This is a genomic window from Streptomyces capillispiralis (genome assembly GCF_007829875.1).
GTDB lineage: Bacteria > Actinomycetota > Actinomycetes > Streptomycetales > Streptomycetaceae > Streptomyces > Streptomyces capillispiralis.
Genome location: NZ_VIWV01000001.1, coordinates 2,488,782 through 2,948,917 on the forward strand (window position 1 = coordinate 2,488,782; position 460,136 = coordinate 2,948,917).

Genomic DNA, 460,136 nt, shown 5'->3' on the forward strand with positions numbered 1-460,136 from the left:
ACTCTCAGCGAGGCGGAACCGGCCCCGGGTGCTGTCGTACGAGGGCATTGCGTGTCGCTTTCGATGGCGGAAGGGATCGGACGGCGATGGCTCAGGCAGTTCACGGGGTCACTGGAAAACCTCCAGCCAGTCCAGCGACCTGTTGAAGAAGGCACGCACGGCGCCGCCCCGGGTGAGGTTGCGGGTGTTGACCCCGACCATCACAGCGGCCAGCGCGAGGTCGGTCCCGTCAGCCGGACCGAGGACGGTGAAGATGGCCTTTTTCCGCGCACCGCTGCCGTGCCGCGTGGTCCGGACCTCCACACCGTCGCGGATCAGGGCGCGGTCACGGTGCCGTCGGCTGGTAGCGAGATAGCGGTACTCCCGTCCGGCGACCCGCATCCGCAGGGCCCGTCCGGATCTGGTCTGCGCCCAGCGGTTGCGCTTCAGGCGTATTCCGGCCCCCCCGACGCTGAGCTGCCCCAGGTGAAGGGAGGGCTTGCGTCCGTGGGCCCAGCCACCGAAGGAGGTGGCGGGCACGGTGTCCCCACTGACCTCGGTGACATGACGGTCACCGTGCCGCTTCGACGGGTAGACCACCTCGATCCGCCCGAACTCCCCTGCCGTTCCCCGGTACCCGAACTTCCAGGTCAGCCGATGGCCTGAACGGTCTTCCCAGTGGTCCAGGGTGTACCTCTGCTGCATGATCCCTTCCCCTCGCGCCGTTCGGCGCGGATGTACCGTGGTCCGGCGTCAGTCGAACGGGTTGAGGGCGCTGCCGAGTTTCTTCGCGCCGTCGGAAATGGCCTCGCCAGCCTTGTCGGCCTTGTCGCCGACCCAGTCCGCGACGTCCTCCCCGGCTGACACGATCTTGTCCGAGTGGTCCCAGATCAGGGTTCCGGCATAGGCGACACCGGTACCGACGGCCAGGCCCAGGGTGACCGGGTTGGGGGCGATCATCGCGGCGGTGAGCGAGGCGTTGAAGGCCGTACCGGTCCAATTGGAGAGGTACTTGGCCTTGTCCTCCTCCCACGCCTTGCCGTGATCCATGGTCGCCAGGTTGGCGACGCCCCACACGGTGGCGCCGGCGGACCCGACGATTCCGACGCCGCGCATCCACCCCGCGGCCCTGGCCGCGTTGGCGAGACCACCCCGTCGGGCGACGGTGAGCAGGTTGGCCTCGGTGGCGGTGGGGAGATAGAAAGCGCCCTTGCGCATGTATCCGGCCAGCATCGCCGCCTCGTCGGAGCCGGCGAGCGCGGCGGTCGGCACCCGGGTCAGCCAGCTGCCGGCCTTGGGAATCCTGGACAGTTCGTGCCAGCGGTCGTTGATCAGCCGGGCGGTGAAGGTACCGGGCGCGTTGAGCACCTTGGAGCTCTTGAAGTACGAGATGAGCGACTTGGTGCCCAGGGCCGCCGTGGTCGACGCCACGAAGAACGCCGACAGATTGGCGGCCCCCTCGATGTACGTCGCGACGGCCTTGCCCAGCTCCTCATTGCCGGTCAGCTGGGTGACGGCGTCGCCCTGGATCCTGACGAGCCAGTCGTCGAGGCTCTCGCCGTCCTTCTTCTTGAGCCAGCCGTCGTCGACCTTGCCGTCGGACGCGGCCGCGTTGGCAACCAACAGGATGTCCGGCGGCAGATCCTTGTTCTTGAGCTGCTCGGGGGTGAACCCGGCCAGCAGCAGTCCGGCCAGCGGATCGCCGTCCTCCAGGCGGGCGTACGCCGCCTTCCTGCGCAGTTCCGGCGCGGTGTCCGAAACCCAGGACCGCATGGGCCGTATCGCGCCCAGTTTGTCCGAAACCCCGAGTCTCGACGCCCGCGTCAGCGCCTCGTCGAGTCTGTCCCCCACTCCTCCCCGCCCGTCGAGCAGTTCGGCCAACTGCTCGACGTCTTGCGGATTTACGACTCTGTTGGGCTTGCCTGTCACGAAGCTCCTTCGGCTGATCAGCGTCGGCTCCTTCCCGAGGGGAAGAGCACAGGCACGACGGACACCGTATCGAGACCGTGATCGAGCTCGGGAGCCGACGGGCTCTAAACCTGGCGGGCTCGTGTCAACGCGTCCAGCAGAGCCTCGCGGTCGTGGGTGGCGATCAGCAGCGCCTCGCCCCGCACCGTCTCGACCACGATCTGCTCCATGCCCAGCGGCACGGACCATCCGCCGCCCACGAGCCGGGGCGGCGGCGTCGCCCGGCTCGCCTGTCGCAGCCGCGTGAGCTCCTCGGGCGACCGCGAGGCCAGGGCCGCGGCGAACTCCGCGTCCGTGGGCTGCTCACTGGCCTCCCGGATCGACTCGGCCGTCAACGAGTCCACCGCGATCGTCTCCCGCCCGACGGTCAACTGCCCGTCACGGAGGCGGATTCGGTGGTAGACGCGCTTGGAGATCGGCACGGCGTTGAGCACCAGCGCGAAGAACGCCGAGAGCCCGAGCATGACGTACCAGAGCGTGCTGTCGTCGGGAAGCAGGACGCTGCCCTGATAGGCGACCCAGCCGGTGAGGACCGCCACGGTGGCGACGGTCCAGCGCCGGGGAAGCTTCTCCCGGTACGCCACCGCCCGCCCGTACGGCGCCGTCGCCGCGTCCGCTCCGGAACCTCGCGCACCCTCCATGACCGCTCCTCTCGGCTCGCACCGGAAATCCGCTCCGGCCAGGCTACCCAGGGCCTACGTCAGCCCCGCCGCCCTGGCCCGTTCCACCGCCGGGCCGATGGCCTTGGCGAGGGCTTCGACGTCGGCCTCCGTGGAGGTGTGGCCGAGGGAGAAGCGGAGGGTACCGCGGGCGAGGTCGGGGTCGGTGCCGGTGGCCAGGAGGACGTGGCTGGGCTGGGCGACGCCGGCGGTGCAGGCGGAGCCGGTGGAGCACTCGATGCCCTGGGCGTCGAGGAGGAGCAGCAGGGAGTCGCCCTCGCAGCCGGGGAAGGTGAAGTGCGCGTTGGCCGGGAGCCGGCCCCCGGGGGCGGGGTCGCCGCCGAGGATCGCGTCCGGGACGGCCTCCCGGACGGCGGTGACCAGGTCGTCGCGCAGTCCGCCGATCTCGCGGGCGAACCACTCCTGCTGCCCGGCGGCGAGCCGTCCGGCGGCCGCGAAGGAGGCGATGGCGGGCACGTCGAGGGTGCCGGAGCGGACGTGGCGCTCCTGGCCGCCGCCGTGCAGCACGGGTACGGGGGTGTGCTCACGGCCCAGGACCAGGGCGCCGATGCCGTACGGGCCGCCGATCTTGTGGCCGGACACGGTCATCGCGGCGAGCCCGGAGGAGGCGAAGTCCACCGGGATCTGGCCGAAGGCCTGGACCGCGTCGGAGTGCAGGGGGACACCGAACTCGGCGGCGACAGCGGCGAGTTCGCGGACCGGCAGGATGGTGCCGATCTCGTTGTTGGCCCACATGACCGTGGCGAGGGCGACGTCGTCGGGGTCGCGGGCGATGGCCTCGCGCAGGGCGTCGGGGTGGACCCGGCCGTGGGAGTCGACCGGCAGGTACTCGACGGTGGCGCCCTCGTGCTCGCCGAGCCAGTGGACGGCGTCGAGGACGGCGTGGTGTTCGACGGGGCTGGCGAGGACCCGGGTGCGGGCCGGGTCCGCGTCCCGGCGGGCCCAGTACAGGCCCTTCACCGCGAGGTTGTCGGCCTCGGTGCCGCCGGAGGTGAGGACCACCTCGCTGGGGCGCGCGCCCAGGGCTTCGGCGAGGGTTTCGCGGGCCTCCTCGACGGTGCGCCGGGCGCGGCGGCCGGCCGCGTGGAGGGAGGAGGCGTTGCCGGTGACGCCCAGGTGCGCGGTGAGTGCCTCGACTGCCTCGGGAAGCATCGGGGTGGTCGCGGCGTGGTCGAGGTAAGCCATGGTGGGGCCGATTCTACGGGGCCCTGTTCACCGGCCACGGATCACGGTCACCCAGGAGGGGGGACCGGCTCACAGGCTCCACGAGATCGTGCGGTCCGCCCCGATGAACGCCGCGAGGACGAGGAGGTCGGCGATGCCGAGCGCGAGCCCGAGGAGGGCCCGGCCGCGCCGGGCGGTGCCCCGTACGAGGGCCACGACCGCCAGCACGACGGCCGCCGGTCCGAGGAAGACGTTGAGGACGAGCAGGCCCAGCAGGCCCAGGACGAAGGAGGCGACGGCCATGCCGTCGGCGTCGTGGATCGCGGTGCGGCGGCCGGCCGGTGCGGTGAGGTGCATGGTGATCGGCTCCCACGGTCGGGACGGTCGGACGGACGGGGGACGGTCTCGCGCAGGTCAGCGCGCCGGGGTGCCGCGCCGGCGGCCGCGGCGCTCGCGCAGGGCGAAGACGCCCAGCCAGACGACGATGACGGCGCCCGCGGCGACGGAGAAGGAGAGCGGCGCGTGGGCAACGGTGCCCAGGGCGACACCCAGCAGCATCAGTGCGGCGACGAGGAACAGCACGGTCGATCCCCCAGGTCTCGGTGAACGGTTGCGATACATCTGTTCACTGACTACCCAGTCCAACGACGTCTACGACTTCCCCCTTTCGGAGAACAGTTGTTGACTGGATGGCATGAGTCACACGGCGGGCGTCCGGCAGGCCCGGAAACAGAGGACCCGGCAGGCGCTGCTCGACGCGGCGCTGGAGCTGCTGGAGGGGCAGAGCCTGAGCAGCCTGGGCCTGCGTGAGGTCACCCGCGCGGTGGGGCTGGCCCCCACCGCCTTCTACCGGCACTTCCGGTCCGTCGAGGAGCTGGGTGTGGCGCTGGTGGAGGAGGCGCTGGGCAGCCTGCACCCGATGATCCGGACGACGGTGTCACCGGCCGTCGGCAGCGAGGAACGCATCGCCCGCGCCGTCGAGCTGATCGCGGGCCATGTGGACGCCCATCCCGCGCACGTCCGGTTCGTCGCCCGGGAGCGGCACGGCGGGGTCCGGCCGGTGCGGGAGGCGATCCGCGGCCAGTTGGCCCGGTTCACGGCGGAGGTCGGGCAGGCGCTGGCGGAGGATCCGGAGTCCGCCGGCTGGAGCGAGGACGACCTGCTGATGCTGGCCCAGCTCCATGTGGACCAGATGCTCGTCACGGCCTCCCTGTTCCTGGAGGCGCCGGCGGACGAGCCGGCGGCGCGGGAGCGGGTGTCCCGGCTGGCGGCCCGGCAGCTGCGGCTGATCGCCATCGGCCGCCGGCACTGGCCGGACCGGGACGGGACGGCCGGGGTCCCGCCCGCGACATGACGACGGCCGCCCCGGGGCGGGGCGGCCGCGGCGGTCACGGAGCAGCCCCGGGCGCGGCGGTCACGGAGCCGGGCCGGGCGCGGCGGTCACGGAGCCGGGCCGGGCGCGGCGCGCCGGGTCAGGTCAGACGGGCGCGCGCCAGCTGGCGGGACTGGGCCACGAGGCGGTCGGCGCTGTCCCAGACCTCGGCGTCCTCCTCCAGGAAGCCGCCGGCGAGGTTGCGGGTGGTGATCGAGACGCGCAGGGGGCCGGGGGCCGGGCGGCAGCGGACGTGGACGGTCAGCTCCACCGTGGGCACCCAGCCGGACAGCCCCAGTTCGAACGCGGTGGGCGGCAGGGCGTCCACCGCGAGGAGCAGCGACAACGGGTCGGGCTCCCGGCCGTCGGCGAGGCCGAACCAGGCCCGCATCTCCCCCTTGCCGGAGGGCTGCCCGAGCGCCCACCCCAGGGTCGACGGGTCGAGCTTGAGCATCAGGCGGTCGGCGATGGCGGAGCTGCCCTCGACGGGGGCCGGTCCGTCCTCGGTTCCGAAGCACTGCTCCATGGGCGGTATCGCGGGCGGTTTCGCCGTCGTACGGACGTCGTCGGGGAGGGCGTCCAGATCGCCGTAGGAGGCGAGGACGCGGATGCGCTCGACCTCCCGGCCCTGCTCGTCGCGCTGGAACAGGGACGCCTGGCCGGTCGACAGGGTCCGCCCGGTGCGCACGGTCTCGGTGCGCACGACCGCCGGGCCCGGCTGCGAGGCGGTCAGGTAGTGCGCGGAGACGGTGAACGGGTCGGGGTGCGGCAGGGCGTCGGCGAGCGCACGGCCCAGGACGGCCAGCAGGTATCCGCCGTTGACGGCGTTGATGATCGTCCAGCCGGCGGAGAGGTCGATGTCGTAGACGCCGGGCTCGCGCCGGGTGACCGCGGTGTCGCGGTCGAACTCACTGGTGCCGAGGGTGGCCCGGGCGGGCAGGGCGGAGGCTGCTTCTGGCATGGCTGAACAGTACAAGAAGATAATACTAAGCGGTAGCTTTGCGCTCTCGCCGTCCGAGGGGCCCGTACGCGCCCGGCCGCACCGTGCGCTACTCCTCCACGACCGTCGAGCGGCGGTGCCACGCGCGGGGCGCCCGCCAGTGGTAGCGCATCGCCAGCAGCCGCAGGACGAAGGCCGTGATCACGGCGGCGCCGCTGGTCAGGGAGTTCAGTGCGTCGTGGCGGATGCACAGCGCGACCATGGCGGCGCCGACGACGGCCGGGACCGCGTACAGGTCGCGGTCCCAGCGCAGCAGCGAGGGCACCTCGTTGGCCAGCACGTCGCGCAGCACCCCGCCGCCGACCGCGGTGGCCAGGCCGAGACAGGCGGAGGCGGTCAGACCGAGGCCGTAGTCGTGCGCCTTGATGGTGCCGACCACGCAGAAGAGGCCGAGGCCCGCCGCGTCGAAGACGTTGACGCCGGTCTGGATGCGCTCCACGTGCGGGTGGAGGAAGAACACCAGGGCCGTGGCGAACAGCGGGGTGACGAAGTAGCCCAGGTCCGTGAAGGCGGCGGGCGGGACCGCGCCGATCACCAGGTCGCGGAAGAGACCACCGCCGAGGGCGGTGACCTCGGCGAGCACGGCGATGCCAAAGACGTCGAAGTTCTTGCGGACGGCCAGCAGGGCGCCGGAGATCGCGAAGACGAAGATGCCGATCAGGTCGAGCGTGTGCAGGACGGACGGACTGAACAGTTGCTGGAGCACCCTTACATTCTCACCCACGCATCAGCCCCCGCCTTGCAAAGCAAGGCGGGGGCTGGAGTGGGCTTACTTGTCCGAGGACTTCCCGGGCGTCTTACCGGTCCCACCGGAGCCCTCCGGCTCCGCGGCGTCGGCGTCGGCGGACCCACCCGCTTCGGCATCGGCGTCGGCGTCAGCGGACTCACCCGAGCCGGCGTCGGAGTCGGAGTCGGCGTCCGCGGAACCCGCCTCGGCCTCCGCAGCCGCCTCGGCCTCCTCCGCATCCGCGGTCGCCGGGGTCTTCGCCGTCCCGGTGGCCTCGGGCGCCCCGCCCGAGACCTCCGCCGCCACCGCCGCCGACGTCTCCGCCGACTCCTCCAGGGCCGTCTCGCCCAGCAGCTCCGAGGCTTCCTTGGCGGCCGTCAGCAGGACGGTGTCCTGCGGGGCCTGGTCCTCGAAGTTCTCCGGGTGGTGGCAGGCCACGCGCTGGCCGGGCCGCAGCTCCAGCAGCGGCGGCTCGGTGGTCCTGCAGATCTCCGTCGCCTTCCAGCACCGCGTGTGGAAGCGGCAGCCGCTCGGCGGGGAGATCGGCGAGGGCACGTCGCCCTGGAGCAGGATGCGCTCGCTCTTGGCGCCCCGGCGCTTGGGGTCCGGGATCGGCACGGCCGACATCAGCGCCTTGGTGTACGGGTGCATCGGCGCCTTGTAGAGCGCGTCGCGGTCCGCCAGCTCGACGATCTTGCCGAGGTACATCACCGCGATCCGGTCCGAGACGTGCCGGACCACCGACAGGTCGTGGGCGATGATGACGTACGTCAGGCCCAGTTCCTGCTGGAGGTCGTCGAGCAGGTTGACGACCTGCGCCTGGATGGAGACGTCCAGCGCGGAGACCGGCTCGTCCGCCACGACCAGCTTGGGGCTGAGCGCGAGCGCGCGGGCGATGCCGATGCGCTGGCGCTGGCCGCCGGAGAACTCGTGCGGATAGCGGTTGTAGTGCTCGGGGTTGAGGCCCACGACCGACAGCAGCCGCTGCACTTCCTTCTTGATGCCGCCCTCGGGCTCGACGCCCTGGAGCTTGAAGGGAGCGCCGACGATGGTGCCGATGGTGTGGCGCGGGTTCAGCGACGAGTACGGGTCCTGGAAGATCATCTGCACGTCGCGGCGCATCGGGCGCATGCCCGCCACCCCGAGGTGCGTGATGTCCTTGCCCTCGAACTCGATGGTGCCGCCGGTCGGCTCCAGCAGCCGGGTGATCAGCCGGCCCATGGTCGACTTGCCGCAGCCCGACTCGCCCACGACGCCCAGGGTCTCGCCGGCCCGGACCTCGAAGTCGAGCCCGTCGACCGCGTGCACCGCGCCGACCTGCCGCTGCAGCAGGCCCTTCTTGATGGGGAAGTGCTTCTGCAGCCCCGTCACCTTGAGCAGGACCTCACCGCCGGAACCCTTGGCGGGGGCGGTGGCGTCACTCGGCGTGGAAACCGTCACGGCTGTGTCCTTGGATTTCTCGCTCACAGCTTCGGCGCAATCTCTTCGGTCCAGATTCGCTCCCGCTGCTCCTCGGACATGTGGCAGGCGGCCCAGTGCCGGCTGCCGACCTCGGTCAGCTCGGGGCGGACGGTGCGGGTGACGTTGTCCTTGGGGACGTCGGCGTACGGGCAGCGCGGGTTGAAGGCGCAGCCGGACGGGATGTTGATCAGCGAGGGCGGGGAGCCCTTGACCGGGATCAGCCGGTCCTGCTGCTCGCGGTCCAGTCGCGGCATCGAGCCGAGCAGGCCCCAGGTGTAGGGGTGGCGGGGCTCGTAGAACACCTTCTCGGCCGGGCCGCGCTCCACGCAGCGGCCGCCGTACATCACCAGGATGTCGTCGGCGAGTTCGGCGACGACGCCCAGGTCGTGGGTGATGACGATGACCGCGGAGCCGAACTCCTTCTGCAGGTCGCGGATCAGGTCCAGGATCTGGGCCTGCACCGTCACGTCGAGCGCGGTGGTCGGCTCGTCGGCGATCAGCAGCTCGGGGTTGTTGACCAGCGACATCGCGATCATCGCGCGCTGGCGCATACCGCCGGAGAACTCGTGCGGGTAGTTGTCGACCCGCTTGTCCGGCTGCGGGATGCCGACCCGGTCGAGCATCTCGACGGCCCGCCGGCGCGCGGTCTTCTTGTCGACGTCGTGGTGGATCCGGTAGGCCTCCACGATCTGCTGGCCGATCGTGTAGTACGGGTGCAGCGCGGACAGCGGATCCTGGAAGATCATCGCCATCTCGCGCCCGCGCAGCCGGCGCACGTGGTCGGGGTCGGCGGAGAGCAGCTCGGTGCCGTCCAGCCAGATCTCGCCGGAGATCCGCGCCTTGCGCTTGCCGTACTGGCCGGCGGTGTGCAGGCCCATGATGCCCAGCGAGGTGACGGACTTGCCGGAGCCGGACTCGCCGACGATGCCGAGGGTCTTGCCCTTCTCCAGCTTGAAGCTCAGCCCGTCGACGGACTTCACCAGGCCGTCGTCGGTCGGGAAGTGCACCTTGAGGTCACGGACCTCCAGGAAGGAGGTGGGGGCCGGCGAGCCGTCGGTGGGCTCGCCGACGGCCGTGCCGGTCTTGGTCGGTTCGGTCATGCGAGCCTCACTCGGGGGTCGATCACGGCGTACAGGATGTCCACCACGAGGTTGGCGATGAGCACCGCGAGAGAAGTGATCAGGACGACGCCCAGGATGAAGGGCAGGTCCTGGTTCCTGATCGCGTCCAGCACCTTCTGGCCGAGGCCGGGAAGGCTGAACGTGGTCTCGGTCAGGATCGCGCCGCCCATCAGGGCGCCGATGTCCATGCCGAGCATGGTCAGGATCGGCGTCATCGTCGACCGCATGGCGTGCTTGCGGATGACGACCTGTTCCTTGAGGCCCTTGGCGCGCGCGGTGCGGATGTAGTCCTCGCCGAGGATCTCCAGCATGGTCGCGCGGGTGATCCGGGCGTACATCGCGGCGTACAGGAAGGCCAGGGTGATCCAGGGCAGGATCATGCCGCCGATCCAGCCGCTGAAGCTGTCCTCCAGGGGTACGAACTCGGCGTCGAGCCAGCCCAGTCCGTGGGAGAACAGCGCCAGGCTGATCAGGCCGGTGAAGTAGATGGGGAGGGAGACACCCGCGAGGGCGACGACCATCGCACCGCGGTCCCACAGGCTGCCCCGCTTGAGCGCGGAGAGGACGCCCGCGGCCAGACCGAAGATCAGCCACAGGATGGCCGCACCGAGCGCGAGAGCCAGGGTCACCGGGAAACGCTCGGTCAGCACCGGCCACACGGCCTGTTCGCTGCGGAAGGAGTAGCCGAAGCACGGCGCGGCACACTGGGTGACGTCACCGCCGCCCGCGTAGGTGCGGCCCACGAAGATTCCCTTGAAGAACTCCCAGGCCTGGACGAAGATCGGGTCGTCGAGCCCGAGCTTCTGCCGCACCCCCTCGACGGCCGCGGGGTCGGCCTGCTTGCCCACGAAGCTCGTGGCGATGTCGACGCCCGCCCACTTGGGGACGAGGAAGAAGATGCCGAAGACCACCAGGATGATGACCACGAGCATCACTGCGGCGGCGAACAGCCGCCTGATGAGGTAAGCGAGCACAGCTAACGGCCCGCCGCGGAGCGCGGGCCACCGGAGGTCGTCCGGTGGCCCGCGCTCACGCCGCGCCGGCCTTCACCTGCCTTTCGTGCCGTACGGCGGGTGTGCCGGTTACTTCGTGGACTTCAGGCCGAGGTTGACGAAGTCGTACATCCCGCTGTAGCCGTCGGAGGTGTACACGTTCGCCAGTCGGCTGCCGCGCCAGTTGAGGAACTTCTCGAAGACGAAGGGCAGGTAGTAGCCGCCCTCCATCACCTTGTGGTTGATCTCCGTGGCGATCTTGGCCTTGCCGGCGTCGTCCAGCGTGTTGACGTAGTCCTCGAACAGGCCGTCGATGGCCTTGTCCTTGATGAGCGCGTAGTTGTTGTTACCGCTCTCGAGGATGTAGTCGCTGTGCCACAGCGGCAGACCGTAGCCCTGGACGGACGGGAAGTCCGGGCCCCAGCCCATGATGATGATGCCGTAGTTCTTCTTGATCACGTTCGCGGGGCTGCCGATGATGCCGGCGGTCTGCGAGCCGTCGTACTGGTCGATGTCGACGATGATGCCGACCTTCTTCAGCGACGCCTGGAGCGACTCGGCGGTGGCCACCTCGACCGGCTTGTTGTTGCGGACCGCGATCGTGGTCTTGAAGCCGTTGGGCTTGCCGCAGGCCTTGAGCTCTTCCTTGGCCTTGGCGATGTTGCCCTTCTTGTTGGCACCCGCCATCTCGTACGGGTCGTACTTCTGGCCCTCGGCGCCCGGGACGGACGGCGGCAGCATGTTGGTGCCGATCTCGCCACCGGCCACCGGGCCGCCGCGCGCGGTCTGCAGGGAGACGTGGTCGGCCCCGTAGAGCACGGCCTTGCGGCAGTGGATGTTGTCGAACGGCTTCACGCTCTGCGGGAAGACCGCGTAGCGGATGTAGCCGGAGACCGGGTTGTCCAGGTTGCCCTTGTGCTCCTGAAGGGCGGTGGTGCGGCCCTGCGGCGACAGACCGGTCTGGGCGAGGTCCAGGTCGTAGTCACCGGCGATCAGACGGGCGTCGAGCTCGTTGGCGTTCGTGAAGAACTTGATCGTGATCTTGTCCGGGTACGCCTTGCGGACCGGGTCCGACTCCTGCTTCCACTCGGTGTTGCGGACCAGGGTGAGGTCCTTGCCGGGGCTGTAGGACTCGAACTTGTACGGGCCCGAGGAGAACGGGTGCAGACCGTACTTGGACTTGGTGTCCTTGTCCTGGCGGACCGGGGAGGCGGAGGTGAGCGCCAGCATCTCCTCGAAGTCCGAGTTGGCCTTCGGGAGCTTGAAGACGATGGTCTTGTCGTCCGGCGTCTCGATGGCCTTCAGGCCGAGCTTGTCCTTGGACTTGTCCTTGTACGGGCCCTGGTACTCGCCCTTGGGGTCGAGCACCTCCTTGAGGTACGTCGGACCGCCGGACAGCACGTCCTGCGCCCAGACGCGCTCGATGCCGTACTTGATGTCCTTGGAGGTGATCGGCTTGCCGTCCTCCCAGGTGATCCCGTCACGCAGGGTGTACGTGTAGGTCTTGCCGTCGTCCGTGACCTTCGCGGTGGAGGTCGCGAGGTCCGGCACCACGCCGGCGCCGGCCTCGCCCGGCTCCGTGGCGTTGGTGACGAGCTGACGGGAGTAGTAGCGGGAGAAGTTCCACATGAAGCCGTAGTAGCCGCGCGTGGTGTCCCACGAGTCGGCGTCCTGCGCGCTCGCGAACTTCAGCGTGCCGCCCTTCTTGGCCTGGTCGGCCTGGGCGACCTTGTTGTTCGCCGCGTCGAAGCCGGCGGCGCTGCCCTTCGAGCCGCCGTCGCTGTCGCTGCCGCCGCCGCCGCACGCCGCGGTGGTCAACAGCGCGGCGACCACTGCGGCAGCGGCCATGGCCTGCTTGCGCCGCCCTGAGGTGCGTTGGGTAGTCACGATCTCGGATCCTCCGGATTAGATGAGAGACCCCGTGCAGGTGCCACGGGTCGCGTTGCGGTACGGCGGTTCAGCGGGAGGCCTTCGGGTCCAGCGCGTCACGCACGCCGTCACCGAAGAGGTTGAAGGCAAGAACGGTGATGAAGATCGCCACACCCGGGATCACCATGTACATGGGATCCGACTTGTAGTAGTCGATCGCGCTCGAGAGCATCTGCCCCCAGGAGGCCGTGGGCGGCTTGACGCCCACACCCAGGAAGCTCAGCGCCGCTTCGGTGAGGATGTTGGTGGGGATCATCATCGTCGTGTAGACGATGATCGGCGCGACCAGGTTGGGCAGCAGCTCCTTGAACAGGATGTAGAGCCGCCCGGCGCCCAGCGAGCGGGCCGCCTCGACGTACTCCCGTTCGCGCATGGAGAGCGTCTGACCGCGCACCACGCGCCCGATGTAGGGCCAGCCGAAGAAGCCGATGACGAGGATCATCACGAACAGGCGCACGCCGGTGCCGGACAGGCCCAGCATGTTGTTCGGCATGACGGAGACCAGCGCGATGATGAACAGCAGCTGCGGGAAGGCCAGCAGGCCGTCCATGACCCGGCTGATGAGCGAGTCCACCCAGCCGCCGAAGAAGCCGGCGAGGATGCCCAGGACGGTGCCGACGATCACGGCGACGACGGCCGACAGGAAGCCGACGAGCAGCGAGATGCGGGCGCCGTAGACGATGCGGGCGAAGATGTCGCGGCCGTTGACCGGCTCCACGCCGAGCAGGTGCTCTCCGCTGATGCCGCCGAGGGAGCCGACGGGGGTTCCGAAGAGCGGGTCGATCAGGTCCTCGTGGTGCGTCTCGGGGTCCTGGCCGACGAGGGCGGTGATCACGGGGGCCAGCAGCGCGACGGCGATGAGCAGCAGCACCACGGCGCCGCCCGCGAGGGCCAGTTTGTCCCGTTTCAAGCGCTCCCAGGCGATCCGGCCCAGGGAACGTCCCTGCACCGCCTTGGCCTCGGTGCCGGCAACCGCCGCTTCCTCGGCCGCGCTCGGGGCCGTTTCGGCGGTCGGCTCGTGCAATGGTGCCGTCATCTGGCAGGGACCCCTCTCAACCGGCGGTGACCGGCCCGGACTTGCCGCTGTAGCGGCGTCATCACTCTGTCGTACAAAAGGGCGAACGCCCCTGGTGCGGGAGTCTTCAACGCTTCGGCGCCGCCTTGCCAGACTTGGCGATGAATGGATGCGTAAACGTGATGCTGTCTGGGGGGTTCCGTTATGCGGACGGCGGGTAACGAGGGTCGGACGCGGGCAAGTTGGGACATTGTTCGCAAGATGGGATCTTACGCCTGCTTCTACGCGCGAAGAACCCCGGCCCCCTCCGTGGAGGCGGAAGCCGGATGCGCCTCAGTAGCGGCCCGGCGCGGGCGGGTAGCCGTACCCCGCCGCGGGGGCGGTCGCGGGGGCCGGCGCGTGGGCCTCGCGGTCGTAGAACGGGCGGGCGTTGGCGCGCAGCCACATCGCGACCGGGTCGTGCTCGTCGGACATGGCGACGGTCGACACCGGCAGCCCGTCCGGGACCGCGCCGAGGGACTGCCGCATCATCGCGCGCACCGCGTCCACGGCGGGCGGGGAGGTGTCGTACACGTCCAGCCCGATGGCGAGGTACGGGGCGCCCAGCGCGGGCTGCACCCAGGCGCGGCGCAGCGCGCGGACGGCCGGGGTGCGGTGGGCGTTCTGCGCGAGGAGGGCGTAGAACTGCGGGATCTCGATGGCCGGTTCGGACAGCCGCAGCGGTCCGGCGGGCTGGCGGTCCAGGCCGCTCGCGATCCGGCGCAGGTCCAGCCAGGGGATGCCGAGGCCGCCGCCGGGGGCGTGCGGGTTGAGCCAGAGCCCGTAGCGGTCGGGGTAGAGCGCGCGGGCCACTTCGAGCCCGTCGACCAGTTCGTACGACCGGTTCCAGCCGCTGGCCGACAGCTCCTGGGCGGAGGTGACGCAGGGCGCGTAGCCGAAGCCGTCGACCTCCATGTTCCCGTACTGGGCGTCCGGGGAGCCCGCCTGGCCGTGCCACAGCAGCATCCAGACCTGGCCGGACGAGGGGGTCGCGAGAGCGCGCAGCAACGCCTCGTAGGCGTCGTAACGCCCGGGCGTCACCTGGCGCAGCATGTGCTCGACCTGCCCGGCCGCCGCGGTGCCAGCGCTCACTTGTATCGCCCCTCCGTACAACCCCAGCCGGCCAATGAACCTAGCTTAAGCCGACCGCGCCCGGGCAGCCGCTGCGCGTGCGCGGCGCGGCCGCCCGGGCGCGGGTCACGGCTGGTGTTGGTAGAAGGGCCGGACGCGGGTGCGCATCCAGTCGCCGACCGGGTCCTGGGCCACGTCCAGGAGGACCAGGTTGACCGGCCACCGCACCGGCGCGCGGCCCAGCGCGCGGCCGAGCGCGTCCATCGGCAGGGCGCGCGCGTCGCCCTGCCACTCGGCGAGCTCCACCCCGACGAAGAGCACGGGCTCGGCCGTCTCGATCGCCGCCAGGCAGCGGCGGGCGCTGGTCACCACGGCGAGGGACGCGAACTCCTCCGAGGCCGCGGTGAGGAAGTCCACCGGGTCGTCCTGCCAGTCGGGCTCGAACAGCCGGACCCGGCCACCGGCGGCCGAACCGTCCAGTGGGGTGCGCCCGGCCCGGCACAGCTCCGCCACGGCCGCCGGCGGCAGCGGGATGCCGACCACGCCACCGGGGTTCACCGCGATCCCGGCCTGCGGCGGCAGACCGCGGGCGAACTCCACGGCGGGCGCGATGGTGTACGACATGTGGGAGCCGACGACCTGGCGGAACTGCTCCTCGGAGCTGAACACCGGGACGTAGGCCTGGCCGTCGAGCTCCATGGTGGGCAGGTCGAGCGGGCCGCTGTCCGGGCCGCCGCCGTTCGGCAGCGGTATCCAGACGAAGCTGCGGCCCAGCACCTCGACGATCCTGCCCCCTGCCGAGGGGACGCCGAGGGAGGCGGAGAGCACCTCCTCCAGCTCGTTGCCGGGCCATCCACCGTGCGGATGGGGATGCGCCTGCGCCGGGAAGTCCGCCGGGAAGTCCATCTGCCTACCACCTGCCTGGAACCACTGCTGTGGCTGGAAAGGCTAACCGCTGCCGGGGGCTCCGCGCCGGGGCCGGTCAGGCCGCGAAGCCGATGCGGCGGAGCGTGTCGGCCGCGTCCCGGTCGATCAGGACCGCCGAACCGCAGCCGGCCGGGACCTCCCCGCGCTCCACGGCGCGCAGCAGCCGGTCGCCGGCCGCGCGGTGGCGCAGGAACGCGTACCGGGAGACCCCGCGCCCGCGCTCGCGCTGGCCGGCCAGCGCCTCCTGCGGTGTGACGTCGAGCAGCAGCAGGTGCAGGGCGGCGCCCCTGCGTCGGGCCTCGCGGGCCAGCCAGCGGCGCACCCAGGCCTGCGTCCCGCAGTCGTGGACGACGATGCCCCCGCCGGCCCGCAGCGCCCGGCGCAGCCCGGCGTAGTGCGCGAGGCGGACCAGCGGGCGGTACACCCCGTACGGCAGGAAGTGCGGCATGCGGCGCTCCCAGCGGTCCCGGGTGTTCTGCGAGTCGATGCCGACGCCGCGCACCGCGCGCCGCATCAGCGTGGACTTGCCGCTGCCGGGCAGTCCGGTGACCACGACGAGGTCCCGGGGCCCGAAGAGCAGGGCGCGCGGGCTGCGGCCGGCCCGGGCGCGCAGATCGCGGACGACGGGCGCCGGCAGCGCGCCGCGGGCCCCCCGGACCTGAGCGGCCGGCTGCTGGGGCAGCGCGACCCCCGTGGTGGTGGCGCACGCCGTGGTCCTGTTCACCGTGATCGTCCTCCCCTGGGGCCAGGTACGAGTCCCAATCCCCACCGAGTGTAAAGAAAAGGTAATGCCGGGCGCCTCTCGATTCCGTCCGTTTCGTGAAACAGGCCTGTCACAGCCTGCTGTGACCGTGCCCGTACGCCGTGTGCACCCCAGAGAAAGGGTCCCCCTGCCGCACCCCCGCGATGCGTGCAATGATGTGCGCGCCAACTGCATACCGGCCGTTTGAATCCGCGCGGGAGAGTCCCCGGCACCGTTTGCCGCCGGGGCGCCGAAGGAGCAAGTCCCTCCCTTGAATCTCTCAGGCCCCGTTACCGCGCGGGCGAGGCACATCTGAAAAGCGGGCCGCCGCAGCCGTGCTGCGTCGGCTCCACCCAAGGTGCAAGCCATGAGCCCTCCCCTGCGCGGGTGGTCATGGCGAACCTCTCAGGTTCCGATGACAGATGGGGAGGAACCGCCCTCGCCTTCCCCCACGCTCGGACGCACTCGCGCGGGAGGGACCCCATCGCCTTGGGAGACGACCGATGAGCAGTACCGAACCCCGCCGGACCGCGCTCGATGCCCTGCATCGCTCGCTCGGCGCGACGATGACCGACTTCGCCGGCTGGGACATGCCCCTGCGCTACGGCTCCGAGCGCGACGAGCACAACGCCGTGCGCACGCGGGCCGGCCTGTTCGACCTCTCGCACATGGGCGAGATCACGGTCACCGGCCCGCGGGCCGCCGCCCTCCTCGACTTCGCCCTGGTGGGCAACATCGGCGGGGTGAAGCCCGGTCGTGCCCGCTACACCATGATCTGCCGCGAGGACGGCGGCATCCTGGACGACCTGATCGTCTACCGGCTCGGCGAGACCGAGTACATGGTCGTGGCCAACGCCTCCAACGCCCAGGTGGTGCTGGACGCGCTGGTGGAGCGCTCGGCCGGCTTCGACGCCGAGGTGCGCGACGACCGGGACGCGTACGCGCTGCTCGCCGTCCAGGGCCCCGAGTCCCCCGGCATCCTGAAGTCCCTCACCGACGCCGACCTCGACGGCCTGAAGTACTACGCCGGCCTGCCCGGCACCGTCGCCGGCGTCCCCGCGCTCATCGCCCGCACCGGCTACACCGGCGAGGACGGCTTCGAGCTGTTCGTGAAGCCGGAGCACGCGGTGGAACTGTGGCAGGCGCTGACCAAGGCGGGCGAGGGCGCGGGCCTGGTCCCGTGCGGTCTCTCCTGCCGGGACACGCTGCGCCTGGAGGCGGGCATGCCGCTGTACGGGCACGAGCTGACCACCTCGCTGACGCCCTTCGACGCCGGTCTGGGCCGGGTGGTGAAGTTCGAGAAGGAGGGCGACTTCGTGGGCCGCGCGGCGCTGGCCGAGGCCGCCGAGCGCGCCGCGGCCGAACCGCCCCGGGTCCTGGTCGGCCTGGTCGCCGAGGGCCGCCGGGTCCCGCGCGCCGGGTACCCGGTCGTCGCGGGCGGCGAGGTGATCGGCGAGGTCACCTCCGGCGCCCCCTCCCCGACGCTGGGCAAGCCGATCGCGATGGCCTACGTGGACGCCGCGCACGCGGCGCCGGGCACCGAGGGCGTCGGCGTGGACATCCGCGGCAGCCACGAGCCGTACGAGGTCGTGGCGCTGCCGTTCTACAAGCGGCAGAAGTGACACCGTCGTAGCGTTTCCGGACCGCCGCAGGGTCTGCGGCCGGGTACGTCGTACCTGGTCACAGGTGTGTTCCGCGGCCCCCTCCGTCATCAGCAGTCCCCCGCGTACAGGAGAATTCCAGCCATGAGCAACCCCCAGCAGCTGCGTTACAGCAAGGAGCACGAGTGGCTGTCGGCCGCCGAGGACGGCGTGTCGACGGTCGGCATCACGGAGCACGCGGCCAACGCGCTCGGCGACGTGGTCTTCGTCCAGCTCCCCGAGGTCGGTGACGACGTGACCGCGGGCGAGACCTGCGGCGAGCTGGAGTCGACCAAGTCGGTCAGCGACCTGTACTCCCCGGTCTCCGGTGAGATCACCGAGGTCAACGAGGACGTCGTGAACGACCCGTCCCTGGTGAACTCGGCCCCCTTCGAGGGCGGCTGGCTGTTCAAGGTGCGCGTCACCGACGAGCCGGCCGACCTGCTGACCGCCGCCGAGTACGACGCCCACATCACGGGCTGAGGAGCCGTAGCCGCATGTCGCTTCTGAACACGCCCCTGCACGAGCTCGACCCGGCGGTCGCCGCCGCGGTCGACGCCGAGCTGCACCGCCAGCAGTCCACCCTCGAGATGATCGCCTCGGAGAACTTCGCCCCGGTCGCGGTCATGGAGGCCCAGGGCTCGGTCCTCACCAACAAGTACGCCGAGGGCTACCCCGGCCGCCGCTACTACGGCGGCTGCGAGCACGTCGACGTGATCGAGCAGATCGCCATCGACCGGGTCAAGGAGCTCTTCGGCGCCGAGCACGCCAACGTGCAGCCGCACTCCGGCGCGCAGGCCAACGCCGCCGCGATGTTCGCGCTGCTCAAGCCCGGCGACACCATCATGGGCCTGAACCTGGCGCACGGCGGGCACCTGACCCACGGCATGAAGATCAACTTCTCCGGCAAGCTCTACGACGTGGTCGCGTACCACGTGGGTGACGACGGCCAGGTCGACATGGCCGAGGTCGAGCGCCTCGCCAAGGAGAGCAAGCCGAAGCTGATCGTCGCCGGCTGGTCGGCGTACCCGCGGCAGCTGGACTTCGCCGCGTTCCGCCGGATTGCGGACGAGGTCGGCGCCTACCTCATGGTCGACATGGCGCACTTCGCCGGTCTGGTGGCCGCGGGCCTGCACCCGAACCCGGTGCCGCACGCCCACGTCGTGACGACCACCACGCACAAGACCCTCGGCGGTCCGCGCGGCGGTGTGATCCTCTCCACGGCCGAGCTGGCCAAGAAGATCAACTCGGCGGTCTTCCCCGGCCAGCAGGGCGGCCCGCTGGAGCACGTGATCGCCGCCAAGGCGGTCGCCTTCAAGGTGTGCGCCACCGAGGACTTCAAGGAGCGCCAGCGCCGCACCCTGGAGGGCGCCCGCATCCTGGCCGAGCGCCTGGTCCAGGACGACGTCAAGGCGGTCGGCGTGGACGTGCTGTCCGGCGGCACCGACGTGCACCTGGTCCTGGTCGACCTGCGCGACTCGGAGCTGGACGGGCAGCAGGCCGAGGACCGGCTCCACGAGGTCGGCATCACCGTCAACCGCAACGCGATCCCGAACGACCCGCGCCCGCCGATGGTCACCTCGGGTCTGCGCATCGGCACGCCCGCCCTGGCCACCCGCGGCTTCACCGCCGAGGACTTCGCCGAGGTCGCGGACGTGATCGCCGAGACGCTCAAGCCGTCGTACGACGTCGAGGCCCTCCGGGCACGGGTGACCGCTCTCGCCGGGAAGCACCCGCTGTACCCCGGTCTGAAGTAATTCCGTACCCTTTCGTTCGTACGGACATCCGGGGCATCGCGCACACTGGGTCAGTGGGCGCGGTGCCCCGTTCCGTGCCGCGCGCCTCGCGCGCCCTTCCCGTACCACCCCCTTTCCGGCGGACAGCGCCGTCCGTCACACGCTTAGGAGTCCTCCCGTGGCCATCTCGGTCTTCGACCTGTTCTCGATCGGCATCGGCCCGTCCAGCTCGCACACGGTCGGCCCGATGCGGGCGGCCCGGATGTTCGCCCGGCGGCTGCGCAACGAGGAGCTGCTGGACTCGGTCGCCTCGGTCCGGGCCGAGCTGTACGGCTCGCTGGGCGCCACCGGCCACGGCCACGGCACGCCCAAGGCGGTGCTGCTGGGCCTGGAGGGCGACTCGCCGCGCACGGTGGACGTGGAGTCGGCCGACGAGCGGGTGGAGAAGATCAAGGACGGCGGCCGGATCCGTCTGCTCGGCGAGCGCGAGATCCCGTTCTCCTTCGACGACGACATGGTGCTGCACCGCCGCAAGGCGCTCCCGTACCACGCCAACGGCATGACCCTGTGGGCCCACGACGCGGCGGGCACGGAGCTGCTGTCGAAGACGTACTACTCGGTCGGCGGCGGGTTCGTCGTGGACGAGGACGCGGTGGGCGCGGACCGCATCAAGCTCGACGACACGGTCCTGAAGTACCCCTTCCGCACGGGTGACGAGCTGCTGCGGCTCACCGAGGAGACCGGCCTGTCGATCTCCGCGCTGATGCTGGAGAACGAGCGCGCCTGGCGGAGCGAGGAGGAGATCCGCGCGGGCCTGCTGGAGATCTGGCGGGTGATGCAGGCGTGCGTGGCGCGCGGCATGTCCCGCGAGGGCATCCTGCCGGGCGGTCTGAAGGTGCGCCGCCGCGCCGCGAACACCGCGCGCAAGCTGCGCTCCGAGGGCGACCCGCAGGCCCTGGCCATGGAGTGGATCACTCTCTACGCGATGGCCGTGAACGAGGAGAACGCGGCCGGCGGCCGGGTCGTCACGGCGCCGACGAACGGCGCGGCCGGCATCATCCCGGCGGTCCTGCACTACTACGTCAACTTCGTCCCCGGCGCCGACGAGGAGGGCGTGGTCCGCTTCCTGCTGGCCGCCGGCGCGATCGGCATGCTGTTCAAGGAGAACGCCTCCATCTCCGGCGCCGAGGTCGGCTGCCAGGGCGAGGTCGGTTCCGCCTGCTCGATGGCGGCGGGCGCGCTCGCCGAGGTGCTGGGCGGCTCCCCGGAGCAGGTGGAGAACGCCGCGGAGATCGGCATGGAGCACAACCTGGGCCTGACCTGCGATCCCGTGGGCGGCCTGGTGCAGATTCCGTGCATCGAGCGCAACGGCATGGCCGCGGTGAAGGCGGTCACGGCGGCGCGGATGGCGATGCGCGGCGACGGCTCGCACAAGGTGTCCCTGGACAAGGTCATCAAGACGATGAAGGACACCGGCGCGGACATGTCGGTCAAGTACAAGGAGACGGCGCGGGGCGGGCTGGCGGTCAACATCATCGAGTGCTGACGGGCGGGGCCGGCCGGGAGCGGGGCGCGCGCCGACGCGTGGAGGGCGGCCCGGTGGGGAATGAACCAGTCAACTCCCCACTCCCTCAGGCGCGTCAGGGAGCCTGCATGCTGCGTGGCATCGATGTGAGCGCGTACCAGTCCTCCTCGTACGACACCGACGGGCTGTCCTTCGTCTTCGTCAAGGCGACGGAGGGCCGTTCCTACACCAACCCCAAGCTCTCCGCCCAGACGGAGACGGCCCGTGACGCCGGCCTGGTGGTCGGCTTCTACCACTTCCTCTGGCCGGGCAACCTCACGGCTCAGGCGGAGTACTTCGTGCGCAAGGCCCCCGAGCGGCGGGGCGACATCCTCGCCGTCGACTGGGAGACCACCGGCGAGGGCACCCGTGCGAGCAACTCCGAGAAGGACCGCTTCATCCGCAAGGTGAAGGAACTGCGGCCGCACCACCGCGTGGTCCTCTACTGCAACCGGCACTTCTGGCTGAACGTCGACACCACGTCCTACGCGGGCGACGGCCTCTGGATCGCCGACTACGTCACCGCGGGCAAGCCCCGCATCAAGGCCGCGTGGCGTTTCCACCAGTACACCGACGACCCGCTGGACAAGAACGTGGCCGACTTCTCCAGCAGGTCGGCGTTGCGGGAGTGGGCGGGGGCCTAGCTAGCCGCGGAAGTCCGGGGTGCGTTCCGGGGAGGCTTCGGCCAGGGCCTTGGTGACGGCTTCGGTGCCCGCTCGCAGGGCGTAGACCGGGGTGCCGGGCTGCTGGCGCCAGGAGTCGTCGATGCCGCCCGCGTCGACCGTGTCGAAGCCGAGTTCGTCGATCAGGGCGCGGACCGTGCGCTTGGCCGCCTCGTCGTCGCCGGCGACGGGGAGGGCCAGCCGGTCGGGGTCGCCGGCCGGGCGGTGGCGGTCCAGGATGTCCTGGGCGTAGGTGCCGTTGAAGGCCTTGATCACCGGGTGGCCGAGCCGGTGTTCGGTCCAGCGGCTCTCGGTGAGGCCCTCGTCCTCGATGGCGGCGATCCTGCCGTCGCGCTGCCGCGGGTAGTAGTTGCCGGTGTCGATGACGGCCACGCCCCGCGCGGCCTGGTCGAACAGGCCGGACGGCAGGTCCGCCACGGCCTTCAGCGGGATGGTCACCACCACGACCTCGGCGTCGCGGGCCGCGTCCTCGGCCTTGACCGGGGTCGCGCCGGTCTCCTCGGCCAGAGCGGTGAGGGTGTGCGGGCCGCGGGAGTTGGCGACGGAGACGTCGTGCCCGAGGGCGGTGAGCCGCCGGGTCAGGTTCCCGCCGATGTTTCCGGCGCCGATGATGCCGATCCTCATGTCCGACTCGCCTCGCCCTTCCGGGGGTCGATGTCCGTTCGGTTCCTTGGCGGAACCACTGTGTACGGCACCAACCTCCCGGGCGGGCGGGCTATTCCGGACCTACTTGTCCAGCTGGGCCCAGAACTCGTCGAACGACAGCAGCTTGTCGCCGTTCAGGTCGCGGGACTTGATCACGGCCTCGGCGACCGCCTCGGTGACGTTCCAGTCGCCGCCCTGGGCCAGAGCGGTCTTGAACTCGGCAGCGGTGATGAATCCGTCCCCGTCCGTATCGATCCGCTCGAACTGCTTGCGCGCTTCCTCGATGTCCGCCACCGGTCCGCCCCTCATCTCGTACTTTGCCGTCATGCTGACGCCGGTCAGATTATCGGGCCACGGAGGACTCCCGTGCGGCGGCCACCCGCCCGGACTCCTTCTCGTGCCCGGAGGGGGTTTCGGCCGGATACACCGTGCGGCGCGTCAGCGGTCCGCGACGCGCATCTCGAACCAGGTGGTCTTGCCCCGGGGCAGCAGGTCGACGCCCCAGCGGTCGGCGAGTTCGTCGACGAGGAAGAGACCGCGGCCGCTGACGTCCATCTCCTGGACCGGCATCAGACAGGGCAGTCCGCGGGAGGGGTCGCGCACCTCGACCCGGATCCAGCCGCGCCGTTGGCGCATACGGAGGCCGAAGACACGGGCGCCGGTGTGGCGGACCGCGTTGCCGACGAGTTCGGAGACGAGGAGGACGGCGTCCTCGGTGGTCCCCGCGGTGAGGCCCCAGTGACGCAGGATGACGACCTGGACCAGCCGGCGGGCGGTGGCGGCGGACTCGGGCCGGGACGGGAGCGGAACTTCCGCATCCGCCGGGTTGCCGTACAACTCCAGCGCCTTGAGACCGTGTTCGTCCTCGACCGTCGGCGACCAGCGCGACGCGGTCGCACGTCCGTCTCCCCGCGGCTGTTCCATGCCCTCCAGCCCCGCCATACCCCCATCATGGCCGCCCACGGGGCCCTCCGTGGCCGTTCCGGGGGAATACGCCCCCCGTGCGCCCCCACCCACCACCCGTCCGGAGGCATATGCCGATGGCACTGCGGAGTCGCTGAAACCCCGTCCCACCTGCGGAAAGGGCACACTCTCAGGCAAGCGACGGGCTCCCTCGACACGAGCGGCTTAAGGGTGCGTCAAGGCTCCCACAAACCCCCCATCGAGGGACCCCGGGTAAGACATCGCGTCAATTGCAAGCCCTGGTAGGAACTTTCGGCGGGGTCAGACGAACTTCGCCTTGCCGGGTCCCTCCTCCACGAAGCTGCGCATGCCCCGCTCGCGGTCCTCGGTGGCGAACAGGCCCGCGAACCAGTTGCGTTCGACGGCCAGACCGGTGTCGATGTCCGTCTCGAGACCGGTGTCGACCGACTCCTTGGCCGCGCGCAGCGCGATCGCGGGCCCCTGGGCCAGCTTCGCCGCCCACGCGTGCGCCTGCTCGTAGACCTCCCCGGCGGGGACCACGCGGTCCACCAGGCCGAGCGCCAGCGCCTCGTCGGCCCGGACCTGACGCCCCGTGAAGATGAGGTCCTTGGCCCGGGAGGGGCCGATCAGCCGGGACAGGCGCTGGGTGCCGCCCGCGCCCGGGATGAGGCCGAGCAGGATCTCGGGCTGGCCCAGCTTGGCGTTCTCCCCCGCGATGCGGTAGTCGGCGCAGAGCGCCAGCTCGCAGCCCCCGCCGAGGGCGTAGCCGGTGACGGCGGCGACCACCGGCTTGGGGATGCGGGCCACGGCCGTGAAGGAGTCCTGGAGGGCACGGGCCCGCGCGACCATCGCCGCGTGGTCCATGGCCTGCATCTCCTTGATGTCCGCGCCCGCCGCGAACACCTTCTCCCCGCCGTACAGGACCACGGCGCGCACGTCGTCGCGGCGGGCGGCCTCCTCGGCGAGCTCCTTCAGACGGTCCTGGGTGGCGATGTCCAGCGCGTTCATGGGCGGGCGGTCCAGGCGCAGCGTGCCGACGCCCTCGGCGACTTCGAGATGTACGGTCATGCCAGCAGGTTAACGGGCACTAACGGCGTCGGCCCCGGTGCCGTACCTCACACGCACCGGGGCCGAACGCGTCGCGGGCGCTACGCCTTCCACTTCTCCCAGGACATGTTCCAGCCGTTGAGGCCGTTGTCCGGGGCGATGACGGCGTCGTCGGAGTTCTTGACCTCCACGACGTCGCCGAGCAGCGAGTTGTCGAAGAACCAGGCGGCCGGTGCCCCCTTGTCCCAGCCGCCGCGCACGTCGCGCAGCCCGACGCAGCCGTGGCTGGCGTTGCGGTTGCCGAAGGCGTCGCCGCCCCAGTAGTTGCCGTGGATGAAGGTGCCGGAGGTGGACAGGCGCATGGCGTGCGGGACGTCCTTGATGTCGTACTCGCCGCCGTAGCCGACCGTCTCGCCGTTCATCCGGGTGACCGTCAGCTTCTCGCTGATGACCATCTTGCCGTTCCAGGTCTCGTAGCCGGGCGCGCCGGTGGTGACCGGGATGGTCTTGACGACCTTGCCGTCCCGCGTGACCTTCATCGTGAGCTTCTTGGCGTCGACGACGGAGACCTGGCTGCGGCCGATGGTGAAGGAGACGGTCTTGGACTGCTTGCCGTAGACGCCGTCGCGGCCCTCCACGCCGTCGAGGTTGAGGTCGACGGTGACCTTGGTGCCGGCCTTCCAGTACTTCTCCGGACGGAAGTCGAGGCGGTCGTTGCCGAACCAGTGGCCCTCGACCTCGACGGCCGGCTCGGTGGTGATGCGGATGGCCTTCTCGACGTCCTCGGGGTGTGTGATGCCCCGGGTGAAGCGCAGCGAGAACGGCATTCCGACGCCGACCTTCGAGCCGTCCTCCGGAGTGAAGCTGCCCACGAAGGTGTTCTTCGGCGTCAGGGTGGTGAAACCGGAGTCCTCGGCCGCGGTGCGGCCCTCGGAGTCCTTGGCGACCGCGTGCACCGTGTACGCGGTGGAGGCGGCCAGGTGGGTCGACGGCGTCCAGGAGGCGCCGTCGCCGGATATCTTCCCCTCGATCCTCCCGCCGTCCGGGTCCTTGACGACGACCTCGGTCAGCTTGCCCTTGGCGGCGGTCACCTTCAGCGCGCCGCTGGTCCGCACGGACTTGGCGCCGTCCTCGGGCGTGATGCCGACCACGGCCTCGGACTGCTTGCTCTGCGCCGCGGTGGAGTCCTTGTCCTTGCCGTCACCCCGGCCGGACCCCGAGCCGGACTCTCCGCCGCCACAGGCGGTGACCGCCAGCATCACGCCCAGTGCCAGCGCCGCCAGCCTCCTGCCGCCTCGCCCCCGCGCGCCGACCGGCGTCGCCCCCGATATGGGCCCCACGTTCACTGTGTTCTCCCCTCGGCGGGTCCGGGCCCCTCACCGAGAACGGCCTGGCCCGACCCCCGCGCCCCCGCGCGCCCCTCGCGCGCACGGCGCATAGTAACCACAGGCCAGGGGCGTCGGACGCGATGGGTTTGTCACCGTTCCGTTCCAACTTCCCCGGCCCGGCCGGGGGTCAGTTCACCGCGGTGCCCGCCTTCCACCGCTTCCAGTTCATGTTCCAGCCGCCGAGGCCGTTGTCGGGGGCGACCGTCTCGTCCTTGCTGTTGACGACCTCGACGACGTCGCCGATGAGGCTGCGGTCGAAGAACCATCCCGCCGGGGTGTCCGCGCCGCCGCCCTTCACATCGCGCAGGCCGACGCAGCCGTGGCTGACGTTGCTGCTGCCGAACACCTCCTCGTCGGCCCAGTAGTTGCCGTGCAGGAAGGTGCCGGAGGAGGTCAGGCGGATGGCGTGCGGGACGTCGGGGATGTCGTACTCGCCGCCGAAGCCGACCGTGCGGCTGTCCATGCGGGTGACCTCGAGCATCTCGGTGATCACCATCTTGCCGTTGTACGTGGGCGTCTTGCGGGCGCCCGCCGTGACGGGCACGGTGGCCAGCAGGTCCCCGTCCCGCCGCACCCGCATGGTGTGGTCGGCGGCGTCGACCACCGAGACCTGGCTGCGGCCGACGGTGAAGGTGAAGGTGCGGTGCTGGAGGCCGTAGACGCCGGGGGCCGCCTCGACGTCGCGCAGCCGCAGGTCGACGGTGACCCGGGTGCCGGGCTTCCAGTAGTGCTCGGGGCGGAAGTCCAGGCGGGACGCGCCGAACCAGTGCGGGCGGATCTCCACCGCCGGGCGGGCGGTGACGCGGACCGCGCGTTCGACGGCGGCGCGGTGGACGATCTCCCGGTTGAACTCCAGGGAGACGATCATGCCGGTGCCGACGGTGGAGCGGTCCTCCGGGGCGACGTAGCCGATGAAGCGTTCCTCCGGGACATGTGTCGTGAAAGTGGTGTGCCGGGCGGACCGCCGGCCCTCGCCGTCCACGGCCACCGCGTCGACGGTGTACTTCGCGGCCAGCGCGAGCCGCTCGTCGTCCGGCCGCCAGGTCAGACCGTCGCCCGAGATCCGACCCGGAACCGGGGACTCCCGCGCGTCCCGGTCCACGACGACCTCCACCGACTCCAGCCGCCCGTCCGGCACCCGCACCCGCAGCCGCGCGTCGGGGCGCACGTCCCTGCTGCCGTCGTCGGGCGCCACGCGGATGGTGTCCCCGGCGGCCGGGGGCCCGAACGCCCCGCCGACGGTGCCGTCCGCGCACCCGGCGGCTCCGGTCAGCAGTCCTGCCCATGTCACTACGGCGGCCAGCACGGCCCTCGCGCGCCGTGCGCGCCCTTGTACGTACCTCACGCGGTGCCCAACGACCGGCCTCGCCTCCGGGAAACGACCATGCCGCCCCCTGGCGGAACGTGAGTGCGAGGCACGCCCTGGGCAGAACAGTGGGGAGGACGACGCGCCGGGGAGCCGGAACCGGACACCGGGCCCTGCCCCTGTCCGCCGTCGTCCGCCACGAGCCGCGGGAGGCTGACAGGTGTCCAGCGCAGCCGAGCAGGAGGCGGTGGCCGCGGAGCGGGCCACCGGGGACGGGGGCCCGGCCGCCGTCGTGAACGGCGCCCGGCCGGTGAGGCCCGTGCCCACGGTGCCCGTGCGGCCGGGCCGGCCGGCCCCCCTGGGTGCCCGGTTCCGGGTGGGCCCGGACGGGGTGGCGGGGACGAACTTCGCGTTGTGGGCGGGCGGGGCGAAGGGCGTCGAGCTGTGCCTGTTCGATGAGCGGGGCAGGGAGAGCAGGGCCCCGCTCACCGAGCTGACGCACGAGATCTGGCACGGCTTCGTGCCGGGCGTGCTGCCCGGCCAGCGGTACGGCTACCGGGTGCACGGCCGCTGGGACCCGTGGACCGGCGCCCGCTGGAATCCGGCGAAGCTGCTGCTGGACCCGTACGCGCGCGCGGTGGACGGCGACTACGCCTCCGCCGGGCTGCCGGCCGAGGTGTACGGGCACGTCCGCGACTGGCCGGAGCAGCACGTCGCGGACACCGTGCGGGACGACCGGGACTCGGCGCCGTACGTGCCCAAGGGGGTGGTCGTGCACGACGGCGGCCCCGACGACGAATGGACGTACGACCAGCGGCCGAAGACGCCGTGGGCGGACTCGGTGATCTACGAGCTGCACGTCAAGGGCTTCACCCGGCGCCATCCGGGCATCCCCGAGGAGCTGCGCGGCACGTACGCGGGGCTGGCGCACCCGGCGGCCGTCGAGCACCTGGTCCGGCTCGGCGTCACGGCCGTGGAGCTGCTGCCGGTGCACCAGTTCGCGCACGAGGACCACCTGCTGCGGCGGGGGCTGCGCAACTACTGGGGTTACAACTCCATCGGCTACTTCGCCCCGCACGCCGGGTACGCGGCCTCCGGGACGACCGGGCAGCAGGTCGGCGAGTTCCGGCGGATGGTGCGGGCGCTGCACGCGGCCGGGATCGAGGTGATCCTCGACGTGGTCTACAACCACACCGCGGAGGCGGGCGAGCTGGGCCCCACCCTGTCGCTGAAGGGCATCGACAACCGCGGCTACTACCGTCTCCAGCCGGACGCGCGCCGGTACGCCGACTACACGGGCTGCGGCAACACGCTCCACGTCGTCCAGCCGCACGTGCTGCGGCTGATCACGGACTCGCTGCGCTACTGGGTGACGGAGATGGGCGTGGACGGCTTCCGCTTCGACCTGGCGGCGGCCCTGGCCCGCTCCATGCATGACGTGGACATGCTCTCCCCGTTCCTGGCGGTGATCGCCCAGGACCCGGTGCTGCGCCGGGTGAAGCTGATCGCCGAACCCTGGGACGTCGGCTCGGGCGGCTACCAGGTGGGCGCCTTCCCGCCGCTGTGGACCGAGTGGAACGACCGGTACCGCAACGCGGTGCGGGACTTCTGGCGGCACGCCCTGCCGGACGTGCGGGAGATGGGCTACCGCCTCTCCGGGTCGAGCGACCTGTACGCCTGGGGCGGGCGGCGCCCCTACGCCTCGGTCAACTACGTCACCGCGCACGACGGCTTCACCCTGCGCGACCTGGTGTCGTACGACCGCAAGCACAACGAGGCCAACGGCGAGGGCAACCGGGACGGCACGGACGACAACCGGTCCTGGAACTCCGGCGCGGAGGGGGAGACGCGGGACCGGGACGTACGGACGCTGCGGCGCCGCCAGCTGCGGAACCTGCTGACCACGCTGCTGCTGTCGACGGGGGTGCCGATGCTCGTCGCCGGCGACGAGATGGGCCGCACCCAGCGCGGCAACAACAACGCCTACTGCCAGGACAACGAGACCGGCTGGGTGGACTGGACCCTGCTGGACGACCCCGAGTGGCGGCCCCTGTTCGAGCTGACGTCCCGGCTGATCGCCCTGCGTCACCGGCACCCGGTGCTGCGCCGCCGGGCCTTCTTCTCCGGCCGGGCGCACTCCGCGGACGGACTGCGCGACCTGGCCTGGTTCACCCCGCGGGGCGCGGAGATGACGGAAGGGGACTGGTACGCGCCGGCCGCCACGCTCGGCATGTACCTCTCCGGACGGGACATCCCGGGCCGCGACGAGAACGGGGCGCCCGTCCTCGACGACAGCTTCCTCGCGGTCCTGCACGCCGGTGAGTGGCCGGTGGACTTCGTCCTGCCGGGGCCACCCTGGGCCGAGCGGTACGAGGTGGTCGTGGACACCGGCCGGGAGGACCAGACGTCCGCACCGGACACCGAGCACCGCGCGGGCACCACGGTCACGGTGCCGGGCCGCACGGTCCTGCTGCTGCGGGTGCGGCCCTGAGCCGGGCGCGCGGCGCCGTACGGCCCAGCTCCGGGCACGGCGTGTGTGCGCCACCGACGGCGCGGGCGCGGCGCGCGCGCCGGGCGTACGCACAGGTCGTAGGACCGACGGCGGACACGGGTCCGGTCGAAACTCGGTGGGAAGTGTCAGTGGCGATCCGTACTCTCGCTGCTGATGCCCACCACACCTGACGCCCCGGAACCCCGCTCCGCCGTGCGCACGCTGCTGCGCCTGTGGCCCTACGTGCGGCCCGTCCGCGCGCGGCTGTTCACCGCCGCGTTCATCGCGATCGTCGCCTCCTGCATCGGGCTGGTCATACCGCTCGTACTGAAGTGGATGGTGGACGGTCCGGTCGCCGACCGGGACCCGGCCGGGGTGTGGCTCGGCGCGCTGTACCTGCTGCTGCTCGGGCTCGCGGAGGCCCTGCTGTTCGGATACCGGCGCTGGCTGGTGGCCCGTCCGCTGTCACGGGTCGAGGCGGAGATGCGGGCGGACCTGTACCGGCACCTGCAGCGGCTGCCGGTCGCCTTCCACGACCGCTGGCCCTCGGGGCAGTTGCTGTCCCGGGCCACCACCGACCTGATGCTGCTGCGCATGTTCCTCGCCTTCCCGCTGACCTTCCTGCTGGTCAACGGGGTGACGATCGTCGTCGGCGTGGTCATCATGCTGATCCAGGACTGGACGCTGGGGCTGGTCGTCCTGGTGCCCGCGGTGCCGGTGCTCCTCACCTGCGTCGTCTTCGAGAAGAAGTACTCGGGCGCGGCGCGGCTGGCGCAGGACCAGGTGGGCGACCTGACGACGGTGGTCGAGGAGAGCGTGCTCGGCATCCGGATCATCAAGGGCTTCGGCCGGCACCGCAGTCAGGCGCTGGCGTTCCGGGAGCTGTCGGGGAAGCTGCGCGGGACGGAGCTGCACAAGGCCCGCCTGCTGGCCACGATCCTGGGCGTCATCGTGACGCTGCCGGAGCTGGCGATCGGGGCGGCGCTGGTGCTCGGGGCGGTGCGGGTGGCGGACGGGTCGCTGTCCGCGGGGACGCTGGTGGCGTTCCTGTCCACGGCGCTGGCACTGCGGTGGCCGGTGGACTCGATCGGGTTCCTGCTGGCGATGAGCCAGGAGGCGGCGACGGCCACGGAGCGCTACTTCGAGGTGATGGACGCGGAGCCGGAGTCCGGTGCCGAGAAGGCCGGGCCGCGCGGCCCGGCGCCCCGGAGCGGGGCCGCGGACGGGCTGCGGTTCGAGCACGTCTGCTTCCGCTACCCCGACGCGCCGCCCGGCTCCCCGCCGGTGCTGGACGGCATCGACCTGCACATCCGTCCCGGTGAGTCGCTCGCGCTCGTCGGGGCCACCGGCAGCGGGAAGACCACGCTCACCGCTCTCGTGCCGCGGCTGCACGAGGTGACCTCGGGGCGGATCACGCTCGACGGGACGGACATCACGGCCATGTCCCGGGAGGAACTGCGCTCCAGGGTCGCCGTCGCCTTCGAGGAGCCCACGCTGTTCTCGGCGAGCGTCGGGGAGAACGTGCTGATGGGCGGCGGAAACGGCGAGGAGGACCTGGAGCGCGCGCTCGGCGTGGCGCAGGCCGGCTTCGCGCACGCGCTGCCCCAGGGCGTGGACACCCAGGTCGGCGAGCAGGGGCTGAGCCTCTCCGGCGGGCAGCGGCAGCGTCTCGCGCTGGCCCGGGCCGTCGTCGGCCGGCCCGGCTTCCTGGTCCTGGACGACCCGCTGTCCGCGCTCGACGTGCACACCGAGGCCGCGGTCGAGGCCGCCCTGCGCCGGGTGCTCGCCGACACCACGGCCCTCATCGTGGCCCACCGCCCGTCCACCGTGCTGCTGGCGGACCGGGTCGCGCTGCTCTCCGGCGGCCGGATCACCGCGGTCGGCACCCACCACGAACTGCTGCGTACCCACCCCGAGTACGCCCACCTGATGTCCGGTGACCCGGCGGGGGAACAGGAGGACCAGCGATGACGGCGGCCACCACCGCACCCGCCGAGGACGCGGACGACGACCGGACCGCGACGTCCGGTGACCCCTTCGACCGGGACCAGTTGCCCGCTCCCCCGGGTGCCACCGGCGCGCTGCTGCGCTCCCTGCTCGCGCCGATGCGCGGCCGGGTCGCGGTCACCGCGCTGTTGCTGCTGCTCCAGCAGGCCGCCGTGCAGGCGGGCCCGCTGCTGGTGGCGTACGCCATCGACCGGGCGGTGCCCGCGTTCCGCGGCGACGACCACGGGCCGCTGATCGCGGTGGCGGTGGGCTACCTGCTGTGCGCGGCCTCGGCCGGGGCGCTGCAGTACGCCTTCGTCACCGCCTCCGCCCGGGTCAGCCAGGACGTGCTGCTCGATCTGCGCGGCCGGATCTTCCGCCACGCGCAGGCGCTGAGCGTCGACTTCCACGAGCGGTACACCTCCGGCCGGCTCATCTCCCGCTCCACCACCGACGTCGAGTCGCTGCGGGAGCTGCTGGAGGAGGGTCTGCAGGAACTGGTGACGGTCATCCTGTCGGCCGTCTACATCTCGGCGCTGCTGCTCTGGCTGGACCTGGGGCTGGGCGGCGTGGCGGTCGCGTCGTTCGTGCCGCTGTACCTGCTCGTGCGGTCCTACCGGCGGCGGGCGGCGCGGGTGTACCGCAGGCGGTCCACGACGATCGCCGCGGTGATCGTGAAGTTCGTCGAGACGATGAACGGCATCCGGCCGGTGCGCGCCTTCCGCCGGGAGGCCGCCAACGACGCCGAGTTCCGGGTGCTGAACCGGCGGCACGAGCGGACCAACGGGGACGCGCTGCTGGAGATGGCCCGCTACGTGGTGGGCTCGCGGGTCACCGCCAACACCACCGTCGCGCTGATCGTGCTGTGGGGCGCCTACCGGGTCGCGGACGGGACGCTGGCGCTCGGTGTGCTGGCGGCGGCGGTGCTGTACCTGCGGCGGCTGTACGACCCGATCGACCGGCTGGGCATGTTCCTCAACTCCGCCCAGTCGGCGGCGGCGTCGCTGGAGAAGATCGCCGGGCTGCTGGCGCAGACCCCCTCGGTGCCCGAGCCGTCGGCGCCCCGCGAGCTGCCGGAGCGGCGCTCCGGGCTCCCCGGCCGCGAGGTGGTCTTCGACGGCGTCCGTTTCACCTACCGCACCGGCGGCGAGGTGCTGCCCCGCTTCGACCTGACCCTCGACGCCGGACGGACCGTCGCGGTCGTCGGCTCGACCGGTGCCGGCAAGTCGACGCTGGCCAAGCTGCTGGCCCGGTTCTACGACCCCCGTGACGGCCGGGTGCTGCTCGACGGCGTGGACCTGCGCGACCTGACGGGACGCGATCTGCGGCGCGAGGTGGTGATGGTGACGCAGGAGGCGTTCCTGTTCTCCGGCACGGTCGCCGAGAACATCTCGATCGGGCGGCCGGACGCCACCCGTCAGGAGATCGAGCAGGCGGCGAAGGAGATCGGCGCGCACGACTTCATCGCCGCCCTGCCCGACGGCTACGACACCGACGTACGCAAGCGGGGCGGCCGCATCTCGGCCGGTCAGCGCCAACTGGTCTCGTTCGCCCGGGCGTTGCTCGCGGACCCGGCGGTCCTCATCCTCGACGAGGCGACCAGCTCGCTGGACGTCCCCGGCGAGCGGGCGGTGCAGCGGGCGATGGCGACGGTGCTGAAGGGGCGTACGGCGGTGGTGATCGCACACCGGCTGTCGACCGTGGAGATCGCGGACCGGGTGCTGGTGATGGAGCACGGCCGGATCGTGGAGGACGGCGCTCCGGCCGAACTGATCGCCGGCACGGGCAGGTTCGCCGATCTGCACCGGGCCTGGCGGGACAGTCTGGCCTAGCGTCGGGACCGGACGAGGGGGGACGGATGATCGACGCGTACGAGGATCCCGGCACGCCCGACCACCGGAGCGGGGCCCGCTACCTGTGGTGGCTGGTCATGCGGCAGCCGGGGCGGTGTGCGGCGGGGGCGGTGTTCGGCAGCGTGTGGATGGTGCTGCTGGCGGCGACGCCGTACGCGATGTCGCGGGCCGTGGACGACGGGCTGGGGCCGGGGGACATGGGGGCGCTGGCGCTGTGGACCGGCGCCCTGTTCGTCGTGAACGGGTTCAACTCCTGGCTGAGCATCATGCGGCACCGCACGATGACGCGGGTGCGGATGGACGCCAACTTCCGCACGGTGAAGGTGGTCGTGGGGCAGACGGTGCGGCTGGGGGCCTCGCTGGAGCGGCGAGCCGGGGCCGGGGAGGTCGTCACCATCGGGGTGGGCGACGTGCAGACGATCGCCGGGGCGCTGACGGCCGTCGGACCCGGGGTGGGGGCGGTCGTGGCGTACGCGGTGGTGGCCGGGCTGCTGCTGTCGGTGTCACCGCTGCTGGCGGTGGTGGTGCTGCTGGGCGTGCCGGTGATCTGCCTCGTCGTGGGGCCGCTGGCGGGGTGGTTGCGGACCACGGAGACGGAGTACCGGGAGCGGCAGGGCGTGCTGACGGCGCGGATCGGGGACCTGGCGGGTGGCCTGCGGGTGCTGAGCGGGCTGGGCGGGAAGAACCTGGTCGCCGACGCGTTCCGCCGGGACTCGGGACGGCTGCGGGAACAGGGGTACCGGGTCGGGGCCGTGACGAGCTGGATGCAGGCACTGTCCACGGGGCTGCCGACTCTGTTCCTCGCGGGGGTGACCTGGATCGCGGCGCGGCAGGCCGCGCAGGGGCACATCAGCGTGGGCGAGCTGGTGTCGGTGTACGGCTATGTCGCCGTCCTGGTGTGGCCGGTGATGTTCCTCGTCGAGTGCGGTTACCAGCTGAGCCGGGGTGTGGTGGCCGCCCGGCGGGTGACGGCGCTGCTGCGGCTCGAGCCGCCGGCCGACGCCGCCACCGCCGAGCCGCCGGCCGAGCCGTCCGTGCTGGAGGACCCGGAGTCGGGGGTGCGGGTGGCTCCGGGCCGGCTGACCGCGCTCGTCGCCGCGCGTCCCGCCGACGCGCTCGCCGTGGTCGACCGGCTCGGGCGGTACACGCCCTCGGCGGTCACCTGGGGCGGGGTCCGGCTGGACGGGATCGCGCTCACGCGGGTGCGGGAGCGGATCCTGGTCGCCGACCCGGAGGCCGATCTGTTCGCCGGTCCGCTCAGGGAGGTGGTGGCCGGGCGCGGGGACCCCTCCGACGAGGACGTGCGGCGGGCGCTGCGCGCGGCCGCCGCCGACGACATCGTGCAGGGGCTGCCCGAGGGGCTGGACTCGGTCGTGTCCGCGCAGGGCCGCAGCCTCTCCGGCGGTCAGCGGCAACGGGTGCGGCTGGCGAGGGCGCTGCTGGCCGACCCGGAGGTGCTGCTGGCGGTGGAGCCCACCTCTGCGCTCGACGCGCACACCGAGGCCACGGTCGCCGACCGGCTGCGCGCGGCCCGGAAGGGACGTACGACGCTGCTGGCCACCACCTCGCCGCTGGTGCTGGACCGGGTCGACCGGGTGCTCTTCCTGGCCGACGGGAAGGTGGTGGCGAGCGGCGGCCATCGTGAACTGCTCGACAGCGAGCCCGGGTACCGGGAGCTGGTGGCCAGGGACGCGGACGAGAGCGCCGCCGAGGAGGTCGTGCGATGAGCGGGGAACGGCTCCCCCTGGCCGGGCCCGCCGATGTGCGCCGGGCGTCGGTGGGGCTGGTGCGGGCGGACGGGCGGGCGTTCGCCGGCGTGCTGGTCCTGAACGCGCTGGCGGCCGTGGCGGGTCTTGCCGGGCCCTGGCTGCTGGGGCGGATCGTCGACGAGGTGCGCGACGGGGGCGGGGTGGCGGTGGTGGACCGTCTCGCGCCGGTCATCGTGGCGTGCGCGGTCACGCAGTTGCTGCTGTCCCGCTGGGCCCGTTACGTGGGGCACCGCTTCGGGGAACGGACCCTGGCGCGGGTGCGGGAACGGTTCGTGGACCGGGCCCTGGCGCTGCCCTCGTCGGTGGTGGAGCGGGCAGGCACCGGTGATCTGACGGCGCGGGGGACGGCCGATGTGACCGCCGTCGGTACGACCCTGCGCGACGCCGGGCCCGCGCTGCTGGTCAACGGGGTGCAGTCGCTGTTCGTGATGGCGGCGGTCGTCGTGGTGGATCCGCTGCTCGGCGCCCTCGGGCTGCTGTGTCTCACGCCGATCTGGCTCGCGGTGCGCTGGTACCTGCGCCGTGCCCGGGACGCCTATCTCGCCGAGGGTGCGGCCAACTCGGACGTGGCGGAGATCGTCGCGTCGACGGCGGCGGGGGCCCGCACGGTGGAGGCGTTCCGGCTGCGGGAGCGGCGGGTCCGGGCGAGCCGGGAGGCGCTGGAGACCTCTCGCCGCACCCGGTTCCACACCCTCTTCCTGCGCACGGTGTTCTTCCCGGTGGTCGAGGTGTCGTACGCCGTGCCGGTGGCCGGGGTGCTGCTGGCCGGCGGGTGGCTGCACGGGCGGGGCGAGGTGAGCCTGGGCGCGGTGGTCACCGCCTCCCTGTACCTGTTGCAGCTGAGCGGGCCGCTGGACGAGGTGCTGATGCGGGTGGAGCAGTTGCAGAGCAGCGGCGCCTCCTTCGCGCGGGTGGAGGGGCTGGCCCGGGCGCCGCGCGCGCCGGAGCGGGGCGACGGTCCGGATCCGGCCGACGACCGCATCGACGTGACGGGGGTGCGGTACGCCTACGACGGGGGCGTCGAGGTGCTGCGCGGGGTCGACCTGACGGTGACGCCGGGCGAGCGGCTGGCGGTGGTGGGGCCGTCCGGGGCGGGCAAGACCACGCTGAGCCGGCTGCTCGCGGGCGTGGACGCGCCGACCTCGGGGAGCGTGACCGTGGGCGGGGTGCCGGTGGCGGGGCTGGACCCGGAGCGGCTGCGGCGGCAGGTCGTGCTGGTCACCCAGGAGCACCACGTGTTCCTGGGGTCGGTCCGCGACAATCTGCGGATTGCCGAACCGGGCGCCGGGGACGAGGAGTTGTGGGCGGCGCTGGCCGTGGTCGGCGCCGAGGCGTGGGTGCGGGAGCTGCCGGAGGGGCTGGACACCGAGCTGGGCGAGGGGGGCCATCCCACCGACGGTCCGCGGGCGCAGCAGCTCGCGCTGGCGCGGGTGGTGCTGGCCGATCCGCACACGCTGATCCTCGACGAGGCCACCGCCCTGCTCGATCCGACGACCGCCCGGCACACCGAGCGGGCGCTGGCCGCCGTCCTCCGGGGGCGTACGGTCATCGCGATCGCGCACCGGCTGCACACCGCGCACGACGCGGACCGGGTGGCCGTCATGGAGGACGGCCGGCTGACGGAACTCGGCCCGCACGACGCCCTGGTGGCGGCCGGCGGGGTGTACGCGGCGCTGTGGCGGTCCTGGCACGGGGACCGGCCGGAAGCCTCGTAGCGCACCCCGGGCGTTCGTATACCGAACGTGAACTCCCGGACAACGAACGGTTTCCGGCCAAAGTTATGACGCGCTCCTGACAGCAACCGCGATCCCCTGCCACTCTTCCCACGGCCGCTCCACAGCAACCCCACAGCTCGGTTCGTCCGCTGCGTGGCGGCCACGGCTCTCCCGCACGTCCGCACGTTTCTGCGTACCGCCCCGTTCTGCCCGGCCGGCCCACCCGCCGTCCGGTCTCCCCAGGCCGCGCGACCCGCGGCCACGCAGAAGGAGTCAGCGTTGACACGCAAGCCCCTCAGACGCACCCCCCGCACCACGCACCGCCGCGCCGCCGCCGTCGCCCTCGCCGGGGTGGCCGCCCTGGTCGCCACGGCCGTGCAGTCCGGCAGCGCCACCGCCGCCCCGGAGAAGGCACCGTCGGCGGCGGGCGAGGCCCGGCCCGGCTCGGAGCTCGTCCGGCTCTCCCCCGCCCAGCGCGCCGCGCTGATCCGTGAGGCGGACGCCGCCAAGGCGGACACCGCCAAGGACCTCGGCCTGGGCGCGAAGGAGAAGCTGGTCGTCCGCGACGTCCTCAAGGACCGCGACGGCACCGTGCACGTCCGCTACGAGCGCACCTACGACGGCCTGCCCGTGCTCGGCGGCGACCTGGTCGTCCAGGGCGACACGGCCGGCGAGGCCGACTCCGTCGTCAAGGCCACCCGCGCCGCGGTGAAGCCCGCGACGACCACCGCCGAGGTCCCGGCCGCGCGGGCCGAGCGGCAGGCCCTGTCCGCCGCGAAGGCCGAGAAGGCGGAGGGCGCCGAGGTCGACGGCGCCCCGCGCAAGGTGATCTGGGCGGCCGGGGGCAAGCCGGTCGTGGCGTACGAGACGGTCGTCGGCGGCCTCCAGCACGACGGCACCCCGCAGGAGCTGCACGTCGTCACCGACGCCACCACGGGCGAGAAGCTGTACGAGTGGCAGGCCGTCCAGAACGGCACCGGTCACACCGTCTACAGCGGCACCGTCACCCTGGGCACCACCCAGTCCGGGTCGTCGTACAACCTCACCGACGGGGCGCGCGGCGGGCACAAGACGTACAACCTCAACCGCGGCACCTCCGGCACCGGCACGCTGTTCTCCGGCTCCGACGACGTCTGGGGCGACGGCACCCCGTCCAACCTGGAGTCGGCCGCCGCCGACGCCCACTACGGGGCCGCGCTGACCTGGGACTACTACAAGAACGTGCACGGCCGCAGCGGCATCCGCGGCGACGGCGCGGCCGCCTACTCCCGGGTCCACTACGGCAACAACTACGTCAACGCCTTCTGGTCCGACGGCTGCTTCTGCATGACCTACGGCGACGGCTCGGGCAACGCCAACCCGCTGACCTCGATCGACGTCGCCGCGCACGAGATGACCCACGGCCTCACCTCGAACACCGCGGGCCTCAACTACAGCGGCGAGTCCGGCGGTCTGAACGAGGCCACCAGCGACATCTTCGGCGCGACCGTCGAGTTCTACGCCAACAACTCCTCCGACGTCGGTGACTACCTCATCGGCGAGGAGATCGACATCAACGGCGACGGCACCCCGCTGCGCTACATGGACAAGCCCAGCAAGGACGGCGCGTCCAAGGACAGCTGGTACTCCGGCATCGGCTCGATCGACGTGCACTACTCGTCCGGCCCCGCGAACCACTTCTTCTACCTGCTGAGCGAGGGCAGCGGCACCAAGACCATCAACGGTGTCACCTACGACTCGCCCACCTCGGACGGCCTCCCGGTCACCGGCATCGGCCGCGCCAAGGCGGAGAAGATCTGGTTCCGCGCGCTGACCACGAAGTTCACCTCCACCACCAACTACGCGGGCGCCCGCACCGGCACCCTGGCGGCGACCGGTGAGCTGTACGGCACGGACAGCGCCGAGTACAAGGCGGTGCAGGACGCCTGGGCGGGCATCAACGTCGGCTCGCGCTCCGGTGACGGCGGCGGTGGCGGCACGTCCTTCGAGAGCACCACCGACGTGGCGGTCCCGGACGCCGGTGCCGCGGTGACCTCCTCGATCAGCGTCTCCGGGCGGACGGGCAACGCGCCCTCCAACCTCCAGGTCTCGGTGGACATCGTGCACACCTACAGCGGTGACCTGGTCGTCGACCTGCTGGCCCCGGACGGCACGGCGTACCGCCTGAGGAACCGTACCGGCGGCTCGGCGGACAACATCAACGAGACCTACACGGTCAACGCCTCCTCGGAGACCGCCAACGGCACCTGGCAGCTGCGGGTGCAGGACGTGGCACGGTACGACACGGGCTACATCAACGGCTGGAAGCTCACCTTCCCGTAAAGCCGGACGTACCTCGCGAGCGGCGCCCCGCCTTTCCTCCTGGCGTGGGCGCCGCCCTACTCTTGGGTCCCATGTCTTCGGCGGACTTCACCTACGACCACGTCGGCGCGACCCGTGAGCCGGGTTTCTGCCCTCCCGGATTCCACCCGATGCGGGTCCGCACCCGCATCGGCGAGGGCGAGGAGGTCTTCCGGCGGGCCGCGCAGGCGCTCCTCACCTGGGAGCTCCACCGCGAGCTGGGCGTCGGGGTGGACACCACCGCCGAGCGCGCGGCCCCGGACGTCGACGTCACCATCACCCTCGCCGGTGTCGTCCGGGCGCCCTGCCGGGTGGTGTGGACGGTGGAGGAGCACCGCAGGGCCGGCTGGGCGTACGGCACGCTGGCGGGCCACCCGGAGAGCGGCGAGGAGTCCTTCGTGGTGGACCGCACGGGCGACGGGACGGTGTGGCTGACCGTCTCCGCGTTCAGCAGGCCGGCCCGCTGGTACTCCCGCGCGGGCGGCCCCGCCACCCGCGGCCTCCAGCACGCCTACGCCCGCCGCTGCGGAAAGGTCCTGCGCCGCCTGGCCACCCGGGGCGTGGAGGAGGACTGACACCCGGGGCCCCGCGAGCCCGCCCACGACGACCGACGAACCGGCACACCCGGGGCCCGGGCGCGGGAGGCCCCCCGCAGCCCCCGGGCGCGCGCACTTCAGCGGGCCGGCCCCTGCGCCCCCGGGCGGGCCCCACAGGCGGCCGACCCCACAGCCCCCGGGCGGCCCGCGCCGCGTCCCGCAGACTTCCGCAGCCCACACGCACCCGCGCCACACCCCGCGCCGGCGCTCACCTCGCCACCGGCCGCCCTGCGGGGCGCTCACCGCATCAGCAGCCCCGCCGCCTCCGCCAGCTCCTCCGACGGGACGGCCAGCAGGCCCAGTTCCGCGCCCGAGGCGAGCAGGCGGTGGGCGGGCAGGATGCGGACCGTGTAGCCGAAGGGGCCGGTGCGGTCCAGGGAGAGCGGGCCCTCGTACACCCAGCGGCCCTCCTGGTCCGGGGCGCCGACCGGTTTCAGCGGCACGGCCGACGCGTCGGTGATGCGGTCCTCCTCGTCGACCCGCCCGGCGACCGCCTGCACCTCGACGTCGTCCGGGCCGAGGTCGCCGAGGCCCACCCGCACGCGCAGCGCGAGCGTGGTGCCCAGCTCGGCGGTGGCCGCGGTCACGGACGTCTCGACGTGGTCGACGGTCACGCCGTGCCAGGCGGCACGCACCCTGGCCTTCCACGCGGCCAGCGCCCGCGCGGCGTCCGGCTCCATCGCGCGGTGCGCGCGGGCGGCGGGCGCGTACAGCCGCTCGACGTACTCGCGGACCATGCGCCCGGCCAGCACCTTCGGGCCGAGCAGGCTCAGCGTCCGGCGCACCATCTCGATCCAGCGGTCCGGCAGCCCGCTCTCGCCGCGCTCGTAGAAGCGCGGCGCGATCCGCTGTTCCAGCAGGTCGTAGAGGGCGTCGGCCTCTATGGCGTCGCGCCGGTCGGGGTCGGTGCCGGCCCCGTCCGCGGTGGGGATCGCCCAGCCGAAGTCGGGCTGGAACCACTCGCTCCACCAGCCGTCCAGGACCGACAGGTTCAGGCAGCCGTTGAGCGCGGCCTTCATGCCGCTGGTGCCGCACGCCTCCAGCGGCCGGAGCGGGTTGTTCAGCCAGATGTCGCAGCCGGGGTAGAGCTTCTGCGCCATGGCCATGCCGTAGTCGGGCAGGAACACGATCCGGTGCCGCACCCGCGGGTCGTCGGCGAACCGCACCAGCTCCTGGATGAGCTTCTTGCCGCCCTCGTCCGCCGGGTGCGCCTTGCCCGCCACCACGATCTGCACCGGCCGCTCGGGGTGCAGCAGCAGCTCCGTCAGCCGCGCCCGGTCGCGCAGCATCAGCGTCAGCCGCTTGTACGACGGGACCCGCCGGGCGAAGCCGATGGTCAGCACGTCCGGGTCGAGCACCCCGTCGATCCAGCCCAGCTCGGCCGTCCCCGCGCCGCGCTGCCGCCAGGAGGCCCGCAGCCGCTCGCGCACCTCCAGCACCAGCAGTTCGCGCAGGGACCGGCGCAGCTCCCAGATGTCCCGGTCGGGGATGTCCGCGACGGAGTCCCAGCGGTCGGAGTCGCCGACGCTCAGCGCCTCCTCTGCGCGCTGCGCGCCGATCTGCCGGGCGCCGAGCCGGAACACCTCGGGGGCGACCCAGGTCGGCGCGTGCACCCCGTTGGTCACGGAGGTGATGGGCACCTCCTCGGGGTCGAAGCCGGGCCAGAGGCCCGCGAACATCTCGCGGCTGACGTCGCCGTGCAGCAGGGAGACGCCGTTGGCGCGCTGGGCCAGGCGCAGGCCCATCACGGCCATGTTGAAGAGGCCGGGCTCGCCCCCGGGGTAGGTCTCCATGCCGAGCCGGAGGATGCGGTCGACCTCCATGTGCGGCAGTTCGGCGTGCGGGCCGAAGTGGCGGGCGACCAGGTCCCGGTCGAAGCGGTCGATGCCGGCCGGGACGGGGGTGTGGGTGGTGAACACGGTCCCCGCGCGGACCGCCTCGAGCGCCGCGTCGAAGTCCAGCCCCTCGCCGCGCAGTTCGGCGATGCGCTCCAGGCCGAGGAACCCGGCGTGGCCCTCGTTGGTGTGGAACACCTCGGGTCCGGCGTGCCCGGTCAGCCGGCAGTAGGCGCGCACCGCGCGGACCCCTCCTATGCCGAGCAGCATCTCCTGGAGCAGCCGGTGCTCGCTGCCGCCGCCGTAGAGCCGGTCGGTGACGCCGCGTTCACCGAGGTCGTTCTCCTCGATGTCGGAGTCCAGCAGGAGCAGCGGGACCCTGCCCACCTGGGCCAGCCAGATCCGGGCGCGCAGGGAGCGGCCGCCGGGCAGGGCGAGGGTGACCTGGGCGGGGGTGCCGTCGGCCTCCTTGAGCTGGTCCAGGGGCAGCTCGTTGGGGTCCAGGACGGGGTAGTGCTCCTGCTGCCAGCCGTCCCGGGACAGGGACTGGCGGAAGTAGCCGTGGCGGTAGAGCAGTCCGACGCCGATGAGGGGGACGCCGAGGTCGCTGGCGGCCTTGAGGTGGTCGCCGGCGAGGATGCCGAGTCCGCCGGAGTACTGCGGGAGGGCGGCGGTGATGCCGAACTCCGGGGAGAAGTAGGCCACGGCGGCGGGCAGCCGGTCGGTCTGCGCCTGGTACCAGCGGTCGCCGGTCATGTAGGCGCGCAGATCGCCCGCCACCGCGTCGAGGCGGTCCAGGAAGCCGCGGTCGGCGGCCAGTTCGGTGAGCCGCTCGGCGGGCACGCTGCCGAGCAGCCGTACCGGGTCGCCGCCGACGGCGGCCCAGCGTCCGGGGTCGACGGAGCGGAACAGGTCGCGCGTCCCGGTGTGCCAGGACCAGCGCAGGTTGCGGGCCAGATCGCTCAGGGGCCGGAGGGGGTCGGGGAGCACGGGTCGGACGGTGAATCGACGGATCGCCTTCACAAGCCACCTCGGCGCGTTCGTGAGAGACGCGGTGTGCGTCCGGGCATCGCTGCCGACAGTACCCGCGCGGACACGCTCCGCGCGGGAAGCCCGGGAACACGGCAGCCGCCGCACCCCGGCCCAAACGTTTCATCTCATGGCGGATATGGCCGATTCCGCCCCCGTAGGCGTTCTTGTCGCGCTTCGTCACTCACGAGACGCTGCCACCCTGGCGGGCCGGCCCGCGCCGGGCGCACCCGGCGGCCCACGGCGCCGCACCGCCGGGTCCCGCCGCGCGGTCCGGGCCCGGACCGCGCGGCGGGGCTCGAGTCGAGGAGGGGAACTCGGACATGGCACGGACGCGGACGCGGCGTCTGCGCCGGGCGGGGGTCTTCACGGCGGTGCTGTGCACCGCGGCGGTCTCGGCCGCCACCCTGCCCGCGCGGGCCGCACCCCAGGGACGGATACTCGGCGCCGGCGCACCCGGCTCCGTGACCGGCAGTTATCTGGTGACACTGAAGGAGGGCACGGCGGCCCGCTCCACGGCGGGCCGGGACCTCGCCGAGCGGTACGGAGCGGAAATAAGCCACATCTACGGCACGGTGCTGAACGGCTACGCGGTACGCGCCGACGCGGGACAGGCCGGGCGTCTGGCGGCCGACCCCGAGGTGGCCTCGGTCGTCCAGGACACGCGCGTCGCCCTGGAGCACACGCGGGCGGACCCGCCGCCCTGGGGGCTGGACCGGATCGACCGGCCGGGCCTGCCGCTGGACCGGCGGTACACCTGGCCGGAGCCGGCGGGCGCCGGGGTGACGGTCTACGTGATCGACACCGGTGTCCGCACCACGCACCGGGACTTCGCCGGGCGGGCGCGCCACGGCTGGGACTTCGTCCAGGACGACCGGACCGCCCAGGACGGCAACGGACACGGCACCCATGTCGCCGGAATCGTCGCGGGCAGGTCGTACGGGGTGGCCAAGCAGGCGCGGATCGTCTCCGTGCGCGTCCTGGACGACACCGGGTCGGGCACCACCGCGCAGGTGATCGCGGGCGTCGACTGGGTGACCCGCAACGCGCGCAGGCCCGCGGTCGCCAACCTCAGCCTGGGCGGTTTCCACAACGCGCAGTTGAACGCCGCCGTCCGCACCTCCATCGCCTCCGGTGTCACCTACACGGTCGCCGCGGGCAACGAGGGGAGGCCGGCCGCGCTGTACTCACCGGCGGGGGTGCGCCAGGCCGTCACGGTGGGCGCGACCGACCGGCAGGACAAGAAACCGGCCTTTTCCAACCACGGCTCGGCCGTCGACCTGTTCGCCCCGGGGGTGTCGGTCATCTCGGCGTCCGCCGCGAGCGACACCGCGCGGGTCGCGTACTCGGGTACGTCGATGGCGTCCCCGCACGCGGCGGGCGCGGCGGCGCTGTATCTCGCCGAGCACCGGCGGGCGACCCCGGCGCAGGTGGCGAACGCGCTGGTCACGGGCGCGGCGAGCGGACAGGTGACCGGGCGGGGGCTCGGGTCGCCGGACCGGCTGCTTCAGGTGCCGCGCCCGTAGGGGCGCCCCCGTCGGGCGGCGTGCGCCGGGGGCGCGGGGCGGCACCGGCGGACGTGGGAGCGTGCCCATCGGGGACCGGCTCAGGACCGGCTCCGTCCCGTACGGACGGGGCCGGTCTTGTGTGTCGACATACGCGCGAGTAGTTAACAAAGCGCCGGATTGCCCACCCGAACAGTGTGGGAAGGCTCCTGCGGGTACTTCCACAGGAACACCACGCAGGACCCACCTCCCCACAGTCATCCGCCCACCCACGTTGACGCGGACAGGAGCGGTCATGCCCGCCAAGCACCATTCGTCCTCACCCCCGACGCCCGGCAGCCGGGGGCCCGACGGCCCCCCGACCGCCGTGGGGCGCATCCCCGTCCTGGACGTCCGGCCGACGGTCCGGCAGGGGCGCCGCCCCGCGAAGGCCGTGACCGGCGAGACGTTCGAGATCTCGGCCACCGTGTTCCGCGAGGGGCACGACGCCGTGGCGGCCAACGTGGTCCTCAGGGACCCCGGGGGACGTCCGGGGCCGTTCACGCCGATGCGGGAGCTGGCGCCGGGCACGGACCGGTGGGGGGCGACCGTCACCGCGGGCGCGCCCGGTCTGTGGACGTACACCGTGGAGGCGTGGGGCGACCCGGTCTCCACCTGGCGGCACCACGCGCGGATCAAGGTGCCGGCCGGGCTGGACACGGAGCTGGTCCTGGAGGAGGGCGCCCGGCTGCACGAGCGGGCGGCGGCCGACGTGCCGGACCCGGACTCCCGGGGCGTCCTGCTCGCCGCCGTGGACGCCCTGCGCGACGCGAGCCGTCCGGCGGCGTCCCGGCTGGCGGCGGCGCTGACGCCGGACGTGGACGCGGTGCTGGCCCGCCACCCGCTGCGGGAGCTGGTCACCAGCAGCGACCCGCTGCCCCTGCTGGTGGAACGCGAACGGGCCCTGTACGGCTCCTGGTACGAGTTCTTCCCCCGCTCCGAGGGCACCCCCGAGCAGCCCCACGGCACCTTCGACACCGCCGCCCGCCGCCTGCCCGCGATCGCCGCGATGGGCTTCGACGTCGTCTACCTCCCGCCCATCCACCCCATCGGCACCACCTACCGCAAAGGCCCCAACAACACCCTCGACGCCGGCCCCGACGACGTCGGCGTGCCCTGGGCCATCGGCTCCCCCGAGGGCGGCCACGACGCCGTCCACCCCGCCCTGGGCACCATCGAGGACTTCACCCGCTTCGTGACCCGCGCCGCCGCCCTCGGCCTGGAGGTCGCCCTCGACTTCGCCCTCCAGTGCTCCCCCGACCACCCCTGGGTCCACAAACACCCCGAGTGGTTCCACCACCGCCCCGACGGCTCCATCGCCCACGCCGAGAACCCCCCGAAGAAGTACCAGGACATCTACCCCATCGCCTTCGACGCCGACATGGACGGCCTCATCACCGAGACCGTCCGCGTCCTGAGGTTCTGGATGGGCCACGGCGTACGGATCTTCCGCGTCGACAACCCCCACACCAAACCGGTCGTCTTCTGGGAACGGGTGATCAGCGAGATCAACCGCGCCGACCCCGACGTGATCTTCCTCGCGGAGGCCTTCACCCGCCCCGCGATGATGCACACCCTCGCCCAGATCGGCTTCCAGCAGTCCTACACCTACTTCACCTGGCGCACCACCAAGCAGGAACTGACCGAGTACCTCACCGAACTCTCGGGGGAGGCCGCCTCCTACATGCGGCCCAACTTCTTCGCCAACACCCCCGACATCCTGCACGCCTACCTCCAGCACGGCGGCCGGCCCGCCTTCGAGGTCCGCGCCGTCCTCGCCGCCACCCTCTCCCCCTCCTGGGGCATCTACAGCGGCTACGAACTCTGCGAGAACACCCCCCTGCGCGAAGGCAGCGAGGAGTACCTCGACAGCGAGAAGTACCAGCTCACCCCCCGCGACTGGGAGACCGCCGAACGCGAGGGCCGCACCATCGCCCCCCTCATCACCCGGCTCAACACCATCCGCCGGGAGAACCCGGCCCTGCGGCAGCTGCGCGACCTCCACTTCCACGACGTCGACCAGGAGGCGGTCATCGCCTACTCGAAGCGGAAGGGTTCGAACACGGTTCTGGTGGTCGCCAACCTCGACCCCCACCACACCCAGGAGGCCACGGTCTCGTTGGACATGCCGCAACTCGGCCTGGAATGGCACGAGTCGGTACCGGTGCGCGACGAGCTCACCGGCGAGACCTATCAATGGGGCAGGGCCAACTACGTGCGGCTCGAACCGGGCCGGAGCCCGGCGCACGTCTTCCGGGTCCTGCGACCGTCCACCCCGCAGACCGGAGGGTCACCCACCACATGATCGTCAACGAACCCGTCCCGGACACCTTCGAGGACACCCCCGCCAAGGACCGGGACCCGGAGTGGTTCAAACGCGCCGTCTTCTACGAGGTGCTCGTCCGCTCCTTCCAGGACAGCAACGGCGACGGCGTCGGCGACCTCAAGGGCCTGACCGCCAAACTGGACTACCTGCAGTGGCTCGGCGTGGACTGCCTCTGGCTGCCACCCTTCTTCAAGTCCCCCCTGCGCGACGGCGGTTACGACGTCTCCGACTACACGGCCGTCCTCCCCGAGTTCGGTGACCTCGCCGACTTCGTCGAGTTCGTCGACGCGGCGCACCAGCGCGGCATGCGCGTGATCATCGACTTCGTCATGAACCACACCAGTGACCAGCACCCCTGGTTCCAGGAGTCGAGGCGGGACCCCGACGGACCGTACGGCGACTACTACGTCTGGGCCGACGACGACAAGCAGTTCGAGGACGCCCGGATCATCTTCGTCGACACCGAGGCGTCGAACTGGACGTACGACCCGGTGCGCCGGCAGTACTACTGGCACCGCTTCTTCTCGCACCAGCCGGACCTCAACTACGAGAACCCGGCGGTGCAGGAGGAGATGATCTCCGCGCTGAAGTTCTGGCTGGACCTCGGGATCGACGGTTTCCGGCTGGACGCGGTGCCGTACCTGTACCAGGAGGAAGGCACCAACTGCGAGAACCTGCCCGCCACGCACGCCTTCCTCAAGCGGGTCCGCAAGGAGATCGACACCCAGTACCCCGACACGGTCCTGCTCGCCGAGGCCAACCAGTGGCCCGAGGACGTCGTCGACTACTTCGGCGACTACCGCGCCGGCGGCGACGAATGCCACATGGCCTTCCACTTCCCCGTCATGCCCCGCATCTTCATGGCCGTCCGCCGCGAATCCCGCTACCCCGTCTCCGAGATCCTCGCCAAGACCCCCGCCATCCCCTCGGGCTGCCAATGGGGCATCTTCCTGCGCAACCACGACGAGCTCACCCTCGAAATGGTCACCGACGAAGAACGCGACTACATGTGGGCCGAATACGCCAAGGACCCCCGCATGCGCGCCAACATCGGCATCCGCCGCCGCCTCGCCCCCCTCCTCGACAACGACCGCAACCAGATCGAACTCTTCACCGCCCTGCTGCTCTCCCTGCCCGGCTCACCGATCATCTACTACGGCGACGAGATCGGCATGGGCGACAACATCTGGCTCGGCGACCGCGACGCCGTCCGCACCCCCATGCAGTGGACCCCCGACCGCAACGCCGGATTCTCCTCCAGCGACCCCGGACGCCTCTTCCTGCCCACGATCATGGACCCCGTCTACGGCTACCAGGTCACCAACGTCGAAGCCTCCATGGCCTCCCCCTCCTCCCTGCTCCACTGGACCCGCCGCATGATCGAGATCCGCAAGCAGAACCCCGCCTTCGGACTCGGCACCTACACCGAACTGCCCTCCTCCAACCCCGCCGTCCTCGCCTTCCTCCGCGAATACGAGGACGACCTCGTGCTCTGCGTCAACAACTTCTCACGCTTCGCACAGCCCACCGAGCTGGATCTCAGCGCCTTCGCGGGGCGGCACCCGGTGGAACTGTTCGGCGGGGTGCGCTTCCCGGCCGTCGGCGACCTGCCGTATCTGCTGACCCTGGCCGGGCACGGCTTCTACTGGTTCCGGCTCCGCAAGGACGCCGCGTAGAACCCGGGGCGGGGCGGTTTCTCCCGCTCCGCCCGGGGCACGCATCAGTAACACCCCGCCCGCCGGCGGCGCCCCCGCGGCGCGCCGAACAGGGGAAAGGACGCGACGCCATGTCGGAAGCCGTCACACGCACCGTCACGACACCGCCCGGCCTCCTTGCGTCACTGGATCCACTGCTGAGGGAGTGGCTGCCGCGGCAGCGCTGGTTCGCGGGCAAGGGCCGCCCGGTCACCGGGTTCGCCCTGGTCACGGCCACCGAACTGCTGCCGCCCAGCGCCAAGCTGGGCCTGTACCACCTGCTGGTGCGCGCCCACCAGCCGCTGCTGCCCGGCCACGGCGGCCAGGAGCAGCCCGGCGACTGCTACCAGCTGCTGATAGGCGTGCGCGAGGCGCTGCCGCCCCGGCTCGCGCCCGCGCTGATCGGACATGTGACGCAGGGCCCGCTGGCCGGACGGACGGTCTACGAGGCCCTGCACGACGCCCGGCCCGCCGACCTCCTCCTGGAGGCCCTGCGCACCCGGGCGCGCATCGGAGGACTCCGCTTCGAGCGGGACCCGGACCAGGAGATCCGGTCCGGCCTGGTGCCGCGCCTGATGACCGCCGAACAGTCGAACTCGTCGGTCGTCTACGGAGATACGTTCATCCTGAAGCTGTTGCGCCGGATCGTGCCCGGGATCAACCCCGACCTGGAGCTGCCGCTGGCGCTGGCCCGCGAGGGCTGCCCCCGGGTGCCCCCGCCCACCGCCTGGATGGTCGCGGACGCCGAGGGCGCCGCCGCGTCGGCCCCGGCCCAGCCGTACGTCCTGGGCGTCCTCCAGCCGTTCGTGCAGGGCGCGACGGACGGCTGGGAGCTGGCGCTGCGGGAGCTGGCCAAGGGCGAGGACTTCGTCGCCGAGGCGCGGGCGCTGGGCCGGGCCACGGCCGAGGTGCACACCGCGCTGGCCCGGGCGCTGCCGACGGTCACCCTGGGCCACTCCCAGCTGCGGTCCCTGGTGGCCGGCATGACCGAGCGGCTGGAGGCGGCGGTGCACGCGGTGCCCGCGCTGCGGCCGTACGCGGCCGGGCTGCGCTCGGCGTACTCGGCCGTGGACGAGCTGGCCGCCGAGGGCAGCACCTGGACCGCGCAGCGAGTGCACGGGGACCTGCACCTCGGGCAGTGCCTGCGCTCCCCGGCCGGCGACTGGTCGCTGATCGACTTCGAGGGCGAACCGGCCCGGCCGCTGGCCGAACGGCGGATGCCGCAGCCCGCGGTCCGGGACGTGGCCGGCATGCTGCGCTCCTTCGACTACGCGGCGCGTTCGGTGGACCCGCCGCAGCCGGAGTGGGCCGGGCACTGCCGGGCGGCCTACTGCTCCGGGTACGCGGAGGCCGCCGGCCGTGATCCGCGCACCGACCCGGTGCTGCTGCGCGCGTACGAGACGGACAAGGCCGTCTACGAGGTGGTCTACGAGGCCCGGCACCGCCCCGAGTGGCTGCCCGTACCGATGGCGGCCGTGCGGCGGCTCGCCGCGCCCGACCCGACCTGACCGACCGGACCCACCGACCTTCGCCCAGGAGGCTTCGCCCGTGACCCCCCGCCCCGAGTCCAGCGGTCCGTTCCCGGAGCAGCCGGCCGAGCAGCGGCGCGCCGAGCCGCCCCCGCCCGCCCGCGAGAGGACGGCCGCGAAGAAGGCCGTCGCGAAGAAGGCCGTCGCGAAGAAGAGCGCCGCGAAGAAGAGCGCCGCGGCGGCGAAGACCGTGGCCGAGAAGCGGACCGTCGCCGAGAAGCGGACGGCGGCCGAGGAGAAGACCGTGGCCGGGAGGGGAACGGCGGCGAAGGCGGCCGCGGCTCCCGGGAAGGCCGCGGCGAGGAGGACCACGGCCCGGAAGGCCCCGGCCGAGAAAGCGGTGGTGAAGAAGGCGGTGGTGAAGAAGGCGGCCGACAGGAGCCCGGCGAGGAAGACGGCGGCGAGGAAGACGGCGGCGAAGGAGACGGCGGCCCGGGGCACCGCCGCCGTGCCGCCCGGCCCGCCCGAGATGGAGATCGCCGTCTCCCCCGCCGTGGACGTCACCGACCGGGAGCGCCTGCTGGACGGCACGCACCACGCCCCGCACTCCGTGCTGGGCGCGCACCCGGTGCCCGGCGGGGTCGTCTTCCGGGTGTTCAAGCCGTACGCCCTGGCGGTGACCGTGGTCTCCGGGGGCCTGACCGTCGCGCTGCACGACGACGGGGACGGCTTCTTCTCCGGTCTGCTGCCGCTGCGCGAGGTCCCGGCGTACCGGCTGCTGGTCACCTACGAGGGGACGGTGCAGGAGACCGAGGACGCCTACCGGTTCCTGCCCACGCTCGGCGAGCTGGACCTGCACCTGATCGGCGAGGGCCGGCACGAGGAGCTGTGGACGGTACTGGGCGCGCACCCGATGACCCACCAGGGCGTGGCCGGCACCCGCTTCTCGGTGTGGGCGCCGAACGCCCGCGGGGTACGGGTGGCGGGCTCCTTCAACTTCTGGGACGCCACCGGCTTCCCCATGCGGTCGCTGGGGTCGACGGGCGTCTGGGAACTGTTCGTGCCGGGCATCGGCGAGGGCGAGCTGTACAAGTTCGAGATCACCCGCCCCGACGGCTCGAAGACGCTGCGCGCGGACCCGCTGGCCCGCCGTACGGAGGTCCCGCCGGCCACGTCGTCCATCGTCACGTCCTCGCGGTACGAGTGGGGCGATGCGGAGTGGCTGGAGCGCCGGGCCCGGGTGCCCGCGCACCGGGCGCCGTTCTCCGTCTACGAGGTGCACCTGCCGTCGTGGCGCCCGGGTCTGACGTACCGTCAGCTGGCCGAGCAGCTGCCCGCGTACGTCAAGGACCTCGGCTTCACCCACGTCGAGCTGATGCCGGTCGCCGAGCATCCGTTCGGCGGCTCCTGGGGCTACCAGGTCACCGGGTTCTACGCGCCCACGGCCCGCCTCGGCACCCCCGACGACTTCCGGTACCTGGTCGACGCCCTGCACCGGGCCGGGATCGGGGTGCTGATGGACTGGGTGCCGGCGCACTTCCCGCGCGACGAGTGGGCGCTCGCCGAGTTCGACGGGCGTCCGCTGTACGAGCACGAGGACCCGCTGCGGGCGGCCCATCCGGACTGGGGCACCCTGGAGTTCGACTTCGGGCGGCGCGAGGTGCGCAACTTCCTGGTGGCCAACGCGCTGTACTGGTGCGAGGAGTTCCACATCGACGGGCTGCGGGTGGACGCGGTCGCCTCGATGCTCTACCTCGACTACTCGCGCGAGCCCGGCCAGTGGACGCCGAACGAGCACGGCGGCCGGGAGAACCTGGACGCGGTGGCCTTCCTCCAGGAGATGAACGCGACCGTGTACCGCAGGGTGCCGGGCGTCGTGACCGTCGCCGAGGAGTCCACGGCCTGGGACGGCGTCACCCGGGCCACCCACCACAAGGGCCCGAGCGGGTTCGGCGGGCTCGGGTTCGGGCTGAAGTGGAACATGGGCTGGATGCACGACTCGCTCCAGTACATGAGCCACGAACCGGTCCACCGCCGCTACCACCACGGCGAGATGACGTTCTCGATGGTGTACGCGTACAGCGAGAACTACGTGCTGCCGATCTCGCACGACGAGGTGGTGCACGGCAAGCGGTCCCTGGTGTCGAAGATGCCCGGCGACTGGTGGCGGCAGCGGGCCGACCTGCGCGCCTACCTCGGCTTCATGTGGGCCCACCCGGGCAAGCAACTCCTCTTCATGGGGCAGGAGTTCGCGCAGGGCGCCGAGTGGTCCGAGGCGCACGGCCCCGACTGGTGGCTGCTGGACCCGCACTACGGTGCCGAGGCCGACCACCGCGGGGTGCGCGACCTGGTGCGCGACCTCAACACCGTCTACGCGCACACCCCGGCGCTGTGGCAGCGGGACACCGAGCCGGACGGGTTCCGGTGGGTGACCGGCGACGCGGCCGAGGACAACGTGCTCGCGTTCCTGCGCTACGACGGCGACGGCTCGCCGCTGCTCGCGGTGTGCCACTTCTCCCCGGTGGTGCGGCCCGACTACCGGATCGGGGTCCCCGACGACGTGCCCGCCTGGCACGAGGTCCTGAACACCGACGCCGGCCGCTACGGCGGCGGTGGCCACACCCACCCGGACCCGGTCAAGCCGGAGCCCCAGGGACGGCACGGGTTCCCGGCGAGCATCCGGCTGACCCTGCCGCCCCTGGCGGCGGTGTGGCTGCGCCCGGCGTGATCCCGGGCCCGTGACTCAGGCCAGGGCGTCGGCCAGTGGCCCCGGCAGCGGCTCGGTGTGCAGCACACCGAGCCGCTGGGTGGCGCGGGTGAGCGCCACGTAGAGGTCGCTGGTGCCGTAGCGGCCGGGCTCGACCACCAGCACCGAGTCGAACTCCAGCCCCTTGGCCTGGCGCGGGTCGAGCAGCACCACGTCGTGCGTCAGATCGGGTTCGGCGCCCGCCGTCACGCCGTCGAGGCGGGCGGCCAGGGCGCGGTGCGTCTCGCGCGGGGCGATGACGGCGAGGCGGCCCTCGGCCGGGGTGAGTTCGGCGACGGCCTTGGCGACGGCGCCGGGCAGGTCGTCGGTGGCGCGGGCCCAGGGGCGCACGCCCGTGGCGCGGACCGAGCTGGGCGGTGCGAAGCCGGGGTGCTCCGCGCGGACCACGGCGGCGGCGACGTCCATGATCTCGGCCGGGGTGCGGTAGTTGACGCCGAGCCGGGTGTGCTCCCAGCGGTCCTCGACGTACGGGGCGAGGATGTCCGCCCAGGCGCCGACGCCGCCCGCCTCCGAGGTCTGGGCCGGGTCGCCGACCAGGGTCATCGAGCGGGTCGGGCTGCGCCGCATCAGCAGCCGCCAGGCCATCGGGGAGAGTTCCTGCGCCTCGTCGACGATGATGTGCCCGAACGCCCAGGTGCGGTCGGCGGCCGCGCGCTCGGCGGCGCTGCGGTGGTCCTCCTCCTCGTGCCGCTCGGCGAAGCGTTCGGCGTCGATGATGTCGTGCGCGGACAGCACCTCGGAGGACTCCGGGTCGTCGTCCTCCTTGTCCTCGAACTCGAAGGTGCGGGAGGCGTAGGAGACGTCCAGCACGCCCTGGGCGAAGGCGATCTGGGTCTGCCGCTCGCGTGCGGCCCGCTCGCGGGCGAGCCGGTCGTCCTCGCCGAGGAGTTCGGCGGCCTCGTCGAGCAGGGGCACGTCGGAGACGGTCCAGTGCCGGGTGACCGGGCGGCGGACCGCGGCGGCGTCCGCGGCGGACAAGTACGGCTCGGGCGCGGCGAGGAAGTCGGCGACGAGACGGCGCGGGGTGATCCGGGGCCACAGCCGGTCGATGGCGGACCAGACCTCGGGGTTCTCGGCGAGTTCGTCGCGGATCTGGGTGATGTCGCTGGGGTCGAGCAGGTTGCTGCCGTCGTAGGGGTCGGTGCCGATGCGTTCGGCGACCATGTCGGTGAGCGCGTTGAGGATGTGTCCCTCGAAGTGCTCCCGGGCCGCGTTGTGCGGCAGCTTCGCGGCCCGGGTGCGTTCGCGGGCCACGTTCACCAGGCCGTCGTCGAGCATCAGGATCTCGCGGTCGTGCTCGATCGTGATCACCGGGTCGGGCAGGGCCTGCCGGTCGCGTACGACGTCGGCGAGGACGTCGGCCATCGCGGCGCGGCCCTTGACGGCGGCGGCCTCGGGGGTGTCGGTCCGGGTGGTCCGCACGCCGGGGAAGAGTTCGCCGACGGTCGCCAGCAGCACTCCGGTCTCGCCGAGGCTGGGCAGCACCTCGCCGATGTAGCCGAGGAACGCCGGGTTGGGGCCGACGATCAGGACCGCGCGGCGGGCGAGCAGTTCGCGGTGCTCGTAGAGCAGGTAGGCGGCGCGGTGCAGGGCGACGGCGGTCTTGCCGGTGCCGGGGCCGCCCTCGACCACCAGGACGCCGCGGTGCGGGGCGCGGATGATGCGGTCCTGGTCGGCCTGGATGGTGCGCACGATGTCGCCCATACGGCCGGTGCGCGCGGAGTTGAGCGCGGCGAGCAGCACGGCGTCGCCGGTGGGGTCCTCGTGGCCGGTGCGGGTCTCGTCGCCGAGGTCGAGGATCTCGTCGTGCAGGGCGGTGACCCTGCGGCCCTCGGAGGAGATGTGCCGGCGGCGCCTGAGGCCCATCGGGGTGTGGCCGGTGGCCAGGTAGAACGGGCGGGCGACGTCGGCGCGCCAGTCGATGAGGACCGGGGTGCGCTCGGCGTCGTCGGCGCGCAGGCCGATGCGGCCGATGTGGTGGGTGCGGCCGGAGGTCAGGTCGATCCGGCCGAAGCAGAGGGAGCCGTCCACCGCGTTCAGCGCGGCGAGCAGCCCGGAGCGCTCGGCGACGAGGATGTCCCGCTCCAGCCGCGCCTGCATGGGTGTGTTGCCCTGGGCGAGCGCCTGGGTGACGGAGACCTCGGCGTCGCCGCGCAGGACGTCCACGCGTGCGTACAGTCCGTCGATGAATTCCTGCTCCTGACGCAATTCATCGTCCGGATAATCGGTGTTTGACAATTCCACTCCCGCCCGGATACACTCTGCTCATTGAACTTCACGCGACTTCTTTCACCGCGAAGTCGTGAATCAATGAATATACGCAAAGAAAACCCCCGGGCGCAATTGCCCGGGGGTTTTCTCGTGCCGCGTACCAGGTCGGAGCACGTCCGACCGCTCCTTGGGGAGCGGCAGTACGGAAAAGGCCGAGCGGCCCGGCTCACGGGGGAGAAAGCCTGGCCGCTCGGCGGTGGGGACCCCGGGGGGTCCCCGTCGACCGGGCGGCTGTGCGACGGGGGAACACCCAGCCGCCCGGAGTGGTGGGGCGTCGCGCCGGCCGTCAGGCCTTGGCGAGTTCCTTCTCGCCGTCCTGTGCGGACGGCTCGGCGCGGGAGTCGTCGGCTGCCGCGTCGCCGTGGTCGTCCAGCAGCGTCTTCTCGTCGAAGGGGGCGCGGCCGGCGAGGACCTCGGCCACCCGCTCCTTGTCGATCTCCTTGGTCCAGGTGCCGACCAGCACGGTGGCGACGGCGTTGCCCGCGAAGTTGGTCAGGGCGCGGGCCTCGCTCATGAAGCGGTCGATGCCGACGATGAGGCCGATGCCGTCCACCAGGGCGGGCTTGTGCGACTGCAGACCGCCGGCCAGGGTCGCCAGGCCCGCGCCGGTGACACCGGCGGCGCCCTTCGAGGCGACCAGCAGGAACAGCAGCAGCGGGATCTGCTCGCCGATGGACATCGGCGTCCCCATGGCGTCGGCGATGAACAGCGAGGCCATGGTCATGTAGATCATGGTGCCGTCGAGGTTGAAGGAGTAGCCGGTCGGGACGGTGATGCCGACGACCGGCTTGCTGACGCCCAGGTGCTCCATCTTGGCGATGAGGCGCGGCAGCGCCGACTCGGAGGAGGAGGTGGACAGGATCAGCAGGAACTCACGGCCGAGGTACCGGAACAGGGTCCAGATGTTCAGGCCGGCGACGATCCGCAGCATCGCGCCGAGCACCACGAAGATGAACAGCACACAGGTGACGTAGAAGCCGAGCATCAGCACCGCGAGGCTCTTCAGCGCGTCCAGGCCGGCGGAGCCGGTGACCGCGGCCATGGCGCCGAAGGCACCGACCGGGGCCGCCCACATAATCATGGCCAGGACCCGGAAGACCAGGCGCTGGATGTGCTCGATGCCGCGGATGACCGGCTGCCCGGCGCTGCCCATGGCCTGCAGCGCGAAGCCGCAGAGCAGGGCGATCAGCAGGGTCTGCAGGACCTCGCCCTGGGTGAAGGCGGACACGATGGTGGTCGGGATGATGCCGAGCAGGAACTCGGTGGTGTCCTTCGCCTCCGCGTCGACCTGGGCGTGTCCGGTCTCCTTGACCGTGTCGGTGATCGCGAGGCCGGTGCCCGGGTCCAGGATGTTGCCGACGACCAGGCCGATGCCCAGCGCGACGACCGACATCACCATGAAGTAGCCGAGGGCGATGCCGCCGACGGCGCCGACCTTGGCGGCCTTCCGCACGGAACCGATGCCCAGCACGATGGTGCAGAAGATGATCGGCGAGATCATCATCTTGATCAGGTTGACGAACCCGGTGCCGATCGGCTTCAGCTCGACCGCGAAGTCGGGGGCGATCAGACCGACGGCGATACCGAGGGCGACCGCGATGATCACCGCGATGTAGAGATAGTGCGTGCGGTCCCGCTTGGCCTTGGGTTCGGCAGGTGCCGTAGCGGATGTGCTGGTCACGGCGGCCCTCCTTGACGACGTCGTCGGCATCACCGGCGTGCGGCTCACGTCCGGGGGATGGGTGTTCGGGGAATGCCGTGACTATGTCGTGCCTTGTGAGCGCGGTCACCCTTCCGTTCATTTAGTTCACCGTGGGGCCGGGAGGCAGACTGGCGGCATGCGCATCCCCGTCCCCCGGCCCCGCAGTCTCGCGGGCCAGCTCTTCGCCATCCAGGCCGTGCTCCTCGCGGTCGTGGTGGCCGGGTACGCGCTGTTCACCTACGTCAGCGACCGCAGCCAGGCCGAGCAGGCGGCGGTCCGCCAGGCCACCTCCGTGGCCCGCACGGTCGCCGACTCCCCCTCCGTACGGGAGGCGATCCGCACCTCCGACCCCTCCGCCCGGCTCCAGCCGTACGCGCTGGCGGTGGTGCGCGACACCGACATCGACTTCGTCACGATCATGGATCCGCGGGGCATCCGCTGGACCCACCCCGATCCCGAGCAGATCGGCCTGGTCTTCCAGGGCCACACGGCCCCGGCGCTGCGCGGCGGCACCTTCACCGAGACCTACACCGGTACCCTCGGCCCGTCGGTCCGCGCCGTCACCCCGATCCGGGACGGCGAGCGGATCGTCGGCCTGGTCAGCGCGGGCATAAAGGTCGAGGAGATCAGCCAGCGCGCCCAGGGGCAGCTGACCGCCCTGGTCGCGGTCGCGGCCGGCGCCCTCGGTCTCGGCGCGATCGGCACGTACGTGATCAACGCCCGGCTGCGCCGCCACACGCACGGCATGAACGCGGCCGAGCTCAGCCACATGCACGACTACCATCAGGCCGCGCTCCACGCCGTGCGCGAAGGGCTGCTGATGCTGGACGGGCAGTACAGGGTGGCGCTGATCAACGACGGCGGCCGGGAACTGCTGGGTGTGGACCAGGAGGAGGACGTGGTGGGCAGATCGGTGGCGGGGCTGGGTCTTCCGGCACCGCTGACGGGCGCGCTGCTCGCCTCGGAGCCCCGGGTGGACGAGGTGCACCTGACAGCGGACCGGGTCCTGGTGGTGAACACCTCGCCGGTCACCGGCGGGCAGCAGCGGGGCTCGGTGGTGACCCTGCGGGACGTGACCGAGCTCCAGTCGCTGATGGGCGAGCTGGACTCGGAGCGGGGCTTCACCCAGGCGCTGCGCTCGCAGGCGCACGAGGCGGCGAACCGGCTGCACACCGTGGTCTCGCTGATCGAGCTGGGCCGGGCCGAGGAGGCGGTGGACTTCGCCACCGCCGAGCTGGAGCTGGCGCAGGCGCTCACCGACCAGGTGGTGGCGGCGGTGAGCGAGCCGGTGCTCGCGGCGCTGCTGCTGGGCAAGACCGCGCAGGCCAACGAGCGGGGCGTGGAGCTGGTGGTGTCGGCCGACAGCCGCCTGGACGACGGCCTGCTGCCGGACACCCTGCCCGCCCGCGACCTGGTCACCATCCTCGGCAACCTGATCGACAACGCCGTGGACGCGGCGCAGGGCGGCACGCATCCGCGGGTGACGGTGACGGCCCTGACCGAGGACGGCGCGGAGCTGATCCTCCGGGTGTCCGACACCGGCCCCGGCGTGGATCCCGACCACGCGGAGGCGGTCTTCCAGCGGGGCTTCTCGACCAAGCCGTCCGGTCCCGGCGGCCGTGGCCTGGGCCTCGCCCTGGTCCGCCAGGCGGTGGGCCGGCACGGCGGGGCCCTGTCGGTGGGCTCCGCCGACGGGGGCGGCGCGGTGTTCGAGGCGCGGCTGCCGCTGCGGGCCGCCGGGGCGGCCGCGGTGGCGCAGAGCCCGGGAGGCACCGTATGACCGGGCAGCCCATCCGGGTGCTGGTGGTCGAGGACGACCCGGTCGCCGCCGACGCGCATGTGCTGTACGTCGGCCGGGTGCCGGGGTTCGTCGCCGTCGGCAAGGCGCACACCGGCGCGGAGGCGCGGCGGGCGCTGGAGCGCACCCCCGTCGACCTGCTCCTGCTCGATCTGCACCTGCCCGATGTGCACGGGCTCCAGCTGGCGCGCTCGCTGCGGGCGGCAGGGCACCACGCCGACGTGATCGCGGTGACCTCCGCCCGGGACCTCGCGGTGGTGCGCGAGGGCGTGTCGCTGGGGGTCGTGCAGTACGTGCTGAAACCGTTCACCTTCGCCACGCTGCGGGACCGTCTGGTGCGCTACGCCGAGTTCCACGCGGCGGTGGGCGAGGCCAGCGGCCAGGACGAGGTGGACCGGGCGCTGGCCGCCCTGCGCGCCCCCGGGCCGGCCGCCCTGCCGAAGGGGCTGAGCGCGCCGACGCTGGAGCGGGTGACGGTGGCCCTGCGGGACGCCGGCGAGGGCCTGACCGCCGCGGGGGTCGCGGAGGCGGTCGGCATCTCCCGCATCACCGCCCGCCGCTATCTGGAGCACCTGGTCGACGCCGGCCGCGCGGCCCGGCGTCCGCAGTACGGGACCGTGGGGCGGCCGGAGTTGCAGTACCGCTGGGTGACCGGGGGGTGAGGCTCACCAGGCCCTCACCCGCGCCGCCGCGCGATCCGTGCCGATCCCTGCCGATCCCTGCCGATCCCTGCCGATCAAGGCGATCACGGTGCCGTCCGGGGAAGGTCAAGGGGTGAGCGGACCGGCCGGTTTGCGCCGCGCGGGCACCCGGCCGGCCGGGCCCCGGAAGGGACACTTCTTCGTACGGATGCCCGCACTTCGTACACCCGCACCGCCGCGGCGACGAGGGCGGACGCCGCCCCGGCTGGGCGCATATGCCCACTGAGCTTGCCCTTCACCGTCCGGGGCCTCCGGAGGCGCCGGACCGCCCGGCACCCCGGCACCCCGGCCTCCCGGACACGGGCCGCCGACTCACCGGTAGCCGTACCTTCCTACAATCAGTGATCCTGGCCGAACAGACCGTAGTCAGCCCGTCCGGGCGGCCCTAGCTTGTGGGCCGTGCACCGACCCTCCGCTCATCCGGACCATCCCCCGCTCCCGCCCTTCGACGCCCCCGCCGCCCGCCGGCTGCGCACCGCCCTCGGCATGGACCCCGACCACGTCGCCCACACCCTGCGCGCCTCCTACGCCCTGCCGTACGCCAGCCCGGCCCTAGTCACCGCCTGGGAACGCGGGACGGCCGCCCCCTCCCACCCCGAACTGACCGCGCTGGCGGGCGTGTTGTGGTGCTCGCCGGGTGACCTCATAGGGCGGCCGCGCACCCTGCGCGAGCACCGCGTCGCCCGCGGTCTGGCACCCGAGGACGTCGCCCGTACCGTGGGCCACGAACTCCAGGCGTATCTGCGGATGGAGGAGACCGGCCGGTGGCGCGGCACCGAGCGGCAGTCCGCCGCCCTGGCCCGGCTGCTCGCCCTGTCGCCGGCCGACGTCGTCACCGTCACCGGCCGGGAGGACGCCCTCGCGGAAGTGCTGCGCCGTGCGGCGACGACGCGCTGGCAGGCGTACGTCCGGCCGGTCCTGAAGGTCGTCCCGCTGGAGCGGCGGCTGGTGGAGGGGGTGCTCCACCGGCTGCACCGGGACTACCAGGGCCACATGGCCGCCACCCTCAGCCGGGGCGGCGGCCACGGCGACGCGGGCGACAGGGGCCGGGAGTTCCTCGACCGGATCGTCGATCACTTCTGGACGGCGGTCACGAGGAGTCCGCGCGGGTCAAGGCCGTGAGAAGGACGCTGAAGCGGGCGAAGGAGCTGCGGCGGGCCGGACTCAGGACGCGTCGGCGTCGGCGTCGTCGGCTCCGGCCGCTTCGTCCCGCGCCATGGCGAGGAAGCGCCGGATGGCCTCGACCGGCATGTCGAGCCCCTCGGACGCGGACTGCTCGTCGCCGAACACCTGCACGGCCTCGGTGACCGCCCCGGCCAGTTCGACCTCTGCCTTGCGGACCTTCGCCTCCGCCTTGTCCACGGTGTCGACCACCGCCAACTGGCGGCGCTGCTTCTCCTGAAGCCGCTGCTTGCGTGAAAGGTTCTTGTCATGGTTCCGCACGGACATGGCCAAGATCATAATCAGTTCGCGTGCGCGCTCAAGCCGTCGGCCGCAGCCGGCTGCCGCGGCCCGTCGGGCGGGGTCACCGGCGCGTTCCCGCCCGCCGGTACCGGGCGGGTCCCGAGGCGGGCGGACCCCGGTCAGTCCGTGCCCGTGTCGAAGGCGACGAAGCGCAGTTCCGAGGTGTACCGGCGTCCTTCGTCGTCGCGGAGCCAGGTCTGCTCCGGAGTGGGCAGCATCTCCGTGAACGTGACCGTGCCCTCCGGGTCCCGGCGGCCCAGTCGGCGCAGCGCCTTGGCGAGGATGGTCACGTAGACGGGGCTGTCGAAGTCGACGTAGAACGGCCGGGACTCGGTCGGCGAGACGACGAAGACGTAACGGGGCAGGCCGAGTCGGGCGCGCCAGCGGCGGGCGCGGACGAAGCGGCGGGCCTCGTCCTTGTCGTCGGCGAAGTCCGCCCCGGCCGCGGGCAGTCGCCAGGTCTCCCGGGCCACCACCAGTCGGTCGAGGGTGACGCGCGGAGTGTGGTCGGCCTGCGGCAGGAGCTGGAAGAGGTCCATCGACAGGGTGGTCAGGACGTGCGAGAAGACGTCCGTCACCGGGAACCTCGCACCGTCCGGGAGCCGGACGACGAGGTCGCCCCCGTGCTCCTCGACGACGGCGTCGGCGCTGCGCACGGCCCGGGGGCGGGTGGGGTCCGCGGTGAAGTCGGTCAGGGCGACCTGGTAGTCCTCGGGCCGGATCAGCGTGTGCCGGACCCGGGTGGACAGGCGCGCACGGTGCTCCTTGGGGAGCAGCGGCAGCAGACGGGGGCCCGGGTGGTCCCGGTCGGTGAGACGGAGCAGTTCGCCGACGTCCGGGTGCTGGTGGGTGAAGAGCGAGGCGCCCAGCGTGTTGGCGGCCAGGTGGAGTTCACCGAGGACGAGGGTGAAGTCGCCACGGGCCACCGCCTCGGTGCCGTCGGCGACGACCATGATGTCCGGACTGAGGTAGCGGGCCGCCGTCCAGCCGCCGGAACCGGGGAACTCCTGCCGCACCGCCGCCTCGATGTCCGCGGAGCGGACGTCCACGCGGCGGGCGCCCGCGGGGACCGCGAGGATCCGCCGCCAGGTGGCGGCGAACTCCTCCTGGAGTTCATCGGCGGTGGCGCGCACCGTGCCGTGCAGCAGCGGCAGGCACGCGAACCAGAAGGCGGCCAGGTCCACCGGTCCCTCGGCGGCGAGGCGTTCGTACACCGGACGCATACCGGTCCGCAGCGCGGCGGCGAGCCGTGAGGTGAGCCATCCGGCGCTGTCCATGAGCAGCCGCAGCGGGCGCAGCGCCCGCAGCACCTCGGGGCCGAGGCGAGCCGTCGCGGACCGGCGGGAGTCGTGGTACACGAGCGCACGGCACGGCGCGGTCGAGGCGGACTTCTCCCGCACGGCGGCGGTGTCGGTCAGTTCGGTGAAGTCCCGCTCCAGATCGGTCAGCGCGCCGACCAGCGCGTCCACGTCGCGGGCGGCCGCCACCGCCGCGCGTCCCTCCTCCAGCCGGTCCAGCGCGGCGAGCCCCCGCCGGCGCGGTCCGGACGCGCCGACCGTCTCCAGCCAGGTGCGCAGGTCACGGTCCGGGTGGGTGCCCGCGGGGACCTCCAGGCGCCACGCCACCCAGCGGCGGGCGACCAGATCGGCGAGGACGGCGGGCACGTCGAGGTCCGGGAGCGCGGCGGCGATCGCCCGCGCCGGGCGGACGCCGTCACAGAGGGCGAGGACGGCCGCGGTGCCGGCGGGGACCGTCACCGGCCGCCTGCCGGGCACGCGGACCCGGTCGCCGTCCACCGTGACGAAGGGCACCCGGCGGGGAGCGATCCACTCCCGCAGACCGGGGTCGGCGTCCAGCGTCCTGGCGAGCGCGTCGATGCCCCAGCTCGCCCAGTAGACGGTGGACTCGGCGACCAGTCCGGAGCCCGTGGAGAGGGCGGCACCGGACGTCGCGGCGTCCCAGCGGCCCCAGCCGACGGGTCCGAAGAAGCCGATGGTGTCGTTCTTCACGCAGAACCGCTGCCAGTAGTGGGCGACCAGCTCCTCGCGCTGGCGGGGCATGCTGCTGCGCGGGTCCACGCCCGGCGTCCAGCGCAGGAACGGCGCGACGCCGGAGGTGAGCACCGGGCGGTTCTGCCAGGCCACGGCCTCGCGGAAGGACGGCATGCGGGCGATGTCCTGGAGGGTGTGCGCGGTCTCCACGGCGGCGTCGGCGAAGAGTCGGGCGAAGTCCTCCCAGCCGGCGCCGTCGAGGGGGGCGTCCGCGTCGAACTTGTCGGCCGCCTCGGCCAGTCCGGCCGGGGCCAGCCGCAGGACCCCGTCGGCGGGGAAGCCGGGGCCGCGCAGCGCGAACTGCTCCCACAGGCGCCAGCGGCCGAGGGACGGTACGAGGTCTTCGGTCATGGCAGGGCTCTCCTTGCGAGCGGGGACGGACAGGTGGAGGGAGACGGGGGCGACGGGCGGGGGGGAGACGGGGGCGACGGGCGGAGGGACACGGGGGCGACGGGCGGGGGGGGAGACCTCGGGCGGGCGGAGGCGGACGGTCGGGCTGTGCGGCGGCAGGCGGGGAGAGGGGCAGCCGGACCCGCCCCCGGTCCTCGTGCGGGTGGGCCGCGCCGAGGACCGGTGGGGCACGCGGTGGTGGCCGCGGGTCAGGCGCGGCCGTAGTCGGTGTCGACGACCTCGGCCAGGTCCCGCGGTGTGGGGTAGGCGAAGACCAGGGAGACCGGCACCTCCGCGCCGATGACCTGCTCGAGGTGGCCGGTGATCTGGAAGGCGGTGAGCGAGTCGCCGCCGGCCTCGTAGAAGTCGGTGTCCTCGGTCAGGTCGGACAGGCCGAGCACCTCGCGGAAGATGCCGACGAGCAGGTCGACGGTGCGGGTGGCGGTCGCGGCGTTCTCGGTCATGATGTGTGCTCCTCGGTGGTTGCCACGGTTGTTTCCGTGGGGTCGGTGGTGTCCGTGTGGTGCAGGGCGTGCAGGCGGGCGGGTGTGTTGCCGCCGGAGACGACGGCCACGGCCCGTTCGCGGCGGCCGACCCGCAGGGCTCCGGCCAGTGCGACGGCTCCGCTGGGTTCGGCGTCGACGCCGAGGCGGTGCAGCAGTGCGGCGGCGGCGAGGATCTCGTCGTCGCCGACGGCGATCAGGTCGTCGACGCGGTCGCGGATGATCGGGTAGGGGACGCGCCCCGGCCGCTGGCCGCGCAGTCCGTCGGCGACGGTGGTGCAGGGCGGCAGCTGAACGGGGTGCCCGGCGGCCAGGGAACGGCCGTAACGGGGCGCGCGGGCCGGTTCGACGCCGACGATCCGGACCGGGTGGACCGCGGCGGCGAGGCAGACACCGGCGAGGAGTCCGCCACCGCCGGTCGGGACGTACACCGTCTCGGTGTCGGGGGCGTCGGCGAGGAGTTCGGCGCCGACCGTGCCCTGCCCGGCAACCACCAGGCGGTGGTCCGAGGAGGGCACGAGGGTGGCGCCGGTCTCCTGCGCGAGCGCGCCCGCCCGCTCCTCCCGCTCGGCCACTCCCCCGCCCACGCGGACGGTCTCGGCGCCCAGCGCGCGGATGGCGGCGGTCTTGGCGGGGTCCGCGCCCGCCGCGAGGACGACGGTCAGACGGATGCCGAGGGAGCGGGCGAGCAGGGCGAGGGCGATGCCGTGGTTGCCGGACGAACCGGTGACGACCCGCTCGGCCCCGAGCGCCAGGAGGGCGTTGGCGGCTCCGCGTGTCTTGAACGAGCCGCCGTGCTGGAGGTGTTCCGCCTTCAGCAGCAGTCGCGTGCCGGGCGCCGCGGACACCGGGCCGTTCAGCAGGGGCGTGCGGCGGACGTGCGGGGCGATGCGGGCGGCGGCCGCGACGACGTCGGCGGGGCCGGGCAGGGTGCCGGCCGTGGCCGGCCGCAGCCCGGTGGCGGTCACGGGGCGCTCCCCGCGACCAGCCGGCGGCGGTCCGTCTTGCCGCCGCGGGTGGTGGGCAGCGCGTCGTGGCGCCGGAAGTGCCGGGGCAGCAGGTGCGGCGGCAGCGAGCGGGCCATGTGGGCGCGCAGTTCCGCGTCGGTGACGGCCGGGTCGCCGGTGACGTGGGCCACCAGGTACGTGCGTCCCCGGTCGTCGGTGTGCGCGGTGACCACGGCGCCGCTGACGCGGGGGTGGGCGAGCAGGGCTCCTTCCAGCTCGGCGGGGTCCACGCGGTAGCCGCGGATCTTGATCTGCCGGTCGGTGCGCCCGGCGTAGGTGAGGCCGTGCGGGCCCCACCGTCCGAGGTCGCCGGTGCGGTAGAGGCGGGCGCCCGGCGGGCCGTAGGGGTCGGGCAGGAAGCACTCGGCGGTGCGGGCCGGGCGCCCGCCGTAGCCCCGGGCGAGGCCCGCGCCACCGATGTACACCTCGCCGACGGTGCCGTCGGGAACGGGCGTGAGGTCGGTGTCGAGCACCCGGACGACCGTGCCGGGGCGGGGTACTCCGACCGTGTCCGCGGCCGTGTCGGGCTCGGCGGGGACGCGGTGCCGGGTGGTGGTCATGGTGCACTCGGTCGGTCCGTACTGGTTGACGAGCGTGCCCGGGACCGTCCGCCGGCCGCCGGCGGCGAGGAAGGGGCGCAGGGACTCGCCGCTGGAGGCGACGAGGGTGACGCCGCGCAGCGGGTCGGGCAGGTCCGGCTGCCCGGCCAGGTGCGCCAGGAAGGAGGGGGTGGTGCTGAGCAGCGCGGTCACCCGGTGTTCGCCCACGGTGCGGGCGAAGTCGGCGGGCCGCAGCAGCCGGGAGCGTTCCACGATCACCAGGCGGGCTCCGGCCAGCAGCGGGGCGAAGGTGTCCCGGATGGAGGCGTCGTAGCCGAGCGGGGCCGTCTGCAGGGCCACGGTGTCCGGGCCGAGGCCGAAGGCGCCGGCGGTGTCGCGCAGGTAGGCGTCGAGGGCGTGGTGCTCGACGAGGACGGGGCTGGGTTCGCCGGTGCTGCCGGAGGTGTGGCTGACGTAGGCCAGGGCGCGCGGGTCGACCCGGGCGGGCGGTGCCGCGGGGGTTTCCGGCGGGGTGGCGGGGCCGTCCAGCAGGATCGTGGGGAGGTCCGGGTCCAGGGCGCGGGAGTGTGCGGAGGTGGTCAGCAGCAGCCGGGTGCCGGCGCTGCGGACGAAGGCCGCGAGCCGGTCGCGGGGCTGGGCCACGTCCAGGGTGAGGAAGGCGGCTCCGCAGCGGATGACCGCGGCCATCGCCGCGACCGCGTCGGCGCCGTGCTCGACGGCGACGGCGCACACCGTCTCCGGGCCGGCGCCGTGGGCGCGCAGCAGCCGGGTCAGTTCGCCGGTGCGGGCGGCGAGGCGGCCGTAGGTGACCTGCCCCGTGGGGGTGTCCAGCGCGATGCGGGCCGGGTGGCGGGCCGCGTGCGCGGCGAGGTCGTCGGCGACGGTGCGCATCAGTCCTCCTGGGTGCCGGTGACGGTCAGGTCGACGGCCACGAAGCGGAGTTCGGAGGTGTAGCGGTGCCCGTCGGCGTCGGTGAGCCAGGCCTGTTCGGGGGTGGGCAGCATCTCGCTGACCTTCAGGCGGGCCCCGGGGTCCTTGCGGGCGAGCCGGCGGGCCGCCTTGGCGAGGATGGTGATGTACACGGGGCTGTCGAAGTCGACGTAGAACGGGCGGGGTTCGGCCGGGGAGACGACGAACACGAAGCGGGGCAGGTCGTGGCGGCGCTGCCAGTGCCGGGCGCGGACGAACCGGGCGGCCTCGCTCTTGTCGTCGGCGAAGTGGACGTCGGCGACGGGCAGTTGCCAGGTCTCCCGGGCCACGGTCATACGGTCGATGGTGATGCGCGGGGTGTGCTCGCCCTCGGGGCGGAGGGTGAAGCGGTCCATGACGCGCTGGGTGAGGGTGTTGGCGTAGGCGTCGAGGACGTCGTGGACGGTGCCGTCGGGCAGGACGGCGGTCAGGTGACCGTCCCGGTCCTCGACGCGGACGTCCGCGGCCGGCACCGAGTTCGGGCGGTGCGGGTCGCCGGTCTGGTCGACCAGGGTCACGTAGTGGTCCTCGGGCCGGTCCAGGGAGGGGCGGCTGCGGGTGGACCACTTCAGCGGGAGCTCCTTGGGGAGCGTCGGCAGCAGACGGGGGCCGGGGAAGTCGCGGGTGGTCTCGGCGACGAGCCGGTCGCGGTCGGGGTGCTGGTGGACGAAGAGGGAGGCGCCCATGGTGTTCAGGGCGCAGTGCATCTCGCCGAGGACGAGGTCGACGTCGCCGCGGGCGAGGGCGTCCGCGTCCTCGGCGACGACCAGGACGTCGGGGCTGATGTAGCGGGCGAGGGACCAGCCGTCGCCGGGCTCGTCGAACTCGCGGCGCACGCGGTCGGCCAGTTCGGCCGTGGTCAGGCGGACGCGGCGGGCGTCCGGCGGGAGGTCGAGGATCCGGGCCCACTTGGCGCGCAGTTCGGCCTGGGCCGCGTCGATCAGGTCGCCGGCGTCGGGGTGCGGGGAGGGCAGGGTGTTCATCCACAGGGTGGCGAGGTCCACCGGGGTGCCGTCGGCGCTCAGCCGGGCGTGGACGGTGCGCAGGCGGGCGCGGATGGCGTCGGCGAAGCGGTTCGTCATCCAGCGGGCGGCCGTCAGGCACAGCTGGAGGGGTTCCAGGTGCGCCAGCAGGGCGGGGCCGGCCGTGGCGGTGGCGGCGCGCCGGGAGTCGGAGTACACCAGTCCGCGGCAGGGGGCGGTGCGTGCTCCCTTGGCGCGCTGGGCCTCGCTGTCGGTGAGTGCGGCGAAGTCGGCCTCCAGGGCGCCGATCGCGGCGGTCAGCGCGGCGGCGTCGGTGCCGGCGGCGCGTACGGCTTCCCGGCCGCGTTCCAGCACGGCGAGGCCGGCCAGCGCACGGTCGCGTGCGACCTCGTCGGGGACGCGCTCGAGGATCCGGCGCAGGGCCAGGTCGGGGTGGGTGGCGGCGGGCACCTCCAGGCGCCGGGTCACCCAGCGCCGGCGGACCAGTTCGGCCACGATGTCGGCCACCTCGCCCGGGTCCAGGTCCAGTTCGGCGGCGATGGCGGCCAGGTGCCGGGTGCCGTCGCAGCGCCGCAGGACGGCCTGCTGGAGCTCCCCGACGGGCTGGGGAGGCCGCCCCGGGACTCGCACCGTGCCGTCCTCGCAGCGCACGAAGGACATCCGGCGCGGCGGGATCCACCGCATCAGCTCGTCGTCCTCGGCGAGCACCTTGGCCAGGGCGTCGACGGCCCAGCCGGAGAAGTAGACCTCCTGCGCGGCGAGGAAGCCGCGGCCGGCGTCGACGGTGACGGCGTGCGGCGCGGACGGGTCCCAGCGGCCCCAGCCGACGGGTCCGAAGAAGCCGATGGTGTCGTTCTTCACGCAGAACCGCTGCCAGTAGTGGGCGACCAGCTCCTCGCGCTGGCGGGGCATGCTGCTGCGCGGGTCCACGCCCGGCGTCCAGCGCAGGAACGGCGCGATGCCGGTGCGCAGCACGGCCGGGTTCTGCCAGGCGAGGGCCGCCTGGAAGCGGGGCAGGCCGGCGATGTGCTGGAGGTGGCGGGCGGTGTCCACGGCGGCCGCCGACAGTTCCTCGGCGAAGGCCCCCCACTCGGGTCCGGACAGATCGGCGCCGGGGCCGAACTTGTCGGCCGCCTCGGCCAGTCCGGGCGGGGCCAGGCGCAGCACGCCCTCGGCGGGGAAGCCGGGGCCGCGCAGCGCGAACTCCTCCCAGAGCCGCCAGCCTCCGCCCGGCAGCAGGACCGGTGCGTGCTCGTCCGACATCAGGTGCTCCTTCCGGAAAGGGGGTGCGCGGGGAAGCCGCGCGGCGCCCGGCCGGGCCATGGCCGCCGCCGGGACGCCGGGCTCCCGGCAGGACAGCACCGTCCCGCGCCGGGGCGGCACGGCACCAGAGAAGATCCGGCAGCAACGCGCGCCGCGGGCTCGGCGCGTTCGTCCCTGCCCCGGGCGGGTGGACGCCCGGCACGCTGTCGGCGTCGGCCCCGACCTGCGGCCGGCCCCACCACCTGAGGAAGGTTCACCATGACGCAACCCGACTCCACGACCGGCGCGGGCGCCGACGAGGCCCGCACGGACACCGCCGAGGTGTACCTCGTGGTGCGCAACGACGAGGAGCAGTACTCGATCTGGCGGGCGGACCGCGAGGTGCCCGCGGGCTGGCACCCGGAGGGCACGCGGGGCAGCCGGCAGGAGTGCCTCGACCGCATCGACGTGGTCTGGACGGACATGCGCCCGCTCAGCCTGCGCCGCCGGCTGGCCGGGGCAGATGTCTGATCCACGGGCGGGCCGGCTCCTGGACCCGCCGGCGCACGCCCCGCCGCCGACGCCGTCCGGTCTGCTGTGTCCGGACGTGCTGGACCTGTCCGGGCTGCGGCACCGGGCGCGGGCACCGGGACCCCGCGTCCTGCGGGGGCCGCTGGAGCTGTACCTGGCCCATGTCGGAGCCCAGGACGAGCGGGCGCTGCGGGACGCGTGGGAGCTGCTGGACGCGGAGGAACGGGCCCGGGCCCGCGCGTTCCGGCACGACCGCGACCGTGCCTCGTACGTGGTCGCGCACGCGGCGCTGCGCGACGTGCTGAGCGTGCTGCTCGGCGTGCGCGCCGAGGCGCTGCCCCTGGCGCGGGAGCCGTGCGCGGGCTGCGGCGGGCCGCACGGGCGGCCGGTGCTGCGCACGCCGGGTGTGCGCTTCTCCCTGTCGCACAGCGGGGACCTGGTGCTGGTGGCGCTCGCCCCGGAACCGGTCGGCGTCGACGTGGAGGGGCTGGCGACGCACCGGGCGGTGCTCGGCGCCCAGTCGGCGCTGCACCCGGCGGAGGCGGACGAGCTGGCGCTGCTGCCCGCGCACGGGCGTCCGGCGGCGTTCACCCGTGCCTGGGTGCGCAAGGAGGCCTACCTGAAGGGACTGGGCACGGGCCTGGTGCGCGACCCGGCACTGGACTACCTGGGCACCGGGCCGCTACCGACCGCCCCGGCACCGGGGTGGAGCGTGCGGGACGTCCGGGTTCCGGCGGGGTACGCGGCGGCGGTGGCCCTGCGGACGCCCTGACGGCGTACGGGCGCACACGGCGGGGACCGGTCCGGTGGACCGGTCCCCGCCGTGGTGTCGCGGTGTGCCCGCGCTGTCCGGCCTCCCCGCACGGTCCGGCACTGCGAGAGGGCCGGAAGCACGCGATGCCTTCACCGATAACTCACCGGTGAACGGGAGTTGGCACGCTACGATCATCGGCGTGACCGCTGCGGAACCGACCATCGTCGCCACCTCCGGAGGTCATCGCGTCGGCGCGCGCACCCGGGTCCTCTTCGACGCCCTGGTCCACCACGCGGTCGATCTCTCCGGTGTGCACGGCAGACGCCCCCGCGTCCTCTACCTGGGCACGGCGGTGGGCGACGCCGAGCACGTCACGGCACGGGTGGCGGAGGCCGCCCGGGTGGCGGGCTTCGACCTCACCCCGCTCCACCTCTTCCCGATGCCGAACGTGGACGACGTCGAGGGCACGGTGCTCGGCCACGACGTGGTCTGGGTGATGGGCGGCTCGGTGGCCAACCTGCTCGCCGTGTGGCGGGCGCACCGGCTGGACGAGATCCTGCGGCGCGCCTGGCGCGCCGGTGTGGTGCTCGCCGGGGTGAGCGCGGGTTCCCTCTGCTGGTACGAGGGCGGCACCACGGACTCCTTCGGCCCCGAACTCCGCCCGGTCACCAACGGGCTGGGGCTGCTGCCGTACGGCAACGGGGTGCACTACGACAGTGACGGGGGCCGGCGCCCGCTGACCCACCGGCTGGTCGCCGAGGGCGTCTTCGCGACGGCGCACTGCACCGACGACGGCGTGGGGCTGGTCTACCGCGGCACCGAGCTGGTCGAGGCGGTGGCGGAGCAGCGGGGCAAGGGCGCCTACGTGGTGGTCCGGGACGGCGACCGGGCCGTGGAGGAGCGGATCGAGCCCCGGCTGCTGCCCGCGCCCCCCGGCTGACGGCCGGCCGCGGGAGCGGAGGGCGCCCCCGGCCGGCGCGACCTCCCCGCCCACGGCTCCCGCCCCCGCGTCCGCTTCCTCGACATCAACGGCGTCCACCGGGTCACACCAGGCCGTGGCGCACGGCGTGAGCGACGGCGTGGGCCCTGTTGCGGGCCTGCAGTCGGGCCATGATCTCGTAGATGACGTTCTTGACGGTGTGTTCGGAGCAGCGCAGCAGCAGGGCGATGTCCGCGTTGCCGTGGCCCTCGCCCATGAGGCGCAGCACCGAGGCCTGACGCGCGGTCAGGGCCGGCCGGCCGCGGCCGTCGGCCGGGTCCGCGGGGCGTGGACCGCTGGACAGCAGGTGGGACAGCTCCGGGTAGGGGATGCTCGGGTGCGGGTGGGCCGCGCGGCGCACCGCGGCCACCAGGTTCTCCTCGGTGAGGTCGCCGGCCCGCAGGACGACCGCCCCGGCCCGCAGCGCGAGCCGCAGGTCCGTCCGGCCGACGGTGTCGCACACGAGGACCAGGGGACCGGTGTCCCGCCGGCCGCGCAGGGCACGGGCGGCGTCGGCGGTGGCGACCACGGTGACGGCCCCGGGCCCGCCGTGCTCCGGCGCGCAGGCCAGCCCGGCGCGGCGGGCCACGCAGCGGACGCGGTCCGCGCCGGGCGAGGGCGGGATGCGCAGGACGACGGGTGCGGGCGTCGTGCCGGCACCGGGCGCGGGGCGCGCGGCGGTCAGGGTCGCGGTCACAGCAGACCCGCCCGGAGCGCGTAGGCGACCGCGTGGGCGCGGTTGCGCAGCCGGAACCGCTGGGTGATGTCGTGGACCACGGTGGTCACGGTGCGCGGTGAGTAGGCGAGCCGCTGGGCGATCTCGGCCGTCTCGTGGCCGTCGGCGAGCAGCCGCAGCACCGAGCGTTCCCGGTCGGACAGCATGCCGTCGCTCCAGCCTCCGGCGCCGTGCCGGGCGTCGGCCGGGCGGTCCAGGAGCTGTTCGAGCAGACGGGGTGGCAGGGTGCAGTCGTCGCGGGAGGCGGCCAGCACCGCGTGGGCCAGGCGGGGCGCGTCGGCGTCGCGGCGCGGCAGCAGGCCCCGGGCGCCGGCGGCGAGGGCGTGCAGGGCGTCGCCGGAGGCGAGGGCACCCGCCACCAGGACGACGGCGGGGCTGTGCCGCAGGGCGCGGGTGGCGCGCACCATGTCGAGTTCGGCCGGTCCGGGGCGGTCCACGGTGAGGACGGCGACCCGCGCGTCCGCGGGCTCGCACACGGTCAGGTCCGGGCAGGCCAGCAGGGTGGTGCGCGTGCCGGCCTCCAGTACCGGGTCGAGGGCGACCACGCCGACGGTTACAGGTGCTCCCATCTGCTACTCCTAGGAAGGTCGTCCGCCCGGCCGTGGGCGCTCCGGGTCGGTTCTGCGGTGGGACTGCGGTGGGACTGCGCACCACCGTGCCGGGGGCGGGGGCGCGTCGGCATCGGTAACGGGTCCCCACCTTTCCGGCCGGCGGGGCCGCCCCCCGTCGGCGCCGGTCTCCCCGCGACCGCCTCGCCGCCCGTCGCACGGCGGCCGTCGGCGGGCGGGCGCGGCAGCGGTGAGCCGCTGGTGGGGGCCGGGGGCCGGTGCGGGGGCGGGTGGGGGGCAGGCCCTGGGGATCCGTACCCCGGGGAGCGGGGGTGCGGGGGGCCGACGCAGAAGCCGGGGACGGGCACAAGGGCCGAACGCGCAGAACCGCGTTGTCCCGGGACGTCCCGCTACCCATGCGCGCCGAGCGGGTCACCGGGCCGCTGACCTGCGGCATCCACCGATCGGGGGCGGGCCGGCCCGCCGGGCGGGGCGGGGACCGCGCAGAATATGGGGGACGCCTACCCATGTGGGGGGTCGCAGGCGTCTGCGACCTTCTTTCTCGTGACTGAGACCGCCAGCCTCCCGGCTCCCCGGAGCGCCGACCTCCCGCCCTCGTGGTGGGCACCGGCGCTGTCCCTCGCGGAACGGCTCGCCGCCCCCGGCCTCCCCGGGGCGCCCGCCGAAGCCGCCGTCGGCCCCGCCCCGTGGGCCGTCGGGGACGCCGAGGGCTTCGCCCTGCGGCTGGCCCACCTCGGCGTGGACCGGGCCACGGCCGCGGCGCTGGCCGCCGAACCCGCCGGCCGGCTGGCCGCCCGCGCCGCCAAGCCCGAGTGGGCGCGGTACGCCGAAGCCGCCTTGGCCGGCGCCTCCCGGGAGCCGGCGGAGCCGGTCACCGCGGGGGGCGAGGGACCCGACGCTTTCGCCCCGGTCGTACGGCCGCTCGTCGCCGCCGCCACCGCGCGGCTGGCCGAGTCGCTGCCCGCGGACGCCGAACCGGCGGTGTGGCGGGAGGCGTTCGCGCGGCGGCTGACGCACCAGATGGTCCGTCAGGCGGCGCGGACCCTGGTCCACGAACTCGACACGGCGCGGCGCGGCGGGCGGCTGGCCGGTGCCGGCTCCCGTGAGCGGTTCGACGCCTTCGTCGCCGCCGCCGGCACCCGGCAGGGCCTCGGCGCGCTGTTCGCCGCCCGCCCGGTGCTGGCCCGGATGCTCGCGCAGACCGCGCTGGACGCGACCGCGGCCACCGTCGAGCTGGCGGCCCGTTTCGCGGCCGACCGGGAGGACCTGGCCGCCGGGCTCCTCGACGGACGCGACCCGGGGCCGCTCACCGGGGTGGATCTCGGCCTCGGGGACGCCCACGAGGGCAACCGGTCCGTCGCGGTCCTGCGCTTCGCCGGCGAGCGGCTGGTCTACAAGCCGCGGCCGCTCGGCCAGCACGCCCTCCTCGACGGCCTGGTGGGCTGGCTCAACGCCAAGGTGCCCGGGCTGGACCTGCGCACCCCGCGCAGTCTGCGCCGCGAGGCGTACGGCTGGCTGGAGTTCGTCGAGCACCGCTGGTGCCGGTCGGTGACCGAGACCGACGCCTTCTACCGGCGCCAGGGCGCGCTGCTGGCCCTGCTGTACGCGGTGGACGGCGCCGACATGCACTACGAGAACGTCATCGCCTGCGGTGACCAGCCGGTCCTGGTGGACGCCGAGACGCTGCTGCACACCGGGCTCGCGCAGCCCATGACGGCCGGCGCCGACCCGGCGGCGGACGCGCTGCGGGCGTCCGTGCACCGCACCTGTCTGCTGCCGCACCTGCTGATCGGCGAGCACGGCGCCCTGGACATCTCCGCGCTCGGCCGGTCCACCGACGGCACCTACCCGAGCGAGGGCCTGCACTGGCGGGACAGCGGCCTGGACACCATGCGGGCCGTGCGGGGGCCGTTGGTCAGCCCCGCGGCGCACAACCAGCCGCTGCCCGCCGGCCGTCCGCTGGAGGGCGCCGACCACCGGGCCGCGCTGCTGGAGGGCTTCCGTGCCGCGTACACGGCACTCGCCGCCGACGGGCACGAACTCCTCCGCGCGGACGGCCCGTTGATGTCCGGCGCGGACCGTCCCGCCCGGCTCGTCGCCCGCGCCACCCGCCTGTACGCGACCCTCCTCGAGGAGTCCGCCCACCCGTCGCTGCTCGGCGACGCGCTCGCCCGGGAGGGCGTCTTCGCGGTGCTGTGGACGGAGTCCGTCGACGACGAGGCGCGCCGGCGGCTGATCGAGCACGAGACGGCGGCGCTGTGGCGCGGTGACGTCCCGCTGTTCACGCACCGTCCGTCGGGAACCGCGGTGCGGGCCGACGACGGCACGTGGCTGCCCGGTCTGCTGCCGGTGGCGGGCGTGGCCTCGGTGCGGGAGAAGATCGCCCGGATGGACGAGGTCGACTGCCACGACCAGGAGTGGATCATCGCGGCCACGATCGCGGCGCGGGGTGCGGGGTCCCCACTGGACCGGCCCCGGTCCGAACTGGCGGTGGAGCCGGTGCCGGCCGTCGCGCCCGACGCGTCCCGGCTGCTCGCCGCCGCGTGCGGGATCGCCGACGAGATCGCCGCCCGCGCGGTGCGGGACGGGGGCCGGACCAACTGGCTCGGTCTGGAGCGGGTGTCCGGCCCGCACTGGGCGGTGCTGCCGATGGGCGCCGGACTCGCGCAGGGCTACTGCGGGGTGGCGCTGTTCCTGGCGCACGCGGACGCGCTGGCCGGAGCGGGCCGGTACGCCGCGCTCGCCCGGGAGGCGGTCCGTCCGCTGCCCGCCCTGCTGAAGGCCCTGGCGGACGATCCCGAACTGAGCGCGGCGGCCGGGCCGGGCGCGTACGACGGTCTCGGCGGCATCGTGTACGCGGTGCTGCGGCTGTCGGCGCTGCTGGGCCCGGAGCCGGCCGGCTGCCTGCCCGACGCGCTCACCGCCCTCGGGCACGCCGCGTCCGCCTCATCCGATCCGGGGTTCGCCGGCGGCACGGCCGGAGCCCTGACCGCCGCCGTCGCCGTGCACGAGGCGACCGGCGACGCGGCGGCGCTGCGGCTGGCGGACACCCTGGCGGAGCGGCTGCTCGGCGCGGTGTCCGGCCCCGGAGGGGCCCCGGCGCCGGGGGCCGCCGCCGCGCACGGCCTCCCCGCCGGGTTCGCCGACGGTGCCGCGGGCATCGCGTGGGCGCTGCTGCGGTACGCCGCCCGCCGCCCCCGTCGGGCCGCCGCGCACACGGCCGCCGCCCGGGCGCTGCTGGACACCGCGTCACGGGGCGCCGGGGCGGCCCCCGCGGACGCGTCCTGGTCCCGCGGGCCTTCCGGGGCGGCGGCCGTCGCCGCCCACCTGCCCCCCGTACCCGGCCCGCCCGCCGCGGCCCGGCCGGCGGACCCCGACGTGCGTCCCGACCTCAGCCTGGGGCAGGGCACGCTCGGCACCATGGAAGCCCTGGCCGTACGCGCCGGACGGGGTGACCCGGCCGCCGCCGGCACGCTCGCCCGGCACGCCGGCCGGGTGCTCGCCCTCGTCGAGGCGCAGAATCACCGTTGCGCCACCCCCGACCACGTCCCCTCCCCCGGACTGCTCGACGGGCTGTCCGGCATCGGGTACGGGCTGCTGCGCCTCGCCCATCCCGGCACCGTCCCGTCCGTCCTGCTCCTGTCCCACCCCGGCCACTGACCGGCAGGGCACCTCGCCACCACGGCTCTTCCCCCTCCACCCCCGTACCTCCCGTACCTCCCGTACGGACCGTCAGAAGGAGTCACCGATGGACCAGCACCCGACCACCGCCGCCACCGCCGCCGCCGACTCCGCCGCGACCGCCGCCGGGGAGCAGGACGCGGCGGGCGGGATCACGCTCACCGGCCGCAACCGCGCCTGCGCCCGCGCCCGCGTCCTGGCCGGGATGGTGCTGACCAGCGGCATCGTCATCACGCTGACCTCGGTGGACACCTCGGTCTCCGTGCCGAACTGATGCCGCCCGGCCGTCACTTCGTGTGAGAGCGCGGGCCCGCCCGGCGGGCCCGCGCCGCGGCGCGTCCGGCGGGACCGCCCGTTCCCGCTCCGGTGTACGGCCGTTGCGCGCCGGGGCCGGGCGGGTTCACGGTGCGTGGCCGCGCCAATGCGGTCTGCCCTGGAACCCGACATTCTGATTATCATCTGCGTTCATGCGTTCCCATGCGCCTTCCCTCGTCGGGCGGGACCTCCAACTCAGCCTGCTCGAAAGCGCCTTGGCCGAGGCGCGAGAGGGACGGGGCGGTGTCGTCTTCCTGGTCGGTGAGGCCGGGGTGGGCAAGTCGCGGCTCGCGGCGGAGGCCGTGGGCGGCGCGCTCGGCTCCGGGATGTGGGTCCTGCGCGGCCGCAGCAGCACCACCGGGCCCGCGGTGCCGTTCCGTCCGCTGACCGAGGCACTGATGCCGCTGTTCCGCGGCGGCGAGCCGCTGGACGACGCGGCCCTCGGCCCGTACCGGTCGGTTCTGGGGCGGCTGATACCCGAGTGGGACACCGGCGAGCGCGAGAGCAGCTCCATGGTGATCCTGGGCGAGGCGGTGCTGCGGCTGCTGCTGGCCGCCGGGCGCGGGCAGGGGCAGTTGCTGCTGCTGGAGGACCTGCACGACGCCGACCCCGAGACCCTCGAAGTCCTCGAGTACCTGGTGGACCACCTGGAGTACACGCCGGTCCTGCTGCTGGCCACCGTGCGCACCGACTTCAGCGACGCGCTGGACCTGGCGCAGTCCGCCCGCCGCCGGGGCGTCGCCACCCTCGCCGAACTCCCGCCGCTGACCCGGGCCCAGGTGGAGGAGATGACGGCGGCGCACCTGGGCGTGGACGGCCCGGAGCAGGTGCCGCCGGCGGTCCCGGACCGCCTGTGGGAGGACAGCGCGGGCAGTCCCTACCTGGTCGAGGAGCTGCTGCAGTCCATGATCGGGGCGGGCACCCTGGTGCAGGGCGGCGACGGCTGGCGCACGGTCGGCGACCTGCGCCGTGACGTCTCCTCCACGCTGGCCCGGGGCATCCTGCGCCGCATCGACCGGCTGGGCGCGCAGGGCCTGACGCTGCTGTCGGCCGCCGCGGTGCTGGGCCGCCGCTTCTCGCTCACCGTGCTCCAGCACATGACCGGCGTCGAGGACCGGACCCTGCTGAGCCATCTGCACGCGGGTGTCGCCGCCCGGCTGGTCATCCCCGACGAGCCCGCCCCCGACTGGTACTCCTTCCGCCACTCCCCCACCGTGGAGGCGCTGTTCACGCAGATGACGCCGGGGCAGCGCGCGGAGCTGGCACGGCGCGGCGCACGGGCCGTCGAGGAGCTGCACCCGGGCCTCGAAGGCGACTGGTGCGCGCTGGCGGCCGGGCTGCGCTGCGAGGCCGGGGACCGGGTGGAGGCGGGGCGGCTCTACGCGGACGCCGGCGGGCGGGCCCTGGCGGCGGGCGCCCTGGGCTCGGCGGTCACCCTGCTCAGCCGGGCCGAGGAGCTGCTGGCCGAGGCCGGTGATCCGCAGGCCCGGGCCGCGGTGCTGGAGGACCTGCTGCCCGCGCTCGCGGAGGCCGGTGACTTCGCCCGCGCCTTCGAACTGGCCGAGGACCTGCACGCGCTGGGCGGGGCCGGGCTGAACGCCGTACGGCTGGCCACGCTGCACAGCCGGCTGGCCAAGGTGGCCCACACCGCGGGCCGGTGGAGCGACGGCAACCGGCAGGTGGCCCGGGCCCGCGAGGTCCTGGCGACGGCCCCGGACGAGGCGACGGCCGCGGCCGTCGACGTCACGGCCGCCTACCTCGCCCTGGACACCCCGGGTCCGGACCGCACCCAGCACGCGGAGAAGCTGGCCCGCTCGGCGGCCGACGCCGCCGAGCGGCACGGCCTGCCGGTCGTCGCCTGCCAGGCGTGGGAGCTGCTGGCCACCGTCGCCCGTGAGCGGGACCCCGAGGAGTCCGCGGACATGCTCCGGCAGGCCCTCCTGACGGCGGAACGGCACCGGCTGCCCCTTCAGCGCATGTACGCGGCCACCCGCATGAGCGGCAACGCCTGGCTCGCCGAGGGCGACGCCTCCGGCCTGCTGGCGGCCCGTGAGGAGGCGCTGCGGCTCGGCTCGGTGAACATCGTGCACACGGTGGACGGCATCCTCGTCCTGGACGCGGTACTGCGCGGTGACCACGCGACCGCGCGGTCGGCCGCGGCGGACTGCCTGGCGGTGGCGCGGCGGCTGCGCCTGGCGCCCGTCGTGCGGTACGTCCTGATGGCGCGGGCCACCCTGGAGGCGCACCACGCGGACCGGGCGGCGATGGAGGCGACGCTGGCGGCGTTCGCCGAGTGGGACGGCACGGGTTCGCAGGAGGAGCCGCTGAGCCTCGGCCTGGCCCGCGCCTTCTGCGCGCTGCTGGAGGAGGACCGCGACCTGGCGCGCGCCGAACTGCGAGCGGTGCGGGCGCTGGAGGCGGACAACCCCTCCACGTACCACCTCGGCGGGATCCACGGCCTGGTCCTGCTGCTGGACGTGCTCGCCGGTGACGCGGACCGGACCCGGCACGAGGAGATCACCGCCACCGCGATGGCCCGGATGCGGTGGAACCGCCAGTTCGTCCTGCTCGCCGACGCCGTGCTGCTGGGCCGGGAGGGCGCGGGGCCGCGCGCGGTCGCGGCGGTGGAGGCGGCGCTGGCGGCGGCGGAACCGTATCCGCTCGCCCGGCACCTGGGGCTGCGGCTGATCGCGGACGCGGCGCACCAGGACGGCTGGGGCGACGCGGTGGGCTGGCTGCGGCAGGCCGAGCACTACTTCCACGAGCGGGACGTCGCGGCCGTCACCGGCGCCTGCCGGGCGGCGCTGCGCCGCTTCGGCGCCCCGGTGCACCAGCACCGCTCCGGCACCCGCTCGATCCCGCGGGAGCTGCGCGCCCAGGGCGTGACCGTGCGGGAGTTCGACGTGTTCCGGCTGCTCGCGGAGCGGCTCAGCAACAAGGACATCGCCGACCGGCTGTTCATCTCGCCCCGCACGGCGGAGAAGCACATCGCGAGCCTGATCACCAAGACGGGGGCGGCCAACCGCGCGGACCTGTGCGCGCGGTCGGCCGCCTTCCGGGAATAGGGCAGGGCCGGCGAGGGGCCCGCCTACCGCATCTCGCGCACCGTCCTGGACGCCAGCACCGCCAGTCCGGTCGCGGCGAGCACCGCGACCGCCACCCCGAACATCGCGGAGACGTCCGTGCCGGCCAGCGCCCCGCACACGATCAGCGACAGCGGGGCGACGGCGTAACCCAGGACCATGTCGACGGAGACGACACGGCCGAGCACGTCCTGCGGGATGTTGCGTTGGATCCAGCTCAGCCCGAACACGCCCTGGAACCCGATGGCGAAGCCCATGGCGAGGACGGTCACCACGACGACCGGGGTGCTGTGCACCAGACCGAGGACGGCCATGCCCGCGCTCAGCCAGCCGGCCAGGGCGGCCACCAGCAGGCCGACCCTGGGCCGTCCGCCGAGGGCACCGCCGGCGAGCGTGCCGAGCACGGCTCCCGCGGCGAGGGAGCCGTTGAGCACGCCGAGCGTGGCCGAGCCGCCGCGCAGCACCTGGTCGGCGAGGGTGGCGAAGCCGACCGTGAAGGGCCCGGCGTAACAGAAGTTGACGGCGGTGTCGAGGGCGACGACGGTCCGCAGCCGGGGGTCGCGGGCGGTGTACGTGATGCCCTCGCGGATGCGGGCGGCGAGGGACGCCTGCTTCCCGGGTGTGCCGTCCGTGCCGGTGCGGGGCGCCCTGGGGCGGGTGCGGACGCGGGCCACGCACAGGCCGCACAGGGCGAAGCAGACGGCGTCGACGAGGAAGGCAACCGGCGCCCGGGTCAGCGCGATGACCAGGCCGCCGATGGCCGGGCCGATGACGGCGGCGGTCCGCGCGCCGGCCCCCATGAGCGCGTTGGCCGGGGTGAGCAGGTCGTCGTCGACCACCGAGGGCAGGATGGAGACGCGCGCGGGCTGGAAGAAGGCGTCGACGGTGCCGAAGGCGGCGGCCGCGGCGCACAGCATCCACACCGTCAGGTTGCCGGTCAGTCCGGTCAGTCCGACGGCCGCCATCAGGACGGCCCGGGTCCAGCTGGAGGCGACCATGAGGGCGCGCGGGGACATCGAGTCGCCGAGGCTGCCGCCGACCAGGGTGAACAGGGCGCGGGGGACGGCCTGGAAGGCCAGGACGTAGCCGAGGGTGAGGGTGGAGCCGGTCAGGCCGAGGGTGATCCAGGAGAACGCGACGACGCTGAAGCCGTCGCCCAGCAGGGACAGCGCCTGCCCCGTCCACAGGAGCCGGAAGGACCGGTGCCGGGCGGGGGCCCACAGGCGTGGGCCGGCGCCGGCGAGGGTGGTGGCCATGGGGTGCCTTTCGTCGGACCGGGGTCCGGTCAGTAGTGGACGGGCAGGGCGGTGAGGCCGCGGTTGAGCAGGGAGGGCTGCCAGGCCGGGCGTCCGGGGTCGGCGAGGGTCAGGCCGGGGTGGTCGCACACCAGCGTGCGGACGGCGGCCACGGCCACCAGGCGGGCCAGGGCGGCGCCGATGCAGAAGTGGGCGCCGAAGCCGAATCCGAGGTGGGTGGCGCCGGAGCGGCGGACGTCGAACCGGCCGGGGTCGGGGAAGCGGGCCGGGTCGCGGTTGGCGGCGGCGGTGACGAGGAAGACGCGGTCCCCGGCCCGCAGGGTGCGGCCGTCGAGGTCGAGGTCGCGGGCGGCGGTGCGGATGGACATCTTGGACGGGCCGTCCAGGCGCAGGGTCTCCTCCACCGCCCCCTGGGCCAGTTCGGGTTCGGCCCGCACGGCGGCCAGCTGGTCGGGGCGGGTGTGCAGGGCCAGGACGGTGTTGGCGATGAGGTTGCTGGTGGTCTCCCCGCCGGCGAACGCCATCTGGGTGAGCATCCCGACGAACTCCTCCTCGGTGACCGAGTCGCCGACCCGGCCCTCCCGGAGCACCTGGCTGATCAGGTCGTCGCCCGGTTCGGCGCGGCGCCGGGCGACGAGGGCGCCCAGGTAGTCGTCGAGGCTCACCAGTGCCTGGAGGGACGCCCGGTACTCGCTCTCCTCCTGGGCGGTGCCGAGGACGAGGTCGGCGACGCGGGTGTTCCAGTACCAGAAGGAGGGCCCGTCGGTGGGCGGGATGCCGAGCCAGCGGGCGAACACCAGGGCGGGCAGCGGTTTGGCGACGTCGGCCAGGAGGTCGCCGGTGCGGCCGGGCGTCGCCTTGCGGGCGAGGACGGCCCGGGTCGCCTTCTCGGTGAAGGCGCGGTAGCGGGCCACGGCCCGGGCGGAGAACGCCTCCTGGAAGACCTGGCGGAGCCTGCGGTGCTGGGGCGGGTCGTTGAAGACCATCCAGCGCGAGAGGATCCCGAAGGCCCGTTCGGCGTCCTCGCGGGCGCCCTGCGGGACGGCGTCCATCAGGGGCCGCACCCGGTCGGCGGAGACCGCGGGGTCGCGCAGGCAGCGCATCACCTGGTCGTAGCCCGTGACGAGCCAGGCGTGGTGCAGGGGGCTCCAGTGGACGGGCGCGTGGTCGCGCAGGGCGTCGAGATGGCCGTAGGGGTCGGCGATCATGTCCGGGGAGAGCAGGTAGCGCTCGGTGGGGGCGGGGGCGTGGGTGGTCATCGGGTCTCTCCCGTCCGGGTGCGCCCGGTGGCGGCGCCGGTTCCGGCGGCCCCGGCGGCCTCCGTGGTGCCGGGGTTCTCGATGCCGGTGAGCAGGCCGGCGATGCCGCGCACCCGGGGCTCGGCCATCATCGACATGTGGTCGCCGTCGCTGATGTGCAGCGTGAGCCCGCCGCCGGCCACCTCCCGCCAGCGGGCGACGTAGGTGTCGTAGTCGACGTCCAGGCCGGGCATGGTGCGGCCGCGCGGCAGCCCCGCGGCCTCGCTGCCCACCACCAGGTGCACATGACCGGGGTACGGGCGGACCTCGTACGCGGCGAGGGCGGCGAGCAGCGAGTGCCACACCTCGATCGGCGCGCCCTCGACGAGGGCGGCCTCGGACGGGCTCATGCCGGCTCCGAGCAGGGTGGCGGTGAGTTCGGCGGTCGCCCGGTCGCGGCCGGGCGAGGGCGGCAGGTCGCGCAGCCGGTCGCGCAGGCGCAGGGCCTCGCGCAGGTCCCGGGTGACGCCCAGGAGCCGGGCGCGGGCAGCGGGGTTGGGCAGGTAGGGCTCGATGAGGACCAGCGGGGCGACGGTGTGTCCGGCCCGGTGGAGCTGGGTGGCCATCTCCAGGGCGATGTTGGCGCCCATGGACCAGCCCAGCAGGGCGTGCGGGCCGGTGCCGCCGCGTTCGGTGATCTCGGCGACGTAGTTGGCGGCGATGCCGGTCACGGTGCTCGGGTCGGTGCCGCCGAGCAGGCCGCGCGCCTGGAAGGCGTGCACGGGGCGGCCGGGCGGCAGGGCACGGGCGAGCGGGACGAACCAGGCGGCGCTGCCGCCGGTGGGGTGCACGCACCACAGGGGCTCCCCGGTGCCCTCGCGCAGCCGCACCTCGGAGGTGACGGCGGCGGGCAGGCCCTCGCCCGCCGCCCGGACGGCGTGCCGGGCGAGCCGGGCGAGGGTGGGGTGCTCGATCAGGTCGCCGACGGAGACCGGCAGGCCGCGCGCGGCGGCCATGAGGGAGACGCGCACGGTGGACAGGGAGCTGCCGCCGATGCGGAAGAAGTCGTCGTGGACGCCGATCCGGGACAGGCCGAGGACCTCGCGCCAGATCTCGGCGAGGATCTTCTCGGCGGTACCGGACGGGGCGACGTACGCGGTGTCCGTGCGGTCGAGTTCGGCCGGCGGCAGGGGCAGCGCCCGCCGGTCGATCTTGCCGCTGCGGTTGACCGGCATCTCGTCGAGGACGACGAACCGTGCGGGCACCATGTACCCGGGCAGGGAGGCCCGCAGGGCGCCGCGCAGTTCCCCGGGGTCGGGCCGGTGCGCTCCGGTGACGACGAGGTAGGCGACGAGGGCCGGTTCGCCGGGCAGGTCGGTGCGGTGCAGGACCACCGCCTGCCGGACCTCCGGGAGTTGCCGCAGGGCGTGTTCGATCTCCCCGAGTTCGATGCGGAATCCGCGCAGTTTGACCTGGGAGTCACGGCGCCCCAGCCACTCCACGGAGCCGTCCGGCCGGTGTGTGCCGAGGTCGCCGGTGCGGCACAGGCGGTCGCCGGGGGCCCCGTACGGGTCGGGGACGTAGGTGGCGGCGGTCAGGGCGGGCCTGCCCAGGTAGCCGCGGCCGACGGCGTCGCCGCCGAGGTAAATCTCGCCGGGGACGCCGGCCGGGACCGGCTGGAGGTCGTCGTCGAGGACGTGGACCCGGGTGTTGCGCATCGGGGTGCCGATGGGCGGACGGCCCTGCCCGGGGCTCAGTTCGGCGGCCAGGGACCACACGGAGGTCTCGGTGAGGCCGTAGATGTTGTGGAAGCGCCGGCCGCGCGACCAGACGTCGGCGAGTTCGGCCGGGCATGCCTCGCCGGCGACCTGGAGCACCCTGAGGTCGGGGAAGGCGTCCTCGCCGAGGACGGCGAGGGCGCTGGGCGGCAGCATGGCGGCGGTGACGCGGTTCTCGCGCAGGGTGCGCGCGAGGTCGGGACCGGGGCGCAGGCCGTCCCTGGGGGCGGTGACCAGGCAGCCGCCGTTGGAGAGGGACCAGGTGAGTTCGAGGATCGAGGCGTCGAAGCCGAAGGAGGCGAACTGCAGGACCCGGTCCTCGGGGGTGGGGTCCACCAGGTCGCGCTGGCCCTCCAGCATGTTGGACAGACCGCGGTGCGGGATGGCGACGCCCTTGGGGACGCCGGTGGAGCCCGAGGTGTAGATGATGTAGGCGAGGGTGTCGGCGTCGGCCCGCGGGCCGCCCGGCACGGGCTCCTGGTGCTGCGCGGGGGCGTCGAGGTGGACGACCGGCCCGTCGAACGGGACCGTGCCGGCCAGGGGCCGCTGGGTCAGCAGCACGCGCATGCCGCTGTCCCGCGCCATGAACGCGAGCCGCTCGGTGGGGTGTTGCGGGTCCAGCGGCAGGAACGCGCCGCCGGAGCGCAGCACGCCGACGGCGGCGCGCACCAGGTCGGGGCCGCGTTCGGCGCAGATGCCGACCACCGTCTCGGGGCCCACCCCGAGCCGCCGCAGCCGGCGCGCCAGCTGCTCGGCCTGCTCGTCCAGTTCGGCGTACGTGATCCGCTGCCCGAGGTGTTCGACGGCGGTCGCGTCCGGGGTGCGGGCGGCGTGGCCGGCGATGTGCTCGTGCAGGAGCAGCGGGGAGGACGGGACGACGGGACCGCGGGCCCAGTCGTCGAGGGCGGTGGCGCGGGCGGCGCCGGTGAGGGCGGGCCGGGTGACACGGCCGTCGGGGCCGGCGGTCATGGCCTCCAGCTGGGCGCAGTACACGTCGGCGAGCTGCTCGGCGGTGGCGGGGGCGACGTACTGCGGGTCGGCGTCGAGGGTGAAGGCGTTGACACTGGCGTTGACCAGCAGCGGGAACATGGTGCGGGCGATCTCCAGGGAGTCGTCCCAGGAGTCGTGGGAGAGGCGGTGGAAGTTGACGTAGTTGAAGACGGCGTCGGTCAGCCGCGGTTCGGTGGGCCGGAGTTCGGCGATGCGGACCAGGGGAACCCTGCGGTGCGGCAGCATGGCCTGCTCGGCCCGGAAGACGTCCCGCAGGTAGGCGAGCCAGGTGCCGCGCGGGCGGGCCACTCCGAACGGCACGGTGTTGAGGAAGAGTCCGCGCATCCGGTCGGCGTCGGGCAGTTCGGGACGGCCGTTGGTGACCAGGCCGATGCTGTGGCCGAGGACGTCGTCGTCGCGGCCGGCGAACAGGCTCATGGTGTGGTGGAAGGCGGCGATGAGCACGGTGCGGCGCGGCACGCCCGCTTCCCTGGCGAGCCGGCCGATGCGTTCGGCGAGGTGGGCGTAGGAGCGGCGGACCTCGTGGACCGGCGGGTGGTCCTCGGCGGCGCCGTCGGTGCGGCGGCGGAAGGTCACCGGCCGCAGCTCGGCGAGCCGGTCGCGCCAGTACGCCAGTGACTCCTCGCTCTCCAGCGCGGCGCGTTCCAGGGCGACGTACTCGGCGAACGGCGGCGCGTTCGGCGGCTGCGGGGCGGTGCCGTGGGCGACGGCCTCCCGGTGCAGGGCGAGCAGGTCGGCGACGAGGGAGGTCAGGCTCCAGCCGTCCAGGACGACGTGGCAGTCGGTGAGGACGAGCCGCAGGTCGTGGTCGGTGATGTGGTGCAGGTGGATGCGGACCAGGGGGGCGGCGGCCAGGTCGAAGCGGCGGTCGAACTCCTCGTCGACGAAGCGGCGCAGCCGCGCCCGCTGCTCCTCACGCGGCAGTCCGCGCAGGTCGGTGTAGCCGACGGGAAGGTGGGCGGTGCGGTGGACGAGCTGGAGGGGCTCGCGGTAGGAGACGAGGTCGACGGAGGTGCGCAGGATGGGATGGCCGGCGACCACCGCGTCCACGGCGGCCTGGAAGGCGTCGAGGTCGAAGCCCTCGGGGACGGTGATCTTCAGGTCGGTGACGTTGTGGTAGGCGCCGCGCCGGGGGTCGGCGAGCATCTCGTGCAGCATGCCCGCCTGGAGCATGGTGAGCGGGTAGGCGTCGGCGAGGTGGTCCGGCAGCCGGGCGGCGTCGGCGGGGTCCAGCTGGGAGAACGGGGCGACGGGTTCCGGGGCGTCGACCGCGTCGGTGACGAGTGCGGCCAGGTCGGCCAGGGTGCGGGCGCGGAAGACGTCGGCGACGGTGAAGGCGAGTCCGGCGAGGCGGCCCAGGCCGACCAGGCGCAGGGCGAGGATGGAGTCGCCGCCGAGGTCGAAGAAGTTGTCGGTGCGGCCGGCGTGTTCGGTGCCGAGGACCTGGCTCCACACCTCGGCCAGGGTCCGCTCGACGGGTCCCTCGGGCGGCACGTGGGTGCGCTGTCCGGTGGCTCCGGCGCGCACGGCGGTGAGCGCGGCGCGGTCCACCTTGCCGTTGGCGGTCAGCGGCAGCCGCTCGTGGCGGACGAACAGGGCCGGGACCATGTAGTCGGGCAGGCTCAGCCGCAGTCCCTCGCGCAGGGCGGGCGGGTCGAGCGGGCGGGCCTCGGGCGTGATGACGTGCGCGACGAGCCGGGCCGTGCCGCCGTCGGCGCGGGCCACCACGGCGACGTCCCGGACACCGGGCAGGGCGCGCAGCGCGGTCTCGATCTCGCCCGGCTCGATCCGGTACCCGCGGATCTTCACCTGGTGGTCGGCGCGGCCCACGTAGGCCAGTCGGCCGTCGGGCAGCACGCGCACCAGGTCGCCGGTGCGGTACATGCGGGCGCCGGGGGCGCCGAAGGGGTTCTCCAGGAAGCGTTCGGCGGTCAGTCCGGGCCGGTTGCGGTAGCCGCGGGCGACGCCGCCGCCGGAGACGTACAGCTCGCCGACGGTGCCGGGCGGGACGAGCCGGCCCCAGGGGTCGAGGACGTATCCGTGCTGTCCGGCCAGCGGCCGTCCGATCGGCGAGCGGACCGTGCCGCGGACGTCGTCCTCGGTCACCGTGTGGATCGTGACGTGCACGCATGTCTCGGTGATGCCGTACATGTTCACCAGGGCGGGGCGCCGCCCGGGGGTGGTGAACCAGTCTTGGTAGTCGCGCACGTCGAAGGCGTCGCCGCCGAAGATCACCGTGCGCAGGGCCAGGTCGTCGAAGCCGGCTCCGGCGTCCGCGAGGTGGGCGCGCAGGCCCTTGAAGGCGGCGGGGGTCTGGTTGAGCACGGTGACGCGTTCCTCGCGCAGCACGCGGTGCACGGCCGCCGGGTCGCGCACCTCGTCCGCGCCGAGCACGACGACCCGCGCGCCCCGGGTGAGCGGCGCCCACAGTTCCCACACGGAGAAGTCGAAGGCGGGCGAGTGCGTCATCGTCCACACGTCGGCGGGTCCGAAGTCGAAGTGCCGGTCGGCGGCGTCGAGGAGCCAGGCCAGGTTGCCGTGGGTGATCTCCACGCCCTTGGGCCGGCCGGTGGAGCCGGAGGTGTAGATGACGTAGGCGAGGTCGCCGGGGGCGGGCCGGATGTCGTCACCCGTGTCGGACGGGTGCTCCTCGTCGGAGTCGATCGGTATGAGCCGGGCGGGCAGGGACGCGACGGCGGTGCGCGTGGCGGTGTCGGTGACGATCCACTCGATGCCGGCGTCGGTGACGGTGAACTCGCGCCGGGCCGGCGGGTGGGAGGGGTCGAGCGGGAGGTAGGCGGCCCCGGCCCGCCAGATGCCGAGCAGGGCGGCCGCCAGGTCGGGGGTGCGGTCGAGGCAGACGCCGACGAGCGAGCCGCGGGTCACCCCGGCGGCGCGCAGCCGCCGCGTCAGCGCGGAGGCGCGGGCGTCGAGCCGTGCGTAGGTCAGGCTGCGGCCGGATCCGCTGACGGCGACGGCGTGCGGGGTGCGGGCCGCGTGCTCGGCGAACCGGTCGGGCGCGGTCGGCGGGTCGGGGGTGACGGCGGCGCCGGTGCCCGCGGGGCCGTCCGCGCCGAGGAGGTGGCCGCGTTCGGCGGGGGTGAGCGGGTCGATGGCGCTGAGCGGGGTGTCGGGGGTGGCGCAGAAGGCTTCGAGCAGGGTGACGACGTGCCGGGCGAGGGCGGCGACCGTGGCCTCCTCGAAGAGGTCGGGCCGGTAGACGAAGGCGAGTTCGGTGCGGTCCTCCCCGTCGCGCAGGTCCAGGGTGAGGTCGAACTTGGCGGTGGTCAGGCCGATCGGGTACGGCGTCCCGGTCGCCCCGCCGAGGGCGATGCCGGGCGAGGCGGCGCCGGACTGCGTGTAGAGGACCTGCACGAGCGGGTTGCGGGCCAGGTCGCGGTCGGGGCTGAGCGCGTCGACGACCCGCTCGAACGGCAGGGACTGGTGCTGGAAGGCCTCCAGGACCCGGTCCCGGGTGCGGGCGAGCAGCGTGGCCGGGGTCGGGGCGTCGGAGAGGTCGCCGCGCAGCACGAGGGTGTTGACGAAGAAGCCGACGAGTTGCTCGGTCTCGACGCGTTCCCGGTTGGCCACGACGGTGCCGACGGCGACGTCGTGCTGCCCGGTGTGGAAGGAGAGCGCGGCCTGGAAGGCGGCCAGCACGGTCATGTAGGGGGTGGTGCCGGCGCGGCGGCCCAGGGCGGCGAGGGCGCCGTCGAGGGCGGGCGGAAGGATGACGCGGTGCACGGCCCCCCGTCCGGAGGGGGTCTCCGGGCGGGGGTGGTCGGTCGGCAGCTCCAGCGGGGTGAGCCCGGCCAGGCGGGTGCGCCAGTGCTCCAGCGCGGCGGACTGGTCGCTCTCGCGCTGCCAGATCGCGTAGTCGGTGTAGTCCAGCGGGAGTTCGGGCAGCTCGGCGGCGCGTCCCCGCGTTCTGGCCCGGTACAGCTCGGCCAGGTCGCGGACGAGGAGGTCGAGGGACCAGCCGTCGGAGACGATGTGGTGCATGCCCAGGACGAGGACGTGGTCCTCGTCGGCGGCGCGTACGAGGGTGGCGCGGAAGGCGGGTTCGCGGGCGAGGTCGAAGGGGCGCAGGGCGGCCGCGTGCACGGCGGCGGCGAGCCGGCGCTCGCGGTCCCCGGTGTCCTCGCCGGTCACCTCGGTCACGTCGAGGAGCGTGCCGCCCACGGGCAGGACCCGTTGGTGGGGGACGCCCTCGTGCTCGGGGAAGACCACGCGCAGCTGCTCGTGCCGGGCGGCCAGGTCGGCGACGGCGGCGGTGAGGGCCGGCACGTCCAGCGGGCCGGTCAGCCGCCAGGCGGCGGGGAGCAGGTAGGTCGGCGCGCCGGGGTCGAGCCGGTCCAGGAAGTACAGGCGCTGCTGGGCGGCGGACAGCGGGATCCGCTCCGGGCGCGGCAGGACCCGGGCCGGGCCGGTGTCCCGGGCGGCGGCCCGGCCGCGCAGCCGCTGTTCCATCAGGCGCCGGGCAGCCGGGGAGAGGGTGCCACCGGTGGTGACGGGGCCGGGACGCACGTCGGATGTGGTCATGTGGGCGCTCCGATCTCGGTTCTTCAGGGGCAGGAAGTCGGTGGGGGCCGGTCGTCGGCCGCCGGGCAGAGGCCGACGAGGGTTCGGGGGTCGGGGACCGCCCGGAAGCCGCGGGACGCCGGCCGTCCGGGGCAGGGCGTCAGAAGTCGGCCGTGAGGGACAGGTCGATCTCCTCGTCGCTCATCTGCGAGATGAGTTCCAGGAGGCGCCGCTCCACCTCGGCGGCGAGCAGCTCCACGGTGGGGTGCTCGAACAGGTCGCGTACCTGGAGCGGGCAGTCGAAGGCGGTCCGCAGACGGGCGGCGACCGCGACCGCGCGCAGGGAGTGGCCGCCCAGGGCGAAGAAGTCGTCGTGGACGCCGACCTTCGGGAGGTCGAGCACCTCGCACCAGATCTGCGCCACGACCGTCTCGGCCGGGGTGCGCGGTGCGACACCGCCGAGCGGCGCGGACGGCTCGGGCTCGGGCAGGGCGGCGGTGTCCAGCTTGCCCTGCACGGTCAGGGGCAGGGCGTCCAGGAGGACGAACGCGGACGGTACGAGGTAGTGGGGCAGACGGGCCCGGCAGTGGGAGCGCAGGGACTCCTCGGACAGTCCGTCGCCCGCGGCGTAGCCGACGAGGGCCGCCCCGCCGTTGAGGGTGCGCACCACGACGGCCGCGCCGCGCACCCCGGGGTGGGCGCGCAGCACCGCCTCCGCCTCGCCCGGTTCGACGCGGAAGCCGCGGATCTTGACCTGGTCGTCGTTGCGGCCGAGGAACTCCAGTTCCCCGTCGGGCAGCCGGCGTACGACGTCGCCGGTGCGGTAGAGGCGCCCGCCGGGCGTGCCGAACGGGTCGGGGACGAACCGCTCGGCGGTGAGGGCGGGCCGGCCGAGGTACCCGCGGGCCATCTCCGGCCCTCCGAGGACGAGTTCGCCGGGCACGCCGGCCGGTACGGGCTCGTCGAGCGGGTCGATCACGTAGGCGCGGCGGCTGCCCAGGGGCCGGCCGATGGGCACCCGGGCGGCCGGGGCCGAGGCGACGGTGTGCGCGGTGGCGGAGATCACCGTCTCGGTGGGGCCGTAGGTGTTGACCACGGGCACGTCGGGCAGGTGGGCGAACCAGTGCGCCAGAGGGTCGGCGGGCAGCGCCTCTCCCCCGGTCACGAGCAGCCGCAGGGAGGCCAGTCGGGGGGCCAGCGTGTCCAGGCGGGCCACCAGTTCCGTCCAGTACGAGGGGGTCAGCTCCATGACCGTCACCCGCTCGGCGGCGACGTACGCGGCCAGTTCCTCCGGCGTCCAGATCTCGTCGGGGCGCACCAGCACCGTCGCCCCGGCGCTCAGCGCGGGCAGGATCTGTTCGAGCGAGGCGTCGAAGGAGGTGGAGGCGAAGGTGAGCACCCGGTCCCGCGAGGTCAGCCCGAACGTCTCGCGGGCGGTGGCGACATGGGCGTCCAGGGCGTGGTGCTCGACGCCGACGGCCTTGGGGTGGCCGGTGGAGCCGGAGGTGAAGATGACGTAGGCGAGGTCGTCGCGGCGGGGGGTGCGGCGGGGCCCGGCGGGGTCGGGGAGGACGTCGCCGACGTCGACGGTTGCCCTGCCGAGGGTGGCGGCGCGGTCCCGGGTGCGCGCGTCGCACACCAGGTGCCGCACCGCGGCCTCCTCGCACATGTACCGCATCCGCTCCTCGGGCAGCGCGGGGTCGAGCGGGACGTAGACGCCGCCCGCCCGCCATACGGCGAGCATCGCCGCCACGGACCACACGCCGCGGCCGACGCACACGCCCACGGCGTCGCCCGGGACCGTGCCCGCGCGGACCAGGGCCGCGGCCAGCCCGCCGGTGAGGGCGTCCAGGCGGGCGCGGTCGAGGACCGTGTCCCCGCAGACGACGGCCGGCGCGTGCGGCGGTCCCGCCACCTCGAACGGCGGCGCGGCCGGCGCGTCCCGTCCGGCGTCCGCGACGAGGTGCCGCCGCTCCTGGGCCGAGAGCAGGGCGGCCTCGTCGGCGCGCGCGGCGGGGTCGGCCAGCAGGGCCTGGAGGACGCGGCCGACGTGCTGGGCGAACCGGGTCGCGGTGTCCGGGTCGAACAGGTCGGCGGCGTACTCGACGTTGAGCGCGAAACGGTCCGGTGTGATCACGAAGGTGGCGGTCAGGTCGAACTTGGCCGACCCCCAGGGCAGCGCGAAGTCGGCCGCGTCGAGGCCGGGCAGGCCGGTGCCGGCCGCGGAGGACTCCTGGACGTCGACCATGGCCTGGAACAGCGGGTTGCGGGACAGGTCGCGTTCCGGGCGCAGCCGCTCCACGACCTGCTCGAACGGCACCTCCTGGTGGTCGAAGGCGCCGAGGACGACGTCGCGCACCCGGTCCACGAGGGCGCCGAAGGAGGGCCGCCCGGACAGGTCGGTGCGCAGGACGACGGTGTTGACGAAGAAGCCGATCAGCGGCTCCAGTTCGAGCCGCCCGCGGCCGGCGACGGGCGTGCCCACGCAGATGTCGCTCCGGCCGGTCCAGCGGACCAGCACCGCCTGCGCGGCGGCGAGCAGCACCATGAAGCGGGTCGCGCCGCGCTCGCGGGCGAGGGCGTCGACCCGGTCGACGAGCGCGCGGGGCAGGACGGTCTCGACCGCGCCGCCCCGGCCGGTGAAGGCGGGGGGTCTGGGCCGGTCCGTGGGCAGGTCCAGCACGGGGGCGTCCGCAAGGACCCGTTCCCAGTAGGCGAGTTGCGGTTCCAGGGCGCCGTTGTCGGCTCGCTCGCGCTGCCACACGGCGTAGTCGCCGTACTGCACGGGCAGCGGTGCCGACGGGGCGGGTCCGCCCGCCAGCCGGGCGGCGTAGTGCCGGCCGAGTTCGTCCAGCAGCACGCCCTTGGACCAGCCGTCGGTGACGGCGTGGTGGAAGGCGAGCAGGACGACGTGGTCGTCGTCGGCCAGCTCCCACACGCCGGCCCGCAGCAGCGGCGGCCGGTCGAGGTCGAAGCGGCGGGTGGCGTGCGCCGCGGCCAGGCCCCGTACGGCCTCCAGGCGGCCCCGCTCGTCGGGGGCCTGCGGTGCCCGCTCCCAGAGCAGGGGCACCGCGACCGGGTCGCACACCTGCTGCACGGGGCGGCCGTCGATCTCTACGAGGGCCGTGCGCAGGACCTCGTGCCGCTCGGTCAGGTCGTCCAGGGCCGCCTGCCACGCGGCACGGTCCAGGCCGCCGCGCACCCGCCAGCAGTACCGGAGCAGGTACGACTCGCCGTGGTCGGAGGTGCGGTCCAGGAACCACAGGCGTTCCTGCGCGAAGGACAGGGGCAGCGGCCGGGTGCGGTCGACGGGGACGATCTCGGCGCCGCCGGCGCGGGCGGCCGCCACCCTCGGGGCGAAACCGCGGACGGTGGGGTGCTCGAAGACGGTGCGCAGTTCGATCTCGCGGCCGAGGCGCTGGGCGATCCGGGAGACCGCCATGGTGGCGAGCAGGGAGTGGCCCCCGAGGTCGAAGAAGCCGTCGTCGATGCCGATCCGGTCCAGGCCCAGGACGTCGGCCCACACCTCGGCGACGATCCGCTCGGTCTCGTCGCGGGGCGCGGTGTACGCGGGGTCGTCGGTGGCGCGGGTGTGCGCGGGGTCGGGCAGGGCGGAGCGGTCGAGCTTGCCGGACACCCCGACCGGGAGGGCGTCCAGGACGACGAACTCCGACGGTACGGCGTAGTGCGGCAGGTAGCGGGCGCACCAGGCGCGCAGGTCGGCCCGGCCGGGCTCGGCGGTCGCGTCCGGGGCGGGTACGACGTAGGCGGTGAGGCCGCGTCCGGTCGCCCGGTCGGGACGGGCGGCGGCTGCGGCGACCAGCGGGCAGGCCCGCAGCACCGTCTCCACTTCGCCCAGTTCGATCCGGAAGCCGCGGATCTTGACCTGGTCGTCGCGGCGGCCGAGGAACTCCAGCTCGCCCGCGGGTGTCCAGCGCACGAGGTCGCCGGTGCGGTAGAGGCGGCCGCCGGGCGGCCCGTACGGGTCGGGCACGAAGCGCTCGGCGGTCAGCGCCGGGCGTCCGAGGTAGCCGCGGGCCAGCTCCGTGCCGCCGATGAGCAGTTCGCCTGCGACGCCGACCGGGACCGGCTCGCCCTCGGCGTCGACGACGTACACGCGGCGGTCGCCCAGGGGCCGGCCGATGGGCACGGTGTCCCCCGGCGGGCCGTCGGCGTCGTGGGTGGTGGCGGTGACCGTGGTCTCGGTGGGCCCGTACGCGTTGCAGACCCGCACTCCGGGGACGGCGGCGCGCCAGGCGGCGAGGGTGTCGGCCGGGACCGCCTCCCCGCCGAGGACGAGCAACCGCAGGGAGCCCAGGGCGGCGGCCAGCCGCCGGTCGAGGGAGAGCGTCAGCTCCGACCAGTAGGTGGGCGGCACGTTGACGACGGTCAGGCCGTACCGCCGGACGATCTCCGGCACCTGCGTGGGCAGCCAGGGCTCGTCGGGCCGCATGACGACGGTGGCGCCCGAGGTGAGGGCGGGCAGCACCTGGTCGAGCGAGGCGTCGAAGGCGAAGGAGGCGAAGGCCAGCACCCGGTCCGCGGCGGTGATCCCGTAGCGCCGCCGGGCGGCGGCGACGTGCGAGGCGAGGGCGCCGTGCTCGACACCGACCGCCTTGGGTCTGCCGGTGGAGCCGGAGGTGAAGATGACGTGGGCCAGTTCGCGGGGGTGCGGACGGTGACGGGGGGCGTCCGGGGCCGGGGCGTCCGCGGCCGGGGGGAGCGCGGTGACGTCCACCGTGACCGGGGCGAGCGGTGCGGCGGCCTCGGCGGTGGCGGGTTCGGTGACCACGCAGGCCAGCCGGGCCTCCTCGGCCATGTACCGCAGCCGCTCGGCGGGCAGTTCCGGATCGAGGGGCACGTAGGCGCCTCCCGCCCGCCAGACGCCCTCGATGGCGGCGACCGACCACGGGCCGCGGCGCAGGAGCACGCCCACGGGGTCGCCCGCGGTGACCCCGCCGGCGCGCAGCGCGGCGGCCAGTGAGCCGGTCATGGCGTCGAGTCCGGCGTAGCTGACGCTGTCCTCGCCGCAGCGCACCGCGGTGGCGTCGGGGTCGCCACGGAAGGTGACCGGCGGCGCCGGCTCCGCCGGACGGTCGGGGGCCCGGTGCCAGTCGGGTCGGGGCCGGCCGCGGCCGGCGGGGCCGTCGGGCAGGGCGCGCAGCAGGTCCTGCACGGGAGTGTCGGGGTCGGTCAGGACGGCCTTGAGCAGGGCCGTGTAGGAGGCGGCGAAGGCCCGCATGGTGGCGGCGTCGAAGAGCGCGGTGGCGTACTGGAGGACGGCGGCGACGCTGCCGTCGGTCCGCAGGGTCAGGTCCAGGAAGACGTCCAGCGGGGTCTCGGCGAGCGGCGGCTCGACCAGCGCCACTTCGAGGCCGGGCATCCGCACCGGCCGGATCGGCGTGTTGAGCAGGGTGAACGAGGCCTGGGCGAGCGGGTGGCGGGACAGGTCCCGGGAGCCGCCGAGGGCACCGACGACGTGGTCGAAGGGGGCCTCGGCGTGGGCGAGGTCCACCGGCACGCGACCGTGCGCCCGGTCCAGCAGGGCGCCGAAGCCGGGCCTGCCGGTCAGGTCGGCGCGGAGCACGACGGTGTTGACGAGGGGGCCGATGAGCGTGTTGGCGCCGGGCCGGGCCCGGTCGGCGAGCGTGCTGCACACGGCGACGTCGGTACGGCCCGCCCAGTGTCCGAGGAGCGCCTGGTAGGCGGTGAGCAGCAGCGTGTACCGGGTGACGCGCCGGGAGCGGGCGAGGGCGTCGAGCGCGGTGACCAGGCCGGCCGGCAGGTCGAAGCGGATCACGTCGCCGGAGCCGTCCCAGACCCGCGGACGCGGCCGGTCGGTGGGCAGGTCGAGCGGGGTGAGGCCGCGCAGCCGTTCGCGCCAGTGCCCGAGGAGTCGCTCCAGCCGTTCGCCGCGCAGCCGTTCGGACTGGGCGCGGGCGAGGTCGGCGTGGCGCAGGGCGGGCGGGGCCACCGGCTCGCTCCGGTAGCCGGCGGCGAGTTCGTCCAGCAGGACGCCCCACGACCAGCCGTCCACGGCGATGTGGTGCACCTCGACGAGCAGCAGGTGCTCATCGGGCGCGACGCGGGCGAGCACGGCCCGCACCGGGTGCTGCGCCGACAGGTCGACGGGGCGTCCGAGACGGCGCGCGAACAGGTCGTCGGGCCCGTCCGCCTCGATCCGCTCCAGTGCGAGGCCCGCGGGCGGGTCGATTACGGGGACCGGCTCGCCGCCGACGGCGCGGAACCGGGTGCGCAGCACCTCGTGCCGCGCCACGATCCCGGACAGCGACCGTTCCAGCCGGTCCGCGTCCAGCGGGCCCCGCAGCCGCAGGACCAGCGGAAGCATGGATCCGGTGGAAGAACCGGCCAACTGGTCCAGGAACCACAGGCGGCGCTGCGCGAAGGATGCCGTGTCGAGGGCGACGTCGTTCGGAGCCTTGTCGTGGGCCGGTCCTGCTGTCACTGTGAGCCTCCAAGCGGTGTTTTGCAGCAGACTGCCGCTGGTGGCCCGGAGCCCCATAGGGAAGAAGACGCAGCACCGCGCGCAGAGCCGGCCGCCGTCGTGGACGCGGGCGCGGAGGCGGACGCGGGATCCGGTGTCCGGGGGCGGACCGGGGGCACCGGGACACGTCGTCGTTCCGCTCGCCGTCACCCCACCCGCGGCGGTCGGCGTCACCGGCCGGGCCGCGCGGCCCGGCCGTCCCGAGCCGGCGACGCGGCGGCGAGGACGGTCCACCGACGCGTCGGAGCGGCGAGGACGGTCCCACCGGCACGACGGCGGACCTGCCGGACGGTGCCGCCGGCGGGCGAGGAGGCGTCGCGCGCCGGCCGGGCCGGGCCCGGGAGCAGGACCGCGGGTGACCAGGGGACCCGGCGCGCGGGAGGCCGCCGCCGGGTCCCGCGCGGGTCAGCCGGCGACGGTGGCGGGGCCGACGGGAAGGTCCCCGCGCAGCGTGATGCGGTGCATGACGCGGTGCTGGTCGCCGTAGTCGCGGTTGGCGTAGTGGGCGGTGCCGCGGTTGTCCCACAGGGCGACGTCACCCGGCTGCCAGCGGTGTCGCACGACGTGCTCGGGCTTGGTGAGGTGGGCGTACAGGATGTCGAGGATGCCCCGGCTCTCGTACTCCGAGACGCCCACGATGTGCGAGGTGAAGCCGGGGTTCACGAACAGGCCCTTGCGGCCGCTCTCGGGGTGCACCCGCACCACCGGATGCTCCACCGGCGCCAGCCGGGTGAACACCTCGCCCTCCCACAGGTTGCCGCGGCCCTGCCGGCGCTGGGCCAGGTAGTAGCCGAACTCGCGGGCGCCGTCGTGGACGGCGGTCAGCGTGTCGACGTACGCCCGCAGGCCCGGCGACAGCGACTCGTAGGCGAGCTGGCTGTCGGCCCAGTTGGTGTCGCCGCCGCTGGGCGGCAGCACCACGGCCCGCAGCACGGAGATCGCCGGAGGCCGGTGCACGAACGTCACGTCCGTGTGCCACACGTCGGCGAACCCGTTGTCCTGGCTGTCCAGGGAATACACCTCGGGTGCCACGTCACCGGAGTCGTGGACGGGGTGCCCGACGGTGACCTCGCCCAGGCGCCTGCCGAAGTCGATCTGCGCGGTGTCGTCGAGGCCGTGCTGGCCGCGTACGAACAGCACCTTGTACCTGACGAGTGCCTCGCGCAGGGCGAGGACCTGGTCGTCGTCGAGGCGGCCGAGGTCGATGCCGTGGACCTCGGCGCCGAAGTGGGGGCCGAGTTCGACGACCGGAAGCGACGCCGGGACGGCCCGCTCGCTGAGGATGCTCACCTGTGTGTCCTTTCGTGTGATGGGGGGATCAGGCCGCCGCGGCGGCCTTGACGGTGTGGGAGACCTGTGTGCGCAGCTCCGCGAACTCGCGGGAGCGCCGCAGTTCCTCCGCGTCGATGTCGCCGCGGGGCAGGGTGATCGGCAGGTCCAGGGCCACGGTTCCCGGGCTCCTGGTCAGCACGACGATGCGGGAGCCGAGGAAGACCGCCTCCTCCGCCGAGTGGGTCACGAACACCGTGGTCCGTCCGGTCAGGTCGGTCACCCTGCGGACGTCTTCCTGGAGCCGCTCCCGGGTCAGCGCGTCCAGCGCCGCGAACGGCTCGTCGAGGAGGAGGAGCGGTTTCTCGGCGGCGAGCGCCCGGGCGATGGCGACGCGCTGCTGCTGGCCGCCGGAGATCTCCCAGACGCGCCGCTCCCCGGTGCCTTCGAGGCCGACCCGGGCCAGCACCTCCGCGCGGCGCTCGGGCCACTGCGAGCGGGGCACCCCCGCGTACCGCAGCGCCAGGTCGATGTTGCCGCGCACGGTCCGCCACGGGAACAGCCGCGGCGTCTGGAACACCACACCGGCCGCCTCACCGGGGCGCGGCTCGGCGCCGGAGACCCGCACCGAGCCGTCGGTGGGCCGTTCGAACCCGGCGATCAGCCTCAACAGGGTGCTCTTGGAACAGCAGCAACGAGCCCAAGGGCAGGGCGACTTGGCGCACGTGCGCCCCTGCCCTCCCCGCCGGGAAGCGGCGTTCGGGCGGTACGGCGGCTGCCGGCGGCGTACCGGGCGCGAGCGGACGGGACGTTGTGGACATGGGCGTCCTCCATGGGGCGCCGGGACATGAGCGGCCGCCGTCGACCGACAGGGGTGGCCTGTCCCGAGCGGGAAGTGGTGCTGGACTCAGCGGAGGGAGCGCCCTGCGGCCAGGGCGCGCGAACGGCCCCCGCCGGGTGGCATCACCGGACGACGGGGCGCGTCAGAAGAGCTGGATCAACAACAGCACGAGCCCGCGCGTCGGCACAGGTCGATGACCAGGCGTCGCACCAAGGGCTCGGAATGCATGGCCCAGTTGTACAGCAGCCCCGGCTCCGCACCAAGAGGAGTCCACTCATTGGAACGGAGTGTCCAGCGCGGGGTGTCCAGCGGCGCCACCGCGGGCAAGGCGGCCGCGACGACCACCAGTTCGCCGCCGCCCGCGGCTGACGCACGGCCAGCCGCGCCCGTGGGTGAAGGCGGCGCAGGGACGGGCCATGGCCGGAGGGAAGCAGGGAGCAGGTCCAGGACGGCAGCCTCGTCGCGGCCGCGGTCCGTTCCGAGGAGGCCGGCCGGACGGCGGAGCCCGGTCGCCTCCGGGGTCCGGGGTGGCGTCCGGTTCGGCGGACCCGCGGGGCCGGGAGAAGGTGTCGCGGACCGGGTGGGAGCCGTGGGCGCAGGCACCGGCGTGGACGGGGTCCCGCAGCGTGCGCCGCTTCTCGACGGGGCCGGTGGCGCGGCCGGACTCGGTCCGGCGGCCACCCGGCCCCTGACCTTCGCGTGCGCGAAGTGCCGGAACCAGGGTGGCCCTGTGTGGCCCTAGAAGACCGACTCCGCCTCGTCCATCCGGTCCTTCGGGACCGTCTTCAGCTCGGTGACCGCCTCCGCCAGCGGCACCATCACGATGTCCGTGCCGCGCAGCGAAGTCATCCTGCCGAACTCGCCCCGGTGCGCCGCCTCCACCGCGTGCCAGCCGAAGCGGGTGGCGAGGACGCGGTCGTACGCGGTCGGCACACCGCCGCGCTGGACGTGGCCGAGGATGACCGGCTTGGACTCCTTGCCGAGCCGTCGCTCCAGCTCGTACGCCAGGGCCGTACCGATGCCCTGGAAGCGCTCGTGGCCGAACTTGTCGATCTCGCCCTTGCCGTAGTCCATGGTGCCGTCGGCCGGGTGCGCGCCCTCGGCGACGCAGATGACCGCGAACTTCTTGCCGCGGGCGAAGCGCTCCTCGACCATCTTGACCAGCTGGGCCGGGTCGAAGGGACGCTCGGGCAGGCAGATGCCGTGGGCGCCGGCGGCCATGCCGGACTCCAGGGCGATCCAGCCCGCGTGCCGGCCCATGACCTCGACGACCATCACCCGCTGGTGGGACTCGGCGGTGGTCTTCAGCCGGTCCATCGCCTCCGTGGCGACACCGACGGCGGTGTCGAAGCCGAAGGTGCGGTCGGTGGAGGAGATGTCGTTGTCGATCGTCTTCGGGACGCCGACCACCGGCAGACCCGCGTCGGAGAGCATCCGCGCCGCGGTCAGCGTGCCCTCGCCGCCGATCGGGATCAGCGCGTCGATGCCGAAGTCGCGGATCATGTCGGAGGCGTTCTCGCAGGCCTCGCGGAGGCGGTCGCGCTCCAGCCGGGAGGAGCCGAGTATGGTGCCGCCGCGGGCCAGGATGCCGCTGACCGCGTTGAGGTCGAGCGGCCGGTAGCGGCCGTCCAGCAGGCCGGAGTAGCCGTCCTCGAAGCCGATGACCTCGTCGCCGTAGTTGTCGACCGCCCGGTGCACGACCGACCGGATCACTGCGTTCAGCCCGGGGCAGTCGCCGCCTGCGGTGAGCACTCCTATACGCATCGTGCCGTGTCTCCTGGTCGCTGTCGATACCGGTGAGCCAGTCCCGATTGTTTCACGTCCCCCCGGGCACCGCCGACGCCGGACGAGCGGGCGCCCTAGCCAGCTCCGGAGGTATTGTCAAGGGGGATCTGCTCACCTAGGTGGGCGATTTTTGTGGCCCCGACGAAGCCTCTTGCGGCCCCCGACGAAACGGAGAGCGCGCGTGACCCGCAGCGTGTACGTGACCGGCATCGACCGCGGCGACGGCCGCCAGGTCGTCGAGCTGGGCGTCATGGAACTCCTGACCCGGCAGGTCGACCGGGTGGGCGTGTTCCGCCCCCTGGTGCACGACGGACCCGACCGCCTGTTCGAACTGCTGCGCGCCCGCTACCGGCTCACCCAGGACCCGGCGACCGTCTACGGCCTCGACTACCCGGAGGCGTCCGCGCTCCAGGCCGAGCAGGGCACGGACGAGCTGGTGTCCACCCTCGTCGACCGGTTCCACCGCGTCGCCCGCGACTACGACGTCGTCCTCGTCCTCGGCACCGACTACGCCGACACCCAGTTCCCCGACGAACTGTCCCTCAACGCCCGGCTCGCCAACGAGTTCGGCGCCTCGGTGATCCCGGTCGTCGGCGGCCGCAAGCAGACCGCCGAGTCGGTGCTCGCCGAGACCCGCAACGCCTACCGCGCCTACGACACCCTGGGCTGCGATGTGCTCGCCACCGTGGTCAACCGGGTCGCCCGCGAGGACCGCGACGAGATCGCCGAGCGGCTGGCCACCCGGCTGCCCGTGCCCTGCTACGTCCTGCCGGACGAGCCGGCCCTGTCCGCCCCGACGGTCTCCCAGATCGCGCACACCCTCGGCGCGAAGGTGGTACTCGGCGACGACTCCGGGCTCGCCCGCGACGCCCTGGACTTCGTCTTCGGCGGGGCGATGCTGCCGAACTTCCTCGCCGCCCTGACGCCGGGCTGTCTGGTGGTCACCCCGGGCGACCGCGCCGACCTGGTCGTCGGCGCGCTGGCCTCGCACAGCGCCGGCACCCCGCCGATAGCCGGGGTGCTGCTCACCCTGGACGAGGTCCCCGCCGACCACATCCTCACCCTCGCCGCCCGCCTCGCCCCCGGCACCCCGGTGCTGTCGGTGCCCGGCACCAGCTTCCCCACCGCCGAGCAGCTCTTCTCCCTGGAGGGCAAGCTCAACGCGGCCACCCCGCGCAAGGCGGAGCGGGCGCTCGGCCTCTTCGAGCGGTACGCCGACACCGCGGAGCTGACCCAGCGGGTCTCCGCGCCCAGCAGCGACCGCGTCACCCCGATGATGTTCGAGCACAAGCTGCTGGAACAGGCCCGCTCCGACCTGCGCCGGGTCGTGCTCCCCGAGGGCGCCGAGGAGCGGGTGCTGCACGCGGCCGAGGTGCTGCTGCGCCGGGGCGTGTGCGACCTGACCCTCCTCGGCGACGTCGACCACATCCGCAAGAAGGCCGCCGACCTCGGCATCGACCTCGGCGACACCCAGCTGATCGACCCCGCGACCTCCGAGCTGCGCGACGCCTTCGCCGAGAAGTACGCCGCCCTGCGCGCCCACCGGGGCGTCACCGTGGAACTGGCCTACGACGTCGTCTCCGACGTGAACTACTTCGGCACGCTGATGGTCCAGGAGGGCCTGGCCGACGGCATGGTGTCCGGCTCGGTGCACTCCACGGCCGCGACCATCCGGCCGGCCTTCGAGATCATCAAGACCAAGCCGGACGCGGACATCGTCTCCTCCGTGTTCTTCATGTGCCTGGCCGACAAGGTGCTCGTCTACGGCGACTGCGCGGTCAACCCCGACCCGGACGCCGAGCAGCTGGCCGACATCGCCGTGCAGTCGGCGGTCACGGCCGCGCGGTTCGGGGTGGAGCCGCGGATCGCGATGCTGTCGTACTCGACGGGCACGTCCGGCTCCGGCGCCGACGTCGACAAGGTGCGCGCCGCCACCGAGCTGGTGCGCGAGCGCCGGCCCGACCTGCGGATCGAGGGGCCGATCCAGTACGACGCGGCCGTGGAGCCGTCGGTCGCGGCGACCAAGCTGCCGGACTCCGAGGTCGCCGGGCAGGCGACCGTGCTGATCTTCCCCGACCTGAACACCGGCAACAACACCTACAAGGCCGTGCAGCGCTCGGCCGGCGCCATCGCCGTCGGCCCGGTGCTCCAGGGTCTGCGCAAGCCGGTCAACGACCTGTCCCGGGGCGCCCTGGTCCAGGACATCGTCAACACCGTCGCCATCACGGCGATCCAGGCCCAGTCCCCGGCCGAGTCCCCGGCCCCCTCCCCGGCCCCGAGCGAGAAGGCAGCCGCCCAGTGAGCCCGTCCCGTGTCCTCGTCCTCAACTCCGGCTCCTCGTCGGTGAAGTACCAGCTGCTGGACATGGACGACGGCAGCCGGCTGGCCTCCGGGCTGGTCGAGCGGATCGGCGAGCGGACCTCCCTGGTGCGGCACACCCCGCTCGCCGCAGGCGGGGAGGGCCGGGAGCGGACCGGGCCGGTCGCCGACCACGACGCCGCGCTGAAGGCGATGGCCGGGGAACTGGCCGCCGACGGGCTGGGCCTGGACTCCCCCGAGCTGGCCGCGATCGGCCACCGGGTGGTGCACGGCGGCAAGCACTTCACCGAGCCGACGGTGATCGACGACCGGGTCCTCGCCGAGATCGAGCGGTTGATCCCGGTGGCGCCGCTGCACAACCCGGCCAACCTCACCGGCATCCGCACCGCCATGGCGCTGCGCCCCGACCTGCCGCAGGTGGCCGTCTTCGACACCGCCTTCCACACCACGATGCCGGAGTCCGCGGCCCGTTACGCGATCGACGTGAGGACCGCCGACGAGCACCGCATCCGCCGCTACGGCTTCCACGGCACCTCGCACGCGTACGTCTCGCGGGCCACCGCGGAGCTGCTGGGGAAGGCGCCCGAGGAGGTGAACGTGATCGTGCTGCACCTGGGCAACGGGGCGTCCGCCTCGGCCGTACGGGGTGGCCGTTGCGTGGACACCTCCATGGGGCTCACACCCTTGGAGGGGCTGGTGATGGGTACGCGGTCGGGAGACATGGACCCGGCCGTCATCTTCCATTTGATGCGTGTTGGCGGAATGTCCGCCGACGAGATCGACACTCTTCTCAACAAGAAGAGCGGTCTGGTCGGACTCTGCGGTGACAACGACATGCGGGAGATCCGGCGCCGGATCGACGAGGGCGACGAAGAGGCGAAGCTGGCGTTCGACATCTACATTCACCGTCTGAAGAAGTACATCGGTGCCTATTACGCTGTTCTCGGGCGGGTGGACGCGGTGGCCTTCACGGCCGGGGTGGGCGAGAACGCCGCCCCGGTGCGGGAGGCGGCCGTGGCGGGCCTGGAAGGGCTGGGCCTGGCGGTGGACGGCGGGCGCAACGCCGTGCGCGGCGGCGGGCCCCGGCTGATCTCGCCCGAGGGCGCGCGGGTCGCGGTCGCGGTGGTGCCGACGGACGAGGAAAGGGAGATCGCACAGCAGACATACGCACTGGTGGGAAAGCACAACTGAGAACAACTGAGCAGGGACTTTCTCATTTGTACATTCCGCCAGACGGAATATTCCGTAGCGAAACAAACCGATAGGATCGCCCCATGCGCCGTTCGAAAATCGTCTGTACTCTCGGCCCCGCGGTCGACTCCCACGAGCAGCTCGTCGCTCTGATCGAAGCCGGCATGAACGTGGCCCGCTTCAACTTCAGCCACGGCTCGCACGCCGAGCACCAGGGCCGGTACGACCGGGTCCGTGCCGCCGCCAAGGAGACGGGCCGGGCCATCGGTGTCCTCGCCGACCTCCAGGGCCCGAAGATCCGCCTGGAGACCTTCGCCGAAGGCCCCGTCGAGCTGGTGCGCGGTGACGAGTTCACCATCACCACCGAGGACGTCCCGGGCGACCGGACGATCTGCGGGACGACCTACAAGGGCCTGCCCGGCGACGTGTCCAAGGGCGACCAGATCCTGATCAACGACGGCAACGTCGAGCTGAAGGTCACCGAGGTCGACGGCTCCCGGGTGCGGACGATCGTCATCGAGGGCGGTGTCATCTCCGACCACAAGGGCATCAACCTGCCCGGCACGGCGGTGAACGTCCCCGCGCTGTCCGAGAAGGACGTCGAGGACCTGCGCTTCGCCCTCCGGATGGGCTGCGACCTGGTCGCCCTGTCCTTCGTCCGGGACGCCAAGGACGTCGCCGACGTGCACCGCGTGATGGACGAGGAGGGCCGCCGGGTCCCCGTCATCGCCAAGGTGGAGAAGCCGCAGGCGGTGGAGAACATGGAGGACGTCGTGGCGGCGTTCGACGCCGTCATGGTCGCCCGCGGCGACCTGGCCGTCGAGTACCCGCTCGAGAAGGTCCCCATGGTGCAGAAGCGCCTGATCGAGCTGTGCCGGCGCAACGCCAAGCCGGTGATCGTGGCGACCCAGATGATGGAGTCGATGATCACCAACTCCCGTCCGACCCGCGCCGAGGCCTCCGACGTGGCCAACGCGATCCTGGACGGCGCCGACGCGGTCATGCTGTCGGCCGAGTCCAGTGTGGGCGCGTACCCGATCGAGACGGTGCGGACGATGTCGAAGATCGTCCAGGCGGCCGAGCAGGAGCTGCTCTCCAAGGGCCTGCAGCCGCTGGTGCCCGGCAAGAAGCCGCGCACGCAGGGCGGTTCGGTGGCCCGCGCGGCCTGCGAGATCGCCGACTTCCTCGGTGGCAAGGGCCTGGTGGCCTTCACCCAGTCCGGCGACACCGCCCGCCGGCTGTGCCGCTACCGGGCGGCCCAGCCGATCCTGGCGTTCACCACGGACGAGTCCACCCGCAACCAGCTGGCGCTCAGCTGGGGCGTCGAGCCGCACGTCGTGCCGTTCGTGAACAGCACCGACGAGATGGTCGACCTGGTCGAGCAGGAGCTGGTCCGGCTGAGCCGGTTCAGCGAGGGCGACATCGTGGTGATCACCGCCGGTTCGCCGCCCGGTGTCCCCGGCACCACCAACATGGTCCGCGTCCACCACCTGGGCGGCCCGACCAGCTGACCCGGCCCGGTACGCCGCCGAGGGCGCTCCCTGCGGACAGGGGGCGCCCTCGGCGTCTGTGCGGCTCCCGGAAGGGTCCTGAGGGGGTCTCAGCCGGTGACGTACTGCTGGAGACCGGGGATGTGCAGGGTCCCGCCGAACTGCCCGGCCTGCTGCACCGTCACGTCGGTGAAGTAGATCAGCGGGATGTTCAGCGGCGGCGGATGCTCCGGGTCGAACGTGACCGGTATCAGCCCGAGCAGCTTGCCGGAGATCTTCTCGGTGTACATCACGGTGTCGCCGTCGCGGATCGTGGACATCGATCCCTCGGCGGCCTGCACGTGGTGCGTCTTGCCGGACTGCCTGTCCTTGACCGTCTGGTGCAGGTCGCCGATGTCGGTGCCGTCGGAGACGACGTACTTCAGCACCCTCTTGGTGGCTCCGCTCGCCGTGCGCACCTCGACGATGCCCTGGTAGTCGGCGCCCTTGAGCGTCAGCGAGCTGGCGTTCAGGAACCAGGGGTCGTCGGGCAGCAGGATCCTGTTGTCGACCCCGCCCTCGGCGTCGGTGGCGACCGGGCAGTCCTCGGGGTCGGCCGTGGACGTCCCGGAGGGGCTCGGCGAGGCGGTCGCGCCGGGGGCTTCGGTGGCCTCCTCCGTGACCTCCTCGACCGTCTCCCCGGTGTCCCCGGCCGCCTCGGACGCCTTGTCGCCGGTGTCCTTCACGGTGTCCTCGACCGTGTCGGTGACCTTCTCGGTGGTCTCCTCGACGGCGTCGGCCGCGTCCTCGCCCGTCTCCTCGCCGGCGGAGGCGGAGGCGGACGGGGTGGGGCTCGCCGCGGTCTCCTTCTCCCCCGGGGTGAGGACGTCCTGGAGGGCGTCCCCCACGTCCTCCAGGAGGTCGCGGTCCGTCTCCGACGGCTGCGGCTCGGGTTCGGGATCGGCCTGCTCGTCGGACTCCTGGCCGCCGCCGGTCGCGGACGGCGTGGGCGCCGGCTCGTCCTCGTCGTCGGAACCTGAATCCGACGAAGGGGGCGTGCCCTGGCCCGCACCGGGGGAGGCGGAGGTGCCGGGCTCGGGGCTCGCGTCCTCCTCCGGGGAGGCGCTGCCGCTCGCCGTGGCGGACGGCGTGGGCGACGCGGTGGCGTCGTCCTTGTCGGCGCCCTCGACGATCTCCAGGCAGGCCTGGTACTCGTCGGCGGTCAGGCTGTTGGCCGGCGGCGCCCCGTCGTTGCCGTCGGCGAGGGCCAGCGTCGGCGTGAAGCCCATGCCCATGAGGACGGCCGTGGGCATCGCCGCCAGGGCGATCGCCTTGCCGCTCGGTACGTGGAATCTGGTGAACAGCGGCTTCTTGGGGGCCGCGTGACGCGGCCCGCGCACCTCGTCAGCCGACACGGTGCCCCCCGTCGCGCGCTGCGGCCCGGACACCGTCCGTCTCACCGTCTTCCCCCTTCTCGTAGGGGGCGGCCGGGAAGTACGGCCCCGCGGCGGGGTCTTCGGGTATGCCGCCCGGGGCCGCCTGCCCGGCGGGCGCGTCGGAACCGTGGTGGTCACCCGTCGCCCCGGACGACGGCTTGCCCGGCACCCAGGAGAGGGCGAGCGCGCCGCCGACCAGCGCCAGCAGGAAACCGATCAGGAATCCGCCGATGTTGGAGACCACGAGGGACACCAGGGCCAGCAGGATCGCCGCGACACCGGCGAAGACCCGGGTGGCCGACTGGAACCACATCGTCAGGCCCAGCGTGACCAGCAGCACGCCGATGATCAGTGATCCCGCGCCGGCGGTCGTCGCCATGGCGAGCGACATGTGGCCCAGCTTGAGCGTGGCGTAGGGGAAGTACGCGATGGGTATTCCGCCCAGCACGGTGAACAGGCCGGCCCAGAACGGCCGGGTGCCCCGCCAGTCGCGGAATCGCAGACGCAACCGGGCGAAGGTCCCGGCGCTCTCGCCCGGAGTCTCGGCACTCATGGAAAAAGCTCCCTGGGTCCGGTGGAAGTACGTACCGGCTCGGCCGTTGGCGTGGAGAAGCCGGAAGTCTGAGTCTGTGGGGGTGGCCCGGCACGCGGACCGCCGGGACGGCGGGGCGGGAAAGCGATGGCTTCCCCGCCCCCCCGGGGCAGCTCAGCTGCCCCGGGACGCCCCGGTGACAAAGGCCGTCAGTAGCACTCCATCTCGGAGTCCGTACCGAGACGCATCGACAGGCCGTTCAGCGTGAACGTGCCGGCCGTGGTCGCCCACGCCGTCTGCTCGACGCCGTAGAGGTCGGCCGTCTGCGCCTGCTGGGCGAAGCCGCCCGGCAGCACGCTCTCGCCCTCCTTGACGGCGGGACCGCGGGTCTTGTCCTGAACCGCGACACCGATGTCGATGTTCGTGAACTTCGCGTCGGCCTTGAGCTGGGCGACGTCGATGTACAGGTTCTCGGCCGTGACCGGCTTCTTCGGGTCGTTGCCCGCTTCGAGGCGGAGGTAGACGGTCTTCCCTATGAGAGGGATCTTCGTCGCCACCGACTGGCACATCTTGTCGATCCGCGCCGTCTCGAAGGACGAGATGGCGACCGGGACCGGCGTCTTCTCCTTGCCCTCGGTCGACTTGTAAACGGTGTCGATACCGCCGTACTGGGCGAAACCCACACCGTGCAGATGACCTGCCGTCACCTTGAACTGCTGGCCGGAGACGCTGAACGAGGCCGCGAGCGCACCCTGCGCCAGACCGACACCCACCGCCGCCGTGGCGAGCACGCTGGGCACCATGACCACAGCGAACCGCTTCCATCTGGTCCCGCCACGCACCTGGGACTCCATATTTCCTCCTTCTCGGACGTACATCTCCTGTCCCGACTCGCCGCCGTACCGGCGGCCGCAGGCGGGCAGGGATGGGAGAAGTGCTACGTCCTCGGAAAGGAGAGCGCCCGCGCTCGGCGGCGCTTGCGACGCACCCGATCACCGGCGATCACCCCCGAGCGACAACCACTGGTCGCGCCTGACACGCATCACGCACAACCCTGCTGGACAGGCTTCGCCGGGTGGGCGAAGACCCCCCTGTCCAAGAACCGGCGCCGCTTGCCGCCGGTTCTGCTCGGTGGGGACCCAGGAGTTCCCGCGGCCCGACCGGCTGTCGGGGAACGGGAATGGACCGAGCGTCGCCGATCGTGGTGCATTCTCGCCGCACGCACAAGGGGGTTCGTTACTCGCTAGTAACGAAGGGATAACCGAACAACGACCCGCCGGTCCCACCCGGCGACGCTGGGTGCACCGCGAGGGGCGTACAAAACCATGGATCGCCGGACAGAATCCGACAGACCGGCGATGGCGACTTACTCGCAGTAACAGCGGCCGCGATTACCAAGTTTTGGCAAAGCGCGGCCGCACCGGCCTCTCGGGGCCGACCCGGCACCTCGGGCCCCAGGGGCCCGGCCGGCCGATGAACCGGCCGGAACCGGGCATCACTCCCGGACCACTCAGAACAGGGCCCGCGCCAGCGCCCGACGGGCGGCGATCACGCGCGGATCGTCGGCGCCGACCACCTCGAACAGCTCCAGCAGCCGCACCCGTGCGGCGTCGCGGTCGTCGCCCGCGGTGCGCGCCACCGTGTCGATGAGCCGCCCGAAGGCGTCCTCGACATGACCGCCCACCAGGTCCAGGTCGGCGGCGGCGATCTGCGCGCCGGCGTCACCCGGCTTCTCGGCGGCCTCCTCGCGCACCTGCTGCGGGTCCAGGCCCTGCACCCGCTGGAGCAGTTCGGCCTGGGCGAGCCCCAGCGCGGCCTCGGGGTTGCCCGGGTCGTCGGCGAGCACGTTCTTGTACGCCTGGACCGCACCGGCGAGGTCACCGGAGTCCAGCGCCCGTACGGCGGCCTCCAGCAGGGCGTCGTACGGGCCCGCGGCCTCGGCCGGAGCCGTCCGGGCGGCGCCGCCCGGCTCGGCGTCGGGGTCGACGGCGAGACCGGTCAGGCCGAAGCGCTGCTCGCCGACCTCCACCAGCTGGTCGAAGGTCTGGCGGATCTGCGCCTCGCCCGCGGCCCCCTGGAAGAGCGGCAGGGCCTGCCCGGCCACCACCGCGAAGACGGCCGGGATCCCCTGGATCCCGAACTGCTGCATCAGCATCTGGTTGGCGTCGACATCGATCTTGGCGAGGAGGATCCGCCCGTTGTACTCGACGGTGAGCCGCTCCAGCAGGGGGCTCAGCTGCTTGCAGGGCTCGCACCACTCGGCCCAGAAGTCGATGACGACCGGGACCTCGGTGGACCGCTGCAGGACATCGCGCTCGAAGCCGGCCTCGTCGACGTCGATGACGAGATCGGCCGGGGAGATCGCGCCCCCGCCGCCCTGCCGGGCCGCTTCCGCGCGCGCCTGCTCCGCCTTCGCCTTGGCCTCCTGGGCCGCCTTCACCGCGGCGAGGTCGACGACTCCGCTCATGGACATGTTCCGTGGCTGCATGCGTCTATCCTCCCCCGTACTGCGCGCGTGTGTGAAAACGCCCGGGAAAGCCAGGCGTACGTGTGCTGTTGGGCGCCGGGTCCCCACCCCACGCCGGTGGTCGTCGCTCGGGCACGCCGGTCACGCGTGCTTTCGCTACGCGTCGTAGCGTAATACCGTGCGGGCCGCGCCGGACAGGGCCTCCCGGTGATCTCCCTCACGACCGCACGGATCCCGCCGGTTATGGTCGTGGCATGCAGAGCCGCACCCCAGCCAGTCGCGCCGGGCGCCCGCGCAGTGCCGCCGCGGACGCCGCGATCCTGGCCGCGACGCGGGAGGCCCTGGTCGAACTGGGCTGGTCCAGGCTCACCCTGGGGGACGTGGCGATGCGCGCCGGGGTGGCGAAGACCACCCTCTACCGGCGCTGGGCGGGCAAGAACGAACTGGTCGTGGACGCGGTCGCGGAACTCTTCGACGAGCTGACCCTGCCCGACCGCGGCTCACTGGCCGCCGACATCGAGGGCGTGGTACTCCAGTTCGCGGCGATCCTGGCCCGCCCGGAGGCCAGGAGCGGGCTGATGGCGGTGGTCGCCGAGGCCACCCGTGACGACGCGCTGCGCGAGCGCATCCGCGCCTCGATCGTCGAACGGCAGAAACGGCTCGTTCTCGCGGGTCGGGCGCGGGCGCAGGCCCGGGGCGAGCTGCCGCCCGAGCCGGACACCCGGGAGGCCGCCCGCACGGTCGACCTGATCTTCGACATGGTGGCCGGCGCGGTGGTCCACCGCACCCTGGTCAGCGCGGAACCGGCGGACGAGGAGTGGGTGCACGGGTTCACCCGGGTCCTGCTGTCGGGCCTCGCCGCCGCGCCGTACCGGGGTGACCGAGAAGCGCCCTGAACCGCCCGCCGCCACCGGGCAGTTGCTTGCCGCCGCCGGGGCGCCCTGCCAGGATCGCGATCATCCCCACCGGGACGCACGCGACGTCGAGCAGCAGGAAGGCGCCCATGACCGGGACCGAGCCCGTCACCGCACCCATCGACACCTCCAGGCCGCACCCGGCCCGGGTCTACGACTGGTTCCTCGGCGGCAAGGACAACTACCCGGTGGACGAGGAGCTGGGCCGGCAGATCATGGGCGTCGACGGCACGGCCCGGCACGTCGCCCGCACCAACCGCTGGTTCATGCAGCGCGTCACCCGGTGGCTGGCCGCGCGGGCAGGTGTCCGCCAGTACCTGGACATCGGCACCGGCATCCCCACCGAACCCAATCTGCACCAGATCGCCCAGCGCATCGCGCCGGAGTCCCGCGTCGTCTACACGGACAACGACCCCATCGTGCTGAAGCACGCGGAGGCGCTGCTGCGCAGCACCCTCGAAGGAGTCACCGCCTACGTCCAGGCCGATGTGTGCGACCCCGGCCGCATCCTGGAACGGGCCCGCGAGAGCCTGGACTTCACCCGGCCGGTGGCGCTGTCCCTGGTGGCGCTGACGCACTTCCTCGGCGACGAGGACGACCCGTACGCCCTGGTGGCCGCGCTCGTCGACGCCCTGCCCTCCGGCAGTCACCTCGTCCTGTCGCAGCTCACCGCCGACTTCGACCCCGAGGCGGTGGCGCGCGGCGTCGCGATGTACGCGGCGGGCGGTGTCACCCTCGCGCCGCGCGGCCGCGCGGAGATCGCCCGCTTCTTCGAGGGGCTGGAGTTCGTGGAGCCCGGGCTGGTGCAGCTGACCGACTGGCACCCCGAGCTGGCCGTCGACGAGACCGTCGACGAGAACGCCGTGATCTCGCTGTACGGGGCGGTGGCCCGCAAGCCGTGAGCCGCACCGCCCCCTCGCGCGGGCGGCGGCGTCCCCCCAAAAGCTGCTTATGATGCCCCGGTGTTCGATTCCCGGCACATCAAGACGTTCCACGAGGTGGTCAGGACCGGCTCCTACTCGGCCGCCGCCCGTGCCCTCGGTTACACCCAGCCGGCGATCACCCAGCAGATGAAGGCCCTGGAGCGGGAGACCGGCTCCGCCCTGTTCGTCCGGGTGGGCCGCGGACTGCGTCTCACCGAGGCCGGCGAGGCGCTGGCCCGGCACACCTCGGCCATCCTCGACGCCATGTCCAGCGCGCGGGAACAGATGAACGCCCTCACCCGGCTGCGCGCCGGACGCGTCCGGCTGTGCGCCTTCCCCAGCGCCAACTCCACGCTCGTCCCCGAGACGCTGGCCGGGCTGACCGCCGACCACCCCGCGCTCCGCGTCGACCTGCTGGAGAACGAGCCGCCCGAGTCGCTGCGGCGGCTGATCCGGGGCGAGTGCGACATCGCGCTGGCGTTCACCTACCCCGGGCTGCACGAACAGGTGCCGGAGGGGCTGGTGGAGGTACCGCTGCTGGAGGACCAGCTGACCGTGCTGCTGCCGGCCGGGCACCCGCTGGCCCGCCGGCGGGCGGTCCGGCTGACCGATCTCGCGGGCGAGCGCTGGATCGCCGGCTGTCCGCGCTGCCGGGCGAACCTGCTGCACGAGTGCGCGGAGGAGGGGTTCGTGCCCGACATCGCGTTCATGACCGACGACAACCTCGCCGTGCAGAGCCTGGTCGCGGAGGGGCTGGGCGTCGCCATGCTCCCCTCGCTCGTCCTGAACTTCATGCGCCACCCGAAGGTGGCCGGTCGTCCGCTCCGTCCGATCTCCCGGCGCAAGATCTCGGCCTACGTGCTGCCCGAGCACCTGCGCATCCCGGCGACGGCGCGCGTCCTCGACCAGCTCAGGTCCGTCGCCGCCCGCAAGGACGGCTGCTGAGCGCGCCGGGCTCCGGGCCGATGGACCGCGCGGTGCCGCGCGGTCGCCCATCCATAAGCACCGCTTGGGGAAGGCGAAGAAACTGTCGTTGGACGTAATGCGTCCGCCCGTTCGACCCTCCCGGTATGCCTCCCGCTGCCAGTGCCCCGAGTCCCCCGGGCGCCTTCACGGCCCCGCGCCCCACCGCACGCCTCGCCGCCCTGATCGCGGACATCAGGGGAACCGTCGGACGCGGACTGCCACCGGATCCGACGGCCCACCTCGTCGGGGAGTGCCTGGCCCCGCACCTGGGCGCCCCCGACCTGCTCACCCCGGAGCAGCGCGCGAGCGACCCGGCGCGCTACCGGCAGCACCTGCTGCACGCCGAACACGACGGCAGTTTCTCCCTCGTCGCGCTCGTCTGGCTGCCGGGCCAGGGCACCTCGGTGCACGACCACATCGCCTGGTGCACCACCGGCGTCCACCAGGGCCGGGAGCGGGAGCGCCGGTACAGGCTCCTGCCGGCCGCCGTCCCGGACGGCACCGCCCGGCTCGTCGCCACCGCCGACGTGGTGAACGCGACGGGCGAGGTCTGCGGTTTCGCGCCGCCGGGCGACATCCACCGGGTGTGGAACGACGGGCCGGGCACCGCGATATCCCTGCACGTCTACGGCGCCGACCTCTCCCGCTTCGGCACCAGCGTCCGCCGGGTGTACCCGCTGCCGGCGGACCGCTGATGGCGCTGCTGCGGGAACGGGCCGCCGCCACGCCCCCGGCCGGCCGTCCGGCCGCGGCCCGCCGCCACGGGCTGGCCCTCGCCCTGCTCGGTGTCGCCCTCGCCTGGTGCGCGCACCGGGCCCTGCCGGGTGTGCCGATGCTCACCGCCGCCGTCGTGCTCGGCGTGGCGGCCGCCCATCTGCCCCGGCTGCGGACCGTCGTACGGACCACCGCGCGGCCGGGGCTGTCGTACGCGGGCAGGCGGCTGATGCGGGCCGGGATCGTGCTGCTCGGGCTGCGGCTCGCCTTCGACGACGTCCGCGCCCTGGGCTGGGCCACCGTCCTCATGGTGATCGGCGTCGTGACGGTCACCCTGCTCGGCACCTGGTGGCTGGGCCGGCGGCTGGGGCTGCCCGGGGACCAGCCGCTGCTGATCGCCGCCGGGTACGCGGTGTGCGGGGCGTCGGCGATCGGCGCGGTGGGCGAGGCGCGGGGCAGCGACGAGCGGGACACGGCCGCCTCGGTGGCGTTGGTCACCCTCTGCGGCACGCTCGCCATCGCCGTACTGCCGCTGCTCCAGGGCGTGCTCGGGCTGGGCGACGCCGCGTTCGGGCGGTGGGTCGGCGCGAGCGTGCACGACGTCGGACAGGTGGTCGCCACCGCGCAGACCGCGGGCGGGACGGCGCTCGGCGAGGCGGTGCTGGTGAAGCTGATGCGGGTGGCGCTGCTCGCGCCGATCGTGGCGGCGGTGGCGCTGGGTGTCCGGCGCGGGCGGGGGCGTGCGCCGGGCGCGGCCCGGGTGCCGCTCGTCCCGCTCTTCGTCGTCGGCTTCCTGGCCGCCGTGGCCCTGCGCAGCACGGGTCTGCTGCCCGCGGCGGCGCTGGACACGGCCGGTGTCGCGCAGGAACTGCTGCTGGCCGCCGCCCTGTTCGGGCTCGGCAGCGCGGTCGACCTGCCCGCCCTGACCCGCACGGGCGTCCGGGTCGCCGCGCTTGGCCTGTGCGCCTGGGTGGTCGTGGCCGGACTGTCGTACGCCGGGGTGCTGCTGGTGTCGTGAGGGTGTGCGCGGGCGGTGGCTCGCACCGCCCGCGCACCGGCCCCGGGGCTCAGAAGCCGGCGGGCTCCGTGTAGACGCCCCACTCGTCGCGCAGGACGCCGCAGATCTCGCCGAGGGTCGCCTCCGCGCGGACGGCGTCGAGCATCGGCTCGATCATGTTGGCGCCGGAGCGGGCCGCGGCGACCATGGCGTCGAGCGCGCCGCGCACCGTCGCGTCGTCGCGGGCGGCCTTGCGCTCGCCGAGGAGCCGTACCTGCTCGCGCTCCACCTCGTGGCTGACGCGCAGGATCTCCAGGTCGCCGGTGACGGACCCGGTGTGCACGTTGACGCCGACGACCCGCTTGTCGCCCTTCTCCAGCGCCTGCTGGTAGCGGAACGCCGACTCGGCGATCTCGCCGGTGAACCAGCCGTCCTCGATGCCGCGCAGGATGCCGGAGGTGATCGGCCCGATCGGGTGCTGCCCGTCCGGGTGGGCGCGCAGGCCCCGCTCCTTGATCTGCTCGAAGATCTTCTCCGCGTCGGCCTCGATGCGGTCGGTGAGCTGCTCGACGTACCAGGAACCGCCCAGCGGGTCGGCGACGTTGGCGACGCCGGTCTCCTCCATCAGCACCTGCTGGGTGCGCAGGGCGATCTCGGCGGCCTGCTCGCTGGGCAGGGCGAGGGTCTCGTCCAGGGCGTTGGTGTGGAGGGAGTTCGTGCCGCCGAGCACCGCCGCCAGCGCCTCGACGGCCGTACGGACGACGTTGTTGTACGGCTGCTGGGCGGTGAGCGAGACACCGGCGGTCTGGGTGTGGAAGCGCAGCCACTGCGCCTTCTCGCTCCTGGCGCCGTAGACGTCGCGCATCCAGCGGGCCCAGATGCGGCGGGCGGCGCGGAACTTGGCGATCTCCTCGAAGAAGTCGACGTGCGCGTCGAAGAAGAAGGACAGGCCGGGCGCGAAGACGTCCACGTCCAGGCCGCGCGACAGCCCCAGCTCCACGTACCCGAAGCCGTCCGCGAGCGTGTACGCCAGCTCCTGCGCGGCCGTCGCCCCGGCCTCGCGGATGTGGTAGCCGGAGACCGAGAGCGGCTTGTAGGCGGGGATGCCGGCCGCGCAGTGCTCCATCAGGTCGCCGATCAGGCGCAGATGGGGCTCGGGCTGGAAGAGCCACTCCTTCTGCGCGATGTACTCCTTGAAGATGTCCGTCTGGAGCGTGCCGTTGAGCACGGCCGGGTCGACGCCCTGGCGTTCGGCGGCGACGAGGTACATGCAGAAGACGGGCACGGCGGGCCCGCTGATCGTCATCGACGTGGTCACGTCGCCGAGCGGGATGTCCCGGAACAGGACCTCCATGTCGGCCGCCGAGTCGATCGCCACCCCGCAGTGGCCGACCTCGCCCAGGGAGCGCGGGTCGTCGGAGTCGCGGCCCATGAGCGTCGGCATGTCGAAGGCGACGGACAGGCCGCCCCCGCCGTTGCCGAGGATCATCTTGTAGCGCTCGTTGGTCTGCTCGGCGTTGCCGAACCCGGCGAACTGCCGGATGGTCCACGTACGCCCCCGGTAGCCGGTGGGATACAGCCCGCGGGTGAAGGGGTACTCCCCCGGCCAGCCGATCCGCTCGAACCCGTCGTAGGTGTCCCCGGGCCGTGGTCCGTACACCGGCTCCACGGGATCGCCGGAGAGCGTGGTGAAGTCTGCGTCGCGCGTGCGCGCGGCGTCGTACCGGGCCTGCCAGCGTCGGCGGCCCTCCTCGATGGCGTCAGCGTCCATACCCTCGAATTTACTTGGACGTCCTAGTAAATGTCGATGGCTGACCGCCGCACGCTGCTCCGTACGGCGGTGGGGCGGGTTAGGCGACCGCGGGGGCCTTGCCCTCGACGCTGCCCTCCAGCTCGCGGCTGATCCTGCGCTCCACGAAGAACGCGGCGGTGGGGACCGTCCCGGCGAGCAGCACCCACAGCTGCTTCTTGACCGGCCACTTCGCCTTGGAGCCGAGGTCGAAGGCGAAGATCAGGTAGACGACGTAGAGCCAGCCGTGGGCGATGCTGACCACCTGCGTGAAGTCGGCCGCGCCGCCCATGTCCAGCACGTACTTGCCGATCATGCCGAACGTCAGGGCGACGAGGAGGACACCGGTGACGTAGGCCATGATCCGGTAGCGGGTCAGCACGCTTCGCTTCATGGAGTCGAGCGTAACGGGCCGTTCCGGGAGATCTTGCGAGGGGTCGCCCCCTCGGCGGAGCCCCGGCTCCCGGGACACCCGAGGCGATGTGTGCGGGGAACGTGTGCACTGTGCACCGAAACCGCGAGTGCCGCGTGAACACCGCGGGACCTTCTCCGTCATTTGCCGGAGCATCATCGCAAAGGTATGACACCACACATCACCACATCACCCCCCATAAGACCTCCTCCTCCACGGCCCGCCCGACACGCCGGGCGCCCGCACCGGTGCCCGGAGCAGCCACTCTCCCCTTCCGATGGTTTTAAGATCAACAACAGGCCGCCCCTACGCACCGACGGCCAGTCCCCCGTCCTCTTGGCAGCCGCGAACGCCGTGCGCGGTACGGACCGGGCGGAAGCACGCGTGAAGAAAGGTGAACACCATGGTCCTCGGACTGCTGCGACGCCTGCGCCCGTACGGCGCCTCCGACGCCGCGCCGGGCCTCTCCGTCCCCCTGCCGCCCGGCGCGGGGGCGTTCGGCTGCGAGGCCGTCGACCTCCTGGGGCAGCCGCTGGGCTCGGTCGAGGTCACGGTGACCGCGCTGGACAGCCACCGCGTCGCGGCCCGCGGCACCACCGACCCGTACGGCTACTACATGGCCGTGCTGCCCCCGGGCAGGTACAGCGTGATGCTGACGGCGGACGGCCTGGCCCCCGCCCGCGAGACGGTCGAGATAGCCGCCGGGGTGGCTCCCGCCCCCGCACGCGTCACCCTGGAGCCCGGGCGCCGGCTGGAGCTGCCGCCCGCCGGCACCTGGGTGTTCGACCCCCCGCACACCGCGATCCGGTTCATCGCCAAGCACGTGGGCATGGCGCACGTCCACGGCCGGTTCACACGGTTCGACGGCGGCATCCGCGTCGCGGAGGACATGAGCGACTCCCAGGTCTCCGTGCGCATCGACGCCTCCAGCATCACCACGGGCAACCAGACCCGCGACAACCACCTGCGGTCGGCCGACTTCCTCGACGTCGAGAACTACCCGTACATCGACTTCACCAGCACCCGGTTCGCCTACCACGGCGGCTCCAAGTGGACCGTGCACGGCACCCTCACGATGCACGGCACCAGCCGCTCGGTGGGCCTCGACACCGAGTACCTCGGCACCGTGAACGGCGGCTACGAGCAGGAGCTGCGCTGCGCCGCCCTCGCCAGGACCGAACTGCACCGCGAGGACTTCACCCTCAACTGGCGTTCCATGCTCGCCCGCGGCATCGCCGTCGTCGGGCCGACGGTCCAGCTGGCCCTCGACGTCCAGGCCATGTACCGCACCCACGACACACCGACCCCGCCGCACTAGGACCAGGGCCTGGGCGCGGGGGCGGGGGCGGGGCGGCGGGCCTCAGTCCTCCGCGAAGTCCCCCGCCGCGATCCGCAGCGGGCGGAGCATCGCGAAGAGCTCGGCGCACTCCTCGGCGTCGTAGGCGCCCAGGCCGAAGTCCATCGCCATCAGGTCGCGGGTGGCGGCCTCGACCACCTCGCGGCCCCGGTCGGTGATGGTCGCGAGGGTGCCGCGGCCGTCGTTGGGGTTGGGGCGTTTGGCCACCAGACCCGATCTCACCAGCCGGTCCACGGTGTTCGTCACCGACGTGGGGTGCACCATGAGCCGTTCGCCGATCTTGGACATCGGCAGTTCACCGGACTTGGAGAAGGTCAGCAGCACCAGCGCCTCGTACCGCGCGAACGTGAGCCCGTAGGGCTTGACCACCGCGTCGACCTCGGCCAGCAGGATCTGGTGCGCGCGCATGATCGAGGTGATCGCGGCCATCGACGGCACGTTTCCCCAGCGCTGCTTCCAGAGCTCGTCGGCGCGGGCGATGGGATCGAACGAGAGACTGAGGGGCTTCGGCACGGACCAGACCCTACCGGCCGGTCATATGTCGGTCAGCCCCGTCTCGCCCCTCGGTCCGCGGTCATCCGTCGTGCTGCGCCAGGTGGCGTTCGACCGTCTCCACCTTGGACGTGAGGCCGTCCGCCACACCCGGGCGGATGTCCGCCTTGAGGACCAGGGAGACGCGCGGGGCGCGGGCCTCCACGGCGGCCACGGCGCGCCTGACCACGTCCATCACCTCGTCCCACTCTCCCTCGACGGAGGTGAACATGGCGTCGGTGCGGTTCGGCAGCCCGGACTCGCGGACCACCCGCACGGCGTCGGCGACGTACTCCCCCACGTCCTCGCCGACGCCCAGCGGCGTCACGGAGAAGGCGACGATCATGCCTTCACGGCCCCTTCGGCGCGTGCGCGGGAGGCGATCACCGCGTCCTCGGCCTCGCGCTTGAGCCGGCGGTCGGCGAAGAAGCCGCCGGTGGGCAGCACCGACATCAGGAAGTAGAAGGCGGCGGTCTTCAGCGGCCACTTGGCGCGGTTCCAGGCGTCGGCCCAGAAGAGCACGTAGACGACGAAGAGGAAGCCGTGGATCGCGCCCATCACCGGTACGGCGTTGAACTCCGTGGTCCGCTTCAGGACCGAGCAGACGAGCAGCAGGAGGAACGAGATCGCCTCGGGGCCCGAGACCAGGCGCAGGCGGCGGAGGGCGGTGGCGGTCTTGATGTCCACGGGTCACCTTCGATGGGAGAGACGTCGGCGTCGACGGGTCGGACGGCTTGCGCCGTACGGCTTGTGAACACACGCACAAGCGCGGGTCCATTGTGGCAAACCCGGTTCACGGCCACGGGAGGGGGTCCGCGGAGTCCGCACGTCCCCGGGCACCACGGAGCCCCTGAGGGTGCGGTCGGGGTGCGACTCCCCCCACAGGATCTGTCGGCGGGGGCAAAGAGGCCGCTACCGTCGCAAGCGTGGCGATGTTCCGACTTCAGAGCAGCAAGGTGCTCGCCGTCGACATGACCGGGGATGCCGTGAAGGCGAAGAACGGCTCCATGGTCGCGTACGACGGCGAGATGGCCTTCAAGAAGCTCAGCGGCGGCGGTGAGGGCATCCGGGGGATGGTGACCCGGCGGCTCACGGGTGAGCAGATGACACTGATGGAGGTGAAGGGGCACGGGACCTGCTGGTTCGCGGACCGGGCGTCCGAGATCAATCTGGTGGCTCTCCAGGGGGACAAGCTCTACGTGGAGTCCAGCAACCTGCTGGCGACCGACGGCGCGCTGCGCACCGGGACCGATTTCACGGGTCTGCGCGGGGCCTCGCAGGGCAACGGGCTGTTCACGACCACCGTCGAGGGACACGGCCAGGCGGCCCTCATGTCCGACGGGCCGGCGGTGCTGCTGCGGGTCAGCCCGCAGTACCCGCTGACGGTCGACCCCGGCGCCTACGTGGCCCACCAGGGGAACCTGCGGCAGTCCTTCCAGTCCGGTGTGACCTTCCGCACGCTGCTCGGCGAGGGCGGCGGCGAGGCCTTCCAGATCCGCTTCGAGGGCGACGGACTGGTCTATGTGCAGCCCAGTGAGCGGAACACGATCGCGGGGGACGTCTGACATGGCCTTCCGGGAGATCAACGCGAAGATGGTCGAGGCGACCGTGGCGCCGGGGCAGCGGCTGTTCAGCCAGCGGGGCGCGATGCTCGCGTACCGGGGCGAGGTGAGCTTCACACCGAACATGGCGGGCGGGCGCGGCGGGCTGATGTCGATGATCGGCCGGCGGGTGGCCGACGAGGACACGCCCCTGATGACCGTCGAGGGCAGCGGCACCGTGCTGTTCGGGCACGGCGGCCACCAGGTGCAGGTGATCGAGCTCGCCGGGGACACGCTGTACGTCGAGGCCGACCGGCTGCTGGCCTTCGAGGGCACGCTGGAGCAGGGCACGGTCTTCCTCGGCGCCCAGGGCGGGGTGATGGGCATGGTGCGGGGCCAGGTCTCGGGCCAGGGGCTGTTCACGACGTCGCTGAAGGGGCACGGCTCGGTCGCCGTGATGGCGCACGGCGGGGTGATCGAGATCCCGATCACCCCGCAGCGGCCGGTGCACGTCGACCCGCAGGCCTACGTCGCCCACCACGGCGACGTGCGCAACAAGCTGTCCACCGCCCTCGGCTGGCGGGACATGGTGGGCCGCGGCTCCGGCGAGGCGTTCCAGCTGGAGCTGAGCGGCAGCGGTGCCGTGTACGTGCAGGCCTCGGAGGAGAAGCTGTGAGCACCTACGGAACGGGCTCCGGGCCCACGGTCTTCGACCCGGCGACGCTGCCGTCCGACGACAGCGTCGACCACTACACCTTCTGCGTGGAGCTCAAGGGCACCCAGTGGTTCATGCAGAAGGGGAAGATGATCGCCTACTACGGCTCGATCGAGTTCAACGGCATCGGGCACGGCCGACTCGACCGACTTGTCCGTACCGCTTTTCATTCGCCTCTGCACGCGAGCGACTGGGTCGTGGCGGAGGGCTCGGGCAAGATGCTCCTCGCCGACCGGGCCTTCGACGTGAATTCCTACGACCTCGACGACGGCAACCTGACCATTCGCTCGGGCAACCTCCTCGCTTTTCAGCCAAGTCTGTCGCTCAAGCAGTCGATCGTGCCCGGTTTTCTGACGCTGATCGGAACCGGGAAGTTCGTCGCCGCGTCGAACGGTCCGGTGGTGTTCATGGAGCCCCCCGTCCGGGTGGACCCGCAGGCGCTGGTCGGATGGGCGGACTGCCCCTCTCCGTGCCATCACTACGACCACGGCTACATGACCGGCGTGATGGGCGGTCTACGTGCGCTGACGGGCCTGGGCGGGGCGTCCGGGGAGGAGCACCAGTTCGAGTTCGTCGGCGCCGGCACGGTGCTGCTCCAGTCCTCGGAGGCGCTGATGGCGGAGCAGGCCACGGGGGTCACTCCGGGGGAACCCGGGGTACCCGGAGGCGGTGCGTCGGGCGGGCACGGTCAGCCGTCCGGCGCACCGCGTCTTCCCGGACAGCTGGGAGACCTCCAGCGTCGCTTCGGGCTGTGAGCGGTAATGTGCGGGGTGTGACATCGAACGCCTGCCCGTGATGTCACACGGAAGCCTCATTAGTTCGCCTTTCAACTTCCTTAGGTAGACTTCATTCATGGAGACCGAGACGGCCACCCGCTGGCTGACCAATGCGGAGCAGTGCGCCTGGCGCACCCACCTGGAGGTCAACAGGCTGTTGACGTACCAGCTCGAGAAGGATCTGCAGCCGTTCGGCCTGACGATGAACGACTACGAGATCCTGGTGAACCTGTCCGAGTCGGAGGACCGCCGGATGCGGATGAGCGACCTCGCCTCCGCCACCCTGCAGTCCAAGAGCCGCCTCTCGCACCAGATCACCCGCATGGAGAACGCGGGCCTGGTCCGGCGGGAGAACTGCGAGTCCGACCGGCGCGGGCTGTACGCCGTCCTCACCGAGCACGGCATGGAGACCATGCACAAGGTCGCGCCCCATCATGTGGCGTCCGTCCGCCGGCACTTCATCGACCTGCTCTCCCCCGAGGCACTCACCGAGCTCGACAAGGCCCTCAAGCCCATCGCCGAGCACCTGCGCGGGCAGCGGGGACGCCACTGAGGCGTCCCGGCAGGGGCACCGGCCGGTCCGACGGGACACCGGTCAGTCCGGCCGGGCGAGCGGCAGGCGGAGTTCGAACAGGGCTCCGCCGGCCGGCGCCGCACCCGCCGTGAGCGTCCCGCCGTGCCGTACGGCGACGTCCCTCGCGATCGCCAGGCCCAGCCCGGCGCCGCCGTCGTCGCGGCTGCGGGCGGCGTCCAGCCGGACGAACCGCTCGAAGATCCGCTCCCGGTCGGCCTCGGCCACCCCGTCGCCGTCGTCGGCCACCCCGAGCACCGCCCAGGTGCCCTCCCGCCGCACGGTCACGGTGACCCGCTCGCGGGCGTGCCGCCGGGCGTTGTCCAGCAGGTTGGCGAGCACCCGTCCGAGCTGCCCCCGCGACCCGCTCACCTCGGCCGGCTCCGCGTCCACCGTCACACCGGTACGACCCGCCGCCTCCTCGCGCGCCAGCGCGGCCAGGTCGACCGGGGCGTCGGCGGGGCGCTCGCCCGCGTCCAGCCGGGCGAGCAGCAGCAGGTCGGCGGCGAGGTGCTGGAGGCGCACGGTGTCCTCGACGGCGCCGTCCAGGTCCAGCAGTTCGGGATGGGCGGCGGCCACCTCCAGCTGGGTGCGCAGGGACGCGATCGGGCTGCGCAGTTCGTGCGAGGCGTCGGCGACGAACCGCCGCTGCCGCTCCACGGACGTCTCCAGCGCGGCGAGCGTCTCGTTGGTGGTGCGGGCGAGGCGGGCGATCTCGTCGTGCGTGGCCGGTTCGGGGACGCGGCGGGCCAGGTCCTCGGAGGCGGTGATCGCCGCCATCTCGCGCCGGATGCCCTCCACCGGGCGCAGCGCACGCCCGGTGACCAGCCAGGTCACCCCGGCGACCACGCCCAGCAGCAGGGGCAGGCCGATGAGCATCGCGGTCAGCGAGGTGTCCACGGCACTGTGCTCGGCGGCGAGCGGCGCGCCCGCGTGGACGGTGAGGCGGCCCCGGTCGTGGGTCTCGACCTCCACGGCGGCGAAGCGGTAGTCCTCCGCGTCGCCGTCGATCGTCGCGGAGCCGTTGCTGAAGGTGGTCTCGCGGGCGATCTCGCCGGGGGCGAGGGACTCCCCGGAGCCGCCGAAGTCGTCCGAGTCGCCGCCCTCCTCGGAGTCGTCGCCGTCATCGCCGTCGTCGGAGTCGTCGGAGTCGTCGTCCCCGCGGGCCGGGGCGGACGACCGCGGCGTCACCTCGGTGGTCGCCGTGCCGGTGATCTTCCGCAGGTCCTCACTCGCCGCGACGAGCCGGCCGTCCTCGTCGACGATCTGCACCGGGCCGCCGTCGCCGTCCAGCCCCGACAGCTTGTCGTACGGCGTCCGGACGGCGAGTTCGGCGGCGACCGCCCGCGCGGAGCGCTCCGCCTGGGTGCCCGCCTCACCGATCAGGTTGGAGCGCAGCGACAGCAGGACGGCGGTGCCGGCCGCGACGAGCGCCACGGCGACCACGAGGGTGGCGCCGAGCGTCGCCCGCGAGCGGACGGAACCGAACAGCCGGCTCACGGCGCCGTCTCCAGCCGGTACCCGGCGCCGCGCACCGTACGGATCAGCCCGGCGCGCAGTTTGCGGCGCAGGGCGCTGACGTAGACCTCGACGATGTTCGGGTCGCCCTCGTAGGCGAAGTCCCAGACGTGCTCCAGGATCTCGGCCTTGGACACCACCTCGCCGGCCCGCAGCACCAGCTGCTCCAGCACCGAGAACTCCTTGGCGGTCAGCGCCACTTCGGCGTCGCCCAGGAACACCCGGCGGGCGGCGGTGTCCACCTTCAGGTCGCCGTGCACATGCACCGGGGAGGCCCCGGCGCCCTGGCGGCGGCGCAGCAGCGCCTTGATCCTTGCGACCAGGACGACGTACGAGAACGGCTTGGTGAGGTAGTCGTCGGCGCCCGTGTCCAGGCCCTCCGCCTCGTCGTACTCGCCGTCCTTGGCGGTGAGCATCAGGATCGGCACGTCGTGTCCCGCGGCGCGCAGGGCGGCGCAGACCCGGTAGCCGTTCATGCCGGGCAGCATGATGTCGAGGATCAGGAGGTCGTACGTCCCCTCCGTGGCCCGGTGCAGGCCCTCCCGGCCGTCGTGGACGACGTCCACGGCGTAGCCCTCGGCGGTGAGGCCCTTGGCGAGCGACAGGGCCAGCCGCTTCTCGTCCTCCACGATCAACAGGCGCATGCCGTCAAGGGTCGCAAAGCCAAGCTGAAGATCCCTTCAGGGGGCTTCAGGTTCTCCTCAGCGTCGGTCGGCGAGATTGAAGGCGTCGAAAACGAAGCGGCTCGGGAGGAACCAGCATGAAGCGCAACATCGTGATCGCCGTCGTGACGGCCGCGGCCCTCGTCGGCGGGGGTACGGCGACGGCCCTCGCGGTCTCGGGGGACAGCGGCGCATCGACGCCGGTGGCGCAGACGGAGAGCCGGGTGGGGGACGACGACGGGCGGGACGACGACGGTGACGACCGGGACGACCGGGACGACCGGAGCGACGTGCGGGGTGACGACCGTGACGACCGTGACGACGTGCGGGACGACCGGGACGACGCCGCCGCCGTCTCCGGGGGTGTGAGCGCCGCCGACGCCATCGCCGCCGCGCTGAAGCACACGCCGGGAACGGCCGTCTCCGCCGATCTGGACGACGACGGTGACGACGCGGACGACGGTGACGACGCGGACGACAGCGGTGGCCGGGCGGCCTGGGAGGTCGACATCCTCGGCGGCGGCGACACCTGGTACAGCGTGCGGGTCGACCCGGCGACCGGGAAGGTGCTGGGCGCGCACAAGGACGACGAGGACGACGCCGGCGAGGTGCGGGCCGCGCTGAAGGGGACGTCGGTGACGGCCGAGGAGGCCGCGGAGCTGGTGGCCGCCAAGGGCAGGGTGGTCTCGATAGACCTGGACGACGACGAGCGTGGCTGGGAGGCGGAGACGGTCGCCTCCGGCGGCGGGGAGAAGGACTGGCGCGTGGGGCTGGACGGCGCGGGTGTCAGTGCGGAGCGGGGTGACGACTCGGACGGCTCCGACGACTCCGACGACTCCGACGACTGATCGGACGGGTGTGGTCGGTGGGGCGGTGGGGGGTTTTCGCCCCCGCCGCCCCTTCCCGTCCCGTCCCCGGGGGCTGCCGCCCCCGGACCCCCGCTTCGGCCCGAAACGGGCCTCGTCCTCAAACGCCGGACGGGCTGCTTTGGCTCAGCCGCCTTTACGGGCGGGGGTCTCAGCCGCCCGACGGGCTGGACGACGTCAGGCCCGTCACCAGTTCGTCCGCCGCGCGGTACGGGTCCAGTTCGCCGGCGATGATGCGTTCCGCGAGGGCGTCGAGGCGGCGGTCGCCGTGGAGGTCGCCGATGCGTTCGCGCAGGGCCGTGACCGCGATGGTCTCGACCTCGCGGGAGGCGCGGGACAGCCGGCGCTCGGTGAGGACGCCGTGCTCCTCCATCCAGGCCCGGTGCTTCTCCAGAGCCTCGACGACCTCGTCGACGCCCTCCGCGCGCGCGGCGACCGTCTTCACGATCGGCGGGCGCCAGTCGCCGGGGGCGCGGGACTCGCCGAGGCCCAGCATGTGGTTCAGCTCGCGGGCGGTGGCGTCGGCGCCGTCACGGTCCGCCTTGTTGACGACGTAGACGTCGCCGATCTCCAGGATTCCGGCCTTGGCCGCCTGGATGCCGTCGCCCATGCCGGGGGCCAGCAGCACCACGGAGGTGTCGGCCTGGGAGGCGATCTCCACCTCCGACTGGCCCACGCCCACCGTCTCGACGAGGACCACGTCGCAGCCCGCCGCGTCCAGTACGCGGATCGCCTGCGGGGCGGCCCAGGCGAGGCCGCCCAGGTGGCCGCGGGTCGCCATGGAGCGGATGTAGACGCCCGGGTCGGAGGCGTGCTCCGACATCCGGACGCGGTCGCCGAGCAGGGCGCCGCCCGAGAAGGGCGAGGACGGGTCGACGGCCAGGACGCCGACCCGTTTGCCCTGCTTGCGGTAGGCACTCACCAGCGCCGAGGTGGACGTCGACTTGCCGACGCCCGGGGAGCCGGTGAGGCCGACCACGTACGCGTTGCCGGTCAGCGGCGCCAGGGCCGCCATGACCTCCCTGAGCTGCGGGGACGCCCCCTCCACCAGGGAGATCAGCCGGGCCACGGCCCGCGGCCTGCCCTCTCTGGCCTGGGCCACCAGAGTGGAGACGTCCTGCATCACAGCTCCGTTCGCGTAAGGGAAGACAGCAAGAAACCGGGTCAGGCCCCGGGTACCCGCACGATCAGCGCGTCACCCTGGCCGCCGCCGCCGCACAGCGCCGCCGCGCCGACGCCGCCGCCGCGCCGCTTCAGCTCCAGCGCCAGGTGCAGCACCAGCCGGGCGCCGGACATGCCGATCGGGTGGCCCAGGGCGATGGCCCCACCATGGACGTTCACCTTTTCGGTGGAAACGCCGAGGTCCTTCATTGACTGCACGGCAACCGCGGCGAAGGCCTCGTTGATCTCGATGAGGTCGAGGTCGGACACCTCCAGCCCCTCCTTCTTCAGGGCGTGCCGGATCGCGTTGGAGGGCTGCGACTGGAGGGAGTTGTCGGGACCTGCCACGTTGCCGTGGGCACCGATCTCCGCGATCCACTCCAGGCCCAGCTCCTGCGCCTTGGCCTTGCTCATCACGACCACGGCCGCCGCACCGTCCGAGATCTGCGAGGAGGAGCCGGCCGTGATGGTGCCGTCCTTGGAGAAGGCGGGGCGCAGCCTGCCGAGGGACTCGACGGTGGTGTCGCCGCGGATGCCCTCGTCCTGGCTGAAGAGCACCGGGTCGCCCTTGCGCTGCGGGATCTCGACCGGGGTGATCTCGGCCTCGTAGATGCCGTTCTTCTGCGCGGCGGCGGCCCGCTGGTGGGACAGGGCGGCGATCTCGTCCTGCTCCTGGCGGCCGATGCCGAGGCGGCTGTTGTGCTTCTCGGTGGACTCGCCCATGGCGATGTTCTCGAAGGAGTCGGTCAGACCGTCGTGCGCCATGGCGTCGAGCATCTGGACCGCGCCGTACTTGAAGCCCTCGCGGGACTTCGGCAGCAGGTGCGGGGCGTTGGTCATGGACTCCTGGCCGCCGGCGACGACCACGTCGAACTCGCCGGCCCGGATCAGCTGGTCGGCCAGCGCGATGGCGTCGAGGCCGGAGAGGCACACCTTGTTGATCGTCAGCGCCGGGACGTTCATCGGGATGCCGGCCTTCACGGCCGCCTGGCGCGCCGGGATCTGCCCCGCCCCGGCCTGGAGCACCTGCCCCATGATCACGTACTGGACCTGGTCGCCACCGATCCCCGCACGGTCGAGGGCGGCCTTGATCGCGAAGCCGCCGAGGTCGGCTCCGGAGAAGGACTTCAGAGAACCGAGCAACCGCCCCATGGGGGTGCGGGCGCCCGCGACGATGACGGACGTCGTGCCGTTCGTTGCGGAAGATGCAGAAGATGCAGATGACATGAGCTGCGGTCCCCTTCCGGCTGCACTGCCGAGGAGTGAACGAGGGTTTACTTCGAATGTACTGAGGCGCGGTCCGCGCCGTCATCGGCCTTTCGGTGTGATCGCGCGCACGTTGCGTAACCACCCCCCGCGCGCTGCACTGAGTCCATGCTGACGCGAATCGACCACATCGGGATCGCCTGTTTCGACCTGGACAGGACCGTGGAGTTCTACCGGGCCACCTACGGCTTCGAGGTGTTCCACTCCGAGGTCAACGAGGAGCAGGGCGTGCGCGAGGCCATGCTCAAGATCAACGAAACCTCCGACGGCGGCGCCTCCTACCTGCAACTGCTCGAACCGACCCGCGAGGACTCCGCCGTGGGCAAGTGGCTCGCGAAGAACGGCGAGGGCGTCCACCACATCGCCTTCGGCACGGCGGACGTGGACGCGGACGCGGCCGAGATCGGCGGCAAGGGCGTCCGCGTGCTGTACGAAGAGCCCCGGCGCGGCTCCATGGGGTCACGAATCACCTTCCTGCACCCCAAGGACTGCCATGGCGTTCTGACAGAACTGGTCACTTCGGCGCCTGTTGAGTCGTCCGAGCACTGACCCACGTACATAGGGGCCGGTAGGGTTGGGTCCGGTCGCCGCTCGATCCGTGGTGACCGCGTCCCGTCGCATGGTCGGCGGGATCACCGGGGTCCGGGTTTCGGGGGGCGAGCGCGGGGCGGCAGCCCATGCTCCGCCGTTGATCTGACACCATTCCCCGGGGGCCCCGTTCGGCGGATGAACGGGGCTCGGCCAGACTTGCGACCAGGGGACGGATGGGACCGCGCAGTGCGGGGCTACGAGAGCCAGGAGCGAGAGCCGGCGGCTGACGTCGACCACCTCTCTCGGTTCGAAGCCGAGATGAAGCGGCTGAAGACCGAGCGGGAAAAGGCGATCCAGCACGCCGAGGACCTCGGCTACCAGGTCGAGGTGCTGCGCGCCAAGCTGCACGAGGCGCGGCGCACCATCATGTCCCGGCCCGCCTTCGACGGCGGTGACCTCGGCTATCAGGCCGAGCAGTTGCTGCGCAACGCCCAGATGCAGGCCGACCAGCTGCGCGCGGACGCCGAGCGGGAGCTGAGCCAGGCCCGCGCGCAGACCCAGCGGATCCTCCAGGAGCACGCGGAGCAGGCGGCGCGGCTCCAGGCGGAGCTGCACCAGGAGGCCGTGACGCGGCGCCAGCAGCTCGACCAGGAGCTGGCGGAGCGCCGGCAGACCGTCGAGTCGCACGTCAACGAGAACGTGGCGTGGGCGGAGCAGCTGCGCGCCCGTACCGAGCAGCAGGCCCGCCGGCTCCTGGAGGAGTCCCGCGCGGAGACCGAGCAGGCCATGGCCGCCGCCCGCGCGGAGGCCGAGCGGCTGACCTCCGAGGCCCGCCAGCGGCTGCAGAGCGAGGCCGAGGCGGCCCGCGCGGAGGCCGAGCAGATCCTGCGCCGGGCCCGCGCGGACGCCGAGCGGCTGCTGAACGCCGCCTCCACACAGGCGCAGGAGGCCACCGACCACGCCGAGCAGCTGCGGACCTCCACCGCCAGCGAGTCGGAGTCGGCGCGCCGTCAGGCGCAGGAGCTGAGCCGGGCCGCCGAGCAGCGCATGACGGAGGCCGAGACGGCGCTGCGCGAGGCGCGTGCCGAGGCGGAGAAGGTGCTCGCCGAGGCGAAGGAGGCCGCGTCCAAGGCGCTGGCCTCCGCCGAGTCCGCCAACGAGACCCGTACGCGCACGGCCAAGGAGCAGGTCGCCCGGCTGGTCGAGGAGGCCACGAAGGAGGCCGAGCAGACCAAGTCCGAGGCGGAGCAGCTGGTCGCCGACGCCCGCGCGGAGGCCGAGAAGATCGTCGCCGAGGCCGCCGAGAAGGCCCGCACGATCACCGCCGAGGAGTCCGCGACGCAGCTGTCCAAGGCGGCCAAGACCGCCGAGGACGTGCTCAACAAGGCGTCGGAGGAGGCGAAGCGGACCACCAGGGCGGCGGCCGAGGAGGCCGAGCGGATCCGCGGCGAGGCCGAGGCCGAGGCGGACCGGCTGCGCGCCGAGGCGCACGACATCGCCGAGCAGCTCAAGGGCGCGGCGAAGGACGACACCAAGGAGTACCGCGCCAAGACGGTCGAGCTGCAGGAGGAGGCCCGCCGGCTGCGCGGCGAGGCCGAGCAGCTGCGCTCCGACGCGGTCGCCGAGGGCGAGAGGATCCGCGCGGAGGCCCGCAAGGAGGCCGTGGCGCAGATCGAGGAGGCGGCGAAGTCCGCCGAGGAGCTGCTCGCCAAGGCGAAGGCGGACGCGGACGAACTGCGCTCCACCGCGCAGGCCGACAGCGAGAAGGTCCGCACCGAGGCCATCGAGCGCGCCACGACGCTGCGCCGGCAGGCCGAGGAGACGCTGGAGCGCACCCGCAAGGAGGCCGAGCGGCACCGCGCGGAGGTCGTCGAGCAGTCCGACGCGCTCAAGGCGGACGCCGAGCGGGCCGCGCGCGAGCTGCGCGAGGAGACCGAGCGGGCGGTCGAGGCGCGCCGCACGGAGGCCGCCGCGGAGCTGTCGCGGCTGCACGCGGACGCCGAGGAGCGGCTCGCCGCCGCCGAGCAGGCGCTGAGCGACGCGCGCGAGGAGGCCGCCCGGATCCGCCGGGAGGCGTCGGAGGAGACCGAGCGGCTGCGCACCGAGGCCGCCGAGCGGATCCGCGCGCTCCAGCAGCAGGCGGAGGCGGAGGCGGAGCGGCTGCGTGACGAGGCCGCCGCCGACGCGTCCGCGTCCCGCGCGGAGGGCGAGTCCGTCGCCGTACGGCTGCGGTCGGAGGCCGCCGCCGAGGCGGAGCGGCTGAAGTCGGAGGCGCAGGACAGCGCCGACCGGATGCGGGCCGAGGCGCAGGCCGCCGCCGAGCGGATCTCCGCGGAGGCGTCGGAGACGCTGGCCGCCGCGCAGGAGGAGGCGGCCCGGCGCCGCCGGGAGGCCGAGGAACTGCTCGGTGCCGCCCGGGAGGAGGCCGACCAGGAGCGCCGGCGGGCCCGCGAGCAGAGCGAGGAGCTGCTGGCCTCGGCGCGCACCCGCGTGGAGGAGGCGCAGGCGGAGGCCGTGCGCCTGGTCGAGGAGGCGGACCGGCGCGCCACCGAGATGGTGTCGGCCGCCGAGCAGCACGCGACGCAGGTACGGGAGTCCGTCGCGGGGCTGCACGAGCAGGCCCAGGAGGAGATCGCCGGGCTGCGCAGCGCCGCCGAGCACGCGGCGGAGCGCACGCGCCACGAGGCCGAGCAGGAGGCGGACCGGGTCCGCGCCGACGCCTACGCGGAGCGGGAGCGGGCGAGTGAGGACGCCTCACGGCTGCGGCGGGAGGCGCGGGAGGAGACCGAGGCCGCCAAGGCGCTGGCCGAGCGCACCGTGTCCGAGGCGATCAGCGAGGCCGAGCGGATCCGCACGGACGTGTCCGAGCACGCCCAGCGGGTGCGCACGGAGGCCTCGGACGCCATCGCGGAGGCCGAGCAGGCGGCGGCGCGCACCCGGGCGGACGCCCGCGAGGACGCCAACCGGATCCGTTCGGACGCGGCGACGCAGGCGGACACCCTCATCACCGAGGCGCGCAACGAGGCCGAGCGGCTGACCTCCGAGACCATCACGGACACCGACCGGCTGCGCACGGAGACCGTGGCCGAGGCCGAGCGGGTGCGCGCGGAGTCGGTCGCCAAGGCGGAGAAGCTGATCGCGGACGCCACCGGCGACGCGGAGCGGCTGCGCGCCGAGGCCGCGGAGACGGTGGGGTCGGCGCAGCAGCACGCGGAGCGCATCCGCGGCGAGGCCCGGCGGGTCAAGACCGACGCGGAGTCGGAGGCCGAGCGGCTGGTGTCGGCCGCGCGCGAGGAGGCCGAGCGGACGCTGGACGCGGCCCGCAAGGAGGCCAACAAGCGGCGCTCCGAGGCGGCCGAGCAGGTCGACACGCTCATCACGGAGACCACCGCCGAGGCGGACAAGCTGCTCACCGAGGCGCAGCAGCAGGCGCTGAAGACGACGGCGGAGGCGGAGTCGCAGGCGGACACCATGGTCGGCGTCGCGCGCAGCGAGGCCGAGCGGATCGTCTCCGAGGCGACCGTCGAGGGCAACACCCGGGTGGAGAAGGCCCGTACGGACGCGGACGAGCTGCTGGTCGGCGCGCGCCGGGACGCGACGCAGATCCGCGAGCGCGCGGAGGAGCTGCGCGAGCGCATCACCAGTGAGATCGAGGAGTTGCACGAGCGGGCCCGCCGTGAGGCGGCGGAGACGATGAAGTCCACGGGCGACCGCTGCGACGCGCTCATCAAGGCCGCCGAGGACCAGCTCGCCAAGGCGGAGGCGAAGGCGAAGGAGATCGTCTCCGAGGCCAACTCCGAGGCGGGCAAGGTGCGTATCGCCGCCGTGAAGAAGGCCGAGGGTCTGCTCAAGGAGGCGGAGCAGAAGAAGGCCACGCTCGTCAAGGAGGCCGAGGAGCTGAAGGCCGAGGCGGTCCGCGAGGCGCGGCGCACGGTCGAGGAGGGCAAGCGCGAGCTGGAGGTGCTGGTGCGGCGCCGCGAGGACATCAACACCGAGATCTCCCGCGTGCAGGACGTGCTGGAGGCGCTGGAGTCCTTCGAGGCTCCCGCCGGCGGCAAGGACAACGGGGTCAAGGCGGGAGCCACGGCAGGAGCCACCCGTACGAGTGGCAAGTCATCGGATAGCTAGCAAAGCGGACGAAATTCCTTGATGCTGGAGGGCTTTGACCAAGGGTTTGGCAAGCCCTGGGACGGTTAGCCACTCAAAAGGGGTGTCATTCTCCGTATCAAACGTGCATCCGCTCGATGACACAGCGCTTCGACCCCTAGGATTCCACCTATCACCTCACCGGTCTCATTCGACAGGAACCCCATGAGCGACACTTCCCCCTACGGCTTCGAGCTTGTGCGGCGTGGGTACGACCGCGCTCAGGTGGACGAACGTATCTCCAAGCTCGTCTCCGACCGTGACAGCGCTCTCGCCCGCATCACCGCTCTGGAAAAGCGCATCGAGGAGCTCCACCTCGAGACGCAGAACGCCCAGGCCCAGGTCAGCGACGCCGAGCCGTCGTACGCCGGTCTCGGCGCGCGGGTGGAGAAGATCCTCCGCCTCGCCGAGGAGGAGGCCAAGGATCTGCGCGAGGAGGCGCGTCGCGCCGCGGAGCAGCACCGCGAACTCGCCGAGTCCGCCGCCCAGCAGGTGCGCAACGACGCCGAGTCCTACGCCGCCGAGCGCAAGGCGAAGGCCGAGGACGAGGGCGTCCGGATCGTCGAGAAGGCTCAGGGCGAAGCCACCCAGCTGCGTTCCGAGGCGCAGAAGGACGCGCAGTCCAAGCGGGAGGAGGCGGACGCCCTCTTCGAGGAGACCCGCGCCAAGGCCGCGCAGGCCGCCGCCGACTTCGAGACGAACCTCGCCAAGCGCCGCGAGCAGTCCGAGCGCGACCTGGCCTCCCGTCAGGCCAAGGCCGAGAAGCGCCTCGCCGAGATCGAGCACCGGGCGGAGCAGCTGCGCCTGGAGGCGGAGAAGCTGCGCACCGACGCCGAGCGCCGTGCCCGCCAGACGGTGGAGACCGCGCAGCGCCAGGCCGAGGACATCGTGGCCGACGCCAACGCCAAGGCGGACCGGATCCGTTCGGAATCCGAGCGCGAGCTCGCGGCGCTGACCAACCGCCGCGACTCCATCAACGCCCAGCTCACCAACGTCCGCGAGATGCTGGCGACGCTCACCGGTGCCGCGGTCGCCGCGACCGGCGCGCCCGCCACGGAGGACGAGCCGATCTCCCGCGGGGTGCCGGCCCAGCAGTCCCGGTAACGTCCCGCCGTACGGCGAGCGAACATCGGCGAAGCCCTCTGCCACTGAGGTGGCAGAGGGCTTTGTCCCGTTTTAGCGTGGCCGCATGATCGAGCTCGAGGGGCTGACCAAGCGGTACGGCGAGAAGCTGGCGGTCGACGGTCTGACCTTCACCGTCAGACCGGGCATCGTCACGGGCTTCCTCGGCCCGAACGGCGCGGGCAAGTCGACCACCATGCGGATGATCCTGGGCCTGGACCGGCCCACCGCCGGGGACGTGCGGATCGACGGCACCCACTACGACCGGCTCCCGGACCCGCTGACGCGCATCGGCGCCCTGCTGGAGGCCAAGGGCGTGCACCCCGGCCGCAGCGCCTACCACCACCTGCTGTGCCTCGCCCAGAGCAACGGCATCCCGCGCCGGCGGGTGCACGAGGTGTTGGACGCGGTCGGTCTGACGGCGGTGGCGCGCAAGAAGGCCAAGGGGTTCTCGCTCGGCATGAGCCAGCGGCTGGGGATCGCCGCCGCGCTGCTCGGCGACCCGCGGATCCTGATGTTCGACGAGCCGGTGAACGGGCTCGACCCGGAGGGCATCCACTGGATCCGCACGCTGATGAAGTCGCTCGCCGCCCAGGGCCGCACCGTCTTCGTCTCCTCGCACCTGATGAGCGAGATGGCGCTGACCGCCGACCACCTGGTCGTCATCGGCCAGGGCCGGCTGCTCGCCGACACCTCCATGGCCGAGTTCATCGAGCACAACTCGCGCTCCTACGTCCGGGTGCGCAGCCCACAGCGGGAGCGGCTCCTCGACGTGCTGCACCGGGCCGGGATCACCGCCGTGGAGAGCGGCAACGGGGCGCTGGAGGTGGACGGCTCCAAGGCGGAGTACATCGGGGAGCTGGCGGCCAGGAACCAGGTGGTGCTGCACGAGCTGAGCCCGCAGCAGGCCTCCCTGGAGGAGGCGTTCATGCGGTTGACCGCGGAGTCGGTGGAGTACCACGCGCACTCCGACACACCCGCGCCCCGGCAGCAGTGGGGCGACGACTGGAAGAAGGGCCGATCATGACGGCGGCGCAGGTCGTCCGGTCCGAATGGACCAAGATCCGGTCGGTGGCCTCCACCGTGTGGACGCTCTCCCTGGCGGTGGTGGTCACCCTCGCGCTCGGCATGCTGATCTCGGCGCTGTCGAAGAACGAGTTCGCCTCGATGAGCGCGCGGGACCGGCTCTCCTTCGACCCGACGTTCATCAGCTTCGCCGGGATGAGCCTCGGTCAGCTCGCGATGATCGTCTTCGGGGTGCTGGTGGTGTCGAACGAGTACAGCACCGGCATGATCCGCGCCTCGCTGGCGGCCGTGCCGCGGCGCGGCGCCTTCCTCTTCGGGAAGCTGGCGGTGGCCACCGCGCTCGCCCTGGTGGTGTCCCTGGCGACCAGCTTCGCCGCGTTCTTCCTGGGCCAGGCGATGCTCGGCGAGCACAGGGCGTCGATCGGGGACGAGGGGGTGCTGCGGGCGGTCATCGGCGGCGGCCTCTACATGACGCTGATCGCGCTGTTCTCGATGGGCGTGGCCGTAATGCTGCGCTCGCCGATGCTGTCGCTGGGCATCCTGATGCCGTTCTTCTTCCTGATCTCCAACATCCTCGGCAACGTCGACGCCACCGAGAAGATCGGCCGGTTCCTGCCCGACCAAGCGGGCAACAAGATCATGCAGGTGGTCCCGCCCCTGGACGACGACACCCCGTACGGGCCCTGGGGCGGCCTCGGCATCATGGCGCTCTGGGTGGCCGCCGCGCTCCTCGGCGGGTACCTGCTCCTGAAGCGGCGGGACGCGCAGTGAGCGGCCCCCGGGGACCGGTTTTTACCTCGCCTTGAGCGGAACCGTCAGCGCCTCGATATCCTCCTAACCCTTACGGGGGGCGTGTGCCCCGCTGTCCTGAACCTTTCGATGGGTGCGGAGCATGATCGAGGCAGTCGGCCTGACCAAGCGGTACGGCGACAAGACCGCTGTGTACAACCTTTCCTTCCAGGTGCGGCCCGGCGCCGTCACCGGGTTCCTGGGCCCCAACGGCTCCGGCAAGTCGACGACGATGCGGATGATCCTCGGCCTGGACAACCCCACCGCGGGACGGGTCACGATCGGCGGCTACCCGTACCGCAGGCTGCCCAACGCCCCCCGTCAGGTCGGCGCGCTGCTGGACGCCAAGGCGGTGCACGGCGGCCGCTCCGCCCGCAACCACCTGCTGTCGCTGGCCCAGCTGTCCGGCATCCCGGCCCGCCGGGTGGACGAGGTGCTGGGCGTGGTGGGCCTGCACGAGGTGGCGCGCCGCCGGTCGAAGGGCTTCTCGCTCGGCATGGGGCAGCGCCTGGGCATCGCCGCCGCGCTGCTCGGCGACCCCCAGGTGCTGCTGTTCGACGAGCCCGTCAACGGCCTCGACCCCGAGGGCATCCTCTGGGTGCGCAACCTGATGAAGTCGCTCGCCGCGGAGGGCCGTACGGTCTTCGTCTCCTCGCACCTGATGAGCGAGATGGCGCTGACCGCCGACCACCTCATCGTGATCGGGCGCGGACAGCTGCTCGCCGACATGAGCGTCACCGCCTTCATCTCCGCCAACTCCGCCGACTTCGCACGGGTGCGCACGCCCGACACCGAGCCGCAGCAGCGCGAGAAGCTGTCCGCGGCGATCACCGAGGCCGGCGGCCACGTCCTGCCCGAGCAGGACGGCGCGCTGCGGGTGACGGGACTGCCGCTGCCGCGCATCAGCGACATCGCCCACGACAGCGACGTACGGCTGTGGGAGCTGTCGCCGCACCAGGCCTCGCTGGAGGAGGCGTACATGCGGATGACGCAGGGCGCCGTCGACTACCGCTCGACCGTCGACCAGAAGGAGGGGCTGCAGCAGCCGCTGCCGCCCGGTGCGCAGCCGCCGGTGCCGGTGCCCGGCCAGGGCCAGCCCGGCTGGTACGCCCCGCCGCCGGCCCCGCCGGGCGGGCAGCCCTTCGCCCCGCCGCAGGGCGCGCCGGCGCGGGCCCCCGCGGGCCCCTACGGCGCCCCGGGCGCCCCCGGTGCGGCCCCGGGCGCCCCGGCGCCCAACCCGTACGCCCAGCCCGCCCCGCAGGCGCCCCAGGGGCCGCCGCCGGCCGTCCCGCCGGCCGCCGCGCCTGCGTCCGCTCCCCCCGCCGCCGCCGACCTGACCAAGCCCGAGGACGCCCGATGAGCACGCCCCCGCCCCCGATGCCGCAGACCGCCGCACCCGACTGGCAGGCGGCGCCCGGCTCTCCCTACCCCGGTTACACCTCGCCGATCCCGGTGGTGCGCACGCACCTCGGGCACGCGATCGCCTCCGAGTGGACGAAGATCAAGTCCGTGCGCTCCACGATGTGGACGCTGGGCGTGTTCGTGCTGCTCGTCGTCGGCATCGGTCTGCTGACCGGCCTGGTGGTCTCGAGCTCCGACCCCGACATGGGCGGCGAGAGCCCGCTGTCCCTCGGCTTCTTCGGACTGCTGCTGGGCGGCATGTGCGTCATCACGCTGGGCGTGCTGACCACGGCCTCGGAGTACGGCACCGGCATGATCCGCACCACGATGGTCGCCTGCCCGTCGCGCGGCCGGGTGCTCGCGGCGAAGGCCCTGGTGTTCTTCCTGCTGGCCTTCGTGGTGACGCTGGTGTGCGCCACGCTCATCGGCTTCGTGCACGTGGCGCTGCTGGAGGGCAACAACGCGAAGGAGCCCTCGGGTGAGGAGTGGCTGAAGGGCACGGTCGGCATCTCGCTGTACCTGGCGCTGCTCGGCACGCTGTCGCTGGCCGTCGGGTCGGTCATCCGGCACTCGGCGGGCGCCATCACCATCATGATCGGTGCCGTGCTCGCGCCGCTGGTGATCGCCCTGTTCATGTTCTCGTCCTCGCTCCAGGACGTGCAGCAGGCGCTGTTCGAGTACTCCATCCCGAACCAGATGAGCATCTTCTACGCCAACTCCCTGACGGAGTCCGGCCCGTCCGGCTGGGACCCGCTGTGGATCATGCTGGTCGCCGCGGCGGCCGCGCTCGGCGGCGCCTTCGCCCTGCTGGAGAAGCGGGACGTGTAACCCCGTTCAGTACCTCGGCGCGTCACGGGACCGCCGCACCCGCGTGGTGCGGCGGTCCTTCGCGTTCCAGCAGGCCTTGTGCCAGTGCCGGCGCTCGTCGACGCCGGAGTGCTCGGGCCAGGCCACCACGTGCGGCACCCCGTCCGGGATCAACTGGTCGCAGCCCGGGCAGCGGTAGGCCTTGCCCTGCGCGCTGGAGCCCGCGACGTGGCGTACGCTCCACTCCTCGCCCTGCCAGCTCTCCGTCGACTGCCAGCCGCCGTAGCGGCCGGACCGGTCGTCCTCGGCGCTCCGGCCGGACGAACCGGCTCCCTTGGGTCGGTTGCGACGCGGGGACACAGGACACCTCTCGGGGCGATGCGGGGATGCGGGACCGCATCCAGCCTACGCGGCACGGGCCGGGGTACGCGTACGGCACCAACCCTCACAAGTCTCCTCCGCGGTGCCGCGGCGCCCCTGCTGAGCGGCCCATTCTGCAGACAATCCGCAAAGTCCCCCGCGCGGCCGTGTCCTCGGCACGTGTCGGCCGGTTATGCCCTGCGGGGGAGCTCCGCGTCGGAGCCAAGGAAGCAGGAAATGCCATGCGTGTGGGAAGTTTCGTGTTGGCCGCCCGGTTCCCCGGGCAGGGCGAGGGTGAGGCGCTGCACCGCGCCGTCCGCTCGGCCGAGGTGGCCGAGGAGGCGGGGCTCGACACGGTCTGGCTGGCCGAGCACCACTTCGTGCCGTACGGCAGCTGCCCGTCCGCCGTCACCCTGGCCGCGTTGCTGCTCGGCCGCACCCGCCGCCTGAGGGTCGGCACGGCGGTCAGCGTGCTGTCCACCACCCACCCGGTGACCCTCGGCGAACAGGCCGCGCTGCTGCACGTCACGAGCGGCGGACGGTTCTCCCTCGGGCTCGGACGCGGTGGCCCGTGGGTCGACCTGGAGGTGTTCGGGGCCGGCCTCGATGCGTACGAGAAGGGGTTCCCGGAATCACTCGATCTGCTGGTGCGCTGGCTGCGGGAACCGTCCGTCGCGGCCTGCGGCGAGCGGTTCCGCTTCCGCGAGGTGCCCGTCGTCCCCCGCCCGTCGGAGTCGCTGACCGAGACCGAGGGCCCCGAGGTCGTGGTCGCCTGCACCTCCCCGGCGAGCGTGCGGCTGGCCGCCGAGCGCGGACTGCCGATGCTGCTCGGGATGCACATCGGGGACGAGGAGAAGGCCGAGATGGTCGCCCTGTGGCGGCGGCACGCGCGCGCGTGCGGGCGCCCGTCGCGGGAGGTCCACCGCGCGGCCCACGTCTCGGCCGGCGTCTGCCAGATCGCGGACCGGCGCGCGGACGCCGCGGAGACCCTGATGAAGGCGATGCCGGGCTGGCTGAAGCAGGGGCTGGAGGCCCATGTCACGGTGGACGGGCGGCGCCGGCGGATGCGCGACCCGCTGGCGTACACCGAACTGCTCTGCGGGCTGCATCCGGTGGGCACCCCGCGGCTGTGCGCCGACCGGCTCGCCGCGACCAGCGAACGGACGGGTATCTCCCGCTTCGCCCTGCTCGTCGAGGGCTCCGGCGATCTGGCGGCCACCGAGGAGAACGTGCGGCGGCTCGGTGCCGAGGTGCTCCCCCGACTCGCCTGAGCGCACGGGTCCCGCGAGGCTTGCCGCCCCGGTACAGAACTGCACCTCCCGCGTACGGAGCGGCAAGCGAACGATGGAGCGAATCAGCAGTCGCGCAGTTCCGCCGACTGGTTCAGCACCTGGCTGCGCACCGAGGTGAAGCGGGCCAGCTTCTCGTCGACCGAGGAGTCAAGCGGGAACACGGCCACGCGGTGGCAGTTCTGGAAGGCCAGCCGCACACCGAAGTGCCGTTGCAGCGCGCCGCGTATCGCGTCGCTCGCGAGCGCGCGCAGCAGTTGGCCGCGCGCCTGCTCGTCCGGCGGGGGCGTCTGGTTGTCGGCGAACGCTCCGCCGTCCACCTTCAGCTGGGCCACCAGGGAGCTGATCATCTCCCACGCGAAGGGCAGGGAGGTCCGGACGCAGTCGACGAATTCCGCTTCGTCGACCTCGCCTCGCTCGGCCTGTTCGAGTAGGGCCGGTGAGACGTCGAGCGACATGGGTTCTCCTCTCGCACCCCCAAGGAACAGGGGTTGCCTGACAGATAAGGGAGTGCGCGATATCGGACACGCTGCGTACACAGACCGCGACCTCCCGTTCAATACCGTAAGCAACGGACCGTAACGGCACCAGCAGAATCGTCGGATGCGGAACTTCCTGTGGGCCGGTAATCGGCCACCGCCGAACACGCGTTTTCCAGGAGATTCAGGACGCGCCCATCGGGGTCCCCGGGGCGGTTGGGAGGGCGAATCGCATCGACCCCGTCCGGTCGAGTAGCGTTGCCGACCATGCGTCTCGTCATTGCCCGCTGCTCCGTGGACTACGCCGGGCGGCTCACCGCGCACCTGCCCTCGGCACCCCGTCTGATCCTGATCAAGGCGGACGGCAGCGTCTCGATCCACGCCGACGACCGGGCCTACAAGCCCCTGAACTGGATGTCGCCGCCGTGCGCCCTGAAGGAGGGGACCGGCGAGGAGGAGGGCGTCTGGACCGTCGTCAACAAGGCGGGCGAGAAGCTCATCATCACGATGGAGGAGATCCTCCACGACTCCTCGCACGAACTGGGCGTCGACCCCGGCCTGATCAAGGACGGCGTGGAAGCGCACCTCCAGGAGCTGCTCGCCGACCGCATCGAGACTCTCGGCGAGGGCTACACCCTCATCCGCCGCGAGTACATGACGGCGATCGGCCCGGTCGACATCCTGTGCCGGGACGCCGAGGGGCGGACGGTCGCGGTGGAGATCAAGCGGCGCGGCGAGATCGACGGCGTCGAGCAGCTCACGCGCTATCTGGAGCTGCTGAACCGCGATCCCCATCTCGCCCCGGTGCGCGGCGTGTTCGCCGCCCAGGAGATCAAGCCGCAGGCCCGGGTGCTGGCGACGGACCGGGGCATCGGCTGTCAGGTGCTCGACTACGACGCGCTGCGCGGCATCGAGGACGACAAGCTGCGCCTGTTCTGAGCCGCGCGCGGCCAACGCGCCGAGGGCCGGGTTCCGTCGGGAACCCGGCCCTCACGCGTGTCCGGCGGTCAGATCACCGTCTCCGAGTCGCTGGGCGTGCCCGCGCCGCTGCTCTGCGGCGCACTCGCGGAACTGCTCGTCTCCGCCGGGGCGGAGGAGGTGGGGCCGCTCGCGGTGTCGCTGGTGGACGGCGGCGGGGGCTCGGAGGTGGCCGGCGGCTCCGAGGTCGGCGGTTCGGACGTCGGCGGCTCCGACGTCGGCGACTCGGTGACGGGCGGCTTCGACGTCGGCGGCTTGGAACTCGTCGACGGCTTGGGCGTCGAGGGCTTCGACGTCGGCGTCGGGTCGTCCGGCTCCGTCGTCCCGCTCGGTTCGTCCGACGGCTCGTCCGACGCGGAGGCGGTCGGCGTCGGGTCGTCGGAGGTGCCCAGGGTGCCGTCCGGGCCCGGGTCGGTGGGCCGGCTGGTGGCCTCGCCGGTGTCGCCGCCGCCCTCCTCGGCCGCCGGGTCGGCGCCGAGGCTGCCGTCGTCGATGCCCTGGCTGGCGGACGGGTTGACGCCGACGTTCTCCGACGGGGTGCCCGCGTCGTTCTCGGACGTGGCGCCGAGGGTGACCACGGTGCCCAGCACGGCGACGAGCAGCGCGCCCGCGCCGGCCGCCACCAGGTTGCGCCGGGCCATGCCCTTCAGACCGCCGCCCGCCCGGGCCGGCCTCGGCGACGGGGACGGCGACGGCACGGTGCGGTGGATGACCAGGGGGGTGTCGGCGGGCGGCTGGAGCTCCGGGAACGCGGTCGGCACCCCGCGGGGCGGCGGGACCGACTCCTCGTAGTGGGCCTCCGGCACCTCGTCCCCCGTGGTCGGGGTGAACGCCAGCGGAACACCGGAGCGGTCGGCGACCAGGGCCAGCGCCCTGCGGCCCGCGACGGTGCCGCGCTTGTCGGCGAGGGCGCCGCGCAGCGCGATGGACGCCTCCAGTTCGGCGCGCGAGCGGTCGAGCTGTCCGGCGCACAGCGCGTGGATGCCGAGCTCGTGGTGGAAGTAGGCCTGTTCCGCCACGTCCCCGGCGAGCCGGGCGGCCTCCGCGCCGGACCGCAGGGCCCGCTCCCAGGCGCTCCAGTGCAGGCCCGCGGCGAACGCCGGTGCGGCGGCGCGGGCCAGTCGCACGGCCTCGGCCGACTCGTCGTCGTCGGTGGTGGCCGCGGCGAGCGGCGCCAGCACGGCGAGCGCGGCGAGCACCGCGTCGGCCTCGGCGCACACCCGCTCCGGGGTGACCGAGGGGTGCCCGGCCCACCAGGCGTAGTGCCGGGCGGCGGCCCGGGCCTGTGCCTCGGCCTCGTCGGCGTAGCCGGCGGCCTCCAGCTGGGCCGGCACCCCGGCGGCGAGCCGGTAGCGGGAGCCGGCCGGGGAGACCAGCCCGCACGCGGCGAGCTCGCCGAGCGCGGCGTCGGCGTGGGTGTCGCCCACCAGGGCGGGCAGGTGCGCCTGGTGGGGCACCTCGCCGCCGAGGGCGACGGCGAACCGCAGGGTGGCGCGGGCGGAGGCGCTGAGCCGGGAGGCGAGCAGCGGTGCGGGCGCGGCGGCCTCGCCGAGCGAGGGCAGCGGGACCTCGTCGTCGTCGGCGGGGTCGTAGGGCGGGTCGTCGGTCCGTACGTCCTCGAAGACGCCGTACTCGTCGACGGCGTCCGCGCCGGCCCGCAGCCGGTCGCGCTGCCGCAGCAGGGCGCCGGCCTGGACGAAGCGCAGCGGCAGGCCCTCGGACTCGAACCAGAGGTCACCGGCCCAGTTGGACTCGTCCTCGGTGAGGCTGCGGCCGACGGCGTGTTCGAGCAGGTCGAGGCCGGCCGCGCGGTCGAGGTGGGAGAGGACGACCTCCTCGACGGCGGCGCCGGCGGACGGTTCGGGCACGTCCGGGGTGACGCCGAACAGGAAGGCGCACTCGGGGGTCGCGTCCAGCAGCTCGTCGAGGGCGGCACCGCCGGACTCCAGGTCGTCGATGACGACGACGGCACCGATCTCGCGGACGCTGTCGAGGAGTTCGTCGCGGTCCGGGCGGTGCAGCGGGGCGTTGTGGACGGCGTAGAAGAGGTCGTGGAGCAGGTCGTCGACGGAGCGGCCGTGGCCGTTCAGCCGGACGACGCCGTCGGGGGCGAGGTCCGCGCAGTCCTCGGCGACGACGTCGAGCAGCCGGGTGCGGCCGGAGCCGGCGGGGCCGGTGAGGCGTACGGAGCGGCCGCGGGCGAGCAGCCGGACCAGCTTCTCCCGCTCCTCCTGCCGGGCCAGCAGCGGCAGCGGGCGCTGCGCGGGTCCGGGCGGGACGGGCGGCCTGGCGGCCCGCTCCACCTCGGCGCGCTCGGCCTCGCCCATCTTGACCGGGCGCGGGGGCCGTTCGGCCGGCGGGCAGGGCTCGATCTCACTGCCGTCGACGGGGTTGACGGTCAGCAGGAAGTCGCCGGAGACGAGCTGCACCGTGCGGGCGAGCGCGGGCGCGTGCTGTCCGAATTCCGCGGAGAGGGATTCCCGGGGAGGGCGCTGGCGCGGCGCGGAGCCGGCCCCCGCCTCGAATGCGCTCGACCGGGAGGTGCCCCCACCGTCCTGGCCGTACTCCTCGGGTCCCGGGTTGATCGGGTCCATAGGTCCTAGCCCCCCAAAAGCGTCGTGTGGCTGAAGCCCCTCCCGGCCTTGCTGCACACCGCGCTGTCGCTTCTGGTCCGGGCCCGCTCGAGGGTTGCAAGGCAGCGGGCAGCCGAACCCTAAACCTTCGCTCAGTATCTACGACAGGCCGGGGTACCGCGCGGTCCGAGACGTCACAGTCTCGTGAGGATTGTGCGCGTCGCACGGTTCGCCGAGGTCGGTCCGGGTCGTGCCGGTCGTCCGTCGCGTACCCGTACGGCGTCACACGCGGGGCAGTGTGTCCACCCCGATGCCCCCCTCGATGGCCAGGATGCGGTGCAGCCTGGTGGCCACCAACAGGCGCTGCATCTGCGGCGGCACGTCGCGCAGCACCAGCCGCCGGCCGCACCGGCCGGCCCGTCGGTGGGCCCCCATGATCACGCCGAGTCCGGTGGCGTCCCAGGAGTCCAGTTCGGACAGGTCCAGCACCAGGTCGCCGACTCCGTCGTCGACGGCCGAGTGCAGGACCGTACGGGCGTCCGCCGCGCTGCGGACGTCGAGGCGGCCCCCGACGACCAGCTCGACGTGGTCGCCCCTGATGTGCATATGCGCTCCCCGTGCGTGCGTCTCGTGCTCCGCGTTCGTGAATGCCGGTGATGCAACCTCTGACTCCATGGCGGTGGCCGAGGTTGCTCCTTGTAAGCGAACCGATACCGAATTCACCCCGGCGTGTGATGCGCGCCGGGGTGGGAGCGGTCTCAGTGCTCGTAGAAGCCCTGCCCGCTCTTGCGGCCGATGTCACCGGCGTCAACCATCCGGCGCATCAGCTCGGGAGCCGCGAACTTCTCGTCCTGGGACTCGGTGTAGATGTTGCCCGTGGCGTGCAGCAGGATGTCCACGCCGGTCAGGTCGGCGGTGGCCAGCGGTCCCATCGCGTGGCCGAAGCCCAGCTTGCAGGCCAGGTCGATGTCCTCGGCGCTCGCCACGCCCGACTCGTACAGCTTGGCGGCCTCGACGACGAGGGCGCAGATGAGGCGGGTGGTGACGAAGCCGGCGACGTCGCGGTTGACGACGATGCAGGTCTTGCCGACCGACTCGGCGAACTCCCGCGCCCTGGCGAGGGTTTCATCGCTGGTCTTGTAGCCGCGGACCAGCTCGCACAGCTGCATCATGGGGACGGGCGAGAAGAAGTGGGTGCCGACGACCCGCTCCGGGCGCTCCGTCACGGCCGCGATCTTGGTGATCGGGATGGCGGAGGTGTTGGAGGCGAGGACGGCGTCCTCCCGCACGAGCTTGTCGAGCGCGCGGAAGATCTCGTGCTTGACCTCGAGCTTCTCGAACACCGCCTCGACCACGACGTCGGCGTCCGCGCAGGCGTCCAGGTCGGTGGTGGTGGTGATCCGGGCCAGGGCGGCGTCGGCGTCGTGCGCCTCCAGCTTCCCCTTGGCGACGAACTTGTCGTACGAGGCCTTGATGCCGTCGGTGCCGCGCGTGAGCGCCTCGTCGGTGACGTCACGCAGGACGACGTCCCAGCCCGCCTGAGCGGAGACCTGGGCGATACCGGATCCCATGAGACCGGCCCCGATGACGGCGAGCTTGCGTGCCACTGTACGACTCCCCTGATACGCGCTGTCTTGTTCTCCAGAAGCGGACATTAGCGTTCGCCGGGCGCCGTGTGACCGGTAAGTAACGCGCGTCACGTCTCACATGACGGACATCACACGGCGGAGGGTCATTCCGCGCCACGGACGGCGTACTTGAGCACCTTGGGGCTCAACAGACCCTCCATCTCGTCCAGCAGGACCAGGGTCTCGCGGGACACCTCGTTGCGGTCGCGGCCGGCGACCATGGCGCGTCCGATGGTGCCCATCACCGTCTGGTGGACCCAGTTGAGCTGACCGGCGATCAGGGTGGGCAGGGGGTCGTCGTCCGACGCGCCGGTCTCCTCGCGCAGGGTGCGCTCCAGGTTGTCCTGGACCTCCTGCTGGATGGCCCAGAGCCGGGAGCGCAGGGGCGGCGCGTCGTCGATGACCCGCATGAAGCGGTCGTACCCCTCCATCAGGCCGATCCGGGGGGACACCGCCTCGACCTCCTCGCGCAGTTCCCGCAGCACGGCCTCGGCCGCGGACTCCCCGGCGCCCCGTCCGCGCACCCAGCGCGAGAGCCGGTCGACGACGCCCTGGCTGCGGTCGAAGAAGAGGTCCTCCTTGGTCGGGAAGTAGTTGTAGACGGTGTTCACGGAGACGTCGGCGGCCTCCGCCACCTCGGCGACGGTCACCGTCACGAAGCCGTACTCCAGGAACAGTCCGGTGGCGATGTCCGAGATCCGCTGCCTGGTCTCGCGCTTCTTCCGCTCCCTGAGCCCCTCTGCCATGTCCCTCATCGTAGGTCGGCCGCATGATCGTTGGACTCCCGCAAACTTTGGGGTCATTGCAAAATTGGGGTTACTCTGTTTTTCTGGGGGCATGGCACTCATCAGTACGGCCGGACTGGCCCGTACCTTCCAGACGAGGAACGGCCCGGTCGAAGCGGTGCGCGGCATCGACCTGACCGTCCGCGAGGGCGAGATCCTCGGCTTCCTCGGGCCCAACGGGGCCGGCAAGACCACCACCCTGCGCATGCTCACCACCCTGCTCGCCCCCACCGGCGGCGCGGCCACGGTCGCCGGCCACGACCTGGCCACCGATCCGGCCGGGGTCCGCCGGGCCTGCGGCTACGTGGCGCAGTCCGGCGGGGTGGACCCGCACATCACGGTGCGGGAGGAGCTGGTCACCCAGGGCCGTCTGTACCGGCTCACCAAGGAGCGGGCGGCCGGGCGCGCCGAGGAACTCGCCCGCGACCTCGACCTCACCGAGCTGCTCGACCGCACGTGCGCGGCGCTGTCCGGCGGGCAGCGCCGCCGCCTGGACATCGCGATGGCGCTCACCCACCGCCCGAAGGTGCTGTTCCTGGACGAGCCGACGACCGGTCTCGATCCCCGCAGCCGCGCCGATCTGTGGGACCTGGTGCGCCGGCTGCGCGACGAGCACGGCACCACCGTGTTCCTGACCACCCACTACCTCGACGAGGCGGACGCCCTCGCGGACCGGCTGGTCGTCGTCGACCGCGGCGTGGTCGCCGCCGAGGGCACGCCCAGTGCCCTGAAGCTGGAGTACGGCGGCTCGCTCGACGCCACGCTCCAGGACACCTTCCTCGCCATCACCGGCCGCAGCGCCGCCCCGGCCGACGCCGCCCCCGTAGCCGTATAGGACACCGACACCCCATGCTGCTCCACGACACCGCGCTCATCTACGGGCGCTACCTCCGCCAGTCCCTGCGCTCCCGCTTCGCGCTGCTCTTCGGCGTGCTGATGCCACTGCTGTACCTGCTGTTCTTCGGCCCGCTGCTGACCGGTCTGCCGCTCGGCGGGCCGGGCAGCTCCTGGCAGCTGCTGGTCCCGGGACTGCTGCTGCAACTCGGGCTGTTCGGAGCCTCGTTCGCCGGCTTCTCGATCATCATCGAGAAGGGCCACGGCGTGGTCGAGCGGATGCGCGTCACCCCCGTCAGCCGTCTCGCCCTGCTGCTGGGCCGGGTGCTGCGCGACGCCACCGTCTTCCTCTTCCAGGCGGTGCTGCTGGTGCTGGCGGCGCTGGTGATGGGGTTGCGGGCACCCCTGGCCGGCGTGCTGATCGGCTTCGCCTTCGTCGCCCTGCTGACCGTCTCCCTGGCCGCTCTGTCGTACGCGCTCGCGATGCGGATCGACACCCCGCAGGGGTTCGGGCCCACGGTCAACGCCCTGACGATGCCGTCGATGCTGCTGTCGGGCCTGATGCTCCCGATGACCCTGGGCCCCGCCTGGCTGGACGTGCTGTCGCACCTGATGCCGTTCCGCTACCTGGTGGACGCGGTGCGGGACGCCTACGTCGGCGCGTACGCGACGGCCCACATGCTGTACGGCGCCCTGGTCGCCGTCGGTCTCACGGTGCTCGCCGTGACCGTGGGCACACGTGTCTTCCGCACGGCCGGGCCGTAACTAGGCTGGTGCCATGGTCAACCTGACGCGCATCTACACCCGCACCGGCGACAAGGGCACCACCCACCTCGGCGACATGAGCCGGGTGCCCAAGACCGACCTGCGGATCTCCGCCTACGCGGACGCCAACGAGGCGAACGCGGTGATCGGCACGGCGATCGCGCTGGGCGGCCTGGAGCACGAGGTCGTCCAGGTCCTCACCCGCGTGCAGAACGACCTGTTCGACGTGGGCGCGGACCTGTCGACACCGGTGGCGGAGAACCCCGAGTACCCGCCGCTGCGGGTCGAGCAGTTCTACGTCGACCGGCTGGAGGCGGACTGCGACCGCTTCAACGAGCGGCTGGACAAGCTCCGCTCCTTCATCCTGCCGGGCGGGACGCCGGGCGCGGCCCTGCTGCACCAGGCCTGCACGGTCGTGAGGCGGGCCGAGCGCTCCACCTGGGCGGCGCTGGAGGCCCATGGCGAGACCATGAACCCCCTCACCGCCACCTACCTCAACCGCCTCTCCGACCTCCTGTTCATCCTGGCCCGCATCGCGAACAAGGAGACCGGGGACGTGCTGTGGGTCCCGGGCGGCGAACGCTGACCCGCGCTCAGCGGCGGGCGTCCTCCTTCGCCTCGGCGGGGCGGTCCCCGGACCCTCCCGCCGGGGCCTTCTTGGGCCAGATCCAGTAGGCCAGGGCCACCAGGCCGTGGATGCCGGCCGCCCGCCAGGCCGTGTAGCGCCAGGCCTCCAGGGAGGTGCTGCGGCCCGGGTCGTCGACGTACCAGATGGCGAGCTGGAGCAGCACGGTCGCCACGGCGGCGCCCGTCAGCGTGCCCAGCCAGATCCGGGTCTCGTGGCGGGCGCGGGGCATGCCGTAGCGCGGCGGGCCCTGCGGCTTCGGCGCGCCGCCCAGCCGGTGCGCGGCGTGCCCGTCGAGCCACTTCACCGTGCGGTGGCCGTGGCCCACGGTGTAGCCGATGTAGAGCGCGGCCAGTCCGTGCGTCCAGTTCGGCTCGGCGCCGTTCTTCAGGTCCAGTGCGGTGGCGACCAGCAGGACGACCTCCAGCAGCGGCTCGCACAGCAGCAGCGCCAGGCCGGTGCGCGGCATTCTCAGCAGGTAGCGGCAGGCCAGTCCGGCGGCCAGCAGCACCCAGAAGCCGATCTCACAGGCGGCGATCAGGGCGACGATCACGGTTGGCTCCTCTCGGTCACCCTTTCAGGCTCCCGTCCGCAGCGGCCCGGCGCGTCGTCGCCGCCGACGAATCCGCGGTACATCGAAGGATGCAGTCCAGGACCCTCCGCCGGCATCAGGCGGCGCCCGGGCGCAGCGTGTTGGATGGGCCCATGGCCGTACGACTCCCGCGTCCGCACCGCTTCGACCTGTGGCTGGCCCTCACCGGGCTGGTCGGCGGACTGCTGCTGTGGGGCATCGGGCTGGGCACCCGGCCGGCCGACGAACCGATCGTGCTCTTCGAGGGCCGCTGGCCGCTCCTCGTCCCGCTCCTGGTGACGGCCGGCTGCGAGCTGCTGCGCCGGACCGCCCCGCGCACGGCCCTGCTGACCGGCACCCTCGCCCTGATCGCGGACACCGTCACCCAGGGCAGCCTCGCCACCATCCTGATGTACACCGACCTGACGTACGCCGCCGTCGTGTACGGCACACCCGCCACGGCCCGCCGCATCCCCCGGATCACCGGTCTGCTCAGCATCGCCGCGGCGCTGGTGCCGTACGCCGTGTGGCGGGTGCCGGAGGCGCTGCTGATCGGGGTGGCGGTCGGGGTCGTCTCGTTCGGCCCCGCGTCGACCGGCCTCATCGTGCGCAACCACCGCGAGGCCGCCGAGACGGCCCGGCTGCGCGCCGAACAGACCGCGCTCCTCGCCGAGATGGACCGCGTCCAGGCGGTGACGGCGGAACGCGCGCGGATGGCGCGGGAGTTGCACGACATGGTCGCCAACCACCTCTCCGCGATCGCCATCCACTCCACGGCCGCGCTCTCCCTGGACGACCCCGCGACGTCCAGGGAGGCGCTCACCGTGATCCGGGAGAACAGCGTCCAGGGACTGTCCGAGATGCGGCGGCTCATCGGCATCCTCCGCGACGGGGCCGACGACCTGGAGCCCGCCGCGACCCCCACGCTCGACAGCCTGGGCGCCCTGGTCGAGGGCGCCCGCGCCAATGGCCTCGACGTCACCCTCGACGCCGCCTACGACTCCGTCCCCGCGCCGGTCGAACTCGCCGCGTACAGGATGGTGCAGGAGTCGCTGACGAACGCGCTGAAGCACGCCGGGCGGGGGAAGGTCACCGTGTGGCTGCGCCGCCTGGACGACGCCCTCACCCTCCGGGTGAGCAGCCCCTACGACGGCCGGGACGCCCCGCGCGCACCGGGCTCCGGTGCCGGACTCGTCGGCATGCGGGAGCGTGCCGCGCTGCTGCACGGGACGTTCGAGGCCGGACCGGAGAGCGGCCCGGACGGCAAGCTGTGGGTGGTGCGCGCCCTGCTGCCCGTCACCGACATCACCCTGGGAGACGACGTATGATCCGCGTCCTGGTCGCCGAGGACCAGTCCGCCGTCCGTGCGGGACTGGTCCTCATCCTGCGCAGCGCCCCCGACATCGAGGTCGTCGGTGAGGCGGCGGACGGCGAACAGGCGGTGGCGCTCGCCCGTGAGCTGCGCCCCGACCTGGTGCTGATGGACGTGCAGATGCCCCGCCTGGACGGGGTGTCGGCGACCCGGCGGGTGGTGGCGGAGGGGCTCGCCGACGTGCTGGTGCTGACCACCTTCGACCTCGACGAGTACGTGTTCGGGGCGCTGCGGGCCGGTGCCGCCGGGTTTCTGCTGAAGAACACGGAGGCGCGGGATCTCGTCACGGCGGTGCGCACGGTGGCGCGCGGGGAGGGCATCGTCGCCCCGGCCGTCACCCGGCGGCTGATCGCGGAGTTCGCCGCGAAGCCCGCCCGCCGGACGACGGCCGATCCGGCGGTGCTGGACTCCCTCACCCGGCGCGAGCGCGAGGTGCTGTCCTGTCTCGGGGAGGGGCTGTCCAACGCCGACATCGCGGCCCGGCTCGACATGGCCGAGGCCACGGTGAAGACGCACGTCAGCCGGCTGCTGGGGAAGCTGGAGCTGCGCAGCCGGGTGCAGGCGGCGGTGCTGGCGCAGGAATGGGGGATCTGACAGAAGCACCCCACAGTGGTCCAGACCTATTGACCTGTGGTCCAGACCTTTCTATCCTCGCGGCACTGCGCGTGTGATGGCTCAGTCATGCTCGCAACAACACTCGGGTGCGCCCAGCGGCGCAATCACCAGAGGAGGCGCAGCATGCGCTTCAGACACAGAGCCGCGGCAGGGTTCGCGACCCTGCTGCTCCCCTTCGCCGGCCTCGTCGGCCTCGCGAGCCCCGCCCAGGCCGCGACCTCGGCGACCGCCACCTACGCCAAGACCCAGGAGTGGGGTTCCGGCTTCGAGGGCAAGTGGACGGTGAAGAACACCGGCACCACGACCATCAACACCTGGACCGTCGAGTGGGACTTCCCCTCGGGCACCAAGGTCACCTCCGCCTGGGACGCCACGGTCACCAGCTCCGGCGACCACTGGACCGCCAAGAACAACGGCTGGAACGGCACCCTCGCCCCCGGGGCGTCGGTCTCCTTCGGCTTCAACGGCAGCGGCACCGGCTCCCCCACCGGCTGCAAGCTCAACGGCGGCAGCTGTGACGGCACCTCGGTCCCCGGTGACGCGGCCCCGTCCGCGCCCGGCACCCCGACCGCCTCGAACGTCACCGACACGTCGGTCAGGCTCTCCTGGTCGGCGGCCACCGACGACAAGGGCATCAAGAACTACGACGTACTGCGCGACGGCGCCCGGGTCGCCACCGTGACCGGCACCTCGTACACGGACTCGGGCCTGGCCAAGGGCACCGACTACTCCTACACCGTGCAGGCCCGCGACACCGCCGACCAGACCGGCCCGGCCAGCGGCGCGGTCAAGGTCCGCACCACCGGCAGCACCGAGGAGCCCCCGCCCACCACCGGCGACAAGGTCAAGCTCGGCTACTTCACCGAGTGGGGCGTCTACGGCCGCAACTACCACGTCAAGAACCTGGTGACCTCCGGCTCCGCCGCCAAGATCACCCACATCAACTACTCGTTCGGCAACGTCAAGAACGGTCAGTGCACCGTCGACGACACCTTCGCCGCCTACGAGAAGGCCTACACCGCCGACCAGTCCGTCAGCGGCACCGCCGACACCTGGGACCAGCCGCTGCGCGGCAACTTCAACCAGCTGCGCCAGCTGAAGGCCAAGTACCCGCACATCAAGGTGCTGTACTCCTTCGGCGGCTGGACCTACTCCGGCGGCTTCGGCCAGGCCGCGCAGAACCCGGCCGCGTTCGCCAAGTCCTGCAAGCAGGTCGTGGAGGACCCGCGCTGGGCCGATGTCTTCGACGGCATCGACATCGACTGGGAGTACCCGAACGCCTGCGGTCTGACCTGTGACACCAGCGGCCCCGCGGCCTTCAAGAACCTCTCGCAGGCCCTGCGCGCCGAGTTCGGCTCCAACTACCTGGTCACCGCGGCCATCACCGCCGACGGCTCTTCCGGCGGCAAGATCGACGCGGCCGACTACGGCGGCGCCGCGCAGTACCTCGACTGGTACAACGTGATGACCTACGACTACTTCGGCGCCTTCGACGCGGACGGCCCGACGGCCCCGCACTCGCCGCTCACCTCGTACCCCGGCATCCCGCAGGCGGGCTTCAACTCGGCCGACGCGATCGCCAAGCTGAAGTCGAAGGGCGTCCCGTCCGCCAAGCTGCTGCTCGGCATCGGCTTCTACGGCCGCGGCTGGACCGGCGTCACCCAGTCCGCCCCCGGCGGCACGGCGACCGGACCCGCCCCGGGCACCTACGAGCCGGGCATCGAGGACTACAAGGTCCTGAAGAACTCCTGCCCGGCCAACGGCACCATCGCCGGCACGGCGTACGCGCACTGCGGCAACAACTGGTGGTCCTACGACACCCCGGCCACCATCAACAGCAAGATGGCGTGGGCCAAGAGCCAGGGGCTCGGCGGCGCCTTCTTCTGGGAGTTCAGCGGTGACACCAGCAACGGTGAACTGGTGAGCGCCATCGACGGCGGGCTCAGGTAAGCACCCGGGACCCACTGCACTCCTTCACCCTCCTCCGGATCCGTCCGGGGGAGGGTGAACGCGCTCACGCCACGTTGACCCTCTGTCCGGGCGGGGCCGCCTCCAGCCACGCGAGGAAACCGGTCAGCGCGTCCTCGCTCATCGCGAGCTCCAGACGCGTGCCCCGGTGCAGACAGGCGAGGACCACGTAGTCCGTGAGGAGCGCCAGCTCCTCCTCGCCCTCGGGGACCCGCCGGCCCGCCACCTCGATCGCGGACCGCTCCAGGACACGGCGCGGGCGGGGGGCGTAGGAGAACACCCGGAACCACTCCACCCGGTCACCGTTGTACCGGGCCACCCCGTACGCCCAGCCCTTGCCCTGGGAGTCGCCCGACTCGGGCGCGTCCCAGCGCAGGCTGCAGTCGAAGGTCCCGCCGGAACGCTGGATGAGGCGGCGGCGCAGACCGAAGACGAAAAGCCCCACCAGCACGAGCACCACGACGATTCCGCACACAGTCAGAGCGAGGACCATCGGCACCGACCTCCTCGTCTCCTAGGTAACGGAACGGAAAAATCATCCAGATCTGCCTCAGCCGCGGCCGGCTCCGGATCGCTCCGGTGCCGGCCGCGGCTGAGTGACGTCATCTCACCCCTGCGGGGCTCAGCGTCCCGCGGACGCCGCCCGCAGACGGACATCCGCACGGCGCTGCGCCTCGGTGTCGTCCTCCGCCTTCGCGCGGGCCAGTTCCTGCTCCGCGCTCTGGACGTCGATCTCGTCCGACAGCTCGGCGATCTCGGCCAGCAGCGACAGCTTGTTGTCGGCGAACGAGATGAAACCGCCGTGCACCGCGGCGACGACCGTCCCGCCCTCGCGCGTACGGATGGTCACCGGGCCCGACTCCAGCACACCGAGCAGCGGCTGGTGACCGGGCATGACGCCGATGTCGCCGGACGTGGTGCGCGCGACGACCAGGGTGGCCTCGCCGGACCAGACCTCTCGGTCGGCCGCGACCAGCGCGACGTGCAGCTCAGCAGCCAAGGTGGCTCCTCGGGTCACCACCCGGCGGGTCTGCCGGGTGTTGGTTACAAGTCTAGTGGGCGTGGGAGAGGGGGCGGGACGCGCCCGCCCCCTCGGGTGTGAGCCCCGAGGGGCTCACGGTGAGCCGGATGCTCAGGAGACGCCCAGCTCCTTCGCGTTCTTCTTCAGGTCCTCGATGCCACCGCACATGAAGAACGCCTGCTCCGGGAAGTGGTCGTACTCACCGTCGCAGATCGAGTTGAACGCGGCGATCGACTCGTCCAGCGGCACGTCCGAACCGTCCACGCCGGTGAACTGCTTGGCGACGTGGGTGTTCTGGGACAGGAAGCGCTCCACGCGACGGGCACGGTGGACGACGAGCTTGTCCTCCTCGCCGAGCTCGTCGATACCGAGGATCGCGATGATGTCCTGCAGGTCCTTGTACTTCTGCAGGATGTTCTTCACGCGCATGGCCGCGTTGTAGTGATCCTGCGCGATGTAGCGCGGGTCCAGGATCCGGGACGTCGAGTCCAGCGGGTCCACGGCCGGGTAGATGCCCTTCTCCGAGATCGGACGGGACAGCACCGTCGTCGCGTCGAGGTGGGCGAAGGTGGTGGCCGGGGCCGGGTCGGTCAGGTCGTCCGCGGGGACGTAGATCGCCTGCATCGAGGTGATCGAGTGACCACGGGTCGAGGTGATGCGCTCCTGGAGGAGACCCATCTCGTCGGCCAGGTTCGGCTGGTAGCCCACCGCGGAGGGCATGCGGCCGAGCAGGGTCGACACCTCGGAACCGGCCTGGGTGAAGCGGAAGATGTTGTCGATGAAGAACAGCACGTCCTGCTTCTGCACATCGCGGAAGTACTCCGCCATGGTCAGGCCGGCGAGGGCCACGCGCAGACGGGTGCCCGGGGGCTCGTCCATCTGACCGAAGACCAGGGCGGTCTTGTCGATGACGCCCGACTCGCTCATCTCGTCGATGAGGTCGTTGCCCTCACGGGTGCGCTCACCGACACCGGCGAACACCGACACACCGTCGTGGTTGTTGGCGACGCGGTAGATCATCTCCTGGATGAGCACCGTCTTGCCGACGCCGGCACCGCCGAACAGGCCGATCTTTCCACCCTTGACGTACGGGGTGAGAAGGTCGATGACCTTGACGCCGGTCTCGAACATCTCGGTCTTCGACTCGAGCTCGTCGAAGTTCGGCGCCTTGCGGTGGATCGGCCAGCGCTCGCCCGTGTACTCCTCGTCGACGTTCAGCACCTCACCGAGGGTGTTGAACACCTTGCCCGTGGTGAAGTCACCGACCGGCACGGAGATGGCGGAGCCCGTGTCGGTCACCGGGGCCTGGCGGACCAGACCGTCGGTGGGCTGCATGGAGATGGTGCGGACCAGGCCGTCACCGAGGTGCTGCGCGACCTCGAGGGTCAGCGTCTTGAGCGCACCCTCCTGGGCCGGGTCGGCGACCTCGACGTGGAGGGCGTTGTAGATCTCCGGCATCGCGTCGACGGGGAACTCCACGTCGACGACCGGGCCGATGACCCGGGCGACGCGGCCCGTAGCCGCCGCGGTCTCAACAGTGGTGGTCATTAGTTGTCACTCCCCGCGGTCGCGTCGGCCAGGGCACTGGCGCCACCGACGATCTCGCTGATTTCCTGGGTGATTTCGGCCTGGCGGGCCGCGTTGGCAAGACGGGAGAGCGTGTTGATCAGCTCGCCCGCGTTGTCGGTGGCCGACTTCATCGCGCGCCGCGTGGCGGCGTGCTTCGAAGCGGCCGACTGGAGCAGCGCGTTGTAGATCCGGCTCTCCACGTACCGCGGCAGCAGGGCGTCGAGGACGTCCTCCGCCGACGGCTCGAAGTCGTACAGCGGCAGGATCTCACCCTTGGTGGACGTCTCCTCCGCGACCTCTTCGAGGCGCAGCGGAAGCATCCGGGAGTCGACCGCCGTCTGCGTCATCATCGACACGAACTCGGTGTAGACGATGTGGAGTTCGTCCACGCCGCCGTCCGCCGTCTCCGTCTGGATCGCCTCGATCAGCGGAGCCGCGACCTTCTTGGCGTCCGCGTACGAGGGCTCGTCGGTGAAGCCCGTGAACGACTCCGCGACCTTGCGCTCGCGGAAGTTGTAGTGGGCCAGACCGCGCCGGCCGACGATGTACGTCTCGACCTGCTTGCCCTCGCGCTCCAGGCGCTCGGTCAGCTGCTCCGCCGCCTTGATGGCGTTGGAGTTGAAGGCGCCGGCCAGACCGCGGTCGCTCGTGAGGAGCAGGACCGCGGCACGGGTCGGGTTGTCCGCCTCCGTGGTCAGCGGGTGCTTGGTGTTCGAACCGGTACCGACCGCCGTGACCGCGCGGGTGAGCTCCCGCGCGTACGGCGTGGAGGCCGCCACCTTGCGCTGCGCCTTGACGACGCGCGAGGCGGCGATCATCTCCATCGCCTTGGTGATCTTCTTGGTCGCGGTGACGGATCGGATGCGACGCTTGTAGACCCGGAGCTGAGCTCCCATGAGTCAGGTCCCTTCCTTACGTCACTTGGCGGCGGACGGGGCGTCCTCGCCGAGCAGCTTGCCGTCGCTCGTCTCGAACTGCTTCTTGAAGTCCGCGATCGCCTCGGCCACGGCCTGAAGGGTGTCGTCGGACATCTTGCCGCCCTCGCGGATGGAGGTCATGAGGCCCTGCTCCTTGCGGTGCAGGTACTCCAGCAGCTCCTTCTCGAAGCGGCGGATGTCGGCGACCGGCACCTCGTCCATCTTGCCGGTGGTGCCGGCCCAGACGGAGACGACCTGGTCCTCGGTGGACATCGGCTGGTACTGGTCCTGCTTCAGCAGCTCGACCATGCGCTGACCGCGCTCCAGCTGCGCCTTCGACGCGGCGTCCAGGTCGGAACCGAAGGCGGCGAACGCCTCCAGCTCACGGAACTGGGCCAGGTCCACGCGCAGACGGCCGGAGACCTGCTTCATCGCCTTGTGCTGCGCGGAACCACCGACTCGGGAGACGGAGATACCGACGTTCAGCGCGGGGCGCTGACCGGCGTTGAAGAGGTCCGACTCCAGGAAGCACTGGCCGTCGGTGATGGAGATGACGTTGGTCGGGATGAACGCCGAGACGTCGTTGGCCTTGGTCTCGACGATCGGCAGACCGGTCATCGAACCGGCGCCCATGTCGTCGGAGAGCTTGGCGCAGCGCTCCAGCAGACGGGAGTGCAGGTAGAAGACGTCGCCCGGGTAGGCCTCACGGCCCGGCGGGCGGCGCAGCAGCAGGGACACGGCGCGGTAGGCGTCGGCCTGCTTCGACAGGTCGTCGAAGATGATGAGGACGTGCTTGCCCTCGTACATCCACTGCTGGCCGATGGCCGAACCGGTGTACGGCGCCAGGTACTTGAAGCCGGCCGGGTCGGACGCCGGGGCGGCGACGATGGTCGTGTACTCCAGCGCGCCGTTCTCCTCCAGCGCGCGGCGGACCGACGCGATGGTGGAGCCCTTCTGGCCGATGGCGACGTAGATGCAGCGGACCTGCTTCTTCGGGTCGCCGGTGCGCCAGTTGTCACGCTGGTTGATGATCGTGTCGACGGCCAGGGCGGTCTTGCCGGTCTGGCGGTCGCCGATGATCAGCTGGCGCTGACCACGGCCGATCGGGGTCATGGCGTCGACGGCCTTGTAGCCCGTCTCCATCGGCTCGTGCACCGACTTGCGCTGCATGACCGTGGGGGCCTGCAGTTCGAGGGCGCGGCGGCCCTCGGTCTCGATCTCGCCGAGGCCGTCGATCGGGTTGCCGAGCGGGTCGACCACGCGGCCGAGGTAGCCCTCGCCGACGGCGACGGACAGCACCTCGCCGGTGCGGGTGACCGGCTGGCCCTCCTCGATGCCGCTGAACTCACCGAGGACGATGGCACCGATCTCGCGCTCCTCGAGGTTGAGGGCGAGGCCGAGGGTGCCGTCCTCGAACTTCAGCAGCTCGTTGGCCATGGCCGAGGGCAGGCCCTCGACCTTCGCGATGCCGTCGCCGGCAAGGGTGACCGTACCGACCTCCTCGCGCGAGGCCGCGTCCGGCTTGTACGACTGGACAAAGTTCTCCAGCGCGTCCCGGATCTCCTCCGGCCGGATCGTGAGCTCCGCCATCTGAGTTCCCTGCTCTCCTTGTTGGGCCCGAAGTTTCACTTGGGGGGTCTGGGGGCGACCCCCAGGAATCCTCTGCAACGGCCCAACCAGGGCCGTAACTGCTACTGCCTATGAAATTGCTGCTAGCTCGCCAGCCGGCGGCTCGCGTCTTCCAGACGGTCCGCGATGGAGCCGTTGATGACCTCGTCACCGACCTGCACCCGGATCCCGCCGACGACCGCGGGGTCGACGTCGAGGTTGAGGTGCATCCGGCGGCCGTAGAGCTTCGCGAGGGCTGCGCCCAGGCGCTGCTTCTGCTGGTCGCTCAGCGGCACCGCGGAGGTGACGACGGCCACCGCGCGGTCCCGGCGCTCGGCGGCGAGCTTGGACAGGGACTCCAGTCCCGACTCCAGGCTACGTCCCCGCGGCGCGGTCACAAGACGCGTCACCAGACGCTCGGTGGTCGCGTTCGCCCTGCCGCCGAGCAGGCTGCGCAGCAGCTCGCCCTTGGCGGAGGCGGTGGCGCTCCGGTTGGTCAGCGCGGCACGCAGCTCGGTGTTCGAGGAGACGATCCGGCCGAACCGGAACAGCTCGTCCTCCACGTCGTCGAGCGCGCCGGCCTTCTGGGCGGCGGTGAGGTCGGCGAGGTTCGCCAGCTCCTCGAGTGCGTCCACCAGGTCGCGGGACTGCGACCAGCGGGAGCGCACCATGCCGGACACCAGGTCGGCGGCCGGGCCGCTGACCTGCGAGCCGAGCAGGCGCCCGGCCAGGTCGGCCTTGGCCTCACCGGCCTGCGCCGGGTCGGTGAGGACCCGACGCAGCGACACCTCGCGGTCGAGCAGCGCGGTGACGGCGGCCAGCTCGTCGGCGAGCGAGCCCGCGTCCACGGACGTGGAGTCCGTCAGCGCGTCGAGACGCTCACGTGCGGCTGCCAGGGCCTCGCGGCTCGCTCCGTTCATCGCGCGGCCTCGGCCTTCTGGTCGAGCTCGTCGAGGAAGCGGTCGATCACACGGCTCTGCCGGGCGTGGTCCTCGAGGGACTCGCCGACGAGCTTGCCGGCCAGGACGGTGGCGATCTGGCCGACGTCCTGGCGCAGCGCGGACGCGGCGGCCTTGCGGTCGGCCTCGATCTGCGCGTGACCGGCGGCGATGATCTCCTCGCGCTGACGCTGGCCCTCGGCCCGCATCTCGGCGATGAGCGTCGCGCCCTGCTCCTGCGCCTCCTGGCGCAGACGCGCGGCCTCGTGCCGGGCTTCGGCGAGCTGAGCCTTGTACTGCTCAAGGACGCTCTGGGCCTCGGTCTGAGCGGCCTCGGCCTTCTCGATACCGCCCTCGATGGCCTCGCGACGCTCTTCCAGGACCTTGTTGATGGTCGGGAGGAGCTTCTTGGCGAGGAAACCGAAGACGATGACGAAAGCGATGAGGCCGATGACAACTTCCGGCCACGGCGGAATGAGGGGATTCTCCTTCTCACCCTCAGCCGCCAGGAAAACCAGGGCGGAGTTCACATCAGTGCCTTTCGTCGAAAGGGTCGGTCGTCAGTGCTCGTCTTAGTAGACGAACGGCATGACGAGACCGATCAGGGCGAGCGCCTCACAGAAGGCGAAGCCCAGGATCTGGTTGGCGCGGATCAGGCCGGCGGCCTCGGGCTGACGGGCCAGGGCCTGGGTGCCGTTACCGAAGATGATGCCAACGCCGACGCCCGGGCCGATGGCCGCGAGACCGTAACCGACGGAACCGAGGTCACCGGTGACAGCAGCAAGGTTGGACATGCCAGTTCTTCCTTCTCTTTACGGACCGGTGGGGGTTGGCCACCGGACGACTGGGGGTGAAACCGGGGGCGCTCAGTGGTGCTCGGCGAGCGCGCCCTGGATGTACGTGCAGGTCAGCAGGACGAAGACGTATGCCTGCACGGCCTGGATGAAGAGCTCGAAGAGCGTCATGACGACGACCATGGCGAACGACACGGCGGAGTAGGCGATGCCGATGCCGTTGAGCATGTACCAGCTGGCGATCGTGAAGAGCAGCAGCAGGGTGTGGCCGGCGAACATGTTCGCGAAGAGCCGCACGGCGTGCGTGAAGGGGCGGACCAGCAGGTTCGAGAAGAACTCGATGGTCATCGACAGCGGCAGCACCGCACCGAGCGACTTGTCGTAGCCGGTGACGTTCTTGAAGAAGCCGACGAAGCCCTGACGCTTGAACGTGAGGGTGACCCAGGTGACGTAGACGATCAGGGCCAGCACCATCGGGTAGGCGATGATCGACGTCACCGGGAAGGCGGCGACGGGGATGATCGACCAGAGGTTCATCATCCAGACGAAGAAGAACAGGGAGACGGCGAGCGGGACGTACTTCTCGCCCTCGCGCTTGCCGAGCGTCTGGTACACGATGCCGGTGCGCACGAAGTCGTAGCCGGCCTCGGCGACCATCTGGAGCTTGCCGGGGACGAGCTTGGGCTTGGCGAACGCGGCCCAGAAGAAGCCCACGACGATGATGGAACCGAGCAGCGCGAGCAGCATCGGCTTGTTGAAGTACAGGCCGTTGCCGTCTGCGTTGCCCCAGAGCGGCTCGAAGAGGAACGAGTGCAGGCCCGGAGCCGGGAAGCCACAACCGTCGAAGAGGTGGCAGTCGGTCTCGAAGGCGAGCACCTGCGTCGGGTCAGCACTCACCGCGGGCTCCTTCATCGTGGCGCATAGGTACGGCAACCTCGTTGTGTCGGCGCGGCGCACGGCCGCGGTTCGGCACGGGACTGGTGTTACGGATGTGGGGGCGGCTGGGGGGCATCTCGCCTCGCGATTGAGCAGGCGTCAGCTCGAGTGCCCGCGCCCGCGATGCCGCAGTTGGCACCGGACGATAGCAGGAGTTCCCCAGCCTCTTTATCCCGGGCCTACCCTTCACGACGGGCGCCCCGAGTTTCCGGACTTGCCGCCCGTCGTCGACTCGGGTTCGACGTAGAGGATCTTGGACTTCATGTGGGCGCGCGTCTGTGCGGCGATCCACACGAGCGTGGTGCCGACGAGCGTGAGGGCGAAGGCCTTGGGATGGAACAACGTCGTGTCCCGGAACACGGCGACGAAGATGAACAGCAGCAGGATCTGTGCCGCGTACAGCATCAGACCCATGGCCTGGAACAGGTGCGGAAGCGATTTGGCAGTGCGCTGCAGTACGTAGAGGCCGATCCCCATGAAGAGGATCACCACCACGGTCGCGACGAGCGCCCCGATCGCACCCTTGCCACCGGCGACCAGCGCGCTGACGACGGCGGCAACAGCGCCGGCGGCAGCCGTGGGCACGGCGGCCTGGGCCAGGATCCGGACGTCATGGGACGGCATGGCGGCAACTCCGCTTTCACAGGGGGCAGGGTGTCGTCATGGACGAGCGTAGACCCCCGGGCCGAGTGTGAATTCCTCGCGCCAATGGACCGTCGCACTGCGGTCCGTCGGCTCTATCCGGGGTTCTCGTGAACGGTATCACAAACTATTTGATGCAGTCTTTACCTGCCAGGTGTGCTGGCCGTCACACATGAGAGTGATTCTGCGCGTCTGAGCGAGAACCCGGCCCAAATGTCTGGTATAGGGCGCTTCGCACCCCCAACACCGACCCATCGTCGCCCCACGACTTGGCAATGCTCTAGTCGGATTCTTACCTTGACCGTGACCGGTCGGCCAGACGTGCGCGGGAGCCGACGGCGGTCGCGCCGTTGACACCGGAGACCCCGGCGGCGACCGGGGTGCGGTGACCGCCGGCGTCCTCCTGGCCGTCGGCGGGCCCCTCGTCGTCGGCGGACCCGGGAGCGGCGGGGGTGGAGGCGTCCGGGGCGGTCGCGGAGGGGCGCCGGCGGCGGTAGCGCGGCGGGACGAAGGCCTCCGCCCAGCGCGGGGCGCGCGGGGTGAAGCGCGGCAGCAGGAGCAGCACCAGCCCGATCGTGGAGAGGATGACCACGCTCAGCACGATCCACATCGACGCCGAGTTCACCGAGTACGTCAGGGCGCCGAAGGCGATCAGGGCCGACCAGAAGTACATGATCAGCACGGCCCGGCTGTGCGAGTGGCCGATCTCCAGCAGCCGGTGGTGCAGGTGCCCGCGGTCCGCCGCGAACGGCGACTGGCCGCGCCAGGTGCGCCGCACGATCGCCAGGATCAGGTCGGCGGCCGGCACCGCGATGATGGTCAGCGGCAGCAGCAGCGGGATGTAGACCGGCACCGTCTGGTGCACGGCCTCCTTCTCCGAACCGGCGAACAGCTTCAGCGCGTCCGGGTCGACCTGCCCGGTGACGGAGATGGCGCCGGCCGCGAGCACCAGGCCGATGAGCATCGAGCCGGAGTCGCCCATGAAGATCCGCGCCGGGTGCATGTTGTGCGGCAGGAAGCCCAGGCACATGCCCATCAGGATCACCGCGAACAGCGTCGCCGGGGCGGCCGCCTCGATGCCGTACGAGTACCAGATGCGGTAGGCGTACAGGAAGAACGCCGTCGCCGCGATGCACACCATGCCGGCCGCGAGTCCGTCCAGGCCGTCCACGAAGTTGACCGCGTTGATGGTGATGACGACCAGCGCCACCGTGAGCAGTGTGCCCTGCCACTGGGTGAGCGCGACCGAGCCGACGCCGGGGATGGGCAGCCACAGGATCGTCAGACCCTGCATGACCATCACGCCGGCCGCGATCATCTGGCCGCCCAGCTTGATCAGCGCGTCGATCTCGAACTTGTCGTCCAGCACACCGATCAGCCAGATCAGCGCCGCCCCGGAGAGCAGCGCCCTGGGCTCGTTGGACTTCTCGAAGAGCTGGCTGAGGTTGGTGAGGTGGTCGGCGACGAGCAGGCCCGCGCACAGGCCGAAGAACATCGCGATACCGCCGAGCCGCGGAGTGGGTTCCCGGTGCACGTCACGTGCCCGGATCTCCGGCATCGCCCCGGCCACGATCGCGAACTTCCGCACCGGCCCTGTCAGCAGGTACGTCACCGCGGCCGTGATGCAGAGCGTCAGGAGGTATTCACGCACGGGCTTCCCCACAGGTCTCGCTGGCCATCACAGCCCCACACCCTAGCGAGGGGCGCATACGAGTGGGGACTTCCGGGTAGCGACGATGGTTGCACGTGCGGCTGTGCATCCGGTGCGCCTACCCCCGTCCGGCCGCCTTCACTGCGGATACGGCGGGAACGCGGCGGTCAGTTCCCGTACGTCCTCCCGGGCCCGCGCGGTGTCGGTGCCGCCCCGCAGGACGCTCGCCAGCAGCCCCGCGACGTACGTCATCTCCCGCGCCCCCATGCCCTGCGTCGTCACCGCCGCCGTGCCCAGGCGCAGCCCGCGGTCGTCGGCGTGCGGCAGGGCGCAGCAGTCCAGCACCAGACCGGCCGCCGCGAGCCGGCCGCGGGCGGTGCGCCCGTCCACGCCGAGCGGCGCCGGGTCGGCGGTGATCAGGTGGGTGTCGGTGCCGCCGGTGGTGACGACCAGGCCCTCGGCGGCCAGCGCGGCGGCCAGCGTGCGCGCGTTGGCGACCACCTGGTGCGCGTACGCGGCGAACGCCGGGGTCGCCGCCTCCCCGAACGCGACCGCCTTGGCGGCGATGGTGTGCATCTGGGCGCCGCCCTGGGTGAACGGGAACACCGCGCGGTCGACGCGCTCGGCCAGCTCGGCGCCGCACAGGATCATCCCGCCGCGCGGCCCCCGCAGCACCTTGTGCGTCGTCGCGCACACGATGTCCGCGTACGGCACCGGACTGGGCGCCACTCCCCCGGCGACCAGGCCGATGGGGTGGGCGGCGTCCGCGATGAGGTAGGCGCCGACCTCGTCGGCGACCTCGCGGAAGAGGGCGTAGTCGAGGTGGCGGGGATAGGCGATGGAGCCGCAGACGATCGCCTTGGGGCGGTGGGTGCGGGCGAGGGTGCGCAGCTGGTCGTGGTCGATCAGTCCGGTCTCGGCGTCCACGCCGTAGCCGACGAAGTCGAACCAGCGGCCGGAGAAGTTCGCCGGCGAGCCGTGGGTGAGGTGGCCGCCGTAGGGCAGCCCGAGGGCGAGGACGGTGTCGCCGGGGCGCAGCAGGGCGGCGTAGGCGGCCAGCACGGCGGAGGAGCCGGAGTGCGCCTGCACATTGGCGTGCTCGGCGCCGAACAGGGCCGTGGCCCGCTCCACGGCGAGGCGCTCGGCGACGTCGGCGATCTCGCAGCCGCCGTGGTGCCGGTTGCCCGGGTAACCCTCGGCGTACTTGTTGGCCAGGGGGGAGCCGAGGGCGGCCAGCACGGCCGGGGACGTGAAGTTCTCGGCGGCGATCAGCTGGAGCGTGGTCGACTGCCGCTCACGCTCCCCGAGCAGCACGTCGGCGAGCTGGGGGTCCTGCCGCCGCAGGACATCGGCCTCGAGGGCATGGCTGACCGTCATGATGCGCTCCCGGACGTCGACACTGACGTACGCCCAATGTAGGCCGCCCCCGCCCGCCCCGCCCGCGTTCCCGCACCTGACCGCGCGCCGCTGTGGACGGCCGCCCCGCCCTGCGCCCTACGCCCGAGCGGCCACCCCGGTCAACGCCGTCACCACAGGGTCCAGCGCCTCGTATATCTCGTCCCCGATCGACCGGAAGAACGTCAACGGCGCCCCGTACGGGTCGTACACCTCGTCCGCCTCGGCCGTGGGCGCCAGCAGCCACCCCCGCAGCGCCGCGGCCGCCCGCACCAGCGCCCGCGCCCGCATCACCAGCCCGTCCTCCAGCGGAGGCAGCGTCGCCGGATCGATCGCGTTCACCAGCCGCGTGAACTCCTTCAGCGTGAACGTGCGCAGCCCCGCCGAGTGCCCCATGGAGATGACCTGCGCCCGGTGGTCCCGGGTCGCGGTCAGCACCAGGTCCGCGCGGATCACGTGGTCGTCCAGCAGCTCCCGCCCCACGAAGCCGGAGGTGTCCGCGCCGAACTCCGCCAGCACCGTCTCCGCGTGCGCCTCCATGGCCGCGCCCTCGTGCCCCCAGGTGCCCGCGCTCTCCACGATCAGGCCGCCGCCCAGGATGCCCAGCCGCTGGCTCACGAAATGCCGGGTCAGCCGCTCGGTGATGGGCGAGCGGCACACGTTTCCGGTACTGACGTGGAGGATGCGGAAGGTGTCGCGCGGAAACCCGAAGGTGGTGGTCACTTCCGCGCTGGATTCCCCGTTGCCTATGCCACGCCCCGCCTCAGGGGCCGTCAATTCGCCACCTCGAGGTCGGGTACGACCTTGCGCAGCTCGTCCGGCGAGATCGCCCCCTCGCGCAGCAGCAGGGGCACGGGCCGCGTGACGTCGACGATGGAGGAGGGCACGTTGCCCGGGGTGGGCCCGCCGTCGAGGTACACGGAGACCGAGTCGCCGAGCATCTCCTGCGCGGCGTCGCAGTTCTCCGGCGCCGGGTGGCCGGTGAGGTTGGCGGAGGAGACCGCCATCGGGCCGACCTCGGTCAGCAGCTCGATGGCGACCGGGTGCAGCGGCATGCGCACCGCGACCGTGCCCCGGGTGTCGCCGAGGTCCCACTGGAGGGACGGCTGGTGCTTGGCGACGAGCGTCAGGGCGCCCGGCCAGAACGCGTCGACCAGTTCCCAGGCCATCTCGGAGAAGTCGGTGACCAGGCCGTGCAGCGTGTTCGGGGAGCCGATGAGGACGGGCGTGGGCATGTTGCGGCCCCGGCCCTTGGCGTCGAGCAGATCGGCGACGGCCTCCGAGGTGAACGCGTCCGCGCCGATGCCGTACACGGTGTCGGTGGGCAGCACCACGAGCTCACCGCGGCGGACGGCGGAGGCGGCCTCGCGCAGACCGGTCGCGCGGTCGGTCGCGTCGTTGGTGTCGTATCGCCGAGCCATCTGGCGGGCCTCCTCGTACACGTGCTGCTGGGGGGTCGAAGTATGCGGGGTGCTCACGGCAGCGCCTTGCGGGCGGTGGCGAAGCGGGGGCGGTTGTTCAGATCGGGGTGGTCGGCGGCGTCGGTCCAGCCGCGGTCCTCGGCGAAGATCCACGGCACCTGGCCGCCCTGGGTGTCGGCGTGCTCCACGACGACCACCCCGCCGGGGCGCAGCAGCCGGTGCGCGGTGCGCTCCAGGCCGCGGATCAGGTCGAGCCCGTCCTCGCCGGAGAACAGCGCCAGGTCGGGGTCGTAGTCGCGGGCCTCCGGCGCCACGTACTCCCACTCGGTGAGCGGGATGTACGGCGGGTTGGAGACGACCAGGTCGACCTGGCCGTCGAGGTCCGGGAAGGCCGTCAGGGCGTCTCCCTGGCGCAGCTCGACCCGTGACCCCTCCATGTTCTTGCGGGTCCACCGCAGGGCGTCCTCGGACAGCTCCACGGCGTACACGCGCGAACGCGGCACCTCCTGGGCGAGGGCGAGCGCGATGGCGCCCGAACCGGTGCACAGGTCGACGATGCAGGGCTCCACGACGTCCATCGCGCGGACGGCGTCTATGGCCCACTCGACCACCGACTCCGTCTCCGGGCGCGGCACGAACACCCCGGGCCCGACCTGGAGTTCCAGGTAGCGGAAGTAGGCGTGCCCGGTGATGTGCTGGAGCGGTTCGCGCGCCTCGCGGCGGGCGATGACCTCCCAGTACCGGGCGTCGAAGTCGGAGTCCTTGACGTGGTGCAGCTCGCCGCGCTTGACGCCGTGCACGAATGCGGCCAGTTCCTCCGCGTCGGTGCGCGGCGAGGGCACGCCGGCGTCGGCGAGCCGCTGGGTGGCCTGGGCCACCTCGGCGAGCAGCAGGTTCACGCTGATCCTCCGGGCTGTGTACGGAACTTACGCGGCGGCGAGCTTGGCGGCCGAGTCCGCGTCGACGCAGGCCTGGATCACCGCGGCGAGGTCGCCGTCCAGGACCTGGTCCAGGTTGTACGCCTTGAAGCCGACGCGGTGGTCCGAGATGCGGTTCTCCGGGAAGTTGTACGTGCGGATCTTCTCGGAGCGGTCGACGGTGCGGACCTGGCTGCGACGGGCGTCGGCGGCCTCCCTCTCCGCCTCCTCCTGCGCCGCGGCCAGCAGCCTGGAGCGCAGGATACGCAGTGCCTGCTCCTTGTTCTGCAGCTGGCTCTTCTCGTTCTGGCAGGAGGCGACGACTCCGGTCGGGATGTGCGTGATGCGCACGGCGGAGTCGGTGGTGTTGACGGACTGACCGCCGGGGCCGGAGGACCGGTAGACGTCGATGCGCAGGTCGTTCGGGTTGATCTCGACGTCGACCTCCTCCGCCTCGGGCGTCACCAGGACACCCGCCGCGGAGGTGTGGATGCGGCCCTGCGACTCGGTGGCCGGCACGCGCTGCACGCGGTGCACGCCGCCCTCGTACTTCAGCCGCGCCCACACGCCCTGTCCGGGCTCGGTCTGCCCGCGGGCCTTCACGGCCACCTGGACGTCCTTGTAGCCGCCCAGCTCGGACTCGGTGGCGTCGATGATCTCGGTCTTCCAGCCGACGCGCTCGGCGTAGCGCAGGTACATGCGCAGCAGGTCGCCGGCGAACAGGGCGGACTCGTCGCCGCCCGCGCCCGCCTTGATCTCGAGGATGACGTCCTTGTCGTCGCTGGGGTCGCGCGGGACCAGCAGCAGGCGCAGCTTCTCGGTGAGCTCCTCGCGCCGCTGCTCCAGTTCCTTGACCTCGGCGACGAAGTCGGGGTCGTCGGCGGCCAGCTCGCGCGCGGTGCCGACGTCGTCACCGGTCTGCTTCCAGGAGCGGTACGTGGCGACGATCGGGGTGAGCTCGGCGTAGCGCTTGTTCAGCTTGCGCGCGTTCGCCTGGTCGGCGTGGACCGACGGATCGGCGAGCTTCTTCTCCAGGTCGGCGTGCTCGGCGACGAGTTCCTCGACGGCCTCGAACATCTTGGGCTCCTGCTGGTACGTGGGTGAAGGGGCGGGCGACCAAAAACGCCGGTCCCGGCCTGCGCCCGGCAGGGCGCGACCGTGGACCGGCGGATTGGGGCTCGCTACTTCTTGGAGCCGGCGGCCTTGCCGAAGCGGGCCTCGAAGCGGGCCACACGGCCACCGGTGTCGAGGATCTTCTGCTTGCCCGTGTAGAACGGGTGGCACTCGGAGCAGACCTCGGCGCGGATGGCACCGGACGAGATCGTGCTGCGGGTGGTGAACGACGCGCCGCAGGTGCAGCTGACCTGCGTCTCGACGTACTCGGGGTGGATGTCGCGCTTCAAGGTGTCTCCTAGGTTTCGGGAGGGCGCCGGGTCGCCGCCGCGGGATGCGGAAGCGTGAACCGGAGCCGACGTACCAGTCTGCCAGGACTGGCGCCATCCCCCAAAACCGGGTGGCCCGCTCCACTATTCCCGCGCCCCGCGCCCCGCGCCCCCGTGCCCCGTGGCCTCAGGAGCTCACGACGTCCTTGGCCCCGCCACCGGCCGTGTCCTCGGTGGCGCTCTCCGGGATCGGCTCGTCGTCCCTCCAGGCGTCCCAGACCAGCTGGGCCTTGTCCGTCAGCGGCAGGACGCGGTTGCGGTCGGCCGGGTCGTACCGGACCGGCATGGTGACCATGTCCAGGCCGGCCGGGCTGAGGCCCTTCAGACCGCCCGCGAAGGACATCAGGGCGTTCACCGAGCCCAGGCCGGAGTCGGTGGTGACCGCCTTGGTGGCGCTGTCGGCGAGGTCGTAGAGCTTCTTGGGGCTGGTGAAGACGCCGACCTCCCCGACCTGGCGCAGCAGGGCCTTGACGAAGGCCTGCTGGAGCTGGATGCGGCCGAGGTCGGAGCCGTCGCCGACACCGTGCCGGGTGCGGACCAGGCCGAGGGCCTGCTCGCCGTCGAGCCGGTGGGTGCCGGCCGGGAGGTCGAGGTGGCTGTCGGGGTCCTTGATGTCCTCGGTGGTGGTGACCTCCACGCCGCCGAGATCGTCGACGAGCTTCTGGAAGCCGGTGAAGTCGATCTCCAGGAAGTGGTCCATGCGCAGGCCGGTCATCGACTCGACGGTCTTCACCGTGCAGGCCGCCCCGCCCGTGGAGTAGGCGGAGTTGAACATCACGCCGTTCGCTGCGGGGTGGGTGCCGCCCTCGGTGTCGGTGCACTCGGGGCGGTCGATGAGGGTGTCGCGCGGTATGGAGACCACGCCGGCCCTCTTGTGGCCCTCGTGGACGTGCACGATCATCGCGGTGTCGGAGCGGGCGCTGCCGTCGTCGGCGCCGCCGCCGAGCTCCTCGTTGCCGCCGGCGCGGGTGTCGGAGCCGAGCACGAGGATGTTCTCGGAGCCGTTGTCCACCTTCTCGGGCCGGTCGGTGCCGAGGGCCTGGTCGATGTCGACGCTCTCGATGTTGCCGTTGAGCTCGAAGTACAGGTATCCGGCGCCGGTGCCGCCCAGGACGACGATGCCCGCGGCGGTCCAGGCCAGCACCTTCAGCCCCTTGTGCCGCCCGTCGCGGGGTCTGCGGCGGTGCCCGCCGCCGCGGTGGCGCGGTCCTGTGCTGCTCTCGGCGGACATCTGCTCCTCAGCTCATCTCCGGTCGGTCACCCCTGTGCTCGGCGCCGGCCGGGCCCGTCACGGCCCGTACGCCACCCGCCGGACGCTGTCGGCTCGGACGGGGAAACCGGGGCACAGGGTCGCACGGGCTCCTGTGCCGGACCTGTGCCCGGCCGCCCCCGGGGCGCTCCGCGCGCACCCGGCGAACGCCTGCGTGACCTGCGGCTCCGGCCGCCGGGGGCCGGCGTGCGGCCACCGTGACGGCGTACGCCCCTGTGGCGAAGATCTCGCGCACGCGAAGGGGCCGCTCCCTCGCGGGAGCGGCCCCTTCGCGGAAAGGCGGGACGTCAGTCGCCGTTGCCCGGCGTCGGCGTCGTCTTCTGGATCTGCATCAGGAACTCGGCGTTCGACTTCGTCTGCTTCATCTTGTCGAGAAGCAGCTCGACCGCCTGCTGCTGGTCGAGGGCGTGCAGCACCCGGCGCAGCTTCCAGACGATGGCGAGCTCGTCGGGGGCGAGCAGGATCTCTTCCTTGCGGGTACCGGACGCGTCGACGTCCACCGCCGGGAAGATGCGCTTGTCGGCGAGCTTGCGGTCGAGCTTGAGCTCCGCGTTGCCGGTGCCCTTGAACTCCTCGAAGATGACCTCGTCCATGCGGGACCCGGTGTCCACCAGGGCGGTGGCGAGGATGGTCAGCGAGCCGCCGTCCTCGATGTTGCGGGCCGCACCGAAGAAGCGCTTCGGCGGGTACAGGGCGGTCGAGTCGACACCACCGGACAGGATGCGGCCGGAGGCCGGGGCGGCGAGGTTGTACGCACGGCCCAGACGCGTGATCGAGTCGAGCAGCACGACGACGTCGTGGCCCAGCTCCACCAGGCGCTTGGCGCGCTCGATGGCGAGCTCGGCGACCGTGGTGTGGTCCTCGGCCGGGCGGTCGAAGGTCGAGGAGATGACCTCGCCCTTGACCGACCGCTGCATGTCGGTGACCTCTTCCGGACGCTCGTCGACCAGGACGACCATCAGGTGGCACTCGGGGTTGTTGTGGGTGATCGCGTTGGCGATCGCCTGCATGATCATGGTCTTGCCGGTCTTCGGCGGGGCCACGATCAGACCGCGCTGGCCCTTGCCGATCGGCGCCACGAGGTCGATGATCCGCGTGGTCAGCACGCCCGGGTCGGTCTCCAGGCGGAGGCGGTCCTGCGGGTACAGCGGGGTGAGCTTGTTGAACTCCGGGCGGCCGCGGCCGTGTTCGGGCGCCATGCCGTTGACGGAGTCGAGGCGGACCAGCGCGTTGAACTTCTCGCGGCGCTCGCCCTCCTTCGGCTGACGCACGGCACCGGTGATGTGGTCGCCCTTGCGCAGGCCGTTCTTGCGGACCTGGGCGAGGGAGACGTACACGTCGTTCGGGCCGGGCAGGTAGCCGGAGGTGCGGATGAACGCGTAGTTGTCGAGGATGTCGAGGATGCCCGCGACCGGGATCAGGACGTCGTCCTCGTTGATCTGCGGCTCGGACGACGCGATCTCGTCGCGGCCACGACGGCCACGGCGGTCGCGGTAGCGGCCGCGACGGCCACGGCGGCCGCCCCCGTCGTCGTCGTAACCGTCGTCCTGACGGCCGCCGCCGCCCTGCTGGCCCTGCTGACGGCCCTGGCCCTGCTGGTCGTCGCCCTTGCCGCGACGGTCGCCGCGGTCCCGCTCACGCTCGCCGCGGTCACCGCGGTCGCGCTCGCCCCGGTCACGGTCGCCGCGCTCGCGCTCGCCCCGGTCACGGTCACCGCGCTCGCCGCGGTCACGGTCGCGGCCGCGCTCACGGCGGTCGCGACGGCGGCCCTCGCCGTCGTGGTCGGACTTGCCGTCGCCCTGCTGAGCGGGGGTCTCGACCTTGGGCTCGGCCTTCGCCTCGGCGGTGACCGTCTCGGTCGCGGCGGGAGCACCCGCGTCGGCGGTGGCGCGACGGCGCCGGCGCTCGCCGGGAGCGGCCTCGTCGGCCTGCTCGGCCGGGGCGGCCGCCTTCGGGGAGGGCTGGCCCGGGATCTCGATCTGCTGCTGGGCCGCGGCCTTCTCGGCGGGGGCCTGCTCGTCCTTGGCGCCGGCCTTCTTCTCGGCGCTCTCGCCGGTGCGGGTCCGGGAGGTGGCGCGGCGCTTGGGCTTGGTCTCGGTGGCGGACTCGGCCTTGGCCGGGGCGGCGCCTCCGGCGGCCTGCGCCTCCTTGATGACCTCGATCAGCTGGCTCTTGCGCATCCGCGCGGTGCCCCTGATGCCGAGGCCGGACGCGACCTGTTGCAGCTCGGCCAGCACCATGCCCTCGAGGCCGGTACCGCGGCGCCGCCGGGAGCCGGCACCGGTGGCAGGCGCGGAAGCGTCCGTGGCGGGCGCGGCAGCGGTCTCCTCGACACGTGCGCCCATCAGATCGGTGGTGTCGCTCACGAAGGGTCCTTCCCTGGAGCGGACGTCGGCCTGTCTGGCTCGGCGACCGGTTGTGCTGTCCGGCATCGGTCCTTGCTCTGTGAACCGTGCCAGGGCGGTGGTCCGCCTAAGCGGCGGAAGAGATATCTGGTGATGGCGCTTCCTCGAGCCGTGGCACCCAGTGTCACGTGGCGTGGTCGCACCGGTTCCGGAGCTCCCCCAGAGGGGGTACCCCCACCGTCAGGCCGTGCAGTGCCCGCGTACGACGTACTGCCCGCGTACGAAGCAGAGGACACAGTGCGGCTTGGGGGGCTCCCGGAAGAATGTCTGTCCCGGACGGGGACACGAGGCACCTCGCCATGGTGGGGTCGGGTGCAGACTTGAGATTAACACTACCGGATCCAACAAACATTCCCCCTCTCCAAATCCGGCAACCGTGTCAGGTGGCGAGCGGAAGCACGCTCGCTCCCCGCGCGTCGAGACCGAGCCGGTTGGCGGCCCAGTCGTTGCCGGCCAGTGCTTCGACCTTGTCGGCGGTGTCGGCGTCGGCCAGCGCCATGACCGTGGGTCCGGCGCCGGAGATCACCGCGGGGATCCCGTCCCCCCGCAGCCGCTCCACCAGGGCGGCGCTCTCCGGCATGGCCGGGGCGCGGTACTCCTGGTGCAGACGGTCCTCGGTGGCGGGCAGCAGCAGCTCGGGGCGCCGGGTGAGGGCCTCGACGAGCAGGGCGGCACGGCCCGCGTTGGCGGCGGCGTCGACGTGCGGGACGGTGCGCGGGAGCAGTCCGCGCGCGGTCTCGGTGAGGACCGGCTTCCCCGGCACGAAAACCACCGGAACGATGGAATCGGCGGGCTCCATCCTGATGGCGCGGGCCGAGCCGCCCTCCATCCAGGACAGGGTGAAACCGCCGAGCAGACAGGCCGCGACGTTGTCGGGGTGGCCCTCGATCTCGGTGGCGAGTTCGAGCAGGGCGGCGTCGCCGAGCTTGGCCTCGGCCCCTATCGTCACGGCGCGGGCGGCGACGATCCCGGCGCAGATGGCGGCCGAGGACGAGCCCAGGCCCCGGCCGTGCGGAATGCGGTTGGCGCAGACGATCTCGAGGCCGCGCGGCTGTCCGCCGAGCAGGTCGAAGGCGGTGCGCAGGGAGCGTACGAGCAGATGCCTCTCGTCGCGCGGGAGGGTCTCGCCGCCCTCGCCGGCGATGTCGATGTGCAGCCCGGAGTCGGCCACCCGGACGACCACGTCGTCGTACAGGCCCAGCGCGAGGCCGAGGGCGTCGAAGCCCGGGCCGAGGTTGGCGCTGGTGGCGGGGACGCGCACCCGGACGGCGGCGGCGCGGAAGGCGGGACCGGCCATCGCTCGAAGACTCTCCTTGAGCTGCGTGACTGTCGAATGACATTCGATGGACATTCGATGACGTACGAGACCCTGGGGCCGCCGCCGGCCGGGGTGGCCGGCCGCTTTCCGGGCCGCTCCGGGCCCCTTGCCGGACCACGGAGACGACGCACTTCCGCGGCATATGCGGCGGGCGGGTTCGGTACAGCCTATCGAAGGACGGTTCACCGGCGACATAGGGCGCACAGGAGGCGCACGATGCGTGTCGTAAGCCCCCTGTGCACCCCCTGGGGGTGACCTTCCCAGGTGAGCGCGCCCTTACGCCGGTTTTGCGGTTCCGCGGTCCCGGGGACCGCGGGGCGCGCCGGGGGGCGCCGAGGGCCCCCTCCGGCCGTTCCCGTCGTCGCCGCGCGAGGCGGACGGGAACGGCCGGGCGGACGCTAGACCAGACCCAGCCGCTCGGCGGCGGTCGCCGCGTCGACGGGGACGGTGACCGGCTGCGGCGCTCCGGCGACGGCCCAGTCCGGGTCCTTCAGACCGTTGCCGGTGACGGTGCACACGATCCGCTGCCCCGGGTCGACCTTGCCCTGCTCGGCGGCCTTCAGCAGACCGGCCACCGACGCGGCGGACGCGGGCTCGACGAAGACGCCCTCCTGCGAGGCCAACAGCCGGTAGGCGCGCAGGATCTCACGGTCCGTCACCTCGTCGATGGCGCCGCCGGACTCGTCCCGCGCGGCGAGCGCGAAGTCCCAGGAGGCGGGGTTGCCGATGCGAATGGCGGTGGCGATGGTCGACGGGTCCTTGACGACCTCACCGCGCACGATCGGGGCACTGCCGGAGGCCTGGAAGCCCCACATGCGCGGCGTCCGCGTGCTGACCCCGTCGGCGGCGTACTCCTTGTACCCCTTCCAGTACGCGGTGATGTTGCCCGCGTTGCCCACCGGCAGCACATGGATGTCAGGGGCGTCGCCCAGCATGTCCACGATCTCGAAGGCGGCGGTCTTCTGCCCCTCGATACGCACCGGATTGACCGAATTGACCAGCGCCACCGGGTAGTTGTCGCTCAGCGCGCGGGCCAACGTCAGACAGTCGTCGAAGTTGCCGTCGACCTGGAGGATCTTCGCGCCGTGGACCAGCGCCTGGCCCATCTTGCCGAGCGCGATCTTGCCCTGCGGCACCAGCACGGCGGACACCATCCCGGCGCGCACCCCGTACGCGGCGGCGGAGGCGGAGGTGTTGCCGGTGGAGGCGCAGATGACTGCCTTGGCCCCCTCCTCCTTCGCCTTGGAGATGGCCATCGTCATGCCGCGGTCCTTGAAGGACCCGGTCGGGTTCGCGCCCTCGACCTTGAGGTGCACCTCGCAGCCCGTGCGCTCGGAGAGCACCTGCGCGGGCACGAGCGGCGTGCCGCCCTCACGGAGCGTCACGACCGGCGTGGTGTCGGAGACCGGCAGCCGGTCCCGGTACTCCTCGATGATTCCGCGCCACTGGTGGGTCATTGCTGGTTACTCTCCTTCAACCCGCATGATGCTGGCGACACCACGCACGGTGTCGAGCTTGCGCAACGCCTCGACGGTCCCGCCGAGGGCCGCGTCGGACGCACGGTGGGTGACGACGACGAGGGAGGCCTCACCGTCCTTGCCCTGCTGGCGCACCGTGTCGATCGAGACACCGTGCTCCGCGAACACGGTCGCCACCTGGGCGAGGACACCCGGTTTGTCGGCCACGTCGAGGCTGATGTGGTAGCGCGTGACGACCTCGCCCATCGACGAGACGGTCAGCGCGGCGTACGCCGACTCACCGGGTCCGGTGGTCCCGGTGATCCGGTTGCGGCCCACCGCGACCAGGTCGCCGAGCACGGCGGAGGCGGTCGGCGCACCACCGGCGCCGGGCCCGTAGAACATCAGCTGCCCGGAGGCGTCCGATTCCACGAACACGGCGTTGTACGCGCCGCGCACGGAGGCCAGCGGGTGGCTGAGCGGGATCATCGCCGGGTGCACCCGCGCGGTGACCGACGCCCCGTCCTCGGCCCGCTCGCAGATGGCGAGCAGCTTGATGGTGCAGCCCATCTCCTTGGCGGAGGCGAAGTCGGCGGCGGTGACCTCGGACATGCCCTCGCGGTAGACGTCGTCGAGGCGCACGCGGGTGTGGAAGGCGATCCCGGCGAGGATGGCGGCCTTGGCGGCGGCGTCGAAGCCCTCGACGTCGGCGGTCGGGTCGGCCTCGGCGTACCCGAGGGCGGTGGCCTCGTCGAGCGCCTCCTGGTAGCCGGCGCCGGTGGTGTCCATCTTGTCGAGGATGAAGTTCGTCGTGCCGTTGACGATACCGAGGACCCGGTTGACCTTGTCGCCGGCGAGCGACTCGCGCAGCGGGCGGATCAGCGGGATCGCGCCGGCGACGGCGGCCTCGTAGTAGAGGTCCTTGCCGTGCTCACCGGCGGCGGCGTGCAGCGCGGCACCGTCCTGGGCGAGCAGCGCCTTGTTGGCGGAGACGACGGAGGCGCCGTGCTCGAAGGCGGTGGTGATCAGCGTACGGGCAGGCTCGATGCCGCCGATGACCTCCACGACGATGTCGAGGTCGCCGCGCTTGACGAGCGCGGTGGCGTCGGTGGTGACCAGGGCGGGATCGATCCCCTCCCGCACCTTGTCGGGCCGGCGCACGGCCACGCCCGCGAGCTCCACCGGTGCCCCGATGCGGGCGGCGAGGTCGTCGGCGTGCGTCGTCATGATGCGCGCCACCTCTGAGCCGACCACTCCACAGCCCAGCAGCGCCACCTTCAGCGGACGCGTACGCATCATCCGACCTCGTTTCCTGATTACCGTCTCGGTTGCACCAGTCTCACTCACCGAACGGGACTTTCTGCCCCTGGTCCGGATCGTGAGACGTCTATTTCATTTTTCTGCACCGGGAAGACCGAAGATCTTCCCGGCACGTCCGACGCCGGACGGGTCCGGCTGTCCGACACCGGACGGGTCCACTATCCGACGTCGAGACGGAGGAGGTCCTCCTCGGTCTCCCGCCGGACGATCACGCGCGCCTCGCCGTCCCTGACGGCGACGACCGGCGGCCGCAGGACGTGGTTGTAGTTGCTGGCCATCGACCGGCAGTACGCCCCGGTCGCCGGTACGGCGATGAGGTCACCGGGTGCCAGGTCCCCCGGCAGGAAGGCGTCACGCACCACGATGTCCCCGCTCTCGCAGTGCTTGCCCACGACACGGCACAGCATCGGCTCGGCGTCCGAGGTGCGCGAGACGAGGGCGACGCTGTACTCGGCGTCGTACAGCGCGGTGCGGATGTTGTCCGACATCCCGCCGTCCACGGAGACGTACGTCCGGAGCCCGTCGAGCGGCTTGATGGTGCCGACCTCGTAGAGCGTGAAGGCGGTCGGGCCGACGATGGCGCGCCCCGGCTCGACGGAGATCCGCGGGGTGGCGAGCCGCGCGGCGTCGCACTCCCGGGTGACGATCTCGGTCAGCGCCTTGGCGATCTCGTGCGGCTCACGGGGGTCGTCGTCGCTGGTGTACGCGATGCCGAGCCCGCCGCCGAGGTCGATCTCGGGCAGCTCGACGCCGTGCTCGTCCCGGATGTCCTTGAGCAGCCCGACCACCCGGTGCGCGGCGACCTCGAACCCCGACATGTCGAAGATCTGCGACCCGATGTGGGAGTGGATCCCGATGAGCTCCAGCCCGTCCAACTGCAACGCCCGCCGCACCGCCTCGGCGGCCTGCCCGCCGGCCAGCGGAATCCCGAACTTCTGGTCCTCGTGGGCGGTGGCGATGAACTCGTGCGTGTGCGCCTCGACGCCGACGGTGATACGGATCTGCACCCGCTGCCGCTTGCCGAGCTCCCGCGCGATGTGCGCGACCCGGACGATCTCCTGGAACGAGTCGAGCACGATCCGCCCGACCCCGGCCTCGACGGCCCGCCGGATCTCGCCCACGGACTTGTTGTTGCCGTGGAAGGCGATGCGCTCGGCGGGCATCCCGGCGGACAGCGCGGTCGCCAGCTCGCCGCCCGAGCACACGTCGAGGTTCAGCCCCTCCTCGTGCAGCCACCGCACGACGGCACGGGACAGGAACGCCTTGCCGGCGTAGAACACGTCGGCGTCGTCACCGAACGCGGTGCGCCAGGCCCGCGCCCGGGCCCGGAAGTCGGCCTCGTCGAGGAAGTAGGCGGGGGTGCCGAACTCCTCGGCGAGCCGCTTGACGTCGATCCCGCCGACGGTGAGCACACCGTCCTCGGCCCGGGTGACGGTCTCGGACCACACCTTGGGGTCGAGCGCGTTGAGATCAGCGGGCGGTGCGGAGTAGTGCCCCTCGGGAAGGACGTCGGCGTGACGGGGCCCGGCGGGGTGTGCGGAACGGCTCATGTCGGTGTCTCTCTGGACTCTCTCAGAGGTGATCGGGTGCGTCGATGCCGAGCAGGGACAGGCCACCGGCCAGCACCGTCCCGGCGGCTTCGGCGAGGGCGAGCCGGGCACGGTGGGCGGCCGAGGGTTTCTCCTCACCGAGGGGCAGCACGGCAGGAAGCAGGGGCAGCACGGCGTCGGCGACGGTGACCAGATGCCGGGCGATCCGGTCGGGCGCACGGTGGGCGGCGGCACCCGCGAGGATGCGGGGGTGGTCGGCGAGGGCCTGCAGCAGCGCTTGAGCGTCGCCGTCCACCGCTTCCGGCCCCGGCTCGGGGGCGAAGCCGACGTCGACGGCGTTGCGCAGCAGGGCCCGCGTACGGGCGTGCGCGTACCGGACACGGAACAGCGGATTGCTCTCACGCTGCACGAGGTGCTCGTCACCGATCCGCGGCCGGTCGTGCGGGGCGGGGTACAGCAACGCCCACCGCCCGGCATCCCGGCCCAGCGGCAGCGGGTCGGCCGGGGCGGGAACGGGACGGATGTCGATCCGACCCCGAACACTCAGATCACCCCGGATGTCACCGCACCCCCCGGGACCGTCGGGAAGACCGCTCGGCACCACACCCAGCCCACTGGCCCACGCCACCCCCGCCGCCCCCTCATCGGCACCCTCCCACGTGGCGCGGACGAGGGCTCCCTGGGAACGGAGCAGACGGCAGAGGACGTCGAGATGGACGACGGCCCGGACCTCACGGGCCGCGTGGAGCCGGAGGACCTGCCCGGCGAGGGCGTCGGAGTGTCCGTACTCCGCACCGCGCCGCAGGATCTCCTCCACGAGGGCGACGGGCGCGCCGCTGCGCAGGCTGATGTTGATGAACCCGGGTCCGGTGACGACGACGTCGGTGATGCCGCCGCTGCGCAGCAGGTGCGGCCGCAGGATCTCGGCCACGCGCGGCGCGGGCCGCCCGGCCGGCCGGGCGAGCTGCAGGGCGACGTTGGTGGCGTAATCACCGCACCCGCCGGGCCCCGGCGGCGCGACCACGACCCGCTCGGGCACGTCCACGGCCAGCTCCCCCTCGTCGACGGCACGGCGCACCGCGTGCAGCACGGTGCGGGAGAGCTCGACGGGGGTCACGGGACAAGCGTAGGGGAGGAGGGGGGTGGGTAGGCGAACCGGTTTGCCCGCGGTCCCGGGATGTGGACGACCCCGCCGGCCGGGCGGGCACCGCCCGCTCTCACCCTCCGGCGTGCCCGGCGGCCGGCTCGGCGTCCCCGGGCCCGCGCACCCGCCCGAGGCGGTCCGCGCCACCTCCGCGCCGCCCCACGATCAACTCCCGCACGAGCCGGACGAGCTCCGCCGGCTCGAAGGGCTTGGCGAGGAAGGCGTCCACTCCCACATCGAGCCCGTCCTCCACCTCGCACTGGGTGCAGGCGCTCACGATGACGAGCGGAAGGTCACGGGTACGGGGATCGGCACGCAGCCGGGCAGCCGTCCGGAGCCCGTCCAGCCGCGGCATGACGACGTCGAGGGTGACGAGGTCGGGCCGCACCTGATGGACGACTTCCAGACACTCGGCACCATCGGCCGCGGTCACGACCTCGATGCCCTCCAGCTCGAGGTTGACCCTGATCAACTGCCGGATGACCTTGTTGTCGTCCACAACAAGAACCCGGACCGACGCGCCTGGCACAACTCGAGAGTAGGTGCGGACCGGCCACCGCGTCCGGCGTTTGCCCACTTCCACTCCGCACGGGCGACACCCCGCACTCCGGACCGACGCCCGCCCACCGGAAAACGGGTTCATGACCACCCCACCGGAACTGGTAGTGTTCTACCCGTCGCCGCGATCACCGCGACCGACACGCCCCCGTAGCTCAGGGGATAGAGCAACGGCCTCCGGAGCCGTGTGCGCAGGTTCGAATCCTGCCGGGGGCACCCTGCATGAGGTGCCCAAAGACCCCGTCACCAGCGGAAACGCTGAGAACGGGGTCTTCGCGTATGTGCAGGCGTGTGCCGCCCGGAGCGGCCGTATGTCGAGGCTTGTGGACTATTCGTGGACAGGATCTTGGGGCATCGCCCCTGGTCAGCCTCAAGGTTTTCGAAGTGCCCCTCAGCCAGCGTCTGGCCACTCTTCCGGAGCCGGAGGCGGCTCCGGATCCTTCTGGCGCTCTGCCCGCCGCGCGTTCTCCCCTCTCAGGGTCGTCAACCACGGCCACAGATCCGGTAGAGGCTGTGCCGGGCAGGCGAGACGGTGCTCGATACGGCACCGCTGGAACTGATCCGGCGGACACACCCCGTAGACCGTCACCCGCCCGTCGGACAGCTCAATCCATCGGTGGTCCGCCGGCACCGTGTGAGCCAGCGGATGCATGTCCGGCTCCAGCAGCACCCATTCGTGTTCGAGTGTCGCCACCCGATCCCCTAACAGCCCGCATCGCGGGCAGCGGGACTGCCCACCACCCAGCCGCCGCGGCTTCTCCTCTAAGACCCCCATACCGTGAGGGTCGCGAGCCCGGCACTCCAGGCGTAGAGCGCGAACCGGACAGATCCCTTGGGACAACCGACCACCAGCGGGACAAAACACGACGCGACAGGTGCAGCCAGCAACCAACGGCCGACGGCACACGGCCGAGATATGACGAAGCCCTCCAGCCCGAGCGGGCTGGAGGGCTCACGGCCTACGCGCGCGTGATCACTCGTACTCGCGCAACAACTCCTCGATCTTGCGGTTGGCGATCTCCTGTCGTCCGTCGATGCACTTGGCGTAGCGGCTCAGCAGGACCTCCACACTGTTGCCCGCACGCTCGGCGACCTCTGTCGGGTCCACCCCAGAGTTGAGCCAGGTCGACAGCGCCGAGTGCCGGAGGTCATACGGGCGAACCGCGAGCGGTGAGGCGACCACGGCCGGCGGGAGCGCCAGCGCACGGGCCTCCTGCCAGACGCGGTAGTACGTCGAGGAGCCGACCACTCCCCCACGCTCGTTGGTGAATAGCCGCCCGTCCTCGGCGGTACCGAACATGTCGAGGTGCTGCCGGAGGATGGCGACGAGCTGGGGCGGGATCGGGACGAGCCGGACCTCTTCCGCCGGGCGGTTCTTGAGGCCCCGATCGTCATGGGTCTCACCGGAGTCCGTCCACTGCTTCCCGACGCTGGGACGCGTCCGATTCAGCAGCACCGTTCCCCAGCTGGCCTCGGGCAGCTTCAGGTCCGCATCGGTGAGGCCGACGGCCTCAGCCGGACGCAAGGCGCCGTAGTACATGCAGGCGAATAGGCCGACGAGGCGGCGGCCACGCGCCCGGCCGTACCCACCGACATACGAGACCGCAGTCAGCAGGGAACGGGCCTGTGTGGGATTGGCGACCACCCGGGGATCGACTTCCCCGGTCACCTTCGGTTTCTTCCAGCGAATGCCCGTGATCGGGTTCTCTTTGAACTCCCCGAGATCCACTGCATAGTGCAGCGCGTTGACGAGTGTTCGACGCTTGCGCCGGACGGTCTCCGCGGCTGCCGCCGTCCCGTCGAGCTTCAGCTTGAGCGAATCCAGGACGGCCCTGCCGATCGCAGCGTCACCGAGGTCCGAGAGCGGACGCGACGTCTTGGCCACCCAGTGCAAGGTGTTCGCGATCTCGGTCGGCAATTCACGCTCGTCCGGTCCGGGAAGGACGAAGGCCCAGTTACGGAGCGCCCTCCTGATCAGTTCCTCGGACGGCTGCCCCGGACGCTCGTCGAGGAGGGCCATCGTCACGGCGGTCAAGGCCTCATTGATCCCGTTGCGCGTGTTCGGCGCCGCGTGCGGCCACTTCATGGCGAGGTACTTCAGAGCGAAGGCGTACCAGGTCATCGAGGCCGCCTTTTCGACCATCGAATCGGGCAGCCCCGTCTCTGTGTCGAACTCTTCACCGGCATGAGCGGCGCGAAGCAGCTTGGAACGGTAATGGTCCGCAAGCCCCTTGGTGCGGAACTGTTCGGAGAACACGTTCCCGGCAACGGTCCACCGAACGTCATAGGACGGCTTCTTGGTGTTCCTCTTCCGAACACCCCACACCTTTACGTCGAGAGACTTCACGCCGCCGCCTCCAACTGCCGCAGCCAGGCGGTAAAGTCACTCCGCCACACCCGGAGCTCCCCATTGGGCAGCTTGAAAGCAGCGGGCCCCTGCCCCAGCTCACGCCACCGGTAGAACGTCCGGCGAGAAACACCGCCCAGCTCATCCAAGACTTGGCGAACAGTCATCAGCTCGTCGCGACGGTGGTCCATGTCGGTTCTCCTTCCGTTCCGGAGGCGGGTTCGAGGCTTTCGGCGAGCCAGGCTTCGGCGTCGGTGAGACCGGTTCCGGCGTAAACCCAGTGCGCGAGAACGAGGGTCGTGTCCGGGGCGGCCCCGTCCGCTGACAGGGCCTGTGCGCGGCGCCAGTCGGCGCGGGCATCGCGGAGGGCACCGAGGGTGGTGGAGTAGCGGCGGGACTTGGTGGAGAAGTGGCCGCGGAAGCCGAGCATGTGGGCCCAGGCCCGCAGGCGGAGGTGTTCGAGGTCCTTACGGGCGCCAAGGGTCCAGGCGGTGCGGATCAGCCGGCGGGCGTGGTCGCTGATGTCGAGCTGGGCGAGTTCGGCGAGGAACCTCAGCGGCCGGTCCAGAGCTCCCGTCGCCGTCTCGGCGCCCTTGGTGGCGTACTTGGCGATGTACGCGGCGACGGCCCGCTCGGTCAGCTCCTGGCCTCCGTCGAAGTCGGCCGAGCGGATGGTGCGAACGTCGAGCTGACGGCCGAAGGCGAAGGCATGGGCCCGGCCGTCGACGACCGGGCCGTCCACGCGGGCGGCGGCAGCGGCGGCCCGGATGGCGTCGGTGAGCAGTTCGGCGGTGGCCCAGGCGGGAGGTGGGGTGTCGCCGCCCTCGGGGCCGTCGATGCGGATGACGGCGTGGAAGTGAACGGCCCCGCGCTTCTGGTACTCGGCGACCTTGGCGAAGGACACCCGGGCGTACTCGCGGAAGGCCCGTTGCGTGAGGCCGGCGCGCTTGGCGACTTCCCGGCGCAGGTAGATCGAGAAGCGCCGCCACAGCGGACCGGCGTGCGCGTTCCAGAGGACGGCCGCTTCGTAGTCGTAGGTGTCCGGGTCGAGCGGGGTGCCGAGGGCGCGGTCGTCCTGGTCGTGGAGCGCGCCGCAGCGGCAGCGGCGGACCGACCCGGCCGGGCCGGTGGGGCGGTTGTGGACCGGGCCGAAGCCGGGCGCGGTGAAGGTGGCGAAGACGCGCGGGTGGGCGGCGACACGTTCGGGGACGCCCTTGCCGCCGCGCAGCCCGGAGGTGATCAGGTGAAAGGTGTCGCGGCGGTACACCTCGGCGCAGGCCGCGCACCGGGTGGTGCGGCGGTTGTTGCAGCGAACCAGGAGGTGACCGGCCGGGAGGTTGGAGGAGTCGAGGTGGTGGAGGACGTTGCCGATCTCGCCGGTGCGGGTGTTTACGGCGTACTCGGTGCGGTGGCCGTCGAGGCGGATCGGGTGCGTGCAGCCTCCGAGGCCGGCGAGCTGGCGCAGGAGTGCGGGCATGGTGCCGAGGGCGGCCAGTTCGCCGAGTTCGCGGAGCGGAGGCGGAGTGGCGCGGGTGATGATGGCTTTCTCCTTCGGTTCGGCTGGAGGGAGACGGCCCCCGGGGCGGCGGATGCTTGGCGGTATCGAGGCCGCCCCGGGGGTCCGGTGCGTCAGCGGCGGTGCTGGTCGCGCAGCAGCGAGCGCAGGACCACGGCGGCGACGGCCACGGAGACGGCCGTGACGGCGACGGCGGCCAGGAGCGCGGTCAGCACGACGCCGCCGACGAGGACGGCCGCGACCGCTCCGGTGCTGACGGAGATCTGAGGAGCCGGCCGCCGAGCGGGCATCTGGTCGGCCACGGTGTGGGGGTGCGCGGGCGGCGGCGTCGGGCTGTCGGGGTACTTGGGCAGGAACACGGCGAAGCTCTCCTTGCCTACTCGTCTAGTCATGTGAGCCGTTGACGATGTCCACGCTTGGAGCGCGTGCCGGACTCGATGGCCGGGGCCAGAAAGGTGTCCGAGAGCCAGAAGCCGAAGAGGGCGATCAGGACGACGATCCACGTGCGGACACCGAGGAACTTGACCGCTCCCCAGGCGAAGAGGCCGAGGAGGACGACGAGCGGCAGGCTGACGGTCACGGTGTGCGGCTCCTTTCAGCGGACGGGGCAGCGGTGGGTACGGGCGGCCAGCTCGGCGGCGGCGCGGCTGTCGTAGTCGGCGGAGAAGCCGCAGCGCGGGGCCGTGCAGGCGGCGGTGTGTTTCTCCCGGCCGCGGCCGTCGTAGGACGTGCCGACCTGGACGGGGCCGATGCGAGTGACGGAGCGGAAGCGGCGGTTGGCGCTCATGTGGGGCTCCTTTCAGAGGTGGGCGGCGATGGCGTCGGCCATGGGCGGCGGGACGCCGAGGCGGGCGCGCAGGGTCGGGGTGTCGATGGCCGTTCCGGTGCGGGCATGGTGCTCGGCGGCGACTTTGCGGGCGTGCTCGACCAGGGCGGCCGGGACGGCGACCGGCGGCGGTGCCGGCGCAGGGGTCGGTGCCGACTCGACTGCCGGAGGCGCCGGAGGTTCCGGCGCGGGATCGGGCGCGTTCTCCTGGTCCTCGATGTCCTCGGGCGCCTCCTGGCCCGCGGCGTCACTGGTCTCGTCGTGCGTGGTCGGCGACGAGTGAACGAGGAGGGTTCCGCCGAGGAAGGCGACCGCGGGCCAGCCCGCGACGAGGATGCGGAGCCAGGCCGGCACATGGTCCAGGTCGAGCAGCCCGGCGGTGGCGACGTTCGCGCCCAGCGACGCGGCGAGGGCGATCAGGAACCAGCACCACCCGGCCGCTTTCGCGTCGCCGGACCGCAGACGGCGCCAGGCGGCGACGAGCAGCAGGTCGACCGAGACGGGATAGGCCCACGCCTTCCACCCGTCCTGTCCGGCCGCCAAGGCGACGTCGTGCAGGTGGGCGAAGGACAGCGCGGCGGCGATGACCGCTTGGACGAGCACCGCGTCGACGCGGGCCAGGTGGGCTCGCATGCTGCGGCTCCTTCCGGGTTCGGGCATGGGAGGGGTAGGGACATGGCGTGAGGCGGTCACGCCGGCCGGGAATGAGCGGGGACGCGGGTCAGTCGGTCACCGGTCGGGGCCGCACGACCGGGCCCGGTGTCTCAGCAGGCTGTAGGGGCGCGTCGGGCCGGAAGGGCTTGAGCGCGGGCAGGTCGGGGACCAGGTCGGCCGACTCGCGGCAGGTCTCGGCCGCGTCGCCGAGGGAGAGGTACGGCGTGCGGATGCGAGACCAGCCGCCGGAGGTGTCACCGGCCACGGCAAGGCCGGGCCGTTCGGGGGCGATGGCGCAGGCGGCGGAGACCGCCTCGGGGGCGATGTCGCCGAGTGCCATCTTGGCGGAGGCTTCGTCGTTGACGCGGTGGCAGACGCGGCCGGTCAACTGGGCCCGCAGCATGGTCGCGCCCTTGCCGAGTTCGGCGCCGAAGCGCTGGCCGCAGACCTCCAGGTAGATGCTGGCGGCCCTGCCGAGCTGGGCGAGCCGGATGAGCTGGGTGACCATCTCGTCCCGGCGTTCCTCGTCCTTCCTCGTGGCGACGAGGAAGAGTTCGGCCACCTCGTCGACGAACAGCACGACGGGCACCGGGCGTTCGTGTTCGGGCAGGCCCCAGATGTCGGAGGTAATCTCCTCGTCCGGCGTGTTCGGCGCGATGCCCTGCCGGGCCTTGATCAGGTCGTACCGGTCCTCCATTTCCTTGATGAGCACGGGCAGCAGTTCGGCGGCCTGCTCCGGGTCGGTGGCGAGCGCCGACAGGCGCGGAGCGAAGGGCGCCAGTTCCACGCCCCGCTTGCAGTCGATGCCGACCAGGGCGACGGGCTGACGGGCGAGACCCGCTATGAGGTGACGCAGGTACATGGACTTGCCGGACAGCGTGGCACCGAGGGTGAGTTGGTGCGGAACGGTGCGGTAGTCGCGTACGAACGGAGTGGCGTCCTCGCGCAGCGCGACCGGCACCCGGAGCAGGTCCGGGCGGAGCTTGCGTGGCATGCGCACCCGCCGCAGCACGTCGAAGCCGACGAGCCGCAGTTCGACCACGCCCGGCTTGACCGTGGTCACGTAGACGGCGTGGACGCCCCAGGCGTGACGCAGTCGTTCGGCGGAGGCGGCCACGTCGGCGGGTTCCTGCCCCGGGGCGAGCCGCAGGCGGACCCGCAGCCCCGTCGTGGTCGGTCGGATGATCCCCCGGCGCGGTGGTACGGGCCGGACCTCGCGGCGAGTGGTGGCCTTGACCGCCAGGACCCGCAGCCGGGAGGGGGCCACCGTCAGCCCGCACGCCTCCATTACGGAGCCGTAGGAGCTGAGCAGCCGGACCGTGGACACCGGTAAGCCGACCGTGGACCAGTAGACGCCGGGGTGTCGCGCCCGGGCGTAGGCGGCCCCACCGCCGAGCGCGGCTACGGGACCACCCACCTCCAGAAGGGTTGTCAGATCGGTCATCAGGCCGTGGCCCCCATGGCGGCCGGGAAGGCGGCCGGAGTGACGGCGGCGGCCCGGAAGGCGATGCCGTGGCGCTGCTGGCCGTTGAACACGCTCTCCCACGGCCGGGCGACCAGGCCCGGCAGGGAGACCGGGGCGCCGAGGGCGAGCCCTTCCGCTACCCCGCTCTCCGGAACGGTCACCTTGATCAGGGACGACTCCCCCTCCTCGATGTACACGACGCCGATCGTCATCAGCGCCTCACCGCTGACGGCGTCCTTCGCGATCTCGCCCGACTGCCGGTCGCGGACCTTGGGCTCGGGCGCCTCGGTCAGCAGGATCGTCGCGGCCGAGGTCTCCACACGGATGGTGCGCAAGGCTTCTTCCCATCTACTCGTCTAGACAAGATGCATCCTTCGAACCCGACGACGCCGGGAACGGGGACCACCTTGCCACACAACTTGGCCACTCGTCTATACGAGTATGCGGGAGGAGGTGTACGAGTCCGGAGAAGTGGCCTCGCGCACCGCCGATCAGGTCGCCGGGAGCTGGTAGGAGAGGACGTACGCGTCGGCTGCCATCACCGTGTCGCAGACCTCCACAGCCCGCCCTGCGGTGTCGAAGGCCGTACGGATGAGGTGGATCACGGGCACACCGGAGGCCAGTTGCAGCGTCTTCACCTCGGACGGCGAAGGCATCCGGGCCCGGATCTCCTCCTCGAAGTGGTCGAGCTGGTGGCCCAGTTCCTCGAGGCGGGCGTAGATGCCGCCGGGGCCGGGGTTGGGTTCGGCGATCGGCGTGCCGCGGGCGATGTCGAGCGGCAGGTACGACGTGGCGAACTCGACCGGGCGGCCGTCGAGCAGGTACCGGCGGCGCCGGGCGAGCACGCGCCGCACGGAGCCGAGCCGGGTGGAGATGTCCTGGCTGGCCTTCTCCTCCTTCACCTCCAGGCTGTCGACCTTCGGGTGACTGCCGGCGGCGTCGGCCTCCACGATGAACGCGGACTTCCCCTGCTCACGGTGGCGCCTGGCGAATCGATCGGGGGCGAGTCGCCGGACCGGCGGCCGGGGCCGGACGAAGACGCCCTTGCCGTGCTCGGCGTGCACCAGGCCCTCACCCTGGAGGATCGAGAAGGAGTTCCGGACCGTCATCCGGGACACCCCGTAGTGCTCGACCAGCTCAGCTTCAGAGGGCAGCTTCTCTCCCTCCTTGAATCGCCCACGGTCGATGGCCTCGCGCAGCTGGTCGGCGATCTGCCGGAAGACGGCACGATCACTGGTCGGGTCGAGGCCACCGAGAATGCTCGGTAGAGACGTCACGCGTACTCCTTTAGGTATCTAGACGAGTGGGCGAGTGTTGTTGCTACGGTGGAGAGCCTAGCCAGCCGAGAGGGCCGAGGAACGTGAGCACAGAACGCCCGCACTCCGTGAGTGTTGCCGGGGTCATCGTCGATGACCAAGGCCGGGCCCTGCTGATCAAGCGCCGCGACAACGGCCACTGGGAACCGCCGGGCGGAGTCCTCGAACGCGAGGAAACCATCCTCGAAGCCCTTCAACGCGAAGTCCTCGAAGAGACCGGCATCAAGATCGAGCTTCCCGCGACCCTGACCGGCGTCTACAAGAACATGACGGGCCTGATCGTCTCCCTCGTCTTCCGCTGCCAGGCGGCCGACGGTACTCCCACCACGGGGGACGAGACCCGCGCACTGCGCTGGGCCACCCGCGAAGAAGTCATCGAACTCGCCGACGAGGCATACGCGATCCGCGTCCTCGACGCACTCGACGCGGCGTCCCCGCCGGCCGTCCGCGCCCACGACGGCGTGAAACTCGTCTAGTCCGAACCCGCTGCACATGGCGGCCTACCAGCATGAAGGAACTTGTATGCACGAGTATACGAGTAGCGCCCGGGTCTGGGGGCTCAGTTGCCCAGGTTTTCCGGAAGAGGTCAGCAGGGCCCGTCGCTGGACCCGCGACATCCTGCGGGGATCGCCGTTGGCGGAGGACGCCGAGCTGATCGTCAGCGAGCTGAGCGCGAACGCGATCCTCCATACGGCCAGCGGCCAGACCTCCGGCAGCTTCCACCTGGCCCTCGCGGTCTCCCCGCAGGTGATCGCCCTGTCCGTCACGGACGACGGAGGCACCGGCACCGCACCGAACGTCGAGCACCAGGACCAGGAGGCGGAGCACGGCCGGGGCCTGGGCATGGTCAGCGCACTCGCTCACCGGGTCGTCGTCCACGGCAGCCACGGCGGCCACACGGTCACTGCAGAACTCTTCACCGATGCCGGCCCGGCAGGAGGGCACCCGTGCTGACATCCGCTCCCCCCACAGCGCCGAGCACAGGCAGCCGGCCCTTCCCCTACCGGTGCCGAGCCGCCGCCTACCCGTTGAACGAGGTCCGTTCCATCCCCTTGGGATCACACGACGCCACGAGCCCACGCCTGGCACTGCGCTGGTTACGCGAGCGCACGCAGCACATCACCGACCAGCTCGACGCCGCATACGCACAGCCGGGCCTGCACTGGCTGACGGATGAGGCCGAACACGAACGAGCCCTCGCCTACCTGACCAGCGGCACGGGTTACCAACTCACTCTGTACGACGAAAGCACCCGCTACGTGCTGCTGGCCTACCCGGCGGGAGCGACCCCATGAACGGACCCACCCGCGGCTACTGGTGCGAATGCTGGACCGAGCAAGTCACCGGCACAGAAGAACCGGCGCGCCTGGCATCGTTCGACGCCTACTCGGCACCCCAGGCAGACCGCTGGGTCGCCATCGCTCTCCGCACCATCTCACCGGCACTCGACTCCGACGCGTCGGACGAAGCATGGACGTGGCTGTACGAAGAGCGCGCCGAAACTCGCAGAGCCCTGATGCGCTCCGAATCCTGCACCGTGACCATCACCCATGCCGACATCCGCATCATCTGGGCGATCCGCCCCGTGCTCTTCCTGCCCCTCACACACCGGCAGGACGCCGAACTCCCAGCATGCGCACGAAGCTTCAAGCCCCACCACGCAGACTGAGTTACAACTTTCTCTACTGGTTCAAGGCGGCTCGCTCCGCTCCCCGCGCGCGGCCCGGCCCCCGACCGGGCCTGCGCTCCAGTCTCCGCCCCGCTCCAGCCCGGCCGGCACCCGTGCCGCGCACACAGCAATCAGCCACTTGCCGTCAGAGAAGGGGTGCGTCGTGGCTCGGGCGGTCGTCTCCACGGCTTTAGGCAGCCACTTTGGCGCGAGCCTCGAAGATCATGGCCCCAACGTCGTGCTTTACCGGGCAGGTCCACAGACTGCCCGACGCGCCGGAAGCTTACGGGGCCATGATCACTCACGCCAAAGCAGCTCCAGCCCAAAGCCGTTCCACCGACCGGCGCTGCTGAAGCCTGCTGGAGCTCAGTTTGCGACACCCAACCAATAAAGCAGCAAATAAGTCTGCTCCACGCTTACTTCAGGTGCGACGTGATATAGTCCCAGGCTGCGGTGCAGGACGCCTCACTGTCACCTACGCAAGAAGGGGAAACTATGGACACCAGGCTAGCCGAGATCAAGAAGGCCCTGGGGAAGCCTTACTACGAAGCTTCGGACACCCTCCTTTACCAAGGCGACAGTGTGGAAATGCTGAAGTTGGTACCTCAGCAAATCTTCGACCTAACCGTGACCAGTCCACCGTACAACATCGGCAAAGAGTACGAGAATATCCTGTCGATCAGCGAGTACGTGGCTTGGTGCGAGACGTGGATGACTCGCATCTACGATGCCACGACCCCCGGAGGTGCCTTCTGGCTAAATGTTGGCTATGTTCCGGTTCCGGAGAAGGGGAAAGCCGTACCAATCCCGTACCTGCTCTGGGATAAGTCTCCTTTTTACATGATACAAGAAGTGGTGTGGAATTACGGAGCTGGGGTCGCCTCGCGCAAGTCATTTTCTCCACGGAATGAAAAGTTTCTATGGTACGTTCGCGACCCGAGCAAATATTACTTCGACTTGGACTCCGTGCGCGACCCGAATGTGAAGTACCCCAATCAGAAGAAAAATGGGAAGCTGAAGTGCAACCCGCTCGGCAAGAACCCCACAGACGTGTGGCAGTTTCCCAAGGTGACTTCGGGAGCCAAAAGGTCCAGCGTCGAGCGCACTGCACATCCAGCGCAATTCCCAACCGCAGTAATCGACCGAGTGATTAAGGCATGCAGCCCCTCCGACGGCGTTGTTTTGGATCCCTTCCTCGGATCGGGTACCACTGCGGTCGTGGCAAGACAACAAGGTCGCTGCAGTGTTGGTTTTGAGCTTCGACAGGACTACCTTGACATTGCGGTAGAGCGACTCGAGACAGACACTCAGTCGCTCTTCTAGAACACGCGGACTCCCGGAGGTTCGATCAGGGCCTCCGGGAGTTCTTATTTAGTTCGCCGAATACAAGGTCAGCAATTGCGTATTGGCTACGATTGCCGGCAGGGAAGACTGTTGGCCGGTTTGAGAGGCTTGGGCAATCCAGTCCGTGTGATCTAGCCACCCGTAACGGATTAGCCGAATACGCGGGAGCCCCGCGGGTACATCACCCCACTTCTCGAAGTTGACCGCCACGTAGTAACCGTCCTTCGCCTTTTTGCCATTCCCCGGATTATCAACACCGAAGCTCCGATTGCCGAAGATCTGATCCCTGTGAGATGAGGTCTTTATTTCGATCGAGTACCTGAAGTCCGGTTGGTAAACAAGGTCCTTCTCAGCGGCTTTTGCGTCGGCCCGCCAATTAGGGTCACCCACTGCAAGCTCCAGTGGAATTAGAGCGTGAAGAAGAAACCCCATGATTTGCGGACTAGGCCGAATGTCTACTCCTATCCGGAACCCACTTCCCAATGTGGATTCGAATATGGAGCGCCACGAGGAAAGGACGGCTTCAACCAGCGTTTCTCCGCTGAGGGGTTGCTGGGCAAGCAGGCTTCGCGTCACTTCGGGCCAATCATCACTATCCCATCCGAAGTAGGGGGAAGATGGTGTTTTTGGGCGCATCAACGTCCCACCCTTGCGATTGCCAACCCTTGCCTCGCTCACCCACTTGGGCCACTGTGCGTTGATCACGGCGCTAGGGAACCACAGATCGACCCACTGCGTGGACCATTCGTGGACTCAAGCCACTCGGTCCCGGGTATGGACCGCTGTGACCTGCCCAACCACCCGAACATCCCACGGCCTCCGGAGCCGTGTGCGCAGGTACGAATGCTGGCATGGGCACCCGGCATACGTGCTCAGGTGCTCCTGTCGCCAAGTGGGCGCGCTGAGGGCGTCTGCAGTGTGCCGCCGACGTCGATCTCTGCACTTCCCGGCATGAGCCGCCCGCGGCAGGGACACCTGGCGGGGGCTTCGTGGTCATGACACGGCCTTCGCATCACGGTCCGGCCGTGCGAAGGCTGTGAGGGCAAAAAAACAGTCCCCGGTAGTGCTGCACGTGTCCTGGAGCTTCAGTCGTCACTGTCACTCCGGTATCGCGCCGGCTTGCCGGGGGCCTAGACCACATCCTGTCCAAGCCACTCCGCCGACTAGACGTCCTCATCGACTTTGTGACTCTTTCGGTGTTGTGGCTTACTAATCAGACTAAGCAGGCTTTGCCCTGAGTCAATAGGCTCAGGGCATAGTTTCATGGATCACGCACGGGAGCGGTCCAGCGGTGGGCGGAGGATTCCTACGAGGTCCCGGTCGGCCTGGAGGTCGTGCGTCACGCCTCCTTCTCTCGGCCTCTGACCGGAGAAGGGCGCCACGCCTCCAAGGCGGGCATGTTCCGCTCAGCGGCCATCCGGCGGTTCATGTCCGAGGGCTGGCAGGGAGCTGCCCGTGGTCGGGCGCCGGAACGGGCAGTTCCACCTCGATGCCCTTGCGCCGCGCGAGCGTGACCGCCGTCGCCGCGCATCCCGCGGAGAGGGTGAGGCTCACGGGGCGCCCCGTCCGGCAGTTCAGGCGACCAGGTCGCGTGCGAACTCCGCGTACACAGCAGGTTCGAGCCGCCAGATTGGGCTCTGCCTCGAAGACCTCGACTCGCCGTAGGGAGAGGCGGCCGGCACCGTTCGACGGGTTTCACCGTGTCTCGTGTATGTGGTCGACGTACATGCTCGTCGCCGATCCCTCTTCCCTCATCCGCCCGGCAGACGGATGGTAGGCAGGGCGTGGACGACCGGGTGATTTCGGCAGGGGTCGTCTTCGTCGCCGTGTCGGCTGTACCAGGTGGTAGCTACCGCCGATCTCTTCGGTCTCCCTGGCCGACGGCTCATCGGCGGTTCATCAGTTGCTCCGCGACCCGGGTGCGCATCACGCTCGGGGCAAAGGGCGGGCTGGGCTGATTACGGGCGCAATCGACTCGGTCGGTGTCCGGGCGGGTGGTCGAAGGGGGTCTTTGCGTCGGATCTATGCTTTGTGATTGCTCATTGAACTTTTTTGGGGGGTTACATGAACCAGGAGCCCGAGTTCGTCTCGTTCGTCAAGGGCTGCTTCGGTTGCCTGCTTTTCGTGTTGATCGCTTTCGTGATCGGCTCACTCGTGGTCCAGGCGGTGGGGCTGGGGACAGTGGTGTTCTTCGTGGTCTCCTGCGCCATCGTCCTGGGGGTCGTTTGGTATCAGTGGTCCACTTCCAAGAAGGGGGAATGACGGAGGCCGCTTGATGTGGCGTTGCCGTCGGAGCCGGGCCGGCCGGTCGGAAGAGCCGGGGCCGGCGGAGTGAGCGGACGGCTCCGGGTGCCTCGGTTCGCCGGCAAGAGCGGGCGTCACCCGGCGCACCGCAAGTCCATCGGCAGGGCTCGCCAGGCCGCGGGATCAAGGCGGTAGGCGTTGACCGGGCGGTGAGGGGCCGCGGCGTCGGTGTGCGGGCGGTCGGGCGGTCGGGCGGTCGGGCGGTTGGTATAGGGAAGGCCTATAGGGGCTGCTGGGATTTCGTCTTTGCCTCTCGTTCTTTCGCGGTTCTACCGTGAAATGGCTCGGCGAGGTGCTTGCCGTGGTTTCTTCGGGAATCGGGTTGTGGGAATTCTTCTTCTTTCGTCGAGCGGTGAACACGTGGACGAGAGGAATGGTGGCATGGCCTCTATTGAGGGTGTGGCGGGGACGCGGGAACTCGCGGGGAAGCGGGCCCTGGTCACGGGTGGTACCCGTGGGATCGGGGCGGCCGTCGTGCGGCTGCTTCTGGACGCGGGGGCCGAGGTGCTCACGACCGCCAGGTCGGCGACGAGCACGGTGCCCGAGGGCGCGGCCTTCGTGCAGGCCGACGTGCGGACGCGGGCCGGGACGGAGGCGGTCGCCGCGGCCGCGCGGGACGTGCTCGGCGGGGTGGACGTCCTGGTCCACAACGCGGGCGGGGCACGGCCTCACCCCGCCGCCTCGGCCATTCCCGACGAGGAGTGGCAGGACGCCCTGGACCTGAACTACCTGGCGTCGGTGCGGCTGGACTCGCTGCTCGTTCCGGGGATGCGGGAGCGGCGTTCGGGGGTGGTCGTGCATGTCTCCTCGGCAGCGGTCCTCACGCCGGTGGGGCCGTTACTGCATTACGTGGCGGCGAAGGCGGCCCTGGAGACCTACAGCCGGGGGCAGGCCCTGGAGCTGGCTCCGTTCGGGATCCGCGTCAACACCGTCACTCCCGGCAGGGTGGCCACCCCCGGTGGCGAGGAGACGCGGGAGCGGTGGGCGCGCCTGAACGCCGCGCCGGGGCAGGTCAACGCCCACGACACCGTGCCGCTGGGCCGCGACGGCCGTCCCGACGACATCGCCCACGCGGTGCTGTTCCTCGTGTCCGACCGGGCCGGCTGGCTGACCGGGAGCAATCTCGTCGTGGACGGCGGCGAATTTCCCCGGGGATGACGCGGCGACGGTGCGGCATTTCTGGTTTCGGGTTTCGGGTTTCGGATTGTGGGTTGTGGGTTGTGGGTTGTCGGTTGCATTTCTGCGGGATTGCGGCCGGGGCTTTCGGGGATTTTGGCTAACGGGACGAGGGGATTTGGGGAATGGGTCAGTTCAGCGGCAAGAATGTGGTGATCACGGGTGGTGGCAGCGGTATGGGGTTCGCCCTGGCGGAGCTGTTGGTGGGCGGTGGGGCCCGTGTGGTGATCACCGGGCGTTCCCGGGCGACGCTCGACGCGGCGCGGGAGCGGCTGGGCGGGAACGTGGTGGCCGTGCGGGGTGATGTGGCCTCGCTGTCCGACCTGGATGCCCTGGCGGACCGCGTGAAGGACGACCTCGGCTCGGTCGAGGGCCTGTTCGTCAACGCCGGCATCGCGCCCCTCACGCCCTTCGAGTCGACGACCGAGGAGATGTACGACGAGCTGTTCGCGATCAACGTCAAGGGCGCCTTCTTCACCGTGCAGAAGCTCGCCCCGCTGCTGAGCACGGGCGCCGGCGTCGTCCTCACCACCTCGATCGCGAACGTCATCGGCATGCGCGAGACCAGTGTCTACGCGGCGGGCAAAGCGGCCCTGCGCTCGATGGCCCGCAGCCTCTCCCGTGAGCTGCTTCCGCGCGGCATCCGCGTCAACGCGGTGAGCCCCGGTCCCATCGACACGGGGATTCTGGAGAGCACGATGACGCGGGAGGCCGCCGAGGAGTTCAAGGCGCAGCGGGTCGCGGACAACCCCATGCGGCGCTTCGGTACCCCCGAGGAGGTCGCCCGGGCGGCGGCGTTCCTCGCCTTCGACGCCACGTACACCACCGGCGCCGAGTTCGCCGTGGACGGGGGTGCCACCCAGCTCTGACATCCGCTCCGGCATCTGCTCTGCGAGCCGGTGCACTTCTTCCGGGTCGGTGAGCGGTGGGCCGAGGAGCCGCCGCCGGCGGCCGGCCGTCGCGCGTTCGCGGTGGTCAGGAGGCCGGTGCGTAGGAGGCGGGCTCGGACCAGGTCTCCTGGCGCAGGAGGTCGAGCAGGGTCCGCTCCGCCGGGCCCGCGCTGGGTCGGAGCACGGCGATGACGGGCTGGGTCAGGGCCGGGAACACGGGGCGTACGAGGTGTTCGTGGCCGTGGGGCACCGCTGAGGCGGGGACGAGGGTCGCTCCCAGTCCGTGGGCGGCCCAGCGGACGGCCGTCGCCGTCTGGGACACGCGGGCGGCCGTGGTCGGGGCCACGTCGTTGTCCCGCAGGACGTTCAGCAGGACGCCGTCGAGCGCGCTGTCGCGGTCGAACCGCACCCAGGGCTCCCCGGCCATTTTCCGCAGGTCGACGCGGTCCTCGGCCAGCTGCGGGTGACCGGAGCCCAGCACCACGACGAGTTCCTCGTCGCCGAGGTGGTGGGCGTCGGCGGGGCTGCGTTCGCACGCCGCCATCAGGGCGAGGTTCAGCACGCCCCGGCGGCACAGCCGGTCCAGCTCGGCGGAGCTCGGCTCCTCGAAGACGGTGACCTCCAGCCGTGGGTAGCGGCGGCGCAGTGCGCCCAGTGCGCGGGGCAGCTGTCGTGTGCCGAAGCCCATCTGCACCGCGACGACCACCTCGCCCACCAGGTCGTCGGCACCGGCCCGCGCCGTCGCCCTGGCCCGTCGTGACGCGTTCACCGCGACCTCCGCCTCGCGCAGGAACGCGCGGCCGACCGTGGTGGGTACCAGTCCGGTCGGGGTGCGGGCGAAGAGTTCCACGCCGAGTTCCCGCTCCAGGCTGCGGATCTGCTGGGACACCGACGGCTGGGCGACGTGCAGCAGTTCCGCCGCCGCCGTCACCGAGCCCTCGGCGGCGACGGCCAGGGCGTACTCGAACTGGCGCAGGCTCATCGGCTCCCGTCCCTCTCCGGGGCGCACCCCGTGGTCGTCGTGGTCGTCGTGATCGTCGTGGGTAACCCGGTGCCGCCGGCGGGGATTCCCGGGGCTCGTCGATCAGGACGTTCCGGTCCGGGTGGGGGCGGGGAGTGTCCCCCTGTCCCTGAGCGCGGGCGGGCGGCACGATGGCGGTATGACGGAATCCACCGGCAGTGACGCGCGGGACGTGGTCAACCCGGAGCAGGCCGCGGCCTGGAACGGGTACGAGGGCCAGCACTGGGCCGAGCACCAGGACCGGTACGACGCCCTCAACGACGGGGCCAACGCCCCGCTTCTGGATGCGGCGGCCCTGACGCCGGGTGACCGTGTCGTGGACATCGGGTGCGGGAACGGCCGGGTCACGCGGCTCGCCGCCGGGCGTGCGGCGTACGCGCTGGGTGTCGACCTGTCGGCGCCCATGCTGGAGCGGGCCCGGGCCAGTGCCGTCGCCGAGGGTCTGGAGAACGTGGAGTTCGTGCGGGCCGACGCGCAGGTGTACGGCTTCGAGGAGGCCCCGTTCGACGTGGCCGTCAGCCGGTTCGGCGTCATGTTCTTCGCCGATCCGGTCGCGGGGTTCGCCACCATCGGGCGCGCGTTGCGGCCCGGTGGGCGGCTGGCCTTCGTCTGCCCGCGGAGCTTCGACCGCATGGACCAGTCGACGGTCTTCGCGGCGATCGGGAAGCACGTACGGCTGCCGGACCTGACGCGGGCGACCGGGCCGGGTCCGCAGGCCTTCGCGGAGCCCGGTCACGCCCGGCGGGTGCTGGCCGGTGCCGGGTTCGAGGACGTGGCCGTCGAGGGTGTCGAGGCGGACCAGTACTGGGGTGTGGACGCCGACGACGCGGCCGGGTTCCTGTTCGGCTTCGGGCCGCTGCGGCACTGGTTGCGGGAGGCGGAGGCCGACGCGGCTACGGAGGAGCGGGCCCGGCGGGCGGCGGTGGAGGCCTTCCGCGCCTTCCAGGAGGACGACGGGGTGCGGCTCACCGGGCGTTACTGGCTGGTCACCGCCGGGCGGCCGTGAGGCGCCGGCCCAGCGTTTCCGCGAACTCCTCCGCCCGGGACAGCTGGGTGCGCAGGTCGGCCATGCGCTGCCGGGTGACCTGTTCGAAGCCGCGGATCCGGGCCAGCAGTTCCTCGCGCTCCGCGGGCGGCAGTTCCTCGTCGGCGTCGAGGCGGTCGGTGGCCTCCAGCAGGGTGCGCATCTCGTCGAGGGTGAAGCCGAGCGGCTTCATGCGGCGGATGACCATCAGGCGGGCGACGTCGGCCTCGGTGTAGAGGCGGAAGCCGCCCTGGGAGCGGGCGGAGGGGAGGACCAGGCCGGTCTCCTCGTAGTGCCGGATCGTGCGCAGCGACAGCTCGGTCCGTGCGGCGACCTCGCCGATCTGCATGTGCTGCTCGCTGCTCACTCGGGGCCTTCCTCACCTTCGCTGGGGCCGCCGCGTGGAGGGCGACGGCGATCTCTACCCTAACGTTAGGGTAGAGTCGTGGTGCTGTCGGGGCCGACGACGCCCCCGCACGGCTTCCCGCGCCGTGAGCCTCCATCATCCCCCGGCAATCGCCCGGTTCCGCACGAGTCACCGCGCTGCCGCCCACCGGCTTCACGGCCGGCCGCCCCGGCCGGTGACGCCTTCCTCCGAGTACGACAGGTTCCCTCCGTCTTGTCCTCCTCCGCACTGTCCCCGACCGCGTGGCTGCGCGGTTCCCGACGTCCGTCCTGGCTGTCCGACCCGAAGGTGCTGCGCACCGAGGTGCTGGCCGGCCTCGTGGTCGCCCTCGCGCTGATCCCGGAGGCGATCTCCTTCTCGATCATCGCCGGGGTCGACCCGGCGGTCGGTCTGTTCGCCTCGTTCACCATGGCCGTGACCATCGCGGTCGTCGGCGGCCGGCCGGCCATGATCTCGGCGGCCACCGGTGCCGTCGCCCTGGTCATCGCCCCGCTCAACCGTGAGCACGGCTTCGGCTACCTGGTCGCGGCCGTCCTGCTGGCCGGTGTCTTCCAGATCGTCCTCGGGGTGCTCGGGGTGGCGAAGCTGATGCGGTTCGTGCCGCGCAGCGTGATGGTCGGCTTCGTCAACTCCCTCGCCGTCCTGATCTTCATGGCGCAGGTGCCCGAGATGACCGACGTGCCGTGGGCGGTCTATCCGCTGATCGCCGCCGGTCTGGCGCTGATGGTGTTCTTCCCGAAGGTGACCACGGTGGTGCCGGCGCCGCTGGTGTCGATCGTCGTCCTCACCGTCATCACGGTCGCGGCCGGGATCGCCGTGCCGACCGTGGGCGACAAGGGCGCCCTGCCGTCGTCGCTGCCGGTGCCGGGCCTGCCGGACGTGCCGTTCACCCTGGACACGCTGACGACGGTCGCCCCGTACGCGCTCGCCATGGCGCTGGTGGGTCTGATGGAGTCGCTGATGACGGCCAAACTGGTCGACGACATCACCGACACCCGTTCCTCCAAGACCCGCGAGTCCGTCGGGCAGGGCGTCGCCAACATCGTCACCGGGTTCTTCGGCGGCATGGGCGGCTGCGCGATGATCGGGCAGACGATGATCAACGTACGGGTCTCCGGTGCCCGCACCCGGCTGTCGACCTTCCTGGCGGGCGCGTTCCTGATGGTGCTGTGCATCGTCTTCGGGCCGGTCGTCTCCGACATCCCCATGGGTGCGCTGGTCGCCGTGATGATCATGGTGTCGGCGGCCACGTTCGACTGGCACTCCATCGCCCCGAAGACGCTGAAGCGGATGCCGGCCGGGGAGATCACCGTCATGGTGGTCACCGTCGTGTGTGTGGTCGCCACCCACAACCTCGCCATCGGTGTCGTGGTCGGCTCCCTGACCGCCATGGTCGTCTTCGCCAAGCGCGTCGCCCACCTCGCCGAGGTGACCGCCGTCACCGACCCCGACCGCACCACCGTCGTCTACCGGGTCACCGGCGAGCTGTTCTTCGCCTCCTCCAACGACCTGGTCGGCCAGTTCGACTACGCGGGCGATCCCGACAAGGTCGTCATCGACCTGTCCGCCGCGCACATCTGGGACGCGTCCTCCGTCGCCGCGCTGGACGCCATCGAGACGAAGTACGCCCAGCGCGGCAAGACCGTCGAGATCGTCGGCCTGAACGAGCCGAGCGCCCGCATCCACAAGACGCTCAGCGGCGAACTCACCGGCGGGCACTGACCGGCGGGCCCGCGGCCGGGCGAATGACCGACCGGCGGGCCCGCGGCCGGGCGGGGGCGGGAGGCGTCGTGCCGTCCCGCGCCCGCCCGGTCGTGCTAGTCCGCCGTGACTCCCCAGTAGCCGATCTCCACGGGCAGGCCGTCGCGGTAGAGCACCGTGCAGTTGCCCTGGGCGCGGCCCGGGAACGCCAACTGCCCCGTGTCCAGGGCGTGGTCCCACTCGGCGTGGGTGGGCCGGCCGTGCGGGGCCCAGGCGCGTACCTCGGCGTCGGTCAACGGCCGCAGGTACGGGGCACGGTCGGGCTCCGTGGCCTCGATCATCTCGGGGAAGTCGAGGACCGTACCGGTGCCTCCGGTGAAGACGTACTCGCACCACCGCGGGTCGTGCCACAGTTCCGCGATGCCGCGCCCCGCGAAGCCGTGGTCGTCCCGCGCCAGTTCCTCGTCCTGGGCCTGCCGGAACGCGGCCGCCGGATCCTGCCGGTAGGGGCCCGTGTGACTCCACTCGTCGCCGCCCATGCTGTTGCCCTTTCCTCGACTCTTCCCGGCCGGATGATGGCAGGGGGGACCGACAACAGGGCCGGCCCGGGGGCCGGGAGCCGTTCGTCCCCCGTGCGAGCTACGGGCAGGTGTCCCCTGTGAGGTGACGATCCCCGCGCCGCGGATCCGTAGCGTTCGAAGCGGCCGCGGCACGTCGGCCGCGGATCCGGCGAAGGAGTCCTCATGAGGGTGGTCTGGCAGCTTCTGGCCGTGGTGGCGGTCGCCGCCATCGGTGGCCAGGGCGTGGTCGCGGTGCGGGACGACCCGTGGCTGACGCTCGTCGTCGGCCTGACGGCGGCCGTGCTGTCGGTGCTCGTCTACGGGTGGGTGGTGCGGCGCACCGAGCACCGCACGGTGACCGAGGTGGCCCGGGAGGGCGCCCTGGCCGGGCTCGGCCGGGGAACGCTGATCGGCGTCGCCCTGTTCGCGGCCGTCGTCGTGAACATCGCGTTCCTCGGGCACTACGAGGTCGACGGACCGGGCTCGGTGACGGGGGCACTGGGGCTGATCGGCTTCATGGCGGCCGCCGCCGCGACGGAGGAAGTGATGTACCGGGGCGTGCTGTTCCGGATCGTCGAGGGACGTCTGGGCACCTGGATCGCGATGGTGCTGACCGGTCTGCTGTTCGGCCTGTCGCACCTGCTGAACGAGCACGCCACCCTGTGGGGTGCCCTCGCCATCGCGATCGAGGCGGGCGGCATGCTCACCGCCGCGTACGTCGCCACCCGCACCCTGTGGATGCCGATCGGCCTGCACTTCGGCTGGAACTTCGCCGCGTCCGGCATCTTCAGCACCGAGGTCTCGGGCAACGACACCGCGCAGGGCCTGCTGGACTCCTCGATGTCGGGCCCGCTGCTCATCAGCGGCGGTGCGTTCGGCCCGGAGGCCAGCCTGTACTCCGTGCTGTTCTGTGTCCTGGCGACGGCCGTGTTCCTGTGGCTGGCCCGCCGGCGGGACCGGTTGGTGCCCCGCCGTCGCCGCGCCGGCCGCGTCGGGACCACCGCTACACTCGCCCGGTGATCAGTCTTCGGCGGGCCGGGGACCTGTGGCACCGGTGCGACGTCACGGTCCGGGATCTCCCGCTCGGGCTGCTGTTCCTCGTCGCGTCGTTCCTGCCGGGGCTGCGCGGCAACGGGACGGTGATCGGTGACCTGCCGACCCGCGCCCTCGACGGGCCGGCCGTCGTGGCGGTCGCCCTCCAGTGCCTTCCGCTCGCCGTGCGCCGGCGGTGGCCGGCCGTTTGTCTCGCCGCGGTGACGGCCGGCTTCGCCGTCGACCAACTGCGCGGCTACCACACGTTCGCGGGCACCGCGCTGCCCGTCGCCCTGCTGAGCGCGGGCGCCCATCTGGAGCGGTACCGGCGCACCACCGCCGTCCTCTTCTCCGTGGCGTACGTGCCCCTGGCGGTCGCGCTGTACCGGCTCGGTTCGGGCGGCGAGACGCCCGAGGAGTTCGTGACGTTCTTCCTGGCGCTGGGCCTCACGTGGGGCATCGGGGTGTGGCTGCGCTCGACGCGGATCGAGGAGGCCGAACGCCGCCTCCGGGTCGCGGAGGAGACCCGTGCCGCCGAACGCACCCGCATCGCCCGCGAGTTGCACGACGTGGTGACCCACCATGTGACGGCGATGGTGGTGCAGGCCGAGGCGGCACGCTATCTGACCGCCGCGCCCGACCGGCTGGAGCAGTCCCTCGACGCGGTGACCGACACCGGCCGGCGGGCCCTCACCGACCTGCGCCACCTCCTGGACCTGCTGAACCCCGACCACGGTGGCGGGGCCAGGACGCCGCACGTCGGGAGGCTGATCACGCTGGTGGAGCAGACCCGCCGGGCGGGGCAGCCGGTGGAGTTCACGGAGCGGGGCACACCGGCGACGTCGACCGGCAGCGCCGATCTCGTGGCCTACCGGGTGGTGCAGGAGGCCCTGACGAACGCTCTGAAGTACGCCCACGGCAGCCGCACTTCGGTGCGCGTGGAACACGGGGACAGGGACATCACGGTGGAGGTCGGCACGGACGGCTCCGGATCACCCACGCCGGGTTCCACCGGAGGGAGCGGACGGGGCCTCGCCGGTCTCCGCCGGCGCGTCGAGGTCCTCGGCGGCGACTTCAGCGCCGGGCCGCACGCGGGCGGCGGCTTCGTCGTACAGGCCCGCATACCGGCCGGGGGCCGGTCGTGACGGCGCCGGTCCGGGTCCTGGTCTGCGACGACCAGATGCTGGTCCGCACCGGGCTGGTGACCATCATCGGCGCCCAGCCGGACCTGGAGGTGGCGGGCGAGTGCGGCGACGGGCGGACGGCCGTCGACCTCGCCGACCGCCTGCGCCCGGACGTCGTGGTGATGGACGTCCGCATGCCGGTGCTCGACGGCATCGAGGCCACGCGGCTGCTGGCCGGCGCCGGGGTGCCGCACCCCGTCAAGGTGCTCGTGGTCACGACGTTCAACCTCGACGAGTACGTCTACGAGGCGTTGCGCGCGGGGGCCAGCGGGTTCCTGCTGAAGGACGCGCCGCCGGACCGGCTGCTGCACGGGATCAGGACCGTGGCCACGGGCGCGGCGCTGCTGGACCCGGAGGTGACGCGCCGGCTGGTGGGGAGGTACGCCGCCCGGATCCGGCCCGCCGAGGGCGGCACGGCGGACATTCCGCTGACGCCCCGTGAGCTGGAGGTGCTGCGTCTCATCGCGGACGGCCTGTCCAACAGCGAGATCGCCGCGGCCCTGGTGATCAGCCAGGAGACGGTCAAGACGTTCGTGTCGCGCATCCTCGCCAAGCTCCAGCTCCGCGACCGGGTCCAGGCGGTCGTCTACGCCTACCGGCGGGGCCTGGTGACCTGACGCGTTCACCGGGTGCCCGGCCGGGTGTCGCGCAGGAACAGGGCGCTGGTGAGGGTGCCGAGGAGCACCAGGGCGGTGTTCACCGCGATCGCCGCCTTCAGTCCGCCGAGGACGGCCGCGGTGCCGGTGCCGGTCATGGCGGCGGTGGCGACGGCGCTCATGACCGGCGTGCCCATGGTGATGCCGATCTGCTGGGTCATGGTGGCGAGGCCGGTGGCCAGGCCCTGTTCGTGGTCGGCGAGTCCGGAGGTGGCGGTGACCATGAAGCCCACGATGACGAGCATGTTGCCGACACCGCCGGCGAAGGTGGCGACCAGCAGCAGCCCCATCCACGAGCGGTCGTCGCCGAGGCCGAGCAGGGCCGCGGTGAACAGGGCCTGGAGGAGGCCGCCGGCGATCAGGGCGCGCCTGCCGCCGATCCTCGCGATGACCTTCGGTGCCGTGGAGCCGCCGACGACCGTTCCGGCGCCGAGCACGCCGAAGGACAGGCCGGCGGCGAGCGGGGAGAAGCCGAGCACCTCCTGGAGGTAGAGGGTCAGCAGGAAGACCAGCGAGGTCTCGGTGAGGAACGCGATGAGGCCGGCGACGTTGCCCCAGGCCACCGACGGCTTGCGGAGCACGCCGACCGGCACCAGCGGCGCGGCCACCCGGCGTTCGACGGCGAGGAAGACGAGCAGCAGGACCACGCCCGCCGCCAGCGGCACCAGGGCGTCCGCCGAGCCCCAGCCCCGTTCGCCGGCCCGGGTCAGTCCGAGGACGACGGCGAGCAGGCCGAGGGTGACGCTGACGGCGCCGGGCACGTCCAGGCCGGCGCGCCCGTCGGGCCGGGACTCCTTGATGACCGTCGGGGCGACGATCAGTACGGCGAGGACGACGGGCACGTTGACGAAGAACGCCCAGCGCCACGACAGCAGGTCGGTCAGCAGGCCGCCGAGGACGGCACCGGTGGTGAAACCGGCGGACATCAGGGCCCCGTTGAGGCCGAGCGCCTTCTCGCGCAGCGGCCCCTCGGGGAAGGATGTCGTCAGCAGCGACAGTCCGGCGGGGGTCACGGCGGCGGTGGCCAGGCCCTGGAGGACACGGGCCGCGATCAGCACCTCCGGGTTCCGCGCGAGGCCGCCCAGGAGGGAGGCGGCGCCCAGGACGGCCAGGCCGCCGAGGAACAGCCGGCGGCGGCCGAACAGGTCCGCGATCCGGCCGAAGAGCAGGGTGAAGCCCGCCGCGCACAGCGCGAACGAGGTGGCGATCCACTGGAGGTGCCCCAGTGAGAAGCCGAGGCCCTCGCCGATCACCGGGAGCGCCACGTTCAGGATGGAGAAGTCCACGGCCAGCATGAACTGGGCGGCGAGCAGCAGTCCCAGGACGAGCCGCAGGCGCGGGGTGAGCGCGGCGGGTGCGGTGGCGGCCGCTTCCGTATCGGTGACGGACATGGCGTCGGGTCCCTTTCCCTCATGGCGGTGCGCGCGGTGCGCGCGTGACCGGGTCACGCGCGATCACCTGACGCGCGGTGACGGAAGGAAAGGCTCGTCGGCGGCCGGGTGGTCAGCCAGAACCCTGCCCCGCACCGTCAGCGCGAGGGTGGTCGTCACAGGACCACCCTCGTCTCCCCCGGCCGCCGGGACGGGCGTGCATCATGGGGAGGGCGGCGGCCGCCGGCCGACCGTCCCGCCGATCCTGGAGGCATGGATGGACGCCCCGTCCGAGCTGGGGGACTTCCTCAAGTCCCGCCGGGCCGCCCTGCGCCCGCAGGACGTCGGCATCGCGCCGCACCCGACCCGGCGCCGCGTGACCGGGCTGCGCCGTGAGGAACTGGCGACGCTCGCCGGCGTCAGCATCACCCACTACACCCGGCTGGAACAGGGCCGGGCCACCGGCGCCTCCGACAGCGTGCTGGAGGCGATCGCGCGCACCCTGCGCCTGACCGACGACGAGACGGCCCACCTGAAGGCCCTCGCCCGCCCGGCCGCCGCGTCGTCCCGCCCCGCTCCCGCGCCGGTGGAGCACGCCAGTGCCTCGACCCGGCGGCTGCTGGCCGCCATGACCGACGTACCGGCGCTTGTCCTGGACCGGCGCGGCGACGTCCTGGCGTGGAACCACCTGGGGCACGCGCTGCTCGCGGGGCACCTGCCGCCCGAGAGCCCCGACACACCCGCCGCCCGCCCCAATCTGACCCGGATGCTCTTCCTGGACGAGCGGTACCGGGACCTGTACCCGGACTGGGACGAGGAGGCCCACCTGGCGGTGGCCTCCCTGCGGCTGGTGGCCGGCCGCCGCCCCGACGACCGCTCGCTGGCGGAGCTCGTCGGGCAGCTGACCATGAACAGCACGGAGTTCGCCGCCCGTTGGGCCCGGCACCCGGTGCGCACCTGCACCTCCGGGGTGAAGCGCCTGCGGCATCCGCTGGTCGGCGCGCTGGACCTCGGCTTCGAGAACCTGATCCTGCCCGGCACCTCCGACCGGCGCCTGATCGCCTACACGGCCGAGCCGGGTTCGCCGTCGGAGACGGCCCTGCGGCTGCTCGGCAGCGCGACGGCCGCGACGGCACCGACGGTGCCTACGGTGCCTACGGCGATGGCGACGGCAGCGGCGGAGGGCACGGCGACGGTACGGCGCTGACCGCCGGTCCGCGGAGGACGGTGGGGGCCGGGGCAGCGGTGTCCTAGCCCGTGCCCGCCGCGGTCGCCGGGGTTCCGGCCCTGTCCGCGGCCCCGGTCCGGGTCCGGGGCGAGGTGGCTGGTGATCTCACGGCGGTCCCGTCATCCGTCGGGGTGGCGTCGAGCGGTCGGCGGTGCCGGCATCCGTCGGGGTGGCGGTCGAACGGTCGGCGGTGCCGGTATCCGTCGGGGTGGCGGTCGAGCGGTCGGTGGTCCCGGCGTACTCGGAGGCGGTCCCGGCGTGCCCGGGGGCGGTCCCGGCGTGCCCGGGGGTGGTCCCGGCGTGCCCGGGGGTGGGCGCGGTGTATCGCGGGGTGGCGGTGGTCTCCGCCGCGCCCGGGGCGGGGGTCGAGGTGATCTCGATGCGGTCGCCGACCCGGGCCCGGCGGTAGAACCACTCCGCGTCCCTGACGCTCATCCCCGCCCAGCCCGCCTTCGCGGGGAACGCGGCGAGCGCCTTGACGTCGAAGGCCAGGGCGCCCACGTAGACCGGTTCCCGGTCGGGGGTGCGCAGTTCGACCAGGTACGGGACCTTGACGTCGGCGCCGCTCGCTTCGGCTCCCTCCAGCGGCAGCGATTCGAGTGGGGCCTTGGCGACGACCGTCATCCGGCTGCCGTCCGGGAACCGGGCGAAGGAGTGCGAGTCGACGCGCATGACGCGGTCGCCGACCGTGAGGGTGTGGCGGCCGAGGTCCAGCACGCCGGCCGGGGCGGGGGCCGGTGATGTGGGGGTCGGCGTCGGGGTCGGGGTCGGGGTGGCCGACGCGGCGCCCGGGATCTGGTGGTGCCCGGCCGGGTCCCCGGTGTGCAGCGTGAAGGCGACCGCGGTCAGGGCGCAGGCCGCGGTGGCCGCCGTGCCGAGCACGGCGGTGACCCTGCGGCGGCGGGAGCGGCGGCGCGCCCGGTCGCGGATCCCCGCGGCGTCCACGCGCGGCGGGGTCTCGTGCCGTGCCGCCATCTCGCGCAGGGCAGCGGCGAGTTCATCCGACACGGCCGCCCTCCCTCCAGGCCGGCTGCTCGGCCTCGTCCACCGCCAGGTGCCTGGCCAGTGCCGCCCGTCCGCGGGACAGTCTGGCCTTGACCGTCCCCACGGGTGCGCCGGTCTCGGAGGCTACCTGTTCGACGCTGAGGTCGCACAGATGGTGCAGGACGATCGCCATGCGCTGTGCCTCGGGCAGTTGGCGCAGCGCGGTGACCAGTGCGGTGCGTTCCGGTCCGGGGCCGGGGGTCGACTCCGGTGGCGGGGTGTGCCGTACCAGTTCCAGCCAGCGTCTGGCGCGTCGCCAGCGGCTCACCGCGAGGCGCATGGCGACGGTGCGGATCCATGCCTCGGGTGCCTCGTCGGCCAGCAGTTTCCGACGCCGGTCCCAGGCCCGTACGAACGCCTCCTGGACCACGTCCTGGGCCTCGCCGAGGTCCCCGGTGAAGGCGTACAACTGCCCGGTCAGACGGGGGAAAGCGGCCGCGTAGAAAGCGTCGAACTCGTCCTCGGTCATGCCCTCCACCGGAGTCTCGGATTTTCCCCTGCAACCCGGCCGTCACCGCCATGCGTACAGGTTTCGCAGGTCGCGCACATCGAAGCACATCCCTGGAGGAAGACGATGAACACGGGTGCCGGGATCCATCGACCCGTCGTGCGGGTGGGCGCGCAGCGCAGAGGCCCGGGGGCCACGGAGGTGACGTACGCGCCGCTGCGTGCGGGGCGTCCGCCCCAAGTGGGGCCCGTGGAGGGGGACTTCGCCGCGTACGCGCGTGACCGGTGGCCGCGGCTGGTGGCCACCGCCCGGCTGCTCACCGATGACGCGGGCGCCGCCGAGGAGTTGGCGCGCCGCACGCTGGTGCGGGTCTGTGCGCGGTGGCGGCGCATCCCGCGCAACGACGTCGACTTCCATGTACGGCGCTGTCTGGTGCGCGGGTATCTGCGGGGGCACCGCGCGGGCGGCCGGCGGCGGGTGGTGCCGGTGCTGCGGTACTGGGAGGGGCTGGGAGAGGCGGAGATCGCGCAGGTGCTGGGGTGTTCGGTGGGGGCGGTGCGCGCGGTGGTGCGGCGCGGGAGGAAGGAGGCCGGGCCCGAGGACCGGAGGGCGTCGTACGCCGCGGTGCTCGCCGGTCTGGTGCCGCCGGCCGTTCCGCTCGACGACATCCAGCGGGACGGGGCGCTGCGGCGCAGGCGGCGGGCGGGAGTCGTCGCCGCCGGCTGTGCCCTGCTGCTCGGCCCGCCGGCCGTCCTCGCCGCCGGTCCCCTCACGGGCGGTGGGGCCACGGGCGCGTCGGAGGTGCCCGACCGCCCGGAGCCCGGGCCGATGCGCATCGTCGCCCCCGGTGAGCGGGTGTCCGCCGCCGCGGGGGTGGAGATCTGGCTGACGCCGGACGGCCGGCACTGGTCCACCCCGCAGGCGCCGAACCGGTTCCACGCCGTGGACGACGGGAACCTGGACCGCACGAGGGCGGGCGTCTCCGTCCAGGGCGAACGGCTGGACGACGGCACGTACTTCCAGACCGGGGTGTACCACGGTCTGGACGGCGACCCGGCGCGCGTCGAGGTCCGCGTCGGCGGCAGGACCGTCACGGCCAACGTGCTGACGCTGGCGGGCAGTCCGGGGTGGGGCGTGTGGTACACGACGACCCCCCTGGCGGACTGGCCCGCGGACCGTGCGCAGGCCGCCGCGGAAGCGGCCTTCCGCGCCGGGCGGGGTCCGGCCGTCACGGTGTACGACGCGACCGGTGCCGTCCTGGCGCGGGTGGACTCCGGGCCGTCGGTCGCGCGGCCGGTTCCCGTCGGGGCGTGGGGCCCGTGAGGCTGCCCCCGGCCATCGGCCGGTTCCTGCCGAGGCGCCCGGCCGTCGGTCGCGCGGCCGGTTCCCGTCGGGGCGTGGGGCCCGTGAGGCTGCCCCGGGCCGCCGGCCGGTTCCTGGCGAGGCGGCCGGACCGTCCCCGCGTGCCCCTGCGCATCCGCCTGCGCCGCAGCCGGGGGCGCTGGCTGCGGCGGCTGCTCGTCGCCTTCCTCACGCTGCTCGCCGTCGTCTGCGGCGCGGCCGTCGTCGCCTACAAGCTGACCGGCATCCCCGCACCGCACCCCGAGACGGTCGTGCAGAGCACGGTCTTCGTGGACGCCGGGGGCTCCTATCTGGGCCGGCGCGGTCCGGTCGACCGGCAGGAGGTGCCCCTGTCCCAGGTCCCCCGGCATGTCCAGGACGCGGTGATCGCCGCGGAGAACCGGTCCTTCCGCACGGACACCGGGGTGTCGCCGCGCGCCATCGGCCGCGCGGTGTGGGCCACGGTGTCCGGCGGCGCCCCGCAGGGCGGTTCCACCATCACGCAGCAGTACGTGAAGAACGCGCTGCTCAGTCCGGAACGGTCGCTGGCGCGCAAGGCGCGCGAGGCGCTGATCGCCGTCAAGCTCGACCGGACGCGGGCCAAGGACGAGATCCTGGAGGGCTATCTCAACACGGTGTACTTCGGCCGGGGCGCGGCCGGCGTCCAGGCGGCCGCGCGGAACTACTTCGACGTGGCGCCGGGGAACCTCACCGTCTCCCAGGGCGCGGCGCTGGCCTCGATCGTCAACATCCCCTCGTACTACGAGAAGGCGGGCTCCGACCCCAAGGTGACCGCGCGGCTGCGGGACCGGTGGGAGTGGGTGCTGGACGCGATGGAGGCCGGCGGCGACATCACGGGCGCGCAGCGCCGGGCGGCCCGTTTCCCGGCGTTCCGGTTCTATCCGCCGGGTGAGACGGAGGGGCAGCGGCAGTACCTGATCGACGTGGCGGCGCGGGAGGCGGCCGACCGGCTCGGGATCACCGAGGACCAGCTGGCGCGCGGGGGGTACACGGTGCACACCACCTTCGACCTGGCGTTGCAGGACGCGACCGCCGAGTCGGTGAAGAACCGTGCGAAGGGTTCCGGTGACGACGGGGTCCGGGTGCACACGGCGGTGGTGGGGATCGAGCCCGGCGACGGGGCGGTACGGGTGCTGTACGGCGGGGCGGACTACGCCCGGCAGCCGTTCAACGACGCGGTGAGCGGGGCGGTGGAGGCCGGGTCGGTGCTCGAACCGTTCGACGGGGTGCGGCTCGGCGGTACGCTGCGCGGGCTGCCCGGGTCGGTGGCGCCCACGCCCCTGCGGCTGGCCTCGGCGTACGCGGCGGTCGCGGCGGACGGCGTGTACGCGGCTCCCCACACGGTGGCCCGGATCACACGCGAGGGGCGCACGGTCCACACGGCGCGGCCGGAGACCGGGCGGGTGCTGGACGAGAAGGGCGCGTACGAGGTGACGGCCCATGCGCTGGAGCGCTTCGGGGGGCCGCCGGGGCCGGGCGCTCCCGTCGCAGCCCTGGCCGGCGCGAGCGGGGGGAACGGCGCGTTCCTGACGGCCGGGGCCGGTGGGGGCATCACCCGGCGCACCGTGTGGTCGGTCGGGTACGACTCCCGACTCGCCCTGGCGGTCGCCCTGTTCGCCGACCGGCCCGGCACGAAGAAGGGCACCACCGTGCCCGCGCAGCTGCCTGACGACCCGTCCCCGACGGAGTACGCGGAACAGCTGGCGGTGCGGACGTGGGAGTCGGCGAGGAAGCCGTGACGTTTTCCACAGGCCGCGTACGGCCGGGTAACCGGCGTGTGGGCGGGGGGCGTTGGAGGGTGTGTCTCCCGTCACCCACCTGGTAGAACGTGGCAAAACGGGCATGTTCCCGCTTCAACCATGGCCGGTTCGCACTTCGTACAGAACACTCGTAACGGCCCCAGTACGACAGTTCGGATCAAAGAGAGCATGCACGCGCCATGACCCACTCCCCCGGAACGCCTGAAGTACCCATACGCCCCTACACCGTTACCGCCGCCGAGGTGGTCCCCGGCGATCTGCTCGCCCTGTCGCGCGAGGACGCGGCGCAGCACCGCTGGCACGTGGTGACCCATACGCTCCCCGAGTCCCCGGAGGTGATCCGGGTCACGCTGCGGCCTCCGCTGGGCGGGGTCGACCACGAGGAGGCGCTCCGCCGCGACCAGCGGGTGACGGTCGCCGGGCGGCGGATGGACATCGCCGCCGTCCCCCGGGCGAGTTCACCGGCGCTGGACGGGGTGGAGTTCCGGGACGGGGACCGGCTGCACCGCCTGCGCGCCGTCGACCCGGCGGCGGAGGAAGTGACGTACGTACGCCGCTGGGGTTCCTGGCAGCTGGACTCCGGCGAGCCGGGCGAGGGCGTGAGCGACGCCGAGGTGCGCCGGTGGGCGGCCGGGGCCGACCGGGAGGGCGACCTCGTGGCGCACGAGCCGCGTCCCGTGCGGGCGGCGGAGGCGGCCGGGGCGCGCCGGGTCGTCGTCACCGGCCTCGGCGCCATCACCCCGCTGGGCGTCGGTACCGGCGAGTTGTGGCGGGGGCTGCTCGAAGGACGGCACGGGATACGGGAGTTGACGGACGAGGAGTTCGACGGGCTGCCCGTGCGGATCGCCGGGACGGTGCCGGTGGACCCGGCCGGGCTGCTGCCCCGCCAGGCGGCGCGGCGGATGAACCGGGCGGCGCAGTTCGCGGTGCTGGCGGCCCGGGAGGCGTGGGCCGACGCCGGGTACGCCGAGGGCGGCACCCGCGAGAGCGGGCTCGACCCGGAGCGGGTCGGGGTGAGCCTCGGCGCCATCCTGGGGGACGCGTCGGTGCTCGTCGGCGGGGACCGCAGGCTGCGGGAGAGGGGGCCGCGCGGTGTCTCGCCGCTCACCACGCCCATGACGGTGCCCTCGCAGGCCGCCTCCCAGGTCTCCCTCGACCTGCACATCACCGGTGAGGCGCGCACCGTGACCAGCGCGTGCGCCTCCGGCACCGAGGCGATCGGGCAGGCCGTCGACCGCATCCGGTACGGGCGGGTCGACGTCGCCCTCGCGGGCGGTGCCGAGGCGGTCGTCACCCCGGCGATCATGGCGTCGTTCGCCGCGATGCGGGCGCTGGCCGAGGGGGACCCGTCCGGGGGCTCGCCGTCGCACCCCTTCGCCAAGGACCGCGACGGGTTCGTCAACGGGGAGGGCGCGGGGGTGCTCGTCCTGGAGTCCGAGGAGCACGCACGGGCCCGTGGGGCGCGCGTCTACTGCGAGGCCGCCGGGTGGGGGCTGTCCGCCGACGCCCACCACGTCGCGGCGCCCGATCCGTCCGGCGACGGCATCGCGCTGGCGCTGCGGCGGGCCGTGCGGGACGCGGGCGGGCAGCTCGGGGACGTCGTCCACGTCAACGCGCACGCCACCGCCACGGTCGACGGCGACCTCGCCGAGGCACGGGCCCTGCGGGGCGTGCTCGGGCGGCGCGACGTACCGGTCACCGCCCTCAAGGGGCACCTGGGGCACCTCCAGGGTGCCGCGGGCGGGGTCGAGGCCGTTGCCGCGGTGCTCACGCTGCACCACGAGGTGGTGCCCGCGACGGTCGGCTGCGCGGAGGTCGACGACGCGATCGACCTGGACGTCGTCCGCGGCGCACCGCGCGCCCTGCCGTCCGCCGGGGACCTCGTGCTGAGCAACTCCTTCGGCTTCGGCGGCCACAACGCGGTGCTGGCGCTGCGCCGGGTGGGCTAGGCGCGATCCCCTGAGCCCCGATCCCCGCTGAGGGCCGCGGCCCCTCCCCCTGAGGGCCGCAGCCCCTCCCCCGTGAGGGGCCGCGGCCCCTCCCCCGTGAGGGGCCGCGGTCCCGGCGGTGTCAGGCGGAGCGCTTGCGGGCGCTCGTCTTCTTCGCCGGGGCCTTCTTCGCGGGCGTCTTCTTCGCGGTCGACTTCTTCGTGTCCTGCCCCGTCCTGGCGCCCTGGCTCGTCTTCGCGGTGGACTTCCGCGCGGAGGGCGCGGTCTTCTTGGCCGCCGTCTTCTTCGCCGTCGACGTCGTCTTCTTGCCGCCGGTCTCCTTGGGGGCCGAGCGGGAGGTGGCGCGCTGCGGCAGCCGCTTGACGTCGGCCGCCTCCCCGGGCTGCTCGCCGCGGGACTCCCGGGCCGCGCGGACGCTGTTCTCCAGGGCGGCCATCAGGTCCAGGACCTTGCCGCCGCGTTCCGGCGCGGGGGCCTCCGGCGGGGCCTCGCCGGCCGCCTTGGCGGCGATGACCTCCTCCACGGCCTCGCGGTACTCGTCGTGCAGGTCCTCCAGGTCGACCTCGCCGAGGGTGTCCATCAGGGCGTCCGCGAGATCGAGCTCCTTGTCCCGGACGGTGACGCCGGTGTCGGGCGCGACGCCCTCCGGGGCGCGGACCTCGTCCGGCCAGAGCAGGCCGTGCATGGCGATCGCGTCCCCGACCACCCGGAGCATGCCGAGCCGCTCCCGGCCGCGCAGCGCGAACTTCGCGATGGCCACCTTGTTGCTCCGCTTGAGCGCCTCGCGCAGCAGCGTGTACGGCTTGGCGGCCGGCGCCCCGCCCGCCGCCAGGTAGTACGCCGCGTCCATCTGGAGCGGGTCGATCCGGTCGCCGGGGACGAAGGCGACGATCTCGATCGTCCGGGCGGTGGGGATCGGCAGCCGGGACAGGTCCTCGTCGGTGATCGGGATGATCGTGCCGTCCGCGTCCTCGTACCCCTTGCCGATCTCCTGTCCGGTGACCTCGCGGTCCTCCAGCTCGCAGAACTTGCGGTAGCGGATCCGGCCGCCGTCCTCCGTGTGGATCTGGCGGAACGAGATCGAGTGGCTCTCGGTGGCGTTCACCAGCTTGATCGGGATGCTGACCAGGCCGAACGAGATCGCGCCGTTCCAAATGGATCTCACGTGCAGCACCTTTCCGGTCGTCTGCCGATCACTGTCGGGGTGTTCGTCCCGCTTTGCGTGGGATTCTCATCGTATGGCGCCTATCACTGAGGTGGAGGGGCGACGGCTCGCGCTCAGCAATCTGGAGAAGGTGCTGTATCCCGCCACCGGGTTCACCAAGGCGGAGGTCCTGCACTACTACGCGACCGTCGCCGATGTGCTGCTGCCCCATCTGCGGGAGCGGCCGGTGTCCTTCCTGCGGTACCCCGACGGGCCGGACGGCCAGGTGTTCTTCACCAAGAACGTGCCGCCGGGCACGCCCGACTGGGTCACCACGTCCGAGGTGCCGAGGACCGAGGGACCGGCCCGGATGGTGCTGGTGCAGGATCTGCCGAGCCTGATGTGGGCGGCGAACCTCGTCACCGAGTTCCACACCCACCAGTGGCTCGTCGGGACGCCGGGGCAGGCCGACCGGATCGTGTTCGACCTGGACCCCGGGGCGCCGGCGACGATCGTGGAGTGCTGCGAGGTGGCGCTGTGGCTGCGGGACCGGCTGGCGGCGGACGGGATCGAGGCGTACGCCAAGACGTCCGGGTCGAAGGGGCTGCACCTGCTCGCGGCGGTGCGGGGCGCTTCCTCCGATCGGGTGTCGGAGTACGCCAAGGGGCTCGCCGTCGAGGCGGAGAAGGCCATGCCGGCGCTGGTGCTGCACCGGATGACCCGGAGCCTGCGGCCGGGGAAGGTCTTCGTCGACTGGAGCCAGAACGCGGCCCGCAAGACCACGGCCACCCCGTACACGCTGCGGGCCCGCGCCGAGCCGCTGGTGTCGGCGCCGGTGACCTGGGACGAGGTCGAGGAGTGCCGGGCCCCGGACCGTCTGGCCCTGCTGGCGCCGGACATCGCCCCGCGGGTGCGGGACTACGGCGATCTGCTGGCCCCGCTGCTGGATCCGGGGCGCGCCGGGCCGCTGCCGTGAGCGCCCCGCTCAGCCGGTCACAGCCGTGACCAGGTGTTCCGGTCGCGGGCCAGCGCGTGCAGGGCCTCCACGTCGGCCGGTTTGAACACCCCGCCGGGACGGGTCAGGCTCCCGAGGTCCCGGTCGGTCAGGACGCGCACCTCCCGGGGCGGGGCGGGGAGCGTCACCTCCGAGGCGCCGGCCAGGACGAGCACCGGGCGGACCTCGGCCGTCAGGGCGTGGGTTGCGCGGTCGGCGTCGGCCCGCACGCGGCGCAGCAGCGGGCGCGGCGCGTGCCGGCCGAGTCCGACCTGCGGGTCGGCGACCGTCACCCGCTGCTTGTGGGCGTACAGGGTGTGGACGGCGTACAGGCCGCCGGGGCCGATCAGCAGGTGGTGGATGCGGTCGCCGCCGGGGAGCGGGACCGAGTGCAGGGCGTGCCAGCCCGCGCCGTCCATGCGGTCCAGGGCCTCGCCCACCGTCCGCTCCGCGGTGAGCGCCCTGCGGCGGGGGTCGGGGCGCAGCCGGCGGGCCGTGCCGGGGTCACGGTCGAGGGCGATCAGCAGTGCCTCGCCGGGGCGGTTCGGCGCGAGGTCGTCGTCGGGGTGCAGGGACAGCCGGGCCAGCTCGGCGGGGGTGGGGACCGGGGGCGGGCCGACCGAGACGGGGCCGGTGAGGAAGGGGCCGAGGGCCCGGAGCACCTCCGCCTCGTGGTCCCCGCCCAGCAGGTTCACCCGGGCCGTCTCACGGTCGTACCAGGCGAGGTTCCTGCCGTCCGGGAGGCAGACGTACAGCCGTTCCCGGCCGTGCCGCCAGGTCGGTATGACGCGCAGTCCGTCCATGCACCATCACCCCACGTCCATGGGAACAGGCGGGGTGCTCCAGGGGCAAGAAGCCGGTTACCTTGGAGAGGAGTTGGGCGGTGAGGGTGGGGAGGCGCCGTTGCGTACCCGCGGGAAACAACCCGACGTACCGGCTCCGGACAGTCCGTGGAACGAGATCGTGCCCGGTCTGTGGATGGGCGGGCACGAGTTCCGGGGCCTGTCCGGGCAGCTGGAGTCCGTGGTGGTGGACGGGCGGTTCGATCTTGTGCAGACGCTGCTGCGGCTGCCCGGGCACGGGCCGGACCCCGGGGTCGAGCACCATGTGTGGCCGATACCCGACGGGCCGCTCGACGGGACGCAGCTCGCGGGCGTGATCCGGCTGGCCGAGGCGGCGTGCGAGGCGCTGGAGGGCGGCCGTACGGTGCTCGTGCGCTGTTACCACGGGTACAACCGCTCGGGTCTGGTGGTCGCGCACGCGCTGATGCGCCGGGGCGACACCTCGGAGGCGGCGATCCGGCTGATCCGCGCCCGCCGCTCGTCCTGGGCCCTGCACAACACGCTCTTCGTCGACTACCTGCGCGCGGGGCTCACCACGGCACGGCTGCTGGAGGAGCTGGCGGAGTAGCCGGGGGCCCGCCCCATGCCCCGGAGGGCGCAGTGCCGTCCCCGATGGCGCAGCAGGGCGGGCGGGTGCCGGGGGGCGCTCCTAGTGTGGCGGACAAGTCACCTTCGACCTGTTTTCTCCCCTCCATGGAGGTACTGCCATGTCCCCGCGTCCCCCGCTCATCCGCCGTCTGCCCATAGCGCTCGCCGCCGGTGCCCTCGTGATCACGGCCGCCACCGCCCCCGCCCTCGCCGCCGACGACCCCAACCAGGGCGACCAGGGCGGCTGGAGTCAGCAGGGGGGCAACCAGCAGGGCGGGAACCAGCAACAGGGGGGCAACCAGCAAGGCGGCAAGCAGCAGCAAGGGGGGAATCAGCAGGGCGGGAATCAGCAGCAAGGGGGGAATCAGCAAGGCGGAAACCAGCAGGGTGGTCACGGCCACGACAACGGAGGCAACAACCAGCAGGGCAACAACCAGCAGGGCGGAAATCAGCAAGGCAACAACCAGCAAGGCAACAACCAGCAGGGCGGGAATCAGCAGGGGGGCAACCAGCAAGGCGGCGGCAACCAGCAGGGCGGCAACGGCGGCCACGACAACGGCGACCCGAACCAGGGCAACAACCAGGGCGGCGGTCAGGGCAACAACCAAGGCGGCGGCCAGCAAGGAAACAACCAAGGCAACAACGGCGACCACCAGGTCACCGGTGGCAACGGCGACGAGCACCACCAGCCCACCGGCGGCAACGGTGACGACCAGGGCGAGTACAAGGGTGTCGTCACGACGCACTCGCTGGCCCTGCGCAGCGCCCCCAACCGGGGTTCGCAGATCATCCGGCACGTCCACAAGGGCGACATCGTCTCGATCTTCTGCAAGGTCCCGGGCGAGAAGGTGGACGGCAACCCCCTCTGGTACCTCCTCACGGACGGCACCTGGGCCTGGGGGCCGGCCCGTCACATCGACAACATCGGTCCCGCGCCACGCTGGTGCTGAGCGACGAAGCCCGCAAGGCGCCCGGTATGGGTAAGTTCCGGACATGAGCAAGGCCGGCATCACCCTGGAAACGGTGGATCCGCCCGCGGCGCCCACCGTCCGCCTCCCCCGGCGCCGCGGCATCGAACTCGCCCTGATCGTCCTGGCCGTGCTGCTGTCGGTGTACGGATACTGCGCCGTCGGCCTCGCCAGGAACGGCACCGTCCCGCCCGGCGCCGCCGGTTACGGCGCCGGGCTCGGCGTGCTCGCGCTGGTCGCGCATCTGGCGGTGCGCTGGCGCGCCCCGCACGCCGACCCGCTCCCACTGCCCATCGGGGTCCTGCTCAACGGCCTCGGCCTGGTGCTGATCTACCGGCTCGACCTGGAGGCGCCGGGCGATCCGGCCGCCCCGACCCAACTGGTGTGGTCGACACTGGGCGTGGCGCTGTTCACCGTGGTGGTCCTGGTGCTGCGCGACCACCGGGTGCTCCAGCGCTACACCTACCTCTGCGTCACCGTCGCGCTCGTCCTGCTGACGGTCCCGATCCTCTTCCCGGCGGTGAACGGCGCCCGGATCTGGATCCGGGTCGCCGGATTCTCCATCCAGCCCGGCGAGTTCGCGAAGGTGCTGCTGGCGGTGTTCTTCGCCGCGTACCTCGCCGCGAACCGGGGCGCCCTCACCTACGCGGGCCGCAGGGTCTGGTGCCTGCAACTGCCCACCGGGCGGGTGCTCGGGCCGATCGTCGCGGTCTGGCTGGTCAGTGTGGGCGTGCTGGTGCTGGAGCGGGACCTCGGCACCTCGCTGCTGTTCTTCGGCCTGTTCGTGGTCCTGCTGTACGTCGCCACCGGCCGCACCGGATGGATCGCCGTCGGCCTGCTGCTGGCCTCGCTGGGGGCGGCGGCCGTGGGCCGGCTGGAACCGCACGTGCACGGCAGGATCGAGACCTGGCTGCACCCCTTCGCCTCCATCGAGGCGGGCGAGGGCCCGAACCAGCTCGCCCAGTCCCTGTTCGCCTTCGCGGAGGGCGGGATCCTCGGCACCGGGCTCGGGCTCGGGCACTCCGTGCTCATCGGCTTCGCGGTCAAGTCCGACTTCATCCTGGCGACGGCCGGGGAGGAGCTGGGCCTGGCCGGACTGTCCGCGATCTTCCTGCTCTACGGGCTGCTGGTGGAGCGCGGCTACCGGGCGGGGCTCGCCCTGCGCGACCCGTTCGGGCGGCTGCTCGCCGTGGGCCTCGCCTCCATCGTGGCGCTCCAGGTGTTCGTGATCGCGGGCGGGGTGACCGGGCTGATCCCGCTGACCGGGATGGCGATGCCGTTCCTGGCGCAGGGCGGCTCGTCGGTGGTGACCAACTGGACGATCGTGGCCCTGCTGGTGCGGCTGAGCGACCGCGCCCGGCGGCAGGGCGGCGGAGGTGACATCCGGTGACCCGCCACATCCGGCACGCCGCCCTGTTCTGCGTCCTGCTGCTGGCCGCGCTGCTGGTGAACGCGGCCCGCGTCCAGGTGCTGCGGGCCGACGCCTACGGCGCCGACCCGGCCAACCGCCGCGACACCATCACCCGCTACCAGCAGCCGCGCGGCGACATCCTGGTCGCGGGCCGGCCGGTGACCGGCTCACGGGACACCGGGGAGCACCTGCGCTACGAACGGACGTACCGGGACGGGCCGTTGTACGCGCCGGTGACCGGTTTCGCCTCGCAGGAGTACGGCACGACCCTGCTGGAGCACACGGAGGACGGGCTGCTGTCCGGCGCCGACCCGGTGCTCGCGCCGCTGCCGCTGTGGAACGAGTTCACCCGCTCCCGCAACGCGGGCGGCAAGGTGATGACGACGATCGACCCGGCGGCGCAGCGCGCGGCGTACGAGGGGCTGCGCTCGCGCAAGGGCGCGGTGGCGGCGGTGGAGCCGTCGACCGGCCGCGTCCTGGCGCTGGTGTCGGTCCCGTCGTACGACCCCGGACTGCTGTCGGGGAACGGGCGGACGGCGCGGGAGGCCTGGGCCCGGCTGAACGCCGATCCGGACCGGCCGATGCTGAACCGGGCGGTGCAGCGGACGTATCCGCCGGGGTCGACGTTCAAGGTGGTCACCGCGGCGGCGGCGCTGGACGCGGGGGTGGTGGACGACCTCGACGAGCCGACCGACTCTCCCGACCCGTACACCCTGCCGGGGACGACGACCCGGCTGACCAACGGAGCGCGGGGCTGCGCGGACGCCTCGCTGCGGGAGGCGTTCGTCCAGTCCTGCAACACGGTGTTCGCCAAGCTGGGCGTGACCACGGGCGTGGCGAGGATGCGGGCCATGGCGCACGGCTTCGGGTTCAACGACGGGGATCTGCGGATCCCGTTCCGGGTGGCGCGCAGCACGTTCGACACCACGGTGGACCGGTCGCAGCTGGCGCTGTCGTCGATCGGGCAGTACAACACCCGCGCCACGCCGCTGCAGATGGCGATGGTCGCCGCGGCGGTCGCGAGCGGCGGGCAGGTGCGGGAGCCGTATCTGGTGGAGCGGACCACGCGGGCGGGCGGCGGCACGGTGTCCGCGGCGGGTGCCCGGCCGGTGCGGCGGGCCATGCATCCGGCGACGGCGATGAGGATGCGGGAACTGATGCGGGGCGTGGTGGAGGACGGCACCGGCAAGAAGGCCGCGATCCCCGGCACCGTGGTCGGCGGCAAGACCGGCACCGCCCAGCACGGCCTGGGCAACTCGGGGACGCCCTACGCCTGGTTCATCTCCTGGGCGCAGCGCGAGGAGGACATGGAACCGAGGGTGGCGGTGGCGGTGGTGGTCGAGGACGCGGCGAACCGGCGGGAGATCAGCGGCGGCGGGACGGCGGCGCCGATCGCGCGGGCGGTGATGGAAGCGGTACTGAAGCCGTAGGCGTCGGGCACCACTCGCCGACGCCCTGGCGGCGTTCAGGCACCGGGCCGCCACCGCCGGATACCGGCGCGGCACGGCGAGTGGTGCTCGGCTGCCCGGTCCGGCGGCGGACGTGCGCGCCGTTCGACGCCCGCGCCCGGTGGACCGGTCGTCGACAACTCGTGCGCGGGGGATTGACGGCCTTGCTGACAGGCAGTCTCATAAGTGGGGTGAACCACCGGTGACCCGAGACGCCCCTGAGGTGGAACCGCCATGACGACCCTGTCGGAAGCCGACGCCCTCGCCGGCCTGCGTGACGCGCTCGGCCTGCTCAAGGACCGGGAGCAGGTGGCCCAGCGGCTGCTCGACTCGTCCGCGAAGCACTCCTTCGACCCGGACGAGGAGCTGGACTGGGACGCGCCCTTCGAGGAGGGCAAGTGGTTCTGGCCGCCGGAACTGGTGTCGCTGTACGGCACGCCGATGTGGAAGCGGATGAGCGAGGAGCAGCGCATCCTGCTCTCGCGGCACGAGGCCGCCGCGCTCGCCTCGCTCGGCATCTGGTTCGAGCTGATCCTGATGCAGCTCCTGGTGCGGCACATCTACGACAAGGCCGCCACGAGCGCGCACGTGCGCTACGCCCTCACCGAGATCGAGGACGAGTGCCGGCACTCCAAGATGTTCGCCCGGCTGATCACCCGCGGCGGCACCCCGTGGTACCCGGTGAGCCGGGTGCACCAGAACCTCGGCCGGCTGTTCAAGACGGTCTCCACCACCCCCGGCTCCTTCACCGCGACCCTGCTCGGCGAGGAGGTGCTGGACTGGATGCAGCGCCTGACCTTCCCGGACGAGCGGGTCCAGCCCCTGATCAGGGGCGTCACGCGGATCCACGTCGTCGAGGAGGCGCGGCACGTGCGGTACGCCCGTGAGGAGCTGCGGCGCCAGATGCTGACCGCGCCAAAGTGGTCGCGGGAGTTCACCCGGGTCACCTCCGGGGAGTTCGCCCGGGTGTTCTCCGTGGCCTTCGTCAACCCCGAGGTCTACACCAACGTCGGCCTGGACAAGCGGGCGGCCGTGGCCCAGGTCCGGGCGAGCGGCCACCGCCGGGACGTGATGCAGCAGGGCGCGAAGCGGCTCACGGACTTCCTGGACGACATCGGTGTGCTGCGCGGGGTCGGCCGGCGGCTGTGGAGGTCCTCCGGGCTGCTCGCCTAGGCGGCCGCCGAAGGCGGGCGGTTACGCTGCGGGCATGACCCCGCAGGCCCCCACCCCCGCCTACCGGCGCCTCAGCGTCGAGGAACGCCGCAGCCAGCTGCTCGAGGCCGCGCTGTCCCTCTTCGCCCACCGCGCCCCGGAGGACGTGTCCCTGGACGACGTGGCGGAGGCGGCCGGCGTGTCCCGCCCCCTGGTCTACCGGTACTTCCCGGGCGGCAAGCAGCAGCTGTACGAGGCGGCCCTCAGGTCCGCCGCCGACGAGCTGCGCACCTGCTTCGACGAGCCGCACGAGGGCCCCCTGCTGCCCCGTCTCTCCCGGGCCCTCGACCGCTACCTCGCCTTCGTCGACCAGCACGACGCCGGGTTCAGCGCGCTGCTCCAGGGCGGCAGCGTCGTGGAGACCTCCCGTACGACCGCGATCGTCGACGGGGTGCGCCGGGCCGCCGCCGAGCACATCCTCAGCCATCTGGAGGTCCCCGAGCCCGGGCCCCGGCTGCGAATGACCATCCGGATGTGGATCACGGCGGTGGAGGCGGCCTCCCTGATCTGGCTGGACGAGGAGAAGCAGCCGCCACTGGACGAACTGCGGGACTGGCTGGTGGAGCAGTTCGTGGCGGTGCTGGCGGTGACCGCGCGGCGCGACGCGCAGACCGACGCGCTGGTCCAGGCCCTGGCCATGGACCTCTGACGACCGCCCGCACCACCGGCTCCGGGCCCATGGCCGAAACTGGTGGCGTGAAGAGCCAAGACACCCCCTTCGAGGGCGGCCCCATGGACGGACGCGTCCTGCCCGTGCTGCTGGGCATCACCGGGCACCCGCCCAAGACGTACCGCATCCCCGTCCCGGCCCCCGACGGCGGTCCGGCCACCGTGCTGGTCTACCGGCGGGTGCCCCGGGGGCAGAGTTCGCGGACCGGACTGACCCGGGGGTGGAAGTACCTCTACGACCCCACGGGCGCGGAGCGCGGCCGGCTGAAGTGGCCCTGGTCGAAGCCCGCGCCCGGTCCGGACGCCACGCCGCCGGGCAAGCCGGAGGACACCGACGGGTGACCCCGTTGCGCCGAACCGCGCACACTCGGCGAGCGGGCCGCGGGAACCCGCCTGATGCTCGCGATGCGGAACGGAGGGGCCGTTCCGCGTCGGAGGTGATGGCGTGTCAGGAATGCTCCTGCGTCTGGTGTGCACGGCGGCGGTGGCGGCCGGGACCGTGCTCGCACCCGTGCCCGCGACGGCCGCCCCGGAACCGGCCGCCCCGGGGGAACGCTCCGTCGCCGCACTGCTGACGGAGCTTCAGACCCTGTACCGGGAGGCGGAGAAGGCCACCGAGACCTACAACGCCACCGAGGAGCGGCTGAAGGAACAGCGCGCCGAGACCGAGCGGCTGGACCGGGCCCTCGCCCGCACCCGGCTCTCCCTCCACGACAGCCGGAGCGCGGCCGGACGGCTGGCCCGCCAGCAGTACCAGAGCGTCAGCGGCATCTCCCCGTACGTCCGTCTGCTGCTCGCGCGCGACCCGCAGGGCGCGCTCGACCAGGGCCAGGTGATCGGGCAGCTGGCGCGGCAGCGGGCGGAGACGGTGGGCCGGCTGACCGGCGCCGAGAAGCAGGCGGGCGAACTGGCCCGCCGCGCGCGCGAGGCGCTCGCCGACCGGACCGCGCTCACCGAGCGGCGCGAGCGGGAGCGGGACGAGGTGCGCGAGCGGCTGCGCGACGTGGAGGAACTGCTCGCCTCGCTCACCGCCGAGGAACTGGCCGCACTGGCCGAGCTGGAGCGGGCCGAGGTGGCGAAGGCCCAGGAGGAACTGGTGGCCTCCGGCGCGCTGAGCGGCGCCCGCCCGCCCTCCGAGGCGGGCGACCGGGCCGTGCGGTACGCGGTGGAGCAGCTCGGGAAGCCCTACGAGTGGGGGGCGGAGGGCCCGGAGACCTACGACTGCTCGGGGCTGACCTCCGAGGCGTGGGGCAGGGCCGGCACGCCGATCCCCCGGACCAGCCAGGAGCAGTGGGCGCGGCTGGAGCGGGTGCCGCTGAGGGACTTGCGGCCGGGCGACCTCGTCGTCTACTTCCCCGAGGCCACGCACGTCGCCCTCTACCTCGGCGGCGGCATGGTGGTGCAGGCGCCCCGGCCCGGCGCGAGGATCAAGGTCTCCCCGATCGCGGCCAACCCGGTCCTCGGCGCCGTACGTCCCGACCCCGGGGGCAGGCCCGTGCCGGAGTACGTGCCGCCGGAGCTGCCGGAGGGGGCCACGGCGGGGCCGGACGAGGGGTACGCGGCGGCCACCGCGCCCCCGGCCACCGGCTGAGGCGTGGCCGCCGGCCGCACCGGCGGCGATGAGTTTCAGCGGCCGGGACGGTCTTGTCCGTGTTCGACGATCCGTGAGGAGCCCCATGAGTCAGCTGCTGCGCGTGCAGAACTTCAACGTGTCGAGTGACGGCGTCGCCGCCGGTGAGGAGCAGAGCCTGGAGAGCCCGTTCGGGCTGCCCGGCGCTCAGGCCCTGTGGTCCTGGGCCGGCGCCACGGCGAGCTGGCCCAACCGCACCGACCCGGGCGGGACCCGCGGCCTGGACGACTACTTCACCCGGGACTTCACCCACAACGTCGGCGCCGAGATCATGGGCCGCAACAAGTTCGGCCCCCAGCGCGGGCCCTGGGAGAACCACGACTGGCGCGGCTGGTGGGGTGACGAACCGCCGTTCCACACGCCGGTGTTCGTGATGACCCACCACCCGCGTCCGTCGTTCACCCTCTCCGACACGACGTTCCACTTCGTGTCCGGCGACCCGGCCGCCGTCCTCGACGAGGCGAAGGCGGCGGCCGGGGGCAAGGACGTACGGCTCGGCGGCGGGGTCACCACGATCCGGGAGTTCCTCGACGCCGGCCTCGTCGACACCCTGCACGTGGCGGTGTCACCGGTGCGGTTCGGTGCGGGGCTGCGGCTGTGGGAGTCGCCCGAGGAGCTGCTCGACCGGTACCACCTGGAGGTCGTGCCCAGCCCGAGCGGCGTGACGCACCACCTGTTCTGGCGGAGGTGACGCGGCGGGCCGGCGCGGGTGCCCGCTCAGGCGCCCGCGGCGCCCGACACCTCCATCAGGTAGGCCTGGGTCTTCTCCGGCTCGTAGAAGAAGTTCTCGAAGTCGGCCGGATTGTTGAAGCCGTTGGCGAACCGGTCGGCGACCGGCTGGATCTCGCCCGCCGCGCCGATCAGGCCGAGGACGTGCTCCGGCGGCGGGGCGAGCATGGCGTTCGTCCACTTGGTGACGTGGCGGGCCGTCTCCCAGTAGCGGTCGAAGGTGGCCTGCATCCAGGTCTCGTCGAACTCCTTCTCGCCGTGCTCCAGGATCGAGGCGAGGTAGGAGGCGGCGCACTTGGACGCCGAGTTGGAACCCTGGCCGGTGATCGGGTCGTTGGCCACGACCACGTCGGCGACGCCGAGGACCAGCCCGCCGCCGGGCAGCCGGCCGACGGGGTTGCGGACGGTGGGGGCGTAGCGGCCGGCGAGGGTGCCGCCGGCGTCGGTCAGTTCGGCCTTGGTGGCCCGCGCGTGTTCCCAGGGGAGGAACCGCTCCATGAGTTCCAGGGTCAGGGAGAGGTGCTCCGCCGGGTCCTTGACGTCCTTGAAGGCGTCCAGCGGGCCGCCGGGTATGCCCTCCCAGAACAGGATGTCGGCACGGCCCGAGACGGTGTACGTCGGCATGATGAACATCTCGCCGACACCGGGGACCAGGTTGCAGCGGACCGCCTCGGTCTCCGGGTGCTCCGGGCGCGGGCCGAGACCGTGGACGTAGGCGACGGCGAGGGCGCGCTGCGGCTCGCTGTACGGGGAGCGCGAGGCGTCCCGGCCGAACATCTGCACCAGCTCGCCCTTGCCGGCCGAGACGAGCACCAGGTCGTAGGCGCGGGAGAAGTAGTCGAGGTCGCCGACGGCCGCGCCGTGGATGACCAGCTGGCCGCCGCGCTGGGCGAAGGTCTCCATCCAGCCGGCCATCTTCACCCGCTGGTCCACCGACTGCGCGAACCCGTCGAGCCGGCCCAGCCAGTCGATCGCCCGCTGCGAGGGGCCCGGGTCGAAGGAGCCGGGGGCCGCGACCGAGACGCCGAGTCCTTCGATCTTCGGGGCCTGGGACTCCCAGAAGTTCAGCTGGAGATCGCGCTCGTGCTGCAGGGCGGTGTGGAACATGCACTGCGTCGACATCACCCGTCCGGTGCGGATCTCGTCCGCGGTCCGGTTGGACATCAGGGTGACCTCGTACCCGTGCGACTGGAGGCCGAGGGCGAGCTGGAGACCGGACTGGCCGGCCCCCACGACGAGTATCTTCCGCATACGGGGACGCTCCTAAGGGGGACTACTCGGGCGTTTCGTCGAGCGCGTGGCCCACGAGGGACAAGAGGGTCTCGATGACCGAGATCCGACGGCGCGCATCCATGATCATTACAGGTATGTGCGCCGGGATCGTCAACGCCTCCCGCACGTCCTCCGGCTCGAACTCCTCACTGCCGTCGAAGTGGTTGACCGCGACGACGTACGGCAGTCCGCAGCTCTCGAAGTAGTCCAGCGCCGGCCAGCAGTCCTTCAGGCGCCGGGTGTCGGCCAGGACGACGGCGCCGATCGCGCCGCGCACCAGGTCGTCCCACATGAACCAGAAGCGCTGCTGCCCCGGGGTCCCGAAGACGTAGAGCACCAGGTCGTCGTCGAGCGTGATGCGGCCGAAGTCCATGGCCACGGTGGTGGTGACCTTGTCCGGCGTGGCGGTGAGGTCGTCGTGCTCCTCACTCGCCTCGGTCATCAGCGCCTCGGTCTCCAGGGGCGTGATCTCCGAGACGGTGCTGACCAGGGTGGTCTTGCCGACGCCGAAGCCGCCGGCCACCACGATCTTCGTGGCGACCGGTGCACGGGTGCGGTCCTTCTGCCAGGGCAGCAGGGGCTCGTCCTCTGCGACGAGCGGGGAGACGCCGTGAGCGGCGTCAGAGACGACGGAGTCCACTCAGCACCCTTTCCAGCAGCACGCGGTCCGGGCGGCCCGTGCCGTGGCCGGTTCCCGTTCCGTAGACACGGATCTTTCCCTGGTCGGCGAGGTCGCTCAGGAGCACGCGGACCACACCGAGCGGCATCTTCAGCAGCGCGGCGATCTCAGCCACCGTACGCATGCGGCGGCACAGTTCGACGATGGCCCGCATCTCCGGCATCACGCGGGAGGTGAGGTTTCCGTTCGTCAGTTCCCTGCGCTCCTCGGCGGCGTCGAGGGCGGCGGTCCCCGCCGTGGCGCCGACGAACGTCTCGACGAGCAGGACGTGGCCGAAGCGGGTCCGGCCGCCGGTGAGCGAGTAGGGACGGACCCGGGCGGGTTTGCGGTCACCGCCGCGGACCGGGAGATGTTTCCTGGGCGTACTGCTCATCGGGGACTCCCGGTGGACTCGGACTCCAGGTTCTTGCGCAGCTCGCTGCGGAGCTCGGGGGTCAGGACGTGGCCGGCGCGGCCGACGAACAGCGCCATGTGGTACGCCACGACACTCATGTCGCACTCCGCGGAACCGTGCACGCCGAGCAGCGAACCGTCGCTGATGGACATCACGAACAGGCTGCCCTCGTCCATGGTGACCATCGTGTGCTTGACCGGACCGAAGTCCATCAGCTTCGAGGTACCGATGGTGAGGCTGCCTATGCCGGACACGACGGTGGCCAGGTCGGCGGCGGAGCCGCGCGGCCCGGTGCGCTTGCCGCCCCCGGCCTCGCGGGCCTCGGTGTTGCGGGACGGGTCGGAGGACAGGAGCAGCAGACCGTCGGAGGAGACCACCGCGACGGAGAGGATGCCGGGCACCTCCTCGACGAGGTTGGTCAGCAGCCAGTGCAGGTTGCGGGCCTCACTGCTCAGTCCGAAGGTACTGGGCGCGGTCAACTGCTTGCCTCCTCGACTGTGCCCCCCGTGGCTTCTGCGGATGGTGCGGTCGTGTCGGTCTGCGTCGGGTGGTGTCCGGTCCGCTCGGCGATCTCCGCCTCGACGTCCCGGCGCCCCGCGTCCGCCCCCCGGCGGAACCCTCCGAGCCGTCGGCGCAGCGCCTCGGCGTCCACGGCACCGCTGCGGGGCCGTGGCGCCTCGGCGGGCGCGCTGATCTTCGGCGTGCGCTTGGGGAGCCCCTTGGCCGTGATCGGCTCCTCGTCCTCCGGCCCGTCCGGCACCCGCGTGTGCTCGGCACCGTCACCGGCCGCGGGCTGCGGCCGCCGCGGCAGCCCGCCCCGCCCGGAACCGGCCGCACCGGCCTCCCGCCCCTCGGCACCGTCCTCGGCGGGCCGGGCCGCGGCGCCGTCCTCCGTGGCCCCGGGCCTGGTGTCCGTACCGGCGCCCGTGGGTGCCGGGTCCGGGCCGCCGGACGCGAACTGGCCGTCGGTACCGGAGTCCGGGCCGGCGGACGCGAACTGGCCGTCGGCTCCGGTGTCCGGGCGGGCGACCCCGTACCCGTCGTCGGTCCCGGTGCCGTGTCCCGGACCCGGGCGTACGGCGTCGGTCTCCGGGCGGTCGACGGGTGCGGGCGCGTCGTCGGCGGACGGGCGCGCCGCGCCGCCGGGAACGGTCTCGGCACCGGTGGTGTCGCCGGACGCGTGACCGTCGCCCGGCCGTACGGCACCGGACCCCGGGCCCTCCGTCGGGACCGGAGCGTCGGCCCCGTCCGGCTGGGCCGGGATCAGCAGCTCCATTGTCATCTCGGCGGGCCGCTCGGCCGGTACGGCGTCCGCACCGGCGGACTCGTCACGGTCTGTCCCGGCGCCCTCCGGGTGCCCCGTCGCGGTATCGGCCGCACGGTCCCCGGACGTGTCCTCGGTCGTGGAGTCCGCGGACTCGGCCGTCCCGTCCGGGCCGGCCCCGCTCGCACGCTCCGCCGCGGTCTCCCCCGGCACTTCCCCCGACGCGTCCTCCGGCGCCTCCCCGGCGCCGGCGTCCCTGCGGCGTACCGCCTTCTCCGCCAGGGCGACCAGCGGGTCGGTGCCCTCCGTGCGGCCGGGCAGCACGTTGGAGTTGGCCTCGGCGTCGGCGCCCGGCAGGGAGACGGTCTGGGCGGAGCCGGTGACGGGGACCGCGTCCCGCGCGGCGGAGGTCAGCAGGGTCTCGGGAAGGACGGCGACCGCCGCGATGCCGCCCTGCTTCTGCTCGCGCAGCTGGACCCGCACCGCGTGCCGGTGGGCGAGCCGGGCGACGACGTACAGGCCGAGGCCGAGACCGTCCTCACCCTCCGCGTCGTACGTGGTCTCCGGGTCGAAGTCGGACAGCCGGGCGTTGAGCCGCTCCAGCCGCTCCCCGGTCATGCCGATGCCCTCGTCCCGCACGGAGAGCATGACCTCGCCGTTCTCCAGCAGCCAGCCGGAGATCTCGACGGGCAGGTCCGGCGGGGAGGACGACGTGGCGTTCTCCAGCAGCTCGGCCAGCAGGTGGGAGAGGTCGTCGGCGGCGAACCCGGCGATGTGCGCGTGCGGCGGCAGCGCGGCGATCCGCACCCGCTCGTACCGCTCGATCTCGCTGACCGCGGCCCGTACGACGTCCACGAGCGGAACCGGACCCGCCGTGTGCTGGACGTGCTCGGTACCGGCGAGGACCAGCAGGTTCTCGCTGTGCCGGCGCATGACCGTGGCGAAGTGGTCGAGCTTGAACAGCGTGGCCAGCCGGTCCGGGTCGTCCTCCCGCTCCTCCAGCCCCTCGATGACGCCGAGCTGCCGCTCGACCAGCCCGAGCGTGCGCAGCGCGAGGCTGACGAACGTGCTGCCGATGCTGGTGCGCAGCCGCTCCAGGTGGGCGGTGGACTCGGCGAGTTCGGTGCGCAGCTCCTCGCGGGCGTCGGCCATCTTCTGCCGCTGTCCGACGAGGTGCTTGCGGTCGGCCTCCAGGGTGGCGATCCGCTCGGCGAGCGCGACGGCGTGCGCGTGCAGGGTGTTGACGGAGCGGACGACCTGGGCGAACTCGTCGTTGCGGCCGGTGAAGGTGACCGGCTCCTGGCTCGTGGGGTCGTCCGCCCCGGCGAGGCGGGCGGAACCCCGGCGCAGCACGGACAGCGGACGCGTGAGCGTGCGGGCCATCGCGGTGGCGATGCCGATCGTGAGCAGCATCAGGGCGCCGAGGACGGCGATCCGGATCTCCAGCTCGGTGACGTCGTCGTCGCGCAGCTGGGCGAGGTCCTTGGTGCGCTGCTCGAAGAGGGCGGACTCCACCCCGCGCATCATCTCGATCCGCGCGGTGAGCGCGGCCCGCAGCTTCTTGGTGTCGGTGTCGAGTTCGCCGTCGGAGAGGGACGGTTCGTCGGTGAGGTCCGCGAGGTACTTCTCGGCGGAGCCGACCTCGGGGCCGGTGACCGTGGAGTCGTAGGAGGCGCGGGAGCTCTTGGGCGCGGTGTCGCGGAAGTCGGCGAGGGCCGCGTCGGAGCGCAGCCGCGCCTGGAGCGCGGCGGCGGTCAGCTCGTCGCGCCGCTCGGTGTCGGCGTCGGAGGAGCCGCTGGTCGTGGAGGGCAGGCCGGTGATCGGGTCGATCACGGTCCGCGTGCTGCTCGGCACGTCGAGCGCGGCGAGCAGCAGTCCGCGGGTGGCGGCGGCCTGCTGGACGGCGGAGTCCAGTTCGGCGAGCGCGTGGGCGCCGGAGCCGGCGCGCGGCGGGGTCTGCTCCGCCAGCTGTTCGGCGAGCCGGTGCAGTTGGGTGATGGCGGTGGAGTACGCCTGGTGCGCCTCCAGGGCGCTGCTCTTGCCGGTGAGCGCCGCCCGGCGCACGGCCGCGATGGCGTCGAGGTCCTCGCGCAGCCCCCGCGGGGTGTCGGTGTCGGCGCGCAGTTCCTCGACCTGCCGGTCGACGCGGGCGCTGTGCTCCTCAGAGGGCGCCCGGGACTTGGAGCGGCCGGCCGCGATGTAGGGGACGACCTCGTCGCGTTCGTCGGCGAGGGAGTGGGCCAGCGTGAGGGCGTCCTGGGTCCGCTCGGCGAGCGTCACCAGTTCCTGCGCGTCATGGAGCTGCCCCGAGGCCGTGAGCACGGAGGGTGCCCCGGCGCCGGCGATCGCCGCGGCCACGACCGCCACGGCCACGATGAGCCGGTTGCGTACGTGGGTGGGGCGGCCCCTGCCGACGGTGGGCGTCTGCTCGTCCCCCGCGGGGGCCGTCTGCTTGCCTTTGCGACGAGGCCGCGACTTCTGCACCGGTGCTCGCATTCCTGACTCGTGTACCCGTGGGCCCGGGTGACGCTCCGTCAACGGATTCGGACGTCCGACCCGAGCGCTCGACCGCGCTCGGGCAGCGGGGCGCCCCCATCGCTCCCCGACCCTCCCAGTGCCCGTGGACAGTGGATGCGCATCACCTGACCCGCCACTCGAAGGAGTGAACATCGGACGTGAGTTGGGGAGCAAGTTCCGTTGCCCCCGGCAGCGGCCGTGTCCGGCCCGCCGGTTGGACGTCTGCGGCGGGCGGTGGCAATATTCGCCGCCACGCCTTCCCGGAGCACTGCATTCCCTCCCAAAACAGGCGCCTGACCTGCGCGGCTGCGGGGAAGGGGCGGCCCTCGGCGGCCCGCGGCGCCCCATGTGAAGGGCTCGTGCAGACTGGCCGGATGCGTACGGAACTTGTTTCGGAGCCCGGCGATCCGGGCCGCCCCAACGAGGACTTCGCGAGCGTCGGACTTCCGGCCTCCGGACAGGGCGGTTCGCTCGTGGTGCTGGACGGGGTCACGCCACCGGGGGACGGGGGCGGCTGCCTGCATTCCGTCCCCTGGTACACCGCCCGGCTGGGCGGGGCGCTGACCGAACTGACCGTTTCCCTCCCGGATGTTCCCCTGGCCGAGCTGTTGTCCCGTGCCCTGACCCGTACCGCCGGGAGCCACTCGGCAACCTGTGACCTTTCTCACCCCCGCACGCCCCAGGCGACGGTGGCGCTGGCCCGCTGGTCACCGGCCTCGGTCGAGTACCTGGTCCTGTCGGACTCGGCGCTGCTGGTCGAGTCCCCGGGCGGCGCGGTCACCGCGCTGGTGGACGACCGGCTGTCCCTGCTGCCCCGTGCGGCGCTCACCAGTGAAAGCCTGGTGGACGCCACTCTGCGTAACCGGGAGGGCGGCTTCTTCACGGCGGCGGCGGATCCCTCGGTGGCCTCCCGGGCGGTCACCGGTTCGCTGCCGCGCGGCGAGGTGCGCGCCCTGGCCGCGCTGACGGACGGTGCGGCGCGCTGGGTGGAGCGGTTCCACCGGGGCGGCTGGGCGGACTGTCTGACGCTGGTGCGCAAGGAGGGCCCGCAGGCCCTGGTGGACCGGGTGCGCACGCTGGAGCGGGCGGACGCGGACCGGGTGCCGCCGCGCCGGGGCAAGATCCACGACGACGCGACGGTGGTCTACGTGGAGCTGTGACGGCCCGGGGGCCGCCGCCCGCCGGTCATTTCTCCATGCCCCGGTTCAGCTGGTTCAGCAGTCGGGCCAGCTCGGTGACCTCGGCCGGGTCCCAGTCGGCGAGCCGGCCGGCGTAGCGCGCGCGGCGCGCCTCACGGACCCGGCGCACCCGGTCGTGGCCCTCCTGGGTGAGGGCGACCAGCCAGGCCCGCCCGTCGGCGGGGTCCGGTTCGCGGGCGACGAGCCCGAGCTGTTCCAGCGCGCGCAGCTGGCGCGACATCGTCGCCTTGCCGACGCCGATGTAGGCGGCCAGCTCGGTGGCCCGCTGCCGGCCGCACTCATCCAGACGGACCAGCAAGCCGTACGCGGACGGCTCCAGGTCGGGGTGGACGGCGCGGGCCATCTCCCCCTGGCTGGCCCGGGCGCGCCGCAGCAGCACCGTCAACTCGCGTTCCAGCGCGAGGAATCCGGGCTGGTCCACACCGGGTGCGGGCTCCGGGGAGGGGGCCTGTCCCGCGCCGCCGTTTCCGTCTTCGTGCACGTCTGATCCTGCCTCGGTCTTCCGGTTCCGGAGGTGTCCCGCCAAGTGGCGACGTCGTCGCGGCTCCGCCAGTATTTCGCAGGCGTAGACCAACGGCAGCGCGTGGACGCCCGCCCTGTCGTGGTCCACGTGCGCAGGTTCTCCAGCAGGCGATGACACGGCAGGCCCACACCTCGCGATGTGGGTCACCTTCCGGGTTTACCCCCACAGACCTTTCGGAGATACGCCATGCCCGTGCACAGATCCGGCTTCACCCGTATACCCGCGCTCGCGACCGCCGGTGCGGTCCTGCTCGCGGTGCTCTCCCTCCCCCAGACGGCCGCCGCGACCGGGTCCTCCCCCGGCGCCCCTCCCCGCGGCTCCGCCCACATGGGCATGGGCGTCCTCGCCCACGACGGCCGGGGCGGCCCGCCCACCGCCCGCACCGCCACCCAGACGGAGGGGGTGGACGTCTCCAGCCACCAGGGCAACGTGGACTGGGCGACGCTGTGGAACAGCGGGGTCCGGTGGGCCTACGCGAAGGCCACGGAGGGCACCTACTACACCAACCCGTACCGCTCCCAGCAGTACGGCGGCGCGTACGACGTCGGCATGATCCGCGGCGCCTACCACTTCGCCACGCCCGACACGGCGGGCGGCGCCGCCCAGGCCGACTACTTCGTCGACCGCGGCGGCGGCTGGACGGCGGACGGCCGGACCCTGCCGGGCGTGCTCGACATCGAGTGGAACCCGTACGGCGCCGCGTGCTACGGCAAGTCGCCGAGCGCCATGGTGAGCTGGATCCGCGACTTCCTGGACCGGTACCGGGCCCGCACCGGCCGCGACGCCGTCATCTACACGGCCACCAGCTGGTGGAAGCAGTGCACCGGCAACCACGCCGGCTTCGCCGCCGCCCATCCGCTGTGGATCGCCCGGTACGCCTCCGCCGTGGGCGAACTGCCCGCCGGCTGGGGCGCGTACACGATGTGGCAGTACACCTCGACCGGGCCGGTCGTCGGGGACCACGACCGGTTCAACGGCACCCTGGACCGGGTACGGGCGCTGGCGCTGGGCTGACCGGCCGCCCGTACCGCCCCCGGCGAGGCCGCCCGGGACGCGCCCCCGCGCGGCGAAGGCCCGAGCCCCCCTCACGGGGCCGCCCGGGCCTTCCCTCGTCCGGCCGCCTCCGTCACGCGGCGACCGGAACCTCCGGCGTGGCGCCGTTCACGGCCGGCGCCAGCGCCAGCTCCAGCACCTGGCGGACGTCGGTGACGGCGTGGACGTCCAGCTTCTCCAGCACCTCCGCCGGGACGTCGTCCAGGTCGGGCTCGTTGCGCTTGGGGATGATCACGGTGGTGATCCCCGCGCGGTGCGCGGCGAGCAGCTTCTGCTTCACCCCGCCGATCGGGAGCACCCGCCCGGTCAGCGAGACCTCGCCGGTCATCGCCACGTCGGTGCGCACCAGCCGGCCGGAGAGCAGCGAGGCCAGGGCGGTGGTCATGGTGACGCCCGCGCTCGGGCCGTCCTTGGGCACCGCGCCCGCCGGGAAGTGGATGTGCACGCCCCGGTCCTTCAGGTCGCCCACCGGCAGTTCCAGCTCGGCCCCGTGGCTGCGCAGGAAGCTCAGCGCGATCTGCGCGGACTCCTTCATCACGTCACCCAGCTGGCCGGTCAGGGTCAGGCCCGCCGCGCCGGTCTCCGGGTCGGCCAGGGACGCCTCCACGTAGAGGACGTCACCGCCGGCGCCGGTCACCGCGAGCCCGGTGGCCACGCCGGGGACGGCGGTACGGCGCTCGGCCGGGTCCTGGGCGGACTCGGGCACGTGGCGCGGCCGGCCGATCAGGTCCCGCAGGTCGCCGTCGGTCACGGTGAAGGGCAGCTCCCGCTCGCCCAGTTCGTGCTGGGCCGCGACCTTGCGCAGCAGCCGCGCGATGGACCGCTCCAGGGTGCGCACCCCCGCCTCACGCGTGTACTCGCCGGCCAGCCTGCGCAGCGCGCCCTCGTCGATCGTCACCTCGTCCCGGTCCAGCCCGGCGCGCTCCAGCTGGCGCGGGAGCAGGTGGTCGCGGGCGATGACGACCTTCTCGTCCTCCGTGTAGCCGTCGAGGCGGACCAGCTCCATGCGGTCGAGCAGGGCCTCGGGGATGGCTTCCAGGACATTGGCCGTGGCGAGGAAGACCACGTCGGACAGGTCCAGCTCGACCTCCAGGTAGTGGTCCCGGAAGGTGTGGTTCTGGGCCGGGTCGAGCACTTCGAGCAGGGCCGCGGCCGGGTCGCCGCGGAAGTCGGAGCCGACCTTGTCGATCTCGTCCAGCAGGACGACCGGGTTCATGGAACCGGCCTCCTTGACCGCCCGGACGATCCGGCCGGGCAGCGCGCCGACGTACGTGCGCCGGTGGCCGCGGATCTCGGCCTCGTCGCGGACGCCGCCGAGGGCGACCCGGACGAACTTGCGGCCCATCGCGTGGGCGACGGACTCGCCGAGGCTGGTCTTGCCGACGCCGGGCGGGCCCACCAGGGCCAGCACGGCGCCGCCGCGCCGGCCGCCGACGACGCCGAGGCCCCGGTCGCTGCGCCGCTTGCGCACCGCCAGGTACTCGGTGATCCGCTCCTTCACGTCGTCCAGACCCGCGTGCTCGGCGTCGAGGACGGCCCGGGCGCCCTGGATGTCGTAGGCGTCCTCGGTGCGCTCGTTCCACGGCATCTCCAGGACCGTGTCGAGCCAGGTGCGGATCCAGGAGCCCTCGGGCGACTGGTCGGAGGCGCGCTCCAGCTTGTCGACCTCCTTGAGGGCGGCCTCGCGGACCTTCTCCGGCAGGTCGGCGGCCTCCACGCGGGCCCGGTAGTCGTCGGACTCCTCGCCCTCCTTCTCGCCGTTGAGCTCGCGCAGCTCCTTGCGGACGGCTTCGAGCTGGCGCCGGAGCAGGAACTCGCGCTGCTGCTTGTCGACGCCCTCCTGGACGTCCTTGGCGATGGTCTCGGCGACGTCCTGCTCGGCGAGGTGGTCGCGCAGCTGCTGGGTCGCGAGCCTGAGGCGGGCGACCGGGTCGGCGGTCTCCAGGAGCCGGACCTTCTGGTCGGTGGTCAGGAACGGCGAGTAGCCGGAGTTGTCGGCGAGCGCGGAGACGTCGTCGATGGCCTGGACGCGGTCGACGACCTGCCAGGCGCCGCGCTTGCGCAGCCAGGCGGTGGCGAGCGCCTTGTACTCCTTGACCAGTTCGGTGACCTGCCCCGGCAGCGGTTCCGGCACGCTCTCGTCGACGCGGGTGCCCTCCACCCACAGCGCCGCGCCCGGCCCGGTGGTCCCGGCGCCGATCCGCACGCGGCCCCGGCCGCGGATCAGTGCGCCGGGGTCGCCGTCGGCCAGCCTGCCGACCTGCTCGACCGTGCCCAGCACGCCGGTGCCGGCGTAGGTCCCGTCGACGCGTGGCACCAGGAGCACCCTGGGCTTCCCCGGCTCGGCGCCGGCGGCGGCCTGGGCGGCCTCCACCGCCGCGCGCACCTCGGAGTCGCTCAGGTCCAGCGGAACCACCATCCCGGGCAGCACGACCTCGTCGTCGAGCGGCAGCACAGGCAGGGCGAGCGGTGTGGACTCAGCAGCCATGATCTCCCCTTCGGCAGTCAAGTTGAGTTATGCCGACTCAATGCACGTGAGCCGCCGAATGTTCCCAGAGCCGCGTTCGCTCTCAGCGATCACCGGTCCGGGGCGCTCGCCGCCCGGCCGCCGCGCGAAACCGAGCTGTCAGGATGAACGCATGTCCACCCCGTACGACATTCCCGAAGTCCTGGACCGCCGCGAGGGCCCGTACGGCGAGGTCGTGCTGCGCAGGCACGGCGGCCTGCTGCAGATCATCGCCAACGGCTGCTTCCTGATGGACACCTCCGACGGCCGCTCGGAGCGACGGCTGGTCGACGCCGCGCTGGCCGCCCTCGACCCCGCCGGGGCGGACGGGGAGCCCGGTCCGCACGTCCTGATCGGCGGCCTCGGCGTCGGCTTCTCGCTCGCACACGCCGCCGCACAGCCCCGCTGGGGGCGGATCACCGTGGTGGAGCGCGAACCGGCGGTCATCGGGTGGCACCGCGCGGGACCGCTGGCCGGGCTCTCCGCGGAGGCGCTCGCCGACCCCCGCACGGAGATCGTCGAGGCGGATCTCGTCGCGTTCGTCAATGAGACATCCGCCACGTTCGACGCGCTGTGCCTCGACATCGACAACGGCCCCGACTGGACCGTCACCGAGGACAACGGAGGGCTCTACTCGCCGGCCGGACTGGCAAGCTGCGCAAGGGTGTTGAGGCCGCACGGGGTACTCGCGGTCTGGTCCGCCAAGCCGTCCCCGGAATTCGAGGGAACCTTGCGGAATGCCGGGTTCCAACAGGTGCGTACCGAAGAGATCCCCGTTGCCCGGGGCGTTCCGGACGTCGTGCACATCGGCGTCCGCCCTGGATAGCAATGGTGCGGTGACTCCCCGTACGCTGCTGCCCTGACGCGGATCATTCAAGCGTCAATCGCAGTCATGCGCAGATCACGGATCACCCCACGGTTCCGGAAAGCACACTTCAGGGGCGGGCGATGGAGCAGACACACACCTCCCACAACGGCACGGCGACGACCACCCCCGGCGCTCAGCGCAGGGTTCTGGTGGTCGAGGACGATGCGACGATCGTGGACGCCATCGCGACCCGCCTTCGCGCCGAGGGATTCCTGGTGCAAACGGCGGGCGACGGCCCGTCCGCGGTGGACACGGCAGAGGCCTGGCAGCCCGACCTGCTGATCCTCGACATCATGCTGCCGGGCTTCGACGGACTGGAGGTCTGCCGTCGCGTGCAGGCCCAGCGTCCGGTGCCGGTACTGATGCTCACCGCGCGCGACGACGAGACCGACATGCTGGTCGGCCTGGGCGTCGGCGCCGACGACTACATGACCAAGCCCTTCTCCATGCGGGAACTGGCGGCGCGCGTGCATGTGCTGCTGCGCCGCATGGAGCGGGCGGCCCTCGCGGCGACGACCCCGCGCAGCGGCATCCTGCGCCTGGGCGAGCTGGAGATCGACCACGCGCAGCGCAGGGTGCGGGTGCGCAGCGAGGACGTCCACCTGACGCCCACCGAGTTCGACCTCCTGGTGTGCCTGGCGAACACGCCCCGCGCGGTGCTCTCCCGCGAGCAGCTGCTGGCCGAGGTCTGGGACTGGGCGGACGCCTCCGGCACCCGGACCGTGGACAGCCACATCAAGGCGCTGCGCCGGAAGATCGGCGCCGAGCGCATCCGCACCGTGCACGGCGTGGGCTACGCCCTGGAGACGCCGACGCCATGAGCGACGGGCCGACCGGACGCCGAGACCACGGGCAGGCGCCGCCCTGGGGCGGTGTTCGCCCGTTCTCGATCAAGACCAAGCTGGGTGCGCTGGTCGTCGTCTCGGTCCTGATCACCACCGGACTGTCGGTGATCGCCGTGCACACCAAGACGGAGCTGCGCTTCATCACGGTCTTCTCGATGATCGCCACCCTGCTCATCACGCAGTTCGTGGCGCACTCGCTCACCGCGCCGCTGGACGACATGAACGCCGTGGCCCGGTCCATCTCGCACGGCGACTACACCCGCCGGGTCCGCGAGAACCGGCGGGACGAGCTGGGCGACCTGGCCCAGACGATCAACGCCATGGCCGACGAGCTGGAGGCCCAGGACGCCCAGCGCAAGGAGCTGGTCGCCAACGTCTCGCACGAGCTGCGCACCCCCATCGCGGGGCTGCGCGCGGTGCTGGAGAACATCGTCGACGGCGTCACCCAGGCCGATCCCGAGACGATGCGCACGGCCCTGCGGCAGACCGAGCGCCTGGGACGGCTCGTCGAGACGCTCCTGGACCTGTCCCGCCTGGACAACGGCGTCGTCCCGCTGAAGAAGCGCCGGTTCGAGGTGTGGCCGTACCTGTCCGGCGTGCTCAAGGAGGCCAACATGGTCGCCTCGGCCCGCGCCGGCATGGCCTCCGGCTCGGGCAGCCACACCCGTACGGACGTCCATCTGCACCTCGACGTCTCGCCGCCGGAGCTCGTGGCGCACGCCGACCCGGAGCGGATCCACCAGGTCGTCGCCAACCTCATCGACAACGCGGTCAAGCACAGCCCGCCGCACGGCCGGGTGACGGTCAGGGCGCGGCGCGGCACCCAGGCGGAGTCGCTGGAGCTGGAGGTGCTGGACGAGGGTCCCGGCATTCCGCGAACCGAGTGGCACCGCGTCTTCGAACGGTTCAACCGCGGCAACGTCAACCGGCCGCACGGCCCGGGCAGCGACGGCGGCACCGGACTCGGCCTGGCGATCGCCCGCTGGGCCGTCGATCTGCACGGCGGCCGGATCGGAGTGGCCGAATCCGAGCGGGGATGCCGGATTCTTATCACCCTTCCGGGAGCCTCACCCGCGTCGAATTGACGTAGGGTTCGAAGCGGAGCCGCAAGATCCATCCGTGTTCGCGCTGACGGACACGTGTGATCAGGCAGAGGCCCGCGCGAGCTGCGCGTCGAGGCCCGTTCCAGCGATCCCGCGCACCCGGCGAAGAACCGGAACCACGCTTGTTTCCCGCCATTTCCTGCGCCGAAACACCCGCTGAGATGTGACTTACGCGACGATGAACGGGCCCGGCCTGACCTTCTCGCCCATGGGGGCGTAGCCTTTATTTCCGCTGTCCATCACCTTGTGAAGCGGAAGAGGGCGGTTGCCGCCGTGTCGCCACAGTCCCCCAGTAACTCGAGCATCTCCACCGACACCGACCAAGCGGGCAAGAGCCCCGCTGCGGCGTTCGGTGCCAACGAGTGGCTCGTCGACGAGATCTATCAGCAGTACCTCCAGGACCCGAACTCGGTGGACCGAGCCTGGTGGGACTTCTTCGCCGACTACAAGCCGGGCGCGCCTGCGGCCTCGGCTCCGGCGGGTAACGCGGCCACGGCGGCCGCGGGGACCACCACCGCTCAGCCGGCCGCTCCGGCCCAGCCGGCCGCGCCCGCGCAGCCCGCCGCCGCCGCGCAGCCCGCCGCCAAGGCCCCGGCGCAGGCTCCCGCCCCGGCCCCGGCCGCCGCGCCCGCGGCTCCCGCCGCCAAGCCGGCCGCCGCACCCGCCGCCGCCAAGCCCAAGGCAGCGCCCGCGAGCGAGGCCAAGGCCGGTCCCGAGCAGGTCACCCTGCGCGGCCCGTCCGCCGCCGTCGCGAAGAACATGGACGCCTCGCTGGAGCTGCCCACGGCCACGTCCGTGCGCGCGGTCCCGGTGAAGCTGCTGTTCGACAACCGCATCGTCATCAACAACCACCTCAAGCGGGCCCGGGGCGGGAAGATCTCCTTCACCCACCTCATCGGCTACGCGATGGTGCAGGCCATCAAGGCCATGCCGGCGATGAACCACTCGTTCGCGCGGGTGGACGGCAAGCCGACCCTGGTGAAGCCGGAGCACGTCAACCTCGGTCTGGCCATCGACCTGGTGAAGCCCAACGGCGACCGCCAGCTGGTCGTCGCGGCCATCAAGAAGGCCGAGACGCTGAACTTCTTCGAGTTCTGGCAGGCCTACGAGGACATCGTCCGTCGCGCCCGCGACAACAAGCTGACGATGGACGACTTCACCGGCGTCACGGTCTCCCTGACCAACCCCGGTGGCCTCGGCACCGTCCACTCCGTGCCGCGGCTGATGCCCGGCCAGTCGGTGATCATGGGCGTCGGCGCCATGGACTACCCGGCGGAGTTCCAGGGCACCTCCCAGGACACCCTGAACAAGCTCGGCATCTCGAAGGTCATGACCCTCACGTCGACCTACGACCACCGGGTGATCCAGGGTGCTGCCTCCGGCGAGTTCCTGCGCCAGGTCGCCAACCTGCTGCTCGGTGAGAACGGCTTCTACGACGAGATCTTCGAGGCGCTGCGCATCCCCTACGAGCCGGTCCGCTGGCTCAAGGACATCGACGCCTCGCACGACGACGACGTCACCAAGGCCGCCCGCGTCTTCGAGCTGATCCACTCCTACCGGGTCCGCGGCCACGTCATGGCCGACACCGACCCGTTGGAGTACCGCCAGCGCAAGCACCCCGACCTGGACATCGTCGAGCACGGCCTCACCCTGTGGGACCTGGAGCGCGAGTTCGCCGTCGGCGGTTTCGCCGGCAAGTCCCTGATGAAGCTGCGCGACATCCTGGGCGTGCTGCGCGACTCGTACTGCCGCACCACCGGCGTCGAGTTCATGCACATCCAGGACCCCAAGCAGCGCAAGTGGATCCAGGACCGCATCGAGCGCTCGCACACCAAGCCGGAGCGCGAGGAGCAGCTGCGCATCCTGCGCCGGCTGAACGCCGCGGAGGCGTTCGAGACCTTCCTGCAGACGAAGTACGTCGGCCAGAAGCGTTTCTCCCTGGAGGGCGGCGAGTCCGTCATCCCGCTGCTGGACGCGGTGCTGGACTCGGCCGCCGAGTCCCGCCTGGACGAGGTCGTCATCGGCATGGCCCACCGCGGCCGGCTGAACGTGCTCGCCAACATCGTCGGCAAGTCGTACGCGCAGATCTTCCGCGAGTTCGAGGGCAACCTCGACCCGAAGTCGATGCACGGCTCCGGCGACGTGAAGTACCACCTGGGCGCCGAGGGCACCTTCACCGGTCTGGACGGCGAGCAGATCAAGGTCTCCCTGGTCGCCAACCCCTCGCACCTGGAGGCGGTGGACCCGGTCCTGGAGGGCGTCGCCCGCGCCAAGCAGGACATCATCGGCAAGGGCGGCACGGACTTCACCGTCCTGCCGGTGGCGATCCACGGCGACGCGGCCTTCGCGGGCCAGGGCGTGGTGGCCGAGACCCTGAACATGTCGCAGCTGCGCGGCTACCGCACCGGCGGCACGGTCCACGTCGTCATCAACAACCAGGTCGGCTTCACCGCCGCCCCGGAGTCCTCGCGCTCCTCGATGTACGCCACCGACGTGGCCCGCATGATCGAGGCCCCGATCTTCCACGTGAACGGCGACGACCCGGAGGCGGTCGTGCGCGTCGCGCGCCTGGCCTTCGAGTTCCGCCAGGCGTTCAACAAGGACGTGGTGATCGACCTCATCTGCTACCGCCGCCGCGGTCACAACGAGTCGGACAACCCGGCCTTCACCCAGCCGCTGATGTACGACCTGATCGACAAGAAGCGCTCGGTGCGCAAGCTCTACACCGAGTCCCTCATCGGTCGCGGCGACATCACCCTGGAAGAGGCCGAGCAGGCGCTCCAGGACTACCAGGGCCAGCTGGAGAAGGTCTTCACCGAGGTCCGCGAGGCCACCTCGCAGCCCACCTCCGTGGAGTCCCCGGACCCGCAGGCCGAGTTCCCGGTCGCCGTGAACACCGCGGTGACCACGGAGGTCGTCAAGCGGATCGCCGAGTCCCAGGTGAACATCCCCGACCACATCACCGTCCACCCGCGTCTGCTGCCGCAGCTGCAGCGCCGGGCGGCGATGGTCGAGGACGGCACCATCGACTGGGGCATGGGCGAGACCCTCGCCGTCGGCTCCCTGCTGCTGGAGGGCGTGCCGGTCCGGCTGGCCGGCCAGGACTCCCAGCGCGGCACCTTCGGCCAGCGCCACGCGGTCATCATCGACCGCAGCACGGGCGAGGAGTACACGCCGCTGCAGTACCTCTCCGAGGAGCAGTCGCGGTACAACGTCTACAACTCCCTGCTGTCCGAGTACGCGGCGATGGGCTTCGAGTACGGCTACTCGCTGGCCCGCCCCGACGCGCTGGTGATGTGGGAGGCGCAGTTCGGCGACTTCGTCAACGGCGCGCAGACGGTCGTGGACGAGTTCATCTCGTCGGCGGAGCAGAAGTGGGCCCAGACCTCCGGTGTGGTCCTGCTCCTCCCCCACGGCTACGAGGGCCAGGGCCCGGACCACTCCTCGGCCCGCCCGGAGCGGTTCCTTCAGCTCTGCGCCCAGAACAACATGACGGTCGCGATGCCGACCTCGCCGTCGAACTACTTCCACCTCCTGCGGTGGCAGGTGCACAACCCGCACCACAAGCCGCTGGTCGTCTTCACCCCGAAGTCGATGCTGCGCCTGAAGGCCGCGGCCTCGAAGGCGGAGGAGTTCACCACGGGCCAGTTCCGCCCGGTCATCGGTGACGCCTCGGTCGACCCGGCCGCGGTGAAGAAGGTCGTCTTCTGCGCCGGCAAGGTCTACTACGACCTGGAGGCCGAACGGCAGAAGCGCGGTGCCACGGACACGGCGATCATCCGCATCGAGCGCCTGTACCCGCTGCCGGGTACCGAGCTCCAGGCGGAGATCAAGAAGTACCCGAACGCCGAGAAGTACCTGTGGGCCCAGGAGGAGCCGGCGAACCAGGGTGCCTGGCCGTTCATCGCGCTCAACCTGATCGACCACCTGGACCTGGCGGTCGGCGCCGACCTCCCGCACGACGAGCGTCTGCGCCGCATCTCGCGGCCGCACGGCTCGTCCCCGGCGGTCGGCTCCGCCAAGCGCCACCAGGCGGAGCAGGAGCAGCTGGTGCGTGAGGTCTTCGAGGCGTAACCGGAGGCCGTACGCGGACGGGCCGCACCCCCTTGTCGGGGGGTGCGGCCCGTCCGTTTTCCCGCACCTATCCTTGTCCCCATGTACTTCACGGACCGTGGCATCGAGGAACTGGAGAAGCGGCGCGGGGAGGAGGAGGTCACCTTCGAGTGGCTGGCCGAACAGCTGCGCACGTTCGTCGACCTCAACCCCGACTTCGAGGTCCCGGTGGAACGCCTGGCGACGTGGCTGGCCCGGCTGGACGACGAGGACGACGAGTAGGGCTCCTCGCCCTGCGGTGCCGCGTCCGCCGCGCGGCACCGGGGAACACCGTCGTGCGGGCACCCGCCCGTCTCTGTCGCGCGTAGGCGCCCCCGCGCGGGTCCGGCCGGCCGGTGGTGTCAGTCGCGGGGCCGCATGAGGGTGTGGGCCGCCAGGCCCAGGGCGCCGTGGGCCAGCAGGAGGGCGCCCGCCACGGCCCATCCGCCGTCGCGGCGGCGCAGGCCCCGGATCGCCAGGGAGAGGCCGACGGCCAGCTCGGCGAGGGCCAGGGTGCGCGCCGCGGGCGTGGCGGGAGGGGGCGGCCACGTCGGGGCGAGCCGGTCCGTGGGCGGTGTCTGCGGCGGCGCTCCGTCCTCCCGCTCCTCGACGAGCCGGGCGCCGGGCCGGCCCCGGGCGGCCTGGAACAGACGGTCGGCCGGTTCCCCGGGGACGAGATCCGGGGGCGCGAGGACGCCCGCGCGGGTGAGGACCGCCAGGACGCCGCCGAGCCGGGAGGTCGCGTCGGCGGCGGGGTCGGGCTCCGTCAGCAGGTCGAGGGTCCGCATGTCCAGCACGGGGTCGAGCCCGATCCGGGCGGCGAAGGTGCGCATCGCCTCGTCCTCGCCCGCCGGGGTGCCGTTCGCCAGCCACACGTAGCCGACGGGGCGGCGGAAGCCGGAGGCGAGGCTGAAACCGGCGCGGTCCGCGTCCCACCACAGCGCGATCACCGGCCAGGGCGCGCCCACCGCGAGCGCCGTGGCCCAGCCGGTGACGACCCGGTCCACCGGCTCGGTGCCCTCCCGCCAGGGCCGGCCCTCGGGGACCAGCACGCTCCACCCCTCGCCGGCGCCGAGGACCAGCATGCGTTCGCGCAGCAGCCGGGCGGCGGGGGCGACGGACCCGGACTCCGCGCGGCACAGCAGCAGGGCGCCCGGTGCGGGCGGCCCGCCCCGCCGTCCGGCCGGGGACTTTTCCGTCGACATGCTCACACGCTAGGCCAATTCGACCGGATCGCAGGGCGGCTGATCGCCAGAACGAGTGTCTTGACTTTCCCCGCCCGCGATATATCGTGAATTGCGGGAGACGCGATATGGCGCGTCGCCGGGTCGTTCCCAGGAGGTCGTCACCATGTCCGAGTGGTCCGTCGCGGAGCCCACGAAGCTCACCTTCGACGAGCCGGTGAGCGAGCTCCGCGTCCGTGTCGTCAACGGCACGGTCAATGTGGTGGGGACCGACGAGGGTCCCGCCCGGCTGGAGGTCTCCGCCATCGAGGGTCCACCCCTGGTGGTCACCCAGAAGGACGGCACCCTCACCGTCGCCTACGACGACCTGCCCTGGAAGGGCTTCCTCGAACTGCTGGAGCCCAAGGGCCGGCTCCGCAGCGCGGTGATCTCCCTGACCGTCCCGGCGCGGACCCGGGTGGAGCTGGGCGTGCTCGGCGCCGGCGCCGTCGTCTCCGGCATCCGGGGCCCCGCGGTGCTGAAGGGCGTCGCGGGTGACACCACCCTGGTCGCCCTCTCCGGCCGGGTCCGCGCGGACACGGTGTCGGGGAACGTGGAGGCGCAGTCCGTCACCGGCGACCTCCGCTTCGCCTCCGTCTCCGGCGACCTCACCGTCGTCGACGGCTCCGGCCCCTCCGTGCGGGCGGACACGGTCAGCGGGTCCGTGATCGTGGACCTCGATCCCGACGGGCCCACCGACGTCCGGCTGTCCAGCGTCTCGGGCGAGATCGCCATCCGGCTGCCCGAGCCGGCCGACGCCGAGGTCGAGGCCAACACCGCGAGCGGCGCCATCTCCAACGCCTTCGACGGCCTCCGGGTGCACGGCCAGTGGGGCGCCCACAAGCTCACCGGCCGCCTGGGCGCCGGCAGCGGCAGGCTGCGGGCCACCACCCTCTCCGGCTCCATCGCCCTGCTGCGCCGCCCGGCCGGTGAGGACGAGCCCGGACCGCCGGACGGCTCGGGAGACAATGCCGGTACGACCGACAAGAAGGTGCTCTGACATGCCCCCCGTCTTCGCCCACGGACGCCTCCGCCTCTATCTCCTGAAGCTGCTGGACGAGGCCCCGCGCCACGGCTACGAGGTGATCCGCCTCCTGGAGGAGCGCTTCCAGGGGCTGTACGCCCCGTCGGCGGGCACGGTCTATCCGCGCCTGGCCAAGCTGGAGGCGGAGGGCCTGGTCACCCACACCACCGAGGGCGGCCGCAAGGTGTACTCCATCACGGACGCCGGCCGCGCCGAGCTCGCCGACCGCAGCGGCGAGCTGGCCGACCTGGAGCTGGAGATCCGTGAGTCGGTCGCCGAACTGGCCGCCGAGATCCGGGCCGACGTCAGCGGCGCGGCGGGCGATCTGCGCCGCGAGATGCGGGCCGCGGCCGGCCGGGCCCGCCAGTCCCGCGGCGGTGGGGCCTCCGGCGACGAGGAAGGGGGCCTCGGCGACTTCTCGGTCTTCGGCGACAGCGAGGCCTGGCGCGCCGCCAAGGAGGAGATGCGCCGCGCCAAGCAGGAGTGGAAGGAACAGGCCCGGCGCGCCAAGGACGAGAGCCGCCGCTCCCGCGAGGAGGCCCAGCGGGCCCGCCGCCAGGCCCAGGAGGCACAGGAGGAGGTGCAGCGCATCATGCGGAAGGTCCAGGAACAGGTGCAGGACCACTTCGCCCGCGGCGACTGGCCGACGGGGCTGCGCGAGGGCCTGGGCGAACTGGCCAAGGAGATGACCGGCTTCGGCAAGGACTTCGCCTTCGGCCGCACCGGCACCGGCGGACCGGGCCGCGCCTCCCAGCCGTCGTACTCCCGGACGCCCGAGGACTTCCCCGCCGAGTACACCCCGGCCTGGGCCCATGAGGACGCCTCCGACTCCACCGGTGACCCGGCCCGCGACCTGGACCGTCTGCTGGACCGCTTCCGGGACGACATCCGCGACGCGGCCCGCGACCGGGGCGTCACCGCCGACCAGCTCCGGGACGCCCGCGGTCATCTGTCCTCGGCGGCGGCCCGGATCGAGGCGATCCTGCGCGCGCCCAAGCCCTGAGCCGCCGGGGCGGCCCGGCCCCCGCCGTCCCGCCGCTCCTCCAGCCCTCCGCCCCCTCCGCCCCGCCGTCAGCCCGCCTTGGCCTCGCCGCCCCCGTACAGCACCCGGGTCACGGACTCGTAGGTCACCCCGCGGTCGGCGAGGACCTCGGCGGGGACGCCGGGGCGGGCGGTGAGGGCCAGCAGGATGTGCTCGTCGCCGATGTGCCGGTCCCCCCGGGCCACGGCGACCCGCAGGGCCCCCTGGAGCACGTCCCTGGCACCCTTGCCGAAGCTGCCGCGCCCCGTCCGGCGGCCCCGGCCCCCGCGGCCGCCGGACATCGCCCCGACCCCGTGGACCTCCTCCACCCGGGCGACGATCTCCGGGACGTCGATCCCGAGTCCGGCGAGGGCGTCCGTCTCGGCCCGGGACAGACCGGCACGGCGCCGCGCCTCCCGCAGGGCCTGCCGTACCGGCTCCCTGTGCTCGCCCGAACCGAGGGCCGCCAGCGCGAAGGACGCGCGGCTGCCCTCACGGTCCAGCAGGGCGAGCAGCAGGTGCTCGGGGTCGACCGTCCCCGCCCCCACCCCCTCGACGTGCGCGACCGCCCCCTTCACCACGTCACGGGCGTCCTTGGTGAACCGCTCGAACATCAATGCCTCCCGTACTTCTTGTGCACGGCCTGCCTGCTCACCCCGAGCTCGGTGGCGATCTCCTGCCAGGACCAGCCCTGATGGCGCGCGTTGCGCACCTGCACGGCCTCCAGCCGCTCCAGCAGCCTGCGCAGCGCGGCGACGGCCCGCAGGCCGACCCGTGGATCGCGGTCACCCGCCCGCTCGGCGAGGTCGGTTGCCTCAGTCATGACGTCAACTTACGTTGACACCCGGCCGTCGTCAACCCCAGTTGACATGCCGACGGCCGGCCCGGAGAACCGGACCGGCCGTGGACGCGAACGCGGACCCTCAGGGACCGGTGAGCACGATCTTCCCGAACTGCTCGCCCGACTCCATCCGTTCGAAGCCCTCACGGGCGCGGTCCATGGGCAGCACCTCGTCGATGACGGGCCGCACACCGGTGGCGGCGCAGAAGGAGAGCAGGTCCTCCAGCTCGTCCTTGGTGCCCATCGTCGACCCGACGACCTTGAGCTCCAGGAAGAAGATGCGGGTCAGCTCGGCGTGCGAGGGCCGGTCACCACTGGTGGCACCGGAGATCACCAGCGTGCCGCCGGGGCGCAGCGACTTCACCGAGTGGGACCAGGTGGCCGCCCCCACGGTCTCGATCACCGCGTCGACCCGCTGCGGCAGCCGCGCACCGGACTCCAGCGCCTCCACCGCCCCCAGCTCCAGCGCCCGCTTCCGCTTGGCCTCGTCCCGGCTGGTGGCGAAGACCCGCAGCCCCGCGGCCTTCCCGAGCGCGATGGCGGCGGTGGCGACGCCGCCCCCGGCGCCCTGCACCAGCACGGAGTCGCCGGGCCGCACCCCCGCGTTGGTGAACAGCATCCGGTACGCCGTCAGCCACGCGGTCGGCAGACAGGCGGCCTCCTCGAAGGAGAGCTCCTTGGGCTTGGGCAGGACGTTCCAGGTGGGCACGGCGACCTGCTCCGCGAAGGTGCCCTGGTACCGCTCGGTGAGGATGGACCGGGGCTCGCGGGGCCCCACTCCGTGACCGCTCTGTCCGATCACCGAGTGCAGGACGACCTCGTTGCCGTCCTCGTCGACACCGGCGGCGTCGCAGCCGAGGATCATCGGCAGCTTGTCCTCGGCGAGGCCGACGCCCCGCAGGGACCAGAGGTCGTGGTGGTTGAGGGAGGCGGCCTTGACCGTGACGGTGCTCCAGCCGGGCCGGGCTTCGGGCGCGGGGCGCTCGCCCAGCTCCAGACCGGTGAGCGGTTGGTCGCGGTCGATTCGGGAGGCGTAGACGGCGAACATGACCTTGACGATAGGGTCCCCGCCCCGCCGGCGGAACCAGGGGCCGCTGTGAGACACGCCCTCTTGCCACCGCGCGAGGGCACCCACCCGGCGGACGGCACCCACCGACCGACCCGGCGGACGGCACCCACGGACCGACCCGGCGGACGGCACCCACCGACCCACCCGGCGACGGCAACCACCAGCGCCGGACGGCATCCACCCGCCCGGAGCAGCGCCCGGGTAAAAACATCGGCCCCGTCCACCCGGGACGGGGCCGATGCGGAGTCCGCGCGCGTCAGCGGCGGGCGACGCCTTCCGCCCGGGCGGCCGCGGCCACCGCCGCGGTCACCGCGGGGGCGACCCGCTCGTCGAACGGGGACGGGATGACGTAGTCGGCGGCGAGGTCGTCACCGACCACCGAGGCCAGCGCCTCGGCGGCGGCCAGCTTCATCCCCTCGGTGATCCGGGAGGCCCGCACCTGCAGCGCGCCCGCGAAGATGCCCGGGAACGCCAGCACGTTGTTGATCTGGTTCGGGAAGTCCGAGCGCCCGGTGGCCACGACCGCCGCGTACTTGTGCGCGACCTCGGGACGCACCTCCGGGTCGGGGTTGGCCATGGCGAAGACGAACGCGCCCTCGGCCATCGACGCCACCGCCTCCTCCGCCACCGTGCCGCCGGAGACGCCGATGAAGACGTCGGCCCCGGCCAGCGCCGACTCCAGCGAGCCCGAGAGACCGGCCTTGTTGGTGAACGACGCCAGCTCCGCCTTGATCGGCGTGAGGTCCTGGCGGTCGCGGGAGACGACGCCCTTGCGGTCGGCCACGGCGACGTCCCCGATGCCGGCCTCGACCAGCATCTTGGCGATCGCCACACCGGCCGCGCCCGCGCCCGAGATCACGGCCCGCAGGTCGCCGAGCGGCCGTCCGCTGAGCCGGGCGGCGTTGCGCAGCGCGGCCAGGGTCACCACCGCGGTGCCGTGCTGGTCGTCGTGGAAGACCGGGATGTCCAGCCGCTCCTGGAGACGCTTCTCGATCTCGAAGCACCGGGGTGCCGAGATGTCCTCCAGGTTCACCCCGCCGAAGGAGGGGGCGAGACGGACCACGGTCTCGACGATCTCGTCCACGTCCGTGCAGGCCAGCGCGATCGGGACCGCGTCCACGCCGCCGAACTGCTTGAAGAGGATCGCCTTGCCCTCCATCACCGGGAGGGATGCCTCGGGACCGATGTCCCCGAGGCCGAGCACGGCCGTACCGTCCGTCACGACGGCGACGACCGACGACTTCCAGGTGTAGTCGTGCACGAGGTCCGGCTGTTCGGCGATCGCGCTGCACACCTTCGCGACGCCGGGCGTGTACGCCAGGGACAGATCCTCCTTGTCGCGGATCGGCACGGTGGCCCGCACGGCCATCTTGCCCCCGCGGTGCAGCGCGAACGCCGGGTCGAAGGAATCGAGGGGCTCGGCCCCGCTCTCCGGCTCCGTATGACCGTCCAGGCTTTCGCTGTCGCTGCGAGGATTGACAATCTCCGCTGCCACTTGGTTTTACCCCTTAATTGTTCATGGTTTGAGGGTTGCCACTCCTGGTGAGGGGTGGGCGGGACCGCGCAAGGCCCGAAGGGTTGGTGCGTACGGGCCGAACACGACGGGCGCGCCGCACACGCGCCCTGAGCCCCGGATGAGGGGTGTAAAGAACCTTCTTACCGGACGGACGCCGTCGGCGACGAGTCCATAACGCGAAGGTCACATGGCGGCACCCTGAATCTTCGCCTGATATCAGGACAAGACCGGGACGAAGTCCCAGCAACTCCACAATCGCCCCAAAGACCGCGACGGCCACTTCCGTATCCCGATCAAAACCGAAGATCTTCCGGCCGGAATGGAAGATTCCCGCAGACTGTCCGGCCATACGGGACCGGAGTGGTGCGGTTCGAGGGTCACCCGTTATCCGATTTTGACATCGTGGCCCCCCTGAATAGCGCAGTCCGAATGGCAAGATGCGGTAATCACACGAGGTCGCGACACTCGAAGGCGTGTGCTCATGACCCATGGCGACGCCGCACAGGCAGTCGCCGGCCCCAAAGGCAACTCCACCCATCCGCCGGAGGAACCCACCATGACCGCAAGCACCACCCGTCGTACCACCGCCGCCAGGTCCCGGCTAGCAGCGGTCGGTGCGATCGCGGTCGCAGGCGCACTGCTTCTCACCGGCTGCGGTGACCAGACCAAGGACAACGACTCGGGCAGCAGCGAGACCTCCGCCGCCCCGCTGGCCGACAAGCTGCCCCAGACGATCCGCGACAAGGGCGTCATCAAGGTCGGATCCGACATCGCGTACGCACCGGTCGAGTTCAAGGACGGTTCCGGCAAGACCGTCGGCATCGACCCGGACCTCGCCGCCGCCATGGGCAAGCAGCTCGGCGTGACGTTCGAGTTCGAGAACGGCACCTTCGACACGCTGCTCGGCGGCCTGCGCTCGGACCGCTACGACATCGCCATGTCCGCGATGACCGACACCAAGGACCGCCAGGAGGGTGTCGACTCCGACACCGGCAAGAAGGTCGGCGAGGGCGTCGACTTCGTCGACTACTTCACCGCCGGTGTCTCGATCTACACCAAGAAGGGCGACGACCAGGGCATCAAGACCTGGGCCGACCTGTGCGGCAAGAAGCTGGTCGTCCAGCGCGGCACGGTCTCGCACGACCTGGCCAAGGCCGAGGCGGAGAAGTGCCCGGCCGGCAAGACGATCACCATCGAGGCCTTCGACAACGACCAGCAGGCCCAGACCCGCCTGCGCGCGGGTGGCGCCGACGCCGGCTCCTCCGACTTCCCGGTCGCCGCGTACGCCGTGAAGACCTCCGGCGGCGGCAAGGACTTCCAGCTGGTCGGCGAGCAGGTCGACGCCGCCCCGTACGGCATCGCCGTCGCCAAGGGCGACACCGAGCTGCGCGACGCCATCAAGGCCGCGCTCGACGCCGTCATCGAGAACGGCGAGTACCAGAAGGTCCTGGAGAAGTGGGGCGTCACGGAGGGCGCCGTCGAGGAAGCCACCATCAACGGCGGCAAGTGACCGCGCGGCGGCGGCACTGAAAGGCAACATCCGTGACTGCTGACATCAAGAAGACGGACGGGCCGGCGGACACCCCGCCGGCCGGGCCGGAGGCCATCAAGGCCGTCCCGGTCCGGCACTACGGCCGTTACGTCTCAGCCGTTCTCGCCCTGGCGATCTTCTTCGCGCTCGTCTGGGCCTTCGCGAACGGTGACATCAACTGGGGCGCGATCCCCGACTACTTCTTCAACGACCGCATCCTCACCGGCGTCCGCGAGACGCTGTGGCTGACCTTCCTGTCGATGGTCATCGGCATCGTCGGCGGCCTGCTGCTGGCCGTGATGCGCCTGTCGAAGAACCCGGTGACCTCGTCGATCGCCTGGTTCTACATCTGGTTCTTCCGCGGCACCCCGGTGCTGGTCCAGCTGTTCGTCTGGTTCAACCTGGGCTTCGTCTTCGAGTACATCAACCTCGGACCGGTCTACAAGGACGAGTGGTCCGAGTTCATGACGCCGTTCCTGACGGCGCTGCTCGGTCTCGGCCTGAACGAGGCCGCGTACATGGCGGAGATCTGCCGCGCCGGTCTGCTGGCCGTCGACGAGGGCCAGACCGAGGCCGCGCACGCGCTCGGCATGAGCCACTCCAAGACGCTGCGCCGCATCGTCGTCCCGCAGGCCATGCGCGTGATCGTGCCGCCGACGGGCAACGAGGTCATCAACATGCTGAAGACCACCTCGCTCGTGGCGGCGGTCCAGTACTACGAGCTCCTGCGCTACGCCCAGGACATCGGCACGACCTCGGGCGCCACGGTGGAGATGCTGTTCCTGGCCGCGGCCTGGTACCTGATCCTCACCTCCGTGCTCAGCGTCGGCCAGTACTACGTCGAGCGGTACTACGCCCGCGGGTCCAGCCGCCAGCTGCCGCCCACCCCGTGGCAGAAGGTGCGCGCCCACCTGACGTCCTTCTCCAGCCGCAAGGGGGTCACGGCATGACGAACGCCATGGTCAAGGCGGAGGGCGTGCACAAGTCCTTCGGTGCCGTCGAGGTCCTCAAGGGCATCGACCTGGAGGTGAGGTCCGGCGAGGTGTTCTGCCTCATCGGCCCCTCCGGCTCCGGCAAGTCCACCTTCCTGAGGTGTATCAACCACCTCGAGAAGGTCAACGCCGGGCGTCTTTACGTCGACGGCGAGCTGGTCGGCTACCGCCAGAAGGGCGACAAGCTGTACGAGCTCAAGGACAGCGAGGTCGCCCTGAAGCGCCGGGACATCGGCATGGTCTTCCAGCGCTTCAACCTGTTCCCGCACATGACGGCCGTGGAGAACGTCATGGAGGCGCCGGTCCAGGTCAGGGGCGTGAGCAGGGCGCAGGCCCGGGAGCGCGCGATGCAGCTCCTGGAGCGCGTGGGGCTCGGCGACAAGGCCGGGAACTACCCCTCGCAGCTCTCCGGCGGCCAGCAGCAGCGCGTGGCGATCGCGCGGGCGCTGGCCATGGAGCCCAAGCTGATGCTCTTCGACGAGCCGACCTCGGCCCTGGACCCGGAGCTGGTCGGTGACGTCCTCGACGTCATGCGCGACCTGGCCGAGTCCGGCATGACGATGGTCGTCGTCACCCACGAGATGGGCTTCGCCCGCGAGGTGGGCGACAGCCTGGTTTTCATGGACGGCGGTGTGGTGGTCGAGTCCGGTCACCCGCGCGAGGTGCTGACCAACCCGCGACACGAGCGGACGAAGTCGTTCCTGTCCAAGGTGCTCTGACTGCGCGCACGGCGAGGGGGGCGGTACGGGATCTCCGTACCGCCCCTCGGCCGTGCCCGGGGCTACTTCAGCGCCAGCAGCAGGGTGTCCGACGGCGAGCACCACACCGGGCGGGCCTCGCCGAAGCCCTGGTCGCGCAGCACGCGGGCGTGCCAGGCCGCCGGGGGCATGTCGCCGTCGGCGTGCTCGCCGTAGATCTCGTAGCGCCGGGCCGTGGGACCGGCCAGCACCGGGTCCGCGGCGGCGAGCTGCCACCACTGGGCCCAGTCGAGGGCGCCGTCGCGCTTGGCCTGATCCATGCGGGCGTGGCGCAGGGCGCGCTCGGCCGCGTTGATCCGGGGCGTGGAGTCGTCGATCATGTGGTCCGCGTTCATGAAGACACCGCCGTCGCGCAGCAGGGCCGCGATGTGCCCGTAGAGGTCCGCGAGGGGTTCCTTGTGCAGCCAGTGGAGGGCGGTCGCGGTCAGCACGGCGTCGTAGGAGTCGTACGGCAGTGCCGCCGCCCACCCGGGATCCTTGAGGTCGGCCGTCACGAAGGAGACCCGCTCGTCCCCCGCGAAGGTGCCCTCGGCGATGGCGAGCAGCGCCGGGTCCAGGTCGACGCCGGTGCTGGTGGCGTCCGGGAACCGGGCGAGCAGCCGGGCAGTGATGCTGCCCGTGCCGCAGGCGAGGTCCAGCACCCGCGGGGAGGTGCCGACGAGGGCCTCCACCATGTCGAGCATGACCCGGAACCGCTCCTCACGGTCGGGCATGTACCACTCCTGCTGCCGGTCCCAGCTCTCCTGCCAGGCGTGCCAGTCGGCGGCGGCCGTCGTGGTGGCGTGCGTGTCCGTCATCGAGCCCCTCCCGCGTCTGCGTCCCGTAATACCCTTGAAGCACGATCGTCTGTTACCCGACCGCACGCACGACCATAGAGCCCCTGCGTAAGGACTACAAGTGGAACTGGCCTATTACTCGGATTACGCCGTACGCCTCGTCAACACCGAGGAACCGGCCCGGGGGAAGGACACGCTGACCTCGGTCGAGGCCGTCCGCGATCTGTTCGGCGCCAACCAGTCGGCCGCGCGGCGCACCACCGACGCCGATGTGACGCGCTTCCGCTCGGTCCGGGCCAGGCTCCGCGCGGTCTTCGAGGCGGCCGACGGCGGCGACGAGACGCTCGCCGTCGACCTGCTGAACTCCCTGCTGCTGGAGTTCCCGGTGAGCCCCCAGATCTCGGGGCACGACTTCCGCGACGACGACGGCCGCCCGCTGTGGCACATGCACCTGGCCGACCACCCGTCCAACGCGACCGCCGGCTACGCCGCCATCGCCGCGATGGGCCTGGCCTTCCACCTCACCGAGTACGGCGTGGACCGCCTCGGCCTGTGCGAGGCCCCGCCCTGCCGCAACGCCTACCTGGACACCTCGACCAACCGCTCCCGCCGCTACTGCTCCGACCGCTGCGCCACCCGGGCGAACGTGGCCGCCTACCGCGCCCGCAAACGCCTGGAGGCGGACCGGTCGGAGAACACCGGACGGGCCGAGGACAGCGCCCAGGCGGCCACGGCCAGCGGTGAGCGCCGGTCGGGAGTGCGCGGCCGGTAGCGGAAGCGGACCCGGCCGAGCACCAGCTCGTCCGGCACCACCCCGTAGTCCGTGCTGTCCCCGCCCGCGTACGCGTTGTCCCCGAGCACCCACCAGCCGCCCTCGCGCCGCTCGGCGGCCCGCTTGACGACCAGCAGGTCCTGCTGGAACGGATGCCGCAGCACGATCACGTCACCCCGTCTGACCCGGGCGCCGTAGTGCACCAGCAGCCGGTCCCCGTGGTGCAGCGTGGGCACCATGGACGGCCCCGTCACCTCGGCCACCCCGAAGGGCAGCGGCGCCTTCGCCCGCTCGGCGTCCTGCGACGGTTCCGGCATCACCCGGCACCTCCCCGGTTCGTCCTCCACCAGTCCCAGTCTCACCCCGGACTTTTGTCCTAAGCCCCCGGGGGCACCCGCGAAAAGCCGTCCGCCACGGAGTAATGTCCCGTGTGAGAAGACGATCACGAGGAAGGAAACGCTTCATGCTTTCCCGCCTGTTTGCCCCCAAGGTCAAGGTCAGCGCGCACTGCGACCTGCCCTGCGGTGTGTACGACCCTGCCCAGGCCCGCATCGAGGCGGAGTCGGTCAAGGCCGTCCAGGAAAAGATGGCCGGCAACGACGACCCGCACTTCCAGGCGCGTGCCACGGTCATCAAGGAGCAGCGCGCCGAGCTGGCGAAGCACCACGTCTCCGTGCTGTGGAGCGACTACTTCAAGCCCCCGCACTTCGAGAAGTACCCGGAGCTGCACCAGCTGGTCAACGACACCCTGAAGGCCCTCTCGGCCGCCAAGGCGTCGACGGACCCGGCCACCGGCCAGAAGGCGCTGGACTACATCGCCCAGATCGACAAGATCTTCTGGGAGACCAAGAAGGCCTGATCTCCGATCATGCCTCATGACCTGCGAACTCCTTGGTTGCAGTGTCTCCGAGTCCGCACCCGGTCCACGGGCCGCCGAGCACGGCGTCCCTGACGGCCCGGGTGCGGTCTTCTTTTCCGGGCCGCAGGTCCTCGCGCGACCGGGTGCGTTCCGGTGACCGGCGCGCCCGGTGCCGCCGCGTCAGGCCTTGGCACCGGGCAGGCCGCTGGTCACGACGACCGCTGCCACGTCGCCGGCCCTGGTGCGGCCCAGCCAGACGACGCCGCCCGACTCCGCCGTGAAGGTGACCAGATCGGCTCGGTGCGACTCGTCGGCCACCCGCTCGCACCAGCTGGGCAGCCGTTCGGAGTTCCGCGGCACCGGCCCACCGTCCACGTACGTGCGGAACGGCGCGGCCAGGGCCGTCCACGCGCCGGCGTCGGCGAAGCAGCCCACGTTGGCGTCGGAGGCGAAGCCGATCCGCTCGCCCGGCTGAAGCCGGTCGATGTCGTCGTCGACGCCCAGGCCCATCTCCCACCCGGCCACCGGCTCGTCACTGACGCACAAGCGGGTCGCGGCGCACGCGACGCCGTCGAAGTGCTGGCCGAAGAACTCGTACGGCCCCGCCGTCCACGCGATCTCCACCCGGTAGGCGCCCGGCGGGATCCGCACCGCCAGCTCCCGCGGGGGCCTCGTCGGCAGCCCTCGCTCGTACTCCAGGCTCTCGTCGTCGTGCCACGGCGCGTCCACCACGAGACGGCCGCTGGGCAGGCGCAGGGTGGTCACCTCCTCGATCCCGGTGACCACGACGGGCGTCGTCGGATCGTCGTACACCGTCCCCAGGTGCGCCCCGGGCGTGAACGCCGTCTCCAGGTACCAGGCGGCCTCCGTCCCGGCCGCCAGCCGAGCGTCCCCGCTCCACTCCATGCCTCACCCCTCCCGCACCACCCGTCCGGGCGGTCGACCGAAACGGTACGACGGCCCAGTGACATGGCGCTCGGCGCGGCCGCCGGGGCCGGGCGGGAGCGTGGGATGCTGGGCCGATGGAGCTGGAGGATCTGGTGCGGCTGCGGCGGGCCAGGGACCGCATGGACCGCGAGTACGCCGAGCCCCTCGACATCGCGGAGCTGGCGCGGACCGCCCTGATGTCGCCCGGCCACTTCCAGCGCAGCTTTCGCGCGGCGTACGGGCAGACGCCGTACGGCTATCTCATGACCCGGCGCATCGAGCGCGCGAAGGCCCTGCTGCGGCGCGGCGATCTCACGGTGACGGAGGTGTGCCTCGCGGTCGGCTGCACCTCCCTGGGCTCGTTCAGCTCGCGTTTCACGGAGCTGGTCGGTGAGACCCCGAGCGCGTACCGGGCCCGGTCGCACGAGGAGAGCGCGGTGATTCCGCCGTGCGTCGCCCGGACGTACACCCGCCCGGTGCGGGGCAGGCCCCGGGCCGATCCGGGTGGGACCTTCTAGCGTGGACCCATGGACACAGGAAACGATGTGCGGCTCGCCCAGTGCTTCATCGCCGTGGACGACCACGACAAGGCGCTGGCCTTCTACCGCGACGTGCTGGGTCTCGAGGTCCGCAACGACGTGGGGTTCGAGGGGATGCGCTGGGTGACGGTCGGCTCGCCCGAGCAGGACGTGGAGATCGTGCTGGAGCCGCCCGCGGCGAACCCGGACGCCTCCCCCGGCGACCGGCAGGCGATGGCCGAGCTGCTGGCCAAGGGCATGCTGCGCGGGGTCAACTTCACCACGGCCGACTGCGACGCCCTCTTCGAACGCGTGCGGGCCGCCGGTGCGGACGTGCTCCAGGAGCCGGTGGACCAGCCGTACGGGGTGCGCGACTGCGCGTTCCGCGACCCGGCGGGGAACATGCTGCGCTTCATGGAACGCCCCGCACGGTGAGCATCCGCTGGACGTACGCGTTCCTCGACCGGCCCGCCCCGTCGGACGCCCCCGCCGGTGCGTTCTGGGCGGCCGTGACCGGCGCACGGCGGTCCGAACCGACGGGAGACAGCGAGGAGTTCGCGACCCTGCGCCCGGACGGCACCGACGCCTGCGTGGGGGTGCAACGGGTCCTCTCCGGCGGGGGCGGCACCCACCTCGACTTCTCCGTGGACGACCGGGCGGGCTTCACCGCGTCGGCGCTGCGGCTGGGCGCGGCACCGGTCGCCGAGCACGAGGGGTGGTCCGTACTGCGTTCACCGGCGGGGCACGTGTTCTGCGCGGTGCCGTGGCACGGGGAGTCGGTCCGGCCGCCCGTCGTGCACGGCAGCCGTCTGGACCAGGTGTGCCTCGATGTCCCACCGCAGACGTACGACGTCGAAGTGGCCTTCTGGGGCGGCCTGTTGGCCGGCTGGGAGTCGCTGCCCGGCTCGCTCCCGGAGTTCCACGTGCTCAGGCCGCCGGCCGGGCTGCCCCCGCGGGTGCTGCTCCAGCGGCTGGCGGAGGATCGGCCCGTCTCGGCCCATCCGGACCTCGCCTGCGCCGACATCGGGGCGACGCGGGCGCGGCACGAGGCACTCGGTGCCGTGTTCGTGGCCGCCTTCTGCCACTGGACCGTGATGCGGGACCCGTCGGGCGCCCCGTACTGCCTGACGGGCCGCGACCCGGAGACGGGCGGACTGGCGGACCGGTCGGACTAGCCGCTGGTGGCCCGGGGGAAGCGGGGCGGGCGGGGGCGACACGCCTCGCCGCCGTCGGCGTCCGGTGGCGACCCGGTGCTGCTCCGGTGGCGACCGGCAGCGGGACGCCGCCGGGGCGGGACTGGGGCGGGACTGGGGCGGGCCGGGAGCCGGTCCTAGCTCCTACCGCCTCGTGCCCGCCGGGCCCGCGTCCCTGCTGGCCGGGGCGGACTCGGCAGTGCCGGATTCCCCGGCCGTCTCCGGCCTCCCAGGCTCCTCGGCTTCCTCGGCTTCCTCGGCCTCCTGGCCCTGACCGGTCCCGCCGGCGAGGAACCTGTCGCACGTGGGGTTGTGGCATGGGCCGTGCACCCACACCGGAACCCACGCGCCCAAGGTCTTGTGGCGCCGGATGACCATCTCGACCGGCTGTCCGCAGGCGGGACAGACGGGTTGTTCGCTGCCCATGCCCTCCAGGGTAGGCCCGGCGGCTGCTCGGCGCTTCCCGCTGTACGCCCGCACGGGCACACCGCTGCCGAACGAACGCACCGACTCCGGCGCGCACCGGGTGGCCGACCAGGTCGCCCGCGGTGGTCCCGACGTCCGGGTCGGGCGACTCCCCCGGGCGAGGTCGCCGCCGGACCGGGGCCCGGCGACCCGTTCCGGAAGGGGATGGATTTACAGCGAGGTCCCGCCGGGGCGCGGCTCGCGCCACATCGGCCACATGTGGGGGCCGTCCGGGAGGAGGAGGGGCTCGCCCGCCGCCTCGAAGCCGAGGCGCTCGTACAGCAGGCGGCTGCGCGCGCTGCTCGCCTCGAGGTACGCCGCCCGGCCCTCCCGGTCGCAGCGGTCGAGGGCGGAGCCGATCAGCGCGGTGCCGAGCCCTTCGCCCTGGCGGCCGGGCACGACGCCGATCATCCACAGATACTCGTGGTCCCGCCCGGCGGGGTGGATGCCCGCCGTGAGCCGGCCGATCAGCTCCACCCGCTCGTTCTCCGGGTCGACGGCCCGGCGCAGCTGGGCCGGGCCGTCGTCCCGCGCACCCTCGCCGTCCGCACCCTCGCCGTCCGCCCGCTCGGCGCCGTGGCCGCCGTCGTCCGCGGGCACCGACAGCCACAGCGCGCACGCCGATCCGTCCTCGGTGACGTCGACGCGTCCCTCGGCGAGCACGATGTCGGTGAAGGCCGCCATGAGCCGGTGGTGCGTGGTCCGGCGGTACTGCTCACCGGGGAAGACCCAGCCACTCACCGGGTCGTCCTGGAACGCCTCGTCCAGGAGCCGCACGATCAGCTCCCGGTCCCCGTCCCCAGCCGTCCGGATCGCCACGCCCATGTCCGCCCCTTCGCTCAACCGTCGTCTGCCGTAAGGACGTTGAGCCTAACGGGACGACCGGGGGGAGGGCGGGCCCCGCACATCGTGGGGAAGTGCGGGACCCGCCGGGCCGGAGCCACGGTGCCGTGCGGGGTCAGGAGCCGCACGGCGCCGTGGTTCCGGGGCCTTGGACGGGGCCGGTGCCGTCAGGTGCTGCGCCGTGTCACGAACTCGGCGAGGGCGAGCAGCCCGCCCGCCGCCTCCGGGTCGGGCACCGCCCGTGCAACTTCCTGCATCGCCCGGGCCATCCGGTCGGCCGCCTGGGTCTGCGCCCAGTCCCGGCCGCCCGCCCGCTCCACGGTCAGGGCGATGTGGTCCAGGTCCTCCTTCTGGTGCGGGGTCGCGTACAGGGCGGCGAGTTCCGCTCCCGCCGGGGTGCCGGAGGTGAGCGCGGCGACCACCGGCAGCGACTTCTTGCGGGCGGCCAGATCCGCGCCGGCCGGCTTGCCGGTGCGGAGCGGGTCGCCCCATATGCCGATCACGTCGTCGATCAGCTGGAAGGCCAGCCCCGCCGCACGGCCGAACGCGTCCAGTGCCGCCACGTCCTCGTCCCCGGCCCCCGCGTACAGCGCACCGATCGCGCAGGCGCAGCCGAGCAGCGCACCGGTCTTGGCCTCGGCCATGGCGAGCGTCTCGGCGAGGGTGACCTCACCGGGGTCCCGACGCTCCAGGGCCGTGTCCGCGTGCTGCCCCTCGCACAGTTCGACCACGCAGGCGGCGAGCCGGGCCGCCGCGGCGGGGGCCGCCGGATGGCGGTCCTCCGCGAGCAGCCGCAGGGCGAGCGCCTGGAGGGCGTCCCCGGCGAGGATCGCGTCGGCGTCCCCGAACACCGTCCAGGCGGTGGGCCGGTGGCGGCGGGTGGCGTCCCGGTCCATCACGTCGTCGTGCAGCAGCGTGAAGTTGTGGACCAGTTCCACGGCCGCCGCCGCCCGCAGGGCCGCGCCCCGGGCTGCGGGGCCGCCCAGCGCGGAGGCCGCGGCGAGCACCAGCGCCGGGCGGACCGCCTTGCCCGAACCGCCCCCCGCCGGCGCGCCGTCCGTGTCCTCCCAGCCGAAGTGGTACAGCGCGATCCGGCGCATGGACGCGGGCAGCGAGCCGACGGCGGCCCGCAGCACCGGGTCGACCGCGGCCCGCGCCCGCTCCAGCAGCATCGTCGCCTCGTGCCCGTCACCGGCACGGTGCTCCGCCTCCGCCGCGGTCCCGCCCGAACGCTCCGCCGGGTTCCCGGCCGGGCGCTCTGCCGGATCCCCGGCCGAACGCTCCACCGCGGTCCCGGCCGGGCGCTCCGCCGTGAGCCCTGTCGTCGGCTCCGTCATGGACTCCGTCATCGGCCTCCCCCTGAAACCGGCTCGGTGGAGGAGCGGAGGGATGGCGCTTCCGCACCCGTCGAGCGCGTACCTCCGAGGTGTACCCGCCCGGACGGGCGGGGACACGGCGGGAGCTGGCCGACGGTCACCGCCAGCGGCCGATCTCGACGTTTTCCAGCACGCCGAGCGCGTCCGGTACCAGGACCGCGGCCGAGTAGTAGGCCGTGACCAGGTATTTGATGATGGCCTGTTCGTTGATGCCCATGAAGCGCACGGACAGACTCGGCTCGATCTCGTCGGGGATGCCGGCGGCCCGCAGGCCGATCACGCCCTGGTCCTCCTCCCCGGTACGCAGGGCGATGATCGAGGTCGTGCGCGCCTCGGTCACCGGGATCTTGTTGCACGGGAAGATCGGCACGCCCCGCCAGGTGGGGATGCGGTTGCCGCCCATGTCGATGGTCTCCGGGACGAGTCCCCGCTTGTTGAGCTCACGGCCGAACGCGGCGATCGCGCGCGGATGGGCGAGCAGCAGCCTGGTCCCGCGCCGCCTGCTGAGCAGTTCGTCCAGGTCGTCGGGGCCCGGCACGCCGTCGTGCGGCTGGATCCGCTGGTCGTACTCGCAGTTGTGGAGCAGACCGAATTCGCGGTTGTTGACGAGTTCGTGCTCCTGGCGCTCCTTCAGTGCCTCGACGGTCAGCCGGATCTGCTGTTCCGTCTGGTTCATGGGCTGGTTGTAGAGGTCGGCCACGCGGGTGTGGATGCGCAGCACGGTCTGGGCGACGCTGAGTTCGTACTCGCGCGGCCTGGCCTCGTAGTCGACGAAGGTGTGCGGGATGTCCGGCTCGCCGCTGTGGCCGGCGGCGAGGTCGATCTCCTTCTCCCCGTACTTGTTGGTGGGCTGCCCGGGACCCGAGAGCCGCCGGCGCAGGTGCTCGCGCAGGGTGTCCGACCGCTCGGCGACCTGCTGGACGGCCTCGCGCGGCAGGACCAGCACGGTGCAGGCGGTGAGGGTGCGGGCGGTGTACTCCCAGATGGCGTCGTCGTCCAGCAGGGCCTGCTCGCCGAAGTAGGCACCGTCGGCGAGGACTCCCAGGGACTCGTCCTCGCCGTAGGGGCCGGTGCCGACCCGCTCCACCCTGCCGTGCGCCAGCAGGTACACCTCCTCGGCGGGGCTGCCGAAGGAGGCGATCACCTGGCCGGCGCCGATCTCCCGCTGCCGGCAGCGGGCGGCCAGTTCGGCCAGTACCTCGTCGTCCTCGTAGGACCGCAGGGCCGGCAGCTCCCCCAGTTCCGCCGGGATGATCTCGACCCGGTCGCCGGTCTTCACGAACGTCATCCGGCCATCGCCGACGGCGTAGGTCAGCCGCCGGTTCACGCGATACGTACCGCCCTGCACGTCCACCCAGGGCAGCATGCGCAGCAGCCAGCGCGAGCTGATCTCCTGCATCTGCGGCACGGACTTGGTCGTGGTGGCCAGGTTCCGCGCCGCCGCCGTACCGAGGCTCTGCTGCTGCCCGGCCTGCTCCGCGCGGACCTCTTCGCCTACCGACATAGAGAATTGCCCTCCCCAAATGGTGATCCACGCCCGGTCGTGCCGGGCGTCGTGCTGCGCGATCAAGCGTTCCTCACGCAGCGTGTCGGCACCATTACCCGAATGAGCGGGGTTGGATCTTGGGAGGGCTGGGCAGACATGGGCGCCCGTTCAACGAGGCCGTGGCGGAAGGATTTTGTCCGGATCGGCTCGCACAGCGCGCGAACGAGTCATTGAACGCGTTCCTTTCAGGTATAGCCACGGGTATCAGGCGGTTGCATCGGGCGGCCGCCGCCCGGCACGAAGGAGGGCGGTCATGGCCCCACCCATGTCCGCGAGCGCGTTCCTGCGCGCTCTCAGGGCGGAGGGTCTCACGGTCGTCGAGGTCGGCGACTGGCGTGATCACAACCGCAACCACAAGGGTCCGTGGGGCCCGGTGCACGGCGTCATGATCCACCACACGGTCACCAAGGGCAGCGCCAGGACGGTGGAACTCTGCCGCAAGGGTTACGCGGATCTGCCGGGGCCGCTGTGCCACGGTGTCATCACCAAGGACGGCCGGGTCCACCTCGTCGGCTACGGCCGGGCCAACCACGCGGGGCTCGGCGACGACGACGTGCTCCGCGCGGTGATCGCCGAGCGGGGGCTGCCGGCGGACAACGAGCTGAACACCGACGGCAACCGGCACTTCTACGGGTTCGAGTGCGAGAACCTGGGCGACGGCAATGACCCCTGGCCCAAGGTCCAGCTGGAGGCGATCGAGAGGGCCGCGGCGGCCGTGTGCCGTCACCACGGCTGGAACGAGCGGTCGGTGATCGGGCACAAGGAGTGGCAGCCGGGGAAGGTGGACCCGCGCGGGTTCACCATGGGCTCGATGCGGGACCGGATCGGCGACCGGCTGAGATGACACGGATCGGCGACCCGCCGACATGACGCCGTCCAGCGACCGGCCGGGATGACGGGGCCCCGGCGCCGGCCCGGGGCGTGACGGCGCGCGGACGCGGACCGCGTGGCGACAACCCGTTGGAACCTGTCGCTCGGCCCCCTGGGTCCCCGGCGGACCCGCTCCTAGCGTGGTGAACCGTTCCCGCCCGCCAAGGAAAAGGCCCCGCCATGCAGTACGTCGCCCCGATCGGCATCGGCGTTCTCTACGCCCTGCTGATGTCCCTTGTCCGTGAACCGCACCGGCGGCGCCTGAACGCCGTCATGGTCGCCGGTGCGGGCGCCGCCTATCTCAGCGGCGGCGGCCTGGGCGGCTGGGAGTTCGCCTTCACCGCGCTGGTCACCTATGTCGCGTTCCGCGGCCTGGAGTCGTGGACGTACATCGGGATCGCCTGGCTGCTGCACACCGCGTGGGACGTCGTCCACCACCTCAAGGGCAATCCCATCGTCCCCTTCGCCCACACCTCCTCCCTGGGCTGCGCGATCTGCGATCCGGTGATCGCCCTGTGGTGCCTGCGGGGAGGGCCCTCCCTGATCGCGCCGGTCCGCCGCCGCGGACGCAAGGAGTCCCGGGCGACAATGACCGTGTGACCAGCTCCGACGATTCCGGCTCGGCCGCCCCCACGGGCCTGCGTCCGCGACTGCCCTCACCCCTGCGGGAGGCCGCGGACGAGCGGTTCGCACGGCGGGGGGTCCGGCTCCTGCTGAAGCGGGACGACCTGATCCACCCGGAGCTGGTCGGCAACAAGTGGCGCAAGCTGGCGCCGAACCTCTCGGCGGCGGCCGGGCGGACCGTGCTCACCTTCGGCGGCGCCTACTCCAACCATCTGCGCGCCACGGCGGCCGCGGGGCGGCTGCTCGGCCTGGACACGGTCGGGGTGGTGCGTGGCCAGGAGCTCGCCGGCCGTCCGCTCAATCCCTCACTCGCGCGGTGCGCGGCGGACGGGATGCGGCTGCACTTCGTCGACCGGTCGGCGTACCGCCGCAAGGGCGAGCCGGAGACCCTGGCGGCCGTCCTGCGCGCCGCCGGCGCCGAGGACGCGTTCGTCGTCCCCGAGGGCGGCAGCAACTCCGCCGCCGTCCGCGGCTGCCGGGAACTCGGTGCGGAGCTGGCCGGGCGGGCCGACGTGGCCGCGGTGGCCTGCGGCACCGGCGGCACCCTGGCCGGACTGGCCGCGGGGCTCGGCACCGCCGGGCGCGCACTGGGCATACCCGTCCTCAAGGGCGGCTTCCTGGCGGACGGGATACGGGACCTGCAGACCGCGGCGTTCGGCGGCCCGCGCGGCGACTGGAGCCTGGACGACCGCTTCCACTTCGGCGGCTACGGCCGCACCACGCCGGAACTGGAGGCGTTCGCCGTGGACTTCGAACAGCGCCACGGCGTCCCCGTGGAGCGCCTCTACGTCGCCAAACTGCTCTACGCCCTGGTCGCCATGGCGGAGGAGAACGCGTTCCCGCGCGGGAGCACGGTCGCCGCCGTGATCACCGGCCGCCCCTTCCCGTGAGCACGGGGCCTCACGTCGTCTCCCGGTAGGCCGCCGCCTCCTCCAGGTCCAGCCGGCGCAGCAGCGTCCGCAGCATCTCGTCGTCGATGTACCGGCCGTCGCGCAGCCGGACGAACACCTCGCGCTCCGCGCCGATCATCTCCCGCGACAGCCGGCGGTAGGTGTCGTCCACCGACTCCCCGGTGACCGGGTTGACCTGCCCGAGACGTTCCCAGACGGCGTTGCGGCGGCGCTCCAGGACGGTGCGCAGCCGCTCGGCGAGCGGTGCGGGCAGGGCGTTGCGCTCGTCGGACAGCAGCTCGTCGAGGCGCTGTTCGGCGATCCTGGACGCCTGGGCCTGGGCGTTGGCCTCCGCCAGGGTCTCGGCCTGCGCGTCGCGGCCTGGGAGCTCGAGCACGCGGATCAGCGGGGGCAGGGTGAGGCCCTGCACCACCAGGGTGCCGATGACGGTGGTGAAGGTCAGGAAGAGCAGCAGGTTGCGCTGCGGGAAGTCCTCGCCCTCGGCGGTGAAGGGGATCGAGAAGGCGATGGCCAGCGAGACCACGCCCCGCATCCCGGCCCACGCGATGACGAACGGCGCCTTCCAGCCGGGTCTCCCCTCGCGTTCCCGGATCCGCGCCGACAGCAGCGGCGGCAGCCAGGTCGCCGGGTACACCCAGACGAACCGCACCACGACGACCACCGCGAAGACGGCGAGCGCGTACCAGGCGGCGTCGACGCCTTCGTACGCGCCGAGTCCCCTGAGGACGACGGGCAGTTGCAGCCCGATGAGCGCGAACACCGCGGACTCCAGGACGAACGCGACCATCTTCCACACCGCCTCCTCCTGGAGGCGGGTGGCGAAGTCGACCTCCCACGCGCGGTGCCCGAGGTACAGCGCGACGACCACCACGGCGATGACACCGGAGGCGTGCACCTGCTCGGCGGCGGCGTAGGCGACGAACGGGATCAGCAGGGAGAGCGTGTTCTGCAGCAGCGCCTCCTTCACGTGGGTGCGCAGCCAGTGCAGGGGCGCCATCAGCACCAGGCCGAACGCCAGCCCGCCGACCGCCGCGAGCAGGAACTCCCCGATGCCCCCGGACCAGGTGGCGCCCTCGCCGACGGCCGCCGCCACGGCCACCCGGAACGCGGTGATCGCGGTGGCGTCGTTCAGCAGGGACTCGCCCTGGAGGATGGTGGTGATCCGGGACGGCAGGCCCACCCGGCGCGCCACCGCCGTCGCCGCGACCGCGTCCGGCGGGGCCACCACGGCGCCGAACACCAGCGCCGCGGTCAGCGGCAGTCCCGGCACGAGCAGGTACAGGACCCAGCCGACGGCGAAGGTCGCGAACAGCACGTACCCCACCGACAGCAGTGCCACCGGCCGCAGCTGCGCCCGCAGGTCGAGGTAGGAGCTGTCGGTGGCCGCCGTGTGCAGCAGCGGGGGCAGGATGAGCGGCAGGACGATGTGCGGGTCGAGGGTGTATTCGGGCACCCCGGGGAGGTAGCTGACCGCCAGGCCGGCCGCGACCAGCAGCAGGGGTGCCGGCACCGGGGTGCGCCGGGCGGCCGCGGCGATCGCGGCACTGCCCGCCACCAGCAACAGCAGTGGCATCACATCCATGTCGGGCCCACCCTCGTTTTTCCGCGCGGTCGCCCGCGCGGGCGTCGTAATCTGGCAATCATGAAACAGTGCACGCACGCCGACGCGCTGCCGCACCCCGAACCCGTCCCACTCGGTGAGACGTGTCCGGAGTGCCTGCGCGACGGCACCGATCCGGTGCAGCTGCGGCTCTGCCTCACCTGCGGTCACGTCGGGTGCTGCGACTCCTCGCCGAGGCGGCACGCGACGGAGCACCACCGGGAAACCGGCCACCCCGTGATGCGGACCCACGAACCCGGCGAGGACTGGCGCTGGTGCTTCGTCGACCACGTACTGGTGTGACCCGGCGCGACTCCGGTGCCGGACGGTTCGACCGTCCGACGCCTGGGTACGTCAATGCGGCGCGCGCTCTTCCCATTTGGGAGCCGCAGACCCCTAGCCACGGAGCGTATTCATAGTTTTACTATGAGTGACAGCATACGGGTCGGGGTCCCGGGGACAGGACCGTCGAGAGCGCGATAGCGTCACCGCTGAACCACGTAGCGCGTTACCCGGGGGCGAACCCGGCCCTGAAACGCTTGTACCACCTTGGAGGTGAGGGTGTCCCAGATCGCAGGCGAGCCCGCGACCCAGGACTTCGTGGAAGTCCGGCTGCCGGCCGCGGGTGCCTACCTGTCGGTGCTGCGTACGGCCACGGCCGGCCTCGCGGCCCGTTTGGACTTCACCCTCGACGAGATCGAGGACCTGCGCATCGCGGTCGACGAGGCCTGCGCGATCCTGCTCCAGCAGGCCGTGCCGGGATCGGTGCTCAGCTGTGTCTTCCGGCTCGTCGACGACTCGCTCGAGGTCACCGTCTCGGCGCCCACCACGGACGGTCACGCCCCGTCGCGGGACACCTTCGCCTGGACCGTGCTGTCCGCGCTGGCGGGCAAGGTCTCCTCCGCCGTGGACGAGGACAGAACCGTTTCGATCAGCCTCTACAAACAGCGCGGCGCGGGACCCGGGCCGGCGTGAGGAACGAGGACGGGCCGGTGCGGGACGAAGAACGCGGCACACGGGAGCTGCCGGCCGAGCGCGTGCCGGACGGCATCGACGGCATCCCCGAGCAGGCCCGGCCGCATCCGGAGGACGACTCCACGGAGGTCGTCCGGCCGGGCGGCGGGCAGCCCGGCGGTGCCGTGCGGAGCACGCCCGCGGCCGGGCCGGCCGAGGCCGTTACCGGGCGCGGGGGAGCCCCCGCGCGGGCGACGCCGGCGGCGGGGGACGAGGCGAGCGCTCGGGGAAGGGCGACGGGCGGGACGATGAGCGAGCACGAGCGACACGCCGAGGACGAGGCGCCGCGGGCGCCGGGTGCCCAGGGCACGCGGAGCACACCGGGCGCCCAGGGCGGGCACGCGCACCACAACCCGCAGGACCGCAGCGGGGCGCGCGCCCTCTTCCTCGAACTGCGCGCCCTCCAGGACGGCACTCCCGAGTACGCGGAGCTGCGCAACCGGCTGGTGCGCATGCACCTGCCGCTCGTCGAGCACCTCGCGCGCCGCTTCCGCAACCGCGGTGAGCCGCTGGACGACCTCACCCAGGTCGCCACCATCGGGCTGATCAAGTCGGTCGACCGCTTCGACCCGGACCGGGGCGTGGAGTTCTCCACATACGCGACCCCGACGGTCGTCGGCGAGATCAAGCGGCACTTCCGCGACAAGGGCTGGGCGGTGCGCGTGCCGCGCCGGCTCCAGGAACTGCGCCTGTCGCTCACCACGGCCACGGCGGAGCTCTCCCAGCTGCACGGCCGCTCGCCCACGGTGCACGAGCTGGCCGAGAAGCTGGCCATCTCGGAGGAGGAGGTCCTGGAGGGCTTGGAGTCCGCCAACGCGTACTCGACGCTCTCCCTGGACGTCCCCGACACCGACGACGAGTCCCCGGCGGTCGCCGACACCCTCGGCGCCGAGGACGAGGCGCTGGAGGGCGTGGAGTACCGGGAGTCGCTCAAGCCGCTGCTGGAGGACCTCCCGCCGCGCGAGAAGCGGATCCTGCTGCTGCGCTTCTTCGGCAACATGACCCAGTCGCAGATCGCGCAGGAGGTCGGCATCTCACAGATGCACGTCTCCCGGCTGCTGGCCCGCACCCTGGCCCAGCTGCGGGAGAAGCTGCTCGTGGAGGAGTGACCCGGCGCGGCTTCGGGGGCGCTACTTGCCGGCGTTCCCGGGTCCGCGGATGCCGAGGGCCCGGGTGGTCTCGGCGTTGATCAGCAGGACGAGCGCGGTGACGGCCACGACGGCGAGCACGATCCCGGCCGGGATGGCCACGCTGTCGGACCGCAGCAGGTTGTAGGCCACCGGCAGCGCCATGACCTGCGTGATGACGGCGGGGCCGCGGCTCCAGCTCCGCCGGGCGAACAGGCCCCGCGCGGCGAGCAGCGGCAGCAGCGCGAGCACGATCAGGGTCACCCCGCCGGTGACGGCCTGACGGCGGTCGTCCGGTTCGCCGGTGAGGCCGAGCACCAGCATCCACACCCCGCCGGCCACCAGGGCGAGCCCTTCCAGGGCGGCCAGGGCCGCGGCGTACGTGAGGCGGCGCGGGCGGGGGCCGGTGGCGGCGTCCGGGCCGGTGGTGGGGGTCTGCTGACTGCTCACCCCTGAAGGGTAGCCCTCGCACCGCGCGCCCCCGTGGTGAGGTCGCACCCCGTCGACGCGCCCCGCGCCGGGGTTCACACCCCGTCTCCGGCCCCGGGGTTCCGCCTCGGTCTGGGCCAGGTACCGCTCAGTAGGTACCCTGCACGTCATGCGTGCACTTCTCGTGGTCAATCCGGCGGCAACCACCACGAGCGCGCGTACGCGCGATGTGCTGATCCACGCGCTCGCCAGCGAGATGAAGCTGGAGGCGGTCACCACCGGGTACCGCGGCCACGCCCGCGACCTGGGCCGGCAGGCCGCGGAGAGCGACGACGTGGACCTGGTGGTGGCCCTGGGCGGGGACGGCACGGTCAACGAGGTGGTCAACGGCCTGCTGCACGCGGGCCCCGATCCGGAGCACCTGCCCGGGCTCGCCGTGGTCCCCGGCGGCTCGACGAACGTGTTCGCCCGCGCGCTGGGGCTGCCGAACCAGCCGGTGGAGGCGACCGGCGTGCTGCTGGACGCGCTGCGCGAGGGCCGGGAGCGCACCGTGGGACTGGGTCTGACCTCGGGCACCCCGGGCACCGAGGACGAGGCCGTGCCGTCCCGCTGGTTCACCTTCAACGCGGGACTGGGCTTCGACGCCGGTGTGGTCGGCCGGGTGGAGCAGCAGCGGGAGCGCGGCAGGAAGTCCACCCACGCGCTGTACATGCGCCAGGTCGTCCGGCAGCTGCTCGGCGAGCCGCACCGGCGGCGCGGGGTGATCACCCTGGAGCATCCGGGTGAGGAGCCCGTCACCGATCTGGTGCTCTCCATAGTCTCGAACACCTCGCCGTGGACGTTTCTCGGCAATCGTCCGATCTACGCGTCACCTAAGGCCTCGTTCGATACGGGACTCGATCTCTTCGGTCTGAGCCGGCTTTCCACGGCCGCGGTTGCCCGGTATGGCACCCAGTTGCTCACTTCGTCCCCGGAGCGCGGCCCCCGTGGCAAGCACGCGGTCTCACACCACGATCTGACCCGCTTCACCTTGCATTCGAAGGTGCCGCTCCCCCTCCAGATGGACGGTGACCACCTGGGGCTGCGAACCAGCGTGACGTTCACAGGCGTACGCCGTGCACTGCGTGTGATTGTGTGAGCAGAAAGGGCCAAAGTCCTTTCACTCGAACGTTTAGGCCAGGGTCCACCCCATGGAAGTACGGCTGTGACCTAGTCGACACCGAAGAATCAAAAAAAACTTTCCGGAAGGGGTTGTATCCGTCGCCGAGGTTTGCGAGTCTCTACATGGCGATCGGGACGGCCCGCAACACCGGCCTCCACAGATCACCGGAACCCCTCTTCAAACCCAAGGACCACGCCAGCGAACCTGGCGGTCGGCCCTTCACTTGTTGAGGGATTCGTGAAAGCGTTCACATTCACAAGCACCTGCAGTAATACCAAGGAGAGGTAGCAGCCATGGACTGGCGTCACAACGCCGTTTGCCGCGAGGAAGACCCCGAGCTCTTCTTCCCCATCGGCAACACCGGTCCCGCGCTGCTGCAGATCGAGGAAGCCAAGGCCGTCTGCCGTCGCTGCCCGGTGATCGAGCAGTGCCTGCAGTGGGCGCTCGAGTCCGGTCAGGACTCCGGCGTCTGGGGTGGTCTCAGCGAGGACGAGCGTCGCGCGATGAAGCGCCGCGCCGCCCGCAACCGGGCCCGTCAGGCCTCCGCCTGACACCCCCTGCTGCTGACAGCCTGAGCTTGGCGGCGCGTGTGCCTGACGGCATTACTCCGTAGACAGCGCGTACGCATCTCCCGCCCCCGAGCCGCAGCGCGCGGTTTCCCCCCGAGGTCTCGACTCCGCTCGAGCAGGGGGACCCCGAAGCAACGAGCATCAGCCCCGGACCGTCACCCGGTCCGGGGCCTTTTGCTGCGCTCAGGCCCTCCGCCGGAGGTGCCCGTCCGTCACTTGTCCGACGGCACCGGAAGGTCGAGGATCACCCGGGTCCCCCGGTCCGGGGCCGGGACCATGTCGAAGGTGCCGCCCAACTCGCCCTCCACCAGCGTCCGTACGATCTGCAGACCGAGGTTGCCGGCGGTGTGCGGGTCGAAGCCCTCGGGCAGACCGACGCCGTCGTCCTGCACCGTGACCAGCAGACGGGCCTCCTTGGTGGTGCCGCCGCGGACCGCGGACACCTCGACGGTCCCGGTCTCACCCTCGCGGAAGCCGTGCTCCAGGGCGTTCTGCAGGACCTCGGTCAGCACCATCGACAGCGGGGTGGCGACCTCGGCGTCGAGTATGCCGAAGCGGCCGGTGCGCCGGCCGGTGACCTTGCCGGGGGAGATCTCGGCGACCATCGCGAGGACGCGGTCGGCGATCTCGTCGAACTCCACGCGCTCGTCCAGGTTCTGGGAGAGCGTCTCGTGCACGATCGCGATCGACCCGACCCGCCGCACGGCCTCCTCCAGCGCCTCGCGGCCGCGCTCGGACTCGATCCGTCGGGCCTGGAGGCGCAGCAGCGCCGCCACCGTCTGGAGGTTGTTCTTCACCCGGTGGTGGATCTCCCGGATGGTCGCGTCCTTGGTGATCAACTCGCGTTCGCGGCGGCGAAGTTCGGTGACGTCCCTGAGCAGCACCAGCGACCCGATGCGCGTGCCCTTCGGCTTGAGCGGGATCGCCCGGAACTGGATCACCCCGTCGTGCGCCTCGATCTCGAACTCGCGCGGCGCCCAGCCGCTGGCGACCTTGGCCAGCGCCTCGTCCACCGGCCCGCGGGAGGGGGCCAGTTCGGCGGTGGTGTGGCCGAGGTGATGGCCCACCAGGTCGGCGGCGAGCCCCATGCGGTGGTAGGCGGACAGGGCGTTCGGGGAGGCGTACTGGACGATGCCGTCGGCGTCGAGCCGGATCAGCCCGTCGCCCACCCGGGGCGAGGCGTCCATCTCCAGCTGCTGGTTCGCGAACGGGAAGGCGCCGGCCGCGATCATCTGCGCGAGGTCGGAGGCGCTCTGGAGGTAGGTGAGCTCCAGCCGGCTCGGGGTGCGCACGGTGAGCAGGTTGGTGTTGCGCGCGATCACACCGAGGACACGTCCCTCGCGGCGCACGGGGATGGACTCGACCCGCACGGGGACCTCCTCGCGCCACTCCGGGTCGCCCTCGCGCACGATGCGGCCCTCGTCCAGGGCCGCGTCCAGCATGGGACGGCGGCCGCGCGGGACGAGGTGGCCGACCATGTCGTCCTGGTACGAGGTGGGGCCGGTGTTGGGCCGCATCTGGGCGACGGACACGTAGCGGGTGCCGTCGCGGGTGGGGACCCACAGGACCAGGTCGGCGAAGGAGAGGTCGGAGAGCAGCTGCCACTCCGAGACCAGCAGGTGGAGCCACTCGAGGTCGGTGTCGTCGAGGGCGGTGTGCTGGCGTACGAGTTCGTTCATGGAGGGCACGTCAGCGAGCGTACCCGGGGGTCGGTGCGGGCCCGGAGAACACCCGCGGGCCGCGGCGCGCGAGAGGGACCCTCAACCCTCCCGGCACCGCAGCCCGGAGCAATATCGGCCGCGGGGTGTGCGGTCCCGGTCGGCCGAGGGATGAGGAACCGGGGCAGTCAGGGCAGAGAGCTCCGGATCCTCGGTCCGCCTTCCTGTGCGGGGAAGGCAGGCTTCTTGTCCTGCTACGCATTGTGGACTAGACCACTGCCCGTGTAAATGCGTGCGACGCCGTTCTTTGAAGTCACGTCTTCGTCGGTCCGGACGCACGGGCGTCCGGCACGCAGCCTAACCCCTGGGGGGCCCGCCGGGGGGCCGTACGGCGACGGCGATCCGGGCGAGCGCTTCCCGCCCCCGCGGGGGCGTGCCGGGGAAGGGGCCGGGCCGCCGGCCTGGGAGGGAGGCCGCCGCTCTGTTAGATTGGGATTGGTCTAAACCACCTGAGTCGAGTCCTCCTGAAGATCGGCAGGCCCCACCGTGGAAGTTGTCATCGTTGCGGACGCCCAGGCGGGCGGCGAGCTCATCGCCGGGGCCTTGGCGCAGTTGCTGCGGCGCAAGCCCGACGCCCTGCTGGGCGTGGCCACCGGCTCCACGCCGCTGCCCGTCTACCAGGCCCTGGCCGCCAGGGTCCGCTCCGGCGACACCGACGCCTCGCGGGCGCGGATCGCCCAGCTCGACGAGTACGTGGGGCTGCCCGCCGACCACCCCGAGTCCTACCGCTCGGTGCTCCGGCGCGAGGTGCTGGAACCGCTCGGCATCGGGATGGACGCCTTCATGGGCCCCGACGGCACCGCCGAGGACGTCCAGGGCGCGTGCGAGGCGTACGACAGGCGGCTGGCGGAGGCCGGCGGCGTGGACCTCCAACTGCTCGGGATCGGCACGGACGGGCACATCGGCTTCAACGAGCCGTGTTCCTCGCTCGCCTCGCGCACCCGGATCAAGACGCTCACCCAGCAGACCCGGGTGGACAACGCCCGCTTCTTCGACGGCGACATCGACCAGGTCCCCCACCACGTCATCACCCAGGGCATCGGCACCATCCTGGAGGCCCGTCACCTGGTGCTGCTGGCCACGGGCGAGGGCAAGGCCGACGCGGTCGCCGCGACCGTCGAAGGACCGGTGGCGGCGGTGTGCCCGGCGTCCGCGCTCCAGCTGCACCCGCACGCCACGGTGGTCGTCGACGAGGCCGCCGCGTCCAAGCTGAAGCTCGCCGACTACTTCCGGCACACCTACGCGAACAAGCCCGAGTGGCAGGGCATCTGACCACCGACCGTGGACTAGACCAGCCGTGGTCGCAGGAGTATACAGAGGGGATCACGGAGCGTGCGGGGCACAGCCCCGCCCCGAGCCGTGCCACGATGTCAGCCGTGGCCGATGGGGATGTCGGTCGTTTCGGCACCCGGAGCCGGGAAGGCAGAGCATGAGCACCGACGTCAGCAGTGCGGAGAACGAGGGTGGGACTGCGGTCCGTACGGCGCGCGTGCCCAAGTACTACCGGCTGAAGAAGCACCTGCTCGACATGACCGAGACGGCGTCGCCCGGTACGCCGGTCCCGCCCGAGCGCACCCTGGCGGCGGAGTTCGACACCTCGCGCACCACCGTGCGCCAGGCGCTGCAGGAACTCGTGGTCGAGGGGCGCCTGGAGCGCATCCAGGGCAAGGGCACCTTCGTCGCCAAGCCCAAGGTGTCGCAGGCGTTGCAGCTCACCTCGTACACCGAGGACATGCGCGCCCAGGGGCTGGAGCCCACCTCCCAGCTGCTGGACCTCGGGTACATCACCGCCGACGATCGGCTCGCCGGGCTGCTCGACATCACGCCCGGCGGGCGGGTGCTGCGCATCGAGCGGCTGCGCATGGCCAACGGTGAGCCGATGGCCATCGAGACGACCCATCTGAGCGCCAAGCGCTTCCCGGCGCTGCGCCGCAGCCTGGCGAAGTACACCTCCCTCTACACCGCCCTCGCCGAGGTGTACGACGTCCACCTCGCGGAGGCGGAGGAGACCATCGAGACGTCCCTGGCCACCCCGCGCGAGGCCGGTCTGCTCGGCACCGACGTCGGCCTGCCGATGCTGATGCTGTCCCGGCACTCCCTGGACCGGGACGGACAGCCGGTGGAGTGGGTGCGCTCGGTGTACCGGGGTGACCGGTACAAGTTCGTCGCCCGCCTGAAGCGCCCCCAGGACTGAGCCCCCAGGACTGAGCCCGCGGGACTGAGCCCCCGGCCGGTACCGGGCCGGGTCCGCGCCCACCGCGGACCCACTCCGCAAACCCGGCGAAGCGGGTGGTTGACAAGGATTTCGTTGCTGTTGCCTCTCGGTTGAGCGGCGCCTGGGTACCGCTATGCGGACGAGGGGTTACGACCAAGCCGCCCCCTGACCTAGATTTCCTGCGCATTACCGCCGGTGATCAGTGAGGGGACGGAGCCGTCAGATGTCACAAGCCCCAGAAACCAGAGGAGGGCCGGTGGTGACGCCCGTGCGCGTCGTCATCGCCCTCTGTCTCGTCGCACCGTTCGTGGCCATGCTGTGGGTCGGGTCCTACGCGAAGACCGACCCCCAGTTCATCGGCATCCCGTTCTTCTACTGGTACCAGATGCTGTGGGTGCTGATCTCCACCCTGCTGACGATGGTCGCGTACAAGCTCTGGCAGCGTGACCAGCGCGGCCGTGCCGCTTCGAAGGGCGGTGCGGCCCAGTGAACGAGGGCGTCAACGGCGTGGCACTCGCCGTCTTCATCTTCTTCTTCCTGCTGGTCACCGCGATGGGCTTCCTGGCCGCGCGGTGGCGCAAGGCCGAGAACGAGAACAGCCTCGACGAGTGGGGCCTGGGCGGGCGCTCCTTCGGCACCTGGGTCACCTGGTTCCTGCTCGGCGGCGACCTGTACACCGCGTACACCTTCGTGGCCGTCCCGGCGGCGATCTACGCGGCGGGCGCGGCCGGCTTCTTCGCGGTGCCGTACACGATCCTGGTGTACCCGCTGATCTTCACCTTCCTGCCGCGGCTGTGGTCGGTGTCGCACAAGCACGGCTATGTGACGACGTCCGACTTCGTGCGCGGCCGGTTCGGCTCCAAGGGGCTGTCGCTGGCGGTCGCGCTCACCGGCATCCTGGCGACGATGCCGTACATCGCGCTCCAGCTGGTCGGCATCCAGGCCGTGCTGGACGTGATGGGCGTCGGCGGCGGCGAGGACACCAACTGGTTCATCAAGGACCTGCCGCTGCTGATCGCGTTCGGTGTGCTGGCGGCGTACACGTACTCGTCGGGGCTGCGGGCCCCCGCGCTGATCGCGTTCGTCAAGGACACGCTGATCTACCTCGTCATCGCGGTGGCGATCATCTACATCCCGATCAAGCTGGGCGGCTTCGACGAGATCTTCGCCTCCGCGCGGGAGGCGTACAGCGAGACCAACCCGGCCACGGGCGCGCCGCGCGGTGCGCTGGTGCCGGGCGAGGCGGGCCAGTGGACGTACGCCACGCTGGCGCTGGGCTCGGCGCTCGCGCTGTTCATGTACCCGCACTCGATCACCGCGACGCTGTCCTCGCGCAGCCGTGAGGTGATCCGCCGCAACACCACGATCCTGCCGCTGTACTCCCTGATGCTGGGTCTGCTGGCGCTGCTCGGCTTCATGGCGATCGCGGCCGGCGTGAAGGTCAGCAACGGCCAGCTGGCGATCCCGCAGCTGTTCGAGAACATGTTCCCGGACTGGTTCGCGGGCGTGGCCTTCGCGGCGATCGGCATCGGCGCGCTGGTGCCGGCGGCGATCATGTCGATCGCGGCGGCGAACCTGTTCACCCGCAACATCTACAAGGACTTCATCAAGCCGGACGCGACCCCGGCGCAGGAGACCAAGGTCTCCAAGATCGTCTCGCTGCTGGTGAAGGTGGGCGCGCTGGTCTTCGTCCTGACCATGGACAAGACGGTCGCGATCAACTTCCAGCTGCTCGGCGGCATCTGGATCCTGCAGACCTTCCCGGCGCTGGTGGGCGGCCTGTTCACCCGCTGGTTCCACCGCTGGGCGCTGATCGGCGGCTGGGCGGTCGGCATGATCTACGGCACGGTCGCCGCCTACGGGGTGGCCTCGCCCACGCAGAAGCACTTCGGCGGTTCGGCCAAGGAGATCCCGGGCATCGGCGAGATCGGCTACATCGGTCTCACCGCCTTCGTCATCAACGTCCTGGTGACGGTGGTCCTCACCTTCGTCATGCGGGCCGTCAAGGCGCCCGAGGGCGTCGACGAGACCAAGCCGCAGGACTACACGGCGGACGCGGGCGACCCCGGCGTCGAGGTGGAGCTCCCGCCGGCCACGGCGGGCAGCACGCACTGACCCCTCGCGGGCACCGGGCGACGGGCCGTCGGAGAAATCCGGCGGCCCGTCGTCGTACCCGTCCGGCACACTCCCCTCATGGACATCGTCATCCGGCCGGTGGTGGCCGGCGAGTACGGGGAACTGGGCGAGATCACCGCGCGGGCCTATCTGCTGGACGGGCTGCTGGACTTCGGGGAGAGCGACGCGTACCTGGACGTGCTCAGGGACGTGGCGGGGCGGGCGGCCGCCGCCGAGGTGCTGGTCGCCGTGGAGGGCGGGGCGCTGCTGGGCGGGGTGACCTTCGTGCCGGACGGCGGGCCGATGGCCGACATAGCCCGGCCCGGCGAGGCGGAGATCCGGATGCTCGCGGTCGCCCGCGCGGGCCGGGGGCGGGGCGCCGGGGAGGCCCTGGTGCGCGCCTGCGTCGACCGGGCGCGGGCCACCGAGGGCTGCGTACGGGTGGTGCTGTCGACCCAGCGCACCATGCGCTCCGCCCACCGCATCTACGAACGGCTGGGTTTCACCCGCACCCCCGCGCGCGACTGGAACCCCCTGCCGGAGCTGGACGACATCACTCTCCTCACCTATGAGTTGACGCTCTGAAAGCAGCGCGACACAACATATGGGGTTGTCGGCGACACCCGGCACAAGATGTATGCTCATGCTCGCTGTCGCCGCAGGGGAATCCGGTGCGAATCCGGAACTGTCCCGCAACGGTGTACCCATGCCCGCCCGCCTGCCGGAGCGCATGGGCGTCAGTCCGAGGACCTGCCGACAGTGCGCCCGGCCGTCCGGTCCGGGTGCCTGACGTCCGGGCCTCGTGGGATGGGCCGGTGGACGCGACGCCCCGTGCGCTCGTGTGCTGCCCCCTGCCCTCGTGAGGCCCCCTGCCGAGCGAGGGAGAGCCCCACGTGACCATCGCGCCAGCCGATCCGGCTTCAGCGACCGACGTGACCGAGGAGGGCGGCGGCCCCGGTGCCGCGCTGCTGCGCACCCTGACCGAGCTGACCGCCGACCTGCCCGACGCCGACCCCGGACGGGTCGCCGCCGCCGCGCTGCGCGGCCGGTCCGCCGGAGCCGACGAGGCGGAGCTGCGGGAGCTGGCCACCGAGGCCGCGGCCGGGCTGATCTCCGAGGACCCGGCCTACTCCCGGCTCGCCGCCCGCCTCCTGACCATCGGCATCCGCGCCGAGGCCGCCTCGCAGGGCGTCACGTCGTTCACCGGGTCCGTCGCGACCGGGCACCGCGAGGGTCTGATCGCCGACCGGACCGCCGCGTTCGTCCGGCTGCACGCGGACCGACTCGACGCGCTCGTCGACGAGTCGGCCGACGACCGCTTCGGCTACTTCGGCCTGCGCACCCTCTACAGCCGCTACCTGCTGCGCCACCCGGTCACCCGCAAGGTCGTCGAGACGCCCCAGCACTTCCTGCTGCGCGTCGCCGCCGGTCTCGCCGAGGACGACACCGCGCGCGCGGCGGACGAGGTCGCCGGGCTCTACGGCCTGATGAGCCGCCTGGACTACCTGCCCTCCTCCCCCACGCTGTTCAACTCCGGCACCCGGCACCCGCAGATGTCGTCCTGCTACCTCCTGGACTCCCCCAGGGACGAGCTGGACTCGATCTACGACCGCTACCACCAGGTCGCCCGTCTCTCCAAGCACGCCGGCGGCATCGGCATCGCCTACTCCCGCGTCCGCTCCCGGGGTTCGCTGATCCGCGGCACCAACGGGCACTCCAACGGCATCGTCCCGTTCCTGAAGACGCTGGACGCCTCGGTCGCCGCCGTGAACCAGGGCGGGCGGCGCAAGGGCGCGGCGGCGGTCTACCTGGAGACCTGGCACTCCGACATCGAGGAGTTCCTGGAGCTGCGCGACAACACCGGTGAGGACGCCCGCCGCACGCACAACCTGAACCTCGCGCACTGGGTGCCGGACGAGTTCATGCGCCGGGTGAACGCCGACGCGCCCTGGTCGCTGTTCTCCCCGGCGGACGTGCCCGAGCTGGTCGACCTGTGGGGCGAGGAGTTCGAGGCGGCGTACCGGGCGGCCGAGGCGAAGGGCCTGGCGCGGAAGACCCTCCCGGCCCGCGAGCTGTACGGCCGCATGATGCGCACCCTCGCGCAGACCGGCAACGGCTGGATGACCTTCAAGGACACCGCCAACCGCACCGCCAACCAGACGGCCGAGCCGGGTCACGTGATCCACTCGTCCAACCTGTGCACGGAGATCCTGGAGGTCACCGACGACGGGGAGACGGCGGTCTGCAACCTGGGCTCGGTCAACCTCGGCGCGTTCGTCGACCCGGCGGCCGGTGACATCGACTGGGAGCGGCTGGACGCGACCGTCCGCACGGCCGTCACCTTCCTCGACCGGGTCGTGGACATCAACTTCTACCCGACCGAGCAGGCGGGCCGCTCCAACGCCCGCTGGCGTCCGGTCGGCCTGGGCGCGATGGGGCTGCAGGACGTCTTCTTCCAGCTGCGCCTGCCCTTCGACTCGCCCGCGGCGAAGGCCCTGTCCACCAGGATCGCCGAGCGGATCATGCTCGCCGCCTACGAGGCCTCCGCCGACCTCGCCGAGCGGGACGGCCCGCTGCCCGCCTGGGAGAGGACCCGCACCGCCCGGGGCGTGCTGCACCCCGACCACTACGACACGGACCTGGCCTGGCCGGAGCGCTGGGCGGCGCTGCGGACCCGGATCGCCGCCGTCGGGATGCGCAACGCGCTGCTCCTGGCGATCGCGCCCACCGCCACGATCGCGTCGATCGCGGGCGTGTACGAGTGCATCGAGCCGCAGGTGTCCAACCTGTTCAAGCGCGAGACGCTGTCGGGTGAGTTCCTCCAGGTCAACTCGTACCTGGTGAACGACCTGAAGCGGCTCGGCGTGTGGGACGCGCGCACCCGTGAGGCGCTGCGCGAAGCGGGCGGCTCGGTGCAGGACTTCGCGTGGATCCCCGAGGAGGTGCGCGGGCTGTACCGCACGGCGTGGGAGATCCCGCAGCGCGGTCTGATCGACATGGCCGCCGCCCGCACCCCGTTCCTCGACCAGGCGCAGTCGCTGAACCTGTTCCTGGAGACGCCGACCATCGGCAAGCTCTCCTCGATGTACGCCTACGCCTGGAAGCAGGGCCTGAAGACCACGTACTACCTGCGCTCCCGCCCGGCGACCCGGATCGCCCGCGCGGCGCGCGCCACCACCGTGCCCGTCCAGCAGCCGGCCGATCCCGAGGCCGTCGCCTGCTCCCTTGAGAACCCCGAGTCCTGCGAGGCCTGCCAGTGATGACCAGCGAACCGAAGAACCTGCTCGACCCGGGCTTCGAACTGACCCTGCGCCCCATGCGCTACCCCGACTTCTACGAGCGCTACCGGGACGCCATCAAGAACACCTGGACCGTGGAGGAGGTCGACCTCCACTCCGACGTGGCGGACCTCGCGAAGCTGACCCCCGCGGAGCAGCACCTCATCGGGCGGCTGGTGGCCTTCTTCGCCACCGGTGACTCGATCGTGGCGAACAACCTGGTGCTGACCCTCTACAAGCACATCAACTCCCCCGAGGCGCGGCTGTACCTGTCGCGGCAGCTCTTCGAGGAGGCGGTGCACGTCCAGTTCTACCTGACCCTGCTGGACACCTACCTGCCCGATCCGGACGACCGGGCGGCGGCCTTCGCGGCCGTGGAGAACATCCCGTCCATCCGGGAGAAGGCCGAGTTCTGCTTCACGTGGATGGACTCGGTGGACAAGCTCGACCGGCTGGAGTCGCGGGCCGACCGCCGGCGCTTCCTGCTGAACCTGATCTGCTTCGCGGCGTGCATCGAGGGCCTGTTCTTCTACGGCGCCTTCGCCTACGTCTACTGGTTCCGCGGCCGGGGCCTGCTGCACGGTCTGGCGACCGGCACCAACTGGGTGTTCCGCGACGAGACGATGCACATGTCCTTCGCCTTCGACGTGGTCGACACCGTGCGCAAGGAGGAGCCGGAGCTGTTCGACGAGGAACTCGGGCAGCAGGTCACCGACATGCTGCGCGAGGCGGTCGAGGCGGAGCTGCAGTTCGCGCGCGACCTGTGCGGGGACGGGCTGCCGGGCATGAACACCGAGTCGATGCGGCAGTACCTGGAGTGCGTCGCGGACCAGCGGCTCCAGCGGCTGGGCTTCGCGCCGGTGTACGGCTCGGAGAACCCGTTCTCCTTCATGGAGCTGCAGGGCGTGCAGGAGCTGACGAACTTCTTCGAGCGGCGCCCGTCCGCGTACCAGGTCGCCGTGGAGGGCACGGTCGACCTGGACGAGGACTTCTAGCCGGGCGCGCGCCCCGGCGCCGCCTCACGCCGCCCGTGCGGTGCGGTGGGGGGCGGCGCCCTGCGCGGGGCGGGACCGTCCGGCGGTGGCGGCCGGGCGGCCGTGGTGCTCGGCGGCGGCGCGGGCGGCCTCGGCCCGCCGGATCTGCCGGTCGATCCGCCGCTCGCGCACGAGGCCGATCACGGCGGGCAGGACCATGAAGACGAAGAGGCCGAGAACGCCCAGCATCGCGGTCAGTGCTTCCATGCGTGTTGTTTCCATGGACACCACTGTCACGCCGAACACTCCTTACCGGCAGTGGCAGGACTGCCGTGGACCCTCGATTTACTGCCAACGGCGGGGCACACTGGAGCCATGCTCCGCAACGTGGCCGCCGTCCTGCTCGACGGCGTGAACCCCTTCGAACTCGGCGTCGTGTGCGAGGTCTTCGGCGTCGACCGCAGCGACGACGGGCTGCCGGTCTACGACTTCGCAGTCGCCTCGGCCGACGGCCCCGCCGTGCGCAGCAACACCGGCTTCACGCTCCAGGTCGAGCACGGCCTGGAGCGGCTGGAGACGGCCGACCTCATCGCCGTGCCCGCCGGTTCCTCCTACGTCTCGCGGGAGTTCCCGCCCGAGCTGCTGGACTCCCTGCGCCGGGCCGTGGACCGGGGCGCCCGGGTGCTCAGCGTCTGCTCCGGGGTGTTCGTGCTCGCCGCGGCGGGACTCCTCGACGGCCGGCGGGTCACCGCGCACTGGAAGCACGCGGACGCGCTGACCCGGCAGTACCCCCATCTGACGGTCGAACCGGACGTCCTCTACGTCGACGAGGACCCGGTGATCACCTCCGCGGGCACCGCGGCCGGCATCGACGCCTGTCTGCACCTGGTGCGCAAGGAGCAGGGCCCGGAGGTGGCCAACAGAATCGCCCGGCGCATGGTCGTCCCCCCGCACCGGGACGGCGGGCAGGCCCAGTACATCGAGCGTCCGCTGCCGCGGTCCGGGGGCGACACCGTCTCCGAGGTGCTGGTGTGGATGGAGCGGCACCTCGACGAGGAGGTCACCGTCGAGCAGCTCGCCGCCCGCGCCCACATGGCCCCGCGCACCTTCGCCCGCCGCTTCCAGCAGGAGACCGGCACCACGCCCTACCGCTGGATCCTGCGCCAGCGGGTGCTGCTCGCGCAGCAGCTGCTGGAGGCGACGGACGAGACGGTGGACGCGATCGCGGGCCGCACCGGCTTCGGCAACGCGGCGGCGCTGCGCCACCACTTCGTCCGCGCCGTGGGGACCACCCCGCACGCCTACCGGCGGACGTTCCGCGGCCCGGAGGCCGCCTGAACGCCCGCCGGCGGGCGGGGTCTCACCGCGCGACCGGCCTCAGCAGCAGCCGGTTGGGGTGCAGTGTGACGCCGATGCGCAGATCGTCGTCGGACTCGGCCACCCGCTCGAAGCGGTAGCGGCCGGCCAGGGCCGCCGTGGTCAGCGTCAACAGGGCCATCGAGAAGTGGTCGCCCGGGCACTTGCGATTACCCACTCCGAAGGGGCGCATGGCATATTTCGGGATGTCCACCGAGCGTTCCGGACGCCATCGGTCCGGGTCGAACTCCAGGTGCCGCTCGTACGACTTCGGGTCGCGCTGGATCGCGTACGGGCTGTAGATGATGTCCGCCCCGGCCGGAATGCGATAGCCGCCGAGTTCCGTCTCGGTCACCGCCCTGCGGGTCAGAATCCAGACGGCGGGACGCAAACGCATTGCCTCGACGACGACATTGTTGGTGTGCGAGAGCCGGTGGACGTCCCGTAATGCCACGGGGCGCCCACCTGTCACCGCTTCTACTTCCTCGCGCACCTTGTCCCCGTGTTCCGGGTGCTCGGCGAGCATGTAGAGCAGTGACATGATCGTGGCCGAGACGGTCTCGCCCCCGGGGGTGAGTATCGCGACCACCTGGTCGTGGATCTCCTGTTCCCCGATGGGGTCGCCATTGTCGTCCTTCGCCTCCAGCAAAGTCGTCAGCAAATCGTTCGGCTTTTGACCGGATGCCCGGCGCTCGGCCACGATCTCGTCGACGAGGAGGTGCAGATCGGCCAGCGCCCGGTTGAATTCGCGGTTGGCCGGGAGCGGCAGTTTGTAGAGCGGTCCGAGGGGCACCACCATGCGCTGGTACATCCCGCGGAAGACGGTGGCGAGCGCGGCGCACAGGCGCTCCGCCCGCTCGTCCATGAACCTGCTGCGGAGCAGGCAGCGGGCGGCGACGCGCACGGCGACCCGGTAGGACTCGGCGGTGCAGTCGATGATCCGCCCGGAGGCCCACCGCTCGGTCAGGGCGTGCACCTCCTCCTCCATGACCGGGCCGTAGCCGGGCAGCGCGTCGAGCCGGAAGGCGGGCTGGATGGTCCGGCGCTGGCGCCGGTGCAGCGGGCCGTTCGCCGTGGCCACGCCCTCCTTGCCGAGCAGGCCCTCCAGGGACTCCCACAGGGGCCCGGAGATGATGTAGTCGGGGTTCAGCGCCAGCGCCCCGGTGAGTTCGGGGGTGGTGACGGCGTACACCGTCTTCGGTCCGAGTTTCAGGCGTACGACGTCGCCGTGGTCGCGCAGTCGGCACATGAAGGCCAGCGGATCGCGCACCAGCCTCCAGCCGTGGCCGAGGACGGGGACGCCCCCGCCGGCCAGGGGCGGCTCGCGCAGGGCGGTCGCCCCGGACGCTCCGGGTTTCACCGACTCGACGGTCATTTCTCACCTGCCGCTTCGTTGTTGACGTACGGGGGCGTGGACCGGTCGTCCCAGTTGTCGACCCGGTACCGGCCGGACTCGTGGTGGAACCAGTAGACGGAACTGAACCAGTTCCGCATGTTGCCGACGCAAGCGCGCACGGCGGCGCTCGTCTCCTTTCCGCCCACGGTGCCGTCGTCGAGGCCGTCGGCGAACCGTAATGCGTCCTGTTCGGCGTCCAGGAATTCGCTGACGCATTGCTCGACGCGGCGCCTGACATCGGCGATGGCCTCTTCGAGCGTCAGCCCCTCGTGGGTGATGAGACTGATGCCGAGATTGTGCACCTCACTGCCCGCTATTTCCTTCGGAAGTGAGCACAGGTCGTTGTACCAGGCGGCGAATTCCTGACTGAGCAGCGCCGCTCTCCGGTACGCCGGGTGTTTCCGTACCGCGTCCGGGAGTTCACTTCCCGCACTCGGTTCCAGGAGATCCGTCCATATCCGGTGCGCGAAGGTGAGCCGGCGCAGTTCCAAATATTCCTCGACGGTGGGGACAATGCCCTCCGTACGGTTGTGGAACTCCCGGTCGTACGCCTCGATCACGGCGTGGAAATGGCGGGCGAACCGGGCGTTCCAACTGTCCGGGAGGAACGCGTACAGCCGCCGCACGCTGTCCGCGAGCCCCGCCACCACCGGATCCGCGTGGTCCAGGTGGTCGGCGGGGCGGTCGAGGGCCGTGTGCAGCCCGTCCTTCAGCCGCCGCCAGGCGGCGGCGCGGCCGTGCACGATGTCGCGGTCGTGCCGGTCGTCCCAGACGAAGAACCACGCGCTGTAGTCCGCTATCGCCTGTAGGACCTCGTCGGGGGCGCCTATGTAGTAGCCCGCCATAAGATCGGTGTAGCACAGGCCATCGGCATATTCCTCCACCTTGTCCGCCGGCATGAGCCGCTTTTCGAGCAGCCATGCCCGGGTGGCCTCCTGAAGCCTTGGCCAATATGGATGGAGTTGCCGGGGAAACGCCGCCTCGATCACCGGAAGAGACAGCGCCGGTGGAACTGCGATGGTGGTCGGTGTCGATGTGGTGCCGTGTGACAAAGCATGCACGAACAATCCCCTCTCAGCCGCCGGTTGCCGCGTGGCCGGCCCCCGAGCCGACCACGTGCCGTGCGTATCCCCACCCCTCCATTCAGCACCACAACTGACCGCTCTGGGAACGGATTTGCTTATTTCGGTACGTCACGCGGCGCACAGACGAACGGCGTCCGATCGGGGTGGACCCGAAGGGACGCCGTACGCGGGGAAGCGGAGGGACCGGCCGCGGCCGGTCAGTCGTTGGCCACCACGGGGTAACGCGGCTCGTTCTCGGCCATCTGGCGCAGCGCGTCCTTGCGTTCGCGCTTCGACAGCCGGTCGATGTAGAGGTAGCCGTAGAGGTGATCGGTCTCGTGCTGCAAACACCGTGCGAAGTAGCCGGTGCCGCGCACCCGGACCGGGTTGCCCTTCTCGTCCTGCCCGGTCACCTCGGCGTAGTCGGGGCGGGCCAGCGGCGCGTAGGCCGTGGGCACCGACAGACAGCCCTCGTTGCTGTCGTCCAGCCGGCGCCGGTCGGCGGGCAGTTCGACCAGCCGGGGGTTGCAGATGGCACCGACGTGCCGCACGCCCTCGTCGTCCGGGCAGTCGTACACGAAGACCTTCAGGTCGACGCCGATCTGGTTGGCGGCCAGGCCCACGCCCTCGGCGGTGCGCTGGCTGGCGAACATGTCGGCGACCAGCTGCTGCAAATCGTCGCCGAAGTCCGTGACGTCCTTGCACTCCTTGTGCAGCACCGGGTTGCCGACCACGGTGATCGGGCGCGAGGTGCCGCGCTCACGCCAGGACGCCTCGCGCTCCTCGCAGTCCTCCGTGTCGATGACGTACCCCTCGTCGTCGACGGGGAGCACGCCCGCGTGCTGCTGATCGGTGTCCTGCTGAGCCATGACCGACGTGTGCCTTCCTGGAAAAAACCGGGCTGTGATGCTGATACAGGGTACGGCGAACGGTCCGCCCGCCCGCCCCTAACAGACCTCTTCGAGGTCCCGCCAGTCCCGGGAGTCCGGGCTGTCCGCGACCCACCCGTCCAGCAGCCCCCGGACCAGCGACGCCGGCGCGGCGATCCCGCACTCGCGCTCCGGCACCCACAACTGCCCGTCGGTGCGGTGGCCCAGCGGGCCGGGGTGCCCTGGCTCACTGTGGTCGTGCGGGTCCAGGTGCTCGCCCTCGCCCTCGTCGGACGGCATGCGTGACTCCGAGCACATCCGGCAGAGCAGCCGCACGGAGGACGACCAGTCCTCGGCGGCGAAACCGGCGTCGGAGGCCAGCTGCTCCAGCGCGTCCCGGTCCGTCTCGGACGCGGCCTCCAGCAGCACCACCCAGGTCGGCACCGGCGACGGCGCCCACAACTCGATCTCGTCGAACACCGGGTAGGTGTGCCCGGCGGCGGTGCTCCGCTCGCCGTGCGGCACGCCGTCGTGCAGCACGACCTCGCCCCAGCGGCGCCCGGAGGACGGCAGCGGGATGGACAGCACCTCGATCCGGGCGGGGTCGAGGCGCCGCCCCCACACCACCTCGGCCTCCCCCTCGGGGGACAGCCGTACGGCGGCGCTGCCCAGGTCCATGCCGAGGGGTTCACCGGAGTCGGTGGCCGGGCCGGGCACCTTCAGGCCGTAGGCCTGCCAGGCCCTCCGGGCCAACGGCCAGTCCTGGAGGGCGGTGGCGGCGATCCCCACGTTCCACCAGTCGGGAGCGCCGGTGTCGCGGTCGAGCAGTGCCACGGCCCGCAGACCTGCCGCGCGCGCCTGCTCCCAGTCGTGCCGGAACTTGTGCAGCAGCGCGAGGTTGAACCAGGACTCCGACAGCCAGGGCTCCAGATCGGCGGCACGTGTCAGCAGCGCGCCCGCGTCCTCGTACCGGCCGTCGCCGATGAGCGTGAACGCACGGTCCGTGGCCTGCCGCCAGGAGGCGGAGGGCCGGTGCCGTCCCTTGCCGAAGATCCTCACGATTCCCGCCTGCCAGTTCCGTCGCTGGGCCGGCTGTACCTGTCCGCGCCCCCGGACACCCTCTCCTTCGCATCCAACCACGTACGGCCGGAGAGGCGCTCATTACCCATGGGTTACCCAGCCTCGGGCGGGGTCAGACAGTCCCGTTCGCCGCTCCCGCCCCGTGCGGTGTCCGTGTTCACGTGCCCCCCGTGTTCCGTGCCAGTACCCGGGCCAGCGCCTCGACGACCTCGGGCGCGTACTCCCCCGCGGTGCCGAGCCGCAGTTCCTCGAGCGCCGTCAGCTGCCCGCCCGGCCCTCCTTCCCGGGACTTCTCCTCGTACGCGTTCACCACCCGGACAATGCGCGCGGCGAGCGGCTGTTCCCGGTGCGGGTCGGCCTGCTGCTCGACGATCCCGGCCACCCGGGGGTCCACCCCGGTCTGGCGCACCACGGCACCGCCGAGCAGCGCGATCCGGCGCTGTTCGGGGACGGGCAGGGCGGCGGTGGCGCCGGCCGGGACCGGGTCGACGAGGCTGAGCTGGCCGATGTCGTGCATCAGGGCGGCGTACTCCAGCACGGTCAGCTCGGGCTCGGTCAGCCCGAGGTCCCGGCCCACCGCCTGGCTGAGCGCGGCGACCCGCCGGGCGTGCCCGGCCGGGGTGCAGCCGGCGATCTCGGTGGCCCGCGCGAGGGAGGCGATGGTCTGCCGGTAGGTGGCGCGCACCGCCGCGTAGCGCCGGTAGGACAGCTGTGCCAGCAGCAGGGGCACGGAGAAGACGGGCAGCGCCCACAGCCCCACGACCGCGACCCCGAGCGCCATCACCGCGCCCGTGGCGACGACGGCGGCCCCGATGCCGGGCACCGCCCGCAGTTCGTCGCGCAGCACGGGCGGGAACGGCCACCCGGTGCGGGAGTGGGCCAGCGCGGCGGCGAGCACGGCGTCGCACAGCGCGGTGAGGGACAGCAGGGCGAGCAGCAGCAGCGCGTGGGCGGGGCCGCCCCAGCCGTCGAAGGCGCCCTGGTTGTAGAGGGGCTGGAAGCACACGGCGACGAAGCCGACGGTCAGCACCCGGCGGGCCGGTGCGTCGAGGGTGGGGCCGTCGCCGCGCCCGACGTGCGGCACGCTGCCGAGCAGGGACGCGGCGAGCACGACGGTGACGACCTGGGCGGCGCCGTGGCGGGTGGGCTCCCCCGCGGTCTCGCCGAGCAGCGCGTACGACAGCGCGCCCGCGGCGGCGAGCGGCGCGGCCTCCCGGATCCGTGTCCCGTTGCGCCGGGTGAGCTCGCCGACGGTGATGAGCACCCCGAAGGCCAGGGCGGCACCCCGTTCCTCCACCCCGTGGTAGAGGGTGGTGCCCAGGGATCCGGCGGCGAGGACGGCGGCGCACAGGTGCACGACGGTGTGCAGCCGGGGCCTCATCGGCGCGCCCCGGGCCGGCCGGTGACGGGTGCGGCGGGCTCGGGCACGTCGGCGGCGCGGGCGTCGTCGGCGGTCACCGCCGGATGCCAGCCGGTCCGGCCGATCGCGCGGACCAGCGCGCCCACCATCCGGGGGTCGAAGTGGGTGCCCGCGCACCTGCGCAGTTCCTCCAGTGCCACGGGCACGGGCCGCGCCCTGCTGTAGGAGCGGGTGGAGGTCATCGCGTCGAAGGCGTCGGCGACCGCGACCACCCGCGCGGACTCGGGGATCTGACCGCCCGCCAGCCCGTAGGGGTATCCGCTGCCGTCGAGCCGCTCGTGGTGGTGCAGCACCGCCGCGCGGGCCTCGCCGAGGAAGGAGATGCCCCGCACCATCTCGTGGCCGTACTCGGGGTGCAGTTCGATCACCCGGCGCTCCTCGGGGGTCAGCGGGCCGTTCTTGGTGAGCAGCCGGGTGGGAACCCCGAGTTTGCCGACGTCGTGCAGGATGCCGGCGAACCGCAGTACCTCGACCCGTTCGTCGTCCATGCCGAGCTCCCGCGCGATCATCATGGACGCCCGTCCGACGCGTTCGCTGTGCCCGCGCGTGTATCCGTCCTTGATGTCCACGGCCTGGACGAGCGCGCGGATCGTCGCCTGGTGGGCGGCGCGCTCCCGGTGGTACTGGGCGAAGGCCCACCACGAGACGCCCATCGGCAGCAGTACGAACAACGCGGCCACGGGCCCGTAGGGGCTGCGCCACAGCAGCGCCATCATGAGTCCGGCGAGGCCGTGCACGGTGAGCGGCACCAGCGACCGGAGGAAGAGCCGCCACCAGGCGTCCGGTGCCGCCGTCCGGCCCCCGCGCGGGGGCACGCCGGCCGTCAGCGCCACGATGCCGCCGTCCAGCAGGGTGAGGACCAGGCAGAACACCACGACCGCGGCCCCGGCCGTCGCGAGCGCGCCGGGGACGTCGCAGTCGGCCACCGCGTCCCGGCCCCCGGTCGCCAGGTGGACGCGGCCCGCGGCCCACACAGCGAGCACCAGCTGGCCGGCCCGCCAGAGCCGGCGCGCCAGGTACGGCCGTCGCTCCACGGGCAGCAGCAACGCCCCGGGCAGCGCGACCAGCGCCGCGGCGTGCGGCGGCAGCAGGAAGGCCCCGGCGAGCAGGACGGGGTGGAAGGTTCCGCCCGGGTGCGGGGCGGCGACGAGACGGGACCGGGCGAGGCGCTCACAGCCGGCGTACAGCGCGGCGAGCAGGGCCACCGCCCGCCACGGGGTCGGGGCGCCGGGCGGCGGCGGCAGACAGACCAGGGCCGCCAGCGCGACACAGACGACGTACGCGCGGGCCCGTGCCGGTAACGCCTCCATGAACCCCTCCCCGACTGTGCCCGCCGCACGCGGCCTGCCGCCTGCCAGGCTCCGGAGCCTAGGACGACGGGGGGTGCCTCCACGGGCCGATAACCCGCGGATTAGCACGTACGAGTGACGGGGGGGGCCGGGGACCGGTGGGGTGTCAGGACTCCTGGGGAGCGGCCGGCGAGGCCGTGACGTCCTGGTCGGGCACGGCCTCGCCGGAGCGGATCAGGTCGATCCGGCCCATCACCTTGGAGCGCAGGTCACCCGGCACGTCGTCATGCCCGCAGCAGCGCTTGACCAGCTTCTTCACGGCCTGCTCCAGCCCGTACTTCTCCAGACAGGGCGAGCATTCCTCGAAGTGGTGCTCGAACTTCACGCAGTCGGAATCCGGCATCTCACGGTCGAGGAACTCGTAGAGATGATCGAGGATTTCGCTGCAATCCGTCTCGTGCGGCTCTCCGCAGCTCATGACCCCGAGCCTTTCGCTTCGTTCGACTCTCCGGCGCCGGCCGGGACCAGTCCGCGCTCACGCGCGTAGTCCTCGAGCATGCCGCGCAACTGACGACGACCCCGGTGCAGCCGGGACATGACCGTACCGATGGGTGTCCCCATGATGTCCGCGATCTCCTTGTAGGCAAAGCCCTCGACATCGGCGAGGTACACCGCGATGCGGAACTCCTCGGGGATCGCCTGGAGTGCTTCCTTCACGTCCGAGTCGGGCAGGTGGTCCAGCGCCTGCGACTCGGCGGAGCGCAGACCCGTGGACATGTGCGACTCGGCGCGCGCGAGCTGCCAGTCCTCGATCTCCTCGGCCGCACTGCGCTGGGGTTCGCGCTGCTTCTTGCGGTACGAGTTGATGAAGGTGTTGGTGAGGATCCGGTACAGCCACGCCTTGAGGTTGGTGCCTTCGCGGAACTGGTGGAAGGACGCGTACGCCTTGGCGTACGTCTCCTGCACCAGGTCCTCGGCGTCGGCCGGGTTGCGCGTCATGCGCAGCGCGGCGGAGTACATCTGGTCGAGGAACTCCAGCGCGTCGCGCTCGAAGCGCGCGCTGCGCTCCTCGGTCGACTCCGCGCCCGTGCCGCCCCGGCCCTCGGGCTGCTCCGCCTGGCCGTGTTCGGTCCCTGCGTCGGTACCGGGAACCGGACCCACCTCCTCCAGTGATGTCGTGAGGCCGAAACCGGTCTCACCCGAATCGGAGGATAGACGACGATCCGGTCCGCCCGCCGCCCGAATGGGGGCGGTCTTGGCCGCGTGCAGCACCGTCCAGTCCAGGTCGGCGCGGGCACTGCGACTCGGGCAGAAGGTCGAACCCATGCGGCGGACTTCCTCTCCTACGACGGCGGTGCCGTTGACCGGCACATACGTCCGCCTCAACAGCAGGAGCCACCCGGGCATTCCCGGCGCCTCACGCGAGTGAGGCGGCCCACCGCACGACCGCGTCCGTGACGACCGCCACGGCCTCCTCCTGCGTGATCCCCGCCCGCTTGGGCACGGCGAGGCCGTGGTCGCCGTGCGCCACCTCGACCAGGTCGTACGCCCACCCGTCCCCCACCACCGTCCTGGCACCGGCACGGTCACGGCCCCCGCCGTACCCGGGGAACTCGGCGGGCCTGCCGAACGGGTCGTTGCCGCCCTGGACCACGAGGGTGGGCACCCCGGCGCCGAGCAGCTCCTCGGCGCGGGACTTCTCGGGCCTGCCCGGCGGGTGCAGGGGGAAGCTCAGGGCGAGGACCGCGCGGGCGCCCAGTTCCGTGGCCGTACGGCAGGCGACGCGGGCGCCGGCGCTGCGTCCGCCGGAGACCACCGGCAGGCCCGGCGCGGCCAGCGCGGGCCAGACGCCGCGCCAGCCCGCGTCCAGCGTCTTCGGTGCGGGGGCCACCTTCCTGCCGGCCACCCGCCAGGGCTGTTCGACGAGGGCGACGGTCACACCGTGCGCGGGCAGCGCGGCGGCCAGCGCCCTCAGGTCCCGGGCCTCGATGCCGCCGCCGGCGCCGTGGCCCGCCGCGAGGACGAGGCGGGGGCGCCGGGCGCGGTGCCAGGTGATGCGGGCGGTGCCCGCGTCCGTCTCGACGGTCTCGGTGCTGTCTGTCGTGTCGGAGGTCACGTCAGAAGAGTGTGCCCTCTTCGGGTCCGGCCAGCTCCTTCAGCAGCTCCGGTCCGTTGTTGCGGACGTTGCTGACCGCCGTGCTCACCGGGTAGGCGCGCATCAGGCCGGGGGGCGGCGGGGCGAGCAGCGCGCGCAGGTCGTCGACGTCGGTGCGGGCGGGATCCAGCCAGGCGTCCCAGCGGTCCGGGGTGAGCATCAGCGGCATCCGCGGGTGGATCTCGGCGAGGGCGTGCGGGCCGTCCGCCGGGGCCACGGCGAGCGGGTCGGTCTCCGCCTCGGTGGTGATGACGGAGCAGGTCACCCACCAGGCCCGGGGGTGGTCGTCCGGCAGGGTCCGGTCCCGCCAGAACTCGTACAGTCCCGCCATGGCGAACACCGAGCCGTCGGCCGGGGTCACGAAGTACGGCTGCTTGCGGGGCCGCTTCTTCCTCCCCTCGACCTCCAGCTCGCGCTCCTCCTTGCCGGTGACCCACTCGTAGTAGCCGTCGGCCGGCAGGATGCAGCGCCGGGAGGAGAAGGCGCGGCGGTACGACGGCTTCTCGTGGACGGTCTCCGCGCGGGCGTTGATCATCCGGGCGCCGCCCTCGGGCGTCTTGGACCAGGAGGGCACCAGGCCCCACTTCAGCCGGCGCAGCTGCCGGACCGGGCGCGGGTCCGCCGCGTCCTTCAGGGCACGGTCGAGGACGGCGTAGACCTCCTTGGTCGGCGCCACGTTGTAGTCGGGCTCCAGGGTCTCCTCCGGCTCCCACTTCTCGACCTCGAAGACTCCTGCGAGATCCTCGGGCCTGCGACTCGATGCATACCGTCCGCACATACGTGCAACACTGCCAGACTCCGCACGCCCAGAGGGAGCGATCCGAAACACATGGAAGTCATGGTCAGCACCGCGTCCGCCTCGCTCGCCTCCCTCTGGGACGAGGTCTCCGGAACCCAGCCCGACCCGGACGTGTGGGTGGTCGTCGCCACCCTGGCCGCCGCGGCCGCCGTCGTCGTACCGCGGGGACTGTGGCGGCTGTCCCGCAACGCCATCACCATCGCCCACGAGGGCGGCCACGGCCTGGTGGCGCTGCTCACCGGCCGCACGCTGACCGGGATACGGCTGCACTCCGACACCAGCGGTCTGACCGTCAGCCGCGGCAAGCCGCACGGCATCGGCATGATCCTGACGGCCGCCGCCGGCTACACCGCTCCCCCGCTGCTGGGTCTGGGCGGTGCCGCGCTGCTCGGCACCGGGCGCATCACGCTGCTGCTGTGGCTGGCCACGGTGCTGCTGGTGGCGATGCTGGTGATGATCCGCAACGCCTATGGAGCGGTGTCGGTGCTGGTCACCGGGGGCACGTTCGTGCTCGTGTCCTGGCTGGCGGGTCCCCAGGTGCAGGCGGCGTTCGCCTACGCCGTGGTGTGGTTCCTGCTGCTCGGCGGGGTGCGCCCGGCCTTCGAGCTCCAGGCCAAGCGGTCGCGCGGGGGCGCGGGCGACTCCGACGCGGACCAGTTGTCCCGCCTGACGCACGTCCCCGCGGGGCTGTGGCTGTTCCTGTTCCACGCGGTGTCGCTGTGCGCGGTGCTGGGCGGCGGGCGATGGCTGCTCGGGCTGTGACCCACCTCCGAGCACACCCCTCGGCGGCCGGGGCGCCGTAGGTTCCCGGCGGCTCGACGCACCGGACAGGCCCCGCGGCAGCGGCGCCGCACCCGAAGCACGGCCTGCCCGCCCGCCTCCTTATAAAGTGGGCCCATGGCCCCGAACCCCACGCACACCGCCCTCTGGCCCGCCCCGCACGCGAGCGGAGCCGTCGACGCGACGGTCCACGTGCCCGGGTCCAAGTCGGTCACCAACCGTGCCCTCGTGCTCGCCGCCCTCGCCTCCGAGCCGGGCTGGCTGCGCCGCCCGCTGCGCTCCCGCGACACCCTGCTGATGGCGGGCGCGCTGCGCGCGATGGGCGTCGAGATCGAGGAGGGCGTGGGCCCCGACGGCACCGGCGAGGCCTGGCGGGTGCTCCCCACGGGCCTGCACGGCCCGGCCACGGTCGACGTCGGCAACGCCGGCACGGTGATGCGGTTCCTGCCCCCGGTCGCCACGCTGGCCGACGGCCCCGTCCGCTTCGACGGCGACCCGCGTTCCTACGAGCGTCCCCTGAACGGCGTCATCGACGCGCTGCGCCGCCTCGGTGCCCGGATCGACGACGAGGACCGCGGCGCGCTGCCGATGACGGTGCACGGCGGCGGCGCCCTGGACGGCGGCACGGTGGAGGTCGACGCCTCCTCGTCCTCCCAGTTCGTCAGCGCCCTGTTGCTGTCCGCGCCGCGCTTCAACCAGGGCGTGGAGGTCCGGCACACCGGGGCGACGCTGCCCTCCGTGCCGCACATCCGCATGACGGTCGACATGCTCCGCGCGGTGGGCGCCCAGGTGGACACCCCCGAGTCGGGCGGCGAGCCCGACGTCTGGCGGGTCACGCCGGGTGCCCTGCTCGGCCGGGACCTGACCATCGAGCCGGACCTGTCCAACGCCCAGCCGTTCCTGGCGGCGGCGCTGGTGACGGGCGGCCGGGTCGTCGTCCCGGACTGGCCGGCGCGCACCACCCAGCCCGGTGACCGGCTGCGGGAGATCTTCACCGAGATGGGCGGCTCCTGCGAGCTGACCGAGTACGGGCTGGTGTTCACCGGCTCCGGCTCGGTCCACGGCATCGACGTGGACCTCGGCGAGGTCGGCGAGCTGACGCCGGGCATCGCCGCCGTCGCGGCGCTCGCGGACTCCCCGTCAACGCTGCGCGGCGTGGCCCACCTGCGGCTGCACGAGACGGACCGGCTGGCCGCGCTCACCAAGGAGATCAACGAACTGGGCGGTGACGTCACCGAGACCGCCGACGGCCTGCACATCCGTCCGCGCCGGCTGCACGGCGGGATCTTCCACACCTACGAGGACCACCGCATGGCCACCGCGGGCGCGATCATCGGACTCGCGGTCGAAGGGGTGCAGATCGAGAACGTGGCGACGACGGCGAAGACCCTGCCGGACTTCCCCGACCTGTGGACCGGGATGCTCGGGGCGTAGGGGTCACCATGCGCCGCTACGGCAAGCACACCGACGAGGACGACATCCGCTCGCGCCCCAACCGCAAGGGCAACCGCCCGCGCACCCACATCCGGCCCAAGCACGAGGACGCCGCCGAGGGCCTGGTCCTCACCGTCGACCGGGGCCGGCTGACCTGCCTGGTCGACGACCGGATCGTGATGGCGATGAAGGCCCGCGAGCTGGGCCGCAAGGCGGCGGTGGTCGGTGACCGGGTGGCCATCGTCGGCGACCTGACCGGCGACAAGGACACGCTCGCGCGGATCGTGCGGATCGAGGAGCGCGCGTCGGTGCTGCGCCGTACCGCGGACGACGACGACCCCTACGAGCGGGTCGTCGTCGCCAACGCCGACCAGCTCGCCGTCGTCACCGCCCTCGCCGATCCCGAGCCCCGCCCCCGCCTGATCGACCGCTGCCTGGTCGCCGCGTACGACGGGGGCCTGACCCCGCTGCTGGTGCTGACCAAGTCGGACCTCGCGCCGCCGGACAAGCTGCTGGAGCTCTACGGCGACCTCGACATCCCCTACGTGGTCACCAGCCGCGCGGAGCTGGAGAGCGGTGCGGCGGCGGACCGGGTGCGGGAGCAGCTGGACGGGCGGATCACGGCCTTCGTGGGCCACTCCGGGGTCGGCAAGACGACGCTGGTGAACGCGCTGGTGCCGGAGGAGCGGCGGCGTACGACCGGGCACGTCAACGCGGTGACGGGGCGGGGGCGGCACACGACGACCTCCGCGCTGGCGCTGCCGCTGGCGGGCGCGGAGGGCTGGGTGATCGACACACCGGGCGTGCGGTCGTTCGGTCTCGCCCACGTCGACCCGTCCCGGGTCATCCACGCCTTCCCCGATCTGGAGCCGGGCACCGAGGGCTGTCCGCGCGCGTGCAGTCACGACGAGCAGGACTGCGCGCTGGACGCCTGGGTGGCCGAGGGCCACGCGGACGGGGCGCGCCTGTACTCGCTGCGACGGCTGCTGTCGACGCGGGAGCGCACGGAGGGCGACTGACCTTCGCGGTGTTTGTCGTGGCGTCCGGGCGGTAAGTGCATAATCGCACCGAGCCGGACCCGAACCTGCCGAACCCGGCGAAGCGGTCACTGTACGTGGGGACGAGCGGGAGGACGACACATGGCGTGGCTGCTGGTCGTAGTGGCCGGGTTGCTCGAGACCGGGTTCGCCGTGTGTCTGAAGCTGTCGCACGGCTTCACACGCCTGTGGCCGACCGTGGCGTTCTGCGTGTTCGCGCTGGGCAGCTTCGGACTGCTGACCCTGTCGCTGAAGAAGCTGGACGTGGGACCCGCGTACGCGGTGTGGACGGGCATCGGTGCGGCGGGGACGGCCATCTACGGGATGGTGTTCCTCGGGGACCTGGTCTCGACGCTGAAGATCGTCTCGATCACCCTGGTGATCGTCGGGGTGATCGGCCTGCAACTGTCGGGGTCCGCGCACTGATCCCTACGGCGCCGGCTGCCGGAGCAGGGCGCCGCGCACCAGGTCGGCGACGCCGTCGCCGGGCGGCGGCGCGGTGACGCAGGACAGGGCGAGGCGGACCACCAGTTCACAGGACCGGGCCAGTTCGGCGGTGTCGGCGCGGGGGACGCCGGGACCGGCCAGGACGGCGACGGCACGGTCGCGGACGAGGGCGACGAGGTCGGCCGGTGAGGGCAGCGGGCCGTCGGCGCGGCGCTGCGCGGGCACGGCGGAGGCGGACGGCACCGCCGTCAGGGCCGGGGAGGGCAGGCGCTCGCTCCAGCAGCCGGTGAGCAGGGCGCGGACCAGGGCGTTGTCGCGGGCGCTGGCGGCGGTCCACTCGGCGGTCGCGGTCAGCCGGTCGCGCGGGTCGGTGGGGCCGGTGAGCGCGCGGTCGACCCCGGCGAGGTAGCCGTCGGCCTCGCGGCGGACCAGGGCCCGGGCGAGACCGTCCTTGCTGCCGAACTCGTTGTAGAGGGTCTGCCGGGAGACGCCGGCCGAGGCGGCGACGTCCACCATCCGCACCGCCGGCCAGGGGCGGCGCGCGAGCGCCGTGCGGGCGGCGTCCAGCAGGGACTCCCGAGCTGCGGGCATCTTCGCCTCCTCGGGGTGAGCGGCCGGCCCCGCGGTTCAGATTTGACGCGGTGCCGGGGGCTGTCAAGGCTTCGCGGGCCCCCGGTGGCCCCGGGGCGACCTCGGCGGATACCGTTCGTTGCATGCCCGACTACCTCGACGACCTGCGTCTCGCCCACGTCCTCGCCGACGCCGCCGACGCCGCGACGATGGACCGGTTCAAGGCCCTCGACCTCAAGGTGGAGACCAAACCGGACATGACGCCGGTGAGTGAGGCCGACAAGGCCGCGGAGGAACTGATCCGCGGCCACCTCCAGCGCGCCCGCCCGAGAGACGCGGTGCTCGGCGAGGAGTACGGGGTGGAGGGCACGGGGCCGCGGCGCTGGGTGATCGATCCGATCGACGGCACCAAGAACTACGTCCGCGGGGTTCCCGTGTGGGCGACGCTGATCGCCCTGATGGAAGCCGGCGAGGGGGGCTTCCAGCCGGTCGTGGGGGTCGTGTCCGCGCCCGCTCTCGGCCGTCGCTGGTGGGCCGCGCGGGGGCACGGCGCCTTCGCCGGCCGCAGCCTGTCGTCGGCCACCCGGCTGCGGGTCTCGAAGGTCTCCAAGATCTCCGACGCCTCCTTCGCGTACTCCTCGCTCAGCGGCTGGGAGGAGCAGGGCCGGCTGGACGGTTTCCTGGACCTGACCCGCGAGGTGTGGCGCACCCGCGCGTACGGCGACTTCTGGCCGTACATGATGGTCGCCGAGGGGTCCGTCGACCTGTGCGCCGAACCGGAGTTGTCGCTCTGGGACATGGCCGCCACCGCGATCGTCGTCACGGAGGCCGGCGGCACCTTCACCGGGCTTGACGGCCGCCCCGGACCGCACAGCGGCAACGCGGCCGCCTCGAACGGCCTGCTGCACGACGAACTGCTGGGCTATCTGAACCAGCGCTACTGAGGCGTGAGGGCCTGCCCGGCAGGACGCGCCGGGCGGGCCCGTGTTCCGCGTGCGCGCCCCCAACCGGCCGCACGCGCCCTCTTGTTGACCCCCGCGGTGCCTGCCACTCTGAGAGTCCCCCCACTTGTGAATGTGTGAACCGTGAACGGGCGGGCCCCGTCCCCGCCTGCCTCGCGGCTTCCGCCAGGAGGTGGCTCCATCCATGCTCGTCCGTGACGCCATGAGCACCGTGGTCCTCACCATCGGCCCCGCCCACACCCTCCGCCAGGCCGCCGCCCTGATGTCCGCCCGCCGGGTGGGCGCGGCCGTGGTCCTCGACCCCGACGGCACCGGCATCGGCATCCTCACCGAACGGGACGTCCTCAACTCCCTGGGCCTCGGCCAGGATCCGGACACCGAGCGCGCCCACGCGCACACCACCACCGACGTCGTCTTCGCCGCCCCGTCCTGGACCCTGGAGGAGGCCGCCGCCGCCATGACCCACGGCGGTTTCCGCCATCTGATCGTGCTCGACCGGGGCGGGCCCGCCGGTGTCGTCTCGGTCCGCGACATCATCCGCTGCTGGGCACCGGAGCGGCAGCGGGCCCAGCACGTCCCGGCGTAGTGACATGCGCGACGGGCCGGACCCCGAATGGGAATCCGGCCCGTCTTCCGACAAGCGGTCCAGCGCTGGAATCAGCCGCGCAGGGCCTGGACCGCGGCCTCCAGCCGCTTGCCGAAGTCCTCGTCCGCCTGGCGGAAGTTGTTGATCGCGCGGTCGGCGATGTCGTCGCGCGTGACCCCCGAGATGGCGTTCGCCAGGTTCTTGACCAGGCGCTCCTTCTCGTCCTCCGACATCAGCCGGTACAGGTTGCCCGCCTGTACGAAGTCGTTGTCCTCGGCGTGGACGGGCGTGACCGTCTCCCCGGTGACACCGGTGACCGCGACGGGCTGCCACAGCGCACGGTCCGTCTGGAACGGGCCGCCGAAGCTGTTCGGCTCGTAGTTCTTCGCGCCCTTGTGGCGGCCGTCGTAGAGGAAGCCGTCACGGGAGTGGGTGCGCGCCTCGGTGGCGTGCGGGCGGTTCACCGGCAGGTGGTCGGCGTTGATGCCGACGCGGTAGCGGTGGGCGTCGCCGTAGGCGAAGAGGCGGCCCTGGAGCATCTTGTCCGGGGAGGGACCGATGCCCGGCACGAAGTGGGCGGGGCTGAAGACGGACTGCTCGACCTCGGCGAAGATGTTCTCCGGGTTGCGGTTGAGCTCCAGCTTGCCGAACTCGATCAGCGGGTAGTCCGCGTGCGGCCAGACCTTGGTCAGGTCGAACGGGTTGAAGCGGTACGTCGCCGCCTCGGCCGCCGGCATGACCTGCACGGAGACGGTCCAGGACGGGAAGTCGCCGCGCTCGATGGCCTCGCGCAGGTCCCGCTGGTGGGAGTCGGGGTCCTTGCCCGCGAGGATCTCGGCCTCCTCGGCGGTCAGGTTCTTGATGCCCTGGTCGGTCTTGAAGTGGTACTTGACCCAGAAGGCCTCGCCCGCCTCGTTGTTCCACTGGTAGGTGTGCGAGCCGAAGCCGTCCATGTGGCGGTAGGACGCCGGGATGCCGCGGTCACCGAAGAGCCAGGTCACCTGGTGCGTGGACTCGGGCGACAGGCCCCAGAAGTCGAAGACGTTGTCCGCCTCCTGCGAGCCGGTGTACGGGTCGCGCTTCTGGGTGTGGATGAAGTCGGGGAACTTGATGGCGTCCCGGATGAAGAACACCGGGGTGTTGTTGCCGACGAGGTCGTAGTTGCCCTCCTCGGTGTAGAACTTCAGCGCGAAACCGCGCGGGTCGCGCACGGCGTCCGCGGCACCCAGGTTGCCGGCCACCGTCGAGAAGCGCAGGAAGGTCTCCGTCTGCTTGCCGACCTCGGAGAGGAACGCGGCCCTGGTGTACCGCGTGACATCGGCGGTCACCGTGAAGGTGCCGTAGGCGCCGGCGCCGCGGGCGTGCACCACACGCTCCGGGATGCGCTCGCGGTTGAAGTGGGCCAGCTTCTCCAGGAGGAGCTGGTCCTGAACGAGGACCGGGCCGCCGACGCCCGCGGTCTCGCTGTTCTGGTTGTCGGCAACCGGGGCACCGGCCTCCGTAGTGAGCGGTCCCTGCGTCACGTGCGCCTCCTGCGTCATCACCGGACCAACCTGGTCCTTGGCTAAAGCCGATCCCGATCCTACAATGGACAATGTCTAAGTCAAGTAAAGCTCCAAAGTCACACCCATTCGGGACCTGGTCCCCTTGCTGTTAGGCTGGTGCCTATGAGTGACCTTCTGGAACGGCTCCGCGGACGTGGATGGCGGATGACCGCGCAGCGCCGTGTCGTGGCCGAGGTCCTCGACGGCGAACACGTCCACCTGACGGCCGACGAGGTGCACGCCAGGGCTGTCGCCAAGCTGCCCGAGATCTCCCGGGCGACCGTCTACAACACCCTGGGCGAGCTGGTCTCGCTCGGCGAGGTGCTGGAGGTCGCCACGGACAAGCGCGCCAAGCGCTACGACCCCAACGCCCACCGCCCGCACCACCACCTGGTGTGCGCGCGCTGCGGCGCGATCCGCGACGTCCACCCGACCGGCAACCCGCTGGCCGACCTCCCGGACACGGAGCGCTTCGGCTTCACGGTCTCCGACGTCGAGGTGACGTACCGCGGGCTCTGCCCGAACTGCGCGGGGGCGTAGACGACTTCGCGGCGAAAGCCCCGGCACCCTGGGTGCCGGGGCTCGCCGTCGTCCCGCACCGGCCCGATGACCGCCGCGCGCACACCGAAGGGCCGGAACCCTTTCGGATTCCGGCCCTTCGGACTTCAGTAGCGGGGACAGGATTTGAACCTGCGACCTCTGGGTTATGAGCCCAGCGAGCTACCGAGCTGCTCCACCCCGCGTCGATGAATGCAACGTTACGTCAAGGACGCGGACAGAAGCAAATCGCTTCTCCGGCGGCCGCCTGGCGCCGTCTCACGCCGACAGTTCCTGGCGCAGGGCGTCGCGGAGACGGGTGGCGCGCTCGGTCACCGCGGCGGGGCCCAGGGCCGCCGCCCGGTCGGCCCAGCTCTGCCCCTCGGCCAGCTCGCCGCGCCGCGCGTAGACCAGCGCGAGGCGCAGTGCCGCACGGCCGTGTCCCGCGTCGGCCGCGCGGGTCCACCACACGGCCGCCTCGGGCTCGCTGCCCTCACGGGCCAGCAGCAGGCCGAGGTTGAAGGCGCCGTTGCGGGAACCGGCCTCGGCCGCCTCCCGGTACCAGCGGGCCGCCTCGACGACGTCACCGCGGGCCGCGGCGAGCATCCCGACGCGCACCTGGGCGCGGCGGTGCCCCTGGGAGGCCGCACGCTCGTACCACTCCTCGCACTCGCTGCGCCGGTTCACCGGCTCGCCCAGCTCGTGCGCGGTCTCGGGCGGCCTGCGGGCGTCAAGCACGGCCGCCAGGCGGTACGCGGCCTCGGCACTGCCGCCGCCCGCGGCGCACCGCAGGAACCGCTCCGCCTCGCTCTCGTCACCGTCCCGCAGCCGCGCCATGCCGACCTGGAGCGCCGCCTCCGTGTGCCCGGCCGCCGCCGCGCGCTCGTACCACCGCAGGGCGGCCCGCTCCTCGCCCCGGCCCGCGTGCAGGATGCCGAGGTTGAAGGCGGCGTCCACGCTGCCGGCCTCCGCGGCCTTGGAGAACCACGGCTCCGCGCCGGTCTCGTCCCCGGCCCGCAGCAGCAGGATCGCCAGCGCGTTCGCCGCCTCGCGGTGACCGGCGTAGGCGGCCCGGCGGTACCACTGCTCGGCCTGGGCGGTGCGGCCCTGCTCGGCGCAGAGCAGCCCGAGGTTGTACGCGCCGTTGACGTCGCCGGCGTCCATCGCGGCCCGGTACCAGCGCTCGGCGGTCTGGGTCTCGCCCCGCTCCGCGTGCAGCGCGCCCAGCGCGTTGGCCGCGTTGCCGTCGCCGTCCTGGGCGGCCCGCAGCCACCACACGGCGGCGTTCGCCGTGTCCCCGGCGTCGCGCAGCAGGAAGCCGAGCGCGCAGGCGGCCCGCGCCTCCCCGTCCTTGGCGGAGGTCAGGTACCAGCGGCCGGCCTCCTTGAGCTCGCCGCGCTTCTCCAGGATCGCGCCGAGGTGCAGCGCGGCCCTGCGGTGTCCGCGCGCGGCGGCCTGCCGGTACCACTGCTCGGCCTCGGCGACCGGCGGGACGCCGTCGTCGTCCTCCCGCGCGGCCTTGCGGTCCAGCGCGCGGGCCAGCCGGTACGCCCCTTCGCGGTGCCCCCGCTCGGCGGCGGCCCGCATCCAGCGCTCCGCCCCGGCCGCGTCCCCGCGGTGTTCCAGCAGGTCGGCGAGGGCGTACGCGGCAAGGGTGTGGCCCTGTTCGGCGGACTGGCGCAGCCAGTACTCGGCGGCGGGCTCGTCGCCGCGCTCCCGGTGGTAGCGGCCGAGCGCGTGCGCCGCCGCGGTGGAACCGGCGACGGCGGCGATCCGCCACCACCCGGCGGCCTCGTCGGCGTAGCCCCGCTGGTGCAGCAGGACGCCCAGGTTGTTGGCGGCCGCGCGGTCGCCCGCGGCGGTGGCGGCACGCAGATGGGGTTCGGCCCCGTCGAGATCACCGCGACGCAGCAGCATGGCGCCGAGGACGCTCATCGCCTCGACGTCACCGGCCTCGGCGGCAAGCCTCCGACGCAGCTCCTCGGCCGCCTCGTCGGCGGCCTCACCCGTCTCGTCACGGGGTTCCTCCCGAGGGGAGGACTGCACAAAACGCCCGGTCTCGAACAGAGTTCCCTTGTCCCCCATAACATCCATCGTCGCACCACCTGCAACCTGGGTACACCTGGTATACCGCAGCCAGTGAGGTCACTTCAGCGTTTTGTCGACATGCCCACAGAGAGACAAGTCAAACACAGATCGCCCAACTCCCGTCGGCGGCACGGCGGTCGCCTGCCCACAGCACATGCGTTCGCACACCACGAAGGCCCGGATTCCTCAAGGAATCCGGGCCTTCGTGGTGTCGCTCACGCGACGTCAGTAGCGGGGACAGGATTTGAACCTGCGACCTCTGGGTTATGAGCCCAGCGAGCTACCGAGCTGCTCCACCCCGCGCCGTTGTGTTGCAACCGTAGCACGGCGCGGGAGGGGCCTTTGACCAGCCTGCTCGCTAACTGCTCGGGCTCGCGTCGGGGCTGGGACTGCCGTCCCCGCCGCCGGCACCGCCGCCCCCTTCGGCCGACTGGGCCTCCTCGGCCTTGCGCAAGGCGTCCTCCAGGTCCTTCTGCGCCTGGCCGTAGGCCTCCCAGTCGTTCTTCTTCAGGGCTTCCTGGCCGGCTTCGAAGGCTTCCTGGGCGTCGTTCAGCGCCTCCTGGACCGTGGGGTTGTCGGAGGTGGGCGGTGGCTGGGTGCCCTCGTCCTCACCGGTTCCCTCGTCCTCGCCGGGTGGTGGCTCGGTGGCCGCGCCCTCGCCTCCGAAGATCTTGTCCAGGGCCTGCTCGAGGGTGTCCTCGAACGCGGTCTGGCCTCCGTAGGTCACCAGCACCTTCCGCAGCAGCGGGTACTTCAGGCCGCCACCGCGGACGTAGACCGGCTCCACGTACAGCAGTCCGCCGTCGAGTGGGACGGCCAGCAGGTTGCCGTACTCGACCTCCGAGTCGCCGCCTCTCAGCAGCCTGATCGACTCGGCGATGTCCTGTTCGGAGTTGAACTGGCTCTGGATCTGCTTGGGTCCGGCCGCCGTGGTGCTGGTCGGCAGCTTCAGCACTCTGATCTTGCCGTAGTCCTCGGTGCCGGGATCGGCGTTCACCGCCATGAAGGCGCTGAGGTTGTCACGGCCGTTCGGTGTGAACGTCGTGGTGAGCGAGAAGGTCTGCTCGTTCTGGTCGGGCATCTTCATGCTCAGGTAGTACGGAGGCACCGCGTCGCCCGTCTTGTTCGTCGGGTCGTCCGGCACCTGCCACACCTCGCTGCCGGAGAGGAACGTCGTGGCGTCCTTCACGTGGTAGCGGGTCAGCAGCTCGCGCTGCACCTTGAACAGGTCCTGCGGGTACCGCAGATGGGCCATCAGCGCGCCGGAGATCTCGGTCTTCGGCTGCACCGTGTCCGGGAAGGCCTTCATCCAGGTCTTCAGGACGGGGTCCTGGGTGTCCCACTGGTAGAGCTTGACCTCGCCGCTGTACGCGTCGACGGTCGCCTTCACCGAGTTGCGGATGTAGTTGACCTGGTTCTGCTGGGCCACCACCGCGCGCTGGTCGTTGGTGGCGGTCAGCGAGTCGGCCGTGGTGTCACCGAGGGTCGTCCGCGACGCGTACGGATAGCCGTTGGTGGTGGTGTAGGCGTCGACGATCCACTGGATACGGCCGTCCACGACCGCCGGGTAGGCGTCGCCGTCGATGGTCAGCCACGGGGCGATCGCCTCGACGCGCTCCTTGGGCGTGCGGTTGTACAGGATCCGCGAGCCGTCCCCGATCGCGCCGGAGTACAGGATCTGCGGCTCGCTGAACGCGGCGGCGTAGGCGGCCCGGTTGACCGGGTTGGAGAGACTGACGCCGCTGTCGCCCTCGTAGCTGTACGTCTTCTCGCCGCTGTCGTCGGAGTAGTCGATCTCCTTCTGGGGACCGCCGACGATCGAGTACGTCGTCGTCCGCTCGCCGTAGTAGACGCGCTGCTCGTACGACCCGAGGTCGCCCTTGGACGGCAGGTCGGACTCGGTGAACTCCGGACGGCCGCCGGCGTCGGCGCTGGTGCCCTCGGCGGCGACGACCCCGTATCCGTGGGTGTAGCGGAAGTGGTCGTTGATCCAGTTCCGCTTGGGGATGCCGTCGAGGTTCAGCTCGCGCAGACCGATGACGGTGTCCTGGTCCTTGCCGTCCTTGGTGTACCGGTCGACGTCCAGGTTGGTCGGGAACGCGTAGTAGTTCCTGATCTGCTGGAGCTGCTGGAACGTCGGCGAGACGATGTTCGGGTCCATGATCCGGATGCTGGCCGTGTCGGAGACGTCGTCCCGCAGCTGGGTCTTGTCCTCGGTCTGGCTCGTCCCCGGGTACTCCGTGACCTGCGAGTCGTCGATGCCGTAGGCCTCACGCGTCGCCTTGAGGTTCTTCGCGACGTACGGCGCCTCCTTGGCCTGCTCGTTCGGCTGGACCTGGAACTTCTGCACGATCGCCGGGTAGAGGCCGCCGATGAGGATCGCCGACAGCACCATCAGGCCGAAGCCGATCACGGGCAGCTGCCAGGTGCGCCGCCACAGGGTGGCGAAGAACAGCAGCGCGCAGATCACGGCGATGCAGAACAGGATCGTCTTGGCCGGCAGATAGGCGTTGGCGTCCACGTAGCGCAGGCCGGTCCAGCTGTCCGTCGCCTTGAAGTCGCTGGACTTCACCGCCAGTCCGTACCGGTCCAGCCAGTACGCGACCGCCTTCAGCGCGACGAAGACACCGAGGAGCACCGACAGGTGCCCGGTGGCCGCGGCCGTGGCCCGCGCGCCCGGGCTGGTGATGCGCAGCCCGCCGTACAGGTAGTGGGTGAGCGCGGCGGCGATCAGCGCCAGGATCGTGGCGGCGAAGCCGAAGCCCAGCAGGAACCGGTACCAGGGCAGGTCGAAGGCGTAGAAGGAGACGTCCAGCTTGAACTGGGGGTCCTTCTGGCCGAACGGCACACCGTTGACCCACATCAGCCAGGTGCGCCACTGGCTCGACGCCGAGGCGCCGGCGATCAGGCCCACCAGCGCCGTGATCCCGAGCAGCAGCCACTTCTTGTACGGGGCGATGCCCATCCGGTACCGGTCGAGGTTCTGCTGCTCCATCGACATGGCGCTCAGCGGCGGCCGCATCCGGTGTGCCAGCCAGATGTTGAAGCCGACCGCGAGGGCCATCAGCAGACCGAAGACGAAGAAGAGTCCGATCTTGGTCCACAGGGTCGTCGTGAACACCGACGAGTAGTTGACCGAGCGGTACCACAGCCAGTCGGTCCAGAAGCCCGCGAACATGGTGAACACCATGCCGAGGACGGCCAGGACGCCCAGTGTCATGAGCAGGGTCCGGACCCGCCGGGACGGGCGGCCCACTCTGATCCGTGGCCCCGTCGGGCCTCCGCCGCGGTCCGGCATCTGGAAAGCCAAGGTAGGCACCTCGAAGTTCGCTGTTGATTGGTCGAGCCCGCGTCTTCACGAGCCGTGCGTGGCCCCCCGTGATCGCGGGCCCACACCTATGCAACTTACTCACGCTTTACTCGGTTCCCGATTCGGGCCAGGAACGAGAGAGGATTGTGACCATGTCCAACACACCCATGGCGGCGAGCCCGCTCACCCGGGCCGTGCTCGAGATCGACGAGTACGCCTCCGGCCTCGGCTGGGACCAGCCCGCCCGTCTGTTCGCCCTCGTAGACACCGCCCGGCTGCGGGCCGAGCAGCCCTCGCTCGCGGGCCGGCTCGGTCCGGACGGCGAGCAGGAGACGACCGCCTTCACCCCGATCGAGCAGGACGAGATTCCCAGGGGCAAGCCGCTGGACGAGTTCCTGGGCACCATCGCCTGGCCCGACGCGGTGGCCGGCTGCGCGCTGACCGTGGAGCGGCTGATGCTGCCGCCGTCCGCGGAGGCGCAGGTCCCCGAGGACCTGGACGAGGCCGCGCTGACGAAGTGGGTGGCCCGGCACCCGGAGCGTCAGGAGGTCCGCATGACGGTCGCGGTGCTGCGGGACGGCGCCCGCGAGTCGGCTCTCCGGCTGCGCTCGAAGGACTCCCCCACGGAGGTCCTCACCGGTTCCGACCTGGTGCCCGGTCTGGCGGAGGCCCTGCAGGCGACGTTCGAGGAGTAGCCGGCCCGGTCAGGGGGCCGTCAGGAGGCCGTGCACTCCGGCAGGCCGTCGGTGTCGCCGGAACGGATGTCCTTCAGGGCGGCCAGGGCGTCGTCGATGGTGTCCACCTTCACCAGGGTGAGGCCCTCGGGGGTGTCCTTGGCGGCGGCCGCGCAGTTGTCGGCGGGCGTCAGGAAGTACTGGGCGCCCTTGCCGCGCGCGCCGACCGTCTTCATCTCGATCCCGCCGATCGGCCCGACCTTGCCGTCGTCGTCGATCGTGCCGGTGCCGGCGACGAAGGCACCGCCGGTCAGGCTGCCCGGGGTGAGCTTGTCGTAGATGCCGAGGGCGAACATCAGCCCCGCGCTCGGCCCGCCGACGTCGGCGAGCTTGATGTCGATGGTGAACGGGAAGGTGTGGTCGGTCCCGGCGGAGATCCCGACGATGGCCCGCTTCTCGCCGCCGTCCTCGGAGGTCGCGGTGGTGATCGTGATCCGCTCGGTCTTCTTCGGCGCCCGCTTCTCCTTCTCGGCGGCGGCCTGCTCCTTGGCGGGCACGATCGTGAAGACGACGTCCTCGCCGGGCTTGTGCTCCGTCACCAGCTCGGCGACGTCGCCCGGCTCCTTCACCGCCTTGCCGTCGACGGTTCTGATCACGTCGCCCGCGTGCAGCCTGCCCTCGGCCGGGGATCCCTTGACGACCGTGGAGACGATCACCCAGGACTCCACCGGGACGCCGAGTTCCTTCAGCGCGGCGACCTTGGCGCTCTCCTGGGACTGGCTGAACTCCTCGGCGTTCTCCTGAGTGGACTCCTCCTCCGTCTTGCCGTCGGGGTAGAGGGTCTCGTGCGGGACCACCTTGTTGTCGTGCGCGAGCCAGCCGTAGACGGCCTCCACGAGGTTCATCCGGTAGTCGGCGCTGGTGACCCGCACCGTGGTCATGTTGAGATGACCGTCCGTCGGATAGGTCTTGCGCCCGGCGATCTGCAGCACCGGCTCGCCGTCGTGGTCACCCAGCGTGTTCACCGTCGGCCCCGGGGACATCTCCGAGTAGGGCACGGGAAGGAACACTCCCGCGCACAGGAGCGCGATCAGCATCAGGGTGGAGGCGAGCATCGTCGCAGTGCGGCGTGGCATGCATCGACAGTACGGGACGGGTCTGTCAGCACACCGTCAGGGCCGCCCGGACGGGCGGCCCCACGCGCCGGTGACACCGACGGCCCGCTGCTCCCCGGCCCTCAGCCACCCGAGCGCGGCCGCTCCATGGCTTCGCGGAATCGGGCGTAACCGATGAGTTCGGGTCCGTCGCTCCGCACCTTGCGGGTCCTGTTGGCCCAACTGCCCCAGAGTCCCGCGCCGATCGCAGCCACCAGCGGAATCAGCAACCAGGCAAGCGCCGCCATGCCGACCTCCCAACCCCATGAGCGTCCGCAACTGACTGATCAGCAGATTAACCATCCGCAGTGACAACGCTCACGCCAGGGGTGCGGTTACGCAACCGGAGGTCAGCAGGCGCCGACCCACTCCTCGGTGCCGTCCGCGAACCTCTGGTGCTTCCAGATGGGCACCTCGTGCTTGAGGTCGTCGATCAGCTTCCGGCAGGCCTCGAAGGCCTCCCCCCGGTGCGGGCAGGACACGGCGACGACGACGGCGAGGTCCCCGACCCCGAGGTCCCCCACCCGGTGCACCGCGGCCAGCGCCCGCACGGGGTACTCGGCGGCGACCTTCTCGGCGATCCGCCGCATCTCGTCCTCGGCGCTCGGGTGGCACGAATAGCCGAGCTGCTCGACGTCGGCTCCCCCGTCGTGGTTGCGCACGGTCCCCACGAACAGCGCCGTCCCGCCGGCCGCGTCGTCCCCTACGGCCCGGAGGACCTCGTCCACGGACAGGGCCGTGTCACGGATCGCGATCAGCTTGATGGGGTCCTGTGCGGCCTGCTCGCCGGGGTGATCGTGCGTGGATGCCATGTCCCCATCGTGCCCCACCGGGCCGACAACGCGGAATGGCGTGATCGCCCGCACCCGCGCGTGCCCGTTCGGAACCTCCTACGAGCGCGGCCCGCCCGGGACCTCCCGCGGGGGTCCCCGCGACGGCTCCGGGGGTGGTCAGATCCGCCGCCGGGCCTTCCGTGCCCTGCGCACCACCGCCGCCGCGCCCAGCAGGGCCACGGTCGCTCCCGCGGCGCCCGCCGCCGTCGCGTCCTTGCGCCCCAGCCGACGGCCGGCGACCGTGTGCCGCCCGGAGACCTCCTCCAGCAGCTCCGCCAGCACCTCCTCGTTGGTGTACGCGGGACGCCACCCGGCGTCGTGCAGCCGGCTCCCGCTCACCACCCAGGGGTACATCGTGTACGCCAGGTCACCGGCCGGGGACGGGGTGAGCCCGATCCGGTGCAGCCGGGCCGCCGCGCCGAGCGCGACCGCCGAGGGCAGCTCCATCCGCCGGATCCCGCTCAGCTCCTCGACCTCCTCCTGCTCCAGCCACCCGTCGCAGCCCACGGCCAGCTCGCCGTCGACCTTCTCCAGCACGGCGTACTCCAGGGCGCTGCACAGGTCGTCGACGTGGCAGAACTGCCACGCGGGCCGCGATCCGGCCACCACGAGCAGCCGGGGCGATTCGAAATACCTGGTCAGCGCGGTGTCGGTGCCGCCGACCAGGACGGCCGGGCGGACCACGGTGACATTGAGTCCGGGGTGCGCCCGCGGTCCACGGCGCGCGAGCCGCTCGATCTCCAGGAGGTCGCCGACGCCCGTGGCCTCCGCCGTGGCCCGCAGTTCCGCGTCCTCCGAAAGGGGCAGCTCGTTGTCCGGCAGCGCCCCGTAGACCATCGTCGAGGTGCACAGCACCACCCGGTGCACGCCGGCGGCCGCGGCGGCGGTCAGCACGGTCTGCGTGCCCCGTACGTTGTAGGCCGTTCGGGCGGCGGCGTCGGTCTCCAGGTCGAGGTCGAGAGCCAGGTGGACCACCACGTCGGCCCCGCGCAGCTTGTCCGCGATGGCCGGATCCCGTACGTCCAGGATGTGCCACCGGGCCTCGGCGCACTCGCCGCGCCGCTCGTCGATGGCGATGACCTGCTTGACCTCCTCCGAGGCGGCGAGCCGCCCGGTGAGCAGCGCGCCGACGCCGGACGCGGCGCCGGTGACCGCGACGACGGGCCCGCGCGCCGCGGGACTGGTTGACTGGTTTCGCGCTGCGCGAACCTGCGGATCTGGGGAACTCACCGGGCGTCTCCAGAGGTTGTCTTCAGTACGAGCGCGGGCGACGCGTACGTACCAGGTGGCATCCATCCTGCCGCAGGCCCTCTGTCGGCGAAGCACCGAGGCCCGAACCGCTTCAGGTGTCTACGCTGGGTGGTGTTGTCGGGCAGCCGTGCCGCCGGAAAGAACCGGTGGCCCTACCAGCCGAGGAAACCCGTGAGTGACACCCCATTCGGATTCGGCCTTCCGCCGGAGGAGCCGGACGACGGCGACGAGGGCAAGAAGAAGGACCCGCAGAGCGGCGGTGGTCAGGGCCCGGCCAACCCGTTCGGCTTCGGCATGTCCGGAGCCGGAGGCTTTGGCGGCCCGGGCGCGGACAATCCGTTCGCCGCGATGTTCGGGTCGCTGAACCCCAACGACCTGGGCGCCGCGTTCCAGCAGCTCGGCCAGATGCTCTCCTACGAGGGCGGGCCGGTGAACTGGGACATGGCCAAGCAGATCGCCCGGCAGACCGTGTCCCAGGGCACCCCGTCGGGCTCGAAGGACGCGAGCGTCGGCCCCGCCGACCGCAAGGCGGTGGAGGAGGCCGTCCGTCTGGCCGACCTGTGGCTGGACGACGCGACCTCGCTGCCGTCGGGCGCCCACTCGGCCGTGGCCTGGAGCCGCGCGGAGTGGGTCGAGGCCACCCTGCCGGCCTGGCGGGAGCTGGTCGACCCGGTCGCCGAGCGCGTCGGGAACGCCATGGGCGATGTCCTGCCGGAGGAGATGCAGGCCATGGCCGGCCCGCTGATCGGCATGATGCGGTCCATGGGCGGTGCCATGTTCGGCACGCAGATCGGGCAGGCCGTCGGCGTGCTCGCCGGTGAGGTCGTCGGCTCGTCCGACATCGGCCTCCCGCTCGGTCCGGCCGGCAAGGCCGCGCTGCTGCCGCTGAACATGGAGACGTTCGGCAAGGACCTGGGCGTCTCCCAGGAGGAGGTGCGGCTGTACCTCGCCCTGCGCGAGGCGGCCCACCAGCGCCTGTTCGCGCACGTCCCGTGGCTGCGCTCGCACCTCTTCGGCGCGGTCGACGGCTACGCGCGCGGGATCAAGGTCGACACCGGCAAGCTGGAGGACGTGGTCGGCCAGTTCGACCCGCAGAACCCCGAGCAGTTGCAGGAGGCCCTCCAGCAGGGCATGTTCCAGCCGGAGGACACGCCGGAGCAGAAGGCGGCCCTGGCCCGTCTGGAGACGGCGCTCGCGCTGGTCGAGGGCTGGGTGGACGCGGTGGTGCACGCGGCCGCCAAGCCGCGGCTGTCGTCGGCCGACGCGCTGCGCGAGACGCTGCGGCGCCGCCGCGCCTCGGGCGGTCCGGCGGAGCAGACGTTCGCCACGCTGATCGGTCTGGAGCTGCGCCCGCGCCGGCTGCGCGACGCCTCCCGCCTGTGGGCCTCGCTCACCGACGCGCGCGGGGTCGACGGCCGGGACGCCCTGTGGGCCCACCCGGACATGCTGCCGACGGCCACCGACCTGGACGACCCGGACGGCTTCGTGCACCGCGAGCAGATCGACTTCTCCGAGCTGGACAAGATGCTCGGTGAGGCCGCCGACAGGCCCGACCTCAGGAAGAAGGACGAGGGCGAGGACGAGAACAGGGGCGACGGCACCGAGTGAGCCTGCACGACGACGCGGTCCTCGTACTCAAGGCGTACGAGGACCAGCCCGAGCTGCGCCGGGCCTACCTGGACCATCTGGCCGCCCACCCGGACGGCATGTGGAAGTCCTGCCACGCGGGCCATGTCACGGCGAGCGCCCTGGTCGTGGACCCGGAGCGCGGCCGGGTGCTGCTGACCCTGCACCGCAAGCTGCGGATGTGGCTCCAGATGGGCGGCCACTGCGAGCCCGGCGACGCGACCGTCGCCGCGGCGGCCCTGCGGGAGGCGACGGAGGAGTCCGGCATCGCCGGTCTGACGCTCCTCGCGGGCGGACCCGTGCGGCTGGACCGGCACCCGATCCCGCCGCCCTGCCACTGGCACTACGACGTCCAGTACGCGGCCGTGGCCGCGCCGGACGCCGTGCACGCGATCAGCGACGAGTCCCTCGACCTGCGCTGGTTCGCCTACGACGAGGTGGCGGAGGTGGCCGACGCGTCGGTCCGCCGTCTGGTCGGGGCGACCCGGGCGAGACTGGGCCTCTGAGGGACGCGTAAGGGGCGACCGCCATCGCGGCCGCCCCTTACCTCTGCCGCCTCTTACCTCTGCCGCCTCTTACCTCTGCTGTCGTGCCCGGTGGTGCGGGGCCCCGGTCAGCTCCAGGCGTTGCCCTGGTTCTGGCTCCGGGCGCCCTGCTGGCCCATGCCGTACTGCGCGGCGACGCCGCCGCCGATCTGGGCGTTCTGCGGCGGCAGCAGCTCGCTGGGCTGGACGAGCGCGAAGCCGGTGCCCATGAAGCTCAGCTCCCAGCCCTCACCGGTGCTGCCGCGGCGCCGCCACACTCCGGAGGAGTGCGTCTGGGCCTGCATCTGCACCCGCAGCGAGGTGGACCAGGCCACGATCGCGTCGGCGTCGCAGTTGACGTACTTGTCCGGGGTCACCTGCATCAGCAGCGGCATGCCCGAGGTCATCAGCGCGACCCTGCCGCGGCCGGTGATGTTGAGCTGGTACTTCCCGGAGCCGGAGATGCCGTACAGGCTGTCGACGGCGATGACCTCGTGGTGCAGCGAGGAGTCCATCGCGAGGACGTAGCTGCTGTCGACCGTCAGGCCGTCCTGCTCCACCTCCATGACGTGGATGCGCTGGGCGAGGTTGGCGAGGTAGACCGTGCCCTGCCCGTGGCAGCGCATCAGGTCCAGGCCCTCACCGGTGTGCGCACGCGCGCGCGACTGGTCGTTGCTCTGGTACTCGGCGTCGAACTCGACGAGTCCCTGGTAGGCGACCATCGTGCCCTTGCGGGCCAGGATGTCGTCGTGGCCCTCCAGGGCGACGCGGAGCATCTGCTTGTTCTGCAGGCTCCAGCGTTCCTGGGTCTGCTGGTCGTTGTGGGCGAAAAGCGGGCTCTGCATGGTGTGGTTGCTCCCCCTCAGCCCCGGACCCGGAGACGGTCGGTGCTGTCCTCACTGGGCTGGACGACGACGATGCCCTGGCCGGAGAAGGCCATCTGGTAGGCCTCCCCGCTGCCGCGGCCGATCAGCGACTGGGCGCGGAAGCTGCGCTTGCCCTTCACCTTGAGGTTCGGGGACCAGGCGACCAGGGCGTCCGGGTCGACGTACGTCTCGTCGTCGCCGCCACCGCAGTCCACGACGATCGGCTTGCCGCGCGAGGTCAGCGCGACCCAGCCCTGGCCCGAGATCTTGGTGTTCCACAGGCCCTGCCCGGCGAACTTCGCCAGGCCCTTGACCCGCTCCACGCCCCACGTGAGGTGGGCGTCGAAGGCGAGCAGGTTGGTGGCGTTGACGGAGATGCCGTCGCCGTTGAGGTTGATCACCACGACGTTGGCGCCGTAGTCGGCCAGGTAGAGCAGGCCGTCGCCGGAGCACTTCATCAGGGGCGCGCCCTCGCCGGTGAGCCAGTCCTTGGCGATCTGGCGCACGGCCGGCGGGTTGGGCTCGTACTGGACGAACCCTTCGTAGGCGACCATCGATCCGACGCGCGCGAGGAGGTCGTTCCCGGTCTGCATGGCGATCTTCGCCATGTGGTTGCCGTGGTTCTCCATGCGGGCGGTGACGGGGGCGGGGGCGTAGCCCGCGAGTGGCTGGTTCATGACGGGCTCCCTCAGATCTCGTACGGCTGGACGACGATGAAGTTGCCGGGGGCGCCCCGGAACTGGAGGTTGACGCTCTCGCCCGTGTCACCGGGGTAGGAGTTGCGGCGCATCCGCACCTGGCTGGAGACGACCACCTGGGAGGCGGCCGACCAGGCGACCACGGCGTTGCAGTCGGCGAAGGTGGTGGGCGTGACCGGCAGCACCACGGGGATGCCGTGGGTCTTCACGACGATGGTGCCGGTCCCCTGGAACTGCATCGTGAACAGGGCGCCGCCGGGGATGCCGTGCCCCTCGATGCGGCGGACCTCGTACTGGAGGCCCTCGTCGAAGGCGAGGACGTTCTCCGCGGAGACGCACACGGCGTCGCCCTGGAGCTCGATCGGGTGCAGCATCGTGGAGTTCTCGGCGAAGAACACCTGGCCCTGGCCGGTACAGCGCATCAGCTGCATCTCCTGGCCGGTGGCGTTGCCCACGATCCGGCCGGAGAAGCCGGCGCCCTTGTAGCTGAAGTCGACCTTGCCCTGGTAGAGCACCATGCTGCCCTGGCGGGCCAGCACCGGCTGACCGCCGATGCCGAGGTCCACGCGGACGAGCTTCTTGTTCTGCTGGGTCCAGCGCTGCCCGGTGGGCGTCTCCTTGAACTGCTGGAGCGCGCCGAGCACACCGGCGCCCTGCGGTGCGCCCTGGGGCACGCCCTGCGGTGCTCCGTAGTGGCCCTGCTGGCCCGGGAGGTGGCCGGGCGGAGGCTGCTGGCCGTAGCCGGGAGGGGGCGTGGGCTGGCCGTAGCCGGGCGGCGGGGCGGGCGCCTGGGGCTGGGGGTAGCCCGGGGGCGGCGGGGCGGCCTGGCCGCAGGGCGGCGGCTGGTGGCCCGGCTGGCCGTAGGGCGCGGGCGCCGGCGCCGGGGGCGGTACCGGGGAGCCGCCGGGCGGGGTGTGCAGGGGCGCGACGATGGTCGGCGCGGTGTGCACCGGCGGCGCGGGGGGTGCGGGGGCCGGCGGCGGGGTGGCGCCGGGCGGCGGCGCGAAGCCCTGTGCGGCGGGCTGGGGCGCGGGGGCCGGAGCGGGGGCGGGGACGGGCGGGACGGCGGGGGCGGGGGCGGGACCGCCGGCGGGTGCGCCGAACGCGGGCGGCGCGGTGGCCTGGGCGGGCGGAGCGAAGCCGGGCGCGGCCGCGCCGGCCTGCGGCTGCTGCTGCGGCGCGGCGGCCGGCTCCTCCTCGGCCACCTCACCGCCGAAGTTCCTCAGCAGTGCGTCGAGTCCGCCGTCGAAGCCCTGCCCGACGGCGGCGAAGCGCCACACGTCCTTGAAGTAGAAGTCGCCCAGCATCACGGCCCGCTCGGTGGAGAACTCCGAGCCGCTGAACGGGTAGCGGGCGACCTCCTCGCCGCCCGCGACGATACGGATGTACCCGGGACCGATCTGTGACATCTGCCCGGCGCCGTCGAGCGTCGCCGTGAAGGACAGCTTCCTGATCTGCTGCGGGATCCGGTCCAGCGTCACGCGGAAGGACTCCGTGTCGCCCGCCTGGGCGCCCAGGAGCTGGATGGACTCCTCGGGGGACTTCGGCTGGTTGTAGAAGATGAAGTACCGGTCGTCCGAGAGCCGTTCGTCGGCGTCGAGACCGAAGCAGCTGATGTCGAAGGTCAGCCCCGGGCCGGAGATCTGCACACCTACGTACAGATCCGTCCCCGTCGTGAGGTCACTGATCCTGGCCTTGTGGCCGCGTTGGAATTCCCTGGCCATACGTACGACCGTCCCCCATCCCGAATGTGAGTGCGTCGCGCCAGGCTAACGGCAAACTCGGACACCGGATGAAGTCGGTACAGAGCCGGTACAGAACGCTCGCACGGCCCTGCGGGGCGCTCACCCCGGACGGCGCTCAGTCGTCCCGCGTGTCCGGAAGCAGGTGGGGAAGCCGGTCGGCCGCGACGACCCCCTCGAGGTAACCACGGGCCCGCTCGGTCCGGGGATACGCGTCCAGCAGCCGCCAGAACCGGGGCCCGTGACCGGGCACCAGCAGGTGCGCCAACTCGTGGCAGAGGACGTAGTCGACGACGTACTCGGGCATGCCGCGCAGCCGGTGCGACAGCCGGATGCTCCCCTCGGCCGGGGTGCACGACCCCCAGCGCGTGTTCTGGTTGGTCACCCAGCGTACGGACGCGGGCCGGGCCCGCCCGTCGAAGTACTGCTCCGACAGCCGCCGGGCGCGCTCGGCCAGCTCGGCGTCCCCGAGCGCCCGCCGGCTCTCCTGGGCGGCCAGCTTGTCGAGCATGACGTTGACCCAGCGCTGCTCCTCCGCCTCCGACATCCGGGCGGGGATGAGCACGACGGTGCGGTCGCCCTCGCGGTACGCGGAGACCGTTCTGCGTCGGCGGGTGCTCCTGCGGACCTCGATCGCGCTCGCCCGTGAGCCGTTCGTCGGCTGGCTCGTCGTGCTGCGCTGTGGTTTTCCGGAGCGGTGCAGTGGGTCGGCGGGCACGCCTCGACGTTACCCGCTGCACACGGCGAAGTCTTGGCTCCGGGACGGTTCGCCGGTGATCCCCCCACCGTGCGCCGGATTTGTACGATGAATCCCCCCGCCTGTGGACAACTTTCGGCGCCTTCCGGCAGGTCCCGGCATGCTGGCATGCGTCGGCCGGACCACGAGCGGGACCGGCCGTTCCAGGGGACGGTCCAGGACATACGGGGGTCTGTCATGCATCCGATGGTCAAGCCCGCGCTCAGGCGCGGCTGGCGCGATCTCAACACCGTGCAGTTCGGGATGACACCGGCGCACGCGCTGACGCTGGGTCCGGTGGACACGGCCACGGGCAGCTTCCTCGATCTGCTCGACGGCACCCGCGGTCTCGAGCTCCTGCGGGAGGAGGGACGGCGCATGGACCTGTCCGACGGTCAGGTCGACCGGCTGGTACGACGGCTGTCGCGGGCCGGGCTCCTGGACGACTCCCGGGGCGGCGGGCCGGCTGCCGACGCCCTGCGGGAGAAGCCCGCGGTCCTGGAGCGGCTCCGCCCGGACCTGGCCTCGCTGAGCCTGACGACGTCGGGGCCGGGCGATCCGCTTCGCCGGCTGGCGGCCCGTGGCAGTGTGCGGGTGCAGGTGAGAGGCGCGGGCCGGGTGGGCGCGACCCTCGCGGCACTGCTGTCGGGGGCCGGGGTGGGCGATGTCGACGTGCGCGATGTGGGGCGGGTCGAGCCGTGGGACGTCGCGCCGGGCGGACTGCCCGCCGAGGCCGTCGGCGACCGCAGGGACGAGGCGGCCCGGCGCGTCGTACGCCGGGCCGGGCCAAACCGCCCTCCCCGCCGCGGCGCCCGGTCGCCCCTGGCCGAGGGCGAGCCCGGCTTCGGCCTGGTGATCCTCGCCCCGCGGGACGACGTCGCCGTGCACGCGCCCGACCCGTCGGCCACCGAGACCCTGCTGGCCTCGGGCACACCCCATCTCCATGCCGGTGTCGTGGAGGGGACCGGTGTGGTCGGTCCGCTCGTCCTGCCCGGCGAGACGAGCTGTGCGGGCTGCCTCCAGCAGGAGCGCACCGACAAGGATCCCGCCTGGCCGCGTCTGGCCGCCCAGTGGCGCTCCGGCGGGCAGCGCCGGGTGGGCGCCTGCGACCTGACGCTGGCCGCGACGGTGGCGGGACTCGCGGCCGCGCACGCGCTGGCCTTCCTGGACGGCCATGTTCCGTCCAGCGCCGGCACGCGCTGGGAGGTCTCCGCACCCGGTCTGCACTGGCATGCGCGGCAGGTCGGGCCCCACCCGGCCTGCCCGTGCGGGGCGGCGGGGACCGCCCCTGAGGAAGGTAAGAAGAAAGGTAAGGGAGAACACACCTCCGGGGAGGGGCCCCCGCACGAGACAATGGCCGTGCACGGGCCGTCGGAGGCGCGGCGCCGTCAGGCGGACGCGGGACGGCCGGCAGGGACTTGGAGGGCGCATGTCTGATCTTCCCCGCAAGGCGGTCACCCGGACCGCCAAGCTGGCCGCGCTCCCGCTCGGCTTCGCCGGGCGGGCGACCTGGGGACTCGGCAAGCGGATCGTGGGTGAGTCCGCGGAGATCGTCGGCCGCGAGCTCCAGCAGCGCACCGCCGAGCAGCTCTTCAAGGTGCTCGGCGAGCTCAAGGGCGGCGCGATGAAGTTCGGCCAGGCCCTGTCGGTCTTCGAGTCGGCCCTGCCGGAGGAAATCGCCGGGCCCTACCGGGCGGCGCTGACCAAGCTGCAGGACGCGGCTCCGCCGATGCCGACCCGCACCGTCCACGCGGTGCTGGAGGAGCGGCTGGGCGAGGAGTGGCACGAGCTGTTCCTGGAGTTCGAGGACAAGCCGTCCGCGGCGGCCTCCATCGGCCAGGTGCACCGGGGTGTGTGGCACGACGGCCGTGAGGTGGCGGTCAAGGTGCAGTACCCGGGCGCGGGCGAGGCCCTGCTGTCCGACCTGAACCAGCTGAGCCGCTTCGCCCGTCTGCTCGGTCCGCTGATCCCCGGCATGGACGTCAAGCCGCTGATCACGGAGCTCAAGGACCGGGTCTCGGAAGAGCTGGACTACGGGCTGGAGGCGCAGGCCCAGCGGGCCCACGCCGAGGAGTTCGCCGACGACCCGGACGTCGTGGTGCCGGACGTGGTCCACCAGTGCGACCAGGTCCTGATCACCGAGTGGATGGACGGCGTACCGCTGTCGGAGATCATCTCGGACGGCACCGAGGAACAGCGCGACCGGGCCGGACAGCTGCTGGCCCGCTTCCTGTTCTCCGGCCCCGCCCGCACCGGACTGCTGCACGCCGACCCCCATCCGGGCAACTTCCGGCTGCTGCCCGGCGGTCCGGACGGCGAGGACGACTGGCGCCTCGGCGTACTGGACTTCGGCACCGTCGACCGGCTCCCGGGCGGACTGCCCGAGCCGATCGGCGAGGCCCTGCGCATGACGCTGGACGGCGAGGCGGAGGCCGTCTACGAGATGCTGTGCGCGGAGGGCTTCGTCAAGGAGTCCATAGAGCTGGACCCCGACGCCGTGCTCGACTACCTCCTGCCGATCATCGAGCCGGCCCGGGTGGACGAGTTCACCTTCACCCGCGGCTGGATCCGCAGCCAGGCGGCCCGGATAGCCGATCCCCGCTCCCCCGCTTCCCAACTGGCCAAGCAGCTCAACCTGCCCCCGGCCTACTTCCTCATCCACCGGGTGACCCTGAGCACGATCGGCGTGCTCTGCCAGCTGAACGCGACGGTGCGGCTGCGGGACGAGTTGGAGGAGTGGCTGCCGGCGTTCGTCCCGGAGGAGCCGACGGCGGAGGAATCGGCCGCTCAGGCGTGACCCGCGCCGGGGGCGGCGGGGGCACCGCCGGCGTCTACCAACCTCACCACCACTGCGGGTCCAGACGGCCCTCGATCGCCCGCAGGTGGTCGCGGGAACACCGCTCGCAGTAGTGGCGACGGACACCGTCCTCCACGGAGAGGGTCCAGGTCGGCTTCGGGCCCTCGGCGCGGGTGCCGCAGCGGGCACACACCAGCGGTTCCGGCTCGGCCGCGGAGCCGTCGTTCTCACCGTCACCGAAGTGATGACTCGTCACCGGGCGACCATAACCCCGTTCCGGACGGTCCGCCTCCGCAAACGTGCCCCGGGGGCCGGTCCGTTCGCACGGACCGGCCCCCGGGGGAGAGCTGGAGACCTCCCACCGGGAGAGGGCACCGCTTCGGATCGGTTACTGCATGACCGCGATGGCGAGCGCGCGGCGGGCGCGCCGGGAGGCACGCTCGGCTCTGCGCTGCATCCGGCGAGCGGTCACCAGGCCCACGGCCTGGCGCTCCCGCTGCGCCTCCTGCATGCGCTCGTGCATTCGGGCACGGGCCATGGCTTCTGGGATGAGTTGCATCTCTCGGGTCCTGTTCTGGCGCGAGTCGTTCGCACCACTGGTGGTGAAGTCTTCGGTCGCGGAGCCGGCGGGCTCGTGAGTGGACGGCATCATCGGGGCCTGCTTCTGGGGGTCGTGCGTGAGGGGACGGTCGATCGTTCCTGGGGTGTTCATGCCGTGACCGGGTTCTTGCGCGGGCGGCCACGCGGCCGCTTCCGGGCGACGACAACGCCCTGGACGAACAGCTCGCCACCCCAGACGCCCCAGGGCTCGCGCCGCTCCTTGGCGCCGGCGAGGCAGGCCTCGACCAGCGGGCAGGTGCGGCAGAGGGACTTGGCGTACTCGACGTCCGCCGGCGACTCGGCGAAGAAGACCTCCGGGTCGTAGGAGCGGCACGGGACGGGTACGCCGAGGTTCTCGATGGCGTCGTCGAGCGCGGTGAGCGCGGTGAGCGGAGTCAAGGTCGGGTCCTCCGTGGAGCCGGGCTTGGGGATCGTGTCGGAAGGCGGTACGGACGGGGCGTGCGCTTCGAGTTGCACGGTTCGTCTTCCTCGTCTGGTCGTTTCCGGCCGGTCGGCCGGATGGCGGCTTGGTACCGGGTTCTTTTCTTGTCCCGAGGCGCCTTGCTCTGCCTCCCCGTTCGGGGAAAACAGAAGGGCCGCGGATCCCGGATGGGGTTCCGCGGCCCTGAAGGCGCCGGCCTGATCGAATCAGGCTGGATCACTCCAGGGTTCTGGCCCACGGAAGGCCCACATCAGGTGGTGCTGCGTCGTCTGCTTCCGGAATCCGGCACCGGCCGCCGCGAAGGCATAGGCCTGGGCCTGTGCCTCTACTGCTTCCAGTGCCTTGGTCGGTCGCTCATCGCGCTCACGGACGGCCGAAGCCGCGGGAGCGAGGGAGGACACCAGGCGGGCGGCACGAATGCCGGACAGACCGGTGCCCTGGTTGGAGGCGCCGAGGGTGCACAGGGAGACGGCCGAGCGATCGGTCATTTTGACGATGGAGCTGGTGTTGATGCTGATCACTGGACTCGCCTCCTCTCGGCGTCTCGGGGGACTGGGGTGAGCCAGTCCGCGGATATGCAAGTACAACACGGAATCAGCGCCTCCGAGAAGGCCGCTGTTCCCGTGCCTAAGAACCTATGGGGATTGCCGGGGCATGCGCAAACTATTTTTTCGACGAGTTCGTATCAGCCCTGACCTTGATCCCCGTCGACGTCACGGCCTGCGCAGATGGCCAGAACATCCGCCCCGTAGCGGCCCAGCTTGCGCATCCCGACACCCGGGATCCTGGCGAGCCCGTGCTCGTCGTCGGGGACCGTCTCGGCGATCGCCAGCAGCGTCTTGTCGGTGAAGACGCAGAAGGCCGGCTGCCCGCTGCGCCGCGCCTGGTCGGCACGCCACTCGCGCAGCCGCTCGTACACGCCCTCGTCCATCTCGGACGGACAGTCCTCGCAGCGCATCAGCTTCATCTCGCCCGCGTCGGTCAGCGTGCGGCCGCAGACCCGGCAGCGGGCCAGGGTGTACTGCCTGCGTCTCGCGCTCGGCACGGGGGAGGCGGCCGCCGCCGTGAAGGAGCCGCGCTCCACACCGCCCGTACCGGCCGCGCCGCCGCTTCCCGCGGTGGCGTGCGAACCGGGGCGCAGTCCCCTGAGGAAGCGACTGGCACGGCGGTTGGGCCGGCCGCCGGGCGAACGGGAGAGCGCCCAGGAGAGATGGAGGCGCTCACGGGCACGGGTGACGCCGACATAGAGGAGACGCCGCTCCTCCTCGATCTGCTCGTCGGTCTTCGCGTAGGTGATCGGCATCATGCCCTCGGCGACACCGACCAGGAAGACGGCGTCCCACTCCAGTCCCTTGGCCGAGTGCAGTGAGGCGAGGGTGACGCCCTGCACGGTCGGGGCGTGCTGGACGCCGGCCCGCTCGTCCAGTTCGACGACGAGGTCGGCGAGCGTGACCCCGGGTCTGGCGGCGGCGAAGTCCTGGGCGAGGTGGGCCAGAGCGGTCAGTGACTCCCAGCGCTCCCGCACCGCGCCCGAACCGGCCGGCGGCTGAGACGTCCAGCCCTCGCCCGACAGCACGGCGCGCACCTGGGCGGGCAGGTCCGGGGCGTCGTCGAGGAGCGCGTCGTTGCCGCCGAAGCGGGCCGCTGCGCGCAGGGAGACGATGGCCTTGCGCACCTCGGGGCGGTCGAAGAACCGTTCGGCGCCGCGCAGCTGGTAGGGCACTTCGGCGTCGGCGAGGGCCTGCTCGTAGGTCTCGGACTGCGCGTTGGTGCGGAACAGCACCGCGATCCCGCTCGCGGGGGTCCCGGCGTCGATCAGCTCACGGATGCGGCGCGCGACGCCCTCGGCCTCGGCGGGCTCGTCGGTGAACTCGGTGAAGACCGGTTCGGGACCCGGGGGGCGCTGGGAGACCAGTTCCAGCCGGTGGTCGGCGGCGCGGCCGCGGGCCTGGGCGAGCAGACCGTTCGCCAGATGGACGACCTGGGGGGTGGAGCGGTAGTCGCGGACCAGCTTGACGACGGTGGCTCCGGGGTGGCGGGTACGGAAGTCGAGCAGGTGATCGGGGGTTGCGCCCGTGAACGAGTAGATCGTCTGGCTGGCGTCGCCGACCACGCACAGGTTCTCCCGGTCGCCGAGCCACAGCTCGAGCAGACGCTGCTGGAGCGGGCTGACGTCCTGGTACTCGTCGACGACGAAGTGCTGGTACTGGGCACGGACCTGCTCGGCGATGTCGCCGCGGTCCTGGAGCACGGCGACGGTGAGCAGCAGCACGTCCTCGAAGTCGATGACGACGCGCTCGCGCTTGAGGTCCTCGTAGGTGGAGTAGATCTGGGAGATCTCGGCGGGGTCCCGGGGCGCCTCCCGGCCGGCCTTGGCGACGGCGGACGCGTAGTCCGCCGGGATGGTCTGGGTGACCTTGGACCATTCGATCTCGGCGGTGACGTCCCGCAGCTCTCCCCGGTCGAGCCTGATGCGACAGGCGGCGGCCGCGTCGGCGACCAGCTGGATCTTGCGGTCGACGAGCCGGGGCAGGGAGCCGCCGATCGCTTTCGGCCAGAAGTACTGGAGCTGACGGAGCGCCGCGGAGTGGAAGGTCCTGGCCTGGACGCCGACGGCGCCGAGCTGGCGCAGCCGGCCGCGCATCTCCCCGGCGGCACGGTTGGTGAAGGTGACGGCGAGCACACTGGACGGCGGGAGGATCCCGGCGCGCACTCCGTAGGCGATCCGGTGGGTGATCGCCCGGGTCTTGCCGGTGCCGGCGCCGGCCAGCACGCACACCGGACCGTGCAGAGCGGTCGCCACGGCGCGCTGCTCGGGGTCGAGCCCTTCGAGCACCGCGTCGGCCGAGTCCGGTACCCGCGGGAAGAGGGGGGAGTGCGTTGCTGCTGTCACACAGCCATGCTGCCAGGTCGCCCGAGACAGGTGAGCCGGTTGTCCACAGGGAGGGCCTCGCAGTCGTATGAATGCGGCGGGGATCACGGTCGTACGAGGTGGTGCCTGCGGGGACGCTCACGGGGAGCCTGCGGGGATGCCCGCAAGCCGCACGGGGACGCCGCGGGAGCCCGCGGGAGCCTGCGGGAATGCCTGCGCTTTCAAGTACGTTCCCCCGACAGCGAGGACTTCCCCGAGCCGCCGAAGGAGCGCGAGAGACATGCCGGGCACTGTGACGATGTACAGCACCACGTGGTGCGGCTACTGCCGTCGGCTGAAGAGCCAGATGGACCGCGAGGGCATCGCGTACACCGAGATCAACATCGAGCAGGACCCGGAGTCCGCAGCGTTCGTGGAGAAGGCGAACGGCGGAAACCAGACGGTGCCGACTGTTCGGGTAGTTCCCGCCACTGGTGGCGACGAGGTCGTGATGACGAACCCGAGCCTTGCGCAGGTGAAGCAGGCACTCGCAGTCTGACGCTCTCCAGCGCTGCGCCCCCTCTGGTCAAGGTCACCGGAGGGGGCCGCTCTGCAAGTAGGGCGACGCTGGCGGATGTGGAGGCGGAGCCGGATACGTCCGGCACGCCGCCGTAGCCAGCGCCCAAAGGATGCCTTTGCCTGTGCTGGTCAACGGCGTGTCCGATGCGGAGACGGCTACGCGGTAGGGAACGCGAACGGTCCCCGACAAGGGTGGCCGCTCTGGTGTGGGATGCGCCTGTGTGCGCCTGCCTCAGGCGCTCTCGTCCAGGTGCCGGTACAGGGTGGCTCGGGAGATACCGAGAGCCTTGGCGATGGCGCTCACGCTCTCACCCTTCGCCTTCCTGGCACGGGCAACCGTCAGCACGTCCTCGTTCACGACGGACGGCCGTCCACCGGTACGCCCCTGCGCCTTGGCTGCGTCGAGTCCGGCGCGGGTGCGCTCCTTGATGAGGCTGCGCTCAAACTCCGCCATGGCCCCGACCACCTGAAGCATGGGACGGCCGTCGGCCGTACCGGGGTCGATGTTGGCCAGCGCACCCGTGAGCACCTTGAACCCGATGCCGCGCTCTCGAAGGGTGTCGACCATGGTCACCAGGTCGATGAGCGAGCGGGCGAAGCGGTCCAGCTTCCACACGCACAGAGTGTCGCCAGCGCGGGCGTAGTCGAGTGCTGCCCGCAGCACTCGACCGGTCAGTGTTCTTGCCCGATGCCTTGTCCTCGAAGCCCCATCGCCTCACCCCCAGATCCTGGCAAACCCCGCGGCCGTCAGTGCGTCGCGCTGCAATCCCGCCGTGCGACAGGGCCGACTGTCCTTTGGTTCGCAGACACTTGACCACGGGGGCGAGGAAGGTTTCCTGCCAGTGCCGCATCGCATCGGCAGTCATACCGCTCGCCTCGACCACGGCCCTGACTCGCGCTTCCAGTACTGCTGCGCCCTCTTGTATGTCGGCTCCGGTCCATGCGTCCGCGTGCTCGCCTGCCAGTGCCCAAGACATCTTGATCACGGCTGCATGGTAGGAGCGGAGAGCAGAGCAGCCGAGAGGCAGAGGAGGTGGGGTATGACCCGTCGGAGGGGCCTCGACTCACCGCCGGGTCTTGCCGGCCAAGATTGCGCCACGGTTTCAGGGGCGACGAAGAGGCGGTCAGGGCCAGCCATGAACCCCCAGAGGTACAGGTCAACGGATCAAAGGGTGCCTCGCTTCGCCGCTTCAAAGTGCTCATCGGTCAGCGCCTCGTACCCGTGCTCATCGGCGAAGGCCAGGATGTGGGCGAGCGGAGTGTCAGAGGCTGGCGGTTCGGTGGCCAACTCGAAGCCGGTGGCCTGGAGAGCGAAGCGAAGGCCGATGTCTTGGGCGTGATCGTTGGACATGGCTCCGGAGTATTCGAGGGTGGCCCCGCTTGAGAGGCGCCTCACATGCAGTGACCTGCACTTTTCCCTGCCGCGCCCCGTACATTGCCGTTCCCCCGCGATGGGTGGCGGGGCGGATGTTGCCTCCGGTGACCGGAAGCTCGCCAGCCTCAGGCGGGAGTCGGAACCTTCTCGGCTCCCTCTGCTCCCTTGGCTTCCTCTTCGGCCTTCGCTTGCTGCGCCGCACGTTCCGCTTCGAAGTCCTCCCAACGGCTGACGATCTCCCACTCGACCCCCGTAAGCGTCACGGGCTTCTCGTACGGCCTTCCGGGCAGCGACACCGGCGCGATCGGGGCGAGCACCTGAGAAGCCTTCACAGGGGTTTCCGACCATGAAACGCCCTGCTGCCGAATGTTCTCGATGAGCTCGCCTGGATCGATGGCGAGAACATCGGGCCGGAAGTACGCCTTCACCTTGTGCTTCTTCAGGAACTCCCGGCGCTCGTCGACGCTCGACCGCTGCCACCACTCCGCGTAGCTCTCGCCCGTTCCCGTCCACACAGTCACGGGCTTCGGCCCTTCCTGACTGGTGATCTTCTCGCGTTCCTGAGCGAGGCTCGCGACCTGCGAGGCGTATGCGACGGCGCTGATCTCGTCCTGCTGGAGTTGCTTGAGGAGTTGGTTCATCTTGCCGTCGATCACGGCGAGCTTCGCCGCACGGCTGTCATCGATGGTCGTCGTCGACTCCATCCGTTCCAGATGGCCGATCTCCCCGAGCAAGGCCGACTCCAACCAGGGGTACAAATCCTCGGACCAGAACCTCTGCTTCGGGCAGGCGTCGATGCCCTTGCTCTTGTTGCCGTGACAGCGGTACCGCTCACGCTGCCCCTTGGACAGGTTGCCCTTGACGTAGTACAGCGGGCTCCCGCACGTCAGGCAGAACGTCACGCCCACGGTCGGCGAGGTTGAGCCCTTCGGTTTCTTGTACTTGACCGAGGCGACGGCTTCCGACAGCTTGGCCCACTCCTCCTCGTTCAGCACCGGTCCCGACCGCATGACGGGCGTTCCGTCGTCGTTGCGGACCACGTAGCCGTTGGCGCGTACGTACTCCCCAAGAAGGGATCGACTGGTCAGTACGGCCTGCACCGTCGTCGCCGTCCACCTGCTTCCGCGCGGTTTCGGAGCAGCCAGCCGTGTCGTGCTCTCTCCCGCAGCCGCACGGATACGAGCGATGTCCTGAGCCGTGGGCACGCCCTGGTCGTTCAGCCAGTCGGCAACGGCGGAGAAGCTCGGCTTCTCGATGAAACGCCGGATCATCTCGATCAGTGTCGGACCGTACTCGGGGTCGAGTTCCAGAGTGAACCCTTCCTCGCCCTTCACCGCTCTACGCCCAAACGGGACAAGGCCGCCCGGCCAGCGGCCCATCTTGCGCATGGTCTCCCGGGACGCCTTGTTACGGGCCTTGATGGCGTCCAGCTCCGCCTCTGCGACGACAGCCAGGATCTTCGCGATCGTCTTGCCCCACGGCTTCGAGAGATCGAAGCCCTCCTCGCAGGAGATCAGGCCCTTACCGTTCGCCTCGCACCACTCGATGATGTCGGAGAGGTGACGGACCGACCGAGCGATGCGGTCGATCTTCAGGATGACGATGTGGTCGAACTGGTCTCTCTTGTTGTTGAGCCAGTCACCCAAGGACGGGCGCATCCACGGCGAGATGGACGCCGACACGTCGATGTCGACGGCGAAGTCGATCAACTCCATCTCTTCGGCATCCGCCCGCTTGCTGATGCGTGTGCGCTGAGTTTCCTCGCCGGTCTGGTTCTCGTTGCCTACAGACAGACGGACCACACCAAGAGCCCTGGGCTTGTCGCTCACCCTTGCCCCTCCCCAAGACATGGGCGGCCCTCCCGGCCGCCACAGGGCAGGGAAGTCTACAGACCGTGCCGACAATCCTTCTCCCGCACGCTCGACGCTCACGAACCCGTCGCTGGCGCAGGTGAAGCGGAAGATCGGCGTCTGAGCGTTCCGCACGGCGTTCGCACGAGGAAGCGGGGTGGCCTCCCTCGGGGAGGGCCACCCCGCTTCCGCGTGTCCCGGGTCAGAAGGCGCTGCGGGTCGGCAGGTCCTTGCCGTACCAGCGCTCGATCAGGCGGGCCGCGATCGAGATGCCGTAGGGCGGGAGCACTTCGCCCGACGCGAAGGCGGCGCCGAGTTCCTCGCGGGAGAACCAGCGGGCCTCGTGGATCTCGTCGCCGTCGACGTCGATCTCGGTCGAGGTGGCCTGGGCGACGAAACCCAGCATGAGGCTGGACGGGAAGGGCCAGGGCTGGCTGGCGACGTACTCGACCTCGCCGACGCTGATGCCGACCTCTTCGTGGACCTCGCGGCGCACCGACTGCTCGATGGACTCGCCGGGCTCGACGAATCCGGCGAGCGTGGAGAAGCGGCCCTCGGGCCAGTGGACCTGGCGGCCGAGCAGGATGCGGTCCTGGTCGTCGATCACGGCCATGATCACCGCGGGGTCGGTGCGCGGGTAGTGCTCGGCGCCGCAGGCGGGGCAGCGGCGGATGTGTCCGGCGGCGGCGATGACGGTGCGCTCGCCGCATCGGGAGCAGAAGCGGTGCAGCCGCTGCCAGTTCTCCAGCGCCACCGCGTGGACCATCAGACCGGCCTCGCGCGGCGACAGGAGCAGCCCGGCCTCCCGCAGGCCGGCGGGCCGCGCGGACTCGTCCATGCGGCCGGGCAGGGCGTCCTTCTGGAGGGCGAAGTAGCTGACCCCGTTCTCGTCGGTGCCCAGGAAGTAGCGGTGTGCCTCGGTGAGCGGGGCCTCGAAGGACGGGGTCATGACGAGTTCGGTGCGCCCGTCCGCCGTCTCGTCGATGAGGACCTGTCCGCCGGACACCACGAAGCAGCGGGTCGAGGGGTGGCTCCACGCCGCCGCGAGCCATGCCTCGTCGAGCCGGTGGTGGGCGGCGCGGTCGATGCCGCTCGGGGCGGTGAGCGAGATGGGGCGGTCGGCGGTGTGGTCGGTCCAGGTGGTCACGGGTGCTTCCAACTCCCCCGGGGGGACGGATCGGGTCGGCGGGCGGTTCGGCGGGACGTGCGGTGGGAGGGGACCGGTCCGGCGCGCGCGGTGGCGGGCCCTTCCAGTGTGCCCCGCGCGGGCATCGGGTTCGTACGGGGTGATCGGTCAGGGTGCGTGCCGCCAGTGCTCGGCGAGGTCGCCCCACAGGTGGGCGCTGGTCTCGACGCCCTTGAGGAGAAGGTCCAGTTCGACCTTCTCGTTGGGGGCGTGCCAGCCGTCGGACGGGACGGAGATCCCGAGGAAGAGCACCGGTGCGCCCAGGACGTCCTGGAGGTCGGCGGCGGGTCCGGAGCCGCCCTCACGGGTGAAGCGGACGGGTGCGTCGAAGGCGCGGCCCATCGCGCGGACGACGGACCGCAGCGCCGGGTGGTCCAGGGGCGTGAGGCAGGGGCGGGTGGCGGGGCTGAAGACGATCTCGTGGCGGATGCCGTCGGGCAGCTGCCCGGGCACCCAGTCGCGGACGGCCTCGGCCACGTGCTCCGGGTCCTGGCCGGCGACCAGCCGGAAGGACAGTTTCACCATGGCGGAGGACGGGACGATCGTCTTGCTGCCGGGGCCCTGGTATCCGCCGCCGATGCCGTTGACCTCGGCGGTGGGGCGGGCCCAGACGCGCTCCAGGGTGCTGTACCCGGCCTCGCCCCAGGTGCCGCGGGACCTGGCGGTGCGCAGCCACTGCGACTCGTCGAAGGGCAGCTCGGCGAACAGTTCGCGTTCGCGGTCGGTGAGTTCGACGACACCGTCGTAGAAGCCCGGGACCGCCACGCGCGCGTGCTCGTCGTGCAGGGCGGCCACCAGGCGGGCGACGGCGGTGGCCGGGTTGGGGACCGCGCCGCCGAAGGAACCGGAGTGGATGTCCTGGCCGGGGCCGTACAGCCGGATCTCGCACTCGGCGAGGCCGCGCATGCCGGTGCACACCGTGGGGGTGTCCTCGGACCACATGCCGGTGTCGGAGACGATCACGATGTCGGCGGCGAGCCGGTCCGCGTGCTGCTCGACGAGCGCCCGGAAGTGCGGGGAGCCGGATTCCTCCTCGCCCTCGATCAGCAGTTTGAGGTGGACGGCCGGGGTGGTGCGGCCGGTGGTGGCGAGGTGGGCGCGGACCCCGAGGGTGTGGAAGAACACCTGCCCCTTGTCGTCGGCGGCGCCGCGCGCGTAGAGACGGTTGTCCCGCACGACGGGCTCGAAGGGCTCGCTGTCCCAGCCGTCCTCGCGGGCGGCGGGCTGCACGTCGTGGTGGCCGTAGACCAGCACGGTGGGGGCCCCGGGGTCGGCGGAGGGCCACTCGGCGTAGACGGCCGGGGCGCCCGGGGTCTGCCAGACCTCGGCGGTCGGGAAGCCGGTCTCCTTGAGCTTGGCGGCGAGCCAGTCGGCGCTGCGGCGCACGTCCGGCGCGTGGTCGGGCTGGGCCGAGACGGACGGGATGCGCAGCCACTCGGCGAGGTCGTCGAGGAACGCGCCGCGGTGCTGCTCGATGTACGTACGGACGGCGCTGACGGCATTGTCAACGGGCTGGCTCATGGTCACGAGCCTATCGGCCCGGGGCGGTGTCCTCGGAGTGCGGTATCTCACCGGGCGGCTCCTCCAGCAGCAGCCGCTCCAGCTCGGCGCGGCCGGGCAGGGGGTCGGGGCGGACGACCTCGCCGGTGCGGACGTACAGGAAGGCGGCCGTGACGGTCTCCAGGGGGACGCCCTGCTGCTCGGCCCAGGCGAGCCGGTAGACGGCGAGCTGCAGCGGGTCGGCGGTGCGGCCGCGGCTGGTCTTCCAGTCGACGATCTCGTACGTCGTCCCGTCCCCGTCGCCCTCCTTGTAGACGGCGTCGATGCGCCCGCGCACGACGCGGCCGGCGAGCGACAGCTGGAAGGGCGCCTCCACGCGGTGGGGCGTGCGGTGGGCGTACTCGGTGCGTTCGAACGCTTCCTTGAGGGCTTCCAGGTCGCGTTCGTCGTCGATCTCGGCGTCGCTGCCGGGCAGCTCGTCCGGGTCGAGCAGGGGGAGGGTCAGTTCCTCGAAGCGTGCCTCGACCCAGGCGTGGAAGCGGGTGCCCCGGCGTGCGGCGGGCTGGGGCGGGCGGGGCATGGGGCGGGCCAGCTCCCGGGCGAAGCCGTCCGGGTCCGCGGCCAGGCGGAGCAGCTGGGACGCCGTCAGCGAGGCGGGCAGCCGGACCTCGGTGACGCTCTCGCGGGTGCGCAGCAGCTCTCCGGTGAGGGCGTCGAGGTCGCGGTCCCAGGACGCGACGGTGCGGGCCTCCTCGGGGGTGAGCCGGGGCCCACCGGGCTGCCGCGGCGGGCGGGGGCGGTCCGCCGCGCGGGGGCGCGCGGCGGGTTCCGGGGCGGTCGCCTGGTGGGGGACGGCGGTCGCCTGACGGGGGACGGTGGGGCGATGGGGGGCCCGGGAGTCCCTGTTGCCCGGATCGGTGTCGGCGAAGGGGTCCTCGTCGGGGAAAGGGTCCTCGTCGGGGAAGGGGCCGCTCTCGGAGAAGAGGTCCTGGCCGGCGTCGTCGGTGAAGAGATCCTCGTCGGCGTCGGTGAAATGGTCCTGGCCGGCCGGGAAGGGTTCCCCGTCGGCGTCGGTGAAGAGGTCCTGGCGGGTCGGGAAGGGGTCCTCGTCGGCCGGGAAGGGGTCGCCTTCCGGGAGGTGGGCGTCGTCGTCGGGCGGCGGCGGCCAGTCCGGGTCGTCGTACGTGTCCGGGTCGTGTACGGCCGTGGCGGGGCCGTCCGGGTGGCCGTCGAGGTGGGCGAGGACGGTCGCGGCGGCCGCGCGACGGCGGGTCATGGCCTCGTCGTCCAGGGGCAGGGGCCACGCCTGGGCGTCGGCGGCCCGCCGCAGGGCGGGGTTCTCCTCGTCCTCGGCGGGCTCGTCGGCCCACGCCTCGATCTCGCCGTACCCGGCGGCGCAGTGCTCGTAGAGGGCGTGGAGGAACGCGGAGGGGCCGCGCGGCTTCTTCTGGCTGGGACCCCACCAGTGGCCGGAGCCGAGGAGCAGGGAACGGGGGCGGGTGAAGGTGACGTAGCCGAGGCGCAGCTCCTCGGTGTGCTGGTGTTCCTTCATGGCCTCGTGGAAGGCCTTGAGGCCCCGGGAGTCCCAGGACGTGACGTCGGGGAGGGTGTCGGCGTCGCCGCGCAGTTCGTGCGGCAGCACCTTGCCCTGCGCGGTCCACTTCTCGCGGCCCTGGCTGCTGGGGAAGGTGCCGGTGACCAGCCCGGGTACGGCGACGACGTCCCACTCCAGGCCCTTGGACTTGTGCGCGGTGAGCACCTTGACGGTGTTCTCACCGCCGGGCAGCGCGTTGTCCAGGCCCTTCTCGTACTGGGCGGCGGTGCGCAGGAAGCCCAGGAAGGCGAGCAGGGAGGCCTCGGCGTCTCCGGCGGCGAAGGACGCGGCGATGTCGAGGAAGTTGGAGAGGGTCTCGCGGCGGCGGGCGGCCAGGGCGTGCGGGGACGCGGAGAGCTCCACCTCCAGGCCGGTGACGGCGAGGACGCGGTGCAGCACGTCCATGAGGGGGTCGGCCAGGGAGCGGCGCAGGTCGCGCAGTTCGGCGGCGAGGCGGGCGAAGCGCACGCGGGCGTCCGGTGAGAACGGCAAGCCGTCGTCGTCGCCCCGGCCGTCGAGCGGTGTCTCCAGGAAGGTGTCGAGGGCGTCCGCGAGCGAGATCACCTCGGCCGGGTCGACGCCCTCGACGGCCGCGGCGAGCCGCCGGTCGGGATCGTCGTCGCCGTCCACGCCCGCGTGGGAGACGAGCAGTCGCGCGCGCCGCCCCAGCAGGGCGAGGTCACGGGGGCCGATGCGCCAGCGCGGGCCGGTCAGCAGGCGTACGAGGGAGGCATTGGCGCCGGGGTCCTGGAGGACCTCGCAGACGGCGACGAGGTCGGCGATCTCGGGCAGGTGCAGCAGTCCGGAGAGGCCGACCACCTCCACGGGGACGTCCCGCGCCACCAGGGCTGCCTGGATCTCGGCGAAGTCGCCGGCCGTGCGGCACAGCACGGCGATCTCGCCGGGCGCCTTGCCGGTGCGGACGAGGTGGGCGATGGAGTCGGCGATCCAGTCGATCTCCTCCGCGTGGGTGGGCAGCAGGGCGCAGCGGACGGTGCCGTCGCGTTCGGCGCCGGGGGCCGGGCGGAGGGCCTCCACGCCCGCGTGCATCGCGCGCAGGGGCTCGGCGAGACCGTTGGCGAGGTCGAGGAGGCGGCCGCCGCTGCGGCGGTTCTCGCTGAGCGACTGGCGGGTGGCGGGGCGGCCGTCGGCGTGCGCGAAGTGTTCCGGGAAGTCGTCGAGGTTGGCGACGGAGGCGCCGCGCCAGCCGTAGATCGCCTGGCAGGGGTCGCCGACGGCGGTCACCGGGTGGCCGGTGCCGTCGCCGAAGAGCCCGGCCAGCAGGACACGCTGGGCGACCGAGGTGTCCTGGTACTCGTCGAGGAGGACCACGCGGAACTCGTCGCGCAGGACGCGGCCCACCTCGGGAAGGGCGGCGAGCCGGGCGGACAGGGCGATCTGGTCGCCGAAGTCGAGCAGATCGCGGTCGCGTTTGGCGGCCCGGTAGCGCAGCACCAGGTCGGCCAGTTCACGCCGCGCGGCGGCGGCCTCGGGGACCTTGCGCAGGTCGGCGTTGGTGAGCTTGGTGTTCTCCAGGGTGCGCAGCAGCCCGGCGTCGTGGGCGCGCAGGTCCTCGGGCCGTACGAGGTGTTCGGCGAGCTCCCCGTCGAGGGTGAGGAGGTCCCCGACCAGGTCGGGGAAGGAGCGGGTGAGCGCCGGGTAGGGACCGGGCGCCTCGCGCAGGACGCGCGCGGCGAGCTGGTAGCGGGTGGCGTCGGCGAGCAGCCGGGAGGTCGGTTCGAGGCCGATGCGCAGGCCGTGGTCGGTGAGCAGGCGGCCCGCGAAGGCGTGGTACGTGGAGATCACGGGCTCGCCCGGGGGGTTGTCCGGGTCGATGGCGTCCGGGTCGGTGACGCCCGCCTTGATCAGCGCCTTGCGGACGCGTTCGGCGAGCTCACCGGCGGCCTTGTTGGTGAAGGTGAGGCCGAGTACCTGTTCGGGGGCGACCTGGCCGGTGCCGACCAGCCACACCACGCGTGCCGCCATCACCGTCGTCTTGCCCGATCCGGCTCCGGCCACGATCACCTGCGGGGCGGGCGGCGCGACGATGCAGGCCGTCTGCTCCGGGGTGAACGGGATGCCGAGGAGCTCCTTGAGCTGATCGGGATCGGTGATACGAGCGGGCACACGCAGAGGCTATCGGCGGGCACTGACAGTGCCCGCCCCGAGCGCGGGCCCGGAGCGGAGAACCGCAGGTCACAGACGGTGGTGCGATGCGTCACGCCGGTCATTCGACGACGTGGCGGCCTTCCGGTCGGGCGCTGCACGAGGCCCGAAACGCGCAGTGGGCGCAGTGCTGGCCCGCGGTGGGGGTGAACCGTTCGTCGAGGACCTTGCCGGCGGCCGTGGCCAGCAGGTCACCGACCCACTCCCCCTCCAGCGGCTCCTGGGCCTGCACCTTGGGCAGGCTCTCGCCGCCGTCCCGTTTCGCGGCGCCCTGGCGCAGCTGGACGAGTTCGGCACCGCCCGGTTCGGGGCGCGCTCCGTCGAAGGCCGCGTCGACGGCGCCCGCGCGGACGGCGAGCTGGTAGACGGCGAGCTGGGGGTGCCGGGCGACCTCGGCGGAGCTGGGCGCCTGCTTGCCGGTCTTGAAGTCGACGACGTAGGCGCGGCCGTCGCCGTCGGTCTCGACGCGGTCCATCTGGCCGCGGATGCGCACCTCGTAGCCACCCGCTTCGAGCGTGACGTCGAAGTCGTGCTCGCTGGCCACCGGGGTGCGTCCGGTGCGGTCCATCACATGCCACCTGAGGAAGCGTTCGAGGGCCACGCGCGCGTTCTCCTTCTCCTGCGCCGACTTCCACGGCGCGTCGAAGGCCAGCGCGTTCCACACCGAGTCGAGGCGCTCCATGAGGACGTCGAGGTCGGCCGGGGTGTGCCCGGAGGCCACCTCGTCGGCCAGGACGTGCACCACGTTGCCGAAGCCCTGGGCCGCGGTGGCGGGCGCGTCCGCCTTGACCTCGCGGCCGAGGAACCACTGCAGGGCGCAGGTGTTGGCCAGTTGTTCGAGGGCGCTGCCGGACAGCACGACGGGCTGGTCGCGGTCGCGCAGCGGCACCTTGGACCGCGTCGGTTCGAACATGCCCCACCAGCGGTACGGGTGCGCGGACGGCACCAGGGGGCGGCCGTCCTCGTCGGCGAGCGCGGCGAGCCGGGCCAGCCGCTGGGCGGCCGCTTCCCGGAGGGTGTCCGAGACGCGCGGGTCGACCGTGGTCGCGCGCAGTTCGGCGACGAGCGCGGCGACGGACAGGGGACGGCGGGGGCGTCCGGTGACGTCCTTGGGCTCGACGCCGAGTTCGGTCAGGAAGCGGGAGGGCTGGTCGCCGTCGTCGGCGGGTGCCTTCACCGCGGTGACGACGAGACGTTCACGCGCGCGGGTGGCGGCCACGTAGAACAGGCGCCGCTCCTCGGCGAGCAGTGCGCCGGGGGTGAGGGGTTCGGCGAGTCCGTCGCGGCCGATGCGGTCGGCCTCCAGCAGGGAGCCCCGTCGGCGCAGGTCGGGCCACAGGCCCTCCTGGACACCGGCCACGACGACCAGGCGCCACTCCAGGCCCTTGGAGCGGTGCGCGGTCATCAGGCGCACGGCGTCGGGGCGGGCGGCGCGGCGTGTGAGGGTGTCGGCGGCGATGTCCTCGGCGTCGATCTCCTCCAGGAAGTTCAGCGCGCCCCGGCCGCCGGTGCGTTCCTCCGCGCGGGCGGCAGTCGCGAACAGCGCGCATACGGCGTCGAGGTCCCGGTCGGCGTTGCGGCCGGCCGCGCCTCCGCGCCGCGCGGAGCGCTCCAGTCGCTGGGGCCACGGGGTGCCGTCCCAGAGGTCCCACAGGGCCTCTTCGGCCGTACCGCCGCCCGCGAGGCGTTCGCGGGCACGGCGCAGCAGGGCGCCGAGGCGCTGCGCGCCCCGCGCGTAGGCGGGGTCGTGGACGGCGAGCCGCTCGGGCTCGGCAAGGGCACGCGCGAGCAGTTCGTCCGAGGGCGGGGGCAGCGGATTGCCCGCGGCCCGTTCCTCCTCGCGCAGGGCCCGTCCGAGCCGGCGCAGGTCGGCGGCGTCCATGCCGGCGAGGGGTGAGGCGAGCAGGGTGAGGGCGGTCTCGGTGTCGAGCCAGCAGGGCCCGGCGCCCGACGCCGCTCCGTCGGCCTCCAGGGCCGCGTCGTCCGCCTCCTCAGCCTCCGGGGCGCCGTCGTCCGCCTCCCCGGCCTCCGGGGCGTCGTCGTCCGCCTCCCCGGCCTCCGTGGCCGCGTCGTCCGCCTCCCCGGCCTCCGGGGCGTCGTCGTCCGCCGCCCCGCCTTCGTCGTACCTCGCGTCGTCGGCGTTCCGCGCGGCGTCGTCCGGCGCGGTGTCGGCACTCCGCGCGCCGCCGTCGACCCGCCCGGTGTCGGCACCCCGCGCGAGAGCATCGTCCCGCGCGGTGTCGGCATCCCCCCGGATGTCGTCGTCCCGCTCCCCCGCCTCCGCCGTCGCCACCGCGCGCAGGGCTGTCAGCAGTGGGGCGACCGCCGGTTCGTGGCGCAGGGGCAGGTCGTCGCCGTCGACGTCCACGGGGACGCCCGCCGACGTGAGCGCGCGGCGGACCGTGGGCAGGGTCCGGGAGCCGGCCCGTACCAGGACGGCCATGTCGTTCCAGGGGACGCCGTCCTCCAGATGCGCCCTGCGCAGGATGTCGGCGATGTTGTCCAGCTCGGTGCCGGACGTCGGGTACGTGTACACCTCGACCCGGCCGCCGTCCCGTGCCGCGGTCAGCTCCCGGTGGGCGCGGACCTTCTCGGCGGGCAGCCGGGGCAGCGGCATCCTCCGGGTCACCCGCCGGGTGGCCTCCAGCAGGGCGGCGCCGGAGCGACGGGAGGTGCGCAGCACCTCGACGGGGGCCGGGCGGCCGTCCGCGCGGGGGAAGGCGTACGGGAACTCCAGGATGCCGCCCACGTCCGCGCCCCGGAAGGCGTAGATCGACTGGTCGGGGTCGCCGAAGGCGACGAGGGTGCGTCCGCCGGCCAGCGCGTGCAGCAGCCGTACCTGGGCCGGGTCGGTGTCCTGGTACTCGTCGACGTAGACGGCGTCGTACCGCGCGGCGAGCTGCCCGGCGATCTCGGGGCGGCGGGCGAGGAGCACCGCGCGGTGGACCAGTTCGGCGTAGTCGAGGACGCCCTGCAGGTCGAGGACGTCGAGGTACTCGGCGAGGAAGGCGGAGGCGGCGCGCCAGTCGGGGCGTCCGATGCGGCGGGCGAAGGCGTCCAGGGCGTCGGGGCCGAGGCCCAGTTCGCGGCTGCGGGCGAGCACCGCGCGGACCTCGTCGGCGAAGCCGCGCGTGGTCAGGCAGGCGCGCAGGTCGTCCGGCCAGCGCACATGGGCCAGACCGAGCCGCTCCAGGTCCACCTGTCCGGCGAGCAGCTCGCGGACGGTGACGTCCTGCTCGGGGCCCGACAGCAGCCGCAGCGGCTCCACGAAGAGGTCGCTGTCCTGGTGGGCTCGGATCAGGGCGTAGCAGAACGAGTGGAACGTGGTCGCCTGCGGGGCGCGCGCGGCCCCCATCCGCAGCGCCATGCGGTCGCGCAGCTCGACGGCGGCCTTGCGGCTGAACGTCAGCACCAGGATGCGCTCGGGGTCCCCGCCGCGGGCGATCCGCGCGGCCACGGACTCGACCAGGGTGGTCGTCTTTCCGGTCCCCGGACCTGCGAGGACGAGCAGCGGGCCGGTCCTGTGGTCAACCACGGAGCGCTGTGCGGCGTCAAGAGAAGGGGGGTTCACGCGAGCCGGCGGGGTACGCACCAGTCGATGAGCACCACGGTCCCCCCGCCGCACCCGGGGGTGCGACAGGCCGCTGGTGGAGGAAGAGGAGCTCACGTGGTTCGCCGGTCCTGGTGGGTGTGCTGTTGGGGCATGCGCCGTGCGTGCGGGGCGGTGGGCGCGGGGTGAAGGGGACACGCGCAGCCGACGCTACGCCGGTGAAAAGCGCGGAAGCAGCCCTTCCGCTTCTTCTCCCCGGGCACTCCCGTCACACATGCCCCTCACCTCACGAACGTACGTCATGCCACGGATGTGCCTCATGTCCCCCGGAAGGATCACAGGTCACACGGCGGCGACCGGGATGGCGGAAGCTGTCAGGTGTGACCCTCGGTGTGCCCGCCGCCGTCCCACCGCGCACGCCTCATGTCGAGGCGCGGCACATGACCCTCCGCGGCCCGGCTCGCCTCCTTGAGAGGCGTGCCCTCCGCGCGGTAGTGGCCGAGGGCTCTCAGTTCGTGGCCCGGCAGCAGCACACCGTCCGCGCGGACGACGCGCCACCACGGAACGGCTCCCCCGTAGAGGGCCATCACGCGGCCGACCTGACGGGGACCGCCCTCCTCCAGCCACTCGGCCACGTCCCCATAGGTCATGACACGCCCCGGCGGGATCAGCTCGGCCACCTCGAGGACCCGCTCGGCGTACTCCGGCAGGGCGTCCGCGTGCTCCGGGCCGTCGCCGGACGGAAGGCTCTCCTGGCTCATCCGGCCCATCCTGCCCCACCCCACCGACAACGCGACGCGCTCGCGCGCGTGCGGACGGCTCGCCCCGGAGCAGCGCTTCGGGCAGACTGTGCCGCCCCGCTTTGGGACCCTGATGCCCCCTTGTGCCGCTACGGCATGCCACCATCATGCGGGCGGTGACTGGTGATACGAGACCGAGAAGAGACGATGAAGCAGCAGGGCGCGCACCCCGGAGACACGGAGGGCACCCCTGACGCGTCGTCGCGCCCGGACACCGCGGACCCCGACACGGTGCACATCGACGAGGTCGAGGGTGACGAGCCACTGCTCCCCGCGCGGGTGCACCGCCCGTCCGACCTCATGCGACTCCTGGGCGGCGTCCTCGCCGTCGTGGTGCTGCTGGCGATCGCCGCCTTCGCCCACGGCACCACCTCGGGCCTCGAACAGGACATCAACAAGGGCACCGGCCAGGCGCCCGACCTGCTCATCAAGATCGCGGGTCTGGCGTCCAGCATCGCGATCCTCCTGGTGCCGGTCGCCTTCGCCATCGAGCGGCTGATCAAACGGGACGGACTGCGGATCGCCGACGGCGTGCTCGCCGCCGTCCTCGCGCACGGTGTGACACTCGCCACCGACCTGTGGGTCGCGCGCGCCGCCCCGGACTCGATCCAGGAGGCGCTCACCCAGCCCTCCCCCGGGGACATCCACGCGCTGACCGACCCGGTGCACGGCTACCTGGCCCCGGTCATCGCGTACATGACGGCCGTCGGCATGTCCCGCAGACCCCGGTGGCGCGCCGTGCTGTGGGTGGTGCTGCTCCTCGACGCCTTCTCGATGCTCGTCACCGGCTACACGACACCGTTCTCGATCATCCTCACCGTGCTGATCGGCTGGACCGTCGCCTACGGCACCCTCTACGCGGTCGGCTCGCCCAATGTGCGCCCCACGGGCCGCACCCTGATGGCGGGCCTGCGCACCGTCGGTTTCCGCCCCGTGAGCGCCGCCCGCGTGGAGGCCGCGGACGCCGCCGAGGCGGGCGACCGGGGGCGCCGCTACTTCGTCACCCTGGAGGACGGTCCGCCGCTGGACGTCACGGTGGTCGACCGCGAACAGCAGGCGCAGGGCTTCTTCTACCGCGCGTGGCGCAATCTGGCGCTGCGCGGCTTCGCCACCCGCAGCAGCCTCCAGTCACTGCGCCAGGCGCTGGAGCAGGAGGCGCTGCTGGCCTACGCGGCCATCGCGGCCGGCGCCAACGCGCCCAAGCTGATCGCGACCTCCGAGCTCGGTCCCGACGCGGTGATGCTCGTCTACGAGCACAGCGGCGGACGCACCCTGGACTCGCTGGCGGACGAGGAGATCACCGACGACCTGCTGCGCGACACCTGGCACCAGGTACGGGCCCTGCAGTCCCGCCGTATCGCGCACCGCAGGCTGGTGGGCGACGCCATCCTGGTGGATCGTTCCGGCACGGTGATCCTCACCGACCTGCGCGTCGGCGAGATCGCGGCCGGTGATCTGCTGCTGCGCATGGACACCTCCCAGCTGCTGGTGACGCTGGGCCTCAGGGTGGGCGCCGAACGCGCGGTGGCCTCCGCGCTGAGCGTCCTCGGTCCCGACACCGTGGCGGACTGTCTGCCGATGCTCCAGCCGATCGCGCTGAGCCGCTCCACGCGCGCGACCCTGCGCAAGCTGGCCAGGGAGCGGGCGGAGCGGGAGCGCGAGGCGGTCCTGGAGGCCTCCCGGCACTCCCGGCCGGCCCGCGCGGAGCACGGCGCGGACGACGACGCACACCCCGTGGCGCTGGAGAAGGTCGACAAGAAGGCCGTACGCGCCGAGCAGCGGGCCGAGAAGCGGGCCATCGACGAGGCCCTGGAGGAGGCCCGCGAGGAGGATCTGCTGGCCCAGATCCGGCACGAGGTGCTGCGGATCAGGCCGCAGGCCCCGGTCGAGCCGGCCCGTCTGGAGCGGGTGCGCCCGCGCACGCTGATCAGTTTCATCGCGGGGGCCATCGGCGCGTACTTCCTGCTGACGCAGCTCACCCACATCGAGTTCGGCCCGCTGATCGCGAACGCGGAGTGGGGCTGGGTGGCCGCGGCGGTGCTGTTCTCGGCGGCCAGTTATGTCGCGGCGGCCATGGCGCTGCTCGGGTTCGTACCGGAGCGGGTGCCGTTCCCGCGGACGGTGGCGGCGCAGGTCGCCGGGTCGTTCGTGAAGATCGTCGCGCCGGCGGCGGTGGGCGGTGTCGCACTGAACACGCGCTTCCTCCAGCGCGCGGGGGTGCGGCCGGGGCTCGCGGTGGCGAGCGTGGGCGCGTCGCAGCTCTTCGGGCTCGGCTGCCACATCCTGATGCTGCTGGCCTTCGGCTATCTGACCGGTACCGAGAAGACGCCCTCCCTCACTCCGTCCCGCACGGTCATCGGGGGCCTGTTGACGGTGGCGGTGCTGGTGCTGGTGGTGACCTCGGTGCCGTTCCTGCGGAAGTTCGTCGTCACCCGCGTGCGGTCGCTGTTCGCCGGGGTCGTGCCGCGCATGCTCGATGTGCTGCAGCGGCCGCAGAAGCTGGTCACCGGTATCGGCGGCATGCTGCTGCTGACGGCCTGCTTCGTGATGTGCCTGGACGCCTCGATCCGGGCGTTCGGCGACGAGACGACCTCGGTCAGCCTCGCGAGCGTCGCCGTCGTGTTCCTCGCGGGCAACGCGCTGGGGTCGGCGGCGCCGACACCCGGTGGTGTGGGCGCGGTGGAGGCGACCCTGACGGTCGGTCTGATCGCGGTCGGGCTGCCCAAGGAGGTCGCCGCGCCGGCCGTCCTGCTCTTCCGGCTGCTGACCCTGTGGCTGCCGGTGCTCCCCGGATGGCTGGCCTTCAACCACCTCACGCGCAAGGCGGCCCTGTAGGCGGCGCCGGACGGACGGCACGGGCCTCGGACCGTACCCCGTACGGCTCGTGTCCCGCGCGTCCCGCCCGGGGCGACCGCAGGATGGGAGCATGCCCCACCCCCTGTCCCGGCCCTTCCGCCTGCGGGCCGCCGCCCTGGCCGTCGTCGCCGTACTGCTGCCGGCCCTGCTGACGGGCTGCGGCGAGGACGACAGGGACGAGGACCTGACGGGGCAGCAGCTGAGCTGGGAGGACTGTCCTGCCCCGGCCGAGGCGCAGGGCGGCGGCGCCGCCCCGTCCCCGCTGCCCGGCGGCCGGGGCAAGTGGAGCTGCGCCACCATGAAGGCGCCGCTGGACTGGGACGATCCCGACGGCGCCACCATCGACCTGGCGCTGATCCGGGCCAGGTCGAGCGGCTCGGCGGACCGGCGCATCGGCTCCCTGATCTTCAACTTCGGCGGTCCCGGCCTCTCCGGCGTCCACACGCTGCCCGCCTTCGGCACGCAGTACGCGACCCTGCGGACCCGCTACGACCTGGTGGGCTTCGACCCCCGCGGGGTGGGCCGCAGCGCACCCGTGCTCTGCCTCGACGACCGGCGGCTCGACGCGTACCTCCAGCAGGACGCCACCCCCGACGACAGCGCCGAACGCACCGAACTCATGGAGACCACCACCGAGTTCAACGCGGCCTGCGAGAAGAACTCCGGACGGACCCTCGCGCACGTGCGCACCGCGGACGCCGCCCGCGACCTGGACCTGATGCGCCAGGTCCTCGGCGACGACGAACTGCACTACTTCGGCGTCTCCTACGGCACCGAGCTCGGCGGCGTCTACGCCCACCTGTTCCCCGGGAAGGTGGGCCACGCGGTGTTCGACGCGGTCGTGGACCCCACACAGGACGCGGAGCAGAGCTCGCTGGGCCAGGCGCGCGGGTTCCAGCTCGCGCTCGGCAACTACGCCGAGCACTGCGTCTCGCAGACCGGTCCGTGCCCGGTCGGCGACAGCGCGCAGGACGTCAAGGACCGTATCGGCAGGCTGCTGAAGGACCTCGACAGCCGGCCGATCCCCGGCGCCTTCCCGCGGGAGCTGACCCAGACCGCGGCGACCAGCGGCATCGCGCAGGCCCTGTACTCCCAGGAGCTCTGGGACTTCCTCACCGACGGTCTCCAGGAGGCGTACGACGGCGACGGGACGATCCTGATGCTGCTGTCCGACGCGCTGGCCGGGCGCGACGATGGGGGCGGGTACAGCAACATCGTCGCGGCCAACGTCGCCGTCAGCTGCTCGGACCACCGTTCCCGCTACACCCCCGCGGACGTGGAGCGCAGGCTGCCGCGGTTCCGGGCGGCGTCCGGTCTGTTCGGCGAGTACATGGCGTGGGGGCTGGTCGGCTGCACCGACTGGGCGGTGCCGGGGGCGGCCGATCATCCGGACGTGAGTGCTCCGGGCGCGGCCCCGATCCTGGTGATCGGCAACACGGGCGACCCGGCCACACCGTACGAGGGGGCGCGCAGGATGGTGGAGGAGCTGGGTGAGGGCGTCGGTGTGGAACTGACGTACGAGGGGCAGGGGCACGGGGCCTACACCAGCGACAACCGGTGCGTGCGGGACGCGGTGCACGGCTACCTGCTGGACGGGAAGGTGCCGGCGGCCGGGACCGTCTGCTCCTGAGCGGACGTCAGACTCACAGGGAGTCAGGAAAGCCGCAGGTCAGAACGTTATCCACAGGCTTCCCCGGCAGGCGGCGGATCTGCCTACCATGGCACGACCGCCATCCGCGGCACGGTGCGGACGGCCAGCGAGGGGGGAAGGCGCATGACCCGAATCACACGGTGGACGGCCCTGACGGTCGCCGCCGCGCTGCTGACGGCGGGCTGCAGCGGCTCGTCGGACGACGGCTCCGGGGGCGACGGCAAGAGCGGCGGGACGGCGCTCGACTGGGGACGCTGCAAGGGCGGCGAAGACGCTCCCGCTCCGGGCGACGACTGGCAGTGCGCCACCCTGCGGGTGCCGCTGGACTGGGCGAAGCCCGACGGCCCGACCGTCGGACTGGCCCTGATCCGGGCGAAGGCGACGGGGGACGACCGTCTCGGCTCACTGCTGTTCAACTTCGGCGGCCCCGGCGGCTCGGGCGTTTCCACGATGCCGTCCTACGCCGCCACGGCCTCCGAGCTGCGCGAGCGGTACGACCTGGTGAGCTGGGACCCGCGCGGGGTGGCCGCCAGCGAGGGCGTCCGCTGCCGTGACGACAAGGCCATCCAGGCCGCCGAGTCGTCGGTGGACGGCACCCCGGACACCCCGGAGGAGGAGCGGGCGTTCCTCGCGGACGCCGCCGACTTCGGCAAGGGCTGCCAGGAGCGGGCCGGCAAGCTGATGGCCCATGTGTCGACCACGGACACCGCGCGCGACATGGACCGCATCCGGCAGGCCCTCGGCGACGACAGGCTGAACTACTTCGGCATCTCCTACGGCACCGAGCTGGGCGGGGTCTACGCCCACCTGTTCCCCGAGAAGGTCGGGCGGATGACGCTCGACGCGGTGGTCGACCCAAGCGCCGACACGATGGGGCACGCCAAGAACCAGACGCGCGGCTTCCAGACGGCGCTGGACAACTACCTGCGGTCCACGGGCCGGGACCCCGAGCAGGGGACACGGGAGATCGCGGAGCTGCTGGACCGGATCGACGCCGAACCGCTGCCGACGTCCTCGTCCGGGCGCGAGCTGACGCAGACCCTGGCGCTGACCGGCATCGTGCTGCCGCTCTACAGCAAGGACGGCTGGCCGGCGCTGACCAGCGCGCTGAAGGCGGCGGAGGAGGGGGACGGTTCGGAGCTGCTGGCGCTGGCCGACGGCTACAACGACCGCGACACCTCGGGACGCTACGGCACGACGACCCACTCGCAGCGGGTCATATCGTGCCTGGACGACAAGCAGCGGCCGACTGTGGCGGAGACGAAGAAGCTGCTGCCCGAATTCGAGGAGATCTCCCCCGTGTTCGGGTCCTTCCTGGGCTGGGACACGGCGGGCTGGTGCCACGACTGGCCGGTCCCCGGCCAGCACGACACCCCCGAGGTGAGCGCGCCGGGCGCTGCGCCGGTCCTGGTGGTGGGCAACACCGGCGACCCGGCCACGCCGTACGAGGGCGCCCGGAAGATGGCGGACGAGCTGGGCGAGGGCGTCGGTGTGGTGCTCACCTGGAAGGGCGAGGGCCATGGCGCGTACGGCAGTGGGAGCGACTGTGTGGACTCCACGGTGAACGCGTATCTGCTGGACGGCACGGTGCCCGAGGACGGCAAGGTCTGCTCATGACGCGGGCGGGGGCTCCCCGCACCCCTGGTGCGCGAAGCCCCCGCCCCGGCCTCGGTAGCGGCCGATGTGGCTCAGTAGACCGGCTTCTCCGGTTCGATCTGGTTGACCCAGCCGATCACGCCGCCGCCGACGTGGACCGCGTCGGCGAAGCCCGCGGACTTCAGGACCGCGAGGACTTCCGCACTGCGGACACCCGTCTTGCAGTTCAGGACGATCTTCTTGTCCTGCGGGAGGCTCTCCAGGGCGGTGCCCATGAGGAACTCGTTCTTGGGGATCAGGCGGGCGCCCGGGATGGAGACGATCTCGAACTCGTTCGGCTCGCGCACGTCGATGAGCTCGATGCTCTCGCCGTCGTCGATCCACTCCTTGAGCTGCTTGGGAGTGATCGTGGAGTCGACGGCCGCCGCCTGGGCCTCCTCGGACACGACGCCGCAGAAGGCCTCGTAGTCGATGAGCTCGGTGACGGTCGGGTTCTCGCCGCAGACCGCGCAGTCGGGGTCCTTGCGGACCTTGACCTGGCGGTACTGCATCTCCAGGGCGTCGTAGATCATCAGGCGGCCGACGAGGGGCTCGCCGATGCCGGCGAGCAGCTTGATGGCCTCGTTGACCTGGATGGAGCCGACGGACGCGCACAGCACGCCCAGGACGCCGCCCTCGGCGCAGGAGGGGACCATGCCGGGCGGCGGGGGCTCCGGGTACAGGCAGCGGTAGCAGGGGCCGTGCTCGGACCAGAACACCGAGGCCTGGCCGTCGAAGCGGTAGATCGAGCCCCACACGTACGGCTTGTTCAGCAGCACGCAGGCGTCGTTGACCAGGTAACGGGTCGCGAAGTTGTCCGTGCCGTCGACGATCAGGTCGTACTGGCTGAAGATCTCCATCACGTTGTCGGCCTCGAGCCGCTCCTCGTGAAGGATCACGTTCACGTACGGGTTGATGCCCTTGACGGTGTCACGGGCGGACTCGGCCTTGGGACGGCCGATGTCGGCCTGGCTGTGGATGATCTGACGCTGCAGGTTCGACTCGTCGACCTCGTCGAACTCCACGATGCCGAGCGTGCCCACACCGGCGGCGGCCATGTACATCAGCGCCGGCGAACCCAGGCCGCCGGCGCCCACACAGAGCACCTTGGCGTTCTTCAGCCGCTTCTGCCCGTCCATGCCCACATCGGGGATGATCAGGTGGCGGGAGTACCTGCGGACCTCGTCTACGGTGAGCTCGGGGGCCGGCTCGACCAGGGGTGGCAGCGACACGGGGACTCCGTTGGTCGGTCAATCACTACGGTTGTTCTCGCCTCAACACTGCCATGGCCTTTTTCATTCCGAGACACCCGTCCCGACCCGCGAGACGATGTCGTCCCAGTAGCCGGGCAGGGGCTCCCAGGCCTCGGTGCGACCGCCGTGTCCGGTGTGGTCGGTGAAGTAGAGGGTGGCCGCGCCCTGCCAGCGGGCGATCCGCAGGGCCTCGTCCAGGTGCGGCCCGGGCACTCCGTGCACGAAGTGGCAGAAGCGTTCGGGCGGGTGGTCGGCGGTCCACTCCGCCACCTGCGACCAGCGGTAGTCGCTCCAGGGGCCGGAGAAGGTGACCAGCTGGTCGGCGTGTTCGGCGTATCCCGGGTACGGGTGGGTGCCGTGGCCGAGGACGATGTGGGCGTCGTCACCGATCGCCCGGAGCGTGGTGGCGGTCCGCCGGACCTCGGGGAACGCGGCGCGGTCGGCGGGACAGCGGTCCAGGAGGAATCCGTCGACCTGGTACCAGTCGAGGAAGTGGTGGGCGTCCGAGATCACCTCGCCGAAGGTGCGCAGACCGTACGCGGTGTCGAGGTGGCCGAGGACGCGGACCCCGGCGTTGCGCAGCCGGCCGGCCGCCTCCAGGCAGTGCGGGTCGGGCTGGTCGCCGGGGCCGTCGGCCACGTTGAGCACCACCCAGTGCAGGGGGGCGCCGGGACGGGTGAGTTCGCTCCACTCCGCGGGGGCGAGGAGGGGGTGGGCGAAGCCGGGGATGCCGAGGCCGGGGCGGACATCGGTGGGGGCCGTGTTCCGTTCGGCGCGGATCAGATACGGCATGCGGCCTCCATCCAGATGTCGGCCAGCGATTCCTCCAGGTTGATCCGGGGGCGCCAGCCGAGCCGGTCCCGTGCGGTGCGTACATCGGCCTGCTGCCAGCTCCCGCAGCCGTCGGGGTACGGGAAGGCCACGGGGCCCGTCGCGTGCTGGTCGGGGTCGGGGCGGGGGTGCCCGATCGTGGGCCTCAGGTGCGTGGACTGGGTGGCGTGGGATCCGTGGGCGGCGTGGTGGGAGCCGGCCATGTGGGGCGGGTGGTGCAGACCGGGCGGGCCGTCCAGCTCGTTGAGGGCGCCGCCGTAACCGGCCACCCGGGCGAGGATGCCGGCGGCGTCGCGGAGGCGGACGGCGCGGCCGGAACCGATGTTGATCACGCCCTGAGCGGCGGACAGCGAGGCGGCGTGGACGGCGCGGGCCACATCGCGGACGTCGACGAAGTCGCGTTGCGCGCCGAGGCCGCCGAGCTTCAGCTCGCCGTCGCCGGACTGCATGGCGCGGCGCATCGCCTCGGCCAGCCGGCCGAGCGGGGAACCGGCGGGCGTGCCGGGGCCCACGGGTGAGAAGACGCGGAGGACCACGGCGTCCAGGCCGGACCCGAGGACCAGTTCGGTGGCGGCGAGCTTGCTGACGCCGTACGGGCCGCCGGGGCGGGGGACGGCGTCCTCCGCGGTGGAGGAGCCGGGCTGGCTGGGGCCGTACTCCGAGCCGCAGCCGAGCTGCACCAGCCGGGCGCCGCAGCCGCTGCGGCGCAGGGCCTCGCAGACCGTGGCGACGGCGACGGTGTTGTGCCGGGTGAGTTCGCGGGCGCCGCCCCTCGTGGTGCCGGCGCAGTTGACGACCACGCCGGGGTGGACGGCGTCGAGGAAGCGGGTGAGGGCGCCGGGGCTGCCGGTGGCGAGGTCGAAGCGGACGTCGGCGTCGTCGCCGCGGCCCAGGGCGGTGAGCTGGACCGCGGGGTCGGCGAGGAGACGGTCGGCCACGAAGCGGCCGAGGTAGCCGTTGGCTCCGATCAGCAGGACTCTCATCGGGCGGCTCCTTCGGGGTGCGGAGCTGCGGAGCGGGTGGTCATGCGGGGCTCTCCTTCGGATCCTTCGGACGGGTCACCGGGGGTGTTCCGGTGGGGTGGGGGCGGTGTGGGCCGAGGCCCGGGTGAGGGTGCGGGAGGCGTGGACCAGGAGGACCAGGGCCGCCGCACCGCAGGTGAGGGTGGAAAGGGCGCCGGGGTCCCGGGCCGTCAGGGTTTCCACGGGGGTGGCCAGGGCGGCGCAGCCGGGGAGCCGGGCCGCGAACACCGCGGCGAGGGCGGCCGCCTGGGCGGTGGCCGTGAGGGCGAGGATCACCCGCGGGGCGTGGGTGAAGCCGTGGGTGGTGAGGAGGCGGGCCAGGAGGAGCAGGGCTCCCAGGGTGAGCGTTTCCGCAAGGGCGGCGGGCTCGTCCAGGAGGGCGGACGTCGCGGTGAGGAGGACGGCGAGTGCGGCCAGGTACAGGGTGACCGTGCCGAGCAGCACGGGGCGTACGGAGGCGGCGAAGTCCTCCAGCCCGCGGCTGGAGCCGAGCCTGCGGCGGGCGTGGGAGCCGAAGAGGCGGGCGGTCCAGGCCGCCGGCGCGAGGGACAGGGCGAGTGCCAGGACCGGGGCGACGGCGAGCGGCCAGTCTCCCCCGCCGGTGCCGTCGGGCAGGCCGTCCGGGCCGCCGGTGACGGCGGTGCGGAGCAGACCGTCGCCCAGGAGGGCGTATCCGACGAGCCAGCAGGTCCACAGGGCCGTGGCGGTGCGGGGCGGGGTGGCGGCGCGGGGGCTCAGCGGTCCCCGGCGCAGTGCCGCGCGCAGGGCGAGGGTGACGGCGAGGAGACCGGCGGCGGCCACGTGGAGGCGGGTCTGGCCCTGGGTCTGGCGCAGGGCGATCACCGTTGCCGTGCACAGGGCGCCGGGGAGCACGGGGAGGAGGAAGAGGGCCGTCCGGCCGGTGCCTGTCCCGGGGGGTGTCTCGGCCGGTGCGGGCCGCGCGGTCTCACCGGCGCGGGGGGCTCTGGCGTAGAGCTCCTCCGCGAGGGAGAAGACGGTGCGGTGGCGGAAGCGGGCGGCGGTGCGGTCCGTGATGCCGTGGGCCTCCAGGCCGGCTGCGATCTCCAGCGGGTCCACCGCCCGTTCGCACAGCTCGCGGTGGCGGTGCAGCAGCGCCTTGACCGGGTCGGCCGCGCCCGGCGGGGTGCCGCGGTCCAGTTCGCCGAGGTCGGTCATCGGGCCGTCTCCGTCGCGGCGATCGAGGTGTCCAGGGCCCATGGGGGCAGGGCGCGGGAGGGGCGGTCGGTCCAGTGGCCGGGGACGTGTGCCTCGGCGGGGGTGGCGAAGGGCAGGGGGTCGCCGGTGGCGTCGAGGAGGGGGCGGCGGACCGGCGTCCGGGCGACGATCTCCAGGTAGAGGCCGTGGAACGCCGAGACGTTCTGGTCGACGGTGAACAGTTCGAGTGCGCGGGCGCGCGCGGCGGCGCCGAGGCGCGCACGGCGCTCCGGGTCGCGCAGCAGCGAGACGCAGGCCTCGGCGAGCGCCCGGGGGTTGCGCGGCGGTACGACGAGACCGGTGCCGCCGATGACCTCGACGACGGCGCCCACGTCGGTGGAGACCGTCGCACGACCGCAGAGCATCGCCTCCACCAGGCCGACCGGGAAGCCCTCGACGACGCTGGACAGCACGGTCACGGCGCCGCGCGCGTGGGCGTCGGCGGAAGTCGCCGGTCCGGCGCCGCCGAACTCCTCGAAGGACACCGGGTTGTCACCGACGGAGTGCGGGCCGTCGGCCTCGTCCGGGAAGAGCTGGGCGGCCAGTGCCCTGCAGTGGCCGAGGTAGGCGGCGCCCTCCGGGTCCGAGGGGCCGCCGATGATCCGCAGGCGGGTCTTCGGCTCCTCCTCGCGGACCCGGGCGAAGGCGTGGAGCAGTGAGACCAGGTCCTTGGCCGGGTCGACGCGTCCGGCCCAGACGAGGGTGTGCGGGTCCGCGCTCCCGGGGGACTCGCCCGCCTCCGCGAAGGGCGCGGGGTCCATGCCGGGGTACACCGTGCGGAGCTTCGCCCGGTCGGCGCCGCAGCGCTCCTGCCAGCGGCGGGCGTGTGTGTTGCCCGGCGTGACGAACTCGGCCCGGTGGTAGATCTCCGCGGCGAGCCTGCCGTGGAAGGCGGCGAGCAGGGAGCGGACCGAGGGCGGGGCGTCCGGGCGGGTGAGGTAGTGCGTCCGCAGGCGTACGCCGTACTCGGTGACCAGGAGGGGGATGCCGGAGAAGTGGTGGGCGAGCAGGCCCGGAAGGGCGGTCACCCCGCCGGCGGTGGCGTGGCACACGTCGACCGCGCCGAGCCCGTCCTCCTCGTACCAGTCGAGTGAGAGGGGGCGCAGGGCGCGTTCCAGGTGTGCGGCGACGGCCAGCAGATCCGGTACGCGGGCCTCGCGCGCGGCGCTCAGGGCGCCGGGCGCACGACAGGCGCGCTCCAGGGCGCGTACGGCCGTCTCGGAGCGGAGCGCGCCTTGCAGGCCGCCTTCGTCGCGGGCGAGTGCGGCGAGGCCGTGGAGGGCGGTGGCGAAACGGTCCGCCTCGGGGGACGCGCGGTGTGCGCCGGACGTCGCGGGCCGGTCGTCGGGGGCATGGGGGGCGCCGGAGGCGTTGGCGTCGGCACCGGCGCAGAGGACGGCGGCGAGTTCTCCGTAGAGCTCCGAGAAGCGCCGGCGCGCGCGGCGCCCGTGCACCACCCCGTCGTCCTCGGTCCCCCACAGGGCCGCGGTGCGCACCCTGCCGACCTGCGGCGGCAGCGGGACCCAGCCCGCCTGCTCCTGTGCTTCGCTGCGGCTGAACGCGTAGACGTCGAACTCGTGTCGGCCGAGTCCGCGCACCAGGCGGTCGCACCAGACCCCGCCCTCACCGTCCACATACGGATAGCCACCCTCCGTAAGCAGTCCGATGCGCACGTGTGCACCCCCGATCTCCCGTATGGGGAGCCGCCCTTGGCCCGGCGGCTCGCAGCGGGACGAACGTATGCGGACAAGGCGGTGGCGCGATGGACGGTTGTCCATCGCGCCATCAAAAGGGGTGAACGGGCGTAACTTTCCCGTGCGGGACGCGTTCCGTCGCGCTAGGCGGCCGGGTGCGTTCAGCCGGTGGTCAGCTCTTCGGGTAGGGCCACGGGTTGGGGCGGCAGCTGATCCCGCCGTACTTGAGGAACTTGGTCTGCTGCTGCATCACCGGGGCCAGGTCGCCGTTCTTGTCGCAGGTGACATGGCCGTAGCCCAAGCGGTGGCCGATCTCGTGGTTGATCAGCATCTGGCGGTAGGCGTGCATCTTGTCGCCGTACGTCTCCGCTCCCTGCGCCCACCGGTAGGCGTTGATCATCACGCGTTCGGTCGCCGCGGAGTCGCAGGAGACGTTGTCCACGGTGGTGTCCAGGCCGGACTTGGCGCACCATTCGGCGGTCGTGTCGGGGCCGGCGAGAGTGATCACGAAGTCGGGTCGGCCGGAGTGGATGCGCTCGAAGGTGCGCGCGCCGTTGTGCGCCCAGCTGCGGTCGTCGTTGAGCGTCCTGTGCACCGCCTCGGCGAAGAGTGCGCCGTCGAGGCCGAGCCCTCGCTCCACGTCCACCCGGTAGGTGATCTTCTGGCCCGCGCCCGGCGCCTTGGCGATGCCGGGGATCGCGTCGAACTCCCCGGAGCCCGCGCGCGCCGCGCTGAGCGGGTACCTCCGGTCCATCTTCTGCTCGTACGTCAGCGGCTCGGCGGAGGGCGCCGAGGGGGTCTCCCGGCCGTCCCCGCGCGAGGCCGGGTCCCGGACGTCGCGCGCCTGGTTGTCGGCGGACTGCGCCTGTACGCCGGTGCCGCCGCCGTCGGCGACCTGGCCGGCCACGACCACGGCGAGCACCGTGGTGACGGCCGCGGCCGCGATCCCGGTGAAGGCGCGCCCCTTGCCGCCCTTGCCCTGCGCGGGCTCGCCGGTGGGAGGGGCGTTGTCGTCGTCGCTGCCGCCGGGTGGGCCGGTGACCGGGGCGTCGTTCCAGTCGGTGACGGTGGCGTGGGGGTCGCCGGGGCGCGCGGCGGCGGGCGGGCGCGGGGTGAAGAGGTCGTCGTCCTCGTCGAAGGCGTCGAGGTAGTCCTGGCGCGGCCCCCGGTGAGGCGCGGGCCGCTGTCGCGGGAAGGGCGCGCCCTGCGGTCCCGCCGCCGGCGCGCCGTACCCGGCCGCCGTCCGCCCCTTCAAGGTCCCCCAGCCACCGCCGGGTTCATGCTGCTCGGGGTGCCCGCCACGGGCCCGGGGAACTCCGTGCGCGGGGGTGCCGTCGGGCAGCAGGGGAACTCCGTGCCCGGGAGTACCGTCCGGCAGCCGGGGCACACCACCGGCGGGGGTGCCGTCGGGGAGCCGGGGGAAGCCGTGCGCCGGGGTGCCGTCCGGCATGCGCGGGACGCCCCGCGCGGGCGTGCCCTCCGGAATCCATCCGTCCGGAAGCCTGGGAACGTCCTGTGCCGGCGTGCCGTCCGGGAACCGCGGCACCCCGTCGGCGGGCGCCCCGTGCCCCGGCGCCCCGTATCCCGGCGTGCCGTATCCCGGAGTGCCGTACGCCGCGTTTCCGGGCGGATTGCGGTGCGGGGGACCCCCGTGCCCCTGGACCCCGCTCGCGCCCCGCCCCGGCTGCTGCGCCGCCCCCGGGACCGGGCCGGGGCCCGCCCCGGGAACCGGCCCTCGTGCGGGCGGCGGTGTCGCGGGTGACCGGCGCGGGCCCGGAAGAACGTCCCGTCGGCCGTCCCGTGCTACGGCGGTGTCCGCGGGGTCGCCCTTCGGGGCGGGTCCACGGCGGCTGTGGCGTCCCACGTCGCGCCTCAGCCCCTCATGCTCTCGGCGGTGGTCCCCCCACCGGCGTCGGCGGGAGAACCCGGGGCGCCCTGCGCGCCCGGCTCCCCAGTATCCCCCTCGGCCGCCGAATCCGTTGCATCCGCGAGGAGTTCACGGAAGGCGAGGGCCACGGTCTCGGGATACTCCATCATCGCCACGTGTCCCGCGTCCGGGAGCGTCACCAGCCGCGAATCCCGGAAGGCCCGTGCCGAGCGCTGGGCCATGCGGAAGCCGACGAGCTGGTCCCGGCCGCCGTAGACGAGCAGGGTCGGCGCTAGCACCCGCTCGGCCTGGCGCCACAGCCCCTGCTGGCCGCCCAGCATGTAGGCGCTGACGAGCCCCCGCGCGGAGCGTGCCATCGCGTCCCAGAAGTACGGCAGCCGCAGCCGCCGCTCCATCTCCTGCACGGCGTTGCGGAACGCGTCCGGCGTCACCCGCGCGGGGTCCCCGTAGCAGAGCTTCGTCACGCCGCGGACCCGCTGCTCCGCCGTCCACTCCCGGCTGATCCGGGTGAACAGCGAGACGACCCCGGGCACCGCCAGCAGCCCCGTGGGGACGGCGGTGCGCTGCACCCGCAGTTCCGGCAGGGCCGGGGAGACGAGGGTGAGGGTGCGGACGAGGTCGGGGCGCACGGCGGCGACCCGTGTGGCGACCGCGCCACCGAGCGAGTTGCCGAACAGGTGGACCGGGCCGTGGCCGACGGCGTCGAGATAACGGATCACCGCGCGTGCGTGCGCGGTGATGGAGTAGTCGCCGTCGTCCGGTGGCGGGGAGTCGCCGAAGCCCGGCAGGTCCACGGCCTCGCTGGCGACGACGTCGTCGAGCAGCGGCATGAGCGCCGACCAGTTCAGTGAGGAACCGCCGAGTCCGTGGACGTAGAGCGCGGGCGGCAGCCCCTGGCGGGCGGGGGGTCTCGACCGCACCGACAGGGTGACGCCGGGCAGCTCCACCGACCTGAGCCGCTCCCCGGCCGCGACCCGGACGGCCGCCGCCTCGGAGAGCGCGCTTGCGGGCGGCACGGACGGCAGCTCGGTCGAAGACATGCGGCAATGTTACGAGACGATCACGCCCTGGTTCATGTGTTCGCCGTCACAGACGGTACCGGCCCCGGCTCCCGCCCGCGCTCCGGGGTGCGCACGCCGTCACATCCCGGTCGCGGATCGCATGGCGTCCGGATCGGGTGTCTCCTAGGCTCGGAGAAAGGGCACCCGCATGTGGCCCCTGCACGCATCAGGGACGTTCGTAGGAAGGGAGCCCAGCATGGCCGTTGACCCGACCGACCCCGAGACCTTCGAGGAAGTCGAGGACGTCCGCGAGGACCAGGAGTACGACGTCGAGGCGCCCGAGGTCGACGCGGCCGAGCAGCACGCGGAGGTGAAGCCGGACCGCGACGACCCGATGACCACCGTCGACCCCGACCGCGCCAACGAGGCGGACCTGGTGGAACAGGCCCGGGTCGTCTCCCTCGACGAGGACGACTACCGGTGACGAGTGCGCCGGCAGAGGCGTCGCCGAGCAGTGAGGAGGACACTTCTTGCCCGCTGTGACACCTTTTGAAACCGTCCGTATGGCTTTCACCGCCGTCCGGTCCGTGAAATTCTGCGTTCTCACCGCGCACACCACGGTTACCGAAAAGTACGATGGCGGCGCGGCTCACACCGCACTTGGACGACAATGGGAGGCGGCGTGACAGCCATCGAGCAGACAGAGGCGGTACGCCCGAGGGGTACACGCCTGCCGCGCCGTGCCCGACGGAACCAGCTGCTGGGCGCCGCGCAGGAAGTCTTCGTCGCGCAGGGCTACCACGCGGCCGCGATGGACGACATCGCCGAGCGCGCCGGCGTCAGCAAGCCGGTGCTCTACCAGCACTTCCCGGGCAAGCTCGACCTCTATCTCGCGCTGCTGGACCAGCACTGCGAGGCCCTGATCCAGTCGGTGCGCCACGCGCTGGCGTCGACGACGGACAACAAGCAGCGCGTCCGGGCGACCATGGACGCCTATTTCGCGTACGTCGAGGACGACGGCGGCGCCTTCCGCCTGGTCTTCGAGTCGGACCTGACGAACGAGCCCGCCGTGCGCGAGCGCGTCGACAAGGTGACCAACGAGTGCGCGGAGGCGATCTGCGACGTGATCGCCGAGGACACCGGGCTGTCGCGGGCGGAGTCGATGCTGCTCGCCTCGGGGCTCGGCGGTCTGGCCCAGGTGGTGGCGCGGTCCTGGCTGCACAGCGACCGCAGCGTGCCGCGCGACCAGGCGGTGCAGTTGCTGGCCTCGCTGGCCTGGCGGGGCATCGCCGGATTCCCGCTGCACGGCAACGAACAGCACCACTGAGCGGGCGGGGCGGACACCGGCGGCCGTTTGTTCCCGTCGGCTGTTCGCTCGTGGCGTTGCCGGGCGCAGCGTGTACATCCCCTCACCGGGCTAATGTGTGCTGGTACGGCGCGGAAGGTCGCGCACTTCACTGACCGTCGGAGGGACATAGCCGTGGAGGTCAAGATCGGCGTGCAGCACGCGCCCCGCGAGATCGTTCTGGAGAGCGGTCAGAGCGCGGAGGAGGTCGAGCGCGTGGTGGCCGAGGCGCTGGCCGGGAAGTCGCAGCTGCTGAGCCTCGTGGACGAGCACGGCCGCAAGATCCTGGTCCCGGCCGACCGTCTCGCGTACATCGAGATCGGCGAGCCGGCCCCGCGCAAGGTGGGCTTCGGCGCGCTGTAGGCGACGACCGGCAGACGTGGAAGGGCCCGGCGGTTCGACACCGCCGGGCCCTTCGGCGTCCGGTGCACCCACCCGTACGCCCACTCCCGTGCGCCCACTCCCGTGCGCCCACGCCCATACGCCCACGCCCGTACGCCCACGCCCGTACGCCCCCTCCCGCGCGCCCACCCGTACACCGACACCCGCGCGCCCACCGGTTCCCCCACACGGGTGCGCCCTCACAGACGCACCACAGGTGCTTCACAGAGGAGGATTGGATTCCGCAGGTCAGGGGTAGGACGGGCTAGGACCGATGTGAGCAGGCCGGCCATGTGGGAGGGACCCCGACATGCTCTTGGAAGCGCTCAGCTCCGCGATCCTCGGCCTTGTTCTGGCGTGGGCGGCGACCCGCCGCCTGCCGCATCGCTTCCCCGCCCGCGCCCTGGTCCTGCCGACCGGTGTGGCCGGAGCCCTGTTCGGCGCCTTCGTCATCAACACCGCACTGGACGCCGGCAACCTGCTGACGATGCTGCTCGGCGCCGTGATCGTGTCCGTGGCGTCCCTGTCGCTGCTGCTGCGCCCGGCGGGAAGACTGCGCCGCCGATCGGCGACCGCCTGACCGGCCGCCGGTGGTGGCGCCGGGGGTGATCCGGCCGGGACGCTTCCTCAGGCCGCCAGCCCCAGTGCCGCCATCCGCTTGGTGTGCGCTTCGGTGATCCGGGAGAACATCCTGCCGACCTCGGCGAGGTCGAACCCGTCCGCGACGCCGCCCACCAGCATCGTCGACAGCGCGTCCCGGTCGGCGACCACCCGCTGGGACTGCGACAGCGCCTCGCCCATCAGCCGCCGCGCCCACAGCGCGAGCCGCCCGCCCACGCGCGGGTCCGCCTCGATCGCGGCCCGCACCTTCTCCACGGCGAAGCCGCCGTGCCCCGTGTCGTCCAGCACGGCCAGCACCAGGGCGCGGCTGTCGGAGTCCAGACGGGCCGCGACCTCCCGGTAGAAGTCGCTGGCGATGGAGTCGCCGACGTACGCCTTGACCAAACCCTCCAGCCAGTCGGAGGGCGCCGTCTGCTTGTGGAAGCCGTCGTACGCGGCCACGAACGGCTCCATCGCGTGCGTCGGCTCCTCACCGATCTCGGCGAGCCGGTCGCGCAGCCGCTCGAAGTGGTGGAACTCGGCCGAGGCCATCTTCGCCAGCTCCGCCTTGTCCGTCAGCGTGGGCGCCAGCTTGGCGTCCTCCGCCAGCCGCTCGAATGCCGCCAGCTCCCCGTAGGCGAGCGCGCCGAGCAGATCCACGACAGCGGCGCGGTACTGGGGGTCGGCGGAGGCGGCCGCCCAGTCCATGGCGGCGACGCCGGTGTGTCCGGCGGGGGTCTCGGGGCTGTCCGCGGCCTGGTCAGGCTTGTCAGAGCTCGTCATGAAGCGCACAATAGCCCGCTTGCCACGCGCCGGAAGGCCCCGGTCGATCAGTGTGACGACGGCTACGTGACCAAATCGGCCATGGCGTGTGCGCGAATCCGGGGTATGGTGGTAATGCGCCTGCTGAGCACTCTGACGTACTCGACAGGCCGTATGTATGAGGATGCCCGGTCGGTGGCCCGATCGGCTCCGACCCGACAGCCCTCCTGTCGTGCGCCGTGTTGCGTACGGAATCCGGAGGGGGACCCTCAGCGGTACGAGCGCTCGAGCGTCGGCAGTGGTCCCGTGCCCTACGGCCCGCCCGTAAGGCAGCCGACGTCCCCGGCACGGTCCCGACACGACCCCCGCGCTCGCCTCGCACCGCGCACACAGAAGAGGCAGCACCCTGACTACGACGTTCCGAGAGCTCGGGATCCTCCCCGAGACCGCCGAGGCCCTGGAGGCCGTCGGCATCCTCAACCCCTTCCCCATCCAGGAGATGACGCTCCCCGTGGCCCTGTCGGGCACGGACGTCATCGGCCAGGCCAAGACCGGCACCGGAAAGACGCTCGGCTTCGGCCTTCCGCTCCTCGAGCGCGTCACCGTCCCCGCGGACGTCGAGGCGGGCCGGGCGCAGCCCGAGGACCTCACCGACACCCCGCAGGCGCTCGTCGTCGTCCCGACGCGTGAGCTGTGCACGCAGGTCACCAACGACCTGCTGACCGCCGGCAAGGTGCGCAACGTGCGCGTCCTCGCGATCTACGGCGGCCGCGCCTACGAGCCGCAGGTCGAGGCCCTCAAGAAGGGCGTCGACGTGGTCGTCGGCACGCCGGGCCGGCTGCTCGACCTCGCCGGGCAGAAGAAGCTGAACCTGAAGCACGTGAAGGCGCTCGTCCTCGACGAGGCCGACGAGATGCTCGACCTGGGTTTCCTGCCCGACGTCGAGAAGATCATCAACATGCTTCCGGCCAAGCGGCAGACCATGCTGTTCTCGGCCACCATGCCGGGCGCGGTCATCGGTCTGGCCCGCCGCTACATGTCGCAGCCCACGCACATCCGCGCCACCTCGCCGGACGACGAGGGCGCGACGGTCGCGAACACCAAGCAGTTCATCTACCGCGCGCACAACATGGACAAGCCCGAGATGGTCTCGCGGATACTGCAGGCCGACGGCCGGGGCCTGGCCATGGTGTTCTGCCGCACCAAGCGCACCGCCGCCGACCTCGCCGACCAGCTCAAGCAGCGCGGCTTCGCGTCCGGCGCGGTCCACGGCGACCTCGGCCAGGGCGCCCGCGAGCAGGCGCTGCGCGCCTTCCGCAACGGCAAGGTGGACGTGCTCGTCTGCACCGACGTCGCCGCCCGCGGCATCGACGTCGAGGGCGTGACGCACGTCATCAACTACCAGTCGCCGGAAGAGGAGAAGACGTACCTGCACCGCATCGGCCGGACCGGCCGCGCGGGCGCGAAGGGTACGGCGATCACGCTGGTCGACTGGGACGACATCCCGCGCTGGCAGCTGATCAACAAGGCGCTGGACCTGGGCTTCAACGACCCGCCGGAGACGTACTCCACCTCCCCGCACCTCTACTCCGACCTCGGTATCCCCGAGGGCACCAAGGGCGTCCTGCCGCGCTCGGAGCGCACGCGCGCCGGGCTGGACGCGGAGGAGCTGGAGGACCTGGGCGAGCCGGGCGGCCGGGGACCGCGCGGGCGCGGCGGCCGGGGCGGGCGCGGTGACGCCCGTCCGGCGGAGACGGACACCTCGTCCCGTACGCCGCGACGCCGCCGCCGCACGCGGGGCGGTACGCCGCTCGACGAGTCGGCGCAGCAGCCCGTGAGCCCGGCCGCCGAAGGCGCCGAGCAGGCGGAGGCCGGCCCGGCGGCCGCGCGCACCCCGCGCCGTCGTCGCCGTACGCGCGGCGGGGCCCCCTCCGCGGCGGCACCGGCCACGGCGACGGCGACGGAGCAGGTGACGCCGGCGGAGTCGGCCGTGGACACGGCCGAGGGCACGACCGGGGACGCTCCCGAGCGGCCCCGCCGTCGCCGCACGCGCAAGGCGGCCGAGACGGCGGCCGTGGAGACGCCGGCCGTCGTCACTCCTCCGGCGGAGGAGCCGGCGACCGTGACGGCCACGGTGGCGACGGACGCCCCGGTGGCCCCGGAGGTCGAGGTTCCGGCCACGGAGCCCCGCCGGACCCGTACGCGCAAGTCCGCGGCGAAGGCCGAGACGGCCGTCGACACCGCCGAGGGGACCGCCGAGCCGGTCGAGGCGGCGGAGGTCAAGCCGCGCCGCACGCGCAAGACCGCCGCCAAGAAGGCCGAGGCCGCCGTCGACACCGCCGAGGCCGCCGAGGCCAAGCCCCGGCGCACCCGGAAGACCGCGGCCACCGCGACCGAGACCGTCGCCGTCGACATCCCGGCGCAGACGGTCGCCGAGCCGGTCGAGGCGGCCGAGGCCAAGCCGCGCCGCACGCGCAAGACCGCCGCCAAGAAGGCCGAGACGGCCGTCGACACCGCCAAGGCCACCGAGACCAAGCCCCGCCGCACCCGCAAGGCCACCACCGCCGCGCAGGAGCCCGAGGCCGCCGTCGAGACCAAGCCCCGGCGCACCCGCAAGACCGCGGCCGGCGCGGCCGAGGCCGTCGACACCGCGGAAGGCACCGAGGCCAAGCCCCGGCGCCGCACCCGCAAGGCCGCCGAGCCCGAGGCGACCGCCGTCGGCATCCCGGCGCAGACGGCCAAGGAGCCGGAGGCGGCGGAGGCCAAGCCGCGCCGGACCCGCAAGGCCGCCGCGGCCTCGCAGGAGCCGGACGCCCCGGCGGAGGCGAAGCCCCGGCGGACCCGCAAGAAGGCTGCCGCCGCGGAGCCCGCGGACGGCTGACGCAGCACGCCGACGGCCCGGTCCCCCACCCGTGGGGCCGGGCCGTCGGCGTGTCCGCACCCGCTACCCTCACCCCGTGACCAGCGACCCCTCCCCCGCCCCGCCCCTCGGCGCACGTGCCCACCGACTCCGCACCCCGCGCGGGGAGTTCGCCGCCGTGGACGTGCCACCGGCCGCCGGAGTCCCCGTGAGGGGAACGGCGTTGCTGCTGCCCGGGTACACCGGCAGCAAGGAGGACTTCGCGCTGGTGCACGAGCCGCTCGCCGCGCGCGGGTACCGGACGGTCGCCGTGGACGGGCGGGGGCAGTACGAGTCGGACGGGCCCGCCGACGACGAATCCGCCTACGCGCAGGAGGAGTTGGCGCGGGACGTGCTGGCGCAGGCCGCCGCGCTCGGCGCGCCGGTCCACCTCGTCGGACACTCGCTCGGCGGACAGATCGCCCGTGCCGCCGTCCTGCTGGACCCCTCCCCCTTCCGCTCGCTCACGCTCGTCTCCTCCGGCCCCGCACACATCTCCGTCTCCCAGGAGCAGCGCGTGAAGCTGCTGCGGGACGCGCTCGCGGTGATGTCGATGGCGCAGTGCTGGGAGGCGATCCTGGCCATGGGGCCGCCGGAGGAGGTGGGCGGTCCGGCCCGCGGGATCGGCGGCCCGGAGCACTTGCGGCGCCGCTGGCTGAGCACCCGGCCCGCCCAACTGCTCGCGACGGGACGTCAGTTGTGCGTCGAGCCGGACAGGGTCGACGAGCTGGCCGCCGTGCGCCTGCCGTTCCACGTGCTGTCGGGCGCGCGGGACGACACCTGGCCGGTGCCGGACCTCGACGAGATGGCCCGGCGGCTGAGGGCGCACCGCACCGTGATCAAGGGGGCCGAGCACTCACCCGCCGTCGACCGGCCCGAGCCGACCGCCCGCGCCCTCGCCGACTTCTGGGACGAGCATCCCGACCACCACCACCGTGACCAGGTCGGCCGGGGCGACTAGTACTGCGCCTGCAAGTGGTCCCAGAAGCCGTCACGCAGGGCGCGGCGCAGATCCGCCTGGCCGCGCAGGGAGTACTGCAGCAGGCCCTCCGCCTCCACCAGCAGGTCCTGGTCGACCGAGCCGGGCAGATAGGGATGACCGGGGAGCAGTTCCACCAGCGTGTCCCGGCCCCGCGCGACCAGCCACTTCGCGGCGATCTGCGCCCCGACGAAGCGGACGTCCTCGCGCGTGGGCCGGCCCGTCGTGGCCTCGTAGGTCTGTGCCGCGCGCCGGGAGACGTACGGCTTGAAGAAGTCCAGGTCGAGGGTGCGCTGACTGTCGACCTCCCAGAGCAGCGGCTCGGCCTGGTTGCGGCCCTCGGCGGCCTCGATGCCCCACAGGTGGACGCGGGCGCCGTACCCCTGGGCCGCCTCGACCGCCGAGACGAGGTCCTCGTCGCCGCCGAGCAGGGCCGCGTCGCTGATGGCGCGGTGCCGGGCCAGTGACTCCAGGTCGGTGCGGATCAGGGAGTCGACGCCCTTCTGCTGGTTGTTGGCGTTGAGGTTGCCCAGGCGGACCTTGACGTCCGGGAGTTCGGCGATGGTCTGCTGCTCGGCGGTGTGGATGCGGCGCCGGGCGCCGTCGTACCAGTAGACCCGCAGCAGCCTGCTGTCCGCGAAGACGGTGCGGGCCCGGTCGATGAGCGCGTCGATGAGTCCCTCGGCGTCGAGGTCGAAGGCCCTGCGGTCCTCCGTCCCGGCCACCAGGCGCCCCGCGGCGGCGTACAGGTAACCGGCGTCGACGAAGATCGCATGCGTCGAGGGCGTCTTCGCCACCTCGGCGAGCATGCGCTGAAGCAGCTCGTTCGTGCGATCGATACGGGCGTGCAGAGCCGCGAGGTCTTCGTTCATCCCCTCCATTGTCCCGGTGGTCACGCTACGAACACAACCGGTCCCGGTCGGTCTACTGCGAAACACTTACCGGTCAGTATTTAGCCGATTGAAAAATTTCCTTAGCGTAGGGAATGTTTGCATCGCGCAGGCCGTTGAACCCGTCATGGACACGGGCCGACTGGCCCGTGGGCCCGCCACCCAGTAGTTCTCCTCCAGGAGGATGACCAGACGAAGGGAGAAGCCCATGCGCTTCGAAATCCTGCGACTCGACGACGTCGACGGCACCCCCGTGGACACCACCGTCGTGGACGCCTCCTCCGTCAACCGCATCGTTCAGCAGGCCGCCGCCATCGGGCAGCGCCTGTGGATCCGCCCGGCCGACACCCCGGCCTCATAACGCCCTGCCCGCCCGTCGAGCCGGTGACGCCCGACGCGCTCATGACGCGGGACCCCGGCCGCACGCGCCGGGGCCCGGACCGTATGCCCAGGAGCCCCGTACCGCGACCGGTACGGGGGCTCCGCGCGTTCCGCGGCGGTGACCGGGGTCAGCCGCCCCGGACCACCTGGGTGACGCCGTTGATGATCTGCTGCACGGCGATCGCGGAGAGCATCATGCCCGCCAGCCGCGTCACCAGGACCACGCCGCCGTCCTTGATGACCCGGATGATCACCAGCGAGTAGCGCAGCGCCAGCCACAGCACGACATGGATGGCGAGGATCGCCGACCACACCGAGACCTGTCCGGTGATCCCGTCGGCCTTCTGCACCGCGAGGATGACCGACACGATCGCACCGGGCCCGGCCAGCAGCGGCATCCCCAGCGGGACCAGCGCGACGTTGACGTCCTTGGTCTGCTTGGGCTCGTCGGTCTTGCCGGTGAGCAGGTCGAGCGCGATCAGCAGGAGCAGCAGCCCGCCGGCGATCATCAGCGCGGGCACCGACACGTGCAGGTAGTCGAGGATCTGGTGCCCGAGCAGCCCGAACACGACGATCACACCGCCCGCCACGCAGACGGCCTGGAAGGCCATCCGCTTCTGCATCTTGGCGGGCCGGCCCGCGGTCAGCGCGAGGAAGATCGGGGTGATCCCAGGGGGATCCATGATGACAAAAAGGGTCAGGAAGAGAGAGCCGAAGACGGCGACGTCGAACATGACTGCCTTGCTGGAGAAACGAAAGGAGGGACGCGGGGGGACGCAGGGGACACAGGGGGCCGCGGGCGGGGCGCACCGGGACGACAGCCCGGGGCGCGCACACCGAAGCGGCGTGAGGGACGTGCGGGAGACGTACGGGCCGCTCGAAAGCGGGCGGGGAGGGCGGGTCTCAGACTCCGCCGGTTCCCGGCACCGGGAACGCCCCGGTCGCCCGCCGCGTGATCTCGCCGTACACCTCGGGGTCGGTCATGAACTCGCCGAGCACACAGGTCTTGCGGCTGCCGTGGTAGTCGCTCGACCCGGTGACCAGGAGGCCCAGTTCCCCGGCGAGGCCCCGCAGGCGCGCCCGTGTCTCGGGGTCGTGGTCCATGTGGTCGACCTCGATGCCGTCGAGACCGGCCTCGGCCAGCTCGGCGATCGCGGACTCCGGCATGGTCCGGCCGCGCTTGCTCGCGGCCGGGTGCGCGAAGACGGCGACCCCGCCGGCGTCCTTGATCAGGCGCAGCGCCTCGAAGGGGTCGGTCTCGTGCTTCTCCACGTGGGCCCGGCCGCCGTCGGCCAGCCACTCCTGGGTGAAGGCGTCACTCACACTCGGTACGACGCCCAGGTCGACGAGTGCGGTGGCCAGGTGGGGACGCCCCACGGACCCGTCGCCGGCGATCCGCGCCACCTGTTCCCAGGTGACCGGCACACCCAGCGCGTTCAGCTTGGTGATCATGGCCCGGGCCCGCGGCACCCGGTCGTCCCGGACCAGTTCGCGCTCGGCGAGCAGCGCGGGTTCCTCCGGGTCGAAGAGGTAGGCCAGCATGTGCATGCTGATGCCGTCGAGCCGGCAGGAGAGTTCGGCACCGGTGACCAGCGTGAGTCCCGGCGGCAGCACGGCGAGCGCCTCGGCGTGGCCGCGGGTGGTGTCGTGGTCGGTCAGCGCGATGACGTCCAGACCGGCGGCGCCGGCCTTGCGGACCAGTTCCGCCGGAGTGTCCGTGCCGTCGGACGCGGTGGAGTGGGTGTGCAGGTCGATACGCACGACGCGTTACTCCAAGCGGGTGACGGGCGGACGGGGACGCTCCAGGATAACCGGATTTTCACGCACCCCTGTCACACCCGAACCGGCTGTGCGCCCCCTACCGATTCCCTCCGAGGCACCTCTGCGGCGCCTGCGACCCGGAAAGCGGCCCCGACCGGCCCTAGATCTCCAGCAGGCGGGGGGACAGTGCCCCGCAGGGCACCAGCTCCACCTCCGCCCCGGCGTCCCGCAGGTCGGTGAGGACCAGCTCGTCGTACATCAGCAGGCCGGACTGCTCCGGCCACACCACCGCCCACAGCCACACCCCGAGCGCCTCACCGGCGAACACGGCGCGGTCGTCCGGCGTCTTGGCGACATGCCAGAGCGGCGTCGGGCGGCCGGCCGCCAGCACCTTGGCCTGCGGCGGTTTCTCCACGTTCATGTACGGTCCCGGGTCCGGGCCGTCGATGCCCGCGTACCGCGCGCCGAGGCCGACGCCGAGTTCCTCGGCGACCAGGATCAGCTCACCCATGCCGCCGAGCGGACCGGGCCCGGTGCACGCTACGGCGGTCGCCCGGCCCCCGCTGCGGTCGTCGCCCGCACTGGCCACGCCGGTGAACAGCCAGCCGACCGGCAGCGGCCACGGCATCCACACCGGCACCTTCGTGCGGTGCACGACGACTTCGAGGGCCTCGACGCTCGGCGGTATCACGGGCTGGAGCGGGTGCACGGTGCCGTGCAGGGCACACTGCCACGCATCCGAGAAGAGGCCGGGAGCCCTGACCCGGCCACCACACTTCGGGCAACTGGGTTCGCCCCTCATAGGGCCCCACGGTCCTACCCTCGCCGCGCCACGTCAAGGACGATCACCCGTCCGGACGGAACCGGCCGCCGCAAAATTAGATGCATCTTGCACTTATTAGCTTGCCTAACATATTGTGTGTATATACCAACTACCACGGTGCGGTCACGTCCGGAAGGGAAGCACTCCATGGACCCTCTCGACACGGGACCGGGCGGCATGCTCAGGCAGCCGAAGTCCGTGTGGGCGACGGCCGGAGCATCCGTCGTCGCCTTCATGGGGATCGGCCTCGTCGACCCGATCCTGCCCTCCATCGCCCAGGGCCTCGACGCCACCGCCGGCCAGGTGTCCCTGCTCTTCACCTCGTACTTCCTCATCACCGCCCTCGCGATGCTGGTCACCGGCTTCGTCTCCAGCCGCATCGGCGGCCGGAGGACCCTGCTGCTCGGCCTCGCCCTCGTGGTGGTCTTCGCCGCGCTCTCCGGCACCTCGGGATCGGTCGGCGAGCTGGTCGGCTTCCGGGCGGGCTGGGGACTGGGCAACGCCCTGTTCGTCTCCACGGCCCTCGCCGTCATCGTCGGCGCCGCGGCCGGGGGCAGCGCGACGGCCATCCTGCTGTACGAGTCCGCGCTCGGACTCGGCATGGCCTGCGGGCCCCTAATGGGCGCGCTGCTCGGCGACGCGAGCTGGCGCTACCCCTTCTTCGGCACCGCCTTCCTGATGGCGGCCGGCTTCCTGTGCATCGCGGCGTTCCTGAAGGAGCAGCCCCGGCCGGCCCGGAGGACCTCCCTGCTCGACCCGCTCAGGGCGCTCGGCCACGGCGGGCTGGCCTCGGTGGCGGTCTCGGCGTTCTTCTACAACTACACGTTCTTCACCGTGCTGGCCTTCACGCCGTTCGTGCTGGACATGTCCCCGTACCGGTCGGGCGCGGTGTTCTTCGCCTGGGGCGTGCTGCTCGCCGTGTTCTCGGTGATCGTGGCGCCGCGGCTGCAGAAGCGGTTCGGCTCGCTGAAGGTGCTGGGCGGGTCGCTGGTGCTGCTCGCGGCGGACGTGCTCGTCCTCGGCTACGGCGGTCACACCACCGCCGTGGTCTGCACCGTCCTGTCCGGCGCGCTCATCGGCGTGAACAACACGGTCTACACCGAGCTGGCCCTCGGGGTGTCGGACGCGCCGCGGCCGGTGGCGAGCGCGGGGTACAACTTCGTGCGCTGGTTCGCGGCGGCCACCGCGCCCTTCTGCGCGCCGAGGATCGAGGAGTGGACCGACGTCCACATGCCGTTCGTGGTGGCGGCGGTCACCGCCGTGCTGGGCGCGCTGGTGGTCGCGGCGCGGCGCGGGGCGCTCACGCACGAGGCCGAGGAGCTCCGGCCCCGGCACGCCACCGAGGACGGTGTCGCCGTCTTCGTCAACTGACCGCCCCCGGTCCGGTGTTGGTGAGCTTGCTCACGCCGGGACCGGCCCGCGGCTCAGTCCAGCGGCACGGACTTGCGGGACGGGTCCCTGAGGTCCGTGCCCCGGGCCAGCCAGCGCTCCTGAAGCGCGCCCGCACCGTGCACCCGCTTCCAGGCGGCCTCGTTCGGGGTCATCGGCAGCAGCGGCAGGAACCGTACGGGGTCCAGGGGCTCGTCGAGCTCCAGGTCCTCCACCAAGCCGCCCGGCTCGGCGACCAGCACCGAGGTGAACGGGGCGCCGGGCCACAGTGGTTCACCCACGTCGAGGGAGGCGCCGGGCGCCACGACGACACCCTCGACCTGCGGGGACGCGGCCAGCACGGCGAGCGGGCGGAGCACCTTGTCGGTGTCGGCGACACCACCGCGGACGGACAGCACCAGCTCGACGCGCGGTCCCCTCACCGGGTCCGCGACCACCGCGGTCGGATCGGTCATGGGCTGCGCCGACATACCGAGTGTGGCGTAGCGCACGATGTCGCCCTCGTGGAAGCGGAGCACCTCGATGCGGTCCGTACCCAGGAAGGTGACCGCCGCGCGGGCGTCCGGTTCGCCCAGCGTCGTACGCAGCCGGGCCTCGACCAGAGGAAGAACATCAGCCATGCGGCGAGCATAGAACTCGTGAGTACCGGGCAAAGCAGGGCCTTGACATGTCGGTCGGCTGATACGCTTGACCGGTGGTTCGGGACAGCCCCCCGTAGGGACACCGCCCAGGCCTTCCGGGCTGAGGGGACGTCGCGATCGAGTCCCGACACCCGTGTGACGCTCCCCGTCTTGGGGGAATCCCCTCAGGGGATTGTGGATCGTCCCTTACGAGGGACCGGCCGGAGGAGGTGGGGCTGGCATGGACCGAAGTCGACCGTGCAGTACCACCCGCTCTTCCGGCCGCTGATGTAGCCGCTTCTTTTCTCGCTGCCGCCTCTCGCATGCGCGTCTTCATCGGAAGAGCACTTCGTTTCGTTCTGCCTGATCTGCCCCAGTAGCTGTATCAGCGACGAAGCTCGCCACCGCGACGGTGCGGTGCTCCCCGCTTTGTGGACGTGCCAAACATCCGCAGTTGAGGACGTCCCCATTCCGGGTTGCAGCACCCGTCGTACCGGCGCCTTTCGTTGCCCGTCTGCGAAGGAGCCCGCCATGTCGATGATCCGCGACCTGCGCGCCGCAGTCCGCCCCGCCTCCCGCATCTCGCTGCGCAAGGAGAGCGGCCCGTACGACACCACCCGGGACCCCGCGACGACGACCGCCGTGGTCGACTGCGCCGTCTACCGCGACGGCCGGCGCCTGGAGTCCGAGGGCCAGCTCTCCCCCCAGGAGGCGATGCGCCGGGTGCGGCGCGACGGCGGCTTCGTGTGGATCGGCCTGCACGAGCCCACCGAGGCCGAATTCGCCGGGATCGCCCAGGAGTTCGGGCTGCACCCGCTGGCCGTGGAGGACGCCGTCCAGGCTCATCAGCGGCCCAAGCTGGAGCGCTACGACGACTCGCTGTTCACGGTCTTCAAGACCGTCCACTACCTCGACCACGACCGGCTCAGCTCCACCAGCGAGGTCGTCGAGACCGGCGAGGTGATGTGCTTCACCGGCCGGGACTTCTTCATCACCGTGCGGCACGGCGGACAGGGCTCCCTGCGGGCCCTCAGGCACCGTCTCCAGGACGACCCAGAACTGCTGGCCAAGGGCCCCTCGGCCGTGCTGCACGCCATCGCCGACCATGTGGTGGACGGCTACATCGCGGTCGCCGACGCGGTGCAGGACGACATCGACGAGGTCGAGACCGAGGTCTTCTCGCCCGGCCGCAAGGGCACGCCGCGCGGCACCGACGCCGGGCGCATCTACCAACTCAAGCGCGAGGTCCTGGAGTTCAAGCGGGCCGTGTCGCCGCTGCTGCGGCCGCTGCAACTGCTGAGCGAGCGGCCGATGCGGCTGATCGACCCGGACATCCAGAAGTACTTCCGGGACGTGGCCGACCACCTGGCGCGGGTGCAGGAGCAGGTCATCGGCTTCGACGAACTGCTGAACTCCATCCTCCAGGCCAACCTCGCGCAGGCGTCCGTGGCGCAGAACGAGGACATGCGCAAGATCACCTCCTGGGCCGCGATCATCGCCGTGCCGACGATGGTGTGCGGGGTGTACGGGATGAACTTCGACCACATGCCCGAGCTGCGGTGGAAGTACGGCTATCCGCTGGTGCTGGCCGTCACCGTGAGCCTCTGTCTGGGCATCCACCGCACGCTGAAGCGCAACGGCTGGCTCTGAGCGGGCGCGGCGCCCCTGGATAGGCTGGGCGCATGACGAGCGAGCTGCTGGAGAGGGCCCTCATCGAGGAGGCCACGAAGAAGTCCGGCCTCATCTGGGTCAGGGGGTCCGGTGTCCCGGCCCGTGCGCTGTGGCACGTGTGGCACGAGGGTGCCGCGTGCGTGGTCGGCGACGGGCCCGGGGAGCAGCCGCTGCCGGGACTCGCCGACGGCGGGCCGGCCGACGTGACCGTCCGCAGCAAGGACAAGGGCGGCCGGCTGGTCACCTGGACCGCGACGGTCGTGGAGCTGCCCCCGGACTCCGAGCGGTGGACGGCGGCGGTCGCGGAGCTCAAGGGCAAGCGGCTCAACGCGCCCGACGGCGAGGCGATGACCGGGCGCTGGGCCCGCGAGTGCCGGGTGCTGCGGCTGGAGCCGACCGGCGCGACCGCGCCGCTGCCCGACGGCTCGCTGGCCGAGGCCCCGCTGCCGACCCCGGTGACCACCCGGCGGCCGGCCCCCGCGGGGCTGCCCAGACTGCTGCTCAAGAGGAAGCGGCGGCGCGCCTGAGACCATCCCGCGGCAGCGCGCCTGAGACCCTCCCGCGGCGCGGGCCGGCGGAGCGGCTTCTCAGGAGGCCGGCAGCTGCCCGCCGTAGTCCAGCGTCTCGTCCTCGGCCGGCTCCTCCAGGGGGAAGTCGGTGCCCCACGCCGAGAACGTGAGGGTGCCCGCCTTGCCGGCCCGTACCAGGCGCACCGGGTACGGCGTGCCCTCGAGCGAGACGTCCAGGGTGCCGCCGGAGCCCTTGTCGCCGGTGACGCGGATGGTGCGCACGCCCGCCTGCTCGTGATGGCCGTCGGTGGCCAGCTTGCCGTGCAGCGTCAGCAGACCGCCGAGCAGGACGTTCTTCTCCGTGAAGCCGATGAACTTCTTGTACGACGGGTCGCCCTGCGGCACCTTCACGTACTTCTCGGCGAGCTTGCCGGCCGCCGCCTCGCCGCCGTCCTCACCCGCGGCGTCCCCGTGCCCCCAGAACTCCGCACCGGCCTTCAGATAGAGCTCGTCGTCGATCCGCAGGAGGCGAAACGTCTCCCCCTTGGTGGTGACCGAGCCGATGCCGCCCTTCTCCTTCAGTCGCATGTCCAGCGTGTAGGTGCGTCCGCTGGTGACCACGGACCCGTGCAGCCGCACCGTGGGGGCCGACTCGGCGGCCCGCTGCGCTCTGGCCCGGATCTGGTCGGCGGGCAGCTTGCCGACCCCGTTCGTGCCCTCGTTCGGATCCTCGGCACATCCCGCGAGCGCCGTCCCCGTCACGAGCAGCGCGCACACGGCGCTTGCCAGCGTGGCCCTGCGGGAACGGCCCTGGGAGATCGGAATCACAGGTGGGCTGCCTCTCTGACGGGGGACCTGAACGGCGTACCGCAGGGTACCGGGGCCGGGTACGGCTCACGGAGCCAGTCCGTCCGGACCGGCCACGAGCGCACGGCCGATCGGGACGGGCTAGCCTGAAGCCCACCCGAGCGGGCAATCCGGATAACGAACGCAGCAGGCAGTACACGGCAACGAAACCACCCGCACGCAAAGGAGCCGCCGCCATGGCAGCGGGCGCCCCCCGGTTCTTCGTCTCCCACGTCTCCGGCGTCGCCGTCTTCGACCCGGCCGGCGACCAGGTGGGGCGCGTGCGCGATCTGGTCGTCATCCTGCGGGTCGGCAGGCGTCCGCCCCGGCTGCTCGGACTGGTGGTGGAACTCTCCACCCGCCGCCGCATCTTCCTGCCGATGAACCGCGTGACCGCCGTGCAGTCCGGCCAGGTCATCACCACCGGCGTGCTCAACGTCCGGCGCTTCGAGCAGCGGCCCACCGAGCGACTCGTCTTCGGCGAGCTGCTGGACCGGCGGGTGACGCTCGTGGAGGGCGGCGAGGAGGTCACCGTCCTGGACCTGTCGGTGCATCAGCTGCCGGCCCGCCGCGAGTGGGAGATCGACCGCGTCTTCGTGCGCAAGGGGAAGAAGGGCGGCGCGTTCCGCCGCAGCAAGGGCGAGACGCTGACCGTGGAGTGGTCCGCCGTCACCGGCTTCTCCCTGGAGGAGCACGGGCAGGGCGCCGAGAACCTGCTCGCCACCTTCGAGCAGCTGCGCCCCGCCGACCTCGCCAACGTCCTGCACCACCTCTCCCCCAAGCGCCGCGCGGAGGTGGCCGCCGCCCTCGACGACGACCGCCTCGCCGACGTCCTGGAGGAGCTGCCCGAGGACGACCAGATCGAGATCCTCGGCAAGCTGAAGGAGGAGCGGGCCGCCGACGTCCTGGAGGCCATGGACCCCGACGACGCGGCCGACCTGCTCGGCGAGCTGCCCGAGGACGACAAGGAGCGGCTGCTCAGCCTGATGCAGCCCGCCGACGCGGCCGACATGCGGCGCCTGATGTCGTACGAGGAGCACACCGCGGGCGGTCTGATGACGACCGAGCCGATCGTGCTGCGGCCCGACGCGACCGTCGCGGACGCCCTCGCCCGGATCCGCGAGCCCGACCTCTCCCCGGCGCACGCCGCGCAGATCTACGTCTGCCGCCCGCCCGAGGAGACACCCACCGGCAAGTACCTGGGCACGGTCCACTTCCAGCGTCTGCTGCGCGACCCCCCGTACACCCTGGTCGGCTCGATCCTGGACGCAGATCTGCAGCCCCTGGAGCCGGACGCGGCGCTGCCCGTGGTCGCCGGGTTCTTCGCCGCGTACGACATGGTCGCCGCGCCCGTGGTCGACGAGGCGGGCTCGCTGCTGGGCGCGGTGACGGTGGACGACGTGCTGGACCACATGCTGCCGGAGGACTGGCGGGAGACCGAGTTCCACCTCGACGAGGGGGTGGTGACCGATGGCTCCTGACCGCGAAGGGGTGCGCGAGCGCCTGCCCGCCGGCGCCACCGCGTCCGGACGGCCCCGGGCGCCCCGTCTGGACCAGCCGCGCCCTCCCCGGCGGCGGCTCCTGCCCGAATGGGATCCGGACGCCTTCGGGCGGCTGTCGGAGCGGGTCGCGCGCTTCATCGGCACCGGCCGCTTCCTGGTCTGGATGACGGTCGTCATCATCCTGTGGGTGCTGTGGAACGTGTCCGCGCCACGCGATCTGCGGTTCGACGAGTACCCGTTCATCTTCCTGACGCTGGCCCTGTCCCTCCAGGCCTCCTACGCGGCCCCGCTGATCCTGCTCGCGCAGAACCGGCAGGACGACCGCGACCGGGTCAACCTGGAGCAGGACCGCAAGCAGAACGAGCGGTCGATCGCGGACACCGAGTACCTGACCCGGGAGATCGCCGCCCTGCGCATCGGACTCGGGGAGGTGGCCACGCGGGACTGGATCCGCTCGGAGCTCCAGGACGTGATCAAGGAGCTGGAGGGGCGGCAGAACGGACACAAGGACCATCACGGCCCCTTCCCGGCGATGCGGGCGGAACGGCCGCCGGGACGTGACGCAGACGACCAGTGACGGGCTTACCGGCGGGTGCGTCCGGCGCCGTACCATCGTCTCTATGGCTACGGAAGACGCGGTGCGCGAGGCACTGGCGACGGTGAACGACCCCGAGATCAACCGGCCGATCACCGAACTCGGCATGGTCAAATCGGTGGAGATCGGCGCGGACGGGGCGGTCGCGGTCACCGTGTACCTGACGGTCTCCGGCTGCCCCATGCGGGACACCATCACCCAGCGCGTGACGGACGCGGTCTCCCGGGTCGAGGGGGTCACCGGTGTCGACGTCACCCTGGACGTGATGAGCGACGAGCAGCGCAAGGAGCTCGCGAGCGCCCTGCGCGGCGGCCAGACCGAGCGCGAGGTGCCCTTCGCCAAGCCGGGCAGCCTGACCCGGGTGTACGCGGTCGCCTCCGGCAAGGGCGGCGTCGGCAAGTCCTCGGTGACGGTGAACCTGGCGGCGGCGATGGCGGCCGACGGTCTGAAGGTCGGTGTCGTGGACGCCGACATCTACGGCCACTCGGTGCCGCGCATGCTGGGCGCCGACGGGCGTCCCACCCAGGTCGAGAACATGATCATGCCGCCGTCGGCGCACGGCGTGAAGGTCATCTCCATCGGCATGTTCACGCCGGGCAACGCGCCGGTGGTGTGGCGCGGCCCGATGCTGCACCGCGCGCTCCAGCAGTTCCTCGCGGACGTCTACTGGGGCGACCTCGACGTCCTGCTGCTGGACCTGCCGCCCGGCACCGGCGACATCGCCATCTCCGTGGCCCAGCTGGTCCCGAACGCCGAGATCCTGGTCGTCACCACGCCCCAGCAGGCGGCGGCCGAGGTGGCCGAGCGGGCGGGTTCCATCGCCGTGCAGACGCACCAGAAGATCGTCGGCGTGGTCGAGAACATGTCCGGGCTGCCCTGCCCGCACTGCGGCGAGATGGTCGACGTGTTCGGCACCGGCGGCGGTCAGACGGTCGCCGACGGCCTGACCCGCACCACCGGTACCAACGTCCCGGTGCTCGGCGCCATCCCGATCGACGTCCGGCTGCGCGAGGGCGGTGACGAGGGCAAGCCGGTCGTGCTGACCGACCCCGACTCCCCGGCGGGCTCGGCGCTGCGCTCGATCGCCGGCAAGCTGGGCGGCCGGCAGCGGGGCCTGGCGGGACTGTCCCTGGGGATCACTCCGCGCAACAAGTTCTGAGGCAGTCGTACGAGAGGGCGCCGTCCCGTTGGACGGCGCCCTTCCGCGTACCGCGGTGCCTCGGTTTCAGGACGCGTACGCGGCGATGTCCTTGACCACGGCGAACCCGAGGCCGTACGCGCTCATGCCCCTGCCGTACGCCCCCACGTGCACGCCGTCCGGCGTGGAGCCCGCGAGCACCCAGCCGAACTCCGACTCCCGGTAGTGGAACGGCGTCGGCACGCCGTCCACGGGCAGGGACAGCGTCGACCAGTCCGGCCCCTCCAGGTCGTCCGCGAGGACCCAGGCCGTCTCCGTCTGCTGCTCCAGCCAGTCGTCGCGCAGGGAGTGGTCCATCTGGCCCGGCCAGGTGAAGGACAGCAGCCCCACACCGGCGAGCCAGGCGGCGGAGGAGACCGAGGTGGCCTCCAGCAGACCGGTGCCGTCGGCGCTGCGGCGCACCGGGTTGGCGGCCACGGTCACCACGACCGCGAACTTCTCCTTGACGTCCTGGTCGGCCCCGGTGGCGTACTCGCTGCGCACCGAGGGCTCGTCGCCGTGCCCGACCGATCCGTGTTCGACGGCTCCGTCGGCCGACAGTCCGACCTGCATCAGCCAGCGCGGTCCCGTGAAGGCCTCGTCGAGGCCGTACCACGGGAAGGGCGCACGCAGGTAGCCGTCGACCGTACGCCGGGCGGAGGGGACGTGTTGTCCGTCCTCCGCGGCCGGCGCCTGCGCGACTGCCCGACTCGTCGTCTCCATGTGCCCGGACGCCTCCTCGCTCTCGTCGGACCGGGCGGCCCGCCCCCCTTCGGGCGTACTCGTCCGTTCCGCACAACAACTGGGCAGCATAGCCACCCTGTCGCCGCAGGCTGGGAAACCGCCCGGCGCGTGGGCCGCTCGGAGGTCCGGATCAGGCCGTGCGCAGCTCGCGTGGAGTATGAAACGCGTCACGTACGCGGGGGCGTGCGCCCCCGGGCGCCGGGCTGCGGGTCGGCCTCCGCGCTCGGTTCGGGCGGGCGTTCGCGCTCGGCTCAGGTGGCGTCCGCGTCGAAGGGCGGGCGGTCGTCGGCCGCCGGGCTCTCGGGCTTCTTGGTCATGTCCACGCGGCCACCGGAGGTGCCGGAGGAGGACGACGGGGACGAGGAGGACGACGACGGCGAGGCGTCGGCGTCGCGGCTGTGGACCGCGTCCGCGACCTCGGCCATCTCCTTCTTCAGGTCGAATCCGTTACGGATCTCCTTCAGCCCCAGGTCGTCGTTGTCCAGCTGCTTGCGGATGAACGCCTTGGGGTTGAGGTCCTCGAACTCGAAGTCCTTGAACTCCGGACCGAGCTCCTGCCGGATGTCCTGCTTGGCGCTCTCCGAGAAGTCCCTGATCTTCCGGATCGTGCGCGTCACGTCCTGGATGACCTTGGGGAGCTTGTCCGGACCGAAGACGAGCACGGCGAGGACGATGAGCGTCACCAGCTCGAGCGGTCCTATGTCATTGAACACCTGAAGCTCCTCGTGATGCCTTCGGTCCTCGGCCCTCGGCGGCTGTGGTCTTCCGTGGGTCCGGGCCGGGTCCACGGTACCCGGCCACCCCGTACGACCGGTACCGTCCCGTGCGCCACGGGTGGGTGTCCGTGCGCGGTTTTTTTCGGGAGTTCGCCGTCCCGTGCCGTTCCGTACGCCTCAGTCGCCGCCCGAGGAGCCGAGCACCAGGGAGACCTTCCGCTCCTCCCCGTCCCGCTCCAGGGTGAGCTCCAGCCGGTCGCCGGGGCGGTGGGCGCGGGTCTTGACGATCAGTTCCTCGCCGGAGTGGACGTGCTGGCCGTCGACCTGCGTGATGACGTCGCCGGACCTGATCCCGGCCCTGGCACCGGGCCCGCCGGTGCTGACGGCGGGGCCGCCGTCGCTGCCCTTGGCCGCGACGCGGGCGCCGTCGCCGCTGTAGTCCATGTCGAGGGTGATGCCGATCACCGGGTGGGTGGCCCTGCCGGTGTTGATCAGTTCCTCGGCGACGCGCTTGCCCTGGTTGATCGGGATGGCGAAACCGAGCCCTATCGAACCGGCCTGGCCGCCGTCGGTGTCGGCGCCGCTGCCGGCGGAGCGAATGGCCGAATTGATGCCGATCACCCGGGCCTCCGCGTCGAGGAGGGGACCACCGGAGTTGCCGGGGTTGATCGGCGCGTCGGTCTGCAGCGCGTCGACGTACGACACGTCGCTGCCGTCGCCCTTGTCCCCGCCGGCGGTGATGGGCCGCTCCCGGGCGCTGATGATGCCGGAGGTGACGGTGCCGGCCAGGTCGAAGGGCGCGCCGATGGCGACGACCGGGTCACCGACCCGCACGTTGTCGGAGTTGCCGAGGGGCAGGGGGGTGAGTCCCTGGACGCCCTTGACCTTCACGACGGCGAGGTCGTACCCGCTGTCCCGGCCGACGACGGTGGCGTCGGCGGTGTCGCCGCTGTTGAAGGTGACGGTGATCTCGCCGTCGTCCCCGGCGGGTTCCACCACGTGGTTGTTGGTGAGGATGTGGCCGCGGTCGTCGAGGACGAAGCCGGTGCCGGTCCCGGCGGCGCCGGCACCGCTGACGTGCAGGGTGACGACGCTGGGCAGCGCCTGCGCGGCGATCCCCGCGACGCTGCCCGGGTCCCGCCCGGACGCCTCCTTGTCGGCCTGCGGCAACTCGACGGTCCCTACGCCGCCGTTGCGCTCCAGATACGCGCCGACGATCCCGCCGACGCCGCCGGACACGAGCGCGAGCAGCAACGCGGCGCCGATGACCACGCGCTTGGCGCGTCTGCGCCGCTGTGCCTTGTCGATCACGGTGGGATCGGTCTGCTGCAACGGCGCGGCCGCGGCGGCGGCCCAGGGGTCGTAGCGGCCCCAGGGGTCGGCCGTCGGGGTGTCCGTCGGTGGGAGGGGGGCTTGTGCGGGGGCGGGGGCGGGAGCCGAGCCGAGGGCAGGGGCGGGAGCGGGGGTGGAGGCGGGGACAGGAACGGGGGCGGGGGCAGGGGCAGGGGCGGACACGGGAGCGGGGGCCGGGGCGGGCTGTCCGAGGGGAGCGGCGTGGGGTGCCGTGTCGAACGCCGGGGGAGGCGCCGTGACGGGTCCGCCGTGCGTCGCGGGCGCCGCCGGGTGCTGGACGGGCGGCGCGGGCGCCCAGGGGCCCGGCTCGCCGTAGGGCGGGGTGCTGTACGGGTCCGGGTCGTGCAACGGCTTCGGCTGCTCGGCCCCGACGACGGAGGCGGCCTGCGTCGGAGCGGCCGGGGTGACCGGAGCGGCCGAGGTGGCGGGGGTGGCAGGAGCGGCCTGGGTGACCGGAGTGGCCGGAGTGGCCGGAGTGGCCGGAGTGGCCGGAGTGGCCGGAGTAGCATCCAGGGCCCCCGGCGCTCCCGGGACCTCCAGGGCTTCCGGAGTCCCCGCGGCGTCCAGCGCCCCCGGTGCCTCCGCGGGCCTCAGGGCCTCCGCCTCCGTGGGCTCCAGCGCCTCCGGCGTCTTCGGGGCGTCCGGGGTCTCCAGGACCTCCGCCGCCCGCCCGGACGGCGTCGGGCGGTCCAGTTCGTAGTCGCCCTCCTGGTGGTCCACGGCGACGGCCGCCGGCCGATCAGGACGCGCCAGTTCGAAGTCCCCGTCGGGCCCCTCCCCCCGCGTGATCGGTTCCTCCCCCGATGGGCCCGGCTTCCCCTCGTTCATGCTCTCCCCACAGCTGGACACGGCACGGATCGTCGGCTCCGCGGCTCCGTCCGCCGGTGCGTCGGAGCCTGGCTCGGCACCCGGCTGTGCGGGCCTGGGCGCGCCACCTGGATTCAATCAGGTTCGCGCGCCCCTGCGCAGTGGACGGGTCAGCGGGCCGTGCGGGAGGTGACGGTGGGGGTGGGTGCCGGTGTCGTACCGGCGGTGACGAGCCCCGGTTCCTTGAGCCCGACGGACTCGGCCCAGGCCGTCAGGGTGAGCGGCGGAGGCGAGCCCAGCGGACGTATCAGCGGGGAGGCCGCTGTCGCACCCACGGTCGGCGTGCCCGGAGCGGTGGGGCGCTCGGCGGGCGCGGGCACCCCGGGCAGCAGCGGCGCGGAGACCGCGGTCGGGGCGGCCGGGGTGTTCCCCAGCGCGCTCTGGCCCTCCAGCTGACCGAGCAGCGGTCCGACGCCGCGGCGCCGCTGGGACTCGGGCAGGGTCGCCGCGCCCGCGCCCGTCGTGCGCATCGGTGTCACATTGCTGCCCTTGCCCGCGCCGCGCGTCTCGGTTTCGGTGGGCGCGGTGGTGGCGACCCCGCCGAGGGCGATCGCGGCCAGCGACACCGCGCCGGCGGCCACGAAGGCGAACCGCAGCCCGCGCGAGGACGGCCGGTCGGTCTCGTGCCGGTCGACCTCGTGGATGCGGAAGCCGCGGCCGCCCGCCGAGGGCGCCGGAAGCGCCGGCTCATGGCGGCCGAGGGGCGCGTACGCGAACTCGAAGCGCTCGCCGCGACGGGTGCCGAAGACACCGGAGCCCGCGCCGAACCGCCCCGGCGTGCCGCCCGGCAGCCCTCCGCCGCCCAGCGGTGGCCCGCCGTCGCCGAGGTCGCCCCCGGCCGGAAGGCCCTGGAGGCGGGCCAGGAAGCTCTCGGAGGGCGGCGGCGGGGCCGCCTCCGCGAAGACGTTCTTCAGGCGGCGCTGCGCGTCGACCTCCGCCTTGCACTTGGCGCAGGTGGCGACGTGCGCCAGTACGCGCTCGCGCGCGTCATGACCGAGCTCTCCGTCCACCAGGGCGGAGAGTCGGTCTCCCAGGTGCTGCTCTGCGAGGTGTCCCTCGGAAGACTTCGGCAGTGAACCGCTCACGCGCTCGCGCCCCCTCCTCCCAGTGCGGGAACACGCGGCACGAAGGAGCGGCGCTCCGCGCGCGCCTGGGGCGAGCGGTGCGCGAGGGCCTTGCGCAGCTGGGAACGGCCACGGTGGATCCGGGAGCGGACGGTGCCGAGCTTGACGCCCAGGGTCGCCGCGATCTCCTCGTACGACAGCCCCTCGATGTCGCACAGCACCACGGCGGCGCGGAACTCGGGGGCGAGGGTGTCGAGGGCCTGCTGGACGTCCGCGTCGAAGTGGGCGTCGTTGAAGACCTGCTGCGGGGTGGGCTCCTTGCTGGCCAGCCGCTCGGCCGCGTCCTCGCCGAGCGCGTCGAAGCGGATGCGCTGCTTGCGGCGGACCATGTCCAGGAAGAGGTTGGTGGTGATGCGGTGCAGCCAGCCCTCGAAGGTGCCCGGCGTGTAGGTCGACAGGGAGCGGAAGACGCGGACGAAGACCTCCTGGGTGAGGTCCTCGGCGTCGTGCTGGTTGCCGGTGAGACGGTAGGCGAGCCGGTAGACCCGGCCGCTGTGCATGCTGACGATCTCCTCCCAGGTGGGCGGAGTCCACGCCTGCCCGTCCGCGTCGGTGGAGAAGGTCGCGGTCGGGGTCTGGGCCGGGTCGCCGGCGCGGTCGTGGTCAGCAGCGGTGTCGTTCACGGATTTCGGCCTGCCCGCCGATCCGAGGAAGCGCCGCAGCACTCCTCCGCGATCCACAGGCGCAGCCGCACCTCCCCTATCGGCTCTGGTGGTGTCCAGTGGAGCCCCTACCATAGCCACCTCGCCCGTTAGCTCCGGATAAGCGGTTTTACGAGAATTTGATCGGCGCTGCCACGGCTCGTACGACTGCGTCATCACTTGCTCGGCGTCCTCGTCCACTGCCCGCCCCCCGTCACGGCACGCGCCTCTTTCCTCACCCCTTCAAACGACCGGTCCCATCTGCGGGTTCCCGACGCCAACGGATACAGTCACGCCCAGGCAACCACGGGGACAGGAGAGGGTCATTACCGCCAACCGGCAGACGAGCTGGGCGTTCTCCGACGCCTATGTCGCCGAGGAGGAGGCGCTGCACTGGGCCCGGGACCGGGCCCGCGAGGCAGGGCTGCGCTCGGTGGCGCCCGGCACGGGCGCGGCCCTGCGGTTGCTCGCCGCCAGCGTGGACGCCAAGGCGGTCGCGGAGATCGGCACGGGCTGCGGAGTCTCCGGTATCCACCTGCTCCACGGGATGCGGCCGGACGGGGTGCTGACCACGGTCGACCAGGAGCCGGAGCACCAGCAGTCCGCCCGCCAGGCCTTCCGTGACGCCGGTTTCGCCGGCAACCGGGCCCGCTTCATCCCGGGCCGCGCGCTGGACGTGCTCCCCCGCCTCGCGGACGCCGGTTACGACCTGGTCTTCTGCGACGGCGACCGGCAGGAGTACCAGGACTACCTGGCGGAATCGTTGCGCCTGCTGCGCCCGGGGGGCCTGGTGGCCTTCGAGGGCGTCTTCGCCAACGGGCGCACGGTCGACTCCGGGCCGCAGCCCACCGAGGTGCTGCGGCTGCGGGAACTGGTGCGGGCCGTGCGCGAGAGCACGGAGCTGGTGTCGTCGCTGCTGCCGGTGGGCGACGGGCTCCTGTGCGCCGTCAAGCGGTGAGTCAAGCGGTGAGGAGGGCGCCCAAACAGTCGCCCCGGCACCGCGTGCGGTGCCGGGGCGACTGAAAGGGTGTGGTCGCGTGTGCGCGTCAGCCGACGACCTTCTTGAGGGCGTCGCCGAGCGCGTCGGCCTCGTCCGGGGTCAGCTCGACGACGAGCCGACCGCCGCCTTCGAGCGGAACGCGCATGACGATGCCCCGCCCCTCCTTGGTCACCTCGAGCGGGCCATCACCCGTCCGCGGCTTCATGGCCGCCATGCTCGTTCCCCTTCCTGAAACCCAGCTCAACCGTCTAGCCGACGGCCCACTGAAGGGCACCTGCGGTCCTTGAAGCAGGACACACGCCACCGGCATCGAACACATTGCTTCCAAGCCATTATCCCGCATGCCAGGACCCGATGACCAACATCGGGCGGCATCGCTTGGGCAACGCACGCGAGCAAAACCACTCAATTCGGCGATGTGACTGCGATACTGCGCCACCGCACACACATCCGCCGACCGAAAACGGACCGGAGCCGTTTGACGCAGGTCACACGTCGACCGCGGTCCGTGGCGGGTGAACTCCGTCATGCTGTCCTGCAGACGGGGACGTACTCGCCGGTACGTCCCGAGCCGCCACACGGAGGGATACGCCATGGCCGACACCGTGCTCTACGAGGTGAGCGACGGACTCGCGACGATCACGCTGAACCGCCCCGAGGCGATGAACGCGCTGAACGTCGCGGCGAAGGTCGCCCTCCGGGACGCGGTCCGGTCCGCCGCCGACGACGACGCCGTGCGGGCCGTGCTGCTGACGGCGGCCGGGGACCGGGCGTTCTGTGTCGGGCAGGACCTCAAGGAGCACATCGGGCTGCTGGCCGCCGACCGGGCGAGCGGTTCGGGGCAGACCATGAGCACAGTGCGCGAGCACTACAACCCGATCGTGAAGGCCATCGCCGGGGCTCGGAAGCCGGTGGTCGCGGCGGTGAACGGGGTCGCGGCGGGCGCCGGTTTCGGCTTCGCGCTGGCCGCGGACTACCGGATCGTCGCGGACACGGCGGCGTTCAACACCTCGTTCGCCGGTGTCGCGCTGACCGCGGACTCGGGGATCTCCTGGACGCTGCCGCGCGTGATCGGCCCCGGGCGCGCCACCGACCTGCTGCTCTTCCCCCGCAGCATCCCGGCGCGGGAGGCGTACGAGCTGGGCATCGCGAACCGGCTGGTCCCGTCGGCGGAGCTGCGCGCGGAGGCGGAGAAGGTGGCCCGCGCGCTGGCCGAGGGGCCGACCGTGGCGTACGCGGCGCTGAAGGAGTCCGTGGCCTTCGGGCTGAGCCACTCGCTCGAGGAGGCGCTGGAGAAGGAGGACGAGCTCCAGACCCGGGCGGGCTCCTCGGAGGACCACGCGATCGCGGTGCAGGCGTTCGTGAACAAGGAGAAGCCGAAGTACCTGGGCCGCTGAGCCCCTTCCGGCGGGGTCAGGCGCCGGACGCCCCGCCGCGTGCCACGCACGTGTCCAGGTGGTCGTTCACCAGCCCGCAGGCCTGCATCAGCGCGTACGCCGTGGTCGGGCCGACGAAGCGCAGGCCCCGCTTCTTCAGGGCCTTGGACAGGGCCGTCGACTCCGGGGTCACCGCGGGCACGTCGGTCAGGGCCCTGGGCGCCGGGCGGCCGTCCGGGTCGGGGGCGTGGGACCAGATCAGGGCGTCCAGGTCGCCGGGCGCCCACCCGGCCAGCACGCGCGCGTTGGCGAGGGTCGCGTCGATCTTGGCGCGGTTGCGGATGATGCCGGTGTCGGTCAGGAGGCGCTCGCGGTCGGTGTCGGTGAACTCCGCGACCGCGGCGATCCCGAAGTCGGCGAAGGCGGCGCGGAAGCCGGGACGGCGGCGCAGGATGGTGATCCAGGACAGGCCGGACTGGAAGGCCTCCAGGCTGAGCCGCTCGAAGAGGGCGTCGTCGCCGTGGACCGGGCGGCCCCACTCCTCGTCGTGGTACGTCACGTAGTCCGGGGTGGACAGGGCCCAGGGGCAGCGCAGGGCGCCGTCCGGTCCGGCGAGGGCGGCGGCGCGCTCCTCGCCCCCGGCCTCTCCATCACCCACGGCGGTTCCGTCGCTCACGGTTGCTCCGTCCCTCACGGTTGCTCCGTCGCTCACGGTTGCTCCTCCTCCCGGCGCGGGGCGGGCTTGTCCATGGACAGGTGGGCGGCGGCGGCCCGGGCGCCCGCCAGCGCGGACTCCAGGTCGGCGATCCGGGCGTCGCGCTCGGCGAGTTCGGCGCCGAGGCGGCCGAGGGCGTCGTCCACGTCCGCCATGCGGTAGCCGCGGGCGGCGAGCGGGAAGCGCAGGTCGTCGACGTCCGCGCGGTTGACCGGGCGGTCCGGCGGCAGGACGTCCCACAGGTGCTCGGGGGCCGCCTCGGGCAGCGGGGCGTTGGCGCCGCCGCCCACCACGGCCAGGGTCACCGCGGCGACCACGACGGCGAGCGCCAGGACCAGGAACAGGAACATAACCATCGCCGGGGCCCCCACGGTCGGATGTGTCGGAGTGCTTCGGAAGTGAGTCGGAGTCGGATGTGTGGCTCCGATCGTGCCATGCGAGTCTGACAGTCGGAGCCGCCGGGCGGTCGCGGGCGGCCGGGACGTACGAGGAGAGGTCACAGGGGATGCTCAGGCTGGGCAGGCGGGAATTCGCACCGCACGAGCGGTTGATCATGGCGATCGTGAACCGGACCCCGGACTCCTTCTACGACCGGGGCGCCACGTTCCGCGACGAGCCGGCCCTCGCGCGCGTGGAGCAGGCCGTCGCCGAGGGCGCCGCGATCATCGACATCGGCGGGGTGAAGGCCGGACCCGGCGAGGAGGTCACGGCCGAGGAGGAGGCGCGGCGCACGGTCGACTTCGTCGCCGAGGTGCGGCGGCGCTTCCCGGACGTCGTGATCAGCGTGGACACCTGGCGGCACGAGGTCGGCGAGGCGGTGTGCGAGGCGGGCGCGGACCTGCTGAACGACGCCTGGGGCGGGGTCGACCCGAGGCTCGCGGAGGTCGCCGCGCGGTACGGCGCCGGACTGGTGTGCACCCACGCGGGCGGCGCGGAGCCGCGGACCCGTCCGCACCGGGTGACGTACGACGACGTCATGGCGGACATCCTCGACGTGACCGTGGGACTGGCGGAGCGGGCGGTGGCACTCGGCGTGCCCAGGGAGTCGGTGCTGATCGACCCGGGGCACGACTTCGGCAAGAACACCCGGCACAGCCTGGAGGCGACGCGGCGGCTGGACGAGATGGTCGCCACGGGCTGGCCGGTGCTGGTGTCGCTGTCCAACAAGGACTTCGTCGGCGAGACCCTGGACCGGCCGGTGAAGGAGCGGGTGCTGGGGACGCTGGCGACGACCGCGGTGTCGGCGTGGCTGGGGGCGCAGGTGTACCGGGTGCACGAGGTGGCCGAGACGCGGCAGGTGCTGGACATGGTGTCGTCCATCGCGGGGGACCGCGAGCCGGCGGTCGCGCGCAGGGGGCTGGCCTGACAGCGGGGCCCGTCCCGGCCGTCCCTCACCGGGGGCTCCGCCCCCGGTGGGTGCGACGTCCCGTCAGCGGCCGGCTTCCTTCGACACCAGCGCCACGGCCTCGTCCACGTCGTCCGTGACGTGGAACAGCAGCAGGTCCTTCTCGGACGCCTTGCCCTGGGCGATCACCGTGTGCCGGAGCCAGTCGACCAGGCCGCCCCAGTAGTCCGTGCCGAACAGCACGATGGGGAAGCGGGTGACCTTCTGGGTCTGGACGAGGGTGAGGGCCTCGAAGAGCTCGTCGAGGGTGCCGAGGCCGCCGGGCAGCACCACGAAGCCCTGGGCGTACTTGACGAACATCATCTTGCGGACGAAGAAGTAGCGGAAGTTCAGCCCGATGTCGACGTAGGGGTTCAGCCCCTGCTCGAAGGGCAGCTCGATGCCCAGGCCGACGGAGATGCCCCTGGCCTCGCAGGCGCCCTTGTTCGCCGCCTCCATGGCGCCGGGGCCGCCGCCGGTGATCACGGCGAAGCCGGCCTCGACCAGGCCCCGGCCCAGGCGGACGCCCGCCTCGTACTCCGGGGTGTCCGCCGGTGTGCGCGCCGAGCCGAAGACGCTGATGGCGGGCGGGAGCTCGGCGAGCGTGCCGAAGCCCTCGATGAACTCCGACTGGATGCGCAGCACCCGCCAGGGGTCGGTGTGGACCCAGTCGGTGGGGGCGCGCTCGTCCAGCAGCCGCTGGTCGGTGGTGCTCGCCTGCACCTGGCCCCGCCTGCGGAGGACCGGGCCCAGCCGCTTCTCCTCCGGCGGCTGCTGCTTCCCCTCGGGGTTGCCGGTAGCCATGTGCGCTCCCTCCGTTTGCGGGTCGTTCCACCTCAGCGTAGATCCGCGCGGGTTACGTCCGGGGGACGTCAGCATGTCCGCGGGACAGCGTCCCAAACGCCCCGGGGCGCGCCGCCGGTCTCACGCCGTCAGCCAGGACCGCAGCCGCTCCTCCCCGGCGAGGATCTTCGCGGTGTCCACGCGCTCGTCCCGCTTGTGCGCCAGATGGGGGTTGCCGGGACCGTAGTTGACCGCCGGAACGCCCAGGGACGAGAAGCGGGAGACGTCCGTCCAGCCGTACTTGGGCTGTGGGGTGCCCCCCACCGCCTTGATGAACGCCGCGGCGGCCGGGTGGGACAGGCCGGGCAGCGCCGCCCCGCTGTGGTCGTCGACGACGAACTCCGCCACGCCGCAGTCCGCGAAGACCTCGCGCACATGGGCCAGGGCCTCCTCCTCGGTGCGGTCGGGGGCGTAGCGGAAATTCACGGTGACGACGCACTCGTCGGGGATGACGTTGCCCGCCACTCCCCCGGAGATGCCGACCGCGTTCAGTCCCTCCCGGTACTCCAGGCCGTCGATCACCGGATGGCGCGGCTCGTAGGCGGCCAGACGGGCGAGGATCGGGGCGGCGGCGTGGATGGCGTTGGAACCCATCCAGCCGCGCGCCGAGTGGGCGCGCTCGCCCGCGGTCTTCAGCAGCACCCGCAGCGTGCCCTGGCAGCCGCCTTCCACCTGGCCGTCGGAGGGTTCGAGGAGCACCGCGAAGTCGCCCTCCAGCCACTCGGGGTGCGCCTCGGCCACGTGCTTGAGGCCGTTGAGGTCGGCCGCGACCTCCTCGTTGTCGTAGAAGACGAAGGTCAGGTCGCGGTTGGGGGCGGGGACCGTGGCGGCGATGCGCAGCTGGACGGCGACGCCCGCCTTCATGTCGCAGGTGCCGCAGCCCCACAGCGTGCCGTCGGCGTCGAGCCGGGAGGGCACGTTGTCCGCGATCGGCACCGTGTCGATGTGGCCGGCCAGGATCACACGCTCGGGCCGCCCCAGCCGGGTACGGGCGACGACGTTGTTGCCGTACCGGTCGACCGTCAGGTGCGGCAGCGCGCGCAGGGCGGTCTCGATCGCGTCGGCGAGCGGCTTCTCGCTGCCGCTCTCGGACGGGAAGTCGACGAGCCGCGCGGTCAGGCGCGCGGCGTCCAGCGTGAGGTCAAGCGGGGTGTCGGCCATGCCGTCGACCCTAACGCCCCCCGGGTGCCGGCCCACTGTCCACACCCGGCACACACATCTCCGTACGCTCCAGTACCTTGTACGCGTGCCAGAGCCGTCCCCTCCTTCCAAGCGTCGTGGCCGCCTCTTCCGCTTCGGGGCGTCCCTCGTGGTCCTGCTCGCGGTCGCCGGTTACCTCGTGGTGCAGTACGTCACCGGGGGCAGGGGCGGCCCGGGCTGCAAGGTCGTGTCCGCCAAGGGCGACGGCGCGACGTACGAGTTCACGCCCGAGCAGGCGGTGAACGCGGCGACGATCACCGCCGTGGGCACCGCGCGCGACCTGCCCGAGCGGGCGGTGACGATCGCGCTGGCGACCGCGCTGCAGGAGTCCGCGCTGCGCAACATCGACTACGGCGACCGCGACTCGCTCGGTCTGTTCCAGCAGCGTCCGTCGCAGGGCTGGGGCACGCCGAAGGAGATCATGGACCCGGCGTACGCGTCGGAGAAGTTCTACGAGCACCTGGAGGAGGTGCCGGGCTACACCCGGCTGCCGCTCACGGTCGCCGCGCAGAAGGTGCAGCGCAGCGGCTTCCCGCAGGCGTACGCCAAGCACGAGCCGGACGCCACGCTGCTGGCCGCCGCGCTCACCGGCCGCTCGGCGGCCACGCTGACCTGCGAGGGCCGTCCGGCGGCGACCCGGGCGGCGGGTGCGGACGCGGTGCGTGCCGCGCTGGTGCGGGACTTCGGGCGGGATCTGCTGGAGCCCGCGGGCGCCGAGGTGGGCGGGCCGGAGGCGTCCTCGCCGTCCGCGGGCGCACCGGCCGGGTCCTCCGGCTCCGACGGGCGGACGGTGACGCTGCCGGTCGCCGACGGCGAGGGGGCCGACGCCGGCACGCGCGGCTGGCAGCTGGCCCACTGGGCCGTGGCCAACGCCTCCGAGCTGCACATACGGCACGTGTCGTACGCGGGCCGGGAGTGGACCGCGGGGAACACCGACAGCCAGTGGCGGCCGGTCGACGGCAAGAACGCCGAGGACGCGGGCGGCGACGCGGACGCGGTCCGGATCACCACCGCGGGGTAGTCCGCTCAGCCGTACGAGGGCTCCCCCGGGGGGCGTCACACGCGGCCGGTCACGCGACGCATTGCCAACTCTTTACGTCGTCCCGCCGCAACCTTCCCGGCGGTCGAGCGGTAGTCACTGCGTCCGAGCCCGACGGTCCACAGCCAGTCGATCGCCTTCCGGGCCGGCCGGACACTCATCGTTTCCTCCCGTCGAAGGAGCACCATGTCCCTCCCCCTGACCCGTCGGATCGCCCGTGCCGCGCTGCTCGTCGCTGCGGGAGCGGCCGCCGGGGTCGGTGCGGCCGGTTCCGCCAGCGCGGCTCCGGAGCTGCCGGCCACCCCGACCATCGGCGGGCTGACCGCCCTGGACGGGGTCGCCGACAACACCGTGGACGGCGCGGCGCAGGACGTCGCCGACACCACGGACGACGCCGACGAGGTGGCGCCGGCCGCCGGCAAGACCGTGCGGAAGGCGGTGCCCGCGGTGAAGAAGCTGCCGACGGAGTCCCTCACCAAGGGTGGCGTGCCGTCGGCGAAGACGCTGCCGCTCGTCTGAGGTTCGGCGCCCGGCCGTATGGCGACGGGGCCCGGGGTTCTCCCCGGGCCCCGTCGCCGTGTGTGCCCCGTCCCGCCGCAGCGGTGTCAGGCGGTCAGCCGGGCCACCGCCGCCCGGACGCGTTCGTCCGTGGCGGTCAGGGCCACCCTCACGAAGTGCTCGCCCGCCGGGCCGTAGAAGTCGCCGGGGGCGACGAGGATGCCGCGTTCGGCGAGGTGGGCGACGGTGTCCCAGCAGGACTCGTCGCGCGTGGCCCACAGGTAGAGGCTGGCCTCGCTGTGCTCGATGCGGAAGCCGTGGCCCAGCAGCGCCTCGCGCAGGGCGGTGCGCCGGGCCGCGTACCGCTCGCGCTGGACCCGGACGTGCTCGTCGTCGCCCAGGGCGGCCACCACCGCCGCCTGCGTCGGCGCGGACGTCATCATCCCGCCGTGCTTGCGGATCTCCAGCAGCGGCCCGAGGACCGCCGGGTCACCGGCGAGGAAGGCGGCGCGGTAGCCGGCGAGGTTGGAGCGCTTGGACAGCGAGTGGACCGACACGATGCCGTCGTACGATCCGCCGTTGACGTCGGGGTGCAGCACCGAGACCGGGTCGGCCTCCCAGCCCAGCTCGATGTAGCACTCGTCGGAGAAGACCAGGACGCCGTGCTCGCGGGCCCAGGCGACGGTCCGGGTCAGCTCCTCCTTGGACAGCACCCGGCCGGTCGGGTTGGACGGCGAGTTCAGCCAGAGCAGCTTCAGGCCCGCCGGGTCCAGCTCGGTCGGATCGTCGTAGGACACGTACGCGGCGCGGGCCAGCCGGGCGCCGACCTCGTACGTCGGGTAGGCCAGGCGCGGGTAGGCGACCGTGTCGCCCGGGCCGAGACCGAGCTGTGTGGGGAGCCAGGCGACCAGTTCCTTGGAGCCGACGACCGGCAGCACGTGGCGGTGGGTCACGTCCCGGGCGCCGAGCCGGTGCTCCACCCAGCGGGTCAGCGCGTCACGCAGCTCCGGGGTGCCCCAGACCGTGGGATACCCCGGCGAGTCCGCCGCGGCGACCAGCGCCTTCTGGACCGGCTCGGGGACCGGGTCGACGGGGGTGCCGACCGAGAGGTCGACGATGCCGTCGGGGTGCGCGGCGGCCGTCTTCTTGTAGGGCTCCAGCTTGTCCCAGGGGAAGGTGGGCAGCCGGTCGGAGACTGCGGACACGGGTACGGGCTCACTTTCTGGTACGGCAAACGCCTTGGTCCCGTACGGCGGTCGGGCCGTACGGGACCAAGGCGGCACGTCGATGCGGGGGCCGCCGACGGGACGGCTACGCCTGCGGCGGCAGCGCGGCGATGAACGGGTGATCGCGCTCGATCAGCCCCAGCTTGCTGGCGCCGCCGGGCGAGCCGAGCTCGTCGAAGAACTCGACGTTCGCCTTGTAGTAGTCCTTCCACTCCTCCGGAGTGTCGTCCTCGTAGAAGATGGCCTCGACCGGGCAGACCGGTTCACAGGCGCCGCAGTCGACGCATTCGTCCGGGTGGATGTACAAGGACCGCTGGCCCTCGTAGATGCAGTCGACCGGGCACTCCTCGATGCACGCCTTGTCCTTCACGTCGACACAAGGCTGCGCGATGACGTAGGTCACGCTGTCGTTCCTCCTCGATAGGGCGCTGGCGGGCCTCCTCAGGCTCCGCCGCCTGGCGCGCGGGAGCGCGGCGTCGTCGATGCCCGCCCCTAGTATCTCCGTTCTTGGGCATGATCCGAACAGGAGGGGTGAACTGACCTGTGGAAATCTCTGCCGCCGGGCGCCTCGAGGTCCGTATCACCACTGCTGACGTGGGAAAACGGGTCTCCGTCAGGAGCTTGATCGAACATGGTCCCTCGGGTGAGAAGTTCACCGACACGGTCGGTGTTCTCACATCATGGGACAACGGTGTGCTGCGGATCACAAGGAAGAACGGCGAAGGTGTCCGCGTCGCGGAGTCCGCGCTGGTCGCGGGCAAGGTGGTCCCGTCCGCCCCGGCGCGTCGGCGCGGTCCGGCCGCCTCGTACGAGGAGCTGGCGCGGGTCTCCGCGCGGGCGTGGCGGCCCGTGGAGAGCGAGCGGCTCGGCGAGTGGGAGCTGCGGGCCGCGCGCGGCTTCACCCGGCGGGCCAACTCGGTGCTGCCGCTCGGTGACCCGGGTGTGCCGCTGGACGAGGCGCTGACGGCCGTCCGCCGCTGGTACGCCGCGCGGGGCCTGCCCGCCTACGTGCAGACCGCGACCGGCGCTCCGGGCGCGCAGGAGCTGCTGTGCGCGGAGCTGGAGCGGCGGGGCTGGGTGCGGGAGGTGACCGCCGAGCTGTGGACCGGGCCGCTCGCGCCGGTCGCGGACCTGGGCGCGGAACCGTCCGGGGTCGTGCTGTCGCGGCACGCCGACGACGCGTGGCTGGCGCGCTACCAGCGCCGGGGGGTGAGCGAGGTGGCCCTGCGGGTGCTGGGCAGCGGGCCCTCGGTGTGGTTCGCCACGGTGCCGGGCGAGGAGGCCCCCGCCGCGATCGGGCGGTGCGTCGTGGACGGGCGGTGGGCCGGTTTCGCGGCGGTCGAGGTGGACCCGGCACGGCGGCGGCGGGGACTGGCGACGGCGGTGATGGCCGCGCTGGCCCGGCGGGCGCTGGACGAGGGCGCCTCCGCGGCCTGGCTCCAGGTCGAGGACGACAACGCGGGAGCGCGGGCGCTGTACGAGCGCATGGGCTTCGCCGTGCACCACGCGTACCACCACTACCGCGCGCCGGAATCCTCGGCCGACACGGGTGCGGGATCGCCGTGAGCGGGCACGAACGGGGTATGCGCTCCCCCCACCCGCCCCCGCCCGAGCGCTCCGCCGAGCTGCGCCGGCGGTTCGCCGAGGAGGCCCGCTGCGAGCGGCCCGACCTGTCGACGCTGTGCCTGCTGCTGGGCGCGGAGGCGGACGGCGCCCTGGACGAGGCGGCGATGGACGGCGCGCAGGTGGAACTGGACCGGCTGGCCGGCGAACTCCCCTACCGGCCCGGCACACCGCACGCCTGGGCGCTCGCGCTGCGGGACCTCCTGGGCGGGCGGTACGGCTTCGGCGGCGGCCCGGAGGACTACCGGCGGCTGGAGTCGTCGCTGCTGCACGAGGTGCTGCGGCGGCGGCGCGGGCTGCCGATCCTGCTGTCGGTGGTGTGGCTGGAGGTGGCCCGCCGGGCGGGCGCGCCGGTGTACGGGGTGGCGCTGCCGGGGCACTTCGTCGTCGGCTTCGGGGAGGCGGAGGGCCAGGTGCTCGCCGATCCCTTCGACGGGGGCCGGGTCCTGACGGGCTCCGACGCGGAGCTGCTGGTCGCCGGGGCCATGGGGGCGCCGCTGGACGCGTCGATGCTGACGCCCGCCGACACGCTGGACGTCGTCCTGCGCGTCCTGAACAACATCCGGGCGTGGGCCGCGGCCCGTCCGGAGCGCTCCGACGTGTCCCTGTGGGCGGTGGACCTGTCCCTGCTCCTCCCCACGCACCCGGCCCGGCTGCGCTACGAGCGGGCGCAGCTGCTGGTGCGGCGCGGGGACTTCCGGGACGGCGCACGGGAGCTGGAGGCGTACGCCGAGGTGGTGGCCGCGGTGGACGAGCCGGCGGCGGAGCGGGTGCGGGGGCAGGCCCGGGCGGCGCTGGCGCTGCTCAACTAGGACGAGGGGCGCCCGACGCGAGGGGGCGCCCGGCGGCCGGTGCCGTCGGGCGCCCCGTTCCGCGGTTCGGGTCAGCTGGGGTTCGTCTCGATCACGGCGACCCGATCGGTCTTGCTGGTCAGCGCCTGGCGGAGGGCGACGTAGACGTCCTGCGGGGTGACGGGCGTCTTCTTGCCGTTGCCCCGGGTGATGAGCACACCGTCGAACGTCTGGCCGTACAGCTCCTCCAGGGCGTTCAGGTCGGGCTTGTCGACGAGCTTGCCGTTGACGGCCTCCACTCCGAGGAACTTCCACAGCGACTTCTGCGGGCTCATCGGGATGGAGTGCGCCGCGTCGGTCTGCACGGTCACGATGGCCGACATCGCGGGCTCGGCGAACTCCTTCATCATCCGGTCGACCTCGGCCTTGGAGACCTTCGGCTCGCGGCTGGTCGTCGGCACGTTCACGGGGCCGGCGGTGCCGGTCTCGACCTGGGTGCGGTACGCCTCGCGCACGGCCTCCGTCGACTTGGTCACGTCGATGCCCTTGCCCGGCTTGCCGTACACCGGGACGGCCTTGCCGGACTCGAACGTGATCGTGCCCTCGGTCATGCTCCCCGCTCCGCCCGCGGCGTCCTCCAGGGCGGCCTGGAGCTTCTCCTCGTCGACGGGCAGGACCGGGTCGACGACACGGTGGTTGCCGAGGAGGGAGCCGATCACGGAGACCGGGTTGTAGTCGCTGCGGGCGGCCGCGGCGACGGTGGCGTCGGTGTCCACCTGGAGGCCCGCGTTGTCCGGCTCCAGGTCGACGGTCCTGCCGTCGACGGACAGCTTCAGCGGCTTGTTCACCCGGTCGTCGAGGGCCGCGTCCAGCTTCTTCACGGCCTCGTCGCGGGTGCCGCCGCCGATCTCGACGCCGAGGACGGTGGTGCCCTTGGGCACGTCGGAGTGGTTCATCAGCAGGCCGGCGCCGTAGGCGACACCGCCGAGGAAGACCAGGCAGCCGCAGAGCAGGACCAGCTTGTTGCGGCCCTTCTTCTTGGGCGGCCGGGAGGAGTTCGCCGGGGGCGGGGAGACCGGGTCGGGCAGCTTGGGCGGCGTGTGCGGCAGCGGGCCGTCGCCGGGGGCGCCGCCCGCGTTGAAGGACGCGCCCGGCGGGACGACCGGGATGCCGCTGGTGACGGTGTGCCCGGAGACGTTGTCGTGGCGGGGGCCGTAGCCCGGGGTGCCCGGTTCGGCGGGCTTCTGGGGCGTGAGGATCGCGGTGTCGTCGCTGAGGCCGCCGCCGGGGATGCCGAGGCGGTTCTGCTCACCGGCGGGGGCGGTGGGGCCGGACGCGGTGGGCGGGGCCATCGGCCCGTCGCCGGTGACCGGGCCGCCGGTCGGGCCGGCGGGGCTCTGGGGGCCGCCGGGGTGGCTCTGGGCACCGGGGCCGGGGTGGCCGCCCTGTCCCGGTACGCCGTCCGGGGCGCGCCCGCCGGGCGTCTCCTCGGGGAGGTACGGCAGGTCGTGGCGGCGCGGTCCGCCGCCGTGGCCCGTGCCCGGGCGGGAGCCGGTGGCCGCCGGTCCCCCGGCCAGTGCCTCGGTCACGTCGAAGGAACCGGTGCCGCCGCCGTGTCCGGGGGCCACGGGTCCGCCGGTCGCACCGGTCGCGCCGGTGGGGCCGCCGGGGCGGGAGCCGGCCGGGGCGCTCATCGAGCCGACCACGCCGCCCGGGCGCCCGGCGCCCTGCCGCGCGCCACCGGGGGTGCCGGTGCCGGGAGCGCCGGTGCCGGGGGCGGGTGCGGCTGCGTTCGGCGCGGTTCCGTTCGGTGTGGTTCCGCCCGTGCCGGGGGTGGAACCGCTCGGCGCGCCCGTGCCGTTGGCCGGGCCTGCGGCCGGACCGCCCTTGCCCGGGCCGGACTTGCGGGGCGCGAACCAGTCGCTGGCCGGCTTGTCCGGGGACGACGGCTGGTCGGGACGGGAGGCCCCGGCGGGCCGGGCGGACTGCGCGGGAGGCTCCGCCGTGTCGGCCGGTGACGGTGCCGCCGACTCGGCCTCGGTGGTGTCCTTGGCTTCCGCGTCCGTGACGGGCTTGCGCACGACGACCGGCGGAATGGGCCGCGATCCGGGGATGTTGATCCGGATCCGGGTCGTCAGCGTGGTCTCGGTCTTGCGTTCCTCCGGCCGCGCGGCCGGCCGGCCCGCGCCCGTACCCTCGTCCGGAATCGCCGGGATGCCGTAGGGCGGGGTGCCCGACGGGTAGGCGGCTCCGCCGTGCCCGTTGGGCCCGGAGGACGGAGTGTCAGTTTCACGACTCAAGGCAGGTTCTCCCGGTTGGCTCCGCCGCCCGTCACGACCTCACGGTGGGGGTCCCCAGCTCGGAACGGAGCCGAGAGTGCGGGGAAAGGCTCGGCGGCGCGCACCACCTTACTGGCCGCATCCGGCCCGTATCCCAGGACCGCTGGCGAAACCCACACCGGACCCGCACGCTCGTGACACGGCGAAGTGGTACGTCACTTGCCAAGTCGGACGGGACGGCCGTCCGGTTGCCGCCCGGGAGCGAGCGTGGCGCAGATCACAGCGACGGCGATGCCGCCGAGCAGGAAGAGGTAGGAACCGCCGCCGGCGGCGAAGAGGAAGTCGCCTTCCGGGCGGCCGGCGGTGAGCAGGATGACGACGAGCATCCAGCCGCCGGCGACCGCCCCGCCACCGGCACGGCTGCGCATCAAGCGGGCCGCGCCCAGGACCGTCCCCGCCTCGCCGGCGAGGGCCAGCAGCAGTCCGCCCGGGAACCACGCGGGCTGTACGAGCGCCCCGGCCACCGCGACCACCGCGCCGAGCAGGAACAGCCCCAGGAAGGCGCCGACGCGTCCGGCGGAGGGCGGGCGGATCGGCTGCGCCATCAGGGGCGTCGTCCTGTCGCCGCTCATGACGCGTCCCCCACGGTGATTCCGGCGAACAGGTCGCTCTCTCTCGTTTCGGAACGTTCACCGCGTACCAACTCGTAGTACTCGGTGGTGAAGAGGGGCTGGGCGAGTTCGTTGGAGAGGACGAAGTAGGGCTCGGCCACGGTGATCTGGGTGGCGTGGGCGCGCATCGCGGCGGCCTTGGCGGCGGCGTGCGTGGTGCCGTCGATCGCCGTGGTGATCCGCTCGTCGGGGACGACGCCTGGTACGTCGTCGACGGTGGCCGCCGCGGCGAAGGGGAGGCCGGGCAGGTCGTCGTGCAGGCGCTTGAAGGACGCCTCGGCGACGGAGCGGGGCACCCGGTTCCAGTAGACCTTGGGGATCTCCCAGCCGGAGGAGGCGGCCAGGTCGGCGGCGCGCATGGCGACGCGGTGGGCCTGGATGTGGTCGGGGTGGCCGTAACCGCCGTTGTCGTCGTAGGTGACGAGGACCTGCGGCCGGACCTCCCGGACGACCTCGGCGAGCAGCCCGGCGGCCTGGTCGACGTCGGCCTGCCAGAAGCAGCCGGGGTCGTCGTTGTCGGCGAGCCCCATCATCCCGGAGTCGCAGTACCGCCCGGCGCCGCCGAGGAGCCGGAAGTCGGTGATGCCGAGCGCGCGCATGGCGTCCGTCAGCTCGCCGAGCCGGTGTCCGCCGAGCGCGGCCCCGTTCAGGTGGCCCAGCTCGGGCGGGATGACTTCGCCGCGCTCGCCGAGGGTGCAGGTGACCAGTGTCACGTGGACGCCCTCGGCGGCGTAGCGGGCCATGGTCGCGCCGTTGTTGATGGACTCGTCGTCCGGGTGGGCGTGTACCAGGAGCAGGCGTCGGTCGGGCAGTTCCGTCATGGGGCCAGCTTATGAGGCGGCGGGGTGGTCATCGGTTCTGTGGCGGTGGGGCGGGTGCCCTGGTGGTGGGCGGGTGGGGTGTGCGGTGTTGCCTGTCGAGACTCGTGAGCACGGCGGGCCTCAGCGTTCACGGGCCGCTCAGACGAGCGGGGGCGGCACGAACCCCGTCAGGGGCAGCGTGCGGGCGCGGTGACCACGCATGGGCCGCGGAACCCACGCACGGACCGCGACCGCCGACCCGGCGGACGCCCCGGCCGTGGCGCCGAGGCCCGTACTGGAGCGCGCCGGGGCGCGGGTGGCCGCCGTCAGGGCCGACGCGGCGTACGGCGCAGCGAGCGGCGGGACGCGGCGCCGCGCGCTCGGTGTTCGGCACCGGTCCGGCGGGCCGGCCGGTCGGCCGGCGCACGGTTACGGCTGCGCGGTCAGAAGTTGATACTGCCGATCATCCCCGCGATGTTCGTCGTCAGCTCGCTGATGGTGGGGGCGATCGTCGACGAGGCGAGGTAGAAGCCGAGCAGCATGCACACGACGGCATGCCCCGCCTTCAGGCCCGACTTCTTGATCAACAAGAAGACGATGATCGCCAGCAGCACCACCGCCGATATCGAGAGTGCCACGGCGGTTCACCTCCAAGGATCCCAAAGCGCGGGGGGGTAGGAATATGGGGGCAGTAAATCCACACAGCAGCCAGCAGGTTCATACCCACTATGCGCTAACGATCATAACTATCCGTACGTGCGCATCGATCGGCGCACGGCCGCACAAGGGGGCGCATGGCCAATATGGTCAGGGCATGACGACCGAGGCTGACTCCTTCCCCCGACGGCACGCCCGTACCCAGCGCTTCACGCTCGGCGCGCCGCGTTCGTTCACCGTGGCGCCCGACGGCTCGCGTGTCGTGTTCCTGCGCTCCGCTTCCGGTACGGACCGGGCCAATTCGCTCTGGGTCCTGGACCTCGACGAGGGCGGGGAGCGCGTGGCGGCCGACCCGCGCGCCCTCCTGGGCGGCGCTTCCGAGCGCCTGTCCGCGGAGGAGCGCGCGCGGCGTGAGCGGAGCCGGGAGGGGGGTGCCGGCATCGTCGGCTATGCCACCGACGCGGCGGTCGAGTTGGCCGCTTTCGCCTTGTCAGGGCGGCTCTTCGCGGCCGAGCTGCGGGCCGGGACGGCGCGCGAACTGCCCACGCCGGGGCCGGTGATCGACCCCCGTCCTTCGCCCGACGGGCGGCACGTCGCCTACGTCGCCCGAGGTGCGCTGCGGGTCGTCGGGGCGGAGGGGGCGGACGACCGGGCGCTCGCGACCCCGGAGTCGGAGGGTGTCACCTACGGTCTGGCCGAGTTCGTCGCGGCCGAGGAGATGGGGCGTTCGCGGGGCTTCTGGTGGGCTCCGGAGTCGGACCGCCTGCTGGTGGCGCGGGCGGACGACACGCCGGTGGAGCGGTGGTGGATCTCCGATCCCGCTCATCCGGGGCGTGAGCCGAGCCAGGTCCGCTACCCCGCGGCGGGCACGGCGAACGCGGACGTACGGCTGTTCGTGATCGGGCTGGACGGGGTGCGCACGGAGGTCTCCTGGGACCGGGCGCGCTACCCCTATCTGGCACGTGTGCACTGGTCAGCGGCGGGTGCGCCGCTACTGCTCGTACAGGCGCGCGACCAGCGCAGTCAGCTGATTCTGGCCGTGGAGCCGGACTCGGGCCGGACCCGGATGGTGCACGCCGACGAAGATCCAAGTTGGCTTGAACTTTTCCCCGGGGTGCCGTGCTGGAGTCCTTCGGGGCAGTTGGTGCGGATCGCGGACGAGGGGGGTGCGCGGCGCCTCGCCGTGGGGGAACGCCCGCTCACCGGGCCGCAGTTGCACCTCCGGGCGGTGCTCGACGTCTCGGACGACGACGTACTGGTCTCGGCGTCGGCGGGCGAGGAGGCGGCCGCCCCGGAGACGGGTGAGGTGCACGTGTACCGGGTGAACGAGCTGGGCGTGGAGCGCGTCTCGCAGGAGCCCGGCGTGCACTCGGCGGTGCGTGCGGCGGGGGTGACCGTGCTCGTCTCGGCGACGCCGGACGTGCCGGGTGCGCGGGTGCGGGTGCTGCGTGACGGGAAACCGACGGCGACTGTCCCCTCGTACGCCGAAGATCCTGGTATGTCCCCCCGCGTGACGCTGACACAGGGGGGCGCACGCCGCATCCCGTGCGCCGTGCTTATGCCTCGGGACTACGCCGGTGACACCCCCTTGCCGGTGCTCATGGACCCCTATGGCGGTCCGCACGGGCAGCGGGTGCTCGCCGCCCACAACCCGCACCTGACCTCGCAGTGGTTCGCCGACCAGGGGTTCGCGGTGGTCGTCGCGGACGGGCGCGGGACGCCGGGCCGCTCGCCCGCCTGGGAGAAGTCCATCAGGGACGAGGTGGCCGCGACCGTCGTGCAGGACCAGGTCGACGCCCTCCAGGCGCTGGCCGCCGACTTCCCGCTCGACCTGGGCCGGGTGGCGATCCGGGGCTGGTCCTTCGGCGGCTACCTGGCCGCCCTCGCGGCGCTGCGCCGCCCGGACGTCTTCCACGCGGCGGTGGTGGGCGCCCCGGTCACCGATCTGCGGCTGTACGACACCCACTACCAGGAGCGCTACCTCGGGCACCCGGGCGAGCAGCCGGAGGTCTACCGCCGCAACTCGGTGATCGACGACGCGGGCCTGGTCGACGCCGCGGAGCCGCACCGTCCCATGATGATCATTCACGGGCTGGCGGACGACAACGTGGTGGTCGCCCACTCGCTGCGGCTGTCCTCGGCGCTGCTGGCGGCCGGCCGCCCGCACGAGGTGCTGCCGCTGTCCGGTGTCACGCACATGACCCCGCAGGAGGAGGTCGCCGAGAACCTGCTCCGCCTCCAGCTCGACTTCCTCAAGCGGGCGCTCGCCCCGGCAAACGGGGACGAACCGCGTTAACACACAGGCAACTTGACGGAAGCGGTACCGATATACGGACACGCGAGGCTGTACAGCGTACGGCCGTGCGGGTGCCGTCGAGCGGGCCGGGGTGCGCCATGTCACCCCGGCCCGCCGCCATGCTCCCCCTCCACTGGGACCACCTGCTTCTCCGCCGCGAAGTGGCAGGCCGAGTCGTGCGCCGCCGGGCCGCCCGCCGTACGGAACCAGGCGGGCACCGCCAGGGCCGGCACCTCCAGCGCGCAGCGCTCCTGCGCCTTCCAGCAGCGGGTGCGGAAGCGGCAGCCGGAGGGGATGTTCGTCGGGGACGGGACGTCGCCGCTGAGGATGATCCGTTCGCGGTGCTCCCGGGCCTCCGGGTCGGGGACGGGCACGGCGGAGAGCAGGGCCTGGGTGTACGGGTGGGTGGGGTGTTCGTAGATCTCGGTGTCCGTGCCGGTCTCCACGATCCGGCCGAGGTACATCACCCCGACCCGGTCGGAGATGTGCCGCACGATCGACAGGTCGTGCGCGATGAACACGTAGGAGAGGTCGAACTCGCTCTGCAACCGGTCCATCAGGTTGATGACCTGGGCCTGGACCGAGACGTCCAGCGCGGAGACCGGTTCGTCGGCGACGATCACCTCGGGGCGCAGGGCCAGCCCGCGGGCGATGCCGATGCGCTGGCGCTGGCCGCCGGAGAACTGGTGCGGATAGCGGTTGATGTACTCCGGGTTGAGGCCAACCACGTCCAGCAAGTCCCGCACCTTGCGGCGCCGGTCGCCCTTGGGGGCCGCCTCGGGGTGGATGTCGTACGGCTCCCCGATGATGTCACCCACCGTCATGCGGGGGTTGAGGGAGGTGTACGGGTCCTGGAACACCATCTGGATGTTGCGGCGTACGGCCTTGAGCGCCCGGCCCGACAGCCGGGTGATGTCCTCGCCCTTGTAGCGGATCGCACCGGCCGTCGGCCGTTCCAGGTTGACCAGCATCTTGGCGACCGTGGACTTGCCGCAGCCCGACTCGCCGACGATGCCCAGTGTCTCGCCCCGTCCGAGGTGGAAGTCGACGCCGTCGACCGCGCGCACGGCGCCGATCTGCTTGCGCAGCAGCACGCCCCGGGTGAGCGGGTAGTGCTTGACCAGGTTGTCGACCTCGACGATCGGCTCAGCCATCCAGGCACTCCCTCCAGAAGTGGCAGGCGCTCCCCCGGGTGTCCGAGACCTCGTACAGCGGGGGTTCGTCGGTGCGGCAGACGTCGCGGGCGAGCGGGCAGCGGGGGTGGAAGGCGCAGCCCGGCGGGATGCGTGTCAGGTTGGGCGGCAGGCCCTTGATGGCGTACAGCTCGCGGCCCTTGAGGTCCAGGCGCGGGATGGACTCCAGCAGGCCGCGCGTGTACGGGTGGGCCGGGGCCTTGTAGATGTCGTGGACGGGGGCCGACTCGACGATGCGGCCCGCGTACATCACGGCGATGCGGTCGGCGACGTCGGCGACCACGCCGAGGTCGTGGGTGATGAGGATCAGGCCCATGCGGTACTCGCGTTGGAGTTCCGCGAGCAGTTCCATGACCTGGGCCTGGACGGTGACGTCGAGGGCGGTGGTCGGTTCGTCGGCGATGATCAGGGCGGGTTCCAGGGCCAGCGCCATCGCGATCATGATGCGCTGGCGCATGCCGCCGGAGAACTGGTGCGGGTACTGCCTCACCCGCTCCCGGGCGGCGGGGATGCGCACCCGGTCCATCAGCTCGACGGCGCGGGCCCGGGCGTCCTTGCGGGACATGCCCCGGTGGACGGTGAACATCTCGGCGAGCTGGTCGCCGACGGTGAGCACGGGGTTCAGGGACGACAGCGCGTCCTGGAAGATCATCGCCATGTCGGCGCCGCGCACCTTGCGGCGTTCGTCCTCCTTGAGCCGGAGCAGGTCCCGCCCCTGGAAGACGACCTCACCGCCGGTGATCCGGCCGGGCGGCACGTCGAGGATGCCCATGATCGCCTGTGCGGTCACCGACTTGCCGGAGCCGGACTCGCCGAGCACGGCCAGGGTCTCGCCCGCGTCGACGCCGTAGCTGACGCCGTTGACAGCCTTGGCGACCCCGTCCCGGGTGCGGAACTCCACGTGCAGGTCGCGGACGTCGAGCAGCACGGCGGCTCACCTCAGTTTCGGGTCGAGGGCGTCGCGCACCGCGTCGCCGAGCATGATGAACGCCAGCACGGTGACCGCGAGGGCCCCGGAGGGCCACAGCAGCGCGTGCGGGGCGTTGCGGATGTACGGGGAGGCCGCGGAGATGTCGATGCCCCAGGAGACGCTGGGCGGCTTCAGGCCGACGCCCAGGTAGGACAGGGTGGCCTCCAGGGCGATGTACGTGCCGAGCGCGATGGTGGCGACGACGATGACCGGGGCGACGGCGTTGGGCGCGATGTGCCGCAGCACGAGCCGGGTGTTGGACGCGCCGAGGGCCCGGGCCGCCTGCACGTAGTCGTTCTGTTTGGCGGTGATGACGGCGCCGCGGGCGATGCGGGAGATCTGCGGCCAGCCGAGCAGCACGATGAACCCGATGACCGGCCAGACGGTGTTGCTGGTGATGACGGACAGCAGGACCAGTCCGCCGAGGACGACGGGGATGGCGAAGAAGACGTCGGTGATCCGGGACAGGACGGAGTCCCAGATGCCGCCGAAGAAGCCCGCGAGGGCGCCCAGGACGCTGCCCAGGACGGCGACGCCGAGGGTGGCGAGGACACCGACCGCCACGGACGTGCGGGCGCCGTAGACGGTGCGGGTGTAGACGTCGCAGCCCTGGCCGTCGAAGCCGAAGGGGTGGCCGGCCTGCGAGCCCTCCTGGGCCTTGGCCAGGTCGCACGCGAGGGGGCTGCCGGAGGCGATGGCCGAGGGCCACAGGGAGATGAGGAGCAGGAAGAGGATGACCAGGGCGGAGAGGATGAAGACCGGGTTGCGGCGCAGGTCGCGCCAGGCGTCGGACCACAGCGAGCGGGGCCGGTCCTGCGGTCCGGTGCCGTCCGGGCCGGCCGGGCGCTGCTCCAGGGTCTCGGCCTCGTCGACGCCCAGGTCCATGGCGCCGCCCATTCCGGTTCCGGCGATGGCGCGCTCGGGTTCGTGGTGCCGGTCAGGCATAGCGGATCCTCGGGTCGAGTACGGCGTACAGGAGGTCGACGACGAGGTTGGCGACCAGGAAGACCAGCACCAGCACGGTGACGAAGCCGACCACGGTCTGGGTGTTCTGCCGCAGGATGCCCTGGTAGAGCTGGTAGCCGACGCCGTGGATGTTGAAGATCCGCTCGGTGACGATCGCGCCGCCCATGAGGAAGCCGATGTCGGCGCCGATGAAGGTGACCACGGGGATGAGGGAGTTGCGCAGCAGGTGCCTCACGACCACCCGGTGCCGGGGCAGGCCCTTGGCGACGGCGGTGCGGACGTAGTCGGAGCGGCGGTTCTCGGCGATGGAGGTGCGGGTCAGCCGGGTGACGTACGCCAGGGAGACCGAGGCCAGCACCAGGCCGGGCAGGATCAGCTCGTCGAAGGGCGCCTCGGAGGAGACCGAGGGCCGGATCCAGCCCCACTTCACACCGAGCAGCAGCTGGAGCAGCAGGCCGGTGACGAAGGTGGGCACGGAGATGACGACGAGGGTGACCAGCAGGACGCCGGTGTCGACGGGGCGTCCCCGGCGCAGTCCGGTGACCACGCCGAGGGTGATGCCGACGACGACCTCGAAGGCGATCGCGATCAGGGTGAGCCGGATGGTGACGGGGAACGCCGTGGACATCAGCTCGGTGACCTCCTGGCCGTTGAAGGCCGTGCCGAAGTCGCCGGTGAAGACGTTCCCCATGTAGGTCAGGTATTGCTGCCAGACCGGCTTGTCCAGGCCGAACTCCTTCTTGAGCCGGGCGGCGGTCGCCGGGTCGCACTGGCGCTCCCCGCACAGGCCGGCGACGGGGTCGCCCATCACGTTGACCATGAGGAAGATCAGCAGCGTGGCCCCGACGAACACCGGGATCATCTGGAGCAGCCGCCGGACGACGTAGCGCCCCATGGCGGCTCAGCTCACCTTGATCTGGTCGTACACGGGGACGCTGAAGGGGTTCAGCCTGACGTCGGACAGCCGCTCGGACCAGCCCGCGCTGCCGTTCTGGTACCAGAGGGGGATGGCGGCCATGTGGTCGCGGACGACCTCCTCGGCCTGCTGGAACAGGTCGACGGCCCGGGCGTCGTCGGTCTCCCGGTTGGCGCGGTCGACGAGGTCGTCGAACTCCTCGTTGGACCACTTGCCGTCGTTGGAGGAGGCGTCGGTGTAGTAGAGCGGCTGGAGGAAGTTCTGGATGAGCGGGTAGTCCATCTGCCAGCCGGCGCGGAACGGGCCGCTCATCTTGCGGTCGGTGATCTGGTTGCGGAAGTCGGCGAAGGTGCCGACCGGGTTGGCGGTGCAGGCACGCTCGTTGTCCAGCGCGTTGTTGATGGAGTTGCAGACGGCGTTGACCCATTCGCGGTGGGAACCGGTGTCGGCGTTGAAGGTGATCGTCACCTTGCCGCCGGGCAGGCCGCCGCCCTCCTCGATGAGCCTCTTGGCCTCGTCGGGCCGGTACTCACAGGCCTCCCCGCACAGGCCCTCCTGGAAGCCGCCGTCCTCGCCGAGGACGGGAGAGGTCCAGTCGGTGGCGGGGGTGCGGGTCCTCTGGAAGATGGTGTCGGTGATCTGCTCGCGGTCGATCGCCATGGACAGGCCCTTGCGGACCTTCTCCGCGCCGGCGGTGCTCCAGTTCCTGTCGTAGTGGGGGAAGGCGAGGGTCTGGATGATGCCGGCGGGGGTGTTGAGGTAGCGGTCGCCGAGGTCGTTCCTCACGTTCTTCAGCTGGGCGGCGGGGATGTCGTCGGCCAGGTCGAGGTTGCCGGCCATCAGGTCGGTGTAGGCGGTGTTGTTGTCGGTGTAGACCTTGAGGTCGACGCCGCCGTTCTGCGCCTTGTCGGGGCCGGGGTAGTCCTCGCGGGTGCGCAGGGCCATCTGCGAGCCGCGCGTGTAGGAGTCGACCACGTAGGGGCCGTTGCCGACGGGCTTCTTGACCCAGGCGTCGTGGTCGTCGAAGAAGGCGCGGGGCAGTGGGGCGAAGGCGTTGTAGCCGAGGGTGTCGGGGAAGGTCGAGAACTTCTGGGTGAGCCGGACGGTGAAGGTCCGGTCGTCGACCACCTTCAGCCCGGAGAGGGTGTCGGCGGTCTGTGTGCCGCCCTCCTCGGGGTGGACCTTGTCGTAGCCCTCGATGTAGCCGAAGAAGTAGGAGTTGCGCTGGTTGTTCTTCAGGCTCGCGCCGTAGTTCCAGGCGTCGACGAAGGACCGGGCGGTGACCTTCTCGCCGTTGCTGAAGGTCCAGCCGTCCTTGATGGTGACGCGGAAGTTCTGCGAGTCGGAGGTCTCGATCCTCTCGGCGACCATGTCCTTGGCCTCGCCGGTCCGCGGGTCGTAGCGCTTCAGACCGCGGAAGATCATGTCGAGGACCTTGCCGCCCTGGACCTCGTTGGTGTTGGCCGGCTCCAGCGGGTTCTGCGGATCGCCCCAGGAGGCGCTCAGCACGGCGCCGGTGTCGCTGCCGCCGCCGTCACCGCCTCCGCAGGCCGTCGCGGCGAGGGCGACCGCCACCGCACAGGCGGCCCGTCGGGCGTGCGGGGCTCGGCGCATGGGGTGCCTCCTCGTACGTACGTGGACCTTCACGCCAATATCAAGGCAAAAGGATCACTTCGCACATGTACGGCGCCTGTCCGGGGCCGACACCAGCCATATGTACGTATGAAGAACGCGGACGAGCAGCGGCTGCCGCGCGCCCCTGACGGGGGCGTACGGCAGCCGCTGCTCGTGGACTCCTGGACGGGGCGTCAGTCCTTCTCGACGCCCTCCATGGCCTTCAGGGCCGGGTCGAGGACGACGTCCTCGGTACGGGCCCCGGTGCTCGGGTCCTCCGGGAAGTGGCAGGCCGTCAGGTGGCCCTCACGGTTGCCGGAGATCTGCACCAGCGGCGGCTCCTCGGTGGCGCACTTGTCCTGCGCCTTCCAGCAGCGGGTGCGGAAGCGGCAGCCGGACGGCGGCATGATCGGCGAGGGCACGTCACCGGCGAGCCGGATGCGCTCCCGGTTGTCGACCTCGTCGTCCATGGCCACCTCGGGCACGGCCGACAGCAGGGCGTGGGTGTAGGGGTGCCGGGGACGGTTGTAGATCGAGTCCCGGTCGCCGACCTCGACCACCTTGCCGAGGTACATCACGGCCACGCGCTGCGAGAAGTGCCGGACGACCGCGAGGTCGTGGGCGATGAACAGGAAGGCGATGCCCAGCTCTTCCTGGACCTTCTGGAGCAGGTTGACGACCTGCGCCTGGATCGACACGTCCAGCGCGGAGACCGGCTCGTCGGCGACGATCAGCTTCGGGTTGAGCGCGAGGGCACGGGCGACGCCGATGCGCTGGCGCTGGCCGCCGGAGAACTCGTGCGGGAAGCGGTTGTAGTGCTCGGGGTTGAGGCCGACGAGCTCGAGCAGCTCGCGCACCTTCTTCTCCCGGCCGCCCGCCGGGTTGATCCCGTTGACCTCCATCGGCGACTTGATGATCGTGCCGACGGTCTGCCGCGGGTTCAGCGAGGAGTACGGGTCCTGGAAGATCATCTGGATCTCGGACCGCACGGACGCCATCTTCCTGCGCGAGGCGTGCGTGATGTCCTGGCCCGCGTACGTGATCCTGCCGCCGGTCGGCTCCAGGAGCCGGGTGATGAGCCGGCCCGTGGTCGACTTGCCGCAGCCCGACTCACCCACCAGGCCGACGCTCTCGCCGACGCCGACGGTCAGGTCGACGTTGTCGACCGCCTGCACGGCGCCGACCTTCCGTTTGATCGGGAAGCCGCCGTAGATCGGGAAGTGTTTGGTCAGGCCCTCCACCGTCAGCAGCGTCTCGGCGGACGCACCGGTGGAGCCCTGCTGTGCGGGGAGGGTGAGGTTGTCGCTCATGTCTCGGATCTCCCTAGCGCAGCCGGGGCTGGATCTTGTCGATGAAGATGGTCTGCTTCTGTTCCGCCGTCAGGTGGCACGCGGCCGCGCGGCCTTCGCCGAGCGGCGGGCGCTCGGTGCTGCACCGGTCGCCCCCCACCTCGCCGGTGAAGGCGCAGCGCGGGTGGAAGGGGCAGCCGGAGGGCGGGTTGAGCAGGCTGGGCGGGGACCCGGGGATCGGGTTCAGCGCCTGCGAGGTGTCGCCGCCGAGCCGCGGCATCGAGCTGAGCAGGCCCCAGGTGTAGGGGTGCTTGGGCTCGCGCAGCACCTCGCGGACGCCACCGCGCTCCACGGCCCGGCCCGAGTACATCACCAGCAGGTCGTCGGCCATGTCGGAGATGACGCCGAGGTCGTGGGTGATGAAGATGATCGCGGAGCCGAACTCCTGCTGGAGGTCCTTGAGCAGGTCGAGGATCTGCGCCTGGACCGTCACGTCCAGGGCGGTGGTCGGCTCGTCCGCGATCAGCAGGTCGGGGTCGCAGACCAGCGCCATGGCGATCATGGCGCGCTGGCGCATACCGCCGGAGAACTGATGCGGGTAGTCGTCCACCCGGGACGTGGGCTGAGGGATGCCGACCTTGGTCAGCATCTCGATCGCCCGCTCCCGCGCCTCCTTCTTGGAGGCACCGGTGTGCTTCATGAACGGCTCGGCGATCTGCCGGCCCACCGTGTAGTACGGCGAGAGCGCCGTCAGCGGGTCCTGGAAGATCATCGCGACCTTGTTGCCGCGGAGCTTCTCCATCTCCTTCTCGGAGGCGGTGACCAGGTCCTGCCCCTCGAGGAGGATCTCGCCCTCGACGGTGGTGGTCTTGGGGTTGTGCAGGCCGAGGACCGTCAGGTTGGTGACGGACTTGCCGGAGCCCGACTCGCCCACGATGCCGAGCGTCTTGCCGCGTTCGACGTCGAAGGACAGCCCGTCGACCGCCTTGACGATGCCGTCCTCAGTGGAGAACCGCACCCGCAGGTCGCGGACCGAGAGGAAGGAGTCCGGCCCGGTCGGGGCCTTCTCGCCTTCGGTCTTGGTCAGTGTGGTCACGGTGTTTCTCCTAGCTGAGCCGCACGCGCGGGTCGATGTAGGCGTACGCGAGGTCGACGATGATGTTCAGGATCAGGATGAAGAAGGCCCCGAACAGCATGACGCCCATGGTCACCGGCAGGTCCTTGGTGAGCGACGAGTCGACCGCGAGACGGCCGATGCCGGCCAGGTCGAACGTGAACTCCGTGACCACCGCGCCGGACAGCAGCGCGCTGAGGTCCATGCCGAGGATCGTGACCATCGGGATGAGCGAACCACGCCAGGCGTAGCGGAAGAAGACGTACCGCTGCCGCATGCCCTTGGCGCGCGCGGTGCGGACGTGCTCCTCCTGCAACTGCTCGATCATGGTCGAGCGGGACATACGCGTGTACTGGGCGGTGAAGATGGTGGCCATCACCAGCCAGGGGATGAGCATGCCGAGGGCCCAGGTGAAGGGGTTCTCGGTGAACGGATAGTACTTCGGGTTCTCCATCAGGCCCGAGCTGTACACCAGGATGCCGAGGACGATCGGGCCCAGGAAGTAGATCTGGAACGAGCTGAGCACGATCGAGGCGCCGCTGACGAGCTTGTCGACGACCGTGCCGCGCTTCCAGGCGGCGAGCAGACCCGAGCCGAGGCCCAGCGTCAGGAAGATCACCAGACCGCCGACGGTCAGGGACAGCGTCGTCGGGAAGCGATCGATGATGGAGTCCCACACGAAGGTGCCGGTGTCGAAGGAAACACCCAGGCACGGCGCGGAGCAGTGCCCCTGCGGGAAGTCACGGCCGGCCACGATGCCCGACATGAACTCCCAGAACTGGGTGGTGATGGGCTTGTCCAGGCCCAGGTTCTCGCGGATCACCGCGAGGTTCTCCGGCGAGCAGTTCTTGCCGCAGGACAGCGCAGCGAAGTCCTGGGGGATCGTATAGAACAGGAAGAACGTGAAGGCGCCGATCAGGAACATGATGACGACGGCGCCGATCAGCCTGCGGATGAGGAACTGAAGCATGGCGGGTGGATGCTCTCTTCGAAACGCGGCGGCAGGGAGGGGGTACCGTCCGCGGGGGTGCGCTCCGCCTGGCGCACACCCCCGCGGTCAGCCGAGCTGACGGGTTACGGCTGCTTCAGGTACAGGTCGTTGATGTCGATGTAGCTCGACTCGTTGCTGTACTTGGCGCCACCGATGTTCGAACCGAAGAGCTGGATCTGCTTCGAGTAGTAGACCGGGGCGGCCGGGTTGATCTCCTCCACGATGCGGTGGTGAGCCTGCTCCCAGGTCTTGGCGGCCTCCTCCGGCTGCTGCGTGAGGGCCTTCTCGATCAGCTCGTTGACCTGCGCGTCGTTGATGTGCGAGTAGTTCGACGCACCGTCCTGGACCTGCGTGCCGTCGTAGACGGGGGTGATGACCGTGGACGGGGACGGCCAGTCCTGGCCCCAGCCGGTCATGTACAGGTCGTACGGGTTCTTCAGCTTGCCGACCTGCTCGTAGAAGCTGGCCCGGTCGATCTCCTTCGCCTGGATGTCGAAGCCGATCTTGTTGAGCGCGTCCTTGATGATGACCATCTGGGCCTGGCCGCGCGGGGTGTTGGAGTAGGCGTAGGTGAGCTTCGTGCCCTCCTTGACACCCGCCTCCTTCAGCAGCTGCTTGGCCTTCTCCGGGTCGCCGTTGGGCTTCTTCAGCTTGCCGAACGGGTCGTAGGTGGCGTCGAAGCCCGGCAGGGTCGGGGCGAGCAGACCGCCGGCGATCTCACCGCCGTAGCGGCCGCCGTCCGCCTGAACCATGGACTGGTTCGGGATCGCGTACGTGATCGCGTCCCGGATCTTCTTGTCCTTCATCCGGTCCAGGTTGAAGGTCAGCTGCCACACGTAGGGCTGGTAGCCCTGGATGGTGCGCTTCTTGGCCTCCGCGTCACCGATGACCGTGGACATCTGGGCCGGGTCCACCGAGTCCGTGAACTGGATGGCGTTCTTGGCCTCGCCCTGGTCGGCGATCAGACGCTTGGTCTGGCTGGGCTGGTCGATGGTGCTGGTGAAGTTGTAGCCGTCGACGTACTGGTGGCGCACCGAGTCCGTCTTGGGGTCCCACTGGTCGTTCTTGACCAGCTTCATCGACTTGCCCGGCTTGTACTCGGCGATCTTGTAGGGGCCGAGCGCGGCGGGGGCGTCGTCGTACTTCTCCTTCGTGTCCTGCTTCTCGGGCACGATGGCGTAGCCGGCCATGGCCAGGGCCTGCGGGAGGTCCGGGCGCGGCTGGTCGAAGTGGAAGACGACCGTCTTGTCGTCCGGCGTCTCCAGCACGGAGTCCGGCAGGTGCTTGCCCTTGTACGGGCCGTCCGGCAGGTCCTTGCGGTAGTCGGCGCCCGACAGCCAGGTCTGGACGTACGTCGGACCGTCGAAGATGACCTTCGAGTACTGGCGCTCGATGGTGTGGCGGACGTCGGCCGAGGTGATCTCGTTGCCGTCCTCGTCCTTGACGCCGTCCTTGAGCTTGTACGTCCAGGTCTTGCCGCCGTCGGAGGACTGGCCGGAGTCGGTGGCGACGTCACCGACGACGGTGAGGTTGCCCTCCTCGTCCTCCTGGAAGTTCGTCAGACCGCGGTGGACCAGGTTGGCGAACTGGCCGGCGTCGCTGACGTAGATCTGGCCCGGGTCCATGTGGCTCAGGTCCGACTGCATGTAGACGTTGATGAAGCCACCGGACTTGGCCCCGGCGACCTCCTCGGCCGGGCCGTTGGAGGCGGCCGCGTCGGCGTAGGCGACAGGATCCTGCTGCTCGGCAGCGTCCTTCTGGGACTTCGAGTCGTCCTTGCCCTTGCTGCCACTGCCGTTGTCACCGGAGCAGCCGGTGAGCGCCAGGGAGCCGGCCACGATGGCCACGGCGATGGCACGCGCGGTGCGCGTTCTGATGGGCTTCATGATGCCGATGCACCTACCTGTCGATAGTTGTCCACGAGTGCTGCCTGACGGTCCGGTCACCCGGCACGGGGGCGGCAGCTCCCCCACCACCAATGGACGGTTAGCGTCCGGTCTTGGGGTCGAATGCGTCCCGGACGGAGTCTCCGAGAAGGTTGAAGGTGAGGACGAAGATCACCAGCGCCGCGCCCGGGAAGAACATGAACATCGGGTCCTGCTCGTACACGTCGGCGCCGATGGCGAACATGCGGCCCCAGTCGGGAGTCGGCTCGACGAAGCCGACACCGATGAACGAGAGGAAGGCGATGGTGAGGATCGTGCTCGGGAGGATGTAGGTGGCCTGCACCAGGATCGGTGTGACGATGTTCGGCAGGATCTCCTTGCGCACGATGCGCCAGGGAGAGGCACCGGACACCTTGGCCGCCTCCACGAACTCCCTGTCAGCCAGCGAGAGAACGGAACTGCGCACCAGACGGGCCAGGCCCATCCAGCCGAGGAACCACATCACCAGGATGATCGCCACGGCCCGCAGGTAGGTGGGGGTCTCGTCCTGCGGGTCGACGAACATCGCGGTGACCACGGGCATGAAGGCGATGAAGAACAGCTGCTGCGGGAAGGCCAGGAAGAAGTCCGTGACCCGGCCGATCCAGTAGTCCACCCGGCCGCCGAAGTAGCCCATGATCATGCCGATGATCACGCCGGTGACCACGCACAGGGTCGTGACGACCACGGCCATGTACAGCGAGGTGCGCATGCCGTACAGCAGCATCGTGAACACGTCACGGCCGAGCTTGGGCTCCACGCCGAACCAGAACTCGCCCGACATGCCGCCGAAGGAACCGGTGGGCATGGCGAAGTCGTCCAGGAGGAACGGGTAGTCCGGCTCCTGCGCGTACAGCGTGTAGGGATTCTTGCCGTACACCTTCGCGATGAGCGGAGCGAGCGCCGCGACCACGAAGAAGAAAATCACTACGCACGCGGAAACGACTCCGGTACGGTCGCGCTTGAAGCGCTGCCACATCAACTGGCCGGGGGAACGACCCTCGGGCTGCTTCTCGCCCTGGGCGACCGCGTTCTCCGTGGTCGCTGCGAGCTCAGGGTCCAAGACAGCCGCGGACCCGGAGTCCTCGGCCTTGATTGGACTGGTCATCGTGTTCGTCCCCCGGGGGGTTGGAGAGTTGAGCGCAGCACAGATACCGGCAGGTTCTGTGGTTTGGGGGAACTTTCGCCAAACGAGTCAACGCGCGTCAAGGGCGGAAGACATAGGGATCTCCCTACCGTCCATATTTTGAGCAAAAATTGCAAAGATTGACATCTACGCGCGCTTGACACCTCTCTGGACAAACCGGCAAATCGGTCAAATGCCCACAGCATTTTGTTTACATGTCCGAAACGTGTCGGCGTGCACACCGATATGCGAACGTACCCTTACGGTTCCCGGGGGTCACAGGGGCCCCGTGGGCTCGCGACGGCGGACCCGGCGGCGGCCCCGTACGATGGAGTGAGGCCGAGGCGTGTTCAGCCCGGCAGGGCCCGCACACCACAGACGCTCGTGCGGGACATACCTCAGCACTCCGGGAGTACGCCTTTCATGGCTGTGACAACTACGCGTCACGACATCCGCAACGTCGCCATCGTCGCTCACGTCGACCACGGCAAGACCACCATCGTCGACGGCATGCTCAAGCAGGCCGGCGCCTTCGCCGCCCATCAGCTCGACTCCGTCGACGACCGCATGATGGACTCGAACGACCTGGAGCGTGAGAAGGGCATCACGATCCTCGCCAAGAACACGGCGGTGAAGTACCACCCCAAGGTCGGCGGGGACCCGATCACCATCAACATCATCGACACCCCCGGCCACGCCGACTTCGGCGGTGAGGTCGAGCGCGGCCTGTCGATGGTCGACGGTGTCGTGCTGCTGGTGGACGCCTCGGAGGGCCCGCTGCCGCAGACCCGCTTCGTGCTGCGCAAGGCGCTCCAGCAGCGGCTGCCCATCATCCTGTGCATCAACAAGACGGACCGGCCGGACTCCCGGATCGACGAGGTCGTCAACGAGACCTACGACCTCTTCCTCGACCTGGACGCCGACGAGGAGCAGATCGAGTTCCCGATCGTCTACGCCTGCGGACGGGACGGCGTCGCCTCCCTGACCAAGCCGCAGGACGGCACGGTCCCGGCCGACTCCGACTCCCTGGAGCCGTTCTTCTCCGCGATCCTGGAGCACATCCCCGCCCCCACCTACGAGGAGGGCGCCCCGCTCCAGGCCCACGTCACCAACCTCGACGCGGACAACTTCCTCGGCCGTATCGCGCTGCTGCGCGTGCACCAGGGCGAGCTGAAGAAGGGGCAGACCGTCGCCTGGATGAAGCGCGACGGGTCCGTCTCCAACGTGCGCATCTCCGAGCTGATGATGACCGAGGCGCTCACCCGCAAGCCCGCCGAGAAGGCCGGCCCCGGTGACATCTGCGCCGTCGCGGGCATCCCGGACATCATGATCGGCGAGACCCTCGCGGACACCGAGAACCCCGTCCCGCTGCCGCTGATCACGGTGGACGAGCCGGCGATCTCCATGACCATCGGCACCAACACCTCTCCGCTGGTCGGCCGCGGCGGCACCGGCAAGGGCGCCGACGCGAAGGCGGCCGTGAAGGACCGCAAGGTCACCGCCCGCCAGGTCAAGGACCGCCTGGACCGCGAGCTCATCGGCAACGTCTCGCTCCGCGTCCTGGACACCGAGCGTCCGGACGCCTGGGAGGTGCAGGGCCGCGGTGAGCTGGCGCTGGCCATCCTGGTCGAGCAGATGCGCCGCGAGGGCTTCGAGCTGACGATCGGCAAGCCGCAGGTCGTCACCAAGGACGTCGACGGCAAGACGTACGAGCCCGTCGAGCGCATGACGATCGACGTGCCCGAGGAGCACATGGGCGCGGTCACGCAGCTCATGGGCGTCCGCAAGGGCCGGATGGACAACATGTCCAACCACGGCTCGGGCTGGGTGCGCATGGAGTTCGTGGTGCCGTCCCGCGGTCTGATCGGTTTCCGTACCGAGTTCCTGACCCAGACCCGCGGCACGGGCATCGCCCACTCCATCCACGAGGGCCACGAGCCCTGGTTCGGCACGCTCACCACCCGTAACAACGGCTCCCTGGTCGCCGACCGCTCCGGTGCCGTCACCGCGTTCGCGATGACGAACCTCCAGGAGCGCGGCGTGCTGTTCGTCGAGCCCGGAACCGAGGTGTACGAGGGCATGATCGTCGGCGAGAACTCCCGCGCCGACGACATGGACGTCAACATCACCAAGGAGAAGAAGCTCACCAACATGCGGTCGTCCTCGGCCGACTCGTTCGAGGCGATCGTCCCGCCGCGCAAGCTCTCCCTGGAGCAGTCCCTGGAGTTCTGCCGCGACGACGAGTGCGTCGAGGTGACCCCGGAGGCGGTCCGCATCCGCAAGGTGAACCTGGACGCCCGCGAGCGGGCCCGCGCCGCCAGCCGCGCCAAGCACGGCTGATCCCGGCCCGGACCGGCCGACGGACGGGAGCGGCACACCCCCGCGGGGGTGTGCCGCTCCCGTCCGTTTCCGGCCGGGTCAGTCGCGGCCCGGTGAGCCGGACGGACCCTGCGCGGACTTCTTCAGGAAGCCCATGTCCTCGTACACCGGCGTGCGGAACCCGAAGGCGCCGGCGTTGGCCAGGTCCTCGCGGGCCGCGGTGAGCTGGGGGCGCTGGTAGAGCGGGATGGAACCGGCCGCCGCCCAGATGCGGGAGTCCGCCTTGCGGATCAGGGCGCGGCGCTCGGAGTCGTCGAGCGTGGCGATGGCCTGGTCGAAGAGCTGGTCGACCTGGTCGGTGCCGACGCGCGTGTAGTTCTGCTCCACGTTCAGGGAGCCGTCGGCGCCCGGGACCGGTTTGGCGTAGACGGGGCGGGCGTCGGTGGCGGGGAAGGCGGTCGCCGGCCAGGAGTACAGGGCGAGGTCGTACGCGCCGGAGGCGATGTGGTCCTTGAAGTAGCTCTCGTCGTCGACCTTGGTGATCTCCGTACGGATCCCGATCCGCTCCAGCATCGCCGAGATCCGGCCGGCCACGGTGCGCAGCGTGTCCGAGCCGGGCCCCGAGGGCAGCACGAAGCGGAGGGTGAGCGCCTTGCCGTCCTTGGCCACGGGAGCGGTTTCGGCCCGGGCGGGGGCGGCGGTGCCCTTGGGGGCGTAGGCGCCGGGGGCGCCGCCCTGCTGCAGGTTCCGGGTGCCGGTGCCAGAGTCCCGCGGCGCCTTGTCGTCGCCGCCGTCCCCCTCGTCTCCCTGGTCCCCCTCGTCCTCGTCGCTCTCGTCGTCCTCACCGACGATGTACGTGCCGTCGTCGCCGCCGTCGGACGCGTCCTCGGCCCCGTTTCCGGAGTCCTCCTCCCCCTCCGCGCCGGCCGCCTGCTCCTCCTCGTCCTTCTTCTCCTCGACCGGTCCGCCCGGCACCCATCCGGCGTCCGCGAGCAGCGCCCTGGCCTCCTTGGTGTCCTGCTCCCCGAGGGCGCCGCTGTTGTCGGCGTAGGCGGCCTGCCCGGACAGCGCGAGGTGGCTGCCGACGGGCCGGGCGGGCAGTCCGAGGGGTGCCAGGACCGCCTCGGCGATGGCCTCGCGGTCCAGCGCGCGGGCCACGGCACGGCGGACCCGCTCGTCGGCGAGGGGGCCCTCGGCGCCGTTGAGGGCGAGCTGGGTGTAGGCGGGCTCCAGTGACTTGCGCACCTCGAAGCCGCCGAGGGCCCGCTGCTGACGGGCGTACTTCGCGGTCTTGCGGCGCAGTTTCGCGCGGGCGGAGATCTCCTCGTCGGCGGCCTCCTCGTCGGAGCCGTTGGCGACCGCCCAGGAGCGCAGCGCGTCCGCGGCGGACCGGTGGGCCCCTGGACCCGCGAGCGGGGTGGCGGTGCCCCGCTGGAGCGCGGCGACGGTGATGCGGCGGGCGGCGGACGGGTCGATCTCGGCCAGGTCGACGGTCCCCGCGCTGAGGGCGGTGATCCGCTTGTCCCGGGGGACGGAGCGCAGCACGATCGTGGAGAGCTTCGCCGGCTCGCCCCACCAGCGCACATTGCGGGTGAGGGTGACCTCGTCCTTCTTGCCGTCGACCTTCTTCACCGTGAAGGGTCCTGCGGTGACCTTCAGCTTCTTGCGGGCCCCGTCGTTGAAGGCGTCAGGGGCGGCCATGACGTCCTTGGGGTACAGCGGGGTGAACAGGGACCGCCAGTCGGCGTAGGGGCGACTGAAGGTGACCCTGACCTCCAGGTTCCCCTTGCCCCGCTCGATCTTCTCGATGCGGTCGTAGCCGGCGTTGCGGGCGGTCCAGTAGGCGGTGTCCTTGCCGGACAGGGCGCGCCACTGGGCGGCGAAGTCGGCGGCGCCGATCTCGCGGCCGTCGCTCCACACGGCCTGCTGGTTCAGCTTGTACAGGACGACCTGTTTGGGCTCGGTCTCGACCACCTCGGCGGATTCCAGGTAGTCCGCGTTGCGCACCGGCCGCCCGCGGCCGTCCATCCGGTACAGCGACGGCAGGACGGCCCCCGCGATCCGGGAGGTGGTGGCGTCGGCGTCCGCCTGGAAGGTGTTCAGGGTGGCCGGGACGCTGTCCACGGCCCAGCGCAGGGTGCCCCCGTCGGCGATCCGGGCCCGGTCGGCGCGCGCGATGTCCTGCCCGGCGAGGGGCCGGCCCGCGGGGTCGGCGGAGCCGCATCCGGCCAGCGCGGGCACCGCGAGCACACCCGCGGTGAGGAAGGCGACCGAGCGCGTGACCGCGCGCGGGCCGACGCCGTCGTGGGACATCTCTGGTTACCTCCGGGAAGCCGAGGGCGTTACGATCACTTTTGGTGGTATTTGGCGCTCATCCGATCTATGCGGCCCACTGAAGAGGAAAGGGTTCGACGACTCAGGACGACACGGCGGCCACGGGTGGCAAGCCCACTCGTGCGGCGCAACGCACCCGGCGGTGCACCCATTCGCCTCGGCCAATCGATGCACGTCCCTTCACAGCACGAGGTGTGACGCGCAACACTCGCAGGCGCATGAACATTGCCGCCTGGGGCCCGAAGGACCCGTGGAAGTGAGGGCAAGTCATGTCCGTGCACGACGAACTGGCATCCGTCCAGCGCTGCCTCGACGACCTGAACCGGTCGGTGGGGCGCCTGGAGCAGCAGCTGGGCAGCGGCGGCCTGGAGATGCGCCGCGTCCGCGCCGACACCAACCATCTGCGCGAGAGCGTCGCGCTGCTGCGGGAGACGGCCGACGCCGCCATGGCCCCGCAGCAGCGCCCCGATCTCGTGACCATCTCCGACACGCCGTACGACCCGTCGCTGTGGGTGGACACCGACGACGAGGGTCTCGGCGCCCGCGACCGCCGCGCCCCCTGACCCCGACCGGAGTGGACACGTGGCCACTGGTACGGAACCCCCCGCCGCACGACCCCGACGCCGAGGCGGCGGCGTACGAACGGGTACGCGCGCCGCGATCGGCGCCCCGCACCTGCGGACCGACCGCTGGTGGCTGGCCCCGGCCGCCACCGCGGCCGGGCTGCTCGCCTTCGTCGTCTACTCGACCTGGCGGGCCTTCGCCAACGCCGACTACTACGCCGCCCCGTACGTCTCGCCGTTCTACTCGCCGTGCCTGGCGGAGAACTGCGAGCCGATGAGGGCCGGACCGAACGCGGACCTGTTCGGCAGCTGGTGGGGCATCTCACCGGCGATCATCATCCTGATCTTCCCGCTCGGCTTCCGCCTGACCTGCTACTACTACCGCAAGGCCTACTACCGGGGCTTCTGGGCGTCCCCGCCGGCCTGCGCGGTCGCCGAACCGCACGCCCGGTACACCGGGGAGACCCGCTTCCCGCTGATCCTGCAGAACATCCACCGGTACTTCTTCTACGCGGCCCTGCCGGTGGCCGGCATCCTGACCTACGACACCGTGCTCGCCTTCCGGGACGAGCACTACGCGTGGGGGCACATGGGCCTCGGCACGCTGGTCTTCCTCGTCAACATCGTGCTGATCTGGGCGTACACCCTCTCCTGCCACTCCTGCCGGCACATCGTCGGCGGGAAGCTGAAGCACTTCTCGAAGCACCCGGTGCGCTACCGGATGTGGCGGTGGGTGGGCCGGCTGAACGCCCGGCACATGCAGCTCGCCTGGGCGTCGCTGGTCAGCGTGGCCCTCGCCGACCTCTACGTGTACCTCGTCGCGTCCGGTGCCTTCGACGATCCGCGCTTCTTCTAGCTGAGTGGGGACTTCACTGATGCCCGTGGTCGACCGGCAGGAATGGGACGTCGTCGTGGTCGGTGCGGGCGGCGCCGGACTGCGCGCCGCCATCGAGGCGCGCGAACGGGGCGCCCGTACGGCCGTGATCTGCAAGTCGCTCTTCGGCAAGGCGCACACGGTGATGGCCGAGGGCGGCATCGCGGCCGCGATGGGCAACGTCAACGCCGGGGACAACTGGCAGGTCCACTTCCGCGACACCCTGCGCGGCGGGAAGTTCCTCAACCAGTGGCGGATGGCCGAGCTGCACGCCCAGGAGGCGCCGCAGCGGGTGTGGGAGCTGGAGACCTGGGGCGCGCTGTTCGACCGGACGAAGGACGGCCGGATCTCGCAGCGCAACTTCGGCGGCCACGAGTACCCGCGCCTCGCGCACGTCGGCGACCGCACCGGCCTGGAGCTGATCCGCACGCTCCAGCAGAGGATCGTCGCCCTCCAGCAGGAGGACTTCCGCGAGACCGGCGACTACGAGTCCCGGCTGAAGGTCTTCCAGGAGTGCACGGTCACCCGCGTGCTGAAGGACGGGGAGAGGGTCTCGGGGGTCTTCGGCTACGAGCGGGAGTCCGGCCGCTTCTTCGTGCTGGAGGCGCCCGCCGTGGTGATCGCGACCGGCGGCATCGGCAAGTCGTTCAAGGTGACGTCGAACTCGTGGGAGTACACCGGCGACGGCCACGCGCTGGCGCTGCTCGCGGGCGCTCCCCTGCTGAACATGGAGTTCGTGCAGTTCCACCCGACGGGCATGGTCTGGCCGCCGTCGGTGAAGGGCATCCTCGTCACCGAGTCGGTGCGCGGCGACGGCGGGGTGCTGCGCAACGCCGAGGGCAAGCGGTTCATGTTCGACTACATCCCGGACGTCTTCAAGGACAAGTACGCCGAGTCCGAGGACGAGGGCGACCGCTGGTACGACGACCCGGACCACAACCGGCGCCCGCCCGAGCTGCTCCCGCGCGACGAGGTGGCCCGCGCGATCAACGCCGAGGTGAAGGCGGGCCGCGGCTCCCCGCACGGCGGGGTCTTCCTGGACGTGTCCACGCGGATGCCGGCCGAGGTGATCAAACGGCGGCTGCCGTCGATGTACCACCAGTTCAAGGAGCTGGCGGACGTCGACATCACGGCGGAGGCGATGGAGGTCGGGCCGACCTGCCACTACGTGATGGGCGGCATCGCCGTCGACTCCGACTCGGCCGCGGCGCGCGGGGTGCCGGGGCTGTTCGCGGCCGGTGAGGTGGCCGGCGGGATGCACGGCTCCAACCGGCTCGGCGGGAACTCGCTGTCCGACCTGCTGGTGTTCGGGCGCCGGGCCGGCCTGCACGCGGCGGAGTACGCGGGTGGGGCGGGGGCCGCGCGGCCCCGGGTGGACGACGTACAGGTCGACGCGGCCGCCGCGGAGGCCCTGCGCCCGTTCTCCGCGGAAGGGGAGGCACCGGGCGACGGCCCGCCGGAGAACCCGTACACCCTGCACCAGGAGCTCCAGCAGACGATGAACGACCTGGTCGGCATCATCCGGCGCGAGCACGAGATGGAGCGCGCCCTGGAGAAGCTGGCCGAGCTGCGGGCACGGGCCCGCCGGGCCGGGGTAGAGGGGCACCGGCAGTTCAACCCGGGCTGGCACCTCGCCCTGGACCTCAGGAACATGCTGCTGGTCAGCGAGTGCGTGGCCCGGGCGGCGCTGGAGCGCACCGAGTCGCGCGGCGGGCACACCCGCGAGGACCACGCGGCGATGGACCGCGCCTGGCGCAACGTCAACCTGCTGTGCACGCTGGCCGGCCCCGCGGACGGTGACCCGGTGCGCGGCCGGATCGCCCTGACCCGCGAGACCACCGAACCCATCCGCCCGGACCTGCTCGCCCTCTTCGAGAAGGAGGAGCTGGTCAAGTACCTCGCCGAAGAGGAGCTGTACGAGTGAGCAGCTACGAGGCCCGCTTCAAGGTGTGGCGCGGGGACGTCGGGGGCGGCGGCCTGGAGGACTTCGCGGTCGAGGTGAACGACGGCGAGGTGGTCCTCGACATCATCCACCGCCTCCAGGCCACCCAGGCCCCCGACCTCGCCGTGCGCTGGAACTGCAAGGCCGGCAAGTGCGGTTCGTGCTCGGCGGAGATCAACGGGCGCCCCCGGCTGCTGTGCATGACCCGGATGTCGGTGTTCGGGCGGGACGAGACGATCACCGTGACCCCGCTGCGGGCCTTCCCGGTGATCCGCGACCTGGTGACGGACGTCGGCTTCAACTACGCCAAGGCCCGCCAGGTCCCGGCCTTCGTGCCGCCCGAGGGGGTCGCACCGGGCGAGTACCGGATGATGCAGGAGGACGTGGACCGCTCGCAGGAGTTCCGCAAGTGCATCGAGTGCTTCCTGTGCCAGGACACCTGCCACGTGGTGCGCGACCACGAGGAGAACAAGCAGGCGTTCGCGGGACCGCGCTTCCTGATGCGGGTCGCGGAACTCGACATGCACCCGCTGGACGCGGCCGAGGAGAGCGGCCTGGACCGCGGGCGCGCCGCCCAGGACGAACACGGCCTCGGCTACTGCAACATCACCAAGTGCTGCACGGAGGTCTGCCCCGAGGGGATCAGGATCACGGACAACGCGCTGATCCCGTTGAAGGAGCGGGCCGTCGACCGCAAGTACGACCCGCTGGTGTGGCTGGGCGACAGGATCCGGCGGCGTACCTGAGCCCCGGTCACGGCGCGTCGAGCCAGCCCTCCCGGTAGGCCTTCCAGTCCGCCTCCGTCGCCGCGAAGTCGACGTACAGGGCGACGCCGAAGCGGGCGCGGTCGGCGTCGGTGCGGGACAGGCCGAGGCGGACACCCCGGACGGCGGCGGGCACGGTCTCGGCGTGGGCCCAGTGGCCGAACCGGTTCTCCTTGAAGAAGGGAAGGCCCATCAGCAGGTCGGTGGAGGGCGGGGTGACCTCCAGGGCTAGGGCGGTCTGCTGGGCGACGTACCCGCCGTAGGTGCCCTCCAGGGGCTGGATGGTGTCGTACGACATCACGGCGATCTGGTCGACGCGGCGGGCCACCTGCCCGAAGTACTCCTGGGACCACCACTTGGGGTGGCCGGTGAGCGTGCCCCAGAAGGAGTGGAAGGCGGGGAGCGGGTCGATCTGGTGGGCGGCGACGGAGAGCGGGACGTCGCGCGAGGCCGTCTCCTCGTGCAGGGCGTCCAGGAGCTTCAGGTAGTTGCCGTCGCCTGAGTGCAGGGGCTCCAGGTCGAAGTGGACACCGTCGTAACCGGTGTCCAGGATCTCGCGGGTGGAGCGGAGGATCGCGGCGCGGGACCCGGCGCGCTCCAGGTGCAGGGCCTCGGGGTGCTCGGGGGCGAGGATGTCGCCGAGCCAGGCCTGCACGCGGACCCCGGGCAGCTCCCGGTGGACGGCGTCGATGAACCAGCGCGCGCGGGGGTAGGCCGACTTCGGCAGGGTGCCGTCGTGCTCCAGCGGGCCGGAGTGGACGTACAGGTCGCGGATGCCGGTGCCGTCGAGGCGGCGGGCGAGGGCGGTGACGTCAGCGTCCTTCTTCCGCCCGTCGACCCAGGCGTGCCCGAGCCAGAGGGCGTCCCGGTCGCGGGTGCGGGTGCCGTCCGCCGGGTCGCCGGTGAAGTTGATCCACAGGGCCGTCTCGGCGGTGAGGACGGGCACGAGGAGGACGAGGACCAGCGCGAGGGCGATGCGCCGGAGCCGGCGCGCCCAGGGGCGGCGGCGTTCCGGTTCCGGCGCGGACGGGCTGCCGTCGGGGCCGGGCGGGCCGTCCAGGCCGTCCCGTTCCGCGGCTTCCCGGGGGCCGTTCTCGGCCTCGGTGTCCTCCGGTTCCCGCGCCCGTGTGTGCTCCATCCGCGGCCTCCCCACCCTCGGCCGGCCGTGTGACCGGTGTTGGGGGAGAGGACGACGCGTACGGGTGTTCGGTTCCGGCGTGTGGTGGTCAGAACAGGCTGAGCAGGGCCTCCGCCGGGTCGGTGAGGCTGGTGTCGGGACCGGGCAGCGGCAGTTCGAACCAGACCGTCTTGCCCCGGGGCGTACGGCGGGAGCCCCAGGCCGCGCTGAGCAGGCCGACGAGCTGGAGGCCCCGGCCGCCCTCGTCGGTGTCGCGGGCACGGCGCCGGCGGGGCTGGACCAGTCCCGAGTCCCAGACCTCGCAGACCAGGGTGCGGTCGAGGAGGAGACGGAGCCTGATCTCGCCCTCGCCGTAGCGCAGGGCGTTGGTGACCAGCTCGCTGACCAGCAGCTCGGTGGTGTCGACCAGGGGCTCCATGTCCCAGCCGGTCAGTTGCGCGCGGGCGTACTCGCGGGCCCGGCCCACGCTGCGCGGCTCGCGGGGCAGGGTCCAGTCGCCGACGGACTCGGCGGGCAGTCCCTGGACACGTGCCATCAGCAGGGCGATGTCGTCCTCGCCGTGGTGGGTGTCGAGGGTGTTGAGGACGTGATCGCAGACGTCCTCCAGGTTCGGGTGGGCTCCGGCGCCCGGCGCGGTCGCCGGGGGGTGGCCGGGTGACGGGCGGACGGGGTCCGTCAGGGCGCCCACGAAGGCCTGGAGGCCCTCGTCGAGGGGGTGGTCGCGGCTTTCGACGAGGCCGTCCGTGTAGAGGGCGAGCAGGGCACCCTCGGGCAGTTCGACCTCCACCTCCTCGAAGGGCTCCCCGCCGACCCCGAGCGGCATGCCGGGCGGCACGTCCAGCATCAGCGCGGGCTCGCCCGGTTCCACCAGGACCGGCGGCAGGTGGCCCGCGTTGGCGAAGGTGCAGCGCCTGGTCACCGAGTCGTAGACGGCGTAGACGCAGGTCGCCAGGTAGACCTCGGAGAGGTCGGCCTCGCGGGGGCGGCGGGCGGCGCGGGTCGCCTGCTGGACGCCTCCCGCGGAGCCGAAGGCCTGGGAGGGCCCGCCGGGTGCGCCCAGTCCCCGGGCGATCTCGTCCAACTGGGCGAGCACCTCGGCCGGTTCGAGGTCGAGCTGGGCCAGGGTGCGCACGGCGGTGCGCAGTTCGCCCATCGCCACCGCGGCGCGCAGACCGCGCCCCATGACGTCGCCGACGACCAGCGCCGTGCGGTGTCCGGGCAGTTCGATGACGTCGAACCAGTCGCCGCCGACCTCGCTGGGCCGGCCGGTGGCCGCGTTGCCGGGGAGGTAGCGGCAGGCGATGTCGAGGCCGGAGGCCTCCGGGTCGCCGGGCGGGAGCAGCGACCGTTGCAGTATCAGCGCGCGTTCGTGCTCGCGCCGGTAGAGGCGGGCGTTGTCGATGCAGACGGCGGCGCGCGCGGCCAGTTCCACCGCGAGGTCGCGGTCGCGGTCGCCGAACGGCTCGCTGCCCTTGGTGCGGGCGAACTGCGCGAGGCCCACCACCGTGTCGTGGGCGACCATCGGCACGGCGAGCGTGGACTGCACCAGGCCGCCCTCCTCGCCGGGCACGGCCTGCGGGCGGGCGGTGCGCAGGGCGTCCGCGCAGGGCGAGTTGAACGGGTAGTGGTGGACGGCGCCGAGCTTCACGTGCTCCCCGGTGCCGGTGAACGGCGCCTCGGAGACGGCGCTGGCGAAGGCGACGCGGCGCACCTCCGCGCTGCCGTCGGCGAGGCCGGGCGGGGTCTCGTCGCCGGCCAGCAGCCCCTGGTACAGGTCGACGGTGGCCAGGTCGCAGAAGCCGGGGACGACGACGTCGAGGAGTTCGCGGGCGGTGGTCTCCAGGTCGAGGGAGTTCCCTATCCGGGCGCCCGCCTCGTTGAGCAGGGCGAGATTGCGCCGGGCGGCGGCGGCCTCGCGGGCGGCGGCGCGGCGGGCGGTGATGTCGGTGCCGAGCCAGGCGATGCCGATGGGGCGTCCGCTGCCGCTGTGCACGCGGTAGAGGTTGACCGACCAGTGGCGGCGCTCGTCGGAGTCCGGCACGAAGCCGGTGACGTGCATGTCCGTGATGGAGTCGCCGGTCTCCAGCACCCGGCGCAGGGTGGCGGCGACCCGCTCGGCCTCGCCGCGCGGCAGGTAGTCGTGCACGCCCTTGCCGCGGTGGTCGTCGGGGGTGCCGCCGAAGATGGACGCGAACCGCTGGTTGGCGCGGCGCACCCGCAGGTCGGGGTCGATCAGCAGGAAGCCGAAGGGAGATTGGCCGAATATGGCCTGCGAGGCGGCGAGGTCGGTCTCGATGCGGCGCAGGGTGCGGACGTCGACGACGATGCAGACGGCGGCCTTCTCGCCCTCCTCGGTGCGCGTCGGCATGACGTAGACCTCGGCCAGGCCCTCCCGGTCGCGCTCGTCCGCCACCGCCGAGTCCACGGGCAGCCGGAAGGGCACCACTCCGGTCCACTCCCGGCCGTCGAGGATCTCGGCCATCTTGCGCTGGCCGCGCTCCCGGCGGACGGGTTCGAGGAACGCCTCGATGGGGTCCATGCCGACGGCGCGGTCGGCGGGCACGCCGAAGATCTGCTCGGCGCGCAGGCTCCACTGGTCGACCAGCCCGTCCGGGCCGATGGAGAAGGAGGCGACCTTGATGTAGTCGTACATGGAGCCGGGTGGACTGGTCTGCCACATCGCGTCGGCGGACGGAGCGTCGCCGAGGACGGGGCCGTCCGCGGCCCCGCCCTTCGCGCCGCCCGACGGGTCCTCGGACTCCGTGGCCTTCGCTGGTATCTCGCTCACGCGAACCGTCCCCTCCAGCTCACCGCGCCCGGCACCGGTCACCGGAGGCGGCTGCCCGCAGTATCCAGCACTACGGCGCCGCACAACACGGTGTTCACGATCACAGCACGGTCCCGATGCTTTTAGGTCCGTACCGTGAGAACACTTCCAGTCTTCTAACCAGCGGACACGTCATCGAACCCCCCTCGTCGGCAACCTCCGCGACCCGGCAGCGGTCACTCGGCGTGAGGTCCGGGCGCGGCCGCGGTGAACGGCCGTACGAGGGGTCATCGTGGCACCGCGAGTTCGAACCACACGGTCTTCCCGGCGGCGCAGGGCCGGGCGCCCCAGCGGCGGGAGGCGGAGGCCAGGAGCCGCAGTCCGCGGCCGCCCTCGTCGTCGGGCCGGGCGTCGCGGGCGAGCGGGAGGTCGGGGAGCGTGTCGGAGACCTCCACCCTGAGCACCCGGGCCGCGTCCGTGGGACGTAGCAGGCGGACGCCTATGGGGCCCGAGGCGTGCCGCAGGGCGTTGGTGACCAGCTCGCTGACCAGCAGGGCCGTCAGGTCGCCGACGCTGTCGAGGTCCCACAGGCGCAGCTGGTCACGGACGGCGGAGCGGGCGGCGCGCACGGCGCCCGGATCCGCGGAGAACGTCCACGCGGCGCGGTCGCCATCGGAGTCGCTCACGCGGATCACTTCCCGGCAGAGGGAGTCCGGCCATGTCCGGTTTCATGGGGTTAATGGGCCCATACCCGATATCCACGGCGGTGTATCGCGCTCGACGGCGCATCGAGGCACGAGTGGCGCGGAAGGGCGCCCATGCCTCGCCGCCGCTGCCCCCGCACGCCGCGGCCGCGCTTCACGCGCCCTGCCGCTGACGGGCGGTCACGGGCGCCCCGCGGCGTGGGCGAGGGTGTCCCGGACGGCCGGCACGTCGTGCTCGATCCAGTCGACGTCCCAGACGCGGTCGGGGGTGAGCCAGCGCAGCTCGTCGTGGTCCTCCAGGGGCCGGGGGGCGGGGGAACCGGAACTCAGACGGGCGGTCCACACCTGCATCACGTACGGCGCCCGCAGCGGCCACTCCCCCGGGACGCGCTCGCCCGCCTCGGCGTCGACACCCAGCTCCTCACGCAACTCCCGTACGAGGGCCGCGTCCGGGCGCTCCCCCGGTTCGACCTTGCCGCCGGGCAGCTCCCAGCGGCCCGCCAGGTCCGCGGGCGCACTCCGCCGGGCGGCGAGCAGCCGCCCCTCGTGCCACAGCGCCGCCCCGACCACCACGATCCGCTCACCCATGCGCCGGAGCCTACGGGAGCGACGCGCCGGGGGCGGCGGGCGGGCCGGGGCGCGTACGGGCCGGGTACCGGGTGACCCCGGTGGCGGGGCGGGTCAGTCCGGGGAGGTCGCGTTCCGGCCGATCCGCTCGACCCAGTAGAGCTGTTTGTGGCCGCGCTCGTCGAGGCTGGCGGCGATCCGCTCGGCCTCGGCGCGGGTCGCGTACCGGCCCACCCGGTAGCGATTGCCGTTGTCGTCCTGACGCACGACGAGCCAGGGAAGAGTCACCGTGCCGTCGTTCATCGCTCCCCTCCACTTCCCGCCCGCGGCCTGTGCCGCGCCCCGCCCGGTAAGGAAACCGCAGTCCGCATATGCCCGACCCTACGCCTTACCTTCACTGAGCGAATACGCCTTTTCACGAAGAGGTACGCAACCGGCCAGAACGCAGGGGGCGCACAGGGGCGGATGCGCCGTGCGTGAGGGGTGACGCGTTTGGTCAGCGGCGTACCGCCCGGTGCGCCCCACTCCGGGGGCGACCTGGGAAAACGGCCAGATTGCTACGGCGTCGGCGCGGTGGCGCCCGGGCCGGCGCGCCGGAGTGGACGCGCGGCGGGGGGCGCGGAAGGGAGCGCGCGGGAGCGGGGAGGAGTCGAGGCGGAGGCGCGGAAGCGGAGGCGGGGAGGCGCGGAGGCGGGCGGGGGCTACTTCACCGGGAGGTGGTAGGAGGCCCGGTACCGGTCGGCGGGGATGACCACGTCGGCGGTCTCCACCGGCCGCCCCGAGGCGAAGTAGGTGCGCTGGATGACCAGGACGACATGGCCGGGGACGCCGCCCAGCACGAGCAGTTCCTCGGCGAGGCCGGGGCGGGCGCCGACCTCCTCCGTCACGTTGTCCACGATCACGTCGATGGCGCGCATGCGCTCGACGACGCCCATGCCGCCGAGCGGCCCTTCCTCGGGCAGCATGACCGGGGTCCGGCCGGTCAGGGCGAGCGGCTCCCAGGAGGTGGAGAGCATCATCGGCTCGCCGGCCTCCCGGAAGAGGTACCTGGTGCGCATCACGCGGTCGCCTGGCTCGATGCCGAGCCGCTCGGCGACCGGGGCGCAGGCGTCCCTCTGCTCGCTGTGGGACTCCCAGGTGCCCCGGATCCCCGCGTCCGCCTGCTCCTGCCGGAAGGGCGTGGCCCCGCGCTCGGGACGGAACCCGGAGCGGGCGACCCGCCGCGGCACCGGGCGCTCGCGCACGTACGTGCCCGAGCCGGAGCGGCCCTCGACGAGCCCCTCCGCCATGAGCACCTTGCGGGCCTCGAGCGCCACGGTGTCCGAGACGCCGTACTCCTCGCGGATGCGCGCCTGGGAGGGGAGCCGGGTGTGGGGCGGCAGTCGGCCGTCGACGATCTTCTTGCGGAGATCACCCGCGACGCGCAGGTACGCCGGCTGCTCACCGAATGTCACGGGCCGCTCCCATCAGGTTGTACAGACAGCAACAGCGTGGCAACCGTAGGTTGTGCCAGGCAAGTGAAGGCCAGAGAATCACTCGATGTGATGACTTCTACCCCGTGAGGGCTTTACGCAGGCACTTTCTCCCCGCTATGGCGACCGTCACACTCGCATGCCGCCGCTTTCGCTGTCGCGCTCGGTCTCCTCGTCGTACTCGGGCGGGGAGGAGGCCAGCCCCAGAGCCTCGCGTGCGGTGACCGAGCCGTCGGGATCGACGAGGTCCCACCCCCGGTCGTAGTGCTCGTAGTAGGTGTCCGCGTCGCCGGCCGCCGCGGCCTTCGCCCACTCCCCCTCGGCCTCGTCCAGGTCGGCGACGAGGTCCCGCACCGGCCGCCGCGCGTCCGCCGGCCACTCGTGCGCGCGCAGCATCCGGGTCTGCTCGGCGAGCGCCGCCGTCATCTCCCGCGCCCAGTCCTTGTGCCCGGGCAGGTCGTCCTCGACGAACTCGGCCTCGGGGGCCTTGTCCACGGCGTCGTCGAGCACGTGCGCCGCCTTCAGGTAGGCCACCTGGTGCGCGTCGAGCGTGCTCGCGTCGCGGCGCAGCGAGCCGGTGAGGGTGGCCTGCGCGTCCCGGTCGCCGAAGACGCAGGTGATCTCCCGGTCGCCGAAGTCCCAGCTCTCCCGGGACGGGACGAGGTAGTACACGTCCACGGTGGCGGGCAGCGCCCAGCGGTCCATGACGTAGGCGTCCTGGAGGCCGTAGCACCGTTCGTCGGCGGTGCCGGTGAGCTCGGCGTCGCCCGGGTAGGAGCCGTCGGGGACGGTGACGACGGCGAAGACCTCACCGTCGTGCTCCCGCGCGCAGGGCACCCGGTCGGCCTCGGTGGCCCAGCCCTCCAGGCCCCCGGGCGAGTCGAAGCAGTCGCCCTTGCGCAGGCCGAGGACGCCGTTGCCGCGTGTGCCGTCCTTGACGCCCTCCCAGACGTCGGCCGCGTACCCGGTGGCGAGCGCCGCCACCCACAGCGCGAGCCCGAGCGACGACAGCACCGCCCCGGCGATCGCCATCCCCCGCCCGCGCTCCCCGCGCCGCCTGATCTGCCACAGCGCCACCAGCCCGAGCACCAGCCCGAAGGCCGGCAGGAAGCAGAGCACGCCCAGCACCAGGGCCGCGATGGCGACGCCGTTGACGGCGGCCGGGGGCCGGGGCCCCTGCGGTCCGTACAGCCCGTACGGCGCGAAGCCCGGCTGCCCTCCGTACGGGAACTGCGGCGGCTGGGGCCCGGAGGGCGGAGGTATGGACACGAGGCGCATCGTAAGCGCGGTGGCGGCGTGCCCCGTCCCCGGGGCGGGCCGGGCCGTACGGCCCGCTTCCCTTCCCGGGGACGGAGGTGGTGCCGGTGGCGCGGGGCCGGGTCAGAACTGCAGGGCCCAGCCGTTCAGCCGGCCGGTGTCATAGGACGCGTTGTCGCTGACGCGCAGCTTCCACGTGCCGTTCGCCGTCTCCGAGGAGGCGTTGACGGTGTACGTGGTCTTGATGTTGTCCGCGCTGCCGCCGGTGCCGTACCCCTTGAGGGTGTACGCCGTGCCGTCGGGGGCGACCAGCTGGACCTGGAGGTCACCGATGTAGGTGTGGGTGATGTCGACCTCGACGGCCAGGCCCGAGGGCGCGTTGCCGGAGACGCCGGAGACCGTCACCGGGGACTCCACGGTGGAGTTGTCGGCGATGGTGTAGCCGGCCGTGCTCTCGAAGCGGTCACCGGTCGGGGGCGGGGTGGTGCCCCCGGTGCCCACGCGCAGCAGGCGGTTGGGCGAGCCGGTGCCCGGGCTGCCGACGACGCCGGTGGTGGCGGCGGCGGTCAGCGCGGAGGAGACCTGGGCCGGGGTGGCCGAGGGGTTGTCGGCCAGGTGCAGGGCGGCCGCGCCGGCGACGTGCGGGCTGGCCATCGACGTGCCGGAGATGGTGTTGGTGGCCGTGTCGCTGGTGCGCCAGGCGGAGGTGATGGAGGAGCCCGGGGCGAACAGGTCCAGCACCGAGCCGTAGTTGGAGTAGCTGGCGCGGGCGTCGCTGGAGGTGGTGGCGCCGACGGTGATCGCCTCGGTCACGCGGGCCGGGGACTTGGTGGAGGCGTCGGTGGACTCGTTGCCCGCCGCGACGACGAAGGTGACGCCGGTGCCGATGGCGTTGCGGACGGCCGTGTCGATCGCGCTGTCGGCGCCGCCGCCGAGGGACATGTTGGCGACGGCCGGCTTGACCGCGTTGCGGGCCACCCAGTCGATGCCGGCGACGACCTGGGCGGTGGTGCCGGAGCCGGAGTTGTTCAGCACCCGGACGCCGACGATCTTCGCCTTCTTGGCGACGCCGTAGGAGGTGCCCGCGACCGTGCCGGCGACGTGGGTGCCGTGGCCGTGGCCGTCCTGGGCGGTGTTGTCGTTGTCGACGGCGTCGTAGCCGTCGGAGGCGCGGCCGCCGAAGTCGCTGTGGCTGATGCGGACGCCGGTGTCGATGACGTACGCCGTCACGCCCTGCCCGGCGGAGTCCGGGTAGGTGTAGGAGCTGTTCAGCGGGAGGTTCTGCTGGTCGATCCGGTCCAGGCCCCAGGAGGGCGGGCTGGGCTGGGTGCCGGTGATGTGGAAGGTGCGGTTCTGGATCACCGAGGCGACGGCCGGGTCGGCGGCGAGACGTTTCGCCTCGGTCTCGGAGGCCTCGACCTCGTACCCGTTGAGGGCCTTGGTGTACGTGCGCTCGATGTCGGCGCCGTACTTCGCGGCCAGGGCGCGGCCCTCGGCGGAGCCGGACCGGGCCTCGTCCGTCTTCAGGGTCACGATGTAGCTGCCGGCCACGGCGTCGGTGTCACCGGCGTACTGGATGCGGCCTTCGGGGGCGGACGGGGCCGCACCCGCGGGGAGAGCGGAGACGAGGCTCGCGACGAGGGCCGCGGTGGTCGCGGCGCCGAGGGCGGTCAGTCTTCGCCGGGGGTGACGCATCACTGTCATGTGAGGGTTCCTCCTCAGTCGGTGGTGCGCGTGCTTGTGGGGGTGTGGTGCGTTCCGGCGCACGCGCGGCGCGGGTGGCGCGTGGGGCGCGCGTCGGAGACGGACGAGCACGGCGGCTGGCAGGACCATGACAATGCCAACGACCGTTCACGTGCGTCAGCCGAAAGATTGAGGGTTCCACAGGAATTGCACAAGAGGGCCTGCGTGAACGTCACACCCGTGACATGCACGCCCGTCACAGTCGCCGCCCGGCCGTACGCCGTTCACCTCCCCACCCGGACACGCCGGCGGGCGGCCCTTCCGTACAGGGCGCGGGGGCGCCGTTCGGCGGCCGAACACGGCGGCGGAGGCGCGCCGTTCAGCCGTCCGACGCCGGGGGTACGCGGAGGCGTGCCGGCGGGTGGCGCGGCGGGGTGGCCGGTCGCCGCCCCGGGTCACCCGTGCGGGGGCGGGGCCTGGCGGGCGGCCGGGGGCAGTGGTGCCCGCGTCGGGGAGGTCTGGAAGGACTGGATCACGAGGGCGGCGAAACGCCGGGAGGTGGCCCGGCGGGTGGCCGCCGACGTGGCGTGGATGCCCCGGTGCGCCATGAGCACCATGACCAGGTCGTCCGGGACGAAGTCGGGACGCAGGTCCCCGGCCCGCTGGGCGCGGCGGGCCAGCTCCGCGACCGCGCCGAGCATCCGCCCGCGGTCCGCGGCGAAGTCCATCGCGTCGGGGTAGGCCGCCATGAAGGCCTCCGTGAACCCCAGGCTGTCGATGTGCAGTTCACAGGTCTTCTCGATCACGCGGCAGAAGCCGCTCCACGGATCCGGGTCGGCGAGCCCTTCCTCGACGATGGCGTGGCACGCCCGCACCTCTTCGGCGTAGGCCTCGACGACCAGCGTCCGCTTGGTCGGGAACCGGCGGTACAGGGTGGCGGGGCCGACGCCGGCGTGCCGTGCGATCTCGCGCATCGGGACGTTCAGGCCCTCGGTGGCGAACAGCGTGCGCGCCGCTTCGAGGACGCGCTCACGGTTGTCCAGGGCGTCCGAGCGCAGGGGGTGAGGCAAAGGCACGGTCACCTCTCTCACTTTAACCAAGCGGACGGGGGCGTCCGTTAGCGTCCGGGGACGTCGGGGCACGGCCTCCCTCCGCGCCCGGCCCCGCCTCCCCCTTTCCTCCGTGAGACCAGGAGCAGACGTTGAAGGCAGTCGCGATCCAGACGTTCGGGAGCCCGGAAGGGCTGACCGTGACGGACCTCCCGGACCCGGTTCCCGCCGACGGGCAGGTGCTGATCGCCACCGAGGTGATCGGTGTCGGCGGGGTCGACGCCGTGATCCGCCGGGGCACCCTCTCCGGCCACGGATTCGCCGAGGGGCACGTCCCGGGCAGCGAGGTCGCCGGGACCGTGACGGCGGTCGGCCCCGGTGTCGACCCGTCGTGGACCGGCCGGCGCGTGTGGGCGTTCACCGGCCTGGGCGGCGGCTACGCGGAACAGGCCCTCGCCTCCGTCGAGGAGGTCCTCCCGCTGCCCGCGGACCTGTCCGGCGCGGACGCGGTGACGTTGGGCAGCTCGGGGGTCGTGGCTCATTTCGCCCTGGCCCACGCCCACTTCACCGCCGGCGAGTCGGTGCTGGTGCGGGGCGCGGCCGGCAGCATCGGCATCATGACGGTGCAGCTCGCGGCCCGTGGCGGGGCCGGGGCGGTGGCGGTCACGACGTCGTCGGCGCGGCGCGGTGACCGGCTGCGCGCGCTCGGCGCGACCCATGTGCTGGACCGGGCGGGCGACGGGGACGCGACCGCCCCCGACTCCTACGACGTCGTCATCGACATCGTGGCCGGTGCGGACATGCCGTCGTTCATCGACCGGCTCGCCCCGAACGGGCGCATGGTGGCCGTCGGCGTCGTCGGCGGCCACCCCCCGGCCGACTTCGGCGCGCGCCTGCTGGCGGCGTTCCGCAGGTCGGTGTCGTTCGCCACGTTCAGCGCCGACACCGTGCACCCGTCCGCGCGACAGGCCGTACGGGCCGAGCAGTTCGCCGCCGCGGGCCGCGGTGACCTGCGGTCGGTGGTGCACGAGGTGCTGCCGCTGGAGCAGGCCCCGCTGGCCCACCGGAAGATGGACGACGGCGAGGTGTTCGGCCGGATCGTCCTGACGCCGTAGACGGCGGCTCCGGAGCACGGACACCCGGGACGGACGGCCGCCCCACGGTCGCGGACACCACCGGGCCGGTGCCGAACGGGGCGCGTCCCGGCCGTCGTTGAGCGGTTTCGACGCCCTCGGATACGCTGGCGCGGAGCAGCCGCCGAGCGAGGAGCCGTGTGACCGACAACGTCGAGCAGGTGCGCGTCCAGGACCCGCTCTTCGGCCCCGTCGACGTCCGTCTCGACCCTGACGCGGGCGAGTTGAGCGTCGGGGGTGACGCCCTTCCCGGTGTCGTCGTCCGGCGGGCTCCGGGGACGCAGCTCGAGGTGCACGTCCCCATCGGCACCCGCGACGCGGAGCGGCTCACCATGGCGGTCGACGGCGCCGAGGCCCGGCTGGCGCCGTCCAAGGGCTTCCTCACCCGGACCTCCTACCGTGTCGACGTCCACCACGGCGGTGCGCACTACCGGTTGATCCCCGTCACGACCGGCGAGAGCCGGCTGCTCCGGGACGGCGCGGCCCTCGGGACGTTCGTCTCGACCGGGGACGGGGTGGTGAGCGTCGAGTGGCGGGACGGGGCGGGGCAGGAGCCGCGGGACGCCGCCGTCGGTTACGGCCTCGCCGCGTCCTTCGGGACGGGCGCGGAGCCGATGTGGAAGCTCACGCTGGACGCGGCCCTCAATCTGTTCCCCTGAGGGGCGGCAGCGGGCGCGAACAGGTCGACCGGGCGACGAAGGCGATCCCGTCGTACTCCCGCGCGGGCACCAGCGGCGCCATGTGGAACCGGTAGGTCAGCCGCGGCACGTTCGACCCGAAGCTGCGCTGGTGGTGCGCGGCGCGCAGCCACCGCCCGGCGGCGGACCCGGGCTCGGCGGCGCGGAGGTCGACCAGGTAGTCGCCGCGGACGGCGGCCGCGAACCGTGACTCGACGGTCCTGCCGCCGCGCCCGACGCGGTGCGCCACCGCGTCGCCTTCGAGGTCGTCCCCCCGGCGGGCGCGGAAGGACCCCTTGCCGAAGAGCAGCCCGAGCGCGTAGTAGGCGTCGCCGTGCCGCTGCCTCAGCCGGCTGCCGAGCGACAGCACCCCGTTCGCGTACGTGCCCGTGGCGACGTGCCCGTTGTGCCCCCACACGGCGATCCGGCCGCCGGTGGTGCCCGCGAGCGAGGTGATCGCCTCGGCCATGTAGCGGTCGCGGACGGCCAGGGCGCTCTCCTCCACGTCCCGGGTGCGCAGCGGCCGGGTGACCAGGTCGGCGGCCCGGGCGAGGGCACCGGCGTGCCACACCGCCTCGTCGGCCGCGTCGGCGGTGGTACGCCGGGCGAGCTCCTCGCGGTGGCCCTCCAGGAACGCGGCGAGGTCCTCGGCCGCCACCCGCAGTCGCTGTCCGGGGTCCGGCCGCGATCCGGGCCGCGCCTCGGACAGCACGTCCAGGAGTTCCGTCGCGTCCCGCTCCGGGGCCACCCGCCGCAGGAACGCGCGCACCACGGCGACCGAGTCCGCGCAGCGCTGCGGGTCGACGCCTATGAAGCTCACCCGCCCGGTCGCGGGCGCGGTGCGGTTGTGCTCCCGCATCCACTCGACCAGGTCGAGGACCTCCTCGGTGCGCCAGGTCCAGAATCCGAGGCGGTCCAGGAGCCGTGCGGCGTCACCCGGACCGCCGTGCACATAGGCGTCGACCGCACGGGCCGCCGACTCGCTGGCCTCCATGGCCAGCGCCGTGCAGCCCATCTCCAGGACGAGGAAGCGCAGCAGCCGGTGCTTCAGCCGGAAGAACTCCCGGGTCCCGTGGGTGGACTCACCCATGCCGAGGATCCGCACCTCGTCCAAGGGGGCGCGCAACGGCTCCAGTTCGTCCAGCGGCCCGTCCGCCGAGAGCGTCGTCAGGGGGACGGCGTTCGCGGACAGCCAGGGCCCGATGTCATCCGGCACGCGCTTGCTCCTCGACGATTCCCCGGCGGTGCGTGTGCGACGGCCCGGTTCCGGCTGCGGCCCGCCCCGCCGACGCGGCATCGTAACGCGCACCCCGTCAGCTCCCGGCGGTCGCGGCGAGGATCTCGGCCAGGTCCCGCGCAGCCGCCTCGTACCCGTGCTCGGCGGCCACGCCGGCCAGGTTGAGGACGACCTCGTCGACGCCCGCCCGGCCGTATGCGGCCAGCCCCTCCGCCACCTCGGCGGCCGTGCCGTGGAGGAACGTACCGGAGTCGACCAGGGCGCGGGCGCCGAGGTTGGGCTGGGCCGGATGCACCCGCAGTCCCGCCCGGCGCAGCATGTCGGTGTAGTGCGGGGCGGAGAGGTGGGCGCCCGCGCCCGTGAACGCCAGCCGGTAGGGGTTGCGGTCCGGGCCGGCCAGGGCCGCGTGCACCACCGTGACCAGGCGCGGGACGGGACGGCCCGCCTCGGCCGCGCCCTTGCCCAGGGCGGGCACGAGGACGTCGCGCACATACCCGGGCGGCGTCATCCAGCTGATCGCGACATCGGCGACCCGGCCCGCGGCCCGCGCCAGTACGGGCCGCAGCACGCCCAGCCCGATCTCCACCCCGGGATGGCCGAAGGCGGGGAGCGTCACGGCGGCCGGCACGTCGTCGTCCCGCGGGTCCGGCTCGCCGGCCCGCAGCAGGCGGCGCACCTCTTCCACGTAGCGGACGCAGGCGTCCCGCGGGCTCGGGTACGGCTCGCCGTGCAGCGCCGCGACGAACTCGGGGGTCGCCGGGCCGAGTCCGAGCACCATGCTGTTGCCGGTCAGCCGGGCCAGGGAGCGTGCCTGCACGGCCGCTTCAAGCGGGTGCCGCAGCGGCATCAGCACCACACTGGTGCCGACCGGGATGCGGAAGCCGCTGCCAGCCAGGTGGGCGAAGAGCTGGTGGGTCTCCACGCTCAGCGACTGTCCCTGCCACAGCCGCTGGGCGTGGCCGTCCCGCACCAGTTCCGCGAAGGGCACCATGTCCCGGGGATCGCGCGCCATGGCCGGGCAGATGATCGATACACGCATGTCAGAGGCCTTCTAGCGTTGTCCGGCCTCGGTGAGATACCCCGAGGCCTGGAGGTTGAAGAGGCGGGCGTAGACCCCGTCGGCCGTCAGCAGCTCCTCGTGGGTGCCCTCTTCGAGGAGCCGGCCGTCCTGGATCACCAGGATCTTGTCGGCGATCCGGACGGTGGAGAAGCGGTGCGCGATGACCAGCGAGGTGGCCTCGTGGGCGATGGTGCGCAGCCGGCCGAAGATCTCCGCCTCGGCCTCGGCGTCGATCGCCGCCGTCGGCTCGTCGAGGACGACGACCGGTGCCTTCCGCATGAACGCCCGGCTGAGGGCGATCTTCTGCCACTGGCCGCCGGAGAGCTGGTGGCCTTCCTCGAAGTGCCGGCCGAGCATCGTGTCGTAGGCGTGGGGCAGGCCGTCGATCACCTGCTCGGCGCCGCCGGAGGCCGCGGCCCTGGCCACCCGTTCGGTGTCGTGCCGCGCCTCGATCCTGCCGAACCCGATGTTGTCCCGCGCGGTCGTCTCGTAGCGGATGAAGTCCTGGAAGATCACTCCCATGTTCCGCTGCAGCTCGTCGAGGTCGTACTCCTCGATGGGTACGTCGTCGATCAGGATCTCTCCGCCGGTCCGCTCGTAGAGGCGGGTCAGGAGTTTGACCACGGTGGTCTTCCCCGCCCCGTTCTGCCCGACGAGGGCGACGCACTGGCCGGCCGGGATGCGGAAGCTGAGGCGGTCCAGCACGAGTTCGTCGGTGCCGGGGTAGGTGAAGCTCACGTCGCGGAACTCGATGCCGACGCGCAGCTTCTCGGGGAAGGGCCGGGTGCCGCCCTTGATCTGCCGCTCGGGCAGGCCGAAGAAGGTGAAGAGGTTCCCGAGGAACAGGGTGTCCTTGTAGAGACCCGCGATGCCCAGCAGCAGGCCGTGCGCCGACACCTGGATGGAGCCGATCGCCTGCAGATAGCCGGCCAGCCGGCCCACCTGCCCGGACGCCATGGACGCGTGGATCGCCCACAGCATCGCGCCGGACGAGGCGAGGACGCTGAGGACGCCGAGGACGCCGCCGATCAGGGACTGGCGCCGGGCGAGGCTCCGGTCGACCCGGAAGAAGGTGCGGACGGCCTTGCTGTAGAGGTCCACGAAGTAGTCGCCCAGCTGGAAGAGCCGTACTTCCTTGAACGAGTGATCGGTCGTGGTCAGGTACTGGTAGTAGTAGATGCGCCGCCGCTCCGCCGTGCGGTCGTACTCGATCTCGAACGCCTTGTGGGTGAAGACCATGTGGGAGATCACCGACGGCAGCGGCGAGAGCAGGATGACGAGCGCGATCCAGGGGTTCCAGGAGAAGAGGACGGCGCTGACCGTGACCAGGGTGATCAGCTCGCGGACGGCCTCCAGGAGCTGGGTGAACACCTGGTAGATGCGGCCGCCGCTGCTCTCCTGGAAGGCCCGCTGCAGATTGTCGTAGGCGTCGGCGTCCTCGTACTGCTGGAGGTCCAGCAGGGTGCCCTTGCGCATGACCATCTCACCGACCCGCATGGTCAGTTCGAGGCGCAGCAGCGAGTCGAGGTACTGCTGGCACATGCCCAGCACGTGCTGGGCGAGGGAGAGCCCGACCAGGGCGAAGCCGCTGCGCAGGGCGTCCTCGCGGGCGCCCGCCTGCCCGCCGATCGCCTCGGCCACCGCCTGGACCGCGGAGGCGGTCAGTCCGATCTGTGCTGCGGGCACCACGGCCGACAGCACCGACACCACGGTGTACGCCACCACGCGGCCCGGGCTGAGCTGCCAGAAGAGCCGCATCACACGGAGCCAGATCACGAGGCCTCCCCGGCGGCCGACCGGCCGCGCAGCGCGCGCAGCACATGGCTCCACAGGCCGTGGCAGCGTGCCTCACGCTCCAGGTCGATGGGGAGCAGACGGTTCACCTGCATGTGGGCGAGGCTGGCGAGTATCTGGTCCTCGCCGCCCACGAGATCGCCGTCGGCCGCGGCCCGCCGCACGGTGTCCGCCGCGTGCCGGACGGCCGGCAGCTGGGTGGCGAGGACGGGTTCCAGCAGGGCCCGGTGCTCGCTGCCCCGCGGATGGGTGAACCGGTCCCAGGGGCTGAGGAGTTCGCAGAGGTAGTCCCGGTTGTCCTGGAACAGCTTGCGGGTCTCGTCCTCGTGGGTGCCCCGGGCGAACCGCCCGCGGTCCGCCGTGGACACCCCCCACTGCGCGTGCAGGGTGTCCAGGGCCGCGACCGCCAGGAACTCCGGCTCGATGTCGGGGCGGACGGCGAGCAGGGCGGCGGTCGCCTCGCTGTTGGCCTCGAAGACCGCCTCGGCGGCGTCGAAGGTCGCGGGGCCGCCGTAGCGGGCGGTCTCCGGGACGTAGCCGGCCACCTGGAGGTCCTGGGCGAGCCCCTGCTCGACCAGGCTCCTGCCCCAGGCGGTCAGCAGCGTCGGCGTGAGGGTGGTCTCATCGCTGCGCACCCGGACCCGCAGGTGGGGGAACGGGTCGGCGTAGCGCATGTAGAACCACCGGTCCAGGAGCCGCCGTTCCCGCAGTTCGCGGACGATGTCCCGCAGCGGTCCGGCGATGATCTCGTCGTGTCGTTCCGGCGCCGCGTAGATCTTGAGGTACGTCCACGCGCCGCCGGGTACGTGCCGCTCGACGGGGACGTGCGGCTGCCGCTCCACGGGCTGCCGGGTGACGCGCCGGGCCTCCTTCAGGACGACGGGCACGATGACCTCGCTGACGTACCCCTCGTCGTCCTCGTCCCGCAGCCAGAGCCGGTCGAACGAGGGGAGCATCTCCTGCAGCACGACGGCCGGCTTCCGCTTCAGCTCCGCCTCCAGGACGGCCCGGAAGGACGGGTGGTCCAGATCCAGCAGCAGCCGGTGGTCCGACTCGGTCATGTAGACGTACCGGGGCACGCCGAACCGGGCGCGCCAGGCGTCCAGGCCGGCGCCGTCCTCGGCGGTCGCCCGCCACTGGGCGGGCCGCAGCGTCATCCGTCCCCGGGTCACCCGGGGCAGGAAGGGCGCCGACTCCAGCGTCCCCCAGTGGAAGCCGGTGGGCATGACGTACCCGTCGTGCGAGACCTCGAGCAGGAAGCGCGCGACGTTCGGGGCGAGGGACGGGCTGAGCATGTGGTGCTGCTCGACGACGATCTCCCGGTCCAGCCGCTCGGACCACAGGTAGAAGCGGCTGTCCGTGGCGCCCACCAGGATGTCGTCCAGCGCGATCACCCGGTCCTCGGGCACCGACGCGGGCGTGTTGACGGGGATCTCGTACGGCCGGATCGCCGGGCGCACGGCGACGTTGGCCGCCCTGCCGTAGGGCGGCAGATAGGCCAGCTCGGCGTACACCACGTCGGGGTAGAGGCGCTCCTCCCGCCGGGCGTAGGCGCGCAGCCGGTCCACGGACGCGTCGCCGAGCAGGTCGCAGAAGCGCCCGAAGGTCCGGCCGCCGTGGGCGAGTCCGTCGGAGCGGATCACCGCGCGCCACTCGCCCCGGTCGATCGCCTGCCGGTCGGCCGCGGCTATCTGCAGATAGGCGTCCATGGCCGGCGGCCAGTCGGTGGTGTCGGCGCGCGGGGCGATCCGGTCGACCCAGGCGTCGGTCAGTTCGACCTCCGTCGCGTGGTTCCACCACGCCTGCTGGGCGAGGGCGAGCAGGGCCTGGTCCATCCGCCGGGTGTCCGGCGGGTGCTGCGCGGGCAGCTCCACACTGCGGGCCGGGTTGGTGTACGTCGGCGGGGCGTCGAGGCCCGCGTCCGGGCTGAGCAGGGTCAGCACCGGCACGCGCGCGCCCGCCCCGTACCGCTCGCCGAACTCCTCGCGGTATTGGGTGAGATGGCTGGTGTGGCCGAAGGAGGAGCTGAGCCGCATCAGGGTGCCCACCGCGTCCGCGGTCTCCTCGGCGATCGCCGTGTTGAGTCCGGCCCCCCGCAGTCCGAGGGCCGCGTCGGCCTGGTACGTCTGACCGCTGTGGTCCGGCACCAGCGCCCGCTGGGCGGTGCTCAGCCGCTCCAGGTCCTCGGCCCCGTCGGCCCGCTGGGCGAGGTCGGCGACGGTCCGCAGCCGGTCCGCCGCGTCGGCGGCCACCGGCAGGTCGGCCAGCTTCTTCAGCAGGTCCTGCTCCGGGCGTACGGCGGTCTGCGAGGGCCGCAGGTCGCTGACGAGGAATCCGAGGTCCCACATCTGCCGGACCAGCCCGCTCACCGCTTCCCCGGGCGCCTCGGGAAAGGCGGTGGTCAGTTCGGCGAGAAGACGCTCGTAGGGCACGGGCGTGACGGCGGCGCGCAGCACGACGTCGACGGCGGGCGTGAACCGGATGCGCACCGAACGGGCGTCGGCCTGCCCGTACTTGTCGGCCTGCGGGAGGATCACCCGGTCGCCGGCGACATGGGCCATCGGGTTCACCATGACGCGCAGGTGCCGCAGCAGCCCGGCGTCCTCCTCCAGCTGCTTGATCCAGGCCAGCAGCCAGCCCATGTCGGCGCGGACCCGGGTCCGCCCGATCGGGGACGCGCCGAGCCGGGCGGTGGTGACGGGGCCGAACTCGCCCAGCGCGACACCGGAGAAGGTGCCGAACGGCGTGGGCCTGGTCGACATCCGGGTGAGGTAGCGCAGTAGCCCGGACCGCACCCTCCTGGTCCGCTTGGCGCCGAGCCGGTCGAGACGGGCCAGGCTGTGGGTGAGGTCCTCGCTCGCCACCAGCAGCGCCCGCCGGACGTCGGGTCGCCCGGCGAGGTCGAGCAGTCGTCCGTCGGTCCGTTCGGGGTCGGCGGTGATGTCGAGGTAGGTGCGCGCGGGCAGGGCCGGGGCGCGCAGCAGGAAGAACCCGGCGGGCTCGTAGGCGGGCACGTCCGTCACCTCCCCAGGAAGGTCCGGAACCACCCCGGCCGCTCCTCGCCGACGGCCGCGAGGAGGGTGAGCGCCACCCCCGGGGCTCCGGTGAGGAGGGTGGGGTCGTCCACGAAGTTCCCCGGCACCTCCTGGTCGGCGAAGACCAGCGGGCGGTCGGGGTCGGCGTAGTCGAGCAGGTCCTCGACCAGTCCCGGCAGGGCCTCGTTCGCGGCCGTGCTCCACGGTGCGAACTCCTGGCACAGCATCACCATGCCCGCCTGGCCGTGGCACAGCGTCGGGGACGCCGGCCGGGTGCCCTTGGCCCGCCGCAGCACCCCTTCGAACGCGTCGACGGCGGCCGTCCGCAGCTCCTCGTCGCCGGTGGCGTCCGCGACGGTGAGGAGCGAGGCGGCGACGCCCGCGGAGCCGTAGCACCAGGCGAACTGGTCGTGCGCGTGGCCGGTGGTGACCTCGTGGCCGTCCTCGTCGACGGGGATGCCGTCCGGCCAGACGGGACCGTACTCGTCCACGTGGTGCCGGGCCCGGATCCAGGTGGTCAGCGCGTCGACGGCGGTCGACTGCCCGGGGTGGCGGTGGCCGGCCTCCCAGGCGGAGGCGAGGGCGGCGGCCACTCCGGGGACGCCGTGCGAGTAGCCGAGGTTGAGGTATCCGTGCGGGTACTTCGCGTGGTAGTCGCCCACCGGCGGATAGAGCCCGGGGGTGATCAGCCAGCGGTGGGCCGTGCCCGGCGTCTGGGCCGGTTCGGCCAGCCAGACCAGGTACCCGACCAGCTCGGCCACGGCCCGGCGCACCGGTTCCGTGGGGTCCTCGACGGCCGCGAGGCAGGCGAGCGTGCCTGCCGCGCCGGTGACGAGGTCGTAGTGGACGTCGGCGATCCCCCGCTCGGTCCTGGGGAAGCCGCTGTCGAGGACCTGCTGGGCCAGACGCTCGTGGAGCCGGTCCAGGCTGGGCCGGAAGCGGGGTTCGTCACGGGTGCAGTCGGCGAGCGCCAGGGCGAGTCCGCTGGTCCCCGCGAACAGCCCGTGCCCTTGCAGGGGCTCCACCTGGGTGGAGCGGACCGCTTCCCGTATGTGGTCGTGGGCGGTGGCGAGGTCGCCCAGGCCGGCCCGGGCGGCGTACAGGTGGAGCAGCGCCGTACCGGCCTGTCCGCCGGCGAGGCTCGGCGGGTACCAGCCCGCGGGGTGCCGGGCCTGCTCCGCCGCACGCAGCACGTGGTCGGTCACATCCTCATTGGCGGCGGTGCGTTCGGCCACCAGGCGGGCCATCCGTTGCGCTCGGTCGACCAGCGGCCCGTCCGTGACGTGGGCCCACGTACCCCTGACGTTGTGCACTGGCTGCATTCTTCTTTCCTTCTCCGGTGACCGAGCCGCTGGCGATAATGCGGTGGGGTGCTGCCGTGTCTCCCTCACGGCAGCACCCGTCAGCCGCTTACTTCTCCGGGCTGCAGAGGATCGTGCACATCTGGGTGCAGGCGCAGGTCTTGGTGACCTGGCAGGTGACACGGGTGCAGATCGTGCGGGTCGCGATGCCGGAGATGGACATCGGGGTGTCCTGGCCGTTGGGGCTGGTCGGCGTGGAGACCCGGGCGTCGAGGTCGAAGACGTCGGACATGGCAATTCCTTCCGGTCCGGTGAACGCCCAGTCACCTCACGCGGCTGGGCGGCGCCGGGCTCGTGCCCGGCACGGGGCAGAACACTGCCGGAAGGTCATCGCGGTCGCTATTGGCTCCCACGACAGTATCGACGGCCCCCGCCGTCCCCCCTGTTGGCCGCCGCACCGCCGTCGGGGGCGACGCCCGCACGGAGTGATCCGGGCCAGAATGCGCCGTCCCGCCGAGCACGGCCGTACCCGCGCCGGGACCCCACGGTTCCGGGGCATCCGCCGCCCGCCGGACACATCGCCGCACCGGTCCACGCCGCACCTCGCGGCGCCGCCCCCGCCCATGATCCCGGCAGGTCGTACGCCCCCTCCGCCGGCGGACCGGCCCTCGGCCACCTCGACGGACCGGCCGCAGCGGACTGGCTTGTTTTGGCCACCCCGCTGCCAAGAGTCGGCCGAATCCGGGTCAAGAACAGGTAACGTCAGTGAATTGAACGAGCATTCGCGTCGGCATCCCGCCATGACCACCGGCTCTCGTACGGGGCCGGGTGCGGCGCCGGGGCACCATGACGTAACAGGGGGATGAAAGCCGTCATGCGTTCACAATTCGCCATGCCCGATTGGACACAAGTACTGCACCGTGTCCCGAATCTGACGAGCCGCGAGCTCGAAGTCTTCGAGCTCCTGGCCTACGGATCCACCAACGCGGAGATATCCGAGCAACTGGTCGTCACCGAGCGCACCGTCCGGGCACACACGGGGAGCATCCTGTCCAAACTGGGCCTCCGGTCCCGTCTGACAGCCAGCCTCGCCGCCTTCGCGTACACCCAGAAGGTCGCCCTTCCACCAGGGAACGCGGAGGCGAGCGCCAGTCCGAAAATGGACCTGCGGAAGAAGGACCTGACAAGAAAACAGGAATACCGCCACCGCCCCGGCACGGGAAGAGACCAGGGCCCCGACTTCGACCCGCCGGCCCACTTCTGACCTGCGGCTCCGCCAGCCCGGCGACGTGGTGGCACATCACCCGCCCCACATCGAAGCGGAACCCACCACGTCGCCCCGCCCTCCGCACCCCCCGGCCACTCACACCGGCCACTCACACCGGCCAGGCACTCAGCAGATCACCGGGACCGTAGGCACCATCGAGCCCGGGACAGTCGACACCGGCGCGTGATACCGCCATGACGGGAACGGGCCCCCGGGACGCACCGCGAACCGCTGCGACCCGTCGTGACGTGCCTCACTAACAACGATGTTAGTAACTCGCGTGTTAGTAACTCGCGTGTTAGTAACTCGCATGTCAGTAATCACGGCTCGACACCCACTGACGGGAAGCAGTAGCGACCCCGTCACGAGTCGCAGCCGGCACGAATCCAGCACGGTGACGGTGTCCACGTGGATCGACCGTACCGACCTGTACCCGGAGAGGTGACCGTGCCGTTCCAGCATCCCAAGGAGACCGGCTACGGCTACGTGATCGAGCGTTATGTGACGAGGAAGGACTCGGGCTGCGCGCGCTACTTCGACTTGAAGAGCGGTCGCGTCCTGCGGCCCGAATGGCCACACACCGAACACTTCACCCGTCACCTGATCGACGACGCAGCCACGATCACCGACGCTGAGCTGGAGGCCCTGCTCGGCTACGAGTGGCGCTCACGCCTGACCGCCGGCTGGTTGATCGGCGTAGGCCGACGCGTCACGTTCCGCGAACGCATCGGCGACCTGCTCCTGGCCAGCGAGTTCTGCTTCTCCGGAAGCGCCTACTGCTTCGCCCTGGCCCGCTTCGGCACGCATGCCGACGCCGAGATCCTCACCGCCTACCTCGACCGCTACCTCCCCCGCACCGACCTCCGCTACGACCAGCCCGCAGCCCTCGGCGCCCTCCTCCGCCTCGACGCCCACCTCGGCACCCACCACGCCACCCGCTTCACCCGGCCCGACGGGCTCTGGGACCAGTGGGTCCGGGCCCTGGCCCACCTCCGCGACAACCCCGGATACACCCCTGCCGAGCGGCGCCGCTGGACCGACCTCCAGTGCGATTTCGCCAACGGCTGGACCGTCCCGTAGTCGGACCGCCCGCGGACGGGATGGCGTCTCACAAGGAGGACGCCATGTACACCCGCAGATCGTCGTGGACTTCGAGACCGACAATGACGCACTCACCCGCGAGGAGGTCGAGGCCGCCCGCGCGCTGCTGCGCCATGACCACCGGCAGGCCGGCGGGGCCGCCGCCTGATGCCCGGCACCCTCCTGCTCGACAGCGAAGGCCTCTCGAAGCTCTACCTCAAGGACCGTACCGTCGTGGCTCTGGTCCAAGCGGCGTCGGAAGAGGGCATCCGCGTCGCCACCAGCGCCATGACCACACTTGATGCCGACCATGAGCGCATCCACCCGGCCCGTATCAAGTGGGTCCTCTCCCGCGTCGACGTTCACGACGTCACCCAGGAGATCACCGACCAGGCCGCCGCGCTTCTGCGTGCCCACCACCTCCACGGCCGCAAGTACGCCATCGATGCCGCCTTCGCCGTCATCGCCCGCAACGCGCCCCGGCCGGTCACCGTCCTTACGTCCGACCCCGAGGATCTGACGCTCCTGAGCGGCCCTTCCGTGGAGGTCGTCAAGGTCTGAGGCAGTCCCACTGCCACGCCGACCGGACCCGCCACTGCCTCTCAACGACGGGGGCTCGGGGGCGAGGACTCCCTGCGGACAGAAACGTGTGCCCGACCCACCGATGAGCGGGTCGGGCACATAGCTCGACGAGACGTCACACGTTGAAGCGGAACTCCACCACGTCGCCGTCCTGCATGACGTAGTCCTTGCCCTCCATGCGAGCCTTGCCCTTGGCGCGGGCCTCGGTGACCGAGCCGGTCTCGACCAGGTCGGCGAAGGAGATGACCTCCGCCTTGATGAAGCCCTTCTGGAAGTCGGTGTGGATGACACCGGCGGCCTCGGGGGCGGTGGCGCCCTTCTTGATCGTCCAGGCGCGGGATTCCTTCGGGCCGGCCGTGAGGTACGTCTGCAGACCGAGGGTGCGGAAGCCGACGTGGGCGAGGGTGGCGAGGCCGGGCTCCTCGGCGCCGACGGACTCCAGGAGCTCCATCGCGTCCTCCTCGTCCAGCTCGGCGAGGTCCGCCTCCAGCTTGGCGTTGAGGAAGATTGCCTCGGCGGGGGCGACCAGGGCGCGCTGCTCGTTCTTGAAGTCCTCGTCCGTCAGCTCCTCCTCGTCGACGTTGAAGACGTAGAGGAAGGGCTTGGTGGTGAGCAGGTGCAGGTCGTGCAGCAGCTCGTTGCGCTCGGTGCCCTGGACGATGCCGTGCGCGAAGAGCGTGTCGCCCTTCTCCAGGATCTCCTTGGCCTCCTCGACCGCCTTGACCTTGGGCGCGATGTCCTTCTTGATCCGCGACTCCTTCTGCAGGCGCGGCAGGACCTTCTCGATGGTCTGGAGGTCGGCGAGGATCAGCTCGGTGTTGATCGTCTCGATGTCGTCCTTCGGCGAGACCTTGCCGTCGACGTGTACGACGTTCTCGTCTTTGAAAGCCCGGATGACCTGGCAGATCGCGTCGGACTCGCGGATGTTCGCCAGGAACTTGTTGCCGAGCCCCTCGCCCTCGCTGGCGCCGCGCACGATGCCCGCGATGTCGACGAAGTCGACCGTGGCCGGCAGGACGCGCTCCGACTTGAAGATCTCCGCCAGCTTGGTCAGGCGGGGGTCGGGGACGCCGACCACGCCGACGTTCGGCTCGATCGTGGCGAACGGGTAGTTGGCCGCCAGCACGTCGTTCTTGGTCAGGGCGTTGAACAGGGTCGACTTGCCGACATTCGGCAGACCGACGATTCCGATCGTGAGCGACACGTTGCGACTTCCCGTACGTGAGGATGGGGACGAGGACCGGCCGACTGGGCAGGTGGGCCGATCCACCAGTCTACGGCGTGCCCGCAACCGGCCCGCCGATCCGTCGAAGCCCCGGCCGCACTCCGGTCCCCGGCGTGTCTGAGTGACCGTTCGGCACATAAAACGACCTAAGTTGGTCCAGTGGAGCAACACAGGACGCGACCCGCCCAGCACGGACCGCGACGCGAGACGGCGCCCCGGCCACCCGGGCCCAGGCCGCCCGTGCCCCCGCAGGCGGGGCGGGCGGCCGGCGGCGGGGTTCCCCGGCCGGCCCGGCCGGCGGGCGCGCCGCAGCGTCGGCCCGCCCCGCCGCCCACGGCCCGGCGGCTGCCCGGCCCACGCCTCACCGGACTGGGCGCCGGCCTGTTCTGCGGGCTGCTGATGCTCGCGCTCGGGCTGCTCTCCGAGGCGCTGTTCGGGACCGCCTCCCAGACCGTGTACGGCGTGCTGTTCCTGCCGGTGTGCGTGCTGACCGCGCTGTGGCTGCGCGAGGGGGACCTCCTCACCGCGCCCATCGTGGTGCCGATCGCCTTCGCCGTGGGGCTGGTCCCGATCGCCGACGAGGGCGGGGGCGGCACGTCCGGCGGGCTGATGGGCATGGTGACGGGCCTCGCCACCCAGGCCGGGTGGCTCTACGGCGGGACGCTCGTCGCGGGTGTGATCGTGATCGTCCGCAGGGTGCGCCGGGTGCGCATGATCAACCGGCGCATCGCACGGAGCCGCCCCGCCCGGGGCTGAGCAGCCGGGAGCTGAGCCGCACAGGACTGAGCCGCACGGGACTGAGCCGCCGCGGGACTGAGCCGCCGCGGGCGGCTACGCGCCCGTCGCCGCCCGCATCGCCGCCCCCACGATGCCCGCGTTGTTCTGCAGTTCGGCCGGGACGATCTCCGCCTTGATGCCCTCGATGTGGTGCAGGAACTTGTGGGACTTGCGGCTGACGCCGCCGCCGATGACGAACAGCTCCGGCGAGAACAGCATCTCCACGTGGGCCAGGTACTTCTGCACCCGCTCGGCCCACTCCTCCCACGACAGGTCGTGGTCCTCCCTGGCCTTGCTGGAGGCCCGCTTCTCCGCGTCGTGGCCGTGCAGCTCCAGGTGGCCCAGCTCGGTGTTGGGGACGAGGACGCCGTCCACGAACAGGGCGCTGCCGATGCCGGTGCCGAAGGTGAGCAGGATGACCGTGCCCCGGCGGTGACGTCCGGCGCCGAAGTGCATCTCGGCGACGCCCGCCGCGTCCGCGTCGTTGACCACTGTCACCGGCAGGCCGCCCAGGCGGTCGCCGAGCAGGACGCGCGCGTCGGTGTCGATCCAGCTCTTGTCGACGTTGGCCGCCGTACGGATCGTGGTGCCGCCGGTGACGACGCCCGGGAAGGTGACCCCGACCGGTCCGGTCCAGCCGAAGTGGTCGACGACCTGCTTGACGCCGTCCGCCACCGCGTCCGGGGTGGCGGGGTGCGGGGTGAGGACCTTGCAGCGCTCCTGCGCCAGGTCCCCCCTGTCCAGGTCGACCGGGGCACCCTTGATCCCGGATCCGCCGATGTCCACACCGAAGATCTGCATGACCCCACGTTACGACGGCCGGCGGACGGCCACGGACCCGATCTCCGCGACCGCCACCGTCACCCCACCGTCAGTTCGCGGAATCCGCACCGGAGACGGAGTCCGTACCGGAGCCGGAGTCCACACCGGCACCGCAGTCCTCCGATCCGGTGCCCGTGCCGCCGCGCCCGGCCACCAGGGCGGCGGCCTCCTCGCGCAGGTCGCGGCGGAGCTCCTTGGGCAGGGAGAAGATGATCGACTCCTCGGCCGCCTTGACCAGCTCGACGTCCTCGAAGCCTCGCTCGGACAGCCACTGCAGGACCTGCTCGACCAGGACCTCCGGCACCGAGGCGCCCGAGGTGACGCCGACCGTGGAGACACCCTCCAGCCAGGTTTCGTCGATCTCGTCGGCGAAGTCCACCAGGTACGCCGCGCGGGCGCCGGCGAGCTTGGCGACCTCGACCAGGCGCTTGGAGTTGGAGGAGTTGCGGGAGCCGACCACGATCACCAGGTCCGCCTCGGCGCCCATCTGCTTGACCGCGAGCTGGCGGTTCTGCGTGGCGTAGCAGATGTCGTCGCTGGGCGGGGAGATCAGCTGGGGGAACTTGTCCTTGAGGGCGTCGACGGTCTCCATGGTCTCGTCGACGGAGAGCGTGGTCTGGGAGAGCCAGACGACCTTGGACGGGTCGCGGACCTCGACCTTGGCGACGTCGGCGGGGCCGTCGACGAGCTGGATGTGGTCCGGGGCCTCGCCGGAGGTGCCGATGACCTCCTCGTGGCCCTCGTGCCCGATCAGGAGGATGTCGTAGTCCTCCTTGGCGAACCGGACCGCTTCCTTGTGCACCTTGGTGACCAGCGGGCAGGTGGCGTCGATGGTGGCGAGCCGGCCGCGCTCGGCCTCCTCGTGGACGACGGGGGCGACGCCGTGCGCGGAGAACATCACGATGTTGCCCGGGGGCACCTCCTCCGTCTGTTCGACGAAGATCGCGCCCTTCTTCTCCAGGGTCTGCACGACGTACTTGTTGTGGACGATCTCGTGCCGGACGTAGACGGGAGCCCCGTACTGCTCCAGGGCCTTCTCGACGGCGATCACGGCGCGGTCCACACCGGCGCAGTAGCCACGGGGGGCGGCGAGCAGGACACGGCGGCCAGGCGAAGCGGTCATGCGTCCCATCGTAAGGGCCGCGTCCGGGGCCCGGTCACGGTGCGTTGTCGGTGGGGCGCACTACCCTCGCGGCATGGCTGTCAACACGTCTGCGGAAGCTCCCATCCCGGTCGGGGAGGTGTCGCGCCTCATCGGGGGGTGGATCGACCGGCTCGGCGCGGTGTGGGTCGAGGGTCAGATCACCCAGCTGTCGCGGCGGCCGGGCGCGGGGGTGGTGTTCCTGACGCTGCGGGACCCGTCGTACGACATCTCCGTGGGCGTGACCTGCTACCGGCAGGTGTTCGACGCCGTCGCGGACGTGGTGAGCGAGGGCGCGCGGGTGGTGGTGCACTGCAAGCCGGAGTGGTACGCGCCGCGCGGGCAGCTGTCGCTGCGGGCCGCCGAGATCCGGCCGGTGGGGGTCGGGGAGCTGCTGGCGCGGCTGGAGCAGCTGAAGAAGTCGCTGGCGCGGGAGGGGCTGTTCGCTCCGGAGCGCAAGAAGCCGCTGCCGTTCCTGCCGCAGCTGATCGGGCTGGTGTGCGGGCGGGCCTCGGCGGCCGAGCGGGACGTGCTGGAGAACGCCCGGCACCGCTGGCCGGCCGTCCGCTTCGAGGTGCGCAACGTGGCGGTGCAGGGCGTGCACGCGGTGCCGCAGGTCGTGCAGGCCGTGAAGGAGCTGGACGCGATCGACGACGTGGACGTGATCGTCGTCGCGCGGGGCGGCGGCAGCGTGGAGGACCTGCTGCCGTTCTCCGACGAGCAGCTGGTGCGGGCGGTGGCCGCGTGCCGCACACCGGTGGTGTCCGCGATCGGGCACGAGCCGGACAGTCCGCTGCTGGACCTGGTGGCCGACCTGCGCGCCTCGACGCCGACCGACGCCGCGAAGAAGGTGGTGCCGGACGTCGGCGAGGAGGCCGAGCGGGTGCGGATGCTGCGCGACCGCGCGCGGCGCTGCGTCCACGCCCTGCTGGACCGGGAGGAGCGCGGGCTGGCGCAGGCGCTGGCCCGCCCCTCGATACAGGACCCGCACCGGATGATCGACGGGCGGGCCGAGGAGGTCACGGCCCTGCTGGAGCGGGCCCGGCGCTGTGTGCGGCACCAGCTGGACCGGGCCGACTCCGAGCTGACGCACACGCACGCGCGCGTGGTGGCCCTCTCCCCGGCGGCGACGCTGAAGCGCGGGTACGCCGTGCTCCAGCGGGCGGACGGGCACGCGGTGCGCGCGCCGGGCGAGGTGGAGGCCGGTGAGGCGTTGCGGGCGCGGGTGTCCGAGGGCGAGTTCACAGTCAGAGTCGACGCATAGGAGGGTGGGCGGATGACCGGCAGGACGGAAGAGAAGGACACGGCGGTGGCCGAGGCGCTCGGGTACGAGCAGGCGCGGGACGAGCTGATCGAGGTCGTACGGCGGCTGGAGGCGGGCGGGACGACGCTGGAGGAGTCGCTGGCGCTGTGGGAGCGGGGCGAGGAGCTGGCCAGGGTGTGCCGGCGCTGGCTGGAGGGCGCGCGGGCCCGCCTGGACGCGGCTCTCGCGGAGGAGGCGGAGGCGGGGGGCTCCGAGGGGAGCGGCGAGTAGGGGAGGCTTCGGGCGCGTGGGGCCGGCGAGGCCTGCGGGGCCCGTGGGGCCGACGAGGCCTGCGGGGCCCTGGGGCTTGCGGGGCACGTGGGGCGGGAGACCGGGCGCCCAGGCGGTAGCACGGCTGTGAAGTGGATCACCACAATCCAGATTTAGTTGAGCATTGAACTTCATCCGCGTACGGTCGGACGCGTCCACCGGTTCGTGGTGCCTCCACGGTTTCCCGGGCCGACGTACCCCCGAGAAGGTTCACGCATGTCTCTCGTTCTTGACCCCGCCGCCCAGGACCTGCTGTTCCGTGAGGCGCGCACCGCCAACACGTTCACCGACGAGCCGGTGACCGACGAGCAGGTGCGGGCGATCTACGACCTGGTCAAGTACGGCCCCACCGCCTTCAACCAGTCGCCGCTGCGCGTCACGCTGGTCCGCTCCCCCGAGGCCCGCGAGCGCCTCGTCCGGCACATGGCCGAGGGCAACCAGCCCAAGACGGCCACCGCCCCGCTGGTCGCCATCCTGTCGGCGGACAACGAGTTCCACGAGGAGCTGCCGCAGCTCTTCCCGCACTTCCCGCAGGCCAAGGACGCCTTCTTCAGCGAGCGTCCGGTGCGTGAGGGTGCCGCCACGCTGAACGCCGCCCTCCAGGCCGCGTACTTCATCATCGGCGTGCGGGCCGCCGGACTGGCCGCCGGCCCGATGACCGGTCTCGACTTCGAGGGCGTCCGCAAGGAGTTCCTCGACGACGACCACACCCCGCTGATGGTCGTCAACATCGGCCGCCCGGGGCCGGACGCCTGGTTCCCGCGCTCGCCGCGCCTGGCCTACGAGCAGGTCATCACCACCGTCTGAGACCCGGACGGCAGCACATGGGGCGGGGCCCCGTCGGATCGGCCGATCCGACGGGGCCCCGGCCCATGTGCTGTACGCCTACTCGGTGCGCAGCGCCCCCGCCATCGTCGCCAGCTGCCCGAAGGACGCGGTGCCCGTGACCACGGTGGTCGAGCCCTCGGTGCCCTCCAGGACCAGGGCGTCGTAGTGGTCGCCCTCGTAGCGGGTCCACGTCTCGCCGCCGATGCGCTGGGTGGCGTCGGTCTTCTCCGCGCCCTGGGTGGCGTCCTCGATGAACGGCTCCCGCTTGCCCGCGGACTGCTCCACCGCCACGTACTCCCCGTCGGGGGCGTGGAAACCGAGGTGCCAGGCGTCGGCGTCCTCGCCCCGGAAGCGGACCGAGGTGGGCTTCCACTCCCCGGGCAGGCCCTCGGGGGCGGCCACGGGGTAGGAGGCGGCCCTGCGGGCCGTGAGGAGGTCGACCCGGTAGTCGACCCGCTTGACGGGGGGCTCGCCGTCCTCGTGCGGGATGAACAGCCAGACCACTCCCGCCGCGAGCACGATGAGGGCCAGGGAGAGGATCATGTCCCGGGCCGTTTTCTGCATGCTGCTCGTTCCTGCCACGCCCCCTATCGTCGCAGGTGCCCGAAGCGCTCATCCGTGGGGGCCCCTGCTCATTTTGTCTGCCTGACGATAGAGTCGTGGCCAACCCTCATCCGGCCGTCGTCGTACAGAAAGGTGCGCTCCGATGACCGAACACCATCACTTGCCGTCCGAGCTCGATGTGCCCTCCGAGGCACCCGACCGCAACCTCGCCCTGGAGCTCGTACGGGTCACCGAGGCCGCGGCGATGGCCGCGGGCCGCTGGGTAGGGCGCGGGGACAAGAACGGCGCGGACGGCGCCGCGGTACGTGCCATGCGCACGCTGGTCTCCACCGTCTCGATGAACGGCGTGGTCGTCATCGGCGAGGGCGAGAAGGACGAGGCCCCGATGCTCTTCAACGGGGAGCGCGTGGGCGACGGGACCGGCCCCGAGTGCGACATCGCCGTCGACCCGATCGACGGGACCACGCTGACCGCCAAGGGCATGACGAACGCGATCGCGGTGCTGGCCGCCGCCGAGCGCGGATCGATGTTCGACCCCTCGGCCGTGTTCTACATGGACAAGCTGGTCACCGGCCCGGAGGCGGCCGACTTCGTCGACATCAACGCGCCGGTGAACGTGAACATCCGGCGGGTCGCGAAGGCCAAGCGGGTCACCCCCGAGGACGTCACCGTCGTGATCCTCGACCGGCCCCGGCACGAGGGCATCATCCAGGAGATCCGGGAGACCGGCGCCCGCATCAAGCTGATCTCCGACGGCGATGTGGCCGGCTCGATCCTCGCGCTGCGCGAGGGCACCGGCATCGACCTGCTGCTCGGTGTCGGCGGCACCCCCGAGGGCATCATCTCGGCGTGCGCGGTGAAGTGCCTGGGCGGCACCATCCAGGGCAAGCTGTGGCCCAAGGACGACGAGGAGCGGCAGCGGGCCATCGACGCGGGGCACGACCTCGACCGCGTGCTGACCACCGACGACCTGGTCTCCGGGGAGAACGTCTTCTTCGTGGCGACCGGGATCACCGACGGGGAGCTGCTGCGGGGGGTGCGGTACCGGCCGGAGACGGCGACGACCGACTCGATCGTGATGCGGTCGAAGTCGGGGACGGTGCGGAGGATCGATTCCGAGCACCGGTTGAGCAAGCTGCGGGCGTACAGTGCGGTCGACTTCGACCGGGCGAAGTGAGAGGCGCTTCGTGCGCCGTGGCGCGGGGGTTGTCCAGCGCTGGGGCGCTGTAGCTCCGCGGGGCTTGTACGGCCGGGTGTACGGGTGCGGGTGGGTTGTGGCTGGTCGCGCAGTTCCCCGCGCCCCTGAAAGGGGCTGCCCAGCCCGGCGCCGGAAAGGGCGCCCCCTGGGAGCTGCGCAGAGGCCTGCGCGGGTGGGTTGTGGCTGGTCGCGCAGTTCCCCGCGCCCCTGAACCGGGCTGCCCAGCCCGGCGCCGGAGAGGGCGCCCCTAGGAGCCCCGCAGGGGCCTGTGCGGTGTTGAGAAGGGCGCCCCCTGTGCGGAGGGGGCGCCCTGCTCGTCAGCCGGCTGCCGCTATGCGGCCCGTGCGGGCGGCCTTCTTCAGTTCCATGTCGCGGCGCCGGCGGCGGGCCAGCACCACGCGGCGCTCGGCGGCGGTCAGACCGCCCCAGACGCCGTAGGGCTCGGGCTGGAGCAGGGCGTGCTCGCGGCACTCGACCATCACCGGGCAGCGGGCGCAGACCCGCTTGGCCGCTTCCTCGCGGGAGAGCCGCGCGGCGGTGGGTTCCTTCGAGGGCGCGAAGAACAGCCCCGCCTCGTCACGCCGGCACACCGCCTCGGTGTGCCAGGGGGCATCCTGGTCCCTGTCCCGCGCTGCCGCTCGCTGGGCCGGAACGGCGGCTACCTGCAGGGACGAATGCGGCGGTTGCAGCACGGTCTACTCCTGACGACGGCTTCGCGAGCGAGAGACGATGCAGCAAGGCTTACCCGATGTACGCGCGCCTATGCACTGAGTCCCGAACGCGGCTCCGCGTGCGCCGATGCGCCGGGGGTTCAATGGCCGAGATGCCTCCGCACGCTCCTGTCGACCTTGCGCTGCACCGTGTCGAGAATGTCCGCGACGATCTTGCCGCGCCGGGGCCGCGCCTCGACGCTGCCGAGCACCGCCCAGCCGTCCACGTAGACCACGGGCGCCTCGGGGTCGGCCGCGTCCAGGGTGTCCGTCTCGAAGTTGCCGAGCACGCCGCCGCCCATGCCGCGCAGCGACACGTTCTCCGGGACGCGGACCTCGACGCTGCCGAAGACGGCGAACGCTTTGATCACGACCTGCTGGTGGTCGAAGAGCGCCTCACTGAGGTCGATCTCCACACTGCCGAAGACCGCGTACGCGTGGATGCGGCGGCCGATCCGCCGGCGGCCCTTGCGGACGGCGGCGCTGAAGACCGCGACCACGTTGTCGTCGGGGTCCACGGGGATCGCGCCGGCGGTCGGGCGGCTCGGCACGGCGGCGTGGGCCGCGCGCCGCTGGTGTGCCACCGGCAGGTCCTGGACGAACACGTCCAGCTCCCCGACGGTCTTGGCGGCCAGCACGCCCTCGACGCGCTCCGCGTGCTCGTCGGCGGTCAGGCGGCCCTCGGCGAGGGCTTCGCGCAGGAGGTCGGCGATCCGGTCCCGGTCGGCGTCGGAGGCGCGCAGCTCGGCGGTCCGCGGCGCCGCGTCCGGCTGCTGAGCGTGCTTCTGGAGGTCCACCGCCCCAGCGTACCCAAACGCGATAGATCGCGACTACCCCTCGGCGGGGACAACTGAGGACACCCTCACAAGCCCGCCGCCGACGGCAGGTCCTAGGCTGGTCGACGCCCGCCGATGGAGGCGGGCGGTCTTCCGTCGAGTGAGGAATGGGCGAGATGCCTGAGTTCGAGTACGCCGATCTGCTCCCCATGGGAGAGGACACCACCCCCTACCGGCTGGTGACCTCCGAAGGTGTCTCCACCTTCGAGGCCGACGGCCGGACGTTCCTCAAGGTGGAGCCGGAGGCGCTGCGCAAGCTCGCCGAGGAGGCCATCCACGACATCCAGCACTACCTGCGCCCGGCCCACCTGGCCCAGCTGCGCCGTATCATCGACGACCCCGAGGCGTCGTCGAACGACAAGTTCGTCGCCCTGGACCTGCTGAAGAACGCGAACATCGCGGCGGCCGGCGTGCTCCCGATGTGCCAGGACACCGGCACCGCCATCGTCATGGGCAAGCGCGGGCAGAACGTGCTGACCGAGGGCCGCGACGAGGAGGCCCTGTCCCGGGGCATCTACGACGCGTACAAGAACCTGAACCTGCGCTACTCGCAGATGGCTCCGCTGACCATGTGGGAGGAGAAGAACACCGGCTCCAACCTCCCGGCGCAGATCGAGCTGTACGCGACGGACGGCGGCGCGTACAAGTTCCTGTTCATGGCCAAGGGCGGCGGCTCCGCCAACAAGTCGTTCCTCTACCAGGAGACGAAGGCGGTCCTGAACGAGACCTCCATGATGAAGTTCCTGGAGGAGAAGATCCGTTCGCTGGGCACGGCCGCCTGCCCGCCGTACCACCTGGCGATCGTCGTCGGCGGCACGTCCGCCGAGTACGCGCTGAAGACCGCGAAGTACGCCTCCGCGCACTACCTGGACGAGATCCCCACCGAGGGCTCGCCGCTCGGCCACGGCTTCCGGGACAAGGAGCTGGAGGAGAAGGTCTTCGAACTGACGCAGAGGATCGGCATCGGCGCGCAGTTCGGCGGCAAGTACTTCTGCCACGACGTGCGCGTGGTCCGGCTGCCGCGGCACGGCGCGTCCTGCCCGGTCGCCATCGCCGTGTCCTGCTCCGCCGACCGCCAGGCCGTGGCGAAGATCACCGCCGAGGGCGTGTTCCTGGAGCAGCTGGAGACCGACCCGGCGCGGTTCCTGCCGGAGACCACGGACGAGCACCTCGACGAGGCCGGCGACGTCGTGAAGATCGACCTCAACCAGCCGATGGACGACATCCTCGCGGAGCTCACCAAGTACCCGGTGAAGACCCGGCTGTCGCTGACCGGCCCGCTGGTCGTGGCGCGTGACATCGCGCACGCCAAGATCAAGGAGCGGCTGGACGCGGGCGAGGAGATGCCGCAGTACCTGAAGGACCACCCGGTGTACTACGCCGGGCCCGCGAAGACGCCCGAGGGTTACGCGTCGGGTTCCTTCGGTCCCACGACCGCCGGGCGGATGGACTCCTACGTGGAGCAGTTCCAGGCGGCGGGCGGCTCCAAGGTGATGCTGGCGAAGGGCAACCGGAGCAAGCAGGTCACCGACGCGTGCGACGCGCACGGCGGCTTCTACCTCGGCTCCATCGGCGGCCCGGCGGCGCGGCTGGCGCAGGACTGCATCAAGAAGGTGGAGGTCGTCGAGTACGAGGAACTCGGCATGGAGGCGGTCTGGAAGATCGAGGTGGAGGACTTCCCGGCGTTCATCGTGGTGGACGACAAGGGCAACGACTTCTTCCAGGACCCCGCGCCCCAGCCCACCTTCACGAGCATCCCGGTGCGTCAGGCGTGAGCCCGCGCCCGTAGACGCTTCTCACGCCCCCGCCGGTCCGACCGGCGGGGGCGTTGTCGTGCCGTTGCGGGACTGCTCGGTCTCGACCGATCACAGGTGGATACACATCCCGCACGACGGACCGATCGTGGCGCTCTGGGACAATCTGCCTCACCGCCACGAAACGAGCCATCAACCCGCCCCGTCCCACCTTGAAAACCTCGGCAGCCGTTATCTGCTGCGAGCCCCAGGAGGTCTCATGGGCGTTACATTTGAGGCAATCTCCCTGGGGCCCCGTGGCTTATATTCACTACGCACGAGTCGCGCCTCGGACACGGGGGCACGGCGAGCGGCGTCTGCAATACTTGGTGAAGATTCATGGATGCCATTCACCGAATGCACTCGATGGCCTCCGTGCGAGGTTGCGGTGGGATTTTCCGGAATACTCCCGGTGCTCGCCCTGAAACTGCGAGCGACGGGAAAGTTGGGAGTCGTGAGGCTGGGGGTGCGCACCTCTGGGCCCGCCGCACGGCGGGCATCGAACCCGAGAGGATATCGACCTTGCACATTGCCGGCGTTTGACAAACCGGGCACAGCGTACCGCAAGGGTGCACTTTGACGCACATTCATTTCCTGCGCCGCTTTTCGCGAAGCAATCATCTCAGCCAACGCGAAGGCGCCTCCAGCCAAGAGAACACTTGCTCCGACAATGAGGAGTGGGGGGAATGCCAGGCTGCCAAGACAGAGGCCGGCGCCGCAGGCGAGAGTAACCGTTTTTGCAATGCTGTAGAATCTCGCCTTTGCTTTGACCGCACTCGACGGAGAGGCTCCTCGGCTTCGGGTGGGCCGAACCTCGCGATGTGCGCTCCGATCAGGGTTTTCCATTATCACTACGCCCCTATTTCGATTTTTTTCCACCCGACTACTCTTAGGCATTTACCAGTAGTACGTACCGGACCCAGAGCAGGTTCAGGGCAGTCGCTAACGGGTTCCCCCGCGATTGATCGGGTCGGGACCGTGACATGGCGAGGGCAGCGCGGCTTCTTCGAGTGCTCGACGAACTTGGACCCAGGTGGCAATCACGGTACGAGAGCGAGCGTCACGACCGGCGCGGACGCGACCGCCGCCGGCTGGCAGGGGCGGCGCCGGACCGCCGTGGTGAGTGAGCTCATACGTTCCGACCGAGCGGATCACGGTGCAATTGCCGAGCGCCCCGAATTCGGAGCTTGAACATTGCCGGGAACCGCCGCGCCAACCTGCGGGGATGCGGGTGCAGTGCTTGCTGGAACGGTACCGCGAGCGCGGGCGGCATCTGCCAGTGAAGTGTGGGCGCGCCTTTTAAAATTTGAACTCGGAAGAACATCGCGGGGGAGATCAGGTTCGAGATGAATGATCAGCTCGCGAGCTAGATTGTGGACTTCCTGGGCAAATTTCTTATGCTCGGCCCGAATAAGATCTTCCGAGAGTTGCGTATATTCGGCTGCCCCCCTGAAGACCTCATCCGCGTTCCTCTTGAAACGACTCCGGTCCGCATCGAAGAATCCAGTGTCACTGAAAAATTCTACATCCGTTTCCCCATGGAAACTCTCATATGCGAGATGATGCTTTATGTAATCTTGCTTTTCTTTGCCTTTGAGCTTCGAAACTGCGGTCGATATCACTTCAACGATGGCTAGGTCCAATACCGTGAACATCCCATCGCTGGCTTTCGTCTTGTCGACGCGGGCTCGCCATTCGGGATCCTTTCTGGCCTGCTCTTCCAGAAATTTCGCATTCCGCTCCTGTATGGACGCCACAAGCTTGGCGCAGCTCTCCGCTCGCTTCTGGTTCAGCTTCGGGAGAGAGGCGTTATAGATGGCGAGAAGCGGATCGCTGGGGAAGGACACGTCGGAGCTCTGAGGTGTTTCCGAGTTGCTAGCCGGTGCAGGCATTTTTTTCCTTTAGCGTAAGGAGGCCAGTGCAATAGATATTAAACCGGCCGCATTAACTTCTTCTTGCCGAGCCTCTTGACCTCGAAGTTTCGTGTCCGCTTCCGATGGGCTGTGGTGGGACGGGGCGGGGTCTTCGTCGGGCGGGTCGGAGGTGTCGTTCAGTTCTGAAACCACGCACCGAGGCCGGGTCGCTCGAAGGGGCCGGTGCGTCAGGCGTGAGCCCGCGCCCGTAGCGCCCGCAGACCCTCCTCCAGACCCCGCACGGGCCCAGGAAGGCACTCGGGAGCGGGAGGAGCGGTACGCCCACCGGGCTGGTGTCGAAGGCACCGTCTTCCCAGGTGTTCGAACCCTCGGTCTGCGCTGCTCTGCCGGTGGCAGAACACCGGCCGGACCGGGCTGGACGATCACTACAGTCCGGTCTCATGACGACGACGGCAACGATTACGACGCGTACGGTCGAGTACCCGGCCGACGGTTTGACGATGATCGGGCACCTCGCGCTCCCGGCCGGTGCCGACCGCCGGCCCGCAGTGCTGCTAGGGCCGGAGGGCATGGGGCTCAGCGACGTCGAGCGCCGCCGGGCCGATGCTCTCGCCGAGCTGGGATACGTAGCGCTGGCCTTCGACCTTCACGGCGGGCGCTATCTGAGTGACCCCGAGGAGATGCTGGCCCGTTGCCTGCCCCTGCTCGCCGATCCCGACCGGATGCGGCACATCGGCCACGCGGCACTCGACGAGGTGCGCGCCGAACCCCGGACCGACCCCGACCGGATCGCCGCCATCGGCTACGGCACCGGGGGCGCCATCGCGCTGGAACTCGGGCGAGGCGGCGTCGACCTGCGCGCGATCGGGACGGTCAACGCGACCACCACGGGCCGACCGGGCGAGGCAGCGCGCATCCGCTGCCCGGTGTGGGCCGGGGTCGGATCGGAAGACCCGATCATGCCGCCCTCGCGACGCAACGCGTTCACCGCCGAGATGCAGGCGGCGGGCGTCGACTGGCGCCTGGCGATCTACGGCGGCGCCCTGCACGCCTTCCACCACCCGCCGGTCGACCACCCCGTGGTCCCCGGTGTCGGCTACCACCCACAGCACGCGCGGCGAGCCTGGCGCGACGTCGTCGACCTGCTCGCCGAGTGCCTGCCCGTGACGGAGGACCCAGGGGCATGACCCGGGCAGGCATGGATCTGTGACGAGGGAGCCGTGACGAGACATCGACGCCGGCACTGGTGATCACCCACCTCCGTCGGACGGACCGTGCGCCGACGGTGTCCCCCGCCCCGGCTCCGGGCGGGGCCCCCGGGACACGGACGGGCAGCGGATGTCCGTATAGCGGAATGTCTGTGCTTCTTTCGGACAACCTGGCCGCTGCCCTGTCCGTTCCGTTGACTGTCTCCTTCGCCGCTGTGAGTCTTCTCGCCGCTCCGACATGCACATGCCATGAGTGGCTCCACCCCACAGCCACCTCCCGGAGGAGACAAGGTGAAACGAAGATTCGCCGTGGCGGGCGTCCTGCTCGCCGTCGTGCTCGGCTGCGGCACACTCCCCGCCGCGGCCGCCGGCTCCGCCCCCGTCGCGGACACCCTCGCCGCGCCCGACGTGGACGTGACCAAGGTGACCGCCCACCTGAACGAGCTGAGCGCCATCGCGGGGCGCAACGGCGGCAACCGCCGGTCCACCGGCCAGGGTTACCGCGACTCCGTCGCCTATGTGAAGGGCAGGCTTCAGGCCGCCGGCTACACCGTCACCGAGCAGCCCTGCACCTCGGGCTGCACCAGCGGGGCCGGCCCCAACCTGATCGCCGAGTGGCCGCGGGGCGACGCCAACAACGTGATCATGTTCGGCGCCCACCTCGACAGCGTCTCGGCGGGCCCGGGCATGAACGACAACGGCTCCGGTTCGGCCGCCCTGCTCGAGAACGCCCTGACGCTGGCGCAGCAGAACCCCAGCATGGCCAACCGGGTCCGCTTCGCCTGGTGGACCGACGAGGAGCAGGGCCTCAACGGGTCCGACTTCTACGTCCGTTCCCTGGCCTCGGCGGAGCGCTCCCGGATCAAGGCGTACTACAACTTCGACATGGTCGCCTCCACCAACGGCGGCTACTTCATCAACCACATCACCTCGTCCGCCGCCGCGCCCATGAAGGCGTACTGGGACTCGCTCGGGCTGCAGCCCGAGGAGAACACCGAGGGCGCCGGGCGCAGCGACGACTACTCCTTCGAGCAGTACGGCATCCCCACCTCCGGCTACGCGATGGGGGCCAGTGCCCGCAAGACGTCGGCGCAGGCCGCGAAGTGGGGCGGGACCGCGGGTTCCGCCTACGACCCCTGCTACCACCGGTCGTGCGACACCCTCACCAACATCAACACCACCGGCCTCGACCGCGCGTCCGACGGCATCGCGCACACCGTCTGGCAGCGGGCGGTGCTGGCCGGGACGGGCGGCTGCGACACCGCCGGCGTGGTGGCCAACGGCGGCTTCGAGAGCGGCACCACGCCGTGGGCCGGGGACACCGGCAGCATCGGCGCCCACTCGGGGCAGGCCGCCCACACCGGGACCCGGTTCGCCTGGCTGGCCGGGTACGGCAGCACGCGCACCGAGTCGATCAGCCAGTCGGTGACCGTGCCGGCCGGGTGCTCCCGGGCGACGCTGGACTACTGGCTGCACATCGACACCGACGAGTCCGGCTCGACGCCGTACGACAGGTTCACGGTGAAGGCCGGGGGCACCACGCTGGCCACCCTGTCCAACGCCGACGCCGGCAGCGGCTATGTGCAGCGTTCGGTGGATCTGACGGCGTACGCGGGGCAGACGGTGACCCTGACGTTCACCGGGAGCGAGGACTCCTCGCTGCAGACCGGCTTCGTCCTGGACGACGTGTCCCTGCGGAGCGGCTGAGCACCCCCCACGGGTGCGCCCCGCCGTGCTCCTTGCGGCGGGGCGGCCGTCGTCGGGGAATACGCTCGTCCGGCACCGCTGCTGTGCATCTTCGGAGGTACGACCATGACGACCACGGGCGACGAGCGGCCCTACCGCATCGAGCACGACTCCATGGGCGAGGTGAGGGTCCCGGCCGACGCCAAGTGGCGCGCGCAGACCCAGCGCGCCGTGGAGAACTTCCCCGTCTCCGGGCAGCGCCTGGAGCGCGCCCACATCGAGGCGCTGGCCCGCATCAAGGGCGCCGCGGCCAAGGTGAACGCCCGGCTGGGGGTGCTGGACGAGGACATCGCCGAGGCGATCCAGGCGGCGGCCGCCGAGGTCGCCGAGGGCAGGTGGGACGAGCACTTCCCCGTCGACGTGTTCCAGACCGGGTCCGGGACGTCGTCCAACATGAACGCCAACGAGGTCGTCGCCACCCTCGCGAGCGAGCGGCTGGGGCGCGACGTGCACCCCAACGACCACGTCAACGCCTCGCAGTCGTCCAACGACGTCTTCCCCTCGTCGCTGCACATCGCCGCCACGGCGGCCGTCACCCGTGATCTGATCCCGGCCCTCGGCCACCTCGCCGCGTCGCTCGAGCGCAAGGCGGAGGAGTTCGCCGACGTGGTGAAGTCCGGGCGGACCCATCTGATGGACGCCACGCCCGTGACGCTGGGCCAGGAGTTCGGCGGGTACGCGGCCCAGGTGCGGTACGGGATCGAGCGGCTGAACGCCTCGCTCCCCCGGCTCGCCGAGCTGCCGCTGGGCGGGACCGCCGTCGGCACCGGCATCAACACCCCGCCGGGGTTCTCGGCCGCCGTCATCGAGGAGGTCGCCCGGGTCACCGGGCTGCCGCTGACCGAGGCGCGCGACCACTTCGAGGCGCAGGGCGCCCGGGACGGCGTCGTGGAGACCAGCGGGCAGCTGCGCACGATCGCCGTCGGGCTGACGAAGATCGCCAATGATCTGCGGTGGATGTCCTCCGGGCCGCGCACCGGTCTCGCGGAGATCAGCCTGCCGGATCTGCAGCCGGGCTCCTCGATCATGCCCGGCAAGGTCAACCCGGTCGTCCCGGAGGCCGTGCTCATGGTGTGCGCGCAGGTGACCGGGAACGACGCGACGGTCGCCGCCGCCGGCGCCTCGGGCAACTTCGAGCTCAACGTGATGCTGCCGGTCATCGCGAAGAACGTGCTGGAGTCGGTGCGGCTGCTCGCGAACGTCTCCCGGCTGCTCGCCGACCGCACGGTCGACGGCATCGTCGCCCACCGCGAACGGGCCCGGGAGTACGCCGAGTCCTCGCCGTCCGTGGTGACCCCGCTCAACAAGTACATCGGTTACGAGGAGGCGGCCAAGGTCGCCAAGAAGGCCCTGGCCGAGCGGAAGACCATCCGTCAGGTGGTCCTGGAGGGCGGGTACGTCGAGCGCGGCGACCTCACCGTCGGGCAGCTCGACGAGGCGCTGGATGTCCTGCGTATGACGCGCCCGTAAAGCCTGGTGCGCCGGGCGTGAACCGTGACGGACGCCGCAGCGTCGTATGCCTCGGGCACCTAATATCTGCGCATGGCAGAGGGCGGAGCGATGAGGCACGGGGAAGCGGGCGGGACGGCGGGGCGCTGGGCGCCGGGGACACCGATCCTGTGGCGGTACCGGGAGAACGGCGGCGCGCGCATCCACATCGCGCGCCCCGTCACGGTCGTGCGCGACGAACCGGACCTGCTCGCCGTGTGGCTGGCGCCCGGCACCGAGTGTGTGAAGCCGGTGCTCGCCGACGGCACGCCCGTGCACCAGGAGCCGCTCGCCACCCGCTACACCAGGCCGCGCGCGGTGCAGCGGGACCGCTGGTTCGGCACCGGGGTGCTGAAGCTGGCCCGGCCCGGTGAGCCGTGGTCGGTGTGGCTGTTCTGGGACCAGGGCTGGCTGTTCAAGAACTGGTACGTGAACCTGGAGGAGCCGCTGGCCCGCTGGGCGGGCGGGGTGGACTCCGAGGACCACTTCCTGGACATCTCCGTGCACCCGGACCGCAGCTGGCACTGGCGTGACGAGGACGAGTTCGCGCAGGCCCGGCGGGACGGGCTGGTGGACTCCGCGCTGGCCGGGCGGGTGCGTGAGGCCGGGCGGGCGGCGGTGGAGGTGATCGGCTCGTGGGGGCCGCCGTTCTCGGACGGGTGGGAGAACTGGCGCCCGGACCCGTCGTGGGCGGTACCGTCACTGCCACAGGACTGGGACCGCATCCCGGCGCATGTGTCCTCGTGAGACCCTTGCTGCGCCCCGGGGCAGGAAACGTAGGATCGTCCTCCGCAAGGGGCGCGGGGCAGCAACCACCGGACCGCGCGCCGGGCTTGACCGATCGTCACCGAGGGGCGGCAGGACGTGAGCGAGGGGTACGGAAACACCGGTGCCGGCCGGGCAGGGTCGGCTGGTGGCACAGGAACAACCTCTGACCACGCGGGAAATCCGTTCCGGGGGCACGTATTCCGGGTATCGGAGTTTCGGCGGGACGAACCGCGCGCACGGCGTGCGCCGGACGGATGGACTCGACACGCGTGACGGAGCAGCCGACCTCCTTCGAGCGCCCGCAGCCGGGCGCTGACCCCGCGGACCCCCGCGGGGCGCTCTTGCGTACCCCGTCACCGGCCCGGGTGCCGGACGCGGGAGCCGCTTTACCCGTACAGGGCCGCTCCGGCGGTGAGTCCGGGGCCGCGTCCCCGGGGTCGCCGGACACGGTGACGCCCGGCGGCCCGGACCAGGACCCGGCGGAGCCCGGCGCCGAGCACTCCCAGCCGGGTGCCGGGCAGGGCGCCGAGCCGGACGCGCACCGGCCGCGGCCCGCCCCCGAGGGCATCCCGGTGCAGCCGGACGCGGGGTCGTCGCGCCCGGTGCCGGACAGCGACGGGCAGGAGCGCCGCACCGGGCAGGTCACCCCGCCCGGCCGGCCGACGCCGATGCGGCGGGACGGGGACCGGCTGCGGTTCGTCGGCGCCGCGACCCGGCGGATCGCCCGCGGCATCGACCTGGACGAGATCGTGATGGGGCTGTGCCGGGCGACCGTGCCCACCTTCTCCGACGCGATCCTGGTCTATCTGCGCGACCCGCTGCCGGTCGGCGACGAGCGGCCCACCGGCCCGCTGATGCTGCGGCTGCGCCGCACCGACCGGATCCCGCCGGAGCGGGACACCGAGGGCGGGTTCACCCCGGTCGCCCCGCCGGAGCCGAACGAGCTGGACTCCCTCGGCGCCGAACTGTGCACGGTGCGGCCCGGCAGCGCCCTGGCGGAGGTGCTGCGCGGGGTGCGGCCGGTGTTCACGGACGCGCCCGCCGCCCGGGCCGCGCTGCCGGAACTCCTGGGTGAGGAGGGCGCGTCGGTCGTCCCCGAGGGCCAGCGGGCGGTCCTCGCGCCGTTGCGCGGCCGGCGCCGGGTGATCGGCGCGGCGCTGTTCCTGCGCCGTCCCGAGCGCCTCCCGTTCGAGGCCGACGACCTGCTGGTCGCCGCGCAGCTCGCCACCCACAGCGCGCTCGGCATCGACAAGGCGGTGCTGTACGGGCGGGAGGCTTACATCGCCGACGAGTTGCAGCGCACCATGCTCCCGGAGAACCTGCCGCGCTGCACCGGTGTGCGGCTGGCGTCGCGGTACCTGCCGGCCGCGGAGACCGCGCGGGTGGGCGGTGACTGGTACGACGCGATCCCGCTGCCCGGCAGCCGGGTCGCGCTGGTCGTCGGCGACGTCATGGGGCACTCCATGACCTCCGCGGCGATCATGGGCCAGCTGCGCACCACCGCGCAGACCCTGGCCGGCCTCGACCTGCCGCCGCAGGAGGTGCTGCACCACCTCGACGAGCAGGCGCAGCGGCTCGGCGTGGACCGCATGGCGACCTGCCTGTACGCGGTGTACGACCCGGTATCGCATCGCATCACCATCGCCAACGCCGGTCATCCGCCGCCCATTCTGCTGCATCTGGGCGGCCGGGCCGAGGTGCTGCGGGTGCCCGCGGGCGCCCCGATCGGTGTGGGCGGGGTGGACTTCGAGGCCGTTGAGCTGGACGCGCCCGCCGGGGCGACGCTGCTGCTCTACACCGACGGTCTGGTGGAGTCGCGGCTGCGCGACGTGTGGACCGGCATCGAGCAGCTGCGCGAGAAGCTCGCCGCGACCGCGCAGCTGACGGGGCCGGATCATCCGCCGCCGCTGGAGGCGCTGTGCGACGAGGTGCTCGACATGCTCGGTCCGGGCGACCGGGACGACGACATCGCGCTGCTCGCCGCCCGTTTCGACGGGATCGCGCCGAGCGACGTGGCGTACTGGTTCCTGGAGCCGGAGGACGCCGCTCCCGGGCGGGCCCGCCGGCTGGCCCGGCGGGCGCTGTCCCGCTGGGACATGGAGGACCTCAGTGACTCGGTGGAGCTGCTGGTCAGCGAGGTGGTCACCAACGCGGTGCGGTACGCGACGCGGCCGGTGACGCTGCGGCTGCTGCGCACCGACGTGCTGCGCTGCGAGGTCGGCGACGACGTGCCGCAGCTGCCGCGGCTGCGGCAGGCGCGCGCCACGGACGAGGGCGGGCGCGGGCTGTACCTGGTGAACCGGCTGGCCCGGCGGTGGGGCGCGACCCGGCTGAGCACGGGCAAGGTGGTGTGGTTCGAGCTGAACCACGGCTGAGCGGCCGTACGACGCGGTGAGGGGCGCCCGGTGTGGTCACCGGGCGCCCCTCGTGTGTGCCGTCTACTGCTCCTCGTCGTCCTCCGGGTCGCCCGGGTCCTCCGGGATCCCGAACGTCGGCGGTGGCGAGGAGGTGACCGGCGGCGGCTCGGACGTCGGCGTCTGCGACGGCGGCTCCGACGTCGGCGGGGCGGAGGAGGTCTCCGGCGGCGCCTCGGTGGTGGGCTCCTCGCTGGTCGGTTCCTCGCTCGGCGTCTGCGACGGCGACTGGCTGTCCGACGGCGAGGCGGTCGGCTTGACCGCGGCGCCCTGCTTGGTGTCGAGGTCGAACTCGGTGACCTCGTCCATGACGCCGAAGGTGTACGCCGCCCAGATCTCCGCCGGGAAGCCGCCGCCGTTGACGCGGTGGTCGACGCCGCCCGCCCGGTACATCGGCACCTGCGGGTGCGGCTCCTTGTCGTCCTCTCCGAAGAGGCCGACGGAGGTGACCAGTTCGGGGGTGAAGCCGGTGAACCAGGCCGACTTGTTGTTGTCGGACGTACCCGTCTTGCCGGCCACCTGCTGGCCGTTGCGCAGGGGGTTCTCCCGCACGGACGCCCGGGCGGTTCCGTCGTCGACCACGCCGGTGAGCACGGAGGTCACCGTGTCGGCGGCCTCGCGGCTGATGACCTGTTCGCCGATGGGGTCGGGGAACTCGACCGTGCGGTCCTTGTGCTCGACCGACTTCACCAGGGCGGGGGTGACCTTCCTGCCGTGGTTGTCGAGGGTGGCGTAGACGCCGGCCATCTCCAGCGGGCTGGCACCCATACTGCCCAGGGTCTGCGCGGGCACGGCCTCCATGCCCTCGGTCTCCATGCCGAGTTCGCCCGCGACCTTCACCACCTCGTTCATGCCGACGTCGATGCCCATCTGCGCGAAGACCGAGTTGACGGACTTGTTCATCGCCTCCTGGACGGTGATGTCGCCGTAGTCGACGTCGTCCTCGTTGGGGGGCGCGAAGCCGACCTCGCGGTCGCCGTCCATCACGGGGCGCTCGCTGGTGCCGTCGTAGAGGGTGTTCGCGGTGATCGGCACGCCGTCCTGGGTCTCGGCGTCCTGGTCCACGGCCGCGGCGAGGATGAGCGGCTTGAAGGTCGAGGCGGGCTGGTAGTCGTCGCGGGTGGCGTTGTTGGTGTAGTGCTTCACGTAGTCCACGCCGCCGTACATGGCCACGACGCCGCCGGTCTTCGGGTCCACGGAGACCGCGCCGGCCTGGACGTCGGCGTCGACCTCGCGCTTCTCGGGGTCGAGCTTGCTGGTGAGCCGGGTCCTGACCGCCTTCTCCAGCTCGGTCTGCTTCTTCTTGTCGATGGTGAGGGTGACGGTCCAGCCGCCGGCGTCCACCAGGGCCTCGGCCTGGTTCAGGTCCTCGGCGGTGCCCTGCTCGACGAGCTGCCGCTTGAGCGCGTTGTTGGCGGCCTCGACCACGTACCCGGTCTGGCCCTCCATGCCCGGGGCCGGCCGGGGCTCCTTGGGCACGGGGAACTCCATGCCCTGGCGCGCGGAGCGGTCCAGCCACTTCTGCTCGACCATGTTGTCCAGGACGTAGTTCCAGCGCTCCTTCGCCAGCCGCTTGCCGGTGTCGCTGGCGATGGCCCAGTCGTACTGGTTCGGCGCCTGGAGCAGCGCGGCGAGGTAGGCGCCCTGCTCGACCGTCAGGTCCTCGGCGTCGACGCGGTAGTAGGCCTGCGCGGCGGCCTGGATGCCGTAGGCGCCGCGGCCGTAGAAGCTGGTGTTGATGTACCCGGCGAGGATGTAGTCCTTGGACTTCTCCCGGTCCAGCTTCAGGGAGATGACCATCTCCTTCAGCTTGCGGGAGATGGTCCGGTCCTGCGTCAGGTAGTAGTTCTTGACGTACTGCTGGGTGATCGTGGAGCCGCCCTGGGCGCCCTTGCCGGACAGCGTGTTGAGCACGCCGCGCGCGGTGCCGCGGATGTCGACGCCGGAGTCCTGGTAGAAGGTCTTGTTCTCGGCGGCGACGAAGGTCCGCTGGACGTCCTTGGGGACCCGGGCGAGGTCGACGATCTCGCGGTTGTAGCCCTTGCGCGCCATGAGCGAGCCGTCGCTGTACTTGTAGACGTTGCCCTGCCGCTCGGCGTCGGCGTTCCCCTCGGGGATGTCGATCACCATGTACAGCACGATGAAGGCGCCCATGCCGAGCAGGCAGAGGCCGAGGAAGGTGCCGATGAGCTTCTTCCAGGTGAAGAAGCGGCGTATGCCGGTGCGGCCGGCCGCGCCCGACGAGCGGCCCTTGGGTGCCCCACGGCGCCCACCGCGCTGTCGTGCGCGTCTTTCTTCCGCTCGTCCCATGCGTCCGTTCCGCTCCGCTTCGTTCGTGTGTGCTCGTCAGCCACACCAGTTCGTCGCTCAGGTCAGCTCAGAAAGCTAACACCGGCAGCTATGACAAAGGGCGGCCGATCCGGCCTTTACGGGCGTGACAATCAGCACCCGCCCCAACGGAACCGACGTCCGAGAGGGGTGAGAGGTTGCCGTGAACTGGTAATCTGATAACACTTTGCTAGACAAGCGCTAGCCGTCCGGAACGGCACGGAGGGCGCACGGAGAAACGGGGGGACCACCCATGACCGCACACGACCCACAGGTCACGGCCGATGTGCCCGAGATGCCGGCGCCGCGCGTGCGCGAGTTCACGGCGCGGAGCATCGGCGGCGGACTGGCCCTGCTGCTCGGCCTGCTCGGGCTGCTCGCCGGCGCGGCACTGATCGCCACCGCCACGGCGGTCGCCGGGACCGGCGCGCGGGCCGCGCTCGTCATCGGCGGCGTCGTGGTCGTCCTGGTCGCGTTCCTCGCGATGTCCGGGCTGAACATGGTGGCGCCGGGCGAGGCCCGGGTGGTGCAGCTCTTCGGCCGCTACCGGGGCACCATCCGGGAGGACGGGCTGCGCTGGGTGAACCCCTTCACCCAGCGCACCAGGATCTCGACGCGGGTGCGCAACCACGAGACCGCCGTACTGAAGGTGAACGACGCCTACGGCAACCCGATCGAGCTGGCCGCGGTCGTGGTGTGGCGGGTGGAGGACACCGCGCAGGCCTCCTTCGAGGTGGACGACTACATCGAGTTCGTCTCCACCCAGACCGAGGCGGCCGTGCGGCACATCGCCATCGAGTACCCCTACGACGCCCACGACGAGGACGGCCTGTCGCTGCGCGGCAACGCGGAGGAGATCACCGAGAAGCTCGCGGTCGAGCTGCACGCG

Annotated in this window: 398 protein-coding genes, 3 tRNA genes, 4 pseudogenes and 3 riboswitches (2 of these 408 cut by a window edge); of the genes and pseudogenes, 176 read left to right on the top strand and 229 right to left on the bottom strand. The window is 72.2% G+C overall.

Going from position 1 to position 460,136, the window contains the following annotated elements:
• From FHX78_RS10120 to FHX78_RS10150, 7 genes are all read right to left on the bottom strand, one after another.
• Positions 1-48, bottom strand: partial view of a hypothetical protein gene (locus FHX78_RS10120; RefSeq protein ID WP_145867111.1) — the beginning only. The gene continues 792 nt to the left of window position 1, outside the view; the window shows 48 of its 840 coding nt (coding positions 1-48); it begins with the start codon at positions 46-48; the stop codon falls past the left edge of the window.
• A gap of 60 nt (positions 49-108) precedes the next feature.
• Positions 109-684, bottom strand: a complete 576-nt coding sequence (locus tag FHX78_RS10125) for a hypothetical protein (protein WP_229924145.1) — start codon at positions 682-684, stop codon at positions 109-111.
• A gap of 48 nt (positions 685-732) precedes the next feature.
• Positions 733-1,830 carry a hypothetical protein gene (locus FHX78_RS10130; RefSeq protein WP_425282232.1) on the bottom strand — a complete coding sequence of 366 codons (1,098 nt, stop codon included), beginning with the start codon at positions 1,828-1,830 and terminating at the stop codon, positions 733-735.
• A 182-nt stretch (positions 1,831-2,012) separates the two neighbouring features.
• Entirely contained in the window at positions 2,013-2,588 is a 576-nt protein-coding gene (locus FHX78_RS10135; protein WP_145867114.1) for a hypothetical protein, read from the bottom strand.
• Between the two features lie 54 nt (positions 2,589-2,642).
• Complete coding sequence (locus tag FHX78_RS10140) at positions 2,643-3,812, bottom strand: cysteine desulfurase family protein (RefSeq protein ID WP_145867115.1); 1,170 nt, start codon at positions 3,810-3,812, stop codon at positions 2,643-2,645.
• Between the two features lie 69 nt (positions 3,813-3,881).
• Entirely contained in the window at positions 3,882-4,148 is a 267-nt protein-coding gene (locus FHX78_RS10145) for a DUF4190 domain-containing protein (protein ID WP_145867116.1), read from the bottom strand.
• Positions 4,149-4,205: 57 nt separating this feature from the next.
• Positions 4,206-4,373 carry a hypothetical protein gene (locus FHX78_RS10150; protein ID WP_145867117.1) on the bottom strand — a complete coding sequence of 56 codons (168 nt, stop codon included), beginning with the start codon at positions 4,371-4,373 and terminating at the stop codon, positions 4,206-4,208.
• Positions 4,374-4,485: 112 nt separating this feature from the next.
• Between FHX78_RS10150 and FHX78_RS10155 the strand changes: the two genes are divergently transcribed.
• Entirely contained in the window at positions 4,486-5,145 is a 660-nt protein-coding gene (locus FHX78_RS10155) for a TetR family transcriptional regulator (RefSeq protein WP_145867118.1), read from the top strand.
• Between the two features lie 118 nt (positions 5,146-5,263).
• Here FHX78_RS10155 and FHX78_RS10160 read toward each other — a convergent pair whose 3' ends face one another.
• The 10 genes from FHX78_RS10160 to FHX78_RS10205 form a co-directional block, all read right to left on the bottom strand.
• Positions 5,264-6,124 carry a thioesterase family protein gene (locus FHX78_RS10160; RefSeq protein WP_145867119.1) on the bottom strand — a complete coding sequence of 287 codons (861 nt, stop codon included), beginning with the start codon at positions 6,122-6,124 and terminating at the stop codon, positions 5,264-5,266.
• An 88-nt stretch (positions 6,125-6,212) separates the two neighbouring features.
• Positions 6,213-6,869: a trimeric intracellular cation channel family protein gene (locus tag FHX78_RS10165; protein WP_145867120.1), complete on the bottom strand. Its 657-nt coding sequence runs from the start codon at positions 6,867-6,869 to the stop codon at positions 6,213-6,215.
• Between the two features lie 63 nt (positions 6,870-6,932).
• Positions 6,933-8,330, bottom strand: a complete 1,398-nt coding sequence (locus tag FHX78_RS10170; RefSeq protein WP_145867121.1) for an ABC transporter ATP-binding protein — start codon at positions 8,328-8,330, stop codon at positions 6,933-6,935.
• A gap of 23 nt (positions 8,331-8,353) precedes the next feature.
• Positions 8,354-9,451, bottom strand: coding sequence for an ABC transporter ATP-binding protein (locus tag FHX78_RS10175; protein WP_145867122.1), 1,098 nt, complete (start codon positions 9,449-9,451; stop codon positions 8,354-8,356).
• Positions 9,448-10,446: an ABC transporter permease gene (locus FHX78_RS10180; protein WP_145867123.1), complete on the bottom strand. Its 999-nt coding sequence runs from the start codon at positions 10,444-10,446 to the stop codon at positions 9,448-9,450. Before FHX78_RS10180 ends, FHX78_RS10175 begins: the two co-directional genes overlap by 4 nt.
• Positions 10,447-10,554: 108 nt before the next feature.
• Complete coding sequence (locus tag FHX78_RS10185; RefSeq protein WP_145867124.1) at positions 10,555-12,351, bottom strand: ABC transporter substrate-binding protein; 1,797 nt, start codon at positions 12,349-12,351, stop codon at positions 10,555-10,557.
• Positions 12,352-12,421: 70 nt separating this feature from the next.
• On the bottom strand, positions 12,422-13,429 hold the full coding sequence (locus tag FHX78_RS10190) for an ABC transporter permease (protein ID WP_145867125.1): 1,008 nt from the start codon (positions 13,427-13,429) through the stop codon (positions 12,422-12,424).
• 312 nt (positions 13,430-13,741) lie between these two features.
• On the bottom strand, positions 13,742-14,500 hold the full coding sequence (locus tag FHX78_RS10195) for an enhanced serine sensitivity protein SseB C-terminal domain-containing protein (protein WP_145871830.1): 759 nt from the start codon (positions 14,498-14,500) through the stop codon (positions 13,742-13,744).
• A 144-nt stretch (positions 14,501-14,644) separates the two neighbouring features.
• Positions 14,645-15,424 carry an enhanced serine sensitivity protein SseB gene (locus tag FHX78_RS10200; protein ID WP_145867126.1) on the bottom strand — a complete coding sequence of 260 codons (780 nt, stop codon included), beginning with the start codon at positions 15,422-15,424 and terminating at the stop codon, positions 14,645-14,647.
• Between the two features lie 76 nt (positions 15,425-15,500).
• Positions 15,501-16,169 (bottom strand): AAA family ATPase, encoded by a 669-nt coding sequence (locus FHX78_RS10205; protein ID WP_189908720.1) that lies wholly within the window; start codon positions 16,167-16,169, stop codon positions 15,501-15,503.
• A gap of 223 nt (positions 16,170-16,392) precedes the next feature.
• Positions 16,393-16,493: riboswitch (glycine riboswitch) on the top strand.
• Positions 16,494-16,619: riboswitch (glycine riboswitch) on the top strand.
• A gap of 71 nt (positions 16,620-16,690) precedes the next feature.
• Here FHX78_RS10205 and gcvT point away from each other — a divergent pair.
• The 5 genes from gcvT (at position 16,691) to FHX78_RS10230 (ending at position 21,771) form a co-directional block, all read left to right on the top strand.
• Complete coding sequence (gene gcvT, locus FHX78_RS10210) at positions 16,691-17,809, top strand: glycine cleavage system aminomethyltransferase GcvT (RefSeq protein WP_145867127.1); 1,119 nt, start codon at positions 16,691-16,693, stop codon at positions 17,807-17,809.
• A 123-nt stretch (positions 17,810-17,932) separates the two neighbouring features.
• The gene (gcvH, locus tag FHX78_RS10215; protein ID WP_145867128.1) at positions 17,933-18,310 is read left to right on the top strand and encodes a glycine cleavage system protein GcvH; all 378 of its coding nucleotides are present in this window, start codon (positions 17,933-17,935) and stop codon (positions 18,308-18,310) included.
• 14 nt (positions 18,311-18,324) lie between these two features.
• Positions 18,325-19,584 carry a serine hydroxymethyltransferase gene (glyA, locus tag FHX78_RS10220; protein ID WP_145867129.1) on the top strand — a complete coding sequence of 420 codons (1,260 nt, stop codon included), beginning with the start codon at positions 18,325-18,327 and terminating at the stop codon, positions 19,582-19,584.
• 157 nt (positions 19,585-19,741) lie between these two features.
• Positions 19,742-21,109: an L-serine ammonia-lyase gene (locus FHX78_RS10225; protein ID WP_145867130.1), complete on the top strand. Its 1,368-nt coding sequence runs from the start codon at positions 19,742-19,744 to the stop codon at positions 21,107-21,109.
• 107 nt (positions 21,110-21,216) lie between these two features.
• A complete protein-coding gene (locus FHX78_RS10230; RefSeq protein WP_145867131.1) occupies positions 21,217-21,771 on the top strand; it encodes a glycoside hydrolase family 25 protein in 555 nt (184 codons plus the stop codon).
• Here the strand turns inward: FHX78_RS10230 and FHX78_RS10235 are convergent.
• The 6 genes and pseudogenes from FHX78_RS10235 to FHX78_RS10260 form a co-directional block, all read right to left on the bottom strand.
• Positions 21,772-22,452: pseudogene (locus FHX78_RS10235) on the bottom strand (NADPH-dependent F420 reductase); the annotation flags it as partial. It abuts the gene before it with no gap.
• A gap of 84 nt (positions 22,453-22,536) precedes the next feature.
• On the bottom strand, positions 22,537-22,749 hold the full coding sequence (locus tag FHX78_RS10240; protein WP_145871833.1) for an EF-hand domain-containing protein: 213 nt from the start codon (positions 22,747-22,749) through the stop codon (positions 22,537-22,539).
• 144 nt (positions 22,750-22,893) lie between these two features.
• Complete coding sequence (locus FHX78_RS10245; protein ID WP_373313124.1) at positions 22,894-23,502, bottom strand: ATP-binding protein; 609 nt, start codon at positions 23,500-23,502, stop codon at positions 22,894-22,896.
• Between the two features lie 177 nt (positions 23,503-23,679).
• Positions 23,680-24,447, bottom strand: coding sequence for an enoyl-CoA hydratase/isomerase family protein (locus FHX78_RS10250; protein ID WP_145867134.1), 768 nt, complete (start codon positions 24,445-24,447; stop codon positions 23,680-23,682).
• An 80-nt stretch (positions 24,448-24,527) separates the two neighbouring features.
• Complete coding sequence (locus FHX78_RS10255) at positions 24,528-25,772, bottom strand: L,D-transpeptidase (protein ID WP_189908721.1); 1,245 nt, start codon at positions 25,770-25,772, stop codon at positions 24,528-24,530.
• 169 nt (positions 25,773-25,941) lie between these two features.
• Positions 25,942-27,159 carry a L,D-transpeptidase gene (locus tag FHX78_RS10260; RefSeq protein WP_145867135.1) on the bottom strand — a complete coding sequence of 406 codons (1,218 nt, stop codon included), beginning with the start codon at positions 27,157-27,159 and terminating at the stop codon, positions 25,942-25,944.
• A 181-nt stretch (positions 27,160-27,340) separates the two neighbouring features.
• Here FHX78_RS10260 and glgX point away from each other — a divergent pair, with 181 nt between their 5' ends.
• The 7 genes from glgX to FHX78_RS10295 all read left to right on the top strand — a co-directional run bounded on the left by glgX (position 27,341) and on the right by FHX78_RS10295 (position 39,849).
• On the top strand, positions 27,341-29,611 hold the full coding sequence (gene glgX / locus FHX78_RS10265) for a glycogen debranching protein GlgX (protein ID WP_145867136.1): 2,271 nt from the start codon (positions 27,341-27,343) through the stop codon (positions 29,609-29,611).
• A 174-nt stretch (positions 29,612-29,785) separates the two neighbouring features.
• Positions 29,786-31,582, top strand: coding sequence for an ABC transporter ATP-binding protein (locus tag FHX78_RS10270; protein ID WP_145867137.1), 1,797 nt, complete (start codon positions 29,786-29,788; stop codon positions 31,580-31,582).
• Entirely contained in the window at positions 31,579-33,429 is a 1,851-nt protein-coding gene (locus FHX78_RS10275; protein WP_145867138.1) for an ABC transporter ATP-binding protein, read from the top strand. The genes FHX78_RS10270 and FHX78_RS10275 overlap by 4 nt, the downstream gene beginning before the upstream one ends.
• A 26-nt stretch (positions 33,430-33,455) precedes the next feature.
• Positions 33,456-35,177: an ABC transporter transmembrane domain-containing protein gene (locus FHX78_RS10280; protein ID WP_145867139.1), complete on the top strand. Its 1,722-nt coding sequence runs from the start codon at positions 33,456-33,458 to the stop codon at positions 35,175-35,177.
• A complete protein-coding gene (locus FHX78_RS10285; protein WP_145867140.1) occupies positions 35,174-36,934 on the top strand; it encodes an ABC transporter ATP-binding protein in 1,761 nt (586 codons plus the stop codon). The genes FHX78_RS10280 and FHX78_RS10285 overlap by 4 nt, the downstream gene beginning before the upstream one ends.
• Before the next feature lie 279 nt (positions 36,935-37,213).
• Positions 37,214-39,256 carry a M4 family metallopeptidase gene (locus FHX78_RS10290; protein WP_145867141.1) on the top strand — a complete coding sequence of 681 codons (2,043 nt, stop codon included), beginning with the start codon at positions 37,214-37,216 and terminating at the stop codon, positions 39,254-39,256.
• A gap of 71 nt (positions 39,257-39,327) precedes the next feature.
• Positions 39,328-39,849 carry a DUF1990 family protein gene (locus FHX78_RS10295; protein ID WP_145867142.1) on the top strand — a complete coding sequence of 174 codons (522 nt, stop codon included), beginning with the start codon at positions 39,328-39,330 and terminating at the stop codon, positions 39,847-39,849.
• A 260-nt stretch (positions 39,850-40,109) separates the two neighbouring features.
• Here the strand turns inward: FHX78_RS10295 and FHX78_RS10300 are convergent, their stop codons facing one another.
• Complete coding sequence (locus tag FHX78_RS10300; RefSeq protein ID WP_145867143.1) at positions 40,110-42,728, bottom strand: glycosyltransferase family 1 protein; 2,619 nt, start codon at positions 42,726-42,728, stop codon at positions 40,110-40,112.
• A 329-nt stretch (positions 42,729-43,057) separates the two neighbouring features.
• Between FHX78_RS10300 and FHX78_RS10305 the strand changes: the two genes are divergently transcribed.
• The 5 genes from FHX78_RS10305 to glgB all read left to right on the top strand — a co-directional run bounded on the left by FHX78_RS10305 (position 43,058) and on the right by glgB (position 52,495).
• A complete protein-coding gene (locus tag FHX78_RS10305) occupies positions 43,058-44,260 on the top strand; it encodes a S8 family peptidase (RefSeq protein WP_145867144.1) in 1,203 nt (400 codons plus the stop codon).
• A gap of 274 nt (positions 44,261-44,534) precedes the next feature.
• A complete protein-coding gene (locus FHX78_RS10310) occupies positions 44,535-46,583 on the top strand; it encodes an alpha-1,4-glucan--maltose-1-phosphate maltosyltransferase (protein WP_145867145.1) in 2,049 nt (682 codons plus the stop codon).
• Complete coding sequence (gene treS / locus FHX78_RS10315; protein ID WP_145867146.1) at positions 46,580-48,280, top strand: maltose alpha-D-glucosyltransferase; 1,701 nt, start codon at positions 46,580-46,582, stop codon at positions 48,278-48,280. The genes FHX78_RS10310 and treS overlap by 4 nt, the downstream gene beginning before the upstream one ends.
• Before the next feature lie 110 nt (positions 48,281-48,390).
• Positions 48,391-49,806, top strand: coding sequence for a maltokinase N-terminal cap-like domain-containing protein (locus FHX78_RS10320; protein WP_145867147.1), 1,416 nt, complete (start codon positions 48,391-48,393; stop codon positions 49,804-49,806).
• A gap of 40 nt (positions 49,807-49,846) precedes the next feature.
• The gene (gene glgB, locus FHX78_RS10325) at positions 49,847-52,495 is read left to right on the top strand and encodes a 1,4-alpha-glucan branching enzyme (protein WP_145867148.1); all 2,649 of its coding nucleotides are present in this window, start codon (positions 49,847-49,849) and stop codon (positions 52,493-52,495) included.
• Between the two features lie 15 nt (positions 52,496-52,510).
• Here glgB and FHX78_RS10330 read toward each other — a convergent pair whose 3' ends face one another.
• Both FHX78_RS10330 and FHX78_RS10335 read right to left on the bottom strand, forming a co-directional pair.
• Positions 52,511-54,742 carry a HelD family protein gene (locus FHX78_RS10330; RefSeq protein WP_189908539.1) on the bottom strand — a complete coding sequence of 744 codons (2,232 nt, stop codon included), beginning with the start codon at positions 54,740-54,742 and terminating at the stop codon, positions 52,511-52,513.
• Positions 54,743-55,091: 349 nt separating this feature from the next.
• Positions 55,092-56,486, bottom strand: coding sequence for a cation:dicarboxylate symporter family transporter (locus FHX78_RS10335; RefSeq protein ID WP_145867150.1), 1,395 nt, complete (start codon positions 56,484-56,486; stop codon positions 55,092-55,094).
• 157 nt (positions 56,487-56,643) lie between these two features.
• Here FHX78_RS10335 and FHX78_RS10340 point away from each other — a divergent pair, with 157 nt between their 5' ends.
• From FHX78_RS10340 to FHX78_RS10350, 3 genes are all read left to right on the top strand, one after another.
• The gene (locus tag FHX78_RS10340) at positions 56,644-58,287 is read left to right on the top strand and encodes a sensor histidine kinase (RefSeq protein WP_145867151.1); all 1,644 of its coding nucleotides are present in this window, start codon (positions 56,644-56,646) and stop codon (positions 58,285-58,287) included.
• Complete coding sequence (locus tag FHX78_RS10345; protein WP_145867152.1) at positions 58,284-58,967, top strand: response regulator; 684 nt, start codon at positions 58,284-58,286, stop codon at positions 58,965-58,967. Before FHX78_RS10340 ends, FHX78_RS10345 begins: the two co-directional genes overlap by 4 nt.
• Positions 58,968-59,396: 429 nt before the next feature.
• Positions 59,397-60,128: a helix-turn-helix domain-containing protein gene (locus tag FHX78_RS10350; protein ID WP_145867153.1), complete on the top strand. Its 732-nt coding sequence runs from the start codon at positions 59,397-59,399 to the stop codon at positions 60,126-60,128.
• A gap of 42 nt (positions 60,129-60,170) precedes the next feature.
• On the opposite strand, the gene FHX78_RS10355 is transcribed toward FHX78_RS10350, so the two are convergent.
• The 6 genes from FHX78_RS10355 to FHX78_RS10380 all read right to left on the bottom strand — a co-directional run bounded on the left by FHX78_RS10355 (position 60,171) and on the right by FHX78_RS10380 (position 68,196).
• Positions 60,171-60,455: a hypothetical protein gene (locus FHX78_RS10355; protein ID WP_229923857.1), complete on the bottom strand. Its 285-nt coding sequence runs from the start codon at positions 60,453-60,455 to the stop codon at positions 60,171-60,173.
• Between the two features lie 134 nt (positions 60,456-60,589).
• Positions 60,590-62,872, bottom strand: a complete 2,283-nt coding sequence (locus FHX78_RS10360; RefSeq protein ID WP_145867155.1) for a lantibiotic dehydratase — start codon at positions 62,870-62,872, stop codon at positions 60,590-60,592.
• Between the two features lie 248 nt (positions 62,873-63,120).
• Positions 63,121-63,375, bottom strand: coding sequence for an acyl carrier protein (locus FHX78_RS10365; protein ID WP_145867156.1), 255 nt, complete (start codon positions 63,373-63,375; stop codon positions 63,121-63,123).
• Positions 63,372-64,382, bottom strand: a complete 1,011-nt coding sequence (locus FHX78_RS10370) for a threonine ammonia-lyase (protein ID WP_229923856.1) — start codon at positions 64,380-64,382, stop codon at positions 63,372-63,374. Before FHX78_RS10370 ends, FHX78_RS10365 begins: the two co-directional genes overlap by 4 nt.
• The gene (locus FHX78_RS10375; RefSeq protein WP_145867157.1) at positions 64,379-65,872 is read right to left on the bottom strand and encodes an amino acid adenylation domain-containing protein; all 1,494 of its coding nucleotides are present in this window, start codon (positions 65,870-65,872) and stop codon (positions 64,379-64,381) included. Before FHX78_RS10375 ends, FHX78_RS10370 begins: the two co-directional genes overlap by 4 nt.
• Positions 65,872-68,196, bottom strand: coding sequence for a lantibiotic dehydratase (locus FHX78_RS10380; RefSeq protein WP_145867158.1), 2,325 nt, complete (start codon positions 68,194-68,196; stop codon positions 65,872-65,874). Before FHX78_RS10380 ends, FHX78_RS10375 begins: the two co-directional genes overlap by 1 nt.
• 258 nt (positions 68,197-68,454) lie before the next feature.
• Here FHX78_RS10380 and FHX78_RS10385 point away from each other — a divergent pair, with 258 nt between their 5' ends.
• The 3 genes from FHX78_RS10385 to FHX78_RS10395 all read left to right on the top strand — a co-directional run bounded on the left by FHX78_RS10385 (position 68,455) and on the right by FHX78_RS10395 (position 70,400).
• Entirely contained in the window at positions 68,455-68,706 is a 252-nt protein-coding gene (locus FHX78_RS10385; RefSeq protein ID WP_145867159.1) for an MbtH family protein, read from the top strand.
• On the top strand, positions 68,699-69,478 hold the full coding sequence (locus FHX78_RS10390; protein ID WP_145867160.1) for a 4'-phosphopantetheinyl transferase family protein: 780 nt from the start codon (positions 68,699-68,701) through the stop codon (positions 69,476-69,478). Before FHX78_RS10385 ends, FHX78_RS10390 begins: the two co-directional genes overlap by 8 nt.
• A 181-nt stretch (positions 69,479-69,659) precedes the next feature.
• Complete coding sequence (locus FHX78_RS10395) at positions 69,660-70,400, top strand: Type 1 glutamine amidotransferase-like domain-containing protein (RefSeq protein ID WP_145867161.1); 741 nt, start codon at positions 69,660-69,662, stop codon at positions 70,398-70,400.
• 103 nt (positions 70,401-70,503) lie between these two features.
• Here FHX78_RS10395 and FHX78_RS10400 read toward each other — a convergent pair whose 3' ends face one another.
• Positions 70,504-71,136 carry a helix-turn-helix transcriptional regulator gene (locus FHX78_RS10400; RefSeq protein WP_145867162.1) on the bottom strand — a complete coding sequence of 211 codons (633 nt, stop codon included), beginning with the start codon at positions 71,134-71,136 and terminating at the stop codon, positions 70,504-70,506.
• On the bottom strand, positions 71,133-71,744 hold the full coding sequence (locus FHX78_RS10405) for a response regulator transcription factor (RefSeq protein ID WP_142193074.1): 612 nt from the start codon (positions 71,742-71,744) through the stop codon (positions 71,133-71,135). The genes FHX78_RS10400 and FHX78_RS10405 overlap by 4 nt, the downstream gene beginning before the upstream one ends.
• Before the next feature lie 543 nt (positions 71,745-72,287).
• On the opposite strand from FHX78_RS10405, the gene FHX78_RS10410 reads away from it, so the two are divergent.
• The 3 genes from FHX78_RS10410 (at position 72,288) to FHX78_RS10420 (ending at position 78,805) form a co-directional block, all read left to right on the top strand.
• Positions 72,288-75,404, top strand: a complete 3,117-nt coding sequence (locus tag FHX78_RS10410) for a type 2 lanthipeptide synthetase LanM family protein (RefSeq protein ID WP_145867163.1) — start codon at positions 72,288-72,290, stop codon at positions 75,402-75,404.
• Between the two features lie 88 nt (positions 75,405-75,492).
• Positions 75,493-75,699 carry a hypothetical protein gene (locus FHX78_RS10415; RefSeq protein WP_145867164.1) on the top strand — a complete coding sequence of 69 codons (207 nt, stop codon included), beginning with the start codon at positions 75,493-75,495 and terminating at the stop codon, positions 75,697-75,699.
• A gap of 193 nt (positions 75,700-75,892) precedes the next feature.
• Entirely contained in the window at positions 75,893-78,805 is a 2,913-nt protein-coding gene (locus tag FHX78_RS10420) for a helix-turn-helix transcriptional regulator (protein WP_145867165.1), read from the top strand.
• A 23-nt stretch (positions 78,806-78,828) separates the two neighbouring features.
• On the opposite strand, the gene FHX78_RS10425 is transcribed toward FHX78_RS10420, so the two are convergent.
• From FHX78_RS10425 to FHX78_RS10455, 7 genes and pseudogenes are all read right to left on the bottom strand, one after another.
• Positions 78,829-80,079: an MFS transporter gene (locus FHX78_RS10425; protein WP_145867166.1), complete on the bottom strand. Its 1,251-nt coding sequence runs from the start codon at positions 80,077-80,079 to the stop codon at positions 78,829-78,831.
• Positions 80,080-80,108: 29 nt separating this feature from the next.
• Positions 80,109-81,338, bottom strand: a complete 1,230-nt coding sequence (locus tag FHX78_RS37920; protein WP_145867167.1) for a cytochrome P450 — start codon at positions 81,336-81,338, stop codon at positions 80,109-80,111.
• On the bottom strand, positions 81,335-88,648 hold the full coding sequence (locus FHX78_RS10435) for a non-ribosomal peptide synthetase (protein WP_229923855.1): 7,314 nt from the start codon (positions 88,646-88,648) through the stop codon (positions 81,335-81,337). The genes FHX78_RS37920 and FHX78_RS10435 overlap by 4 nt, the downstream gene beginning before the upstream one ends.
• A 139-nt stretch (positions 88,649-88,787) precedes the next feature.
• On the bottom strand, positions 88,788-95,093 hold the full coding sequence (locus tag FHX78_RS10440) for a non-ribosomal peptide synthetase (RefSeq protein ID WP_145867168.1): 6,306 nt from the start codon (positions 95,091-95,093) through the stop codon (positions 88,788-88,790).
• A gap of 444 nt (positions 95,094-95,537) precedes the next feature.
• Complete coding sequence (locus FHX78_RS10445; protein WP_145867169.1) at positions 95,538-96,422, bottom strand: TauD/TfdA dioxygenase family protein; 885 nt, start codon at positions 96,420-96,422, stop codon at positions 95,538-95,540.
• A 28-nt stretch (positions 96,423-96,450) separates the two neighbouring features.
• Positions 96,451-97,089, bottom strand: a pseudogene (locus tag FHX78_RS10450) (ABC transporter ATP-binding protein); the annotation flags it as partial.
• 891 nt (positions 97,090-97,980) lie between these two features.
• Positions 97,981-99,006 carry an ATP-dependent 6-phosphofructokinase gene (locus tag FHX78_RS10455; protein ID WP_145867170.1) on the bottom strand — a complete coding sequence of 342 codons (1,026 nt, stop codon included), beginning with the start codon at positions 99,004-99,006 and terminating at the stop codon, positions 97,981-97,983.
• 202 nt (positions 99,007-99,208) lie between these two features.
• Here FHX78_RS10455 and pta point away from each other — a divergent pair, with 202 nt between their 5' ends.
• From pta to pyk, 3 genes are all read left to right on the top strand, one after another.
• The gene (pta, locus tag FHX78_RS10460; RefSeq protein WP_145867171.1) at positions 99,209-101,329 is read left to right on the top strand and encodes a phosphate acetyltransferase; all 2,121 of its coding nucleotides are present in this window, start codon (positions 99,209-99,211) and stop codon (positions 101,327-101,329) included.
• Positions 101,326-102,537, top strand: a complete 1,212-nt coding sequence (locus tag FHX78_RS10465) for an acetate kinase (RefSeq protein WP_145867172.1) — start codon at positions 101,326-101,328, stop codon at positions 102,535-102,537. Before pta ends, FHX78_RS10465 begins: the two co-directional genes overlap by 4 nt.
• 83 nt (positions 102,538-102,620) lie before the next feature.
• Entirely contained in the window at positions 102,621-104,048 is a 1,428-nt protein-coding gene (gene pyk, locus FHX78_RS10470; protein WP_145867173.1) for a pyruvate kinase, read from the top strand.
• A gap of 89 nt (positions 104,049-104,137) precedes the next feature.
• Here the strand turns inward: pyk and FHX78_RS10475 are convergent, their stop codons facing one another.
• The 4 genes from FHX78_RS10475 to FHX78_RS10495 all read right to left on the bottom strand — a co-directional run bounded on the left by FHX78_RS10475 (position 104,138) and on the right by FHX78_RS10495 (position 108,462).
• Complete coding sequence (locus FHX78_RS10475; protein ID WP_145867174.1) at positions 104,138-105,421, bottom strand: hypothetical protein; 1,284 nt, start codon at positions 105,419-105,421, stop codon at positions 104,138-104,140.
• Positions 105,411-105,995 carry a DUF6114 domain-containing protein gene (locus FHX78_RS10480; RefSeq protein ID WP_145867175.1) on the bottom strand — a complete coding sequence of 195 codons (585 nt, stop codon included), beginning with the start codon at positions 105,993-105,995 and terminating at the stop codon, positions 105,411-105,413. Before FHX78_RS10480 ends, FHX78_RS10475 begins: the two co-directional genes overlap by 11 nt.
• 188 nt (positions 105,996-106,183) lie before the next feature.
• Positions 106,184-106,828, bottom strand: coding sequence for a DUF6230 family protein (locus FHX78_RS10485; protein ID WP_145867176.1), 645 nt, complete (start codon positions 106,826-106,828; stop codon positions 106,184-106,186).
• Positions 106,829-107,484: 656 nt separating this feature from the next.
• Positions 107,485-108,462: a tetratricopeptide repeat protein gene (locus FHX78_RS10495; RefSeq protein ID WP_145867177.1), complete on the bottom strand. Its 978-nt coding sequence runs from the start codon at positions 108,460-108,462 to the stop codon at positions 107,485-107,487.
• Positions 108,463-108,695: 233 nt separating this feature from the next.
• Here FHX78_RS10495 and FHX78_RS10500 point away from each other — a divergent pair, with 233 nt between their 5' ends.
• From FHX78_RS10500 to FHX78_RS10520, 5 genes are all read left to right on the top strand, one after another.
• The gene (locus tag FHX78_RS10500) at positions 108,696-109,337 is read left to right on the top strand and encodes a TetR/AcrR family transcriptional regulator (RefSeq protein WP_145867178.1); all 642 of its coding nucleotides are present in this window, start codon (positions 108,696-108,698) and stop codon (positions 109,335-109,337) included.
• Between the two features lie 107 nt (positions 109,338-109,444).
• Positions 109,445-110,257 (top strand): SAM-dependent methyltransferase, encoded by an 813-nt coding sequence (locus FHX78_RS10505; protein WP_145867179.1) that lies wholly within the window; start codon positions 109,445-109,447, stop codon positions 110,255-110,257.
• A gap of 60 nt (positions 110,258-110,317) precedes the next feature.
• Positions 110,318-111,223, top strand: coding sequence for a LysR family transcriptional regulator (locus FHX78_RS10510; protein WP_145867180.1), 906 nt, complete (start codon positions 110,318-110,320; stop codon positions 111,221-111,223).
• A gap of 125 nt (positions 111,224-111,348) precedes the next feature.
• The gene (locus FHX78_RS10515; RefSeq protein ID WP_145867181.1) at positions 111,349-111,939 is read left to right on the top strand and encodes a cysteine dioxygenase family protein; all 591 of its coding nucleotides are present in this window, start codon (positions 111,349-111,351) and stop codon (positions 111,937-111,939) included.
• A complete protein-coding gene (locus tag FHX78_RS10520) occupies positions 111,939-112,976 on the top strand; it encodes a YeiH family protein (RefSeq protein WP_145867182.1) in 1,038 nt (345 codons plus the stop codon). Before FHX78_RS10515 ends, FHX78_RS10520 begins: the two co-directional genes overlap by 1 nt.
• Positions 112,977-113,025: 49 nt before the next feature.
• On the opposite strand, the gene icmA is transcribed toward FHX78_RS10520, so the two are convergent.
• Both icmA and FHX78_RS10530 read right to left on the bottom strand, forming a co-directional pair.
• The gene (gene icmA, locus FHX78_RS10525) at positions 113,026-114,726 is read right to left on the bottom strand and encodes a coenzyme B12-dependent isobutyryl-CoA mutase large subunit (RefSeq protein WP_145867183.1); all 1,701 of its coding nucleotides are present in this window, start codon (positions 114,724-114,726) and stop codon (positions 113,026-113,028) included.
• 79 nt (positions 114,727-114,805) lie between these two features.
• The gene (locus FHX78_RS10530; RefSeq protein ID WP_167531734.1) at positions 114,806-115,138 is read right to left on the bottom strand and encodes a DUF3817 domain-containing protein; all 333 of its coding nucleotides are present in this window, start codon (positions 115,136-115,138) and stop codon (positions 114,806-114,808) included.
• A 421-nt stretch (positions 115,139-115,559) separates the two neighbouring features.
• Here FHX78_RS10530 and FHX78_RS10535 point away from each other — a divergent pair, with 421 nt between their 5' ends.
• Positions 115,560-116,474, top strand: a complete 915-nt coding sequence (locus tag FHX78_RS10535; RefSeq protein ID WP_145867184.1) for a YceI family protein — start codon at positions 115,560-115,562, stop codon at positions 116,472-116,474.
• A gap of 42 nt (positions 116,475-116,516) precedes the next feature.
• On the opposite strand, the gene FHX78_RS10540 is transcribed toward FHX78_RS10535, so the two are convergent.
• The 3 genes from FHX78_RS10540 to FHX78_RS10550 all read right to left on the bottom strand — a co-directional run bounded on the left by FHX78_RS10540 (position 116,517) and on the right by FHX78_RS10550 (position 117,731).
• On the bottom strand, positions 116,517-117,026 hold the full coding sequence (locus FHX78_RS10540; protein ID WP_145867185.1) for a MarR family winged helix-turn-helix transcriptional regulator: 510 nt from the start codon (positions 117,024-117,026) through the stop codon (positions 116,517-116,519).
• Between the two features lie 61 nt (positions 117,027-117,087).
• On the bottom strand, positions 117,088-117,390 hold the full coding sequence (locus tag FHX78_RS10545) for an MTH1187 family thiamine-binding protein (protein ID WP_145867186.1): 303 nt from the start codon (positions 117,388-117,390) through the stop codon (positions 117,088-117,090).
• Entirely contained in the window at positions 117,387-117,731 is a 345-nt protein-coding gene (locus FHX78_RS10550; RefSeq protein WP_145867187.1) for a DUF3817 domain-containing protein, read from the bottom strand. Before FHX78_RS10550 ends, FHX78_RS10545 begins: the two co-directional genes overlap by 4 nt.
• A gap of 245 nt (positions 117,732-117,976) precedes the next feature.
• On the opposite strand from FHX78_RS10550, the gene FHX78_RS10555 reads away from it, so the two are divergent.
• The 4 genes from FHX78_RS10555 (at position 117,977) to FHX78_RS10570 (ending at position 120,629) form a co-directional block, all read left to right on the top strand.
• A complete protein-coding gene (locus FHX78_RS10555) occupies positions 117,977-118,609 on the top strand; it encodes an AIM24 family protein (RefSeq protein WP_145871838.1) in 633 nt (210 codons plus the stop codon).
• A 1-nt stretch (position 118,610) separates the two neighbouring features.
• Positions 118,611-119,261 carry an AIM24 family protein gene (locus FHX78_RS10560; RefSeq protein ID WP_145867188.1) on the top strand — a complete coding sequence of 217 codons (651 nt, stop codon included), beginning with the start codon at positions 118,611-118,613 and terminating at the stop codon, positions 119,259-119,261.
• Positions 119,258-120,055, top strand: a complete 798-nt coding sequence (locus FHX78_RS10565) for an AIM24 family protein (RefSeq protein ID WP_145867189.1) — start codon at positions 119,258-119,260, stop codon at positions 120,053-120,055. Before FHX78_RS10560 ends, FHX78_RS10565 begins: the two co-directional genes overlap by 4 nt.
• Positions 120,056-120,152: 97 nt before the next feature.
• Positions 120,153-120,629, top strand: coding sequence for a MarR family winged helix-turn-helix transcriptional regulator (locus FHX78_RS10570; RefSeq protein ID WP_145867190.1), 477 nt, complete (start codon positions 120,153-120,155; stop codon positions 120,627-120,629).
• Between the two features lie 42 nt (positions 120,630-120,671).
• Here FHX78_RS10570 and FHX78_RS10575 read toward each other — a convergent pair whose 3' ends face one another.
• Together FHX78_RS10575 and FHX78_RS10580 are read right to left on the bottom strand one after the other, a co-directional pair.
• A complete protein-coding gene (locus FHX78_RS10575; RefSeq protein ID WP_145867191.1) occupies positions 120,672-122,147 on the bottom strand; it encodes a sensor histidine kinase in 1,476 nt (491 codons plus the stop codon).
• Entirely contained in the window at positions 122,144-122,809 is a 666-nt protein-coding gene (locus FHX78_RS10580) for a response regulator transcription factor (protein ID WP_145867192.1), read from the bottom strand. Before FHX78_RS10580 ends, FHX78_RS10575 begins: the two co-directional genes overlap by 4 nt.
• A 116-nt stretch (positions 122,810-122,925) precedes the next feature.
• On the opposite strand from FHX78_RS10580, the gene FHX78_RS10585 reads away from it, so the two are divergent.
• Positions 122,926-123,675, top strand: coding sequence for a PepSY domain-containing protein (locus FHX78_RS10585; RefSeq protein WP_145867193.1), 750 nt, complete (start codon positions 122,926-122,928; stop codon positions 123,673-123,675).
• A 169-nt stretch (positions 123,676-123,844) separates the two neighbouring features.
• On the opposite strand, the gene meaB is transcribed toward FHX78_RS10585, so the two are convergent.
• Together meaB and FHX78_RS10595 are read right to left on the bottom strand one after the other, a co-directional pair.
• A complete protein-coding gene (meaB, locus tag FHX78_RS10590) occupies positions 123,845-124,816 on the bottom strand; it encodes a methylmalonyl Co-A mutase-associated GTPase MeaB (RefSeq protein WP_145867194.1) in 972 nt (323 codons plus the stop codon).
• Positions 124,817-124,857: 41 nt separating this feature from the next.
• Positions 124,858-126,081 carry an acetyl-CoA C-acetyltransferase gene (locus FHX78_RS10595; RefSeq protein ID WP_145867195.1) on the bottom strand — a complete coding sequence of 408 codons (1,224 nt, stop codon included), beginning with the start codon at positions 126,079-126,081 and terminating at the stop codon, positions 124,858-124,860.
• 147 nt (positions 126,082-126,228) lie between these two features.
• Between FHX78_RS10595 and mce the strand changes: the two genes are divergently transcribed.
• From mce to FHX78_RS10630, 7 genes are all read left to right on the top strand, one after another.
• Positions 126,229-126,669 carry a methylmalonyl-CoA epimerase gene (gene mce / locus FHX78_RS10600; protein WP_145867196.1) on the top strand — a complete coding sequence of 147 codons (441 nt, stop codon included), beginning with the start codon at positions 126,229-126,231 and terminating at the stop codon, positions 126,667-126,669.
• Positions 126,670-126,897: 228 nt separating this feature from the next.
• Entirely contained in the window at positions 126,898-130,779 is a 3,882-nt protein-coding gene (gene scy, locus FHX78_RS10605; RefSeq protein WP_145867197.1) for a polarized growth protein Scy, read from the top strand.
• Positions 130,780-130,962: 183 nt separating this feature from the next.
• Positions 130,963-131,901 carry a coiled-coil domain-containing protein gene (locus FHX78_RS10610; protein ID WP_145867198.1) on the top strand — a complete coding sequence of 313 codons (939 nt, stop codon included), beginning with the start codon at positions 130,963-130,965 and terminating at the stop codon, positions 131,899-131,901.
• Positions 131,902-131,986: 85 nt separating this feature from the next.
• The gene (locus FHX78_RS10615) at positions 131,987-132,946 is read left to right on the top strand and encodes an ABC transporter ATP-binding protein (RefSeq protein WP_145867199.1); all 960 of its coding nucleotides are present in this window, start codon (positions 131,987-131,989) and stop codon (positions 132,944-132,946) included.
• Positions 132,943-133,716, top strand: a complete 774-nt coding sequence (locus tag FHX78_RS10620) for an ABC transporter permease (RefSeq protein ID WP_145867200.1) — start codon at positions 132,943-132,945, stop codon at positions 133,714-133,716. Before FHX78_RS10615 ends, FHX78_RS10620 begins: the two co-directional genes overlap by 4 nt.
• Before the next feature lie 121 nt (positions 133,717-133,837).
• Positions 133,838-135,094, top strand: coding sequence for an ABC transporter ATP-binding protein (locus FHX78_RS10625; RefSeq protein WP_145867201.1), 1,257 nt, complete (start codon positions 133,838-133,840; stop codon positions 135,092-135,094).
• Complete coding sequence (locus FHX78_RS10630; protein WP_145867202.1) at positions 135,091-135,963, top strand: ABC-2 transporter permease; 873 nt, start codon at positions 135,091-135,093, stop codon at positions 135,961-135,963. The genes FHX78_RS10625 and FHX78_RS10630 overlap by 4 nt, the downstream gene beginning before the upstream one ends.
• A gap of 6 nt (positions 135,964-135,969) precedes the next feature.
• On the opposite strand, the gene FHX78_RS10635 is transcribed toward FHX78_RS10630, so the two are convergent.
• Positions 135,970-136,302: an ATP/GTP-binding protein gene (locus FHX78_RS10635; RefSeq protein ID WP_145867203.1), complete on the bottom strand. Its 333-nt coding sequence runs from the start codon at positions 136,300-136,302 to the stop codon at positions 135,970-135,972.
• A gap of 242 nt (positions 136,303-136,544) precedes the next feature.
• Between FHX78_RS10635 and FHX78_RS10640 the strand changes: the two genes are divergently transcribed.
• A complete protein-coding gene (locus tag FHX78_RS10640) occupies positions 136,545-137,573 on the top strand; it encodes an LLM class flavin-dependent oxidoreductase (RefSeq protein WP_145867204.1) in 1,029 nt (342 codons plus the stop codon).
• A gap of 83 nt (positions 137,574-137,656) precedes the next feature.
• On the opposite strand, the gene FHX78_RS10645 is transcribed toward FHX78_RS10640, so the two are convergent.
• Positions 137,657-138,049 carry an SCO5389 family protein gene (locus FHX78_RS10645; protein WP_145867205.1) on the bottom strand — a complete coding sequence of 131 codons (393 nt, stop codon included), beginning with the start codon at positions 138,047-138,049 and terminating at the stop codon, positions 137,657-137,659.
• A 288-nt stretch (positions 138,050-138,337) separates the two neighbouring features.
• Here FHX78_RS10645 and nucS point away from each other — a divergent pair, with 288 nt between their 5' ends.
• Positions 138,338-139,009 (top strand): endonuclease NucS, encoded by a 672-nt coding sequence (gene nucS, locus FHX78_RS10650; RefSeq protein ID WP_189908532.1) that lies wholly within the window; start codon positions 138,338-138,340, stop codon positions 139,007-139,009.
• Between the two features lie 68 nt (positions 139,010-139,077).
• Here the strand turns inward: nucS and FHX78_RS10655 are convergent, their stop codons facing one another.
• The 4 genes from FHX78_RS10655 to FHX78_RS10670 all read right to left on the bottom strand — a co-directional run bounded on the left by FHX78_RS10655 (position 139,078) and on the right by FHX78_RS10670 (position 143,995).
• On the bottom strand, positions 139,078-141,642 hold the full coding sequence (locus FHX78_RS10655; protein WP_145867207.1) for an ATP-binding protein: 2,565 nt from the start codon (positions 141,640-141,642) through the stop codon (positions 139,078-139,080).
• A gap of 261 nt (positions 141,643-141,903) precedes the next feature.
• A complete protein-coding gene (locus FHX78_RS10660; RefSeq protein ID WP_145867208.1) occupies positions 141,904-142,227 on the bottom strand; it encodes an STAS domain-containing protein in 324 nt (107 codons plus the stop codon).
• Positions 142,228-142,379: 152 nt separating this feature from the next.
• Complete coding sequence (locus tag FHX78_RS10665; RefSeq protein ID WP_145867209.1) at positions 142,380-143,228, bottom strand: 3-hydroxyacyl-CoA dehydrogenase family protein; 849 nt, start codon at positions 143,226-143,228, stop codon at positions 142,380-142,382.
• 125 nt (positions 143,229-143,353) lie between these two features.
• On the bottom strand, positions 143,354-143,995 hold the full coding sequence (locus FHX78_RS10670; RefSeq protein WP_145867210.1) for a TetR/AcrR family transcriptional regulator: 642 nt from the start codon (positions 143,993-143,995) through the stop codon (positions 143,354-143,356).
• A 91-nt stretch (positions 143,996-144,086) separates the two neighbouring features.
• On the opposite strand from FHX78_RS10670, the gene FHX78_RS10675 reads away from it, so the two are divergent.
• Genes FHX78_RS10675 through FHX78_RS10685 form a run of 3 tightly spaced genes read left to right on the top strand, consistent with a single transcriptional unit; the run spans position 144,087 to position 146,219 of the window.
• On the top strand, positions 144,087-144,869 hold the full coding sequence (locus tag FHX78_RS10675) for an ABC transporter ATP-binding protein (RefSeq protein ID WP_145867211.1): 783 nt from the start codon (positions 144,087-144,089) through the stop codon (positions 144,867-144,869).
• 14 nt (positions 144,870-144,883) lie between these two features.
• Entirely contained in the window at positions 144,884-145,633 is a 750-nt protein-coding gene (locus tag FHX78_RS10680; RefSeq protein ID WP_145867212.1) for an ABC transporter permease, read from the top strand.
• A gap of 13 nt (positions 145,634-145,646) precedes the next feature.
• Positions 145,647-146,219 carry a cob(I)yrinic acid a,c-diamide adenosyltransferase gene (locus tag FHX78_RS10685; RefSeq protein WP_145867213.1) on the top strand — a complete coding sequence of 191 codons (573 nt, stop codon included), beginning with the start codon at positions 145,647-145,649 and terminating at the stop codon, positions 146,217-146,219.
• 7 nt (positions 146,220-146,226) lie between these two features.
• Here the strand turns inward: FHX78_RS10685 and FHX78_RS10690 are convergent, their stop codons facing one another.
• Positions 146,227-146,811: a hypothetical protein gene (locus FHX78_RS10690; RefSeq protein WP_145867214.1), complete on the bottom strand. Its 585-nt coding sequence runs from the start codon at positions 146,809-146,811 to the stop codon at positions 146,227-146,229.
• Between the two features lie 152 nt (positions 146,812-146,963).
• On the opposite strand from FHX78_RS10690, the gene FHX78_RS10695 reads away from it, so the two are divergent.
• From FHX78_RS10695 to FHX78_RS10705, 3 genes are all read left to right on the top strand, one after another.
• Entirely contained in the window at positions 146,964-148,157 is a 1,194-nt protein-coding gene (locus tag FHX78_RS10695) for a sensor histidine kinase (protein ID WP_145867215.1), read from the top strand.
• Positions 148,154-148,795 (top strand): response regulator, encoded by a 642-nt coding sequence (locus FHX78_RS10700; protein ID WP_145867216.1) that lies wholly within the window; start codon positions 148,154-148,156, stop codon positions 148,793-148,795. Before FHX78_RS10695 ends, FHX78_RS10700 begins: the two co-directional genes overlap by 4 nt.
• 144 nt (positions 148,796-148,939) lie before the next feature.
• Positions 148,940-150,766, top strand: coding sequence for a glycoside hydrolase family 18 chitinase (locus FHX78_RS10705; RefSeq protein WP_145867217.1), 1,827 nt, complete (start codon positions 148,940-148,942; stop codon positions 150,764-150,766).
• 64 nt (positions 150,767-150,830) lie between these two features.
• Here FHX78_RS10705 and FHX78_RS10710 read toward each other — a convergent pair whose 3' ends face one another.
• From FHX78_RS10710 to FHX78_RS10830, 25 genes are all read right to left on the bottom strand, one after another.
• Positions 150,831-151,277: a DUF2550 domain-containing protein gene (locus tag FHX78_RS10710; protein ID WP_145867218.1), complete on the bottom strand. Its 447-nt coding sequence runs from the start codon at positions 151,275-151,277 to the stop codon at positions 150,831-150,833.
• Positions 151,278-151,406: 129 nt separating this feature from the next.
• Positions 151,407-151,784 (bottom strand): F0F1 ATP synthase subunit epsilon, encoded by a 378-nt coding sequence (locus FHX78_RS10715; protein WP_145867219.1) that lies wholly within the window; start codon positions 151,782-151,784, stop codon positions 151,407-151,409.
• Positions 151,785-151,916: 132 nt separating this feature from the next.
• Positions 151,917-153,353, bottom strand: a complete 1,437-nt coding sequence (atpD, locus tag FHX78_RS10720; protein ID WP_145867220.1) for a F0F1 ATP synthase subunit beta — start codon at positions 153,351-153,353, stop codon at positions 151,917-151,919.
• On the bottom strand, positions 153,353-154,270 hold the full coding sequence (locus FHX78_RS10725) for a F0F1 ATP synthase subunit gamma (RefSeq protein ID WP_145867221.1): 918 nt from the start codon (positions 154,268-154,270) through the stop codon (positions 153,353-153,355). The genes atpD and FHX78_RS10725 overlap by 1 nt, the downstream gene beginning before the upstream one ends.
• Before the next feature lie 21 nt (positions 154,271-154,291).
• Complete coding sequence (gene atpA, locus FHX78_RS10730) at positions 154,292-155,881, bottom strand: F0F1 ATP synthase subunit alpha (protein ID WP_145867222.1); 1,590 nt, start codon at positions 155,879-155,881, stop codon at positions 154,292-154,294.
• A gap of 122 nt (positions 155,882-156,003) precedes the next feature.
• Positions 156,004-156,819, bottom strand: a complete 816-nt coding sequence (locus tag FHX78_RS10735) for a F0F1 ATP synthase subunit delta (RefSeq protein WP_145867223.1) — start codon at positions 156,817-156,819, stop codon at positions 156,004-156,006.
• Positions 156,816-157,367, bottom strand: coding sequence for a F0F1 ATP synthase subunit B (locus FHX78_RS10740; protein ID WP_189908531.1), 552 nt, complete (start codon positions 157,365-157,367; stop codon positions 156,816-156,818). The genes FHX78_RS10735 and FHX78_RS10740 overlap by 4 nt, the downstream gene beginning before the upstream one ends.
• Positions 157,368-157,409: 42 nt before the next feature.
• The gene (gene atpE, locus FHX78_RS10745; protein WP_004925497.1) at positions 157,410-157,631 is read right to left on the bottom strand and encodes an ATP synthase F0 subunit C; all 222 of its coding nucleotides are present in this window, start codon (positions 157,629-157,631) and stop codon (positions 157,410-157,412) included.
• 72 nt (positions 157,632-157,703) lie between these two features.
• Positions 157,704-158,543 (bottom strand): F0F1 ATP synthase subunit A, encoded by an 840-nt coding sequence (gene atpB / locus FHX78_RS10750; RefSeq protein WP_167531736.1) that lies wholly within the window; start codon positions 158,541-158,543, stop codon positions 157,704-157,706.
• A 210-nt stretch (positions 158,544-158,753) separates the two neighbouring features.
• A complete protein-coding gene (locus tag FHX78_RS10755) occupies positions 158,754-159,191 on the bottom strand; it encodes a Cg1360 family ATP-synthase-associated protein (RefSeq protein ID WP_145867225.1) in 438 nt (145 codons plus the stop codon).
• Between the two features lie 310 nt (positions 159,192-159,501).
• Positions 159,502-160,860 (bottom strand): MraY family glycosyltransferase, encoded by a 1,359-nt coding sequence (locus FHX78_RS10760; RefSeq protein WP_145867226.1) that lies wholly within the window; start codon positions 160,858-160,860, stop codon positions 159,502-159,504.
• 138 nt (positions 160,861-160,998) lie between these two features.
• Positions 160,999-162,237, bottom strand: a complete 1,239-nt coding sequence (locus FHX78_RS10765; RefSeq protein ID WP_145867227.1) for a serine hydroxymethyltransferase — start codon at positions 162,235-162,237, stop codon at positions 160,999-161,001.
• A 117-nt stretch (positions 162,238-162,354) separates the two neighbouring features.
• Complete coding sequence (locus FHX78_RS10770; protein WP_145867228.1) at positions 162,355-163,032, bottom strand: arsenate reductase/protein-tyrosine-phosphatase family protein; 678 nt, start codon at positions 163,030-163,032, stop codon at positions 162,355-162,357.
• Positions 163,029-163,676 (bottom strand): L-threonylcarbamoyladenylate synthase, encoded by a 648-nt coding sequence (locus FHX78_RS10775; protein ID WP_145867229.1) that lies wholly within the window; start codon positions 163,674-163,676, stop codon positions 163,029-163,031. The genes FHX78_RS10770 and FHX78_RS10775 overlap by 4 nt, the downstream gene beginning before the upstream one ends.
• A gap of 53 nt (positions 163,677-163,729) precedes the next feature.
• Entirely contained in the window at positions 163,730-164,575 is an 846-nt protein-coding gene (gene prmC / locus FHX78_RS10780; protein WP_145867230.1) for a peptide chain release factor N(5)-glutamine methyltransferase, read from the bottom strand.
• Positions 164,576-164,602: 27 nt separating this feature from the next.
• A complete protein-coding gene (gene prfA / locus FHX78_RS10785; RefSeq protein ID WP_145867231.1) occupies positions 164,603-165,670 on the bottom strand; it encodes a peptide chain release factor 1 in 1,068 nt (355 codons plus the stop codon).
• Between the two features lie 104 nt (positions 165,671-165,774).
• Positions 165,775-165,996, bottom strand: coding sequence for a 50S ribosomal protein L31 (gene rpmE / locus FHX78_RS10790; RefSeq protein WP_145867232.1), 222 nt, complete (start codon positions 165,994-165,996; stop codon positions 165,775-165,777).
• Positions 165,997-166,162: 166 nt separating this feature from the next.
• Complete coding sequence (locus FHX78_RS10795; RefSeq protein ID WP_145867233.1) at positions 166,163-167,266, bottom strand: LCP family protein; 1,104 nt, start codon at positions 167,264-167,266, stop codon at positions 166,163-166,165.
• A 326-nt stretch (positions 167,267-167,592) separates the two neighbouring features.
• Positions 167,593-169,671 (bottom strand): transcription termination factor Rho, encoded by a 2,079-nt coding sequence (rho, locus tag FHX78_RS10800; protein WP_145867234.1) that lies wholly within the window; start codon positions 169,669-169,671, stop codon positions 167,593-167,595.
• A gap of 418 nt (positions 169,672-170,089) precedes the next feature.
• Positions 170,090-171,007, bottom strand: a complete 918-nt coding sequence (gene thrB / locus FHX78_RS10805) for a homoserine kinase (RefSeq protein WP_145867235.1) — start codon at positions 171,005-171,007, stop codon at positions 170,090-170,092.
• A gap of 419 nt (positions 171,008-171,426) precedes the next feature.
• Positions 171,427-172,485: a threonine synthase gene (gene thrC / locus FHX78_RS10810; RefSeq protein ID WP_145867236.1), complete on the bottom strand. Its 1,059-nt coding sequence runs from the start codon at positions 172,483-172,485 to the stop codon at positions 171,427-171,429.
• Positions 172,486-172,491: 6 nt separating this feature from the next.
• The gene (locus FHX78_RS10815; protein ID WP_167531737.1) at positions 172,492-173,784 is read right to left on the bottom strand and encodes a homoserine dehydrogenase; all 1,293 of its coding nucleotides are present in this window, start codon (positions 173,782-173,784) and stop codon (positions 172,492-172,494) included.
• Positions 173,785-173,963: 179 nt separating this feature from the next.
• Positions 173,964-175,355 carry a diaminopimelate decarboxylase gene (gene lysA, locus FHX78_RS10820; protein WP_145867237.1) on the bottom strand — a complete coding sequence of 464 codons (1,392 nt, stop codon included), beginning with the start codon at positions 175,353-175,355 and terminating at the stop codon, positions 173,964-173,966.
• Between the two features lie 22 nt (positions 175,356-175,377).
• A complete protein-coding gene (gene nrtL / locus FHX78_RS10825) occupies positions 175,378-176,472 on the bottom strand; it encodes an ArgS-related anticodon-binding protein NrtL (RefSeq protein ID WP_145867238.1) in 1,095 nt (364 codons plus the stop codon).
• 100 nt (positions 176,473-176,572) lie between these two features.
• Positions 176,573-177,142, bottom strand: coding sequence for a response regulator (locus tag FHX78_RS10830; protein ID WP_145871845.1), 570 nt, complete (start codon positions 177,140-177,142; stop codon positions 176,573-176,575).
• 59 nt (positions 177,143-177,201) lie between these two features.
• On the opposite strand from FHX78_RS10830, the gene FHX78_RS10835 reads away from it, so the two are divergent.
• Positions 177,202-177,273 (top strand) — tRNA-Arg (locus FHX78_RS10835).
• 175 nt (positions 177,274-177,448) lie between these two features.
• Here FHX78_RS10835 and FHX78_RS37400 read toward each other — a convergent pair.
• The 11 genes and pseudogenes from FHX78_RS37400 to FHX78_RS10890 all read right to left on the bottom strand — a co-directional run bounded on the left by FHX78_RS37400 (position 177,449) and on the right by FHX78_RS10890 (position 185,142).
• Complete coding sequence (locus tag FHX78_RS37400; protein ID WP_229923854.1) at positions 177,449-177,832, bottom strand: DUF6083 domain-containing protein; 384 nt, start codon at positions 177,830-177,832, stop codon at positions 177,449-177,451.
• Positions 177,833-178,030: 198 nt separating this feature from the next.
• Positions 178,031-179,404, bottom strand: coding sequence for a tyrosine-type recombinase/integrase (locus FHX78_RS10845; RefSeq protein ID WP_145867239.1), 1,374 nt, complete (start codon positions 179,402-179,404; stop codon positions 178,031-178,033).
• On the bottom strand, positions 179,401-179,595 hold the full coding sequence (locus FHX78_RS10850) for a helix-turn-helix transcriptional regulator (protein WP_125536445.1): 195 nt from the start codon (positions 179,593-179,595) through the stop codon (positions 179,401-179,403). Before FHX78_RS10850 ends, FHX78_RS10845 begins: the two co-directional genes overlap by 4 nt.
• Positions 179,571-180,881, bottom strand: coding sequence for a replication initiator (locus tag FHX78_RS10855; protein WP_145867240.1), 1,311 nt, complete (start codon positions 180,879-180,881; stop codon positions 179,571-179,573). The genes FHX78_RS10850 and FHX78_RS10855 overlap by 25 nt, the downstream gene beginning before the upstream one ends.
• Before the next feature lie 152 nt (positions 180,882-181,033).
• On the bottom strand, positions 181,034-181,279 hold the full coding sequence (locus tag FHX78_RS10860) for a SpdD protein (RefSeq protein WP_145871849.1): 246 nt from the start codon (positions 181,277-181,279) through the stop codon (positions 181,034-181,036).
• A 25-nt stretch (positions 181,280-181,304) separates the two neighbouring features.
• Positions 181,305-181,500: pseudogene (locus FHX78_RS10865) on the bottom strand (hypothetical protein).
• A gap of 15 nt (positions 181,501-181,515) precedes the next feature.
• Complete coding sequence (locus tag FHX78_RS10870) at positions 181,516-181,707, bottom strand: mobile element transfer protein (RefSeq protein ID WP_004986816.1); 192 nt, start codon at positions 181,705-181,707, stop codon at positions 181,516-181,518.
• A 12-nt stretch (positions 181,708-181,719) separates the two neighbouring features.
• Positions 181,720-182,379 (bottom strand): DUF2637 domain-containing protein, encoded by a 660-nt coding sequence (locus FHX78_RS10875; protein WP_145867241.1) that lies wholly within the window; start codon positions 182,377-182,379, stop codon positions 181,720-181,722.
• Positions 182,380-182,467: 88 nt separating this feature from the next.
• Positions 182,468-183,844 (bottom strand): FtsK/SpoIIIE domain-containing protein, encoded by a 1,377-nt coding sequence (locus tag FHX78_RS10880; RefSeq protein ID WP_145867242.1) that lies wholly within the window; start codon positions 183,842-183,844, stop codon positions 182,468-182,470.
• Positions 183,844-184,200, bottom strand: a complete 357-nt coding sequence (locus FHX78_RS10885; protein ID WP_142194055.1) for an SCO3933 family regulatory protein — start codon at positions 184,198-184,200, stop codon at positions 183,844-183,846. Before FHX78_RS10885 ends, FHX78_RS10880 begins: the two co-directional genes overlap by 1 nt.
• A 156-nt stretch (positions 184,201-184,356) precedes the next feature.
• Positions 184,357-185,142, bottom strand: coding sequence for a GntR family transcriptional regulator (locus FHX78_RS10890; RefSeq protein ID WP_145867243.1), 786 nt, complete (start codon positions 185,140-185,142; stop codon positions 184,357-184,359).
• Positions 185,143-185,249: 107 nt separating this feature from the next.
• On the opposite strand from FHX78_RS10890, the gene FHX78_RS10895 reads away from it, so the two are divergent.
• The 5 genes from FHX78_RS10895 (at position 185,250) to FHX78_RS10915 (ending at position 188,173) form a co-directional block, all read left to right on the top strand.
• A complete protein-coding gene (locus FHX78_RS10895) occupies positions 185,250-185,657 on the top strand; it encodes an NUDIX hydrolase (RefSeq protein WP_145867244.1) in 408 nt (135 codons plus the stop codon).
• A 46-nt stretch (positions 185,658-185,703) separates the two neighbouring features.
• The gene (locus FHX78_RS10900) at positions 185,704-186,135 is read left to right on the top strand and encodes an ATP-binding protein (RefSeq protein ID WP_145867245.1); all 432 of its coding nucleotides are present in this window, start codon (positions 185,704-185,706) and stop codon (positions 186,133-186,135) included.
• Entirely contained in the window at positions 186,129-186,476 is a 348-nt protein-coding gene (locus FHX78_RS10905; RefSeq protein WP_145867246.1) for a hypothetical protein, read from the top strand. Before FHX78_RS10900 ends, FHX78_RS10905 begins: the two co-directional genes overlap by 7 nt.
• A complete protein-coding gene (locus FHX78_RS10910) occupies positions 186,473-186,850 on the top strand; it encodes a hypothetical protein (RefSeq protein WP_145867247.1) in 378 nt (125 codons plus the stop codon). Before FHX78_RS10905 ends, FHX78_RS10910 begins: the two co-directional genes overlap by 4 nt.
• Positions 186,851-187,345: 495 nt before the next feature.
• Complete coding sequence (locus FHX78_RS10915; RefSeq protein ID WP_145867248.1) at positions 187,346-188,173, top strand: DNA-methyltransferase; 828 nt, start codon at positions 187,346-187,348, stop codon at positions 188,171-188,173.
• A gap of 48 nt (positions 188,174-188,221) precedes the next feature.
• Here the strand turns inward: FHX78_RS10915 and FHX78_RS10920 are convergent, their stop codons facing one another.
• Complete coding sequence (locus FHX78_RS10920; protein WP_208766185.1) at positions 188,222-188,899, bottom strand: ScaI family restriction endonuclease; 678 nt, start codon at positions 188,897-188,899, stop codon at positions 188,222-188,224.
• Positions 188,900-190,258: 1,359 nt separating this feature from the next.
• Here FHX78_RS10920 and FHX78_RS10925 point away from each other — a divergent pair.
• The 3 genes from FHX78_RS10925 (at position 190,259) to FHX78_RS10935 (ending at position 192,543) form a co-directional block, all read left to right on the top strand.
• Entirely contained in the window at positions 190,259-190,456 is a 198-nt protein-coding gene (locus tag FHX78_RS10925) for a hypothetical protein (RefSeq protein WP_145867249.1), read from the top strand.
• Between the two features lie 423 nt (positions 190,457-190,879).
• Positions 190,880-191,656 (top strand): oxidoreductase, encoded by a 777-nt coding sequence (locus FHX78_RS10930; protein WP_145867250.1) that lies wholly within the window; start codon positions 190,880-190,882, stop codon positions 191,654-191,656.
• A 143-nt stretch (positions 191,657-191,799) separates the two neighbouring features.
• Complete coding sequence (locus FHX78_RS10935) at positions 191,800-192,543, top strand: SDR family oxidoreductase (RefSeq protein ID WP_145867251.1); 744 nt, start codon at positions 191,800-191,802, stop codon at positions 192,541-192,543.
• Between the two features lie 106 nt (positions 192,544-192,649).
• Here the strand turns inward: FHX78_RS10935 and FHX78_RS10940 are convergent, their stop codons facing one another.
• Positions 192,650-193,546, bottom strand: coding sequence for a LysR family transcriptional regulator (locus FHX78_RS10940; protein WP_145867252.1), 897 nt, complete (start codon positions 193,544-193,546; stop codon positions 192,650-192,652).
• 178 nt (positions 193,547-193,724) lie between these two features.
• On the opposite strand from FHX78_RS10940, the gene FHX78_RS10945 reads away from it, so the two are divergent.
• On the top strand, positions 193,725-194,591 hold the full coding sequence (locus FHX78_RS10945) for a class I SAM-dependent methyltransferase (RefSeq protein ID WP_145867253.1): 867 nt from the start codon (positions 193,725-193,727) through the stop codon (positions 194,589-194,591).
• Here the strand turns inward: FHX78_RS10945 and FHX78_RS10950 are convergent.
• Complete coding sequence (locus FHX78_RS10950) at positions 194,572-194,958, bottom strand: MerR family transcriptional regulator (protein WP_145871853.1); 387 nt, start codon at positions 194,956-194,958, stop codon at positions 194,572-194,574. The genes FHX78_RS10945 and FHX78_RS10950 overlap by 20 nt on opposite strands.
• 270 nt (positions 194,959-195,228) lie before the next feature.
• On the opposite strand from FHX78_RS10950, the gene FHX78_RS10955 reads away from it, so the two are divergent.
• On the top strand, positions 195,229-196,737 hold the full coding sequence (locus FHX78_RS10955) for a SulP family inorganic anion transporter (RefSeq protein ID WP_145867254.1): 1,509 nt from the start codon (positions 195,229-195,231) through the stop codon (positions 196,735-196,737).
• 95 nt (positions 196,738-196,832) lie between these two features.
• Here the strand turns inward: FHX78_RS10955 and FHX78_RS10960 are convergent, their stop codons facing one another.
• Entirely contained in the window at positions 196,833-197,255 is a 423-nt protein-coding gene (locus tag FHX78_RS10960) for a hypothetical protein (protein WP_145867255.1), read from the bottom strand.
• Between the two features lie 204 nt (positions 197,256-197,459).
• On the opposite strand from FHX78_RS10960, the gene FHX78_RS10965 reads away from it, so the two are divergent.
• The 3 genes from FHX78_RS10965 to FHX78_RS10975 are packed head-to-tail and all read left to right on the top strand — an operon-like array spanning position 197,460 to position 200,109.
• The gene (locus tag FHX78_RS10965) at positions 197,460-198,296 is read left to right on the top strand and encodes a CPBP family intramembrane glutamic endopeptidase (RefSeq protein ID WP_145867256.1); all 837 of its coding nucleotides are present in this window, start codon (positions 197,460-197,462) and stop codon (positions 198,294-198,296) included.
• Positions 198,293-199,453: a sensor histidine kinase gene (locus FHX78_RS10970; RefSeq protein ID WP_145867257.1), complete on the top strand. Its 1,161-nt coding sequence runs from the start codon at positions 198,293-198,295 to the stop codon at positions 199,451-199,453. Before FHX78_RS10965 ends, FHX78_RS10970 begins: the two co-directional genes overlap by 4 nt.
• Positions 199,450-200,109 (top strand): response regulator, encoded by a 660-nt coding sequence (locus tag FHX78_RS10975; protein ID WP_145867258.1) that lies wholly within the window; start codon positions 199,450-199,452, stop codon positions 200,107-200,109. Before FHX78_RS10970 ends, FHX78_RS10975 begins: the two co-directional genes overlap by 4 nt.
• 5 nt (positions 200,110-200,114) lie before the next feature.
• On the opposite strand, the gene FHX78_RS10980 is transcribed toward FHX78_RS10975, so the two are convergent.
• Positions 200,115-201,539, bottom strand: a complete 1,425-nt coding sequence (locus tag FHX78_RS10980) for an MFS transporter (protein WP_145867259.1) — start codon at positions 201,537-201,539, stop codon at positions 200,115-200,117.
• A gap of 256 nt (positions 201,540-201,795) precedes the next feature.
• Between FHX78_RS10980 and FHX78_RS10985 the strand changes: the two genes are divergently transcribed.
• Positions 201,796-202,725, top strand: a complete 930-nt coding sequence (locus FHX78_RS10985) for a helix-turn-helix transcriptional regulator (protein ID WP_145867260.1) — start codon at positions 201,796-201,798, stop codon at positions 202,723-202,725.
• A 126-nt stretch (positions 202,726-202,851) separates the two neighbouring features.
• On the opposite strand, the gene FHX78_RS10990 is transcribed toward FHX78_RS10985, so the two are convergent.
• Positions 202,852-203,754: a hypothetical protein gene (locus tag FHX78_RS10990; RefSeq protein ID WP_189908530.1), complete on the bottom strand. Its 903-nt coding sequence runs from the start codon at positions 203,752-203,754 to the stop codon at positions 202,852-202,854.
• Entirely contained in the window at positions 203,744-204,259 is a 516-nt protein-coding gene (locus FHX78_RS10995; RefSeq protein WP_189908529.1) for a SigE family RNA polymerase sigma factor, read from the bottom strand. The genes FHX78_RS10990 and FHX78_RS10995 overlap by 11 nt, the downstream gene beginning before the upstream one ends.
• Positions 204,260-204,364: 105 nt before the next feature.
• On the opposite strand from FHX78_RS10995, the gene FHX78_RS11000 reads away from it, so the two are divergent.
• The 3 genes from FHX78_RS11000 to FHX78_RS11010 all read left to right on the top strand — a co-directional run bounded on the left by FHX78_RS11000 (position 204,365) and on the right by FHX78_RS11010 (position 209,309).
• The gene (locus tag FHX78_RS11000; protein WP_145867262.1) at positions 204,365-205,561 is read left to right on the top strand and encodes a sigma factor-like helix-turn-helix DNA-binding protein; all 1,197 of its coding nucleotides are present in this window, start codon (positions 204,365-204,367) and stop codon (positions 205,559-205,561) included.
• Between the two features lie 140 nt (positions 205,562-205,701).
• A complete protein-coding gene (locus FHX78_RS11005; protein WP_229923853.1) occupies positions 205,702-207,339 on the top strand; it encodes a transglycosylase domain-containing protein in 1,638 nt (545 codons plus the stop codon).
• A gap of 200 nt (positions 207,340-207,539) precedes the next feature.
• Positions 207,540-209,309: a beta-ketoacyl-[acyl-carrier-protein] synthase family protein gene (locus FHX78_RS11010; protein WP_145867263.1), complete on the top strand. Its 1,770-nt coding sequence runs from the start codon at positions 207,540-207,542 to the stop codon at positions 209,307-209,309.
• Positions 209,310-209,430: 121 nt separating this feature from the next.
• Here the strand turns inward: FHX78_RS11010 and ku are convergent, their stop codons facing one another.
• Positions 209,431-210,474 carry a non-homologous end joining protein Ku gene (gene ku / locus FHX78_RS11015; protein WP_444545362.1) on the bottom strand — a complete coding sequence of 348 codons (1,044 nt, stop codon included), beginning with the start codon at positions 210,472-210,474 and terminating at the stop codon, positions 209,431-209,433.
• A gap of 73 nt (positions 210,475-210,547) precedes the next feature.
• Between ku and ligD the strand changes: the two genes are divergently transcribed.
• Positions 210,548-211,429, top strand: coding sequence for a non-homologous end-joining DNA ligase (gene ligD / locus FHX78_RS11020; RefSeq protein ID WP_145867265.1), 882 nt, complete (start codon positions 210,548-210,550; stop codon positions 211,427-211,429).
• Between the two features lie 17 nt (positions 211,430-211,446).
• Here ligD and FHX78_RS11025 read toward each other — a convergent pair whose 3' ends face one another.
• Positions 211,447-212,250 carry a nuclease-related domain-containing protein gene (locus tag FHX78_RS11025; protein WP_145867266.1) on the bottom strand — a complete coding sequence of 268 codons (804 nt, stop codon included), beginning with the start codon at positions 212,248-212,250 and terminating at the stop codon, positions 211,447-211,449.
• Positions 212,251-212,350: 100 nt separating this feature from the next.
• Here FHX78_RS11025 and FHX78_RS11030 point away from each other — a divergent pair, with 100 nt between their 5' ends.
• The 9 genes from FHX78_RS11030 (at position 212,351) to FHX78_RS11070 (ending at position 220,906) form a co-directional block, all read left to right on the top strand.
• Positions 212,351-212,857 (top strand): protein-tyrosine phosphatase family protein, encoded by a 507-nt coding sequence (locus FHX78_RS11030; RefSeq protein WP_145867267.1) that lies wholly within the window; start codon positions 212,351-212,353, stop codon positions 212,855-212,857.
• 139 nt (positions 212,858-212,996) lie between these two features.
• Positions 212,997-213,827: an SH3 domain-containing protein gene (locus FHX78_RS11035; RefSeq protein WP_145867268.1), complete on the top strand. Its 831-nt coding sequence runs from the start codon at positions 212,997-212,999 to the stop codon at positions 213,825-213,827.
• Positions 213,828-213,870: 43 nt separating this feature from the next.
• On the top strand, positions 213,871-215,235 hold the full coding sequence (locus FHX78_RS11040; RefSeq protein ID WP_145867269.1) for an FtsW/RodA/SpoVE family cell cycle protein: 1,365 nt from the start codon (positions 213,871-213,873) through the stop codon (positions 215,233-215,235).
• Positions 215,232-216,686: a penicillin-binding transpeptidase domain-containing protein gene (locus FHX78_RS11045; protein WP_145867270.1), complete on the top strand. Its 1,455-nt coding sequence runs from the start codon at positions 215,232-215,234 to the stop codon at positions 216,684-216,686. Before FHX78_RS11040 ends, FHX78_RS11045 begins: the two co-directional genes overlap by 4 nt.
• A gap of 252 nt (positions 216,687-216,938) precedes the next feature.
• Positions 216,939-217,877 (top strand): AurF N-oxygenase family protein, encoded by a 939-nt coding sequence (locus FHX78_RS11050; protein ID WP_145867271.1) that lies wholly within the window; start codon positions 216,939-216,941, stop codon positions 217,875-217,877.
• A 34-nt stretch (positions 217,878-217,911) separates the two neighbouring features.
• Positions 217,912-218,565: a TetR/AcrR family transcriptional regulator gene (locus FHX78_RS11055; protein WP_145867272.1), complete on the top strand. Its 654-nt coding sequence runs from the start codon at positions 217,912-217,914 to the stop codon at positions 218,563-218,565.
• Between the two features lie 47 nt (positions 218,566-218,612).
• Positions 218,613-218,927, top strand: a complete 315-nt coding sequence (locus FHX78_RS11060) for a hypothetical protein (protein WP_145867273.1) — start codon at positions 218,613-218,615, stop codon at positions 218,925-218,927.
• Between the two features lie 103 nt (positions 218,928-219,030).
• On the top strand, positions 219,031-220,176 hold the full coding sequence (locus tag FHX78_RS11065; protein WP_167531738.1) for a C40 family peptidase: 1,146 nt from the start codon (positions 219,031-219,033) through the stop codon (positions 220,174-220,176).
• Between the two features lie 85 nt (positions 220,177-220,261).
• On the top strand, positions 220,262-220,906 hold the full coding sequence (locus tag FHX78_RS11070; RefSeq protein ID WP_145867274.1) for a dihydrofolate reductase family protein: 645 nt from the start codon (positions 220,262-220,264) through the stop codon (positions 220,904-220,906).
• Between the two features lie 26 nt (positions 220,907-220,932).
• Here FHX78_RS11070 and FHX78_RS11075 read toward each other — a convergent pair whose 3' ends face one another.
• The 5 genes from FHX78_RS11075 to FHX78_RS11095 are packed head-to-tail and all read right to left on the bottom strand — an operon-like array spanning position 220,933 to position 227,049.
• The gene (locus tag FHX78_RS11075) at positions 220,933-222,195 is read right to left on the bottom strand and encodes a styrene monooxygenase/indole monooxygenase family protein (RefSeq protein ID WP_145867275.1); all 1,263 of its coding nucleotides are present in this window, start codon (positions 222,193-222,195) and stop codon (positions 220,933-220,935) included.
• 22 nt (positions 222,196-222,217) lie between these two features.
• Positions 222,218-222,856 carry a GTP-binding protein gene (locus FHX78_RS11080; protein WP_145867276.1) on the bottom strand — a complete coding sequence of 213 codons (639 nt, stop codon included), beginning with the start codon at positions 222,854-222,856 and terminating at the stop codon, positions 222,218-222,220.
• Positions 222,837-223,268 carry a DUF742 domain-containing protein gene (locus FHX78_RS11085; protein ID WP_145867277.1) on the bottom strand — a complete coding sequence of 144 codons (432 nt, stop codon included), beginning with the start codon at positions 223,266-223,268 and terminating at the stop codon, positions 222,837-222,839. Before FHX78_RS11085 ends, FHX78_RS11080 begins: the two co-directional genes overlap by 20 nt.
• The gene (locus tag FHX78_RS11090) at positions 223,265-223,768 is read right to left on the bottom strand and encodes a roadblock/LC7 domain-containing protein (protein ID WP_145867278.1); all 504 of its coding nucleotides are present in this window, start codon (positions 223,766-223,768) and stop codon (positions 223,265-223,267) included. Before FHX78_RS11090 ends, FHX78_RS11085 begins: the two co-directional genes overlap by 4 nt.
• Positions 223,765-227,049, bottom strand: a complete 3,285-nt coding sequence (locus FHX78_RS11095) for a sensor histidine kinase (protein ID WP_145867279.1) — start codon at positions 227,047-227,049, stop codon at positions 223,765-223,767. Before FHX78_RS11095 ends, FHX78_RS11090 begins: the two co-directional genes overlap by 4 nt.
• Positions 227,050-227,444: 395 nt before the next feature.
• On the opposite strand from FHX78_RS11095, the gene FHX78_RS11100 reads away from it, so the two are divergent.
• Positions 227,445-228,230, top strand: coding sequence for a protein phosphatase 2C domain-containing protein (locus tag FHX78_RS11100; protein ID WP_145867280.1), 786 nt, complete (start codon positions 227,445-227,447; stop codon positions 228,228-228,230).
• 25 nt (positions 228,231-228,255) lie between these two features.
• On the opposite strand, the gene FHX78_RS11105 is transcribed toward FHX78_RS11100, so the two are convergent.
• On the bottom strand, positions 228,256-228,750 hold the full coding sequence (locus FHX78_RS11105) for a MarR family winged helix-turn-helix transcriptional regulator (RefSeq protein WP_145867281.1): 495 nt from the start codon (positions 228,748-228,750) through the stop codon (positions 228,256-228,258).
• A 228-nt stretch (positions 228,751-228,978) separates the two neighbouring features.
• Here FHX78_RS11105 and FHX78_RS11110 point away from each other — a divergent pair, with 228 nt between their 5' ends.
• Positions 228,979-229,806: a lysozyme gene (locus tag FHX78_RS11110; RefSeq protein ID WP_145867282.1), complete on the top strand. Its 828-nt coding sequence runs from the start codon at positions 228,979-228,981 to the stop codon at positions 229,804-229,806.
• Positions 229,807-229,918: 112 nt separating this feature from the next.
• Here FHX78_RS11110 and lon read toward each other — a convergent pair whose 3' ends face one another.
• Positions 229,919-232,333: an endopeptidase La gene (gene lon / locus FHX78_RS11115; RefSeq protein WP_145867283.1), complete on the bottom strand. Its 2,415-nt coding sequence runs from the start codon at positions 232,331-232,333 to the stop codon at positions 229,919-229,921.
• 151 nt (positions 232,334-232,484) lie between these two features.
• Here lon and FHX78_RS11120 point away from each other — a divergent pair, with 151 nt between their 5' ends.
• From FHX78_RS11120 to FHX78_RS11140, 5 genes are all read left to right on the top strand, one after another.
• The gene (locus tag FHX78_RS11120; protein ID WP_145867284.1) at positions 232,485-233,177 is read left to right on the top strand and encodes a spermine/spermidine synthase domain-containing protein; all 693 of its coding nucleotides are present in this window, start codon (positions 232,485-232,487) and stop codon (positions 233,175-233,177) included.
• Between the two features lie 122 nt (positions 233,178-233,299).
• A complete protein-coding gene (locus FHX78_RS11125) occupies positions 233,300-234,040 on the top strand; it encodes a response regulator transcription factor (RefSeq protein ID WP_019522934.1) in 741 nt (246 codons plus the stop codon).
• Positions 234,037-235,149, top strand: coding sequence for a HAMP domain-containing sensor histidine kinase (locus FHX78_RS11130; RefSeq protein WP_145867285.1), 1,113 nt, complete (start codon positions 234,037-234,039; stop codon positions 235,147-235,149). The genes FHX78_RS11125 and FHX78_RS11130 overlap by 4 nt, the downstream gene beginning before the upstream one ends.
• Before the next feature lie 291 nt (positions 235,150-235,440).
• Entirely contained in the window at positions 235,441-239,241 is a 3,801-nt protein-coding gene (locus FHX78_RS11135) for a multifunctional oxoglutarate decarboxylase/oxoglutarate dehydrogenase thiamine pyrophosphate-binding subunit/dihydrolipoyllysine-residue succinyltransferase subunit (RefSeq protein ID WP_145867286.1), read from the top strand.
• Between the two features lie 81 nt (positions 239,242-239,322).
• Entirely contained in the window at positions 239,323-239,502 is a 180-nt protein-coding gene (locus FHX78_RS11140; RefSeq protein ID WP_003992906.1) for a DUF6104 family protein, read from the top strand.
• 119 nt (positions 239,503-239,621) lie between these two features.
• Here the strand turns inward: FHX78_RS11140 and FHX78_RS11145 are convergent, their stop codons facing one another.
• Positions 239,622-240,464, bottom strand: coding sequence for a hypothetical protein (locus FHX78_RS11145; protein ID WP_145867287.1), 843 nt, complete (start codon positions 240,462-240,464; stop codon positions 239,622-239,624).
• Positions 240,465-240,609: 145 nt separating this feature from the next.
• On the opposite strand from FHX78_RS11145, the gene FHX78_RS11150 reads away from it, so the two are divergent.
• Both FHX78_RS11150 and FHX78_RS11155 read left to right on the top strand, forming a co-directional pair.
• Complete coding sequence (locus tag FHX78_RS11150) at positions 240,610-241,482, top strand: DUF4097 family beta strand repeat-containing protein (protein ID WP_145867288.1); 873 nt, start codon at positions 240,610-240,612, stop codon at positions 241,480-241,482.
• Position 241,483: 1 nt separating this feature from the next.
• A complete protein-coding gene (locus tag FHX78_RS11155) occupies positions 241,484-242,509 on the top strand; it encodes a PadR family transcriptional regulator (RefSeq protein WP_145867289.1) in 1,026 nt (341 codons plus the stop codon).
• A gap of 68 nt (positions 242,510-242,577) precedes the next feature.
• On the opposite strand, the gene FHX78_RS11160 is transcribed toward FHX78_RS11155, so the two are convergent.
• The 4 genes from FHX78_RS11160 to FHX78_RS11175 all read right to left on the bottom strand — a co-directional run bounded on the left by FHX78_RS11160 (position 242,578) and on the right by FHX78_RS11175 (position 245,932).
• Positions 242,578-243,141 carry a Clp protease N-terminal domain-containing protein gene (locus FHX78_RS11160; protein ID WP_145867290.1) on the bottom strand — a complete coding sequence of 188 codons (564 nt, stop codon included), beginning with the start codon at positions 243,139-243,141 and terminating at the stop codon, positions 242,578-242,580.
• Positions 243,141-243,350: a helix-turn-helix domain-containing protein gene (locus FHX78_RS11165; RefSeq protein WP_145867291.1), complete on the bottom strand. Its 210-nt coding sequence runs from the start codon at positions 243,348-243,350 to the stop codon at positions 243,141-243,143. The genes FHX78_RS11160 and FHX78_RS11165 overlap by 1 nt, the downstream gene beginning before the upstream one ends.
• A gap of 100 nt (positions 243,351-243,450) precedes the next feature.
• Complete coding sequence (locus FHX78_RS11170; protein WP_145867292.1) at positions 243,451-244,416, bottom strand: zinc-binding dehydrogenase; 966 nt, start codon at positions 244,414-244,416, stop codon at positions 243,451-243,453.
• Between the two features lie 277 nt (positions 244,417-244,693).
• Positions 244,694-245,932 carry an NAD(P)-dependent malic enzyme gene (locus FHX78_RS11175; protein ID WP_145867293.1) on the bottom strand — a complete coding sequence of 413 codons (1,239 nt, stop codon included), beginning with the start codon at positions 245,930-245,932 and terminating at the stop codon, positions 244,694-244,696.
• A gap of 577 nt (positions 245,933-246,509) precedes the next feature.
• On the opposite strand from FHX78_RS11175, the gene FHX78_RS11185 reads away from it, so the two are divergent.
• Genes FHX78_RS11185 through FHX78_RS11195 form a run of 3 tightly spaced genes read left to right on the top strand, consistent with a single transcriptional unit; the run spans position 246,510 to position 249,195 of the window.
• Complete coding sequence (locus FHX78_RS11185; protein ID WP_145867294.1) at positions 246,510-247,463, top strand: ABC transporter substrate-binding protein; 954 nt, start codon at positions 246,510-246,512, stop codon at positions 247,461-247,463.
• Positions 247,464-247,495: 32 nt separating this feature from the next.
• Positions 247,496-248,434 carry an amino acid ABC transporter permease gene (locus FHX78_RS11190; RefSeq protein ID WP_145867295.1) on the top strand — a complete coding sequence of 313 codons (939 nt, stop codon included), beginning with the start codon at positions 247,496-247,498 and terminating at the stop codon, positions 248,432-248,434.
• 8 nt (positions 248,435-248,442) lie between these two features.
• Complete coding sequence (locus tag FHX78_RS11195) at positions 248,443-249,195, top strand: amino acid ABC transporter ATP-binding protein (RefSeq protein ID WP_145871858.1); 753 nt, start codon at positions 248,443-248,445, stop codon at positions 249,193-249,195.
• Positions 249,196-249,257: 62 nt separating this feature from the next.
• Here FHX78_RS11195 and FHX78_RS11200 read toward each other — a convergent pair whose 3' ends face one another.
• Complete coding sequence (locus tag FHX78_RS11200; protein WP_145867296.1) at positions 249,258-250,031, bottom strand: class I SAM-dependent methyltransferase; 774 nt, start codon at positions 250,029-250,031, stop codon at positions 249,258-249,260.
• Positions 250,032-250,131: 100 nt separating this feature from the next.
• Here FHX78_RS11200 and FHX78_RS11205 point away from each other — a divergent pair, with 100 nt between their 5' ends.
• Positions 250,132-250,782, top strand: a complete 651-nt coding sequence (locus FHX78_RS11205; protein ID WP_145867297.1) for a CGNR zinc finger domain-containing protein — start codon at positions 250,132-250,134, stop codon at positions 250,780-250,782.
• Here FHX78_RS11205 and sodX read toward each other — a convergent pair.
• Entirely contained in the window at positions 250,665-251,099 is a 435-nt protein-coding gene (gene sodX / locus FHX78_RS11210; protein WP_145867298.1) for a nickel-type superoxide dismutase maturation protease, read from the bottom strand. The two genes, FHX78_RS11205 and sodX, sit on opposite strands and share 118 nt — an antisense overlap.
• 146 nt (positions 251,100-251,245) lie before the next feature.
• Between sodX and sodN the strand changes: the two genes are divergently transcribed.
• On the top strand, positions 251,246-251,641 hold the full coding sequence (gene sodN, locus FHX78_RS11215; RefSeq protein ID WP_004983535.1) for a superoxide dismutase, Ni: 396 nt from the start codon (positions 251,246-251,248) through the stop codon (positions 251,639-251,641).
• Positions 251,642-251,821: 180 nt separating this feature from the next.
• Here sodN and FHX78_RS11225 read toward each other — a convergent pair whose 3' ends face one another.
• Positions 251,822-252,547, bottom strand: a complete 726-nt coding sequence (locus tag FHX78_RS11225; RefSeq protein ID WP_145867299.1) for a DUF4241 domain-containing protein — start codon at positions 252,545-252,547, stop codon at positions 251,822-251,824.
• Between the two features lie 116 nt (positions 252,548-252,663).
• On the opposite strand from FHX78_RS11225, the gene FHX78_RS11230 reads away from it, so the two are divergent.
• Genes FHX78_RS11230 through FHX78_RS11240 form a run of 3 tightly spaced genes read left to right on the top strand, consistent with a single transcriptional unit; the run spans position 252,664 to position 254,261 of the window.
• Positions 252,664-253,086 carry a helix-turn-helix transcriptional regulator gene (locus FHX78_RS11230; protein ID WP_145867300.1) on the top strand — a complete coding sequence of 141 codons (423 nt, stop codon included), beginning with the start codon at positions 252,664-252,666 and terminating at the stop codon, positions 253,084-253,086.
• A 9-nt stretch (positions 253,087-253,095) separates the two neighbouring features.
• Positions 253,096-253,521 (top strand): VOC family protein, encoded by a 426-nt coding sequence (locus FHX78_RS11235; RefSeq protein WP_145867301.1) that lies wholly within the window; start codon positions 253,096-253,098, stop codon positions 253,519-253,521.
• Complete coding sequence (locus FHX78_RS11240; RefSeq protein WP_145867302.1) at positions 253,518-254,261, top strand: VOC family protein; 744 nt, start codon at positions 253,518-253,520, stop codon at positions 254,259-254,261. Before FHX78_RS11235 ends, FHX78_RS11240 begins: the two co-directional genes overlap by 4 nt.
• A 654-nt stretch (positions 254,262-254,915) precedes the next feature.
• Here FHX78_RS11240 and FHX78_RS11250 read toward each other — a convergent pair.
• The 3 genes from FHX78_RS11250 to FHX78_RS11260 all read right to left on the bottom strand — a co-directional run bounded on the left by FHX78_RS11250 (position 254,916) and on the right by FHX78_RS11260 (position 258,467).
• Positions 254,916-255,569: a GNAT family N-acetyltransferase gene (locus FHX78_RS11250; protein WP_145867304.1), complete on the bottom strand. Its 654-nt coding sequence runs from the start codon at positions 255,567-255,569 to the stop codon at positions 254,916-254,918.
• A gap of 185 nt (positions 255,570-255,754) precedes the next feature.
• Positions 255,755-256,936: a family 2 encapsulin nanocompartment cargo protein polyprenyl transferase gene (locus FHX78_RS11255; protein ID WP_373312989.1), complete on the bottom strand. Its 1,182-nt coding sequence runs from the start codon at positions 256,934-256,936 to the stop codon at positions 255,755-255,757.
• Between the two features lie 124 nt (positions 256,937-257,060).
• On the bottom strand, positions 257,061-258,467 hold the full coding sequence (locus tag FHX78_RS11260) for a family 2B encapsulin nanocompartment shell protein (protein ID WP_145867305.1): 1,407 nt from the start codon (positions 258,465-258,467) through the stop codon (positions 257,061-257,063).
• A 295-nt stretch (positions 258,468-258,762) separates the two neighbouring features.
• Here FHX78_RS11260 and FHX78_RS11265 point away from each other — a divergent pair, with 295 nt between their 5' ends.
• From FHX78_RS11265 to FHX78_RS11275, 3 genes are all read left to right on the top strand, one after another.
• Positions 258,763-259,353, top strand: a complete 591-nt coding sequence (locus tag FHX78_RS11265) for an N-acetylmuramoyl-L-alanine amidase (RefSeq protein ID WP_189908526.1) — start codon at positions 258,763-258,765, stop codon at positions 259,351-259,353.
• A gap of 206 nt (positions 259,354-259,559) precedes the next feature.
• Positions 259,560-259,979, top strand: coding sequence for a DUF6010 family protein (locus FHX78_RS11270; RefSeq protein ID WP_145867306.1), 420 nt, complete (start codon positions 259,560-259,562; stop codon positions 259,977-259,979).
• The gene (locus FHX78_RS11275; protein ID WP_145867307.1) at positions 259,976-260,893 is read left to right on the top strand and encodes a 1-aminocyclopropane-1-carboxylate deaminase/D-cysteine desulfhydrase; all 918 of its coding nucleotides are present in this window, start codon (positions 259,976-259,978) and stop codon (positions 260,891-260,893) included. The genes FHX78_RS11270 and FHX78_RS11275 overlap by 4 nt, the downstream gene beginning before the upstream one ends.
• 10 nt (positions 260,894-260,903) lie before the next feature.
• Here the strand turns inward: FHX78_RS11275 and FHX78_RS11280 are convergent, their stop codons facing one another.
• Positions 260,904-262,496 carry a Na+/H+ antiporter gene (locus tag FHX78_RS11280; RefSeq protein WP_145867308.1) on the bottom strand — a complete coding sequence of 531 codons (1,593 nt, stop codon included), beginning with the start codon at positions 262,494-262,496 and terminating at the stop codon, positions 260,904-260,906.
• A gap of 60 nt (positions 262,497-262,556) precedes the next feature.
• Between FHX78_RS11280 and FHX78_RS11285 the strand changes: the two genes are divergently transcribed.
• The 3 genes from FHX78_RS11285 to FHX78_RS11295 all read left to right on the top strand — a co-directional run bounded on the left by FHX78_RS11285 (position 262,557) and on the right by FHX78_RS11295 (position 264,637).
• Complete coding sequence (locus FHX78_RS11285) at positions 262,557-262,817, top strand: UBP-type zinc finger domain-containing protein (RefSeq protein WP_145867309.1); 261 nt, start codon at positions 262,557-262,559, stop codon at positions 262,815-262,817.
• A gap of 258 nt (positions 262,818-263,075) precedes the next feature.
• Positions 263,076-263,489, top strand: a complete 414-nt coding sequence (locus FHX78_RS11290; protein WP_006136266.1) for an ATP-binding protein — start codon at positions 263,076-263,078, stop codon at positions 263,487-263,489.
• Between the two features lie 17 nt (positions 263,490-263,506).
• On the top strand, positions 263,507-264,637 hold the full coding sequence (locus FHX78_RS11295) for an RNA polymerase sigma factor SigF (protein ID WP_167531739.1): 1,131 nt from the start codon (positions 263,507-263,509) through the stop codon (positions 264,635-264,637).
• Positions 264,638-264,658: 21 nt separating this feature from the next.
• Here the strand turns inward: FHX78_RS11295 and FHX78_RS11300 are convergent, their stop codons facing one another.
• On the bottom strand, positions 264,659-265,105 hold the full coding sequence (locus FHX78_RS11300; protein WP_145867311.1) for a hypothetical protein: 447 nt from the start codon (positions 265,103-265,105) through the stop codon (positions 264,659-264,661).
• A 148-nt stretch (positions 265,106-265,253) separates the two neighbouring features.
• Between FHX78_RS11300 and FHX78_RS11305 the strand changes: the two genes are divergently transcribed.
• On the top strand, positions 265,254-266,222 hold the full coding sequence (locus FHX78_RS11305; RefSeq protein ID WP_145867312.1) for a diacylglycerol/lipid kinase family protein: 969 nt from the start codon (positions 265,254-265,256) through the stop codon (positions 266,220-266,222).
• 317 nt (positions 266,223-266,539) lie between these two features.
• Positions 266,540-266,797, top strand: a complete 258-nt coding sequence (locus FHX78_RS11310; RefSeq protein ID WP_003992873.1) for a WhiB family transcriptional regulator — start codon at positions 266,540-266,542, stop codon at positions 266,795-266,797.
• 230 nt (positions 266,798-267,027) lie between these two features.
• Here FHX78_RS11310 and FHX78_RS11315 read toward each other — a convergent pair whose 3' ends face one another.
• The gene (locus FHX78_RS11315) at positions 267,028-268,494 is read right to left on the bottom strand and encodes a sensor histidine kinase (RefSeq protein WP_145871863.1); all 1,467 of its coding nucleotides are present in this window, start codon (positions 268,492-268,494) and stop codon (positions 267,028-267,030) included.
• 525 nt (positions 268,495-269,019) lie between these two features.
• Here FHX78_RS11315 and nagB point away from each other — a divergent pair.
• The 7 genes from nagB (at position 269,020) to FHX78_RS11350 (ending at position 277,136) form a co-directional block, all read left to right on the top strand.
• The gene (nagB, locus tag FHX78_RS11320) at positions 269,020-269,805 is read left to right on the top strand and encodes a glucosamine-6-phosphate deaminase (protein WP_145867313.1); all 786 of its coding nucleotides are present in this window, start codon (positions 269,020-269,022) and stop codon (positions 269,803-269,805) included.
• Positions 269,806-269,962: 157 nt separating this feature from the next.
• The gene (locus FHX78_RS11325) at positions 269,963-270,727 is read left to right on the top strand and encodes a GntR family transcriptional regulator (RefSeq protein ID WP_145867314.1); all 765 of its coding nucleotides are present in this window, start codon (positions 269,963-269,965) and stop codon (positions 270,725-270,727) included.
• 244 nt (positions 270,728-270,971) lie between these two features.
• Positions 270,972-271,238 (top strand): DUF3311 domain-containing protein, encoded by a 267-nt coding sequence (locus FHX78_RS11330; protein ID WP_145867315.1) that lies wholly within the window; start codon positions 270,972-270,974, stop codon positions 271,236-271,238.
• Positions 271,235-272,863 (top strand): monocarboxylate uptake permease MctP, encoded by a 1,629-nt coding sequence (gene mctP / locus FHX78_RS11335; protein WP_145867316.1) that lies wholly within the window; start codon positions 271,235-271,237, stop codon positions 272,861-272,863. Before FHX78_RS11330 ends, mctP begins: the two co-directional genes overlap by 4 nt.
• Before the next feature lie 78 nt (positions 272,864-272,941).
• Entirely contained in the window at positions 272,942-273,448 is a 507-nt protein-coding gene (locus FHX78_RS11340) for a GNAT family N-acetyltransferase (protein ID WP_145867317.1), read from the top strand.
• Between the two features lie 12 nt (positions 273,449-273,460).
• Positions 273,461-273,635: riboswitch (cobalamin riboswitch) on the top strand.
• Positions 273,636-273,756: 121 nt separating this feature from the next.
• Positions 273,757-276,123 carry a ribonucleoside-diphosphate reductase subunit alpha gene (locus FHX78_RS11345; RefSeq protein ID WP_145867318.1) on the top strand — a complete coding sequence of 789 codons (2,367 nt, stop codon included), beginning with the start codon at positions 273,757-273,759 and terminating at the stop codon, positions 276,121-276,123.
• Positions 276,123-277,136, top strand: coding sequence for a ribonucleotide-diphosphate reductase subunit beta (locus FHX78_RS11350; RefSeq protein ID WP_145867319.1), 1,014 nt, complete (start codon positions 276,123-276,125; stop codon positions 277,134-277,136). Before FHX78_RS11345 ends, FHX78_RS11350 begins: the two co-directional genes overlap by 1 nt.
• A gap of 24 nt (positions 277,137-277,160) precedes the next feature.
• Here FHX78_RS11350 and FHX78_RS11355 read toward each other — a convergent pair whose 3' ends face one another.
• Positions 277,161-277,382 (bottom strand): hypothetical protein, encoded by a 222-nt coding sequence (locus tag FHX78_RS11355; RefSeq protein ID WP_244403705.1) that lies wholly within the window; start codon positions 277,380-277,382, stop codon positions 277,161-277,163.
• Positions 277,383-277,490: 108 nt separating this feature from the next.
• Between FHX78_RS11355 and FHX78_RS11360 the strand changes: the two genes are divergently transcribed.
• Positions 277,491-278,453 carry a helix-turn-helix domain-containing protein gene (locus FHX78_RS11360; protein ID WP_145867321.1) on the top strand — a complete coding sequence of 321 codons (963 nt, stop codon included), beginning with the start codon at positions 277,491-277,493 and terminating at the stop codon, positions 278,451-278,453.
• A 22-nt stretch (positions 278,454-278,475) separates the two neighbouring features.
• On the opposite strand, the gene FHX78_RS11365 is transcribed toward FHX78_RS11360, so the two are convergent.
• The 10 genes from FHX78_RS11365 to FHX78_RS11410 all read right to left on the bottom strand — a co-directional run bounded on the left by FHX78_RS11365 (position 278,476) and on the right by FHX78_RS11410 (position 288,522).
• Complete coding sequence (locus tag FHX78_RS11365) at positions 278,476-279,846, bottom strand: bifunctional albaflavenone monooxygenase/terpene synthase (protein ID WP_145867322.1); 1,371 nt, start codon at positions 279,844-279,846, stop codon at positions 278,476-278,478.
• Positions 279,843-280,928, bottom strand: a complete 1,086-nt coding sequence (gene cyc1 / locus FHX78_RS11370) for an epi-isozizaene synthase (protein ID WP_145871865.1) — start codon at positions 280,926-280,928, stop codon at positions 279,843-279,845. The genes FHX78_RS11365 and cyc1 overlap by 4 nt, the downstream gene beginning before the upstream one ends.
• A gap of 221 nt (positions 280,929-281,149) precedes the next feature.
• Complete coding sequence (gene def, locus FHX78_RS11375) at positions 281,150-281,800, bottom strand: peptide deformylase (RefSeq protein WP_145867323.1); 651 nt, start codon at positions 281,798-281,800, stop codon at positions 281,150-281,152.
• Between the two features lie 78 nt (positions 281,801-281,878).
• On the bottom strand, positions 281,879-282,859 hold the full coding sequence (locus tag FHX78_RS11380) for a tetratricopeptide repeat protein (RefSeq protein ID WP_145867324.1): 981 nt from the start codon (positions 282,857-282,859) through the stop codon (positions 281,879-281,881).
• A gap of 178 nt (positions 282,860-283,037) precedes the next feature.
• The gene (locus FHX78_RS11385; protein WP_189908525.1) at positions 283,038-284,261 is read right to left on the bottom strand and encodes an HD-GYP domain-containing protein; all 1,224 of its coding nucleotides are present in this window, start codon (positions 284,259-284,261) and stop codon (positions 283,038-283,040) included.
• Positions 284,258-285,610 (bottom strand): HD-GYP domain-containing protein, encoded by a 1,353-nt coding sequence (locus tag FHX78_RS11390; RefSeq protein ID WP_145867325.1) that lies wholly within the window; start codon positions 285,608-285,610, stop codon positions 284,258-284,260. The genes FHX78_RS11385 and FHX78_RS11390 overlap by 4 nt, the downstream gene beginning before the upstream one ends.
• A 145-nt stretch (positions 285,611-285,755) precedes the next feature.
• Positions 285,756-286,067 (bottom strand): mycothiol system anti-sigma-R factor, encoded by a 312-nt coding sequence (gene rsrA, locus FHX78_RS11395; RefSeq protein WP_145867326.1) that lies wholly within the window; start codon positions 286,065-286,067, stop codon positions 285,756-285,758.
• Complete coding sequence (gene sigR, locus FHX78_RS11400; RefSeq protein ID WP_189908538.1) at positions 286,064-286,750, bottom strand: RNA polymerase sigma factor SigR; 687 nt, start codon at positions 286,748-286,750, stop codon at positions 286,064-286,066. Before sigR ends, rsrA begins: the two co-directional genes overlap by 4 nt.
• A gap of 256 nt (positions 286,751-287,006) precedes the next feature.
• Positions 287,007-287,705: an alpha/beta hydrolase family protein gene (locus FHX78_RS11405; protein ID WP_145867328.1), complete on the bottom strand. Its 699-nt coding sequence runs from the start codon at positions 287,703-287,705 to the stop codon at positions 287,007-287,009.
• A gap of 1 nt (position 287,706) precedes the next feature.
• Positions 287,707-288,522, bottom strand: a complete 816-nt coding sequence (locus FHX78_RS11410) for an SOS response-associated peptidase (protein WP_145867329.1) — start codon at positions 288,520-288,522, stop codon at positions 287,707-287,709.
• 60 nt (positions 288,523-288,582) lie between these two features.
• Between FHX78_RS11410 and FHX78_RS11415 the strand changes: the two genes are divergently transcribed.
• From FHX78_RS11415 to FHX78_RS11430, 4 genes are all read left to right on the top strand, one after another.
• The gene (locus FHX78_RS11415) at positions 288,583-289,305 is read left to right on the top strand and encodes a M50 family metallopeptidase (RefSeq protein WP_145867330.1); all 723 of its coding nucleotides are present in this window, start codon (positions 288,583-288,585) and stop codon (positions 289,303-289,305) included.
• Positions 289,306-289,440: 135 nt separating this feature from the next.
• Positions 289,441-290,757 (top strand): 3-phosphoshikimate 1-carboxyvinyltransferase, encoded by a 1,317-nt coding sequence (aroA, locus tag FHX78_RS11420; protein WP_145867331.1) that lies wholly within the window; start codon positions 289,441-289,443, stop codon positions 290,755-290,757.
• 8 nt (positions 290,758-290,765) lie between these two features.
• On the top strand, positions 290,766-291,776 hold the full coding sequence (gene rsgA / locus FHX78_RS11425) for a ribosome small subunit-dependent GTPase A (RefSeq protein WP_145867332.1): 1,011 nt from the start codon (positions 290,766-290,768) through the stop codon (positions 291,774-291,776).
• Positions 291,777-291,896: 120 nt separating this feature from the next.
• The gene (locus tag FHX78_RS11430) at positions 291,897-292,220 is read left to right on the top strand and encodes a DMT family transporter (RefSeq protein WP_145867333.1); all 324 of its coding nucleotides are present in this window, start codon (positions 291,897-291,899) and stop codon (positions 292,218-292,220) included.
• 3 nt (positions 292,221-292,223) lie between these two features.
• On the opposite strand, the gene FHX78_RS11435 is transcribed toward FHX78_RS11430, so the two are convergent.
• Positions 292,224-292,832 carry a TetR/AcrR family transcriptional regulator gene (locus tag FHX78_RS11435; RefSeq protein WP_145867334.1) on the bottom strand — a complete coding sequence of 203 codons (609 nt, stop codon included), beginning with the start codon at positions 292,830-292,832 and terminating at the stop codon, positions 292,224-292,226.
• Between the two features lie 122 nt (positions 292,833-292,954).
• Between FHX78_RS11435 and hisN the strand changes: the two genes are divergently transcribed.
• Both hisN and FHX78_RS11445 read left to right on the top strand, forming a co-directional pair.
• Complete coding sequence (hisN, locus tag FHX78_RS11440; protein WP_145867335.1) at positions 292,955-293,755, top strand: histidinol-phosphatase; 801 nt, start codon at positions 292,955-292,957, stop codon at positions 293,753-293,755.
• 202 nt (positions 293,756-293,957) lie between these two features.
• Positions 293,958-294,359 carry a CBS domain-containing protein gene (locus tag FHX78_RS11445; RefSeq protein WP_145867336.1) on the top strand — a complete coding sequence of 134 codons (402 nt, stop codon included), beginning with the start codon at positions 293,958-293,960 and terminating at the stop codon, positions 294,357-294,359.
• Positions 294,360-294,430: 71 nt separating this feature from the next.
• Here FHX78_RS11445 and FHX78_RS11450 read toward each other — a convergent pair whose 3' ends face one another.
• Positions 294,431-295,882 carry a catalase gene (locus FHX78_RS11450; RefSeq protein WP_208766186.1) on the bottom strand — a complete coding sequence of 484 codons (1,452 nt, stop codon included), beginning with the start codon at positions 295,880-295,882 and terminating at the stop codon, positions 294,431-294,433.
• Positions 295,883-296,026: 144 nt separating this feature from the next.
• Between FHX78_RS11450 and FHX78_RS11455 the strand changes: the two genes are divergently transcribed.
• Complete coding sequence (locus FHX78_RS11455; protein ID WP_078992818.1) at positions 296,027-296,443, top strand: Fur family transcriptional regulator; 417 nt, start codon at positions 296,027-296,029, stop codon at positions 296,441-296,443.
• A 129-nt stretch (positions 296,444-296,572) separates the two neighbouring features.
• Here FHX78_RS11455 and FHX78_RS11460 read toward each other — a convergent pair.
• From FHX78_RS11460 to FHX78_RS11475, 4 genes are all read right to left on the bottom strand, one after another.
• Positions 296,573-296,646, bottom strand: a tRNA-Met gene (locus FHX78_RS11460).
• A gap of 73 nt (positions 296,647-296,719) precedes the next feature.
• Positions 296,720-298,534, bottom strand: coding sequence for a tetratricopeptide repeat protein (locus tag FHX78_RS11465; RefSeq protein ID WP_189908524.1), 1,815 nt, complete (start codon positions 298,532-298,534; stop codon positions 296,720-296,722).
• Between the two features lie 223 nt (positions 298,535-298,757).
• Positions 298,758-298,831: transfer RNA gene (locus tag FHX78_RS11470), tRNA-Met, on the bottom strand.
• A 55-nt stretch (positions 298,832-298,886) separates the two neighbouring features.
• Complete coding sequence (locus FHX78_RS11475) at positions 298,887-301,826, bottom strand: UPF0182 family membrane protein (RefSeq protein WP_229923870.1); 2,940 nt, start codon at positions 301,824-301,826, stop codon at positions 298,887-298,889.
• Positions 301,827-301,990: 164 nt separating this feature from the next.
• Here FHX78_RS11475 and FHX78_RS11480 point away from each other — a divergent pair, with 164 nt between their 5' ends.
• Complete coding sequence (locus FHX78_RS11480) at positions 301,991-302,533, top strand: PPA1309 family protein (protein WP_244403706.1); 543 nt, start codon at positions 301,991-301,993, stop codon at positions 302,531-302,533.
• A gap of 20 nt (positions 302,534-302,553) precedes the next feature.
• Here the strand turns inward: FHX78_RS11480 and FHX78_RS11485 are convergent, their stop codons facing one another.
• The 4 genes from FHX78_RS11485 to FHX78_RS11495 all read right to left on the bottom strand — a co-directional run bounded on the left by FHX78_RS11485 (position 302,554) and on the right by FHX78_RS11495 (position 305,729).
• On the bottom strand, positions 302,554-303,648 hold the full coding sequence (locus FHX78_RS11485; protein ID WP_145867341.1) for a YlbL family protein: 1,095 nt from the start codon (positions 303,646-303,648) through the stop codon (positions 302,554-302,556).
• Positions 303,649-303,749: 101 nt separating this feature from the next.
• On the bottom strand, positions 303,750-303,914 hold the full coding sequence (locus FHX78_RS36735) for a hypothetical protein (protein WP_167531740.1): 165 nt from the start codon (positions 303,912-303,914) through the stop codon (positions 303,750-303,752).
• A gap of 102 nt (positions 303,915-304,016) precedes the next feature.
• Complete coding sequence (locus FHX78_RS11490) at positions 304,017-304,478, bottom strand: molybdenum cofactor biosynthesis protein MoaE (RefSeq protein ID WP_145867342.1); 462 nt, start codon at positions 304,476-304,478, stop codon at positions 304,017-304,019.
• A gap of 138 nt (positions 304,479-304,616) precedes the next feature.
• Positions 304,617-305,729, bottom strand: coding sequence for an SDR family oxidoreductase (locus FHX78_RS11495; protein ID WP_145867343.1), 1,113 nt, complete (start codon positions 305,727-305,729; stop codon positions 304,617-304,619).
• Between the two features lie 192 nt (positions 305,730-305,921).
• Here FHX78_RS11495 and FHX78_RS11500 point away from each other — a divergent pair, with 192 nt between their 5' ends.
• Both FHX78_RS11500 and FHX78_RS11505 read left to right on the top strand, forming a co-directional pair.
• Positions 305,922-307,358: a zinc-dependent metalloprotease gene (locus FHX78_RS11500; RefSeq protein WP_145867344.1), complete on the top strand. Its 1,437-nt coding sequence runs from the start codon at positions 305,922-305,924 to the stop codon at positions 307,356-307,358.
• Positions 307,355-307,882, top strand: a complete 528-nt coding sequence (locus tag FHX78_RS11505) for an NUDIX hydrolase (protein ID WP_145867345.1) — start codon at positions 307,355-307,357, stop codon at positions 307,880-307,882. The genes FHX78_RS11500 and FHX78_RS11505 overlap by 4 nt, the downstream gene beginning before the upstream one ends.
• 107 nt (positions 307,883-307,989) lie before the next feature.
• Here FHX78_RS11505 and FHX78_RS11510 read toward each other — a convergent pair whose 3' ends face one another.
• The 4 genes from FHX78_RS11510 to FHX78_RS11525 form a co-directional block, all read right to left on the bottom strand.
• On the bottom strand, positions 307,990-308,745 hold the full coding sequence (locus FHX78_RS11510; RefSeq protein WP_145867346.1) for an AIM24 family protein: 756 nt from the start codon (positions 308,743-308,745) through the stop codon (positions 307,990-307,992).
• Between the two features lie 17 nt (positions 308,746-308,762).
• Entirely contained in the window at positions 308,763-309,443 is a 681-nt protein-coding gene (locus FHX78_RS11515; protein ID WP_073932368.1) for an AIM24 family protein, read from the bottom strand.
• An 11-nt stretch (positions 309,444-309,454) separates the two neighbouring features.
• A complete protein-coding gene (locus tag FHX78_RS11520) occupies positions 309,455-311,188 on the bottom strand; it encodes a TerD family protein (RefSeq protein ID WP_145867347.1) in 1,734 nt (577 codons plus the stop codon).
• Between the two features lie 136 nt (positions 311,189-311,324).
• Positions 311,325-311,924, bottom strand: coding sequence for a M48 metallopeptidase family protein (locus FHX78_RS11525; RefSeq protein WP_145867348.1), 600 nt, complete (start codon positions 311,922-311,924; stop codon positions 311,325-311,327).
• 216 nt (positions 311,925-312,140) lie between these two features.
• On the opposite strand from FHX78_RS11525, the gene FHX78_RS11530 reads away from it, so the two are divergent.
• Together FHX78_RS11530 and FHX78_RS11535 are read left to right on the top strand one after the other, a co-directional pair.
• Positions 312,141-313,379, top strand: a complete 1,239-nt coding sequence (locus tag FHX78_RS11530; RefSeq protein ID WP_145867349.1) for a TOMM precursor leader peptide-binding protein — start codon at positions 312,141-312,143, stop codon at positions 313,377-313,379.
• The gene (locus FHX78_RS11535) at positions 313,372-314,739 is read left to right on the top strand and encodes an ABC1 kinase family protein (protein ID WP_145867350.1); all 1,368 of its coding nucleotides are present in this window, start codon (positions 313,372-313,374) and stop codon (positions 314,737-314,739) included. Before FHX78_RS11530 ends, FHX78_RS11535 begins: the two co-directional genes overlap by 8 nt.
• 43 nt (positions 314,740-314,782) lie before the next feature.
• Here the strand turns inward: FHX78_RS11535 and FHX78_RS11540 are convergent, their stop codons facing one another.
• The 5 genes from FHX78_RS11540 to FHX78_RS11560 form a co-directional block, all read right to left on the bottom strand.
• Positions 314,783-314,995: a hypothetical protein gene (locus tag FHX78_RS11540; RefSeq protein ID WP_145867351.1), complete on the bottom strand. Its 213-nt coding sequence runs from the start codon at positions 314,993-314,995 to the stop codon at positions 314,783-314,785.
• A gap of 132 nt (positions 314,996-315,127) precedes the next feature.
• The gene (locus tag FHX78_RS11545; RefSeq protein WP_145867352.1) at positions 315,128-315,451 is read right to left on the bottom strand and encodes a hypothetical protein; all 324 of its coding nucleotides are present in this window, start codon (positions 315,449-315,451) and stop codon (positions 315,128-315,130) included.
• Positions 315,448-315,816 (bottom strand): WhiB family transcriptional regulator, encoded by a 369-nt coding sequence (locus FHX78_RS11550; protein WP_004983671.1) that lies wholly within the window; start codon positions 315,814-315,816, stop codon positions 315,448-315,450. The genes FHX78_RS11545 and FHX78_RS11550 overlap by 4 nt, the downstream gene beginning before the upstream one ends.
• Before the next feature lie 171 nt (positions 315,817-315,987).
• Positions 315,988-316,302, bottom strand: coding sequence for a hypothetical protein (locus tag FHX78_RS11555; RefSeq protein ID WP_167531741.1), 315 nt, complete (start codon positions 316,300-316,302; stop codon positions 315,988-315,990).
• Positions 316,303-316,466: 164 nt separating this feature from the next.
• Entirely contained in the window at positions 316,467-318,674 is a 2,208-nt protein-coding gene (locus FHX78_RS11560) for an ATP-dependent DNA helicase UvrD2 (protein WP_189908522.1), read from the bottom strand.
• Between the two features lie 259 nt (positions 318,675-318,933).
• Here FHX78_RS11560 and FHX78_RS11565 point away from each other — a divergent pair, with 259 nt between their 5' ends.
• Complete coding sequence (locus tag FHX78_RS11565; protein WP_145867355.1) at positions 318,934-319,191, top strand: mycoredoxin; 258 nt, start codon at positions 318,934-318,936, stop codon at positions 319,189-319,191.
• A 252-nt stretch (positions 319,192-319,443) separates the two neighbouring features.
• Here FHX78_RS11565 and FHX78_RS37925 read toward each other — a convergent pair whose 3' ends face one another.
• The 8 genes from FHX78_RS37925 to FHX78_RS11605 form a co-directional block, all read right to left on the bottom strand.
• Positions 319,444-319,875 (bottom strand): recombinase family protein, encoded by a 432-nt coding sequence (locus FHX78_RS37925; RefSeq protein ID WP_280117365.1) that lies wholly within the window; start codon positions 319,873-319,875, stop codon positions 319,444-319,446.
• 501 nt (positions 319,876-320,376) lie between these two features.
• A complete protein-coding gene (locus tag FHX78_RS11575; protein WP_145867356.1) occupies positions 320,377-320,562 on the bottom strand; it encodes a hypothetical protein in 186 nt (61 codons plus the stop codon).
• Between the two features lie 149 nt (positions 320,563-320,711).
• Positions 320,712-322,415 (bottom strand): recombinase family protein, encoded by a 1,704-nt coding sequence (locus tag FHX78_RS11580; RefSeq protein ID WP_167531742.1) that lies wholly within the window; start codon positions 322,413-322,415, stop codon positions 320,712-320,714.
• Positions 322,416-322,638: 223 nt separating this feature from the next.
• Positions 322,639-323,583, bottom strand: a complete 945-nt coding sequence (nudC, locus tag FHX78_RS11585) for an NAD(+) diphosphatase (RefSeq protein ID WP_145867358.1) — start codon at positions 323,581-323,583, stop codon at positions 322,639-322,641.
• A 147-nt stretch (positions 323,584-323,730) separates the two neighbouring features.
• Positions 323,731-325,143: a dipeptidase gene (locus FHX78_RS11590; RefSeq protein ID WP_145867359.1), complete on the bottom strand. Its 1,413-nt coding sequence runs from the start codon at positions 325,141-325,143 to the stop codon at positions 323,731-323,733.
• A 10-nt stretch (positions 325,144-325,153) separates the two neighbouring features.
• Positions 325,154-328,843, bottom strand: a complete 3,690-nt coding sequence (locus tag FHX78_RS11595; protein ID WP_145867360.1) for an ATP-dependent helicase — start codon at positions 328,841-328,843, stop codon at positions 325,154-325,156.
• Between the two features lie 100 nt (positions 328,844-328,943).
• Positions 328,944-332,549, bottom strand: coding sequence for a UvrD-helicase domain-containing protein (locus FHX78_RS11600; RefSeq protein ID WP_145867361.1), 3,606 nt, complete (start codon positions 332,547-332,549; stop codon positions 328,944-328,946).
• 257 nt (positions 332,550-332,806) lie between these two features.
• Positions 332,807-333,193: an MGMT family protein gene (locus tag FHX78_RS11605; protein WP_145867362.1), complete on the bottom strand. Its 387-nt coding sequence runs from the start codon at positions 333,191-333,193 to the stop codon at positions 332,807-332,809.
• Between the two features lie 186 nt (positions 333,194-333,379).
• Here FHX78_RS11605 and FHX78_RS11610 point away from each other — a divergent pair, with 186 nt between their 5' ends.
• The 3 genes from FHX78_RS11610 (at position 333,380) to FHX78_RS11620 (ending at position 339,356) form a co-directional block, all read left to right on the top strand.
• On the top strand, positions 333,380-336,067 hold the full coding sequence (locus tag FHX78_RS11610) for a lysylphosphatidylglycerol synthase transmembrane domain-containing protein (RefSeq protein WP_145867363.1): 2,688 nt from the start codon (positions 333,380-333,382) through the stop codon (positions 336,065-336,067).
• Positions 336,068-336,170: 103 nt separating this feature from the next.
• Positions 336,171-337,718: an alpha/beta hydrolase gene (locus tag FHX78_RS11615; RefSeq protein ID WP_145871869.1), complete on the top strand. Its 1,548-nt coding sequence runs from the start codon at positions 336,171-336,173 to the stop codon at positions 337,716-337,718.
• A gap of 144 nt (positions 337,719-337,862) precedes the next feature.
• Positions 337,863-339,356: an alpha/beta hydrolase gene (locus FHX78_RS11620; protein WP_145867364.1), complete on the top strand. Its 1,494-nt coding sequence runs from the start codon at positions 337,863-337,865 to the stop codon at positions 339,354-339,356.
• Between the two features lie 71 nt (positions 339,357-339,427).
• On the opposite strand, the gene moeZ is transcribed toward FHX78_RS11620, so the two are convergent.
• The 7 genes from moeZ to FHX78_RS11650 form a co-directional block, all read right to left on the bottom strand.
• Positions 339,428-340,606 (bottom strand): adenylyltransferase/sulfurtransferase MoeZ, encoded by a 1,179-nt coding sequence (gene moeZ / locus FHX78_RS11625; protein ID WP_145867365.1) that lies wholly within the window; start codon positions 340,604-340,606, stop codon positions 339,428-339,430.
• 63 nt (positions 340,607-340,669) lie between these two features.
• Complete coding sequence (locus FHX78_RS11630; protein ID WP_145867366.1) at positions 340,670-341,419, bottom strand: spherulation-specific family 4 protein; 750 nt, start codon at positions 341,417-341,419, stop codon at positions 340,670-340,672.
• Complete coding sequence (locus FHX78_RS11635; protein ID WP_145867367.1) at positions 341,407-342,441, bottom strand: NAD-dependent epimerase/dehydratase; 1,035 nt, start codon at positions 342,439-342,441, stop codon at positions 341,407-341,409. The genes FHX78_RS11630 and FHX78_RS11635 overlap by 13 nt, the downstream gene beginning before the upstream one ends.
• A 75-nt stretch (positions 342,442-342,516) precedes the next feature.
• Positions 342,517-343,656, bottom strand: a complete 1,140-nt coding sequence (locus FHX78_RS37140; protein WP_189908520.1) for a hypothetical protein — start codon at positions 343,654-343,656, stop codon at positions 342,517-342,519.
• Positions 343,653-345,368 carry a DUF3492 domain-containing protein gene (locus tag FHX78_RS37145; protein ID WP_189908519.1) on the bottom strand — a complete coding sequence of 572 codons (1,716 nt, stop codon included), beginning with the start codon at positions 345,366-345,368 and terminating at the stop codon, positions 343,653-343,655. The genes FHX78_RS37140 and FHX78_RS37145 overlap by 4 nt, the downstream gene beginning before the upstream one ends.
• Before the next feature lie 193 nt (positions 345,369-345,561).
• Complete coding sequence (locus FHX78_RS11645; RefSeq protein WP_145867368.1) at positions 345,562-347,253, bottom strand: DUF3152 domain-containing protein; 1,692 nt, start codon at positions 347,251-347,253, stop codon at positions 345,562-345,564.
• 8 nt (positions 347,254-347,261) lie between these two features.
• The gene (locus FHX78_RS11650; RefSeq protein ID WP_145867369.1) at positions 347,262-348,317 is read right to left on the bottom strand and encodes an alpha/beta fold hydrolase; all 1,056 of its coding nucleotides are present in this window, start codon (positions 348,315-348,317) and stop codon (positions 347,262-347,264) included.
• Between the two features lie 217 nt (positions 348,318-348,534).
• On the opposite strand from FHX78_RS11650, the gene FHX78_RS11655 reads away from it, so the two are divergent.
• The 4 genes from FHX78_RS11655 to FHX78_RS11670 all read left to right on the top strand — a co-directional run bounded on the left by FHX78_RS11655 (position 348,535) and on the right by FHX78_RS11670 (position 350,584).
• A complete protein-coding gene (locus tag FHX78_RS11655; RefSeq protein ID WP_145867370.1) occupies positions 348,535-348,762 on the top strand; it encodes a hypothetical protein in 228 nt (75 codons plus the stop codon).
• A gap of 198 nt (positions 348,763-348,960) precedes the next feature.
• A complete protein-coding gene (locus tag FHX78_RS11660; protein WP_145867371.1) occupies positions 348,961-349,605 on the top strand; it encodes a TetR/AcrR family transcriptional regulator in 645 nt (214 codons plus the stop codon).
• Positions 349,606-349,758: 153 nt separating this feature from the next.
• A complete protein-coding gene (locus tag FHX78_RS11665) occupies positions 349,759-349,986 on the top strand; it encodes a DUF3107 domain-containing protein (protein WP_030220063.1) in 228 nt (75 codons plus the stop codon).
• Between the two features lie 328 nt (positions 349,987-350,314).
• Positions 350,315-350,584: a hypothetical protein gene (locus tag FHX78_RS11670; RefSeq protein ID WP_145867372.1), complete on the top strand. Its 270-nt coding sequence runs from the start codon at positions 350,315-350,317 to the stop codon at positions 350,582-350,584.
• Positions 350,585-350,631: 47 nt separating this feature from the next.
• Here the strand turns inward: FHX78_RS11670 and FHX78_RS11675 are convergent, their stop codons facing one another.
• The gene (locus FHX78_RS11675) at positions 350,632-351,387 is read right to left on the bottom strand and encodes a ferritin-like domain-containing protein (protein WP_145867373.1); all 756 of its coding nucleotides are present in this window, start codon (positions 351,385-351,387) and stop codon (positions 350,632-350,634) included.
• Between the two features lie 478 nt (positions 351,388-351,865).
• On the opposite strand from FHX78_RS11675, the gene FHX78_RS11680 reads away from it, so the two are divergent.
• Positions 351,866-354,247 carry a DEAD/DEAH box helicase gene (locus FHX78_RS11680; RefSeq protein ID WP_229923852.1) on the top strand — a complete coding sequence of 794 codons (2,382 nt, stop codon included), beginning with the start codon at positions 351,866-351,868 and terminating at the stop codon, positions 354,245-354,247.
• 76 nt (positions 354,248-354,323) lie between these two features.
• A complete protein-coding gene (locus FHX78_RS11685; RefSeq protein ID WP_145867375.1) occupies positions 354,324-355,226 on the top strand; it encodes an alpha/beta fold hydrolase in 903 nt (300 codons plus the stop codon).
• Here FHX78_RS11685 and FHX78_RS11690 read toward each other — a convergent pair.
• Complete coding sequence (locus tag FHX78_RS11690) at positions 355,223-356,116, bottom strand: NYN domain-containing protein (protein WP_145867376.1); 894 nt, start codon at positions 356,114-356,116, stop codon at positions 355,223-355,225. The two genes, FHX78_RS11685 and FHX78_RS11690, sit on opposite strands and share 4 nt — an antisense overlap.
• A gap of 226 nt (positions 356,117-356,342) precedes the next feature.
• On the opposite strand from FHX78_RS11690, the gene FHX78_RS11695 reads away from it, so the two are divergent.
• On the top strand, positions 356,343-356,495 hold the full coding sequence (locus FHX78_RS11695) for a hypothetical protein (RefSeq protein WP_145867377.1): 153 nt from the start codon (positions 356,343-356,345) through the stop codon (positions 356,493-356,495).
• A 148-nt stretch (positions 356,496-356,643) separates the two neighbouring features.
• Here the strand turns inward: FHX78_RS11695 and FHX78_RS11700 are convergent, their stop codons facing one another.
• The 3 genes from FHX78_RS11700 to FHX78_RS11710 form a co-directional block, all read right to left on the bottom strand.
• On the bottom strand, positions 356,644-357,249 hold the full coding sequence (locus tag FHX78_RS11700; RefSeq protein ID WP_145867378.1) for a MarC family protein: 606 nt from the start codon (positions 357,247-357,249) through the stop codon (positions 356,644-356,646).
• Between the two features lie 169 nt (positions 357,250-357,418).
• Complete coding sequence (locus FHX78_RS11705) at positions 357,419-358,276, bottom strand: PHP domain-containing protein (RefSeq protein WP_145867379.1); 858 nt, start codon at positions 358,274-358,276, stop codon at positions 357,419-357,421.
• Between the two features lie 160 nt (positions 358,277-358,436).
• Complete coding sequence (locus FHX78_RS11710) at positions 358,437-359,078, bottom strand: DUF6758 family protein (protein ID WP_145867380.1); 642 nt, start codon at positions 359,076-359,078, stop codon at positions 358,437-358,439.
• A 168-nt stretch (positions 359,079-359,246) separates the two neighbouring features.
• Between FHX78_RS11710 and FHX78_RS11715 the strand changes: the two genes are divergently transcribed.
• Positions 359,247-360,470, top strand: coding sequence for an MFS transporter (locus FHX78_RS11715; RefSeq protein ID WP_145867381.1), 1,224 nt, complete (start codon positions 359,247-359,249; stop codon positions 360,468-360,470).
• Between the two features lie 53 nt (positions 360,471-360,523).
• Here FHX78_RS11715 and FHX78_RS11720 read toward each other — a convergent pair whose 3' ends face one another.
• Positions 360,524-361,108 (bottom strand): suppressor of fused domain protein, encoded by a 585-nt coding sequence (locus tag FHX78_RS11720; protein ID WP_145867382.1) that lies wholly within the window; start codon positions 361,106-361,108, stop codon positions 360,524-360,526.
• Between the two features lie 531 nt (positions 361,109-361,639).
• On the opposite strand from FHX78_RS11720, the gene FHX78_RS11725 reads away from it, so the two are divergent.
• The gene (locus FHX78_RS11725) at positions 361,640-362,758 is read left to right on the top strand and encodes a magnesium and cobalt transport protein CorA (RefSeq protein ID WP_145867383.1); all 1,119 of its coding nucleotides are present in this window, start codon (positions 361,640-361,642) and stop codon (positions 362,756-362,758) included.
• 32 nt (positions 362,759-362,790) lie between these two features.
• Positions 362,791-363,306 (top strand): hypothetical protein, encoded by a 516-nt coding sequence (locus FHX78_RS11730; RefSeq protein WP_145867384.1) that lies wholly within the window; start codon positions 362,791-362,793, stop codon positions 363,304-363,306.
• Between the two features lie 60 nt (positions 363,307-363,366).
• On the opposite strand, the gene FHX78_RS11735 is transcribed toward FHX78_RS11730, so the two are convergent.
• Complete coding sequence (locus FHX78_RS11735; protein ID WP_145867385.1) at positions 363,367-364,116, bottom strand: hypothetical protein; 750 nt, start codon at positions 364,114-364,116, stop codon at positions 363,367-363,369.
• 215 nt (positions 364,117-364,331) lie between these two features.
• Here FHX78_RS11735 and FHX78_RS11740 point away from each other — a divergent pair, with 215 nt between their 5' ends.
• From FHX78_RS11740 to FHX78_RS11750, 3 genes are read left to right on the top strand one after another with little or no spacing between them, the layout of a single operon-like run.
• Positions 364,332-365,615 carry a magnesium transporter MgtE N-terminal domain-containing protein gene (locus FHX78_RS11740; protein WP_145867386.1) on the top strand — a complete coding sequence of 428 codons (1,284 nt, stop codon included), beginning with the start codon at positions 364,332-364,334 and terminating at the stop codon, positions 365,613-365,615.
• Positions 365,605-366,213 (top strand): DUF1003 domain-containing protein, encoded by a 609-nt coding sequence (locus FHX78_RS11745; RefSeq protein ID WP_145867387.1) that lies wholly within the window; start codon positions 365,605-365,607, stop codon positions 366,211-366,213. Before FHX78_RS11740 ends, FHX78_RS11745 begins: the two co-directional genes overlap by 11 nt.
• A gap of 43 nt (positions 366,214-366,256) precedes the next feature.
• A complete protein-coding gene (locus FHX78_RS11750; protein WP_145867388.1) occupies positions 366,257-367,390 on the top strand; it encodes an Mrp/NBP35 family ATP-binding protein in 1,134 nt (377 codons plus the stop codon).
• Between the two features lie 66 nt (positions 367,391-367,456).
• Here the strand turns inward: FHX78_RS11750 and FHX78_RS11755 are convergent, their stop codons facing one another.
• From FHX78_RS11755 to sigE, 5 genes are all read right to left on the bottom strand, one after another.
• Positions 367,457-368,131: a hypothetical protein gene (locus FHX78_RS11755; RefSeq protein ID WP_145867389.1), complete on the bottom strand. Its 675-nt coding sequence runs from the start codon at positions 368,129-368,131 to the stop codon at positions 367,457-367,459.
• A gap of 272 nt (positions 368,132-368,403) precedes the next feature.
• On the bottom strand, positions 368,404-368,865 hold the full coding sequence (locus FHX78_RS11760; RefSeq protein WP_145867390.1) for a sec-independent translocase: 462 nt from the start codon (positions 368,863-368,865) through the stop codon (positions 368,404-368,406).
• Positions 368,866-369,045: 180 nt separating this feature from the next.
• Positions 369,046-371,049: a trypsin-like peptidase domain-containing protein gene (locus tag FHX78_RS11765; RefSeq protein WP_145867391.1), complete on the bottom strand. Its 2,004-nt coding sequence runs from the start codon at positions 371,047-371,049 to the stop codon at positions 369,046-369,048.
• A 149-nt stretch (positions 371,050-371,198) separates the two neighbouring features.
• On the bottom strand, positions 371,199-372,173 hold the full coding sequence (locus FHX78_RS11770; protein WP_145867392.1) for an anti-sigma factor family protein: 975 nt from the start codon (positions 372,171-372,173) through the stop codon (positions 371,199-371,201).
• Positions 372,170-372,835 (bottom strand): RNA polymerase sigma factor SigE, encoded by a 666-nt coding sequence (gene sigE, locus FHX78_RS11775; protein WP_145867393.1) that lies wholly within the window; start codon positions 372,833-372,835, stop codon positions 372,170-372,172. Before sigE ends, FHX78_RS11770 begins: the two co-directional genes overlap by 4 nt.
• A gap of 277 nt (positions 372,836-373,112) precedes the next feature.
• Between sigE and FHX78_RS11780 the strand changes: the two genes are divergently transcribed.
• On the top strand, positions 373,113-373,811 hold the full coding sequence (locus tag FHX78_RS11780) for an O-methyltransferase (protein ID WP_145867394.1): 699 nt from the start codon (positions 373,113-373,115) through the stop codon (positions 373,809-373,811).
• An 88-nt stretch (positions 373,812-373,899) separates the two neighbouring features.
• On the opposite strand, the gene FHX78_RS11785 is transcribed toward FHX78_RS11780, so the two are convergent.
• On the bottom strand, positions 373,900-374,067 hold the full coding sequence (locus tag FHX78_RS11785; protein ID WP_003966491.1) for a DUF3117 domain-containing protein: 168 nt from the start codon (positions 374,065-374,067) through the stop codon (positions 373,900-373,902).
• Between the two features lie 379 nt (positions 374,068-374,446).
• On the opposite strand from FHX78_RS11785, the gene chcB reads away from it, so the two are divergent.
• On the top strand, positions 374,447-375,250 hold the full coding sequence (chcB, locus tag FHX78_RS11790; RefSeq protein WP_145867395.1) for a 2-cyclohexenylcarbonyl CoA isomerase: 804 nt from the start codon (positions 374,447-374,449) through the stop codon (positions 375,248-375,250).
• A gap of 16 nt (positions 375,251-375,266) precedes the next feature.
• On the opposite strand, the gene FHX78_RS11795 is transcribed toward chcB, so the two are convergent.
• Positions 375,267-375,905 (bottom strand): DNA-3-methyladenine glycosylase I, encoded by a 639-nt coding sequence (locus FHX78_RS11795; RefSeq protein WP_373312987.1) that lies wholly within the window; start codon positions 375,903-375,905, stop codon positions 375,267-375,269.
• A gap of 32 nt (positions 375,906-375,937) precedes the next feature.
• Positions 375,938-376,300, bottom strand: a complete 363-nt coding sequence (locus tag FHX78_RS37930; protein ID WP_145867396.1) for a DivIVA domain-containing protein — start codon at positions 376,298-376,300, stop codon at positions 375,938-375,940.
• 149 nt (positions 376,301-376,449) lie between these two features.
• Here FHX78_RS37930 and folP point away from each other — a divergent pair, with 149 nt between their 5' ends.
• Positions 376,450-377,310, top strand: a complete 861-nt coding sequence (folP, locus tag FHX78_RS11805; protein ID WP_145867397.1) for a dihydropteroate synthase — start codon at positions 376,450-376,452, stop codon at positions 377,308-377,310.
• 63 nt (positions 377,311-377,373) lie between these two features.
• Here folP and FHX78_RS11810 read toward each other — a convergent pair whose 3' ends face one another.
• Together FHX78_RS11810 and dapE are read right to left on the bottom strand one after the other, a co-directional pair.
• Positions 377,374-378,132 carry an LOG family protein gene (locus FHX78_RS11810; RefSeq protein WP_145867398.1) on the bottom strand — a complete coding sequence of 253 codons (759 nt, stop codon included), beginning with the start codon at positions 378,130-378,132 and terminating at the stop codon, positions 377,374-377,376.
• A 120-nt stretch (positions 378,133-378,252) separates the two neighbouring features.
• On the bottom strand, positions 378,253-379,332 hold the full coding sequence (gene dapE / locus FHX78_RS11815; RefSeq protein ID WP_145867399.1) for a succinyl-diaminopimelate desuccinylase: 1,080 nt from the start codon (positions 379,330-379,332) through the stop codon (positions 378,253-378,255).
• Positions 379,333-379,417: 85 nt separating this feature from the next.
• Between dapE and FHX78_RS11820 the strand changes: the two genes are divergently transcribed.
• Positions 379,418-380,392, top strand: a complete 975-nt coding sequence (locus FHX78_RS11820) for a VldE C-terminal domain-containing protein (protein ID WP_145867400.1) — start codon at positions 379,418-379,420, stop codon at positions 380,390-380,392.
• A gap of 204 nt (positions 380,393-380,596) precedes the next feature.
• On the top strand, positions 380,597-380,929 hold the full coding sequence (locus FHX78_RS11825; protein WP_145867401.1) for an ATP-binding protein: 333 nt from the start codon (positions 380,597-380,599) through the stop codon (positions 380,927-380,929).
• A gap of 86 nt (positions 380,930-381,015) precedes the next feature.
• Here FHX78_RS11825 and FHX78_RS11830 read toward each other — a convergent pair whose 3' ends face one another.
• Both FHX78_RS11830 and fdxA read right to left on the bottom strand, forming a co-directional pair.
• Entirely contained in the window at positions 381,016-382,113 is a 1,098-nt protein-coding gene (locus tag FHX78_RS11830) for a bifunctional succinyldiaminopimelate transaminase/glutamate-prephenate aminotransferase (RefSeq protein WP_145867402.1), read from the bottom strand.
• A gap of 106 nt (positions 382,114-382,219) precedes the next feature.
• On the bottom strand, positions 382,220-382,537 hold the full coding sequence (gene fdxA / locus FHX78_RS11835) for a ferredoxin (RefSeq protein WP_004926152.1): 318 nt from the start codon (positions 382,535-382,537) through the stop codon (positions 382,220-382,222).
• A gap of 140 nt (positions 382,538-382,677) precedes the next feature.
• Here fdxA and FHX78_RS11840 point away from each other — a divergent pair, with 140 nt between their 5' ends.
• Positions 382,678-383,700: a GNAT family N-acetyltransferase gene (locus FHX78_RS11840; protein WP_145867403.1), complete on the top strand. Its 1,023-nt coding sequence runs from the start codon at positions 382,678-382,680 to the stop codon at positions 383,698-383,700.
• Between the two features lie 59 nt (positions 383,701-383,759).
• Positions 383,760-384,569 (top strand): transglutaminase family protein, encoded by an 810-nt coding sequence (locus FHX78_RS11845; RefSeq protein ID WP_373312993.1) that lies wholly within the window; start codon positions 383,760-383,762, stop codon positions 384,567-384,569.
• A gap of 71 nt (positions 384,570-384,640) precedes the next feature.
• Here FHX78_RS11845 and FHX78_RS11850 read toward each other — a convergent pair whose 3' ends face one another.
• The 4 genes from FHX78_RS11850 to FHX78_RS11865 form a co-directional block, all read right to left on the bottom strand.
• Entirely contained in the window at positions 384,641-386,848 is a 2,208-nt protein-coding gene (locus tag FHX78_RS11850) for a hypothetical protein (protein WP_145867405.1), read from the bottom strand.
• Positions 386,849-387,042: 194 nt separating this feature from the next.
• Complete coding sequence (locus FHX78_RS11855) at positions 387,043-387,459, bottom strand: DUF6113 family protein (RefSeq protein WP_145867406.1); 417 nt, start codon at positions 387,457-387,459, stop codon at positions 387,043-387,045.
• On the bottom strand, positions 387,456-388,319 hold the full coding sequence (gene mshB, locus FHX78_RS11860; protein WP_145867407.1) for an N-acetyl-1-D-myo-inositol-2-amino-2-deoxy-alpha-D-glucopyranoside deacetylase: 864 nt from the start codon (positions 388,317-388,319) through the stop codon (positions 387,456-387,458). The genes FHX78_RS11855 and mshB overlap by 4 nt, the downstream gene beginning before the upstream one ends.
• A gap of 422 nt (positions 388,320-388,741) precedes the next feature.
• The gene (locus tag FHX78_RS11865; RefSeq protein WP_030860044.1) at positions 388,742-388,936 is read right to left on the bottom strand and encodes a hypothetical protein; all 195 of its coding nucleotides are present in this window, start codon (positions 388,934-388,936) and stop codon (positions 388,742-388,744) included.
• 176 nt (positions 388,937-389,112) lie between these two features.
• Here FHX78_RS11865 and FHX78_RS11870 point away from each other — a divergent pair, with 176 nt between their 5' ends.
• Positions 389,113-391,251, top strand: coding sequence for a S9 family peptidase (locus FHX78_RS11870; protein ID WP_145867408.1), 2,139 nt, complete (start codon positions 389,113-389,115; stop codon positions 391,249-391,251).
• Between the two features lie 101 nt (positions 391,252-391,352).
• On the opposite strand, the gene FHX78_RS11875 is transcribed toward FHX78_RS11870, so the two are convergent.
• The 10 genes from FHX78_RS11875 to FHX78_RS11920 all read right to left on the bottom strand — a co-directional run bounded on the left by FHX78_RS11875 (position 391,353) and on the right by FHX78_RS11920 (position 403,337).
• Positions 391,353-392,405 carry an ABC transporter ATP-binding protein gene (locus FHX78_RS11875; RefSeq protein ID WP_145867409.1) on the bottom strand — a complete coding sequence of 351 codons (1,053 nt, stop codon included), beginning with the start codon at positions 392,403-392,405 and terminating at the stop codon, positions 391,353-391,355.
• Positions 392,398-393,372, bottom strand: coding sequence for an ABC transporter ATP-binding protein (locus tag FHX78_RS11880; RefSeq protein ID WP_145867410.1), 975 nt, complete (start codon positions 393,370-393,372; stop codon positions 392,398-392,400). The genes FHX78_RS11875 and FHX78_RS11880 overlap by 8 nt, the downstream gene beginning before the upstream one ends.
• A gap of 6 nt (positions 393,373-393,378) precedes the next feature.
• A complete protein-coding gene (locus FHX78_RS11885; protein ID WP_145867411.1) occupies positions 393,379-394,359 on the bottom strand; it encodes an ABC transporter permease in 981 nt (326 codons plus the stop codon).
• The gene (locus FHX78_RS11890; protein ID WP_145867412.1) at positions 394,352-395,275 is read right to left on the bottom strand and encodes an ABC transporter permease; all 924 of its coding nucleotides are present in this window, start codon (positions 395,273-395,275) and stop codon (positions 394,352-394,354) included. Before FHX78_RS11890 ends, FHX78_RS11885 begins: the two co-directional genes overlap by 8 nt.
• 6 nt (positions 395,276-395,281) lie before the next feature.
• Positions 395,282-396,910 carry a peptide ABC transporter substrate-binding protein gene (locus FHX78_RS11895; RefSeq protein WP_145867413.1) on the bottom strand — a complete coding sequence of 543 codons (1,629 nt, stop codon included), beginning with the start codon at positions 396,908-396,910 and terminating at the stop codon, positions 395,282-395,284.
• Positions 396,911-397,104: 194 nt separating this feature from the next.
• The gene (locus tag FHX78_RS11900) at positions 397,105-398,220 is read right to left on the bottom strand and encodes an ABC transporter ATP-binding protein (RefSeq protein WP_145867414.1); all 1,116 of its coding nucleotides are present in this window, start codon (positions 398,218-398,220) and stop codon (positions 397,105-397,107) included.
• Between the two features lie 13 nt (positions 398,221-398,233).
• Positions 398,234-399,295: an ABC transporter ATP-binding protein gene (locus FHX78_RS11905; protein WP_145867415.1), complete on the bottom strand. Its 1,062-nt coding sequence runs from the start codon at positions 399,293-399,295 to the stop codon at positions 398,234-398,236.
• A gap of 10 nt (positions 399,296-399,305) precedes the next feature.
• Positions 399,306-400,283 carry an ABC transporter permease gene (locus FHX78_RS11910; protein ID WP_145867416.1) on the bottom strand — a complete coding sequence of 326 codons (978 nt, stop codon included), beginning with the start codon at positions 400,281-400,283 and terminating at the stop codon, positions 399,306-399,308.
• Positions 400,284-400,387: 104 nt separating this feature from the next.
• The gene (locus FHX78_RS11915; protein ID WP_145867417.1) at positions 400,388-402,190 is read right to left on the bottom strand and encodes an ABC transporter substrate-binding protein; all 1,803 of its coding nucleotides are present in this window, start codon (positions 402,188-402,190) and stop codon (positions 400,388-400,390) included.
• Between the two features lie 100 nt (positions 402,191-402,290).
• Complete coding sequence (locus tag FHX78_RS11920) at positions 402,291-403,337, bottom strand: ABC transporter permease (protein WP_145867418.1); 1,047 nt, start codon at positions 403,335-403,337, stop codon at positions 402,291-402,293.
• A 441-nt stretch (positions 403,338-403,778) separates the two neighbouring features.
• Here FHX78_RS11920 and typA point away from each other — a divergent pair, with 441 nt between their 5' ends.
• The gene (gene typA / locus FHX78_RS11925) at positions 403,779-405,695 is read left to right on the top strand and encodes a translational GTPase TypA (protein WP_145867419.1); all 1,917 of its coding nucleotides are present in this window, start codon (positions 403,779-403,781) and stop codon (positions 405,693-405,695) included.
• Between the two features lie 78 nt (positions 405,696-405,773).
• Here typA and FHX78_RS11930 read toward each other — a convergent pair whose 3' ends face one another.
• On the bottom strand, positions 405,774-407,987 hold the full coding sequence (locus FHX78_RS11930; protein ID WP_145867420.1) for an ABC transporter family substrate-binding protein: 2,214 nt from the start codon (positions 407,985-407,987) through the stop codon (positions 405,774-405,776).
• A 290-nt stretch (positions 407,988-408,277) separates the two neighbouring features.
• Between FHX78_RS11930 and FHX78_RS11935 the strand changes: the two genes are divergently transcribed.
• Genes FHX78_RS11935 through FHX78_RS11950 form a run of 4 tightly spaced genes read left to right on the top strand, consistent with a single transcriptional unit; the run spans position 408,278 to position 412,133 of the window.
• Entirely contained in the window at positions 408,278-408,571 is a 294-nt protein-coding gene (locus FHX78_RS11935) for a hypothetical protein (RefSeq protein WP_145867421.1), read from the top strand.
• 19 nt (positions 408,572-408,590) lie between these two features.
• Positions 408,591-409,427: a hypothetical protein gene (locus FHX78_RS11940; protein WP_145867422.1), complete on the top strand. Its 837-nt coding sequence runs from the start codon at positions 408,591-408,593 to the stop codon at positions 409,425-409,427.
• Positions 409,428-409,446: 19 nt separating this feature from the next.
• Positions 409,447-411,369: a fumarate reductase/succinate dehydrogenase flavoprotein subunit gene (locus FHX78_RS11945; protein ID WP_145867423.1), complete on the top strand. Its 1,923-nt coding sequence runs from the start codon at positions 409,447-409,449 to the stop codon at positions 411,367-411,369.
• A complete protein-coding gene (locus FHX78_RS11950; RefSeq protein WP_145867424.1) occupies positions 411,366-412,133 on the top strand; it encodes a succinate dehydrogenase/fumarate reductase iron-sulfur subunit in 768 nt (255 codons plus the stop codon). The genes FHX78_RS11945 and FHX78_RS11950 overlap by 4 nt, the downstream gene beginning before the upstream one ends.
• Positions 412,134-412,140: 7 nt before the next feature.
• Here FHX78_RS11950 and FHX78_RS11955 read toward each other — a convergent pair whose 3' ends face one another.
• From FHX78_RS11955 to FHX78_RS11995, 9 genes and pseudogenes are all read right to left on the bottom strand, one after another.
• Positions 412,141-413,289, bottom strand: a complete 1,149-nt coding sequence (locus FHX78_RS11955; RefSeq protein WP_145867425.1) for a glycoside hydrolase family 18 protein — start codon at positions 413,287-413,289, stop codon at positions 412,141-412,143.
• A gap of 88 nt (positions 413,290-413,377) precedes the next feature.
• Positions 413,378-416,077 (bottom strand): SpoIIE family protein phosphatase, encoded by a 2,700-nt coding sequence (locus FHX78_RS11960; protein ID WP_145867426.1) that lies wholly within the window; start codon positions 416,075-416,077, stop codon positions 413,378-413,380.
• Positions 416,078-416,343: 266 nt separating this feature from the next.
• On the bottom strand, positions 416,344-416,751 hold the full coding sequence (locus tag FHX78_RS11965; RefSeq protein WP_145867427.1) for an ATP-binding protein: 408 nt from the start codon (positions 416,749-416,751) through the stop codon (positions 416,344-416,346).
• A 189-nt stretch (positions 416,752-416,940) separates the two neighbouring features.
• Positions 416,941-417,348: a (deoxy)nucleoside triphosphate pyrophosphohydrolase gene (locus FHX78_RS11970; RefSeq protein WP_145867428.1), complete on the bottom strand. Its 408-nt coding sequence runs from the start codon at positions 417,346-417,348 to the stop codon at positions 416,941-416,943.
• A 93-nt stretch (positions 417,349-417,441) separates the two neighbouring features.
• Positions 417,442-417,675, bottom strand: a pseudogene (locus tag FHX78_RS11975) (SPOR domain-containing protein); the annotation flags it as partial.
• A 353-nt stretch (positions 417,676-418,028) separates the two neighbouring features.
• Entirely contained in the window at positions 418,029-418,781 is a 753-nt protein-coding gene (locus tag FHX78_RS11980) for a GntR family transcriptional regulator (protein ID WP_145867430.1), read from the bottom strand.
• Between the two features lie 147 nt (positions 418,782-418,928).
• Positions 418,929-420,068: a DUF4190 domain-containing protein gene (locus FHX78_RS11985; protein WP_373312984.1), complete on the bottom strand. Its 1,140-nt coding sequence runs from the start codon at positions 420,066-420,068 to the stop codon at positions 418,929-418,931.
• A gap of 111 nt (positions 420,069-420,179) precedes the next feature.
• The gene (locus FHX78_RS11990; protein WP_145867432.1) at positions 420,180-421,760 is read right to left on the bottom strand and encodes a S8 family peptidase; all 1,581 of its coding nucleotides are present in this window, start codon (positions 421,758-421,760) and stop codon (positions 420,180-420,182) included.
• Positions 421,761-422,194: 434 nt separating this feature from the next.
• On the bottom strand, positions 422,195-422,821 hold the full coding sequence (locus FHX78_RS11995; protein WP_189908518.1) for a TetR/AcrR family transcriptional regulator: 627 nt from the start codon (positions 422,819-422,821) through the stop codon (positions 422,195-422,197).
• A 119-nt stretch (positions 422,822-422,940) separates the two neighbouring features.
• On the opposite strand from FHX78_RS11995, the gene FHX78_RS12000 reads away from it, so the two are divergent.
• Together FHX78_RS12000 and FHX78_RS12005 are read left to right on the top strand one after the other, a co-directional pair.
• Entirely contained in the window at positions 422,941-423,903 is a 963-nt protein-coding gene (locus FHX78_RS12000) for a zinc-binding dehydrogenase (RefSeq protein ID WP_145867434.1), read from the top strand.
• 158 nt (positions 423,904-424,061) lie between these two features.
• Positions 424,062-424,580 (top strand): hypothetical protein, encoded by a 519-nt coding sequence (locus tag FHX78_RS12005; RefSeq protein ID WP_229923851.1) that lies wholly within the window; start codon positions 424,062-424,064, stop codon positions 424,578-424,580.
• Here the strand turns inward: FHX78_RS12005 and FHX78_RS12010 are convergent.
• From FHX78_RS12010 to FHX78_RS12035, 6 genes are all read right to left on the bottom strand, one after another.
• Complete coding sequence (locus FHX78_RS12010; RefSeq protein WP_145867435.1) at positions 424,564-425,814, bottom strand: erythromycin esterase family protein; 1,251 nt, start codon at positions 425,812-425,814, stop codon at positions 424,564-424,566. The genes FHX78_RS12005 and FHX78_RS12010 overlap by 17 nt on opposite strands.
• Positions 425,815-425,911: 97 nt before the next feature.
• Positions 425,912-426,874, bottom strand: a complete 963-nt coding sequence (locus FHX78_RS12015) for an LLM class flavin-dependent oxidoreductase (RefSeq protein WP_229923850.1) — start codon at positions 426,872-426,874, stop codon at positions 425,912-425,914.
• Positions 426,875-426,886: 12 nt separating this feature from the next.
• On the bottom strand, positions 426,887-428,671 hold the full coding sequence (locus FHX78_RS12020; protein ID WP_145867436.1) for an ABC transporter ATP-binding protein: 1,785 nt from the start codon (positions 428,669-428,671) through the stop codon (positions 426,887-426,889).
• Positions 428,668-431,703, bottom strand: coding sequence for a lantibiotic dehydratase (locus tag FHX78_RS12025; protein WP_145867437.1), 3,036 nt, complete (start codon positions 431,701-431,703; stop codon positions 428,668-428,670). Before FHX78_RS12025 ends, FHX78_RS12020 begins: the two co-directional genes overlap by 4 nt.
• A gap of 5 nt (positions 431,704-431,708) precedes the next feature.
• Positions 431,709-433,046, bottom strand: a complete 1,338-nt coding sequence (locus tag FHX78_RS12030) for a lanthionine synthetase C family protein (RefSeq protein ID WP_229923849.1) — start codon at positions 433,044-433,046, stop codon at positions 431,709-431,711.
• 88 nt (positions 433,047-433,134) lie between these two features.
• Positions 433,135-433,317 carry an FDLD family class I lanthipeptide gene (locus tag FHX78_RS12035; RefSeq protein ID WP_145867438.1) on the bottom strand — a complete coding sequence of 61 codons (183 nt, stop codon included), beginning with the start codon at positions 433,315-433,317 and terminating at the stop codon, positions 433,135-433,137.
• Between the two features lie 582 nt (positions 433,318-433,899).
• Here FHX78_RS12035 and FHX78_RS12040 point away from each other — a divergent pair.
• The 3 genes from FHX78_RS12040 (at position 433,900) to FHX78_RS12050 (ending at position 435,933) form a co-directional block, all read left to right on the top strand.
• Positions 433,900-434,289, top strand: a complete 390-nt coding sequence (locus FHX78_RS12040; protein WP_229923848.1) for a helix-turn-helix domain-containing protein — start codon at positions 433,900-433,902, stop codon at positions 434,287-434,289.
• 450 nt (positions 434,290-434,739) lie between these two features.
• On the top strand, positions 434,740-435,372 hold the full coding sequence (locus FHX78_RS12045; protein ID WP_189908517.1) for a DUF6000 family protein: 633 nt from the start codon (positions 434,740-434,742) through the stop codon (positions 435,370-435,372).
• Positions 435,373-435,540: 168 nt separating this feature from the next.
• Positions 435,541-435,933: a DNA-binding protein gene (locus FHX78_RS12050; protein ID WP_145867440.1), complete on the top strand. Its 393-nt coding sequence runs from the start codon at positions 435,541-435,543 to the stop codon at positions 435,931-435,933.
• Between the two features lie 136 nt (positions 435,934-436,069).
• Here the strand turns inward: FHX78_RS12050 and ychF are convergent, their stop codons facing one another.
• On the bottom strand, positions 436,070-437,158 hold the full coding sequence (ychF, locus tag FHX78_RS12055) for a redox-regulated ATPase YchF (protein WP_145867441.1): 1,089 nt from the start codon (positions 437,156-437,158) through the stop codon (positions 436,070-436,072).
• 180 nt (positions 437,159-437,338) lie between these two features.
• Between ychF and FHX78_RS12060 the strand changes: the two genes are divergently transcribed.
• Complete coding sequence (locus tag FHX78_RS12060; RefSeq protein WP_145867442.1) at positions 437,339-437,935, top strand: DUF6542 domain-containing protein; 597 nt, start codon at positions 437,339-437,341, stop codon at positions 437,933-437,935.
• Between the two features lie 75 nt (positions 437,936-438,010).
• Here FHX78_RS12060 and ppgK read toward each other — a convergent pair whose 3' ends face one another.
• Together ppgK and FHX78_RS12070 are read right to left on the bottom strand one after the other, a co-directional pair.
• Positions 438,011-438,757 carry a polyphosphate--glucose phosphotransferase gene (gene ppgK, locus FHX78_RS12065; RefSeq protein ID WP_145867443.1) on the bottom strand — a complete coding sequence of 249 codons (747 nt, stop codon included), beginning with the start codon at positions 438,755-438,757 and terminating at the stop codon, positions 438,011-438,013.
• Between the two features lie 70 nt (positions 438,758-438,827).
• Positions 438,828-439,910: a 4-hydroxy-3-methylbut-2-enyl diphosphate reductase gene (locus FHX78_RS12070; protein ID WP_229923847.1), complete on the bottom strand. Its 1,083-nt coding sequence runs from the start codon at positions 439,908-439,910 to the stop codon at positions 438,828-438,830.
• A 64-nt stretch (positions 439,911-439,974) separates the two neighbouring features.
• Here FHX78_RS12070 and xseA point away from each other — a divergent pair, with 64 nt between their 5' ends.
• The 3 genes from xseA to FHX78_RS12085 all read left to right on the top strand — a co-directional run bounded on the left by xseA (position 439,975) and on the right by FHX78_RS12085 (position 442,299).
• On the top strand, positions 439,975-441,183 hold the full coding sequence (xseA, locus tag FHX78_RS12075; protein ID WP_145867445.1) for an exodeoxyribonuclease VII large subunit: 1,209 nt from the start codon (positions 439,975-439,977) through the stop codon (positions 441,181-441,183).
• A gap of 12 nt (positions 441,184-441,195) precedes the next feature.
• Complete coding sequence (locus FHX78_RS12080) at positions 441,196-441,453, top strand: exodeoxyribonuclease VII small subunit (protein WP_145867446.1); 258 nt, start codon at positions 441,196-441,198, stop codon at positions 441,451-441,453.
• A 255-nt stretch (positions 441,454-441,708) separates the two neighbouring features.
• Positions 441,709-442,299 (top strand): malonic semialdehyde reductase, encoded by a 591-nt coding sequence (locus FHX78_RS12085; RefSeq protein ID WP_145867447.1) that lies wholly within the window; start codon positions 441,709-441,711, stop codon positions 442,297-442,299.
• A gap of 78 nt (positions 442,300-442,377) precedes the next feature.
• Here FHX78_RS12085 and FHX78_RS12090 read toward each other — a convergent pair whose 3' ends face one another.
• The gene (locus tag FHX78_RS12090; protein WP_145867448.1) at positions 442,378-442,884 is read right to left on the bottom strand and encodes a DUF4245 domain-containing protein; all 507 of its coding nucleotides are present in this window, start codon (positions 442,882-442,884) and stop codon (positions 442,378-442,380) included.
• 142 nt (positions 442,885-443,026) lie between these two features.
• Between FHX78_RS12090 and glpX the strand changes: the two genes are divergently transcribed.
• Positions 443,027-444,061, top strand: a complete 1,035-nt coding sequence (glpX, locus tag FHX78_RS12095; RefSeq protein ID WP_145867449.1) for a class II fructose-bisphosphatase — start codon at positions 443,027-443,029, stop codon at positions 444,059-444,061.
• A 338-nt stretch (positions 444,062-444,399) separates the two neighbouring features.
• On the opposite strand, the gene FHX78_RS12100 is transcribed toward glpX, so the two are convergent.
• Both FHX78_RS12100 and FHX78_RS12105 read right to left on the bottom strand, forming a co-directional pair.
• Complete coding sequence (locus FHX78_RS12100) at positions 444,400-444,774, bottom strand: WhiB family transcriptional regulator (RefSeq protein ID WP_145867450.1); 375 nt, start codon at positions 444,772-444,774, stop codon at positions 444,400-444,402.
• 119 nt (positions 444,775-444,893) lie between these two features.
• Entirely contained in the window at positions 444,894-445,589 is a 696-nt protein-coding gene (locus FHX78_RS12105) for a DUF1707 SHOCT-like domain-containing protein (RefSeq protein ID WP_145867451.1), read from the bottom strand.
• A 146-nt stretch (positions 445,590-445,735) separates the two neighbouring features.
• On the opposite strand from FHX78_RS12105, the gene FHX78_RS12110 reads away from it, so the two are divergent.
• Complete coding sequence (locus tag FHX78_RS12110) at positions 445,736-447,403, top strand: fumarate hydratase (RefSeq protein WP_145867452.1); 1,668 nt, start codon at positions 445,736-445,738, stop codon at positions 447,401-447,403.
• A 1,169-nt stretch (positions 447,404-448,572) separates the two neighbouring features.
• Here FHX78_RS12110 and FHX78_RS12115 read toward each other — a convergent pair.
• Positions 448,573-449,268, bottom strand: coding sequence for a hypothetical protein (locus FHX78_RS12115; RefSeq protein WP_145867453.1), 696 nt, complete (start codon positions 449,266-449,268; stop codon positions 448,573-448,575).
• A gap of 467 nt (positions 449,269-449,735) precedes the next feature.
• On the opposite strand from FHX78_RS12115, the gene FHX78_RS12120 reads away from it, so the two are divergent.
• The 5 genes from FHX78_RS12120 to FHX78_RS12140 all read left to right on the top strand — a co-directional run bounded on the left by FHX78_RS12120 (position 449,736) and on the right by FHX78_RS12140 (position 456,880).
• Entirely contained in the window at positions 449,736-450,482 is a 747-nt protein-coding gene (locus tag FHX78_RS12120) for a dienelactone hydrolase family protein (RefSeq protein WP_145867454.1), read from the top strand.
• 312 nt (positions 450,483-450,794) lie between these two features.
• On the top strand, positions 450,795-452,210 hold the full coding sequence (locus FHX78_RS12125) for a M28 family peptidase (RefSeq protein ID WP_229923846.1): 1,416 nt from the start codon (positions 450,795-450,797) through the stop codon (positions 452,208-452,210).
• A gap of 105 nt (positions 452,211-452,315) precedes the next feature.
• Positions 452,316-453,719, top strand: coding sequence for a class II fumarate hydratase (locus FHX78_RS12130; protein WP_145867456.1), 1,404 nt, complete (start codon positions 452,316-452,318; stop codon positions 453,717-453,719).
• Between the two features lie 72 nt (positions 453,720-453,791).
• On the top strand, positions 453,792-454,484 hold the full coding sequence (gene fomD / locus FHX78_RS12135; protein WP_145867457.1) for a cytidylyl-2-hydroxypropylphosphonate hydrolase: 693 nt from the start codon (positions 453,792-453,794) through the stop codon (positions 454,482-454,484).
• Positions 454,485-454,759: 275 nt separating this feature from the next.
• A complete protein-coding gene (locus FHX78_RS12140; RefSeq protein WP_167531744.1) occupies positions 454,760-456,880 on the top strand; it encodes an ATP-binding SpoIIE family protein phosphatase in 2,121 nt (706 codons plus the stop codon).
• Positions 456,881-456,943: 63 nt separating this feature from the next.
• On the opposite strand, the gene FHX78_RS12145 is transcribed toward FHX78_RS12140, so the two are convergent.
• Positions 456,944-459,229 (bottom strand): transglycosylase domain-containing protein, encoded by a 2,286-nt coding sequence (locus FHX78_RS12145; protein WP_167531745.1) that lies wholly within the window; start codon positions 459,227-459,229, stop codon positions 456,944-456,946.
• Between the two features lie 271 nt (positions 459,230-459,500).
• Between FHX78_RS12145 and FHX78_RS12150 the strand changes: the two genes are divergently transcribed.
• Positions 459,501-460,136: the 5' portion of an SPFH domain-containing protein gene (locus FHX78_RS12150; RefSeq protein ID WP_145867460.1), read on the top strand. It continues 300 nt past the right edge of the window; only the first 636 of its 936 coding nucleotides appear in the window; the start codon lies at positions 459,501-459,503; its stop codon lies off the right edge, out of view.

Excerpts from the sequence above, each read along its gene's own strand:
- FHX78_RS11825 (WP_145867401.1), top strand. The coding sequence starts at position 380,597 with ATGTCCCTCCCCCTGACCCGTCGGATCGCCCGTGCCGCGCTGCTCGTC.
- FHX78_RS11955 (WP_145867425.1), bottom strand. The coding sequence starts at position 413,289 with ATGGAGCACACACGGGCGCGGGAACCGGAGGACACCGAGGCCGAGAAC.
- FHX78_RS11515 (WP_073932368.1), bottom strand. The coding sequence starts at position 309,443 with ATGAACCAGCCACTCGCGGGCTACGCCCCCGCCCCCGTCACCGCCCGC.
- FHX78_RS10855 (WP_145867240.1), bottom strand. The coding sequence starts at position 180,881 with ATGCCCGCACTCCTGCGCCAGCTCGCCGGCCTCGGAGGCTGCACGCAC.
- thrC (WP_145867236.1), bottom strand. The coding sequence starts at position 172,485 with ATGACCCACCAGTGGCGCGGAATCATCGAGGAGTACCGGGACCGGCTG.
- FHX78_RS10660 (WP_145867208.1), bottom strand. The coding sequence starts at position 142,227 with ATGCACATCAGGGGCGACCACGTCGAGCTGGTCGTCGGGGGCCGCCTC.
- FHX78_RS10495 (WP_145867177.1), bottom strand. The coding sequence starts at position 108,462 with ATGCAGCCACGGAACATGTCCATGAGCGGAGTCGTCGACCTCGCCGCG.
- FHX78_RS10380 (WP_145867158.1), bottom strand. The coding sequence starts at position 68,196 with ATGTCGGACGAGCACGCACCGGTCCTGCTGCCGGGCGGAGGCTGGCGG.
- FHX78_RS10960 (WP_145867255.1), bottom strand. The coding sequence starts at position 197,255 with ATGGGCGGCGACGAGTGGAGTCACACGGGCCCCTACCGGCAGGATCCG.
- FHX78_RS10340 (WP_145867151.1), top strand. The coding sequence starts at position 56,644 with ATGCGCATCCCCGTCCCCCGGCCCCGCAGTCTCGCGGGCCAGCTCTTC.
- FHX78_RS10700 (WP_145867216.1), top strand. The coding sequence starts at position 148,154 with ATGATCCGCGTCCTGGTCGCCGAGGACCAGTCCGCCGTCCGTGCGGGA.
- FHX78_RS10455 (WP_145867170.1), bottom strand. The coding sequence starts at position 99,006 with ATGCGTATAGGAGTGCTCACCGCAGGCGGCGACTGCCCCGGGCTGAAC.
- FHX78_RS11700 (WP_145867378.1), bottom strand. The coding sequence starts at position 357,249 with ATGTTCGACGTCGCCGTCTTCGGCTCTCTCTTCCTGACCCTTTTTGTC.
- FHX78_RS10880 (WP_145867242.1), bottom strand. The coding sequence starts at position 183,844 with ATGACCGATCTGACAACCCTTCTGGAGGTGGGTGGTCCCGTAGCCGCG.
- folP (WP_145867397.1), top strand. The coding sequence starts at position 376,450 with ATGCTCAGGCTGGGCAGGCGGGAATTCGCACCGCACGAGCGGTTGATC.
- FHX78_RS10420 (WP_145867165.1), top strand. The coding sequence starts at position 75,893 with ATGCGTTCCCATGCGCCTTCCCTCGTCGGGCGGGACCTCCAACTCAGC.
- FHX78_RS10670 (WP_145867210.1), bottom strand. The coding sequence starts at position 143,995 with ATGGCAGAGGGGCTCAGGGAGCGGAAGAAGCGCGAGACCAGGCAGCGG.
- FHX78_RS11085 (WP_145867277.1), bottom strand. The coding sequence starts at position 223,268 with ATGAGCAGTACGCCCAGGAAACATCTCCCGGTCCGCGGCGGTGACCGC.
- FHX78_RS11895 (WP_145867413.1), bottom strand. The coding sequence starts at position 396,910 with ATGCGCCGAGCCCCGCACGCCCGACGGGCCGCCTGTGCGGTGGCGGTC.
- FHX78_RS10160 (WP_145867119.1), bottom strand. The coding sequence starts at position 6,124 with ATGCCAGAAGCAGCCTCCGCCCTGCCCGCCCGGGCCACCCTCGGCACC.
- FHX78_RS10870 (WP_004986816.1), bottom strand. The coding sequence starts at position 181,707 with ATGAGCGCCAACCGCCGCTTCCGCTCCGTCACTCGCATCGGCCCCGTC.
- FHX78_RS10390 (WP_145867160.1), top strand. The coding sequence starts at position 68,699 with ATGTCTGATCCACGGGCGGGCCGGCTCCTGGACCCGCCGGCGCACGCC.
- FHX78_RS10125 (WP_229924145.1), bottom strand. The coding sequence starts at position 684 with ATGCAGCAGAGGTACACCCTGGACCACTGGGAAGACCGTTCAGGCCAT.
- FHX78_RS11050 (WP_145867271.1), top strand. The coding sequence starts at position 216,939 with ATGACGACCCTGTCGGAAGCCGACGCCCTCGCCGGCCTGCGTGACGCG.
- FHX78_RS10795 (WP_145867233.1), bottom strand. The coding sequence starts at position 167,266 with ATGTCCGCCGAGAGCAGCACAGGACCGCGCCACCGCGGCGGCGGGCAC.
- FHX78_RS10655 (WP_145867207.1), bottom strand. The coding sequence starts at position 141,642 with ATGGACCCGATCAACCCGGGACCCGAGGAGTACGGCCAGGACGGTGGG.
- FHX78_RS37140 (WP_189908520.1), bottom strand. The coding sequence starts at position 343,656 with ATGACCGACCTCGGCGAACTGGACCGCGGCACCCCGCCGGGCGCGGCC.
- FHX78_RS10230 (WP_145867131.1), top strand. The coding sequence starts at position 21,217 with ATGCTGCGTGGCATCGATGTGAGCGCGTACCAGTCCTCCTCGTACGAC.
- fomD (WP_145867457.1), top strand. The coding sequence starts at position 453,792 with ATGGCAGAGGGCGGAGCGATGAGGCACGGGGAAGCGGGCGGGACGGCG.
- FHX78_RS11695 (WP_145867377.1), top strand. The coding sequence starts at position 356,343 with ATGCGCTTCGAAATCCTGCGACTCGACGACGTCGACGGCACCCCCGTG.
- FHX78_RS10725 (WP_145867221.1), bottom strand. The coding sequence starts at position 154,270 with ATGGGAGCTCAGCTCCGGGTCTACAAGCGTCGCATCCGATCCGTCACC.
- FHX78_RS11485 (WP_145867341.1), bottom strand. The coding sequence starts at position 303,648 with ATGCCACGCCGCACTGCGACGATGCTCGCCTCCACCCTGATGCTGATC.
- FHX78_RS11385 (WP_189908525.1), bottom strand. The coding sequence starts at position 284,261 with ATGAGGCCCCGGCTGCACACCGTCGTGCACCTGTGCGCCGCCGTCCTC.
- mce (WP_145867196.1), top strand. The coding sequence starts at position 126,229 with ATGCTGACGCGAATCGACCACATCGGGATCGCCTGTTTCGACCTGGAC.
- FHX78_RS10615 (WP_145867199.1), top strand. The coding sequence starts at position 131,987 with ATGATCGAGCTCGAGGGGCTGACCAAGCGGTACGGCGAGAAGCTGGCG.
- FHX78_RS11265 (WP_189908526.1), top strand. The coding sequence starts at position 258,763 with ATGGCCCCACCCATGTCCGCGAGCGCGTTCCTGCGCGCTCTCAGGGCG.
- FHX78_RS10310 (WP_145867145.1), top strand. The coding sequence starts at position 44,535 with ATGCCCGCCAAGCACCATTCGTCCTCACCCCCGACGCCCGGCAGCCGG.
- FHX78_RS11730 (WP_145867384.1), top strand. The coding sequence starts at position 362,791 with ATGACGAGCGAGCTGCTGGAGAGGGCCCTCATCGAGGAGGCCACGAAG.
- atpA (WP_145867222.1), bottom strand. The coding sequence starts at position 155,881 with ATGGCGGAGCTCACGATCCGGCCGGAGGAGATCCGGGACGCGCTGGAG.
- FHX78_RS11140 (WP_003992906.1), top strand. The coding sequence starts at position 239,323 with ATGTACTTCACGGACCGTGGCATCGAGGAACTGGAGAAGCGGCGCGGG.
- FHX78_RS11785 (WP_003966491.1), bottom strand. The coding sequence starts at position 374,067 with ATGGCGGCCATGAAGCCGCGGACGGGTGATGGCCCGCTCGAGGTGACC.
- FHX78_RS11445 (WP_145867336.1), top strand. The coding sequence starts at position 293,958 with ATGCTCGTCCGTGACGCCATGAGCACCGTGGTCCTCACCATCGGCCCC.
- FHX78_RS10375 (WP_145867157.1), bottom strand. The coding sequence starts at position 65,872 with ATGCGCACCGTCGCCGACGACCTCGCCGCGCACGCGGCCCGCCACCCG.
- FHX78_RS11890 (WP_145867412.1), bottom strand. The coding sequence starts at position 395,275 with ATGGGGCGCTACGTCGTCCGGCGGCTGCTCCAGATGATCCCGGTGTTC.
- FHX78_RS12140 (WP_167531744.1), top strand. The coding sequence starts at position 454,760 with ATGGACTCGACACGCGTGACGGAGCAGCCGACCTCCTTCGAGCGCCCG.
- FHX78_RS11745 (WP_145867387.1), top strand. The coding sequence starts at position 365,605 with ATGGCTCCTGACCGCGAAGGGGTGCGCGAGCGCCTGCCCGCCGGCGCC.
- FHX78_RS11410 (WP_145867329.1), bottom strand. The coding sequence starts at position 288,522 with ATGTGCGGACGGTATGCATCGAGTCGCAGGCCCGAGGATCTCGCAGGA.
- FHX78_RS12120 (WP_145867454.1), top strand. The coding sequence starts at position 449,736 with ATGACGACGACGGCAACGATTACGACGCGTACGGTCGAGTACCCGGCC.
- dapE (WP_145867399.1), bottom strand. The coding sequence starts at position 379,332 with ATGGCCGACACCCCGCTTGACCTCACGCTGGACGCCGCGCGCCTGACC.
- FHX78_RS10710 (WP_145867218.1), bottom strand. The coding sequence starts at position 151,277 with ATGGTCCTCGCTCTGACTGTGTGCGGAATCGTCGTGGTGCTCGTGCTG.
- FHX78_RS10830 (WP_145871845.1), bottom strand. The coding sequence starts at position 177,142 with ATGAACCCGTTTTCCGGTGGGCGGGCGTCGGTCCGGAGTGCGGGGTGT.
- FHX78_RS12070 (WP_229923847.1), bottom strand. The coding sequence starts at position 439,910 with ATGGGACGCATGACCGCTTCGCCTGGCCGCCGTGTCCTGCTCGCCGCC.
- FHX78_RS11305 (WP_145867312.1), top strand. The coding sequence starts at position 265,254 with ATGCGTGCACTTCTCGTGGTCAATCCGGCGGCAACCACCACGAGCGCG.
- sodN (WP_004983535.1), top strand. The coding sequence starts at position 251,246 with ATGCTTTCCCGCCTGTTTGCCCCCAAGGTCAAGGTCAGCGCGCACTGC.
- FHX78_RS11870 (WP_145867408.1), top strand. The coding sequence starts at position 389,113 with ATGACGACCGAGGCTGACTCCTTCCCCCGACGGCACGCCCGTACCCAG.
- FHX78_RS10985 (WP_145867260.1), top strand. The coding sequence starts at position 201,796 with ATGGACGCCCCGTCCGAGCTGGGGGACTTCCTCAAGTCCCGCCGGGCC.
- FHX78_RS10135 (WP_145867114.1), bottom strand. The coding sequence starts at position 2,588 with ATGGAGGGTGCGCGAGGTTCCGGAGCGGACGCGGCGACGGCGCCGTAC.
- icmA (WP_145867183.1), bottom strand. The coding sequence starts at position 114,726 with ATGGACGCTGACGCCATCGAGGAGGGCCGCCGACGCTGGCAGGCCCGG.
- FHX78_RS11565 (WP_145867355.1), top strand. The coding sequence starts at position 318,934 with ATGCCGGGCACTGTGACGATGTACAGCACCACGTGGTGCGGCTACTGC.
- nucS (WP_189908532.1), top strand. The coding sequence starts at position 138,338 with ATGCGTCTCGTCATTGCCCGCTGCTCCGTGGACTACGCCGGGCGGCTC.
- FHX78_RS11575 (WP_145867356.1), bottom strand. The coding sequence starts at position 320,562 with ATGTCCAACGATCACGCCCAAGACATCGGCCTTCGCTTCGCTCTCCAG.
- FHX78_RS10675 (WP_145867211.1), top strand. The coding sequence starts at position 144,087 with ATGGCACTCATCAGTACGGCCGGACTGGCCCGTACCTTCCAGACGAGG.
- FHX78_RS11430 (WP_145867333.1), top strand. The coding sequence starts at position 291,897 with ATGGCGTGGCTGCTGGTCGTAGTGGCCGGGTTGCTCGAGACCGGGTTC.
- FHX78_RS10705 (WP_145867217.1), top strand. The coding sequence starts at position 148,940 with ATGCGCTTCAGACACAGAGCCGCGGCAGGGTTCGCGACCCTGCTGCTC.
- atpB (WP_167531736.1), bottom strand. The coding sequence starts at position 158,543 with ATGAAGGAGCCCGCGGTGAGTGCTGACCCGACGCAGGTGCTCGCCTTC.
- FHX78_RS11250 (WP_145867304.1), bottom strand. The coding sequence starts at position 255,569 with ATGGGCGTGGCGATCCGGACGGCTGGGGACGGGGACCGGGAGCTGATC.
- FHX78_RS10435 (WP_229923855.1), bottom strand. The coding sequence starts at position 88,648 with ATGACCACATCCGACGTGCGTCCCGGCCCCGTCACCACCGGTGGCACC.
- FHX78_RS10980 (WP_145867259.1), bottom strand. The coding sequence starts at position 201,539 with ATGTCCGTCACCGATACGGAAGCGGCCGCCACCGCACCCGCCGCGCTC.
- atpE (WP_004925497.1), bottom strand. The coding sequence starts at position 157,631 with ATGTCCAACCTTGCTGCTGTCACCGGTGACCTCGGTTCCGTCGGTTAC.
- FHX78_RS11355 (WP_244403705.1), bottom strand. The coding sequence starts at position 277,382 with ATGGAAGCACTGACCGCGATGCTGGGCGTTCTCGGCCTCTTCGTCTTC.
- FHX78_RS10875 (WP_145867241.1), bottom strand. The coding sequence starts at position 182,379 with ATGCGAGCCCACCTGGCCCGCGTCGACGCGGTGCTCGTCCAAGCGGTC.
- FHX78_RS12040 (WP_229923848.1), top strand. The coding sequence starts at position 433,900 with ATGCGTTCACAATTCGCCATGCCCGATTGGACACAAGTACTGCACCGT.
- FHX78_RS10145 (WP_145867116.1), bottom strand. The coding sequence starts at position 4,148 with ATGCACCTCACCGCACCGGCCGGCCGCCGCACCGCGATCCACGACGCC.
- FHX78_RS10940 (WP_145867252.1), bottom strand. The coding sequence starts at position 193,546 with ATGAGCCTGCGCCAGTTCGAGTACGCCCTGGCCGTCGCCGCCGAGGGC.
- FHX78_RS10530 (WP_167531734.1), bottom strand. The coding sequence starts at position 115,138 with ATGAAGCGAAGCGTGCTGACCCGCTACCGGATCATGGCCTACGTCACC.
- FHX78_RS10570 (WP_145867190.1), top strand. The coding sequence starts at position 120,153 with ATGGAGACCGAGACGGCCACCCGCTGGCTGACCAATGCGGAGCAGTGC.
- FHX78_RS11225 (WP_145867299.1), bottom strand. The coding sequence starts at position 252,547 with ATGGAGTGGAGCGGGGACGCTCGGCTGGCGGCCGGGACGGAGGCCGCC.
- FHX78_RS10585 (WP_145867193.1), top strand. The coding sequence starts at position 122,926 with ATGAAGCGCAACATCGTGATCGCCGTCGTGACGGCCGCGGCCCTCGTC.
- FHX78_RS11750 (WP_145867388.1), top strand. The coding sequence starts at position 366,257 with ATGGCTACGGAAGACGCGGTGCGCGAGGCACTGGCGACGGTGAACGAC.
- FHX78_RS10695 (WP_145867215.1), top strand. The coding sequence starts at position 146,964 with ATGGCCGTACGACTCCCGCGTCCGCACCGCTTCGACCTGTGGCTGGCC.
- FHX78_RS11160 (WP_145867290.1), bottom strand. The coding sequence starts at position 243,141 with ATGTTCGAGCGGTTCACCAAGGACGCCCGTGACGTGGTGAAGGGGGCG.
- FHX78_RS10630 (WP_145867202.1), top strand. The coding sequence starts at position 135,091 with ATGAGCACGCCCCCGCCCCCGATGCCGCAGACCGCCGCACCCGACTGG.
- glyA (WP_145867129.1), top strand. The coding sequence starts at position 18,325 with ATGTCGCTTCTGAACACGCCCCTGCACGAGCTCGACCCGGCGGTCGCC.
- FHX78_RS11915 (WP_145867417.1), bottom strand. The coding sequence starts at position 402,190 with ATGAAGCCCATCAGAACGCGCACCGCGCGTGCCATCGCCGTGGCCATC.
- FHX78_RS11285 (WP_145867309.1), top strand. The coding sequence starts at position 262,557 with ATGAAACAGTGCACGCACGCCGACGCGCTGCCGCACCCCGAACCCGTC.
- FHX78_RS11720 (WP_145867382.1), bottom strand. The coding sequence starts at position 361,108 with ATGGCTGATGTTCTTCCTCTGGTCGAGGCCCGGCTGCGTACGACGCTG.
- FHX78_RS10815 (WP_167531737.1), bottom strand. The coding sequence starts at position 173,784 with ATGATGCGTACGCGTCCGCTGAAGGTGGCGCTGCTGGGCTGTGGAGTG.
- FHX78_RS11530 (WP_145867349.1), top strand. The coding sequence starts at position 312,141 with ATGCATCCGATGGTCAAGCCCGCGCTCAGGCGCGGCTGGCGCGATCTC.
- FHX78_RS11590 (WP_145867359.1), bottom strand. The coding sequence starts at position 325,143 with ATGAGCCAGCCCGTTGACAATGCCGTCAGCGCCGTCCGTACGTACATC.
- FHX78_RS11100 (WP_145867280.1), top strand. The coding sequence starts at position 227,445 with ATGCGTACGGAACTTGTTTCGGAGCCCGGCGATCCGGGCCGCCCCAAC.
- FHX78_RS10680 (WP_145867212.1), top strand. The coding sequence starts at position 144,884 with ATGCTGCTCCACGACACCGCGCTCATCTACGGGCGCTACCTCCGCCAG.
- FHX78_RS36735 (WP_167531740.1), bottom strand. The coding sequence starts at position 303,914 with ATGGCGGCGCTTGCCTGGTTGCTGATTCCGCTGGTGGCTGCGATCGGC.
- FHX78_RS10250 (WP_145867134.1), bottom strand. The coding sequence starts at position 24,447 with ATGACCGTACATCTCGAAGTCGCCGAGGGCGTCGGCACGCTGCGCCTG.
- meaB (WP_145867194.1), bottom strand. The coding sequence starts at position 124,816 with ATGCAGGACGTCTCCACTCTGGTGGCCCAGGCCAGAGAGGGCAGGCCG.
- mshB (WP_145867407.1), bottom strand. The coding sequence starts at position 388,319 with ATGACGGAACTGCCCGACCGACGCCTGCTCCTGGTACACGCCCACCCG.
- FHX78_RS10900 (WP_145867245.1), top strand. The coding sequence starts at position 185,704 with ATGCACGAGTATACGAGTAGCGCCCGGGTCTGGGGGCTCAGTTGCCCA.
- pyk (WP_145867173.1), top strand. The coding sequence starts at position 102,621 with ATGCGCCGTTCGAAAATCGTCTGTACTCTCGGCCCCGCGGTCGACTCC.
- FHX78_RS10535 (WP_145867184.1), top strand. The coding sequence starts at position 115,560 with ATGGTCCTCGGACTGCTGCGACGCCTGCGCCCGTACGGCGCCTCCGAC.
- aroA (WP_145867331.1), top strand. The coding sequence starts at position 289,441 with ATGGCCCCGAACCCCACGCACACCGCCCTCTGGCCCGCCCCGCACGCG.
- FHX78_RS12085 (WP_145867447.1), top strand. The coding sequence starts at position 441,709 with ATGTCTCTCGTTCTTGACCCCGCCGCCCAGGACCTGCTGTTCCGTGAG.
- FHX78_RS11270 (WP_145867306.1), top strand. The coding sequence starts at position 259,560 with ATGCAGTACGTCGCCCCGATCGGCATCGGCGTTCTCTACGCCCTGCTG.
- FHX78_RS10935 (WP_145867251.1), top strand. The coding sequence starts at position 191,800 with ATGGGTCAGTTCAGCGGCAAGAATGTGGTGATCACGGGTGGTGGCAGC.
- FHX78_RS10775 (WP_145867229.1), bottom strand. The coding sequence starts at position 163,676 with ATGGCTCGGCGATACGACACCAACGACGCGACCGACCGCGCGACCGGT.
- FHX78_RS11110 (WP_145867282.1), top strand. The coding sequence starts at position 228,979 with ATGCCCGTGCACAGATCCGGCTTCACCCGTATACCCGCGCTCGCGACC.
- FHX78_RS11480 (WP_244403706.1), top strand. The coding sequence starts at position 301,991 with ATGTCCAACACACCCATGGCGGCGAGCCCGCTCACCCGGGCCGTGCTC.
- FHX78_RS11165 (WP_145867291.1), bottom strand. The coding sequence starts at position 243,350 with ATGACTGAGGCAACCGACCTCGCCGAGCGGGCGGGTGACCGCGATCCA.
- FHX78_RS11765 (WP_145867391.1), bottom strand. The coding sequence starts at position 371,049 with ATGAACGAGGGGAAGCCGGGCCCATCGGGGGAGGAACCGATCACGCGG.
- FHX78_RS10195 (WP_145871830.1), bottom strand. The coding sequence starts at position 14,500 with ATGCTGCGCCAGGTGACGCCCGGGCGTTACGACGCCTACGAGGCGTTG.
- FHX78_RS11315 (WP_145871863.1), bottom strand. The coding sequence starts at position 268,494 with ATGAACGAACTCGTACGCCAGCACACCGCCCTCGACGACACCGACCTC.
- FHX78_RS11435 (WP_145867334.1), bottom strand. The coding sequence starts at position 292,832 with ATGCCCGCAGCTCGGGAGTCCCTGCTGGACGCCGCCCGCACGGCGCTC.
- FHX78_RS10320 (WP_145867147.1), top strand. The coding sequence starts at position 48,391 with ATGTCGGAAGCCGTCACACGCACCGTCACGACACCGCCCGGCCTCCTT.
- FHX78_RS11935 (WP_145867421.1), top strand. The coding sequence starts at position 408,278 with ATGTCCGTGCACGACGAACTGGCATCCGTCCAGCGCTGCCTCGACGAC.
- FHX78_RS10385 (WP_145867159.1), top strand. The coding sequence starts at position 68,455 with ATGACGCAACCCGACTCCACGACCGGCGCGGGCGCCGACGAGGCCCGC.
- FHX78_RS11055 (WP_145867272.1), top strand. The coding sequence starts at position 217,912 with ATGACCCCGCAGGCCCCCACCCCCGCCTACCGGCGCCTCAGCGTCGAG.
- FHX78_RS10360 (WP_145867155.1), bottom strand. The coding sequence starts at position 62,872 with ATGACCGAAGACCTCGTACCGTCCCTCGGCCGCTGGCGCCTGTGGGAG.
- FHX78_RS11715 (WP_145867381.1), top strand. The coding sequence starts at position 359,247 with ATGGACCCTCTCGACACGGGACCGGGCGGCATGCTCAGGCAGCCGAAG.
- FHX78_RS11620 (WP_145867364.1), top strand. The coding sequence starts at position 337,863 with ATGACCCGAATCACACGGTGGACGGCCCTGACGGTCGCCGCCGCGCTG.
- FHX78_RS12035 (WP_145867438.1), bottom strand. The coding sequence starts at position 433,317 with ATGTCCGACGTCTTCGACCTCGACGCCCGGGTCTCCACGCCGACCAGC.
- FHX78_RS11655 (WP_145867370.1), top strand. The coding sequence starts at position 348,535 with ATGGCCGTTGACCCGACCGACCCCGAGACCTTCGAGGAAGTCGAGGAC.
- FHX78_RS11650 (WP_145867369.1), bottom strand. The coding sequence starts at position 348,317 with ATGTCTTCGACCGAGCTGCCGTCCGTGCCGCCCGCAAGCGCGCTCTCC.
- treS (WP_145867146.1), top strand. The coding sequence starts at position 46,580 with ATGATCGTCAACGAACCCGTCCCGGACACCTTCGAGGACACCCCCGCC.
- FHX78_RS11120 (WP_145867284.1), top strand. The coding sequence starts at position 232,485 with ATGTCCACCCCGTACGACATTCCCGAAGTCCTGGACCGCCGCGAGGGC.
- thrB (WP_145867235.1), bottom strand. The coding sequence starts at position 171,007 with ATGGCCGGTCCCGCCTTCCGCGCCGCCGCCGTCCGGGTGCGCGTCCCC.
- FHX78_RS10930 (WP_145867250.1), top strand. The coding sequence starts at position 190,880 with ATGGCCTCTATTGAGGGTGTGGCGGGGACGCGGGAACTCGCGGGGAAG.
- FHX78_RS11990 (WP_145867432.1), bottom strand. The coding sequence starts at position 421,760 with ATGACAGTGATGCGTCACCCCCGGCGAAGACTGACCGCCCTCGGCGCC.
- FHX78_RS10965 (WP_145867256.1), top strand. The coding sequence starts at position 197,460 with ATGAGGGTGGTCTGGCAGCTTCTGGCCGTGGTGGCGGTCGCCGCCATC.
- FHX78_RS10950 (WP_145871853.1), bottom strand. The coding sequence starts at position 194,958 with ATGCAGATCGGCGAGGTCGCCGCACGGACCGAGCTGTCGCTGCGCACG.
- FHX78_RS37930 (WP_145867396.1), bottom strand. The coding sequence starts at position 376,300 with ATGGTTATGTTCCTGTTCCTGGTCCTGGCGCTCGCCGTCGTGGTCGCC.
- FHX78_RS11475 (WP_229923870.1), bottom strand. The coding sequence starts at position 301,826 with ATGCCGGACCGCGGCGGAGGCCCGACGGGGCCACGGATCAGAGTGGGC.
- FHX78_RS10910 (WP_145867247.1), top strand. The coding sequence starts at position 186,473 with ATGAACGGACCCACCCGCGGCTACTGGTGCGAATGCTGGACCGAGCAA.
- FHX78_RS10945 (WP_145867253.1), top strand. The coding sequence starts at position 193,725 with ATGACGGAATCCACCGGCAGTGACGCGCGGGACGTGGTCAACCCGGAG.
- FHX78_RS11545 (WP_145867352.1), bottom strand. The coding sequence starts at position 315,451 with ATGAACACCCCAGGAACGATCGACCGTCCCCTCACGCACGACCCCCAG.
- FHX78_RS11725 (WP_145867383.1), top strand. The coding sequence starts at position 361,640 with ATGTCGATGATCCGCGACCTGCGCGCCGCAGTCCGCCCCGCCTCCCGC.
- FHX78_RS12130 (WP_145867456.1), top strand. The coding sequence starts at position 452,316 with ATGACGACCACGGGCGACGAGCGGCCCTACCGCATCGAGCACGACTCC.
- FHX78_RS11610 (WP_145867363.1), top strand. The coding sequence starts at position 333,380 with ATGAAGCAGCAGGGCGCGCACCCCGGAGACACGGAGGGCACCCCTGAC.
- FHX78_RS10995 (WP_189908529.1), bottom strand. The coding sequence starts at position 204,259 with ATGACCGAGGACGAGTTCGACGCTTTCTACGCGGCCGCTTTCCCCCGT.
- FHX78_RS11605 (WP_145867362.1), bottom strand. The coding sequence starts at position 333,193 with ATGAGCCAGGAGAGCCTTCCGTCCGGCGACGGCCCGGAGCACGCGGAC.
- FHX78_RS10275 (WP_145867138.1), top strand. The coding sequence starts at position 31,579 with ATGACGGCGGCCACCACCGCACCCGCCGAGGACGCGGACGACGACCGG.
- xseA (WP_145867445.1), top strand. The coding sequence starts at position 439,975 with ATGGCTGTCAACACGTCTGCGGAAGCTCCCATCCCGGTCGGGGAGGTG.
- rsrA (WP_145867326.1), bottom strand. The coding sequence starts at position 286,067 with ATGAGCTGCGGAGAGCCGCACGAGACGGATTGCAGCGAAATCCTCGAT.
- FHX78_RS10425 (WP_145867166.1), bottom strand. The coding sequence starts at position 80,079 with ATGGCCACCACCCTCGCCGGCGCCGGCCCACGCCTGTGGGCCCCCGCC.
- def (WP_145867323.1), bottom strand. The coding sequence starts at position 281,800 with ATGGCTCAGCAGGACACCGATCAGCAGCACGCGGGCGTGCTCCCCGTC.
- hisN (WP_145867335.1), top strand. The coding sequence starts at position 292,955 with ATGCCCGACTACCTCGACGACCTGCGTCTCGCCCACGTCCTCGCCGAC.
- FHX78_RS11130 (WP_145867285.1), top strand. The coding sequence starts at position 234,037 with ATGAGCGACGGGCCGACCGGACGCCGAGACCACGGGCAGGCGCCGCCC.
- sodX (WP_145867298.1), bottom strand. The coding sequence starts at position 251,099 with ATGCCGGAACCGTCGCAGGACGCCGAGCGGGCGAAGGCGCCGCTGCCC.
- FHX78_RS10515 (WP_145867181.1), top strand. The coding sequence starts at position 111,349 with ATGCCTCCCGCTGCCAGTGCCCCGAGTCCCCCGGGCGCCTTCACGGCC.
- FHX78_RS10755 (WP_145867225.1), bottom strand. The coding sequence starts at position 159,191 with ATGCCGTCCCATGACGTCCGGATCCTGGCCCAGGCCGCCGTGCCCACG.
- FHX78_RS11230 (WP_145867300.1), top strand. The coding sequence starts at position 252,664 with ATGGAGCTGGAGGATCTGGTGCGGCTGCGGCGGGCCAGGGACCGCATG.
- FHX78_RS11155 (WP_145867289.1), top strand. The coding sequence starts at position 241,484 with ATGCCCCCCGTCTTCGCCCACGGACGCCTCCGCCTCTATCTCCTGAAG.
- FHX78_RS10560 (WP_145867188.1), top strand. The coding sequence starts at position 118,611 with ATGGCCTTCCGGGAGATCAACGCGAAGATGGTCGAGGCGACCGTGGCG.
- FHX78_RS11510 (WP_145867346.1), bottom strand. The coding sequence starts at position 308,745 with ATGCAGAGCCCGCTTTTCGCCCACAACGACCAGCAGACCCAGGAACGC.
- FHX78_RS10480 (WP_145867175.1), bottom strand. The coding sequence starts at position 105,995 with ATGAGTGCCGAGACTCCGGGCGAGAGCGCCGGGACCTTCGCCCGGTTG.
- FHX78_RS10580 (WP_145867192.1), bottom strand. The coding sequence starts at position 122,809 with ATGCGCCTGTTGATCGTGGAGGACGAGAAGCGGCTGGCCCTGTCGCTC.
- FHX78_RS10305 (WP_145867144.1), top strand. The coding sequence starts at position 43,058 with ATGGCACGGACGCGGACGCGGCGTCTGCGCCGGGCGGGGGTCTTCACG.
- FHX78_RS11145 (WP_145867287.1), bottom strand. The coding sequence starts at position 240,464 with ATGTCGACGGAAAAGTCCCCGGCCGGACGGCGGGGCGGGCCGCCCGCA.
- FHX78_RS11910 (WP_145867416.1), bottom strand. The coding sequence starts at position 400,283 with ATGCTTCAGTTCCTCATCCGCAGGCTGATCGGCGCCGTCGTCATCATG.
- FHX78_RS37400 (WP_229923854.1), bottom strand. The coding sequence starts at position 177,832 with ATGGGGGTCTTAGAGGAGAAGCCGCGGCGGCTGGGTGGTGGGCAGTCC.
- FHX78_RS11260 (WP_145867305.1), bottom strand. The coding sequence starts at position 258,467 with ATGTCGGTAGGCGAAGAGGTCCGCGCGGAGCAGGCCGGGCAGCAGCAG.
- FHX78_RS11690 (WP_145867376.1), bottom strand. The coding sequence starts at position 356,116 with ATGAACGAAGACCTCGCGGCTCTGCACGCCCGTATCGATCGCACGAAC.
- ligD (WP_145867265.1), top strand. The coding sequence starts at position 210,548 with ATGGCGCCTATCACTGAGGTGGAGGGGCGACGGCTCGCGCTCAGCAAT.
- FHX78_RS11170 (WP_145867292.1), bottom strand. The coding sequence starts at position 244,416 with ATGTTCGCCGTCTACGCCTCCCGAATCGACCGCGACCAACCGCTCACC.
- FHX78_RS11330 (WP_145867315.1), top strand. The coding sequence starts at position 270,972 with ATGTCACAAGCCCCAGAAACCAGAGGAGGGCCGGTGGTGACGCCCGTG.
- FHX78_RS11920 (WP_145867418.1), bottom strand. The coding sequence starts at position 403,337 with ATGACCAGTCCAATCAAGGCCGAGGACTCCGGGTCCGCGGCTGTCTTG.
- FHX78_RS10850 (WP_125536445.1), bottom strand. The coding sequence starts at position 179,595 with ATGGACCACCGTCGCGACGAGCTGATGACTGTTCGCCAAGTCTTGGAT.
- FHX78_RS11535 (WP_145867350.1), top strand. The coding sequence starts at position 313,372 with ATGTCTGATCTTCCCCGCAAGGCGGTCACCCGGACCGCCAAGCTGGCC.
- FHX78_RS11710 (WP_145867380.1), bottom strand. The coding sequence starts at position 359,078 with ATGAGGGGCGAACCCAGTTGCCCGAAGTGTGGTGGCCGGGTCAGGGCT.
- FHX78_RS10545 (WP_145867186.1), bottom strand. The coding sequence starts at position 117,390 with ATGATCGTCGCCTTCTCCGTGACGCCGCTGGGCGTCGGCGAGGACGTG.
- gcvT (WP_145867127.1), top strand. The coding sequence starts at position 16,691 with ATGAGCAGTACCGAACCCCGCCGGACCGCGCTCGATGCCCTGCATCGC.
- FHX78_RS11035 (WP_145867268.1), top strand. The coding sequence starts at position 212,997 with ATGTCCCCGCGTCCCCCGCTCATCCGCCGTCTGCCCATAGCGCTCGCC.
- FHX78_RS11350 (WP_145867319.1), top strand. The coding sequence starts at position 276,123 with ATGACCAGCGAACCGAAGAACCTGCTCGACCCGGGCTTCGAACTGACC.
- FHX78_RS11415 (WP_145867330.1), top strand. The coding sequence starts at position 288,583 with ATGGTCAGCACCGCGTCCGCCTCGCTCGCCTCCCTCTGGGACGAGGTC.
- typA (WP_145867419.1), top strand. The coding sequence starts at position 403,779 with ATGGCTGTGACAACTACGCGTCACGACATCCGCAACGTCGCCATCGTC.
- FHX78_RS11675 (WP_145867373.1), bottom strand. The coding sequence starts at position 351,387 with ATGACGAGCTCTGACAAGCCTGACCAGGCCGCGGACAGCCCCGAGACC.
- FHX78_RS11945 (WP_145867423.1), top strand. The coding sequence starts at position 409,447 with ATGCCCGTGGTCGACCGGCAGGAATGGGACGTCGTCGTGGTCGGTGCG.
- FHX78_RS12015 (WP_229923850.1), bottom strand. The coding sequence starts at position 426,874 with ATGCGTGTATCGATCATCTGCCCGGCCATGGCGCGCGATCCCCGGGAC.
- FHX78_RS10595 (WP_145867195.1), bottom strand. The coding sequence starts at position 126,081 with ATGTCATCTGCATCTTCTGCATCTTCCGCAACGAACGGCACGACGTCC.
- FHX78_RS12090 (WP_145867448.1), bottom strand. The coding sequence starts at position 442,884 with ATGCAGAAAACGGCCCGGGACATGATCCTCTCCCTGGCCCTCATCGTG.
- FHX78_RS10355 (WP_229923857.1), bottom strand. The coding sequence starts at position 60,455 with ATGTCCGTGCGGAACCATGACAAGAACCTTTCACGCAAGCAGCGGCTT.
- FHX78_RS11970 (WP_145867428.1), bottom strand. The coding sequence starts at position 417,348 with ATGGGTGAGCGGATCGTGGTGGTCGGGGCGGCGCTGTGGCACGAGGGG.
- prfA (WP_145867231.1), bottom strand. The coding sequence starts at position 165,670 with ATGTTCGAGGCCGTCGAGGAACTCGTCGCCGAGCACGCCGACCTGGAG.
- chcB (WP_145867395.1), top strand. The coding sequence starts at position 374,447 with ATGGCCGACACCGTGCTCTACGAGGTGAGCGACGGACTCGCGACGATC.
- FHX78_RS11340 (WP_145867317.1), top strand. The coding sequence starts at position 272,942 with ATGGACATCGTCATCCGGCCGGTGGTGGCCGGCGAGTACGGGGAACTG.
- FHX78_RS11680 (WP_229923852.1), top strand. The coding sequence starts at position 351,866 with ATGACGCTCCCCGTGGCCCTGTCGGGCACGGACGTCATCGGCCAGGCC.
- FHX78_RS11855 (WP_145867406.1), bottom strand. The coding sequence starts at position 387,459 with ATGAGCGGCGACAGGACGACGCCCCTGATGGCGCAGCCGATCCGCCCG.
- FHX78_RS10620 (WP_145867200.1), top strand. The coding sequence starts at position 132,943 with ATGACGGCGGCGCAGGTCGTCCGGTCCGAATGGACCAAGATCCGGTCG.
- FHX78_RS10140 (WP_145867115.1), bottom strand. The coding sequence starts at position 3,812 with ATGGCTTACCTCGACCACGCCGCGACCACCCCGATGCTTCCCGAGGCA.
- FHX78_RS10685 (WP_145867213.1), top strand. The coding sequence starts at position 145,647 with ATGGTCAACCTGACGCGCATCTACACCCGCACCGGCGACAAGGGCACC.
- FHX78_RS12110 (WP_145867452.1), top strand. The coding sequence starts at position 445,736 with ATGGGCGAGATGCCTGAGTTCGAGTACGCCGATCTGCTCCCCATGGGA.
- atpD (WP_145867220.1), bottom strand. The coding sequence starts at position 153,353 with ATGACCACCACTGTTGAGACCGCGGCGGCTACGGGCCGCGTCGCCCGG.
- FHX78_RS11095 (WP_145867279.1), bottom strand. The coding sequence starts at position 227,049 with ATGCGAGCACCGGTGCAGAAGTCGCGGCCTCGTCGCAAAGGCAAGCAG.
- FHX78_RS10285 (WP_145867140.1), top strand. The coding sequence starts at position 35,174 with ATGAGCGGGGAACGGCTCCCCCTGGCCGGGCCCGCCGATGTGCGCCGG.
- FHX78_RS11635 (WP_145867367.1), bottom strand. The coding sequence starts at position 342,441 with ATGAGAGTCCTGCTGATCGGAGCCAACGGCTACCTCGGCCGCTTCGTG.
- FHX78_RS11200 (WP_145867296.1), bottom strand. The coding sequence starts at position 250,031 with ATGACGGACACGCACGCCACCACGACGGCCGCCGCCGACTGGCACGCC.
- FHX78_RS11185 (WP_145867294.1), top strand. The coding sequence starts at position 246,510 with ATGACCGCAAGCACCACCCGTCGTACCACCGCCGCCAGGTCCCGGCTA.
- FHX78_RS10405 (WP_142193074.1), bottom strand. The coding sequence starts at position 71,744 with ATGGGAGCACCTGTAACCGTCGGCGTGGTCGCCCTCGACCCGGTACTG.
- FHX78_RS12030 (WP_229923849.1), bottom strand. The coding sequence starts at position 433,046 with ATGCAGCCAGTGCACAACGTCAGGGGTACGTGGGCCCACGTCACGGAC.
- FHX78_RS11755 (WP_145867389.1), bottom strand. The coding sequence starts at position 368,131 with ATGGAGACGACGAGTCGGGCAGTCGCGCAGGCGCCGGCCGCGGAGGAC.
- FHX78_RS11195 (WP_145871858.1), top strand. The coding sequence starts at position 248,443 with ATGGTCAAGGCGGAGGGCGTGCACAAGTCCTTCGGTGCCGTCGAGGTC.
- FHX78_RS11280 (WP_145867308.1), bottom strand. The coding sequence starts at position 262,496 with ATGGATGTGATGCCACTGCTGTTGCTGGTGGCGGGCAGTGCCGCGATC.
- lysA (WP_145867237.1), bottom strand. The coding sequence starts at position 175,355 with ATGAGCCGTTCCGCACACCCCGCCGGGCCCCGTCACGCCGACGTCCTT.
- FHX78_RS11310 (WP_003992873.1), top strand. The coding sequence starts at position 266,540 with ATGGACTGGCGTCACAACGCCGTTTGCCGCGAGGAAGACCCCGAGCTC.
- FHX78_RS10295 (WP_145867142.1), top strand. The coding sequence starts at position 39,328 with ATGTCTTCGGCGGACTTCACCTACGACCACGTCGGCGCGACCCGTGAG.
- FHX78_RS10765 (WP_145867227.1), bottom strand. The coding sequence starts at position 162,237 with ATGACGGTCAGCCATGCCCTCGAGGCCGATGTCCTGCGGCGGCAGGAC.
- FHX78_RS11390 (WP_145867325.1), bottom strand. The coding sequence starts at position 285,610 with ATGGAGGCGTTACCGGCACGGGCCCGCGCGTACGTCGTCTGTGTCGCG.
- FHX78_RS11075 (WP_145867275.1), bottom strand. The coding sequence starts at position 222,195 with ATGCGGAAGATACTCGTCGTGGGGGCCGGCCAGTCCGGTCTCCAGCTC.
- FHX78_RS10915 (WP_145867248.1), top strand. The coding sequence starts at position 187,346 with ATGGACACCAGGCTAGCCGAGATCAAGAAGGCCCTGGGGAAGCCTTAC.
- FHX78_RS10925 (WP_145867249.1), top strand. The coding sequence starts at position 190,259 with ATGAACCAGGAGCCCGAGTTCGTCTCGTTCGTCAAGGGCTGCTTCGGT.
- FHX78_RS11520 (WP_145867347.1), bottom strand. The coding sequence starts at position 311,188 with ATGGCCAGGGAATTCCAACGCGGCCACAAGGCCAGGATCAGTGACCTC.
- FHX78_RS11930 (WP_145867420.1), bottom strand. The coding sequence starts at position 407,987 with ATGTCCCACGACGGCGTCGGCCCGCGCGCGGTCACGCGCTCGGTCGCC.
- FHX78_RS11465 (WP_189908524.1), bottom strand. The coding sequence starts at position 298,534 with ATGGATGTTATGGGGGACAAGGGAACTCTGTTCGAGACCGGGCGTTTT.
- FHX78_RS11630 (WP_145867366.1), bottom strand. The coding sequence starts at position 341,419 with ATGCCGTATCTGATCCGCGCCGAACGGAACACGGCCCCCACCGATGTC.
- FHX78_RS11000 (WP_145867262.1), top strand. The coding sequence starts at position 204,365 with ATGAACACGGGTGCCGGGATCCATCGACCCGTCGTGCGGGTGGGCGCG.
- FHX78_RS11010 (WP_145867263.1), top strand. The coding sequence starts at position 207,540 with ATGACCCACTCCCCCGGAACGCCTGAAGTACCCATACGCCCCTACACC.
- FHX78_RS10175 (WP_145867122.1), bottom strand. The coding sequence starts at position 9,451 with ATGACCGAACCGACCAAGACCGGCACGGCCGTCGGCGAGCCCACCGAC.
- FHX78_RS11810 (WP_145867398.1), bottom strand. The coding sequence starts at position 378,132 with ATGGCTACCGGCAACCCCGAGGGGAAGCAGCAGCCGCCGGAGGAGAAG.
- FHX78_RS10625 (WP_145867201.1), top strand. The coding sequence starts at position 133,838 with ATGATCGAGGCAGTCGGCCTGACCAAGCGGTACGGCGACAAGACCGCT.
- FHX78_RS10415 (WP_145867164.1), top strand. The coding sequence starts at position 75,493 with ATGGACCAGCACCCGACCACCGCCGCCACCGCCGCCGCCGACTCCGCC.
- FHX78_RS12080 (WP_145867446.1), top strand. The coding sequence starts at position 441,196 with ATGACCGGCAGGACGGAAGAGAAGGACACGGCGGTGGCCGAGGCGCTC.
- FHX78_RS10555 (WP_145871838.1), top strand. The coding sequence starts at position 117,977 with ATGTTCCGACTTCAGAGCAGCAAGGTGCTCGCCGTCGACATGACCGGG.
- FHX78_RS11875 (WP_145867409.1), bottom strand. The coding sequence starts at position 392,405 with ATGGCTGAGCCGATCGTCGAGGTCGACAACCTGGTCAAGCACTACCCG.
- FHX78_RS11325 (WP_145867314.1), top strand. The coding sequence starts at position 269,963 with ATGAGCACCGACGTCAGCAGTGCGGAGAACGAGGGTGGGACTGCGGTC.
- rsgA (WP_145867332.1), top strand. The coding sequence starts at position 290,766 with ATGCGCCGCTACGGCAAGCACACCGACGAGGACGACATCCGCTCGCGC.
- FHX78_RS12145 (WP_167531745.1), bottom strand. The coding sequence starts at position 459,229 with ATGGGACGAGCGGAAGAAAGACGCGCACGACAGCGCGGTGGGCGCCGT.
- FHX78_RS11255 (WP_373312989.1), bottom strand. The coding sequence starts at position 256,936 with ATGACGGAGTCCATGACGGAGCCGACGACAGGGCTCACGGCGGAGCGC.
- FHX78_RS11900 (WP_145867414.1), bottom strand. The coding sequence starts at position 398,220 with ATGAGCGACAACCTCACCCTCCCCGCACAGCAGGGCTCCACCGGTGCG.
- FHX78_RS11455 (WP_078992818.1), top strand. The coding sequence starts at position 296,027 with ATGAGTGACCTTCTGGAACGGCTCCGCGGACGTGGATGGCGGATGACC.
- FHX78_RS11740 (WP_145867386.1), top strand. The coding sequence starts at position 364,332 with ATGGCAGCGGGCGCCCCCCGGTTCTTCGTCTCCCACGTCTCCGGCGTC.
- FHX78_RS11885 (WP_145867411.1), bottom strand. The coding sequence starts at position 394,359 with ATGCCTGACCGGCACCACGAACCCGAGCGCGCCATCGCCGGAACCGGA.
- ppgK (WP_145867443.1), bottom strand. The coding sequence starts at position 438,757 with ATGCAGATCTTCGGTGTGGACATCGGCGGATCCGGGATCAAGGGTGCC.
- FHX78_RS11490 (WP_145867342.1), bottom strand. The coding sequence starts at position 304,478 with ATGGCATCCACGCACGATCACCCCGGCGAGCAGGCCGCACAGGACCCC.
- FHX78_RS37920 (WP_145867167.1), bottom strand. The coding sequence starts at position 81,338 with ATGACCACCCACGCCCCCGCCCCCACCGAGCGCTACCTGCTCTCCCCG.
- FHX78_RS10735 (WP_145867223.1), bottom strand. The coding sequence starts at position 156,819 with ATGAACGGAGCGAGCCGCGAGGCCCTGGCAGCCGCACGTGAGCGTCTC.
- FHX78_RS11365 (WP_145867322.1), bottom strand. The coding sequence starts at position 279,846 with ATGACCGTCGAGTCGGTGAAACCCGGAGCGTCCGGGGCGACCGCCCTG.
- FHX78_RS10645 (WP_145867205.1), bottom strand. The coding sequence starts at position 138,049 with ATGTCGCTCGACGTCTCACCGGCCCTACTCGAACAGGCCGAGCGAGGC.
- FHX78_RS11040 (WP_145867269.1), top strand. The coding sequence starts at position 213,871 with ATGAGCAAGGCCGGCATCACCCTGGAAACGGTGGATCCGCCCGCGGCG.
- FHX78_RS10155 (WP_145867118.1), top strand. The coding sequence starts at position 4,486 with ATGAGTCACACGGCGGGCGTCCGGCAGGCCCGGAAACAGAGGACCCGG.
- lon (WP_145867283.1), bottom strand. The coding sequence starts at position 232,333 with ATGGCTGCTGAGTCCACACCGCTCGCCCTGCCTGTGCTGCCGCTCGAC.
- FHX78_RS10500 (WP_145867178.1), top strand. The coding sequence starts at position 108,696 with ATGCAGAGCCGCACCCCAGCCAGTCGCGCCGGGCGCCCGCGCAGTGCC.
- FHX78_RS10365 (WP_145867156.1), bottom strand. The coding sequence starts at position 63,375 with ATGACCGAGAACGCCGCGACCGCCACCCGCACCGTCGACCTGCTCGTC.
- FHX78_RS10640 (WP_145867204.1), top strand. The coding sequence starts at position 136,545 with ATGCGTGTGGGAAGTTTCGTGTTGGCCGCCCGGTTCCCCGGGCAGGGC.
- FHX78_RS11235 (WP_145867301.1), top strand. The coding sequence starts at position 253,096 with ATGGACACAGGAAACGATGTGCGGCTCGCCCAGTGCTTCATCGCCGTG.
- FHX78_RS10485 (WP_145867176.1), bottom strand. The coding sequence starts at position 106,828 with ATGGAGTCCCAGGTGCGTGGCGGGACCAGATGGAAGCGGTTCGCTGTG.
- FHX78_RS11670 (WP_145867372.1), top strand. The coding sequence starts at position 350,315 with ATGCTCTTGGAAGCGCTCAGCTCCGCGATCCTCGGCCTTGTTCTGGCG.
- glpX (WP_145867449.1), top strand. The coding sequence starts at position 443,027 with ATGACCGAACACCATCACTTGCCGTCCGAGCTCGATGTGCCCTCCGAG.
- FHX78_RS11070 (WP_145867274.1), top strand. The coding sequence starts at position 220,262 with ATGAGTCAGCTGCTGCGCGTGCAGAACTTCAACGTGTCGAGTGACGGC.
- FHX78_RS11360 (WP_145867321.1), top strand. The coding sequence starts at position 277,491 with ATGCTCCGCAACGTGGCCGCCGTCCTGCTCGACGGCGTGAACCCCTTC.
- FHX78_RS10345 (WP_145867152.1), top strand. The coding sequence starts at position 58,284 with ATGACCGGGCAGCCCATCCGGGTGCTGGTGGTCGAGGACGACCCGGTC.
- FHX78_RS12050 (WP_145867440.1), top strand. The coding sequence starts at position 435,541 with ATGCCCGGCACCCTCCTGCTCGACAGCGAAGGCCTCTCGAAGCTCTAC.
- FHX78_RS11125 (WP_019522934.1), top strand. The coding sequence starts at position 233,300 with ATGGAGCAGACACACACCTCCCACAACGGCACGGCGACGACCACCCCC.
- FHX78_RS10280 (WP_145867139.1), top strand. The coding sequence starts at position 33,456 with ATGATCGACGCGTACGAGGATCCCGGCACGCCCGACCACCGGAGCGGG.
- FHX78_RS10505 (WP_145867179.1), top strand. The coding sequence starts at position 109,445 with ATGACCGGGACCGAGCCCGTCACCGCACCCATCGACACCTCCAGGCCG.
- FHX78_RS10610 (WP_145867198.1), top strand. The coding sequence starts at position 130,963 with ATGAGCGACACTTCCCCCTACGGCTTCGAGCTTGTGCGGCGTGGGTAC.
- gcvH (WP_145867128.1), top strand. The coding sequence starts at position 17,933 with ATGAGCAACCCCCAGCAGCTGCGTTACAGCAAGGAGCACGAGTGGCTG.
- FHX78_RS11150 (WP_145867288.1), top strand. The coding sequence starts at position 240,610 with ATGTCCGAGTGGTCCGTCGCGGAGCCCACGAAGCTCACCTTCGACGAG.
- FHX78_RS10200 (WP_145867126.1), bottom strand. The coding sequence starts at position 15,424 with ATGGACTTCCCGGCGGACTTCCCGGCGCAGGCGCATCCCCATCCGCAC.
- FHX78_RS10270 (WP_145867137.1), top strand. The coding sequence starts at position 29,786 with ATGCCCACCACACCTGACGCCCCGGAACCCCGCTCCGCCGTGCGCACG.
- FHX78_RS10520 (WP_145867182.1), top strand. The coding sequence starts at position 111,939 with ATGGCGCTGCTGCGGGAACGGGCCGCCGCCACGCCCCCGGCCGGCCGT.
- FHX78_RS11025 (WP_145867266.1), bottom strand. The coding sequence starts at position 212,250 with ATGGACGGACTGCGCGTCATACCGACCTGGCGGCACGGCCGGGAACGG.
- FHX78_RS10190 (WP_145867125.1), bottom strand. The coding sequence starts at position 13,429 with ATGACGGCACCATTGCACGAGCCGACCGCCGAAACGGCCCCGAGCGCG.